General features: G+C 71.2%; 404 protein-coding genes, 3 tRNA genes, 10 pseudogenes and 1 riboswitch (1 of these 418 only partly in view). Of the genes and pseudogenes, 232 read left to right on the top strand and 185 right to left on the bottom strand.

Going from position 1 to position 454,521, the window contains the following annotated elements:
* On the bottom strand, window positions 1-1,354 hold the 5' portion of the coding sequence (locus ACQY0Z_RS02085; RefSeq protein ID WP_439811758.1) for a chitinase. Its footprint begins 356 nt before the window's first position; only the first 1,354 of its 1,710 coding nucleotides appear in the window; its start codon is at window positions 1,352-1,354; its stop codon lies off the left edge, out of view.
* Between the two features lie 452 nt (window positions 1,355-1,806).
* Here ACQY0Z_RS02085 and ACQY0Z_RS02080 point away from each other — a divergent pair, with 452 nt between their 5' ends.
* From ACQY0Z_RS02080 to ACQY0Z_RS02015, 14 genes are all read left to right on the top strand, one after another.
* Window positions 1,807-2,625: a hypothetical protein gene (locus ACQY0Z_RS02080; RefSeq protein ID WP_381725053.1), complete on the top strand. Its 819-nt coding sequence runs from the start codon at window positions 1,807-1,809 to the stop codon at window positions 2,623-2,625.
* Window positions 2,626-2,694: 69 nt separating this feature from the next.
* The gene (gene cpaB, locus ACQY0Z_RS02075; RefSeq protein WP_439811757.1) at window positions 2,695-3,399 is read left to right on the top strand and encodes a Flp pilus assembly protein CpaB; all 705 of its coding nucleotides are present in this window, start codon (window positions 2,695-2,697) and stop codon (window positions 3,397-3,399) included.
* Window positions 3,400-3,408: 9 nt separating this feature from the next.
* Entirely contained in the window at window positions 3,409-4,662 is a 1,254-nt protein-coding gene (locus tag ACQY0Z_RS02070; protein ID WP_254587849.1) for an AAA family ATPase, read from the top strand.
* Complete coding sequence (locus tag ACQY0Z_RS02065) at window positions 4,659-5,063, top strand: TadE/TadG family type IV pilus assembly protein (protein WP_189905263.1); 405 nt, start codon at window positions 4,659-4,661, stop codon at window positions 5,061-5,063. The genes ACQY0Z_RS02070 and ACQY0Z_RS02065 overlap by 4 nt, the downstream gene beginning before the upstream one ends.
* A gap of 1 nt (window position 5,064) precedes the next feature.
* The gene (locus ACQY0Z_RS02060; RefSeq protein ID WP_347225802.1) at window positions 5,065-5,445 is read left to right on the top strand and encodes a TadE/TadG family type IV pilus assembly protein; all 381 of its coding nucleotides are present in this window, start codon (window positions 5,065-5,067) and stop codon (window positions 5,443-5,445) included.
* 280 nt (window positions 5,446-5,725) lie between these two features.
* Window positions 5,726-7,063 carry a CpaF family protein gene (locus ACQY0Z_RS02055; RefSeq protein WP_254587847.1) on the top strand — a complete coding sequence of 446 codons (1,338 nt, stop codon included), beginning with the start codon at window positions 5,726-5,728 and terminating at the stop codon, window positions 7,061-7,063.
* 11 nt (window positions 7,064-7,074) lie between these two features.
* On the top strand, window positions 7,075-8,019 hold the full coding sequence (locus ACQY0Z_RS02050) for a type II secretion system F family protein (protein ID WP_189905269.1): 945 nt from the start codon (window positions 7,075-7,077) through the stop codon (window positions 8,017-8,019).
* Window positions 8,020-8,040: 21 nt separating this feature from the next.
* Complete coding sequence (locus ACQY0Z_RS02045) at window positions 8,041-8,928, top strand: DUF5936 domain-containing protein (protein ID WP_189905271.1); 888 nt, start codon at window positions 8,041-8,043, stop codon at window positions 8,926-8,928.
* 16 nt (window positions 8,929-8,944) lie between these two features.
* Window positions 8,945-10,384, top strand: a complete 1,440-nt coding sequence (locus ACQY0Z_RS02040) for a sensor histidine kinase (RefSeq protein ID WP_439811756.1) — start codon at window positions 8,945-8,947, stop codon at window positions 10,382-10,384.
* The gene (locus ACQY0Z_RS02035) at window positions 10,374-11,180 is read left to right on the top strand and encodes a response regulator (RefSeq protein ID WP_439811755.1); all 807 of its coding nucleotides are present in this window, start codon (window positions 10,374-10,376) and stop codon (window positions 11,178-11,180) included. The genes ACQY0Z_RS02040 and ACQY0Z_RS02035 overlap by 11 nt, the downstream gene beginning before the upstream one ends.
* 150 nt (window positions 11,181-11,330) lie before the next feature.
* Window positions 11,331-11,528 carry a Flp family type IVb pilin gene (locus ACQY0Z_RS02030; RefSeq protein WP_028959420.1) on the top strand — a complete coding sequence of 66 codons (198 nt, stop codon included), beginning with the start codon at window positions 11,331-11,333 and terminating at the stop codon, window positions 11,526-11,528.
* The gene (locus tag ACQY0Z_RS02025) at window positions 11,525-12,172 is read left to right on the top strand and encodes a pilus assembly protein TadG-related protein (RefSeq protein ID WP_439813337.1); all 648 of its coding nucleotides are present in this window, start codon (window positions 11,525-11,527) and stop codon (window positions 12,170-12,172) included. The genes ACQY0Z_RS02030 and ACQY0Z_RS02025 overlap by 4 nt, the downstream gene beginning before the upstream one ends.
* A gap of 32 nt (window positions 12,173-12,204) precedes the next feature.
* Window positions 12,205-12,783, top strand: a complete 579-nt coding sequence (locus ACQY0Z_RS02020; RefSeq protein ID WP_439813336.1) for a hypothetical protein — start codon at window positions 12,205-12,207, stop codon at window positions 12,781-12,783.
* 7 nt (window positions 12,784-12,790) lie between these two features.
* Window positions 12,791-13,405 carry an OmpA family protein gene (locus ACQY0Z_RS02015; protein ID WP_381724969.1) on the top strand — a complete coding sequence of 205 codons (615 nt, stop codon included), beginning with the start codon at window positions 12,791-12,793 and terminating at the stop codon, window positions 13,403-13,405.
* Window positions 13,406-13,411: 6 nt separating this feature from the next.
* On the opposite strand, the gene ACQY0Z_RS02010 is transcribed toward ACQY0Z_RS02015, so the two are convergent.
* Window positions 13,412-13,798 (bottom strand): DUF192 domain-containing protein, encoded by a 387-nt coding sequence (locus ACQY0Z_RS02010; RefSeq protein ID WP_381724967.1) that lies wholly within the window; start codon window positions 13,796-13,798, stop codon window positions 13,412-13,414.
* A gap of 74 nt (window positions 13,799-13,872) precedes the next feature.
* Here ACQY0Z_RS02010 and ACQY0Z_RS02005 point away from each other — a divergent pair, with 74 nt between their 5' ends.
* From ACQY0Z_RS02005 to ACQY0Z_RS01955, 11 genes are all read left to right on the top strand, one after another.
* Complete coding sequence (locus ACQY0Z_RS02005) at window positions 13,873-14,511, top strand: hypothetical protein (RefSeq protein WP_189905288.1); 639 nt, start codon at window positions 13,873-13,875, stop codon at window positions 14,509-14,511.
* A gap of 34 nt (window positions 14,512-14,545) precedes the next feature.
* On the top strand, window positions 14,546-15,190 hold the full coding sequence (locus ACQY0Z_RS02000) for a hypothetical protein (RefSeq protein WP_439811754.1): 645 nt from the start codon (window positions 14,546-14,548) through the stop codon (window positions 15,188-15,190).
* Window positions 15,191-15,316: 126 nt separating this feature from the next.
* Complete coding sequence (locus tag ACQY0Z_RS01995) at window positions 15,317-15,976, top strand: hypothetical protein (RefSeq protein ID WP_347225809.1); 660 nt, start codon at window positions 15,317-15,319, stop codon at window positions 15,974-15,976.
* 68 nt (window positions 15,977-16,044) lie between these two features.
* A complete protein-coding gene (locus tag ACQY0Z_RS01990) occupies window positions 16,045-17,001 on the top strand; it encodes a hypothetical protein (RefSeq protein WP_254588341.1) in 957 nt (318 codons plus the stop codon).
* A 96-nt stretch (window positions 17,002-17,097) separates the two neighbouring features.
* A complete protein-coding gene (locus tag ACQY0Z_RS01985; RefSeq protein WP_439811753.1) occupies window positions 17,098-17,976 on the top strand; it encodes an LLM class flavin-dependent oxidoreductase in 879 nt (292 codons plus the stop codon).
* Window positions 17,977-18,037: 61 nt separating this feature from the next.
* Window positions 18,038-18,850, top strand: a complete 813-nt coding sequence (locus ACQY0Z_RS01980; protein ID WP_439811752.1) for a class I SAM-dependent methyltransferase — start codon at window positions 18,038-18,040, stop codon at window positions 18,848-18,850.
* A 785-nt stretch (window positions 18,851-19,635) separates the two neighbouring features.
* On the top strand, window positions 19,636-20,010 hold the full coding sequence (locus ACQY0Z_RS01975) for a hypothetical protein (protein WP_189905299.1): 375 nt from the start codon (window positions 19,636-19,638) through the stop codon (window positions 20,008-20,010).
* Between the two features lie 171 nt (window positions 20,011-20,181).
* Window positions 20,182-20,955, top strand: a complete 774-nt coding sequence (locus tag ACQY0Z_RS01970) for an isoprenyl transferase (RefSeq protein ID WP_137207904.1) — start codon at window positions 20,182-20,184, stop codon at window positions 20,953-20,955.
* A 408-nt stretch (window positions 20,956-21,363) separates the two neighbouring features.
* A complete protein-coding gene (locus ACQY0Z_RS01965; protein ID WP_189905301.1) occupies window positions 21,364-22,689 on the top strand; it encodes a PhoH family protein in 1,326 nt (441 codons plus the stop codon).
* A gap of 420 nt (window positions 22,690-23,109) precedes the next feature.
* Complete coding sequence (locus ACQY0Z_RS01960; RefSeq protein ID WP_254588606.1) at window positions 23,110-23,808, top strand: transglycosylase SLT domain-containing protein; 699 nt, start codon at window positions 23,110-23,112, stop codon at window positions 23,806-23,808.
* 146 nt (window positions 23,809-23,954) lie between these two features.
* Window positions 23,955-25,340, top strand: coding sequence for an AI-2E family transporter (locus ACQY0Z_RS01955; protein WP_189905305.1), 1,386 nt, complete (start codon window positions 23,955-23,957; stop codon window positions 25,338-25,340).
* 79 nt (window positions 25,341-25,419) lie between these two features.
* On the opposite strand, the gene ACQY0Z_RS01950 is transcribed toward ACQY0Z_RS01955, so the two are convergent.
* Both ACQY0Z_RS01950 and ACQY0Z_RS01945 read right to left on the bottom strand, forming a co-directional pair.
* On the bottom strand, window positions 25,420-25,953 hold the full coding sequence (locus tag ACQY0Z_RS01950; RefSeq protein ID WP_439811751.1) for an alkyl hydroperoxide reductase: 534 nt from the start codon (window positions 25,951-25,953) through the stop codon (window positions 25,420-25,422).
* Between the two features lie 6 nt (window positions 25,954-25,959).
* On the bottom strand, window positions 25,960-26,514 hold the full coding sequence (locus ACQY0Z_RS01945; RefSeq protein ID WP_019522352.1) for a peroxiredoxin: 555 nt from the start codon (window positions 26,512-26,514) through the stop codon (window positions 25,960-25,962).
* A 133-nt stretch (window positions 26,515-26,647) separates the two neighbouring features.
* On the opposite strand from ACQY0Z_RS01945, the gene ACQY0Z_RS01940 reads away from it, so the two are divergent.
* Window positions 26,648-27,592: a LysR substrate-binding domain-containing protein gene (locus tag ACQY0Z_RS01940; RefSeq protein WP_347225812.1), complete on the top strand. Its 945-nt coding sequence runs from the start codon at window positions 26,648-26,650 to the stop codon at window positions 27,590-27,592.
* Between the two features lie 10 nt (window positions 27,593-27,602).
* Here the strand turns inward: ACQY0Z_RS01940 and ACQY0Z_RS01935 are convergent, their stop codons facing one another.
* The 5 genes from ACQY0Z_RS01935 to ACQY0Z_RS01915 form a co-directional block, all read right to left on the bottom strand.
* Window positions 27,603-29,951, bottom strand: a complete 2,349-nt coding sequence (locus ACQY0Z_RS01935) for an ABC transporter permease (RefSeq protein ID WP_439811750.1) — start codon at window positions 29,949-29,951, stop codon at window positions 27,603-27,605.
* Window positions 29,948-30,643 (bottom strand): ABC transporter ATP-binding protein, encoded by a 696-nt coding sequence (locus ACQY0Z_RS01930; RefSeq protein WP_189905314.1) that lies wholly within the window; start codon window positions 30,641-30,643, stop codon window positions 29,948-29,950. Before ACQY0Z_RS01930 ends, ACQY0Z_RS01935 begins: the two co-directional genes overlap by 4 nt.
* Entirely contained in the window at window positions 30,640-31,164 is a 525-nt protein-coding gene (locus tag ACQY0Z_RS01925) for a PadR family transcriptional regulator (RefSeq protein ID WP_189905316.1), read from the bottom strand. Before ACQY0Z_RS01925 ends, ACQY0Z_RS01930 begins: the two co-directional genes overlap by 4 nt.
* A gap of 156 nt (window positions 31,165-31,320) precedes the next feature.
* On the bottom strand, window positions 31,321-31,584 hold the full coding sequence (locus tag ACQY0Z_RS01920; RefSeq protein ID WP_019522347.1) for a hypothetical protein: 264 nt from the start codon (window positions 31,582-31,584) through the stop codon (window positions 31,321-31,323).
* Window positions 31,581-32,516, bottom strand: a complete 936-nt coding sequence (locus ACQY0Z_RS01915; RefSeq protein WP_189905319.1) for an SPFH domain-containing protein — start codon at window positions 32,514-32,516, stop codon at window positions 31,581-31,583. Before ACQY0Z_RS01915 ends, ACQY0Z_RS01920 begins: the two co-directional genes overlap by 4 nt.
* A gap of 275 nt (window positions 32,517-32,791) precedes the next feature.
* Between ACQY0Z_RS01915 and ACQY0Z_RS01910 the strand changes: the two genes are divergently transcribed.
* Window positions 32,792-35,077: a transglycosylase domain-containing protein gene (locus ACQY0Z_RS01910; RefSeq protein ID WP_439811749.1), complete on the top strand. Its 2,286-nt coding sequence runs from the start codon at window positions 32,792-32,794 to the stop codon at window positions 35,075-35,077.
* Between the two features lie 187 nt (window positions 35,078-35,264).
* Here the strand turns inward: ACQY0Z_RS01910 and ACQY0Z_RS01905 are convergent, their stop codons facing one another.
* From ACQY0Z_RS01905 to ACQY0Z_RS01885, 5 genes are all read right to left on the bottom strand, one after another.
* Window positions 35,265-37,370 carry a SpoIIE family protein phosphatase gene (locus ACQY0Z_RS01905; protein WP_347225814.1) on the bottom strand — a complete coding sequence of 702 codons (2,106 nt, stop codon included), beginning with the start codon at window positions 37,368-37,370 and terminating at the stop codon, window positions 35,265-35,267.
* A 274-nt stretch (window positions 37,371-37,644) separates the two neighbouring features.
* Window positions 37,645-38,337 carry a cytidylyl-2-hydroxypropylphosphonate hydrolase gene (gene fomD, locus ACQY0Z_RS01900; protein ID WP_189905325.1) on the bottom strand — a complete coding sequence of 231 codons (693 nt, stop codon included), beginning with the start codon at window positions 38,335-38,337 and terminating at the stop codon, window positions 37,645-37,647.
* A 72-nt stretch (window positions 38,338-38,409) separates the two neighbouring features.
* Window positions 38,410-39,813 carry a class II fumarate hydratase gene (locus ACQY0Z_RS01895; protein WP_189905327.1) on the bottom strand — a complete coding sequence of 468 codons (1,404 nt, stop codon included), beginning with the start codon at window positions 39,811-39,813 and terminating at the stop codon, window positions 38,410-38,412.
* A gap of 109 nt (window positions 39,814-39,922) precedes the next feature.
* Window positions 39,923-41,353 carry a M20/M25/M40 family metallo-hydrolase gene (locus tag ACQY0Z_RS01890; protein ID WP_189905330.1) on the bottom strand — a complete coding sequence of 477 codons (1,431 nt, stop codon included), beginning with the start codon at window positions 41,351-41,353 and terminating at the stop codon, window positions 39,923-39,925.
* Between the two features lie 327 nt (window positions 41,354-41,680).
* Window positions 41,681-43,348: a fumarate hydratase gene (locus tag ACQY0Z_RS01885; RefSeq protein WP_439811748.1), complete on the bottom strand. Its 1,668-nt coding sequence runs from the start codon at window positions 43,346-43,348 to the stop codon at window positions 41,681-41,683.
* A 153-nt stretch (window positions 43,349-43,501) separates the two neighbouring features.
* Between ACQY0Z_RS01885 and ACQY0Z_RS01880 the strand changes: the two genes are divergently transcribed.
* Window positions 43,502-44,197: a DUF1707 SHOCT-like domain-containing protein gene (locus tag ACQY0Z_RS01880; protein WP_381731682.1), complete on the top strand. Its 696-nt coding sequence runs from the start codon at window positions 43,502-43,504 to the stop codon at window positions 44,195-44,197.
* A 166-nt stretch (window positions 44,198-44,363) separates the two neighbouring features.
* Window positions 44,364-44,738 carry a WhiB family transcriptional regulator gene (locus tag ACQY0Z_RS01875; RefSeq protein WP_026243435.1) on the top strand — a complete coding sequence of 125 codons (375 nt, stop codon included), beginning with the start codon at window positions 44,364-44,366 and terminating at the stop codon, window positions 44,736-44,738.
* A 460-nt stretch (window positions 44,739-45,198) separates the two neighbouring features.
* On the opposite strand, the gene glpX is transcribed toward ACQY0Z_RS01875, so the two are convergent.
* On the bottom strand, window positions 45,199-46,233 hold the full coding sequence (glpX, locus tag ACQY0Z_RS01870) for a class II fructose-bisphosphatase (protein WP_019522337.1): 1,035 nt from the start codon (window positions 46,231-46,233) through the stop codon (window positions 45,199-45,201).
* A gap of 143 nt (window positions 46,234-46,376) precedes the next feature.
* Between glpX and ACQY0Z_RS01865 the strand changes: the two genes are divergently transcribed.
* On the top strand, window positions 46,377-46,883 hold the full coding sequence (locus tag ACQY0Z_RS01865) for a DUF4245 domain-containing protein (RefSeq protein WP_189905336.1): 507 nt from the start codon (window positions 46,377-46,379) through the stop codon (window positions 46,881-46,883).
* Window positions 46,884-46,961: 78 nt separating this feature from the next.
* On the opposite strand, the gene ACQY0Z_RS01860 is transcribed toward ACQY0Z_RS01865, so the two are convergent.
* The 3 genes from ACQY0Z_RS01860 to xseA form a co-directional block, all read right to left on the bottom strand.
* The gene (locus tag ACQY0Z_RS01860) at window positions 46,962-47,552 is read right to left on the bottom strand and encodes a malonic semialdehyde reductase (RefSeq protein ID WP_439811747.1); all 591 of its coding nucleotides are present in this window, start codon (window positions 47,550-47,552) and stop codon (window positions 46,962-46,964) included.
* 152 nt (window positions 47,553-47,704) lie between these two features.
* On the bottom strand, window positions 47,705-47,953 hold the full coding sequence (locus ACQY0Z_RS01855) for an exodeoxyribonuclease VII small subunit (protein ID WP_189905340.1): 249 nt from the start codon (window positions 47,951-47,953) through the stop codon (window positions 47,705-47,707).
* Between the two features lie 10 nt (window positions 47,954-47,963).
* Window positions 47,964-49,172 carry an exodeoxyribonuclease VII large subunit gene (gene xseA / locus ACQY0Z_RS01850; protein WP_189905342.1) on the bottom strand — a complete coding sequence of 403 codons (1,209 nt, stop codon included), beginning with the start codon at window positions 49,170-49,172 and terminating at the stop codon, window positions 47,964-47,966.
* Window positions 49,173-49,259: 87 nt separating this feature from the next.
* On the opposite strand from xseA, the gene ACQY0Z_RS01845 reads away from it, so the two are divergent.
* Window positions 49,260-50,273: a 4-hydroxy-3-methylbut-2-enyl diphosphate reductase gene (locus ACQY0Z_RS01845; protein WP_254586363.1), complete on the top strand. Its 1,014-nt coding sequence runs from the start codon at window positions 49,260-49,262 to the stop codon at window positions 50,271-50,273.
* Between the two features lie 75 nt (window positions 50,274-50,348).
* Window positions 50,349-51,095: a polyphosphate--glucose phosphotransferase gene (gene ppgK, locus ACQY0Z_RS01840; RefSeq protein ID WP_189905345.1), complete on the top strand. Its 747-nt coding sequence runs from the start codon at window positions 50,349-50,351 to the stop codon at window positions 51,093-51,095.
* Between the two features lie 27 nt (window positions 51,096-51,122).
* On the opposite strand, the gene ACQY0Z_RS01835 is transcribed toward ppgK, so the two are convergent.
* A complete protein-coding gene (locus ACQY0Z_RS01835) occupies window positions 51,123-51,806 on the bottom strand; it encodes a DUF6542 domain-containing protein (protein WP_439811746.1) in 684 nt (227 codons plus the stop codon).
* 181 nt (window positions 51,807-51,987) lie between these two features.
* Here ACQY0Z_RS01835 and ychF point away from each other — a divergent pair, with 181 nt between their 5' ends.
* Window positions 51,988-53,076 (top strand): redox-regulated ATPase YchF, encoded by a 1,089-nt coding sequence (gene ychF, locus ACQY0Z_RS01830; RefSeq protein WP_019522329.1) that lies wholly within the window; start codon window positions 51,988-51,990, stop codon window positions 53,074-53,076.
* 495 nt (window positions 53,077-53,571) lie between these two features.
* On the opposite strand, the gene ACQY0Z_RS01825 is transcribed toward ychF, so the two are convergent.
* From ACQY0Z_RS01825 to ACQY0Z_RS01815, 3 genes are read right to left on the bottom strand one after another with little or no spacing between them, the layout of a single operon-like run.
* Window positions 53,572-53,976: a DUF6000 family protein gene (locus ACQY0Z_RS01825; protein WP_347226344.1), complete on the bottom strand. Its 405-nt coding sequence runs from the start codon at window positions 53,974-53,976 to the stop codon at window positions 53,572-53,574.
* Window positions 53,977-53,979: 3 nt separating this feature from the next.
* Window positions 53,980-54,711 (bottom strand): HEAT repeat domain-containing protein, encoded by a 732-nt coding sequence (locus ACQY0Z_RS01820; protein ID WP_439811745.1) that lies wholly within the window; start codon window positions 54,709-54,711, stop codon window positions 53,980-53,982.
* Window positions 54,708-55,088 (bottom strand): CPCC family cysteine-rich protein, encoded by a 381-nt coding sequence (locus ACQY0Z_RS01815; RefSeq protein WP_381727644.1) that lies wholly within the window; start codon window positions 55,086-55,088, stop codon window positions 54,708-54,710. The genes ACQY0Z_RS01820 and ACQY0Z_RS01815 overlap by 4 nt, the downstream gene beginning before the upstream one ends.
* 272 nt (window positions 55,089-55,360) lie before the next feature.
* Between ACQY0Z_RS01815 and ACQY0Z_RS01810 the strand changes: the two genes are divergently transcribed.
* Both ACQY0Z_RS01810 and ACQY0Z_RS01805 read left to right on the top strand, forming a co-directional pair.
* Window positions 55,361-55,645, top strand: a complete 285-nt coding sequence (locus tag ACQY0Z_RS01810) for a type II toxin-antitoxin system Phd/YefM family antitoxin (RefSeq protein WP_381727643.1) — start codon at window positions 55,361-55,363, stop codon at window positions 55,643-55,645.
* Window positions 55,642-55,896, top strand: coding sequence for a Txe/YoeB family addiction module toxin (locus ACQY0Z_RS01805; RefSeq protein WP_381727642.1), 255 nt, complete (start codon window positions 55,642-55,644; stop codon window positions 55,894-55,896). Before ACQY0Z_RS01810 ends, ACQY0Z_RS01805 begins: the two co-directional genes overlap by 4 nt.
* Before the next feature lie 103 nt (window positions 55,897-55,999).
* On the opposite strand, the pseudogene ACQY0Z_RS01800 reads toward ACQY0Z_RS01805, so the two are convergent.
* Window positions 56,000-56,293, bottom strand: a pseudogene (locus ACQY0Z_RS01800) (type II toxin-antitoxin system VapC family toxin).
* Window positions 56,294-56,317: 24 nt separating this feature from the next.
* Between ACQY0Z_RS01800 and ACQY0Z_RS01795 the strand changes: the two are divergent.
* Window positions 56,318-56,686: pseudogene (locus tag ACQY0Z_RS01795) on the top strand (DUF234 domain-containing protein); the annotation flags it as partial.
* A 257-nt stretch (window positions 56,687-56,943) separates the two neighbouring features.
* Here ACQY0Z_RS01795 and ACQY0Z_RS01790 read toward each other — a convergent pair.
* Entirely contained in the window at window positions 56,944-58,239 is a 1,296-nt protein-coding gene (locus ACQY0Z_RS01790) for a M14 family zinc carboxypeptidase (protein WP_439811744.1), read from the bottom strand.
* Window positions 58,240-58,768: 529 nt separating this feature from the next.
* Window positions 58,769-60,112: pseudogene (locus ACQY0Z_RS01785) on the bottom strand (phosphatase PAP2 family protein); the annotation flags it as partial.
* A 432-nt stretch (window positions 60,113-60,544) separates the two neighbouring features.
* Between ACQY0Z_RS01785 and ACQY0Z_RS01780 the strand changes: the two are divergent.
* The 4 genes and pseudogenes from ACQY0Z_RS01780 to ACQY0Z_RS01765 form a co-directional block, all read left to right on the top strand.
* A pseudogene (locus ACQY0Z_RS01780) lies at window positions 60,545-61,753 on the top strand (S8 family peptidase); the annotation flags it as partial.
* Window positions 61,754-61,838: 85 nt separating this feature from the next.
* Window positions 61,839-62,993 carry a DUF4190 domain-containing protein gene (locus tag ACQY0Z_RS01775; RefSeq protein ID WP_189905367.1) on the top strand — a complete coding sequence of 385 codons (1,155 nt, stop codon included), beginning with the start codon at window positions 61,839-61,841 and terminating at the stop codon, window positions 62,991-62,993.
* A 147-nt stretch (window positions 62,994-63,140) separates the two neighbouring features.
* Window positions 63,141-63,893, top strand: a complete 753-nt coding sequence (locus tag ACQY0Z_RS01770) for a GntR family transcriptional regulator (protein WP_254586357.1) — start codon at window positions 63,141-63,143, stop codon at window positions 63,891-63,893.
* Between the two features lie 847 nt (window positions 63,894-64,740).
* Window positions 64,741-64,929, top strand: coding sequence for an SPOR domain-containing protein (locus ACQY0Z_RS01765; RefSeq protein WP_189905371.1), 189 nt, complete (start codon window positions 64,741-64,743; stop codon window positions 64,927-64,929).
* Between the two features lie 26 nt (window positions 64,930-64,955).
* Here ACQY0Z_RS01765 and ACQY0Z_RS01760 read toward each other — a convergent pair whose 3' ends face one another.
* Complete coding sequence (locus ACQY0Z_RS01760; protein WP_189905401.1) at window positions 64,956-66,305, bottom strand: MATE family efflux transporter; 1,350 nt, start codon at window positions 66,303-66,305, stop codon at window positions 64,956-64,958.
* 122 nt (window positions 66,306-66,427) lie between these two features.
* Here ACQY0Z_RS01760 and ACQY0Z_RS01755 point away from each other — a divergent pair, with 122 nt between their 5' ends.
* The 5 genes from ACQY0Z_RS01755 (at window position 66,428) to ACQY0Z_RS01735 (ending at window position 72,261) form a co-directional block, all read left to right on the top strand.
* The gene (locus ACQY0Z_RS01755) at window positions 66,428-66,958 is read left to right on the top strand and encodes a PadR family transcriptional regulator (protein ID WP_347226350.1); all 531 of its coding nucleotides are present in this window, start codon (window positions 66,428-66,430) and stop codon (window positions 66,956-66,958) included.
* A gap of 151 nt (window positions 66,959-67,109) precedes the next feature.
* Window positions 67,110-67,514, top strand: a complete 405-nt coding sequence (locus ACQY0Z_RS01750) for an NUDIX hydrolase (RefSeq protein ID WP_347226351.1) — start codon at window positions 67,110-67,112, stop codon at window positions 67,512-67,514.
* Window positions 67,515-67,652: 138 nt separating this feature from the next.
* Window positions 67,653-68,105 (top strand): ATP-binding protein, encoded by a 453-nt coding sequence (locus ACQY0Z_RS01745; RefSeq protein ID WP_347226352.1) that lies wholly within the window; start codon window positions 67,653-67,655, stop codon window positions 68,103-68,105.
* A gap of 267 nt (window positions 68,106-68,372) precedes the next feature.
* Window positions 68,373-71,012, top strand: a complete 2,640-nt coding sequence (locus ACQY0Z_RS01740; RefSeq protein WP_189905379.1) for a SpoIIE family protein phosphatase — start codon at window positions 68,373-68,375, stop codon at window positions 71,010-71,012.
* 112 nt (window positions 71,013-71,124) lie between these two features.
* A complete protein-coding gene (locus ACQY0Z_RS01735) occupies window positions 71,125-72,261 on the top strand; it encodes a hypothetical protein (RefSeq protein ID WP_381731540.1) in 1,137 nt (378 codons plus the stop codon).
* A gap of 4 nt (window positions 72,262-72,265) precedes the next feature.
* On the opposite strand, the gene ACQY0Z_RS01730 is transcribed toward ACQY0Z_RS01735, so the two are convergent.
* The 4 genes from ACQY0Z_RS01730 to ACQY0Z_RS01715 all read right to left on the bottom strand — a co-directional run bounded on the left by ACQY0Z_RS01730 (window position 72,266) and on the right by ACQY0Z_RS01715 (window position 76,169).
* Window positions 72,266-73,033 (bottom strand): succinate dehydrogenase/fumarate reductase iron-sulfur subunit, encoded by a 768-nt coding sequence (locus ACQY0Z_RS01730; protein ID WP_381727637.1) that lies wholly within the window; start codon window positions 73,031-73,033, stop codon window positions 72,266-72,268.
* Window positions 73,030-74,964 carry a fumarate reductase/succinate dehydrogenase flavoprotein subunit gene (locus ACQY0Z_RS01725; protein ID WP_347226355.1) on the bottom strand — a complete coding sequence of 645 codons (1,935 nt, stop codon included), beginning with the start codon at window positions 74,962-74,964 and terminating at the stop codon, window positions 73,030-73,032. Before ACQY0Z_RS01725 ends, ACQY0Z_RS01730 begins: the two co-directional genes overlap by 4 nt.
* 16 nt (window positions 74,965-74,980) lie before the next feature.
* Window positions 74,981-75,814 carry a hypothetical protein gene (locus tag ACQY0Z_RS01720; protein ID WP_439811743.1) on the bottom strand — a complete coding sequence of 278 codons (834 nt, stop codon included), beginning with the start codon at window positions 75,812-75,814 and terminating at the stop codon, window positions 74,981-74,983.
* Between the two features lie 61 nt (window positions 75,815-75,875).
* Window positions 75,876-76,169: a hypothetical protein gene (locus tag ACQY0Z_RS01715; protein WP_439811742.1), complete on the bottom strand. Its 294-nt coding sequence runs from the start codon at window positions 76,167-76,169 to the stop codon at window positions 75,876-75,878.
* A 310-nt stretch (window positions 76,170-76,479) separates the two neighbouring features.
* Between ACQY0Z_RS01715 and ACQY0Z_RS01710 the strand changes: the two genes are divergently transcribed.
* A complete protein-coding gene (locus tag ACQY0Z_RS01710; RefSeq protein WP_439811741.1) occupies window positions 76,480-78,699 on the top strand; it encodes an ABC transporter family substrate-binding protein in 2,220 nt (739 codons plus the stop codon).
* 78 nt (window positions 78,700-78,777) lie between these two features.
* On the opposite strand, the gene typA is transcribed toward ACQY0Z_RS01710, so the two are convergent.
* Window positions 78,778-80,694 (bottom strand): translational GTPase TypA, encoded by a 1,917-nt coding sequence (gene typA, locus ACQY0Z_RS01705; RefSeq protein ID WP_189900877.1) that lies wholly within the window; start codon window positions 80,692-80,694, stop codon window positions 78,778-78,780.
* 491 nt (window positions 80,695-81,185) lie between these two features.
* Between typA and ACQY0Z_RS01700 the strand changes: the two genes are divergently transcribed.
* The 10 genes from ACQY0Z_RS01700 to ACQY0Z_RS01655 all read left to right on the top strand — a co-directional run bounded on the left by ACQY0Z_RS01700 (window position 81,186) and on the right by ACQY0Z_RS01655 (window position 93,171).
* Window positions 81,186-82,226, top strand: a complete 1,041-nt coding sequence (locus ACQY0Z_RS01700; protein WP_254587255.1) for an ABC transporter permease — start codon at window positions 81,186-81,188, stop codon at window positions 82,224-82,226.
* A 101-nt stretch (window positions 82,227-82,327) separates the two neighbouring features.
* A complete protein-coding gene (locus ACQY0Z_RS01695; RefSeq protein ID WP_254587254.1) occupies window positions 82,328-84,127 on the top strand; it encodes an ABC transporter substrate-binding protein in 1,800 nt (599 codons plus the stop codon).
* A gap of 104 nt (window positions 84,128-84,231) precedes the next feature.
* The gene (locus ACQY0Z_RS01690; protein WP_254587253.1) at window positions 84,232-85,209 is read left to right on the top strand and encodes an ABC transporter permease; all 978 of its coding nucleotides are present in this window, start codon (window positions 84,232-84,234) and stop codon (window positions 85,207-85,209) included.
* Between the two features lie 10 nt (window positions 85,210-85,219).
* Complete coding sequence (locus ACQY0Z_RS01685) at window positions 85,220-86,281, top strand: ABC transporter ATP-binding protein (RefSeq protein ID WP_189900885.1); 1,062 nt, start codon at window positions 85,220-85,222, stop codon at window positions 86,279-86,281.
* A 13-nt stretch (window positions 86,282-86,294) separates the two neighbouring features.
* Entirely contained in the window at window positions 86,295-87,419 is a 1,125-nt protein-coding gene (locus tag ACQY0Z_RS01680) for an ABC transporter ATP-binding protein (RefSeq protein ID WP_254587252.1), read from the top strand.
* Between the two features lie 209 nt (window positions 87,420-87,628).
* Complete coding sequence (locus ACQY0Z_RS01675; protein WP_254587251.1) at window positions 87,629-89,254, top strand: peptide ABC transporter substrate-binding protein; 1,626 nt, start codon at window positions 87,629-87,631, stop codon at window positions 89,252-89,254.
* Between the two features lie 6 nt (window positions 89,255-89,260).
* Window positions 89,261-90,184 (top strand): ABC transporter permease, encoded by a 924-nt coding sequence (locus ACQY0Z_RS01670; protein ID WP_028959380.1) that lies wholly within the window; start codon window positions 89,261-89,263, stop codon window positions 90,182-90,184.
* The gene (locus tag ACQY0Z_RS01665) at window positions 90,177-91,157 is read left to right on the top strand and encodes an ABC transporter permease (RefSeq protein WP_137207984.1); all 981 of its coding nucleotides are present in this window, start codon (window positions 90,177-90,179) and stop codon (window positions 91,155-91,157) included. Before ACQY0Z_RS01670 ends, ACQY0Z_RS01665 begins: the two co-directional genes overlap by 8 nt.
* Window positions 91,158-91,163: 6 nt before the next feature.
* The gene (locus ACQY0Z_RS01660) at window positions 91,164-92,138 is read left to right on the top strand and encodes an ABC transporter ATP-binding protein (protein WP_189900893.1); all 975 of its coding nucleotides are present in this window, start codon (window positions 91,164-91,166) and stop codon (window positions 92,136-92,138) included.
* Window positions 92,131-93,171 carry an ABC transporter ATP-binding protein gene (locus tag ACQY0Z_RS01655; RefSeq protein WP_189900895.1) on the top strand — a complete coding sequence of 347 codons (1,041 nt, stop codon included), beginning with the start codon at window positions 92,131-92,133 and terminating at the stop codon, window positions 93,169-93,171. Before ACQY0Z_RS01660 ends, ACQY0Z_RS01655 begins: the two co-directional genes overlap by 8 nt.
* Before the next feature lie 131 nt (window positions 93,172-93,302).
* Here the strand turns inward: ACQY0Z_RS01655 and ACQY0Z_RS01650 are convergent, their stop codons facing one another.
* Window positions 93,303-95,441, bottom strand: a complete 2,139-nt coding sequence (locus ACQY0Z_RS01650; RefSeq protein WP_439811740.1) for a prolyl oligopeptidase family serine peptidase — start codon at window positions 95,439-95,441, stop codon at window positions 93,303-93,305.
* Window positions 95,442-95,618: 177 nt separating this feature from the next.
* Here ACQY0Z_RS01650 and ACQY0Z_RS01645 point away from each other — a divergent pair, with 177 nt between their 5' ends.
* Together ACQY0Z_RS01645 and ACQY0Z_RS01640 are read left to right on the top strand one after the other, a co-directional pair.
* Window positions 95,619-95,813, top strand: coding sequence for a hypothetical protein (locus tag ACQY0Z_RS01645; protein ID WP_026243428.1), 195 nt, complete (start codon window positions 95,619-95,621; stop codon window positions 95,811-95,813).
* Window positions 95,814-95,901: 88 nt separating this feature from the next.
* The gene (locus ACQY0Z_RS01640) at window positions 95,902-97,341 is read left to right on the top strand and encodes an amidase (RefSeq protein WP_439811739.1); all 1,440 of its coding nucleotides are present in this window, start codon (window positions 95,902-95,904) and stop codon (window positions 97,339-97,341) included.
* Window positions 97,342-97,344: 3 nt separating this feature from the next.
* On the opposite strand, the gene ACQY0Z_RS01635 is transcribed toward ACQY0Z_RS01640, so the two are convergent.
* The 3 genes from ACQY0Z_RS01635 to ACQY0Z_RS01625 all read right to left on the bottom strand — a co-directional run bounded on the left by ACQY0Z_RS01635 (window position 97,345) and on the right by ACQY0Z_RS01625 (window position 100,323).
* Complete coding sequence (locus tag ACQY0Z_RS01635; RefSeq protein ID WP_439811738.1) at window positions 97,345-99,114, bottom strand: hypothetical protein; 1,770 nt, start codon at window positions 99,112-99,114, stop codon at window positions 97,345-97,347.
* A 130-nt stretch (window positions 99,115-99,244) separates the two neighbouring features.
* The gene (locus ACQY0Z_RS01630; protein ID WP_439811737.1) at window positions 99,245-99,442 is read right to left on the bottom strand and encodes a DUF397 domain-containing protein; all 198 of its coding nucleotides are present in this window, start codon (window positions 99,440-99,442) and stop codon (window positions 99,245-99,247) included.
* On the bottom strand, window positions 99,439-100,323 hold the full coding sequence (locus ACQY0Z_RS01625) for a helix-turn-helix domain-containing protein (protein ID WP_439811736.1): 885 nt from the start codon (window positions 100,321-100,323) through the stop codon (window positions 99,439-99,441). Before ACQY0Z_RS01625 ends, ACQY0Z_RS01630 begins: the two co-directional genes overlap by 4 nt.
* A 155-nt stretch (window positions 100,324-100,478) precedes the next feature.
* Between ACQY0Z_RS01625 and ACQY0Z_RS01620 the strand changes: the two genes are divergently transcribed.
* The 6 genes from ACQY0Z_RS01620 to ACQY0Z_RS01595 all read left to right on the top strand — a co-directional run bounded on the left by ACQY0Z_RS01620 (window position 100,479) and on the right by ACQY0Z_RS01595 (window position 106,419).
* Window positions 100,479-100,952, top strand: a complete 474-nt coding sequence (locus ACQY0Z_RS01620; protein ID WP_347226363.1) for an ATP-binding protein — start codon at window positions 100,479-100,481, stop codon at window positions 100,950-100,952.
* Between the two features lie 238 nt (window positions 100,953-101,190).
* Window positions 101,191-102,069, top strand: coding sequence for a helix-turn-helix domain-containing protein (locus ACQY0Z_RS01615; protein ID WP_430541782.1), 879 nt, complete (start codon window positions 101,191-101,193; stop codon window positions 102,067-102,069).
* A gap of 52 nt (window positions 102,070-102,121) precedes the next feature.
* A complete protein-coding gene (locus tag ACQY0Z_RS01610) occupies window positions 102,122-102,760 on the top strand; it encodes a Uma2 family endonuclease (protein ID WP_347226365.1) in 639 nt (212 codons plus the stop codon).
* A 10-nt stretch (window positions 102,761-102,770) separates the two neighbouring features.
* Window positions 102,771-103,637 (top strand): N-acetyl-1-D-myo-inositol-2-amino-2-deoxy-alpha-D-glucopyranoside deacetylase, encoded by an 867-nt coding sequence (gene mshB, locus ACQY0Z_RS01605; RefSeq protein WP_347226366.1) that lies wholly within the window; start codon window positions 102,771-102,773, stop codon window positions 103,635-103,637.
* Window positions 103,638-103,657: 20 nt separating this feature from the next.
* Window positions 103,658-104,047, top strand: coding sequence for a DUF6113 family protein (locus ACQY0Z_RS01600; protein WP_189901191.1), 390 nt, complete (start codon window positions 103,658-103,660; stop codon window positions 104,045-104,047).
* 194 nt (window positions 104,048-104,241) lie between these two features.
* Window positions 104,242-106,419 (top strand): hypothetical protein, encoded by a 2,178-nt coding sequence (locus ACQY0Z_RS01595; RefSeq protein WP_347226367.1) that lies wholly within the window; start codon window positions 104,242-104,244, stop codon window positions 106,417-106,419.
* A 75-nt stretch (window positions 106,420-106,494) separates the two neighbouring features.
* Here the strand turns inward: ACQY0Z_RS01595 and ACQY0Z_RS01590 are convergent, their stop codons facing one another.
* The 4 genes from ACQY0Z_RS01590 to ACQY0Z_RS01575 all read right to left on the bottom strand — a co-directional run bounded on the left by ACQY0Z_RS01590 (window position 106,495) and on the right by ACQY0Z_RS01575 (window position 110,696).
* Complete coding sequence (locus tag ACQY0Z_RS01590; RefSeq protein ID WP_439811735.1) at window positions 106,495-108,081, bottom strand: MFS transporter; 1,587 nt, start codon at window positions 108,079-108,081, stop codon at window positions 106,495-106,497.
* Between the two features lie 111 nt (window positions 108,082-108,192).
* The gene (locus ACQY0Z_RS01585; protein ID WP_189900922.1) at window positions 108,193-108,666 is read right to left on the bottom strand and encodes a MarR family winged helix-turn-helix transcriptional regulator; all 474 of its coding nucleotides are present in this window, start codon (window positions 108,664-108,666) and stop codon (window positions 108,193-108,195) included.
* Window positions 108,667-108,735: 69 nt separating this feature from the next.
* A complete protein-coding gene (locus ACQY0Z_RS01580) occupies window positions 108,736-109,599 on the bottom strand; it encodes a transglutaminase-like domain-containing protein (protein WP_254587551.1) in 864 nt (287 codons plus the stop codon).
* 17 nt (window positions 109,600-109,616) lie between these two features.
* Window positions 109,617-110,696 carry a GNAT family N-acetyltransferase gene (locus ACQY0Z_RS01575; protein ID WP_439811734.1) on the bottom strand — a complete coding sequence of 360 codons (1,080 nt, stop codon included), beginning with the start codon at window positions 110,694-110,696 and terminating at the stop codon, window positions 109,617-109,619.
* Window positions 110,697-110,836: 140 nt separating this feature from the next.
* Between ACQY0Z_RS01575 and fdxA the strand changes: the two genes are divergently transcribed.
* Both fdxA and ACQY0Z_RS01565 read left to right on the top strand, forming a co-directional pair.
* Window positions 110,837-111,154: a ferredoxin gene (gene fdxA / locus ACQY0Z_RS01570; RefSeq protein WP_019522277.1), complete on the top strand. Its 318-nt coding sequence runs from the start codon at window positions 110,837-110,839 to the stop codon at window positions 111,152-111,154.
* Between the two features lie 105 nt (window positions 111,155-111,259).
* Window positions 111,260-112,357 (top strand): bifunctional succinyldiaminopimelate transaminase/glutamate-prephenate aminotransferase, encoded by a 1,098-nt coding sequence (locus tag ACQY0Z_RS01565; RefSeq protein WP_254587546.1) that lies wholly within the window; start codon window positions 111,260-111,262, stop codon window positions 112,355-112,357.
* 96 nt (window positions 112,358-112,453) lie between these two features.
* Here the strand turns inward: ACQY0Z_RS01565 and ACQY0Z_RS01560 are convergent, their stop codons facing one another.
* Both ACQY0Z_RS01560 and ACQY0Z_RS01555 read right to left on the bottom strand, forming a co-directional pair.
* Window positions 112,454-112,792, bottom strand: coding sequence for an ATP-binding protein (locus ACQY0Z_RS01560; protein ID WP_189900930.1), 339 nt, complete (start codon window positions 112,790-112,792; stop codon window positions 112,454-112,456).
* Window positions 112,793-112,989: 197 nt separating this feature from the next.
* On the bottom strand, window positions 112,990-113,979 hold the full coding sequence (locus ACQY0Z_RS01555) for a heavy metal transporter (RefSeq protein ID WP_439811733.1): 990 nt from the start codon (window positions 113,977-113,979) through the stop codon (window positions 112,990-112,992).
* Between the two features lie 84 nt (window positions 113,980-114,063).
* On the opposite strand from ACQY0Z_RS01555, the gene dapE reads away from it, so the two are divergent.
* Window positions 114,064-115,143: a succinyl-diaminopimelate desuccinylase gene (dapE, locus tag ACQY0Z_RS01550; RefSeq protein ID WP_189900932.1), complete on the top strand. Its 1,080-nt coding sequence runs from the start codon at window positions 114,064-114,066 to the stop codon at window positions 115,141-115,143.
* A gap of 120 nt (window positions 115,144-115,263) precedes the next feature.
* Complete coding sequence (locus ACQY0Z_RS01545) at window positions 115,264-116,022, top strand: TIGR00730 family Rossman fold protein (RefSeq protein ID WP_189900934.1); 759 nt, start codon at window positions 115,264-115,266, stop codon at window positions 116,020-116,022.
* Between the two features lie 56 nt (window positions 116,023-116,078).
* Here the strand turns inward: ACQY0Z_RS01545 and folP are convergent, their stop codons facing one another.
* The gene (folP, locus tag ACQY0Z_RS01540) at window positions 116,079-116,939 is read right to left on the bottom strand and encodes a dihydropteroate synthase (RefSeq protein WP_189900936.1); all 861 of its coding nucleotides are present in this window, start codon (window positions 116,937-116,939) and stop codon (window positions 116,079-116,081) included.
* 132 nt (window positions 116,940-117,071) lie between these two features.
* Here folP and ACQY0Z_RS01535 point away from each other — a divergent pair, with 132 nt between their 5' ends.
* The gene (locus ACQY0Z_RS01535) at window positions 117,072-117,434 is read left to right on the top strand and encodes a DivIVA domain-containing protein (protein WP_189900937.1); all 363 of its coding nucleotides are present in this window, start codon (window positions 117,072-117,074) and stop codon (window positions 117,432-117,434) included.
* Entirely contained in the window at window positions 117,431-118,021 is a 591-nt protein-coding gene (locus ACQY0Z_RS01530; RefSeq protein WP_254587543.1) for a DNA-3-methyladenine glycosylase I, read from the top strand. Before ACQY0Z_RS01535 ends, ACQY0Z_RS01530 begins: the two co-directional genes overlap by 4 nt.
* Window positions 118,022-118,267: 246 nt before the next feature.
* Here the strand turns inward: ACQY0Z_RS01530 and ACQY0Z_RS01525 are convergent, their stop codons facing one another.
* Entirely contained in the window at window positions 118,268-119,071 is an 804-nt protein-coding gene (locus ACQY0Z_RS01525) for an enoyl-CoA hydratase/isomerase family protein (protein ID WP_189900941.1), read from the bottom strand.
* Window positions 119,072-119,451: 380 nt separating this feature from the next.
* Here ACQY0Z_RS01525 and ACQY0Z_RS01520 point away from each other — a divergent pair, with 380 nt between their 5' ends.
* Window positions 119,452-119,619, top strand: a complete 168-nt coding sequence (locus ACQY0Z_RS01520; RefSeq protein WP_003966491.1) for a DUF3117 domain-containing protein — start codon at window positions 119,452-119,454, stop codon at window positions 119,617-119,619.
* Window positions 119,620-119,733: 114 nt separating this feature from the next.
* Here the strand turns inward: ACQY0Z_RS01520 and ACQY0Z_RS01515 are convergent, their stop codons facing one another.
* On the bottom strand, window positions 119,734-120,432 hold the full coding sequence (locus ACQY0Z_RS01515; protein WP_337662803.1) for an O-methyltransferase: 699 nt from the start codon (window positions 120,430-120,432) through the stop codon (window positions 119,734-119,736).
* 275 nt (window positions 120,433-120,707) lie between these two features.
* Here ACQY0Z_RS01515 and sigE point away from each other — a divergent pair, with 275 nt between their 5' ends.
* The 5 genes from sigE to ACQY0Z_RS01490 all read left to right on the top strand — a co-directional run bounded on the left by sigE (window position 120,708) and on the right by ACQY0Z_RS01490 (window position 125,817).
* Window positions 120,708-121,367: an RNA polymerase sigma factor SigE gene (gene sigE / locus ACQY0Z_RS01510; protein ID WP_189901197.1), complete on the top strand. Its 660-nt coding sequence runs from the start codon at window positions 120,708-120,710 to the stop codon at window positions 121,365-121,367.
* Window positions 121,364-122,230: an anti-sigma factor family protein gene (locus ACQY0Z_RS01505; RefSeq protein WP_439811732.1), complete on the top strand. Its 867-nt coding sequence runs from the start codon at window positions 121,364-121,366 to the stop codon at window positions 122,228-122,230. Before sigE ends, ACQY0Z_RS01505 begins: the two co-directional genes overlap by 4 nt.
* Before the next feature lie 150 nt (window positions 122,231-122,380).
* Window positions 122,381-124,324: a S1C family serine protease gene (locus ACQY0Z_RS01500; protein WP_439811731.1), complete on the top strand. Its 1,944-nt coding sequence runs from the start codon at window positions 122,381-122,383 to the stop codon at window positions 124,322-124,324.
* Between the two features lie 161 nt (window positions 124,325-124,485).
* On the top strand, window positions 124,486-124,920 hold the full coding sequence (locus ACQY0Z_RS01495; RefSeq protein ID WP_189900944.1) for a sec-independent translocase: 435 nt from the start codon (window positions 124,486-124,488) through the stop codon (window positions 124,918-124,920).
* Window positions 124,921-125,142: 222 nt separating this feature from the next.
* Window positions 125,143-125,817, top strand: a complete 675-nt coding sequence (locus tag ACQY0Z_RS01490; protein WP_189900946.1) for a hypothetical protein — start codon at window positions 125,143-125,145, stop codon at window positions 125,815-125,817.
* A gap of 70 nt (window positions 125,818-125,887) precedes the next feature.
* Here the strand turns inward: ACQY0Z_RS01490 and ACQY0Z_RS01485 are convergent, their stop codons facing one another.
* The 3 genes from ACQY0Z_RS01485 to ACQY0Z_RS01475 are packed head-to-tail and all read right to left on the bottom strand — an operon-like array spanning window position 125,888 to window position 128,946.
* Window positions 125,888-127,021 (bottom strand): P-loop NTPase, encoded by a 1,134-nt coding sequence (locus ACQY0Z_RS01485; protein WP_189900948.1) that lies wholly within the window; start codon window positions 127,019-127,021, stop codon window positions 125,888-125,890.
* 43 nt (window positions 127,022-127,064) lie between these two features.
* A complete protein-coding gene (locus ACQY0Z_RS01480) occupies window positions 127,065-127,673 on the bottom strand; it encodes a DUF1003 domain-containing protein (protein ID WP_254586007.1) in 609 nt (202 codons plus the stop codon).
* Complete coding sequence (locus ACQY0Z_RS01475; RefSeq protein WP_189900952.1) at window positions 127,663-128,946, bottom strand: magnesium transporter MgtE N-terminal domain-containing protein; 1,284 nt, start codon at window positions 128,944-128,946, stop codon at window positions 127,663-127,665. Before ACQY0Z_RS01475 ends, ACQY0Z_RS01480 begins: the two co-directional genes overlap by 11 nt.
* 219 nt (window positions 128,947-129,165) lie before the next feature.
* On the opposite strand from ACQY0Z_RS01475, the gene ACQY0Z_RS01470 reads away from it, so the two are divergent.
* Window positions 129,166-129,906 (top strand): hypothetical protein, encoded by a 741-nt coding sequence (locus ACQY0Z_RS01470; RefSeq protein WP_439811730.1) that lies wholly within the window; start codon window positions 129,166-129,168, stop codon window positions 129,904-129,906.
* Between the two features lie 12 nt (window positions 129,907-129,918).
* Here the strand turns inward: ACQY0Z_RS01470 and ACQY0Z_RS01465 are convergent, their stop codons facing one another.
* Together ACQY0Z_RS01465 and ACQY0Z_RS01460 are read right to left on the bottom strand one after the other, a co-directional pair.
* Window positions 129,919-130,431, bottom strand: coding sequence for a hypothetical protein (locus ACQY0Z_RS01465; RefSeq protein ID WP_019522257.1), 513 nt, complete (start codon window positions 130,429-130,431; stop codon window positions 129,919-129,921).
* Window positions 130,432-130,463: 32 nt separating this feature from the next.
* Window positions 130,464-131,585, bottom strand: a complete 1,122-nt coding sequence (locus ACQY0Z_RS01460; RefSeq protein WP_189900956.1) for a magnesium and cobalt transport protein CorA — start codon at window positions 131,583-131,585, stop codon at window positions 130,464-130,466.
* A 500-nt stretch (window positions 131,586-132,085) separates the two neighbouring features.
* Between ACQY0Z_RS01460 and ACQY0Z_RS01455 the strand changes: the two genes are divergently transcribed.
* Window positions 132,086-132,670, top strand: coding sequence for a suppressor of fused domain protein (locus ACQY0Z_RS01455; protein WP_189900957.1), 585 nt, complete (start codon window positions 132,086-132,088; stop codon window positions 132,668-132,670).
* Window positions 132,671-132,711: 41 nt separating this feature from the next.
* On the opposite strand, the gene ACQY0Z_RS01450 is transcribed toward ACQY0Z_RS01455, so the two are convergent.
* A complete protein-coding gene (locus ACQY0Z_RS01450; protein ID WP_439811729.1) occupies window positions 132,712-133,935 on the bottom strand; it encodes an MFS transporter in 1,224 nt (407 codons plus the stop codon).
* Window positions 133,936-134,138: 203 nt separating this feature from the next.
* Between ACQY0Z_RS01450 and ACQY0Z_RS01445 the strand changes: the two genes are divergently transcribed.
* From ACQY0Z_RS01445 to ACQY0Z_RS01435, 3 genes are all read left to right on the top strand, one after another.
* Window positions 134,139-134,780 (top strand): DUF6758 family protein, encoded by a 642-nt coding sequence (locus tag ACQY0Z_RS01445; RefSeq protein ID WP_026243421.1) that lies wholly within the window; start codon window positions 134,139-134,141, stop codon window positions 134,778-134,780.
* A 110-nt stretch (window positions 134,781-134,890) separates the two neighbouring features.
* Window positions 134,891-135,751 (top strand): PHP domain-containing protein, encoded by an 861-nt coding sequence (locus tag ACQY0Z_RS01440; RefSeq protein WP_439811728.1) that lies wholly within the window; start codon window positions 134,891-134,893, stop codon window positions 135,749-135,751.
* Window positions 135,752-135,827: 76 nt separating this feature from the next.
* Window positions 135,828-136,433, top strand: coding sequence for a MarC family protein (locus ACQY0Z_RS01435; RefSeq protein WP_189900962.1), 606 nt, complete (start codon window positions 135,828-135,830; stop codon window positions 136,431-136,433).
* A gap of 70 nt (window positions 136,434-136,503) precedes the next feature.
* Here the strand turns inward: ACQY0Z_RS01435 and ACQY0Z_RS01430 are convergent, their stop codons facing one another.
* Window positions 136,504-136,656 (bottom strand): hypothetical protein, encoded by a 153-nt coding sequence (locus ACQY0Z_RS01430; RefSeq protein WP_019522250.1) that lies wholly within the window; start codon window positions 136,654-136,656, stop codon window positions 136,504-136,506.
* A 229-nt stretch (window positions 136,657-136,885) separates the two neighbouring features.
* On the opposite strand from ACQY0Z_RS01430, the gene ACQY0Z_RS01425 reads away from it, so the two are divergent.
* Complete coding sequence (locus ACQY0Z_RS01425; RefSeq protein WP_189900964.1) at window positions 136,886-137,779, top strand: NYN domain-containing protein; 894 nt, start codon at window positions 136,886-136,888, stop codon at window positions 137,777-137,779.
* On the opposite strand, the gene ACQY0Z_RS01420 is transcribed toward ACQY0Z_RS01425, so the two are convergent.
* Together ACQY0Z_RS01420 and ACQY0Z_RS01415 are read right to left on the bottom strand one after the other, a co-directional pair.
* Complete coding sequence (locus tag ACQY0Z_RS01420; RefSeq protein ID WP_189900966.1) at window positions 137,776-138,822, bottom strand: Lrp/AsnC family transcriptional regulator; 1,047 nt, start codon at window positions 138,820-138,822, stop codon at window positions 137,776-137,778. The two genes, ACQY0Z_RS01425 and ACQY0Z_RS01420, sit on opposite strands and share 4 nt — an antisense overlap.
* Before the next feature lie 5 nt (window positions 138,823-138,827).
* Window positions 138,828-140,495 carry an amidohydrolase gene (locus ACQY0Z_RS01415; RefSeq protein ID WP_439811727.1) on the bottom strand — a complete coding sequence of 556 codons (1,668 nt, stop codon included), beginning with the start codon at window positions 140,493-140,495 and terminating at the stop codon, window positions 138,828-138,830.
* Between the two features lie 271 nt (window positions 140,496-140,766).
* On the opposite strand from ACQY0Z_RS01415, the gene ACQY0Z_RS01410 reads away from it, so the two are divergent.
* Both ACQY0Z_RS01410 and ACQY0Z_RS01405 read left to right on the top strand, forming a co-directional pair.
* Window positions 140,767-141,924 carry an FAD-dependent oxidoreductase gene (locus ACQY0Z_RS01410; protein ID WP_254586013.1) on the top strand — a complete coding sequence of 386 codons (1,158 nt, stop codon included), beginning with the start codon at window positions 140,767-140,769 and terminating at the stop codon, window positions 141,922-141,924.
* Window positions 141,925-142,041: 117 nt separating this feature from the next.
* The gene (locus tag ACQY0Z_RS01405; protein ID WP_439811726.1) at window positions 142,042-143,457 is read left to right on the top strand and encodes a purine-cytosine permease family protein; all 1,416 of its coding nucleotides are present in this window, start codon (window positions 142,042-142,044) and stop codon (window positions 143,455-143,457) included.
* A 52-nt stretch (window positions 143,458-143,509) separates the two neighbouring features.
* Here the strand turns inward: ACQY0Z_RS01405 and ACQY0Z_RS01400 are convergent, their stop codons facing one another.
* Genes ACQY0Z_RS01400 through ACQY0Z_RS01390 form a run of 3 tightly spaced genes read right to left on the bottom strand, consistent with a single transcriptional unit; the run spans window position 143,510 to window position 147,301 of the window.
* On the bottom strand, window positions 143,510-144,010 hold the full coding sequence (locus tag ACQY0Z_RS01400) for a hypothetical protein (RefSeq protein WP_439811725.1): 501 nt from the start codon (window positions 144,008-144,010) through the stop codon (window positions 143,510-143,512).
* Window positions 144,007-144,906, bottom strand: coding sequence for an alpha/beta fold hydrolase (locus tag ACQY0Z_RS01395; protein WP_439811724.1), 900 nt, complete (start codon window positions 144,904-144,906; stop codon window positions 144,007-144,009). The genes ACQY0Z_RS01400 and ACQY0Z_RS01395 overlap by 4 nt, the downstream gene beginning before the upstream one ends.
* 55 nt (window positions 144,907-144,961) lie before the next feature.
* On the bottom strand, window positions 144,962-147,301 hold the full coding sequence (locus tag ACQY0Z_RS01390) for a DEAD/DEAH box helicase (RefSeq protein WP_439811723.1): 2,340 nt from the start codon (window positions 147,299-147,301) through the stop codon (window positions 144,962-144,964).
* A 488-nt stretch (window positions 147,302-147,789) separates the two neighbouring features.
* Here ACQY0Z_RS01390 and ACQY0Z_RS01385 point away from each other — a divergent pair, with 488 nt between their 5' ends.
* Window positions 147,790-148,545, top strand: coding sequence for a ferritin-like domain-containing protein (locus tag ACQY0Z_RS01385; RefSeq protein ID WP_189900974.1), 756 nt, complete (start codon window positions 147,790-147,792; stop codon window positions 148,543-148,545).
* A 677-nt stretch (window positions 148,546-149,222) separates the two neighbouring features.
* Here the strand turns inward: ACQY0Z_RS01385 and ACQY0Z_RS01380 are convergent.
* The 4 genes from ACQY0Z_RS01380 to ACQY0Z_RS01365 form a co-directional block, all read right to left on the bottom strand.
* Complete coding sequence (locus tag ACQY0Z_RS01380; RefSeq protein WP_189900976.1) at window positions 149,223-149,489, bottom strand: hypothetical protein; 267 nt, start codon at window positions 149,487-149,489, stop codon at window positions 149,223-149,225.
* A gap of 221 nt (window positions 149,490-149,710) precedes the next feature.
* Complete coding sequence (locus ACQY0Z_RS01375) at window positions 149,711-149,938, bottom strand: DUF3107 domain-containing protein (RefSeq protein ID WP_019522837.1); 228 nt, start codon at window positions 149,936-149,938, stop codon at window positions 149,711-149,713.
* A gap of 148 nt (window positions 149,939-150,086) precedes the next feature.
* Window positions 150,087-150,731 (bottom strand): TetR family transcriptional regulator, encoded by a 645-nt coding sequence (locus tag ACQY0Z_RS01370; protein ID WP_189900977.1) that lies wholly within the window; start codon window positions 150,729-150,731, stop codon window positions 150,087-150,089.
* 177 nt (window positions 150,732-150,908) lie between these two features.
* Window positions 150,909-151,136 carry a hypothetical protein gene (locus ACQY0Z_RS01365; protein ID WP_189900979.1) on the bottom strand — a complete coding sequence of 76 codons (228 nt, stop codon included), beginning with the start codon at window positions 151,134-151,136 and terminating at the stop codon, window positions 150,909-150,911.
* Between the two features lie 155 nt (window positions 151,137-151,291).
* Here ACQY0Z_RS01365 and ACQY0Z_RS01360 point away from each other — a divergent pair, with 155 nt between their 5' ends.
* The 7 genes from ACQY0Z_RS01360 (at window position 151,292) to moeZ (ending at window position 160,370) form a co-directional block, all read left to right on the top strand.
* The gene (locus tag ACQY0Z_RS01360) at window positions 151,292-152,350 is read left to right on the top strand and encodes an alpha/beta fold hydrolase (RefSeq protein WP_254586018.1); all 1,059 of its coding nucleotides are present in this window, start codon (window positions 151,292-151,294) and stop codon (window positions 152,348-152,350) included.
* An 8-nt stretch (window positions 152,351-152,358) separates the two neighbouring features.
* The gene (locus ACQY0Z_RS01355; RefSeq protein WP_439811722.1) at window positions 152,359-154,140 is read left to right on the top strand and encodes a DUF3152 domain-containing protein; all 1,782 of its coding nucleotides are present in this window, start codon (window positions 152,359-152,361) and stop codon (window positions 154,138-154,140) included.
* Between the two features lie 240 nt (window positions 154,141-154,380).
* On the top strand, window positions 154,381-156,114 hold the full coding sequence (locus tag ACQY0Z_RS01350) for a DUF3492 domain-containing protein (protein ID WP_439811721.1): 1,734 nt from the start codon (window positions 154,381-154,383) through the stop codon (window positions 156,112-156,114).
* Window positions 156,111-157,256: a hypothetical protein gene (locus ACQY0Z_RS01345; RefSeq protein ID WP_439811720.1), complete on the top strand. Its 1,146-nt coding sequence runs from the start codon at window positions 156,111-156,113 to the stop codon at window positions 157,254-157,256. The genes ACQY0Z_RS01350 and ACQY0Z_RS01345 overlap by 4 nt, the downstream gene beginning before the upstream one ends.
* A 112-nt stretch (window positions 157,257-157,368) precedes the next feature.
* Window positions 157,369-158,379: an NAD-dependent epimerase/dehydratase gene (locus ACQY0Z_RS01340; RefSeq protein WP_189900989.1), complete on the top strand. Its 1,011-nt coding sequence runs from the start codon at window positions 157,369-157,371 to the stop codon at window positions 158,377-158,379.
* Window positions 158,367-159,128, top strand: coding sequence for a spherulation-specific family 4 protein (locus ACQY0Z_RS01335; protein ID WP_189900991.1), 762 nt, complete (start codon window positions 158,367-158,369; stop codon window positions 159,126-159,128). Before ACQY0Z_RS01340 ends, ACQY0Z_RS01335 begins: the two co-directional genes overlap by 13 nt.
* 63 nt (window positions 159,129-159,191) lie before the next feature.
* Window positions 159,192-160,370: an adenylyltransferase/sulfurtransferase MoeZ gene (gene moeZ, locus ACQY0Z_RS01330; RefSeq protein ID WP_189900993.1), complete on the top strand. Its 1,179-nt coding sequence runs from the start codon at window positions 159,192-159,194 to the stop codon at window positions 160,368-160,370.
* Between the two features lie 119 nt (window positions 160,371-160,489).
* On the opposite strand, the gene ACQY0Z_RS01325 is transcribed toward moeZ, so the two are convergent.
* From ACQY0Z_RS01325 to ACQY0Z_RS01315, 3 genes are all read right to left on the bottom strand, one after another.
* Window positions 160,490-161,995 (bottom strand): alpha/beta hydrolase, encoded by a 1,506-nt coding sequence (locus tag ACQY0Z_RS01325; protein WP_439811719.1) that lies wholly within the window; start codon window positions 161,993-161,995, stop codon window positions 160,490-160,492.
* 167 nt (window positions 161,996-162,162) lie between these two features.
* Window positions 162,163-163,713, bottom strand: coding sequence for an alpha/beta hydrolase (locus ACQY0Z_RS01320; protein ID WP_439811718.1), 1,551 nt, complete (start codon window positions 163,711-163,713; stop codon window positions 162,163-162,165).
* A gap of 86 nt (window positions 163,714-163,799) precedes the next feature.
* Window positions 163,800-166,499: a lysylphosphatidylglycerol synthase transmembrane domain-containing protein gene (locus ACQY0Z_RS01315; RefSeq protein WP_254586023.1), complete on the bottom strand. Its 2,700-nt coding sequence runs from the start codon at window positions 166,497-166,499 to the stop codon at window positions 163,800-163,802.
* Window positions 166,500-166,687: 188 nt separating this feature from the next.
* Here ACQY0Z_RS01315 and ACQY0Z_RS01310 point away from each other — a divergent pair, with 188 nt between their 5' ends.
* The 5 genes from ACQY0Z_RS01310 (at window position 166,688) to nudC (ending at window position 177,030) form a co-directional block, all read left to right on the top strand.
* Entirely contained in the window at window positions 166,688-167,074 is a 387-nt protein-coding gene (locus ACQY0Z_RS01310) for an MGMT family protein (RefSeq protein ID WP_086699442.1), read from the top strand.
* A gap of 257 nt (window positions 167,075-167,331) precedes the next feature.
* Window positions 167,332-170,784: an ATP-dependent helicase gene (locus ACQY0Z_RS01305; protein ID WP_439811717.1), complete on the top strand. Its 3,453-nt coding sequence runs from the start codon at window positions 167,332-167,334 to the stop codon at window positions 170,782-170,784.
* Between the two features lie 113 nt (window positions 170,785-170,897).
* The gene (locus tag ACQY0Z_RS01300) at window positions 170,898-174,455 is read left to right on the top strand and encodes a UvrD-helicase domain-containing protein (RefSeq protein WP_439811716.1); all 3,558 of its coding nucleotides are present in this window, start codon (window positions 170,898-170,900) and stop codon (window positions 174,453-174,455) included.
* A gap of 69 nt (window positions 174,456-174,524) precedes the next feature.
* Window positions 174,525-175,937: a dipeptidase gene (locus ACQY0Z_RS01295; protein WP_439811715.1), complete on the top strand. Its 1,413-nt coding sequence runs from the start codon at window positions 174,525-174,527 to the stop codon at window positions 175,935-175,937.
* 148 nt (window positions 175,938-176,085) lie between these two features.
* Complete coding sequence (gene nudC / locus ACQY0Z_RS01290; protein WP_189901006.1) at window positions 176,086-177,030, top strand: NAD(+) diphosphatase; 945 nt, start codon at window positions 176,086-176,088, stop codon at window positions 177,028-177,030.
* A 100-nt stretch (window positions 177,031-177,130) separates the two neighbouring features.
* Here nudC and ACQY0Z_RS01285 read toward each other — a convergent pair whose 3' ends face one another.
* On the bottom strand, window positions 177,131-177,373 hold the full coding sequence (locus ACQY0Z_RS01285; protein WP_006134964.1) for a mycoredoxin: 243 nt from the start codon (window positions 177,371-177,373) through the stop codon (window positions 177,131-177,133).
* A gap of 198 nt (window positions 177,374-177,571) precedes the next feature.
* On the opposite strand from ACQY0Z_RS01285, the gene ACQY0Z_RS01280 reads away from it, so the two are divergent.
* The 5 genes from ACQY0Z_RS01280 to ACQY0Z_RS01260 all read left to right on the top strand — a co-directional run bounded on the left by ACQY0Z_RS01280 (window position 177,572) and on the right by ACQY0Z_RS01260 (window position 181,483).
* The gene (locus ACQY0Z_RS01280; RefSeq protein ID WP_439811714.1) at window positions 177,572-179,782 is read left to right on the top strand and encodes an ATP-dependent DNA helicase UvrD2; all 2,211 of its coding nucleotides are present in this window, start codon (window positions 177,572-177,574) and stop codon (window positions 179,780-179,782) included.
* 163 nt (window positions 179,783-179,945) lie between these two features.
* Window positions 179,946-180,263, top strand: a complete 318-nt coding sequence (locus ACQY0Z_RS01275) for a hypothetical protein (RefSeq protein WP_439811713.1) — start codon at window positions 179,946-179,948, stop codon at window positions 180,261-180,263.
* 169 nt (window positions 180,264-180,432) lie between these two features.
* A complete protein-coding gene (locus tag ACQY0Z_RS01270; protein WP_006134966.1) occupies window positions 180,433-180,801 on the top strand; it encodes a WhiB family transcriptional regulator in 369 nt (122 codons plus the stop codon).
* Window positions 180,798-181,121, top strand: coding sequence for a hypothetical protein (locus ACQY0Z_RS01265; protein WP_189901011.1), 324 nt, complete (start codon window positions 180,798-180,800; stop codon window positions 181,119-181,121). The genes ACQY0Z_RS01270 and ACQY0Z_RS01265 overlap by 4 nt, the downstream gene beginning before the upstream one ends.
* 131 nt (window positions 181,122-181,252) lie before the next feature.
* On the top strand, window positions 181,253-181,483 hold the full coding sequence (locus ACQY0Z_RS01260) for a hypothetical protein (RefSeq protein ID WP_189901013.1): 231 nt from the start codon (window positions 181,253-181,255) through the stop codon (window positions 181,481-181,483).
* 46 nt (window positions 181,484-181,529) lie between these two features.
* Here the strand turns inward: ACQY0Z_RS01260 and ACQY0Z_RS01255 are convergent, their stop codons facing one another.
* Window positions 181,530-182,897: an ABC1 kinase family protein gene (locus tag ACQY0Z_RS01255; RefSeq protein ID WP_439811712.1), complete on the bottom strand. Its 1,368-nt coding sequence runs from the start codon at window positions 182,895-182,897 to the stop codon at window positions 181,530-181,532.
* Entirely contained in the window at window positions 182,890-184,137 is a 1,248-nt protein-coding gene (locus ACQY0Z_RS01250; protein ID WP_189901016.1) for a TOMM precursor leader peptide-binding protein, read from the bottom strand. Before ACQY0Z_RS01250 ends, ACQY0Z_RS01255 begins: the two co-directional genes overlap by 8 nt.
* A gap of 269 nt (window positions 184,138-184,406) precedes the next feature.
* On the opposite strand from ACQY0Z_RS01250, the gene ACQY0Z_RS01245 reads away from it, so the two are divergent.
* The 4 genes from ACQY0Z_RS01245 (at window position 184,407) to ACQY0Z_RS01230 (ending at window position 188,377) form a co-directional block, all read left to right on the top strand.
* The gene (locus ACQY0Z_RS01245) at window positions 184,407-185,003 is read left to right on the top strand and encodes a M48 metallopeptidase family protein (RefSeq protein WP_189901018.1); all 597 of its coding nucleotides are present in this window, start codon (window positions 184,407-184,409) and stop codon (window positions 185,001-185,003) included.
* A 161-nt stretch (window positions 185,004-185,164) separates the two neighbouring features.
* Window positions 185,165-186,913, top strand: a complete 1,749-nt coding sequence (locus tag ACQY0Z_RS01240) for a TerD family protein (protein WP_439811711.1) — start codon at window positions 185,165-185,167, stop codon at window positions 186,911-186,913.
* Window positions 186,914-186,924: 11 nt separating this feature from the next.
* Entirely contained in the window at window positions 186,925-187,605 is a 681-nt protein-coding gene (locus ACQY0Z_RS01235; protein WP_439811710.1) for an AIM24 family protein, read from the top strand.
* A 16-nt stretch (window positions 187,606-187,621) separates the two neighbouring features.
* Window positions 187,622-188,377, top strand: a complete 756-nt coding sequence (locus tag ACQY0Z_RS01230) for an AIM24 family protein (protein ID WP_189901024.1) — start codon at window positions 187,622-187,624, stop codon at window positions 188,375-188,377.
* 73 nt (window positions 188,378-188,450) lie between these two features.
* Here ACQY0Z_RS01230 and ACQY0Z_RS01225 read toward each other — a convergent pair whose 3' ends face one another.
* Complete coding sequence (locus tag ACQY0Z_RS01225) at window positions 188,451-188,978, bottom strand: NUDIX hydrolase (RefSeq protein ID WP_254585408.1); 528 nt, start codon at window positions 188,976-188,978, stop codon at window positions 188,451-188,453.
* Entirely contained in the window at window positions 188,975-190,450 is a 1,476-nt protein-coding gene (locus tag ACQY0Z_RS01220) for a zinc-dependent metalloprotease (RefSeq protein ID WP_439811709.1), read from the bottom strand. The genes ACQY0Z_RS01225 and ACQY0Z_RS01220 overlap by 4 nt, the downstream gene beginning before the upstream one ends.
* Window positions 190,451-190,642: 192 nt before the next feature.
* On the opposite strand from ACQY0Z_RS01220, the gene ACQY0Z_RS01215 reads away from it, so the two are divergent.
* The 4 genes from ACQY0Z_RS01215 (at window position 190,643) to ACQY0Z_RS01200 (ending at window position 193,840) form a co-directional block, all read left to right on the top strand.
* Window positions 190,643-191,755 (top strand): SDR family oxidoreductase, encoded by a 1,113-nt coding sequence (locus tag ACQY0Z_RS01215; RefSeq protein WP_439811708.1) that lies wholly within the window; start codon window positions 190,643-190,645, stop codon window positions 191,753-191,755.
* Between the two features lie 113 nt (window positions 191,756-191,868).
* Window positions 191,869-192,327: a molybdenum cofactor biosynthesis protein MoaE gene (locus ACQY0Z_RS01210; protein ID WP_189901029.1), complete on the top strand. Its 459-nt coding sequence runs from the start codon at window positions 191,869-191,871 to the stop codon at window positions 192,325-192,327.
* 155 nt (window positions 192,328-192,482) lie between these two features.
* On the top strand, window positions 192,483-192,647 hold the full coding sequence (locus ACQY0Z_RS01205; RefSeq protein ID WP_189901031.1) for a hypothetical protein: 165 nt from the start codon (window positions 192,483-192,485) through the stop codon (window positions 192,645-192,647).
* 98 nt (window positions 192,648-192,745) lie between these two features.
* Window positions 192,746-193,840, top strand: coding sequence for a YlbL family protein (locus tag ACQY0Z_RS01200; RefSeq protein ID WP_254585409.1), 1,095 nt, complete (start codon window positions 192,746-192,748; stop codon window positions 193,838-193,840).
* A 9-nt stretch (window positions 193,841-193,849) separates the two neighbouring features.
* Here the strand turns inward: ACQY0Z_RS01200 and ACQY0Z_RS01195 are convergent, their stop codons facing one another.
* The gene (locus ACQY0Z_RS01195; protein ID WP_189901034.1) at window positions 193,850-194,392 is read right to left on the bottom strand and encodes a PPA1309 family protein; all 543 of its coding nucleotides are present in this window, start codon (window positions 194,390-194,392) and stop codon (window positions 193,850-193,852) included.
* A 164-nt stretch (window positions 194,393-194,556) separates the two neighbouring features.
* On the opposite strand from ACQY0Z_RS01195, the gene ACQY0Z_RS01190 reads away from it, so the two are divergent.
* From ACQY0Z_RS01190 to ACQY0Z_RS01175, 4 genes are all read left to right on the top strand, one after another.
* Window positions 194,557-197,493, top strand: coding sequence for a UPF0182 family membrane protein (locus ACQY0Z_RS01190; RefSeq protein ID WP_347226559.1), 2,937 nt, complete (start codon window positions 194,557-194,559; stop codon window positions 197,491-197,493).
* 56 nt (window positions 197,494-197,549) lie between these two features.
* A tRNA-Met gene (locus ACQY0Z_RS01185) sits at window positions 197,550-197,623 on the top strand.
* Window positions 197,624-197,843: 220 nt separating this feature from the next.
* The gene (locus ACQY0Z_RS01180) at window positions 197,844-199,661 is read left to right on the top strand and encodes a tetratricopeptide repeat protein (RefSeq protein WP_189901038.1); all 1,818 of its coding nucleotides are present in this window, start codon (window positions 197,844-197,846) and stop codon (window positions 199,659-199,661) included.
* 167 nt (window positions 199,662-199,828) lie between these two features.
* A tRNA-Met gene (locus ACQY0Z_RS01175) sits at window positions 199,829-199,902 on the top strand.
* A 137-nt stretch (window positions 199,903-200,039) separates the two neighbouring features.
* Here ACQY0Z_RS01175 and ACQY0Z_RS01170 read toward each other — a convergent pair.
* The gene (locus tag ACQY0Z_RS01170) at window positions 200,040-200,456 is read right to left on the bottom strand and encodes a transcriptional repressor (protein ID WP_189901040.1); all 417 of its coding nucleotides are present in this window, start codon (window positions 200,454-200,456) and stop codon (window positions 200,040-200,042) included.
* A gap of 143 nt (window positions 200,457-200,599) precedes the next feature.
* On the opposite strand from ACQY0Z_RS01170, the gene ACQY0Z_RS01165 reads away from it, so the two are divergent.
* Window positions 200,600-202,051: a catalase gene (locus ACQY0Z_RS01165; protein ID WP_254585410.1), complete on the top strand. Its 1,452-nt coding sequence runs from the start codon at window positions 200,600-200,602 to the stop codon at window positions 202,049-202,051.
* Between the two features lie 101 nt (window positions 202,052-202,152).
* On the opposite strand, the gene ACQY0Z_RS01160 is transcribed toward ACQY0Z_RS01165, so the two are convergent.
* Window positions 202,153-202,554 carry a CBS domain-containing protein gene (locus tag ACQY0Z_RS01160; protein WP_189901043.1) on the bottom strand — a complete coding sequence of 134 codons (402 nt, stop codon included), beginning with the start codon at window positions 202,552-202,554 and terminating at the stop codon, window positions 202,153-202,155.
* A gap of 170 nt (window positions 202,555-202,724) precedes the next feature.
* Window positions 202,725-203,525, bottom strand: a complete 801-nt coding sequence (gene hisN / locus ACQY0Z_RS01155; RefSeq protein WP_019522878.1) for a histidinol-phosphatase — start codon at window positions 203,523-203,525, stop codon at window positions 202,725-202,727.
* Window positions 203,526-203,652: 127 nt separating this feature from the next.
* On the opposite strand from hisN, the gene ACQY0Z_RS01150 reads away from it, so the two are divergent.
* Entirely contained in the window at window positions 203,653-204,264 is a 612-nt protein-coding gene (locus tag ACQY0Z_RS01150; RefSeq protein ID WP_189901047.1) for a TetR family transcriptional regulator, read from the top strand.
* A 68-nt stretch (window positions 204,265-204,332) separates the two neighbouring features.
* On the opposite strand, the gene ACQY0Z_RS01145 is transcribed toward ACQY0Z_RS01150, so the two are convergent.
* The 4 genes from ACQY0Z_RS01145 to ACQY0Z_RS01130 all read right to left on the bottom strand — a co-directional run bounded on the left by ACQY0Z_RS01145 (window position 204,333) and on the right by ACQY0Z_RS01130 (window position 207,912).
* The gene (locus tag ACQY0Z_RS01145; RefSeq protein WP_189901049.1) at window positions 204,333-204,656 is read right to left on the bottom strand and encodes a DMT family transporter; all 324 of its coding nucleotides are present in this window, start codon (window positions 204,654-204,656) and stop codon (window positions 204,333-204,335) included.
* A gap of 110 nt (window positions 204,657-204,766) precedes the next feature.
* Window positions 204,767-205,777 carry a ribosome small subunit-dependent GTPase A gene (gene rsgA, locus ACQY0Z_RS01140; protein ID WP_189901051.1) on the bottom strand — a complete coding sequence of 337 codons (1,011 nt, stop codon included), beginning with the start codon at window positions 205,775-205,777 and terminating at the stop codon, window positions 204,767-204,769.
* 9 nt (window positions 205,778-205,786) lie between these two features.
* The gene (gene aroA, locus ACQY0Z_RS01135) at window positions 205,787-207,103 is read right to left on the bottom strand and encodes a 3-phosphoshikimate 1-carboxyvinyltransferase (RefSeq protein ID WP_254585412.1); all 1,317 of its coding nucleotides are present in this window, start codon (window positions 207,101-207,103) and stop codon (window positions 205,787-205,789) included.
* Between the two features lie 86 nt (window positions 207,104-207,189).
* Window positions 207,190-207,912, bottom strand: coding sequence for a M50 family metallopeptidase (locus ACQY0Z_RS01130; RefSeq protein WP_189901055.1), 723 nt, complete (start codon window positions 207,910-207,912; stop codon window positions 207,190-207,192).
* A gap of 60 nt (window positions 207,913-207,972) precedes the next feature.
* Here ACQY0Z_RS01130 and ACQY0Z_RS01125 point away from each other — a divergent pair, with 60 nt between their 5' ends.
* The 10 genes from ACQY0Z_RS01125 (at window position 207,973) to ACQY0Z_RS01080 (ending at window position 218,149) form a co-directional block, all read left to right on the top strand.
* A complete protein-coding gene (locus ACQY0Z_RS01125; protein WP_189901057.1) occupies window positions 207,973-208,788 on the top strand; it encodes an SOS response-associated peptidase in 816 nt (271 codons plus the stop codon).
* 109 nt (window positions 208,789-208,897) lie between these two features.
* Complete coding sequence (locus tag ACQY0Z_RS01120; RefSeq protein WP_381731058.1) at window positions 208,898-209,527, top strand: alpha/beta hydrolase family protein; 630 nt, start codon at window positions 208,898-208,900, stop codon at window positions 209,525-209,527.
* Between the two features lie 257 nt (window positions 209,528-209,784).
* Window positions 209,785-210,471, top strand: coding sequence for an RNA polymerase sigma factor SigR (gene sigR / locus ACQY0Z_RS01115; protein ID WP_033272060.1), 687 nt, complete (start codon window positions 209,785-209,787; stop codon window positions 210,469-210,471).
* Window positions 210,468-210,770, top strand: coding sequence for a mycothiol system anti-sigma-R factor (rsrA, locus tag ACQY0Z_RS01110; protein ID WP_189901059.1), 303 nt, complete (start codon window positions 210,468-210,470; stop codon window positions 210,768-210,770). Before sigR ends, rsrA begins: the two co-directional genes overlap by 4 nt.
* A gap of 141 nt (window positions 210,771-210,911) precedes the next feature.
* The gene (locus tag ACQY0Z_RS01105; protein ID WP_254585415.1) at window positions 210,912-212,291 is read left to right on the top strand and encodes an HD-GYP domain-containing protein; all 1,380 of its coding nucleotides are present in this window, start codon (window positions 210,912-210,914) and stop codon (window positions 212,289-212,291) included.
* Entirely contained in the window at window positions 212,288-213,550 is a 1,263-nt protein-coding gene (locus ACQY0Z_RS01100; protein WP_189901063.1) for an HD-GYP domain-containing protein, read from the top strand. The genes ACQY0Z_RS01105 and ACQY0Z_RS01100 overlap by 4 nt, the downstream gene beginning before the upstream one ends.
* Window positions 213,551-213,706: 156 nt before the next feature.
* Window positions 213,707-214,687, top strand: coding sequence for a tetratricopeptide repeat protein (locus tag ACQY0Z_RS01095; RefSeq protein WP_019522890.1), 981 nt, complete (start codon window positions 213,707-213,709; stop codon window positions 214,685-214,687).
* A 145-nt stretch (window positions 214,688-214,832) separates the two neighbouring features.
* Window positions 214,833-215,483 (top strand): peptide deformylase, encoded by a 651-nt coding sequence (gene def, locus ACQY0Z_RS01090; protein ID WP_189901064.1) that lies wholly within the window; start codon window positions 214,833-214,835, stop codon window positions 215,481-215,483.
* Between the two features lie 216 nt (window positions 215,484-215,699).
* Complete coding sequence (cyc1, locus tag ACQY0Z_RS01085; RefSeq protein ID WP_189901066.1) at window positions 215,700-216,785, top strand: epi-isozizaene synthase; 1,086 nt, start codon at window positions 215,700-215,702, stop codon at window positions 216,783-216,785.
* Window positions 216,782-218,149 (top strand): bifunctional albaflavenone monooxygenase/terpene synthase, encoded by a 1,368-nt coding sequence (locus ACQY0Z_RS01080; RefSeq protein ID WP_439811707.1) that lies wholly within the window; start codon window positions 216,782-216,784, stop codon window positions 218,147-218,149. Before cyc1 ends, ACQY0Z_RS01080 begins: the two co-directional genes overlap by 4 nt.
* A 25-nt stretch (window positions 218,150-218,174) precedes the next feature.
* Here ACQY0Z_RS01080 and ACQY0Z_RS01075 read toward each other — a convergent pair whose 3' ends face one another.
* Window positions 218,175-219,137: a GlxA family transcriptional regulator gene (locus ACQY0Z_RS01075; protein WP_439811706.1), complete on the bottom strand. Its 963-nt coding sequence runs from the start codon at window positions 219,135-219,137 to the stop codon at window positions 218,175-218,177.
* 93 nt (window positions 219,138-219,230) lie between these two features.
* Here ACQY0Z_RS01075 and ACQY0Z_RS01070 point away from each other — a divergent pair, with 93 nt between their 5' ends.
* Window positions 219,231-219,452 (top strand): hypothetical protein, encoded by a 222-nt coding sequence (locus ACQY0Z_RS01070; RefSeq protein WP_381725294.1) that lies wholly within the window; start codon window positions 219,231-219,233, stop codon window positions 219,450-219,452.
* Window positions 219,453-219,473: 21 nt separating this feature from the next.
* On the opposite strand, the gene ACQY0Z_RS01065 is transcribed toward ACQY0Z_RS01070, so the two are convergent.
* The 7 genes from ACQY0Z_RS01065 to nagB all read right to left on the bottom strand — a co-directional run bounded on the left by ACQY0Z_RS01065 (window position 219,474) and on the right by nagB (window position 227,565).
* Window positions 219,474-220,430, bottom strand: a complete 957-nt coding sequence (locus tag ACQY0Z_RS01065; RefSeq protein WP_231627894.1) for a ribonucleotide-diphosphate reductase subunit beta — start codon at window positions 220,428-220,430, stop codon at window positions 219,474-219,476.
* 53 nt (window positions 220,431-220,483) lie between these two features.
* Window positions 220,484-222,841 carry a ribonucleoside-diphosphate reductase subunit alpha gene (locus ACQY0Z_RS01060; protein ID WP_439811705.1) on the bottom strand — a complete coding sequence of 786 codons (2,358 nt, stop codon included), beginning with the start codon at window positions 222,839-222,841 and terminating at the stop codon, window positions 220,484-220,486.
* A gap of 125 nt (window positions 222,842-222,966) precedes the next feature.
* Window positions 222,967-223,137: riboswitch (cobalamin riboswitch) on the bottom strand.
* Window positions 223,138-223,186: 49 nt separating this feature from the next.
* Window positions 223,187-223,690, bottom strand: a complete 504-nt coding sequence (locus tag ACQY0Z_RS01055) for a GNAT family N-acetyltransferase (protein WP_439811704.1) — start codon at window positions 223,688-223,690, stop codon at window positions 223,187-223,189.
* Window positions 223,691-223,773: 83 nt separating this feature from the next.
* Window positions 223,774-225,402 carry a monocarboxylate uptake permease MctP gene (mctP, locus tag ACQY0Z_RS01050; RefSeq protein WP_381725288.1) on the bottom strand — a complete coding sequence of 543 codons (1,629 nt, stop codon included), beginning with the start codon at window positions 225,400-225,402 and terminating at the stop codon, window positions 223,774-223,776.
* The gene (locus ACQY0Z_RS01045) at window positions 225,399-225,620 is read right to left on the bottom strand and encodes a DUF3311 domain-containing protein (RefSeq protein WP_254585420.1); all 222 of its coding nucleotides are present in this window, start codon (window positions 225,618-225,620) and stop codon (window positions 225,399-225,401) included. The genes mctP and ACQY0Z_RS01045 overlap by 4 nt, the downstream gene beginning before the upstream one ends.
* A gap of 236 nt (window positions 225,621-225,856) precedes the next feature.
* The gene (locus ACQY0Z_RS01040; protein ID WP_031020506.1) at window positions 225,857-226,621 is read right to left on the bottom strand and encodes a GntR family transcriptional regulator; all 765 of its coding nucleotides are present in this window, start codon (window positions 226,619-226,621) and stop codon (window positions 225,857-225,859) included.
* A gap of 158 nt (window positions 226,622-226,779) precedes the next feature.
* Window positions 226,780-227,565 (bottom strand): glucosamine-6-phosphate deaminase, encoded by a 786-nt coding sequence (gene nagB, locus ACQY0Z_RS01035; RefSeq protein WP_189901079.1) that lies wholly within the window; start codon window positions 227,563-227,565, stop codon window positions 226,780-226,782.
* 542 nt (window positions 227,566-228,107) lie between these two features.
* Here nagB and ACQY0Z_RS01030 point away from each other — a divergent pair.
* On the top strand, window positions 228,108-229,574 hold the full coding sequence (locus ACQY0Z_RS01030; RefSeq protein WP_189901209.1) for a histidine kinase N-terminal domain-containing protein: 1,467 nt from the start codon (window positions 228,108-228,110) through the stop codon (window positions 229,572-229,574).
* A gap of 234 nt (window positions 229,575-229,808) precedes the next feature.
* Here ACQY0Z_RS01030 and ACQY0Z_RS01025 read toward each other — a convergent pair whose 3' ends face one another.
* Both ACQY0Z_RS01025 and ACQY0Z_RS01020 read right to left on the bottom strand, forming a co-directional pair.
* Window positions 229,809-230,066 (bottom strand): WhiB family transcriptional regulator, encoded by a 258-nt coding sequence (locus ACQY0Z_RS01025; protein WP_003992873.1) that lies wholly within the window; start codon window positions 230,064-230,066, stop codon window positions 229,809-229,811.
* A 317-nt stretch (window positions 230,067-230,383) separates the two neighbouring features.
* Entirely contained in the window at window positions 230,384-231,352 is a 969-nt protein-coding gene (locus ACQY0Z_RS01020; protein ID WP_254585421.1) for a diacylglycerol/lipid kinase family protein, read from the bottom strand.
* A 118-nt stretch (window positions 231,353-231,470) separates the two neighbouring features.
* Between ACQY0Z_RS01020 and ACQY0Z_RS01015 the strand changes: the two genes are divergently transcribed.
* Window positions 231,471-231,923 carry a hypothetical protein gene (locus ACQY0Z_RS01015; protein ID WP_189901083.1) on the top strand — a complete coding sequence of 151 codons (453 nt, stop codon included), beginning with the start codon at window positions 231,471-231,473 and terminating at the stop codon, window positions 231,921-231,923.
* A 24-nt stretch (window positions 231,924-231,947) separates the two neighbouring features.
* On the opposite strand, the gene ACQY0Z_RS01010 is transcribed toward ACQY0Z_RS01015, so the two are convergent.
* The 3 genes from ACQY0Z_RS01010 to ACQY0Z_RS01000 form a co-directional block, all read right to left on the bottom strand.
* A complete protein-coding gene (locus tag ACQY0Z_RS01010) occupies window positions 231,948-233,060 on the bottom strand; it encodes an RNA polymerase sigma factor SigF (protein WP_439811703.1) in 1,113 nt (370 codons plus the stop codon).
* Window positions 233,061-233,077: 17 nt separating this feature from the next.
* Entirely contained in the window at window positions 233,078-233,491 is a 414-nt protein-coding gene (locus tag ACQY0Z_RS01005; protein WP_004925829.1) for an anti-sigma regulatory factor, read from the bottom strand.
* Window positions 233,492-233,749: 258 nt separating this feature from the next.
* On the bottom strand, window positions 233,750-234,010 hold the full coding sequence (locus ACQY0Z_RS01000; RefSeq protein WP_189901086.1) for a UBP-type zinc finger domain-containing protein: 261 nt from the start codon (window positions 234,008-234,010) through the stop codon (window positions 233,750-233,752).
* A 60-nt stretch (window positions 234,011-234,070) separates the two neighbouring features.
* Between ACQY0Z_RS01000 and ACQY0Z_RS00995 the strand changes: the two genes are divergently transcribed.
* Window positions 234,071-235,663 (top strand): Na+/H+ antiporter, encoded by a 1,593-nt coding sequence (locus ACQY0Z_RS00995; protein WP_254585423.1) that lies wholly within the window; start codon window positions 234,071-234,073, stop codon window positions 235,661-235,663.
* A 25-nt stretch (window positions 235,664-235,688) separates the two neighbouring features.
* Here the strand turns inward: ACQY0Z_RS00995 and ACQY0Z_RS00990 are convergent, their stop codons facing one another.
* Entirely contained in the window at window positions 235,689-236,591 is a 903-nt protein-coding gene (locus ACQY0Z_RS00990) for a 1-aminocyclopropane-1-carboxylate deaminase/D-cysteine desulfhydrase (protein ID WP_189901090.1), read from the bottom strand.
* A gap of 121 nt (window positions 236,592-236,712) precedes the next feature.
* Window positions 236,713-237,294, bottom strand: coding sequence for an N-acetylmuramoyl-L-alanine amidase (locus ACQY0Z_RS00985; RefSeq protein ID WP_225628304.1), 582 nt, complete (start codon window positions 237,292-237,294; stop codon window positions 236,713-236,715).
* Between the two features lie 310 nt (window positions 237,295-237,604).
* Between ACQY0Z_RS00985 and ACQY0Z_RS00980 the strand changes: the two genes are divergently transcribed.
* The 7 genes from ACQY0Z_RS00980 (at window position 237,605) to ACQY0Z_RS00950 (ending at window position 244,705) form a co-directional block, all read left to right on the top strand.
* The gene (locus ACQY0Z_RS00980; RefSeq protein WP_189901094.1) at window positions 237,605-239,011 is read left to right on the top strand and encodes a family 2B encapsulin nanocompartment shell protein; all 1,407 of its coding nucleotides are present in this window, start codon (window positions 237,605-237,607) and stop codon (window positions 239,009-239,011) included.
* Window positions 239,012-239,144: 133 nt separating this feature from the next.
* Complete coding sequence (locus tag ACQY0Z_RS00975; protein WP_189901095.1) at window positions 239,145-240,266, top strand: family 2 encapsulin nanocompartment cargo protein polyprenyl transferase; 1,122 nt, start codon at window positions 239,145-239,147, stop codon at window positions 240,264-240,266.
* Between the two features lie 200 nt (window positions 240,267-240,466).
* Complete coding sequence (locus ACQY0Z_RS00970) at window positions 240,467-241,090, top strand: GNAT family N-acetyltransferase (protein ID WP_439811702.1); 624 nt, start codon at window positions 240,467-240,469, stop codon at window positions 241,088-241,090.
* Between the two features lie 122 nt (window positions 241,091-241,212).
* Window positions 241,213-241,749, top strand: coding sequence for a hypothetical protein (locus ACQY0Z_RS00965; RefSeq protein WP_439811701.1), 537 nt, complete (start codon window positions 241,213-241,215; stop codon window positions 241,747-241,749).
* A 228-nt stretch (window positions 241,750-241,977) separates the two neighbouring features.
* Window positions 241,978-243,585, top strand: coding sequence for an aa3-type cytochrome oxidase subunit I (gene ctaD, locus ACQY0Z_RS00960; protein ID WP_430541791.1), 1,608 nt, complete (start codon window positions 241,978-241,980; stop codon window positions 243,583-243,585).
* Window positions 243,586-243,588: 3 nt separating this feature from the next.
* On the top strand, window positions 243,589-244,032 hold the full coding sequence (locus ACQY0Z_RS00955; protein WP_347226543.1) for a hypothetical protein: 444 nt from the start codon (window positions 243,589-243,591) through the stop codon (window positions 244,030-244,032).
* Window positions 244,033-244,120: 88 nt separating this feature from the next.
* A complete protein-coding gene (locus tag ACQY0Z_RS00950) occupies window positions 244,121-244,705 on the top strand; it encodes a dihydrofolate reductase family protein (RefSeq protein ID WP_189901105.1) in 585 nt (194 codons plus the stop codon).
* A 23-nt stretch (window positions 244,706-244,728) separates the two neighbouring features.
* Here the strand turns inward: ACQY0Z_RS00950 and ACQY0Z_RS00945 are convergent, their stop codons facing one another.
* The 3 genes from ACQY0Z_RS00945 to sodN form a co-directional block, all read right to left on the bottom strand.
* Window positions 244,729-245,154, bottom strand: coding sequence for a VOC family protein (locus ACQY0Z_RS00945; protein ID WP_189901107.1), 426 nt, complete (start codon window positions 245,152-245,154; stop codon window positions 244,729-244,731).
* 16 nt (window positions 245,155-245,170) lie between these two features.
* A complete protein-coding gene (locus ACQY0Z_RS00940; RefSeq protein WP_189901109.1) occupies window positions 245,171-245,593 on the bottom strand; it encodes a helix-turn-helix transcriptional regulator in 423 nt (140 codons plus the stop codon).
* 146 nt (window positions 245,594-245,739) lie between these two features.
* A complete protein-coding gene (sodN, locus tag ACQY0Z_RS00935) occupies window positions 245,740-246,135 on the bottom strand; it encodes a superoxide dismutase, Ni (RefSeq protein ID WP_006136256.1) in 396 nt (131 codons plus the stop codon).
* Between the two features lie 146 nt (window positions 246,136-246,281).
* On the opposite strand from sodN, the gene sodX reads away from it, so the two are divergent.
* Window positions 246,282-246,716: a nickel-type superoxide dismutase maturation protease gene (gene sodX / locus ACQY0Z_RS00930; RefSeq protein ID WP_189901111.1), complete on the top strand. Its 435-nt coding sequence runs from the start codon at window positions 246,282-246,284 to the stop codon at window positions 246,714-246,716.
* On the opposite strand, the gene ACQY0Z_RS00925 is transcribed toward sodX, so the two are convergent.
* On the bottom strand, window positions 246,599-247,249 hold the full coding sequence (locus ACQY0Z_RS00925; protein ID WP_189901113.1) for a CGNR zinc finger domain-containing protein: 651 nt from the start codon (window positions 247,247-247,249) through the stop codon (window positions 246,599-246,601). The genes sodX and ACQY0Z_RS00925 overlap by 118 nt on opposite strands.
* 99 nt (window positions 247,250-247,348) lie before the next feature.
* On the opposite strand from ACQY0Z_RS00925, the gene ACQY0Z_RS00920 reads away from it, so the two are divergent.
* Window positions 247,349-248,119, top strand: a complete 771-nt coding sequence (locus tag ACQY0Z_RS00920) for a class I SAM-dependent methyltransferase (protein ID WP_189901115.1) — start codon at window positions 247,349-247,351, stop codon at window positions 248,117-248,119.
* Between the two features lie 74 nt (window positions 248,120-248,193).
* Here the strand turns inward: ACQY0Z_RS00920 and ACQY0Z_RS00915 are convergent, their stop codons facing one another.
* Genes ACQY0Z_RS00915 through ACQY0Z_RS00905 form a run of 3 tightly spaced genes read right to left on the bottom strand, consistent with a single transcriptional unit; the run spans window position 248,194 to window position 250,908 of the window.
* On the bottom strand, window positions 248,194-248,967 hold the full coding sequence (locus ACQY0Z_RS00915) for an amino acid ABC transporter ATP-binding protein (RefSeq protein WP_347226766.1): 774 nt from the start codon (window positions 248,965-248,967) through the stop codon (window positions 248,194-248,196).
* The gene (locus tag ACQY0Z_RS00910; RefSeq protein WP_189901117.1) at window positions 248,964-249,902 is read right to left on the bottom strand and encodes an amino acid ABC transporter permease; all 939 of its coding nucleotides are present in this window, start codon (window positions 249,900-249,902) and stop codon (window positions 248,964-248,966) included. The genes ACQY0Z_RS00915 and ACQY0Z_RS00910 overlap by 4 nt, the downstream gene beginning before the upstream one ends.
* Window positions 249,903-249,939: 37 nt before the next feature.
* Window positions 249,940-250,908, bottom strand: coding sequence for an ABC transporter substrate-binding protein (locus tag ACQY0Z_RS00905; RefSeq protein WP_189901118.1), 969 nt, complete (start codon window positions 250,906-250,908; stop codon window positions 249,940-249,942).
* A gap of 580 nt (window positions 250,909-251,488) precedes the next feature.
* On the opposite strand from ACQY0Z_RS00905, the gene ACQY0Z_RS00900 reads away from it, so the two are divergent.
* From ACQY0Z_RS00900 to ACQY0Z_RS00885, 4 genes are all read left to right on the top strand, one after another.
* Entirely contained in the window at window positions 251,489-252,724 is a 1,236-nt protein-coding gene (locus ACQY0Z_RS00900) for an NAD(P)-dependent malic enzyme (protein ID WP_189901120.1), read from the top strand.
* A 150-nt stretch (window positions 252,725-252,874) separates the two neighbouring features.
* Window positions 252,875-253,840: a zinc-binding dehydrogenase gene (locus ACQY0Z_RS00895; RefSeq protein ID WP_189901122.1), complete on the top strand. Its 966-nt coding sequence runs from the start codon at window positions 252,875-252,877 to the stop codon at window positions 253,838-253,840.
* A gap of 102 nt (window positions 253,841-253,942) precedes the next feature.
* Window positions 253,943-254,152 carry an HTH domain-containing protein gene (locus ACQY0Z_RS00890; protein ID WP_028959309.1) on the top strand — a complete coding sequence of 70 codons (210 nt, stop codon included), beginning with the start codon at window positions 253,943-253,945 and terminating at the stop codon, window positions 254,150-254,152.
* Complete coding sequence (locus ACQY0Z_RS00885) at window positions 254,152-254,712, top strand: Clp protease N-terminal domain-containing protein (RefSeq protein ID WP_189901124.1); 561 nt, start codon at window positions 254,152-254,154, stop codon at window positions 254,710-254,712. Before ACQY0Z_RS00890 ends, ACQY0Z_RS00885 begins: the two co-directional genes overlap by 1 nt.
* Before the next feature lie 36 nt (window positions 254,713-254,748).
* On the opposite strand, the gene ACQY0Z_RS00880 is transcribed toward ACQY0Z_RS00885, so the two are convergent.
* The 7 genes from ACQY0Z_RS00880 to ACQY0Z_RS00850 form a co-directional block, all read right to left on the bottom strand.
* Window positions 254,749-255,798, bottom strand: coding sequence for a helix-turn-helix transcriptional regulator (locus ACQY0Z_RS00880; protein WP_439811700.1), 1,050 nt, complete (start codon window positions 255,796-255,798; stop codon window positions 254,749-254,751).
* A gap of 1 nt (window position 255,799) precedes the next feature.
* The gene (locus ACQY0Z_RS00875; RefSeq protein WP_439811699.1) at window positions 255,800-256,672 is read right to left on the bottom strand and encodes a DUF4097 family beta strand repeat-containing protein; all 873 of its coding nucleotides are present in this window, start codon (window positions 256,670-256,672) and stop codon (window positions 255,800-255,802) included.
* A gap of 333 nt (window positions 256,673-257,005) precedes the next feature.
* Window positions 257,006-257,185, bottom strand: a complete 180-nt coding sequence (locus ACQY0Z_RS00870) for a DUF6104 family protein (protein WP_028420339.1) — start codon at window positions 257,183-257,185, stop codon at window positions 257,006-257,008.
* Between the two features lie 88 nt (window positions 257,186-257,273).
* Window positions 257,274-261,071: a multifunctional oxoglutarate decarboxylase/oxoglutarate dehydrogenase thiamine pyrophosphate-binding subunit/dihydrolipoyllysine-residue succinyltransferase subunit gene (locus tag ACQY0Z_RS00865; protein WP_189901130.1), complete on the bottom strand. Its 3,798-nt coding sequence runs from the start codon at window positions 261,069-261,071 to the stop codon at window positions 257,274-257,276.
* Between the two features lie 291 nt (window positions 261,072-261,362).
* The gene (locus ACQY0Z_RS00860) at window positions 261,363-262,472 is read right to left on the bottom strand and encodes a sensor histidine kinase (protein ID WP_189901132.1); all 1,110 of its coding nucleotides are present in this window, start codon (window positions 262,470-262,472) and stop codon (window positions 261,363-261,365) included.
* Window positions 262,469-263,209: a response regulator transcription factor gene (locus tag ACQY0Z_RS00855; protein ID WP_019522934.1), complete on the bottom strand. Its 741-nt coding sequence runs from the start codon at window positions 263,207-263,209 to the stop codon at window positions 262,469-262,471. The genes ACQY0Z_RS00860 and ACQY0Z_RS00855 overlap by 4 nt, the downstream gene beginning before the upstream one ends.
* A 125-nt stretch (window positions 263,210-263,334) precedes the next feature.
* Window positions 263,335-264,024 carry a spermidine synthase gene (locus ACQY0Z_RS00850; protein ID WP_189901134.1) on the bottom strand — a complete coding sequence of 230 codons (690 nt, stop codon included), beginning with the start codon at window positions 264,022-264,024 and terminating at the stop codon, window positions 263,335-263,337.
* 150 nt (window positions 264,025-264,174) lie between these two features.
* On the opposite strand from ACQY0Z_RS00850, the gene lon reads away from it, so the two are divergent.
* On the top strand, window positions 264,175-266,589 hold the full coding sequence (gene lon / locus ACQY0Z_RS00845) for an endopeptidase La (RefSeq protein WP_381730744.1): 2,415 nt from the start codon (window positions 264,175-264,177) through the stop codon (window positions 266,587-266,589).
* A gap of 78 nt (window positions 266,590-266,667) precedes the next feature.
* On the opposite strand, the gene ACQY0Z_RS00840 is transcribed toward lon, so the two are convergent.
* A complete protein-coding gene (locus ACQY0Z_RS00840) occupies window positions 266,668-267,498 on the bottom strand; it encodes a lysozyme (RefSeq protein WP_439811698.1) in 831 nt (276 codons plus the stop codon).
* A 227-nt stretch (window positions 267,499-267,725) separates the two neighbouring features.
* Between ACQY0Z_RS00840 and ACQY0Z_RS00835 the strand changes: the two genes are divergently transcribed.
* Window positions 267,726-268,220, top strand: coding sequence for a MarR family winged helix-turn-helix transcriptional regulator (locus tag ACQY0Z_RS00835; protein WP_439811697.1), 495 nt, complete (start codon window positions 267,726-267,728; stop codon window positions 268,218-268,220).
* A 411-nt stretch (window positions 268,221-268,631) separates the two neighbouring features.
* On the opposite strand, the gene ACQY0Z_RS00830 is transcribed toward ACQY0Z_RS00835, so the two are convergent.
* Window positions 268,632-269,411 (bottom strand): protein phosphatase 2C domain-containing protein, encoded by a 780-nt coding sequence (locus ACQY0Z_RS00830; protein WP_189901142.1) that lies wholly within the window; start codon window positions 269,409-269,411, stop codon window positions 268,632-268,634.
* A 407-nt stretch (window positions 269,412-269,818) separates the two neighbouring features.
* On the opposite strand from ACQY0Z_RS00830, the gene ACQY0Z_RS00825 reads away from it, so the two are divergent.
* Genes ACQY0Z_RS00825 through ACQY0Z_RS00805 form a run of 5 tightly spaced genes read left to right on the top strand, consistent with a single transcriptional unit; the run spans window position 269,819 to window position 276,102 of the window.
* Entirely contained in the window at window positions 269,819-273,259 is a 3,441-nt protein-coding gene (locus ACQY0Z_RS00825; RefSeq protein WP_439811696.1) for a sensor histidine kinase, read from the top strand.
* Window positions 273,256-273,774, top strand: coding sequence for a roadblock/LC7 domain-containing protein (locus ACQY0Z_RS00820; RefSeq protein WP_189901147.1), 519 nt, complete (start codon window positions 273,256-273,258; stop codon window positions 273,772-273,774). Before ACQY0Z_RS00825 ends, ACQY0Z_RS00820 begins: the two co-directional genes overlap by 4 nt.
* Entirely contained in the window at window positions 273,771-274,199 is a 429-nt protein-coding gene (locus ACQY0Z_RS00815) for a DUF742 domain-containing protein (RefSeq protein ID WP_189901149.1), read from the top strand. Before ACQY0Z_RS00820 ends, ACQY0Z_RS00815 begins: the two co-directional genes overlap by 4 nt.
* Window positions 274,180-274,818 (top strand): GTP-binding protein, encoded by a 639-nt coding sequence (locus ACQY0Z_RS00810; RefSeq protein WP_189901151.1) that lies wholly within the window; start codon window positions 274,180-274,182, stop codon window positions 274,816-274,818. The genes ACQY0Z_RS00815 and ACQY0Z_RS00810 overlap by 20 nt, the downstream gene beginning before the upstream one ends.
* A 21-nt stretch (window positions 274,819-274,839) precedes the next feature.
* The gene (locus ACQY0Z_RS00805) at window positions 274,840-276,102 is read left to right on the top strand and encodes a styrene monooxygenase/indole monooxygenase family protein (RefSeq protein WP_189901152.1); all 1,263 of its coding nucleotides are present in this window, start codon (window positions 274,840-274,842) and stop codon (window positions 276,100-276,102) included.
* Here ACQY0Z_RS00805 and ACQY0Z_RS00800 read toward each other — a convergent pair.
* The 8 genes from ACQY0Z_RS00800 to ACQY0Z_RS00765 form a co-directional block, all read right to left on the bottom strand.
* Window positions 276,066-277,235, bottom strand: coding sequence for an NlpC/P60 family protein (locus tag ACQY0Z_RS00800; RefSeq protein WP_439811695.1), 1,170 nt, complete (start codon window positions 277,233-277,235; stop codon window positions 276,066-276,068). The genes ACQY0Z_RS00805 and ACQY0Z_RS00800 overlap by 37 nt on opposite strands.
* A gap of 103 nt (window positions 277,236-277,338) precedes the next feature.
* Window positions 277,339-277,653: a hypothetical protein gene (locus ACQY0Z_RS00795; protein WP_189901156.1), complete on the bottom strand. Its 315-nt coding sequence runs from the start codon at window positions 277,651-277,653 to the stop codon at window positions 277,339-277,341.
* A 40-nt stretch (window positions 277,654-277,693) separates the two neighbouring features.
* The gene (locus ACQY0Z_RS00790) at window positions 277,694-278,347 is read right to left on the bottom strand and encodes a TetR/AcrR family transcriptional regulator (RefSeq protein ID WP_189901158.1); all 654 of its coding nucleotides are present in this window, start codon (window positions 278,345-278,347) and stop codon (window positions 277,694-277,696) included.
* Between the two features lie 94 nt (window positions 278,348-278,441).
* On the bottom strand, window positions 278,442-279,377 hold the full coding sequence (locus ACQY0Z_RS00785; protein WP_210634791.1) for an AurF N-oxygenase family protein: 936 nt from the start codon (window positions 279,375-279,377) through the stop codon (window positions 278,442-278,444).
* Between the two features lie 188 nt (window positions 279,378-279,565).
* Window positions 279,566-281,026 carry a penicillin-binding protein 2 gene (locus tag ACQY0Z_RS00780; RefSeq protein WP_347226672.1) on the bottom strand — a complete coding sequence of 487 codons (1,461 nt, stop codon included), beginning with the start codon at window positions 281,024-281,026 and terminating at the stop codon, window positions 279,566-279,568.
* Complete coding sequence (locus ACQY0Z_RS00775; protein WP_189901164.1) at window positions 281,023-282,387, bottom strand: FtsW/RodA/SpoVE family cell cycle protein; 1,365 nt, start codon at window positions 282,385-282,387, stop codon at window positions 281,023-281,025. The genes ACQY0Z_RS00780 and ACQY0Z_RS00775 overlap by 4 nt, the downstream gene beginning before the upstream one ends.
* Before the next feature lie 43 nt (window positions 282,388-282,430).
* A complete protein-coding gene (locus ACQY0Z_RS00770) occupies window positions 282,431-283,165 on the bottom strand; it encodes an SH3 domain-containing protein (protein WP_439811694.1) in 735 nt (244 codons plus the stop codon).
* 151 nt (window positions 283,166-283,316) lie between these two features.
* A complete protein-coding gene (locus tag ACQY0Z_RS00765; protein ID WP_189901168.1) occupies window positions 283,317-283,823 on the bottom strand; it encodes a protein-tyrosine phosphatase family protein in 507 nt (168 codons plus the stop codon).
* A gap of 99 nt (window positions 283,824-283,922) precedes the next feature.
* Between ACQY0Z_RS00765 and ACQY0Z_RS00760 the strand changes: the two genes are divergently transcribed.
* Entirely contained in the window at window positions 283,923-284,726 is an 804-nt protein-coding gene (locus ACQY0Z_RS00760) for an NERD domain-containing protein (protein WP_439811693.1), read from the top strand.
* A gap of 38 nt (window positions 284,727-284,764) precedes the next feature.
* Here ACQY0Z_RS00760 and ligD read toward each other — a convergent pair whose 3' ends face one another.
* Window positions 284,765-285,646 (bottom strand): non-homologous end-joining DNA ligase, encoded by an 882-nt coding sequence (ligD, locus tag ACQY0Z_RS00755; protein WP_347226669.1) that lies wholly within the window; start codon window positions 285,644-285,646, stop codon window positions 284,765-284,767.
* Between the two features lie 65 nt (window positions 285,647-285,711).
* On the opposite strand from ligD, the gene ACQY0Z_RS00750 reads away from it, so the two are divergent.
* On the top strand, window positions 285,712-286,725 hold the full coding sequence (locus tag ACQY0Z_RS00750; protein ID WP_439813335.1) for a Ku protein: 1,014 nt from the start codon (window positions 285,712-285,714) through the stop codon (window positions 286,723-286,725).
* A 718-nt stretch (window positions 286,726-287,443) separates the two neighbouring features.
* On the opposite strand, the gene ACQY0Z_RS00745 is transcribed toward ACQY0Z_RS00750, so the two are convergent.
* Window positions 287,444-289,216, bottom strand: coding sequence for a beta-ketoacyl-[acyl-carrier-protein] synthase family protein (locus ACQY0Z_RS00745; protein ID WP_439811692.1), 1,773 nt, complete (start codon window positions 289,214-289,216; stop codon window positions 287,444-287,446).
* A gap of 420 nt (window positions 289,217-289,636) precedes the next feature.
* Here ACQY0Z_RS00745 and ACQY0Z_RS00740 point away from each other — a divergent pair, with 420 nt between their 5' ends.
* Both ACQY0Z_RS00740 and ACQY0Z_RS00735 read left to right on the top strand, forming a co-directional pair.
* Window positions 289,637-290,152 carry a SigE family RNA polymerase sigma factor gene (locus ACQY0Z_RS00740; protein ID WP_381730750.1) on the top strand — a complete coding sequence of 172 codons (516 nt, stop codon included), beginning with the start codon at window positions 289,637-289,639 and terminating at the stop codon, window positions 290,150-290,152.
* On the top strand, window positions 290,142-290,795 hold the full coding sequence (locus tag ACQY0Z_RS00735; RefSeq protein ID WP_439811691.1) for a hypothetical protein: 654 nt from the start codon (window positions 290,142-290,144) through the stop codon (window positions 290,793-290,795). The genes ACQY0Z_RS00740 and ACQY0Z_RS00735 overlap by 11 nt, the downstream gene beginning before the upstream one ends.
* Window positions 290,796-290,813: 18 nt before the next feature.
* Here the strand turns inward: ACQY0Z_RS00735 and ACQY0Z_RS00730 are convergent, their stop codons facing one another.
* From ACQY0Z_RS00730 to ACQY0Z_RS00705, 6 genes are all read right to left on the bottom strand, one after another.
* Window positions 290,814-291,479, bottom strand: a complete 666-nt coding sequence (locus ACQY0Z_RS00730) for a response regulator (protein ID WP_439811690.1) — start codon at window positions 291,477-291,479, stop codon at window positions 290,814-290,816.
* Complete coding sequence (locus ACQY0Z_RS00725; protein ID WP_439811689.1) at window positions 291,476-292,633, bottom strand: sensor histidine kinase; 1,158 nt, start codon at window positions 292,631-292,633, stop codon at window positions 291,476-291,478. The genes ACQY0Z_RS00730 and ACQY0Z_RS00725 overlap by 4 nt, the downstream gene beginning before the upstream one ends.
* Entirely contained in the window at window positions 292,630-293,457 is an 828-nt protein-coding gene (locus ACQY0Z_RS00720) for a lysostaphin resistance A-like protein (protein ID WP_439811688.1), read from the bottom strand. The genes ACQY0Z_RS00725 and ACQY0Z_RS00720 overlap by 4 nt, the downstream gene beginning before the upstream one ends.
* Window positions 293,458-293,630: 173 nt before the next feature.
* The gene (locus ACQY0Z_RS00715) at window positions 293,631-294,491 is read right to left on the bottom strand and encodes a carbohydrate ABC transporter permease (RefSeq protein WP_254587223.1); all 861 of its coding nucleotides are present in this window, start codon (window positions 294,489-294,491) and stop codon (window positions 293,631-293,633) included.
* The gene (locus ACQY0Z_RS00710) at window positions 294,488-295,429 is read right to left on the bottom strand and encodes a carbohydrate ABC transporter permease (protein WP_136238835.1); all 942 of its coding nucleotides are present in this window, start codon (window positions 295,427-295,429) and stop codon (window positions 294,488-294,490) included. The genes ACQY0Z_RS00715 and ACQY0Z_RS00710 overlap by 4 nt, the downstream gene beginning before the upstream one ends.
* Window positions 295,429-296,784 carry a sugar ABC transporter substrate-binding protein gene (locus ACQY0Z_RS00705; RefSeq protein WP_439811687.1) on the bottom strand — a complete coding sequence of 452 codons (1,356 nt, stop codon included), beginning with the start codon at window positions 296,782-296,784 and terminating at the stop codon, window positions 295,429-295,431. Before ACQY0Z_RS00705 ends, ACQY0Z_RS00710 begins: the two co-directional genes overlap by 1 nt.
* Window positions 296,785-297,074: 290 nt before the next feature.
* Between ACQY0Z_RS00705 and ACQY0Z_RS00700 the strand changes: the two genes are divergently transcribed.
* Window positions 297,075-297,416: a hypothetical protein gene (locus ACQY0Z_RS00700; protein WP_439811686.1), complete on the top strand. Its 342-nt coding sequence runs from the start codon at window positions 297,075-297,077 to the stop codon at window positions 297,414-297,416.
* Window positions 297,417-297,481: 65 nt separating this feature from the next.
* On the opposite strand, the gene ACQY0Z_RS00695 is transcribed toward ACQY0Z_RS00700, so the two are convergent.
* Together ACQY0Z_RS00695 and ACQY0Z_RS00690 are read right to left on the bottom strand one after the other, a co-directional pair.
* Window positions 297,482-297,673, bottom strand: a complete 192-nt coding sequence (locus tag ACQY0Z_RS00695) for a hypothetical protein (RefSeq protein WP_058916952.1) — start codon at window positions 297,671-297,673, stop codon at window positions 297,482-297,484.
* Between the two features lie 11 nt (window positions 297,674-297,684).
* Window positions 297,685-298,536, bottom strand: a complete 852-nt coding sequence (locus ACQY0Z_RS00690; RefSeq protein ID WP_189904722.1) for a helix-turn-helix domain-containing protein — start codon at window positions 298,534-298,536, stop codon at window positions 297,685-297,687.
* 254 nt (window positions 298,537-298,790) lie between these two features.
* Between ACQY0Z_RS00690 and ACQY0Z_RS00685 the strand changes: the two genes are divergently transcribed.
* Complete coding sequence (locus ACQY0Z_RS00685; RefSeq protein WP_254587228.1) at window positions 298,791-299,204, top strand: ATP-binding protein; 414 nt, start codon at window positions 298,791-298,793, stop codon at window positions 299,202-299,204.
* Window positions 299,205-299,291: 87 nt separating this feature from the next.
* On the opposite strand, the gene ACQY0Z_RS00680 is transcribed toward ACQY0Z_RS00685, so the two are convergent.
* A complete protein-coding gene (locus tag ACQY0Z_RS00680; RefSeq protein ID WP_439811685.1) occupies window positions 299,292-299,957 on the bottom strand; it encodes a hypothetical protein in 666 nt (221 codons plus the stop codon).
* Between the two features lie 68 nt (window positions 299,958-300,025).
* On the opposite strand from ACQY0Z_RS00680, the gene ACQY0Z_RS00675 reads away from it, so the two are divergent.
* Window positions 300,026-301,255 carry an HNH endonuclease gene (locus ACQY0Z_RS00675; protein ID WP_439811684.1) on the top strand — a complete coding sequence of 410 codons (1,230 nt, stop codon included), beginning with the start codon at window positions 300,026-300,028 and terminating at the stop codon, window positions 301,253-301,255.
* Window positions 301,256-301,302: 47 nt separating this feature from the next.
* Here the strand turns inward: ACQY0Z_RS00675 and ACQY0Z_RS00670 are convergent, their stop codons facing one another.
* Entirely contained in the window at window positions 301,303-302,028 is a 726-nt protein-coding gene (locus tag ACQY0Z_RS00670; protein WP_439811683.1) for a 5-formyltetrahydrofolate cyclo-ligase, read from the bottom strand.
* A gap of 442 nt (window positions 302,029-302,470) precedes the next feature.
* Window positions 302,471-304,171 carry a tetratricopeptide repeat protein gene (locus ACQY0Z_RS00665; RefSeq protein WP_439811682.1) on the bottom strand — a complete coding sequence of 567 codons (1,701 nt, stop codon included), beginning with the start codon at window positions 304,169-304,171 and terminating at the stop codon, window positions 302,471-302,473.
* A 1,155-nt stretch (window positions 304,172-305,326) separates the two neighbouring features.
* Here ACQY0Z_RS00665 and ACQY0Z_RS00660 point away from each other — a divergent pair.
* Entirely contained in the window at window positions 305,327-305,527 is a 201-nt protein-coding gene (locus tag ACQY0Z_RS00660; RefSeq protein ID WP_439811681.1) for a hypothetical protein, read from the top strand.
* Between the two features lie 339 nt (window positions 305,528-305,866).
* On the opposite strand, the gene ACQY0Z_RS00655 is transcribed toward ACQY0Z_RS00660, so the two are convergent.
* Window positions 305,867-307,030 carry a hypothetical protein gene (locus ACQY0Z_RS00655; RefSeq protein ID WP_439811680.1) on the bottom strand — a complete coding sequence of 388 codons (1,164 nt, stop codon included), beginning with the start codon at window positions 307,028-307,030 and terminating at the stop codon, window positions 305,867-305,869.
* Window positions 307,031-307,177: 147 nt separating this feature from the next.
* Between ACQY0Z_RS00655 and ACQY0Z_RS00650 the strand changes: the two genes are divergently transcribed.
* Window positions 307,178-307,366 carry a hypothetical protein gene (locus ACQY0Z_RS00650; protein WP_439811679.1) on the top strand — a complete coding sequence of 63 codons (189 nt, stop codon included), beginning with the start codon at window positions 307,178-307,180 and terminating at the stop codon, window positions 307,364-307,366.
* Window positions 307,367-307,657: 291 nt separating this feature from the next.
* Here ACQY0Z_RS00650 and ACQY0Z_RS00645 read toward each other — a convergent pair.
* The 5 genes from ACQY0Z_RS00645 to ACQY0Z_RS00625 form a co-directional block, all read right to left on the bottom strand.
* Window positions 307,658-308,475 (bottom strand): IS5 family transposase gene (locus ACQY0Z_RS00645; protein WP_086020240.1). Its coding sequence is split into 2 segments (ribosomal slippage): window positions 307,658-308,133 and window positions 308,133-308,475, totalling 819 coding nucleotides; the frame shifts between segments, so codons are not numbered across the junction.
* Between the two features lie 192 nt (window positions 308,476-308,667).
* Window positions 308,668-311,625, bottom strand: coding sequence for a DUF499 domain-containing protein (locus ACQY0Z_RS00640; RefSeq protein WP_439811678.1), 2,958 nt, complete (start codon window positions 311,623-311,625; stop codon window positions 308,668-308,670).
* Between the two features lie 8 nt (window positions 311,626-311,633).
* Complete coding sequence (locus tag ACQY0Z_RS00635) at window positions 311,634-313,466, bottom strand: hypothetical protein (protein ID WP_439811677.1); 1,833 nt, start codon at window positions 313,464-313,466, stop codon at window positions 311,634-311,636.
* A 1,022-nt stretch (window positions 313,467-314,488) separates the two neighbouring features.
* Complete coding sequence (locus ACQY0Z_RS00630) at window positions 314,489-317,713, bottom strand: helicase-related protein (protein ID WP_439811676.1); 3,225 nt, start codon at window positions 317,711-317,713, stop codon at window positions 314,489-314,491.
* 572 nt (window positions 317,714-318,285) lie between these two features.
* On the bottom strand, window positions 318,286-319,380 hold the full coding sequence (locus tag ACQY0Z_RS00625) for a DUF1152 domain-containing protein (RefSeq protein ID WP_439811675.1): 1,095 nt from the start codon (window positions 319,378-319,380) through the stop codon (window positions 318,286-318,288).
* A gap of 80 nt (window positions 319,381-319,460) precedes the next feature.
* Between ACQY0Z_RS00625 and ACQY0Z_RS00620 the strand changes: the two are divergent.
* The 16 genes and pseudogenes from ACQY0Z_RS00620 to ACQY0Z_RS00545 all read left to right on the top strand — a co-directional run bounded on the left by ACQY0Z_RS00620 (window position 319,461) and on the right by ACQY0Z_RS00545 (window position 329,229).
* Window positions 319,461-320,201: pseudogene (locus ACQY0Z_RS00620) on the top strand (GntR family transcriptional regulator).
* Between the two features lie 251 nt (window positions 320,202-320,452).
* Window positions 320,453-320,890: an ATP-binding protein gene (locus tag ACQY0Z_RS00615; protein ID WP_439811674.1), complete on the top strand. Its 438-nt coding sequence runs from the start codon at window positions 320,453-320,455 to the stop codon at window positions 320,888-320,890.
* Window positions 320,891-320,979: 89 nt separating this feature from the next.
* Window positions 320,980-321,708 (top strand): GntR family transcriptional regulator, encoded by a 729-nt coding sequence (locus ACQY0Z_RS00610; RefSeq protein ID WP_389582265.1) that lies wholly within the window; start codon window positions 320,980-320,982, stop codon window positions 321,706-321,708.
* 125 nt (window positions 321,709-321,833) lie between these two features.
* Window positions 321,834-322,184: an SCO3933 family regulatory protein gene (locus ACQY0Z_RS00605; protein WP_389582263.1), complete on the top strand. Its 351-nt coding sequence runs from the start codon at window positions 321,834-321,836 to the stop codon at window positions 322,182-322,184.
* Window positions 322,185-322,189: 5 nt separating this feature from the next.
* A pseudogene (locus tag ACQY0Z_RS00600) lies at window positions 322,190-322,963 on the top strand (FtsK/SpoIIIE domain-containing protein); the annotation flags it as partial.
* 37 nt (window positions 322,964-323,000) lie between these two features.
* Window positions 323,001-323,818, top strand: a protein-coding gene (locus ACQY0Z_RS00595) for an IS5 family transposase (RefSeq protein WP_439811673.1) whose coding sequence is annotated in 2 segments (ribosomal slippage) — window positions 323,001-323,343 and window positions 323,343-323,818 — 819 coding nt in all. Because the reading frame shifts where the segments join, the coding sequence is not laid out codon by codon here.
* Window positions 323,819-323,828: 10 nt separating this feature from the next.
* Window positions 323,829-324,437, top strand: a pseudogene (locus ACQY0Z_RS00590) (FtsK/SpoIIIE domain-containing protein); the annotation flags it as partial.
* Between the two features lie 82 nt (window positions 324,438-324,519).
* Window positions 324,520-324,726: a hypothetical protein gene (locus ACQY0Z_RS00585; RefSeq protein WP_439811672.1), complete on the top strand. Its 207-nt coding sequence runs from the start codon at window positions 324,520-324,522 to the stop codon at window positions 324,724-324,726.
* Window positions 324,726-325,361, top strand: a complete 636-nt coding sequence (locus tag ACQY0Z_RS00580) for a DUF2637 domain-containing protein (RefSeq protein WP_439811671.1) — start codon at window positions 324,726-324,728, stop codon at window positions 325,359-325,361. The genes ACQY0Z_RS00585 and ACQY0Z_RS00580 overlap by 1 nt, the downstream gene beginning before the upstream one ends.
* 18 nt (window positions 325,362-325,379) lie before the next feature.
* Window positions 325,380-325,580, top strand: a complete 201-nt coding sequence (locus ACQY0Z_RS00575) for a hypothetical protein (RefSeq protein ID WP_439811670.1) — start codon at window positions 325,380-325,382, stop codon at window positions 325,578-325,580.
* Window positions 325,580-325,771 carry a mobile element transfer protein gene (locus ACQY0Z_RS00570; protein WP_439811669.1) on the top strand — a complete coding sequence of 64 codons (192 nt, stop codon included), beginning with the start codon at window positions 325,580-325,582 and terminating at the stop codon, window positions 325,769-325,771. The genes ACQY0Z_RS00575 and ACQY0Z_RS00570 overlap by 1 nt, the downstream gene beginning before the upstream one ends.
* 10 nt (window positions 325,772-325,781) lie before the next feature.
* Window positions 325,782-325,976, top strand: coding sequence for a hypothetical protein (locus tag ACQY0Z_RS00565; RefSeq protein WP_389582245.1), 195 nt, complete (start codon window positions 325,782-325,784; stop codon window positions 325,974-325,976).
* A gap of 14 nt (window positions 325,977-325,990) precedes the next feature.
* A complete protein-coding gene (locus ACQY0Z_RS00560; protein ID WP_439811668.1) occupies window positions 325,991-326,239 on the top strand; it encodes a SpdD protein in 249 nt (82 codons plus the stop codon).
* A gap of 130 nt (window positions 326,240-326,369) precedes the next feature.
* Window positions 326,370-327,689, top strand: coding sequence for a replication initiator (locus tag ACQY0Z_RS00555; RefSeq protein WP_439811667.1), 1,320 nt, complete (start codon window positions 326,370-326,372; stop codon window positions 327,687-327,689).
* Window positions 327,665-327,859 (top strand): helix-turn-helix transcriptional regulator, encoded by a 195-nt coding sequence (locus ACQY0Z_RS00550; protein ID WP_439811666.1) that lies wholly within the window; start codon window positions 327,665-327,667, stop codon window positions 327,857-327,859. Before ACQY0Z_RS00555 ends, ACQY0Z_RS00550 begins: the two co-directional genes overlap by 25 nt.
* On the top strand, window positions 327,856-329,229 hold the full coding sequence (locus ACQY0Z_RS00545) for a tyrosine-type recombinase/integrase (protein ID WP_439811665.1): 1,374 nt from the start codon (window positions 327,856-327,858) through the stop codon (window positions 329,227-329,229). The genes ACQY0Z_RS00550 and ACQY0Z_RS00545 overlap by 4 nt, the downstream gene beginning before the upstream one ends.
* 186 nt (window positions 329,230-329,415) lie before the next feature.
* Here ACQY0Z_RS00545 and ACQY0Z_RS00540 read toward each other — a convergent pair whose 3' ends face one another.
* From ACQY0Z_RS00540 to ACQY0Z_RS00530, 3 genes are all read right to left on the bottom strand, one after another.
* Window positions 329,416-330,282: a hypothetical protein gene (locus ACQY0Z_RS00540; protein ID WP_439811664.1), complete on the bottom strand. Its 867-nt coding sequence runs from the start codon at window positions 330,280-330,282 to the stop codon at window positions 329,416-329,418.
* A 680-nt stretch (window positions 330,283-330,962) separates the two neighbouring features.
* Window positions 330,963-332,153: a caspase family protein gene (locus ACQY0Z_RS00535; protein ID WP_439811663.1), complete on the bottom strand. Its 1,191-nt coding sequence runs from the start codon at window positions 332,151-332,153 to the stop codon at window positions 330,963-330,965.
* Window positions 332,150-333,196, bottom strand: a complete 1,047-nt coding sequence (locus tag ACQY0Z_RS00530; RefSeq protein ID WP_439811662.1) for a hypothetical protein — start codon at window positions 333,194-333,196, stop codon at window positions 332,150-332,152. Before ACQY0Z_RS00530 ends, ACQY0Z_RS00535 begins: the two co-directional genes overlap by 4 nt.
* 412 nt (window positions 333,197-333,608) lie before the next feature.
* Here ACQY0Z_RS00530 and ACQY0Z_RS00525 point away from each other — a divergent pair, with 412 nt between their 5' ends.
* Complete coding sequence (locus ACQY0Z_RS00525) at window positions 333,609-334,565, top strand: IS481 family transposase (protein ID WP_439811661.1); 957 nt, start codon at window positions 333,609-333,611, stop codon at window positions 334,563-334,565.
* A 559-nt stretch (window positions 334,566-335,124) separates the two neighbouring features.
* Here the strand turns inward: ACQY0Z_RS00525 and ACQY0Z_RS00520 are convergent.
* Window positions 335,125-335,196, bottom strand: a tRNA-Arg gene (locus ACQY0Z_RS00520).
* Window positions 335,197-335,359: 163 nt separating this feature from the next.
* Between ACQY0Z_RS00520 and ACQY0Z_RS00515 the strand changes: the two genes are divergently transcribed.
* The 25 genes from ACQY0Z_RS00515 (at window position 335,360) to ACQY0Z_RS00395 (ending at window position 362,072) form a co-directional block, all read left to right on the top strand.
* A complete protein-coding gene (locus ACQY0Z_RS00515; RefSeq protein ID WP_439813334.1) occupies window positions 335,360-335,839 on the top strand; it encodes a response regulator in 480 nt (159 codons plus the stop codon).
* 150 nt (window positions 335,840-335,989) lie between these two features.
* A complete protein-coding gene (nrtL, locus tag ACQY0Z_RS00510; protein ID WP_439811660.1) occupies window positions 335,990-337,060 on the top strand; it encodes an ArgS-related anticodon-binding protein NrtL in 1,071 nt (356 codons plus the stop codon).
* A gap of 17 nt (window positions 337,061-337,077) precedes the next feature.
* A complete protein-coding gene (gene lysA / locus ACQY0Z_RS00505) occupies window positions 337,078-338,469 on the top strand; it encodes a diaminopimelate decarboxylase (protein WP_266475210.1) in 1,392 nt (463 codons plus the stop codon).
* 182 nt (window positions 338,470-338,651) lie between these two features.
* The gene (locus tag ACQY0Z_RS00500) at window positions 338,652-339,944 is read left to right on the top strand and encodes a homoserine dehydrogenase (protein ID WP_189904710.1); all 1,293 of its coding nucleotides are present in this window, start codon (window positions 338,652-338,654) and stop codon (window positions 339,942-339,944) included.
* Window positions 339,945-339,950: 6 nt separating this feature from the next.
* Window positions 339,951-341,009: a threonine synthase gene (thrC, locus tag ACQY0Z_RS00495; protein ID WP_189904707.1), complete on the top strand. Its 1,059-nt coding sequence runs from the start codon at window positions 339,951-339,953 to the stop codon at window positions 341,007-341,009.
* A 394-nt stretch (window positions 341,010-341,403) separates the two neighbouring features.
* The gene (thrB, locus tag ACQY0Z_RS00490) at window positions 341,404-342,321 is read left to right on the top strand and encodes a homoserine kinase (protein WP_254586950.1); all 918 of its coding nucleotides are present in this window, start codon (window positions 341,404-341,406) and stop codon (window positions 342,319-342,321) included.
* Window positions 342,322-342,739: 418 nt separating this feature from the next.
* Window positions 342,740-344,794, top strand: coding sequence for a transcription termination factor Rho (gene rho / locus ACQY0Z_RS00485; protein WP_439811659.1), 2,055 nt, complete (start codon window positions 342,740-342,742; stop codon window positions 344,792-344,794).
* A 180-nt stretch (window positions 344,795-344,974) separates the two neighbouring features.
* Window positions 344,975-346,738 carry a trypsin-like serine protease gene (locus tag ACQY0Z_RS00480; protein ID WP_189904701.1) on the top strand — a complete coding sequence of 588 codons (1,764 nt, stop codon included), beginning with the start codon at window positions 344,975-344,977 and terminating at the stop codon, window positions 346,736-346,738.
* A gap of 169 nt (window positions 346,739-346,907) precedes the next feature.
* Window positions 346,908-347,129, top strand: coding sequence for a 50S ribosomal protein L31 (gene rpmE / locus ACQY0Z_RS00475; RefSeq protein ID WP_006130146.1), 222 nt, complete (start codon window positions 346,908-346,910; stop codon window positions 347,127-347,129).
* A gap of 106 nt (window positions 347,130-347,235) precedes the next feature.
* Window positions 347,236-348,303, top strand: coding sequence for a peptide chain release factor 1 (gene prfA / locus ACQY0Z_RS00470; RefSeq protein ID WP_189904699.1), 1,068 nt, complete (start codon window positions 347,236-347,238; stop codon window positions 348,301-348,303).
* A gap of 26 nt (window positions 348,304-348,329) precedes the next feature.
* Window positions 348,330-349,175 carry a peptide chain release factor N(5)-glutamine methyltransferase gene (gene prmC, locus ACQY0Z_RS00465; RefSeq protein WP_019524094.1) on the top strand — a complete coding sequence of 282 codons (846 nt, stop codon included), beginning with the start codon at window positions 348,330-348,332 and terminating at the stop codon, window positions 349,173-349,175.
* Window positions 349,176-349,231: 56 nt separating this feature from the next.
* On the top strand, window positions 349,232-349,879 hold the full coding sequence (locus tag ACQY0Z_RS00460; protein WP_189904697.1) for an L-threonylcarbamoyladenylate synthase: 648 nt from the start codon (window positions 349,232-349,234) through the stop codon (window positions 349,877-349,879).
* Window positions 349,876-350,556: an arsenate reductase/protein-tyrosine-phosphatase family protein gene (locus ACQY0Z_RS00455; RefSeq protein WP_189904690.1), complete on the top strand. Its 681-nt coding sequence runs from the start codon at window positions 349,876-349,878 to the stop codon at window positions 350,554-350,556. The genes ACQY0Z_RS00460 and ACQY0Z_RS00455 overlap by 4 nt, the downstream gene beginning before the upstream one ends.
* Window positions 350,557-350,657: 101 nt before the next feature.
* Complete coding sequence (gene glyA / locus ACQY0Z_RS00450) at window positions 350,658-351,896, top strand: serine hydroxymethyltransferase (RefSeq protein ID WP_189904688.1); 1,239 nt, start codon at window positions 350,658-350,660, stop codon at window positions 351,894-351,896.
* Between the two features lie 126 nt (window positions 351,897-352,022).
* Window positions 352,023-353,381 carry an MraY family glycosyltransferase gene (locus ACQY0Z_RS00445; RefSeq protein WP_189904687.1) on the top strand — a complete coding sequence of 453 codons (1,359 nt, stop codon included), beginning with the start codon at window positions 352,023-352,025 and terminating at the stop codon, window positions 353,379-353,381.
* Between the two features lie 312 nt (window positions 353,382-353,693).
* Entirely contained in the window at window positions 353,694-354,131 is a 438-nt protein-coding gene (locus tag ACQY0Z_RS00440; protein WP_093768136.1) for a hypothetical protein, read from the top strand.
* A 273-nt stretch (window positions 354,132-354,404) separates the two neighbouring features.
* A complete protein-coding gene (gene atpB, locus ACQY0Z_RS00435; RefSeq protein WP_189904734.1) occupies window positions 354,405-355,175 on the top strand; it encodes a F0F1 ATP synthase subunit A in 771 nt (256 codons plus the stop codon).
* Window positions 355,176-355,251: 76 nt separating this feature from the next.
* On the top strand, window positions 355,252-355,488 hold the full coding sequence (atpE, locus tag ACQY0Z_RS00430) for an ATP synthase F0 subunit C (protein ID WP_093768138.1): 237 nt from the start codon (window positions 355,252-355,254) through the stop codon (window positions 355,486-355,488).
* A 39-nt stretch (window positions 355,489-355,527) separates the two neighbouring features.
* Complete coding sequence (locus ACQY0Z_RS00425) at window positions 355,528-356,076, top strand: F0F1 ATP synthase subunit B (protein ID WP_189904685.1); 549 nt, start codon at window positions 355,528-355,530, stop codon at window positions 356,074-356,076.
* On the top strand, window positions 356,073-356,888 hold the full coding sequence (locus ACQY0Z_RS00420) for a F0F1 ATP synthase subunit delta (RefSeq protein ID WP_189904683.1): 816 nt from the start codon (window positions 356,073-356,075) through the stop codon (window positions 356,886-356,888). The genes ACQY0Z_RS00425 and ACQY0Z_RS00420 overlap by 4 nt, the downstream gene beginning before the upstream one ends.
* Window positions 356,889-357,022: 134 nt before the next feature.
* Window positions 357,023-358,612, top strand: a complete 1,590-nt coding sequence (gene atpA / locus ACQY0Z_RS00415) for a F0F1 ATP synthase subunit alpha (protein WP_189904681.1) — start codon at window positions 357,023-357,025, stop codon at window positions 358,610-358,612.
* A 21-nt stretch (window positions 358,613-358,633) separates the two neighbouring features.
* Window positions 358,634-359,551: a F0F1 ATP synthase subunit gamma gene (locus ACQY0Z_RS00410; RefSeq protein WP_189904679.1), complete on the top strand. Its 918-nt coding sequence runs from the start codon at window positions 358,634-358,636 to the stop codon at window positions 359,549-359,551.
* Entirely contained in the window at window positions 359,551-360,987 is a 1,437-nt protein-coding gene (gene atpD, locus ACQY0Z_RS00405) for a F0F1 ATP synthase subunit beta (RefSeq protein ID WP_189904677.1), read from the top strand. The genes ACQY0Z_RS00410 and atpD overlap by 1 nt, the downstream gene beginning before the upstream one ends.
* Before the next feature lie 131 nt (window positions 360,988-361,118).
* Window positions 361,119-361,496, top strand: coding sequence for a F0F1 ATP synthase subunit epsilon (locus tag ACQY0Z_RS00400; RefSeq protein ID WP_189904676.1), 378 nt, complete (start codon window positions 361,119-361,121; stop codon window positions 361,494-361,496).
* Window positions 361,497-361,625: 129 nt separating this feature from the next.
* Window positions 361,626-362,072, top strand: a complete 447-nt coding sequence (locus ACQY0Z_RS00395; RefSeq protein WP_136238864.1) for a DUF2550 domain-containing protein — start codon at window positions 361,626-361,628, stop codon at window positions 362,070-362,072.
* Between the two features lie 79 nt (window positions 362,073-362,151).
* On the opposite strand, the gene ACQY0Z_RS00390 is transcribed toward ACQY0Z_RS00395, so the two are convergent.
* The 3 genes from ACQY0Z_RS00390 to ACQY0Z_RS00380 form a co-directional block, all read right to left on the bottom strand.
* Window positions 362,152-363,978 carry a glycosyl hydrolase family 18 protein gene (locus ACQY0Z_RS00390; protein ID WP_254586948.1) on the bottom strand — a complete coding sequence of 609 codons (1,827 nt, stop codon included), beginning with the start codon at window positions 363,976-363,978 and terminating at the stop codon, window positions 362,152-362,154.
* A gap of 141 nt (window positions 363,979-364,119) precedes the next feature.
* Window positions 364,120-364,758, bottom strand: coding sequence for a response regulator (locus ACQY0Z_RS00385; protein WP_254586947.1), 639 nt, complete (start codon window positions 364,756-364,758; stop codon window positions 364,120-364,122).
* Entirely contained in the window at window positions 364,758-365,948 is a 1,191-nt protein-coding gene (locus ACQY0Z_RS00380; RefSeq protein ID WP_347224363.1) for a sensor histidine kinase, read from the bottom strand. The genes ACQY0Z_RS00385 and ACQY0Z_RS00380 overlap by 1 nt, the downstream gene beginning before the upstream one ends.
* A gap of 153 nt (window positions 365,949-366,101) precedes the next feature.
* On the opposite strand from ACQY0Z_RS00380, the gene ACQY0Z_RS00375 reads away from it, so the two are divergent.
* Window positions 366,102-366,689, top strand: coding sequence for a hypothetical protein (locus ACQY0Z_RS00375; protein ID WP_189904671.1), 588 nt, complete (start codon window positions 366,102-366,104; stop codon window positions 366,687-366,689).
* Between the two features lie 18 nt (window positions 366,690-366,707).
* Here the strand turns inward: ACQY0Z_RS00375 and ACQY0Z_RS00370 are convergent, their stop codons facing one another.
* A complete protein-coding gene (locus ACQY0Z_RS00370; RefSeq protein WP_019524076.1) occupies window positions 366,708-367,280 on the bottom strand; it encodes a cob(I)yrinic acid a,c-diamide adenosyltransferase in 573 nt (190 codons plus the stop codon).
* 51 nt (window positions 367,281-367,331) lie between these two features.
* Complete coding sequence (locus tag ACQY0Z_RS00365; RefSeq protein ID WP_254586944.1) at window positions 367,332-367,997, bottom strand: maltokinase N-terminal cap-like domain-containing protein; 666 nt, start codon at window positions 367,995-367,997, stop codon at window positions 367,332-367,334.
* 287 nt (window positions 367,998-368,284) lie between these two features.
* On the opposite strand from ACQY0Z_RS00365, the gene ACQY0Z_RS00360 reads away from it, so the two are divergent.
* The 3 genes from ACQY0Z_RS00360 (at window position 368,285) to ACQY0Z_RS00350 (ending at window position 372,390) form a co-directional block, all read left to right on the top strand.
* Window positions 368,285-369,133 (top strand): 3-hydroxyacyl-CoA dehydrogenase family protein, encoded by an 849-nt coding sequence (locus ACQY0Z_RS00360; protein ID WP_093768152.1) that lies wholly within the window; start codon window positions 368,285-368,287, stop codon window positions 369,131-369,133.
* A 153-nt stretch (window positions 369,134-369,286) separates the two neighbouring features.
* Window positions 369,287-369,610 carry an STAS domain-containing protein gene (locus tag ACQY0Z_RS00355; RefSeq protein ID WP_019524073.1) on the top strand — a complete coding sequence of 108 codons (324 nt, stop codon included), beginning with the start codon at window positions 369,287-369,289 and terminating at the stop codon, window positions 369,608-369,610.
* Between the two features lie 260 nt (window positions 369,611-369,870).
* On the top strand, window positions 369,871-372,390 hold the full coding sequence (locus ACQY0Z_RS00350) for an ATP-binding protein (RefSeq protein ID WP_347224362.1): 2,520 nt from the start codon (window positions 369,871-369,873) through the stop codon (window positions 372,388-372,390).
* 84 nt (window positions 372,391-372,474) lie between these two features.
* Here ACQY0Z_RS00350 and nucS read toward each other — a convergent pair whose 3' ends face one another.
* Window positions 372,475-373,146 carry an endonuclease NucS gene (gene nucS / locus ACQY0Z_RS00345; RefSeq protein WP_019524071.1) on the bottom strand — a complete coding sequence of 224 codons (672 nt, stop codon included), beginning with the start codon at window positions 373,144-373,146 and terminating at the stop codon, window positions 372,475-372,477.
* Window positions 373,147-373,434: 288 nt separating this feature from the next.
* Here nucS and ACQY0Z_RS00340 point away from each other — a divergent pair, with 288 nt between their 5' ends.
* Window positions 373,435-373,827 carry an SCO5389 family protein gene (locus ACQY0Z_RS00340; protein WP_254588577.1) on the top strand — a complete coding sequence of 131 codons (393 nt, stop codon included), beginning with the start codon at window positions 373,435-373,437 and terminating at the stop codon, window positions 373,825-373,827.
* A gap of 85 nt (window positions 373,828-373,912) precedes the next feature.
* Here the strand turns inward: ACQY0Z_RS00340 and ACQY0Z_RS00335 are convergent, their stop codons facing one another.
* Window positions 373,913-374,941, bottom strand: a complete 1,029-nt coding sequence (locus ACQY0Z_RS00335) for an LLM class flavin-dependent oxidoreductase (RefSeq protein WP_189904665.1) — start codon at window positions 374,939-374,941, stop codon at window positions 373,913-373,915.
* Between the two features lie 241 nt (window positions 374,942-375,182).
* Between ACQY0Z_RS00335 and ACQY0Z_RS00330 the strand changes: the two genes are divergently transcribed.
* The gene (locus tag ACQY0Z_RS00330; protein ID WP_189904663.1) at window positions 375,183-375,515 is read left to right on the top strand and encodes an ATP/GTP-binding protein; all 333 of its coding nucleotides are present in this window, start codon (window positions 375,183-375,185) and stop codon (window positions 375,513-375,515) included.
* Window positions 375,516-375,551: 36 nt separating this feature from the next.
* On the opposite strand, the gene ACQY0Z_RS00325 is transcribed toward ACQY0Z_RS00330, so the two are convergent.
* From ACQY0Z_RS00325 to mce, 7 genes are all read right to left on the bottom strand, one after another.
* Complete coding sequence (locus ACQY0Z_RS00325) at window positions 375,552-376,439, bottom strand: ABC transporter permease subunit (RefSeq protein WP_189904661.1); 888 nt, start codon at window positions 376,437-376,439, stop codon at window positions 375,552-375,554.
* Window positions 376,436-377,644 carry an ABC transporter ATP-binding protein gene (locus tag ACQY0Z_RS00320; protein ID WP_347224361.1) on the bottom strand — a complete coding sequence of 403 codons (1,209 nt, stop codon included), beginning with the start codon at window positions 377,642-377,644 and terminating at the stop codon, window positions 376,436-376,438. The genes ACQY0Z_RS00325 and ACQY0Z_RS00320 overlap by 4 nt, the downstream gene beginning before the upstream one ends.
* Window positions 377,645-377,776: 132 nt before the next feature.
* Window positions 377,777-378,550, bottom strand: a complete 774-nt coding sequence (locus tag ACQY0Z_RS00315) for an ABC transporter permease (protein ID WP_254586942.1) — start codon at window positions 378,548-378,550, stop codon at window positions 377,777-377,779.
* Window positions 378,551-378,552: 2 nt separating this feature from the next.
* Window positions 378,553-379,527, bottom strand: coding sequence for an ABC transporter ATP-binding protein (locus tag ACQY0Z_RS00310; protein WP_254586941.1), 975 nt, complete (start codon window positions 379,525-379,527; stop codon window positions 378,553-378,555).
* A gap of 80 nt (window positions 379,528-379,607) precedes the next feature.
* Window positions 379,608-380,546, bottom strand: coding sequence for a cellulose-binding protein (locus ACQY0Z_RS00305; RefSeq protein WP_189904656.1), 939 nt, complete (start codon window positions 380,544-380,546; stop codon window positions 379,608-379,610).
* Between the two features lie 183 nt (window positions 380,547-380,729).
* The gene (scy, locus tag ACQY0Z_RS00300; protein ID WP_439811658.1) at window positions 380,730-384,578 is read right to left on the bottom strand and encodes a polarized growth protein Scy; all 3,849 of its coding nucleotides are present in this window, start codon (window positions 384,576-384,578) and stop codon (window positions 380,730-380,732) included.
* A 226-nt stretch (window positions 384,579-384,804) separates the two neighbouring features.
* Entirely contained in the window at window positions 384,805-385,245 is a 441-nt protein-coding gene (mce, locus tag ACQY0Z_RS00295; protein WP_031023179.1) for a methylmalonyl-CoA epimerase, read from the bottom strand.
* Window positions 385,246-385,392: 147 nt separating this feature from the next.
* Here mce and ACQY0Z_RS00290 point away from each other — a divergent pair, with 147 nt between their 5' ends.
* The gene (locus ACQY0Z_RS00290) at window positions 385,393-386,616 is read left to right on the top strand and encodes an acetyl-CoA C-acetyltransferase (protein WP_189904652.1); all 1,224 of its coding nucleotides are present in this window, start codon (window positions 385,393-385,395) and stop codon (window positions 386,614-386,616) included.
* A gap of 40 nt (window positions 386,617-386,656) precedes the next feature.
* A complete protein-coding gene (gene meaB / locus ACQY0Z_RS00285; RefSeq protein ID WP_189904650.1) occupies window positions 386,657-387,613 on the top strand; it encodes a methylmalonyl Co-A mutase-associated GTPase MeaB in 957 nt (318 codons plus the stop codon).
* 99 nt (window positions 387,614-387,712) lie between these two features.
* Here the strand turns inward: meaB and ACQY0Z_RS00280 are convergent, their stop codons facing one another.
* Window positions 387,713-388,321: a PepSY domain-containing protein gene (locus ACQY0Z_RS00280; RefSeq protein ID WP_439811657.1), complete on the bottom strand. Its 609-nt coding sequence runs from the start codon at window positions 388,319-388,321 to the stop codon at window positions 387,713-387,715.
* Between the two features lie 121 nt (window positions 388,322-388,442).
* Between ACQY0Z_RS00280 and ACQY0Z_RS00275 the strand changes: the two genes are divergently transcribed.
* The gene (locus ACQY0Z_RS00275) at window positions 388,443-389,108 is read left to right on the top strand and encodes a response regulator transcription factor (protein ID WP_189904647.1); all 666 of its coding nucleotides are present in this window, start codon (window positions 388,443-388,445) and stop codon (window positions 389,106-389,108) included.
* The gene (locus ACQY0Z_RS00270) at window positions 389,105-390,631 is read left to right on the top strand and encodes a sensor histidine kinase (protein ID WP_439811656.1); all 1,527 of its coding nucleotides are present in this window, start codon (window positions 389,105-389,107) and stop codon (window positions 390,629-390,631) included. Before ACQY0Z_RS00275 ends, ACQY0Z_RS00270 begins: the two co-directional genes overlap by 4 nt.
* 25 nt (window positions 390,632-390,656) lie before the next feature.
* Here the strand turns inward: ACQY0Z_RS00270 and ACQY0Z_RS00265 are convergent, their stop codons facing one another.
* The 4 genes from ACQY0Z_RS00265 to ACQY0Z_RS00250 form a co-directional block, all read right to left on the bottom strand.
* Complete coding sequence (locus ACQY0Z_RS00265; RefSeq protein WP_006130189.1) at window positions 390,657-391,133, bottom strand: MarR family winged helix-turn-helix transcriptional regulator; 477 nt, start codon at window positions 391,131-391,133, stop codon at window positions 390,657-390,659.
* 97 nt (window positions 391,134-391,230) lie between these two features.
* Window positions 391,231-392,031, bottom strand: coding sequence for an AIM24 family protein (locus ACQY0Z_RS00260; protein WP_189904643.1), 801 nt, complete (start codon window positions 392,029-392,031; stop codon window positions 391,231-391,233).
* The gene (locus tag ACQY0Z_RS00255; protein WP_189904641.1) at window positions 392,028-392,678 is read right to left on the bottom strand and encodes an AIM24 family protein; all 651 of its coding nucleotides are present in this window, start codon (window positions 392,676-392,678) and stop codon (window positions 392,028-392,030) included. Before ACQY0Z_RS00255 ends, ACQY0Z_RS00260 begins: the two co-directional genes overlap by 4 nt.
* A gap of 1 nt (window position 392,679) precedes the next feature.
* Complete coding sequence (locus ACQY0Z_RS00250) at window positions 392,680-393,312, bottom strand: AIM24 family protein (protein ID WP_189904731.1); 633 nt, start codon at window positions 393,310-393,312, stop codon at window positions 392,680-392,682.
* Between the two features lie 225 nt (window positions 393,313-393,537).
* On the opposite strand from ACQY0Z_RS00250, the gene ACQY0Z_RS00245 reads away from it, so the two are divergent.
* The 3 genes and pseudogenes from ACQY0Z_RS00245 (at window position 393,538) to ACQY0Z_RS00235 (ending at window position 395,095) form a co-directional block, all read left to right on the top strand.
* Window positions 393,538-393,882, top strand: a complete 345-nt coding sequence (locus ACQY0Z_RS00245) for a DUF3817 domain-containing protein (RefSeq protein ID WP_189904639.1) — start codon at window positions 393,538-393,540, stop codon at window positions 393,880-393,882.
* Window positions 393,879-394,172: an MTH1187 family thiamine-binding protein gene (locus ACQY0Z_RS00240; RefSeq protein WP_439811655.1), complete on the top strand. Its 294-nt coding sequence runs from the start codon at window positions 393,879-393,881 to the stop codon at window positions 394,170-394,172. The genes ACQY0Z_RS00245 and ACQY0Z_RS00240 overlap by 4 nt, the downstream gene beginning before the upstream one ends.
* A 53-nt stretch (window positions 394,173-394,225) precedes the next feature.
* A pseudogene (locus ACQY0Z_RS00235) lies at window positions 394,226-395,095 on the top strand (IS5 family transposase).
* 9 nt (window positions 395,096-395,104) lie between these two features.
* On the opposite strand, the gene ACQY0Z_RS00230 reads toward ACQY0Z_RS00235, so the two are convergent.
* Together ACQY0Z_RS00230 and ACQY0Z_RS00225 are read right to left on the bottom strand one after the other, a co-directional pair.
* Window positions 395,105-395,335 (bottom strand): e9imm peptide, encoded by a 231-nt coding sequence (locus ACQY0Z_RS00230; RefSeq protein WP_189904635.1) that lies wholly within the window; start codon window positions 395,333-395,335, stop codon window positions 395,105-395,107.
* 17 nt (window positions 395,336-395,352) lie between these two features.
* Entirely contained in the window at window positions 395,353-395,682 is a 330-nt protein-coding gene (locus ACQY0Z_RS00225; protein WP_347224357.1) for a sulfatase, read from the bottom strand.
* Window positions 395,683-395,813: 131 nt separating this feature from the next.
* Here ACQY0Z_RS00225 and ACQY0Z_RS00220 point away from each other — a divergent pair, with 131 nt between their 5' ends.
* From ACQY0Z_RS00220 to ACQY0Z_RS00205, 4 genes are all read left to right on the top strand, one after another.
* On the top strand, window positions 395,814-396,038 hold the full coding sequence (locus tag ACQY0Z_RS00220) for a GntR family transcriptional regulator (RefSeq protein WP_019524046.1): 225 nt from the start codon (window positions 395,814-395,816) through the stop codon (window positions 396,036-396,038).
* Between the two features lie 101 nt (window positions 396,039-396,139).
* Window positions 396,140-396,649, top strand: a complete 510-nt coding sequence (locus ACQY0Z_RS00215) for a MarR family winged helix-turn-helix transcriptional regulator (RefSeq protein ID WP_019524045.1) — start codon at window positions 396,140-396,142, stop codon at window positions 396,647-396,649.
* A gap of 43 nt (window positions 396,650-396,692) precedes the next feature.
* Window positions 396,693-397,025, top strand: coding sequence for a DUF3817 domain-containing protein (locus ACQY0Z_RS00210; RefSeq protein WP_189904629.1), 333 nt, complete (start codon window positions 396,693-396,695; stop codon window positions 397,023-397,025).
* Window positions 397,026-397,109: 84 nt separating this feature from the next.
* On the top strand, window positions 397,110-398,810 hold the full coding sequence (locus tag ACQY0Z_RS00205; RefSeq protein ID WP_254586937.1) for an acyl-CoA mutase large subunit family protein: 1,701 nt from the start codon (window positions 397,110-397,112) through the stop codon (window positions 398,808-398,810).
* Between the two features lie 79 nt (window positions 398,811-398,889).
* Here ACQY0Z_RS00205 and ACQY0Z_RS00200 read toward each other — a convergent pair.
* Both ACQY0Z_RS00200 and ACQY0Z_RS00195 read right to left on the bottom strand, forming a co-directional pair.
* Window positions 398,890-399,123 (bottom strand): annotated as a pseudogene (locus ACQY0Z_RS00200) (SAM-dependent methyltransferase); the annotation flags it as partial.
* Between the two features lie 61 nt (window positions 399,124-399,184).
* Window positions 399,185-399,805: a TetR/AcrR family transcriptional regulator gene (locus tag ACQY0Z_RS00195; protein WP_254586936.1), complete on the bottom strand. Its 621-nt coding sequence runs from the start codon at window positions 399,803-399,805 to the stop codon at window positions 399,185-399,187.
* 236 nt (window positions 399,806-400,041) lie between these two features.
* Here ACQY0Z_RS00195 and ACQY0Z_RS00190 point away from each other — a divergent pair, with 236 nt between their 5' ends.
* The 4 genes from ACQY0Z_RS00190 (at window position 400,042) to ACQY0Z_RS00175 (ending at window position 404,294) form a co-directional block, all read left to right on the top strand.
* Window positions 400,042-401,016, top strand: coding sequence for a tetratricopeptide repeat protein (locus ACQY0Z_RS00190; RefSeq protein ID WP_347224354.1), 975 nt, complete (start codon window positions 400,042-400,044; stop codon window positions 401,014-401,016).
* A 656-nt stretch (window positions 401,017-401,672) separates the two neighbouring features.
* Window positions 401,673-402,308 (top strand): DUF6230 family protein, encoded by a 636-nt coding sequence (locus ACQY0Z_RS00185; protein WP_122213614.1) that lies wholly within the window; start codon window positions 401,673-401,675, stop codon window positions 402,306-402,308.
* A gap of 116 nt (window positions 402,309-402,424) precedes the next feature.
* The gene (locus tag ACQY0Z_RS00180) at window positions 402,425-402,994 is read left to right on the top strand and encodes a DUF6114 domain-containing protein (protein ID WP_137210331.1); all 570 of its coding nucleotides are present in this window, start codon (window positions 402,425-402,427) and stop codon (window positions 402,992-402,994) included.
* Entirely contained in the window at window positions 402,984-404,294 is a 1,311-nt protein-coding gene (locus tag ACQY0Z_RS00175) for a hypothetical protein (protein WP_439811654.1), read from the top strand. Before ACQY0Z_RS00180 ends, ACQY0Z_RS00175 begins: the two co-directional genes overlap by 11 nt.
* 99 nt (window positions 404,295-404,393) lie before the next feature.
* Here ACQY0Z_RS00175 and pyk read toward each other — a convergent pair whose 3' ends face one another.
* From pyk to pta, 3 genes are all read right to left on the bottom strand, one after another.
* The gene (pyk, locus tag ACQY0Z_RS00170) at window positions 404,394-405,821 is read right to left on the bottom strand and encodes a pyruvate kinase (protein WP_019524036.1); all 1,428 of its coding nucleotides are present in this window, start codon (window positions 405,819-405,821) and stop codon (window positions 404,394-404,396) included.
* A 73-nt stretch (window positions 405,822-405,894) separates the two neighbouring features.
* Complete coding sequence (locus tag ACQY0Z_RS00165; protein ID WP_254586934.1) at window positions 405,895-407,106, bottom strand: acetate kinase; 1,212 nt, start codon at window positions 407,104-407,106, stop codon at window positions 405,895-405,897.
* A complete protein-coding gene (gene pta, locus ACQY0Z_RS00160) occupies window positions 407,103-409,217 on the bottom strand; it encodes a phosphate acetyltransferase (RefSeq protein WP_439811653.1) in 2,115 nt (704 codons plus the stop codon). The genes ACQY0Z_RS00165 and pta overlap by 4 nt, the downstream gene beginning before the upstream one ends.
* Window positions 409,218-409,401: 184 nt before the next feature.
* On the opposite strand from pta, the gene ACQY0Z_RS00155 reads away from it, so the two are divergent.
* Window positions 409,402-410,427, top strand: coding sequence for an ATP-dependent 6-phosphofructokinase (locus ACQY0Z_RS00155; RefSeq protein ID WP_033275475.1), 1,026 nt, complete (start codon window positions 409,402-409,404; stop codon window positions 410,425-410,427).
* 77 nt (window positions 410,428-410,504) lie between these two features.
* Here the strand turns inward: ACQY0Z_RS00155 and ACQY0Z_RS00150 are convergent, their stop codons facing one another.
* The 8 genes from ACQY0Z_RS00150 to ACQY0Z_RS00115 form a co-directional block, all read right to left on the bottom strand.
* Entirely contained in the window at window positions 410,505-411,593 is a 1,089-nt protein-coding gene (locus ACQY0Z_RS00150; protein WP_439811652.1) for a hypothetical protein, read from the bottom strand.
* A gap of 13 nt (window positions 411,594-411,606) precedes the next feature.
* On the bottom strand, window positions 411,607-412,590 hold the full coding sequence (locus ACQY0Z_RS00145) for a hypothetical protein (protein WP_439811651.1): 984 nt from the start codon (window positions 412,588-412,590) through the stop codon (window positions 411,607-411,609).
* Between the two features lie 275 nt (window positions 412,591-412,865).
* Complete coding sequence (locus ACQY0Z_RS00140; RefSeq protein ID WP_439811650.1) at window positions 412,866-413,591, bottom strand: helix-turn-helix domain-containing protein; 726 nt, start codon at window positions 413,589-413,591, stop codon at window positions 412,866-412,868.
* Window positions 413,592-413,877: 286 nt separating this feature from the next.
* Entirely contained in the window at window positions 413,878-414,741 is an 864-nt protein-coding gene (locus ACQY0Z_RS00135; RefSeq protein WP_189904611.1) for a carbohydrate ABC transporter permease, read from the bottom strand.
* Window positions 414,742-414,746: 5 nt separating this feature from the next.
* Complete coding sequence (locus ACQY0Z_RS00130) at window positions 414,747-415,700, bottom strand: carbohydrate ABC transporter permease (RefSeq protein WP_189904609.1); 954 nt, start codon at window positions 415,698-415,700, stop codon at window positions 414,747-414,749.
* A 19-nt stretch (window positions 415,701-415,719) separates the two neighbouring features.
* Window positions 415,720-417,105 (bottom strand): extracellular solute-binding protein, encoded by a 1,386-nt coding sequence (locus ACQY0Z_RS00125; RefSeq protein ID WP_381728623.1) that lies wholly within the window; start codon window positions 417,103-417,105, stop codon window positions 415,720-415,722.
* A 153-nt stretch (window positions 417,106-417,258) separates the two neighbouring features.
* Window positions 417,259-417,942 (bottom strand): response regulator, encoded by a 684-nt coding sequence (locus tag ACQY0Z_RS00120; protein ID WP_189904605.1) that lies wholly within the window; start codon window positions 417,940-417,942, stop codon window positions 417,259-417,261.
* Window positions 417,939-419,582 carry a sensor histidine kinase gene (locus tag ACQY0Z_RS00115; RefSeq protein WP_381731224.1) on the bottom strand — a complete coding sequence of 548 codons (1,644 nt, stop codon included), beginning with the start codon at window positions 419,580-419,582 and terminating at the stop codon, window positions 417,939-417,941. Before ACQY0Z_RS00115 ends, ACQY0Z_RS00120 begins: the two co-directional genes overlap by 4 nt.
* 154 nt (window positions 419,583-419,736) lie before the next feature.
* On the opposite strand from ACQY0Z_RS00115, the gene ACQY0Z_RS00110 reads away from it, so the two are divergent.
* The 4 genes from ACQY0Z_RS00110 to ACQY0Z_RS00095 all read left to right on the top strand — a co-directional run bounded on the left by ACQY0Z_RS00110 (window position 419,737) and on the right by ACQY0Z_RS00095 (window position 424,512).
* Complete coding sequence (locus ACQY0Z_RS00110; RefSeq protein WP_439811649.1) at window positions 419,737-421,131, top strand: cation:dicarboxylate symporter family transporter; 1,395 nt, start codon at window positions 419,737-419,739, stop codon at window positions 421,129-421,131.
* A 230-nt stretch (window positions 421,132-421,361) separates the two neighbouring features.
* Window positions 421,362-421,790 (top strand): MerR family transcriptional regulator, encoded by a 429-nt coding sequence (locus ACQY0Z_RS00105; RefSeq protein WP_189904599.1) that lies wholly within the window; start codon window positions 421,362-421,364, stop codon window positions 421,788-421,790.
* Window positions 421,787-422,110 (top strand): thioredoxin family protein, encoded by a 324-nt coding sequence (locus ACQY0Z_RS00100; RefSeq protein WP_439811648.1) that lies wholly within the window; start codon window positions 421,787-421,789, stop codon window positions 422,108-422,110. Before ACQY0Z_RS00105 ends, ACQY0Z_RS00100 begins: the two co-directional genes overlap by 4 nt.
* Before the next feature lie 170 nt (window positions 422,111-422,280).
* The gene (locus ACQY0Z_RS00095) at window positions 422,281-424,512 is read left to right on the top strand and encodes a HelD family protein (RefSeq protein WP_439813333.1); all 2,232 of its coding nucleotides are present in this window, start codon (window positions 422,281-422,283) and stop codon (window positions 424,510-424,512) included.
* Between the two features lie 15 nt (window positions 424,513-424,527).
* Here ACQY0Z_RS00095 and glgB read toward each other — a convergent pair whose 3' ends face one another.
* From glgB to ACQY0Z_RS00075, 4 genes are all read right to left on the bottom strand, one after another.
* Window positions 424,528-426,762 (bottom strand): 1,4-alpha-glucan branching enzyme, encoded by a 2,235-nt coding sequence (gene glgB, locus ACQY0Z_RS00090; protein ID WP_439811647.1) that lies wholly within the window; start codon window positions 426,760-426,762, stop codon window positions 424,528-424,530.
* Window positions 426,763-427,246: 484 nt separating this feature from the next.
* The gene (locus tag ACQY0Z_RS00085) at window positions 427,247-428,656 is read right to left on the bottom strand and encodes a maltokinase N-terminal cap-like domain-containing protein (RefSeq protein ID WP_189904595.1); all 1,410 of its coding nucleotides are present in this window, start codon (window positions 428,654-428,656) and stop codon (window positions 427,247-427,249) included.
* Between the two features lie 110 nt (window positions 428,657-428,766).
* Window positions 428,767-430,467: a maltose alpha-D-glucosyltransferase gene (gene treS, locus ACQY0Z_RS00080; RefSeq protein WP_189904593.1), complete on the bottom strand. Its 1,701-nt coding sequence runs from the start codon at window positions 430,465-430,467 to the stop codon at window positions 428,767-428,769.
* Window positions 430,464-432,650, bottom strand: a complete 2,187-nt coding sequence (locus ACQY0Z_RS00075) for an alpha-1,4-glucan--maltose-1-phosphate maltosyltransferase (RefSeq protein ID WP_439811646.1) — start codon at window positions 432,648-432,650, stop codon at window positions 430,464-430,466. Before ACQY0Z_RS00075 ends, treS begins: the two co-directional genes overlap by 4 nt.
* Before the next feature lie 760 nt (window positions 432,651-433,410).
* Between ACQY0Z_RS00075 and ACQY0Z_RS00070 the strand changes: the two genes are divergently transcribed.
* A complete protein-coding gene (locus tag ACQY0Z_RS00070; protein WP_254586528.1) occupies window positions 433,411-436,029 on the top strand; it encodes a glycosyltransferase family 1 protein in 2,619 nt (872 codons plus the stop codon).
* A gap of 446 nt (window positions 436,030-436,475) precedes the next feature.
* Here ACQY0Z_RS00070 and ACQY0Z_RS00065 read toward each other — a convergent pair whose 3' ends face one another.
* The 8 genes from ACQY0Z_RS00065 to ACQY0Z_RS00030 form a co-directional block, all read right to left on the bottom strand.
* Window positions 436,476-436,997: a DUF1990 domain-containing protein gene (locus tag ACQY0Z_RS00065; protein WP_189904427.1), complete on the bottom strand. Its 522-nt coding sequence runs from the start codon at window positions 436,995-436,997 to the stop codon at window positions 436,476-436,478.
* Window positions 436,998-437,088: 91 nt separating this feature from the next.
* Window positions 437,089-438,741 carry a M4 family metallopeptidase gene (locus ACQY0Z_RS00060; protein ID WP_254586527.1) on the bottom strand — a complete coding sequence of 551 codons (1,653 nt, stop codon included), beginning with the start codon at window positions 438,739-438,741 and terminating at the stop codon, window positions 437,089-437,091.
* Window positions 438,742-439,026: 285 nt separating this feature from the next.
* Window positions 439,027-441,072 (bottom strand): M4 family metallopeptidase, encoded by a 2,046-nt coding sequence (locus ACQY0Z_RS00055; protein ID WP_254586526.1) that lies wholly within the window; start codon window positions 441,070-441,072, stop codon window positions 439,027-439,029.
* Window positions 441,073-441,370: 298 nt separating this feature from the next.
* Window positions 441,371-443,137: an ABC transporter ATP-binding protein gene (locus ACQY0Z_RS00050; protein ID WP_381731428.1), complete on the bottom strand. Its 1,767-nt coding sequence runs from the start codon at window positions 443,135-443,137 to the stop codon at window positions 441,371-441,373.
* Window positions 443,134-444,900, bottom strand: a complete 1,767-nt coding sequence (locus ACQY0Z_RS00045) for an ABC transporter ATP-binding protein (RefSeq protein WP_254586525.1) — start codon at window positions 444,898-444,900, stop codon at window positions 443,134-443,136. Before ACQY0Z_RS00045 ends, ACQY0Z_RS00050 begins: the two co-directional genes overlap by 4 nt.
* Window positions 444,901-444,952: 52 nt before the next feature.
* Window positions 444,953-445,837: a fructosamine kinase family protein gene (locus ACQY0Z_RS00040; protein ID WP_189904437.1), complete on the bottom strand. Its 885-nt coding sequence runs from the start codon at window positions 445,835-445,837 to the stop codon at window positions 444,953-444,955.
* Window positions 445,838-445,903: 66 nt separating this feature from the next.
* Window positions 445,904-447,760 carry an ABC transporter ATP-binding protein gene (locus tag ACQY0Z_RS00035; RefSeq protein WP_189904439.1) on the bottom strand — a complete coding sequence of 619 codons (1,857 nt, stop codon included), beginning with the start codon at window positions 447,758-447,760 and terminating at the stop codon, window positions 445,904-445,906.
* Window positions 447,757-449,544, bottom strand: a complete 1,788-nt coding sequence (locus tag ACQY0Z_RS00030; protein WP_439811645.1) for an ABC transporter ATP-binding protein — start codon at window positions 449,542-449,544, stop codon at window positions 447,757-447,759. Before ACQY0Z_RS00030 ends, ACQY0Z_RS00035 begins: the two co-directional genes overlap by 4 nt.
* Window positions 449,545-449,764: 220 nt before the next feature.
* Between ACQY0Z_RS00030 and ACQY0Z_RS00025 the strand changes: the two genes are divergently transcribed.
* From ACQY0Z_RS00025 to ACQY0Z_RS00010, 4 genes are read left to right on the top strand one after another with little or no spacing between them, the layout of a single operon-like run.
* Entirely contained in the window at window positions 449,765-450,667 is a 903-nt protein-coding gene (locus tag ACQY0Z_RS00025) for an ATP-binding cassette domain-containing protein (RefSeq protein ID WP_439811644.1), read from the top strand.
* Window positions 450,664-451,413: an ABC transporter permease gene (locus tag ACQY0Z_RS00020; RefSeq protein WP_439811643.1), complete on the top strand. Its 750-nt coding sequence runs from the start codon at window positions 450,664-450,666 to the stop codon at window positions 451,411-451,413. Before ACQY0Z_RS00025 ends, ACQY0Z_RS00020 begins: the two co-directional genes overlap by 4 nt.
* A gap of 26 nt (window positions 451,414-451,439) precedes the next feature.
* Complete coding sequence (locus ACQY0Z_RS00015) at window positions 451,440-452,696, top strand: sensor histidine kinase (RefSeq protein WP_439811642.1); 1,257 nt, start codon at window positions 451,440-451,442, stop codon at window positions 452,694-452,696.
* The gene (locus ACQY0Z_RS00010; RefSeq protein ID WP_439811641.1) at window positions 452,686-453,375 is read left to right on the top strand and encodes a response regulator; all 690 of its coding nucleotides are present in this window, start codon (window positions 452,686-452,688) and stop codon (window positions 453,373-453,375) included. The genes ACQY0Z_RS00015 and ACQY0Z_RS00010 overlap by 11 nt, the downstream gene beginning before the upstream one ends.
* 24 nt (window positions 453,376-453,399) lie before the next feature.
* Here ACQY0Z_RS00010 and ACQY0Z_RS00005 read toward each other — a convergent pair.
* A pseudogene (locus ACQY0Z_RS00005) lies at window positions 453,400-454,521 on the bottom strand (glycogen debranching protein GlgX); the annotation flags it as partial.

Below are 454,521 nucleotides of genomic sequence, written 5' to 3'. Positions count from 1 at the left end.
TGTTGACGACCGTGAGGATGTCCTTCACGTTGAGCGCGGTCTGGAAGTAGGAGTTGGACGTCGACTGCATGTCGATGGTCTGCGGCGCCATCGTCAGGATCATCGACGGGCCCGCCTTCGCGGACAGCGACCGCAGCGCCTGCGTCATGTACGTCGCGTTGAGGCCGTTCTCCAGGTCGATGTCGACGCCGTCGAAGCCGTACTCCTGCATCAGCGCGTACACCGAGTTGGCGAAGTTGGCGGCGGAGGCGGAGTCGTTGACCGCGACGGTGCCCTTCTCGCCGCCCACCGAGATGATGACCTTCTTGCCGGCCGCCTGCTTGGCGCGGACGTCCGCCTTGAACTGGTCGACGGTGTAGCCGTTCAGGCCCGCCGAGTCCAGGTTGAAGGTGACGGCGCCCGGAGTGCCGGTGGCGTCGGCGAAGGCGACCGCGATGATGTCGTACTGGGCGGGGACGTCGGAGATCCTCTGCACGGCCGCGCCGTTGTCGAAGTTCTGCCAGTAGCCGGTCACCGCGTGCCGGGGCAGGTCACCGCCCCCGCCGCCGCCGTTCTCCCGCGTCCGCACGGACACCGCCGCCGACTTGGCGGACTCGCCCGCCGCGTTGGTCGCGGCGACCTGGAAGCTGTAGGACGTGGACGCCGCGAGCCCGGTCACGGTCGCCGAGGTGCCGGTCACGGCGGTCGCCCGGGTGCCGTCGCGGTAGACGGTGTAGCCGGTCGCGCCGGACACCGCGTTCCACGTCAGCGTCACCGAGCTCGCCGTCGTGCCGGAGACGGTCAGCCCGCCCGGGGTGGCCGGGACCGTCGGCTCCGGGTCACCTCCGCCGCCCCCGTCGGGGCCGAGGACGGACAGGTCGTCCACGTAGTAGGGCTGCTGGCCGTACCAGCCGTGGGTGTAGACCGTCACCGACGTGGTGTTCGAGCCGGTGGAGAAGCCGGTCGACAGCTGCTTCCAGGAGGAGGAGTCCGGCGTCCAGGTGGACACGTCCGTGGTGCCGGTGCCGGTCACGCCCAGGTAGGCGTACCCGCCCTGCACCCAAGCGCTCAGCCGGTACGTCGAGTTGGGGCGGACGGCGACCGTCTGGGAACAGCGGGCGTTGTCCTGGCCGGCGGGCGTGGCCTTCAGCGCCGCCGAGCCGCCGTGCACAGGGGAGGAGACGACGGCGCCGCTGTTCGCGGAGCACGTCCAGCCGCTCAGGCCCGACTCGAACCCGGCGTTCTTCGCGTTGTTGACGTCGGCCGCGGTCGCCTGGCCCGCGCCGGCGAGGGGAAGGGCGAGGGCCAGGGCGGAGACGAGTGCGGCCGCCCAGGGGCGTCTGCCGCGTCCGGGCGTACGGGATACGCGGTCCACTTGGGGCCTCCGGTGGGGGAGTTGGGGAGGGAAGCGACGGTGGCCACCGTTGATGCGTCACACCGTGGTCCAGACCAATCCGCTTGTCAATAGGTCCAGACCGGAAACGGCGGCGCCCGCGCGCGAGTAGGGCGACGGACGGGTGGGAAGCGTGGCCCGGAGGGACGAGGCGGGTCCGGCGTCAAGCCGGGTGCACGAAACCCACACGGTCGGTGCCGTATCGAGACCGGCGAGATGATCGACCTGCCCCGATTTGACGCGTTGTGAGTACCAGATGTTGCTGTCCGGCTGTCCAAAGGCTGTTCTCCGGTCACAGACCCGCGGATACAGTGCTGAGGTAGTCACGCAGTGAAGTCACGAGGGTGCACCGGAGTAACGCCCGGTGGGCCGACGGGCATGGGGAGAACGGGGAGCCGCGCGTGCCAACTGCCATTGCCGTGACCGGCGCCGACATGGCGCTGCCGGCGCACGACGAACGCACCCTGCCCGCCGTCGTGCTGCGCGACGTCGACACCCGCCCGCTCGACCACGTGCTGACCGAACTCCAGGCCGTCGTCGAGGCGCACGGCCATGTCGTCGTCGTGTGCTCCCCGGCCACCCCCGCCCCCGTCCTGCGGCGCCTCCACACCCTGCGCTCCCTGCTGGAGAGCGACCGGATAGCCCTGTTCCGCCCCGACCTGCCGCCGCTCGCCGTGGCCGTACTGGCCCGCCAGCTGCGGCAGCTCGCCTCCTGCGACATCGGCCCCGGCGTCCTCGCCTCGGCCGGCCGCCTCCTCACCCACTACCTGCACGCCGGGGCGCTGCTGGGCTCCGTCGCCCGCCTCGACCGGATCCCCGTCGACCTCAAGCAGCACGCCAAGTCCTGGCTCCCCGGCAGCCAGTTCGCCGTCCTCGCCCACCCGCAGCCGCAGCTCGTCCGCCTCGGCCCCGACGCCATGCTCGACGGACCCGAGTTCGGCACCTGGATGCTCGTCGCCCGCGGCCAGCTCCCCTCCGACTGGGTCACCACCACCCTCGCGCCCGCCTGGCGGGTGCAGGGCCTGCGCGAGGCCCAGCTGCCCGCGGAGTCCGGGCGCTGGTGGGGCACCGGCAAGGTCGTCGAGTTCTGCACCTTCCTGCCCGACCTGTCCGTGCTCTACCAACTGGTCACGTCCGTACGGCGCGGCACCTGCCACTGGTGCGGCATCGACGTCATCGGCGACCGCTGCGTGTTCTGCTCGGCCACCCCGCCCGCCCCCGAGGCCAGACCGGCCCTCACCCGACGCACCTGACCCGTCCGCCCACCGCACGAGCCCGCACCGTCCCGCTCGACCGCCACCCCCAACGAGGTTGCACGGTTCATGAACTCCCGTCAGCGCCGCGGCGTCATACTCATCCTCCTGTCGGTCCTGTGCGCCCTCGGCGCGTTCGCCGGCGTGCTCTCCGTCATCAACGACGTGCGCTCCAAGGTCGGCCCCGAGGTCGCCGCCTACCGGCTGAAGACCGACATCGCGCCCTACACCACGCTCGGCGCCGGCCAGTTCGAGCGGATCGAGATGCCCGAGCGCTGGCTGTCGGAGAACGCCGTCACTGACCTCGACGACCTCCGCGGCAAGATCGCCGTCACCACCCTGCGCAAGGGCTCGCTGCTCCAGACCGACATGGTCGTGGACCGGCCCGCCCTCCAGCCGGGGCAGCAGGAGGTCGCCATCATGATCGACGCGGCCACCGGCGTCGCCGGAAAGATCACCCCCGGCTCCACGGTCAACGTGTACGCCACCTTCGAGGGGCAGCGCGAGGGCGACCCCGACCAGTCGAAGATCATCGTCGCCGGCGCCAAGGTCCTCGACGTCGGCCGGCTCACCGCCCTCCAGCCCGACGAGGACGACCGCCGCGGGCCCGCCGACGCCGTCCCCATCACCTTCGCGCTGTCCACCCTCGACGCCCAGCGCATCACCTACGCCGAGTCGTTCGCCCAGCGGGTGCGGCTCGCGCTGGTCGGCCCTGGGGGCGACACGGGCGTCCCCGAGAAGGACCGGACGTACGAACTCGCGCAGGACAAGTGAGAGGCCCGCATGTCCACCAGGATCCTCCCGGCAGTCGGTGACGCGGACGCGGCCCGGTCCCTCACCACCCTGATCGGCCAGCTCCCCGACGTGGAGCCGCTCGCCCCGGTGACCGACTCCACGCAGCTCGTCGACACCCTCTCCCGGCTGGCCGCCGAGTCCCTCGACGAACTGCCCGAGGTGGTCGTCGTCCACGAGCGGATCGGCCCCGTCCCCGCGCTGGAACTGATCCGCGAGGTCGCCCTGCGCTTCCCGTCCGTCGGCGTCGTCCTCGTCACCTCCGACGCGAGCCCCGGCCTCTTCCAGGCCGCCATGGACCACGGCGCCCGCGGCCTGGCCGCCCTCCCGCTGAGCTACGAGGAACTCGCCAGCCGGGTCCAGGCGGTCGCCCAGTGGTCGGCCGGCGTACGGCGCCACCTGGGCGCCGGCGGCGACCCGGTCCCCGGCGCCGGCGGCACCGTCGTCACCGTCAGCGGCTCCAAGGGCGGCGTCGGCGCCACCCTCACCGCCGTGCAGCTCGCGCTCGCCGCCCAGACCTCCGGACGCTCCACCGCCCTGGTCGACATGGACCTCCAGACCGGGGACGTCGCCTCCTACCTGGACGTCCAGTTCCGCCGCTCCGTCGTCGACCTCGCCGCGATCAACGACATCTCCCCGCGCGTCCTCGCCGACGCCGTCTTCCGCCACGACAGCGGACTCGCCCTGCTCCTCGCCCCCGCCGAGGGGGAACGCGGCGAGGAGGTCACCGACCGGGCCGCCCGCCACATCGTCGGCGCCCTGCGCTCCCGCTACGAGGTCGTCGTCATCGACTGCGGCGCCCAGCTCGGCGGCGCCGGCGCGGCGGCCGTGGAGACGGCCGACCGGGCCCTGCTGGTCACCACCCCCGACGTCATCGCCGTACGAGGAGCCAAGCGGACCGTGCGGATGTGGGACCGGCTGCAGATCCGCAAGGCGGAGGAGACCACGGTCGTCGTCAACCGGCACACCCGGTCCACGGAGATCCAGCCGCCGCTCATCGCGCGCATCACCGGCACCGCGGTCGCCGCCACCACGATCCCCGCCCACTTCAAGGAGCTCCAGGGCGTGGTGGACGCCGGGCGCGTGCACGAACTGGAGGCGAAGAGCACCGTGAAACAGGCGATGTGGGCGCTGGCCGGCGAACTCGGGCTGATGCAGGCCGCGCAGACGAGCCACCGGGGCGGACGGCTGCGCGGCGACCGGGGCGCGGTCAGCTTCCGGCGGCGCAGGGACGGTACAGGATGAACGGCGGCAGGCGTTCGAGGGCTTCGGGGCCGTACCGCGACCGGGGGCAGGTCACCGTCGAGTTCCTCGGCATGACCCCGACGATCCTCGTCACGCTGGTCGTGCTGTGGCAGCTCGTGCTGGTCGGCTACACCTTCACCCTCGCCGGGAACGCCGCCGACGAGGCCGCCCGCGCCGGGACCGCCGCCTCCCCCGGCGCACGCCAGGGCGCCTGCCAGGCCGCCGGCACGGACAAACTGTCCGGCGCCTGGGGCACCGGCGCCACGGTGACCTGCGCGACGGGCGGCGGCATGGTCACCGCCGACGTGAGAATCAGGGTGCCGATCCTCTTCCCCGGCACCCTCTCCTTCCCGTTCGACGTGACCGGTCACGCGGGCGCGGTCGAGGAGGAGACGGACTGACATGGCGTACGGACGTGGTGTGCCCTACCGGCCGGGCGGTCGCCGCCGTGACCGCGGGCAGGTGGCGATCGAGTACCTGGGGTTCCTGCCGATCCTGCTGATCGTCGCGATGGCCGGGGTGCAGCTCGGCCTGATCGCCTACACCGCCCAGCAGGCCGGCACCGCCGCCCGCGCGGGCGCCCGCAGCGCCTCCCTGGACCGGGGCGCCCAGGCCGCCTGCACGGCCGCCGTCAGCTCCTGGCTGGCCGACGGCACCTCCTGCGGCACGTCGGGGGGCGGCGACGAGGTCACCGTCACCGCCCGGGTCGACATCCCGTCGATCGTGCCCGGCTGGGACTTCGGCTCGGCGGGGAGGAGCGCCACGATGCCCGTCGACCACTGACACCGCACGGCGAGGAACACCAGGACGACCAGGGCCATGACGACCGGACGAGCACGGCGAGGAACACCGGGACGACGAGGGCCATGACGACCGGACGAGCACGGCGAGGAACACCGGGACGACGAGGGCCATGACGACCGGACGAGCACGGCGAGGAACACCGGGACGACGAGGGCCATGACGACCGGACGAGCACGGCGAGGAACACCGGGACGACGAGGGCCACGACGACCGGACGAGCACGACGAGGAACACCGGCACCACGAGGAGCGAGCCACTCATGAGCCTGCGGGCACGCATCAACTCCCCCGAGGAGAGGACCGGGCGGGGCGAGGACGGCCATCTCGTCGCGTCCTACCGCGCCAAGCTCCTGGAGGAGATCGACCTCGCGGAGATGAGCGCGCTGTCCCCGGCCGAGCGCCGGGCCCGGCTTGAACGCGTCCTCGGCCACATCATCAGCCGCGAAGGTCCCGTCCTGTCGACGGTGGAACGCGCCCAGCTCATCCGCCGCGTCGTCGACGAGGCCCTCGGCCTCGGCATCCTGGAACCGCTGCTCGAGGACGCCTCCGTCACCGAGATCATGGTCAACGGCCCGGACGCCGTCTTCGTCGAGCGGGGCGGCCGGGTGGAGCAGCTGCCGCTGCGGTTCGCGTCCCACGACCAGCTGATGCAGACGATCGAGCGCATCGTCTCCACCGTGAACCGCCGCGTCGACGAGTCCAACCCCATGGTCGACGCCCGCCTCCCCTCCGGGGAGCGCGTCAACGTCATCATCCCCCCGCTGTCCCTGACCGGCGCGGTCCTCACCATCCGCCGCTTCCCGCGCTCCTTCACCCTCCAGGAGCTGATCGGCCTCGGCTCGCTCGACGAGCCCATGCTGTATCTGCTGGCCGGACTGGTGCAGGCCCGCTTCAACATCATCGTCTCCGGCGCCACCGGCACCGGTAAGACCACCCTCCTCAACGCCCTGTCCGGGCTGATCCCCGAGGGCGAACGCATCATCACCATCGAGGACTCCGCCGAGCTCCAGCTCCAGCAGCCGCACGTCATCCGCCTGGAGTCCCGCCCGCCCAACGTCGAGGGCAAGGGCCGCGTCACCATCCGCGACCTGGTCCGCAACTCCCTCCGTATGCGGCCCGACCGCATCGTCGTCGGTGAGGTCCGCGGCGGCGAGTCCCTCGACATGCTCCAGGCGATGTCCACCGGCCACGACGGCTCCCTCGCCACCGTCCACGCCAACAGCGCCGAGGACGCCCTCACCCGGCTGCAGACCCTCGCCTCCATGTCCGACGTGGAGATCCCCTTCGTCGCCCTGCACGACCAGATCAACAGCGCCGTCGACGTGATCGTGCAGCTCACCCGGTTCGCCGACGGCGCCCGCCGCATCACCGAGATCGCCCTGCTGGAGAGCCACGGCGGGGAGCCGTACCGGCTGGCCACGGTCGCCCGCTTCGACGCCCTCCCGATGACCCCCGACGGCCGCGTCCACGGCTCGTACGTGCACCACCCCGTACCCCGGCGGACCGCCGACCGCCTCTACATGGCCGGCCAGACCGTCCCGCAGGCGTTCGGCATCGCCCACTCCACCGACCAGCTCGCCACCCGAGAAGCCAGGTAGGTACCGCCCCCATGGAGCTGCAGAACCTGATCACGCTGACCACCGGCCTCACCCTGCTGACCTGCGTCCTCGCGGTCACCGGCGTGCACGTCCACGCGGCCGGGCGGGCGCAGCGGCAGGCGCTGGTGGACCGGCTGACGGCCACCGGGGAGCTCCCGTCCGCCGGCCGCAGGCGCCGCTTCCCCACCCTGGACCGCCGGCTGCGCCGCACCCGTCTGGGCCGCAAGCTGGAGCTGCGTCTGCTCGCGACCGGCCTGGACGTGACGCCCGGTGAGTTCTTCGTGGCCATGCTGGCCGTCGTCGCCGGACTGTGGATGGCCGGGCAGGCGACCCTCGCACCGTTCTTCGGCCCGATCGCGGGACTGCTCGGCGTGTGGGCGGCCCTCCAGTTCCTCGACTGGCAGCGGCAGAAGCGCATCGAACGGTTCATCAACCAGCTCCCCGAACTGGCCCGCATCCTCGCCAACGCCACCCAGGCGGGCCTCGCCCTGCGCACCGCGATCGGCATCGCCGCGGAGGAGCTGGAGGCCCCGGCCGGCGAGGAACTCGCCAAGGTGGCCAACCAGCTGGCGATGGGCGCCTCCATGGAGGACGCCCTCGGCGAACTCTCCGACCGGCTCCCCTCCCGCGAACTCGTCGTCCTCGTCACCACACTCGTGCTGGCCAACCGGGCGGGCGGCCAGGTGGTGAGCGCCCTGCGCAACCTCACCGAGACGCTGGAGGAACGCAAGGAGACCCGGCGCGAGGTCCGCACCCAGCTCTCCCAGGTCAGCATGACCTCGTACGCCGTGCCGGTCCTCGGCGTCGGCTCGCTGTTCCTGATGAACGGGGTGAAGGACGGCGCCCTGGAGCGCATGACCGGATCGACGGCCGGACAGATGGCGGTCCTCGTCGCCTTCGGCCTCTACGCCGTCGGGTTCCTGCTCATCCGCCGCCTGTCCCGCATCGACGTCTGAACCGGGGAAGGGGACGACGACATGGCACTCCTGCTCGCCGCGCTCATGGCCCTCGCCGTGTGCGGCATCTTCGCCGGCATCCGCATGTACCGGGCGGAGGCGAAACTCCCCGGCGACCTGATGCTCGCCCTGGAGGTCGGCTCCACCCGCACCGGCGCGGTCGACTCCCTCATCGACCGCATGGGCATGCGCTACGCCCCCGCCGTGCTGCGCCTCATGGGACCGGCGCTGGTCGCCAAGTACCGCCGCAAGATCGACCTCGCCGGCAACCCCGGCGGCCTCACCATCCACCGCTACGCCGCCCGCCGCGCCGTCTACGGCGCCCTCGGCGGCTTCGGCTGCCTGGTGTTCCTGCTGCGCGGCCAGCTGTTCGTGGCGCTGCTGCTGCTCGCGTTCGGAGCGTTCTGGACGGAGGTCGGCATCTGGTCGGCGATCCGCGTCCGCAAGGACGTCATCGAGCGGACCCTGCCCGACTTCCTCGACGTCCTCGCCGTCGTGGTCAGCGCGGGCCTCGGCTTCCGCCAGGCCCTGGAACGCGTCTCCTCCCAGTACGAGGGCCCCTGGGCGGACGAACTGCGCATCACCCTGCGCCAGATGGACCTCGGCATGAGCCGCAGGCAGGCCTTCGCCGAACTGCGCCGCCGCAACGACTCCGAACAGGTGGCCATGTTCGTCACCGCCCTCCAGCAGGGCGAGGAGCTGGGCGCGCCCATCGTCGACACACTGGTGGCGCTGGCGAAGGACATGCGCCGCACCGACGCGCAGAACGCCCGCCGCAAGGCGGCCCGCGCGGTGCCCAAGGCGACCTTGATGATCACCACGTTCATGGTCCCGGCCACGATGATCCTCCTCGGCGCCGGCCTGATCCTCGGCTCCGGCACCGACTTCGGCTCGCTCACGGGCGAGTGAGGGGAGGCGGAGCGCGATGACGACCACGCGGACACGGAGGGGGCGGGCGTGGCGGAGGCGGCGCGGCCCGGCCGCCCGGTGGCGGGTGGGGGCGGGACCGGGCGTGCCGGCCGCGCCGATCGGGCCGGTCGCGGCGTGTGCGCGGACGCCGCAGGGGCTGACGGGTGGTGCGACGCGTGGGGCTCGGGCATCGGAGGAGCCGCCCGCTTCCCCGGTTCCGGACACCCGGCTCCAGGTGAACGCCCTCCAGGCGCTGTGCCGCCAAGCCTTCGGCTTCCGGCTCGCGATGATCGCCGTGGCCGCCCCGTCCGCCCTCCTCAATGCGGGCCCCGGCTGGGGCGTACGCCTGGTCGGCATCGCGGTCGTCGTCACCTTCATGGTGTCGTACGCGCTCTTCCGCGACTGGGAGCGCTTCGGCCCCCTCCTCCTGCGCCACCCCACGCTCCTCGCGGCGGACACCCTCTTCGGCGCCCTGCTGCTGGTCTCCGCCGGCCCCGACACCACCCTCGCCTACGTCAGCGTCTGCACACCGCTGCTCGCGGGCCTCATCTACGGCTGGCGGGGCGCGGCCGTCTTCGCCTCGCTCCAGGGCGTGATCCTGCTGCTCGTCCACGCCACGCTCGACAACCCGCACACCGAACCCGCCGAGACGCTGATCCTGCCCGGCCTGTGCGTGATCGCGGGGGCGGTCGGCTCCAGCCTGCGCAAGCTGATGCTCCACCTCGGCGAGGCGACCCGCGCCCTGGCCGCGGTACGCGCCCGCCTGGCGGTCACGGAGGCGGTCGACGCCGAACGGGCGCGCCTCGCACGGGAGATGCACGACTCGGTGGCGAAGACGCTGCACGGGGTCGCGCTCGCGGCGGACGGCCTGGCCTCCTCGGCGGGGGCCGCCCGCATGGACCCGGCCCTGGTGAAACGCCAGGCGGAACTGGTGGCACGGTCCGCGCGGCGAGCGGCCGCGGAGTCACGGGAACTGCTGACGGACCTGCGGAGGGAGGGGGAGCCGGGGCGTTCGGTGGACGTGGTGACCGAGGTGGCGTGCGCGGTACGGGAGTTCAGGGCGCGGAGTGGGGCGCCGGTGACGTACGTGAGGACGGGGGAGGGGAGCACTCCGTGGATCCCGCGGGCGGCGGCGCGCCAGCTTCTGTCCATCACGGAGGAGGCGATGGAGAACGCCCATCGTCACGCGCGGGCGAGGAGGGTGGAGGTACGGGCGGGTGTTGAGGGCGACGTCCTGACGGTCGTCGTCCGCGACGACGGCAGGGGCCTGCCCGGCGCCCCGGACCTGGACGGCCTGCGCCGCGCGGGCCATTTCGGTCTGGTGGGCATGGTGGAGCGGGCGGCGTCGGTCGGGGCGCGGCTCAGCTTCGGGCGGGGTGAACGGGGGCGGGGGACGCAGGTGCGGGTGGAGTGGCCGCTCGTGTCGGGTAGGGCGGAGGTGCGCCATGAGGGATGAACGGAACCCGTTCGGGGAGGTGCCGCCTCCCGACCCTGTGCGGGTGGTGGTGGCCGACGACAACCCGGTGGTCCGGGCGGGGCTGACGGCGCTCCTCTCCGGCCGCGAGGACCTGGAGGTCGTGGCGGAGGCGGCGGACGGCAAGGAGGCGTACGAGGCGACGCTGGCGCACACTCCGGACGTGGTGCTGCTGGACGTCCGTATGCCGGGGGTGGACGGCCTCACGGCCCTCCCGCACCTGGTGCCGCTGACGGCGGTGCTGATGCTGACGTACAGCGGGGAGTCGGACATCGTCCACGAGGCACTGCGCCGGGGCGCGAACGGGTACCTGGTCCACGGTGAGTTCACGCCGGACGAGCTGGTGACGGCGGTACGGGACGCGAGGCGGGGGAGGCCGCACTTGACGCCGACGGCGGCGGGGAGGTTGCTGGCGCAATTGAGGGGCGAGGGTGACGCAGATTCCACTTTCGGTGGTGGTGCGATGGCGAGTTGGCCGGATGCAGGACCTACTTCTACGAAAAACCTTTCGCAACTGCAACCAGATGTGGCACAGTCGGTGTCTGACAAGTCGGCGTACGGGCTGAGCGCGAGGGAGGCGGAGATCATGGAGCTCATCGCGTCCGGCATGAGCAACCAGCAGATCGCCGCCACCTGTTTCATCAGCGAGAAGACGGTCAAGAACCACATCAACCGCATCTTCGCGAAGCTGCACAGCACGAGCCGCGCCGAGGCCGCTGCGAAGTGGCGCGGCGAGGAGCGGAGTTCGGCCCAGGGCAGCGGGGGTGGCCGGTGGTGAGGCGCATGCCGTCGACGCGCTGGGCCCGCCTTTGGGCCCGGAAATGGGCCCCGGGACCCTTGAGGGGCCTGACCAACCCCTCGTACGGTGCCGAGGTCGACAGCGGCCCCGCGACCAAGGCCGCCAACGCGTCAGCCGGAGGGGAACACCATGGGCAACTGGATCAACACGACGGTCAGGTACCTCCAGTCCCGCGCGTCCCGCCGCGACGACCGGGGGCAGACGGCGGTGGAGTACCTGGGGATCATCGCGGTGGTGGTGGCGATTGTGCTGGCGATCACGGGGACGGACATCGGCAACACCATTTACACCGCCATCACCAACAAGATCGACGAGCTCGTCGGCTGATTCGCCGAGCCTCCAGCTCCGACGCAGGGCAGGCTTTCCCCATTTACATCACGGTGGTGGGAGGTCTGCTCCTTCTCGCGTTCGCGTACTTGGCGGTCGGCCAGGCTGCGGCGAACCGGAACGGTGCTCAGACCGCCGCCGACGCGGCGGCACTCGCGGCTGCTCAGGAGCGGCGCGACCAACTGTCCGGGGCATGGGTGGAGAACCTCCTCGACCCCGAAAAGTGGCAGGACATCTTCGACGGTGTGGCGGATGGGCTGACACCGACCTGCTGGAGGGCCGAGCAATTGGCCGCCAGCAACGACGCCACGGTCTTGAACTGCAACGCGGACGGGCTCCTCAGCTACACGGTCGAGGTGCAGACGAACAAGACGGTCGGTGACTCGATCGTGCCCGGCACCGAGACGAAGAAGTCCCGGGCGACGGCCACTGCCGTGATCGAGCCCCGCTGCGGCTTCGAACTCACCGCCCCAGTGCATGAAGAGGACAAGGACGCGGAGGAAGAGGACAAGGACACGGAGGAAAAGGAAGAGCTCCCCGCGCTCAACTGCAAGGGCGGGATCGACTGGGAACTGGACCCGGAGGCGCCCGCAGATCTGCTACCACAACCCGAGGATCTCTTCGACGTGCACCTGGCCGACTGACAAGCGAACGACGAGTGACTGAGGATGCAGGGATGAGCGTTCGGTTCACGACGAGGGCCCGTAACGGGGCCGTCGCGCTGGTTGTTGCGGCCGGACTGGCCCTCGGTGCGGCCAGCTGCGGAGGTGGCGGTGACGACGACAAGCCTCAGTCGCGGGCGTCGGCGTCCGAAGGCCGGGGCTCGGGCCCCAGCGCGCAGGAGGGGGAGGAGCAAGCGGTCCTGGCGGAGCTGAAAGGCCGGGACGGTCTCGTCCTCACCATCGAGTCCGCGACCCGGGATGCCGGGGGATTCGTGACCGTCAGCGGCGAGATCAAGAACGACGGGAGCGAAGACGCCCGCGTGCCGATCGAGACGCGCGGCGACGAGACGGAGATCATGCGCCACGGTGGCTCCTTCGGGGGCGCTACTCTCGTCGACTCCGGCAGCAAGAAGCGTTATTACGTGTTGCGGGACACCGACGGCAGGCCCCTGACGACGACCAACATCCCGAGGATCAAGCCCGGGGAAACCGTGCCGGTGTTCATGCAGTTCCCGGCCCCGCCGGCGGAGACCACGGGGGTCACCTTCCAGCTGCCGACTTTCGCCAGCGGCACCATCCAGATCTCTGGGTGAGGCGGGGATGACACACACGCGCCTCCTCCTCATCGGCACGGTCGCCACCCTGTTGGCCGCCGGCCCAACCGCGGCCCGCGCGGACGACGGACCGAGCGTCCCGCCGGGCACGGAAGCCAGCGCCTCCGCGCCCGTGGAACTGGACCCCAACGACCCCGACCTGAAACTCCCCGACGGGGCCACCCTCGCGGAGCCCAAGGTGCTGGACATCAAGTCCGTCGTCGAGGACCAGAGCGGGGACGAGCGCCGCGAGGACACGAACACGAACGTGACGTTCGCCCTGCAGGCGGAGGTCCTGTTCGGCAAGGACAGCGCCAAGATCTCCGCACAGGCGAGGGCCCGCATCTCCGTCATCGCGAATGAGATCAAGACGCAGAACGCGACCCGCATCCGCGTCTTCGGCTTCACGGACAACCTCGGCTCGTCCGCGCACGGCGACGTGCTGTCCCGCAAACGGGCCAACGCGGTGCACGGCATCCTCGAGCAAGAACTGAGCGACGCGAACATTACGTACGAGGTGCGCGGTTACGGTGAGGACTACCCGATCGCCGACAACTCGACGGAGGAGGGGCGGAAGAAGAACAGGCGGGTGGAGATCTCGTTCCCGCGCGGGGAGAACTGACCGGCCTCAGCGGAGCTCACGCACCTCCACAACCGCCCCCACGCGGAGCCCCCACCCCTCCATGGCCCCGGCCTCGGCCTCGATGACATGCCGTGCGCGGACGCGAGGCCGTCCGAGCCGTCCGGGCGGCATGGTGCGCACGGCGAGGACGCGGAGTCGGCGGTCCAGGTAGGCGACGTCGATGGGCATGCGCATACGGAAGGTGTGGATGCTGTTGGCGGGCGAGAGCAGCAGGGCGCCTTCGAGGCTCTCCCGCCCGAGCAGTCCGCGCGTCCTTGCCCGATAGGACGCCGCCATCTCGAGCGGCACCCGCGCGCTGACACCTCCGTCAGGCCTCCGCACGACCAACTCCCCACGCCCGTCCCGCCACCGCACGCCCGCGCCTCCCCTCACCCCGGCGAAGGTACCCTGCGCCCCTCGATAACGTGACCCCACCAAAGCGACGCCTCGCCCCACCTGGAGCCTCATTGAACCGCCGCCCCGCCCTCCTCACAACAATCGCCGTGACCACGGCCCTGACCTTGACCGCGTGCGGCAGCGAGGAGCCCGACACAGCGGCGAAGGACAGCGACAAGGCCAAGGGAACCAAGGCATCAGCGTCATCGTCGCCCTCGACATCGGCCGGTCGCCCGAAGATCGAGCTGCCGGCTGACCTCAAGCTGACCTTCGAGGGCGGCGAGACGGGGGACCCCGTCAAGGATGCGATTCTCACGGACAACGCGGAACGCATGCGGGCCGTCGACGCCGCGATCACCGGGACCGACCTCGAGGGCAAGGCGCTCGCCTTCTACAACACGGGCAAGGCACTGAAAGCCGCCCAGGACTGGGTCGCCCAGTTCGAGGAGGCCGGGGCCACCATCACCGGTGAGGCCCGCTATTACGAGCGCGAGGTGACGCTGAAGGGCGAGGACTCGGCGACCCTGACCTTCTGCGCGGACGAAAGCAAGGGTTTCAGCAAGGACAAGAAGACCAACGAGATCCACAAGACGCCGGTCACCAAGAACAGCTACGTGGTGTACAACACGAGGCTCGACAAGAACGCCGACGGCGTCTGGCAGACGTCTCAGATCATCTCGAACAGGGGAGCGGCTCAGTGCCAGCCGTAGTTCACGTGACCCGCGACAACAACCGGGAGCTTCCTTGAACCGCCGCCCCGTCCTGCTCACAGCACTGACACTGACCGCGACCCTCGCCCTTGCCGCATGCGGCAGCGAGGACACCGACGTCCCGATCAAGGGCAGCGACAAGGCGACAGGACCCACGGTGCCGACGCCGACCACGTCTGCCCCGGCATCGGACCCGCGCCCGGCCATCGAGCTGCCTGGCGACCTCTCCTACACCTTCGACTGGCCGAAGACCGGCGACAGGGAGAAGGACGCGGTCCTGGCCGACAGCGAGCAGTCCATCAAGGCGGTCGATCAGGCGATCGTGAACCAGAACGCCCTCGACAAGGCGTACCTCCACTACTACGAGGGCGAAGCCGCCGCCGAGACCCAGACGTTCGTGCAGAACTACGTGGATCACAAGGCCGGCATCACCGGCTCCTACCGCTTCTACGCACCTGAAGTGAGCGTCGAGAAGGACGGGACGGCGTCGCTCAGTTATTGCGAGGACCAGGGCAGGGCCTATGTGAAGTACCTCGAGACGGGTGAGATCAAGAAGACCGAGGTGACGGCCAAGAGCTACGTGATCTACCACACCTCGCTGAAAAGGGACGAGGACAGGGGTGTGTGGGTGATCCAGAAGATCGTTTCGCAGTCCGGGAGCGAGAAGTGCAGGCCCTGACGCGGCTGCGCGTCCCAATTCGGTATTAGCTGTGTTGCAGTTGACCCATTCGCTCTGGTGTCGCACTGCGCCCGCTGGATAGCGTTGGCCCGCTGATGTGACGCCTCGCCCCACCGGGAGCCGACTGTGAACCGCCGTCCCACCCTGCTCGCAGCGCTTGCGCTGACCGCCACCGCGGCCCTGACGCTGTCCGCGTGCGGAAGCGACGACGACTCTCCCGCGAAGGACAAGGACACGATCGCGGGAGCGGACACGGGAGGCAAGAAGTCGGCCTCGCCCACCACCTCCGCCCCGGCGTCGGACGACCGCCCGAAGATCGAGCTGCCCGGCGACCTCTCCTACACCTTCGACTGGCCGAAGACCGGAGACAAGGAGAAGGACGCGGTCCTGGCCGACAGCGAGCAGTCCATCAAGGCGGTGGACATGGCCATCGTCAACCAGGACCCCTTGGACAAGGCATACCTCTACTACTACGAGGGCGAAGCGGCCGCCAACACGGAAGACTTCATCCAGGCATACGTCGACGCGAAGGCACGGGTGACGGGGGCGTACAGCTACTACGACGCCGACGTACAGGTGAGTGGTCAGGATGCTGCGTCCCTCGTGTACTGCGAGGACCAGAGCAAGGCCTTCGACATGTACCTCAAGGACAAGAAGGTCAACAAAACACCTGTCACCAAGAACAGTTACGTGCTGTACAGCACGAAACTGCGCAAGAACGAAAAGGGCGTCTGGGTCGTCACCAAGCTGCTGTCTCAGAGGGGGAGTGACAAGTGCCAGCGTTGAGTCCGACGACGCGAGTTCTGACGACAACGGCCGTGATCGGAACAGTGCTGCTGAGCGGTACGCCCGCCATGGCCGACAACGTGATCGGTGGTGGCTCGCAGAACCCACCGCCCAAGGTGTCGGGAGACGCCGGTCCCGACGGAACGCTGTCCGCCGGTGTCGTCGTGTTCGACCGGTCGAAGAACGGGTCGGGTCCGAAGGCCGGCCCCGTCACCTCCGCCACCACCTGGACCCCGCCCGCCTGCTACTACGCTCCGAAGTACACCCCGGAGCAGCTGCAGAAGCATCTGGAGCCGATCTGGGAGGCGGAGAGCACGGGGTACGAGTGGGATGCCGCGCAGCGCAAGCGGTATGTCGAGGGTGAGCCCTACAAGGACTTCAACAAGGAGAAGGCCGGCGAGGGCTACTGGTGGGACTCCTACGTCACGCCGGGCCGGATCGGGGATCCGGGGGCGCTCGACTGCGATGACCCCGTCTTCTGGGTGGACACCAACGACGACCCGCCCGCCGACATCCAGCAGGCCATCACTCCGGAGATGCTGGCGCAGCTCGCCTATGCCGAGATTCGCGTCCCCACGACCGAGGTGGACCTCGCTCCGGACGGGGAGACCAAGGTGAACCTGCCGACCTGGATGTGGCTGGACGGAGCGGACTTCAAGCCGGTCTCGGTCACGGCGTCCGTGCCGCTGCTCGGCATCCAGGCGACCACCACGGCCGTACCGGTGTCCGTGCGGATCGAGCCGGGCACCTCCGACGCGGAGACGTATCCGGCCTCCGGCGTCTGCGAGATCGACAACGGCCGTATCGGTGAGCCGTACGCCAAGGGCAAGGCGAACCGTACGCCGCCGTGCGGTGTGAAGTACCTGCGCTCTTCGGGCGACGACGCCTACAAGCTCCAGGCCACGGTGACGTGGAAGATCCACTGGACCGGCACCGGAGTCGCCGGTCAGCGGCCGCTCCCGGACGGCACGTTCGGCGGAGAGCAGGACGTCACCGTCCAGGAGATCCAGGCCGTCAACCGCTGACCGCCCGCACACCACGACCCCCGCCCCCGCCCCCGCCCCCGCCCCCGCCCCGGCGCCGGTTTGCCGGGGCGGGCCCCCGTGGGTAGGTACATCCGCATGACGACGACCCTCGGTGCCGTGTTCCGCCCCCAGCTCGCCCCCGAGCGCCTCCGCCCCGTCGTGCGTGCCGCCGACACCGCCGGGCTCGACGAGCTGTGGCTGTGGGAGGACTGCTTCCGGGAGGGCGGCATCTCCACCGGCGCCGCCGCCCTCGCGTGGAGCGAGCGGCTCCGCGTCGGCGTCGGGCTGCTGCCCGTCCCCCTGCGGAACGTCGCCGTCACCGCCATGGAGGCCGCCTCCCTGCACCGGATGTTCCCCGGCCGCCCCGTCCTCGGCGTCGGGCACGGCGTGCAGGACTGGATGGGGCAGGTAGGCGCCCGCGTCGAGTCGCCCCTCACCCTGCTCCGCGAGCATCTCCTCGCCCTCCGCGCCCTGCTGGCCGGCGAGACGGTCACCACCAAGGGCCGTTACGTCTCCCTCGACGACGTCACGCTCGACTGGCCCCCGCCCGGCCCCGTCGACGTCCTGGCCGGCGGCATGGGACCCCGTACCGTACGGCTCACCGGCGAGGCCGCCGACGGCACCATCCTCACCGCCGACACCTCCGCCGACGGCGTCCGGCAGGCCTGCCGACTGATCCGGGAGGGCCGTGTCGCGGCGGGACGTGACCCGGACGGCCACCGCGTCGTCGTCTATCTGCTCACCGCGACCGGCGACGGGGCGCGCGAGCGGCTGGAGGCCGAGCTGATCGCCGAAGGGCACGCCGCCGACGCCGACCTCGGGGTCTCCGGGGACGCCCACGCCGTCGCCGACGCCGTACGGCGGCTGGCCGAGGCCGGCGCCGGCACGGTCGTCCTCCAGCCCACCGGCGACGAACCCGACCCCGAGGGCTTCGTGCGCTTCGCCGCCGAGGACGTACGGCCACTTCTCACATAGACCGGAAGCCCCCGGGAAAAGCACGCGACGAGCCGCCCCCGCCTCCGGCATCCTCACCCGCATGACCCAGTCCCTGCCCCAGTCCCAGCCTCAACCCCGCACCGAGACCCGTACGTTCGACGACCTCCTCGCCGAAGGCGCCTCCGTGCCCACCGAGGGGTGGGACTTCTCCTGGTTCGAGGGGCGCGCCACCGAGGCCCGGCCGTCCTGGGGGTACGCCACCAGCGTCGCCGGCCGGCTGGGCACGGTGGGCGGGCCCGTGCTCGACGTCCAGACCGGCGGGGGAGAGGTCCTCGCGTTCGCCCTCGGCCGGGCGTCCCGGCGGCCCCCGCTGGTCGCCGCCACCGAGGGCTGGCCGCCCAACGTCCGCAAGGCGGCGCACACCCTCCGGCCGTACGGCGCCACCGTCGTCGCGGCGGCCGAGGACGCCCCGCTGCCCTTCGCCGACGCGTCCTTCTCCCTCGTCACCAGCCGGCACCCCGTCCGGCCGCACTGGTACGAGATCGCCCGGGTGCTCCGGCCCGGCGGTACGTACCTCGCCCAGCACGTCGGGCCCGCCAGCGCCTTCGAACTCGTCGAGTACTTCCTCGGCCCGCTCCCCGAGGAGAGCCGCACCGCGCGCGACCCCGAGCGGGAGCGGAGGGACGCCGAGGCGGCCGGTCTCGAGGTCGTGGATCTGCGGGCCGAGCGGCTGCGCATGGAGTTCCACGACATCGCCGCAGTCGTGCACTTCCTGCGCAAGGTGATCTGGATGGTCCCCGGCTTCACCGTCGAGGAGTACCGGCCGCGGCTGCGGGAGCTGCACGAGCGGATCGGGGCCGAGGGGTCCTTCGTCGCCCACAGCTCACGGCACCTCGTCGAAGCCCGCAGGTGAGAGGCTCGCGCCCGCGATCCACGCGCGTAGTGTCCGCATCGTTACGGTTGAGGGCTGGTCTCCGCGGCGGCGCATCGCTTAGGTTCGGACCAATGATTCGCGCGAGCAAAGCTGCGCGGAAGGGTCACCGCGCAGTGGAGGGGGCTGCGCGGTGCCCACACCTTCCCGCCCCCGCGATCACCCCCCGCTCCTCTTCTCCCCGTCTCCGGGTCAAGCCGCGGCCCCTTGGGGGTCACCCGTCGGAGGGACGGCCGGAAGAGTGGCCGGAAAGGTGCAGGGTTGGTGTCACACCGTGCACAGAGTCCCCTCAGCACTCATTTTCCGCGCGATTTCGCCGGGTTCCAGCCACAAAGACCCCCTGAATCGGCCCCTCCGAGGGCATCCGGGCGTCGCCGGGCGATTCCGGAGCGTAGTTGTCTCGCGCCGATGCACGCAGCATCACTTACGAAGGGTTATGGTGGAAACCCCCCCTCGGGCCGGTCCGTCTCCCCCCCACGGACCGGCCCGTTTCTCTTGCCCGTCGTCCCACGCGGTGCGCCCGTCGTCCCACGCGGTGCGTCCGCCGTCCCACGCGGCCCGCTGGCTAGAGTCGCGCCATGTCGAACGAGCATCCGACACCGCCCCCTCAGCAGTCTCCCGGCACCCCAGGTCCGTACGGCCGGCCCAGCACCCCTTCCCCATACGGACAGCCCTACGGTCAGTCCTACGGACAGCCCGGCCCTCCACATCCCTACGCCCAGCCCCCGTACGCCCAGCCCCCGTACGCCCCACCCCTCCCCGCCGGCATGCCCGGCCCCGTCCGCGCCGCGCAGATCGTGATCTTCGCGACGTTCGGGATCGGCGTCCTGCTGACCGTCCTCGTCGCGGCCGACTTCGGAGCCCGTGAGTCCGGCCGCTTCTTCAGCAGCTACCTGATGCCCACCGTGCTCCTCGTGCCGGCGCTCCGCTTCCGCACCGCGGGCAACGGCGTGCGCGTGGCCTCGATCGTGCTGGCGAGCCTGCAGATCGTCTTCGCGCTCAGCGGCGCCGCCCGCGGCATCCCGTTCGGCGTCCTGCCGGCCGGCACCGGCATCGCCGTCCTGGTGCTGCTGTGCCAGACGTCGGCCAAGCAGTGGTTCCGGCGGCAGCACACAAACGGCGTGCGGCAGCAGTACAGCTGACAAAAGCGCGCCAGACCGGACGTTGGGGACCCCCGCCCCGGCAGGGGTACGCTTCGCCTCTGGGGACCGCCATACGGGCAGGGACCGCCCGCGGCCGAGACCGGGCCGCTTGCCGCGCGACGCGGCTGGGTGCCGCGCCTGTCCGATCCGTACGGAGGGGCTGACGATCACGTGAACCTGCGCGACAAGCTGCGGAGCCTGCTGGTCAGGCTGTACGCGCGCCGGGTGGAAGGCCACCTGGACACCGCTCAGGTGCCGAAGCACATCGGCGTCATCATGGACGGCAACCGCCGCTGGGCGAAGGCCGCGGGTTCCAGCACGGTGCACGGCCACCGGGCCGGCGCCGAGAAGATCGAGGAGTTCCTCGGCTGGTGCTCCGAGACGGACGTCGAGGTGGTCACCCTGTGGCTGCTGTCGACGGACAATTTCGACCGGCCCAAGGAGGAACTGGTCCCGCTCCTCGGCATCATCGAGGACGTGGTCCGCACCCTCGCCGCCGACGGACGCTGGCGGGTCCACCATGTGGGCACCCTCGACCTGCTGCCCTCCGGGATGCAGACGGTCCTGAAGGAAGCGGAAGCGGCCACGGCGCACGTCGACGGGATAGTCGTCAACGTCGCCATCGGATACGGCGGACGCCAGGAGATCGCCGACGCCGTGCGCTCCATGCTCCACGAGGCCCACGACAAGGGCGTCCCGATGGACGAGCTCGCCGAGTCCGTGGACGTCGACATGATCGGACGTCACCTCTACACCAAGGCGCAGCCCGACCCGGACCTCGTCATCCGCACCAGCGGCGAGCAGCGGCTGTCCGGATTCATGCTCTGGCAGACGGCCCACTCGGAGTACTACTTCTGCGAGGTCTTCTGGCCGGCCTTCCGCAAGGTGGACTTCCTGCGCGCCCTGCGTGACTACGCGGCCCGCCACCGCCGCTTCGGCGGCTGAACGCGCCCCACCCCTTGTTCACGGCCACCGCGCCACCTCGTGACCGTGTGACCGCGCCACCGCGTGACCGCGTGGCGCCCCCGTGTCACCTCGCGCCACCCCGCGCCCCCCATGTGTCACCAGGGGTCACGCGCCGTTCACCGGCGCGCCGTCGCGGGTCGTGGCATGGCAGCGCTTGTTCGAGGGCATAACTCAGTCAGGTCGACGCCCGAACCACGGGTGTCGGATCTCAGCGGACGGCACGGGAGCCGTCCGCCCGGGAGGCCCTTTGCACCAGCCCGACCGTGCGGTCACGGCACGGAAGAAGCGGCGGAGGGCCGGTTCTCGGCCCGTCGTGCATCAGGGCCGTCGACCGGTCCAGCTCCGCCTCGTCGCTCCCCGACCTCATCCGAGGGGGTTCGTCCTTCCGTGGTGACCAGCGCAAAGCGCCACAAGCCAGACCGGCGCACCTACGTTCTCGACACCAGCGTCCTGCTGGCCGACCCCCATGCCCCCAGCCGCTTCGACGAGCACGAGGTCGTGCTCCCCGTCGTCGTGGTGACGGAGCTGGAAGCCAAGCGGAACCATCCCGAGCTCGGCTACTTCGCCCGCCAGGCCCTGCGCCTGCTGGACGACTACCGGGTGCGGTACGGCCGTCTCGACGCCCCCATCCCGACCGGGGACCTCGGCGGAACCCTGAGGGTCGAGCTCAACCACTCGGACCCCGGCGTGCTGCCCAGCGGCTACCGCCTGGGGGACAACGACTCCCGCATCCTCGCGGTCGCCCGCAATCTGCAGGCGGAGGGGTTCGACGTCACCGTCGTCTCCAAGGACCTGCCGCTCAGGATCAAGGCGTCCTCCGTGGGCCTTCTCGCCGAGGAGTACCGCGCGGAGCTCGCCATCACGGACTCCTCCGGCTGGACCGGAATGTCCGAACTGACCCTGCCCGGCGAGCAGGTGGACATCCTTTTCGAGGAAGGCCACGTCCACGTGCCCGAGGCGGCCGAGCTGCCCGTGCACACCGGCCTGACCATCCAGTCCGAGCGCGGCAAGGCGCTCGGCCGGGTCACCCCGGAGGGCAACGTCCGCCTGGTCCGCGGCGACCGGGAGGCGTTCGGCATCAAGGGCCGCAGCGCCGAGCAGCGGATCGCGCTCGACCTGCTGCTCGACCCGGACGTCGGGATCGTGTCCATGGGCGGCCGGGCCGGCACCGGCAAGTCCGCGCTCGCGCTGTGCGCGGGTCTGGAGGCCGTGCTGGAGCGGCGGCAGCACCAGAAGGTGATGGTCTTCCGTCCGCTGTACGCGGTGGGCGGGCAGGAGCTGGGCTATCTGCCCGGCACCGAGGCCGAGAAGATGAGCCCCTGGGCGCAGGCCGTGTTCGACACGCTGTCGGCGGTCACCAGCCGGGAGGTCATCGAGGAGGTCACCGCGCGCGGCATGCTGGAGGTCCTGCCGCTCACCCACATCCGGGGCCGCTCGCTCCACGACGCGTTCGTGATCGTGGACGAGGCCCAGTCGCTGGAGCGGAACGTCCTGTTGACCGTTCTGTCCCGGATCGGGGCCAATTCCCGGGTCGTCCTGACGCACGACGTGGCGCAGCGGGACAATCTGAGGGTCGGCCGATACGACGGGGTGGTCGCCGTCGTCGAGAAACTGAAGGGGCATCCGCTGTTCGCCCACGTGACCCTCAACAGGTCCGAGAGGTCCCAGATCGCGGCCCTTGTGACCGAAATGCTCGAAGACGGTCACATCTGACCCTCGCATCCCAACGCGGGTGTATTGCGCGCGAGTTGGCGCCGTCCGGGAAAGGCGTAGAGCCTAGCCGGGCGGCGTCGGCGCGTGTGCGGCTTTCCGGTAATCCCCAGGGCCAAACGACATGTGAGCTTTCACACGCAACAGAGAATTGCCTTGCGCCGCCCGGTTACGGCAGAGTCTCACTCCTGTCAGGCCCCGCATACGACACAGCTGTACCCCCAGCGGTGCAGAACCACAGAAGAACACCCTTTCAACTCCATAGCCTCGTCGTATGCCGCCCGAGCACCACGCGGCGCTCCTGTCGAAGGAGTTGCCCACCGGGCCCGCGCCTCCCGTGACCCGCAGTTGGGGAGGCCAGTGTCAGGGGCACGATTGCGTCCGCGAGGGTCACCGAAGCGGGCGATGCTGGAAGGAAACCGTGTGAGCCGGATCTCGGTCCGGGGATTCGCAGTGGCCTCGGCCACGGCGGTCACCGCTGTCGGAAGCGTCGTCGGCGTTGCCTCGGGCAGCACCGCAGCGCAGAACAACGACGCCGAAGCGACGGCAGCCGGCACCACGCTGCTCGCGGACATCCCCGCAGGACAGCAGGCGCAGGTGCAGACCGCGTCGCTGACGCAGCAGGCCCAGACGATGGCCATCGCCGCGGACGCGACCGCCAAGAAGGACGCGGAGGAGGCAGCCCGCAAGGCCGCCGCCGAGACCGCGATCGCGAAGAAGAAGGAAGCCGAGAAGGCCGCCCAGGAGGCCAAGGAGCGCGAGGAGGCCGAGAAGGCCGCCAGCCGCTCCGCCGCGCGTGACGCGTCCTCCTTCGCCGTCCAGGCCTCCTACTCGGTCGCCGAGGTCCAGGCCATCGCGCGCCAGATGGTGCCCGCCGACCAGTTCCAGTGCTTCAGCAACATCGTGGACCACGAGTCCAGCTGGAACTACCAGGCCATGAACCCCTCCTCCGGCGCCTACGGCCTCGTGCAGGCCCTGCCGGGCTCCAAGATGGCCTCCGCCGGCGCCGACTGGCAGACCAACCCGGCCACCCAGATCAAGTGGGGCCTCAACTACATGGACAGCCGCTACGGCAGCCCGTGCGGCGCCTGGGAGTTCTGGCAGGCGAACAACTGGTACTAGGTCCTCCGGACCCTTCCGCCGCCCCGCGGCACGCTCGACTCCGCGACAGCCCCGCACCGTCCTACGGTGCGGGGCTGTCGCCCTGTACGGTCTGACCGACGGCGCCAGGGGGACTGGTGGGGAGAGACGGGGGAAGAGGACGGATCATGTCGCGACTGCCAGGGTGGCTCGACCGGGTCGGAGCCGGACTGACGAAGGTCGGCAAACGGCTGGAGGAGCGCCGCGCCGAAGTCACGCGCGACCGGGGGCCGGACGACGATCCCGAGCGCCACACCGCCGACCCCGACCGGACGCCCCCGCCCACCGAGTACACCCAGGTCGTCCTTCCCACGCGCCCCGACCCGGCGCAGGCCGTGCCCTGGGGCGTCAGGGTCGCCGCCGAGGCCGGCTGGCGCCTGCTGGTGCTCGCCGGCACCGTCTGGGTGCTGATGCGCATCATCAGCGCCGTCCAACTCGTGGTGCTGGCGTTCGTCGCCTCGCTGCTCATCACCGCGCTGCTCCAGCCCACCGTCGCCCGGCTGCGGCGGATCGGCGTGCCGCGCGGACCGGCGACCGTGCTGACCGCGCTGTTCGGCTTCGTCGTGATGGGACTCATCGGCTGGTTCGTGACCTGGCAGGTCATGGAGAACGTCGACACCCTCGCCGACCAGATCCAGGACGGCATCGACGAACTGCGCAACTGGCTGCTCAACAGCCCGTTCCACGTCACCGACAAGCAGATCAACGAGATCGCCAAGAACCTGCGCGAGGCCGTCGGCGCCAACACCGAGCAGATCACCTCGGCCGGTCTTGAGGGCGTCACGGTCGTCGTCGAGGCGCTCACCGGCATCCTGCTGGCGGTCTTCTCGACGCTGTTCCTGCTCTACGACGGCAAGCGGATCTGGCAGTGGTCCCTCAAGCTGGTCCCGGCCGCGGCCCGTCCGGGCGTCGCCGGCGCCGGCCCGGTCGCCTGGCGCACCCTCACCGCGTACGTGCGGGGCACCGTGGTGGTGGCGCTCATCGACGCCATCTTCATCGGCCTCGGCATCTACTTCCTCGACGTGCCGCTCGCGGTGCCGCTCGCCGTCTTCATCTTCCTGTTCTCGTTCATCCCGCTCGTCGGCGCGGTGGTGTCCGGAGCGCTGGCCGTGGTCGTCGGGCTCGTCACCCAGGGCGTGTTCACCGGTGTGATGGTGCTCGTGGTGGTGCTGGCGGTCCAGCAGATCGAGGGCCACATCCTCCAGCCGTTCATTCTCGGCCGCGCGGTGCGGGTGCATCCGCTCGCGGTGGTGCTGGCGGTGGCCTCCGGCGGTCTCGTGGCGGGCATCGGCGGCGCGGTCGTCGCCGTGCCGCTGGTCGCCGTGTCCAACACCGTCGTCGGCTATCTGCGGGCGTTCTCCCACGAGGCGGCCCTCGTCCAGTCGCCCCGGCCGCGGGGCGCGACGGCCATGTCGGCGCCGGACGCCCCGGCCCCCGCGCAGACCGAACCCCACCCCCCGGCCACGGAGTCCGAACGGCCCGGGGAGTCCGGCCGGCCCTCCGACGAGCGCTAGCGCCAGGCGCCCGGAACGCCGAAGGGCCCGCCCACCCCGAAGGGTGGACGGGCCCCTACATCGCGGGGCGGGCGCGGAGTTACTCCGCGAGCGCCGCCTCGGCGCCGAGGGTCGCGGCGACGGCCTGCACCACCGCGGCGATCTTGAACGCCTCCTGGATCACGTCACGGTCCAGGCCGGCCTTGCGCAGCACCTGCTCGTGCGAGTCGAGGCACATGCCGCAGCCGTTGATCGCGGAGACCGCGAACGACCAGTACTCGAAGTCGACCTTGTCGACACCCGGGTTGCCGATGACGTTCATCCGCAGCCCGGCGCGCAGGTTGCCGTACTCGTGGTCCGACAACAGGTGACGCGTGCGGTAGAAGACGTTGTTCATCGCCATCACCGCGGCGGCGGCCTTGGCGGCCGTGTACGCCTCGGGCGACAGGTTCGCCTTGGCCTCGGGCTCCAGCTCACGCAGCACGATCGGGGAGCGCGAGGCGATCGCGGTCGCCAGCACCGTGCCCCAGAGCTGCTGGGAGGGCAGGTCGGAGTTGCCGATGACCGAACCCAGGTTGAGCTTCAGGTCCTTGGCGTAGTCCGGTATGCGGGACTTCAGGGAGTCGAGCGACACGTCAGCTCACTCCCCCGACAGCAGCGCGACCGGGTCCAGGGTCTCGTCGCCCTTGGACCAGTTGCACGGGCAGAGCTCGTCGGTCTGCAGGGCGTCCAGGACCCGCAGGACCTCCTTCGGGTTACGGCCGACGGAGCCGGCGGTCACCATGGAGAACTGGATCTCGTTGTTCTGGTCCACGATGAACACGGCGCGCTTGGCATAGCCGTCCTCGCCCTCGATGCCGAGGTCGCGCATCAGCTCGTGCTTCGGGTCCGCCATCATCGGGAACGGCAGGTCGCGCAGGTCGTCGTGGTCCTTGCGCCAGGCGTGGTGGACGAACTCCGAGTCACCGGAGAAACCGAGGATCTGGGCGTCGCGGTCGGCGAACTCGTCGTTCAGCTTGCCGAACGCGGCGATCTCGGTCGGGCACACGAAGGTGAAGTCCTTGGGCCATGCGAAGACGACCTTCCACTTGCCCTCGTAGGTCTTGTGGTCGATCGTCTCGAACTCCTTGCCCTTCTCCAGCGAGACGCAGGCGGTCAGTTCGAACTCGGGGAACTTGTCACCGACAGTGAGCACACGCTCTCCTTGCAGCGAAGAAACACCCCAATTGCGGGCGTTTCCCATGGGTTGGACTCGGTTGATGTTGGCACAGAGTGCATTGATCAGTGAAATAGCTACACTCGGTCGGGTTGATCGGAGGGACCTATCAGTGACTGTCGGTGACCGGCGCAGACAGCCGAGCCTGGCCCAGCTGCGGGCGTTCGCGGCGGTGGCCGAGCACCTTCACTTCCGCGACGCCGCAGGGGCCCTGGGGATGAGCCAGCCCGCCCTGTCCGGGGCGCTGTCCGCACTGGAGGAGACACTCGGCGTGACGCTCGTGGAGCGTACGACACGCAGAGTGCTGCTCACCCCGGCCGGGGAGCAGCTCGCCGCCCGCGCGAAGTCCGTGCTCACGGACATCGGCGCGCTCATGGAGGAGGCGGACGCGCTGCGGGCCCCGTTCACCGGGGTGCTGCGGCTCGGCGTCATCCCGACCGTGGCGCCGTATCTGCTGCCGACGGTGCTGCGGCTGGTGCACGACCGCTATCCGCGCCTCGACCTCCAGGTGCACGAGGAGCACACCGCGAGCCTGCTCGACGGGCTGTCCGCCGGACGGCTCGACCTGCTGCTGCTCGCGGTGCCGCTCGGCGTCGCCGGGGTCACCGAACTGCCGCTGTTCGAAGAGGACTTCGTGCTGGTCACCCCGCCGGGGCACCGGCTCGGCGGGCGCTGCGGCATACCGCGCACGGTGCTGCGCGAGCTGAATTTGCTGCTGCTCGACGAGGGGCACTGCCTGCGCGACCAGGCGCTCGACATCTGCCGTGAGGCCGGCAGCGCGGGGGTGGCGGCCACCACCACGGCCGCCGGACTCTCCACGCTGGTCCAGCTCGTCGCGGGCGGCCTCGGCGTCACACTGCTGCCACGCACCGCCGTCGAGGTGGAGACCAGCCGCGCCGACCGTCTCCTCACCGCGCACTTCGCCGACCCCGCGCCCAAACGCCGCATCGCCCTCGCCATGCGCACGGGCACGGCGAGGGCGACGGAGTACGGGCAGCTGGCGACGGCGCTCCGCGGGGCGATGCGCGACCTGCCGGTCCACACGGTGGAGGACTGACGGCCCAGGGCTACTCGGTGCGGAGACCGTCCGGGCGCATCATCCTCAGCAGGGGCGGCAGGCTGAGCAGGGTGACCAGGGCGACCACACCCGCGCCGACCGCCGTCATCCCGGCCACGCTGCCCCAGTCCACCTGGACCGGCGTCGCGGTCATCCGCAGCAGCACCGCCCCGAGGACCGTGCCGACCAGCGCGGAGAGCGCGAGCCCCAGACCGATCGGGATCGCCGTCTGCCACAGCACCGACAGGCTCAGCGTGCGGCGGCGGGTGCCGAAGGCGACCAGGGCCGACAGCAGCTTGCGGCGCTCCCGCAGCTGTTCGAGCTGGGAGACCAGCAGGCTCGTCCCGATGAGGAAGAGCACGGCGGCGGCGCCGACGAACAGGCCCGTGCGGATGGAGTCGAACCGGGTGACGCGCTCGGTGGAGACCCAGGTCGCGGCGTGGGCCAGCGGGTCGACGGAGGCGGCCGTGTTCCGCACCAGGTCCTGCGCGTCGGCCACCGACTCGTCGACGCCGAGCCACAGCCTTCCGGACAGCCGTTCCTCGACACCGGGCGTCACGGCGCCCGGCGTCAGCAGGAAGCCGCTGCTCATCATCCCGGACGGGTCCTCGAGGGCCGTCGCGCTCTTCACGCCCTCGGGCACGGTCCAGACGACGTCCTGCCGAGGGGCGGCGGGATCGCCGTTCGGCTGCATGTGCAGGGTGCGGCCGGGCTTGTTGAGGACGGGCGTGTCCGTGTCGTAGTCGGCACCGGTGAGCGCGAAGACGTCACCGTCCCGGCAGTCGGTCAGCTTCGCGAGCGTGCGCAGGGTCTCGCAGTCGCCGGCGGTCAGATGCGCCCCCCGCACCGCTTCCTCGAGGTCGTCGGTGAGCTTCTCGTAGGCGTATCCGTGGGACAGCGCCTGGACGTCGCGCACGCTCGCGGTCTTCTCGAACGCCGCCGCGGCCGGAGCCACCGGGACGCCGCCGGGCAGCTCGACCTGCATCTGCGCGCGGGACACGTCCTGTCCCGTGTCGCGGGTGTACTGGCCTTCGATGCCCGTGAACAGCATCTGCAGGGCGATCGCACCGGCCACCGCCACGGCGATGCCGTTGACCATGCGGGCCGCGGTGCCGCTGCTCAGCTGGAGCCGGCGCACGGCGAGCTGCCAGGCCAGACCGCCCGCGCCCAGCCGGCCCACGACCGTCTCCACGATCCACGGCAGCAGGGCGGTGACCCCGACGAGGAGACACATCACACCGCCGACGACCAGGACCTGGTTGAAGTCGCCGTTGTCGCTGCCCTGGCCGATCATCGGCACGAGCATGGCGACGCCCGCCAGCGGCAGCAGCAGCCGCCACCACAGCCGGCGGCGGGCCGGCCGTGCGGTGCGGACCACACCCAGCGGCTCGATGACCACGCCGCGCAGCGCGATCAGGGTGACCAGCACCGCGGCGGCCGGCACCGCGACCGCGACCAGCAGCGCCAGCAGCGGCGACGGGTTGAGGTCGGCGGCGAAGACGCTGACGCGGAACAGCTCGACGGACGACGCGAATTCACGTCCGGCCAGGAAGAACAGGGTGCCGAAGACCAGCCCGAGCACCGCGCCGGCGAGAGCCTCGCCCGCGGCGATCCTCCGGGTCATCCGGCTGTCCGAGCCGACCAGCCGCAGCGCGGCGAGCCTGCGGTCGCGCCGCTCGCCGCCGAACCGTACGGCGGTGGCGATGAACACGCCGACCGGCACCAGCAGCACCACGAAGATGACCAGTGTCAGCATGACGAGGACGGGGTCCAGCGGCTCGGCGGGGCTGTCCTGGGCCTCGCCGAAGGCCTCGATCCGCATGACCGTCGGGCTGTCCAGCTGCTTGGCGAGGCCCGTGATGCCCGCGTAGAAGGCGAGTTCCTGGGAGCCGATCAGGCCGGATTCGCCGATGGTGCCCACGACGTCGTACGGCAGCCGGTCCCGCAGCAGCTCTCCCTCGTCGGACGCGAGGAGCTTCTTCAGGGCGGGGGAGACTGCCATCGTCCCCGGCTCGGGGAGTTCGCTCACCCCGGGCGGCACCGGAGCGTCGGGACCCTCGGCCTCCACCAGGCGGCCGCGGACGTCGGTGTCCCTGAAGTCGCTGTTGGCGTGCGCGATGAGCAGGGTGTCGTCCGACGGGCGCAGGGTGTCCTCGACGTACACGTTGTCCTGGCGGGCGTCCTCCCGCCGGTCACGTGCGTCGAGCAGGTTCGGCACGGCGGCGGTGAGCAGCAGCAGCGCCACGCCGAGTCCCACGCCGACGGCGGTGAGCAGCGCCCGGGTCCAGCCCTCACGGCCGCCGGTGACGGCGAACCGGGCGCCCAGCGCGAGGTCCCGCGCCCACTGACCGGCACTCATACGACCCGCTCCATGTCGCGCGCCTTGCCGTCGCGGACGACGATCTCGCGGTCGGAGTACGCGGCGACCCGCGCCTCGTGCGTGACGAGGACGACGGCGGTGTTGGCGGAGCGGGCGGCCTCGGTGAGCAGCTCCATCACGCGCTCGCCGTTCAGCGAGTCCAGCGCGCCGGTCGGCTCGTCGGCGAACACCACGCGCGGTCCCGTGACCAGCGCGCGGGCGACCGCGACCCGCTGGCCCTGACCGCCGGACACCTCACCGGGACGCTTCTTGCGGACGTCGTCGACCTCCAGGCGCTCCATCCAGGTGAGGGCGGTGCGCTCGGCCTCCTTGCGGGGCGTGCCGTTCAGCCGCAGCGGCAGCGCGACGTTCTCCACGCAGGTCAACTCCGGCACCAGCTGGCCGAACTGGAACACGAACCCGAACTCGGAGCGGCGCAGGGCGCTGCGCTCTGAGTCGTTCATCGCGGTCAGCTCGCGGCCGGCGTACGTGATGGACCCGGCGTCGGGGGTGACGATCCCGGCGAGGCAGTGCAGCAGCGTGGACTTGCCGGAGCCGGAGGGCCCCATCACGGCGACGACCTCGCCCGGGTGGATGGAGAACGCGGCGTTGTCGAGCGCCTTCGTCGGGCCGTACGTCTTCTGCAGGTCCCGTGCGGCGAGCAGGGAACCGGCGGGTGCGGACGTGGTCATGGGGCCACCGCCTCACGGAGTTTGTCGAGGCGCGCGGCGGTCAGCTCCAGCCAGCGCAGGTCGGCCTCGAGGTGGAAGAGGGCGTGGTCGCAGATCAACTGGTCCGCCAGATCGCCCTTGCGCTTGCGGTCGGTGAGGATGCGCATGCTGCGCAGATGCTCCGACCGCTGCGTGTCGAGGATGTCGGCGGCGTCGCGCTCGGTGAGGAGTGCGAGGACGACCTTGGTGTAGAGCGTCGACTGGAGGTACGGCTCGGGCTTCTCCGGCGTGGCGAGCCAGCGGGCGACGTCGGTGACGCCGGCCTCGGTGATGGCGTACCGCTTGCGCTCGGGCCCGCCGCCGGCCTCGATGCCGTCGACCTCGACGAGGCCGTTCTTCAGCAGCCGCGACATCGTCGAGTAGACCTGGCCGTAGTGCAGCGGCCGGTCGTGACCGAACTTCTCGTCGAAGGCCCGCTTCAGGTCGTAACCATGACGCGGCCCGGACTCCAGGAGCCCCAGAAGGGTGTGACCGATGGACATGCGGAGCACTCTACACACCGTGTATACGCGGTGTGTATACGCGGAGTGTGCAGATCGTGCGTGCTCCCCCTAAGCCGCAGGTGAGGCCCTGTTGTCACGGTTCTGTCACCGGGATCCGGACATGCGTCCGGCCCCCGCCGTGCGGCGGGGGCCGGTTCAGTCGGAGGGTGGCGTTCCGCCCGATGGGGGGCGGGTGCCCGGGGGGCGGCCCCGGCGGGGGAGGGGGCCCGTCTCGCCGGGGAGGCGGCCCGCCTCCGCGAGGGCCCGGCGGAGCAGGAACTCGATCTGGGCGTTCGCCGAGCGCAGTTCGTCGCCCGCCCAGCGGGCCAGTGCCTCGTACACCGCCGGGTCCAGCCGCAGCAGCACCTGCTTGCGCTGCGGCCGGCGCTGCGGGGCCGGGTCCCCGGACGGGGCGGTCACTGGTAGAGCGTCCCGGTGTTGAGGACCGGCTGCGCCGAGCGGTCACCGCACAGCACGACCATCAGGTTGGACACCATCGCCGCCTTCCGCTCGGGGTCGAGGTCCACGATGTCCTGCTCCTGGATCCGGGCCAGGGCCGACTCGACCATACCCACGGCGCCCTCCACGATCTGCTGCCGCGCCGCGACCACCGCGCCCGCCTGCTGCCGCTGCAGCATCGCCGAGGCGATCTCGGGAGCGTAGGCGAGGTGCGTGAAGCGGGACTCGATGATCTGCACGCCGGCCGCCTCGACGCGCGCGTGCAGTTCGACCGCCAGCTTCTCGGTGATCTCCTCGGCGTTGCCGCGCAGCGACAGGCCGTCCTCGTCGTGGGCGTCGTACGGGTACTCGATGGCGATGTGCCGCACGGCCGCCTCGGTCTGGGTGGAGACGAACTCGACGTAGTCGTCCACCTCGAAGGTGGCCTGGGCGGTGTCCTCGACCCGCCACACCACGACCGCGGCCAGCTCGATCGGGTTGCCGTAGGCGTCGTTCACCTTCAGCACTGCGGTCTCGTGGTTCCGTACCCGGGTGGAGATCTTGGTGCGGGAGGTGAACGGGTTCACCCAGCGCAGCCCGTCCTGCCGGATGGTGCCCCGGTAGCGGCCGAACAGCTGCACCACCCGAGCCTCGCCCGGCGCGACCATGTTCAGCCCGCACATCGCGATGAACGCGGCGAGCGCGATCACGATGCCGCCGGTGATGAGACCGGCCTTCGCGCCGGTGCTCTCGACCGCCGTGGCCACGATGATCATCGCCACGCCGGCCAGCAGTCCGAGCAGGCCGAGCAGCAGCGCGAGCCCGCCGCCGATGCTGTGCGCCGGGGTCTCCCGCACGCGCGGGGCCGGCATCTCGGGCACGTCGGGCGTGACCTGCGGGTCGTGTGCGGTCATGGAGGTTCCCCCGTTTCTCCGCGCGTTCCGGCGCGGTGTCCACTGTCTATGTCTATCGCCTGTCTAGCTAAGTGATAACACATTACCTGTTCATGGCAACCTCATACCGGTTTCGAACGTCGGTTCCTTTGGAGTGGGTGCTGATTGTCACGTCCGTAAAGGCCGGATCGGCGGCCCTTTGTCATAGCTCCCGGTGTTAGCTTGCTGAGCTGACCTGAGCGGCGAACGTGTGTGCCGCATGAGCACACAGAAACGAAGCGGAGCGGAACAGGCGTATGGGACGAGCGGAAGAAAGACGCGCACGACAGCGCGGCGGGCGCCGTGCGGCACCCAAGGGCCGCGCTGCCGCCGCGGGCGGCCGCACCGGCATACGCCGCCTCTTCACCTGGAAGAAGATCGTCGGCACCTTCTTCACCCTCTGCCTGCTCGGCATGGGCGCCTTCATCGTGCTGTACATGCTGATCGACATCCCGGAGGGGAACGCCGACGCCGAGCTGCAGAGCAACGTCTACGAGTACAGCGACGGCAGCCTCATGGCCCGCGACGGCGACCGCAACCGCGAGATCGTCGACCTGGCCCGGGTCCCCAAGCCCGTGCAGCGCACGTTCGTCGCCGCCGAGAACAAGACGTTCTACAAGGACGCCGGCGTCGACCTGAAGGGCACCGCCCGCGGTGTCCTCAACACCCTGTCCGGCAAGGGCGCGCAGGGCGGCTCGACGATCACCCAGCAGTACGTCAAGAACTACTACCTGACGCAGGAACAGACCGTCTCCCGCAAGCTCAAGGAGCTGGTCATCTCCCTGAAGCTGGACCGGGAGAAGTCCAAGGACTACATCCTCGCCGGGTACATCAACACCAGCTACTACGGCCGCGGCGCCTACGGCATCCAGGCCGCCGCCCAGGCCTACTACCGCGTCGACGCCGAGGACCTCACCGTCGAGCAGGGCGCCTACCTCGCCGCGCTGCTCCAGGCGCCCAACCAGTACGACTGGGCGATCGCCAGCGGCAAGGGCAAGAAGCTCGTCCAGGAGCGCTGGAACTACGTCCTGGACAACATGGTCGAGCAGAAGTGGCTGGACGCCGGCGAGCGCGCCGGCATGAAGTTCCCCGTGCCGAAGGAGCCCAAGGCGGCCCCCGGCATGGAGGGGCAGACCGGCTACCTGGTCGAGGCGGCCAACTCGGCCGTCAAGCAGCAGCTCGTCGAGCAGGGCGTCGCCGAGGACCTGGAACAGGCCAAGGCGCTGCTGGACCGCGGCGGCTACACCATCACGCTGAACATCGACAAGAAGAAGCAGAAGGCGCTGGAGAAGGCGGTCAAGGACCGGCTCACCAGCAAGCTCGACCCGAAGAAGCGGGACGTCGACGCCGACGTCCAGGCCGGCGCCGTCTCCGTCGATCCCAAGACCGGCAAGGTCGTGGCGATGTACGGCGGCGTGGACTACGTGAAGCACTACACCAACAACGCCACCCGCAAGGACTACCAGCCGGCGTCCACGTTCAAGCCGGTGATCCTCGCGTCCGCCCTCGACAAGGGCGCCGAGACCCAGGACGGCGTGCCCATCACCGCGGACACGCTCTACGACGGCGACAGCAAGCGCCCCGTCGTCGAGGACGGCGAGAAGGTCGGCTTCGCCCCGCCCAACGAGGACGACCGGGACTACGGCGACATCACCGTCCAGGAGGCGATGAACAAGTCCGTCAACTCCGTCTTCGCGCAGATGGGCGTCGACGTCGGCATGACGGACGTGATGAAGACCGCGGGCGCGCTCGGCATGAGCGACAACCTCGACCCGTTCCCGGCGCAGACCCTCGGCACCATGGGCGCCAGCCCGATGCAGATGGCCGGCGTCTACGCCACCCTCGCCAACCACGGCAAGCAGGTCACGCCGACGATCGTGAAGTCCGTCGAGCACAAGGACCGCACGATCGAGATGCCCGACCCGGTCGGCCAGTCCGTCCTCAGCCGGCGCGCCGCCGACACGGTCACCTCGGTGCTCACCGGCGTGGTCGACGACGGTACGGCGCAGAAGTCCGTGCGGGACAACCCGCTGCGCGACGGCCAGCAGGTCGCGGGCAAGACCGGCACCTCCGACGACAACAAGTCGGCCTGGTTCACCGGCTACACGCCCGACCTGGTGACCTCCGTCGGCCTGTTCGGCGAGGACGCCAAGACCGGCAGCCAGGTCCCGATGTACAAGGCGGGCGGCGTCGACCACCGCGTCAACGGCGGTGGCTTCCCTGCGGAGATCTGGGCCGCGTACACCTTCGGGGTGATGGACGAGGTGTCCAAGTTCGACCTGGAGACCGAGCAGGGCGCGGGCGTGGCTCCCACCCGGAGCGCGTCGCCGTCGGAGACACCGTCGCAGACGCCGACGGAGGAGCCGACGACGGAGGAGCCGACGACGACGTCACCGCCGACGACGACGTCCCCGCCTCCGTCGACGGAGCCCCCGTCCCAGACGCCGACGTCACCCCCGCCGTCGCAGACGCCGACGACCGAGTCCCCCACCTTCGACCTACCGGGCGGCCCCCCCGACCCCGAGAACAACGACCGCGAATAGCCCCCCACACGCGCAGTTCCCCGCGCCCCCGAAAGGGCACGGGGAACTGCGCGAGCAACCCACGATCGGCCGCATCCGGCCACGGCGGGTGGCGCCCCGAAGGGGCGCGGGGAACCGCGCGAGCAACCCACCATCGGCCGCACCCGGCACACCCGCGAAACCCCTACCGCGCCTCACCGCGAAGCACTCAACCGTGGTTCAGCTCGAACCACACCACCTTCCCCGTGCTCAACCGAGTCGCCCCCCACCGCCGGGCCAGCCGGTTGACCAGATACAACCCACGCCCACCCTCATCCGTGGCCCGCGCCTGCCGCAGCCGCGGCAACTGCGGCACATCGTCCCCCACCTCGCACCGCAGCACATCCGTGCGCAACAGCCGCAGCGTCACCGGCCGCGAGGCATACCGCACCGCGTTGGTGACGACCTCGCTCACCAGCAGTTCCACCGAGTCGCTCAGCTCGTCCATGCCCCAGCGGGACAACTGCCGCCGGGCCAGCCGCCGCGCCCGCCCGGGCGCCGCGTCCTCCGGCTCCAGGAACCAGTACGCGACGTCGTTCGGCGCGATCCCGTCGAAGCGGGCGGCGAGCAGCGCGATGTCGTCGTCCCGGTCGCCCGGACCGAGCATGTCCAGCACCTCGTCGCACAGCGCCTCCAGCGGCGGCGGATGGTCAGGCCCCGTCAGCTGCGCGGTCGCGGCGAGCTTCTCCCGCAGCTGCTCGATGCCGGTCCACACGTCCCGCAGCCGGGACTCCACCAGGCCGTCGGTGTAGAGCAACAGGGTCGCCCCGGCGGGCGCCTCCAGCTCCACGGCCTCGAAGTCCACCCCGCCCACGCCGATCGGGGCGCCCGCCGGCACCCGCAGCACCTCCGCGCGTCCGCCCAGGTGCAGCAGCACGGGCGGCGGATGGCCGGCGTTGGCGATGGTGATGCGGTGGGCTACCGGGTCGTACACCGCGTAGAGGCAGGTCGCCATGCGGTCCACGCCGAGCCGCTGGGCCTGCTCGTCGAGGTGGTGCAGCACCTCCTGCGGCGGCAGGTCGAGCCCGGCGAGGGTCTGCGCGGTGGTGCGCAGCTGGCCCATGATCGCCGCCGACGTCATGGAGTGACCCATCACATCGCCGACCACCAGGGCGACCCGGCTGCCGGGCAGCGGGATCGCGTCGTACCAGTCGCCGCCCACCCGCGCGGTCTCCGCGGCCGGCAGGTACCGCGACGCCAGCCGTACGCCGGTGCAGTGCGGCAGGGTCTCCGGCAGCATCGTGCGCTGGAGCTCGTCCGCGATGTACGCCTCACGCCCGTACAGCACGGCCTTGTCGATGCCGAGGGCGCTGTGCGTGGCGAGCTGCGCCGCGACCAGCAGGTCGTCGGCCTCGAAGGGGACGCGCTCGGGGCGGCGCAGGAACAGTGCCGCGCCGATCACCCGGCGCCGGCCGCGCAGCGGCGCGAGGACCGCCCGCTGGCCGTCCGGGACGGCCGCCGCGCCCTCCTCGCCGAGGAGTTCCGGCAGCGCCGCCCGCGCGGCCGGGGCGTCCGTGAACACCGGACGGACCCCGCGCAGCACCTCGGCGAGCGCGCTGCCGGGCCGTACCGTGCACAGCTCCTCGCCGACCGAGTCCAGCTCGGACGGCTGCTCCGGAGGCGCGATCGGCATGAAGCCGCCGCCCTCGGTGTCCCGTTCGGCGGGGATCCGGTCGGTGCGGCGCAGCCGCAGCACCAGCGGGCCCGTGGGCCGCTCGTCGCCGACGGGCAGCGGGTCGCGCAGATACACCAGGATCGCGTCGGAGAAGGTCGGCACGGTCGCCCGGCACAGCCCCATCACGATCTCGTCCAGGTCGATGCCGCGGGCGATCCGCCGGGTGGCCGCGCCGACGAAGCGCAGCCGGTCTCCGTCCCGCCGCATCGGCGTGGGACGGCCCGGCCGTGTCACCTGGCCCGTGCGGCGGTCCTTCCCGTCCGGGGCACGGTCCACCCGGTCCTGCCCGTCGGCGGGCTGCACGGGGATGCCGTCCGGCGCGGGCCGCGGACGGGGGGTGTCCGGCTCCGCGTCCGGACCGACGCCCGGCTGGGAGTGCTCGGACCCCGGCACGTCCCCCGCGTCGGGCGCCGGCCCGCCGGAGACGGCGCCGGGCGCGGGCGGCTCACCGCCGGAGCGGCCCTGTGCCGGTAAGGCGGCGCCCGTACCGGCCGTGGGGGCCGGGGAACGCAGGAACGCCCCGCGGGGATCCGCGGGGTCCACGCCCGGCTGGGGGCGCTCGAAGGAGGTCGGCTGCTCCGTCACGCGTGTCGAGTCCATCCGTCCGGCGCACGCCGTGCGCGCGGTTCGCTCCGCCGAAACTCCGATACCCGGAACAGGTGCCCCCGGAACGGATTTCGCGTGTGGTCAGAGGTTGTTCCTGCGACGCCGGCCGGCCGTCGTCGGCCCGTGCCGGTGTTTCCGTACCCCTCGCTCACGTCCTGCCGCCCCTCGGTGACGTCCGGTCAAGCTTCGCGCGCGCTCCGGTGGTTGCTGCTCCGCGCCCTTGCGGACGACGATCCTACGTTTCCTGCCCGGGGGCGCAGCAAGGGTCTCACGGGGATGCGTGCGCCGCGGTGCGGTCCCAGTCCTGTGGGAGTGACGGTACAGCCCAGGACGGATCCGGACGCCAGTTCTCCCAGCCGTCCGAGAACGGAGAGCCCCAGGCGTCGATCACCGCGACCGCGGCGCGCCCCGCCTCGCGCACCCGCCGGGCCAGCGCGGGGTCCATCAGGCCGTCCCGCCGGGCCTGCGCGAACTCGTCCTCGTCCCGCCAGTGCCAGCCGCCGTCCGGCTGCACGGAGATGTCCAGGAAGTGGTCCTCGGAGTCCACCCCGCCCGCCCAGCGGACGAGCGGCTCCTCCAGGTTCACGTACCAGTTCTTGAAGCGCCAGCCCGGCTCCCAGAACAGCCACACCGACCAGGGCTCGCCGGGCCGGGCCAGCTTCAGCACGCCGGTGCCGAACCAGCGGTCCTTCTGCACCGTGCGCGGCTTGGTGTAGCGGGTGGCGAGGGGCTCCCGGTGGACCGGGGTGCCGTCGGCGAGGACGGGCTTCACGCACTCGGTGCCCGGCGCCATCCAGGCGGCCAGCACCTCCGAGTCGTCGCGCACGACCGTGACGGGGCGCGCGATGTGGATGCGCGCGCCGCCGTTCTCCCGGTACCGCCACAGGATCTGCGTCCCGGGCTCCCAGTGGCGGGCCGCTCCGCCCGCGTGGCCGCGCATCGTGGTTCCACCCTCTGTCATGCGCAGATATTAGGTGGCCGGACCACACGACGCTGCGGCCCCCGTCACGGTTCACCCCCCGTGCGCCAGGCTTTACGGCCGTGTCATCCGCAGGACATCCAGCGCCTCGTCCAGCTGCTGCACGGTCAGGTCGCCGCGTTCGACATAGCCGCCCTCGAGCACGACCTGACGGATCGTCTTGCGTTCCGCGAGCGACTTCTTGGCGACCTTGGCGGCCTCCTCGTAGCCGATGTACTTGTTCAGCGGGGTGACGACGGACGGCGAGGACTCGGCGTACTCGCGGGCCCGCTCCCGGTCGGCGATGATCCCGTCGACCGTGCGGTCGGCGAGCAGGCGGGAGACGTTGGCGAGCAGCCGCACCGACTCCAGCACGTTCTTGGCGATCACCGGCAGCATCACGTTGAGCTCGAAGTTGCCGGACGCGCCGGCCGCGGCGACGGTCGCGTCGTTGCCCGTGACCTGCGCGCACACCATGAGCACGGCCTCCGGGATCACCGGGTTGACCTTGCCGGGCATGATCGAGGAGCCGGGCTGGAGGTCGGGCAGGGCGATCTCGGCGAGGCCGGTGCGCGGCCCGGACGCCATCCAGCGCAGATCGTTCGCGATCTTCGTCAGGCCGACGGCGATCGTGCGGAGCTGCCCGCTGGTCTCCACCACGCCGTCCCGGGCGCCCTGCGCCTCGAAATGGTTCCGCGCCTCGGTCAGCGGCAGCCCCGTCGCCCGCGCCACCTCCTCGATGACGGCGGCGGAGAACCCGGGCGGGGTGTTGATGCCGGTGCCGACGGCGGTGCCGCCAAGGGGCAGCTCGGCCAGCCGGGGCAGCGAGGCATGCAGCCGCTCCACCCCGTACCGCACCTGGGCTGCGTATCCGCCGAACTCCTGGCCCAGCGTGACGGGCGTGGCGTCCATCAGATGGGTGCGCCCGGACTTCACGACGTCCGCGAACTCCTCCGCCTTGCGCTCCAGGACGGCGGCGAGGTGCTCCAGGGCCGGGACCAGGTCCCGGGTGACCGCGGCGGTGGCGGCGATGTGCAGTGACGAGGGGAAGACGTCGTTGGACGACTGCGAGGCGTTGACGTGGTCGTTGGGGTGGACGTCCCGGCCCAGCCGCTCGGTGGCGAGGGTGGCGATCACCTCGTTGGTGTTCATGTTGGACGAGGTGCCGGACCCGGTCTGGAACACGTCGACCGGGAAGTGGTCGTCCCACCGGCCCTCGGCGACCTCCGCGGCCGCCTCCTGGATCGCCTCGGCGATGTCCTTGTCCAGCACCCCGAGCCGGGCGTTCACCTTGGCGGCGGCGCCCTTGATGCGGGCCAGCGCCTCGATGTGGGCGCGCTCCAGGCGCTGCCCGGAGACGGGGAAGTTCTCCACCGCGCGCTGGGTCTGCGCCCGCCACTTGGCGTCGGCGGGGACCCGCACCTCTCCCATGGAGTCGTGCTCGATGCGGTAGTTCCGGTCGTCGTCCGTCGTCGTCATCGTGTACCTCCAAGGAGCACAGCAGCGGTGTCGGACGAGCGTATTCCCCGGAAAGCCGTCCGCCCCGCCGCGACGTCGCACGGCGGGGCGGACGGACCCGTGGGGGGTGTCAGGCGCTCTGCAGGCTCACGTCGTCCAGCAGGAAGCCGGTCTGCAGGCTGTAGTCCTCGGTGGCGGTGAAGGTCACGGTGACCGTCTGCCCGGCGTACGCGGACAGGTCGGCCGACCGCTGGACCCAGCCGCCGCCGGCGTGCACGTTGGACCAGGTCGCGAGCGTGGACCCGTTCACCCGGACGGTGAACGTGTCGTACGCCCGGCTGCCGGACTCGGCGGTCTCGATCTGCAGCCAGAAGACCAGCGACGCGCGCGTGCAGTCCGCCGGGACGGTCACCGTCTGGCTCAGCGACTCGGTGCTGGTGGAGCCGTTGCCGCCGAGCCAGGCGAATCGGGTGCCGCCGTGCGCGGTCCGCCCGGTGTGGGCGGCGATGACCGCGGTGGTCCCGGTCCAGGGCGCGGTCCCGCTCTCGAACCCGCCGTTGCCGACGACGCCGGCCGGGTCGCAGGTGCCCCCGCCGCCGCCCGTGCCGACGGCCTGCTGCCACAGGGTGTACGCGATGCCGTCGGCCGCGCGGTCGAGCCCGGTGGTGTTGATGTTGCTCAGGGTGTCGCACGCCCGGTGGTAGCAGGGGTCGTACGCCGAGCCGGACGTGCCGCCCCACTTGGCGGCCTGCGCGGAGGTCTTGCGGGCGCTCGCGCCCATCGCGTAGCCGGAGGTGGGGATGCCGTACCGCTCGAAGGAGTAGTCGTCGCTGCGTCCCGCGCCCTCGGTGTTCTCCTCGGGCTGGAGGCCGAGCGAGTCCCAGTACGCCTTCATCGGCGCGGCGGCCGCGGAGGTGATGTGGTTGATGAAGTAACCGCCGTTGAGCGAGGCGACCATGTCGAAGTTGTAGTACGCCTTGATCTTGGCGCGGTCCGTCGAGGACAGCGTGCGGGCGTAGAAGTAGCTGCCGTTGAGGCCCTGCTCCTCGTCGGTCCACCAGGCGAAGCGGACGCGGTTGCGCATGTCCGGGTTCTCCCGGGCGAGCGTCAGGGCGTTCTCCAGGAGGGCGGCGGAGCCGGAGCCGTTGTCGTTCATGCCGGGTCCGGCGGAGACGCCGTCGAGGTGGGCGCCGAACATGTAGACGCTGTTGGCGTCGCCCCGGGGCCATTCGGCGATGAGGTTGGGACCGGCGCCGCTGGTGCAGCCGGAGGTGCAGGGCTGCTCAGTGACGGTGTAACCGGCGGCCTGGAGCTTGCCCTTCACGTAGGCGACGGAGTCGCGGTAACCCTGGCTCGTGGAACGGCGGTTGCCGCCGTTGCGGGAGGCGGCGGCGCTGAGCTCGTCGAGGTGGGCCCGGACCGCGGTGACGCTGATGTCGGGGGCGGCGAGGGCGGTGGTGGAGGCGGGGGACGTGCCGGACGGGGTGGCTGCGGCGGGGAGTGTGCCGAAGCCGAGCACGAGGGCGAGCAGGGTGCTCGCCGCGGCGAATCTTCGTTTCACCTGGACTCCTCCGGACGGTGGCTGTGGGGTTGCCACGCGGGGGCCTGGGCATGGCATGTGCATGCCTGGCCTGTCAGGAAGGGTCACAGCAGGTTGTTGATCGGGTCAACGGCACGGGGTGGGCGGGGCGAGGTTTGTCCGAAAGCAGTACAGGGATTCCGGTATACGGACACGGGTGGGGACGAGCCCGGGGAGTTCGCCATCCTCCGCCCCTTCCCGTCCCGTCCCCGGGGCGCCGCCCCGGACCCCGCTGCTCAAACGCCGGAGGGGCTACACATGTAACCCCTCCGGCGTTCGAGGACGAGGCCCGTCAGGGCCGATACAGGCTCAGGCGAGACCGGGCCCCCGCACCGGAATCGACGTGAACGTCGGCTGGGGCGCCGGGTCCTGGAAGAAGTCGTTCCCCTTGTCGTCGACGACGATGAACGCGGGAAAGTCCTCGACCTCGATCTTCCAGACCGCCTCCATCCCCAGCTCCTCGTACTCGACGACCTCCACCTTCTTGATGCAGTCCTGCGCGAGCCGCGCCGCCGGACCGCCGATGGAGCCGAGGTAGAAGCCGCCGTGCGCGGCGCACGCGTCGGTGACCTGCTTGCTGCGGTTGCCCTTCGCGAGCATCACCAGCGAGCCGCCGGCCGCCTGGAACTGCTCCACGTAGGAGTCCATCCGCCCGGCCGTGGTGGGGCCGAAGGAGCCGGACGCGTAGCCCTCGGGGGTCTTCGCGGGGCCGGCGTAGTACACCGGGTGGTCCTTGAGGTACTGCGGCATCTCCTGGCCCGCGTCCAGCCGCTCCTTGATCTTGGCGTGCGCGATGTCGCGCGCCACGACCAGCGGGCCGGACAGCGAGAGCCGGGTCTTCACCGGGTACTTGGACAGCTCGGCGAGGATCGCCCTCATCGGCTGGTTGAGGTCGATCTTCACGACGTCGCCGGACTCGTCGAGCTGCTCGTCCGTCGTCTCCGGCAGGAACCGCGCCGGGTCCGTCTCCAGCTGCTCCAGGAAGACGCCCTCGGCGGTGATCTTCGCGACGGCCTGGCGGTCGGCGGAGCAGGACACGGCGATGGCGACGGGGCACGAGGCGCCGTGCCGCGGCAGCCGCACCACGCGCACGTCGTGGCAGAAGTACTTGCCGCCGAACTGCGCGCCGATGCCGATCTTCTGGGTCAGCTCGAAGACCTTCTCCTCGAGCTCCTTGTCCCGGAAACCGTGCCCGAGCGGGGAGCCCTCGGCGGGGATCTCGTCCAGGTAGTGCGCGGAGGCGTACTTCGCGGTCTTCAGCGCGTACTCGGCGGAGGTGCCGCCGACGACGATCGCCAGGTGGTAGGGCGGGCAGGCGGCCGTGCCCAGCGAACGGATCTTCTCCTCCAGGAACTTCATCATGGAGGCCTCGTTCAGGACGGCCTTCGTCTCCTGGTAGAGGAAGCTCTTGTTGGCGGAACCGCCGCCCTTGGCCATGAAGAGGAACTTGTAGGCGTCGCCGTCCGTCGCGTACAGCTCGATCTGCGCGGGGAGGTTGGAGCCGGTGTTCTTCTCCTCCCACATGGTGAGCGGAGCCATCTGCGAGTAGCGCAGGTTCAGCTTCTGGTAGGCGTCGTAGATGCCCCGGGACAGGGCCTCCTCGTCGCGGCCCGCGGTGAGCACGTTCTGCCCGCGCTTGCCCATGACGATCGCCGTGCCGGTGTCCTGGCACATGGGCAGGACGCCCGCCGCCGCGATGTTCGCGTTCTTCAGCAGGTCCAGCGCGACGAACTTGTCGTTGCCGGACGCCTCGGGGTCGTCGATGATGCGGCGCAGCTGGGCGAGGTGCGCGGGGCGCAGGTAGTGCTGGATGTCGCGGATGGCCTCCTCGGCGAGCTTGCGCAGCGCCTCCGGCTCGACCTTGAGGAACGTCCGGCCGTCGGCCTCGAAGGTGGACACACCTTCGGAGGTCACCAGCCGGTAGGGGGTGGTGTCCTCTCCCATGGGGAGCAGATCGGCGTACTCGAACTCAGGCATTCGCCCATTCCTCACTCGACGGAAGACCGCCCGCCTCCGTCGGCGGGCCATCCCAGCCTAGGACCTGCCGCCGACGCCGATCCTGTGAGGTTGTCCTCAGTTGTCCGCACCGCGGGGTAGTCGCGATCTATCGCGTTTGGGTACGCTGCTGTCGTGGACCTTCAGAAGCACGCCCAGCAGCCGGACACGACGCCGCGGAGCGCCGAGCTGCGCGCCTCCGACGCCGACCGGGACCGCATCGTCGAGCTGTTGCACGACGCGCACGCGGAAGGCCGGCTGACCGCAGACGAGCACGCCGAGCGCGTCGAGGGCGCGCTGACCGCCAAGACGCTGGGCGAGCTGGAAGGGTTCATCCAGGACCTCCCGGCCGCCCACGAGCGGCGCGCGGCCCCCTTCCCCACGCCCGGCCGCCCCGCCGCGGGCGTCTTCCCGGTCGACCCCGACGACAACGTGGTCGCGGTGTTCAGCGCCGCCGCCCGCAAGGGCCGCTGGCGCACCGGCCGCCGTATCCACGCGTACGCGGTGTTCGGCAGCGTGGAGATCGACCTCAGCGAGGCGCTGTTCGACCACCAGCAGGTGATGATCAAGGCGTTCTCCGTCTTCGGCAGCGTCGAGATCCGCGTCCCGGAGAACGTGTCGCTGCGCGGCACCGGCGGCGGCGTGCTCGGCGCCTTCGAGGTGGACCCGCAGGACTCGCCCGACGACAACGCCCCCGTGATCTACGTCGACGGATGGGCGATCCTCGGCAGCGTCGAGGCCCGGCCGAAGCGCGGCAAGCTCGTGAAGGACATCCTGGACCGGGTGCAGCGCACGGTGGACCGCAGCATGCGCAAGCACCTGGGGCACTGAACGCGGCGCAGGCGGAGGCCGGTTGGGGACTCTGTGCATAGGCGCGCGCACATCGGGTAAGCCTTGACGCATCGTCTCCTTGGAGGGCGCCAGGGATTCACGCCGGGCCGACCCACGTGCATCCACGGCACTCGCCAGCTCGCGAAGCCGTCGTCAGGAGTAGACCGTGCTGCAACCGCCGCATTCGTCCCTGCAGGTAGCCGCCGTTCCGGCCCAGCGAGTGGCAGCGCGGGACAGGGACCAGGACGCCCCCTGGCACACCGAGGCGGTGTGCCGGCGTGACGAGGCGGGCCTGTTCTTCGCGCCGTCGAAGGAACCGACCGCCGCGCGGCTGTCCCGCGAGGAGGCGGCCAAGCGGGTCTGCGCCCGCTGTCCGGTCATGGTGGAGTGCCGCGAGCACGCCCTGCTCCAGCCGGAGCCGTACGGCGTGTGGGGCGGCCTGACCGCGGCGGAGCGCCGCGTCGTCCTGGCCCGCCGCAGGCGCCGCGAAATGGAACTGAAGAAGACGGCCCGCCAGAACCGCATACCCGCGGCCGGCTGACACCGCCCCAAAAAAGGGGCGCCCCCTCCGCACAGGGGACGCCCCTTCCAGCACGAGCTACGGGCGGACAACTCCCCCAGAGGCGCGGGGAACGGCGCGACGGCCCGAACACACGCGCCCGCTTGTCCACCGCCGGGCGCACCAATTCCCTGAGGGGCGCGGGGAACGGCGCGACGGCCCGAACACACGCGCCCGCTTGTCCACCGCCGGGCGCACCAATTCCCTGAGGGGCGCGGGGAACGGCGCGACGGCCCGAACACACGCGCCGCCTGTCCACCGCCGGGCGCATCAACTCCCTCAGGGGCGCGGGGAACTGCGCGACGGCCCGAACACACGCGCCCGCCTGTCCGCCGCCGGGCGCATCAACCCCCCCAGGGGCGCGGGGAACTGCGCGATCAACCCACACGCACCCGCACCCGCACCCGCCCAAGCACCTCACGCACCCACCCGAACGGCGCCCTCACTTGGCCCGATCGAAGTCGATCGCGCTATAAGCCCGCAGCTTGCTCAGCCGATGCTCGGAATCAATCCTCCGCACCGTCCCCGACTTCGACCGCATCACGATGGAATCGGTGGTCGCCGTCTCCGACCGATACCGCACCCCCCGCAACAGCTCCCCGTCCGTGATCCCGGTCGCGACGAAGAACACGTTGTCCCCGGTGACCAGATCCTCCGTGGTCAGCACCCGGTCCAGATCGTGCCCCGCGTCCACCGCCCGCTGCCGCTCCTCCTCGTCCTTGGGCCACAGCTTCCCCTGGATGGTGCCGCCCAGGCACTTCACCGCACAGGCCGAGATGATGCCCTCGGGCGTCCCGCCGATCCCCAGCAGCAGATCGATACCCGTGCCCTCGCGCAGCGCCAGGATCGACCCGGCCACATCACCGTCGGAGATCAGTTTGATCCGCGCCCCGGTCTCCCGGATCTCCTTGATGATGCCCTCGTGCCGAGGCCGGTCCAGGATCACCACGGTGACGTCCTCCGGGGTGACCCGCTTCGCCTTGGCGACCCGCCGGATGTTCACGCTCACCGGCGCGTTGATGTCGACGAAGTCCGCCGCCTCCGGCCCGGTGACCAGCTTGTCCATGTAGAACACGGCCGACGGGTCGAACATCGACCCCCGCTCGGCCGCCGCCAGGACCGCGATGGCGTTGGTCATGCCCTTCGCGGTCAGCGTCGTACCGTCGATCGGGTCGACGGCGATGTCGCACTCCGGGCCGGTCCCGTCGCCCACGCGCTCCCCGTTGAAGAGCATCGGGGCCTCGTCCTTCTCGCCCTCGCCGATGACGACGACGCCGTTCATCGAGACGGTGGAGACCAGGGTGCGCATGGCGCGGACCGCCGCACCGTCGGCGCCGTTCTTGTCGCCGCGTCCTACCCAGCGGCCCGCGGCCATCGCGGCCGCCTCGGTGACCCGTACGAGTTCCAGGGCGAGGTTGCGGTCCGGGGCCTCGGAGGGGACATCGAGCTCGGACGGCAAATGGTGGTGTTCGGTCATCGGAGCGCACCTTTCTGTACGACGACGGCCGGATGAGGGTATGGCCATGACTCTATCGCCAGGCAGACAAAATGAGCAGGGGACCCCACGGATGAGCGCTCCGGGCACCTGCGACGATAGGGGGCGTGGCAGGAACGAACAGCATGCAGAAGACCGCCAGGGACATGGTTCTCTCCCTGGCCCTCATCGTGCTCGCGGCGGGAGTGGTGTGGCTGTTCATCCCGCACACGGACGGTGAGCCCGAGATCAAGCGCGTCGACTACCGCGTCGACCTGCTGACCGCCCGCCGCGCCGCCTCCTACCCCGTGGCCGCGCCCGAGGGGCTGCCCGAAGCCTGGAAGCCCACCTCCGTGCGCTATCGCGGCGCCGAGGACGAGGCCTGGCACCTGGGCTTCCGCACCCCTGAGGGCGAGTACGCGGCGGTCGAGCAGTCCGCGGGCAAGCGGAAGGCGTTCATCGAGGACAAGACGCAGCGCGCCGAGGAGACCGGCGCCACGCAGCGGATCGACGGCAGGACCTGGACGCGCTACGAGGGCGAGCGGTACGACGCCCTGGTGCTGGAGGACACCCCGGGCTCGACGACCGTGGTGACCGGCACGGCGTCCTTCGCGGAGATGACGAAGCTGGCGGAGTCGCTCCGCACGGAGTGACCGGCGCGCGAAAGGCAAGGGGCGGGGCCCCGGACCGTACGGTCCGGGGCCCCGCCCCTTGCGGTGTCCCTGACGGGCTCAGACGGTGGTGACGACCTGCTCGTACTCCAGGCGCGGGCTGCGCGGGAACCAGGCGTCGGGGCCGGGACGGCCGATGTTCACGACCATCAGCGGGGTGTGGTCGTCGTCCAGGAACTCCTTGCGGATGCCTTCCATGTCGCAGCCGGTCATCGGGCCGGCGGCCAGACCGGCGGCGCGCACGCCGATGATGAAGTACGCGGCCTGGAGGGCGGCGTTCAGCGAGGCGGAGGACTCGCGGACCGGGCGCTCGCCGAAGAAGGCGTCCTTGGCCTGCGGGAAGTGCGGGAAGAGCTGCGGCAGCTCCTCGTGGAACTCGTTGTCCGCGGACAGGATCGCGACGAGCGGCGCCGCGGCCGTCTTGGGGCGGTTGCCCTCGGCCATGTGCTGCACCAGGCGCTCACGGGCCTCGGGGGAGCGGACCAGCGTGACACGCAGCGGCGACTGGTTCATGGACGTGGGGCCGAACTTGACCAGGTCGTAGACCGCCCGCACCTGCTCGTCGGTCACCGGTTCGTCGGTGAAGGTGTTGGCGGTGCGCGCCTCGCGGAACAGCAGGTCCTGTGCGGCGGCGTCGAGAACGAGAGACATGGAGGAACCTCATCGGGGAGTAGCGGCGGCCCGTCGGGGATTAGCGGACCGCGGTCCGGTTACCGCACCGAGAGTACCTCTATGAAGTTCAACCTTCAACCTATGTGATTGAAGGTTCAAGATGGCGGGGTTCTCGTCGCCAGCACCCGCCCTCAGCTCTCCTCGTCCGCGTCCTCCCCCTGCTCCTCCTCCGCCAGCGCCGCGTCCAGCCGGGCCCGCGCCCCGTCGAGCCAGCGCCGGCACACCTTCGCCAGCTCCTCGCCCCGCTCCCAGAGCGCGAGCGACTCCTCCAGCGACGTGCCGCCCGCCTCCAGGCGGCGCACGACCTCGATCAGCTCGTCCCGCGCCTGCTCGTACCCGAGCGCCTCGGCCGCCGCCGACTGCTCCGTCTTTCCGGTCATTCCGCCCACCCTAGTGATCGACCCGTACCGTGAACTCGCCCGCGGACACCCGCGCCCGCAGCACCTCGCCCGCCTGCACCTCGTCCGGCGCGCGCACCGCGTGCCCGTCCTCCCGCTGGAGCACCGCGTACCCCCGCTTCAGCGTGGCGGCGGGGGAGAGGGCCACCACGCGCGCGTGCGTGTGCGTCAGCTCGGAGTCGGCCCGGTCCAGCTGGTGGCGCAGCGCCCGCCGCCCCCGGTCCAGCAGCATCGAGACCTCCTCGGCGCGCGCGTCGATCATCCGGTGCGGATCCTGTATCGACGGCCGGGCCAGCGCGTGCGCCAGGCCCCGCTCCTCCCGCTCCAGCAGGGCGCCCACACAGCGGCGCGCGCGGTCCCGCAGCATCCGCACCCGCTCGTACTCCTCGCCCACGTCCGGCACCACCTTCTTGGCGGCGTCCGTCGGCGTGGAGGCGCGCAGATCCGCGACCAGGTCGAGCAGCGGGCTGTCCGGCTCGTGCCCGATCGCCGACACGACCGGCGTACGGCAGGCCGCCACCGCCCGCACGAGCTGCTCGTCGGAGAACGGCAGCAAATCCTCCACGCTGCCGCCGCCCCGCGCGACGACGATGACGTCCACGTCCTCGATCGCGTCCAGCTCCTTCACGGCCTGGACCACCTGAGGCACCGCGTGCACCCCCTGCACCGCCACGTTCCGCACCTCGAAGCGGACCGCCGGCCAGCGGTGCCGCGCGTTCTCCAGCACGTCCCGCTCGGCCGCCGACGCGCGCCCGCACACCAGCCCGATGAGCTGCGGCAGGAACGGCAGCGGCTTCTTCCGCTCCGGCGCGAACAGTCCCTCCCGCGCCAGCGACTTCTTCAGCTGCTCCAGCCGCGCCAGCAGCTCCCCGACCCCCACCGGGCGGATCTCCGCGGCCCGCAGCGACAGCTGCCCCCGGGGCGCGTACCACTCAGGCTTGCAGTGCACGACCACCCGCGCGCCCTCGCTCACGACGTCCGCGACGGCGTCGAACACCTGCCGGTAGCAGGTCACGCCCACCGAGATGTCGTACGACGGGTCGCGCAGCGTCAGGAACACCACGCCCGCGCCCGGACGCCGCGACAGCTGGGTGATCTGCCCCTCCACCCACACCGCGCCGAGCCGGTCGATCCACCCGCCGATGAGCCGCGACACCTCTCCCACCGGCAGGGGGGCTTCCGCGGACGTGTTCACAGCCATGCCCGCGAGCGTAGTGCGCCCCGCCGACACCGGTGCGCCGCCGCCGACGCGGCACCGTGCCCGGACCCCGCGGACACGGCCCGTACGATGGGACGCATGACCGCTTCGACTGGCCGCCGTGTCCTGCTCGCCGCCCCCCGGGGCTACTGCGCGGGGGTGGACCGCGCCGTGATCGCTGTCGAGAAGGCCCTCGAGCAGTACGGGGCCCCCGTCTACGTGCGGCACGAGATCGTGCACAACAAGTACGTCGTGCAGACCCTGGAGAAGAAGGGCGCGATCTTCGTCGAGCGGACGGAGGAGGTGCCTCCGGGCAACATCGTGATGTTCTCCGCGCACGGCGTCGCCCCCGTCGTCCACGAGGAGGCCGAGCGCGGCCGCCTCGCCACCATCGACGCCACCTGCCCGCTGGTCACCAAGGTCCACAAGGAGGCGGTCCGGTTCGCCAAGGAGGACTACGACATCCTCCTGATCGGGCACGAGGGCCACGAGGAGGTCATCGGCACCTCCGGCGAGGCCCCCGAGCACATCCAGCTCGTCGACGGCCCCGGCGATGTGGAGAAGGTCGAGGTCCGCGACCCGTCCAAGGTCGTCTGGCTCTCCCAGACCACGCTCAGCGTCGACGAGACCATGGAGACCGTCGACGCCCTCAAGGAGAAGTTCCCCCAGCTCATCTCCCCGCCCAGCGACGACATCTGCTACGCCACGCAGAACCGCCAGCTCGCGGTGAAGCAGATGGGCGCCGAGGCCGACCTGGTGATCGTCGTCGGTTCCCGCAACTCCTCCAACTCCAAGCGGCTCGTCGAGGTCGCCAAGCTGGCCGGCGCCCGCGAGGCGTACCTGGTGGACTTCGCCGACGAGATCGACGAGGCCTGGCTGGAGGGCGTCACCACGGTCGGCGTCACCTCGGGAGCCTCGGTGCCGGAGGTGCTGGTCGAGCAGGTCCTGGAGTGGCTGTCGCAGCGCGGCTTCGAGGACGTGGAGATCGTCAAGGCCGCCGAGGAGTCCATCACCTTCTCCCTGCCCAAGGAGCTCCGCCGCGACCTGCGCGAGGAGGCCGCCGCGCTGGCGGCCGAGCGGGGCGGCGCGGGCGGCGCGGCCTAGCACATCGCCCGCCCTCAGGGGCGGTTGCCGCTACGACGACCGGTGGGCTTCCCCCGGTCGTCGTAACGTGGTGCCATGGAGATCTTCGGCGTGGACATCGGCGGATCCGGGATCAAGGGCGCCCCGGTCGACCTCGACAAGGGGGACCTGGCGCAGGAGCGCTGCAAGGTCCTCACCCCGCACCCGGCCACGCCCGACGCGGTGGCCGACGGGGTGAAGCAGGTCGTCGACCACTTCGGCTGGACCGGCCCGGTCGGCGTCACCTTCCCCGGCGTGGTCACCGACGGCGCCACGATCCGCACGGCGGCCAACGTCGACAAGGGCTGGATCGACACCGACGCGCGCGTGCTGCTCGGCGACCGCCTGGGCGGGCTGCCCGTGACGGTCGTCAACGACGCGGACGCGGCCGGCATCGCCGAGATGCACTTCGGCGCCGGACGTCACCGCAAGGGCACGGTGATCGTGCTGACCTTCGGCACCGGCATCGGCAGCGCCCTCTTCTCGGACGGCGTCCTCGTCCCCAACACCGAGCTGGGTCATCTGGAGCTGAGGGGCCACGACGCGGAGAAGCGGGCGTCCAGCAAGGCCAAGGAGGACCACGACCTGTCGTGGGACGAGTGGGCGCGGCGCGTGCGGAAGTACCTCGCCCATGTCGAGATGCTGTTCTCGCCCGAGCTGTTCGTGATCGGCGGCGGCGTCAGCCGCAAGGCGCACAAGTTTCTGCCGAAGATCGAGGGCATCAGGGCGGAGATCGTCCCCGCCCACCTGCAGAACAACGCGGGCATCGTGGGCGCGGCGATGCGGGCGGCCACGGGCGTGTAGCGGCTGTCGAGCGGGTGGGCGGGGGACTCAGACGGTGGCCCTGCCCGCCCGGTCCCGGGCGGGACGGCGGTTGACCGTCCGCATCCGCCGGATGCGCCGCACCCGGCGGACGAGGACCAGCGCACCCGCGAGCAGCGTCCCGCCGTAGAGCCAGCCCGCCTGGGTGGCGAGGCCGGTCACCATGCCCATCAGGCGGTCCAGCACGCTGCCGCCGCCCTCGTCGGCGACCGGCACGAGACCGACGGCGAAGGCGATCGGCACGACGACGGGCGCGATCAGCAGGTCCCCCTCGCGCACCCACAGCGCGGTCAGTACGCACACCGGCAGGAACAGCACGCCGTAGACGGTGAGCGAGGGGCCGAACAGCGCCTCGATGAGAAGCCCGAGCGCCAGCATCACGGCCCCGCAGAACAACCCGCCGCCCAGCCCGGTGAGCCGGGGCCCGGGCACGCGCCGCGCGGGGGGCGGAGGAGCGGGCCGGCGCCCGGAAGCGCGTTGAGGCTTCTGTTGCTTCTGTTGCTTCTGTTGCTTCTGTTGCTTCTGGGGCCGCTGGGCGCGCGGGGACCGGGCGACCCCGCCGCCCGCGGCCCGTCCCGCCTGCGGGGGCAGCGGAGGGCCGTGCGGCCGTGACGTACGGGGGGTCGCCGGCGGGTCGGGCACCGGCTCGCGTCGCGGTCCGTGCTGGGCGGGTCGCGTCCTGTGTTGCTCCACTGGACCAACTTAGGTCGTTTTATGTGTCCGGCCGCCCGTCAGACACGCCGAGATCCGGACGTCGGCCGGGCGTTCGACACAGCGGCCGGTCGGCAGCGGGCACGCCGTAGACTGGTGGATCGGTCCACGCCGGCCGCTCGGCCGGCCCTCGCCCCCCTCCTCACGTACGGGAAGTCGCAACGTGTCGCTCACGATCGGAATCGTCGGTCTGCCGAATGTCGGCAAGTCGACCCTGTTCAACGCCCTGACCAAGAACGACGTGCTGGCGGCCAACTACCCGTTCGCCACGATCGAGCCGAACGTGGGCGTCGTCGGCGTCCCCGACCCCCGGCTGAAGAAGCTGGCGGAGATCTTCGGCTCGCAGCGGATCCTTCCGGCCACGGTGGACTTCGTCGACATCGCCGGCATCGTGCGCGGAGCGTCCGAGGGTGAGGGCCTGGGCAACAAGTTCCTCGCGAACATCCGCGAGTCCGACGCGATCTGCCAGGTCATCCGCGCCTTCAAGGACGAGAACGTCGTGCACGTCGACGGCAAGGTCTCGCCGAAGGACGACATCGAGACGATCAACACCGAGCTGATCCTCGCCGACCTCCAGACCATCGAGAAGGTCCTGCCGCGCCTGCAGAAGGAGTCGCGGATCAAGAAGGACGTCGCGCCCAAGGTCAAGGCGGTCGAGGAGGCCAAGGAGATCCTGGAGAAGGGCGACACGCTGTTCTCGCAGGGGATCGTCCAGGGCACGGAGCGCGCGGAGCTGCTCCACGACCTGCACCTGCTCACGACGAAGCCGTTCCTCTACGTCTTCAACGTCGACGAGGACGAGCTGGTCGACGAGGACTTCAAGAACGAGCAGCGCGCGCTGGTCGCCCCCGCCGAGGCGATCTTCCTCAACGCCAAGCTGGAGGCGGACCTCGCCGAGCTGGACGAGGACGAGGCGCTGGAGCTGCTCCAGTCCGTCGGCCAGGAGGAGCCCGGCCTCGCCACCCTCGCGCACGTCGGCTTCCGCACGCTCGGCCTCCAGACCTACCTGACGGCCGGCCCCAAGGAGTCCCGCGCCTGGACCATCAAGAAGGGCGCCACCGCCCCCGAGGCCGCCGGAGTCATCCACACCGACTTCCAGAAGGGCTTCATCAAGGCGGAGGTCATCTCCTTCGAGGACCTGGTCGAGACGGGCTCGGTCGCCGAGGCCCGCGCGAAGGGCAAGGCCCGCATGGAGGGCAAGGACTACGTCATGCAGGACGGGGACGTGGTGGAGTTCCGCTTCAACGTCTAAAGCGTCTGGCGAAAGGCCGTCTGACCTGCGACGGAGCGGGTTGGGCGGCCTTTGCGGTCCGCGCGGAGTCCGCAGCGTGCTGACTTCGGTCGGCGCGGGGGGCGGCTACGCCGCTTCGTCGACCTGCGGCCGGGCATCGGCGGTGTTGGCCGGCCGCCCGCCCCAGCACGGGGATCATGCAGCTGAGCACAGAACGTTCTGGATCCGCCGCTCGGGTTGCAGAGCACCACTCGACCATCTCTTGCAGAAGCGATTGCCTGCGTTTCGAGGTGCTACCTATCTTGATCTCACCTGCGTAGTTGAGGGGGCTGGATACGGTGAACGGGCGGACCCATGAGAACCGAAGAGTCATCCATCGACGTGCGTCCACGATCATCGGTAGAACCTGTTACATGTGCGCGGCTGTTCTTGCTGCTGCCACGCTGCTTGTCGTTCCCTTCCTCTCCCTGACCGCACCTGAGCCGACACCCGGTGATCACAGCGCGCAACCTTCGTTCACCGAAGTCTTTCTGCTGGACCACGCACTCGCGATCCTGTCCCTGACTCTGCTCTCGCTGGGCGCGCGCATCGCCCCGCCGATCGCCTCACCTCGGCTCGCCAACATGCTCGCCATCCGGCCCGTTCGCAAGAGAACGGATGCTCCTCCCAGCAGCATGCCACGGTGTTCATGGTGAGGCGCGAGCGCCACTCGTAACCGAGAAGGGCCTCCAGCTCAACATCGGTGATCGTGGCCGAGTCGTCGATGAGGTGACGGGCGAAATGTTCGGCGTGAAGCCACTCGGGCTGCAGGAATCGCCCACTTTTCAGGACGAGGTAGCGGGCGTGGCCTGAGTCCTTCCTCGCCGCGTAGCGCTCGATCACATAGCCGTAGCCGATCTCCTCGGGGTGCTGGAACGGCATCGGTCACCTCTCTGGGTACAGGTCGGTACGGTCGATCCAGGTGGGGGCGACGAAGAGGTTGCCGCCGGCAGGGGCTTCGGAGGCTTCCAGCAGGGACCAGGTGCGGGATTCTTCGACCAGGTGCTTCCAGGGCGCGGTCCAGTCGAGTTCCCAGTCCAGGCCAGTGCCGGAGATGCCGTACGTGCCGCTGGCGTCCATGCGCCAGAGCTGGGAGTAGAGGGTTACCTGGGCATGGTCGGCGAGGTCGTTGATGATTTCGGCGAAGTGGGTCGAGGGCCAGCCAGGGGCGTCGTCCGCGGTGGCGGCTCGTAGGTGTGCGGTGAGCGGTGGGACGACGGGGGTGCGCGCGCCGAGTTCGGTCAGCGCCCAGCGGATGCCGACGGACTCGGTCCGGTCCGGTGGGGTCGCCCGTTCCAGGCAGGCACGGTAAGCGCGGCGCAAGGGCTTGATGGCGCCGTCGATCTCCAGGCTCGCCAGGGCCATGGCCGCCCATTCGCGGACGGTCGGATTGTCGCTGTCCAGCAGGCCGATGAGAGCGGGGCCGCACCGGGGATCGCCCACCTCCTCGAAGACCTCGATGGCGGTCAGCTGGCCGAAGCGGTCGAGGGAGGGCAGTCCGTCGATGATGGAGGGGATGGCGTCGGAGCCGATGAGAATCAGTTCTGCGCGGGCGTCGTACGACGGGCCGGTCGAGTCGTCGAGTTGCTGGATGAGTCTCTCGATGTGGGTGGTCATGGGTGGTCCCGGCGCCAGAAGGTGGACAGCCGCCAGCAGAGCACCGAGTGGTCGTCGGGCCACGGGTCGCGGTCCTCGGCCGCCCAGTCCTCGAAGGAGTCGCGTGTCAGGTCGATGGGGCGCCAGGCGGGGTCGAGCGGCTCGTCCTCGGCAGGCGGGCGCACGCACCGCCGACCGTGTTCGTCGCAGGCGCCGAAGCCCTGGTAGTTCCGCTGGGCCTCGATCAAGGAGACCTTGTTCGCGCCGCCGCTCATGGTGGGCCAGCGGAACTGGGCCCCGTCGTCCTCCCAGAAGCAGACGGTGCAGATTTCGTACGAGCCGGGCATCGCGCTCAGCATGCGGTGCCCGCAGCACGGGCAGGGGTAGGGGTCGCTCACCTGCGCAGTCTCGTTGCAGGTCCCACCCGTGTGCCATGGATTTCTCTGCCTCGGGATCCCCGCCCAGTCCGCAGTCAGTCCGCAGGATGTGTGATCAGTTCGCCACCTTCCGCCAGGTGCTTCGTCAAGCGCTCAGGCAGCAAAGGTCGGCTCGTTCGGGTCGACCCCTTGCTGTTTTCCATGCCGGGAGCTGACCTTCGTCCGCATCTGCTCTGCCTGTGAGTGATGGAAGTGGTACGTTATTCGGTACCACTACCGGAAAGGGTCAGGTCATGTCCATAACTGCGAGCGAAGCCCGCAAGGCGCTCTTTCCGCTGATCAAGAAGGTCAACGACAACCACGAGGCCATCGAAATCGTCTCCAAGCACGGCAATGCCGTGCTCGTCTCGGCCGATGATTACGCAGCGCTGCGGGAAGGCTCGTACCTCCTGCGCTCTCCGGCGAATGCTCGCCGACTGCTCAAGGCGTATGAGAACGCCCTGGCCAACATCAACGTGTCCGAGCGGGAGTTGATCGACCCCGACTCGCCGGATGCGGCACGTGAGGGTGTTGCGTGAGGCTCGTCTTCGAGGATCAGGGCTGGGAGGACTACACGTCCTGGCTCAAGAACGACCGCAAGTTGCTCGCCCGCATCAACAGGCTCATCGAGGACGTCAGGCGGGACCCCTTCACCGGTATTGGTAAGCCTGAGCCGCTGAAGTACCACTTGCCCGGGGCGTGGTCGCGACGGATCGACGATGAGCACCGCCTCGTCTACCTGGTGACGGACAAGGAGATCGTCGTCCTCGCGGCTCGTTACCACTACTGATCGCTCAGGAGGTGAGGCTTTCTGGGATGCTGCCTCCGAGCAGGGCAAGGCTCACCACCTGGGACCGATTCGGTGCCGGCCTGTTCCCCTGTCCGGTGGCGTCTCAGACCTTGACCACGGTGATCTCTCTGCCGCAGAGCATCCGCAGGTCCTCGGGGTTGGAGGTCAGCACGGTGGTGGGCCTGAGTGAGGCGAGAGCCGTCGCGGCGACGATCGCGTCCAGGGCGTACGTGTGGCCGTGCGAACCGGCGGTGGCGAGCAGCCTGCTCGCCTGCCGGGCGACCGCTTCGTCGGGCGGGTCGACGTTGACGAGGGATACGGCGTAGTCCTACTGCGCCTGGTGGATTCTTGGGTCTCTGGCCTCGACCAAGGTCACCGAACTGGTCACCACCCGAATGTCCTCGGCGTCGGCTGCCCTGACTGGACCAGCTGGCGGGGGCGGGCCGTCGAACCCCTGATCCGGGAAGCCTTGGCGCGGATGCTCCCGGACGGCCAGCTGCCCGCGGCTCGTGTAGTGGGCGGTTACTGGACCCGTACCCACGACATCGAGATCGATGTCGTGGGCGCCGACCGCGCTCCCGTCGCCAAGGAACTGCTCTTCGTCGGCTCCATCAAGTGGCTGGAGCAGGCTCCCTTCGACCGGCACGACCTCGCCGCGCTCCACCGTCACCGCGCCGCCCTCACCGACCAGCCGCTCCCCGTCGTGGCGGTCTCCCGGAGCGGAGTGGACTGTCAAGGGCTCGACGCCGTCTACGGCCCTGGTGATCTGCTGGTCGCCTGGCCTCTGTGAAGGGCGGGCGACCCCGTGCCTCACACCCGCCGGTCCGCAGCAACATCACACGCACGCTCGTCCCGTCGTCCGCCGCCGCCCCGCCGAGGACGGCCAACTGGCCGCCGGGGCGCAGTTCATGGCCCGGCGGGGTGAGGAACGCCTCCCGGTCGGACCGGGACTGCTCCCGCAGGGCCTCACGGACCTCACCCGTGGCGCGCCCCCGTGGACCACGACGATCGCGGCCCCGCGTGGCGCCAACCGTGCGCCGGTCCCGCTCAGCGCGCGGAGCGCACCGCGCACTCCGCCGCCGCCAGGACCACCCGCGCCTGGAGGTCCGCCTGGTCGCGCACCGGGATCCAGCGCAGGCCCAGGGCGCGGGTGAAGTCCTCGCACCAGGCCGTGATCAGGGCGTGCAGCTCGTCCTGGAGCGCGGGCGCGACGGGGTCGTCCGACTCCGACAGCAGACGCAGCAGCAGACCCGCCGCGCGCAGCGGCTGGCGGCGGGCGACCACGTCCAGGGCACAGACCTGCGCGGTGGTGAGCCGCTCCCCGCCCTCGGCGACCTGCCGCGCCAACGGCCCCCAGGAGTCGGCGACCAGGTCGTACAAGCCCTCCGCCATCCACTCGAGGACGCGCCGGGGCGCGCTTTCCTCGGGCGTCGGCAGGAAGCCACGCGCCTTGTCCAGGAGTACCGTCACCTGCTCGCCCCCGTCCCGCACCAGCCGCGAGAGGCCCCGCAGGGTGTGTACGGCGTCCGGGTGCGGGGTCGGGTCGTCGGCCAGGGCACTCGCCCACATCGGCACCTCGACGATCGCCGTGACACCGCCGTGCCGCTGGGGCGCGCACCACGTGGACCGGCCGATGTTCTCGGAACCGGCCGCGAGCCGCCCCGTGCTCTCCGGCGGGGGCAGGACATGGACGCCGGGGGCGGGGTTCTCCCAGTACAGGGCGTCGAAGGTGCCGTGCTGGACCGGGACGGAGAGGTCGGCCGCCGCCGTGTGGAAGCTGTCGGCGAACCCCGGCAGGCCGTCCGTCAGTTGGACGAAGGTGCCGCCCGCCTCGATGCCGTGCAGGGAGCACTGGAGGACCGGACGACGGGTGTCGATCAGGTCGAACAGGGCCTCGCTCTCCGGGAGGCGAGACGACTCGATCGGCGCCCACTCGGGCTGCTCCGCCGCGACCGGGCGGAACGCGGCGCGGAAGTAGCGCTCCAGGGCGGGCGCGGGACCGGCCATCGCCTCCTCGATGCCCTCGCTCAGCGCGGCCCCGTCCGGGTCGAGGCACAGCATGACGTCCCAGGTGACCCGGGCCGGGTCGGTCGCCGGGGTGCGCCCGTCGCCGCGTGCCACCCGCTCGGCCAGGGCGAGCGCGGTGACGGCGCCGACCGGTTCGTCGGGGTGCGGGCGGGCGACGACCAGGACGTGCGCGGGGCCGTGCCCGACGGACAGCATCTCCAGTGGACGCCCCGCTCGTGACGTGCCGACACGGCGCAGACGGCCGGCCCCCGGGTACCGGGTGACCAGCCGCCGCGCCGCTGCCGAGACCTCCGCGACCGTGAGGTAGCGGTCCATCCTGGCGGTCCGTCAGCTGCCGCCGTTGCCACCGCTGTCGCCGGTGGTCTCCTTCTTGTCCAGCGGACGGATCTCGATCTTGTTCGCCATGCCGTTCCTCCCGTTGTCGTCGAGTGCGAAGGACCAGATGTGCGCTTGCCAGCGTTCGCCGACCGGGCAATCGTTGTCAATGTGCGTTGAGTAAGCACGCCGGCGCGCGAAGGCGGTGACGCGCCCCGGACGTGACGCGCCCCGGACGTGACGCGCCTGCCGGGCCTTACGCGCCCTGAAGCTGACGCGCCCCCACGTGACGCGCCGTCGCTCAGACCAGCTCGGGCGCGGCGTCCGTCGCGTCGGGGTCGCCGGACTCACCGGTCGCGGCGGTTTCGGTCGTCGCGGTCTGGGGCGGACCAGGCTCGGTAGCCCTGGCCTCGGTCGTCCCGGCCACGGTCGTCCCGGCCTCGGTCGTCCGCGCCTCGGTCGTCCCAACCGGAATCGCCGATTCCGCCGATTCCGCCGAGTCCGACTGTTCCGCCGGCTCCTCCGAGGCCTGTCGCTGTCCCGGCACCCCCGGCTCCGGCTCGCCGTCGCGCTCACGCGCCGCCCGCGCCGCCCGCACGTACGCGTAGACCACCGCCCCCGTGACCACCAGCAGAAGCGGCCCGTACAGCCAGGGCCGGGCGGCCATCTCCGTGGCCAGCCAGCGGTACGACGCGAGCTGCGCGGCGAAGACCGCCAGGCCGAGGGCGACGAGGCGGACGCCCGCGCGGTCCCAGCCGTGCGCCGAGCAGCGCATCGCCGTCTCGATGGTCAGGGCGAAGACCACGCCGGCGAGCAGGTCGGCGCCGTAGTGGTAGCCGAAGCCTAGGGTCGCCGTGAGGGTGCCGACCAGCCAGAAGGTGCCCGCCCAGCGCATCGCCCGGGAGCCGTCGCGCGAGTGGATGAACAGGGTGACCGCCCACGCGGTGTGCAGGCTGGGCATGCAGTTGCGCGGGGTGATGCCGTCGAACGGGATCGGCCGCGGGTCGGTGACCGGCGGCAGGGTGTCCGGCCAGATGGTCGCCGTCGCCCAGGCGCCGCCGTCCGTGCCGTAGGCGAAGACCGGGCCTACCACCGGGAAGATCATGTAGATCGCGGGGCCGAACAGGCCGATCACCAGGAACGTGCGCACCAGATGGTGGGCGGGGAAGCGGCGCTCCACCGCTACCCGGCGCAGCTGGTAGAGGCCGACGAGGGCGGCGGCGAGCGGGAGCTGGCCGTAGACCACGTGCAGGATGCCCGTGCTGACCGGCGCGGTGGCGTTCAGGAAACGGCCCACCATCCACGACGGGTCGGCCAGGGCGTGGTCGGCGGCGGCCACGTACGCGTCGAGGACGGTCGCGCGGGTCTTCGAGGTGATGAGCAGCCAGGTGTCGCCCGTCTTGTGACCGGCCACCAGCAGCAGGCCGAGGCCGGTGCCCTTGAGCAGCAGGATCCGTTCCCGGCCGGTGCGGCGTGTGAGGCCGAGGACCGCGACGCCCAGCACCACCCACAGGGCGCCGTTGCCGAAGTTCATGTCGGCGTCGAGCGCCCACCGCACCAGGAAGAACGCGACGTCCACGCCCGCGGCGATCCCCAGCGCGATCAGCCGCTGCCGCCAGGTGAGCACCACCATCGTCAGCGCCAGGCCGCCGTAGAGCAGCGGACCCGACTCGGGGGCGAAGACCACCTCCCGCGACTGTTCGGTGATCGGCCCGGAGAAGCCGTAGCCGCGCGCCACGATCTCCAGCGCGACGAGGAAGCCCGCGGTCGCCACCCCTGCCGCGGTCCACAGGACCACGCGGGGCCGGCGCCACAGGGCGGGCTGCGTCCCGCGGTCGTCCCGCGGCGGTATTCGAGTGGGTTCGGTTCTCAACTGGTTCGCCTGGTGGTTCGGTTGCGGGCAGGTGGCTTCGCGGGCAAGTGGCGCATCGCGCCGGAGGGCAGGGTCTTCCGGTGGACAGCCGGTGAATGAGGACATCCGTCGTGAGTTCGAACATGTTAACGGGGGTGGACGGGGAGTCCATGGGTCGGCTGTGCCGTGTCTGTGCCGGACGCCGGGGAGGGGTGCGGTCGCGGCGTCCGGTGTCCGAATCGGAACGGCGAGGTCCGTAAGTTGCCGAGGCGCCCTTGTGGAAATCCTGTGGACCCCTCAATCTTTCGGCTGACGCGCCCGGAAGCGGCAGCCGCTCTTGTCATGATCGCGACACGCGAACTCCCGGCGTGAGGCGGCCACACGCCCCCGTGCGTCATGCGTCACCGCACCATCCCCCACGAACGCGCACCACCGATTGAGGAGGAACCCTCCATGGCAGTGATGCGTCACCCCCGGCGAAGACTGGCCGTCCTCGGCGCCGCCGCCTCCGCGGCGCTCGTCGCGAGCCTCGTCTCCGCACTCCCCGCGGGGGCCGCCCCGGCCGCACCCGAAGGCCGCATCCAGTACGCGGGCGCCCCGAACGCCGTCGCCGGCAGCTACATCGTCACCCTGAGGGCCGACGCGGCCCGTTCGACCACCGCCAAGGGCCGTGCCCTGGCCGAGAAGTACGGCGCCGACGTCGAGCGCACCTACTCCAAGGCGCTCAACGGCTACGAGATCGAGGCCTCCGAGGCCGAGGCGAAGCGCCTCGCCGCCGACCCGGCCGTCGCCTCGGTGGTGCAGAACCGCACCTTCACCATCTCCGCGACCCAGACCAACCCGCCCTCCTGGGGTCTGGACCGCATCGACCAGCGCAACCGTCCGCTCAACAACGCCTACACCTACCCGGACTCGGCCGGGCAGGGCGTGACGGCGTACATCATCGACACGGGCGTCCGCATCAGCCACAACGACTTCGGCGGCCGCGCCTCCAACGGCTACGACGCCGTCGACGGCGACAACGTCGCCCAGGACGGCAACGGCCACGGCACCCACGTCGCCGGCACCGTCGCGGGCAGCGCGTACGGCGTCGCCAAGAAGGCTCGGATCGTCGGCGTCCGCGTGCTGAACAACTCCGGATCCGGCACCACCGCCCAGGTCGTCGCCGGCATCGACTGGGTGGCGCGCAACGCGGTCAAGCCGGCCGTCGCCAACATGTCGCTCGGCGGCGGCGCCGACAGCACGCTCGACGCGGCGGTCCGCAACGCCGTCGCGTCCGGCGTCACCTTCGTCGTCGCGGCCGGCAACGAGTCGACCAACGCCTCCACCAAGTCCCCGGCCCGGGTGACCGAGGCGATCACGGTCGGCGCCACCACGTCCACCGACGCCCGCGCCTCCTACTCCAACTACGGCTCGGTGGTGGACCTGTTCGCGCCCGGTTCCTCCATCACCTCCGCCTGGCGCACCAGTGACTCGGCCACCAACACCATCTCCGGCACCTCGATGGCCAGCCCGCACGTCGCCGGCGCCGCCGCGCTGTACCTGGCCGGCAACCCGTCGGCCACCCCCGCCCAGGTGTCGTCCGCGCTGACCGCGTCCGCCACCGCCGGCGTGGTCACCAGCCCGGGCAGCGGTTCGCCGAACCGCCTGCTGTACGTGGGCTGAGCGCGCCCGCGCCCTACGTACGACGAGAGCCCCGCCCCCGGGAGAGACACCCGGGGGCGGGGTCCGTCACCGTCCGCCTACGATGCGCCTCGTGTCCATACCTCCGCCCACCGGGCCGCAGTTCGGAGGCGGCGCCCAGCCGCCCTACTTCCCCCACCAGGGCGCGCCCGGTCCCGCGCCGTACTTCCCGTACGGGCCCCGGCCGCCCGCCGCCGTGAACGGGGTCGCCATCGCCGCCCTGGTCTTCGGCATCCTGTGCTTCCTGCCCGCCGTGGGGCTGGTGCTGGGGGTGATCGCGCTGCTCCAGATCAAGCGGCGCGGCGAGCGCGGGAAGGGGATGGCGGTCGCCGGCGTCACGCTGTCGTCGCTCGGGCTGGCGCTGTGGACGGCGGCGCTGGTCACCGGGAGCGTGACGGCGTTCTGGGAGGGCTTCCGGGAGGGGGCGCGCTCCGGCAGCGTCCTGGCCCTGCGCACGGGCGACTGCTTCACCTCGCCCGGCGGACTGGAGGGCTGGACCACCACGGCCCGCAAGGTGCCGTGCGCCGACGAGCACGACGGCGAGGTCTTCGCCCTCGTCGCCGTCCCCGGCACCGACTTCCCCGGGGACGACAGCCTCACCGAGCTGAGCGAGGACCGCTGCTACGAGCGGCGGAGCGCCTACGTCATGGACGGCTGGTCCCTGCCGGAGGAGATCGGCGTCTACTACTTCGCCCCCTCCAAGGAGAGCTGGAGCTTCGGCGACCGCTCCGTCGCCTGTGTGCTCGGCAGGGAGGACGGGACGCGCTTCACCGGGTCGCTGCGCAGCGACGCGACGACGCTCGACGCCCATCAGCTCGCCTACCTGGAGGCGGCCGAGGTGCTCAACGTCGCGCTGGACGAGGTGCCCGAGTCCGGCTACTTCGACGACGACGTCAGCGACGACCGGGAGTGGGCCGGGGAGGTCGAGGAGGCGGTCGCCGAGCAGGTGCGGCTGCTGCGCGCGCACACGTGGCCGGCCGGGGCACGGGAGCCGGTGGACGAGCTCGTCGCCGACCTCGGCAAGGCGCGGCTCGCCTGGGGGCGCGCGGCGGGCACCGCCGACCCGGACGCGTACTGGATCCGTGAGGAGGAGGCCTGGGAGGCGACCGACCCCTCCCTGTCGATCACCGTGCGCGAAGCTTTGGGGTTGGCCACCTCACCGCCCGCTTACGACGAGGAGGTCGAGCGGGAGCCGGAAGCCGGCGAGATGGAGGTGTGAGCGGCTCCATAGCGGGGAGAAAGTGCCTGCGTAAAGCCCTCCCGCAGCAGAAGTCATCACATCGAGTGATTCTCTGGCCTTTGCTTGCTTCGGACAACCCAGGGTTGCCACTCTGTTGCTGTCTGTACAACCTGATGGGAGCGGCCAGTGACATTCGGTGAGCAGCCGGCGTACCTGCGCGTCGCGGGTGATCTCCGCAAGAAGATCGTCGACGGTCAGCTGCCGCCCCACACCCGGCTCCCCTCCCAGGCCCGCATCCGCGAGGAGTACGGCGTCTCGGACACGGTCGCGCTGGAGGCGCGCAAGGTCCTGATGGCCGAGGGGCTCGTCGAGGGCCGCTCGGGGTCGGGGACGTACGTGCGGGAGCGGCCCGTGCCGCGCCGGGTCGCCCGGTCCGGGTTCCGCCCGGAGCGGGGGGCGACGCCGTTCCGTCAGGAGCAGGCCGACGTCGGCGTGCGCGGGACGTGGGAGTCCAGCAGCGAGCAGGCGGAGGCGAGCGCGTCGATCGCCCAGCGGCTGGGCGTCGACGCGGGTGATCGTGTCATGCGCACGAAGTACCTGTTCCGTGAGGCCGGCGAGCCGATGATGCTCTCCACGTCCTGGGAGCCGCTCGCCCTCACGGGACGCACGCCGGTGATGCTGCCCGAGGAGGGCCCGCTGGGCGGCATGGGCGTGGTGGAGCGGATGCGCGCGATCGACGTGATCGTGGACAACGTGACGGAAGAGGTCGGGGCCCGCCCCGGCCTCGCGGAGGAACTGATGCTGCTCGGCGGCGTCCCCGGCCACGTGGTCCTGGTCATCCAGCGCACGTACTTCGCGTCGGGCCGCCCGGTGGAAACGGCGGACGTGGTGATCCCGGCGGACCGGTATCGGGCGGCGTATCACCTGCCGGTGAAGTAGGGGGCGCCTTCCGCGGGGGTGTTGCCGCTCGGGGCGGGGCGGCCCGGTGTCGGCGGCTGACCCTGTCCGTGGGCCTTCCGTCTCACGTCGCGGCGGCCGCGGCCGGGTGATCACGCACCCGGACACGTACGGGCGCCGTGAACTCCGGCCCCTGGCGGGCAGGGGCCTCGCCCGCGGCACGCGCTCCGGCGTCGAACTGCCTTGGCCCTGCTGCACGCGCGCACGGCGGCGAGGGGGCGTCGCCCGCCCACCCTCGTCCGCAGTCGACACCCCTTCCGTCAGTGGCGAAGGGCCTCGGCCCTGCTGACGTGCGCCTGGCGTCGAGGGGGCCGTTGCTCGCCCGCCCACCCCTCGTCCGCGGGTGACGCCCTTTCCGACGGCGTCGAAGAGCCGCGGCCTCGCGGCACGGCCGTCGGCGTCGAAGGGGCCGCGCCCTTCATCACCCGCCCGCGTCCTCACCCCGCCCCTTCGCCGCCCGCCAGAGCCTCGCGCCTCCCCAGTCGCCCCATCACCCCCTCGCGCTCCCTTCTGCGCCCCGCGTCATGGATCCGCTCCGGCGTGACCCGCGCCCCGCGCCCGGCTCACGGGCGAAGGGATTTGGCCGTTCTCGCAGGTCGCTCGATGGGCCGGGCGAGGACGGTCATACCGCGCTGACCGGACATGTCACCCCCGCCGCACGGCGTATCCGCCACTGTGCGCCCCCTCCGTGCTGGCCGGTTGCGTGCCTGTTTGTGAAAAGGCGTATTCGCTCAGTGAAGGTAAGGCGTAGGCTCGGGCATATGCGGACTGCGGTTTCCTTACCGGGCGGGGCGCGGCACAGGTCGCGGAAGGCAAGTGGAGGGGAGCGATGAGCGACGGCACGGTGACTCTTCCCTGGCTCGTCGTGCGTCAGGACGACAACGGCAACCGCTACCGGGTGGGCCGTTACGCGACACGCGCCGAGGCCGAGAAGATCGCGACCAGCCTCGACGGCCGCGGCCACAAACAGCTCTACTGGGTCGAACGCATCGGCCAGAACGGCTCCACCGTCAGCTGAGCCGGCCCCGGCAGGCGCACGGCCCGTCAGGGCCGCACCCGTGACGCCTCCGGCCTGCCGCCCGCGTCGCCGGCCGCCTCCCCGTGCCGTGCCGTGCGCAGGTGCATGCGGGACATCGCCGCGCACTGGACCGCCATCGACAGCGCCATGGCGAGGCACACCCCCGGCAGTCCCCACCCCGACAGGCCTCCGGCGAGGGCCAGTTGGAGGACCGTCCCGCAGAAGGTGACGCGTGCCGTGGACCGTGCCCGCCCGCTGCCCTCGAAGACGCCGCCCAGCGCGATGAAGCAGGCGAGCAGCACGAGGTACGGCCCCACGCAGCGCAGGAAGAGCGTTCCCGCGTCGGCCACCCCGCCCTCCGCGCCGAAGCCCCGCATGATCCACGGCGCGGCCGCCAGCAGCACCGTCGCCGCCGTCAGCCCCAGGCCTCCCGCCAGCAGCAGCGCCTGACGGCCCACGTCCCGCCGCTCGTCCCGCCCCGCGCCCAGCAGGTGCGCGGTGTGGATGGAGGCCGCCTGGCGCACCGCGTAGAAGGCCATGGTCGCCACGTACATCGCCTTGGTCGCGATCCCGTACGCCGCCACCTCGGTCACGCCGACGCGCGCGACCACCGCGACGAGCGCGAGGGCCCCGGTCATCCGGACGAGGAAGTCGGCCGACATGGGCAGGCCGGTCGTCGCCGTCCCGCGCAGGTCGGCGGCCAGGCCCGTGAACCCGGCGCCCGGCCGGCGCAGGAGTCCTCGGCGATGCAGCACCACCAGTCCGCAGACCAGCGCCGCCGTCCGGCCCAGCACCGTCGAGACGGCCGCCCCGCGCACCCCGAGGCCCAGCCCGAACACGAACAGCGGGTCCAGCACCAGGATCAGGCCGTTCGCCAGCAGGGACAGCCGCATCGGGGTGCGGGTGTCGCCCGCGCCCTTGAGGACGCCGTCGGCCACGTTGGCCGCGAAGTACACCGCGATGCCCGGCAGGGCGATCGCGAAGAAGCCGCTCGCCAGCGCCACCGCGCGCCCGTCGTCACCGCCCAGCACCAGCCGGGCCAGCGGCTCCCGCACCAGGAACCCGCCGACCGCGACCACCGGCGTCACCAGCGCCCACATCGCCCAGCCCCCGCGCACGGCGGACCGCAGCGCCGCCGCGTCCTCGGCGCCCCGCGCCCGCGCGACCCGCACGGTCGTGCCGGACCCCGCCACCAGGATCACCCCGAGCAGCAGGTTCTCCACGTTCGTCGCGACCGCCACCGCGGCGACCGCGTCCCCGCCCAGCCGGGCCACCCAGACCATGTTGATGATCCCGGCCGTCACCCCGGCCAGCAGCTCCACATAGACCGGGCACGCCAGCGAGACCAGCGTGCGCCGATGCCGTAAGGCTTCCACCACGAACCCCCCTCTTTTCGCGGTACATCGAATCGAGGTACCGCGAAAAGAGATAGCATCGAGCCGCCGGGCGGACAAGCGCACGGACGGAAGCGGGCACATCGCGGGCAGGGGGAGCGGCCATGCTGGAGCTGTCGATCCTGGGGTTCCTCCACGAGGAGCCCTTGCACGGCTACGAGCTCAAGGCGCGCATCCAGGCGTTGAACGGCCACATCCGCCCGGTCAGCGACGGCGCCCTGTACCCGGCCATCACCCGGCTGGTGAAGGCCGGCTCGGTCGAGCAGCACACCGAACCCGGCAGCGGCGCGGCCGCCCGCCGGGTGCTGTCCCTCACCGACGCGGGCCGCACCGCGCTCATGGACCGGCTCAGGGAACCGAAGGACGTGGAGATCAGCGACGGGCAGCGCTTCTTCACCCTGCTCGCGTTCCTGCGCTTCCTCCCCGACCCCGCCGCGCAGGCCGCGGTCCTGCGGCGCCGGAAGGCGTTCCTCGACACCCCGTCGAGCTTCTTCCACCGCGACGGCGAGCCGATGCGGGCCGAGGAGGCCCCGGACCCCTTCCGGCAGGGCATGCTCCGCATCGCCCGCGCGACCACCGCCGAGGAGCGGGCGTGGCTGGACGAGACGATCGCCGCCCTGGAGGGGCGGGCGTGAAAGCACCCTCACCGGGCGGCTAGGGTCTTTCGTTCGGATCAGGCCGGCCGTGAGGCGCGGTGCGTCTTGACCGACCGCGACGCCGGGGCGATCCAAGTGAAAGGCCCTGGCTAGGGTCGTGCCCGAGGTACCGGACGACGAAGGCGGAGTGATGTCGACCCTGATCGACACGGTGGCGTGGGTGCGCATCGAGGACGGCAGAATCCTGTGCGCCCGGCCGCGCGGCAAGGGCGTCTTCTACATCCCCGGCGGCAAGCGCGAGGGCGCCGAGAGCGACGTCGAGACGCTGCTGCGCGAGATCGAGGAGGAGCTGACCGTGCTCCTCGACCCCGTCACGGCGAAGCACGTGGCCACCTACGAGGCCGAGGCGCCCGGCGCCCCGGACGGCACCGTGGTGCGCATGAGCTGCTGGACCGCCGAGTTCGCCGGGACGATCGCCGCGAGCAGCGAGATCGACGAGATCGCCTGGTTCTCCTACGCGGACCGGCCCCGCGTGCCCCCGGTCGACCAGCTGCTCTTCGACGACCTGCGGGCAGCGGGCAGCCTGCACCTCTGACGTGTGATTCCGGCGCACCGGCGTGAGGATGACGATGTGTGAGCGCGCCGTCGGCACACCACCGCGCGCACGGTCCGCGCCTCGCGCCGTTGTGCGCGGTACTCCGTCCGGGATATCGGGTATGTGGCTATTGACCACATGAAACCGGACACGGTCGGACTGCCTGACTCGCTCGGCGGGGAGGTGATCCGCGTGACCGACACCGACGGCGACCGGGCCACGTGGACCTTCCCCGCGGACCCGAACGCGGTGCGGGCAGCCCGTCGCGCCGTGCGCGAACAACTCCGCCGGTGGGAGCTCAACGGCATCACCGATCTCGCGGAACTGCTGGTCAGCGAACTCGTCACCAACGCCCTGCGGCATGCCACCGGACCCGTCGGCGTATGCCTGAGCCGGCCCGCCGGACGGACCGGCGTGCTGCTCGTCGAGGTGTCCGACCCCGTCCCCGAACCGCCCCACGAACGCGTCGCACGGCCCGACGACGAGAGCGGGCGCGGACTCCAGCTCCTGGCCCGCTCCTCCCGCCGCTGGGGGCACCGGACCGGGCCGCACGGGAAGACGGTGTGGTGCGAACTCGTGGTCCCCCGGTGAGGTCCCGCACGGCCGTTCGCAGGTGTGTGCGGGCCCTCGTCGTACCCCGTGACCGGTAACCGTCCACGACGGTTGTCGAACCGGGGGATTCGACGGCGTGTCCGCTGGTTAGAAGACTGGAAGTGTTCTCACGGCGTGGACCGAAAAGCATCGGGACCGTGCTGTGATCGTGAACACCGTGTTGTGCGGCGCCGTAGTGCTGGATACTGCGGGCAGCCGCCCCCGGTGACCGGTGCCGGACGCGGTGAGCTGGAGGGGACGGTTCGCGTGAGCGAGATACCAGCGAAGGCCACGGAGTCCGAGGACTCGTCGGGCGGCTCGAGCAACGAGGCCGCCGACGGCCTCCTATCCGGCGATGCCCCGTCCGGTGACGCCATGTGGCAGACCGCCCCGCCCGGCTCCATGTACGACTACATCAAGGTCGCGTCCTTCTCGATCGGCCCCGACGGGCTGGTCGACCAGTGGAGCCTGCGCGCCGAGCAGATCTTCGGCATCCCCGCGGAGCGCGCCGTCGGCGCCGACCCCATCGAGGCGTTCCTCGAGCCCGTCCGCAGGGAGCGCGGCCAGCGCAAGATGGCGGAGATCCTCGACGGCCGCGAGTGGACCGGCGTGGTGCCGTTCCGGCTGCCCGCCCACATGGCGGGGGAAGACCGGGACCGCGAGGGCATCGCCGAGGTCTACGTCATGCCGACGCGGACCGAGGCGGGCGAGAAGGCCGCCGTCTGCATCGTGGTCGACGTCCGCACGCTGCGCCGTATCGAGACGGATCTGGCCGCCTCGCAGGCCATATTCGGCCAATCTCCCTTCGGCTTCGTGCTGATCGACCGTGACCTGCGGGTCCGTCGCGCCAACGAGCGGTTCGCGTCCCTCTTCGGCGGCACGCCCGACGACCATCGCGGCAAGGGCGTCCACGACTACCTGCCGCGCGGTGAGGCCGAGCGGGTCGCGGCGACCCTGCGCAGGGTGCTGGAGACCGGCGAGTCCATCACGGACATGCACGTCACCGGGTTCATCCCCGGCTTCGACGAGCGCCGCCACTGGTCCGTCAACCTCTACCGGGTGCACAGCGGAAGCGGCCGCCCCATCGGCATCGCCTGGCTCGGCATCGACATCACCGCCCGCCGTGCCGCCGCCCGTGAGGCCGCCGCCGCGCGGCGCAATCTCGCCCTGCTGAACGAGGCCGGCGCGCGCATCGGCAACTCCCTCGACCTGGAGACCACCGCGCGCGAACTGCTCGACGTGGTCGTGCCCGGCTTCTGCGACCTGGCCACCGTGGACCTCTACCAGGGGCTGCTGGCCGGCGACGAGACCCCGCCAGGACTCGCCGACGGCAGCGCCGAGGTGCGCCGCGTCGCCTTCGCCAGCGCCGTGTCCGACGGGCCCATCAGCGGCACCGGGGAGCCGGTGAAGCTGGGCGCCGTCCACCACTACCCGTTCAACTCGCCCTGTGCGGACGCCCTGCGCACCGCCCGCCCGCAGACCGTGCCCGGCGAGGACGGCGGCCTGGTGCAGTCCACGCTCGCCGTGCCGATGGTCGCCCACGACACCGTGGTGGGCCTCGCCCAGTTCGCCCGCACCAAGGGCAGCGAGCCGTTCGGCGACCGCGACCGCGACCTCGCCGTGGAACTGGCCGCGCGCGCCGCCGTCTGCATCGACAACGCCCGCCTCTACCGCCGCGAGCACGAACGCGCGCTGATACTGCAGCGCTCCCTCCTCCCGCCCGGCGACCCGGAGGCGTCCGGTCTGGACATCGCCTGCCGCTACCTGCCCGGCAACGCGGCGAGCGGCCGCACCGGCGAGGTCGGCGGCGACTGGTTCGACGTCATCGAACTGCCGGGCCACCGCACCGCGCTGGTCGTCGGCGACGTCATGGGCCGCGGCCTGCGCGCCGCCGTCGCCATGGGTGAACTCCGCACCGCCGTACGGACTCTGGCGCAGCTCGACCTGGAACCGGCCGAGGTGCTCTCCCAGCTGGACGAGATCGCGCGCGGTCTGGGCGCGCCCGGCGGGCCCTCCCAGGCCTTCACGGGAGGCGTCCAGCAGGCCACCCGGGCCGCCCGCCGCCCGCGCGAGGCGGACCTCTCCGAGGTGTACCTGGCCACCTGCGTCTACGCCGTCTACGACTCCGTCACCCGCCGCTGCACGTTCGCCAACGCCGGCCATCTGCCGCCCGTCCTGGTCGAGCCGGGGGAGAACGCGCTGATGCTCGACGTGCCGCCCGGCATGCCGCTCGGCGTCGGCGGGGAGCCCTTCGAGGAGGTGGAGGTCGAACTGCCCGAGGGCGCCCTCCTCGCCCTCTACACGGACGGCCTGGTCGAGAGCCGCGACCACCCCCTCGACGAGGGCCTCCAGGCGTTCGTGGGCGCGCTCACCGACCCGTCCGCCCCGCTGGAGGACGTCTGCGACCACATCCTCAACACGCTCGACACCCATCACGGCGAGGACGACATCGCGCTGCTGATGGCACGTGTACAGGGCCTGCCCGCCGACTCCGTGGGCGACTGGACCCTGCCGCGCGAGCCGCGCAGCGTGGGCCGGGCCCGCGAGTACGCCCGCGCCCAGCTCCTCGCCTGGGACATGGAGCCGCTGGTCGACACCACCGAGCTGCTGGTCAGCGAACTGGTCACCAACGCCCTGCGGTACGGCGAGGGGGAGATCAGACTCCGGCTGCTCCTCGACCGCACCCTGGTGTGCGAGGTCTGGGACTCCGGCCTGGTCCAGCCCCGCCGGCGGCGCGCCCGCGACACCGACGAGGGCGGCCGCGGCCTCCAGCTCGTCGGCCTGCTGAGCGCCGCCTGGGGCTCACGCCGTACGCCGAGGGGCAAGACGGTGTGGTTCGAACTGCCGCTGCCCGGGGCCGACACCGGCCTCACCGACCCGGCGGAGGCGCTGCTCAGCCTGTTCTGACGCTCCGTCCACCCCGCGTCCACCCTTCGTGATCATGAAGCTGTGGACGCAACCGCACCACTCGTTCCCCTCGTCCTCACCCCCAACATCCGACGACGAGGGGAACGGCGGCATGGACCACACGGAGTCGCGGGACGGCACGGCGGGCACGGACGAGCGCACGGACGAGCGCACGGACGAGCCACAGCCGACGCCCGAGCCGGAACCCACGCCCGAGCCCGGGTCCGACCAGAAACGCCCCAGACCCTGGGTGCGTCGCGCCAGACGCACCGCCCTCGTGCTCGCGCTGCTGCTGATCGTGCCGATCGCCGCCATCGAGACGGCGCTGCGGGTCAACTACACGGGCGACCCGGCCGAGGGCACCTACACCCGTGACCGGGACGCCATGTGGCTCGGCCACGCCTGGGTCGACGGGCGCAAGAAGGACGCCGACGTCACCGCCCTCGCCGGCCGTCTGAAGGACACCGGCGTCCGGGACCTGTACGTCCACACCGGCCCGCTGGAGCACGACGGCACCCTGCCGAGGTCGGTGTATCCGCGCGCCCGCTGGTTCATCGACGCCGTGCACCGGGAGCTGCCCGGGGTGCGCGTCCAGGCGTTCCTCGGGGACGTCCTCGCCAACGGCGGCCCCGAAGGGCTGGAACTGAGCGACGCGGACACCCGTGCCGAGGTGGTCCGCAGCGCCGGACAGGTCCTCGACACCGGCTACGAGGGCGTCCACCTGGACCTGGAGCCGCTGCACTCCGACGACGGGAACTACCTCGACCTCCTCGACGACCTGCGCACCCTCACCAGGAAGCGGGACGCGCAGCTGTCCGTGGCCGCCCACCAGATCGACCCGCTGCCGCACCTCCACTCCGTCGCGGGCTTCGTCGCCGACCACCCCAAGTGGTGGTCGCAGAAGTTCTTCGGGCAGGTCGCGCGGCGCGTCGACCAGATCGCCGTGATGTCGTACGACACCGCGCGCCTCTTCGAGAGCACCTACGGCGGGTACGTGGCCCAGCAGACCTCGCTCGCCCTGGAGGTCACCCCGCCCACCACGCACCTGCTGATGGGCCTGCCCTTCTACTACGAGAGCAATCCGAGTCACTGGGGGCACGCCGAGACCGTCGCCGCCGCCGTCCGGGGCGCCCGTCTCGGCCTGTCCCGCACGGACCCCGACCGCGAACTCTTCGGGCTCGCCCCGTACATCGACTTCGCGGCGACGGAGACCAACTGGAAGGAGTTCGAGGAGGGCTGGGTCCGCTGACCGCTCAGGAGCGCCGGCGGATCTTGTTACCCAGCCAGACCAGCGGATCGTACTTGCGGTCCACCGCCCGCTCCTTCAGCGGGATCAGCGCGTTGTCCGTGATCTTGATGCCCTCGGGGCAGACCTCCGTGCAGCACTTGGTGATGTTGCAGTAGCCGAGACCGTGTTCGTCCTGGGCCGTGCGCTTGCGGTCCAGGCCGGACTCCTCGGCCGCGTCCAGCGGATGCATGTCCAGCTCGGCGACCCGCATCAGGAACCGCGGCCCGGCGAACGCCTGCTTGTTCTCCTCGTGGTCGCGGACGACATGGCAGGTGTCCTGGCACAGGAAGCACTCGATGCACTTGCGGAACTCCTGCGAGCGGTCCACGTCCTCCTGCGTCATCCGGTACTCGCCCGGACCCACCCCGGCCGGCGGCACGAACGCCGGGACCTGCCGTGCCTTGGTGTAGTTGAAGCCGACGTCCGTCACCAGGTCGCGGATCACCGGGAACGCCCGCAGCGGCGTCACCGTGATCGTCTCCTTCCGGTCGAACACCGACATCCGGGTCATGCACAGCAGCCGGGGACGCCCGTTGATCTCCGCCGAGCACGAACCGCACTTGCCGGCCTTGCAGTTCCAGCGCACGGCGAGATCGGGGGCCTGGGTCGCCTGGAGGCGGTGGATGATGTCGAGGACCACCTCCCCGTCGTTCACCTCGACGCGGAAGTCCTCCAGGCCGCCTCCGTCGACGTCCCCCCGCCACACCCTGAAGCGGGCCTCGTAGCTGCTCACTCGTAGAGCTCCTCTTCGGCCAGGTACTTGACCAGCTCCTCCTTCTCGAAGAGGGCGAGCAGGTCGGGGCGGATGGGTTCGGTGGTCTCACGGGTCAGGGTGATCTGCCCGCGCACCGCGTCGGCGGCGGCGAAACCGCCCGCCGGGTCGGTCGGCGAGCACAGCAGGTTGACGTTGCGCCAGGCGCGGTCCATGGCGGCGTGGTCCTCGCGGGTGTGGCCGCCCCGCGACTCCGTGCGCTCCAGCGCCGCGCGGGCCACGCACTCGCTGACCAGCAGCATGTTCCGCAGGTCCAGCGCCAGGTGCCAGCCCGGGTTGAACTGCCGGTGGCCCTCCACACCCGCGCGCCGGGCCCGCGCCCGCAGCTCGGCGAGCTTCTCCAGCGCCTGCCGCATCTCGTGCTCCCGGCGGATGATGCCGACCAGGTCGTTCATCGTCTGCTGGAGCTCCTGGTGCAGCGTGTACGGGTTCTCCGGCGGTCCGTCGGCGGGCTCCTCGCCCTCCGCCGAGAACGGACGAAGCGCCTCCGCCGCGGCCGCGTCGACCTGGGCGACGTCCGCGTGGGGCCGCGCCCCGGTCCTCGCGAGCGCGTGGTCCGCCGCGTGCCGGCCCGCCCTGCGCCCGAAGACCAGCAGGTCGGACAGCGAGTTCCCGCCCAGCCGGTTGGAGCCGTGCATCCCGCCCGCGACCTCACCGGCCGCGAAAAGCCCCGGCACCCCGCGCGCCGCCGCCGAGTCGGAGTCGACGGCGATGCCGCCCATCACGTAGTGACAGGTCGGGCCGACCTCCATCGGCTCGGCCGTGATGTCGACGTCCGCCAGCTCCTTGAACTGGTGGTACATCGACGGCAGCCGGCGCTTGACGACCTCCGCCGGCATCCGCGTGGACACGTCCAGGAAGACCCCGCCGTGCGGGGAGCCGCGGCCCGCCTTCACCTCGGCGTTGATGGCGCGGGCCACCTCGTCACGGGGGAGCAGCTCGGGCGGGCGGCGGTTGTGGTCAGGGTCGTCGTACCAGCGGTCCGCCTCCTCCTCGGACTGCGCGTACTTCTCCTTGAAGACGTCCGGGACGTAGTCGAACATGAACCGCTTGCCCTCGGAGTTGCGCAGCACCCCGCCGTCGCCGCGCACCGACTCGGTGACGAGGATGCCCTTCACCGACGGCGGCCAGACCATCCCCGTGGGGTGGAACTGCACGAACTCCATGTTCAGCAGCGGCGCCCCCGCGAGCAGCGCCAGCGCGTGCCCGTCGCCCGTGTACTCCCACGAGTTCGACGTCACCTTGAAGGACTTCCCGATGCCGCCGGTGGCGATCACCACCGCCGGCGCCTCCAGGACGAAGAAGCGGCCGGACTCCCGCTCGTAGCCGAAGACCCCGCTGACCTCGTCGCCGTCCTTCAGCACCCGGGTGACCGTGCACTCCTGGAAGACCTTCAGCCGGGACTCGTAGTCACCGGTCTCGGCGAAGTCCTCCTGCTGGAGGGCGACGATCTTCTGCTGGAGGGTGCGGATCAGCTCCAGGCCGGTGCGGTCGCCGACGTGCGCCAGACGCGGGTACTCGTGGCCGCCGAAGTTCCGCTGGGAGATCCGGCCGTCCTTGGTCCGGTCGAACAGCGCGCCCCAGGTCTCCAGCTCCCACACCCGCTGGGGCGCCTCCTGGGCGTGCAGCTCGGCCATCCGCCACTGGTTGAGGAACTTCCCGCCGCGCATGGTGTCGCGGAAGTGCACCTGCCAGTTGTCGCCGGAGTTGACGTTGCCCATCGCCGCCGCGATGCCGCCCTCCGCCATCACGGTGTGCGCCTTGCCGAACAGCGACTTGCAGATCACGGCCGTACGGGCGCCCCGCTCGCGCGCCTCGATCGCGGCGCGCAGACCGGCGCCGCCGGCCCCGACCACGACGACGTCCCACTCCTGTCGGTCCACCACGGACATGGATGAAGGCCCCCAGTCAGAAGAAGCGCGGATCGTCGAAGACGCCGGACGCGACGAGATAGACGTAGAAGTCGGCGGCCGCCACACTGATCAGCGACGCCCAGGCGAGCTGCATGTGCCGGGCGTTCAGCCGGCCCACCCACTGCCACATCCGGTAGCGCACGGGATGCTTGGAGAAGTGCTTGAGCTTCCCGCCGACGATGTGCCGGCAGGAGTGGCAGGACAGGGTGTACGCCCAGATCAGGACGATGTTCACCAGGAACACCAGGGTGCCGAGCCCCACGTGGCCCCACGCGTAGTTCTCGTCGCGGAAGGCGAGCACGGTGTCCCAGGTCAGCACGCAGGCGACCAGCAGCGCCGCGTAGAAGAAGTACCGGTGGACGTTCTGCAGGATCAGCGGGAAGCGGGTCTCGCCGGTGTACTTCGCGTGCGGTTCGGCGACCGCGCAGGCGGGCGGGGACGCCCAGAAGCTGCGGTAGTAGGCCTTGCGGTAGTAGTAGCAGGTCAGCCGGAAGCCGAGCGGAAAGATCAGGATGATGATCGCCGGCGAGATGCCCCACCAGCTTCCGAACAGCTCCCAGTTCGGGCCGCCGCGCATCGGCTCGCAGTTCTCCGCGAGGCAGGGCGAGTAGAACGGCGACACGTACGGCGCCGCGTAGTAGTCCGCGTCGGCGAAGGCCCGCCAGGTCGAGTACACGACGAAGGCGAGCAGCCCGGCCGCGGTGACGGCCGGGGCCAGCCACCAGCGGTCGGTCCGCAGATGCGGGGCGGAGATCGCGGCGCGCGTGCCGGATCTCACGCCGCCGCGGTGCTCGGGTTCGGTCGCAGGGGGTTCCGTACCAGTGGCCACGCTGTCCACTCCGGTAGGGGTCGGGGGTGCCGGGTCGGCGGGAGACGGCGGTCGGGCGGGGTCAGGGGGCGCGGCGGTCGCGGGCGCCCAGACCCTCGTCGTCGCTGTCCACCCACAGCGACATGTCGTAGGGGGTGTCGGAGATCGTCACGAGGTCGGGCCGCTTGGCCGGGCCCGCCGCGGTGACGGCGGTCTCCCGGAGCAGCGCGAGGCTCTCGCGCAGGTGGTTGGTGTCGGAGCGGACGCGGCGCAGCTCCAGGCTGCCGCTGCCCAACTGCTTCTCCAGCCGCCCCACCGACCTCACCAGGTCGTCGAGACAGCGCTGGACGGTCGCCAGTTCATCGTGCACGGACATGACGTGACCTCACTTCCAGGGTCCTTCAGGCCCAAGGCGGTGCAACGGTCATGCGCCTGCGAGTGTTGCGCGTCACACCTTGCGCTGTGAAGGGATGTGCATCGATTGGCCGAGGCGCATGGGTGCATCGTCCGGTGCGAAGCCGCGTCGCGCCGGGTGCGTTGCGCCGCACGGGTGGGCTTGGCGTCCGGGGCCGCCGTGTCGCCGGGGAATGCGGAACCCGTTCCTCTTCAGTGGGCCGCATACATCGGATGAACGCCCAATACCAAGTGTGATCACCATGCCCGCGGTTTTCCGGAGGTATCCAGAGATGTCCCACGACGGCATCGGCCCGCGCGCCGTCCTGCGCTCGGTCGCCTTCCTCACCGCCGGCATGCTCACGCTGCCCGCCCTGGCCGGATGCGGCTCCGAGGACCCCGCGGGCGAGCCCCTCGCGGGCGCGGACGTCGCGAGCGCGGACCGGGCCGACATCGCCGACGGCGGGACGCTGCGCTGGGCCGTGGACACCGTCCCGGACACCCTGAACACCTTCCAGGCCGACGCCGACACCACCACCGCCCGGATCGCCGAGGCCGTCCTGCCGTCGATGTACCGCACGGACGGCCGGGGCCGGGCCGTGCGCAACCCCGACTACCTGGCCTCCGCCGAGGTCGTCGACACCGAGCCCAAGCAGGTCGTCGTCTACCGGCTCGCCCAGCAGGCCGTCTGGAGCGACGGCCGGGAGATCGGCGCCGCCGACTTCGCCGCCCAGTGGCGCGCCCTGTCCGGCAGGGACACCGCCTACTGGACCGCCCGCAACGCCGGCTACGACCGCATCGAGAAGGTCGAGCGGGGCAAGAACGACCTCGAGGTCAAGGTCACCTTCAGCCGCCCCTACGCCGACTGGAAGTCCCTGTTCAGCCCGCTCTACCCCAAAGAGGTCATGGGCACCCCGGACTCCTTCAACGACGGGGCGCGCAAGAAGCTCAAGGTCACCGCCGGGCCGTTCACGGTGGACAAGGTGGACACCAAGGAGGACGAGGTCGTCCTCACCCGCAGTCCCCGCTGGTGGGGCAGCCCGGCCAAGCTGCAGAAGATCGTGCTGCGGGCCGTGCCGCACGACAAGCGGATCTCCGCGCTCAGCGACGGCACCCTCGACCTCGCCGAGATCGACCCCGAGGCCGCGCGGCGCGTCACGGCCGCCGCCCTGCCGCAGGACGGGAACACGCCCCTGATGGGCCCCGAGGCCGACCGCTCCGCCGCGGACGCGCTGCACTCCTGGGCGGTCGCCAACGGCTCCGACGAGGACGCCGCCGACGAGGAGATCTCCGCCCGGAAGAAGCTGCGCAAGAAGGCGGAGAAGTACGCACGCCAGCAGAAGGCGCTCGGCGGCTTCGAGGTGCGCACGTCGCTGGAGCCCGCCTACACGCAGCTCGCCCTGAACGGCGCAGAGGGGCCCCTCTCCGACGAGCGGGTCCGCCGCGCCGTGGCCCGCGCCCTGGACCGCAAGGACATCGCCGGCGCGGTGCTGAAGCCGCTCGGCCTGCCCGCCGAGCCCGTCGGCAGCCACCTCGCGCTGTCCGGCCAGGCCGCCTACGCCGACAGCAGCGGCGCCCTCGGCAAGCCGGACGCCAAGGAGGCCCGCGCCCTCCTCTCGGACGCCGGGTGGGTGCCGGGCGGCCCGGTGAAGGAGGAGAAGAAGGACGCGGAGAAGGACGAGGGCGAGGAGGCGGCCGGCTCCGAGGCGGACAAGGAGGACACCGAGGGCTCGGGCGGCTCGGAAGGCGACGGCGACGACGGCACGTACATCGTCGGCGAGGACGACGAGAAGGACGGGAGGAGCGACGGCAAGGCCCCGAACGACTCCGGCACCGGCACCGGCCAGCTGAAACAGGGCGGCGCCCCCGCCGGCGCCTACGCCCCCAAGGGCACCGCGGCCCCCGCCCGCGCCGACACCGCCCCGGTCGCCAAGGACGGCAAGGCGCTGGTGCTGCGGTTCGTGCTGCCGTCGGGCCCGGGCTCGAAGACGCTGGAGACGGTGGCCGGCCGGATCGCGAAGATGCTGGAGAGGATCGGCATCCGCACCGACGTCTTCAAGGTCGACAACGACAGCTACTTCAAGGACCACATCGCGTCCGGCGACTTCGACCTGGCCCTCTACTCCTGGCCCGCGACCGCCTTCCCCGCCACCGACGCCCGCCCCGTCTACTCCAAGCCGGTCCCGGCCGCCGACGGCTCGCTGAACGTCGAGCAGAACTGGACGCGGGTCGGCACCGACCAGGTCGACCAGCTCTTCGAGCAGGCCATCGCCACCCTCGACGACTCCGAGCGCCGCGACCTGGTCCGCAAGGCCGACTCCCGTATCTGGGCGGCGGCGGGCTCCATCCCCCTCTACCAGCGCCCGCAGCTGGTCGCGGCGCGCAAGACCCTCGCCAACGCCGGCGCCTTCGGCTTCGCCACCCCGGTCTACGAGGACATGGGCTTCCTGAAGAAGTCGGCGCGGGGGCCGGAAGGGTCGCCCGGGGCGAAGAACAGCGCATCCGGGAGCTGACCGGACCGGCCGGAAACGCGACGCGGCCCGGCGCCCCCACCAGGGGCGCCGGGCCGCGTCATGTGCGCGGTGCGGTGATCAGCCGTGCTTGGCGCGGCTCGCGGCGCGGGCGCGCTCGCGGGCGTCCAGGTTCACCTTGCGGATGCGGATGGCCTCCGGGGTGACCTCGACGCACTCGTCGTCGCGGCAGAACTCCAGGGACTGCTCCAGCGACAGCTTGCGCGGCGGGACGATCGACTCGGTCACGTCGGCCGTGGACGACCGCATGTTGGTGAGCTTCTTCTCCTTGGTGATGTTGACGTCCATGTCGTCGGAGCGGGAGTTCTCACCGACGATCATGCCCTCGTACACCTCGGTGCCGGGCTCCACGAAGAGCACGCCGCGCTCCTGCAGGTTGGTCATCGCGAAGGCGGTGACCGCGCCGGCGCGGTCGGCGACCAGCGAGCCGTTGTTGCGGGTGGTCAGCGTGCCGAACCAGGGCTCGTGGCCCTCGTGGATCGAGTGCGCGATGCCGGTGCCGCGGGTCTGGGTGAGGAACTCCGTCCGGAATCCGATCAGACCGCGCGAGGGCACCACGAACTCCATGCGCACCCAGCCGGAGCCGTGGTTCGACATGTTGTCCATGCGGCCCTTGCGGACGCCCATGAGCTGCGTCACCGCGCCCATGTGCTCCTCGGGCACGTCGATGGTCATGCGCTCGACGGGCTCGTAGACCTTGCCGTCGACCTCCTTGGTGACCACCTGGGGCTTGCCGACGGTGAGCTCGTAGCCCTCCCGGCGCATCTGCTCGACCAGGATGGCCAGCGCCAGCTCGCCTCGGCCCTGGACCTCCCAGGCGTCGGGGCGCTCGGTGTCCAGGACGCGGAGCGAGACGTTGCCGATCAGCTCGCGGTCCAGCCGGTCCTTGACCTGGCGGGCGGTGACCTTGCGGTCCTTGACGGCCGCCTTGGCGTCGGCGCCCTTGCCGGTGCCGCCGCGGCCGACCAGCGGGGAGGTGTTGGTGCCGATGGTCATCGAGATCGCGGGCTCGTCGACCGTGATCAGCGGCAGGGCGACCGGGTTCTCCTGGTCGGCCAGGGTCTCGCCGATCATGATGTCCGGGATGCCCGCGACCGCGCAGATGTCACCCGGGCCGGCCTTCTCGGCGGGCTTGCGGGTGAGCGCCTCGGTCATCATCAGCTCGGAGATGCGGACGTTGGCGACCGAGCCGTCGCGCTTCATCCACGCGACGGTCTGCCCCTTCTTCAGCTCGCCCTGGTGGACGCGCAGCAGCGCGATACGGCCGAGGAAGTTGTCGGCGTCCAGGTTGGTGACGTGCGCCTGGAGCGGGGCGCCCTCCTCGTAGGTGGGGGCGGGGATGTGCTCGAGGATCGTCGAGAAGAAGGGCTCGAGGGAGTCGGAGTCGCCGGGGACCGTGCCGTCGTCGGGCTTGGTCAGCGAGGCGACGCCGTCACGGCCGCAGGCGTAGACGATCGGGAACTCGATCTGCTCCTCGTCCGCGTCCAGGTCGAGGAAGAGGTCGTAGGTCTCGTTGACGACCTCGTCGATCCGGGCGTCGGGACGGTCCGTCTTGTTGATGCACAGGATGATCGGCAGCCGCTGCTGCAGCGCCTTGCGCAGCACGAAGCGGGTCTGCGGCAGCGGGCCCTCGGAGGCGTCCACCAGCAGCACGACGCCGTCGACCATCGACAGACCGCGCTCGACCTCGCCGCCGAAGTCGGCGTGGCCGGGGGTGTCGATGATGTTGATCGTGATGGGCTCCCCGCCGTCCTTGGGGTGGTACTTCACCGCCGTGTTCTTGGCGAGGATCGTGATGCCCTTCTCACGCTCCAGGTCGTTCGAGTCCATCATGCGGTCGTCGACCTGGTCGAGCTGGTGGGCGGCGAAGGCGCCGGCCTGCTTGAGCATGCCGTCGACGATGGTGGTCTTGCCGTGGTCGACGTGGGCGACGATGGCGACGTTGCGGATGTCGTGACGCGTTACAGACGGTGCCATGAAAGGCGTACTCCCGGAGGTGGTGAAGGTTGCCCGCCGCAGACGTCTGTGGTGCGAGGGCCCTGCCGGGCTGGACACGCCTCGGCCTCCCTCCATGGTACGGGGCCGTCACCCCGTATGCCCGCGCCCGCCGGGGGGCCGGGGTCCTGGGCGGCCGGCGCCCGGGTCCGGGGGACGTCTCAGGGCGCTCGCACGTGCTTCCGGCAAACGCAACATCTCGTTCGCATATCGGTGATCAGGCACGCGGGTTTCGGACATGTAAACCGAAAACGCGCGCAGAATGTCCGGATTGTCGAATTCGATTCAAGGGTGTCAAGCGCGCGCAGGTGTCGATCTCTGCAATATTTCCTCAAAAAAACGACGGTAGGGAGATCCCTATGTCGTTCGCCCTTGACGCGCGTTGAGTCTCTTGGCGAAAGTTCCCCCAAACCGCAGAACCTGCCGGTATCTGCGCTGCGCTCAACTCTCCAACCCCCCGGGGGACGAACACGATGACCAGTCCAACTAAGGCTGAGGACTCCGGGTCCGCGGCTGTCTTGGACCCTGAGCTCACGGCGACCACCGACGTCGTCAAGGGCGAGAAGCAGCCCGAGGGCCGTTCCCCCGGCCAGTTGATGTGGCAGCGCTTCAAGCGCGACCGTACCGGAGTCGTCTCCGCGTGTGTGGTCATTTTCTTCTTCGTGGTGGCCGCGCTCGCGCCGGTGATCTCCAAGCTGTACGGCAAGGACCCCTACACGCTGTACGCCCAGGAGCCCGACTACCCGTTCCTGCTCGACGACTTCGCGATGCCGAGCGGGGACTTCGGCGGCATCTCGGGCGACTTCTGGTTCGGCGTGGAGCCCAAGCTCGGCCGCGACGTGTTCACCATGCTGCTGTACGGCATGCGGACGTCGCTGTACATGGCCGTGCTCGTCACGCTGCTCAGCGTGATCACGGGCGTGATCATCGGCATGATCGGCGGCTACTTCGGCGGCCGTGTCGACTACTGGATCGGCCGGGTGACGGACTTCTTCCTGGGCTTCCCCCAGCAGCTGTTCTTCATCGCCTTCATGCCGGTCGTCACCGCGATGTTCGTCGACCCGCAGGACGAGACCCCCACCTACCTGCGGGCCGTCGCGATCATCATGGTGATGTGGTTCCTCGGCTGGATGGGCCTGGCCCGTCTGGTGCGCAGCTCCGTGCTGTCGCTGAGGGACCGTGAGTTCGTCGAGGCGGCCAAGGTGTCCGGCGCCCCTCCCGGTCGCATCGTGCGCAAGGAGATCCTGCCGAACATCGTCACCCCGATCCTGGTGCAGGCCACGTACATCCTGCCCAGCACGATCCTCACCATCGCCTTCCTCTCCTTCATCGGTGTCGGCTTCGTCGAGCCGACCCCCGACTGGGGCCGCATGTTCAAGGTCGGCACCGACGTGTACGAGCAGGACCCGATGTTCCTGCTCTTCCCCGGAGCGGCGCTGGTGATCTTCGTACTCGCCTTCAACCTTCTCGGAGACTCCGTCCGGGACGCATTCGACCCCAAGACCGGACGCTGATCGTCCATTGGTGGGTGGGGGAGCTGCCGCCCCCGGCCGGGCTACCGGACTGTCAGGCAGCAACTCGTGGACAACTATCGACAGGTAGGTGCATCGGCATCATGAAGCCCATCAGAACGCGTACCGCGCGCGCCATAGCCGTGGCCATCGTGGCGGGGTCCCTGACCCTGACCGCTTGCTCCGGCAACGACAAGGGCGACGGCAAGGGGACCGACGCGAAGTCGCAGAAGGACGCCGCCGAGCAGCAGGACCCTGTCGTCTACGGTGACGCCGCCGCATCGACCGGTCCGGCGAAGGACGTCGCGGGCGCCAAGCAGGGCGGCTTCATCAACGTCTACATGCAGTCGGACCTGACCCACATGGACCCGGGTCAGATCTACGTCAGCGACGCCGGCCAGTTCTCGAACCTCATTCACCGAGGTCTGACGAACTACCAGGAGGACGCCGAGGGCAACCTCACGGTCGTCGGTGACATCGCCACCGACGCCGGCCAGTCCTCCGAGGGCGGCAAGGTCTGGACGTACAAGCTCAAGGACGGCATCAAGGACGAGGACGGGAACCCGATCACCTCGGCCGACGTCCGCCACACCATCGAGCGTCTGTACTCGAAGGTCATCTTCGACGGCCCGACGTTCGTCCAGTCCTGGCTCTCCGGCAACGACTACCGCAAGGCGCTGCCCGACGGCCCGTACAAGGGCAAGCACCTGCCCGACACGGTCCTCGAGACGCCGGACGACAAGACCGTCATCTTCAAGTTCAGCCAGCCGCGCCCGGACCTGCCGCAGGCCCTGGCCATGGCCGGTTACTCCATCGTGCCCGCCAAGCAGGACACGAAGGCGAAGTACGACAAGGCCCCCGCGGCCCTCGGCCCGTACAAGATCGCCGAGTACAAGCCGGGCAAGTCCATGAAGCTGGTCAAGAACGACCAGTGGGACCCGAAGACCGACGCCGTGCGCCACCAGTACGTGGACGGCTGGAACTTCACCAACACCGTCTCCCAGGCCAGCCAGACCAAGCGTCTGATCTCGGACCAGGGCGAGGCCAAGAACGCCATCCAGTTCACCGACCCGGTGGACCCGGCGCAGATGGCCGACGTGGTCACCAACCCGGAGACCAAGAAGCGCACCATCGCGGGCTACCAGCCGTACGTGTGGCAGCTCACCTTCAACCTGGACCGCATCAAGGACAAGAAGGTCCGCGACGCGATCACCTACGCGATCCCGAGCCAGTCCATGGTCCAGGCGGACGGCGGCCGCTACGGCGGTGAGGTCGCCGGCGGTCTGCTCGCCCCGACCCTGCCGGGCTTCGACCCGACGTACGACCCGTTCGGCAAGCTGAAGAAGCCCAACGGCGACATCGAGAAGGCCAAGGAGCTGCTGAAGGAGGCGGGTGTCAAGGAGGGCACGAAGCTCACCTACGCCTACTCCAACACGCCGCGCGGCCAGGCCCAGCAGGTCATCCTGAAGGACGCCCTCGAGAAGCTCGGCTTCGACGTCCAGTCGAAGGAGATCGACCGCGCCAGCTTCTACGAGCAGGTCGGCAAGCTCAACAACCCGTACGACCTCTACATGACCGGCTGGGGCCAGGACTGGCCGTCCCCGTCCACGGTCATCACCCCGGTCTACGACGGTGAGCTGATCGCCGACGGTGCGTCGAACTACTCGCACATCAACGACAAGCAGGTCAACGAGCTCATCCAGAAGGCCCTGAAGCAGGAGCCCGAGGAGGCGGCCAAGACCTGGGAGCAGGCCCACCACCGCATCGTGGAGGAGATCAACCCGGCTGCCCCGGTCTACTACTCGAAGCAGCTCCAGCTCTACGGGTCGAACATCGGTGGCGCTCGGTACAGCACCGAGTCGAGCTACATCAACATCACCGACCTGTACCTGAAGCAGCCGTAAGCCCTCAGTTCGGCTGACCGCGGGGGTGTGCGCCAGGCGGAGCACACCCCCGCGGACGGTACCCCTCACCTGCCGCCGCGTTTCGAAGAGAGCATCCACCCGCCATGCTTCAGTTCCTCATCCGCAGGCTGACCGGCGCCGTCGTCATCATGTTCCTGATCGGCGCCTTCACGTTCTTCCTGTTCTACACAGTTCCTCAGGACTTCGCTGCGCTGTCCTGCGGCAAGAACTGCTCGCCCGAGAACCTCGCGGTGATCCGCGAGAACCTGGGTCTGGACAAGCCCCTTCCCACCCAGTTCTGGGAGTTCATGTCGGGCATCGTGGCCGGCCGCGACTTCCCGCAGGGGCACTGCTCCGCGCCGTGCCTGGGTGTCTCCTTCGAAAGCGGCGAGTTCGTCTGGGACTCCATCATCGACCGCTTCCCGCTGACGCTGTCGCTGACCGTCGGCGGTCTCGTGATCTTCCTGATCCTGGGCCTCGGCTCGGGTCTGCTGGCCGCCTGGAAGCGCGGCACCGTCGTCGACAAGATCGTCAGCGGCACCTCGATCGTGCTCAGCTCCTTCCAGATCTACCTGCTCGGCCCGATCGTCCTCGGCCTGCTGGTCTACAGCACGGGCATCATGGAGTTCCCGAAGGAGCACAGCTTCACCGAGGAGCCCGGGGCCTGGTTCCTGGGTCTGCTCATCCCCTGGGTGGTCATGGCCACCATCTTCACCGCGCAGTACACCCGTATGTCCCGCTCGACGATGATCGAGCAGCTCCAGGAGGAGCACGTCCGCACCGCGCGCGCCAAGGGCATGCGCCAGAGCTACGTGTTCTTCCGGTACGCCTGGCGCGGCTCCCTGATCCCGATCGTCACCATCCTCGGCATGGACCTCAGCGCGCTGCTGTCCGGCGCGGTGGTCACCGAGTTCACCTTCGACCTGGCCGGCATCGGCCGTCTCGCGGTGGACTCCTCGCTGACCAAGGACCTGCCGGTGACCATGGGTGTCATGCTGTTCGGAGCCTTCTTCATCCTGCTCCTGAACATCCTCGTCGACCTCGCCTACGCGTACATCGACCCGCGCGTACGGCTCAGCTAGGAGAAACACCGTGACCACACTGACCAAGACCGAAGGCGAGAAGGCCCCGACCGGGCCCGACTCCTTCCTCTCGGTCCGCGACCTGCGGGTGCGGTTCTCCACCGAGGACGGCATCGTCAAGGCGGTCGACGGGCTGTCCTTCGACGTCGAGCGCGGCAAGACCCTGGGCATCGTGGGCGAGTCGGGTTCCGGCAAGTCCGTGACCAACCTGACCGTGCTCGGGCTGCACAACCCCAAGACCACCACCGTGGAGGGCGAGATCCTCCTCGAGGGCCAGGACCTGGTGACCACTCCTGAGAAGGAGATGGAGAAGCTTCGCGGCAACAAGGTCGCGATGATCTTCCAGGACCCGCTGACGGCGCTCTCGCCGTACTACACGGTGGGCCGGCAGATCGCCGAGCCGTTCATGAAGCACACCGGCGCCTCCAAGAAGGAGGCCCGGGACCGGGCCGTCGAGATGCTCACCAAGGTCGGCATCCCGCAGCCCAGGACCCGCGTGGACGACTACCCGCACCAGTTCTCCGGCGGTATGCGCCAGCGCGCCATGATCGCCATGGCCCTGGTCTGCGACCCGGACCTGCTGATCGCCGACGAGCCGACCACCGCCCTCGACGTGACCGTCCAGGCCCAGATCCTCGACCTGCTCAAGGACCTCCAGCAGGAGTTCGGATCGGCGATCATCTTCATCACCCACGACCTCGGCGTCATCTCCGACATGGCCGACGACCTGCTGGTGATGTACTCCGGCCGGGCCGTCGAGCGCGGCAGCGTCCGCGAGGTGCTGCGTGAGCCGCGCCACCCCTACACCTGGGGCCTGCTCAGCTCGATGCCGCGCCTCGGCGGAAGCACCTCGCAGCCGCTGACGCCGATCCCCGGCTCGCCGCCCAGCCTGCTCAACCCGCCGTCCGGCTGCCCGTTCCACCCCCGCTGCACGTTCACGGACAAGGTGTCGGGCGACCGCTGCAGCACCGAGCGGCCCACGCTGGGCGACGGACGCGCCGCTGCCTGCCACCTGACGGCGGAGCAGAAGCAGACCATCTTCATCGACAAGATCCAGCCCCGGCTGCGCTAGGGAGATCCGAGACATGAGCGACAACCTCACCCTCCCCGCACAGCAGGGCTCCACCGGCGCGTCGACCGAGGCGCTGCTGAAGGTCGAGGGCCTCACCAAGCACTTCCCGATCTACGGCGGCTTCCCGATCAAGCGGAAGGTCGGTGCCGTGCAGGCCGTCGACAACGTCGACCTGACCGTCGGCGTCGGCGAGAGCGTCGGCCTGGTGGGTGAGTCGGGCTGCGGCAAGTCCACCACGGGCCGGCTCATCACCCGGCTCCTGGAGCCCACCGGCGGGAAGATCGAGTACGCGGGCCAGGACATCACGCACGCCAACCGCAAGAAGCTGGCGCCCGTGCGGTCCGAGATCCAGATGATCTTCCAGGACCCGTACTCCTCGCTGAACCCGCGCCAGACCGTCGGCACGATCATCAAGTCGCCGATGGAGGTCAACGGGATCAACCCCGCGGGCGGCCGGGAGAAGAAAGTCCGTGAGCTGCTCGAGCTCGTCGGCCTGAACCCGGAGCACTACAACCGCTTCCCGCACGAGTTCTCCGGCGGTCAGCGCCAGCGCATCGGCGTCGCCCGGGCGCTCGCGCTCAACCCGAAGCTGATCGTGGCGGACGAGCCGGTCTCCGCGCTCGACGTGTCGATCCAGGCGCAGGTCGTCAACCTGCTGCAGAAGGTCCAGGAAGAGATGGGCATCGCCTTCCTCTTCATCGCCCACGACCTCGCCGTCGTGCGGCACTTCTCGCAGCGCGTGGCCGTGATGTACCTGGGCAAGGTGGTCGAGGTCGGCGACCGCGACTCCATCTACAACCGCCCGCGCCACCCTTACACGCACGCCCTGCTCTCGGCCGTGCCCGAGGTGGCGATGGACGACGAGACGGAGAACCGCGAGCGCATCCGCCTCGCCGGTGACGTCCCCTCGCCGATCTCGCCGCCGTCCGGCTGCCGCTTCCGCACCCGCTGCTGGAAGGCGCAGGACAAGTGCGCCACGGAGGAGCCGCCGCTGGTGCAGATCGGCGGCAACCGCGAGGGCCACCTGACGGCGTGCCACTTCCCGGAGGAGCCCAGCATCGAGGCCCGCTCCGAGGACGTCGTGATGGACCCGGCGCTGAAGGCGCTGGAGAAGGACGGGAACGTCTCCAAGGACTGACCCCCTTCGCAGAAGGCTCTGAAGGACGCACAGCCCTGAGGACCGGGGGCGGGAGGACACGCACCTCCCGCCCCCGGTCCTTTCGCGTGCCCGCCCCCGTGCGCCCGTCCGGTGGATCTCGCACCCCCGTACGGCCGCGGCGGGCGTGCGCGCGGGGGCGCCCCCTCCCAGGCTGGCCCGGTAAGGGACCCGGGCACGAGGAGGCACCCATGCGCATCACCACGCACGCCAGCTGGGCCGTCTGCGCGATGGCGCTCGCCCTCGCCACGGCGGGGTGCGGCGGGGGCGGGGGAGGCAGCGGCGACTCCGAGGCCGTGCTGAGCGCCTCCTGGGGTGACCCGCAGAACCCGCTGGAGCCGTCGAACACCAACGAGGTGCAGGGCGGCAAGGTCCTCGACATGATCTTCCGCGGGCTGAAGCGCTACGACCCGGAGACCGGCGAGGCGCAGGACATGCTCGCCGAGAAGATCGAGACCTCGGACTCGCAGAACTTCGCCATCACCGTCAAGGACGGCTGGACCTTCAGCAACGGCGAGAAGGTCACCGCGCAGTCCTTCGTGGACGCCTGGAACTACGGCGCCAGCCTGCGCAACAACCAGCGCAACGCGTACTTCTTCGGTTACATCGAGGGCTACGACCAGGTGCACCCGGAGGAGGGCGAGCAGACCGCGGACACCCTGTCCGGGCTGAAGGTCACCGGTGAGCGCACCTTCACCGTGAAGCTCACCCAGAAGTTCTCGACGTTCCCCGACACCCTCGGGTACAACGCGTTCGCACCGCTGCCCCGGGCGTTCTTCGACGACCACGACGCCTGGGTGAAGAAGCCCGTCGGCAACGGTCCCTACCTGGTCGAGTCGTACACGCGCGGCTCGCAGATGTCGCTGCGCAAGTGGGACGACTACCCGGGCGACGACAAGGCGGAGAACGGCGGCGTCGACCTGAAGGTCTACACCGACAACAACACCGCCTACACCGACCTGCTGGCCGGCAACCTCGATCTGGTCGACGACGTGCCCGCCGCGCAGCTGAAGAACGTGAAGAACGACCTGGGCGACCGCTACCTGAACACCCCCGCCGGCATCATCCAGACGCTCGCCTTCCCGTTCTACGACCCGGCGTGGAACACCGAGGGCGCGAAGAAGGTCCGGCAGGGCCTGTCCATGGCGATCGACCGGAAGCAGATCACCGACACGATCTTCCAGAAGACCCGCACCCCCGCCACCGACTGGACCTCCCCGGTGCTCGGCGAGGACGGAGGCTTCCAGGACGGACTGTGCGGCGAGTTCTGCGAGTTCAAGCCCGACGAGGCGAAGAAGCTGATCGAGGAGGGCGGAGGCCTGCCCGGCGGCAAGGTGACCATCACCTTCAACGCCGACACCGGCTCCCACCGCGAATGGGTCAACGCCGTCTGCAACTCCATCAACAACGCCCTGGACAACGAGCGCGCCTGCACCGCCAACCCGGTCGGCACCTTCGCGGACTTCCGCAACCAGATCACCGACCGGAAGATGACCGGTCCGTTCCGGGCCGGCTGGCAGATGGACTACCCGCTCATCCAGAACTTCCTCCAGCCGCTGTACTACACCAACGCCTCGTCCAACGACGGCAAGTGGTCCAACAAGCAGTTCGACGACCTGGTGAACCAGGCCAACCAGGAGACCGACACGGCCAAGGCGATCGACCTGTTCCAGCAGGCCGAGGAGGTCGTCCGGGACAACATGGCGGCGATCCCGCTCTGGTACCAGAACGGCAGCGCCGGCTGGTCCGACCGGCTCTCCAACGTCAAGCTCAACCCCTTCAGCGTCCCCGTCTACAACGAGATCAAGGTCAGCTGATCCGCCATGGGGCGCTACGTCGTCCGGCGACTGCTCCAGATGATCCCGGTCTTCATCGGGGCCACGCTGCTGATCTTCCTCATGGTCAACGTGATGGGCGACCCCATCGCGGGACTGTGCGGCGAGCGGCAGTGCGACCCGGCGACGGCCGCCCGCCTCGAGCAGGAGTTCGGCCTCGACAAGCCGGTCTGGCAGCAATACCTGACGTACATGGGGAACCTCTTCACCGGCGACTTCGGCACGGCCTTCAACGGCCAGGAGGTCACCGAGCTGATGGCGACGGCGTTCCCCGTCACGATCCGGCTCACCCTGATCGCGATCCTCTTCGAGATCGTCATCGGCGTCACCCTCGGCGTGGTCACCGGACTGCGCCGGGGCCGTCCGGTGGACACCGGGGTGCTGCTGCTGACCCTCGTGGTGATCTCCGTGCCCACCTTCGTCACCGGTCTGCTGCTCCAGCTGCTGCTCGGGGTGAAGTGGGGCTGGATCCGGCCCTCGGTGTCCTCGGAGGCGCCCTTCGACGAGCTGATCCTGCCCGGCCTGGTGCTGGCGTCGGTCTCCCTCGCCTACGTCACCCGGCTGACCCGCACCTCCATCGCGGAGAACCGCCGCTCCGACTACGTGCGCACCGCCGTCGCCAAGGGCCTGCCCCGGCGCCGGGTCGTCGTCCGGCACCTGCTGCGCAACTCCCTGATCCCCGTGGTGACGTTCATCGGCGCCGACATCGGCTTCCTGATGGGCGGGGCGATCGTCACCGAGCGGATCTTCAACATCCACGGCGTCGGCTACCAGCTCTACCAGGGCATCCTGCGGCAGAACACGCAGACGGTGGTCGGCTTCGTCACCGTGCTGGTGCTGGTCTTCCTCGTCGCCAACCTCGTCGTCGACCTCCTGTACGCCGTACTCGACCCGAGGATCCGCTATGTCTGACCGTCCTGACGAACCCGAGGCCGCCGTCGCGGGCACCAGCATGGGCGGCGCCATGGACCTGGGCGTCGACGAGGCCGAGACGCTGGAGAAGGTGCCGGCCGGCCCGGACGGCGCCGGACCGGAGGACCGGCCGCGCTCGCTGTGGTCGGACGCCTGGCGGGACCTGCGCCGCAACCCCGTGTTCATCGTCTCGGCGCTGGTCATCCTGTTCCTGGTCTTCATCTCCCTGTGGCCGTCGGCGATCACCTCCGGCTCCCCTCTGAAGTGCGACCTGTCCAAGGCGCAGGAGGGCTCCCAGCCCGGGCATCCCTTCGGCTTCGACGGGCAGGGCTGCGACGTCTACACCCGCACCGTGTACGGGGCCCGCACCTCCGTCGCGGTCGGCGTGCTCGCCACCCTCGGGGTCGCCGTCCTCGGCAGTGTGCTGGGCGCGCTCGCCGGGTTCTTCGGCGGGCTCTCCGACTCGATCCTGTCCCGGATCACCGACGTCTTCTTCGCCATCCCGGTCGTCCTCGGCGGTCTGGTGCTGCTGTCCGTCATCACCAGCAACACCGTCTGGCCCGTCATCGGCTTCATCGTGCTGCTCGGCTGGCCGCAGATCTCCCGCATCGCCCGCGGCGCCGTCATCACCGCCAAGCAGAACGACTACGTGCAGGCGGCGCGGGCGCTCGGCGCCTCCAACTCGCGGCTGCTGCTGCGGCACATCGCGCCCAACGCGGTCGCCCCGGTCATCGTCGTCGCGACCATCGCGCTGGGCACGTACATCGCCCTGGAGGCGACCCTGTCGTACCTCGGGGTGGGGCTGAAGCCGCCCAGCGTCTCCTGGGGCATCGACATCTCCTCCGCCTCGCCGTACATCCGCAACGCCCCGCACGCGCTGCTGTGGCCCTCCGGGGCGCTGGCCATCACGGTCCTGGCGTTCATCATGCTCGGCGACGCGGTGCGCGACGCCCTCGACCCGAAGCTGAGGTGAGCCGCGGTGCTGCTCGAAGTGCGCGACCTGCACGTGGAGTTCCGGACCCGGGACGGGGTGGCGAAGGCGGTCAACGGGGTCACCTACGGCGTGGACGAGGGGGAGACCCTGGCCGTGCTGGGCGAGTCCGGCTCCGGCAAGTCGGTGACCGCGCAGGCCGTGATGGGCATCCTCGACACCCCGCCGGGGCGTATCACCGGCGGGGAGGTGATGTTCCAGGGCCGGGACCTGCTGAAACTCAAGGAGGAGGAGCGCCGGCGGATCCGGGGCGCCGAGATGGCGATGATCTTCCAGGACGCGCTGTCCGCCCTGAACCCGGTGATCACCGTCGGCGACCAGCTCGCCGAGATGTTCACCGTGCACCGGGGCATGTCCCGCAAGGACGCGCGCGTCAAGGCGGTCGAGCTGATGGACCGGGTGCGCATCCCGGCCGCGCGGGAGCGGGTGCGGCAGTACCCGCACCAGTTCTCCGGCGGCATGCGCCAGCGCATCATGATCGCGATGGCGATCGCCCTGGAGCCGGCGCTGATCATCGCCGACGAGCCGACCACCGCCCTCGACGTCACCGTGCAGGCGCAGGTGATGGAGCTGCTCGCGGAGCTCCAGCGGGAGTACCGCATGGGGCTCATCCTCATCACCCACGACCTGGGGGTGGTCGCCGACGTCGCCGACCGCATCGCGGTGATGTACGCGGGCCGGATCGTGGAGTCGGCGCCGGTGCACGACATCTACAAGGCCCCGGCGCACCCGTACACGCGGGGCCTGCTGGACTCCATCCCGCGCCTGGACCACAAGGGCCGGGAGCTGTACGCCATCAAGGGCCTGCCGCCCAACCTCACCCGCATCCCGCCGGGCTGCCCCTTCCATCCGCGCTGCCCGCTGGCCCGGGACGTGTGCACGACCGACGACCCGCCGCTGTACGAGGTCTCCGGCACGCGCGGGAGCGCCTGCCACTTCTGGAGGGAGTGCCTGGATGGCTGAGCCGATCCTGGAGGTCAGCGGCCTGGTCAAGCACTATCCGCTGACCCGGGGCATCGTCTTCCGCAAGCACGTCGGGGCCGTGAAGGCGGTCGACGGCGTGGACTTCCGGCTCGACGCGGGCGAGACGCTGGGCATCGTGGGGGAGTCCGGCTGCGGCAAGTCGACGGTCGCGAAGATGCTGGTCAACCTGGAGCGTCCGACGGCCGGTTCGATCCGCTACAAGGGCGAGGACATCACCCGGCTGTCCGGCAAGGCGCTCAAGGCGGTGCGCCGCAACATCCAGATGGTGTTCCAGGACCCGTACACCTCGCTCAACCCCCGGATGACGGTGGGCGACATCATCGGGGAGCCGTACGACATCCACCCCGAGGTGGCGCCGAAGGGGGACCGGCGGCGACGGGTGCAGGAGCTGCTGGACGTGGTGGGCCTGAACCCGGAGTACATCAACCGCTATCCGCACCAGTTCTCCGGCGGCCAGCGGCAGCGCATCGGCATCGCGCGGGGGCTGGCGCTGCGCCCCGAGGTGATCGTCGCCGACGAGCCGGTGTCCGCGCTGGACGTGTCGGTGCAGGCGCAGGTCATCAATCTGATGGACCGGCTGCAGAGCGAGTTCGACCTGTCGTACGTCTTCATCGCGCACGACCTGTCGATCGTCCGGCACATCTCCGACCGGGTCGGGGTGATGTACCTCGGCCGGATCGTGGAGACCGGCACGGACACCGAGATCTACGACCACCCCACGCACCCCTACACCCAGGCGCTGCTCTCCGCCGTGCCCGTGCCCGACCCGAGGGCGCGGGAGCACCGGGAGCGGATCGTGCTCACCGGGGACGTGCCGTCGCCGACGAACATCCCCTCCGGGTGCCGGTTCCGCACCCGCTGCTGGAAGGCGCGGGAACGGTGCGCGGTGGAGGTGCCCGCGCTGGCGGTGCCGCCCTGGTTCGCGGAGGCCGGGGGCCCGGCGGCGCACGACTCGGCGTGCCACTTCGCGGAGGAGAAGCACGTGGTACCGGCGGAGGACGGGCGCGGGTGACGCACCCTTGTACGGGTACGGGCCGGGGTGACATGGCGCACCCCGGCCCGTTCACGGCACCCGCACGGCCGTACGCTGACCAGCCTTCCCTGTCCGTATATCGGTACCGCTTCCGGTGAGTTGCCCCGGTGTTAACGCGTGGCGGAGGTGCCCGGGAGGGACAGGGAGCGCTTGAGGAAGCCGAGCTGGAGGCGGAGCAGGTTCTCGGCGACCTCCTCCTGCGGGGTCATGTGGGTGACGCCGGACAGCGGCAGCACCTCGTGCGGGCGTCCGGCCGCGAGCAGGGCGGAGGACAGCCGCAGGGAGTGGGCGACCACCACGTTGTCGTCCGCGAGGCCGTGGATGATCATCATCGGCCGGTGCTGCTCGGCCGCGTCGACCAGACCGGCGTCGTCGATCAGGGAGTTGCGGCGGTAGACGTCCGGCTGCTCGTCCGGGTGCCCGAGGTAGCGCTCCTGGTAATGGGTGTCGTACAGGCGCAGATCGGTGACCGGGGCGCCGACCACGGCCGCGTGGAAGACGTCGGGGCGGCGCAGGACGGCGAGGGCGGCCAGGTAGCCGCCGAAGGACCAGCCGCGGATCGCGACCCGGTCCAGGTCCAGCGGGAAGTCCCCGGCGAGCGCCTGGAGCGCGTCGACCTGATCCTGGAGGACGACGGCCGCGAGGTCGTCCTTGACGGACTTCTCCCAGGCGGGGGAGTGTCCCGGGGTGCCGCGCCCGTCGGCGACGACGACCGCGAAGCCCTGGTCGGCGAACCACTGCGAGGTCAGGTGCGGATTGTGGGCGGCCACCACCCGCTGGCCGTGCGGACCGCCGTAGGGGTCCATGAGCACCGGCAGAGGGGTGTCACCGGCGTAGTCCCGAGGCATAAGCACGGCGCACGGGATGCGGCGTGCGCCCCCCTGTGTCAGCGTCACACGGGGGGACAAACCGGGGTCTTCGGCGTACGAGGGGACAGTCGCCGTCTGTTTCCCGTCACGCAGTACCCGCACCCGCGAACCTGGCCGATCCAGGGTCGCCGAGACCAGCACCGTGACCCCTCCGGAGCGCACCGCGGTGTGCACGCCGGGCTCCTCGGAGACGCGCTCCACGCCCAGTTCGTTCACCCGGTAGACATGGACCTCGCCAATTTCCGGAGCGGCCGCCTCCGCCCCCGCCGACGCCGAGACCAGCACGTCGTCGTCCGAGACGTCGAGCACCGCCCGGATGTGCAACTGCGGTCCGGTGAGCGGTCGTTCACCTACGGCGAGGCGCCGGGCTCCCCCCTCGTCGGCGATCCGGATCAGCTGCCCTGAGGGGCTCCAGCAGGGCACACCGGGGAAAAGTTCCAGCCATTCCGGATCTTCGTCGGCGTGCACCATCCGGGTCGCCCCGGTGTCCGGGTCGACGGCCAGGATCAGCTGCGCCCGCTGGTCGCGCGCCTGTACGAGCAGCAGCGGGGCACCCGCCCCTGACCAGTGCACTCGCGCGAGATACGGGTAGCGCTTGCGGTCCCAGGAGACCTCCGTGCGCGTGCCTGCGAGGTCCACGACGAACAGCCGTACGTCCGCGTTCGGGGTGCCGGCCGCCGGGTAGCGGACGCGGTGCGGAGCCCGGTCCGGGTGGGCCGGGTCGGCGATCCACCACTCCCGCACCGGCGTGTCGTCCACCCGCGCCACCAGCAGCCGGTCCGACTCCGGGGACCACCAGAAGCCGCGTGAGCGGCTCATCTCCTCGGCCGCGACGAACTCGGCCAACCCGTACGTGACCTCCTCCGATTCGGGGGTGGTGAGCGCGCGGTCGTCCGCCCCCTCCGCCGAGACCACCCGCAGCGCGCCCTCCGCGACGTACGCGACATGCCGTCCGTCGGGCGACGGACGGGGGTCGATCACCGGTCCGGGCGTGGGCAGTTCACGGGCCGTGCCGGCCCGCAGCTCGGCCGTGAAAAGCCGCCCTGACAAGGCGAAAGCCGCCAACTCCACGGCCGCGTCGGTGGCGTAGCCGACGATGCCGGCGCCTCCCTCACGGCTGCGTTCGCGCCGCGCGCGCTCCTCGGCGGAGAGCTGCTCCGAAGCGCCGCCCAGGAGGGCGCGCGGGTCGGCGGCCACGCGCTCCCCGCCCCCGTCCGTGTCGAGCACCCAGAGGGCGTTGGCCCGGTCCGTGCCGGAGCCTGAGCGGAGGAACACGACACGTGAGCCGTCGGGCGCCACGCTGAAGGAACGCGGCGCGCCGAGGGTGAAGCGGAGGGTGCGGGCGTGCCGCCGGGGGAAGGAGTCCGTCTCGGTCGTCATGCCCTGACCATATTGGCCATGCGCCCCCTTGTGCGGCCGTGCGCCGATCGATGCGCACGTACGGATAGTTATGATCGTTAGCGCATAGTGGGTATGAACCTGCTGCCTGCTGTGTGGACGTACTGCCCCCATATTCCTGTCCCCCCGCGTCCCTGGGATCCTTGGAGGTGAGCCGCCGTGGCACTCTCGATTTCGGCGGTGGTGCTGCTGGCGATCATCGTCTTCCTGCTGATCAAGAAGTCGGGACTGAAAGCAGGGCACGCGATCGTGTGCATGCTGCTCGGCTTCTACCTGGCCTCGTCGACGATCGCGCCCACGATCAGTGAAGTGACCTCCAACATCGCGGGGATGATCGGCAGCCTCAACTTCTGAGCGCGGCCGTCGCCGGCCTCTCGCGTGTTACCCGCCGGTAAGCCATGATGGCCGGGCCAGCATTCACGCGCGCAGGGCGGAGCCGACGGTGACGACATCCGAGGAACAGAGCCAGGGACGCAAGGAGACGCGGACCGGCGTCCACGTCTTCCGTGACGACGCCCTGGGCGACCTGGACGCGGTGGGTCTCGCCGCGGCGATCCGGCGGGGCGAGGTGAGCGCCGCCGAGGTCGCCCGCGACGCGGCGGCCCGGGTGCGGGACGCCGACGCCCAACTGGACGCCGTCCAGGTGCACCTCGACGTCCCGGCTCACCATGACGCCGACGGCGGCGCGTTCGCCGGGGTGCCGACCTTCGTGAAGGACAACACCGACTTCGCGGGTCTGCCCACGGGCCACGGCAGCGCCGCCTTCGTGCCGCGCCCGGCCCGGCGGCACGCCGGGTTCACCCGCCAGCTGCTGAGCACGGGCGTCACGGTGCTCGGCAAGACGCGGCTGCCCGAGTTCGGCTTCAGCCCCAGCACGGAGTTCGAGGAGGGCCCGCCGGTCCGCAACCCGTGGAACACCGGCCATTCGGCGGGCGGTTCGTCCGGCGGCAGCGCGGCCCTGGTCGCCGCGGGCGCCGTGCCGGTCGCGCACGCCAACGACGGCGGCGGCTCCATCCGCATCCCGGCCGCGTGCTGCGGTCTCGTCGGCCTCAAGCCGACCCGCGGCCGTACCGTGCCGAACGCGCAGGGCCGCCAACTGCCGATAGACATCGTGGTGGACGGCGTCGTGAGCCGTACGGTGCGGGACAGCGCGGCGTTCCTCGCGGCGGCGGAGCTGCACCACCGCAACCCGAAGCTGCCCTCCCTCGGGCTCGTCGAGGGTCCCTCGGACCGCCGGCTGCGGATCGGCCTCCTGGTCGACTCCCCGAACGGCGCCCGTACCGACGACGCCACCCGCGCGGCCGTCACCGACACGGCCCGGCGGCTGGAGGCGCTGGGTCACACGGTGACCCCGGTGGAGCTGGCCATCGACCCGCGCTTCACCGAGGACTTCCTCACCTACTGGGGCCTGCTGTCGTTCCTCATCGGCGCCACGGGACGCACCATGGGCGCGGAGTTCGACCGCCACCGCATGGACGGCCTCAGCCGCGGCCTGCGCGCCACCTACGTCGCCAACTGGCGCCGTACTCCTGGAGTGTTGCGGCGGCTGCGGCGGACGCGGGAGGCGTACGCGGCGGCGTTCCGGGGCCTGGACGTCATCCTGTCCCCGGTCCTGGCCCACACCAGCCCGCCGCTGGGCCACCTCAACCCGTCCGTCCCGTACGCCACGCTGATCGAACGCATCCTGGCGTATGTGGCGTTCACCCCGGTCAACAACGTCGTGGGCACGCCGTCGATCTCCGTCCCGGCCGCGTCCCTGACACCGGAGGGCCTGCCGATCGGCGTGATGTTCTCGGGGCGGCCGGGGGCGGAACGGACGCTGCTGGAGCTGGCGTTCGAGCTGGAGGCGGCGCAGGGGTTCCCGGGCATCCGGGACGTCTAGAGGTCAGAACAGAAGCAGGACCGCCGCGCCCCAGAGGACCGTCAGGGCGACCAGTGGGGGCCCGACGGGCATGCCCTGGCGGTCGGAGAGGGCCTCGGCCGTCGGGCGGAGGTCCGGGCGCAGGAGGAGGGCGCGGAGCTCGTCGGCGACGCGCTGCGCGCCCGGCTCGCGGCCCAGGCGGCGCTCCAGCCACGCCCAGCCGGTGGGGGAGATGCGTACGGCGTCGTCCTCGGCGCGTCCGATGTCGATGCCGTCGTCCCGGTGCGTCACGGAGAGGACGGCCTCCCACGGGACGCGCCGGACGCGCCAGGCCGTCAGCACCCACAAGCCGTCGCGGTCGGCGGTGACGCGCCAGGTGGTCGCCGTCGCCACGGACGTCACGAGCCACGGCAGCGCGACGGCGAGCATCAGCCAGTGCCAGGACGGGCCCTCCTCCAGCGCGGCCCACACGCCACCGCCCTGCACCACCAGCAGCCCCGCGCCGAGCCCCCGCGAAAAGCCGTGCGCCCGCCACACCCGCGGCTCCGCCGAGGGCATCAGGTTGGCGGCGATCTCCTCGACGGGCCGCCGGATGTGCTTCCGCCCGCGCGCCTGCGGACCGCCCGTGTTCCACAGGGTGACGGCCGGCTTCACCGAGGTGACGCTGCACTCGACCGCGACCTCCGGGTCGTCCTCGTCGTCGCGCGCGACGAAGGCGACCTCCGCGCCGGTGTAGGGGGCGCCGTACAGGACGGCCTCCCGCAGGGGAGGGGCGGGCCCGTCACCGCGCAGGGTCGCCGCGAGCCGCTCCAGGCCGGGGTCGTCGTCCTCCGTCTCGTAGTCGTCCTCGTCCTCCTCACCGCCGTCGTCGTCGGCGTACAGCGAGTGGAACCACAGCACGGGCCGGCGGCCCTCGGTGTCGTCGGCCGCGTACACCCACGTACGGCCGTCCTCCTCGCCCTCGCGCACCAGCACGTGCAGCACGGGCAGCGGCCCGCTCCGCAGCCGCCGCGCGCCGAGCCGTCCGGCGACGCCGTTCACGAGGAACCCGAGCCCGGTCGCGGAGCCGGCCAGCACCAGGAGTTCCCACCCGAAGGCGTCGTACGGCTCGGCGACCAGCACGGCCCCGTCGCCGTCCACGACGAGATCGACGCGGGTGTCGACGGGGAAGTCCTCGGGGAAGGCCGTCTCGATGCGGTGGGTACGCCCCTCGGCGGTGACGGTGAGGAGGCCGTCGTCCTCGTCCACGGCGGTGACCTCACCGGAGAGGTGGGAGGCGGTGGCGGCGCGCTTCTCGTAGGTGTCGGCGACCCCGAGGGCTTGGTAAACGCCGAAGCCGGCGACGGCCAGGAAGAGGACGGCCAGTACGAAGGACATCCGACCCCGGCGGAAGGTCCGGGCGGCGTCGGGGAGCGGCTGGGTGGCCGACCCGGCGGCCTCCAACGCCAGCGCGCGCTGGCGTCCGGCGACGGCCAGCCGGTGCACGAGCCCGGTCACGGCGAACCCGGTGGCGAGCAGATACGCGAGCGCGGAGGGCCGGGCGAACGCGGTGACGCCGTCCTCGACGGCGAGGGCGAGCACGGTGAACGCGAGCCCGCCGATGGCGAGCCGCGGCTGCCGCCACACCCAGTACAGGGACAACACGAGAACGACAGCCACCGCGAGCCCGGTCCAGTCACTCCCGCACGGCTCGGCGGACGTACAGGCGGGCACCGGCCCGGCCACCACCTCCCACGCGACGGAGACTGCCACCGCGAGGACGGCGAGGAGCGGATGCGCCCAACGCGCGGGCACGGCATCGAGCCAACGACGGACGTCGACGGTCCGCCACGGGGGAGTCCCGGGAGGTATGTGCTCCGCGGGCAACGGCACGGGTTGTCTGGACACCCGCGCATTATGACCGGACCTGGGGGTCCGTCCCGGTTCAGCCGTTACGCACGTACGGCACGAAGTCGGCCCAGGCGTCCGGGGCGAAGGTGAGGCGGGGGCCGTCGGTGGTCTTGGAGTCGCGGACGTGGACGGTGGAGGGGTCCGTGGCGATCTCGACGCAGGAGTCGCCCTCGCTGCCGCTGCTGTAACTGCTCTTGAACCACACGAGGTCGGAGTCAGTGCTTCGGATCATGTCTCCCCCAGCAGATCTTCGACGAAGGCGATGGACTCGCGCGGTGTCAGTGCCTGAGCGCGGATGATGCCGCAACGCAGCTCCAGAATACGGAGTTGGCGTAGGTCCGACACCGGTCGCCCGCCGGCCACGGCTGGTGATCGTCCGACCGCCGTACCGTCCGCGAACTTCAGGACCTCGATGCCACCGTCCACTCCGGCGTGCTCCTGTCGGTCCGTCGGCATCACCTGCAGCTCGACGGTGGGCAACGCCGCGACGGTCAGCAGGTGTTCCAGCTGCGTGCGCAGCACCTCCCTGCCGCCCAGGGGGCGGCGGAGCGTCCACTCCTCCAGGATGAAGCCGAGTTCCGGCGCGATATCGCGGTCGAAGATCGCACGGCGGGCCACGCGCGCCGAGGCGAACCGCTCCACCTCCTCGGCCGAGTAGGCCGGACGGCGCATGGACAGCAGGGCGCGTGCGTACTCGGGCGTCTGCAACAGGCCGTGGATGTGGAGTGGATCGTAGAGCTGAAGCTCCACCGCCCGCGCCTCCATCTGCGCGAGATCCCGCACCTTCTTCGGGTACCGGACCTTCCTCACGTCCTCCTTCATCGCGGCGACCAGGCCGCCCGCCCTCAGGACCTCGTCCGCCGTGTCCAGGTACTCGGGGCGAGGAATCCGCTTGCCGCCCTCGATCTTGTAGACGAGGTCCTCGCCGTACCCGACGGCCACCGCGAACTCGGGCACGCGCAGGCCCACGGCCTCCCGCCGCAGCTTCAACTGCCGTCCCACGGTGGCCACGACCGCCAGCGCCCAGTCGTCGTCCGGGTCCACCTCCCAGCCCGGTTCGTCCGCCTGGTCCGTCCCGGGCCCGACCCGTACCGCCTCACCGTTCACCGCCATGTGCGTGCCCCTCCGTGGTGCCGTTCCGTGGTCGCGGCTCCGCGTGCGGCATACCGGCCGACAGTCCGGACACGGCCGGACAAGCAGTGGACGGTCACTCTACGCAGCGCTGCGATCACTCTTCACGGTACGGCCGTTCGGCCACGCTGAGTCACGTGAATCAGGAAATCGCCCTCACAAGGACCACCCGCCCCGATGCCCAAGTGCGGCACATCAGCGTGCTGTTGTCGTCCACCGCGCGGGGCGCCCGCCTCGCCCGCCTGCTCGCGGTGGACGCGCTGCGGAGCTGGGGTGTTCCGGACGAGACGGCCGGGCAGGTCGTCGCCGAGCTGGCCGCCAACGCCGCCACGCACGGACGCGTGCCCGGCCGCAGCTTCCGGCTGACGCTGTACGTCGTCGGCGCCACGCTCCGTGTCGAGGTCACCGACACACGCGGTGACCGCCGGCCCGTGCTGCGCGAGCCCGACGGCATCGCGGAGTCGGGTCGCGGTCTCTTCCTCGTGGACGCGCTCGCCGACCGCTGGGGAGTCGCCGAGGGCCGCCACCCCCGTAAGACGGTCTGGGCGGAGATCGACCTCACTCCGGCACCGGAACGCGGAACGTCGCGCTTCGGTGACGTCGGCGGCTAGAAGCCAAAGAACTCGGGGGAAAAGCACCCCACCAAGCCCCACCCCTCCCGCCCGCGATCTCGCTCACTCGGGCGGGTGAACCCTCTCGAACCGGCTGGATTTCCTCGCCGTCCAGGCCCCACGCTCAGCGCAGGGCAACGTACCAACGCCCCACCACAACCGCAGACATGAGACGGCCCCCGCCGGGACGGCAATCCCAGTGCGAGGGCCTGACCACCGAGGAAGATAAGGGCTTCCCGTGGGTATCCAGAACCCTAGCGTGCCCCCGCGCACGCCGACCCGCGTTGCGGGCAACAAGCACCCGAACCGGGTCCACCGCACCGCCGGCGGGCTCGAGCACGAGAACACCCGCCATGACACCCGCTTCGTGGTGATCGGCAACCACCTGGCCCAGCACCCGGAGCTCTCGCTCCTCGCCATCGGCCTCGGCACCCACCTCCAGTCCCTGCCGAAGGGCGCCCCCGCCGACATCAAGACCCTCGCCGCGCGCTTCCCCGAGGGGGCGACCCGTATCGCCGCCGCGCTGCGGGAGCTGGAGGCCCACGGCTATCTGCGGCGGGAGCGCGTCCGTACGCCCTCCGGCCGCATCGTCACCCGCACGATCTCCTGCAACCAGCCGGCCGCCGCCCGGCAGCGGGCGGAGCAGCCGTGCCGGGAGAGCACGCCGCCCGCGCCGCGCGGGAAGCGGGTGCGCAAGGCGCTCCCCGCCGTGCCGCGGCCCGCGTACTCCGGACCCGGGCTCCTCCAGGCCGCCGTCGACCTCCTCGCCGACCTGCGCCGCCACGACTCCCGTCTGCTCCTCTCGGCCGAGGACACCGCCCACCTGGCGCCCGGTGTCGCGGCCTGGCTCGAACGCGACGTGACCCCCGCGGCCGTACGCCGTGCCCTGACGGCCGACCTGCCGCCCGAGGGCCTACGGCGTCCGGCGGCCCTCCTGGCCCACCGCCTCGCCTCCCAGCTCCCGCCCCCCGCCCCGTTCCGGGCCCAGGCCACCACCGCCCCGCCGCCCGTCCGCCACCCGCTCCGCACCTGCGACGGCTGCGACCGCGCCTTCCGCGCCCCCGCCCCCACGACCCACTGCCGCGACTGCCGAAGCGACCTCCAGGAGGCCGCCTAGCATGAACGTGACGACCCTTGCCCCTGGGCACAGACCACGAGGAGCGAGCGCCATGACCATCGCACCCGACGACGCTCGGCAGAACGCCTCCCACCTGTACCGGGCCATGCGCGACTTCGTGCAGTCGATGGACGACACGCTGCCCGGGAAGTTCGAGATCACCAAGGAAGGGATCGTCCACGACATGACGGCGCCCGTGAAGCAGCACGAGTTGACCGTGCTGCGTCTCCGGAAGCGGCTGGAGAAGGTCATGCCGGAGGAGATCGTCGCGCACACGGGCGAACCCGATGTGGAGGGCGAACCCGAGGGGATCATGCGCCGCCCCGACGTCATAGTGATCGCCGAGGAGGACATGGAAGGGGACGGCACCTTCGATCCCCGCACCCTGGTGGCCGCGGTTGAGATCGTCTCCCGGTCCAACCCCGACAACGACTGGGTCGGCAAGACGCGTGACTATCCCCTGCTCGGCGTCCCCGTCTACGCGGTCTTCGACCCCCGCACCGGCACCGGCGCCGTCTTCACGGACATCCACCCGACCCCGGACGGTCCCCGCTACGCCACTCGCAAGGACTTCGTCTACGGCGAGGACGTCACCATCGGCGAATGGACCATCCCCACGGACGGCCTGCCGCGCTACCGCGACGAGGAGAGCGGCCGGACGGGTCCCCAGGACGCGCCCCGCGCCACATAGGCTTGAGCCCATGACGGAACTGCCCGAGCGGCGTCTGATGCTGGTGCACGCGCACCCGGACGACGAGTCGATCAACAACGGCGCGACCATGGCGCGCTACGCGGCCGAGGGCGCCCACGTGACGCTGGTCACCTGCACCCTCGGTGAGCGCGGCGAGGTCATCCCGCCCGAGCTGCGGCACCTCAGCGGCGCCGCCCTCGGCGGACACCGGCTTGGCGAGCTGCGCGCGGCCATGGCGGCGCTCGGAGTCACGGACTTCCGGCTGCTCGGCGGGGCCGGGCGGTACAGCGACTCCGGGATGATGGGGCTGCCCGACAACGACGACCCCGGCTGCTTCTGGCAGGCCGACGTCGACCAGGCCGCCGGACTGCTCGCCGACGTCATCCTCGACGTACGGCCGCAGGTGCTGGTCACGTACGACGAGAACGGCGGCTACGGGCACCCCGACCACATCCAGGCCCACCGCGTCGCCATGCGCGCCGTCGAACTGGCCGCCGGACGTGGGTGGGACGTGCCCAAGGTCTACTGGAACCGCGTCCCCCGCTCCGTGGCCGAGGAAGCCTTCGCGCGGCTGGAGCGCGACCTGCCCGACCTGCCCTTCGACAAGGCGGCCACGGTGGGGGACGTCCCCGGTGTGGTCGACGACGAGCGGATCACCACCGCCGTCGACGGCACCGCGTACGCCGGCGCGAAGGCCGCCGCGATGCGCGCCCACGCCACCCAGATCACCGTCGCCGGCCAGTCGTACTTCGTACTGTCGAACGAACTCGCGCAGCCGATCTTCACCACCGAGTACTACGAACTGGTGCGCGGTGAGCGCCCCGCGGGCCGTGAGGACGACCTCTTCGCCGGCGTCACCACGGGAGAGGCGTCGTGAGCGGCGACCGCGCGCCTCTGATGGCGCAGCCCCTGCGCCCCCCGTCCCCGGCACGCGCCGCCGCCCTGCTCGGACTGCTGGTGCTCGGCGCCCTCGTCGGCGTCGCCGGGGCGCTGGTCCAGCCGGCCTGGTTCCCCGGCGGGCTGCTGCTCGCCCTCGCCGGCGAGGCCGGGACGGTGCTCGGGGCGGCGCGGCTGACCCGGAGCCGCTCCGGCGGCATCGCCGTCGCCGCCGGCTGGATGATCACCGTCGTGCTGCTGACGGCCAGCCGTCCGGAAGGCGACTTCCTGTTCGCCGCGGGCAGCGGCTCCTACCTCTTCCTGCTCGGCGGCATCGCCGTAGGTGTGATCTGCGCCACCTTCGGACCCGGTAGGCAACCGGACGGGGACCCCGCCCGACTTCCCAAGTGACGAACCACTTCGCCGTGCCAGGGGCGTGATGGTCCGGTGTGGGTTTCCCCGGCGGTACTGGGATACGGGCCGGATATGGCCAGTAAGGTGGTGCGCGCCGCCGAGCCTCCCTCGAACCCTCGGCCTCGCCCGAGCTGGGAGGACCCCCACCGTGAGGTAGTGACGGGCGGCGGAGCCAACCGGGAGAACCTGCCTTGAGTCGTGAAACTGACACTCCGTCCTCCGGGCCCGACGGGCGCGGCGGTGCCGCCTACCCGTCGGGCACCCCGCCCTACGGGATCCCGGCGATTCCGGACGCGGGCACGGACGCGGGCCGTCCGGCCGCGCGGCCGGAGGAACGCAAGACCGAGACCACGCTGACGACCCGGATCCGGATCAACATCCCCGGGTCGCGCCCGATTCCGCCGGTCGTCGTGCGCAAGCCCGTCACGGACGCGGACGGCAGGAAGGCGGCCGCCGACACCGAGGCGGCCGCCGGACCCGCTCCCGCCGCACCCGCCGCCGACCCCGTCGAGCCGCCCGCGCGGCCCGAGACCGCGGACAGGCCCGCCGCCGAGGAGAAGCCCGCGAGCGACTGGTTCGCGCCGCGCAAGTCCGCGGGCGGCAAGCCCGGTCAGGCCGGCGGCCCGGCCAACGGCGCGCCCGCGACGGGCACTTCCGGCGCGCCGTCGGGTGCTGCCCCGAAGGCTCCGGGTGCCGCTCCCAAGGCCCCGGGCGGTCCCTCCGCCCCGAACGGGGCGCGTCCCGGCGCCGGACGTCCCGGCGGTGTGGTCGGCTCCATGGGCACGCCCGGCGCACCCCGCCCCGGCGGCGCGAAGGCGCCCTCAGGACCCACCGGTGCGACCGGCGGACCCGTGGCTCCCGGGCACGGCGGCGGCACCGGCTCCTTCGACGTGACCGAGGCGCTGGCCGGCGCTCCGGGCGGCAACCGCGCCGACCGCGGCGGCGAACCCCGCCGCGACGACCTGCCGTACTTCGGGGACCAGGCCAAGGGCGGCCCCGGCGCCCGCCCGGGCGCGGGCGTGCCCGGACCCGGGCGTCCCGGCGGTCCTAAGGCCCCCACGGGACCCACCGGCGGCCCCGTCACCGGCGACGGCCCGATGACCCCGCCCGGCGGCGGGACCCCGCCCGGTGGCGGCGCGCCCTTCACCGAGGAGCGCACCGGCTCGCACGCGATGCCCGGCGGCGGCCTGAGCGACGACACCGCGATCCTCACCCCGCAGAAGCCCGCCGTGCCCGGCGACCCCGGCTACCCGCGCCACGACAACGTCTCCGGGCACACCGTGACCAGCGGCATCCCGGTGATCCCGCCGAGCGCCTCCTTCGACGCGCCCGGCATGGGCCCGAACGCGCCCGGCCCGCACACCCCGCCCAAGCTGCCCGACCCGGTCAGCCCGCCCCCGGCCGGCTCCGCCAAGGCGCCGAAGAAGAAGGGCCGCAACAAGCTGGTCCTCCTCGCCACCGGCGTCGTCCTGGTCGCCGGCGTCGCCTACGGCGCGGGCCTGCTGATGAACCGTTCCGACGTGCCCAAGGGCACCACGGTGCTCGGCATCGAGATCGGCGGCGGCACCCGCGACGAGGCCGTGAAGAAGCTCGACGGCGCGCTCGACGGGCGGCTGAACAAGCCGCTGAAGCTGTCCGTCGACGGCAAGACCTTCGAGCTCCAGCCGGACAACGCCGGTCTCCAGGTCGACATCGACGCCACCGTCGGCAAGGCCGCCACCAGCGACTACAACCCGGTCAACGTGATCGGCTCGCTGTTCGGCCAGTCGCGCGTCGTCGAGCCGGAGATCCCCGTCGACCACGAGAAGCTGCAGGCCGCCCTGGAGAACGCCGCCGGAGGCGCCGGCACGGTCAAGGAGGGCTCGATCACGTTCGAGTCCGGCAAGGCCGTCCCGGTGTACCCGCAGGCGGGCAAGGGCGTCGACGTCGCCAAGGCGGCCGACGTGGTCGCCGCCGCGTACCGCACGCAGGTGGAGACCGGCACCGCCGCCGCGGTGAACGTCCCGACGACGACCCGGCAGCCGAAGGTCACCAAGGCCGAGGTCGACCGGATGATGAAGGAGTTCGCCGAGCCGGCGATGTCCGACCGGGTCACCGTGCAGACCGACGCGGCGCACTCGGTGCCGATGAGCCCCGAGAAGTCGCTGTGGAAGTTCCTGCGCGTCGAGGCGGTCAACGGCAAGCTCGTCGAGAAGCCCGACCTGAAGGCCCTGGAGGACCTGTACGGCCAGGCCTTCGACGGCGTGCTCATCACCCGCGGAAACGGCGAGAAGACCCCCGTCACCCCGCAGGACGTCTACGGCGCCCTGCGCCAGGCGCTCGTCAGCAAGGGCGACCGTACGGCCGTCATCGAGACGAACGCGAGCTGACGGACGACAGCACACGCGTGAGCGGCGCCGCACGAAGGTTTCCGTGCGGCGCCGCTTTCGTGTACGCGCGTGTCCTCAGTGCGCGACGACCGGCACCGGGGCCTCCGCGCCCGCCGCCTCGGGGGAGCGGCCACGGATGCCCGCCACGGCGACCAGCGCGCCGATCAGGCACAGCACACCGGTGACGGTGACCGCCGCGTGCATCCCGTTCACGAACGCCTGGGCGCTGCCCTCGACGACCGCCGCCCGCAGCCCCTCCGGCATGTCCGGCGAGACGGGGGCGATGCCCATCGCCACGGTGTCCTCGGCCGCCTCCAGCCCGTGCGCCACGGAGGACGGCACACCCGCCCCGGTCAGCTCGCCGTACAGCGAGGAGCCGACCTTGCCGGCGATCACGGTGACCAGCACCGACGTGCCCAGCGCGCCGCCGATCTGCAGCATCGTCGACTGCAGCCCGGAGGCCACCCCGCCGTCCCGCACCGGTGCGTTGCCGATGATCGCGGCGGCGGTCGCGGGCAGGACGACACCCACGCCCAGGCCGAGCGCTATGTAGGGCGGCCACATGGTGGCGTAGGAGGAGTCGGTGGACCAGGTGAGCAGGGAGAACATGGCGGCCGCCGACAGCAGCAGCCCCAGCGGGATGGTGACCCGCGGGCCGAAGCGCGCCGTGAGCTGCGAGCCGAGCGGCGAGGCGACCAGCGAGGCGAACGACAGCGGCAGGGTGCTGACACCGGCCTCGACGGGCGTGTAGCCGCGGACGTTCTGCAGGTACAGCATGACGAAGAAGATTCCGCCGAGCATCACGAAGAAGTTCAGCGCGGTCATCACGGCCCCGGTGGTCAGCGACCGGTCGCGGAACAGCCGCATCGGCAGCAGCGGGTGCTTCTGTCGCGTCTCGTACCAGCCGAACAGGACGAGCAGGACGAGGCCGGCGCCGATCGAGCCGAGCGTGCCGCCCGAGGCCCAGCCCCAGGTCTCGCCCTTCACGATGCCGAACACCAGCGCCAGCAGCCCCGCGGCGAGCACGGCGACCCCGACGACGTCGAAGCGCTGCTCCCCTTCGGCGTTCCGCGACTCCTTCAGCACGGCCGCGCTGAACACCAGGGCGGCGACGCCGATGGGCGCGTTCAGGTAGAACACCCAGGTCCAGTCGGCGTGTTCGACGAGCAGACCGCCGAGGATCGGGCCCAGCGAGGTCGACACGGCGGACACCATGCCCCAGATGCCCACCGCGAGCCCGAACTTCCGCGGCGGGAACACCGCGCGCAGGATGCCCAGCGTGTTCGGCATCAGGATGCCGCCGCACAGGCCCTGGAGCGCGCGGAAGGCGATGACGCCCTCGATGCTGCCGGCGAGGCCGATGGCGACCGACGTGACGACGAAGCCGCCGACGCCGACCAGGTAGTACCGGCGCCGGCCGAACCGGTCGCCGAGCTTGCCGCCCAGGATCATCGAGGCGGCGAGCGCCAGCAGATAGGAGTTGGTGACCCACTGCAGCTCGGCGGTGCTGGCGCCGAGGTCCTTGCCGATCGCCGGGTTGGCGATGGCGACGACCGAACCGTCGAGCTGCACCATGAGCAGACCGAACGACACGGCGATCAGGGCGAGCCAGGGATTGCCCCGGCGCGCAGGGGAGCGATCCACGGAGGTGGACGACGACATGGGGAGCCGCTTCTTTCTCGGAAAGGGGGGAGAGAAACGCGCGAACGGCGCCCGGGGCGTCGCCGCGCGGGGCGACGCGTGTGACGGGGAGACGCCCGGGAGGGGCGTGGGTCAGCGGGTCGCCGCGTGGAGGTGGTCGGCGAGTGCCTTGAGGGCGCCGAGCGCCGAACCCAGCGCGTCCATCTCGCCGTCGGTGACCGAGCGCAGCGCCTCGCCGAGCAGACGCTCCTCGAGGGCGCGCACCTCGGCGATACGGCGACGCGAGGTGGCCGTGAGGTGGAGATGGGCGATCCGCTTGTCGGCGGGGTCCTGACGGCGCTCCAGCTCGCCCCGCTCGGTGAGCTGGGAGACGAGCGCGCTGACGTTGTTGGGCTTCATCAGCAGCGCCGACGCCGCCTCGCCCACCGTGCAGCCCTCGTGCCCGGCGACGTACCGCAGCAGCGCCAGCTGTCCCTCCGGCGGCCTGGGATGCGGGTACTCGCCCGCGACCCGCCGGTCCAGCGCCCGGTGCAGCGTCGGAAGGCTCGCCGCGAGATCGGCGGCGAGAGACGCGACGCGCTCCTCGGAGGCACGGGAGGGGGACATGTACGTGAGGATAGGTATCCCGTCATACCTATGTCAAAGCGCGCGGTGCCGCGCGGGCTCGCGTCCGCCTCAGTTCAGCAACGCCCGCGCCGCCAGCGCCTCCCCCCGGATGCGGTCCGCCGCGGCCGGGTCGACCGCCGCGACGACCTCCGCGTACGCCTCCAGTTCCCCCGCGCCCGCCGTGAACTCGCCGCGCTCCACGAGGAGCCGGGCGCGTTCGTAGCGCAGGCGGGCCGGGTGGGAGGGGAGGAGCAGGGCGAGGTCCAGGGCCCACAGGCCGACGTCGGTGCGCTCGGGGCGGGACGCCGCCCAGGCGCGGACGTTGTTCAGGATGCGCGCGACGACCTCCAGCGTCCCCGCCGGGGTCAGCATGGACGGCTCCAGCGGCCCTCCGGTGGCCCCGGCGACCAGTAGCTCCGTGTCCGATCCGGTGAGCACCCGGCCCCCGTCGAAGGGGTCCACCAGCACCTGCCCCGCGCCCGGCCCCTCCGAGGCGCCGAAGCCCACGACGAAGTGCCCGGGCAGGGCCACCCCGTACACCGGCGCGCCCGCCCGCCGGGCCACCTCGATCCACACCACCGACAGCAGGATCGGCAGCCCGCGCCTCCGCCGCAGCACCTCGTGCAGCAGCGAGGACTCCAGCCTCCGGTAGTCGTCCGGCAGGCCGTGGAAGCCGTACCGCTCGCCCAGCAGGTCGCGCAGCGCCACCGCCCACGCGTGCGGTGAGCCCGGCCGGTGCGGCAGTTCGCCCGCCAGCCGGTCCAGCTCGATCTCCACCGCGTCCATGCCCGTCTCGTCGAGCCGGCCGTCGCCCTCCGCGGCCACCAGCAGGCACAGCGCGGACAGGCCGGGCCGCTCGCCGCGCGCCTCCTCGGCGAACCGCTTGCGCAGTTCGGCGGAGCGTTCGGGCGGTGGGGGACCGGGGGAGCGCATACCCGGTTCGTGCCCGCTCACGACGCGCCGTCACCCGCCGGGCCCGACGAATCCGGAGCGGATTCTTCCGATGCGGGCTCCTCCGGCGCGCGGTAGTGGTGGTACGCGTGGTGCGGGGCGAAGCCCAGACGGTCGTACAGCGCCCGCGCGCCCTCGTTGTCCGTCTCGACCTGCAGCCAGGCCGCCGAGGCGCCCTCCTCCAGGGCACGGGCGGCCAGCGCCGCCATCACGGCCGTCGCCAGGCCCTCCCGGCGGCGCGCCGGGTCCACCTCGACCGCCGCGAACCCGGCCCACCGGCCGTCCACGACACACCGCCCGATCACCGCCGGCGCCGACGCGCCTGGCTCTCCCGGCACCGTCGCGAACCACACCGACGGCTCACCGGGGGCCGGGGCGCCTCCGCCCAGCACCCGCAGGGCCACCTCGCCGACCCCCTTGCGCCGGTACCGCGCCAGCCATGCCTCGTCCGCGTTCCGGGACAGCAGCACCCCGGAGGTGCCCTCGTCCAGATCGGCCACCGGGGCGAGACCGCCCGTCCACAACTCGGCGGTCACCTCGCGGACCCAGCCGCGCCGCTCCAGCTCCGCGCAGAGCAGCTCCTGCGTGCCCTCCGCGCCGGTCGCGGTCTGCACGTACGCCGGCAGCCCGCGGGCCGCGTACCAGCGGCGTACGGCCGTCAGCGCGTCGTCGAGGGGCAGGCCCGGGTCGCCCAGCGGCAGCACGGAGTTGGCCCGCCGCGTGAAGCCCGCGGCCGCCCGCAGCTCCCACCCGCCGAGCCGCTCGCTCTCCACGGGACGCCAGCCGCGCGCGGCCACCCGCGCCAGCTCCTCGTAGGTGGCGGCGGGGCCACGGCGACGCGCCGGGGCGGCCGGGACGACCTTGCCCGCGACCAGCGCCGACTCGGCGACGCGAACACTTTCACCGCTCTTCCTTGTGATCCGCAACACACCGTTGTCCCATGATGTGAGAACGCCGACCGTGTCGCTGAACTTCTCACCCGAGGGACCATGTTCGATCAAGCTCCTCACGGAGACCCGTTTTCCCACGTCAGCAGCGGTGATACGGACCTCGAGGCGCCCGGCGGCCGATATTTCCACAGGTCAGTTCACCCCTCCTGTTCGGATCATGCTCCGGAACGGAGATACTAGGGGCGGGCATCGACGACGCCGCGCTCCCGCGCGCCAGGCGGCGGAGCCTGAGGAGGCCCGCCAGCGCCCTATCGAGGAGGAACGACAGCGTGACCTACGTCATCGCGCAGCCTTGTGTCGACGTCAAGGACAAGGCGTGCATCGAGGAGTGCCCGGTCGACTGCATCTACGAGGGCAAGCGGTCCTTGTACATCCACCCGGACGAATGCGTCGACTGCGGCGCCTGTGAACCGGTCTGCCCGGTCGAGGCCATCTTCTACGAGGACGACACCCCGGAGGAGTGGAAGGACTACTACAAGGCGAACGTCGAGTTCTTCGACGAGCTCGGCTCCCCGGGCGGCGCCAGCAAGCTCGGTCTGATCGAGCGGGACCACCCGTTCATCGCCGCGCTGCCGCCGCAGGCGTAACCGTCCCGCTGCGGCCCCGCACCGACGCGTCGCCCTCGGTCCCGTACGGCACGCCCGCCGTACGGGACCGAGGCGTTCGCCGAACCAGAAAGTGAGCCATCCCCCGTGTCCGCAGTCTCCGACCGGCTGCCCGCCTTCCCCTGGGACAAGCTGGAGCCGTACAAGAAGACGGCCGCCGCGCACCCCGACGGCATCGTCGACCTCTCGGTCGGCACGCCCGTCGACCCGGTGCCCGAGCACATCCAGAAGGCGCTGATCGCCGCCGCGGACTCGCCGGGCTACCCCACGGTGTGGGGCACCCCGGAACTGCGGGACGCGCTCACCCGCTGGGTGGAACACCGGCTCGGCGCCCGCGAGGTGACCCACCGGCACGTCCTGCCGGTCGTCGGCTCCAAGGAGCTCGTCGCCTGGCTCCCCACCCAGCTCGGCCTCGGCCCCGGCGACCAGGTCGCCTTCCCGCGGCTCGCCTACCCGACGTACGAGGTCGGCGCCCGCCTGGCACGCGCCGAGCACGTGGCGTACGACGACCCGACCGAGCTGGACCCCTCGCGGCTGAAGCTGCTCTGGCTCAACTCGCCGTCCAACCCGACGGGCCGGGTGCTCCCCAAGGAGGAGCTGACCCGCATCGTCGCCTGGGCCCGTGAGCACGGGATCCTCGTCCTGTCCGACGAGTGCTACATCGAGCTCGGCTGGGAGGCCGACCCCGTCTCGGTGCTCCACCCGGACGTCAACGGCGGCTCCTACGACGGCATCGTCGCCGTCCACTCCCTGTCCAAGCGGTCCAACCTGGCCGGCTACCGCGCCGCGTTCCTGGCCGGCGACCCTGCCGTGCTCGGCCCGCTGCTGGAGATCCGCAAGCACGGCGGCATGATGACCCCGGCGCCCACCCAGGCGGCCGTGGTGGCGGCCCTCGGCGACGACGAGCACGTCCGCGTCCAGCGCGAGCGGTACGCGGCCCGCCGCACCGCCCTGCGTGACGCGCTGCTCGCCCACGGCTTCCGCATCGAGCACAGCGAGGCCAGCCTCTACCTGTGGGCCACCCGTGACGAGTCCTGCTGGGACACCGTCGCCCACCTCGCCGACCGCGGCATCCTCGTCGCCCCCGGCGACTTCTACGGCCCTGCCGGCGACCGCTTCGTCCGCGTGGCCCTGACGGCGACGGACGAACGCGTCCGTGCCGCGGTCGCCCGCCTCACCGCCTGACCGCACCCCGGCACCGCTCAGGCACGCCGAAGGGGCCCGGGGGGAGAGGTCCCGGGCCCCTTCGGTCTCGCCGGGGGGGGCCTTCGGCGCAGGGGGTCAGCCGAGGGGCAGGTCCTTGACCGGCAGCTTCTTCGCCGGGCCGCTCTTGCCGAGGGAGTCGGTCGGCAGCTCCTTCACCACCGGCACGGCCTTCTTCACGGTCTTGCCCGCGGCCGGGGCCACCTCGGTGGCGTCCGGGGTGGTCTTGCCGACACCCCGCGTCACGTTGTCCACGGTCTTGCCGGGCGCACCGTCCAGGGCGCTCAGCCCGAGGTTCGGGGCGGACGGCAGCGCCGGCGCCGCGCTCGCGGAACCGGCCGCACCGACCCCGGCGGCCGCTCCCGCAGCGACGAGCAGCGCGGCACGGGCGATCCGACGGGTCAGGGGGAGGGACATGGTGCTCCTTCGACGGCAGACGACAATGGTGTCCGGGCGGAGGGTCAGGACCGGCCCCGCCCGGACGCACTGATTACCGCCCGAGCGCCAAGAAGGTTGCGCGCGTGTCCGGCAAAGAGTCGGCAATGCGGCGCAATGTCGGACCCGTTCAACGCCTGCGGGTGATCACCCGCACGCCTGCGCGGGAACGCCGCGGGCTACTGCCCGGTGGTGATCCGCACGGCTTCCGCTTCTCCGTCCGAGCTGGCCGACCCCTTGCCGTCGAGCGGCCGCCACTGGCTGTCGGTGTGCCCGGCGACCCACTCCCGGCCGGCGTAGGACACGCTCCGTATGTGCAGCTCGGAGGCGTTGGCCACGGCCCAGTGGGCCAGCTGCCAGCCCCGCGTCGCGGTGTCCCGCCGGTCGCCGGAGACGGTGGTGACCGGCAGCGTCACGGTGCCGTCGCCGGATTCCGCTTCGGTGCCGGACGGCTCCGGGGAGGCGGAGGCGCGCCCCTTGCCGTCGTCCACCTCGGCGCCCGCCGGCTCCAGCACGTCGCGTCCGAAGTCCCGCGCCAGCGCGGCCCGTACCGCGTCGGCGCCCTTCGCCCGGGTCGCCGACGGGCGGCCGTCGCACGTCAGCGTCGCGCCCGAGCGCCCGGTGAGGGCGGCGGCGAGCAGCGTCGCGTCCGGCTCGTGCTTGGCGTACGCCTGCGGGTAGCCGCTGCGCTGCACCTTCTGCGCGGCCACGGTGAGCGGCAGCCGCGTGTAGCCCGGCACCTCCTCCAGGTGCTCGTAGAACTTCTCCGACGCGTACGCCGGGTCCATGATCTGCCGCGGCGTCCCCCAGCCCTGCGAGGGACGCTGCTGGAACAGGCCCAGCGAGTCACGGTCGCCGTAGTCGATGTTGCGCAGCGCCGACTCCTGGAGGGCGGTCGCCAGCGCGATCGTCACGGCCCGCTCGGGCAGCTCGCGCGCGGTGCCCACGGCGGTGATCGTCGCCGCGTTCACGGCCTGCTCGGGGGAGAACTCGTAGACCGCCCCGTCGCCCTTGCCGGACACGACCTTGCAGCCGGGGCCGCCCGTGCCCCCGGTGACGTACTGCACCACGAGGTAACCGGCGACCGCGGACAGCACCACGAAGGCCGCGCCGCAGCGGAGCAGACGGCCACGGCGCTTGCGCTGGGGAGTGGGGGACGGCTCTGGCACGCGTACAAGGTACTGGAGAGTACGTTCACGTGTGAGCCGGGTGTGGACAGTGGGCCCGGGCCCGTCCGCGCTAGGGTCGACGGCATGGCCGACACCCCGCTTGACCTCACGCTGGACGCCGCACGCCTCACCGCGCAGCTCGTCGACTTCCCCTCCGAGAGCGGCACCGAGAAGCCGCTCGCGGACGCGATCGAGACCGCCCTGCGCGCGCTGCCGCACCTGACGGTCGACCGGCACGGCAACAACGTCGTGGCCCGCACCCGCCTCGGCCGCCCGGAGCGGGTGATCCTCGCCGGCCACATCGACACGGTCCCGATCGCCGACAACGTGCCCTCCCGCCTCGACGAGGACGGCGTCCTGTGGGGCTGCGGCACCTGCGACATGAAGGCGGGCGTCGCCGTCCAGCTGCGCATCGCGGCCACCGTCCCCGAGCCCAACCGCGACCTCACGTTCGTCTTCTACGACAACGAGGAGGTCGCCGCCGACCTCAACGGCCTCAAGCACGTCGCCGAGGCGCACCCCGACTGGCTGGAGGGCGACTTCGCGGTCCTCCTGGAGCCCTCCGACGGCCAGGTCGAGGGCGGCTGCCAGGGCACCCTGCGCGTGCTGCTGAAGACCTCCGGCGAGCGTGCCCACTCCGCGCGCGGCTGGATGGGCTCCAACGCCATCCACGCCGCCGCCCCCATCCTCCAGCGCCTCGCCGCCTACGAGCCCCGCTGGCCGGTCGTCGACGGCCTGGAGTACCGCGAGGGCCTCAACGCGGTCGGCATCTCCGGTGGCGTCGCCGGCAACGTCATCCCCGACGAGTGCGTCGTCACCGTGAACTTCCGCTACGCCCCGGACCGCAGCGAGGAGGAGGCCCTGGCGCACGTGCGGGAGGTCTTCGCCGACTGCGGCGTCACCGAGTTCGTCGTCGACGACCACAGCGGCGCGGCCCTGCCCGGCCTGTCCCACCCGGCCGCGGCCGCCTTCATCGAGGCGGTCGGCGGCACCCCGCAGCCCAAGTACGGCTGGACCGACGTCTCCCGCTTCTCCGCGCTGGGCGTCCCCGCCGTGAACTACGGCCCCGGCAACCCCCATCTGGCCCACAAGCGGGACGAGCGTGTCGACACGGCGAAGATCCTCGCGGGGGAGGAGCGGCTGCGGTCCTGGCTGACCGCCTGACGCCCGTGACCGCGGGGGCGCGTTTGGAACGCTCACCCGTGGACATGCTGACGTCCCCCGCACGTAACCCGCGTAGATCTACGCTGAGGCGGTACGACCTGGCAATCGGAGGGAGCGCACATGGCTACGGGCAACCCCGAGGGGAAGCGGCGGCCGCCGGAGGAGAAGCGCCTGGGGCCGGTCCTCCGCCGGCGCGGTCAGGTGCAGTCCAGCACCACCGACCAGCGGCTGCTGGACGAGCGCGCGCCGACCGACTGGGTGCACACCGACCCCTGGCGGGTGCTGCGCATCCAGTCGGAGTTCATCGAGGGCTTCGGCACCCTGGCCGAACTGCCGCCCGCGATCAGCGTGTTCGGCTCCGCCCGCACCCCCGCCGACTCGGCCGAGTACGAGGCCGGGGTACGGCTCGGCCGCGGGCTGGTCGAGGCGGGCTTCGCCGTCATCACCGGCGGCGGCCCGGGCGCCATGGAGGCGGCCAACAAGGGCGCCCTGGAGGCCGAGGGCGTCTCCGTCGGCCTCGGCATCGAGCTGCCCTTCGAACAGGGCCTCAACCCGTACGTCGACATCGGTCTGAACTTCCGGTACTTCTTCGTCCGGAAGATGATGTTCGTCAAGTACGCGCAGGGCTTCGTCGTCCTGCCCGGCGGCCTCGGCACGCTCGACGAGCTCTTCGAGGCGCTCACCCTGGTGCAGACCCAGAAGGTCACCCAGTTCCCCATCGTGCTGTTCGGCACGGAGTACTGGGGCGGCCTGGTCGAATGGCTGCGCTCCACGGTGATCGGCACGGGCAAGGCGGCCGAGAAGGACCTGCTGCTGTTCCACGTCACGGACGACGTGGACGAGGCCGTGGCCCTGGTCTCCAAGGAAGCGGGCCGCTAGAGGTTTTTGGGCACCCTCGGGGCGGCGAGGCTGGAACCCCGCCGCCCCGGCTCGTGTCACGCCAGCCCGCGCCGCGCCACCGCCGGCTCCCGGTCCCCGGCGATCGACGACACCATGTCCAGCACCTGACGCGTCTCGGCGACCTCGTGCACCCGGTACACCTGGGCGCCCAGCCACGCCGACACCGCCGTCGTCGCGAGCGTCCCCACCACCCGCTCCTTCACGGGGCGGTCCAGCGTCTCGCCGACGAAGTCCTTGTTGGACAGCGACACCAGCACCGGCCAGCCGGTGGCCACCATCTCGCCGAGCCGCCGGGTCGCCTCCAGGCTGTGCCGGGTGTTCTTCCCGAAGTCGTGCCCCGGGTCGATCATCACCGACTCCCGCGGCACCCCCAGCTCCACCGCCCGCTCGGCCAGCCCCAGGGTCACGTCGAGGATGTCCGCCATCACGTCGTCGTACGTCGCCCGGTGCGGCCGGGTCCGCGGCTCGGTTCCGCCCGCGTGCGTGCACACCAGCCCGGCACCGTACCGGGCGGCCACCTCCGCGAGGCGCGGGTCCACCCCGCCCCACGCGTCGTTCAGCACGTCCGCGCCCGCCTCGCACACGGCCTCGCCGACCTCGTGCCGCCAGGTGTCCACGCTGATCACCACGTCCGGGAAGCGGCGGCGCACCTCGGCCACGAAACCGACCGTCCGCCGCACCTCCTCCTCGGCGGAGACCTCCTCGCCGGGCCCCGCCTTCACCCCGCCGATGTCGATGATCGCGGCGCCCTCGGCCACCGCCTGCTCCACGCGCGCGAGCGCCGGCTCGTCGTGGAAGGTGGCGCCCTGGTCGTAGAAGGAGTCCGGGGTCCGGTTCACGATCGCCATGATCACCCGCTCGTGCGGTGCGAATTCACGCCTGCCCAGCCTGAGCATCCCCTGGAACCTCTCCTCGTCCGGCCGTCCGGGCCGCCTCCGTCCGCCCGGCGGTCCCGACTGTCAGACTCGCATGGCACGATCGGAGCCACACATCCGACTCCGACTCATCCGACCGTGGGGGCCCCGGCGATGGTTATGTTCCTGTTCCTGGTCGTCGCGCTGGCCGTCGTGGTGGGCGCGGTGACCCTCGCCGTGGTGGGCGGCGGCGACAGCGCCCCGCTGCCCGAGGCGGCGCCGGAGCGGCTCCAGGACTCCCTGCCGCCCGACCGCCCCGTCGGCCGCGCGGACGTCGACCGCCTGCGCTTCCCGCTCGCCGCCCGCGGCTACCGCATGGCGGACGTGGACGACGCCCTCGGCCGCCTCGCCGCGGAACTCGCCGAGCGGGACGCGCGGATCGCCGACCTGGAGTCCGCGCTGGCCGGAGCCCGCGCCGCCGCGGCGCACCTGTCCATGGAGAAGCCCGCCTCGCCCCCGGAGGACGAGCAGCGATGAGCGATCCCGCCGCCGAGACGCCGGTCGGTCCTGACGGCCTGCCGCGCTGCCCCTGGGCGCTGTCCGCCCCGGACTACCTCGCCTATCACGACGAGGAGTGGGGCCGCCCGGTGCACGGCGACGACGCCCTCTTCGAGCGCCTCAGCCTGGAGGCGTTCCAGTCGGGTCTGTCGTGGATCACGATCCTGCGCCGCCGCCCCGGCTTCCGCGCCGCCTTCGCCGACTTCCGCATCGCCGACGTCGCCGCCTTCACCGACGCCGACCGCGAACGCCTGCTGACGGACGCAGGCATCATCCGCAACCGCGCGAAGATCGACGCGACACTCGCCAACGCGCGCGTGCTGGCCACCTGGAACTCCGGCGACCTGGACACCCTGATCTGGTCCCACGCCCCCGAAACCCCGGGCCCGGCCCCCCACACCCTGGCGGACGTCCCCGCCGTGACGACGGAATCCACGGCCCTGGCGAAGACCCTCAAAAAGGAGGGCCTCCGCTTCGTAGGCCCCACCACGGCCTACGCCCTGATGCAGGCCTGCGGCCTGGTCAACGACCACCTGGAAACCTGCGCGGCAAGAACAACGCGCTGAGCTTCGCGGAAAACGGCACGAGAAACCCCCTCAGGGGCGCGGGGAACTGCGCGACAGGCCACGACGGAGCCGCACGGTCGTCCCCGGCCGTAGCCACCCCCTCAGGGGCGCGGGGAACTGCGCGAGAAACCACAACGAACCCGCACTTCGCGACGCCGCCGTACCCCAACGGCGCTCAGGGGCGCGGGGAACTGCGCGACAAGCCACGACGGAGCCGCACATACGCGACCCCGTCGCAACCCCACCTCACCGCCCCAAATACTTCGGCTTCTCCTTGTTCACAAAAGCCCGCACGGCAATGGCGTGATCCTCGGACGACCCCGCCCGAGTCTGCAGCTCGTCCTCCTTCTCAAGCGCCTCCTCCAAGGAGGAGGACATCCCGAACGCCACAGACTCCTTCAGCGCCGCGTAAGCCACCGTCGGCCCCTGGGCCAGCCCCCGCGCCACCTTCTCCGCCTCAGCCCGAAGCTCACTCCCCGGCACCACCCGGTTCACGATCCCCAGCTCGTACGCCTCCCGCGCGGAGATGTTCCGCGGGAACAGCAGCAGATCCATGGCCCGCCCGGGCCCCACCACGCGCGGCAGCGTCCACGAGATCCCCGAGTCCGCGGTCAACGCGACCCCCGCGAACGACGTGTTGAACGCCGCCGTCTCCGCGACGATCCGGTAGTCCGCCGCCAGCGCGAACCCGAACCCGGCCCCCGCAGCGACGCCGTTCACGGCGGCCACCACCGGCTTGGCCGCGCCCGCGATCGCCTTCACGATCGGGTTGTAGTGCTCCCGCACCGTCGACATGGTCTGCCCCGACCCGTTCTCCCGGTCGGCGGCCAGCAGCCCGATGTGCTCCTTGAGGTCCTGCCCGACGCAGAACGCCCGCTCGCCGGCCGCGGTCAGCAGCACGGCCCGTACGGCGTCGTCGTCCGCGGCGGCCCTGACCGCGTCCCGGAGGGCGACCTTCGCCGCGACGTTGAGCGCGTTCATCGCCTCGGGGCGGTTCAGCGTGATCGTCGCGAGTCCGTCGCTCACCTCGTAGAGCACGGTGTCGGCCATGGTCGTATCCCTCCGTGTGCGGCTCGAGACGTACTGGTGAGTACGTCCTCTTCCGGAGGACAGCATGACCCAGTTCACGGGTCCCGGCGGACGGCCTCGGTGTGACCTGCGTCAAATATTCGTGTCGGGATTCCGGCGTCCGAATGTCCATGCGAGGGCGCAGTATGGCAGCCACATCGCCGAATTGAGTGGTTTTGCTCGCGTGCGTTGCCCAAGCGATGCCTACTGATGTTGGTCATCGGGGTCCGCCATGCGGGATAATGGCCTGGAAGCAATGTGTTCGATGCCGGTGGCGTGTGTCCTGCTTCAAGGACCGCAGGTGCCCTTCAGTGGGCCGTCGGCTTAGACGGTTGAGCTGGGTTTCAGGAAGGGGAACGAGCATGGCGGCCATGAAGCCGCGGACGGGTGATGGCCCGCTCGAGGTGACCAAGGAGGGGCGGGGCATCGTCATGCGCGTTCCGCTCGAAGGCGGCGGTCGGCTCGTCGTCGAGCTGACCCCGGACGAGGCCGACGCGCTCGGCGACGCCCTCAAGAAGGTCGTCGGCTGACGCGCAAGCGACCATACCCTTTCAGCCGCCCCGGTGCCGCACGCGGTGCCGGGGCGGCTGTTTGCGCACACGTCCGGGGGAACCGCCCTCGGAGAAGTACCGCGAAACCGCAGGTCACCGTTTGACGGCGCACAGCAGCCCGTCCCCCACGGGCAGGAGCGACGACACCAGCTCCTGGCTCTCGCGAACGGCCCGCACCAGCTCCCGCAGCCGCAGCACCTCCGTCGGCTGGGGGCCGGAGTCCACGGTGCGTCCGTTCGCGAAGACGCCTTCGAAGGCGACCAGGCCTCCAGGGCGCAGCAGACGCAACGATTCAGCGAGATAGTCCTGGTACTCCTGCCGGTCGCCGTCGCAGAACACCAGGTCGTAGCCCGAGTCCGCGAGACGCGGCAGCACGTCGAGCGCGGGGCCGGGGATGAAGCGGGCCCGGTTGCCGGCGAAGCCGGCCTCGCGGAAGGCCTGCCGGGCCGACTGCTGGTGCTCCGGCTCCTGGTCGACCGTCGTCAGCACCCCGTCCGGGCGCATGCCGTGCAGCAGATGGATCCCCGACACGCCGCAGCCCGTGCCGATCTCCGCGACCGCCTTGGCGTCCACGCTGGCGGCGAGCAACCGCAGGGCCGCGCCCGTGCCGGGCGACACCGAGCGCAGGCCTGCCTCGCGGGCCCGGTCGCGGGCCCAGCTCAGCGCCTCGTCCTCGGCGACATAGGCGTCGGCGAACGCCCAGCTCGTCTGCCGGTTGGCGGTAATGACCCTCTCCTGTCCCCGTGGTTGCCTGGGCGTGACTGTATCCGTTGGCGTCGGGAACCCGCAGATGGGACCAGTCGTTCAAAGGAGAAGAGAGAGACGCGTGCCGGGAAGGGGGGCGAGGAGTGGACGCGGACGCCGAGCAAGTGCGGGCGCAGTCGTACGAGCCGTGCCGGCCCGAATCAAATTCTCGTAAAACCGCTTATCCGGAGCTAACGGGCGAGGTGGCTATGGTAGGGGCTCCACTGGACACCACCAGAGCCGACAGGGGAGGTGCGGCTGCGCCTGTGGATCGCGCAGGAGTGCTGCGGCGCTTCCTCGGATCGGCGGGCAGGCCGAAATCCGTGAACAACACCGCTGCTGACCATGACCGCGCCGGCGACCCGGCCCAGACCGCGACCTTCTCCGGCGACGCGGACGGGCAGGCGTGGACTCCGCCCACGTGGGAGGAGATCGTCAGCATGCACAGCGGCCGGGTCTACCGGCTCGCCTACCGTCTCACGGGCAACCAGCACGACGCCGAGGACCTCACGCAGGAGGTCTTCGTCCGTGTCTTCCGCTCCCTGTCGACGTACACGCCGGGCACCTTCGAGGGCTGGCTGCACCGCATCACCACGAACCTCTTCCTGGACATGGTCCGCCGCAAGCAGCGCATCCGCTTCGACGCGCTCGGCGACGACGCGGCCGAGCGGCTCGCCAGCAAGGAGCCGTCGCCGCAGCAGGTCTTCAACGACGCGCACTTCGACGCCGACGTCCAGCAGGCCCTCGACACGCTCGCCCCGGAGTTCCGGGCCGCCGTCGTCCTGTGCGACATCGAAGGACTGTCGTACGAGGAGATCGCGGCCACCCTGGGGGTGAAGCTCGGCACCGTCCGGTCCCGTATCCACCGCGGCCGTTCCCAGCTGCGCAAGGCCCTCGCGCACCGTTCGCCCAAGGCGCGCGCGGACCGCCCCTCCTTCGTGCCGCGTGTCCCCGCACTGGGGGGAGGGGGCGCGAGCGCGTGAGCAGTTCACTGCCGAAGTCCCCCGAGGGGCACCTCGCGGAGCATCATCTGGGAGACCGGCTCGCCGCCCTCGTGGACGGCGAACTCGGTCATGACGCGCGTGAGCGCGTACTGGCGCATGTCGCCACCTGCGCCAAGTGCAAGGCGGAGGTGGACGAGCAGCGCCGCCTGAAGAACGTGTTCGCGGCCGCCGCGCCGCCGCCGCCCTCCGAGAGCCTCCTGGCGCGCCTGCAAGGGCTGCCCGCCGGAGGCGGATTCGGTGACGGCGGCTCACCGCTGGGCGGCTCCTCGCTGCCGGGCGGCCCCACCGCCGGAGTCTTCGGGGCGCGGCGCGGCGAGCGCTTCGAGTTCGCCTACGCGCCCGTACGGCGCCACCAGCCCGCGGCCGCCCGGCCGTCCTCGCGCGGGGTGCGGCTCGCGTTCGTCGCCGTCGGCGCGGTGTCGCTGGCCGCGATCGCCCTCGGCGGCGTCTCCACGGTCACCCCGGTCGACGCGGAGACGCGCGGCCAGGGCAAGGGGAGCAACGTGACACCGGCGCGCACGCAGGGCGCGGGCGCGGCCACCACACCGGACTCCCGGCGCCGTGTCGGCCCGCTGCTCGGCCAGGTGGCCGGCGGCCAGAGCGCGCTCGGCTCGGGCCCCGTCGTCCCCACCGGCATCGCGGCCCCGCTGCTGCCGGGCATCCCGTCGCCCTCGCAGGGCGGCGCCACGGCGGTGTCCCCGCACATACGCCCGCTGAACTCGGCCCCGCCGTTCGGACTGAGCGCATGGGCGTCCGCGACCGGGCTGAAGAGCCCCGGCCTGGTCACGGCCGCGCCGTCGCCTTCCCCCTCACCCGCTCACGGCGCACGGACCGCCCGCTGACCGGGCCCCTGCGCGGGGGCGCGCGAACCTGATTAGATTCCGGGTGGCGCGCCCATGCCCACTACGGCCGGGCGCCGAGCCGGGCTCCACCGCACGGGCGGACCGGAGCACGGCGCCGACGATCCGTGCCGGTCCAGCCGTGGGGAGAGCATGAACGAGGGGAAGCCGGTCACGCCGGGGTCATCCGAAGGACCCGACGGCGACTTCGAACTCGCCCGCCCCCGACGCCCGGACGGCGACTACGAACTACGGCACCCTCTGGCCACGGCGGCTGCTCCGTCACCGACGGACGGCACGTCCGACGCCGGCGCGGCAGCCGACTCGGGGCGCCGGGGCGGCACGGCGGATGCTGCCGGGGCAGGGCCGGTCGCGGAACCCGCGCCCGCCGGACGGGAGGCCGGGACCGCGACGGGAGCGGCGCAGGCCTCTGGCGCGGGTACCGAGCACGCGGTGGACGGCGCCGCCGGTCACGGCGCGAGCGTCTCCGGCGGGCCCGCCGACGCGGATCCGGCCGACGCCGCATCGGGCGCCGGGGCCCGCTCAGGTGCCGGCGACACCGTCCCCGTGCCGGGCGCCGAGGCGACCGCCTCGAGCCCCGGCGGCGCGCCTGCGCCCGGGGCAGCCGCCCCCGCGGCCACCTTCGTGCCAGGAGCTGACGCCTCCCCGGCGGCCCCCGCGCCGGCCGCCGACACCCTCGCCCACCCCCAACCCCTCCACGACCCCGACCCCTACAGCACCCCGCCCTACGGTGAGCCCGGGCCGTGGGCGCCCGCGCCGCCTGTGCAGCACCCGGCGGCCACCCCGGCGCACGGTGTGGCCGTGGGCGTGCCCCCGGTGGTGCCCGAGGCCGGTCCGGCCGCCTCTCCGGCTCCCGTCGCCGCCTCCGCCGATCCCTGGGCGCGCTACGACCCCTGGGCCGCCCGGGCGGCCGTCGCACCGTTGCAGCAGGCCGATGCCGTCGAGGAGGACGTGAAGCGGCGGCGGAGTCGCCGCAGGCGGACGCTCGTCGGCGGGGCCGTCGCCCTCGCCCTCGTGTCCGGCGTCGCCGGCGGTGTCGTCGGCGTGCACCTGGAGCGCAACGGCGGCATAGGCGCCGTGGAGCTGCCGCAGGCCGGTGTGGAGGCGCCCGACCGGGACCCCGACAGCGTCGCCGGGATCGCCGCGCAGGCGCTGCCCAGCGTCGTCACCCTGCACGTCAGCGGCAGCGGCAGCGCCGGTACCGGCACCGGCTTCGTGCTGGACGACCGGGGCCACATCCTCACCAACGACCACGTCGTCGAGCCCGCCGGGGAGAACGGCGACATCACCGTCACCTTCCACAGCGGCGACACCGCCGAGGCGACCGTCGTCGGCCGGGACAGCGGCTACGACCTCGCCGTCGTACGGGTCAAGGGCGTCCGCGGACTCACCCCGCTGCCGCTCGGCAACTCCGACAACGTGCGGGTCGGCGACCCCGTCGTCGCCATCGGCGCCCCCTTCGACCTGGCCGGCACCGTCACCTCCGGCATCATCAGCGCCCGCGAGCGGCCCATCACCGCCGGCGGCGAGAAGGGCGACGGCAGCGACGTGTCGTACGTCGACGCGCTGCAGACCGACGCGCCCATCAACCCCGGCAACTCCGGCGGCCCTCTGCTCGACGGCAAGGGCCGGGTGATCGGCATCAACTCGGCCATCCGCTCGGCCGACGGCGGTCTTGACCCGGAGGGCGGCCAGTCCGGCTCCATAGGGCTCGGCTTCGCCATCCCGATCAACCAGGGCAAGCGGGTCGCCGAGGAGCTGATCGAGACCGGCAAGGCCACCCACCCGGTGATCGGCATCACCCTCGACATGGAGTACGGCGGCGACGGCGCCCGCGTCGCGGCCGAGGGCAGTGACGGCGGCCCCCCGGTCACCACCGGTGGCCCCGGCGCCAAGGCGGGCATCCGCCCCGGCGACGTCATCACCAAGGTCGACGGCCGCCCCGTGCACTCCGGCGAGGAACTCATCGTCAAGACCCGCGCCCACCGCCCCGGCGACCGGCTGGAGCTGACCCTGGAGCGGGACGGCGAGGAACGCACGGTGTCCCTGGTGCTCGGCTCCTCCGACGGCGGCTGACCCTCCGACGACGGCCGGGCCGCCACCCCTCCGACGCCTCCGGGACGCCGGGACGGTACCGGTGGTGCGGGAGGTCCGGGTACCGTGGACCCGGCCCGGACCACGGAGGGCGACGACCGGCACCGAGGGCCGAGGACCGAAGGCATCGCGAGGAGCTTCAGGTGTTCAATGACATAGGACCGCTCGAGCTGGTGACGCTCATCGTCCTCGCCGTGCTCATCTTCGGTCCGGAGAAGCTCCCCAAGGTCATCCAGGACGTGACCCGCACGATCCGGAAGATCAGGGACTTCTCGGAGAGCGCCAAGCAGGACATCCGGCAGGAGCTGGGCCCGGAGTTCAAGGACTTCGAGTTCGAGGACCTCAACCCCAAGACGTTCATCCGCAAGCAGCTGGACAACGACGACCTGGGGCTGAAGGAGATCCGCAACGGCTTCGACCTGAAGAAGGAGATGGCCGAGGTCACGGACGCCGTCCACGGGCGCGACACCGACCCGTCCCCCTCGCCCGCCGCCCCCGGCGGCCGGGTGGACATGGTGAAGAAGCCCGAGACGCCGGCCGCCGACGACCGCCCGCCCTTCGACATGGACGCCACCTGACCGGTCCCCAGGCGTGCGCCGGCGCGTACGTGACGCGTTTCATACTCCACCCGAGCTGCGGACGGCCTGATACGGGCGCCCGAACGCCCCACGCGCCGGGCGGTTTCCCTGCCCCTGGCCGCAGGATGGTTATGCTGCCGAGTTGTTGTGCGGAACGGACGAGTACGCCCGAAAGGGGGGCGGGCCGCCCGGTCCGACGAGAGCGAGGAGGCGTCCGGGCACATGGAGACGACGAGTTCGGCAGTCGCGCAGGCGCCGGCCGCGGAGGACGGACAACCAGTCCCCTCCGCCCGGCGTACGGTCGACGGCTACCTGCGTGCGCCCTTCCCGTGGTACGGCCTCGACGAGGCCTTCACGGGGCGGCGCTGGCTGATGCAGGTCGGCCTCTCGGCCGACGGGGCCGTGGAGCACGGATCGGTCGGGCACGGTGACGAGCCGTCCGTCCGCAGCGAGTTCGGGGCCGGGGGAGACCAGGACGCCAAGGAGAAGTTCGCGGTCGTGGTGACCGTGGCGGCCAACCCGGTCCGCCGCAGCGCCGACGGCACGGGCCTGCTGGAGGCCACCTCGGTGTCCTCCGCCGCCTGGCTCGCCGGCGTGGGGCTGCTGTCCTTCACCTGGCCCGGCCAGATGGACCACACCCTGCGCGACGACTGGCTGGAGCAGCAGACGGAGACCGCCTGGGTGCTCGCGGACGACCTGGAGGGCGAGGACTGGTCGACGCTGTCCCTGCCCGTGGACGGCGTGCCCACGCCGTTCCACTACCGCGAGTCCGAGTACGGCTGGGTGCTCGCCGGTTCCACCCAGGCCGGCGTCCACGTGGGCGCGTACGGACGGGGGATGAGCGCGTACGGGCTGGGCTTCGCCGTGGTGAAGGACATCGCCGCCTACCAGGGCTGAGCGAGCCCGCCCGGGAATGCCTGAGGGCGCCGTCCGCCGTGGACGGCGCCCTCAGGCGTGTGTACGGGCCTCAGAACTTGTTGCGCGGGGTGATTCCCAGGGACATGCCCGACAGGCCGCGCTGACGGCCTCCCAGCTTGCCCGCGATGGACCGCAGCGCCGAGCCCGCCGGGGACTCCGGGTCGGACAGCACCACGGGCTTGCCCTCGTCACCGCCCTCGCGCAGCCGCACGTCGATCGGGATGGCGCCCAGCACCGGCACGTTGGCGCCGGTGGTGCGGGTCAGGCCCTCCGCGACGGTCTGGCCGCCGCCGGTGCCGAACACGTCGACCATCTCGCCGCAGTGCGGGCAGGGCAGCCCCGACATGTTCTCGACCACGCCGACGATCTTCTGGTGCGTCTGCACGGCGATGGAACCCGCGCGCTCGGCCACCTCGGCCGCGGCCTGCTGCGGGGTCGTGACGACCAGGATCTCCGCGTTCGGCACGAGCTGCGCGACCGAGATCGCGATGTCGCCGGTGCCGGGCGGCAGGTCGAGCAGCAGCACGTCCAGGTCGCCCCAGTACACGTCCGCCAGGAACTGCTGGAGCGCGCGGTGCAGCATCGGGCCGCGCCACACCACGGGCGCGTTGCCCGGGGTGAACATGCCGATGGAGATGACCTTCACGCCGTGCGCCGACGGCGGCATGATCATGTTCTCGACCTGGGTGGGACGGCCGTCGGCGCCCAGCATGCGCGGCACGCTGTGGCCGTAGATGTCGGCGTCCACGACACCGACCTTCAGTCCGTCGGCCGCCATCGCCGCCGCCAGGTTCACCGTCACCGAGGACTTGCCGACACCGCCCTTGCCGGACGCCACCGCGTACACCCGGGTGAGGCTGCCCGGCTTGGCGAAGGGCACCTCGCGCTCGGTCTGGCCGCCGCGCAGGGCGCTCGCCAGCTCCTTGCGCTGCTCGTCGCTCATCACGTCCAGGGTCACGTCGACCCGGGTCACGCCCTCGACGCGGGACACCGCGTCCGTCACGCGCTGGGTGATGGTGTCGCGCATGGGGCAGCCGGAGACCGTCAGGTACACGGTGACCGCGACCGCACCGTCCGCACCGATCTCCACCGATTTGACCATCCCGAGCTCGGTGATGGGCCGGTTGATCTCGGGGTCGTTCACCGTCGCCAGTGCTTCGCGCACCGCGTCTTCCGTAGCCATAAGGACGATGGTACGGCTCCCGGTACACCCGCCGGTAAGGACGTCAGCGGTCGTCTGCGTCACGTCCCGGCGGGTGTTCCGCGCGCATCGCCGGATACGTACCGTGGTGCTCCTTGTGGCCGTTCTGCCGGATCTCCAGCTCCTTGACCAGACCTTCCAGCTCCGAGCGGATCCAGTCCCGGGTCGCCACCTCGCCCAGCCCCATCCGCAGCGCGGCCACCTCACGGGTCAGATACTCGGTGTCGGCGATCGACCGCTCGTTCTGCTTGCGGTCCTGCTCCAGGTTGACCCGGTCGCGGTCGTCCTGCCGGTTCTGCGCGAGCAGGATCAGCGGCGCCGCGTAGGAGGCCTGGAGGGACAGCGCCAGCGTCAGGAAGATGAACGGGTACTCGTCGAACCGCAGGTCCTTCGGCGCGGACACGTTCCACAGCACCCACAGGATGATGACGACCGTCATCCAGACGATGAACCGCCCGGTGCCCAGGAACCGCGCGATACGCTCCGAGAGCCGCCCGAAGGCGTCCGGGTCCCACTCGGGCAGGATCCGCCGCCGGGGAGGGCGCGGCTGGTCCAGCCGCGGCGCGCGCGGCCGCCCCGCCGCCGTGGCCCCGGCCAGGGTCCGGTCGCGCACGGCGTCGCGCTCACCCGCCATCGGGCACCTCCCCCTCCTCCAGATGGAACTCGGTCTCGCGCCAGTCGCCCGGCAGCATGTGGTCCAGCACGTCGTCCACGGTCACCGCGCCCAGCAGCGACCCGGCCTCGTCGACGACAGGCGCCGCGACCATGTCGTACGTGGCGAAGAACCCGGCGACCACGGGGAGCGTCGCCTCCGGGTCCAGCGGCCGCAGGTCGTCGTCCAGCATCGAGCCGACCAGCGTGTACGGGGGGTCGCGCAGCAGCCGCTGGAAGTGCACGGTGCCCAGGTACTTGCCGGTCGGGGTCTCCTCCGGCGGCCGGCACACGTACACCTGCGCCGCGTGCGCGGGCGACAGGTCGGGCTCGCGGATCCGGGCGAGGGCGTCCGCGACGGTCGCGTCCGGCCGCAGGATGATCGGCTCGGTGGTCATCAGACCGCCCGCCGTGTGCTCCTCGTACGACATCAGACGGCGCATGTCGGCCGCGTCCGCGGGCCGCATCAGGCTCAGCAGGCGCTCCTTGTCCGCCTCCGGCAGCTCGCCCAGCAGGTCGGCCGCGTCGTCGGGGTCCATCGCCTCCAGGACGTCCGCCGCGCGCTCCTCCGCAAGGACGCCCAGGACCTCGATCTGGTCGTCCTCGGGCAGCTCCTCCAGGACGTCCGCGAGCCGGTCGTCGTCCAGGGCCGCGGCCACCTCCGCCCGCCGCTTGGGGGACAGATGGTGCAGCACGTTGGCCAGGTCGGCGGGGCGCAGCTGCTCGAAGGTGGCGAGCAGGTTCTCCGCGCCCTGCCCGGCCTCCTCCAGCGAGAAGCCGGTGACGGCGGACCACTCCACGGTCAGCGTCTCGCCCTTGCCGCGCCGGAACGCGCCGCCCTTCTTCCCCTTGCGCACGAAGACCCGGTCGATCTCCCACTCGCGGCGCGCCGGGAGCTGATGCACCGACAGGTCCAGGACGGTGACCTCCTCGCCGGTCTCCACGAGGGTGACGCGCCGGTCGAGCAGCTCGCCGAAGACCAGCCGCTCGGTGGGCCGCTGCTCGAAGCGGCGGACGTTGAGCACGCCGGTGGTGATGACCTGGCCGGCCTGCACGGACGTCACCCGGGTCATGGGCAGGAAGATGCGGCGACGGGTGGAGAGTTCGACCACCAGGCCGAGCAGCCGGGGCGGACGGCGGCCCGGACGCAGGATGACGACGAGATCGCGCACGCGGCCCACCTGGTCGCCCGCCGGGTCGAAGACGGCGACGCCGGCGATGTGCGAGACGAAGAACCGGGGTGCGCCCGATGCCATTCCGGCGGCTCCTTTGCGTGCGTGCGAGGTGCTTCCTTGCCGTGTACTTCCTGCTGCGTCTGTTTTCCGGATTGCCCGCTCGGACGGGCTTCAGGCTAGCCCGTCCCGATCGGTGCCGCGCTGGTGGCCGGTCCGGACGGACTGACTCCGTCCGGCCCCACCGGCCCCGGTACTCTGCGGTATTCCGTTCAGGTCCCCCGTCAGAGAGGCAGCCCACCTGTGATTCCGATCTCCCCGGGCCGTTCCCGAAGGGCCACGCTGGCCGGCGCCGTGTGCGCGCTGCTCGTGGCGGGGACGGCGCTCACGGGATGCTCCGAGGATCCGAACGAGGGAACGAACGGCGTCGGCAGACTCCCCGCAGACCAGATCCAGACCCAGGCACAGAAGGCCGCCGCGTCCGTGGGCACCGTGCGGCTGCACGGCTCGGTGCAGGCCGGCGGCCGTGCCTACGACCTCGACATGCGGCTGAAGCCGCAGGGTGGCATCGGCTCGGTCAGCACCGAGGGGCAGACCTTCCGGCTGCTGCGGGTCGGCCAGGAGCTGTACCTGAAGGCCGACGCGGCGTTCTGGGGGAAGGGCGGCGAGGACGGCGACTCCAAGGCGGCGGACAAGCTCGCCTCGAAGTACGTCAAGGTGCCCAAGGGCGACCCCTCGTACACCGAGTTCATCGGCTTCACCGACAAGAACGTGCTGCTCAGCGGACTGCTGACGCTGCACGGGAAGCTCAGCACGGACGGCCACCACGAGCAGGACGGCACCCGCACCGTCCGGGTCACCGGCGACGACGGCGCCGGCGGCACCCTGGATGTCTCCCTCGAGGGCAAGCCGTACCCGCTGCGGCTGGTGCGCGCCGGGGAGGCCGGCACGCTCACCTTCTCCGCCTGGGGTGCCGACTTCCCGCTGAAGAAGCCCGCCAAGGACGACACCCTGGACTACGGAAAGCAGCTCCCGACGTCCTGAACGCCCCGGTTGTCAGCCGCGCCGCTTGCGTTTCGCCAGCAGGCGCGGCAGACCGGCCGGCATCGGCGTCCGGGTCGTCGCCGGGGTGGGCAGCGGGGCGGCGGAGAGGTCGCCGTCGGGCAGCGTGCCCGTCGCGCCGGTCGGCTCCAGACGCAGCACCCGGCACTCGCGGGCCCAGCGCTCCGGCATGGCCTCGCCGTCGGGGGCGTTGAGCCGCTTGCCCTTGAGGCCGTCGACGGCCGCCGTCCATTCCTCGGAGCCGGAGGCCAGTTCGCGGACGGTCGCCGTCCAGGTGACCAGCCGGCCGCCCTTGTCCTTGCTGCGCACGGTCACCTCGGCGCGCGCCCCGTCGGCGAGTCCCGTCAGGGGCTGTTCGCCGGGGCCGTCGCCGACCACGCAGGCGGCGCCCTCGTGCCACACGTGCCACAGCGGACGGGCCGGGACGCCGGGTGCTTCGACCCAGATGAGGCCGGACTTCTTCGAGGCCTCCTCGATGAGGGCCCGGTCGAGCAGCTCGCCAGTCATGCGCCCAGCCTATCCAGGCGGGGCCGGCCGTCTCAGAGCCAGCCGTTGCGCTTCAGCGTGCGGTGGATGCCGAGGCAGATCGCGACCGTGACGCCGAGGACCACCGGGTAGCCGAACTTCCAGTGGGTCTCCGGCATGTAGTCGAAGTTCATGCCGTACACCCCGCAGACCATGGTCGGGACGGCGATGATCGCGGCCCAGGAGGTGATCTTGCGCATGTCCTCGTTCTGCGCGACGGACGCCTGCGCGAGGTTGGCCTGGAGGATGGAGTTCAGCAGCTCGTCGAAGCCGATGACCTGCTCCTGCACCCGGGCCACGTGGTCGGCGACGTCCCGGAAGTACTTCTGGATCTCCGGGTCGATCAGCCGCATCGGCCGCTCGGAGAGCAGCTGCATCGGGCGCAGCAGCGGCGCCACGGCCCGCTTGAACTCCAGCACTTCACGCTTGAGCTGGTAGATCTCACCGGCGTCGGTGCCGCGCGGGGTGCCCTTGCGGCCGGGGGAGAAGACCTTGGTCTCGACCTCGTCGATGTCGTCCTGCATGGCGTCGGCGACCGCGATGTAGCCGTCCACCACGTGGTCGGCGATGGCGTGCAGCACGGCCGAGGGGCCCTTGGCCAGCAGCTCGGGGTCGTCCTGGAGGCGGTGGCGCAGGGCGCGCAGGGAGCCCTGGCCGCCGTGCCGGACGGTGATGAAGAAGTCCCGTCCGGTGAAGCACATGACCTCGCCGGTCTCCACGATCTCGCTGCTGGAGGAGACGCGGTCGTGCTCGAGGTAGTGGACGGTCTTGAAGACCGTGAACAGGGAGTCGTCGTAGCGCTCCAGCTTGGGCCGCTGGTGGGCCTGGACGGCGTCCTCCACGGCCAGCGGGTGCAGCCCGAACTCGGCGGCGATGCCCGCGAATTCGGACTCGGTGGGCTCGTGCAGGCCGATCCAGACGAAGCCCCCGTCGCGGCGCACCCGGCGCATCGCGTCCTGGGGGCTGAGCGGGCCGCCCTCGGTGTCCTGGCGGCGGCCGTCCCGGTAGACGGCGCAGTCGACGACGGCGGTGGCCGCCGAGCGCTCCCGTGAGGTCTCGTACGGGCCGCTCTCCTTGCGGAGCGAGATGCGGGAGGCGGGACGGACCACGGCGCGCAGGTCGCGGATCATCGACATGGCGGGCTCCTTCGCGAACGGGCAACGAAAGGCGCCGGGGCGACGGGTGGAACAACCCGGAATGAGGACGTCCTGGACTGCGCATGTTTGGCACGTCCACAAAGCGGGGAGCACCGCACCGTCGCGGTGGCGAGCTTCGTCGCTGATACAGCTACTGGGGCAGATCAGTCAGAACGAAACGAGTGCTCTTCCGATGAAGACGCGCGAAGCGAAAGGCGGGAGCCGAAAGGAGAACAGCGGCCTCAGCGGGCGGAAGAGCGGGTGATACTGCACGGTCGACTTCGGTCCATGCCAGCCCCACCTCCTCCGGCCGGTCCCTCGTGAGGGACGATCGCGATCCCCTGGGGGGATTCCCCCTATGAGCGGGGAGTGTCACACAGGCGTTCAGGCAGTGTCGGAACGCTTGACGCGTGCTGCCCGAACCACCGGCCAAGCGTATCAGCCGACTGCTGTGTCAAGGCTCTGCTTTGCCCGGTACTGACGAGTTCTATGCTCGCCGCATGGCTGATGTTCTTCCTCTGGTCGAGGCCCGGCTGCGCAGCGCGCTGGGCGAACCGGACGCGCGCGCGGCGGTCACCTTTCTGGGCACGGACCGCATCGAGGTGCTGCGGTTCCACGAGGGGGACATCGTGCGCTACGCGACCCTCGGCATGTCCGCGCAGCCCATGACGGACCCCACGGCAGTGATCGCGGACCCGGTCGCCGGGCCGCGCGCCGAGCTGGTGCTGTCCGTGCGCGGCGGCGTCGCCGACACCGACAAGGTGCTCCGCCCGCTCGCGGTGCTCGGAGCGTCCCCGCAGGTCGAGGGGCTCGTCGTGGCGCCGGGCGCCTCGCTGGACGTGGGGGAGCCGCTGTGGCCGGGCGCGCCGTTCACCTCGGTGCTGGTCGCCGAGCCGGGCGGCCTGGTCGAGGACCTCGAACTCGACGCGCCGCTGGAGCCCGTGCGCTTCCTTCCGCTGCTGCCGATGACGCCGAACGAGGCCGCCTGGAAGCGCGTGCACGGAGCGCAGGCCCTCCAGGAGCGGTGGCTGAACCACGGCACGGACCTCAGGGACCCGTCCCGGAAGTCCGTGCCGCTGGACTAGCGCCGGAGTGAGGAAGCTCACCAACGCCCGCCCCCAAAGGCTCAGTTGGCGAAGACGCCCACGCCGTCCTCGGCGGCGTGGGCGGGCTTCGGCTCCTCGGCCTCGGCGGTGAGCGCCCGGCGCCGCACCAGCACCACCAGCGCGCCCAGCACCGCCGTCACCGCGGCGACCGTGAACGGCATGTGGACGTCGCTCCACTCCTCGATCTTCGGCGCGAAGTACGGCGCCGCGGCGGCCGCGAACCAGCGCACGAAGTTGTACCCGGCGCTCGCCACCGGACGCGGCGCGTCCGACACCCCGAGCGCCAGTTCCGTGTACACCGTGTTGTTCACGCCGATCAGCGCGCCGGACAGCACGGTGCACACCACCGCCGTGGTGTGGCCGCCGTAGCCGAGCACCAGCACGTCCACCGCGAGCAGCACCAGCGAGCCGCCCAGTACCTGGAGCGAGCCGAACCGCCGCTGCAGGCGCGGGGCCACGAGCACCGAGAACACGGCGAGCAGCAACCCCCACGCGAAGAACACCGCGCCGGAGCGGTAGGGGGACATGTCCAGCACGAACGGCGTGAAGGCCAGCACGGTGAAGAACGTGTAGTTGTAGAAGAACGCCGAGACCGCCGTGGAGGCCAGCCCTCCGTGCCCGAGTGCCTTGACCGGGTCCAGCAGGGAGGTCTTGCGGGCCGGCCGCGGCTGCTCCTTGAGGAACGCGGTGATGCACACGAAGCCGACCGCCATCAGGGCGGCCGTGCCGAAGAAGGGGTAGCGCCAGCTCGCGTCGCCGAGCAGGGCGCCCACCAGCGGGCCGCAGGCCATGCCGAGGCCCAGGGCGGACTCGTACAGCAGGATGGCGGCCGCGCTGCCGCCGGCCGCGGCGCCGACGATGACGGCGAGGGCGGTCGAGACGAACAGCGCGTTGCCCAGTCCCCAGCCGGCGCGGAAGCCGACCAGTTCGCCGACCGACCCCGAGGTGCCCGAGAGCCCGGCGAAGACCACCACGAGCGCGAGCCCGAGCAGCAGGGTCTTGCGCCCGCCGATCCGGCTGGAGACGAAGCCGGTCACCAGCATCGCCAGCGCGGTGATCAGGAAGTACGAGGTGAAGAGGAGGGAGACCTGCCCGGCGGTCGCGTCGAGGCCCTCGGCGATGGACGGCAGGATCGGGTCGACGAGGCCGATGCCCATGAAGGCGACGACGGACGCCCCGGCGGTCGCCCACACGGCTTTCGGCTGCTTCAGGATGCTGCCGGATCCCGTGTCGATGGGTTCCATGGGTGCTCCAATCCCGGACGTGGGGGATGCCGGCCGCGGGAGGGGAGGCGCCGGACGGCCGACGAGATGGATGGAATGCGCACACAGTAGGTTAGCTAATCTAATTAATGCAAGCTACATCTATATCGGTCTTGGGCCGCCGTTCCGCCCGGTCGGGTGATCGTCCTTGACGTGGCGCTGCGGACCTAGGACCGTGGGGCCCTATGAGGGGCGAACCCAGTTGCCCGAAGTGCGGTGGCCGGGTCAGGGCTCCCGGCCTCTTCTCGGATGCCTGGCAGTGCGATGTGCACGGCACCGTGCACCCGCTGCAGCCCGTGATACCGCCGAGCGTCGAGGCCCTCGAAGTCGTCGTGCACCGCACCAAGGTGCCGGTGTGGATGCCGTGGCCGCTGCCGGTGGGCTGGCTCTTCACCGGTGTCGCGTCCGCGGGCGACGACCGCAGCGGGGGCCGGGCGACGGCCGTCGCGTGCACCGGCCCCGGGCCGCTCGGCGGGATGGGCGAGCTCATCCTGGTCGCCGAGGAGCTCGGCGTCGGACTCGGCGCGCGCTACGCGGGCATCGACGGCCCCGACCCCGGGCCCTACATGAACGTCGAGAAGCCGCCCCAGGCCAAGGTGCTGGCCGCCGGCCGCCCCACCCCGCTCTGGCACGTCGCCCGCACGCCCGACGACCGCGCCGTGTTCGCGGGGGAGGCGCTCGGCCTGTGGCTGTGGGCGGTGGTGTGGCCCGAGCAGTCGGGCCTGCTGATGTACGACGAGCTGGTGCTCGCGGATCTGCGGGACGCCGGCGCCGAGGTGGAGCTGGTGCCGTGCGGGGCGCTGTCCCCGCGGCTGCTGGAGAAGTAGGGGTGGCTGATGTAGGGGGCGCTCAACCGTTTCGGCTGTGACAGCGGCGGCCGAAAATCCGGTTATCCTGGAGCGTCCCCGTCCGCCCGTCCCGCTTGGAGTACCGCGTCGTGCGCATCGACCTGCACACCCACTCCACCGCGTCCGACGGCACGGACACCCCGGCCCAGCTGGTCCGCAAGGCCGCCGCGGCCGGACTCGACGTCGTGGCCCTCACCGACCACGACACCACGCGCGGCCACGCGGAGGCGCTCGCGGCGCTGCCCCAGGGCCTCACCCTGGTCACCGGCGCCGAGCTCTCCTGCCGTCTCGACGGCATCAGCATGCATCTGCTGGCCTACCTCTTCGACCCCGAGGAGCCCGCCCTGCTCGCCGAGCGCGAGCTGGTCCGGGACGACCGGGTGCCGCGCGCCAAGGGCATGATCGCCAAGCTGAACGAACTGGGCGTGCCCGTCACCTGGGAACAGGTCGCGCGGATCGCCGGCGACGGCTCGGTGGGCCGCCCGCACGTCGCCAGCGCCCTGGTCGAACTCGGCGTGGTGGACAGCGTGAGCGACGCCTTCACGCCCGAGTGGCTCGCCGACGGCGGCCGGGCGTACGTGCCGAAGCACGAGACCGACCCCTTCGAGGCCGTACGGCTGGTGAAGAACGCGGGCGGCGTCGCCGTCTTCGCACACCCCGCCGCGGCCAAGCGGGGCAGGACCGTGCCGGACTCCGCGATCGCGGAGCTGGCGCAGGCCGGGCTCGACGGCATCGAGGTCGACCACATGGACCACGACCCCGACACCCGGGCGCGGCTGCGCGGCCTGGCGGGCGAGCTGGGGCTGCTGGTCACCGGGTCGAGCGACTACCACGGCAGCCGGAAGACCTGCGTGCTCGGCGAGTTCTCCACGGACCCCGAGGTCTACGGCGAGATCACGCGGCGCGCGACCGGGGCGTTCCCGGTGCCGGGGACCGGCGGAGCGGTCTGACACCCGCGGGGCCACCGGCCCCGGTGTCCGGCTCCCACCCCTTCCTTTCTCACCTACGTTCTCGCGCTAGGCAGTCATGTTCGACGTCGCCGTCTTCGGCTCTCTCTTCCTGACCCTTTTCGTCATCATGGATCCCCCTGGGATCACTCCGATCTTCCTCGCGCTGACCGCGGGCCGTCCGGCCAAGGCGCAGCGGCACATGGCCTTCCAGGCGGTGTGCGTGGCGGGCGGTGTGATCGTGGTCTTCGGCCTGCTCGGCCACCAGATCCTGGACTATCTGCACGTCTCCATACCGGCGCTGATGATCGCCGGCGGTCTGCTGCTCCTGCTGATCGCGCTGGACCTGCTCACCGGCAAGACCGACGAGCCCCAGCAGACCAAGGACGTCAACGTCGCGCTGGTCCCGCTGGGCATGCCGCTGCTGGCCGGTCCCGGCGCGATCGTGTCGGTCATCCTCGCCGTGGAGAAGGCCGACAGCGTGGCGGGACAGGTCTCCGTGTGGTCGGCGATCCTCGCCATCCATGTCGTCCTGTGGCTGGTGATGCGCTACTCGCTGCTGACCATCCGGGTCATCAAGGAGGGCGGCGTGGTCCTGGTGACGCGGCTCGCGGGCATGATGCTGTCCGCCATCGCCGTGCAGCAGATCATCAACGGCGTCACGCAGGTGATCCAGGGCGCGTGACGCCCGGCCGCGGACACACCGGAGCCCCCGTACCCGAGTGGTACGGGGGCTCCTCAAGCATGCGCACAGATTACGAGGCCGGAGTGTCGGCCGGGCGGATCCACAGGCGCTGCCCGATGGCGGCGGCCTGCTGAACGATGCGGTTGACGGAGGCGGCGTCCACAACGGTCGAGTCCACGGTCGTGCCGTCGACGTCGTCGAGTCGCATGATTTCGAAGCGCAAGGGCTTCTCCCTTCGTCTGGTCATCCTCCTGAAGGAGAACTACTGGGTGAAGGCCCACAGGCCGGACGGGCCCGTGTGCCGCGAAGGGTTCAACGAGCTGTGTGGTGCAAACATTCCCTACGCTAAGGAAAATTTTCGAGCGGCTAAATACTGACGGGTAAGGTTTTCCGAACGGGACCGACCGGGACCGGTTGTGTTCGTAGCGTGACGAGCGGAACAATGAGAGGTGATGAACGACGACCTCGCGGCTCTGCAGGCCCGTATCGACCGCACGAACGAGCTGCTCCAGCGCATGCTCGCCGAGGTGGCCAAGACGCCCTCGACGCACGCGATCTTCGTGGACGCCGGCTACCTCTACGCGGCCGCGGGGCGGCTCGTCGCGGGGACGGAGGACCGCCGCGCCTTCGACCTCGACGCCGAAGGGCTGATCGACGCGCTCATCGACCGCGCCCGCACCATCTTCGCCGACAGCAGGCTGCTCCGCGTCTACTGGTACGACGGCGCCCGGCGCCGCATCCACACCGCCGAGCAGCAGTCCATCGCCGAACTGCCCGACGTCAAGGTCCGCCTCGGCAACCTCAACGCCAACAACCAGCAGAAGGGCGTCGACTCCCTGATCCGCTCCGACCTGGAGTCACTGGCCCGGCACCGCGCCATCAGCGACGCGGCGCTGCTCGGCGGCGACGAGGACCTGGTCTCCGCCGTCGAGGCCGCCCAGGGGTACGGCGCCCGTGTCCACCTGTGGGGCATCGAGGCGCCGGAGGGCCGCAACCAGGCCGAGCCGCTGCTCTGGGAGGTCGACAGTCAGCGCACCCTCGACCTCGACTTCTTCAAGCCGTACGTCTCCCGGCGCGCCGCGCCCGCGTACGAACCGGCGGGCGGCCGGCCCACCCGCGAGGACGTGCGCTTCGTCGGCGCGCAGATCGCCGCGAAGTGGCTGGTCTCGCGTGGCCGCGACACCATGATGGAGCTGCTCCCCGGCCACCCCTACCTGCCCGGCTCCGTCGACCAGGACCTCCTGGTGGAGGCCGAGGGCCTCCTCCAGTACTCCCTGCGCGGCCAGGCCGACCTCCGCCGCGCTCTCCGCGACGGCTTCTGGGACCACCTGCAGGCGCAGTACTAGGCGCTGTCTCCCGTCCGCCGTTCCGCGGGACGCACGGCCCGGTAGTACAGGTCCAGGCACATCAGCAGTTCGGTCCGTTCCACGCCCGGCAGGGTTCTGATCTCGGAGTCGATCAGTCGCATGACGTCCTGGGCGTCACGGCAGACGGCCTCGGCGAAGATGTCGAAGCGGCCGGCGCAGGCCACGACATAGGTGATCGACGGGATCTTGGTGAGGAGCTGGGCGAGGGCTTCGACGCCCTGGCCCGGGCGGCAGCGGATGGCCACCCAGACCTGCATCCCGAAGCCGAGACTGCGCGGGTTGGCGATGGCGGTGATGCGCAGGACGCGGTCGCCGATCATGCGGGTGACGCGCTTGCGGACCTGGGACTCGGAGATGCCCACCGTCTCCGCGATGCCCTGGAAGGGGAGCCGGCCGTCCAGGCTGAGTTCCCCGATGATCTGCCGGTCGGTGGCGTCGAGCGGGGTGGCGTGCGGGCTGTCGCCTTCCTCCGTCCGCTCCGGCGCCGCCTTGTCCTGGGCGACGTCCCAGGCCGGTTCCTGGTAGTGGAGCTGGAGGTAGGGGAAGACCTCGGCCGATCCGACGCCCGGTGTCCGGGCCAGGGTGTCGTGGACGACGGTCAGCAGCTCCGCCGTGTCACGGCAGAGCACCTCCACCAACGCGTCGTAACGGCCCGTGGTGATGACCGCGTAGTCGACGGCGGGCAGCTCCGCGAGGGAGTTCATCAGCGGTTTGACGGCCTGTCCGCCGTCGAAGCAGAGGCCGACGAGGGCCATCACCGGGAAGCCGAGGAGGGCGGGGTCGGCGACCGCCGTGATCTGGATGACGTTGTCGTCGAGGAGCTGGTTGACCTTGCGGCGGACCGTCTTCTCCGGCACGTCCAGCTCGCGGGCCATGCCGGCGAAGGACCGGCGTCCGTCCGCCTGGAGGAGGCGGACGAGTTGGCGGTCGAGTTCGGTGAGCCGCGCGTCCACCTCGTCCTGGTCGGGCAGCGGCAGCGAGCCGTCGAGAAAGCCGGAGACGAGGTGGGAGGGGCCGCGCATGGCAGTCATCGTATCGGCGCGGCTTCGTGGACGAGGCGCCCCGCGAGATACACCTCGTCGACCCGGACGTCGAGCAGTTCGTCCACCGGGCAGGCGAAGGGGTCGCGGTCCAGGACGACGACGTCCGCGTACTTGCCCGCCTCCAGAGAGCCGTAGCGGTCGCCCTCGCCGAGCGTCCGGGCGGCGTTGATCGTGTGCATGCGCAGGGCCTCGTCGAGGGTGATCTCCTGCTCCGCGTCGAGGATTTCGCCCAGGAACGACCGGCGCCGCAGGGTGCACCAGATGCTGAAGAAGGGGTTCGTCGCGCGCTCCTCGGAGCCGATCCAGACGTCCGAACTGCCGGTGATCGGCCAGCCCTCGTCCAGCAGGCGCCGGAACGGGAAGCGGCCGAGCCGGCCGTAGTCGCCGAGGTAGGCGGGGAAGAAGTCGCCGAAGGTGTACAGGAACACCGGCTGCGGGACGGGGATGATGCCCGCCTTGCGCCACAGCGCGGTCGCCGCCGGGTCCGGAAGGAAGTTGCCGGCGTGCTCGACGCGGGGAGCGGGGACCCCGGCGGGGGCGCCGCCCGCGGCGGCGACGGCCTCGCAGACCTCGTCCTGGGCGCGGTCGCCGTTGGCGTGGACGGCGAGCTGGAGGCCGGCCTCCGCCGTGCGGCGCAGCGCCTCGCCGATCTGATCCGGGCTCAGGGCCACCTCGCCGCAGTGGTGGTGGCCGGCGTGGTCGTCGTTGACATAGGGCTGTTTGACGGCGGCGCTGGCGGCGGAGTAGCCGCCGTCGGCGAACATCTTGACGCCGTGGACGCGCAGCAGTTGCTCGGGAGTCTTGAGGTCCAGCCACTCGCGGTGGGCGCAGGCCTCGTCCAGGGAGACCGTGCCGGGGGCCCAGAGGTAGATCCGCAGCCGGGCGCCCAGCTCGCCGTCCTGGTGCAGGCGGTCCATGGCACGCAGTCCGTCCACCGATTCGGAGATCTCGCCGATGGTGGTCACCCCGTGGGCCGTGAACAGCTCGCGCACGCCGCGCTCGATGGCGTGGTGCAGCGCGTCGCCGGAGAGCCGGGGGAGCGGCAGGAGGTTGTCCATCTCCTTGACGACGCCGGTGGGTTCCCCTGTCTCGTCCCGCAGGACCGTGGGCAGTCCGGTGATGCTGTAGTCGGCCTCGCGGTAGTCGCGGTCGATGCCGGCCAGCTCCAGGCCGCGGCTGTTGAGGACGGTGATGTGGCCCCCGGCGCGTACGGCGATGGCCACCTCGGTGCTGACCGAGTCGAGTTCGGCGCGGGTCGGCAGGCGCTTGTCGGTGAGCTTCTGGTCGAAGAAGAGGTTGGCCTGGCCGACCAGCCAGCCGTCGACCGCCTCGTCGAGGTGTGCGCGGAGGGTGGCGAGGACGTCGGCGACGGAGCCGCAGCGCGGCGCCCGGCAGTCGACGGTCTGGTAGTGCGTACGGGCGGCGACCTCCATATGGGCGTGCACGTCGACGAAGCCCGGCATGACGGGACGGCCGCCGACGTCGTGCACCCGGGTGCCGGGACCGATGTGGGCGCCGGCGTCCTCCTTGGGGCCGGTGGCGACGACGACCCCGTCCCGTACGGCGACGAAGCCGGGGCCCATCGGCTCGCCCTCGGTCATCCGGATCACCTTGTCCGAGATCAGGACGAGTTCCGCGGTGCCCTCGCTCATGTACGCCTCCTCGATGGTCCGCCCGACGGGGCTGTCGTTGAAGCGGGAACGTAATCGCGCACTGCACCGCATGTCAATGACTAATTCAACCCGCTGGGTCGTTGTGCATAACGAAATCAACCCTTGACAGCGCACCCGATGACTGATTCCGTTCGGGCACCGCGAAGTGTGCGGCCTTTCCGCCACCGCTCGCCCGGTGATCTCCCACGGCATCGCCGTACCGGACACCGCGTCCGGACATCCGCACCCGTCACTTCTGCATGGAGGCTCCATGTCATCGCCCACCCGTCACGCCGAAATCGCCGGCGGCGGCCTGGCCGGCCTGACCACGGCGACCGCCCTGGCCCAGCGCGGCTGGAGCGTGCGCCTGCACGAGCGCGGCCGTGAGCTGCGCGAGATCGGCGCCGGCATCTTCATGTGGGAGAACGCCCTGCGCGTCCTCGAGGAGATCGGCGCCTTCGACGAGGCCGTCCACCGCGCCGAACGCATCGACAGCTGGCGGCTGTACGACGAGCGGCAACGCCGGCTCCAGGACGACTGGATGAAGGGCGGCGACACCCGCCTGTACACCGTGCTGCGCCCCGACCTGCACCGGGCGCTCGCCAACGCGGCCACCAGGGCCGGGGTCGAGATCGTCACCGACTCGCTGGTCGCGGGCGCCAACCCCGAGGGCGAGCTGATCCTGGAGAGCGGCAAGGTCCTCAAGGCCGACCTCGTCGTCGGCGCGGACGGCGTCGGCTCGCCCGTGCGCAACTCGGTCGGTCTGAACCTCGTCGTCCGCGACCTGGAGGACGGCTGCATGCGCAGCCTCATCCCCCGGCTGCCGCACGACCCCGTCGACAACGCCCTGGAGTACTGGAACGGCGGCCGGCGCGTGGGCGTCGTCCCCGTCACCCCCGACCAGGTCTACATCTACACCTGCTGCCCCTCCAGCGACCTCCTCGGGCGCCAGCGGCCGTTCAACAAGGAGTCCTGGACCGAGTCGTTCCCGCACCTGCGGAGCATCTTCGACCGCATCCCGGACGTCTCCCGCTGGGCCTCCTTCTCCGACGTCCGCTGCCACCGCTGGGTCAACGGGCACGTCGCCCTCGTCGGCGACGCCGCCAGCGCCATGTCGCCCAACCTCGGACAGGCCGCCTGCCTGGCCATGACCAACGGCTACGGCCTCGCCCTGATGCTGGAGGGCCGGACCGAGGTGCCCAGCGGGCTGCTCGCCTGGGAGGCGCGCCAGCGTCCCGTCACCGACGCGACCCAGCGCTACTCCCGGCTGTACGGCCGCGTCGGCACCCGCTGGCCGCGCCCCGTCGCCGACGTCCGCTCCGCCCTGGTCTGGGCGGCCGGACGCTCCAAGCGCTGGCAGGAGCGGGTCAACGTCGCCGCGCACCAGGGCGCCGAGTCCGTCCGCCCCAGCCTCCGCCGGGCCGGCTGACCCACCCGTACGGACAGGGCGCCGCACCGCTCGCGGCGCCCCTCCCGCCGAGCACCACCCACCCCCACGGAACCAAGGACCCTTTGAGCATCATGCAGACAGCAGGAGGAAACCGTTATGGCACACAATCCCTCGGGTGCCTTGATGGACGGTGTGGAGAGGCGGTCGATCGACCACGTCCCCTCCACTGAGCGACACGGCAAGGCGTGGCACCAGGGCCCGTTCTGGCTGACCGGCGGCTTCATGCTGCCGTCCATGCTGATCGGTTTCCTCGGCCCGTCCATGGGGCTGGGGATGGGCTGGTCGCTGATCGCCGTCGTCTCCGGCATGGCGTTCGGCACGCTGTTCATGGCGCTGCACGCCAACCAGGGCCCCCGCCTCGGCCTCCCCCAGATGATCCAGTCGCGGGCCCAGTTCGGCTCGCGCGGAGCGATCTTCCCGTTGGCCATGGCCGTCTTCATCTACGTCGGCTACAACGTCTTCCAGATGGTGCTCGCCGGCGACGCGCTGTCGATGTTCCTGCCCGGCCAGAAGATCTGGTACGTCGTCCTCGCGGTGGTGGCGGTCGTGATCGCCGTCGTCGGGCACGACCTCCTGCACACCGTGCAGCGCTATTTCAGCTACCTCACCATGACGATCTTCGCGGTCGTCACCGTCGCGGCCGTCCTGCACTACCCGATGAGCGACGCGACTCCCGTCGCCACCGGGTTCTCCGGCGCCGCCTTCCTCGCCCAGTTCGCCGCGGCGGGCGGCTACCAGATCAGCTACGGCATCTACGTCTCGGACTACTCCCGCTACCTCCCCGAGAACATCCCCGACGGCAAGCTGATCGGCTGGACGTTCCTCGGCGGCTTCACCGGCGCCGCCTGGCTCGGCAGCCTCGGCGCGATCTTCGCCTCCTACGTCCCCGCGCCGGACGCGCTGCGCCAGCTGCACCTCGTCGGCGACACCGTCTTCCCCGGATTCGGCGCGGTCGCGGTCCTCGCCACCCTGCCGGCGCTGATCGGCACCTCCGGCGTCAACGCCTACGGGGCGATGCTCAGCGCCACCACGGTCCTGGACGGCGTCAGGCGCGTGAACCCCACCCTGCGGCTCCGCGTCGTCGGCGTGTGCGCGGTGGGCGCGGTGGGACTGGGCATCACCCTGAGCATGCCCGCCGCCTACATGGACAGCTTCCACACGTTCATCGCCGTCATGTGCTACCTGCTGGTGCCGTGGACCGCCGTGAACCTCGTGGACTTCTACGTGGTCCGGCGCGGCCGCTACGCCATCGCCGACATCATCGACCCGCACGGCGCCTACGGCCACTGGGCCTGGCGGGGATTGACCGCCTACTTCGGCGGCTTCGTGTCCATGATCCCCTTCGTCACCCTCAGCTTCTACACGGGCCCGGTGACGAAGGCCCTCGGCGGCGCCGACCTGGCGTTCGTCGTCGGACTCCTCGTCTCCGGGGTGCTCTACTACGTCCTCGCGCGGGGCGTCGAGCAGCACGACGCCTCCCTCCCCGCCGAGGAGGTGCGCGTCCCCGCGTAGGGACGCGCCCCGCGCCCGGCCCGTGCGGGGGCCGGGCGCGGCCGTGCGGTGATTACGACCCTTCGCCCGGCCCCCGCTGCCATATGGAGGGCTCCTTCTCGGGTTCGGCCCGGCCGACGGCTCCGGCCCAGGTCACCCCGGGCGGCGCGCTCACGTGCACCGTTCCGGCCAGGTGGGAGGTCGAGACGGCGAACTCGCCGCCCTTCGCGATGAGTTCCCCTCGGTCGCACTCGACCGGGAAGGCCGCGCGCAGCACGGGTATCCGCACCTGAAGGGTCCCGGTGCCCTGGCACTCGAAGGAGACGCTCACCGGAAGGTCCCGGCCGCCGGCCGCGTAGTCGAAGACCGCGCTGCCGCGGGCGGGGCCGTACGTGCCGACCGGGTTGCCGAATTCCGGCACGGACACCGTGGCGGTCGGCAAGGGGCCGGGGCGGGTGCTGGAAGCGGCGGCCGGAGGCGATGGGGCCGGGGGCTCGGCCGTGGCCTCCTCCGACGCGCAGCCGACGGCCGCCGAGAGCAGGAGGAGTACGGCCGCGCCGCGGGCGTGGTTCATCTGACCGCCAAGGTGTCGTAGAAGTCGGCGAGGGACTGTGCCGTGGGGGTGGGGTGGTCGACCATGGGGCTGTGGCCGGCGCCCTCGACCACCGTGCGGCGGGCCCTCAGGCGGCGGGCCATGGCGTCGAGGCCGGGGACCGGCCAGGTGTCGTCGTGCGAACCGGAGAGTACGTGGAACGGCAGCGGTACGGCGGCCAGTTCCGCGACCCGGTCCGGCTCCGCGCACAACTGACGCCCGGTGGCCAGCAGTTGGGCGGGCTTGGTGGACAGCCAGCGTGTCCGGAGCTGCTCCGGGCCGCCGATTCCCCGCGCCGGGCCGCCCACTTCCTCCGGCGGGCCCATCGCCAGGATCGCCTCCCAGCACTCCTCCATCGTCATCACCGCGAGGGCGTCCCGCAGCAGCGTCACCCGCTGCTCCTGCGAGAGGGAGACGCGCGCGGCGCCCGAGGAGACGAGCGTCAGCGAGCGGAAGGGGGTGTGGTCCAGCAGCACGGCCGCGCGGGCGATCTGACCGCCCATCGAATGGCCCACGAGATGCACGGGCGTGTCGAACGCGCGCGCCTGCGCCAGCACGTCCTTCGCCAACTCGTCCTGCGCGTAGGCGGATTCGTCGTCGGCGGGGCCGTCCGAGCCGTGCTGGCCGCGGCCGTCCACGGCGACGGTCCGGTAGCCGAGCGCGGCGAGCGGTTCGAGGACCAGCGTGAAGTCCTCCTTGCTGCCGGTGTAGCCGGGCAGCATCAGCATGGTTCCCCGCACCGGGACACCTGCGGGCGGCGGCACGTCCAGGACGGCGAACTCGCCCCGCGCGGTGGCGAGCCGGCGAGGGCGCAGTTCGGGGAGGCGAGGGGGGGAGAAGGCGCTGATCACCCGGGTGAGGGTAGCGGGTGCGCACATGCCGACGGCCCGGCCCCCACGAGCGGGGACCGGGCCGTCGGGCGTCGGTGCGGCGTCAGCTCTCCGCGGAGTCCGCGGGAGCCGCGGCCTTACGGGTGCGGCGCGCCTTCGGCTCCGCCGTCTCCGTGGCCTCCGGCGCGGACGCGGCGGCCTCGGCGACCTCCCCTTCCGGGGTGGTCTGCGCGGGCACCGTCTTGCGGGTGCGACGCGGCTTGGCCTCGACGGCCTCGGCGGTGTCCACGGCGGCCTCGGCCTTCCTGGCCGCGGTCTTCCGCGTGCGCTTCGGCTTCTCCTCGGCCTCCGGCGCAGACTGCGCCGGGATCTCCACGGCCTCGGCCTCGGCGGCCTTACGGGTCCGGCGACGCGGCTTGGCCTCGACGGCCTCGGCCGTGTCGACGGCGGCCTCGGCCTTCTTGGCGGCGGTCTTCCGCACGCGCTTCGGCTTCTCCTCGGCCACGGGGGCCTCGGTCGCGACGTCCGCCTCGGCCGCGACCGCCTTCTTGCGGGTGCGGCGCGGCTTGGTCTCGGCCTCGGCGGGCGCCTCGACGGTGTCGACGGCGGCCTCCGCCTTCGCGGCGGCCTTGCGCGTGCGCTTCGGGGCGGCCTCGGCCGTCTCCGTCGCGCCCTCGGCGGTGGCGACCGCCGTCTCGGCGGCCTCGGCCGCCTTGCGGGTACGGCGACGGCGCGGCGCGGCCTCCTCCGCCGGGACGGGCTCCGCCACGACGGGCTCGGATGCGGGCGCCGGAACCGACGGCTGCTCCGTCACGGCCGGGGCTTGCTCGGCCGACCGGCGCGTGCGGCGACGGCGCGGCTTCTCGGCGGCCTCGGTGACCTCGGCGGTCTCCACCGACGGGCCCTCGACGGTGTCGACGGCGGTCTCGGCGGCCGCCTGCTCGACGGTGCCCACGGCGGAGGGGGCCCCGCCACGGGTGCGGCGGCGACGGCGCGGGGTGCGCGACGCCTCGCCGGCCTCCGCCTCCCCGGCGCCCACGGCGGCCTGCGCGGCAGGGTGCTGGCCCGCCGCGTCGAGCGGCGCCCCGCCACGGGTACGGCGACGGCGACGCGGCGTACGCGAGGACGCCTCACGCTCGTCGGAACGCTCGGAACGCTCGGAACGCTCGGAACGCCCGGACCGGTCGTCACGGGAACCGCGGCGCCCGTCACGGCTGTCCCGGCCTCCGCGGCCACGCGGACCACGGCCGCCGACCTCGCCGAGGTCCTCGATCTCCTCCGCGTCCAGACCGGCCCGGGTGCGCTCGGAGCGGGGCAGGGTGCCCTTGGTGCCCTCGGGAATGCTCAGGTCCGTGTACAGGTGCGGGGAGGTGGAGTACGTCTCCGCCGGGTCGCCCAGACCCAGGTCCAGCGCCTTGTTGATCAGCTGCCAGCGCGGGATGTCGTCCCAGTCGACCAGCGTGATCGCCGTACCCTTCGCACCCGCGCGGCCGGTGCGGCCGATGCGGTGCAGGTACGTCTTCTCGTCCTCGGGCGTCTGGTAGTTGATGACGTGCGTGACGCCCTCGACGTCGATGCCGCGCGCGGCGACGTCGGTGCAGACGAGCACGTCCACCTTGCCGTTGCGGAAGGCGCGCAGCGCCTGCTCGCGGGCGCCCTGGCCGAGGTCGCCGTGGACCGCGCCGGAGGCGAAGCCGCGCTGCTTGAGCTGGTCGGCCAGGTCGGCGGCGGTGCGCTTGGTGCGGCAGAAGATCATGGCCAGGCCACGGCCGTCGGCCTGCAGTATCCGCGCGACCATCTCGGGCTTGTCCATGTTGTGCGCGCGGTAGACGAACTGCTTGGTGTTCGCGACCGTCGCGCCCTCGTCGTCCGGCGCGGTGGCGCGGATGTGCGTGGGCTGCGACATGTAGCGGCGGGCCAGACCGATGACCGCGCCCGGCATGGTGGCCGAGAACAGCATGGTCTGCCGCTTCGCCGGAAGCAGGTTGATGATCTTCTCGACGTCGGGCAGGAAGCCCAGGTCGAGCATCTCGTCGGCCTCGTCCAGGACGAGGGCCTTGACGTGGGACAGGTTGAGCTTCTTCTGTCCGGCGAGGTCGAGCAGGCGGCCCGGGGTGCCGACGATCACGTCGACGCCCTTCTTCAGCGCCTCGACCTGGGGCTCGTAGGCACGGCCGCCGTAGATCGCGGTGACGCGCACGTTGCGCACCTTGCCGGCGGTCAGCAGGTCGTTGGTGACCTGCGTGCACAGCTCGCGGGTGGGGACGACGACCAGCGCCTGCGGCGTGTCGGTGAGGTCCTCGGGCTTGGCGCGGCCCGCCTCGACGTCGGCGGGGACGGTGACCCGCTCGAGGAGCGGGAGGCCGAAGCCGAGCGTCTTGCCGGTGCCGGTCTTGGCCTGGCCGATGACGTCCGTGCCCGTGAGGGCCACGGGGAGCGTCATCTCCTGGATGGGGAAGGGGGTGATGATGCCGACGGCTTCAAGGGCTTCGGCTGTCTCGGGAAGGATCCCGAGCTCTCGGAACGTCGTAGTCAGGGTGCTGCCTCTTCTGTGTGCGCGGTGCGAGGCGAGCGCGGGGGTCGTGTAGGGACCGTGCCGGGGACGACGGCTGCCATACGGTCGGAGCCGTAGGACACGGGACCACTGCCGACGCTCGAGCGCTCGTACCGCTGAGGTGTCCCTCCGCATTACGTACGCGATGTGCCGTACGAACAGAGGGCTGTCGGGTCGGAGCCGATCGGGCCACCGACCGGGCATCCTCATACATGCGGCCCGTCGAACACATCCGAGAACGTCAGAGTGTTCAGCAGGCGCATTACCACCATACCCCGGATTCGCGCACACGCCATGGCCGATTTGGTCACGTAGTCGTCGTCACACTGATCGACCAGGACCTTCCGGGGCAGGCCGAGCGGGCTATTGTGCGCTGCATGACGAGCTCTGACAGCCCTGACAACGCCGCGGAAAACCCCGAGACCCCTGCCGCGCGGACCGGCGTCGCCGCCATGGACTGGGCGGCCGCCTCCGCCGACCCCCAGTACCGTGCCGCTGTCGTGGATCTGCTCGGCGCGCTCGCGTACGGGGAGCTGGCGGCGTTCGAGCGGCTCGCGGAGGACGCCAAGCTGGCGCCGACGATGGCGGACAAGGCGGAGCTGGCGAAGATGGCCTCGGCCGAGTTCCACCACTTCGAGCGGCTGCGGGACCGGCTGGCCGAGATCGGCGAGGAGCCGACGCAGGCCATGGAGCCGTTCGTCGCCGCCTACGACGGCTTCCACAAGCAGACGGCGCCGTCCGACTGGCTGGAGGGCCTGGTCAAGGCGTACGTGGGCGACTCCATCGCCAGCGACTTCTACCGCGAGGTCGCGGCGCGCCTGGACTCCGACACCCGCGCGCTGGTCCTGGCCGTCCTGGACGACACGGGGCACGGTGGCTTCGCCGTGGAGAAGGTGCGTGCGGCCATCGAGGCCGACCCGCGCGTCGGCGGCCGGCTCGCCCTGTGGGCCCGCCGGCTGATGGGCGAGGCCCTCTCCCAGTCCCAGCGCGTGGTCGCCGACCGCGACGCCCTGTCGACGATGCTCGTGGGCGGCGTGGCGGACGGCTTCGACCTGGCGGAGGTGGGCCGCATGTTCTCGCGCATCACGGAGGCCCACACGAAGCGGATGGCGGCACTGGGCTTGGCGGCCTGACGGCCGCCGCCCCCCTGTGCGGCCGCTTCGGCCGGACGGCCCTTGAGGTTGCGCCTCGGGCGGCGGCGGGACCGATGATGCTGCTGTCCGAGGGCCGGCGGGAGACCAACGGTGGCATCTGGGGGGACAGTCATCCCTCGGGCGGGGGCGCGCGGAAGCCGCTTCGGCCGGACGGCCCCTGAGGCTGCGCCTCGGGCGGCGGCGGGACGGAAGCTGTTGTCCGAGGACGGCGGCCGAGCCGGTGGAGCAGGCCGACGCCGATCAGCGGGAGGCAGCGGGACGTCGGCGATTCGGCGGCACCCACCGAGGCGGCTGTCGCCCCTCGGACGGACGGTGCCCGACCGGAGAGGCGGGCGTCCGCCCAGCAGGGCGGTGGTAGTGGTCCGGCGCTCGGCCGGAGACGTGGGGGTGCCGGGAGGTAGCGGGTCGGTCTGCCGTGGTGACAGTGGCACCCGGGGCGGACGGTGCCCGACCGGAGAGGCGGGCGTCCGCCCAGCAGGGCGGTGGTAGTGGTCCGGCGCTCGGCCGGAGACGTGAGGGCGCCGGGAGGCAGCGGGCGGGCCTCTTGTGGTGACAGGCGCACCCGGGCGGACGGTGGCCCGGACCGGAGGCGGGCGTCCGCGCCGCAGGGCCCGGTGCTCGGCCGAAGGTGTGGGGCGACCGCCCTCCGAGGGCGGTCAGGCCGTTGCCGAGTGGCGAAGTCTTCCCGCGGGGCGCAGCAGCAGGGAGAGGGAGGCGGTCGAGACGATCGCCGCTCCCAGCAGCATCGTCAGCAGATTGCCCGCGTCCAGCGCGGTGTTCATGACGAAGGCGCCGAACAGCGCCCCCGCCACTCCGGTCGCCAGCACGAGGGCGCGCCGGGGGAGCCGGTGGGACAGGCGGTGGTACGCCCCCCACGCCAGGGCCAGGCCGAGAATCGCGGAGCTGATGGCTTCCAGAAGCATGTCGGGGGTCCCTCCCACACGGCCGGCCTGCTCGTCCATGTCTTGGTCCTGTCCCGGTTTACCCCTGACCTGCGGAATCCAATCCTCCCCACACGGCCCCGCCTGTAGGCCGTCCGGAGGTTTCTCCGGGGGTTCCCGAGATTCCGAGGTGCGCACGCCCTGACGCACGCGGAAGGGCCCGGCGGTGACAACCGCCGGGCCCTTCCTCCACGCGTACAGCCCTACAGCGCGCCGAAACCCACCTTGCGCGGGGCCGGCTCACCGATCTCGACGTAGGCGAGACGGTCGGCCGGGACCAGGATCTTGCGGCCGTGCTCGTCCACGAGGCTCAGCAGCTGCGACTTCCCGGCCAGCGCCTCGGCCACCACGCGCTCGACCTCCTCGGCGCTCTGACCGCTCTCCAGAACGATCTCGCGGGGCGCGTGCTGCACGCCGATCTTGACCTCCACGGCTATGTCCCTCCGACGGTCAGTGAAGTGCGCGACCTTCCGCGCCGTACCTGCACACATTAGCCCGGTGAGGGGATCCCCACGCTCCGCCCGGCAACGCCAACAGCGAACAGCCGACGGGAACAGACGAACCCGTCGGCCGCGCCGCTCAGTGCTGCTGGTCGCTCCCGTGCAGCGGGAACCCGGCGATGCCCCGCCACGCCAGCGAGGTCAGCAGCGCGACCGCCTGGTCGCGCGGCACGCTGCGGTCGCTGTGCAGCCACGACCGCGCCACCACCTGGGCCAGCCCGCCGAGCCCCGACGCCAGCAGCATCGACTCCGCGCGCGACAGACCCGTGTCCTCGGCGATGACGTCGCAGATGGCCTCCGCGCAGTCGTTGGTGACCTTGTCGACCCGCTCGCGCACGGCGGGCTCGTTCGTCAGGTCCGACTCGAAGACCAGGCGGAACGCGCCGCCGTCGTCCTCGACGTACGCGAAGTAGGCGTCCATGGTCGCCCGTACACGCTGCTTGTTGTCCGACGTCGACGCCAGCGCCTGCCGCACCGACTGGATCAGCGCCTCGCAGTGCTGGTCCAGCAGCGCCAGGTACAGGTCGAGCTTGCCGGGGAAGTGCTGGTAGAGCACCGGCTTGCTGACACCCGCGCGCTCGGCGATGTCGTCCATCGCCGCCGCGTGGTAGCCCTGCGCGACGAAGACCTCCTGGGCGGCGCCCAGCAACTGGTTCCGTCGGGCACGGCGCGGAAGGCGTGTACCCCTCGGGCGTACCGCGTCCGTCTGCTCGATGGCTGTCACGCCGCCTCCCATTGTCGTCCACATGCGGGATCAGCCGCGTCGCCATCGTACTTTTCGGTAATCCTGATGTGCGCGGTGCACGTGCAGAATTTCACGGACCGGACAGCGGGAGAACCCGTACGGACGGTTTCAGGAACTGTCAGAGCGGGCAAAACGCGTCCCCTTCCGGCGGTCGCCTCACCGATAGTCGTCCTCGTCGAGCTGGACGACGCGCGCCTGTTCCACCAGATCCGCCTCGTTCGCGCGGTCGGGGTCGACCTCCTCCAGCGGGTCGTCCTCCTGAGGCCGTACCTCCGTCTGCTGCTCGGCCGCGTCGACCTCCGGCGCCTCGACGTCGTACTCCTCACCCTCCTGCACGTCCTCGTCCTCCTCGAACGTCTCGGGGTCGGTCGGATCCACGGCCATCGCTGGGCTCCCTTCCTGGTCACGCCCCTGGGACACGCAGGGGCCACGTACGGGTGCCCTCTCCACGAGCCTAGGAGACACCCGATTTCGACGCCATGCCATCCTGTGACGCCGAACACATGAGCCAGGGCGTGATCGTCTCGTAACATTGCCGCATGTCTTCGACCGAGCTGCCGTCCGTGCCGCCGACCAGCGTGCTGCCCGAACCGGCGGCGGTCAGGGTGGCCGAGGGCGAGCGGCTGCGGTCGGTGCGGGTGCCCGGCGCGACGTTCACGGTCAGATCCCGGCCGCCGGCCCGCGAAGGACTCCCGCCCGCCTTCTACGTCCACGGACTCGGCGGCTCGTCACTCAACTGGTCGCCTCTCATGGCCCTGCTGGACGACGCCGTGGACAGCGAGGCCGTGGACCTCCCCGGCTTCGGCGACTCCCCGCCGCCGGACGACGGCGACTACTCGATCACCGCGCACGCACGCGCGGTGATCCGCTGTCTGGAGGCGTCCGGCCGCGGCCCCGTGCACCTCTTCGGCAACTCCCTCGGCGGCGCGGTCGCCACCCGGGTCGCCGCCGTGCGCCCCGACCTGGTCCGCACCCTCACACTCGTCTCCCCGGCGCTGCCGGAGTTGCGCGTGCAGCGGTCCGCCGTCCCCACCGGACTGCTGGCCGTGCCCGGCGTCGCACTCCTGTTCACCCGGCTCACCCGTGGGTGGACGGCCGAGCAGCGCGTCCGCGGCGTCCTGAACCTCTGCTACGGCGACCCCTCACGGGTGACGCCGGAAGGCTTCCGGCACGCCGTGCGGGAGATGGAGCGGCGGCAGCGGCTGCCGTACTTCTGGGACGCGATGGCGCGCTCCGCGCGGGGCCTCGTCAGCGCCTACATGCTCGGTGGCCAGCAAGGACTGTGGCGTCAGGCCGAGCGGGTGCTCGCGCCGACCCTGCTGATCTACGGCGGCCGCGACCAGCTCGTCGGCTTCCGCATGGCGCAGCGCGCCGCCCGTCACTTCCGGGGCTCCCGGCTTGTGACACTCCCGGACGCGGGCCACGTCGCGATGATGGAGTATCCCGAGACCGTGGCGTCGGCGTTCCGTGAACTCCTGAGGGATGCGGCGGATCCCGCGGGCGGGGGCGATACTGTGCAGCCGGACGCACAGGGCGATCCGGGTCCGTCCGCCGACACCGGCGGCCCGACCGCCACGACCGAGACGACGAGGGGCTGAGGCGCGACGTGGGACGCCACAGCCGGCGCGGCCCCGCCCCCAAGGGCGACACCACCGCGGACACCGCCGCCCCCGCCGCCGCACGCGGCGTACGTGACGCCCCCGAGGCGCGGTACGACGACCGGTGGGACGCCGGCCAGGACGCGGCACGGCCGCGGCAGCAGACGCAGGGCGCTCCGGGGTACGGCGCACCGCCCCAGGGCACCCCGCCGCACGGCACCCCGGTGCACGGGTACGGGGCGCCGGGACGCGGCAGGCCGGGGGCGGGCGTACCGCCCGTGCCGGACGGTTGGCAGCAGGACGGGACCCCGCCGCGCGGTGTGCCGCAGTACGGCGAGGGGACTCCCGCCCACGGATTCCCGCGTTCCGGGAACGCGGCTCCCCCTCAGGGCGCGCCTCGCCCCGGCGGGGGCACGCCTGCGCAGGGCGGGGCCCGGTACGGCGACGGAACTCCCGCACATGGCGTCCCCCGGTACGGGGACGCGGCTCCCGCACAGGGCGCGCCCCGCCCCGGCGGCGGCACCCCTCCGCAGGGCGGGGCCCGGTACGGCGACGGAACTCCGGCTCACGGTGTCCCCCGGTATGGGGACGGAACCCCTCCGCACGGTGTCCCGCGCTACGTGGACGGCACCCCCGCGCACGGCACCCCCCGGGTCCGCGGCGGACACCCCGAGCAGCAGGAGGCCGGGGGCGGCTGGGGCACCCCGCAAGGACGTACGGCCGCCGCGTACGGCGCGCCGGCCGCCGGGCAGGGCGTGCCGCTGCCGAGGCAGCGCCAGGCGCCCGCCGAGGGCCCGCGCCGCGACTACGTGGAGGCGTTCGACAAGAGCGACGACCTCTTCACCCCGCGCAAGCCCGCGACCGGCAGCCCCGCGGACGCGTACACCGCCGTCACCGAATGGGACAGCGCCGAGGCCACGGGTGTCCCGTCGGACACCGACGCCGTCGACGACGACGAGCCGCCGACGGGCGTCCCCGCGCAGGCCAAGGGCGGCAAGGGGCGCGCGTTCACCGGCATAGCGGCCGCCGCCGTCACCACCGTGCTGGCCGTCGTGGTCGCCGGGCAGGTCGCCGAGGAGCACGACAGTCCGGGCGTCCAGTCGCAGTCCGCCGGCGAGCAGGCGCGCGACGTGCGCGACTCCGCCTCCCGCGGCGACGACCGGGCCACGCCCGGGGCGCCCACCGCGAAGCCGCTCACGTACGAGCAGCAGATGGACCGCAAGTTCCCGCTGGCCGCCACGCGTGCGGGCACGGGCGAGTTCTACGCCGTCAAGGGGATCGACAAGGCGCCCGGCAAGGGGCGGAAGATCACCTACCGGGTGGATGTGGAGCGCGGGCTCGACCTGGACGGCGCGCTGTTCGCCGAGGCCGTGCACCGGACGCTCAACGACAGCCGCAGCTGGGCGCACGACGGACTCACCTTCGAGCGGATCGAGTCCGGCGAGGCCGAGTTCGTGATCACCCTGGCCAGCCCCGAGACGACCGCCGACTGGTGCGCCAAGTCGGGCCTCGACACCACCGAGGACAACGTCTCCTGCGACTCCGCGGCCACCGAACGCGTGCTGATCAACGCCTACCGCTGGGCGCAGGGCGCCGAGACGTACGGCGACAAGATGTTCGCCTACCGCCAGATGCTGATCAACCACGAGATCGGCCACCGCCTCGGCCACAACCACGTCACCTGTGACAAGAACGGCGACCTCGCCCCGGTGATGCAGCAGCAGACCAAGTTCCTCGAGTACGACGGAATCAGCTGCCGGCGCAACCCCTGGCCCTACCCGAAGGCCTGAACCTTCGGCTCTGAGGCGTAGGGGCGCGCGCCGGGCGGTGGTCCCGGAGCGGCGCGCGCCCGTCGTGCGCCGGTCTCAGCACGGCGAACGCGATCCGCGCGGGAAAGTTACGCCCGTTCACCCCTTTTGGTGGCGTGATGGACAACCGTCCATCGCGCCACCGTCCTGTCCGCATACGTTCGTCCCGCTGCGAGCCGCCGGGCCAACGGCGGCTCCCGACGGGAGAACGGGGGTGCACACGTGCGCATCGGACTGCTTACGGAGGGTGGCTATCCGTATGTGGGCGGTGAGGGCGGGGTGTGGTGCGACCGCCTGGTGCGCGGACTCGACCGACACGAGTTCGACGTCTACGCGTTCAGCACCGGCCAGGCCCAGGAGGACGCGGGCTGGGTCGAACTGCCGCCCCAGGTCCAGCGGGTGCGTACGGCGCCGCTGTGGACCGCCGAGGAGGACGGGGTCGTCCACGGCCGCCGCGCCCGCCGGCGTTTCACCGAGCACTACGGCGAACTGGCCGCCGCTCTCTGCGCGGCCCCGGAGCCCGGCACCGCCGAGAAGCCCCTCACCGCTGAGGCGGACCGTTTCACCAACGCGCTCCACGGGCTCGCCGAACTCGCCCGTGACGAGGGCGGACTGGTCGCCGCACTGCGCTCCGAACAGGCCGTACGCGCCCTGGAAAGCGCCTGTCGTGCGCCCGGAGCCCGCCGCACCGCGCACGAGGCCCGCGTCCCGGATCTGCTGGCCGTCGCCGACCACCTGGAACGCGCCCTGCGTCCCCTCTCGCTCGACTGGTACGAGCAGGACGGCCTCGGCGCCGTCGACCTCTGCCATGCCGCGTCGGGCGGCGTCGCCGCGATCCCCGGCCTGCTCGCCCGGCACTTCTTCGGCGTCCCGCTCCTGGTCACCGAGTACGGCGTGCGCCTGCGCACCCACTACCTCACGCGCCCCGACGCCTCACCCGCCGTACGGTCCCTGCTCGCCGCCTTCCACGGCCTGCTGACCGCCGAGACCTACCGCGCCGCCTCCTACCTCGTCCCCGGGAACGCCCACGCCCGCCGCTGGCAGGAGCGCTGCGGCGCCGACCGGGCCAAGCTGCGCACCATCTACCCGGGTCTGGACGCCACGCCCTTCACGCACGTCGGCGAGGAGGACCGGCCGGAGGACCGGAAGGACCGCGAGAAGGGCGAGAAGGGGGAGCGGCGCGAGAAGCGGGAGCACGCCGAGCCGCACACCCTCGTCTGGCTCGGCCGGGTGGAGCCCGCCAAGGACCTGGTCTCGCTGCTGCACGCCTTCGCGGAGGTCCGCGCGGCCGAGCCCGGCACCCGGCTGCGCATCGTCGGCCGCCCCTCCGGACCGGAGGGCGAGGCCTACCTCGGCCACTGCCGGGCCCTGGCCGCCCAGCTCTTCCCGGACGAGGCCGACGGCCCGCACGCCGTCGGACAGAACCCGGTGTCCTTCGAGGAACTCGGCGGCCCCGGCGCCGAGACCACCGCCGACGTCCACGCCGGCGGGACCGTCACCGTGCTCTCCAGCGTCGTCGAGGGGTTCCCGGTCGGGCTGATCGAGGCGATGTTCTGCGGACGCGCGACCGTCTCCACGGACGTCGGCGCGGTCGTCGAGGTGATCGGCGGTACCGGTCTCGTCGTACCGCCGCGCAATCCGCGGGCGCTCGCCGAGGCGTGCGTCTCGCTGCTGCGCGATCCCGACCGCCGTGCACGCCTCGGAGAGGCCGCGCGCGCCCGGGCGCTGGAGCTGTTCAGCGTCGAGCAGAACGTCGCGGCGTTCCACGGCCTCTACCTCGAGACCGTCGCACGGACCCCCGTGCACCGGCCCGTCCTCGACGCCGCCGGAGACCCGCAGCCCTTCGCCGCGCCCGCCGAGGCCCACGTCGCCGGCCACTGGACCGAACCCACCCCCCGCGCCGTCCCCACCTGGGCCGTGGAGACGCCGGAGCCCGTCACGGAGACCGTCCGATGACCGACCTGAACGAACTCGACCGCGGCGCCGCCCCCGGTGCGGCCGACCCGGTCAAGGTGCTGCTCCACCGCCACCGCGAGCTGTGCGAACGCGCCGTGGACCCGCTGGAGATCGCGGCGGGTCTGGAGGCCCACGGCATCACCGACCGCACCGCCGCCCGCTTCCGCCACCGCGACGTCTTCTCCCTCGCGGAGGAGCTCTACGCCCGCGTCCCGCGCGACGCCGACACCGCGACCGGCACAGCCGGCGCACCGGACGCCCCGGCCCGCGAGGGAGGCGGCCGCCGGTCCGTCACCCTGCTCCTCCTCCCGCTGCTGCCCGGCGCGCTGTGCGCCGCCGCGCCGGTGGCCCTGGCCCGCACAAACGGCCAGACCCGCCTGTACGCGGCCGCCGCCGGCGTGCTCGCCGTCGCCCTCGCCCTGCGCACCGCCCTGCGCCACGGGCCGCTGGCCCTCCCCGGCGGCCTCCCTTCACGGTCCACCACCGGCTCCTGGACGTGCTGGCTTCTCGCCTACGCCGTGCTGGGCGACGGCCTGCTGCGCACCGCGATCGCCGGCGGTCCCGACGGGCTGCCCGACGGCACCACGGGCGGTGACTGGCCCCTGGCCCTCGCGCCGCTCCTGGCCCTCACCCTCGCCGTCGCGCCCGCCACCTGGACGGCCGGCCTCTTCCTCGCTTACGCGCGCCGCAAGCTCGCCACCAGCCGCGGCCTGGAGGACTTCGCCGCCTCGGTCCGGCCCGTGCTGCTGGGGGCCGTCACCCTGTTCCTGGTGGCGCTGGCCGGGCTCGTCGCCCTCTGCGCGCCGTTCCTCGACGCGGAGCCCGTCTCCCCGGCGGTCCTCGCCCTGGGCGCCCTCCTCTTCGTCGCCCGTCTGCTCACCGTGCACGGCTTCACCCACGCCCCGCGCGTGATCCTCATGCTCACCGTGGTCGTCCAGGTGCTCGCGCCCGCCACCGTCTTCGCCGCCCGGCTGCCCGGCTGCGGTGCGCTGGGCGCACCGGTGGAGGCCCTCGCCGCCGCCTGGGGACCCACTGCCGTACCCGTCCTGACCTGCGGTGCGGGCGCCCTGACCCTGCTCGTGCACGCCTCCCGCACCCTCGCCCGCGCCTCGGCGCACCTGCGTCCGGAGCAGGCGCGGTGACCGGCCGCGACCGCCGTGCCGCCCGGACGGCCGCGGACCCCTCGACCCCCCTTGAAGGAGAACCTCGCATGACCTGCCGTCCCGTCACCGAACGCCGCGAAGGAGCCGACCGATGAGGGTCCTGCTGATCGGAGCCAACGGCTACATCGGCCGCTTCGTCGCCGACCGCCTGCTCGCCGACCCCGCCGTCCAGCTCACCGCCCTCGGCCGGGGTGACGACGCCGACGTCCGCTTCGACCTCGCCACCGGCAGCCCCGGCGCCCTCACCCGCTTCCTCGACGCCGTCCACCCCGGCGTCGTCATCAACTGCGCGGGCGCCACCCGCGGCGGTGCCCGCGAACTCACCCGGCACAACACCGTCGCCGTCGCCACCATCTGCGAGGCCCTGCGCCGCAGCGGCTGCGGAGCCCGGCTCGTCCAGATCGGCTGCGGCTCCGAGTACGGCCCCAGCCAGCCCGGCTCCTCCACCGCCGAGGACGCCGTCCCCCGCCCGGGCGGCCCGTACGGCGTCAGCAAGCTCGCCGCCACCGAACTGGTCCTCGGCTCCGGCCTGGACGCCGTGGTGCTGCGGGTCTTCTCGCCCGTCGGACCCGGCACCCCCGCCGGCTCCCCGCTCGGCCGGCTCGCCGAGGCGATGCGCCGCGCCATGCAGTCCGGCGACGGCGAACTGAAGCTCGGCGGGCTCGGCGCCCAGCGCGACTTCGTCGACGTCCGCGACGTGGCCCGCGCCGTGCACGCCGCCTCGCTCTCCGCCGCGCAGGGCGTCATCAACATCGGCTCAGGCCGCGCCGTCCGCCTCCGCGACGCCGCCGGGATCCTCGCCCGGGTGGCCGGCTACGGCGGCGCCCTCAACGAGCTCGACGGCCTGCCCCACCCCGGGCCCGTCCACGCCGCCCACACCGCCCACGCGACCCACCTGCGGGCCACCATCGGACACCCGCGCGCCGAGACGGACCACCACCCCACCGCCGCCTCGCCCGCCGTGTTCCCGTACCCCGACGGGTGCGGCGCCTGGCAGCAGGCCGACGTGCGCACCGCCCGCGACCGCCTCGGCTGGCGCCCCCGCATCAACCTCGAGGAGTCGCTCGCGGACATCTGGATGGAGGCGGCATGCCGTATCTGACCCGGACCAGACAGGGCCCCACCGCCACCGGGCTCGGCACCGGCCTCGGCGTCCCGGGCGTCGCCCACCCGCTCCTCGCACCCGACGAGTGGAACCGGCTGACCCGCCCCGGCACACCCCTGCACTGGGTGGTCCTCGACGTCGCCGACGGCCCCGGCGTCCAGCCCGACCCGCACTGCCTGGAGGCGGCCGGCCGGCTGCGCAACGCGGGCGTACGCGTCCTCGGGCGCATCGACACCGCCTACGGGCTGCGCGGCTTCGGCGAGATCATCTCCGACGCCCACCGCTTCCTCGACTGGTACCAGGTCGACGGCTTCCTCCTCGACCGCTGCCCCTCCGGCCGCGAGGACCTGCCCGAGGTGCGGCGTACCGTCGCCACCCTGCGGGTGATCCACGAGGACGCCCACGTCGTCCTCGGGCACGGCACCCACCCGTACCCCGGCTACGCCGAGCACGCCGACCAGCTCGTCACCTACTCCGGTCCCTGGAGCGACTACCGCTGGTCCCAGGTGGCCGAGTGGACCGCCGATCATCCGCCCGAGCGGTTCTGCCACTTCGTGCACGGCGTGCCCCGGCCGCATCTGGAGGAGGCGCTGCGCATCGCCCGCTGGCAGGGCGCCGACACCATCTGGTTCACCGACCACTCCGACCGGGTTTCCGGCCGCGCCGGGCCGGCGGATCCATGGGGGCCGCTGCCCGGCTACTGGGACGACATCGTCTCGCGTGTCGGAACAGGTGTCTCGGAATGAAAAAGGGCATGGCAGTGTTGAGCCGAGAACAACCGTAGTGATTGACCGACCAACGGAGTCCCCGTGTCGTTGCCACCCCTGGTCGAGCCGGCCCCCGAGCTCACCGTAGACGAGGTCCGCAGGTACTCCCGCCACCTGATCATCCCCGACGTGGGCATGGACGGGCAGAAGCGGCTGAAGAACGCCAAGGTGCTCTTTGTGGGCGCCGGCGGCCTGGGTTCGCCGGGTCTGATGTACATGGCCGCAGCGGGCGTGGGCACGCTCGGCATCGTGGAGTTCGACGAGGTCGACGAGTCGAACCTGCAGCGCCAGATCATCCACAGCCAGTCCGACATCGGCCGCTCCAAGGCCGAGTCCGCCCGTGACACGGTCAAGGGGATCAACCCCTACGTGAACGTGGTCCTGCACGAGGAGCGGCTCGAGGCCGACAACGTGATGGACCTGTTCAGCCAGTACGACCTGATCGTCGACGGCACGGACAACTTCGCGACCCGCTACCTGGTCAACGACGCCTGCGTCCTGCTGAACAAGCCGTACGTCTGGGGTTCCATCTACCGTTTCGACGGCCAGGCCTCCGTCTTCTGGTCCGAGCACGGCCCCTGCTACCGCTGCCTCTACCCGGAGCCCCCGCCCCCCGGCATGGTCCCCTCCTGCGCCGAGGGCGGCGTCCTGGGCGTGCTCTGCGCGTCCATCGGTTCCATTCAGGCCAACGAGGCCATCAAGCTCCTGGCCGGCATCGGCGAACCCCTCGTCGGCCGCCTGATGATCTACGACGCCCTGGAGATGCAGTACCGCCAGGTCAAGGTCCGCAAGGACCCCGACTGCGCGATCTGCGGCGAGAACCCGACCGTCACCGAGCTCATCGACTACGAGGCCTTCTGCGGCGTCGTGTCCGAGGAGGCCCAGGCGGCGGCCGCCGACTCCACGATCACTCCCAAGCAGCTCAAGGAGTGGATGGACGACGGTGAGAACATCGAGCTCATCGACGTCCGCGAGCCGAACGAGTTCGAGATCGTGTCCATCCCGGGCGCCCGGCTGATCCCCAAGAACGAGTTCCTCATGGGCAACGCCCTGGAGAGCCTGCCGCAGGACAAGAAGATCGTCTTGAACTGCAAGACGGGTGTCCGCAGTGCGGAAGTCCTCGCGGTCCTGAAGTCCGCGGGCTTCTCCGACGCGGTCCACGTCGGCGGCGGCGTCATCGGCTGGGTGAACCAGATCGAGCCGGAGAAGCCGGTCTACTAGGCCGTACCGGCCGGAGCGGCCCTCGCGACCGCGCCGGACGTCACCGGGTCCTCGTCGGGGGCTCCGGGCACCACCTCGGGGTGTGCCTGGGGCCCCCGACGCCGTTTCGGTCAGCGCTGTTACGAGCAGACCTTGCCGTCCTGCGGCACCGTGGCGTCCAGCAGGTAGGCGTTCACCGTCGAGTCGACGCAGTCGCTGCCGCTGCCGTAGGCGCCGTGGCCCTCGCCCTTCCAGGTGAGCACCACCCCGACGCCCTCGCCCAGCTCGTCCGCCATCCGCCGCGCCCCCTCGTAGGGGGTGGCCGGGTCGCCCGTGTTGCCCACGACCAGGATCGGCTCCGCGCCCGGGGCGCTCACCTCCGGTGTCTCGAACTGGCCGGGCACCGGCCAGTCGTGGCACCAGCCCGCCGTGTCCCAGCCCAGGAACGGGCCGAAGACGGGGGAGAGCTTCTCGAACTCGGGCAGCAGCTTCTTCGTCTCCTCGACCGTCGGCCGCTGCCTGTCGTCCAGGCACGATATGACCCGCTGGGCGTGCGTCGTCGTGCCGTAGCTGCCCGAGGCGTCGCGCTCGTTGTACCCGTCGGCGAGGGCCAGCAGCTCCGTGCCGTCCCCGTCCTCGGCCGCCTCCAGCGCGCTGGTCAGCGCCGGCCAGCTGGACTCGCTGTAGAGCGGCAGCACGATGCCGATGATCGCCAGCGACTGCGTCAGCTCACGGCCGTCGGAGGACGTCGGCAACGGCTCGGCGTCGATCCGGTCCAGCAGGTCCGCGATCTCCCGCGAGCCCTCCTGCGGGTCACGTCCGGTGGACCGCAGGTAGTTGTCGAGGGCGGTCTGGAAGCCGCGGGTCTGGTTCTTGGCGTGGCCGATCGCGTCGGCCGTCGGGTCGACCACCGCGTCCAGCGTCATCCGGCCGACCTTGTCGGGGAAGAGGTGGGCGTAGACCCCGCCGAGTTCGGTGCCGTAGGAGATGCCGAAGTAGTGCATCCGGTCGTCGCCGAGGGCCTGCCGGATGCGGTCCATGTCACGGGCGGTGTCGGTGGTCGAGACGTGCGCCATCAGCTTCCCGGCGGCCTTCTGGCAGCCCTTGCCGAAGTCGGCCGCGTCCTCGAGGAAGACCCGCTCCTCCGCCGGGGTGTCCGGCGTCCAGTCCACGGAGGACTCGGCGGCCTCGATGGCCTTGTCGTCACGGCAGCGGACGCCGCCGCTCGCGCCCGTGCCGCGCGGGTCCCAGCTCACCAGGTCGTAGCGCTCGCGCAGATCGGCGGCCATGTCGGCGTAGGCGGGCAGGGTGGAGACGCCCGAGCCGCCCGGCCCGCCGAAGTTGAACAGCAGGGAGCCGATGCGGTCGTCGCCCGTCGCCTCGGCTCGGATGAGGGCGAGATCGATCGTCTCGCCGTCCGGCTTCGACCAGTCCAGCGGCACCTTCAGCGTGGCGCACCGCCACTCGTCGCCGGGCGCCGGGCCCTCTGCGGTCGCCTCGCAGCGCCCCCAGTCCAGTGCGGTACTGCCGTCGCTCCCCTTGTCGTCCTTGCCGGAGTCGTCCTTCGACGGTCCGCCCCCGCTGCAGCCGGCCGTCAGCAGTGCGGCGGCGGCGGTCAGGGCCGCCCATCGGGTGAACCGGGTCATCTGCCACATCCCCCCTCGTGGACCGTCCGCGTCGTGCGGCGAACGGCTGTCCCGACATCGTAGGCAGGTCCGGCGTCGGCCGGGGAGGCCTGTGGAAAACCCTCTGAGCTGGGCTTTCGTCGCCGGTCCTGCCGTAACCCCCCCCAGTTGTCGCGCGGCCGGGCGGGTCAGGGGCAGACCTCTCCGGCCTCCGGCACCTTGCCGTCCAGCAGATAGCCGTCGACCGCGTTCCGCACGCAGCGGTCGGCGCCGTTGTAGGCGCCGTGCCCCTCCCCGTCGTACGTGAGTTCCACGCCGACGCCCTCACCGAGCGCCCTCGCCATGCTGCGCGCGCCCTCGTACGGGGTGGCCGGGTCGCCGGTGTTGCCGATCACCAGGATCGGGGCCGCGTCCGGGGCGCTGACGTCCGGATGGTCGGCGACGCCCGGCACCGCCCAGTCGGTGCAGGTGATCATCCCCCAGGCCATGAAGTCCCCGAAGAGGGGAGAGGCCTTCCGGAACTGGGGCAGCAGTCGCTCCACGTCCTCCGGGGTGTAACGGGGCCTGGCGTCGGCGCAGTTGATGGCGACGTTGGCGGGCACCAGGTTGCTGTACTCGCCGTTCTCGCCGCGTCCGTTCATCGAGTCGGCCAGCACCATCAGGATCGTGCCGTCGCCGTCGTACGCCTGCTCCAGGCCGTCGGTGAGGAACGCCCAGAAGTCCTTCGAGTACAGGGCCTGCGCGATGCCGCTCGTCGCCATCGTCTCGGTGAGCTGGCGGGGGAAGACCCCCGGGATGGGCCGGCGGTCCAGGTCCCGCAGCAGCTTCGCGATGCGGTTCTCCACGTCCTGCACGCTGTCGCCGACGGGGCACTCCTCGACCTGGGAGACACAGTCCTCGGCGTAGTTGTCCAGGGCGCGCTGGAAGCCACGGGCCTGACCGAGCGAGGCCTGCTCGTAGTTCAGCGCCGGGTCGACGACCGCGTCGAACACCGCGCGGCCCACCTTGTCGGGGAAGAGGTGGGCGTAGACGCCGCCGAGTTCGGTGCCGTAGGAGATGCCGAAGTAGTGCAGCTTGTCGTCGCCGAGGACCTGGCGCATCAGGTCGAGGTCGCGGGCCGCGTCGGTGGTGCGCACATGCGGCAGCATCCGCCCGGAGTTGTCCTCGCACGCCTCGTTGAACTCCTTGGTGCTGTCCAGCAGTTCCGCGCGTTCGGCGCTGTCGTCGGGGGTGCCGTCCTGCTGGAAGTGCTCGTCGAGCTGCTGGTCGTCCTCGCAGGTGACGGGCGCGCTGCGGCCGACCCCGCGCGGGTCGAAGCTCACCAGGTCGTACCGGGTGCGCAGGGTGGCGTACTCCCGGCCGAACGCGGGGAGCGTGGTCACGCCGGAGCCGCCGGGGCCGCCGAAGTTGAAGAGCAGCGAGCCGATCCGCTCGCTCTCCGGGCCGCTCGTCCGGACGCGGATCAGCGCGAGGCCGATGGTGTCGCCGTCCGGGTCGTCCCAGTCCAGCGGCGTCTTGAGCGTCGCGCATTCCCACTGGCCCCGGGCGCCCGCCAACGGCGACGGCGACGCACCGCCGCCCTGGGCCTCGTCCGGCGCGGGGCAGGCCTTCCAGTCCAGCTTCTGCCGCGTCAGGTCCTGGGCCGGGTCGTCCCCCTCGGCACAGCCCGCCAGCAGCGCGGGCAGCAGAAGGGCACAGGCGGACAGGGCGGCTGCGCGGAGCCGGAAGGGGCGGGACATGTCCCCATCCTGCGGTCGCCCGCGGCGGCGCGCGCGGGGCACGGGCCGTCCGAGGGAGGGCCCCGCCCGGCCGGCGTCTCAGCCGGTCACAACGCCGCTTTGCGGGTGAGGTGGTTGAAGGCGAGCCAGCCCGGCAGCACGGGCAGCCACAGGGTCAGCAGCCGGTAGAGCAGCACGGCGGGCGCCGCGACCTCCTTGGGGAGGCCGACCGCGATCAGACCGACCGTCAGGGTGGCCTCCACGGCGCCCACACCGCCCGGTGTCGGCGCGGCGGACCCGAGGGCGTTGCCCGCGAGGAAGACGACGGCGACGCTGGCGATGCTCACCGAGGTCGACTCGTCGCCGAACGCCCGGATCGAGGCGTCCAGGCACATCACGAAGCAGGCGGTCAGCAGCAGCATGCCGCCGATGCCGGTGACGAGCTTCTGCGGCCGCTGCAGCACGTCGAGCATGCGCGGCACGACACCCGCGAACAGCGACCGCACGCGCGTGACGACGAACTTCCGCAGGAACGGCACCGAGGTCACCACGAGCACCAGCACCGCGACCGTCAGCAGACCCCCGATGACCGTCCGGGACGGCGACAGCGAAGGCGTCTTCTCGGTTCCGGTCAGATAACCGAACGCCAGCAGCATCAGGATGTGGCAGCCGAGCCCGAACAGCTGGGACGCGCCGACGCTCGCCACCGCGAGCCCCGGACGCACCCCCGCGCGCTGGAGGAACCGGGTGTTCAGCGCGACGCCGCCGACCGCGGCCGGGGCGACGATCTTCACGAAGGAGCCGGCGACCTGGGCCGCCACGGTGCGCAGGAACGGCACCCGCTCCGGCACGAACCCGAGCAGCGCCATCGCGGCCGCCACGTAGCTCAGCGCCGAGAACAGCACCGCCGCGGCCACCCAGCCCCACTCCGCGTTGGAGATCAGCGGGCCGAACTCGATGTGGGTGAGCTGCGTCAGCAGGAAGTACGCGCCGATCGCGCCCGCGATCAGGCTGATCAGCGTGCGCGGACGCACCCGCTCCAGCCGGGCCGGCTCGACCGGGGCCTGCGGCCTGATCCGCAGCACCTCCTGGCGGATCTGGCTGAGCAGATCCTCCTCGCGCGCCTCCTCCAGAGCTTCGTCGATGGCCCGCTTCTCGGCCCGCTGCTCCGCCCGTACGGCCTTCTTGTCCGCCTTGTCGAGCACGACGGGGCGGGACCCGTCGGCGTCGTCGGCGGGGGCGGGACGGGACTGGCGGGAGGCCTCAAGGACCGCCTCGCGTTCCCGCTCGGCGCGCTCCCGGGCGAGCCTGCGCAGCGTCGCGCGCGTGGAGCGGCTGAGCGCGATCGGCTGGAGCATCGGCAGACAGTCCGCGACGGCGTCGGGGCCGAGGACGCTCAGCGCGGAGGCCACCGTGCGTTCGGCGCCCACCCGCAGCCCCAGCGTCACCAGCAGCTGGGCGACGTCCATGCGCAGCAACAGGTCGCCGGCCGCGATCTCCCCGCCGCGCAGGTCGGTGAGGATCACCGTGCCGGAATGATCCACCAGGATGGCGTCGCCGACCAGCCTGCGGTGCGCGATACGGCGGGACTGCAGCGCCTTCACCTGGTGCCAGGTGTCGCGCAGCAGTTCATCGGTGATTTCCTCGTCGTCCAGGGAGTCCAGCGTGCGGCCGCCGGTGTGCTCGTAGACCAGCATCACCGCGTCGGGTCCCAGCTCCGAGGTGGCGATCAGCTTGGGCGCGTTGGCGCCGGCGGCGATGGCGGCGTAGGCCAGCAGGGCCTCCTGCTCCAGCGCCTGGCGCAGCGACTGCAGGCTGCGGCGGGTGGCGAAGCCGCGCAGCGCCAGGTTGCGCCACGCGCGGTAGAAGAAGCCCTGTGCCTGCTGCTCGCGGTCGACCACGGTGACGTCGAGGGGCGGGCCGTCCTCCAGGGTGACGAAGTAGCGCCGTCCCCGGTCGCCGCCCTCGGCCGCGTCGGCAGCCTCCTCGCGGGACGCGGTCACCGGGCGGAAGCCGACCGTCCGGAGCCCTGCCATCAGGGTGCGGCCGGTGGGCCGGACGTTGGGCGAGCCGACGGCGTAGAGCGTGCCGTAGGCGACGGTCCAGCCGATCAGCACGGTGAGGATGATCGAGAACGGGGTGGTGTACCCGGTGACCAGCATCGAGAAGGCGTCGAGCAGCAGCACCACCCACAGCACCGCGCGCCACCGCGGTCTGCGGGACATGCCGACGGCGGTCATGTACGCGATGACGGGTGCGAGATAGCCGTGCACCGGGTCCGTGAGCGCGTGGATGTCGCCGGGGGAAGGCTGGGTGAGCGCGTCCTGGATCGAGTCGGGGGCGGCCCGCGCGACCCACAGGTCCGTGGCGAGCGTCACTCCGTGCGCGAGCACGGCGGCGAGCACACCGTCGGCGATCCGCAGCCCGTCCCGCTTGATCAGGCGTTCGATCGCGAAGGCGACCGGGACCAGCAGGATCGCGATGCTGGAGGCCAGACCGGCGATCTTGATGAGCAGGTCGGGCGCCTGTCCGGTGCCCTTGTTGATGTCCTGTTCGAGACCCGAGGTGGTGCCGTGCGCGAACGCGGCGATCGCCAGCAGTACCACGACCGCGAGCACGCCGCCCACCAGCCGCATGAGGTCGGACGGGCGGTGCACGCGCGCGGGGAGCAGCGGTTCGTCGCCCTCCACCTCGTCGATGTGCGCGACGTCCCGGTGTGCGCCACCGGCCTCCTTCGCGGTGTCCGGGCGCGACGAGGCGTCAGGGGTGCCCTCCGTGTCCCCGGGGTGCGCACCCTGCTGCTTCATCGTCTCTTCTCGATCTCGTATCACCGGTCACCGCCCGCACGATGGTGGCATGCCGTACCGCCACAAGGGGGCATCAGGGTCCACAAGCGGGGCGGCACAGTCTGCCCGAAGCGGTGCTCCGGGGCGAGTCGCCCGCCCGTGTCCGCGGCCGCGCCGCGTTGTCGGTGGGGTGGGGCAGGATGGTCCGGATGAGCCAGGAGAGTCTTCCGTCCGACGGGGGTCCGGAGCACCCGGACGCCCTGCCCGCGTACGCCGAGCGGGTCCTGGAGGTCGCCGAGCTGATCCCGCCGGGGCGTGTCATGACGTACGGGGACGTGGCCGAGTGGCTGGGGGAGGGCGGGCCCCGGCAGGTGGGGCGCGTGATGGCGCTCTACGGCGGGGCCGTGCCCTGGTGGCGCGTGGTCCGCGCGGACGGCGTGCTGCTGCCGGGCCACGAGCTGCGTGCCCTCGGTCACTACCGCGCGGAGGGCACACCGCTGCGGGAGGCGGGCCGGGCGGCGGAGGGCCATGTGCCACGCCTCGACATGAGACGCGCGCGGTGGGACGGCGGCGCGGACACCGGGGGTCACACCTGACAGCTTCCGCCATCCCCGCCGCCGCCGTGTGACGTGTGATCCGTCAGGGGGACATGTGGCACATCCACGGCATGACGTACGTTCGTGGGTCGAGGGGCGTGGGTGCCCGGAGTGACCGGAGGGAAGAAGCGGAAACCCTGCTTCCGCTCCGGTCCCCGGCGTAGCGTCGGCTGCGCGTGGCCCTCTCACCCCCCGACCACCGCCCCGCACACGCGGCGCGGCGCCCCACAGCACACCCACCAGGACCGGCGAACCACGTGAGCTCCTCTTCCTCCACCAGCGGCCTGTCGCACCCCCCGGTGCGGCGGGGGAGCCGTGGCGCCTATCGACTGGTGCGTACCCCGCCGACCCGCGTGGATCCCCCTCCACTGGACGCCGCCCAGCGCTCCGTGGTTGAGCACGGCTCAGGCCCGCTGCTCGTCCTCGCCGGTCCCGGCACCGGCAAGACCACGACGCTCGTCGAGTCCGTGGCCGCCCGCATCGCGCGCGGCGGCGACCCCGAGCGCATCCTGGTGCTCACCTTCAGCCGCAAGGCCGCCGTCGAGCTGCGCGACCGCATGGCGCTGCGCATCGGCGCCGCCCGCGCCCCGCAGGCGACCACCTTCCACAGCTTCTGCTACGCCCTGGTCCGCGCCCACCAGGACAGCGACCTGTTCGTGGAGCCGCTGCGTCTGCTCTCCGGACCCGAGCAGGACGTCACCGTGCGTGAGCTGCTCGCCGGCCAGGCAGACCTGGAACGGCTCGGGCTGTCCCACGTGCGCTGGCCCGACGACCTGCGCGCCTGCCTCACCACCCGCGGCTTCGCCGACGAGGTCCGCGCCGTGCTCGCCCGCAGCCGCGAGCTCGGGCTCGACCCCCGCGCCCTGGACGCCTTCGCCCGCCGCATCGGCCGCCCCGACTGGCGCGCCGCCTCCGCCTTCCTCGCCGAGTACCTCGACGTCCTCGACCTCCAGGGCGTCATCGACTACGCCGAACTCGTCCACCGCGCGGTGCTCCTCGCGCGGCGGCCCGAGACCGCCGGGCAGCTCGCCGACCGCTACGACGCCGTCTACGTCGACGAGTACCAGGACACCGACCCCGCTCAGGTACGGCTGCTGCACGCCCTGGCGTCCGGCGGCCGCACCCTCGTCGCCTTCGGCGACCCCGACCAGTCGATCTACGCCTTCCGGGGCGCCGACGTCGGCGGCATCCTGGAGTTCCCGCACGCCTTCCCGCGCGCCGACGGCCGCCCCGCACCCGTCCAGGTGCTGCGCACCTCCCGGCGCTCCGGCGCCGCGCTCCTCGAAGCCACCCGGCGGATCACCCGCCGCATGCCGCTGCCCCGGCTGCCCGCCGAGAAGGTCCGCCTGCACCGTGAGCCGGCGCCCGAGCGCGAGGGCGGCCGGGTCGAGGTGTACACCTACCCGACGGCCGGCACCGAGCTGGACAACATCGCCGACATCCTGCGCCGCGCCCATCTGGAGGACGGCGTCCCCTGGAACGACATGGCGGTCCTGGTCCGCGCGGGTGCCCGCACGCTTCCGGTGGTCCGCCGCGCCCTCACCTCCGCGGGCGTCCCCGTCGACGTCGACGGCGACGACGTGCCCCTGCGGCACGAGCCGGCGGTCGCCCCGCTGCTGACCGCGCTGCGCGCGGTGGCGAGGGCGGAGGAGGAACAGCGGCCGGGCGGCGTCGCGGCGGGGTCGGGTGACGCGGGTGCGGTTACCGGGTCAGGCGAGACGGGGGCGAGTGAGCGTGCGGCGGCCGGGGCCGGCGAGGCGGGTGTGCGTGAGGGCCTGGCGGCCGGGTCCGGCGAGGCGGGTGCGAGCGCGGGCGCCGGTTCCGACGACGAGCCCTGCTGGCTCGACACCGAGACCGCGCTCACTCTCCTCACCTCCCCTCTCGCCGGCATGGACGCCGCCGATCTGCGGCGGCTCGGCCGCGCGCTGCGCGAGGAGGAGCGGGCGGCCGGGAACCCCCTGCCGCCGCCCTCGGACGAGCTGCTCGCCCGCGCGCTGGCCGCGCCCGAGCGGCTCGCCGTGCACGACCCCGTCTACGCGCGCGGTGCGCAACGGCTCGGCGCCCTGCTGCGCCGCGCCCGCGAGTGCCTGGCCGGCGGCGGCACGGCCGAGGAGGCCCTCTGGGAGCTGTGGGACGGCACCCCCTGGCCACAGCGCCTGGAACGCGCCGCCCGCCGTGGCGGCGCCGCCGGCCGCAACGCCGACCGCGACCTCGACGCCGTGTGCGCCCTGTTCGCGACCGCCGCGCGCGCGGAGGAGCGCACGGGCGGGCGCGGCGCCCTCAACTTCCTCGAGGAGATCGAGGCCGAGGACATCGCCGCCGACACCCTCACCCGCCGCGCCGCCCGCCCCGACGCCGTACGTCTGATGACCGCGCACCGCTCGAAGGGCCTGGAGTGGGGGCTCGTCGTCGTGGCCGGCGTCCAGGAGGGACTGTGGCCCGACCTGCGCCGCCGCGGCTCCCTGCTGGAGGCCGACCGCATCGGCCGCGACGGACTCGCCGAACCGCTCACCCCCGGCGCGCTGCTCGCCGAGGAGCGTCGCCTGTTCTACGTCGCCGCCACGCGCGCGCGTGACCGCCTGGTCGTGACGGCCGTGAAGGCGTCCTCCGACGACGGCGACCAGCCCTCCCGCTTCCTCACCGAGCTCGGCGTCGAGCCCAAGGACGTCACCGGACGCCCGCGCCGCCCGCTGTCCGTCGCCGCGCTCGTCGCCGAACTGCGCGCCACCACGGTCGACCCCCGCGTCTCCGACGCCCTGCGCGAGGCCGCCGCCCGCCGGCTGGCCCGGCTCGCCGCACTCGCCGACGAGGACGGCCGCCCCCTGGTGCCGTCCGCGCACCCCTACCGCTGGTGGGGCATGTACGAACCCACGCACAGCAAGGTGCCGCTGCGCGACCGCGACCAGCCCGTGGTGCTCTCCGGCAGCGCCCTCGACCAGCTGGCCAACACCTGCGCCCTCCAGTGGTTCCTCGGCCGCGAGGTGAAGGCCGACGCGCCCGCCACCGCCGCCCAGGGCTTCGGCAACGTCGTCCACGTCCTCGCCGACGAGGTCGCCTCCGGGCACACCCCCGCCGACCTCGACGTCCTCATGGAACGCCTCGACTCCGTGTGGAACGCCCTCGCCTTCGACGCGCCCTGGAAGTCGGCGCAGGAGAAGGAGAACGCGCGCGTGGCGCTCGAACGCTTCCTGAAGTGGCACGTCATGGACCGCACCGGACGCACCCCGGTGGCCAGCGAGCACGACTTCGACGTCACCCTGGAGTCCGGCGACTACCAGGTCCGCATCCGGGGCCAGATGGACCGCGTCGAGGCCGACGGCGAGGGCCGCGCCTACGTCGTCGACTTCAAGACCGGCAAGCAGGCGCCCAGCTCCAGGGAGGTGGAACGCCACCCCCAGCTCGCCGTGTACCAGCTCGCCGTCCGCGAGGGCGCCGTCGACGACGTCTTCGACGGGGTGCGGCCCGAGCCGGGCGGCGCCGAGCTGGTCCAGCTGCGGCAGGGCGCCGCCAAGCGGGACGGCGGCGAGACCCTGCCCAAGGTGCAGGCGCAGGAGCCGCTGGAGGGGGAGTGGGTCGGCGACCTGCTGGCCACCGCCGCCGGCAAGGTCCTCGACGAGCGGTTCACCCCGACTGCGGGCCAGCACTGCGCGCACTGCGCGTTCCGGGCGTCGTGCAGCGCCCGCCCCGAGGGCCGCCACGTCGTCGAGTGAACGGCTCCAGCAGCGTGCGTGACGTATCGCACCACCCCCGCCGACCTGCGCTTCTTCCCTCCCGGCGGGCTAGGTGGGCCCGAGCTGTCGGTGGCCGCCGCTAGATTCTCGGTGTGCCCGCCCGAATCACCGATCCCGACCAGCTCAAGGAGCTGCTCGGCATTCCGTTCACCCCGGAGCAGACGGCCTGCATCACCGCGCCGCCCGCCCCGCAGGTGATCGTGGCCGGAGCGGGTTCCGGCAAGACGACGGTGATGGCGGCCCGCGTCGTCTGGCTGGTCGGCACCGGCCAGGTCGCCCCCGAGCAGGTCCTCGGCCTCACCTTCACCAACAAGGCCGCCGGTGAACTCGCCGAGCGCGTCCGTACGGCCCTGATCAAGGCCGGCGTCACCGACCCGGACCCCCTCCCGTCACCCGACCACCACTCCTCCCCGTCGGACCCGGACACCCCCCCGGGCGAGCCGGTTATCTCCACGTATCACGCCTTCGCCGGCCGGCTCCTCACCGACCACGGGCTGCGCATCGGCCTGGAACCGACGTCGCGGCTGCTGGCCGACGCCACCCGCTACCAGCTCGCCGCGCGTGTGCTGCGCGAGGCGCCCGGCCTCTACCCGGCCCTCACGCGTTCCTTCGCCGATCTGGTGGGCGACCTCCTCACCCTCGACTCGGAGCTCTCCGAGCACCTGGTGCGCCCCGAGGACCTGCGCGCCCACGACGCCGAGCTGCTGCGTGCTCTGGAGAACGCCAAGCTCACCAACGCCGACCTGCGTAAGGTCCCCGAGGCGGCCGCCGCCCGCCGCGAGCTGGCCGAGCTGGTGCAGCGCTACCGGGCCGCCAAACGCGAACGCGATCTGCTCGACTTCGGCGACCAGATCGCCCTGTCCGCCCGGCTCGCCGGCCTGCCCGAGGTGGGCCGCGTGCTGCGCGACGAGTTCCGGGTGGTCCTCCTCGACGAGTACCAGGACACCTCGGTCGCCCAGCGCGTCCTCCTCGCGGGCCTCTTCGGCGGCGGCACCGGCCACCCGGTCACCGCCGTGGGCGACCCCTGCCAGGCCATCTACGGCTGGCGCGGCGCCTCCGTCGCCAACCTCGACGACTTCCCCGAGCACTTCCCGCACGCCGACGGCCGCCCCGCCACCCGCCAGTCCCTCAGCGAGAACCGCCGCAGCGGCGGCCGGCTGCTCGACCTCGCCAACGGCCTCGCCGAGCCGCTGCGCGCCATGCACGCGGGCGTCGAGGCCCTCCGCCCGGCACCCGGCGCCGAGCGCGACGGCATCGTCCGCTGCGCCCTGCTGCGCACCCACGCCGAGGAGATCGACTGGCTCGCCGACTCGATCGCGCACCTGGTGAACACCGGCAAGGCGCCCGGCGAGATCGCCGTCCTGTGCCGCACGGCCACGGACTTCGCCGAGATCCAGGCCGCGCTGGTCGCCCGGGACGTGCCCGTCGAGGTCGTCGGCCTGTCCGGGCTGCTGCACCTGCCGGAGATCGCCGACCTGGTCGCCGTCTGCGAGGTCCTTCAGGACCCCGGCGCCAACGCCTCCCTCGTCCGGCTGCTGACCGGCCCGCGCTGGCGGATCGGCCCCCGCGACCTCGCCCTGCTCGGCCGCCGCGCGCGCCGGCTGGTGTCCCACGCGCGTGTGGAAGGCGACGACGACCCCGACCGGCGGCTCGCCGAAGCCGTGGAGGGCGTCGACCCCGCCGAGGTGATCTCGCTCGCCGACGCCCTCGACACCTTCCTGGAGACCCCGCTGGAGGGCGGCGGGGACGACGACGGGCTGCCCTTCTCGCCCGACGCGCGCGTCCGCTTCGCCCGCCTCGCCGCCGAGCTGCGCGACCTGCGCCGTTCCCTCTCCGACCCGCTGATGGACGTACTGCACCGGGTGCTCGCCGTCACCGGTCTCGAGGTCGAGCTGTCCGCGTCCCCGCACGCGCTGGCCGCCCGCCGCCGGGAGACCCTGTCCAACTTCCTCGACATCGCCGCGTCCTTCGCCGCCGGGGACAACGAGGCCACCCTGCTGGCCTTCCTCGGCTTCCTGCGCACCGCCGCCCAGTACGAGAAGGGCCTGGACAACGCGCTGCCGGGCGGCGAGAACACCGTCAAGGTGCTCACCGCCCACAAGTCCAAGGGCCTGGAGTGGGACGTCGTCGCCGTCCCCGGCCTGGTCACCGGCGCCTTCCCCAGCGACCGGGGCCGCGAGAAGTGGACGGCGCAGGGCAAGGTGCTGCCGCGCGCGCTGCGCGGCGACGCCGACACCCTCCCCGACGTGCCGTCCTGGGACTCCCGGGGCCTGAAGGCCTTCCACGAGGCCATGAAGGAGCACCAGCACACCGAGGAGCTGCGCCTCGGCTACGTCACCTTCACCCGCCCCCGCTCCCTGCTGCTCGGCTCCGGCCACTGGTGGGGCCCCAGCCAGAAGAAGCCGCGCGGCCCCTCCGAGTTCCTGCTCGCCCTCCACGACCACTGCGCCGCCGGGTACGGCGAGATCGAGGTGTGGGCGGACGAGCCCGAGGAGGACGAGGAGAACCCGGCGCTGCGGCAGGCCGGCGATGTCCAGGAGTGGCCGCTGCCCCTGGACGACGCGGCCCTCGCCCGGCGCCGCGCCGCCGCCGCGACCGTCCTCGCCCACCTCGACCGCATCGCCGCCGACCCGCACGGCGCGGCCGCCGTCCACGACCCGGGCGCCTACGACGACCCGGACTGGCCGCCCCCGCCGGACGACGAGGAGCCGTACCCGGAGGACTTCGCCGACGAGCCGTACGCCGAAGACCCGTACGCCGACGACTGGGACTCCCTGCCCATCGAGCGCCCCACGAAGCGCCCCGCCGAGCACCCCGTCGTCCCCCACCAGGCCACCGCCCCGGAGGAGTCCGCCCGCCCGCGCCCGGGCCCCCCGGCCCCCGCCGAGGCGCGCCTCACCCCCGAGGAGGCCCGTACCGTCGCCTCCTGGGACCGCGACCTGGACGCCCTCACCGGGGAGCTGCTGCGCGCCCGTGAGACGGTCACCGAGGTGCGGCTGCCCGCCTCCCTCACCGCGTCCCAGCTGCTGCGGCTCGCCGACGACCCCGACGCCTTCGCCCGGGAGCTGGCCCGCCCCATGCCGCGCCCGCCGCAGCCCGCCGCGCGCCGGGGCACCCGCTTCCATGCGTGGGTCGAGGCGCGCTTCGAGGAGCTGACCCTGCCCATGCTCGACCCGGACGAGCTGCCGGGAGCCGACGCCGAGATCGCCGACGAGCGCGACCTGGAGGAGCTGAAGGACGCCTTCGAGCGCACCGAGTACGCCCACCGCACGCCCTACCGCGTGGAGGCGCCGTTCCAGCTGTCGATCGCCGGCCGGGTCGTCCGGGGCCGCATCGACGCCGTGTACCGGCACGAGAGCGCCGGGGACTCCGGGGACGGCGACGCCGTCACGTACGAGATCGTCGACTGGAAGACCGGCCGGGGCCGCACCGCCGACCCGCTGCAGCTGGCGGTCTACCGGCTCGCCTGGGCCGAGCAGCAGGGCGTCCCCCTGGAGTCCGTCACCGCCGCGTTCCTGTACGTCCGCACCGGCGAGGTGGTCCGCCCGGAGCGGCTCCCCGGCCGCGCCGAGCTGGAGCGGCTGCTGCTCGACGATCCGGAGGAGGGGACGCCGCACGCCGAGGATGAGACACGGCACGCCGGAGGGTGACATCGCGCACGCCGCACGGTGAGATACCGCACTCCGAGGACACCCCGGCGGGCCGATAGGCTCGTAGACATGAGCCAGCACGTTGACAATGCCGTCGACGCCGTCCGTACGTACATCGCAGACCACCGCGCGGCGTTTCTCGACGACCTCTCCGCGTGGCTCCGCATCCCGTCCGTCTCGGCCCAGCCCGATCACGCCCCTGACGTGCGCCGCAGCGCCGACTGGCTCGTCGCCGCGCTGAAGGACACCGGCTTCCCGGCCGTCGAGGTCTGGGACACCCCCGGCGCCCCGGCGGTCTACGCCGAGTGGCCCGGCGACGACCCCGAGGCGCCGACCGTCCTCGTCTACGGCCACCACGACGTGCAGCCCGCCGCCCGCGAGGACGGCTGGAACAGCGACCCCTTCGAGCCCGAGATCCGCGGCAATCGCCTCTACGCGCGCGGTGCCGCCGACGACAAGGGCCAGGTCTTCTTCCACACCCTGGGCGTGCGCGCCCACCTCGCCGCCACCGGACGCACCAGCCCCGCCGTCCACCTCAAGCTGCTGATCGAGGGCGAGGAGGAGTCCGGCTCCCCGCACTTCCGTGAGCTCGTCGAGCGGCACGCGGACCGGCTCGCCGCCGACGCGGTGATCGTCTCCGACACCGGCATGTGGTCCGAGGACACCCCGACCGTGTGCACCGGCATGCGCGGCCTCGCCGAGTGCGAGATCCGCCTGTACGGCCCCGACCAGGACATCCACTCCGGTTCCTTCGGCGGCGCGGTGCCCAACCCGGCCACCGCGGCAGCCCGCCTGGTCGCCGCCCTGCACGACGAGCAGGGCCGGGTGGCGGTCCCCGGCTTCTACGACGGCGTCGTCGAGCTCACCGACCGCGAACGCGAGCTCTTCGCCAGGCTGCCCTTCGACGAGGAGCGCTGGCTGCGCACCGCCAAGTCGCACGGCACCGGCGGCGAGGCCGGCTACAGCACCCTGGAGCGCATCTGGGCGCGCCCCACCGCCGAGGTCAACGGCATCGGCGGCGGTTACCAGGGCCCCGGCAGCAAGACGATCATCCCGTCCTCCGCGGTGGTGAAGCTGTCCTTCCGGCTGGTCGCGGGCCAGGACCCCGCGCACATCCAGGACGCGGTCGCCGCCTGGGTGCCCGGCCGGCTGCCCGAAGGCGTCCGGCACGAGATCACCTTCAGCCCGGCCACCCGCCCCTGTCTCACCCCGCTCGACCACCCCGCCCTCCAGTCGGTCGTCCGCGCGATGGGACGCGCCTTCGGCAAACCGGTGCTGTTCACCCGCGAGGGCGGATCCGGACCGGCCGCCGATCTCCAGGACGTCCTCGGCGCCCCGGTGCTCTTCCTCGGCATCTCCGTCCCGTCCGACGGCTGGCACGCCCCCGACGAGAAGGTCGAACTGGACCTGCTGCTCAAGGGCGCCGAGACCAGCGCCCACCTCTGGGGCGACCTCGCCGAGCACTGGCGGCACGCCCCCTGACCACCCACGCCGTCCGAAGCGGGCGCCCGCGCGCGGCACACTGGAAGAGCCGCGCCACCGCCGCGCCCGCAGGACCCGGTCCCTCCCGCCCACGTCCGCCAGACCGCCCGCGACCCGATCCGTTCCCCCGGGGGAGTTGGAAGCACCCGTGACCACCAGGACCGACCACACCGCCGACCGACCCATCTCGCTCACCGCCCCGAGCGGCATCGACCGCGCCGCCCACCACCGGCTCGACGAGGCCTGGCTCGCGGCGGCGTGGAGCCACCCCTCGACCCGCTGCTTCGTGGTCTCCGGCGGCCAGGTCCTCATCGACGAGACGCCCGACGGGCGCACCGAACTCGTCATGACCCCGTCCTTCGAGGCCCCGCTCACCGAGGCCCACCGCTACTTCCTCGGCATCGACGAGGACGGCGTCAGCTACTTCGCCCTGCAGAAGGACTCGCTGCCCGGCCGCATGGACGACTCCGCCCGCCCGGCGGGCCTGCGCGAGGCCGGACTGCTGCTGTCCCCGCGCGAGGCGGGCCTGATGGTGCACGCGGTCGCCCTGGAGAACTGGCAGCGGCTGCACCGCTTCTGCTCCCGATGCGGCGAGCGCACCGTCATCGCCGCCGCCGGCCACATCCGCCGCTGCCCGGCCTGCGGCGCCGAGCACTACCCGCGCACCGACCCCGCGGTGATCATGGCGGTGATCGACGACAAGGACCGCATCCTGCTCGGCCGCCAGGTCCACTGGCCCGAGGGCCGCTTCTCCACGCTCGCCGGGTTCGTCGAGCCGGGCGAGGCCATCGAGCAGTCGGTGCGCCGCGAGGTGCACGAGGAGGTCGGCATCGCCGTCGGCGAGGTCGAGTACGTCGCCAGCCAGCCCTGGCCGTTCCCCTCCAGCCTGATGCTCGGCTTCGTCGCCCACGCCACCTCCTCCGAGATCACGGTGGACGGCGACGAGATCCACGAGGCCCGCTGGTTCTCCCGCGACGAACTGCGCGCCGCCTTCGAGTCCGGCGAGGTGCTCCCGCCGTACGGCATCTCCATCGCGGCCCGGCTGATCGAGCGCTGGTACGGCGAGGACCTGCCCGTCCGCAGCGCCTTCTGAGCCGGAGAACCTCGCACACTCCACGCATGACGAAGCGGGTGGCCGTCCCATGAGGGACGGCCACCCGCTTCGTTGGTACGGGAGGCCCGTACGAAGTCGCTCAGACGCCGATCTTCTGCTTCACCTGCGCGAGCGAGGGGTTGGTGAGCGTCGAACCGTCGGGGAACAGCACGGTGGGCACCGTCTGGTTGCCGCCGTTCGCCTTCTCCACGAAGGCCGCCGACTCGGGGTCCTGCTCGATGTTGATCTCGGTGTACGCGATGCCCTCACGGTCCAGCTGGCTCTTCAGCCGGCGGCAGTAGCCGCACCACGTGGTGCTGTACATCGTCACAGTGCCCTGCATGCCTCTCGCGCTCCTTCGGCGGCTCGGGGAAGTCCTCGGTCTCCGGGGGAACGTACGTGAAAGCGAAGGCATTCCCGCCGTCCCCCGGCCCCGCCCCCCTGAGCCGGTGACGTGACGCTTGTCGCATTTGTACGACCACGAGCCCTTCCCTGTGGACAACCGGCTCACCCGTCCCGGGCGACCTGGCAGCATGGCGGTGTGACAGCAGCAACGCACTCCACCCTCTTCCCGCGCGTACCGGACTCGGCCGACGCGGTGCTCGAAGGTCTCGACCCCGAGCAGCGCGCCGTCGCCACCGCGCTGCACGGGCCGGTGTGCGTGCTGGCGGGCGCCGGCACCGGCAAGACCAGGGCGATCACCCACCGCATCGCCTACGGGGTGCGCGCCGGCATCCTCCAGCCGTCCAGCGTCCTCGCCGTCACGTTCACCAACCGCGCGGCGGGGGAGATGCGCGGCCGGCTGCGCCAGCTCGGCGCGGTCGGCGTCCAGGCGCGGACGTTCCACTCCGCGGCCCTGCGCCAGCTCCAGTACTTCTGGCCCAAGGCAGTCGGCGGGACGCTGCCCCGGCTCGTCGACCGCAAGATCCAGCTTGTCGCCGACGCGGCCGCCGCCTGCCGGATCCGCCTCGACCGGGGAGAGCTGCGGGACGTCACCGCCGAGATCGAGTGGTCCAAGGTAACCCAGACCGTCCCCGCCGACTACACTGCCGCGGCCGCCAAGACCGGCCGGGAGGCGCCCCGCGACCCCGCCGAGATCGCCCAGCTCTACGCCGCCTACGAGGACCTCAAGCGCGAGCGCTCCGTCATCGACTTCGAGGACGTCCTGCTGCTCACCGTCGCCGTCCTCCAGGACCGGCACGACATCGCCGAGCAGGTGAGGGCGCAGTACCAGCACTTCGTCGTCGACGAGTACCAGGACGTCAGCCCCCTCCAGCAGCGCCTGCTGGAGCTGTGGCTCGGCGACCGGGAGAACCTGTGCGTGGTCGGCGACGCCAGCCAGACCATCTACTCCTTCACCGGCGCCACCCCGGACCACCTCCTCGACTTCCGCGTCCGCCACCCCGGCGCCACCGTCGTCAAGCTCGTCCGCGACTACCGCTCCACCCCCCAGGTGGTCCGCCTCGCCAACGGCCTGCTCGCCCAGGCTAGGGGCCGCGCCGCCGACCATCGCCTCGAACTGGTCTCCCAGCGCCCCGCCGGACCCGAACCGGTCTTCACCGAGTACACCGACGAGCCGGCCGAGGCCGAGGGAGCCGCCCGCCGCATCCGCGAGCTGATCGAATCCGGCGTCCCCGCCGGCGAGATCGCCGTCCTGTTCCGCACCAACGCCCAGTCCGAGACCTACGAGCAGGCCCTCGCCGACGCCGGCGTGCCTTACCAGCTGCGCGGGGCCGAGCGGTTCTTCGACCGCCCCGAGGTGCGCAACGCGATCACCGCCCTGCGTGCCGCCGCCCGTTTCGGCGGCAACGACGCCCTCCTCGACGACGCCCCCGACCTGCCCTCCCAGGTGCGCGCCGTGCTCTCCGGCAAGGGCTGGACGCCCCAGCCGCCCGCCGGATCGGGCGCGGTCCGGGAGAGCTGGGAGTCCCTCGCCGCCCTGGTGCACCTCGCCCAGGACTTCACCGCCGCCAGGAGCGGCGCGACGCTCGCCGACCTCGTCGTCGAACTGGACGAGCGGGCCGGTTCCCAGCACGCCCCCACGGTCCAGGGCGTCACGCTCGCCTCGCTGCACGCCGCCAAGGGCCTGGAGTGGGACGTCGTCTTCCTGGTCGGCGTCGCCGAGGGCATGATGCCGATCACCTACGCCAAGACGGACGAGCAGATCGAGGAGGAGCGCCGTCTCCTCTACGTCGGCGTCACCCGCGCCCGTGAGCACCTGCACCTCTCCTGGGCGCTCTCCCGCTCCCCGGGAGGCCGCCCGAACCGGCGTCCGAGCCGCTTCCTCACGGGACTGCGCCCCGGCTCGCACGCCGTCGCGGGCCGCGCGGGCGCGGCGGGCGCGGGCGGAGTGGAGCGCGGCTCCTGGACGGCGGCGGCCACCGCGGTCCTCGAGCAGGCCCCGCGCCGCCGGCAGCGCACCCCCGCCCGCTGCCGCGTCTGCGGCCGCACGCTCACCGACGGCGGCGAGATGAAACTGATGCGCTGCGAGGACTGCCCCTCCGACATGGACGAGGGACTGTACGAGCGGCTGCGCGAGTGGCGCGGCGAGCAGGCGCGGCGCAGCGGCCAGCCCGCCTTCTGCGTCTTCACCGACAAGACGCTGATCGCCATCGCCGAGGCCGTCCCCGACGACGAGCACGAACTGGCCCGGATTCCCGGGGTGGGCATGCGCAAGCTGCGCCGTTACGGAGCCGACGTGCTGGCCCTCTGCGCGGGCCGGGACCCCGCCGAGGGACAAGATCAGGACTGACGCGAACTCGTCGAAAAAATAGTTTGCGCATGCCCCGGGAATCCCCATAGGTTCTTAGCCACGGGGACAGCGGCCTTCTCGGAGGCCCTGATTCCGTGTTGTACTTGCATATCCGCGGACCGGTTCGCCCGGTCCCCCGAGACGCCGAGAGGAGGCGAGTCCAGTGATCAGCATCAACACCAGCACCAGCGTCAAACTGACCGATCGCTCGGCCGTCTCCCTGTGCATTCTCGGCGCCTCCGACCGGGGCACCGCTCTGTCCGGCATTCGTGCCGTCCGTCCGGCGTCCTCCCTCGCTCCCGCGGGCCTTGTCGTCCGTGAGCGCGATGAGCGACCGACCAAGGCACTGGAAGCAGCAGTAGTGGCACAGGCGCAGGCCTATGCCTTTGCGGCGGCCGGTGCCGGATTCCGGAAGCAGACGACGCAGCACCACCTGATGTGGGCCTTCCGTGGGCCAGAACCCTGGAGTGATCCAGCCTGATTCGTCAGGCCGGCGCCTTCAGGGCCGCGGAACCCCATCCGGGATCCGCGGCCCTTCTGTTTGCCCGAACGGGGAGACAGGACAAGGCGCCTCGGGACAAGAAGAGAACCCGGTACCAGCCGCACACCCGGCCGACCGGCCGGAAACGACCAGACGAGGAAGACCAGCCGTGCAACTCGAAGCGCACGCCCCGTCCGTACCGCCTTCCGACACGATCCCCAAGCCCGGCTCCACGGAGGACCCGACCTTGACTCCGCTCACCGCGCTCACCGCGCTCGACGACGCCATCGAGAACCTCGGCGTACCCGTCCCGTGCCGCTCCTACGACCCGGAGGTCTTCTTCGCCGAGTCGCCCGCGGACGTCGAGTACGCCAAGTCCCTCTGCCGTACCTGCCCGCTGGTCGAGGCCTGCCTCGCCGGCGCCAAGGAGCGGCGTGAGCCCTGGGGCGTCTGGGGCGGCGAGCTGTTCGTCCAGGGTGTTGTCGTCGCCCGGAAGCGGCCGCGTGGCCGCCCGCGCAAGAACCCGGTCTCGGCATGAACACCCCCGGAACGATCGACCGCCCCCTCACGCACGACCCCCAGAAGCAGGCCCCGATGACGCCGTCCGCCCACGAGCCCGCAGGCTCCGCGACCGAAGACTTCACCACCAGCGGTGCGAACGACTCGCGCCAGAACAGGACCCGAGAGATGCAACTCATCCCAGAAGCCCTGGCTCGTGCGCATATGCACGACCGACTGCAGGAGGCGCAACGGGAAAGGCGGGCCAGCGGTCTGCTGACCGCGCGCCGGATGCAGCGCCGGGCCGAGCGCGCCTCGCGGCGCGCCCGCCGGGCGCTGGCCATGGCGGTCATGCAGTAGGGCATGCCGTCCGAGGCGGCCTCCCCAGCCGGAGGCCCCGATCTCCCCGCGGGGGCCGGTCCGTGTGAACGGACCGGCCCCCGCGGTGCGTTGACGGCGTGGCACCCTCCGCGCGGAGTTATCGTCGCCGCGTGACCAGTCCTCACGAAGGCGGCAACGAAGGCGGCAGCGGAAGCGACGACGAGGGCTCCGCCGCGGAGCCCGCGCCGCTCGCCTGCGCCCGCTGCGGTGTCCGCGCCGACCGGCCGCCGCCCACCTGGACCCTCTCCGTCGAGAACGGCGTCCGTCTGCACTACTGCGAGCGCTGCTCCCGCGAGAACCTGCGCGCGATCGAGGGGCGCCTCGACTCGCAGTGGTGGTGAGACGAACTCGGCCAGCCTCACGGGCGCCCGGCCGCCCGGCGTGCCGTCAGGCCTGCGCCGCTTCCTCCTCCTCGCCCGGCTCCCCGGGGACGAACTCCGGCAGCCAGTCCTCCAGTTCGTCCCGCAGCCGCACCGTCGCCCCCAGCTGGCACAGCACACCGATGGTGCTCAGCGTGACCCGGTGGATCAGCAGATACGCCGGCGGCAGATTGAGCTGCTTGGCCAACTGGTAGGCGGGGGACCGGACGTCCGCTATCCGGGCCGCCTGGCTGCGCATCCAGCCCCGGGTGAAGGTGAACGCCTCGACCCGCGCCGGCTCGATGATCGGCAGCAGATAGTCGAGGACCGCGTCGGGGTCCAGCTCGATGGACTTCCTGACGAAGCCCTCCGCACAGAGCATCCCGTAGACGGCCTCCGCCTCTCCGTCCAGCGTCATCCGCAGCGCCTCGCCGATGGGGGAGGGCAGCCCGCCCGGGAGCCGGTCGACCGTGCCGAAGTCCAGGACGCCGAGGCGCCAGTCGTCCTCGCCACCGGGGCCGCCGGGCAGCAGACGGAAGTTGCCCGGGTGCGGGTCGGCGTGCAGCAGGCCCGTGCGGGCGGGGCCGGAGAACAGGAAACGGGCCAGGAGCTGACCGGCCCGGTCGCGCTGCTCCTCGGTGCCGTCCGCGATGACCTCCGACAGCGGGACGCCGTCCATCCACTCGGTGACCAGCACCTGGTCGGACTGGTGCACCACGTCCGGCACGACCACGTCCGGGTCGCCGGCGAACTCCTCCGCGTGCGCCCGCTGGGCCTGCGCCTCCAGGCCGTAGTCCAGCTCCTCGGAGACCCGGTCCTTGAGCTCCGTGATGAGCGGCTTGACGTCCATGCCGGGGACCAGCGGGCCCAGCAGCCGCGCGAAACGGCTCAGCTGGTTGAGGTCGGACAGCAGGGCCTCACCGGCGCCCGGGTACTGCACCTTGACCGCGACCTCACGGCCGTCGTGCCACACCGCCCGGTGCACCTGGCCGATGGAGGCCGCCGCGGCCGGCTTGTCCTCGAACGTCCGGAACAGCTCCTGCCAGTCCTCGCCCAGCCGCTCCGCCAGCACCCCGTGCACCGTGCGGGTCGGCATCGGCGGGGCGGCCTCCTGAAGCTTGGTCAGAGCGGCGCGGTAAGGTCCCGCGACCTCCTCGGGCAGGGCCGACTCGAAGACCGAGAGGGCCCGGCCGAACTTCATGGCGCCGCCCTTGAGCTCGCCCAGCACCTTGAACAGCTGGTCGGCGGTGCGCTGCTGAAGCTCCCGGCCGACCAGCTCCGCGGACTCGCCCACGATCCGCTTGCCCAGTCCCCAGGTGGCCCGCCCGGCGAAGCCGAGCGGGAGCGCGGCCAGCTTGGCGGTGCGGGTGACCGCCTTGCGGGGAAGATCAGACATGCGCCCTCCAGGTCCCTGCCGGCCGCTCCGCGTCCGCCTGACGGCGCGACTCCTTCGACGGCCCGTGCCCGGCCATTGTCTCGTGCGACCCCCCGTCGGCGGAGGTGTGTTCTCCCTTACCTTTCTCCGGGCTTCCGTCAATCCCTTCCGGGCCGGTGCCCGCGGCCCCGCACGGGCAGCGGCGGTGCGGGGTGACCGGCCGGGGCTGCCAGTGCAGCTGCGGCAGGGACACCTCCCAGCGGGCGCCCGCGCTGGACGGCATCCGCCCGTCGAGGAAGGCCAGCGCATGGGCGGCGGCCAGTCCCGCGACCGTCGCGGCCAGCGCCGCATCGCAGGCGCCCACCCTGCGCTGCCGTCCTGAGCGCCACTGCGCCACCAGCCGCGGCCACGCCGGGTCCCGGTCGATCCGGTCCTCCTGGAGACAGCCCGCGCACGCTGTCTCGCCGGGCAGGACCAGCGGACCGACCACACCCGTGCCCTCCACCACCCCCGCATATAGATGAGGAGTGCCCGACGCCAGAAGGGATTCGTTGGACGCCGGATCCGGCGCGTGCACGGCGACGTCGTCCCGAGGGGCGAGCAGCACCAGGGAGTGCCCGGTGACGTCCTCGGCCAGGGGTGAGCGGGCCGTGCCGCGTGGAGGGCGGTCCGGCGCGCACCGGCGTACGAGCCGACGGGCCGCCTCCTCCCTGCGCTCGCCGACCGCCTCGGCCGGCAGCCCGCCCGGCGCCACGTCCCACGGCTCCACCCGGCCGACGTCCCGTACCTCGACCTCGCCGACGCCCGCGCCCGACAGCAGCGCCGCCACCGTCGCCCCCACCCGGCCCACGCCTCTGACCTGCACCCGCATGCTCCGCCGCGCCGCCAGCACCCGCAGCGGATCGCCCGGACCGGCAGTGGTCAGGCCGAGCGAGGCCCAGTCCGGGCGGAGCCGGTCCAGCGCCTCCGGTCTGGCGCGCAGGGCGTCGGCGGCCGGCCCGCCGCCCCGCGAGTCGTCCAGCAGCCCCGCCCGCGACAGCCGCCGCACCAGCCGGTCGACATGACCGTCGGGCAGCTCCATGCGCCGGGCCTCCTCGCGCAGCAGCTCAAGACCCCGCGTGCCGTCGAACAGCTCCAGCAGGCTGCCCGTGGCCGTGTCCACCGGCCCCAGGGTCAGTGCCTGGGCCGGCGTCATCCCGAACTGCACGGTGTTGCGGTCCCGCCAGCCGCGCCTGAGTGCGGGCTTGAGCATCGGATGCATGACTGACCCCCGTCTGTCCTTACACGTACTTGATCTGTGCCTGATCCGCCCCTGCGGCCAGGCATGACACACCTCACCGACCGCCCCGAAACCGAATCCGCCGGGGCTCCCGGCCGGCGCTGCCAGCATGCCCGGGCCGGTCGGGGGGCCGTCGAGAGTTGTCCACAGGCGCCCGAATTCGTCGTACAAATCCGGCGCCCGGTGACGGGATCGTCGGAGAAGCGTCCCGGAGCCGGGACTTCCCCCGGTCCAGCGGGTACGGTCGGGACGTGCCCGCCGACCCACTGCACCGCGCCGGACCGTCTCAGCGCAGCGCGAAGAGCCAGCCGAAGGACGGCTCACGGGCGAGCGCGATCGAGGTCCGCAGGAGTGCCCGCCGACGCCGGACGGTCTCCGCGTACCGCGAGGGCGATCGCACCGTCGTGCTCATCCCCGCCCGGATGTCCGAGGCGGAGGAGCAGCGCTGGGTGCGCGTCATGCTCGACAAGCTCGCCGCGCAGGAGAGCAGGCGGACCCTCGGGGACGCCGAGCTGGCCGAGCGCGCGCGGCGGCTGTCGGAGCAGTACTTCGACGGGCGGGCCCGCCCCCGCTCGGTGCGCTGGGTGACCAACCAGAACACGCGATGGGGTTCCTGCACCCCGTCCGACGGGAGCATCCGGCTGTCCCACCGGCTCCAGGGCATGCCGGAGTACGTCGTCGACTACGTGCTCTGCCACGAACTGGCGCACCTTCTGGTGCCCGGTCACGGGCCCCGGTTCTGGCGGCTCCTCGAGGCGTACCCGAAGACCGAACGGGCCCGCGGCTACCTCGAGGGCGTGGTCGCGGCCGACCGTCTGCCGCACGCCCCCGGCGCCCGGGACGAGTGACACCTCCCCGCGCCGGCACCCAGGACCGCCTCCCCTTGTGAACGCGGAGCGAGGGCGCCTGCGCGTTGTGTACCGGGTCTGTACCGACTTCCTCCGGTGTCCGTGATTGCCGTTAGCCTGGCGCGACGCACTCACATACGGGATGGGGGACGGTCGTACGTATGGCCAGGGAATTCCAACGCGGCCACAAGGCCAGGATCAGTGACCTCACCGCGGGCACGGACCTGTACGTAGGGGTACAGATCGCCGGCCCGGGGCTCAGCTTCGACATCAGCTGCTTCGGACTCGACGCCGACGAACGTCTCTCCGACGACCGGTACTTCATCTTCTACAACCAGCCGAAGTCCCCCGAGGAGTCCATTCAGCTGCTGGGCGCCCAGGCGGGCGACACGGAGTCCTTCCGCGTGACGCTGGACCGGATCCCGCAGCAGATCAAGAAGCTCTCCTTCACGGCGACCCTCGACGGCGCCGGGCAGATGTCGCAGATCGGTCCCGGGTACATCCGTATCGTCGCCGGCGGCGAGGAAGTGGCCCGGTACCCGTTCAGCGGCTCGGAATTCACCACCGAGCGGGCCGTGATGCTCGGCGACTTCTACTTCAAGGACGTGTGGCGGTTCGCCGCCGTCGGCCAGGGCTTCGACGGCGGACTCGAGGCGCTGCTGCGCAACTTCGGCGGCGAGGTGGCCGACGACGAGCCCGCCGCGCCCGAGCCGCAGCAGCCCGCGCAGCCCCAGGCCCCGCAGGCCGCGCCCGGTTTCGCCCCGCCCGCGTTCGGCGTCCCCGGAGGCGGCGCCCCCGCACCGGCCCCGGCTCCCGCGCCCCAGCCCGCCCCGGGGTTCACGCCCCCGCCGGCCCCCGCACCCGCCGCCCCGCCGGTGCACTCCGCGCCGACCATCGTGGCGCCCATGCAGACGCCGCCCGGCGGCTCCCCGGTGCCGCCCCCGGCCCCGGCGCCCGCCCCCTACGGCGGCCAGACGCCTCCGCCGCCCCCGGGCTACGGGCAGCCGCCCGCCCCGCCGCAGGCCCCTGCCCCGCCGCCCGGTTACGGCCAGGCCGCGCCCCAGGCCCCCGCGCCTCCGCCCGGTTACGGCCAGCCACCCGCCGCCCCGCAGGCGCCCGCCCCGCCGCCCGGCTACGGACAGCAGCCCCCGCCCGGGCAGATGCTGCCGGGTCAGATGCCCCACCAGCAGGCCCCCTACGGCGCACCCCAGGCAGCGCCCCAGGGCATGCCGCAGGGCGCACCCCAGACGCCCGGCGTGCTCGGCGCGCTCCAGCAGTTCAAGGAGACGCCCACCGGACAGCGCTGGACCCAGCAGAACAAGAAGCTGGTCCGCGCCGACCTGAGCATCGGCGGCACGCCCGTGCTGGCCCGCCAGGGCAGCATGGTGCTCTACCAGGGCAAGGTCGACTTCAGCTACAAGGGCGCCGGCTTCACCGGCCGTCTCGTCGGCAACGCCACCGGCCAGGAGATGCAGCTGATGCGCTGCACCGGCCAGGGCCAGGTGTTCTTCGCCGAGAACTCCACGATGCTGCACCCGATCGAACTCCAGGGCGATGCCGTGTGCGTCTCCGCGGAGAACGTCCTCGCCTTCGACGAGGGCCTCCAGTACGAGGTCCGCCGCATCGAGGGGCACGGCATCCCCGGCGGCGCGCTGTTCACGATGCAGTTCCAGGGCACCGGCACGATCGTCGTGAAGACGCACGGCATCCCCGTGGTGCTGCCGGTCACGCCCACCACGTTCGCCGACGCCAACGCCGTCGTCGCGTGGTCGGCCGCCGCCCAGGTGGTCGTCTCCAGCCAGGTGCGGATGCGCCGCAACTCCTACCCCGGCGCCACCGGCGAGAGCGTGAACCTGCAGTTCCGGGGAGCGCCCGGCAACTTCATCGTCGTCCAGCCGTACGAGATCTGAGGGAGCCCGTCATGAACCAGCCACTCGCGGGCTTCGCCCCCGCACCCGCCACCGCCCGCATGGAGAACCACGGCAACCACATGCTGAAGGTCGCCATGCAGACCGGGCACGACCTCCTCGCGCGCGTCGGCTCGATGGTCGCCTACGAGGGCTTCGTCCAGTACGAGCCCAATCCGCCCGCCGTCCGCCAGATCGCCAAGGACTGGCTCACCGGCGAGGGCGCGCCCCTGATGAAGTGCTCCGGCGACGGCCTGCTCTACCTGGCCGACTACGGCGCCAACGTCGTCGTGATCAACCTCAACGGCGAGGGCATCTCCGTCAACGCCACCAACCTGCTCGCCTTCGACGCGCACCTCACCTGGGGCGTGGAGCGGGTCAAGGGCCTGGCGAAGTTCGCCGGGCAGGGCCTGTGGAACACCAAGATCTCCGGGCAGGGCTGGGTCGCGCTGACCTCGCGCGGCAAGCCGATCGTCGTCGACTGCGGAGGCGGCGAGGACGAGACGTACGTCGACCCGGACGCGCTGGTCGCCTGGTCCCCCAACCTCAAGGTGAAGGGCAAGCGCAGTTTCCGCGCCCAGTCGCTGATCGGCCGCGGCAGCGGCGAGGCCTACCAGATGGCCTTCTCCGGTCAGGGCATCGTCGTCGTCCAGCCCAGTGAGGACAGCACCGACCGTCTCCGGGTCCGGGGCTGAGGGGGAGCAGCACACCATGCAGAGTCCGCTTTTCGCGCACAACGAGCAGCAGACCCAGGACCGCTGGAGCCTGCAGAACGGGCAGATGCTCCGGGTCGCCCTCGAGGGGCACGACGACGTCCTCGCCCGCAAGGGCGCCATGGTCGCCTACCAGGGTCTCGTCGAGTTCGACGCGGAGTACCAGAGCAACGAGCAGTCCCGCGCGCGGGCGCGCACCGGTGAGGGCCTGGAGCTGATGCGCTGCCACGGGCAGGGCACCGTCTACCTCGCCAATCTCGCCCAGCGCATCCACATCATGGACGTGGAGCAGGACGGCCTGACGGTCGACAGCAGCTACGTCCTCGCCATGGACTCCTCGCTGCACCACGAGGTCATCGCCGTCGACAGCCTCTACGGCATCTCCGGCTCGGGGAAGTACCAGCTCAACATCACCGGCCGGGGCAAGGTCGCGCTGATGACCTCGGGCATGCCGCTGCTGCTCCAGGTGACGCCGGACAAGTACGTCAACTGCGACGCCGACGCGATCGTCGCCTGGTCCACGTCGCTGCGGGTGCAGATGCAGGCACAGACGCACTCCTCCGGGGTGTGGCGGCGCCGCGGCAACACCGGCGAGGGCTGGGAGCTCAGTTTCATGGGAACCGGGTTCGCGTTGGTCCAGCCGAGTGAACTGCTGCCGCCGCAGGGCGCTCAGATCGGCTCCGGCCTCGCCGCGCAGTACGGCATGGGCCAGCAGGGCGCCCGCGGTCAGAACCAGGGCAACGTCTGGAGCTGACGCCCCGGACACCCGAGCGAGCACGCGAAGAGGGGCCGCGCCTTCCACAAGGCGCCGCCCCTCTTCGCATGGCTCAGGCGTCGAGCCTCGCGCGCGTGGCGTCGAGCAGCCGTACGACCGAGTCGTCCGCCACCTCCGGCACCTCGTCGTACGCGAACCAGCGCACGTCCAGCGACTCGTCGCTCACCGCGTGCACGGCGTCCCGCGTGGCCAGGGCCGCGTACTGCACGTCGAAGTGGCGGTGGCAGGGCGGCGGGATGGGATGCCGGTCCAGCCGCACGGGACCGCCCGGGAGCAGCGTCAGACCCGCGACGCCGGACTCCTCGGTCGCCTCCCGCAGCGCGGCCGCGGCCAGCGTGGCGTCGCCCGGCTCGCAGTGGCCGCCCATCTGGAGCCACATCCGCAGCTTCCGGTGCAGGGTCAGCAGCACCCGGCCGCGCTCCGGGTCGACCACCAGCGCGCTCGCCGTGAGATGACCGGCCCCGCACGCCTTCCACAGGCCGTCCGGATGCGCGGCCAGATGCTCCAGGTACGCGTCCCTCAGCTCGGGCTGGTCCTCGTACGCCTTGAGGACCAGCACCGCGTCGTCGTGCAGGCTCACTCGGCGCCGTCGCCCTTGCTCTCGTCGCCCTTGCCGTCCTCGTCCGGGGCGTCGGCGTCCTTGGCCTCACCGGCGTCCTTCTTGCGCAGGTCGGGCCTGTCGGCGGCCTCGCCGAGCATCTTGTCCAGCTCGGAGAAGTCGATCTGCTCCCGGTGCACGAAGCCGTCCGGGTCGTCCAGGTCGGTGGCCGTCGGCAGCATGTCCGGGTGCGCCCACAGGGCGTCCCGGCCGTCCACCCCGCGCGCGTCGGTGAGCGAGGCCCACAGACGCGAGGCGTCGCGCAGCCGGCGCGGACGCAGCTCCAGGCCGATCAGCGTGGCGAACGTCTGCTCGGCGGGACCGCCCGAGGCGCGGCGGCGGCGCAGCGTCTCCCGCAGGGCGTCCGCCGACGACAGCCGCGGCTTGGCCGCCGCGTGCACGACCGCGTCCACCCAGCCCTCGACGAGCGCCAGCGCCGTCTCCAGACGGGCCAGGGCCGCCTTCTGCTCCGGTGTGTCCTCCGGCTGGAACATGCCCTGCTGGAGCGCCTCCTGCAGCTGCTCCGGGTTCTGCGGGTCGAACTGGCCGACCACGTCCTCCAGCTTGCCGGTGTCGACCTTGATGCCGCGGGCGTAGCCGTCGACCGCGCCGAACAGGTGGGACCGCAGCCACGGGACGTGCGCGAAGAGACGCTGGTGGGCGGCCTCGCGCAGGGCCAGGTACAGCCGCACCTCCTCCTGCGGGACGCCCAGGTCCTTGCCGAAGTTCTCGATGTTCAGCGGCAGCAGCGCGGCCTTGCCGGCCGGGCCCAGCGGCAGGCCGATGTCGGACGAGCCGACGACCTCGCCGGCGAGCACGCCGACGGCCTGGCCGATCTGGGTGCCGAACATGGCGCCGCCCATGGAGCGCATCATGCCGATCAGCGGGCCGGCCATGGCCTGCATCTCCTCCGGCAGGACGTCGCCCATCGCGTTCCCTACGCGCTCGGCGACCGGGTCGACCAGCTCCCGCCACGCGGGCAGGGTCGCCTCGACCCACTCCGCGCGGCTCCAGGCCAGCGCCGAGTTGGCGCCGGACGGCAGGGAGGTGGCGTCGTCCAGCCACAGGTCGGCCAGCCGGACCGCGTCCTCCACGGCCCTGCGCTCGGCGGGGCCGACGCTGGCGTCCTTGGAGCCCTGCGCGGTGCCCTGGGCGACCGTCTGGCGGGCGATCTGCTTGGCCATGTCCCAGTTCACCGGGCCGCCCTCGTAGGAGAGCATCTGGCCGAGCTGCTGGAACGCGGCGCCCAGATCGCCCGGGTTCATCGACCCGAACATCGCGGCGAACGGATTGTCCGCGCCGGAGCCGCCAAAGCCGCCCGCCCCGGGCGTGCCGAAGCCGAACGGGTTGGCCGGGCCCTGACCACCGCCGCCCTGCGGGTCCTTCTTCTTGCCTTCGTCGCCGTCGTCCGGCTCCTCCGGCGGAAGGCCGAATCCGAATGGGGTGTCACTCACGGGTTTCCTCGGCTTGTAGGGCCACCGGTTCTTTCCGGCGGCACGGCTGCCCGACAACACCACCCAGCGTAGACACCTGAGACGGTTCGGGCCTCGGTGCTTCGCCGACAGGAGGCCTGCGGCAGGATGGATGCCACCTGGTACGTACGCGTCGCTCGCGCTCGTACTGAAGACAACCGCTGGAGACGCCCGGTGAGTTCCCCAGATCCGCAGGTTCGCGCAGCGCGAAACAAGTCAACCAGTCCTCCGCCCCGCGGGCCCGTCGTGGCGGTCACCGGTGCCGCCTCCGGCGTCGGGGCCCTGCTCACCGAGCGGCTCGCCGCGTCGGAGGAGGTCAAGCAGGTCGTCGCCATCGACGAGCGGCGCGGCGAATGCGCCGAGGCCGAGTGGCACATCCTGGACGTCCGCGACCCCGCGATCGCGGAGCGGCTGCGCGGGGCCGACGTGGTGGTCCACCTGGCCCTCGACCTGGACCTGGAGACCGACGCGGCCGCCCGTACGGCCTACAACGTGCGCGGCACGCAGACCGTGCTGACCGCGGCCGCGGCGGCCGGCGTGCACCGGGTGGTGCTGTGCACCTCGACCATGGTCTACGGGGCGCTGCCCGACAACGAGCTGCCGCTGTCCGAGGACGCGGAGCTGCGCGCCACCGCCGAGGCCACGGGCGTCGGCGACCTCCTGGAGATCGAGCGGCTGGCCCGCCGGGCGCCCCGAGCGCACCCCGGGCTGAACGTCACCGTGGTGCGCCCCGCCGTGCTGGTCGGCGGCACCGACACCGCGCTGACCAGGTACTTCGAGTCGCCGCGACTGCTGGTGGTGGCCGGTTCCCGGCCCGCCTGGCAGTTCTGCCACATCGACGACCTGTGCAGCGCCCTGGAGTACGCGGTGCTGGAGAAGGTCGACGGCGAGCTGGCCGTGGGCTGCGACGGCTGGCTGGAGCAGGAGGAGGTCGAGGAGCTCAGCGGCATCCGGCGGATGGAGCTGCCGTCGGCGGTGGCGCTCGGCGCGGCGGCCCGGCTGCACCGCATCGGGCTCACCCCGTCCCCGGCGGGGGACCTGGCGTACACGATGTACCCCTGGGTGGTCAGCGGCAGCAGGCTGCACGACGCCGGGTGGCGTCCCGCGTACACCAACGAGGAGGTGCTCGCGCAGCTGCTCGACGAGGTCTCCGGGCGGCACACGGTCGCGGGCCGCCGGCTGGGCCGCAAGGACGCGACGGCCGCGGGCGCGGCGGGCGCGACGGTCGCGCTGCTCGGCGCGGCGGCGGTGGTGCGCCGGGCCCGGAAGGCGCGCCGCCGGATCTGACCGGACCGGCCCCCGCGGAGGTGTCCCCTTGGAGGACCCTCCGAAGCACCACGCGCGCGTACCGGGCGATCCGGCTGTTCCGCACCGTCGGCGGGGTGGGGCACGATGGGGGCATGGCACCCGTGACGGACCACCCCGGTGAGCAGCCCGCCCAGGACCCGATCAAGCTGATCGCGATCCGCGACACCGCGCTGTCGGTGGACGAGATCCTGCGCGCGGTCGGCGACGACGCGGCCGGCGGCACGGCGCTCTTCGTGGGCACCGTGCGCAACCACGACGGCGGCGCCGACGTGGACGAGCTGGGCTACTCCTGCCATCCGAGCGCCGAGGACGAGATGCGGCGGATCGCGGAGAAGGTCGCCGCGGACTTCCCCGTGCGGGCGCTGGCCGCGGCCCACCGGGTGGGCGATCTGAGGATCGGGGACCTCGCCGTGGTCGCCGCCGTGTCGTGCGCGCACCGGGGCGAGGCGTTCGAGGCCTGCCGCCGGCTCGTCGACGAGATCAAGCACGGGGTGCCCATCTGGAAGCACCAGCGCTTCTCCGACGGCACCGAGGAATGGGTCGGCGTCTAGCCTCGCCCTTTCCGCGCGGCATGCCTCTCCCGCGCGTCCGGGACGCCTTCCCGTGCGGTTGCGTAACCGCACCCCTGAGGTGAGCGTTGTCACTGCGGATGGTTAATCTGCTGATCAGTCAGTGTTGCGGACGCTCATGGGGTTGGGAGGTCGGCATGGCGGCGCTTGCCTGGTTGCTGATTCCGCTGGTGGCCGCGATCGGAGCGGGACTGTGGGGCAGTTGGGCCAACCGGACCCGCAACGTGCGCGGCGACGGTCCCGAACTCATAGGTTATGCCCGTTTCCGTGAGGCGATGGAGCGGGAGCGTACGGGCAGCTGAGCCCGGAAACCGCAGGCCAGGACGGGCGAAGGGGCCGGGGCCGCTCGACCGGGCGGCCCTGACGGTGCGCTGACAGGTCCGTCCCGTACTGTCGAGTCATGCCACGCCGTACGGCGACGATGCTCGCCTCCACCCTGATGCTGATCGCGCTCCTGTGCGCGGGAGTCTTCATCCCCGTGCCGTACGCGGAGATGTCGCCGGGGCCGACGGTGAACACACTGGGCGAGCACGACGGCGAGCCGGTGCTCCAGATCGCCGGGCGCAAGACCTACCCGACGGACGGTCACCTCAACATGACCACCGTGCGGGTCACCAGCGCCGAGTACCGCATGAACCTCGTCGAGGCCGTGTACGGCTGGCTGGCGCACGACACCAAGGTCGTCCCGCACGACACCCTCTACCCGGACGGCAAGACGGAGGAGGAGTCGACCCAGGAGAACGCCGAGGAGTTCAGCCAGTCCCAGGAGAGCGCCAAGGTGGCGGCCCTGAAGGAGCTGGACATCCCGGTGAAGTCCTGGGTGATCGTCTCCACGGTCGTCAAGGACGCCCCCGCCGAGGGCAAGCTGCACGCGGGCGACGTGATCAAGGCCGTCGACGGCAAGGCCGTGAAGGAGCCCTCCGACGTCGCCGACCTGGTGACCCAGCACAAGCCGGGCGAGGACGTCGTCTTCACCATCGTCCCCGCCAAGGAGCAGGCCGCCGCCGAGAAGGAGAAGCGGACGGCGGAGCGGACGGAGAAGGTCACCATCACCACCCGCGCCTCCGACGACGCCGGCGAGAAGCGCGCCGTCGTCGGCATCTCCGCCGGGACCGACCACACCTTCCCGTTCGACATCGACATCAAGCTCGCCGACGTCGGCGGCCCCAGCGCCGGTCTGATGTTCGCGCTCGGCATCTACGACAAGCTCACCCCGGGCAGTCTCACCGGCGGCCAGTTCGTCGCGGGCACCGGCACCATCGACGACGAGGGCAAGGTCGGGCCGATCGGCGGCATCGAGATGAAGACGGTCGGCGCGCGAGACAAGGGCGCCGAGTACTTCCTCACGCCCGCCGACAACTGCGCCGCCGCAGCCGAGGACACCCCCGACGGCCTCACGCTGGTGAAGGTCGGCACGATCGACGACGCCCTGGACGCCCTGAAGGACATCCGCGCGGGCGACACCGCCGACCTGCCGACGTGCACCGCCTCCTGACCTGAGGTCCTAGTCCTCGAACGTCGCCGTCAGCGCCTGGGCCAGACCCGGCACCAGGTCCGAGCCGGTGAGCACCTCGGTCGGGGAGTCCTTCTCCCGCAGCCGCAGCGCCGACTCACGGGAGCCGTCGCGCAGCACCGCGACCGTCATCCGGACCTCCTGACGCTCCGGGTGCTCCGCCACCCACTTGGTGAGGGCGGCCTCGTCCAGGTCCTTCGGAACCTCCGCTTCCGCGGACGGCGGCAGCATCAGCCGCTCCACGGTGAGCGCGCAGCCGGTGACCGCGTCGGGCCAGGCGATGGTGCCGAGGAACTCGTCGAGGGGTTTGCCGGAGGGAATCTCCTCCTGCTCGATCGGGGTGAGGGCGGCGGCCTCCTCACCGCCGTCGAGGCCGAGGCGGTCCGCGAGGGAGGGCTGTTCCGCCCGGAGCCGGGCAGTGTCTACGAGGGCGAACAGGCGGGCGGGCTGGTCCCAGCCCAGTCCGGACACGTACTCGTCGATCTCGAGCACGGCCCGGGTGAGGGGGTTCGCGGCCATGGGTGTGTTGGACATGGTCACAATCCTCTCTCGTTCCTGGCCGGAATCGGGAACCGAGTAAAGCGTGAGTAAGTTGCATAGGGTGTGGGCCCGCGATCACGGGGGACCACGACGGTCCGTGAAGACGCGGGCTCGACGAATCAACAGCGAACTTCGAGGTGCCTACCTTGGCTTTCCAGATGCCGGACCGCGGCGGAGGCCCGACGGGGCCACGGATCAGAGTGGGCCGGCCGTCCCGACGGGTCCGGACCCTGCTCATGACACTGGGCGTCCTTGCCGTCCTCGGCATGGTGTTCACCATGTTCGCGGGGTTCTGGACCGACTGGCTGTGGTACCGGTCGGTGGACTACTCGTCGGTGTTCACGACGACCCTGTCGACCAAGATCGGGCTGTTCTTCGTCTTCGGCCTGCTCATGGCGGTCTCGGTCGGCTTCAACATCTGGCTGGCGCACCGCCTGCGGCCCCCGCTGAGCGCCATGTCGATGGAGCAGCAGAACCTCGACCGGTACCGGATGGGGATCGCGCCCTACAAGAAGTGGCTGCTGCTCGGCATCACCGCGCTGGTCGGCCTGATCGCGGGCGCCTCGGCCTCCAGCCAGTGGCGTACGTGGCTGATGTGGGTCAACGGCGTGTCCTTCGGGGAGAAGGACCCGCAGTTCAACCTCGACGTCTCCTTCTACGCCTTCGACCTGCCCTGGTACCGGTTCCTGCTGGGCTTCGGCTTCGCCGCCGCCATCCTGGGCCTGATCGCCGCCGCGCTCACGCACTACCTGTACGGCGGGCTGCGCATCACCAGCCCGGGCGCGCGCGCCACGGCCGCCGCCACCGGGCACCTGTCGGTGCTGCTCGGCATCTTCGTCGCGCTGAAGGCGGTCGCGTACTGGCTCGACCGGTACGGACTGGCCGTGAAGTCCAGCGACTTCAAGGCCACGGACAGCTGGACGGGTCTGCGCTACGTCGACGCGAACGCCTATCTGCCCGCGAAGACCATCCTGTTCTGCATCGCCGTGATCTGCGCGCTGCTGTTCTTCGCCACCCTGTGGCGGCGCACCTGGCAGCTGCCGGTCATCGGCTTCGGCCTGATGGTGCTGTCGGCGATCCTCATCGGCGGCCTGTACCCGGCGATCGTGCAGAAGTTCCAGGTCCAGCCCAACGAGCAGGCCAAGGAAGCGCCGTACGTCGAGAAGAACCTCGCGGCCACGCGTGAGGCCTACGGCATCGACGACTCCCAGGTCACCGAGTACCCGGGCATCGCCGAGACCAAGGACCAGGCGAAGCTGCGGGACGACGTCACGGACGCGGCCAGCATCCGCATCATGGACCCGAACATCGTCTCGCCGACGTTCCAGCAGCTCCAGCAGATCAGGAACTACTACGCGTTCCCGACCAACCTGGACGTCGACCGCTACGCCAAGGACGGCAAGGAGCAGGACACCGTCATCGGCCTGCGCGAGCTGAACTACGCGGGCATCCCCAAGCGGAACTGGATCAACGACCACTTCCGCTACACCCACGGCTACGGCGTCGTCGCCGCCGAGGGCACCACCGCCGACTCCGGCGGACGCCCCGCGTTCACCGAGTCCGACCTGCCCTCCAAGGGCGACCTCGGCACGTACGAGCAGCGCGTCTACTACGGCGAGCGGACGACCACGTACTCCATCGTCGGCGGTCCCCAGAAGGAGATCGACTACTCCGACGACAGCGGCGAGAAGACGTACAGCTACAAGGGCGACAGCGGCGTCAACCTCGAGAACCCGGTGAACCGGGCCGCCTACGCGGTCGCGTTCGGCGAGCCGCAGATCCTCTACTCCGGCGCCATCGGAGAGGGTTCGCGGATCCTGTACAACCGCACGCCCAAGGAGCGCGTCGAGGCGATCGCGCCCTGGCTGACCATCGACGGCGACGCCTACCCGGCGGTCGTCGGCGGCCGGATCCAGTGGATCGTCGACGCCTACACGACCACCAACGGCTACCCGTACGCGTCCCGCACGACGCTCGGCGACACCACGGCCGACTCGCTGACCGCCACCAACGACCAGCGCGCGGTGGTGGCCCAGCAGAACCAGGTCAACTACATCCGCAACTCGGTGAAGGCGACCGTCGACGCGTACAGCGGCGAGGTCAAGCTCTACCAGTGGGACACCCAGGACCCCGTCCTGAAGACGTGGATGAAGGCGTTCCCGGACACCGTGCAGCCGCGGAGCGAGATCTCCCAGGACCTGATGGCCCATCTGCGGTACCCGCAGGACCTGTTCAAGGTCCAGCGCGAACTGCTCACCCGCTACCACGTGAAGGACGCCAACACGTTCCTCTCCGGCAGCGAGGTCTGGCAGGTGCCGGACGACCCGACGAACAAGACGGGCGACGCGGTCCCGCCGTACTACCTGAGCATGAAGATGCCCGACCAGAACGAGCAGGTCTTCTCGCTCACCACGACGTTCACACCGAACGGCCGTGACAACCTGAGCGCGTTCATGGCGGTCAACGCCGATCCGGGCACCCAGGACTACGGCAAGATCAGAATCCTGAAACTGCCGACCAGCACCACGGTCTCCGGACCCAAGCAGGTGCAGAGCCAGTTCAACTCCCAGCAGGACATCGCCGAGACGATCAGGCTGCTGCGAGGCGGCGACTCCGAGGTCGAGTACGGCAACCTGCTGACCGTCCCGCTGGACGGCGGACTGCTCTACGTCGAGCCGGTCTACGTACGCGGTGGTGGACTCAAGTACCCGCTGCTGCGCAAGGTGTTGGTGACCTACGGAGGCCAGACGGCGTTCGAGGACACGCTGGAGCAGGCGCTCGACAAGGTCTTCGGCGGCGAGGGCACACCGGTCGAACCGCCGGCCGACGACGGCACCGAGGAGGACGAGGGCACCACGCCCCCGCCGAGCACGGAGCAGCCCTCGACGGTCCAGGAGGCCCTGGAGGACGCGCAGAAGGCCTTCGAGGCCGGCCAGGAAGCCCTGAAGAACAACGACTGGGAGGCCTACGGCCGGGCGCAGAAGGACCTCGAGGAGGCGCTGCGCAAGGCCGAGGAGGCGCAGGCCGGCGGAGCCGGCGGCGCGCGGAGCAGCCCGCGCGCGGCACCGAGCGCGAGCCCAGGCTCGAACAGCTGATCCGAAGGCCTGGTCACAGGCCCACCCCGCGCCGTGCTACGGTTGCCACACAACGGCGCGGGGTGGAGCAGCTCGGTAGCTCGCTGGGCTCATAACCCAGAGGTCGCAGGTTCAAATCCTGTCCCCGCTACTGACGTCGCGACAGCGACACCGAAGGCCCGGATTCCCAAGGGAATCCGGGCCTTCGTGGTGGGCGAACGCATGTGCCCGGCTTCTTGACGGCCCTGCCGCCGACGGGAGTTGGGCGATCTGTGTTTGACTTGTCTCTCTGTGGGCATGTCGACAAAACGCTGTAGTGACCTCACTGACTGCGGTATACCAGGTGTACCCAGGTTGCAGGTGGTGCGACGATGGATGTTATGGGGGACAAGGCAACTCTGTTCGAGTCAGGGCGTTTTGTGCAGTCCTCCCCCCGGGAGGAGCATCCCCACGACGCTGGGGAGGCGGCCGACGAGGCGGCGGAGGAGCTGCGCCGCCGGCTCGCCGCAGAGGCCGGCGACGTCGAGGCGATGAGCGTCCTCGGCGCCATGCTGCTGCGCCGCGGTGATCTCGACGGTGCCGAACCCCATCTCCGTGCCGCCACCGCCGCGGGCGACCGCGCCGCCGCCAACAACCTGGGCGTCCTGCTGCACCAGCGGGGCTACCCGGACGAGGCCGCAGGCTGGTGGCGGATCGCCGCCGTCGCCGGTTCCACGGCCGCCGCCCACGCGCTCGGCCGCCACCACCGCGAGCGCGGCGACGAACCCGCCGCCGAGTACTGGCTGCGCCAGTCCGCCGAGCAGGGCCACACCCTCGGCGCCTACGCCCTCGCCGACCTCCTGGAGCACCGGGGGGACACGGAGGGCGCCGAGCGCTGGATGCGGGCCGCCGCGGAGCGCGGGCACCGCGAGGGCGCCTACCGGCTCGCCCGCGCCCTGGACCGCAAGGCCGCCCGCGCCTCCGGAGACGAGGGCACGGCGCTGGTCGAGGAGGCCGAGCAGTGGTACCGGCAGTCCGCCGCGCGCGGACACCGCCGGGCCGCCCTCCACCTGGGCACGATCCTGGAGAAGCGCGGCGAGCTGAAGGAGGCCGGGCGCTGGTACCTGACCTCCGCCAAGGACGGCGAGCCGCGCGCCGCGTGCGCGCTGGGCTTCCTGCTGCGCGACGCCGGTGACACCGAGAACGCCGCCGTGTGGTGGCTGCGCGCCGCCCAGGACGGCGACGGCAACGCCGCCAACGCGCTGGGCGCGCTGCACGCCGAGCGGGGCGAGACGCAGACCGCCGAGCGCTGGTACCGGGCCGCCATGGACGCCGGCGACATCAACGGCGCGTACAACCTCGGTCTGCTCTGCGCCGACCAGGGGCGCACCACCCAGGCCGAGCAGTGGTACCGCCGCGCCGCCTACGCCGGACACCGCGAGGCGGCGAACGCGCTGGCGATCCTGTTGCTGCGGGCGGGCGACGAGACCGGCGCGGAGCCGTGGTTCTCCAAGGCAGCGGAGGCCGGCAGCGTCGACGCCGCGTTCAACCTCGGCATCCTGCACGCCGGCCGGGGCGAGGACCGGGCCGCGCTGGGCTGGTACGAGCGGGCGGCGGCCGCCGGGCACACCGAGGCGGCGCTCCAGGTCGGCATGGCGCGGCTGCGGGACGGCGAGGAGGGCGAGGCCGAGCGGTTCCTGCGGTGCGCGGCGGGCGGCGGCAGCGCCGAGGCCGCGTACCGGCTGGCGACCGTGCTGGACGCCCGCAGGCCGCCGGAGCCCGCGCACGAGCTGGGGGAGCCGGTGCACCGGCGCAGCGAGTGCGAGGAGTGGTACGAGCGGGCCGCGTCCCAGGGACACCGGCGCGCCCAGGTGCGGGTCGGCATGCTGGCCGCGGCGCGGGGCGACGTCGTCGAGGCGGCCCGGTGGTATCGGGAGGCCGCGGAGGCCGGGTCGCGCAACGGGGCGTTCAACCTGGGGCTGCTGCTGGCGCGGGAGGGGAGCGAGCCGGAGGCGGCGGTGTGGTGGACGCGGGCGGCGGACGCGGGGCACGGGCGTGCGGCGTTGCGGCTGGCGCTGGTGTACGCGCGGCGGGGTGAGCTGGCGGAGGGGCAGCGGTGGGCCGACCGGGCGGCGGAGCTGGGGCCTCCGGCGGTTACGGAGAGGGCTACGCGGTTGCGGGACGCGCTCCGTGAAGAGCTGTCCGCGTGAGTCTGTGCGGGCGTGCGGGGGTCGGGGTGGTTCGGGGGCTTCGCCCCTGGGCCCCCTTCGCGCAGTTCCCCGTGCCCCTATGGGGCGCTGTTCCGCGGGCCCTCCTCGAGGGTCCCCGGAATCGATTTGCTTCTGTCGGGCACCTTGACGTAGCTTTAAGACATCGCCGCGGGGTGGAGCAGCTCGGTAGCTCGCTGGGCTCATAACCCAGAGGTCGCAGGTTCAAATCCTGTCCCCGCTACTGATGGCCGAGGGCCGGAATCCGAAAGGGTTTCGGCCCTCGGCGTTTTCCTGTGCGGACGCGTTCCGTGTCCAGGCATGACGAAGAGCCCCGGGCACCCGTAGGTGGCCGGGGCTTCGTCGAAGCCCTAGTGCCGGTCAGGCCGACGCGCAGTTGGGGCACAGGCCGCGGTACGTCACCTCGACGTCGGACACCGTGAAACCGAACCGCTCCGTGTCGGGCAGGTCGGCCAGCGGGTTGCCGGTCGGGTGGACGTCGCGGATCGCCCCGCACCGCGCGCACACCAGGTGGTGGTGCGGACGGTGCGCGTTCGGGTCGTAGCGCTTGGCCCGCTGGTCCGTCGCGACCTCCAGCACCTCGCCGAGCGAGACCAGCTCGCCCAGGGTGTTGTAGACGGTCGCCCGGGAGATCTCGGGCAGCTTGGCGACAGCTCTGGCGTGCACCTCGTCGGCCGTCAGGTGGACGTGTTCGCCGTCGAGGACCTCGGCCACCACACGGCGCTGCGCGGTCATCCGCCAACCGCGTCCGCGAAGTCGTTCCAGAAGGTCACTCATAGGCACCAGCCTAACAGCAGGGGGGAGTCGAATCCCGAACGGGTGTGACTTTGGAGCTTTACTTGACTTAGACAATGTCCATTGTAGGATCGAGCCAGGCTTTAGCCAAGGCACAAGTTGCAGTACTGACGCAGGAGGCGCACGTGACGCAGGGACCGCTTACGACGGAGGCCGGAGCTCCGGTCGCCGACAACCAGAACAGCGAGACCGCGGGCGTCGGCGGCCCGGTCCTCGTCCAGGACCAGCTCCTGCTCGAGAAGCTCGCCCACTTCAACCGTGAGCGCATCCCGGAGCGCGTGGTGCACGCCCGCGGCGCCGGTGCGTACGGCACCTTCAAGGTGACCGCCGACGTCACGAAGTACACCCGGGCGAAGTTCCTGTCCGAGGTGGGCAAGGAGACCGAGGTCTTCCTGCGCTTCTCGACCGTGGCGGGCAACCTGGGCGCGGCGGACGCGGTGCGCGACCCGCGCGGTTTCGCGGTGAAGTTCTACACCGAGGAGGGAAACTACGACCTCGTCGGCAACAACACCCCGGTGTTCTTCATCCGGGACGCGATCAAGTTCCCCGACTTCATCCACACCCAGAAGCGCGACCCGTACACCGGCTCGCAGGAGGCGGACAACGTCTTCGACTTCTGGGGCCTGTCGCCCGAGTCGACCCACCAGGTGACCTGGCTGTTCGGCGACCGCGGCATCCCGGCGTCCTACCGCCACATGGACGGCTTCGGCTCCCACACCTACCAGTGGAACAACGAGGCCGGCGAGGTCTTCTGGGTCAAGTACCACTTCAAGACGGACCAGGGCATCAAGAACCTGACCGCCGAGGAGGCCGAGGTCCTCGCGGGCAAGGACCCCGACTCGCACCAGCGTGATCTGCGTGAGGCCATCGAGCGCGGCGAGTACCCGTCCTGGACCGTGTACGTCCAGATCATGCCGGCGGCCGAGGCGGCCACCTACCGCTTCAACCCGTTCGACCTGACCAAGGTCTGGCCGCACGCGGACTACCCGCTGATCGAGTTCGGCAAGCTGGAGCTCAACCGCAACCCGGAGAACATCTTCGCCGAGGTCGAGCAGTCGATCTTCAGCCCCGCCCACTTCGTGCCGGGCATCGGTCCCTCCCCGGACAAGATGCTCCAGGGCCGTCTCTTCGCGTACGGCGACGCCCACCGCTACCGCGTCGGCATCAACGCCGACCACCTGCCGGTGAACCGCCCGCACGCCACCGAGGCGCGCACCCACTCCCGTGACGGCTACCTGTACGACGGCCGCCACAAGGGCGCGAAGAACTACGAGCCGAACAGCTTCGGCGGCCCCTTCCAGACGGACCGTCCGCTGTGGCAGGGCGTCCCGGTCACCGGGGTCACCGGCGAGTCGGTCACGCCCGTCCACGCCGAGGACAACGACTTCGTCCAGGCGGGCAACCTCTACCGGCTGATGTCGGAGGACGAGAAGGAGCGCCTGGTGAAGAACCTGGCGAACGCCATCTCGGGTGTGACGCGCGACGACATCGCCGAGCGCGCGATCAACAACTTCCGCCAGGCCGACGAGGACTTCGGCAAGCGGCTGGAGGCCGCGGTGCAGGCCCTGCGCGGCTGATTCCAGCGCTGGACCGCTTGCCGATCGACGGGCCGGATCCCCTCCCGGGGCTCCGGCCCGTTTCTCGTGTCCGTCAGGCGGTGTCCGTCAGTTGGTGTCCGTCAGGCGGGCACCTGCGGGGCCCGCTGCCGGGCCGGCGCCCAGCAGCGGATGATGTCGCGGACCGAGACGATGCCCGCGGGCTCGCCCCGGTCGAGGACGATCAGATGCCGGAAGCCGCCGTGGGCCATGGCGGACGCGGCCTCCTCCAGGGTCCAGGAGGGGGCGGCGAAGACGACGTCGGTGGTGGTGTGGGCGTGGGCGCGCTCCGCGTCCGGGTCCTGGCCCAGACCCACGGAGTTGAGGACGTCCCGTTCGGTGAGGATGCCGATCCCGGTGCCGTCGGGGTCGAGGACCACGGCCGCGCCCACCCGGCGCGCGGACATCAGGGCGGCGGCCTGGCGGAGCGTGTGGGCGGGGCCGATGGTGAGGACCACGGTGCTCATGGCGTCACGGACGAGCATGGATGGAGCCACCTCCTACCGGAAAACGCGAGCTCACGGGCCCGGGGACCCGCTCGTTCGCGCTTTCACAAGTTCACAAGTGGGGGAACTCTCAGAGTGGCAGGCAAAGCGGGGGTCAACAAGAGGGCGCACGCGGCCGCCCGGGGGCGTGCGGCGCCCTCGCGTCCGGATCAGTACCGCTGGTTGAGATACCCCAGCAGCTCGTCGTGGAGCAGGCCGTTGGAGGCGGCGGCGTTGCCGCTGTGCGGGCCCGGGCGGCCGTCGAGGCCGGTGAAGGTGCCGCCGGCCTCCGTCACCACGATCGCCGTGGCCGCCATGTCCCACAGCGACAGCTCCGGCTCCGCGCAGATGTCCACCGAGCCCTCGGCGACCATCATGTACGGCCAGAAGTCGCCGTACGCGCGCGTGCGCCACACCTCGCGGGTCAGGTCCAGGAAGCCGTCCAGCCGTCCCTGCTCCTCCCAGCCGGTCAGCGAGGAGTACGCGAAGGAGGCGTCGGAGATCCGCGAGACGCGGGAGACCTGGAGCCGGGTCGCCGAGGACAGGCTGCGCCCCGCGTAGGCGCCGTGGCCCTTCGCCGCCCACCAGCGGCGGCCCAGGGCGGGCGCGGACACCACGCCGACGACCGGCTGGAAGCCCCCCTCGCCCGCCTCCATCAGCGCGATCAGCGTGGCCCACACGGGCACGCCGCGCACGTAGTTCTTGGTGCCGTCGATCGGGTCGATCACCCAGCGGCGCGGTCCTGTGCCCTCCACGCCGTACTCCTCGCCCAGCACGGCGTCGCGCGGGCGGGCGCGCTGGAGGTGGCCGCGGATCAGCTCCTCGGCGTTCTTGTCCGCCTCGCTCACCGGCGTCATGTCGGGTTTGGTCTCCACCTTCAGGTCGAGAGCCTTGAACCGGTCCATGGTCGCGGCGTCGGCGGCGTCCGCGAGGACATGGGCGAGACGCAGGTCGTCGAGGTAGTCGGGCATGCAACGAACGGTATAGGCCGAGATCGGTTCCGGGCCACCGGGGGCCCGTTCCGAGACCCCTTGACAGTCCCCGACACCCCGTCAAATCTGAACCGCAGGGTCTCGGCCGCTCGCCCCGAGGGAGGCGATGATGCCTGCAGCGCGGGAATCACTGCTGGACGCCGCTTACACCGCACTCGCCCGCCGTCCGTGGTCGGCGGTGCGGATGGTGGACGTCGCCGCCGCGGCCGGGGTCTCCCGCCAGACCCTCTACAACGAGTTCGGCAGCAAGGAGGGTCTCGCCCGGGCCCTGGTCCGGAGGGAGGCCGACGGCTACCTGGCCGGCGTCGACCGCGCCCTCACCGCGCACGCCGACCCCCGCGACCGCCTCACCGCCACCGCCGAGTGGACCACGCTGAGCGCCCGCGAGAACGCCCTGGTGCGGGCCATGCTCACCGGCTGCTGGAACGAGCGCCTGCCCATGCCCGCCCTCACGGCTGTGGCCTCCGGCTCCCCGGTGCCCGCGCAGCGCCGCGCCGACGGGCCGCTGCCCTCGCCCTCCGACTTCGTGCACCTGGTCCGGGACCGGGCCGTCGCCGTGCTCGCCGGTCCGGGGCACGCGCGCGGCGACGCCGCCGACCTCGCCCGGTCCTGCGAGCTGGTGATCAGACTCGCGCTGTCCTGCGTCGTCGCGCCCCCGCCCGACGAGGGCGTGGCCGAGCTGGTCCGGGGCGCGCTGCACCGGCAGGCGGTGCCATAGGGCGCGTCCCCTTTAATACGTCTCGATCAATGAAGGGGTAATACGTCTCCATTGATGAAGGGGACGGCTCAGTGCGCCGACCCCGAGAGCTGCAGCCCGATCACCCCGACGATCACCAGGGTGATCGAGACGATCTTCAGCGTGGACACCAGGTCCCCGAGGAACACCATCCCGTAGATGGCCGTCCCCGCCGCCCCGATGCCCGTCCACACCGCGTACGCCGGTCCCACGTCCAGCTTCTTCAGCGCCAGGGTGAGCAGTCCGAAGCTGCCCAGGGCGAACGCGCAGAAGGCGATGGTCGGCCACAGCCGGGTGAACCCGTGCGACAGCTTCAGACACACGGCGAAACCGGTCTCGAGCAACCCGGCGACGATGACCAGCAGCCACGCCATGTGTGTCCTCCCGCATTCCCCGCGTACAGTGACCGCTTCGTCTGGGTTCGTGTCCGGCTCGGTGCGATTATGCACTTACCGGCGACACCACGGGGCAAACACGACGCGGGTCAGTCCCCGTCGCTCCGCTCCCGCGAGGCGAGCAGCCGACGCAGCGAGTACAGCCGCGCAGGGTCCGCGTGACCCTCCGCCACCCAGTCGTCCAGCGCGCAGTCCGGCTCGTCGTGACTGCACGCGCGCGGACAGCCCTCCGTGCCCGGCTCCAGGTCGGGGAAGGCGTGGATGACCCGCGACGGGTCGACGTGCGCCAGACCGAACGACCGCACGCCCGGCGTGTCGATCACCCAGCCCTCGGCGCCCGCGAGCGGCAGCGCCAGCGCGGACGTCGTGGTGTGCCGGCCGCGTCCGGTCACCGCGTTGACGTGACCGGTGACACGGCGCCGCTCCTCCGGCACCAACGCGTTGACGAGGGTCGTCTTGCCGACGCCCGAGTGGCCCACGAACGCCGTGATCCGGCCGTCGAGCTGCTCGCGCACCCGCTCCACCGCCTCGCCGCTCTCCAGCTCCGCCCGGCTGGTGACGACGTACGGGATGTCCAGGTCGCCGTAGAGCTCCAGCAGCTTGTCGGGCGGGGCCAGGTCGGACTTGGTCAGCACCAGCAGCGGCTCCAGGCCGCCGTCGTAGGCGGCGACCAGGCAGCGGTCGATCAGGCGCGGCCGGGGCTCGGGGTCGGCGAGGGCGGTGACCACGGCGAGCTGGTCGGCGTTGGCGACGACCACCCGCTCGTAGGGATCGTCGTCGTCGGCGGTGCGGCGCAGCACCGACGAGCGCTCCGCGATCCGCACGATCCGGGCGAGGGTGTCCTTCTTGCCGGACAGATCACCGACGAGGGCCACCCGGTCGCCCACCACGGCGGCCTTGCGGCCCAGTTCGCGGGCCTTCATCGCGGTGACGACGCGGTCCTCGACGAGGCAGGTCAGCCGGCCCCGGTCGACCGTGAGCACCATGCCCTCGGCGGCGTCCTCGTGCTTGGGCCTGATGTGGGTGCGCGGCCGGTTGCCCTTGCGGTTGGGGCGCGAGCGGATGTCGTCCTCGTCGGTGTGCTTGCCGTAGCGGCGCATCGTGAACCCCTACGCCCCGAGCATCCCGGTCCACAGCTCGGGGAAGTCCGGCAGGGTCTTCGCCGTGGTCGCCACGTTCTCGATCTGCACGCCCTCGACCGCCAGGCCGATGATCGCACCGGCGGTGGCCATGCGGTGGTCCTCGTAGGTGTGGAAGACCCCGCCGTGCAGCCGGCGCGGGCGGATGTGCAGACCGTCGGCCGTCTCGGTGACGTCGCCGCCCAGCTCGTTGATCTCCTTGGTGAGCGCCGCCAGCCGGTCCGTCTCGTGCAGCCGCAGATGGGCCACGCCCCGCAGGGTCGACGGGGAGTCCGCGAGGGCCGCGACCGCCGCGATGCCCGGGGTCAGCTCGCCCACCTCGCCGAGGTCCACGTCGATGCCGTGCACCGCGCCGGAGCCGGTGAAGACCAGTCCGTACTCGGTCAGCTCGCAGGAGCCGCCCATCTCGGTGAAGATCTCCCGCAGCCGGTCGCCGGGCTGGGTGGTCCGCGCGGGCCAGTCGGGGATGACCACCTTGCCGCCGGTGACCAGCGCCGCCGCGAGGAACGGCTGCGCGTTGGACAGGTCCGGCTCGATCGTCAGGTCCCGGCCGAGCAGGGCGCCCGGGGTGACCCGCCAGACGTTCGGCTCGCCGCCCGACTCGGGGGTGTCGACCTGGGCGCCGACCGCGCGCAGCATGTCGACCGTCATCCGGATGTGCGGCATCGACGGCAGCGTCGCGCCGGTGTGCCGCACCTCCACGCCCTGGTTGAAGCGCGGCGCCGACAGCAGCAGGGCGCTGACGAACTGCGACGACGAGGACGCGTCCACCTCGACCGTGCCGCCGTCCAGCGCGCCCCCGCCGTGCACCGTCATCGGCAGAGCGCCCCGCTCGTCGTCGTCGATCCGCGCGCCCAGCCGGCGCAGCGCGTCGATGACGCCGTTCAGGGGGCGCTCGTAGGACCGCGGGTCGCCGTCGAAGCGCACCGGGCCGTCCGCCAGGGTGGCCACCGGCGGCAGGAAGCGCATCACCGTGCCCGCGTTGCCCACGTCCACGGTGGCCCGGCCGTGCAGACCGGCCGGGACCACACGCCACGCCTCGCCCGTCCCGTCGGGACCGACGCCCTCCTCGATCTCCACGCCCAGGGCACGCAGCCCGCCCGCCATCAGCAGCGTGTCGCGCGAGCGCAGGGGGCGGCGCAGCCAGCCCGGCTCGGAGGCGAGGGCGGCGAGGACGAGGGCGCGGTTGGTGACCGACTTGGACCCGGGCACGTGGACCGTCGCGTCGACGGCTCCGCTCGCGTGCGGGGCGGGCCAGAGGGCGGTGTGCGTGGGATTCGGGGCCATGAGGCCACTTTATAAGGAGGTGAGGAGCCCGGCCGTTCCGTGCCCGCCAGGCGGAACACCGCCCGGTCGCCCGTCGGTCCGCGGGGTCACAGCCCCAGCAGCCAGCGCCCCCCGCCCAGCAGCGAGCACACCGACACCGCGTGGAACAGGAACAGCCACATCCCCGCCGGGACGTGCGTCAGCCGGGACAGCTGGTCCGCGTCCGAGTCGCCCGCCCCGCCGCGCCGCCGCTTGGCCTGCAGCTCGAACGCCGGGCGCACCCCGCCCAGCAGCAGGAACCACACCACGGCGTACGCGAACGCCGCCTGCACCTGCGGCCCCGCCAGCCAGGACACCAGCACGAACGTGCTCCCGGTGACCAGCACGGACACCGCCCCGTAGGCGTTGCGGATCATCACCAGCACCGCCAGCAGCAGCGCGGTGGCCAGCCACAGCAGCAGCGTGATGCGTCCCGCGCCGAGCAGCGCGGCCCCGCCCAGGCCCAGCAGCGGGGGAGCGGTGTAGCCGGCGGCGGCCGTGAGGATCATGCCGATGCCGGTGGGCCTGCCCCGGCTGACGGTCAGGCCGCTGGTGTCGGAGTGCAGGCGTATGCCCGTCAGGGTGCGGCCGGTGAGGAGCGCCACCAGGCCGTGCCCGCCCTCGTGCGCGATCGTGATCGCGTTCCGGGCGATCCGCCAGGGCGCGTGCGGCACGACCACGGCGAGGGCCGCCACCAGGGTCGCGACGACCACCCACAGGTCCGGGTCGGGCTGGGTGCCCGCGACCTCGTCCCAGAGGGAGGCGAGGGACGCGGACGCGGTGCTGGCCATGCTCGTCATGTGTGTTGGATCGCTCCCTGTGCGCGTGCGGAGTCTGGCAGTGTTGCACGTATGTGCGGACGGTATGCAGCGAGTCGGAGGCCCGAGGATCTCGCCGGGATCTTCGAGATCGAGAAGTGGGAGCCCGAGGAGACCCTGGAGCCCGACTACAACGTGGCGCCGACCAAGGAGGTCCACGCCGTCCTCGACCGTCCTCTGAAGGACGCGGACGACCCCCGCCCGGTTCGGCAGCTGCGCACGCTCAAGTGGGGCCTGGTGCCCTCCTGGTCCAAGACCCCCGAGGGCGGCGCGCGGATGATCAACGCGCGCGCGGAGACCGTCCACGAGAAGCCGTCGTACCGCCGCGCCTTCTCCTCCCGCCGCTGCATCCTCCCCGCCGACGGCTACTACGAGTGGGTCACCGGGAAGCAGGAGCGCGACCTGGAGGTCGAGGGCAAGAAGAAGCGCCCCCGCAAGCAGCCCTACTTCGTCACCCCGGCCGACGGCTCGGTCTTCGCGATGGCCGGGCTGTACGAGTTCTGGCGCGACCGCACCCTGCCCGACGACCACCCCCGGGCCTGGTGGGTGACCTGCTCCGTGATCACCACCGAGGCGGAGACGAGCCCGCTGGCCGTGGCCCCCGCCGAGGGACCTCACTCCCTCGCCGACATCCACCCGCGGATGCCGCTGATGCTCACCCCGGACCGCTGGGACGACTGGCTGGACCCGTCCCGCACCGACCCCGAGGACCTGCGCGGGCTGCTCGCCCCGCCGCCGCCCGGTCTGATGCGCGCCTACCCGGTCGCCACCGCCGTCAGCAACGTCCGCAACAACGGCCCGGAGCTGCTGAAGGAGCTGGCCGCCCCGGAAGAGGGCACACTCTTCTGACGTGAGCCCCGAGTCTGACGTGAGCCCCGAGTCTGACGTGACCCCCGAGTCTGACGTGACCCCCGAGTCTGACGTGACCCCCGAGTCCGATGTGACCAGCAAGTCCGACGTGACCACCGAGACGGTCGGCACGGACGCCGGCGACGCCCGCGTCACCTGGCACCACGCCGCGACGCCGCGCCTCGTCCTCGCCGCGAGCCACGGCGCGGGCGGCGGCATCGAGGCCCGTGACCTCGCCGCGCTCGCCGCAGTCCTCCCCGCGCACGGCGTGACCGTCGCCCTCGTCGAGCAGCCCTGGCGGGTGGCCGGCAAGAAGCTCGCCCCCGCGCCGAAGACCCTGGACACCGGCTGGCGCGGCGTCTGGCCCACCCTGACGAAGCCCGGCCTGCCGGTGATCTCCGGCGGGCGCAGCGCCGGCGCCCGCGTCGCCTGCCGCACCGCGACGGAACTGGGCGCCCGGGCCGTGCTCGCGCTGAGCTTCCCGCTCCACCCGCCCGGCAAGCCGGAGAAGTCCCGCGCCGAGGAGCTGCTGGGCGCGGGCGTCCCCACCCTCGTCGTCCAGGGCGGCAACGACCCCTTCGGGAAGCCCGCCGAATTCCCCGAGGGCGACCACGAACTGGTGGAGGTCCCGCGGGCCGATCACGGCTTCGCCGTGCCCAAGCGGGCGGACCTCACGCAGGAGGAGGCCCTCCGGGTGATCACGGACGCGGTCGTGCGGTGGACGGCCGCCCTCGGCTGAGGCGCCGGGAATGCGGGCGGGGCCCCTGCTGTTGAGGGGGGCGTACGTGCCGGTCGAACGGCACCGTCGCCGTAGGAGAGGAAGTCCACCGCATGGGTTCCACGTTCTGCCCGAGCCGCAGTGCCCGCGCCGGCCTCGACTGGACGGTGCTGCACGCGGCCAAGACCGCCCCTGTTCGGGCGGCGGGCGGACCGGATCGTCGTCTATCCTCCGATTCGGGTGAGGCCGGTCTCGGTCTCGCGACGACTTTCAAGGAGGTGGGTCCGGTTCCCGGTACCGACGCAGGGACCGAACACGGCCAGGCGGAGCAGCCCGAGGGCCAGGGCGACACGCGCGCGGAGTCGACCGCGGAGCGCAGCGCGCGCTTCGAACGGGACGCGCTCGAGTTCCTCGACCAGATGTACTCGGCCGCGCTGCGCATGACGCGCAACCCGGCCGACGCCGAGGACCTGGTGCAGGAGACCTACGCCAAGGCGTACGGGTCCTTCCACCAGTTCCGCGAGGGCACCAACCTCAAGGCGTGGCTGTACCGGATCCTCACCAACACCTTCATCAACTCGTACCGCAAGAAGCAGCGCGAACCCCAGCGCTCCGCGGCCGAGGAGATCGAGGACTGGCAGCTCGCTCGCGCCGAGTCGCACATGTCCACGGGTCTGCGCTCCGCCGAGTCGCAGGCGCTGGACCACCTGCCGGACTCGGACGTGAAGGAAGCCCTGCAGGCGATCCCGGAGGAGTTCCGCATCGCGGTCTATCTCGCCGATGTCGAGGGCTTTGCCTACAAGGAGATCGCCGACATCATGGGGACACCCATCGGTACGGTGATGTCCCGGCTTCACCGGGGACGTCGCCAGCTGCGCGGCATGCTCGAGGACTACGCGCGCGAGCGCGGACTGGTCCCGGCCGGTGCCGGAGAGTCGAACGAAGCGAAAGGCTCGGGGTCATGAGCTGCGGAGAGCCGCACGAGACGGATTGCAGCGAAATCCTCGATCATCTCTACGAGTTCCTCGACCGTGAGATGCCGGACGACGACTGCCAGAAGTTCGAGCACCACTTCGAGGAGTGCTCGCCCTGCCTGGAGAAGTACGGGCTGGAGCAGGCGGTCAAGAAGCTCGTCAAGCGGTGCTGCGGACAGGACGACGTGCCGGGCGACCTGAGGTCGAAGGTCATGGGCCGGATCGAGCTGATCCGCTCCGGCCAGAACGTTCCCGAGCAGGACGTCACGGCCGCTCCGCAGGAGTCCTGACACCGTCCCAACCCCCGGGCCGCGTCACCCGATTGTGCTAATCGGCGGGCGGTCCGCCCGCGGCGGCCCCTCCGCCCGTCCTAGGCTCCAGAAGCCGACGGGCGACGGAAGCCGCGCGCGGCGCGGTCGGGGGAGGGGCTCATGGAGGCGTTACCGGCGCGGGCCCGGGTGTATCTCACCGGCGTCACCCTGCTCGGGCTGTGCTGTCTGCTCCCCCTGCCGGGCGTCCCCCGGCCGGGGGTGCTGTCCTCCCTGCCCGACCCGCGCGTCCCCTGGTGGCCGGTCGTCCTGCTCGCCGCCCTGTACGCGGGGTGCGAGCGCCTCGCCCGGTCCCGCCTCGCCGCAGGACCCCACCCCGGCGGCACCTTCCACCCCGTGCTGCTCGCCGGGGCGTTCCTGCTGCCGCCCACCGCCGCCGCCCTCGTCGCGCTGCCCGGGGCGCTGCTGCTCCCCGTCGAGCACGGCCCGCGTCTCGCACGCCGGCTGTGGCGCACGGGCCGGCTCGTCGTCGCCGTGTGGGCCGCGAGCCTGGTCCATCTGAAGACGGGCGGCCGGGACGCGGTGGCGAACTGCGACATGCCGGGCGCCCTCGCCACGGCCGGCGTCGCGGTGCTCGCGTTCTGCCTCGTCCTCACCCTGCTCGACGGCGGCGTCCTGGCGCCCGCCCCCGGCGGACTGCCCCGCACCCGTCCCGTGGCCGCCTGGTGGCGGCTGTTCCTCGGCTCCCTGGCGCCCCTCACCGTGCACGGCCTCGCCGGACTGATGATGGCCCTGCTGTGGCGCAGCCCCTACGGCCCGGTCGCGGCGCTGCTGGTGCTGCTGCCGATGGGCGTCTCCTGGTGGGCGTTCGCCCAGTACCACCGGGAGCGCGCCGCCCATCAGGCCACCATCCGTGCCCTGGTGCAGGCCGTCGACATCAAGGACGGCTACACGCGCGGCCACAGCGAGCGCGTCGGCCGCGCCTCCGTGCTGATCGCCCGCGAACTCGGCATGGACGACGAGCGGGTCGAGATGCTGCGGTTCGCGGGCATCCTGCACGACGTCGGCAAGCTCGGCGTGCCCACCCGCGTCCTCACCAAGAACGGCCCGCTCACCCCCGAGGAGCGCCGGGTCATCGAACTGCACCCCGAGTACGGGCACGAGATGGTGCGCGGCATCTCCTTCCTCGGCGAGGCCCGCGCGGCCGTGCTGCACCACCACGAGCGGCTCGACGGCACCGGATACCCCTACGGGCTGGCGGGCGGTCAGATCCCGGAGTCGGCGCGGGTGGTCGCGGTCGCCGACGCCTTCGACGCGATGACCTCCACCCGCAGCTACAGCAGGGCGCGACCGGTGCCCGTGGCGCTGGAGGAGCTCGAGCGGTGCGCGGGCACACACTTCGACCCGCGGATGGTGAAGGCCCTCGTCCGCGCGGTCGGCCGCGTCGGCTGGCACCCCACGGTGACCGCCGACGAACCCCGGCGTACGGCCGTCCCCGGCCCGACAGCACCCGTCACCGGCCGTCACGGGGCGCGCCGGTGAGGCCCCGCGCGCACACCGTCCCGCTGCACACCGTCGTGCACCTGTGCGCCGCCGTCCTCGCGGCCGGGTCGCTGGGCACGACCCTGTACCACGGCGTCGAGGACCGCTCCACCGCCCTCGCCTTCGGCACGCTCGTCGCGGTCGGCGAGCTGACCCGGCGCGGCGGCCGGGGCATCCGGGAGCCCGCACCGCTCGCCGCGGCCGGCTCACTGGCGTACGCGCTGCTCGGCGAGGTCGGAGGGCGGCCCGCCGAGCACGGCGCCGCCCAGGTCGTCACCGTGGTGCTCGCCGCGTCGCTGCTCGGCAGCGTCCCGCACGTCGGACGCGGCGACGGGCCGTCCCTGGACCCGGTGACCCGCAGGGTGCTCACCGTCGGCTTCGTCGCCGTGTGTTTCCACCCGCTGCACGCCCGGGGCGCGTTCGACGACTGGAGCGGGCCGGGACACGCGCTGCTGCTGCTGGTCCTGCTGACCCTGACCGCGCTGTGCGACGCCGTGCTCGCCGCCGCGCTGGCCCACTCCCGCACCGGCTGGCCCTTCCCGCCGCTGCTGCGCGACGAGCTGCGGGCCGTCCCCGGCATCGGCGCCGCCGTCGTCGCCACCGGTGCGGTGATGGCGCTGGGCGCGGCGGTCGTGGGGCTGTGGGCGCTGCCCGTGTTCTCCGTGCCGCTGCTGCTCGCGCAGTTGTCCCACCGGCGGTTCACGGCGGTGCGCGCCACCTACCGGCAGACCATCGCGTCCCTCGCGCGGGCCACCGAGATCGCCGGGTACACCCCGCACGGGCACTCGCGCCGGGTCGCCGCGCTCAGCCAGGCGGTGGGCCGGGACCTCGGGCTGACCGAGCCGGAGCTGACCGTGCTGGAGTACGCGGCGCTGATGCACGACATCGGGCAGCTCAGCCTCGTCGACCCGGTGCCCGAGGGCGCCACGGCAGGGCTGCCGCCCGCCGAGCAGCGCAGGATCGCGCTCCTGGGCGGCGCCGTGGTCCGGCAGACCGGCGTGGACCCCCGCGTCGCCGGGATCGTCGAACGCCAGGCCGACCCGCACACCGAGCAGCCGCTCGCCGCCCGGATCGTCCGGGTGGTCAACGCGTACGACGAGAAGTGCAGGGAAGGAGGGCCCGGGGGGCCGCTGACCGCGCTGGAGGAACTGCGGCTGGGGGCCGCCGGGGAGTACGCGCCGGAAGTCGTCGAGGCCCTGGCCAGAGTTCTGTCCCGGGACACGGAGGGGACGCGTGAGCAGGTGGACCGGTCGTGGTGAGAGGGCGGAGCGGGCGGTCTGGTTCCCGGCCGAGCTGGGTAACCCATGGGTAATGAGCGCCCTCGCGGCCGTACGTGGTTGGATGCGAAGGAGAGGGTGTCCGGGGGTGCCGATCGCTGTGGCCGGCCCACCGAACGGAACTGGCAGGCGGGAATCGTGAGGATCTTCGGCAAGGGACGTCACCGGCCCTCCGCCTCCTGGCGGCAGGCCACGGACCGCGCGTTCACGCTCATCGGCGACGGCCGGTACGAGGACGCGGGCGCGCTGCTGACCCGCGCCGCCGATCTGGAGCCCTGGCTGTCGGAGTCCTGGTTCAACCTGGCGCTGCTGCACAAGTTCCGGCACGACTGGGAGCAGGCGCGCGCGGCCGGACTGCGCGCCGTCGCCCTGCTCGACCGCGACACCGGCGCCCCGGACTGGTGGAACGTGGGCATCGCCGCGACCGCCCTCCAGGACTGGCCACTGGCCCGCCGCGCCTGGCAGGCCTACGGGCTCAAGGTGCCGGGCCCCGCGACCGACTCGGGCGAGCCCCTCGGCATGGACCTGGGCAGCGCGGCCGTACGGCTGTCCCCGGAGGGGGAGGCCGAAGTGGTGTGGGGGAGGCGGCTGGACCCCGCCCGCATCGAGGTGCTGTCCATCCCCCTGCCGTCCTCCGGGCGCCGCTGGGGCGAGGTCGTGCTGCACGACGGGGTGCCGCACGGCGAGCGGAGCACCGCCGCCGGGCACACCTACCCGGTGTTCGACGAGATCGAGTTGTGGGCGCCCTCGCCGGTGCCGACCTGGGTGGTGCTGCTGGAGGCCGCGTCCGAGGCCGACCGGGACGCGCTGGAACAGCTGGCCTCCGACGCCGGGTTCGCGGCGGAGGACTGGTCGTCGTCGGTGCGGCTGCTGTGCCGGATGTGCTCGGAGTCACGGATGCCGTCGGACGAGGGTGACGGGGAGCACCTCGATCCTCACGATCACAGTGAGCCGGGGCATCCCGGGCCGCTGGGGCATCGGACGGACGGGCAGTTGTGGGTGCCGGAGCGGGAGTGCGGCATCGCTGCCCCGGCTTCTCTGGTTCGGGGGTTGTTGGACGGGTGGGTGGCCGACAGTCCGGACTCTCGGGACTGGCGGGATCTCGAAGAGGTCTGTTAGCACCGTCGCCGGGTGCGGGTTCGCTGTGGTCGATCGCGCCCACGCGGCGGGGCCGCATATCGATACCGTCCCGCGCCCCTCACGGGGCGCTGCCGCTTACCCTTGTCACATCACCTCCGGTTTCTCAGGAAGGCACACGTCGGTCATGGCTCAGCAGGACACCGATCAGCAGCACGCGGGCGTGCTCCCCGTCGACGACGAGGGCTACGTCATCGACACGGAGGACTGCGAGGAGCGCGAGGCGGCGTGGCGGGAGCGCGGCACCTCGCGCCCGATCACCGTGGTCGGCAACCCGGTGCTCCACAAGGAGTGCAAGGACGTCACGGACTTCGGCGAGGAGCTCCAGCAGCTCGTCGCCGACATGTTCGCCAGCCAGCGCACCGCCGAGGGCGTGGGGCTCGCCGCCAACCAGATCGGTGTCGACCTGAAGGTCTTCGTGTACGACTGCCCGGACGACGAGGGCGTGCGCCACGTCGGCGTGGTCTGCAACCCGAAGCTGGTCGAACTGCCCGCCGAGCGGCGCCGGCTGGACGACAGCAGCGAGGGCTGCCTGTCGGTGCCCACCGCGTACGCGTCCCTGGCCCGGCCCGACTACGCCGAGGTGACCGGTCAGGACGAGAAGGGCAACCCGATCCGGGTACGCGGAACGGGCTACTTCGCGCGCTGCCTCCAGCACGAGACGGACCACCTGTACGGCTACCTGTACATCGACCGTCTGTCGAAGCGCGAGCGTAAGGCCGCGCTGAAGCAGATGGCGGAGAACGAGCCGCGCTACCCCGTGGTCGCCAACGACTGACCGCCTTCAAGGCTTCCTTCACATCGCGCACACGGCGCCCGATCCGGCACATCCCGGACGGGCGCCGTTCGTCTGTGCGCATCCAAAGGTAGTGAAAGAAGCAAATCCGTTCCCAGAACGGTCAGTTGTGGTGCTGAATGGAGGTACGGGGATACGCACGGCGTACGCCCGGCTCGGGGGGCGGACGCTCAACTGGCGGCTGAGAGGGGAATGTTCGTGCATGCTTTGTCACACGGCTCCACATCGACACCGACCACCATCGCAGTTCCACCGGCGCTGTCTCTTCCGGTGATCGAGGCGGCGTTTCCCCGGCAACTCCACCCGTATTGGCCGAAGCTCCAGAGGGAGACCCGGGCATGGCTGCTCGAAAAGCGGCTCATGACCCCGGAGAAGGTGGAGTCATATGCCGACGGCCTGTGCTACACGGACCTCATGGCGGGCTTCTACATAGGCGCGCCCGACGAGGTCCTCCAGGCGATAGCGGACTACAGCGCCTGGTTCTTCGTCTGGGACGACCGTCACGATCGCGACATCGTGCACGGCCGGCCCGTGGCCTGGCGGCGGCTGAAGGACCTGCTGCACAGCGCCCTCGACCGCCCCGGTGACCACCTGGGTCACCAGGACCCCGTGGTCGCGGGTCTCGCCGACAGCGTGCGGCGGCTCTACGCGTTCCTTCCGGACACCTGGAACGCGCGGTTCGCGCGCCACTTCCACGCCGTGATCGAGGCGTACGACCGGGAGTTCCACAACCGCACCGAAGGCATCGTCCCGACCGTCGAGGAATACCTCGAACTGCGCCGCCTCACGTTCGCGCACTGGATCTGGACCGACCTTCTGGAACCAAGCGCGGGATACGAACTCCCGGACGCGGTGCGGAAGAACCCGGCCTATCGGAAACCGGCGCTGCTCAGCCAGGAATTCGCCGCCTGGTACAACGACCTCTGCTCGCTCCCCAAGGAAATCGCCGGAAACGAGGTGCACAATCTCGGCATCAGTCTCGTGACCCACGAGGGAATGACCCTCGAAGAGGCGATCGCCGACATGCGGCACCGCGTGGAGGAATGCATCAGCGAATTCCTGGACGCGGAACAGGAGGCATTACGTTTCGCCGACCGGCTCGACGACGGGACGGTGGGCGGAAAGGAGACGGGCGCCGCCGTGCGCGTCTGCGTCGCCAACATGCGGAACTGGTTCAGTTCCGTCTACTGGTTCCACCACGAGTCCGGCCGGTACCGGGTCGACAGCTGGGACGACCGGTCCACGCCCCCGTACGTCAACAACGCAACGGAAGGTGAGAAATGACCGTCGAGTCCGTACGCCCGAAGGACGCCAACGCGACGGAGGAGCCGCCAGTGGCCGGCGGCGCCGTTCCGTTCCTCGGCCACGGCTGGCGCCTGGCGCGCGACCCGCTGGCCTTCCTGTCCCAGCTGCGCGACCACGGCGACGTGGTGCGACTGAAGCTGGGTCCCAAGACCGTCTACGCCGTCACCACCCCCGCCCTCACCGGAGAGGTGGCGCTCAGCCCGGACTACATCATCGCCGGGCCCCTGTGGGAGTCGCTGGAGAGCCTGCTCGGCAAGGAGGGCGTGGCCACCGCCAACGGCAAGCTGCACCGGCGTCAGCGGCGCACCATCCAGCCCGCGTTCCGGCTCGACGCGATCCCCGCCTACGGCCCGATCATGGCCGAGGAGGCGTACGAGCTCGTGGACCGCTGGCGGGCCGCGGACGGGGTCCTGGACATCACGTACGAGTCGTTCCGCGCGGCCGTGCGGGTCGCCGCCCGCTGCCTGATGCGCGGCGGTTACATGGACGCCCACGCCGACCGCATATGCGCCGACCTCACCACCCTGTTCGCGGGGATGTACCAGCGCATGGTGGTGCCGCTCGGACCGCTCTACAAGGTTCCTCTCCCGGCCAATCGGGAATTCAACCGGGCGCTGGCCGATTTGCATGTCCTGGTCGACGAGATCGTCGCCGACCGACGGGCAAGCGGTCAAAAGCCGAACGATTTGCTGACGGCTTTGCTGGAGGCGAAGGACGACAATGGCGACCCCATCGGGGAACAGGAGATCCACGATCAGGTCATCGCCATCCTGACCCCCGGCGCCGAAACCGTCGGATCCACGATCATGTCGCTGCTCCTGGTTCTCACCGAGCACCCGGAACTCGGCGACAAGATCCGCGACGAGGTGAAATCCGTGGTCGGCGACCGCCAGGTCGCATTCGACGACGTGCGGAAGCTGACGTACACCGCGAATGTCGTCACGGAGACCCTGCGGCTGTATCCGGCCGTATGGATATTGACCCGCCGCGCGGTCGCCGACACGGAACTCGGCGGTTACCGCATTCCGAAGGGCGCGGACCTCATCTACAGCCCGTACGCGATCCAGCGCGACCGGCGGTCGTACGAGCGGAACGAGGACTTCGACCCGGACCGCTGGCTCCCCGGGCGGTCCAAGGACGTGCCGAAGTACGCCATGAGCCCGTTCAGCGTCGGCAACCGCAAGTGCCCCAGCGACCACTTCTCCATGGCGGAGCTCACGCTCATCACCGCCGTGGTCGCCCACGCCTACGGCTTCGAGCACGCGTCGGAGTCCGACCCCCGGCCCCGCATCGGCATCACGCTGCGGCCCCGCCGGCTGATGCTGCGGGCGCGGCCCCGCTGACGCCGTCCCGCCGTCCGGCGCGCGGTCAGGCGGCCTCCGGGCCCCTGAACGCGCGCCGGTAGGACTGCGGGGTGGTCCCCACCGCGCGCACGAAGTGGTGGCGCAGCGCGGCCGCGTTGCCGAAGCCCGTGCGGCCGGCGATCGCGTCCACCGTCTCGTCCGTCCGCTCCAGCAGGTGCTGGGCCAGCAGCACCCGCTGACGCAGGATCCAGCGGTACGGCGTGGTGCCGGTCTCCTGCTGGAAGCGGCGGGCGAAGGTGCGCGGCGACATATGGGCGCGGGCGGCGAGCTGCTCGACGGTGACCTCCTCGTCGAGATGCTGCTCCATCCACACCAGCGCCCCGGCCACCGAGTCGCCCCCGGGCTCCGGCAGCGGACGCTCGATGTACTGGGCCTGCCCGCCGTCGCGGTGCGGGGGCACCACCATCCGCCGGGCGATCCGGTTGGCCACCTCCGGGCCCTGCTCCTTGCGCACCAGGTGCAGACAGGCGTCGATCCCGGCGGCGGTGCCCGCCGAGGTGATCACCGGGTCCTCGTCGACGTAGAGCACGTCGGGCTCGACCGTCAGATGCGGATAGCGGCGGCTCAGCTCCTCCGCGTGCTTCCAGTGCACCGCCGCGCGCCGCCCCTCCAGCAGCCCGGCGGCGGCCAGCACGAACACCCCCGAGCACACGCTCAGCACCCGCGCGCCCCGGTCCACCGCCCGGCGCAGCGCGTCCAGCATCTCCGGCGGGAACTCCCGGGAGGCGTAGGAGGCGCCGGCGGGCACGGTGATCAGGTCGGCCGTCTCCAGCCGCTCCAGCCCGTGCTCGGTGCCGAGAGTGAAGCCGGTGCTCGCGCGCACCGAGGGCCCCTGCGCCGAGACCACCGCGAAGTCGTACACCGGCAGCCCGTCGTCGCTGCGGTCGATGCCGAAGACCTCGCAGACCACGCCGAGTTCGAAGGGGTTCACGCCGTCGAGGAGGACGGCCGCCACATTCCGGAGCATGGCTCCAGTGTGCCTCGCCGTTGGCAGTAAATCGAGGGTGTACGGCAGTCCTGCCACTCCCCGTCAGGAGCGTCCGGCGGCACAGTGGTGTCCATGAACACGACGCAGACAGAAGCACTGATCGCGATGGTGGCCGTTCTCGGCCTGTTCGTCCTCATGGTCGCGCCCGCCGTGATCGGCATCCTGCGCGACCGCCGTATCGACCGCCAGATCCGGGAGGCCGCGGCGGCCCCCGTCACGGAACCGCCCGACACCCGGACCGCGTCCCGTCCGGCGCGCGGGACCGCTCCGCGCCGCCCCGTACGGGCGGCGTGAGACGGCCCCGGCGCCCCGGCGTCAGAAGTCCTCGTCCAGGTCGACCGTGCCCTCCACGGCGACCTGGTACGCGGACGGACGGCGCTCGAAGAAGTTGGTCAGCTCCTGCACGCCCTGCAGCTCCATGAAGGAGAACGGGTTCTCCGAGCCGTACACCGGCGCGAAGCCCAGGCGCACCAGACGCTGGTCGGCGACGCACTCCAGGTACTGCCGCATCGACGCGGTGTTCATCCCCGGCAGCCCGTCGCCGCACAGGTCACGGGCGAACTGCAGCTCCGCCTCCACGGCCTCGCGCAGCATGTCGGTGACCTGCCGGCCGAGCTCCTCGTCGAACAGCTCCGGCTCCTCCTTGCGCACGGTGTCCACCACGTCGAAGGCGAAGCTCATGTGCATCGTCTCGTCGCGGAACACCCAGTTGGTGCCGGTCGCCAGGCCGTGCAGCAGGCCCCGGCTGCGGAACCAGTAGACGTAGGCGAACGCGCCGTAGAAGAACAGGCCCTCGATGCACGCGGCGAAGCAGATCAGGTTCAGCAGGAAACGGCGGCGGTCGGCCTTCGACTCCAGCCGGTCGATCTTCTCCACCGAGTCCATCCACCGGAAGCAGAACTCGGCCTTCTCCCGGATGGACGGGATGTTCTCCACGGCCGCGAAGGCCGCCGCCCGGTCGTCCGGATCGGGCAGATACGTGTCCAGCAGGGTCAGGTAGAACTGGACGTGCACGGCCTCCTCGAAGAGCTGCCGCGACAGGTACAGCCGCGCCTCGGGCGAGTTGATGTGCTTGTACAGCGTCAGCACCAGGTTGTTCGCCACGATCGAGTCGCCGGTGGCGAAGAACGCCACGAGCCGGCCGATCAGATGCTGCTCCTCGGGCGTCAGCTTCGCCAGGTCGGCGACGTCCGAGTGCAGGTCCACCTCCTCGACGTGCCAGGTGTTCTTGATCGCGTCCCGGTAGCGCTCGTAGAAGTCCGGGTAGCGCATGGGGCGCAGGGTGAGCTCGAAGCCGGGGTCGAGCAGGTTCTTGGTCGTGCTGGTCACTGGCAGGCCTCGCAGGATTCGGGGTTCTCGAGGGAGCAGGCGACGGCCTCGGGGTCGGCCGGCTGCTGGGCGGGGACGGCGGCGCGGGCCGCGCGGGCGATCCGGGTCGCCGGGCGGGAGCGCAGGTAGTAGGTGGTCTTCAGCCCTTGCTTCCAGGCGTAGGCGTACATCGAGGAGAGCTTCCCGATGGTCGGCGTCTCCAGGAACAGGTTGAGCGACTGCGCCTGGTCCAGGAACGGGGTGCGGGCGGCGGCCATGTCGATCAGTCCGCGCTGCGGGATCTCCCACGCCGTGCGGTACAGCCGCCGTACGTCCTCGGGGATCCACGCGACGTCCTGCACCGAACCGTTGGCCTCGCGCAGCGCCTCCCGGGTGCGCGCGTCCCACACCCCGAGCCGCTTGAGGTCCTCCACCAGGTACGAGTTGACCTGGAGGAACTCCCCGGACAGCGTCTCGCGCTTGAACAGGTTGGACACCTGCGGCTCGATGCACTCGTACACGCCCGCGATGGACGCGATGGTCGCCGTGGGCGCGATCGCCAGCAGCAGCGCGTTGCGCAGGCCCGTCGCGGCGATCCGGGTCCGCAGCGCCTCCCAGCGCTCCGGCCAGGCGAGCTCGACGCCGTAGTGGTCGGGGTGCAGCACGCCCCGCGCGGTACGGGTCTTCTCCCAGGCGGGCAGCGGGCCGTGCCGCTCGGCCAGTCCCGCGGACGTCTCGTACGCGGCGAGCATGATCCGCTCGGCGATCCGGGTGGACAGCGCCTTCGCCTCGGGGGAGTCGAACGGCAGCCGCAGCCGGAAGAACACGTCCTGCAGCCCCATCACGCCCAGACCCACGGGGCGCCAGCGGCTGTTGGACCGGGACGCCTCCCCGGTCGGGTAGAAGTTGATGTCGACCACCCGGTCCAGGAACGTCACGGCGGTGCGGACCGCCGCGTCCAGGCGCTCCCAGTCCATGCCGTCCTCGCCGGCGAACGCCGCGAGGTTGACCGAGCCGAGGTTGCAGACCGCCGTCTCCCCGTCGTCGGTGACCTCCAGGATCTCCGTGCACAGGTTGGACGAGTGGACGACGTGGCCCGGCTCGGCGGTCTGGTTGGCGGTGCGGTTGGCGGTGTCCTTGAAGGTCATCCAGCCGTTGCCGGTCTGCGCGAGGGTGCGCATCATCCGGCCGTACAGCTCGCGCGCCGGGAGCGTCCTGCGGGCCAGGCCCTTGGCCTCGGCGGCCCGGTAGGCCGTGTCGAACTCCTCGCCCCACAGGTCGACCAGTTCGGGCACGTCCACCGGGGAGAACAGCGACCACTGCGCGTCGTCGGCGACCCGGCGCATGAACTCGTCCGGCACCCAGTGCGCCAGGTTCAGGTTGTGCGTACGGCGGGCGTCCTCGCCGGTGTTGTCGCGCAGTTCGAGGAACTCCTCGATGTCCGCGTGCCACGTCTCCAGGTAGACCGCGGCGGCGCCCTTGCGGCGGCCCCCCTGGTTCACCGCGGCGACGGAGGCGTCCAGCGTTTTCAGGAACGGCACGATGCCGTTGGAGTGCCCGTTGGTGCCGCGGATCAGCGAACCCCGGGCGCGGACGCGGGAGAAGGACAGGCCGATGCCGCCGGCGTGCTTCGAGAGGCGGGCGACCTGGTGGTAGCGCTCGTAGAGGGAGTCCAGCTCGTCCTGGGGGGAGTCCAGGAGGTAACAGGACGACATCTGCGGGTGGCGGGTGCCGGAGTTGAACAGCGTGGGGGAGGAGGGCAGATAGTCGAGCCGGCTCATCAGCCCGTACAGCGCGGCGACCTCCTCCAGCGCCCGCTCGCTCTCGTCCTCGGCGAGCCCGCACGCGACCCGCAGCAGGAAGTGCTGGGGCGTCTCCACGACCTTGCGGGTCACCGGGTGGCGCAGCAGGTAGCGGCTGTGCAGGGTGCGCAGCCCGAAGTAGCCGAAGCGGTCGTCGGCGTCCGTGTCGATCAGCGCGTCCAGACGGTCCGCGTGCAGCCGGACGAACGCGGCGGTCCGGTCGCCGATCAGGCCCTCCCGGTGCCCGGCGGCCACCGAGCCGGTGAACGAGGTGACGCCCTGCGAGGCGGCCTCGGCGCGGATGCCGAGCGTCAGCAGCCGGGCGGCGAGCCGGGAGTAGGCGGGGTCCTCGGAGATCAGCCCGGCCGCCGCCTCGGTGGCCAGGTCCCGCAGCTCCGCCTCGTCGGCGGCGGCGGACCGGCCGCGCAGCGCGGCCGCGGCCACCCGGCCGGGGTCGGCGTCGGGCAGGTCGGCGGTCAGCTGGGTCAGGGTCCGCAGCAGCGCGGCCCCGGGGCCGTCGCTCTCCTCGGTCACGCGGGTCGCTGAAGCCGGATCGGCTGGCGCGATGGTCACGTGGGGCTCTCCCTCGCTCGGCACGGGGGCCTCGAAGAGCGCAGGGGGCAGCACACGAACGCACGCGGCGTCGCGTCCACCGGCCCATTCCGCGAGGCCCGGACGTCAGGGCACCCGGACCGGAAGGGCCGGGCGCACTGTCGGCAGGTCCTCGGACTGACTCCCGTGCGCGCCCGTGGGCAGGCATGGGTACACCGTTGCGGGACAGTTCCGGATTCGCACCGGATTCCCCTGCGGCGACAGCGAGCATGAGCATACATCTTGTGCCGGGTGCCGCCGACGGACCCATATGTTGTGTCGCGCGAGGGTTATGCTGGCGCCGGGTGAACGGGCCGCGCGGAGCTGTCAGAGCGTCAGCTCGTAGACCAGCAGCAGGATGTCGTCCACCTCCGGCAGCGGGTTCCAGTCCCGCGCCGGGTTGCGCGTGAAGCCCAGCCGCTCGTACACCCGGTGCGCGGCGTGCATGCTGCGCTGCGTGGACAGCACCATCCGCGTACGGCCGAGCGCCCTCGCGCGGTCGACGCAGGCGCGCACCAAAGCCTCGCCGGCGCCCCGGCCGCGGGCGGCGGCGGAGACCGCCAGCATGCGTATCTCCGCCTCGCCGGGCCCGGCGAGGTCCGCCATGGGGCCGGGGCCCGGCACGAAGGTCACCCCGCCCAGCAGCGTGCCGTCCGCCACGGCGACCAGCACCTCGGCCGCCGCCGCCCGCTTCGCCACGTCCCGCAGCTCGCCCAGGTAGCCGTCCGACTCCCCGAAGTCCAGCAGGCCGTCACCGAGATAGGCCTGCGCCGTGATCTCACCCAGTTCCGCGTGTTCGCCGGCGGTCACCGGCCGGATGACGATGTCCATGCGGGGGAGTCTGCCGCACGGGCACGACAACGGGCCGCCGGTTTTCCACCGACGGCCCGCTGCCGTGTGTATGTATGACCGTGTCAGTGCGCGCTGCCCGCCGTGGCCGGCGGGAGCTCGACCTCCACGCCCGGGTCGCCGGCGTCCGCCGTGTAGTCCTTCGGCTGGGTCTCGTCGACGCCCTCCGGCGCCTTGACCGCCCGCAGGACGAAAGTCAGGACGACCGTGACCAGCACGTTGATCACGAAGGCGGTGAGACCGATGTAGCCGATCTCCCCGATGCCCGGGATCTCCTTGGCGGAGCCGCCGAAGTGCTTCTGCGTCGGCGACGCCACCCCGTACGCGGCGACCGTGCCGTAGATCATGCCGACCGCCCAGCCGCCGATCAGCGCCCAGCGGTGGAACCACCGCGTGAACAGGCCGCCCACCAGCGCCGGGAAGGTCTGCAGGATCCAGATGCCGCCGAGGAGCTGGAAGTTGATCGCGACGGTCTTGTCCATGGTGAGGACGAAGACCAGCGCGCCCACCTTGACCAGCAGGGACACGATCTTGGAGACCGCGGTCTCCTGCTTGGGCGTCGCGTCCGGCTTGATGAAGTCCTTGTAGATGTTGCGGGTGAACAGATTCGCCGCGGCGATCGACATGATCGCCGCCGGCACCAGCGCGCCGATGCCGATCGCCGCGAAGGCCACACCGGCGAACCAGTCGGGGAACATGTTCTCGAACAGCTGCGGGATGGCCAGCTGGCCGTTCTGCACCTTCACCCCGGCCGCGATCGCCATGAACCCGAGCAGCGCCAGCAGGCCCAGCATCAGCGAGTACAGCGGCAGGATCGTGGTGTTGCGGCGGATCACGTCACGGCTGCGCGAGGACAGCGTCGCGGTGATCGAGTGCGGGTACATGAACAGCGCGAGCGCCGAGCCCAGCGCCAGCGTGGCGTACGTCCACTGGCCCGCCTCGCCCGGCACCAGGGCGCCGCGCGGGGCGCCCGTGGCCGGGTTGGTCTCGCTGTACGCCTCCTGCGCGGAGGCGAAGATCTCGTCGAACCCGCCCAGCTTGATCGGGATGTAGATGATCGCCACCGCGATCACGATGTAGATCAGCGTGTCCTTGACGAACGCGATCAGCGCCGGCGCCCGCAGACCCGACGAGTAGGTGTACGCGGCCAGCACACCGAAGGCGAGCAGCAGCGGCAGGTCCTTGACGAACCAGTTGGTGTTCTCGCCGCCGCCGACGCCCATCACGTCCAGCACGGCCTGGATGCCGACCAGTTGCAGCGCGATGTACGGCATCGTCGCCAGGATGCCGGTGACCGCGACGGCCAGCGACAGCCCCTTCGAGCCGAACCGCCCGCGCACGAAGTCGGAGGTCGTCACATAGCCGTGCTTGTGGGACACCGACCACAGCCGGGGCAGGAAGGTGAAGATCAGCGGATACACCAGGATCGTGTACGGCACCGCGAAGAAGCCGGCCGCGCCCGCCGCGTAGATCGCCGCCGGGACGGCCACGAAGGTGTACGCGGTGTACAGGTCGCCGCCGAGCAGGAACCAGGTGACCCAGGTGCCGAACGAGCGCCCGCCCAGGCCCCATTCGTCGAGGGTGTGCTCGTTCGCGGCCTTGCGCCAGCGCGCGGCCAGGAAGCCCATCACGGTGACGAGCACGAAGAAGAAGATGAAGACGGCGAGTGCCACGCCGTTCACGCCGTCGTTCACTGCTCCGCACCACCCTTCGCGGCCGAGCGGGCGCGCTGGTCACGCTGCCAGAGCTTGTACGCGGTCATCGTCAGCGCGGTGGAGATCAGCACCCACAGCATCTGGTACCAGTAGAAGAACGGGATGCCGATGAAGACCGGGTCGGTCTTTGCGTAGGACCCGACCCACAGCATGGCGACGAATGGTGCGAGCAGGCAGAGGCCGATGACGACGCGCATGGGCGTCACCACCGGCCCTGGAGTTGTTTGCGGGGTTTGTGACATCTGACGGCTCCCGTCCCCTCACTGATCGCCGACGTTGGCTCGCGGCAATGTAGGTGAGGGCGCGGGGCGGTCGTAACCCCCCGTAGGAGGGGCGGAATGCAGCAGCAGCGCAACCGCAAGGCAACAGCAACGAAAATCCTGTCAACCACCCGGTCTGTCGGGTTTTGCGGTCACGCCGGCGGCTGCTTGTCTCAGTCCTGGGGGCGCTTGAGGCGCGCGACGAACTTGTACCGGTCGCCCCGGTACACCGACCGCACCCACTCCACGGGCTGCCCGTCCCGGTCGAGCGAATGCCGGGACAGCATCAGCATCGGCAGGCCCACGTCGGTGCCCAGCAGGCCCGCCTCGCGCGGCGTGGCCAGGGACGTCTCGATGGTCTCCTCGGCCTCCGCGAGATGGACGTCGTACACCTCGGCGAGGGCCGTGTAGAGGGACGTGTACTTCGTCAGGCTGCGGCGCAGGGCAGGGAAACGCTTGGCGCTGAGGTGGGTGGTCTCGATGGCCATGGGCTCGCCGTTGGCCATGCGCAGCCGCTCGATGCGCAGCACGCGTCCGCCCGCGGTGATGTCGAGCAGACCCGCGAGCCGGTCGTCGGCCGTGATGTACCCGAGGTCGAGGAGCTGCGAGGTCGGCTCCAGACCCTGGGCGCGCATGTCCTCGGTGTACGAGGTGAGCTGGAGCGCCTGGGACACCTTGGGCTTGGCGACGAAGGTGCCCTTGCCCTGGATCCGCTCCAGACGGCCCTCGACCACCAGTTCCTGGAGCGCCTGGCGCACGGTGGTGCGCGAGGTGTCGAACTCGGCCGCCAGCGTGCGCTCGGGCGGGACCGGCGTGCCGGGGGGCGCGGTCTCGGTCATGTCGAGCAGGTGTTTCTTCAGCCGGTAGTACTTGGGCACGCGCGCCGTACGGACCGCGGTCCCACCCTCGTTCTCCGTACTGCTGACGTCGGTGCTCATGCTCTGCCTTCCCGGCTCCGGCTGCCGAAGCGGCCGACAGACCGTCGGCCACGGCTGACATCGTGGCACGGCTCCGGGCGGGGGCGGGCCCCTCGCGCGCTCCGTGATCCCTTTTGTATACCCCTGTGACCAGTGATGGTCCAGACCACGGGCGGTGGTCAGAGGCCCTGCCACTCCGGCTTGCTGGCGTAGGTGTGGCGGAAGTAGTCGGCGAGCTTCAGCTTGGAGGCGGCGGCCTCGTCGACCACCACGGTGGCGTGCGGGTGCAGCTGGAGCGCGGACGCCGGGCACACCGCGGCGACCGGGCCCTCGACGGTGGCGGCGACCGCGTCCGCCTTGCCCTCGCCGGTGGCCAGCAGCACCAGGTGCCGGGCCTCCAGGATGGTGCCGATGCCCTGGGTGATGACGTGGTGCGGCACCTGGCCGATGTCGCCGTCGAAGAAGCGGGCGTTGTCCACCCGGGTCTGCTCGGTCAGCGTCTTGATCCGCGTGCGCGAGGCGAGCGAGGAGCACGGTTCGTTGAAGCCGATGTGCCCGTCGGTGCCGATGCCGAGCAGCTGGAGGTCCACGCCGCCGGCCTCGGCCAGCGCGCGGTCGTAGCGCTCGCACGCGGCCTGCACGTCCTCGGCCGTGCCGTCCGGGCCCAGGAACGCGTCCATCGGGATGCCGAGCGGCTCGAGCACCTCGCGCCGCAGCACCGAGCGGTAGGACTCGGGGTGGTCGGCGGGCAGTCCCACGTACTCGTCGAGCTGGGCCACCCGCGCACGGGAGGTGTCCACGGCGCCGGCGCGGACCTTCGCCGCCAGCGCCTCGTAGACGGGCAGCGGCGTGGAGCCGGTCGCCACGCCGAGCAGGGCGTCGGGCTTGTGCCGCAGCAGTCGCGCCATGGCCTCGGCGACGAGCTCGCCTCCCGCCTTGGCGTCCGCAACGATAACAACTTCCACGGTGGGCCTGCCGATCTTCCGGTGGACTCGACTGGGACGGGCCCCGGGAGGTGCCGGGACCATGTGGTTTAGACCAATCTCAATCTAGCAGAGGGCCGCCCGCCCGCCGAGGCGAAACCCGCACCCGGTCCGAAACCGCCCCCGGCGCCCGGGTGTCCCGAAATCGTGGCGTCCGACCCGCCCCGCCGGGACCCCGGTCGGGTTAGGCTGCGTGGTGGACCCGTCTGCGTCCGTCCAGGGCGCGGGGGACGCCGGAAGAACGCCGTACGACGCATTTACAGGGGCAGTGGTCTAGTCCACAATGCGTAGCAGGACACACAGACCTGCCTTCCCCGCACAGGAAGGCGGACCGAGGATCCGAGGCTCTCTGCCCTGACTGCCCCGGCTCCTCATCCTTCGGCCGACCGGGACCGCACACCCCACCGGCCGATATTGCTCCGGGCTGCGGTGCCGGGAGGGTTGAGGGTCCCTCCCAGGCGCCGCGGCCCGCGGGTGTTTCCGGGGGTCACAGGCACACAGGTACGCTCGCTGACGTGCCCTCCATGAACGAACTCGTACGCCAGCACACCGCCCTCGACGACACCGACCTCGAGTGGCTCCACCTGCTGGTCTCGGAGTGGCAGCTGCTCTCCGACCTCTCCTTCGCCGACCTGGTCCTGTGGGTCCCCACCCGCGACGGCACGCGCTACGTCTCCGTCGCCCAGATGCGGCCCAACACCGGCCCCACCTCGTACCAGGACGACATGGTCGGCCATCTGGTCCCGCGCGGCCGGCGGCCCATGCTGGACGCGGCCCTGGACGAGGGCCGGATCGTGCGCGAGGGCGACCCGGAGTGGCGCGAGGAGGTCCCGGTCCGCGTCGAGTCCATCCCGGTGCGGCGCGAGGGGCGGGTCCTCGGCGTCATCGCGCGCAACACCAACCTGCTCACCGTGCGCACGCCCAGCCGGCTGGAGCTCACGTATCTGCAGAGCGCCTCGGACCTGGCCCAGATGATCGCGGCCGGCGCCTTCCCGTACGCGAACCAGCAGCTGGAGATGGACGCCTCGCCGCGTGTCGGCGACGGTCTGATCCGGCTCGACGCCGACGGCGTCGTCCAGTACGCCTCGCCCAACGCCCTGTCCGCCTACCACCGTCTCGGTCTCGCCGCGGATCTGGTGGGCCATCACCTCGGGCGGACCACCGCCGAACTGGCGCCCTCGCGCGGGCCGGTGGACGAGGCGCTGTCGAAGGTGGCGAGCGGCTGGGCGCCCCGCGAGTTCGAGATCGAGTCCGACGACGGCGTCATCCAGTTCCGCGCGATCCCGCTGAAGCCGAAGGGCACCCGTATCGGCTCCCTGGTGCTGCTCCGCGACGTGACCGAACTGCGCCGCCGGGAACGGGAGTTGATCACCAAGGACGCCACCATCCGGGAGATCCACCACCGGGTGAAGAACAACCTCCAGACCGTGGCCGCGCTGCTGCGCCTCCAGGCCCGCCGGATCGGGTCGGAGCGCGGACGGGCGGCGCTGGAGGAGGCCGTGCGACGGGTCGGGTCCATCGCCATCGTCCATGAGACGCTGTCCCAGAACCTGGACGAGCGCGTGGAGTTCGACGAGATCGCCGACCGGGTGCTCGCCATGGTCGCCGAGATCTCCCCGGGCAAGGTCACCGGCCGGCGCTCGGGCCGCTTCGGGATACTCGACGCCGAGGTGGCCACGCCGCTGTCGATGGTGCTGACCGAGGTGCTGCAGAACGCGCTGGAGCACGGCTTCCGCGAGGGTGAGACCGGCACGGTCGAGGTGTCCGCGGTGCGCGGCGGCACCTCACGGGAGGCGCGCCTGCTGGTCACCGTGCAGGACGACGGGGTGGGCCTGCCCGAGGGCTTCGACCCGCACACCGCGGGCAACCTGGGCCTGCAGATCGTACGGACGCTGGTGGAGGGAGAGTTGGGCGGCACCTTCGACATGGTGCCGGCGCCGGAGCGGGGGACCCGGGTGATCCTCGACATCCCGGTGCAGGCGGACGCCTGACCGCCGGGGCCCGGCGCGCCCTCGCCGGGGCAGCACACCCCCGGACAGCAAAAGACCCCGGACCGTGGTCCGGGGCTGATGCTCGTTCCTCGTTTCCCCTGCCCGATCGGGACGGACATCGGGGGAACTTCGCGCTGCGGCTCGGGGCGGGAGATGCGTGTGCGCCGTCCACGGAATCATCCGGACGAGCGCACACGCGCCGCCAAGCTCAGGCTGTTTGCTGGGGCGGGGTCGTCAGGCGGAGGCCTGACGCGCCCGGTTGCGGGCAGCGCGGCGCTTCATCGCGCGACGCTCGTCCTCGCTGAGACCACCCCAGACGCCGGAGTCCTGACCGGACTCGAGCGCCCACTGCAGGCACTGCTCGATCACCGGGCAGCGGCGGCAGACGGCCTTGGCTTCCTCGATCTGCAGCAGCGCGGGACCGGTGTTGCCGATGGGGAAGAAGAGCTCGGGGTCTTCCTCGCGGCAAACGGCGTTGTGACGCCAGTCCATGGCTGCTACCTCTCCTTGGTATTACTGCAGGTGCTTGTGAATGTGAACGCTTTCACGAATCCCCCAACAAGTGAAGGGCCGACCGCCAGGTTCCCTGGCGTGGTCCTTGGGTTTGAAGAGGGGTTCCGGTGATCTGTGGAGGCCGGTGTAGCGGGCCGTCCCGATCGCCAAGAAGAGACTCGCAAACCTCGGCGGCGGATACAACCCCTTCCGGAAAGTTTTTTTTGATTCTTCGGTGTCGACTAGGTCACAGCCGTACTTCCATGGGGTGGACCCTGGCCTAAACGTTCGACTGAAAGGACTTTGGCCCTTTCTGCTCACACAATCACACGCAGTGCACGGCGAACGCCTGTGAACGTCACGCTGGTGCGCAGCCCCAGGTGGTCACCGTCCATCTGAAGGGGCAGCGGCACCTTCGAATGCAAGGTGAAGCGTGTCAGATCGTGCCGCGTCACGGCGTGCTTGCCGCGGGGGCCGCGCTCCGGGGACGAAGTGAGCAACTGCGTGCCATACCGGGCAACCGCGGGGGTGGACATCCGGGTGAGACCGAACAGATCGAGTCCCGTGTCGAAGGACGCCTGGGGGGAGGCGTAGATCGGACGGTTGCCGAGGAACGTCCACGGCGAGGTGTTCGAGACTATGGACAGCACCAGGTCCTCGACCGGCTCCTCGCCCTCGAGCTCCAGCGTGATCATCCCGTTGCGGCGGTGCGGGTCGCCCAGCAGCTGGCGCACCACCTGGCGCATGTACAGCGCGTGCGTCGACTTCCGGCCCCGCTCCCGCTGCTGCTCCACCCGGCCCACCACGCCGGCGTCGAAGCCGAGGCCCGCGTTGAAGGTGAACCAGCGGGCGGGCACCGCCTCGTCCTCGGTGCCCGGCGTGCCCGAGGTCAGCCCCAGGCCCACCGTGCGCTCCCGGCCCTCGCGCAGCGCGTCCAGCAGCACGCCGGTCGCCTCCACGGGCTGGTTGGGCAGACCCAGGGCGCGGGCGAAGACGTTGGTGGAGCCGCCGGGGACCACCGCGAGACCGGGCAGGTGCTCCGGGTCGGGGCCCGCGTGCAGCAGGCCGTTGACGACCTCGTTCACCGTGCCGTCGCCGCCCAGGGCGACCACCAGGTCGACCTCGCCGCTCTCCGCCGCCTGCCGGCCCAGGTCCCGGGCGTGACCGCGGTACTCCGTGGTCACCGCGTCGAGTTTCATCTCACTCGCGAGCGCGTGGATCAGCACGTCGCGCGTGCGCGCACTGGTGGTGGTTGCCGCCGGGTTGACCACGAGAAGTGCACGCATGACGTGCAGGGTACCTACTCAGCGGTACCCGGCCCAGACCGAGGTCCCGCCCTTGTGGACGACGCGGGCCGTGAACCTCGCCACGGGACGGCTCCCGGGCGGCGGCTACCCTGCAGGGGTGAGCAGCGAGCAGACCCCCGTCACCAGCCCCGACGACACCGGCGCCCGTCCGCGCCGTCTGACGTACGCCGCGGCCCTCGCCGCGCTGGAGGGGCTCGCGTTGGTCGTCGGCGGCGTCTGGCTGCTGGTGCTCGGCCTCGCGGGCGAGCCGGACGACCGGCAGCAGGCCGTCACCGGCGGGGTCACGCTGATCGTGCTGGCGCTGCTGCCGCTGCTGGCCGCGCGCGGCCTGTTCGCCCGGAAGGGCTGGAGCCGCGGGCCCGCCGTCATCACGCAGATCATGGCGTTGCCGGTGGCCTACAACATGCTGATGTCCGACGGCGCGGCCATCCCCGCCGGAATCGTGCTCGCCGTGGTCGCGGTGACCGCGCTGGTGCTGCTGATCAACGCCGAGACCACCCGGGCCCTCGGCATCCGCGGACCCGGGAACGCGGGCGACGCCGCGAAGTGACGCGGCTGCTCCCCTGCCCCTCGACTACTCCTCGACGAGGAGCTTCTCCCGCAGCTGGGCCAGGGTGCGGGCCAGCAGCCGGGAGACGTGCATCTGCGAGATGCCGACCTCCTGCGCGATCTGCGACTGGGTCATGTTCCCGAAGAAGCGCAGCAGCAGGATCCGCTTCTCGCGCGGCGGGAGGTCCTCCAGCAGCGGCTTGAGCGACTCCCGGTACTCCACGCCCTCCAGCGCCTCGTCCTCCGCGCCGAGGGTGTCGGCGACCGCCGGGGACTCGTCGTCGGTGTCGGGGACGTCCAGGGACAGCGTGGAGTAGGCGTTCGCCGACTCCAGGCCCTCCAGGACCTCCTCCTCCGAGATCCCCAGCTTCTCGGCGAGCTCGTGCACCGTGGGGGAGCGGCCGTGCAGCTGGGACAGCTCCGCCGTGGCCGTGGTGAGCGACAGCCGCAGCTCCTGGAGCCGCCGCGGCACGCGGACCGCCCAGCCCTTGTCGCGGAAGTGCCGCTTGATCTCGCCGACGACCGTCGGGGTGGCGTACGTGGAGAACTCCACGCCACGGTCCGGGTCGAAGCGGTCGACGGACTTGATCAGACCGATCGTGGCGACCTGGGTCAGGTCGTCCAGCGGCTCGCCGCGGTTGCGGAAGCGGCGCGCCAGGTGCTCGACGAGCGGCAGATGCATCCGCACCAGCCGGTTGCGCAGCTCCGCGTACTCCGGGGTGCCGCTGTCCAGCATGCGCAGTTCGAGGAAGAGGGCGCGCGCCCCGCTGCGGTCCTGCGGGTCGTGGTGCGCGTGCGTGCCCGGCACACCCGGTGTGCTCCGTGCGCCGGAGGCAGGCGCCGCCTGCTCCTCGGCCTCTCGCTCGTGCTCGCTCATCGTCCCGCCCGTCGCCCTTCCCCGAGCGCTCGCCTCGTCCCCCGCCACCGGCTCGGCCAGGGCGGGGGCGTCCCCGCCGGGAGCGGCCGGCCCGGCCGCGGACGTGTCCCGCACGGCGCCGCCGGCCTGCCCGCCGTCCGGACGGACGTCTCCCGCGGAGTCGTCCTCCGGATGCGGCCGGGCCTGCTCGGGGATGCCGTCGATGCCGTCCGGCACGCGCTCGGCCTGCAGCTCCCGTGTGCCGCGTTCTTCGTCCCGCACCGGCCCGTCCTCGCTCCTCACGCCGGCCCGGGTCCCGCGCCGCGCTGTTTGTAGAGGCTGATCGACACGGTCTTGTCCTCGTCCACGGCGGAGGAGACCTTGCCCGCGAGCGCGGACAGCACGGTCCAGGCGAAGGTGTCCCGCGAGGGGGCGTGGCCGTCCGTGGTGGGCGCCGAGACGGTGACCTCGAGCGAGTCGTCGACGAGGCGGAAGACGCAACTGAGCACCGATCCCGGCACGGCCTGCTGCAGCAGGATCGCGCAGGCCTCGTCGACCGCGATGCGCAGGTCCTCGATCTCGTCGAGGGTGAAGTCCAAACGGGCCGCGAGGCCGGCCGTGGCCGTACGCAGCACCGACAGGTAGGCCCCCGCGGCCGGCAGCCGGACTTCCACGAAGTCCTGGGTCGCGGGCTCGCCTGCGATCTGGGACACCCTCACCTCCAAGGTGGTACAAGCGTTTCAGGGCCTGTGTTCGCCCCCGGGCAACGCGCTACGTGGTTCAGCGGTGACGCTATCGCGCTCCCGGCGGTCCTGTCGCCGGGACCCCGACCCGTTGCCGTCACTCATAGTAAAACTATGAACACGCTCCGTGGCTAGGGGTCTGCGACGGCCAAATGGGAAGAGCGCGCGCCGCATTGACGTACCCAGGCGCCGGACCGTCGAACCGTCCGGCACCGTGGTCCCGTCACGTCACACCAGTACGTGGTCGACGAAGCACCAGCGCCAGTCCTCGCCCGGCTCGTGGGTCCGCATCACGGGATGGCCGGTTTCCCTGTGGTGCCTCGTCGCGTGCCGGTTCGGCGAGGAGTCGCAGCAGCCGACGTGACCGCAGGTGAGACAGAGGCGCAGCTGCACCGGATCCGTCCCCTCCCGCAGGCACTCCGGACACGTCTCACCGAGCGGGGCCGGTTCCGGGTGCGGCAACGCCTCGACGTGCGTGCACTGTTTCATGATTGCCAGATTACGACGGTCGCGCGGAAGGCCGCGCGGAAAAACGAGGGTGGGCCCGACATGGACGTGATGCCCCTGCTGCTGCTCGTCGCGGGCAGCGCCGCCGTGGCCGCCGCCGCCCGGCGGACCCCGGTTCCGCCGCCGCTGGTCCTGGTCGCGGCCGGCCTGCTGGTCAGCTACGTCCCCGGCGTGCCCGAGTACGCCCTCGACCCGCACATCGTGCTGCCGTTGATCCTCCCGCCGCTCCTCTACACGGCCGCCGTGGAGAGCTCCTACCTGGACCTGCGGGCGAACCTGCGGCCGGTGGCCCTGCTGTCCGTCGGTTACGTGCTGTTCGCGACGCTCGCCGTCGGCTGGGTGCTGCACCTGCTGGTGCCGGACCTGCCGCTCACCGCGGCGCTGGTGTTCGGCGCCGTGGTGGCGCCCCCGGACGCCGTCGCGGCGACGGCGGTGGCCCGCAGGGTCGGCCTGCCCTCGCGGATCACGACGATCCTCCAGGGCGAGTCGCTGTTCAACGACGCCACCGCCATCACCGCGTTCCGGGTCGCCGTGGCCGCGTCCGTCGGCGAGGGCGTGAGCTGGGCCGGGGGAGTGGGGGAGTTCCTGCTGGCCGCGCTGGGCGGCACCGCGGTCGGCCTGGTGCTGATGGCGCCGCTGCACTGGCTGCGCACCCACGTGCGCGAGACGCTGCTGCAGAACACGCTGTCGCTGCTCATCCCGTTCGTCGCGTACGGCGTCGCCGAGCAGGTGCACGCCTCCGGGGTGATCGCCGTCGTGGTGGTCGCGCTCTACCTCGGGCACCGCGCGTGGGAGGTCGACTTCGCCACCCGGCTCCAGGAGAGCGCGGTGTGGGGCATGGTCGCGTTCGTCCTGGAGTCGGCCGTGTTCGCCCTCATCGGTCTCCAGCTCCCCGTCGTGATGCGCGGGCTCGGTGAGCACGAGGGCATCGAATCCGCCTGGTACGCCCTGGCCGTCTTCGCGGTCGTCGTCGCCGTGCGGTTCCTCTGGGTGTACCCGGCGGTCTGGCTGCCGTGGCGGGTCTCGGCGCGGGTCCGCGCGCGCGAGGAGAAGCCGGACTGGAAGGGCCCGTTCGTGATCGCGTGGGCGGGGATGCGCGGGGTGGTGTCCCTCGCGATCGCCTTCTCGATCCCGGTGACCGCGGAGGGCGAGGACTTCCCGCACCGGTATCTGCTGCTCTTCCTGACCTTCACCACCGTCATCGGCACCCTCGTCGTGCAGGGCCTCACCCTGCCTCCGCTGATCCGGATGCTGAAGCTGCCCGGCCGCGACGCCCGGGCCGAGACCCTCGCCGAGGCCAACGCGCAGGCGCAGGCGTCCCGGGTCGCCGAGGAGCGCCTCGACGACCTGCTCGCCGACGAGCGCAACGCCCTTCCCGCGCCGCTGGCCGACCGGCTGCGCAGCGTCCTGGAGCGCCGCCGCAACGCCGTCTGGGAGCGGCTCGGGCAGGTCAACCCCGTCACCGGGGAGTCGGTGGACGACACCTACCGGCGGCTGTCCCGGGAGATGATCGGCGCCGAGCGCGACGTGTTCGTGAAGCTGCGCGACGGGCGCTACATCGACGACGAGATGCTGCGGACGCTGCTGCGCCGGCTGGACCTGGAGGAGGCCGCGGCCTACCGGGAGGCGGGGTAGGCCGTCCCGGAGCGGGCGCGCCGGCTCAGGGGAACGGACGCCCGGTGACCACCGCGGCGACCGTGCTCCCGCGCGGGAAGGCGCCCTCCCCGGCCAGGGTGACGAGGGCATGAAGCAATTTGGCGACATAGAGGCGTTCCACGGGGACCCCGTGACGCTGTTCGAAGTCCGCGGCGAACTCCTCCAGGCCGGCCGGTACGCGCGCGTAGCCGCCGTGATGGAACCGCTCGTCCAGGCTCCACTCCCCGCGCGGACCGCCGAACGCCGCCGTCTGCAGGGCCCGTATCTCCGCCGTGAGGAAGCCGCCCTTGAGCACCGGTATGCCGAGCGTGCGCGCGCTCCCGCCGAGCCCGGCGGCCAGTCCCGCGAGCGTGCCGCCCGTGCCGCAGGCCACCGCGGCCACGTCCGCCGCGCCCGCCAGTTCCCGGCCGAGCTCCACGCACCCGCGCACCGCGGCCGCGTTGCTGCCGCCCTCCGGCACGACGTACGCGTCCTCCGCGTCCGCCGCGCGCAGCACCTCGGCGAGCGTGTCCGGATCCGTCTTGCGGCGGTACACCGACCGCGCCACGAAGCACAGGCGCATGCCGTCGGCCGCGCAGCGCGCCAGCGACGGGTTGAGGGGCCGGTCCGCCAGTTCCTCGCCGCGCACCACGCCCACCGTGCGCAGCCCGAGCAGCCGTCCGGCGGCGGCCGTGGCCCGCAGATGGCTGGAGTACGCCCCGCCGAACGTGACCACCGTCCGCCCGCCGGCCGCCTCTAGGTTCGGGGCGAGCTTGCGCCACTTGTTGCCGACCAGCTCGGGATGGACGAGGTCGTCCCGCTTCAGCAGCAGCCGCACCCCGTGCCGCTCGAACCGCGCGTCGACGGCCTCCTCCAGCGGCGAGGGGAGCCGCGGGCGCAGGCCGGCGAGGGCGTCGGAGCTGGTCATGGGGGCCATTGTCGCGCGAGGTCACGGCGGGCGGGCGCCGGTGTTCCGTGTGGGGGGTGTCAGGAGGGCGGAACACCGGCGACGAGCGCCCAGGGTCACGTCGGACGTCGCCTCGTCCGGGTCACTTCAGACGGTCGCGGATCCGCTTGCGCATCGACGCCATGGTGAACCCGCGCGGGTCCACCTTGCCCGGCTGCCACTCCAGGTGGCCGATCACCGACTGCTCGTTCCAGCCGTGGTAGCGGCAGACCGCCGCCGCGGCCTTCTCGATGGCCTCCAGCTGCGCCGCCGGCCACGGGTCCTTCCCGTCGCCCAGGTTCTCGCACTCGAAGCCGTAGAAGTGCCGGTTGCCGTCGGTGTTGGCCTCGTTGTCCGGCGGGAACGTCTTCTTCTCGGCGATCACCGCCCGCAGCACGTCGTCGTCGCCGAGTCCCGCGTGGTTGGCGCGTCCGTACCCGACGAGGTGCACCCGGCCGTCCTTGGTGATCACGCCGTGGCAGAGCGGACCTGGAAGACCCGAGTAGCCCTTGCGGCAGATGTCGACCGTCGCCTTGCTGCCCTTGGTCACGGTGTGATGGATCATCACCCCGTGCACAGGACCCCACGGGCCCTTGTGGTTGCGGTTGTGGTCACGCCAGTCGCCGACCTCGACGACCGTGAGACCCTCCGCTCTGAGAGCGCGCAGGAACGCGCTCGCGGACATGGGTGGGGCCATGCCGCCCTCCTCCGTACCGGACGACGGCCACCGGGCGCGGCCGTCTCGTACAGGGCCTATAGCCGGAAGTCGGCCTTTCAAGTACTCGTCCGTCAGCTGTGCGAGCCGATCCGGACAATTTCCTTCCGCCCGGAGGTCGTTGCCGCGCCCGGCGGGGCGGTCAGTCTGTCCAGGCTCCCCAAGATCCAACCCCGCTCGATCGTGTAATGGCGCGGACACTCTACGTGAGGAACGCTTGATCACGCACTGCGACGCCCGGCACGGCCGGGCGTGGATCTATTGGGGAGGGCATTTCTCTATGTCGGTAGGCGAAGAGGTCCGCACGGAGCAGACCGGGCAGCAGCAGAGCCTCGGGACGGCGGCGGCGCGGAACCTGGCCACCACGACCAAGTCCGCGCCGCAGATGCAGGAGATCAGCTCCCGCTGGCTGCTGCGGATGCTGCCCTGGGTCGACGTGCAGGGCGGCACGTACCGGGTCAACCGGCGGCTCACGTACGCCGTGGGCAACGGCCGGCTGACCTTCGTGAAGACGGGCGACCGGGTGGAAGTCATCCCCGCCGAACTGGGCGAACTGCCCGTGCTGCGCGACTACGAGGACCAGGAGGTGCTCGCCGAGCTGGCCTCCCGGTGCCGGCAGCGGGAGATCGCGGCCGGGCAGGTCGTCGCCTCCTTCGGCAGCCCCGCCGACGAGGTGTACCTGCTCGCGCACGGCAGGGTGGAGCGCGTCGGCACCGGCCCCTACGGCGAGGACGAGTCCCTCGGGGTGCTCGCCGACGGCGCCTACTTCGGCGAACAGGCCCTCCAGGACGACGACGCCATCTGGGAGTACACGGCCCGCACCCTGACCGCGTGCACCGTCCTGGTGCTACCCCGCGAGGCGGTCGACCAGGTCGCCGAGCGGTCCGAGACCCTGCGCGAGCACCTGCGCCGCCGGGCGGACGTCCCGCAGCAGCGCACCAACAAGTACGGCGAGAAGGAGATCGACCTCGCGGCCGGCCACAGCGGCGAGCCGGACATCCCGCACACCTTCGTCGACTACGAGGCCCGGCCCCGCGAGTACGAACTCAGCGTCGCCCAGACCGTGCTGCGCATCCACACACGCGTGGCCGACCTCTACAACCAGCCGATGAACCAGACGGAGCAGCAGATCCGGCTGACCGTGGAGGCGCTGAAGGAGCGCCAGGAGCACGAGCTCATCAACAACCGCGACTTCGGCCTGCTCCACAACTGCGAGTACGACCAGCGGATCCAGCCGCACGACGGCGTGCCCGGCCCCGACGACATGGACGAGCTGCTCAGCAGGCGCCGCGGCACCCGGCTGCTGCTCGCCCACCCGCGCGCCATCGCCGCGTTCGGCCGCGAGCTCAACAAGCGGGGACTCGTCCCGGAGACGATCGACGTCGGCGGCAACCGCATCCCCACCTGGCGGGGCGTGCCCATCTACCCGTGCAACAAGATCCCGGTGACCGAGGCCCGCACCACCTCCGTCATCGCGCTGCGCACCGGCGAGGAGGACCAGGGCGTCATCGGCCTTCGCGCGGCCGGCATCCCCGACGAGATCGAGCCGAGCCTGTCCGTGCGGTTCATGGGCATCAACGAACAGGCCATCATCAAGTACCTGGTCACGGCCTACTACTCGGCAGCGGTGCTGGTCCCGGACGCGCTGGGCGTCCTGGAGAACGTCGAGATCGGACGCTGGCGGTGACCGTCCGCCGGCTCCCGCCGCGCGCGCCGTGTCCCCGCCCTCCCGGGCGGGTAGATCTGGGGGGAACGAGCTCGCCAGGTGCGCAAGCGCCGTCCCTCCGTGCCTCCACCGAGTCGGTCCCAGGGGGAAGTCGATGACGGAGTCCATGGCCCGGCCGACCACGGGCCGCCCGGAGCAGCGCACGGCACGCACCGCGCCCGACAGCGCACGCGGACCGGAGCAGCACATGGAGGACGGGCACGAGGCGGCCGCCCTGCTGGAGCGCACCCGGGCCGCCGTCGACCCGGTGCTGCGCACGGCCCTCGGGTCCCTGCCCGCGTCGATGCGCCGCGTCGCGCTCTACCACTTCGGCTGGCAGAACGCGGACGGCACCCCGTCCTCCGGCGGCTCCGGGAAGGCGCTCCGGCCCGCCCTGGTGCTCGCGGCGGCCTCCGCCCTCGGCGGCTCCGCGGCACGGACGGCGGCCCTGCGGGCGGCGGCCGCGGTCGAACTGGTCCACAACTTCACGCTCGTCCACGACGACGTGATGGACCGGGACACCACCCGCCGCCACCGCCCCACGGTGTGGACGGTGTTCGGGGACGCCGACGCGATCCTCGTGGGGGACGCCCTCCAGGCGCTCGCCCTGCGGCTGCTCGCCGAGGACCCCCACCCTGCCGCCCCGGCCGCGGCCGCCCGGCTCGCCCAGTGCGTGGTCGAACTGTGCGCCGGGCAGCACGCGGACACGGCCCTGGAGCGCCGCGCCCCCGACGAGGTCACCCTGGAGGAGACCCTCGCCATGGCGGAGGCGAAAACCGGCGCCCTGCTCGGCTGCGCCTGCGCCCTCGGCGCGCTGTACGCGGGCGCGGGGGACGCGGAGGTGGCGGCGATGGACGCCTTCGGCCGCGAGGCCGGGCTGGCGTTCCAGCTGATCGACGACGTCATCGGCACCTGGGGCGACCCGCGCCGCACCGGCAAGCCGGCCGGCGCCGACCTCGCCGCCCGCAAGAAGTCGCTGCCGGTCGTCGCCGCGCTCACCTCCGGCACCCCGGAGGCCGCGGAGCTCGCCGCCGCGTACGCCGCCCCGCACCGGAAGGAGGAGGCCGAGGAGCTCACCCGGCTCGTCGAGCGGGCCGGCGGCCGTGACTGGGCGCAGACCCAGGCGGCGGACCGGATGGCCCGCGCGATGCAGGAGGTGGCTCGCGCGGTGCCGGACCCGGAGGCGGCGGGAGGTCTCCTCGCCCTCGCCGAGTTCGTCACCCGGCGCTCCACCTGACCGGACGGCGCAGGCCGCCCCACCCGACCCCGGGGCCATGGGCCGCCGTGCGGACCCTGACCCGTACGGCTGCCGTGGCCCCGGGCCGGCGGGTCCCGCACTTCCCCACGGTGTGCGGGGCCCGCTCCCTGTTCGCCCGGCCCGCCCCGGCTAGTCTCAACCCCCGTACCTACAGCGATGGTTGAGGCGAAGGGGCGGACATGGGCGTGGCGATCCGGACGGCCGGCGGGGACGACCGGGAGCGGGTGGTCCGGCTGCTGGACGAGGCGTTCCAGGACGATCCGGTCAGCAGCTGGGTGTTCCCCGGCACGGAGTACCGGCGTGCGACGCACCACCGGCTCATGGCCGCCTTCACCGACGCCACCCTCGCCGACGGGCGCGTCGACCTCGTGGAGGACGGCTCGGCGTGCGCCCTGTGGATGTCCGTCCCGGCGGAGGACCCCGGCCACGGCGAAGCGGACGGCGGCGAGGACGAGTTCGTGGAACTGCGCCGCGCCGTCGACCCGGACAACGAGCGGGTCGAGCTGATCGGCCGCCTCACCGCGGGCATCCACCCCCAGGGCCGCGCGCACGAGTACCTGTGGATGATCGGCGTGGCTCCGGGGCGTCAGGGCGAGGGGCTCGGCACCGCGCTGATCGGCTCCGTCCTCGACCGCTGCGACCACGAGGGCCGCGCCGCCTACCTGGAGGCGAGCAGCGAGCGCAGCGTCCGCCTGTACCGCCGTCTCGACTTCGAGCTCACCGGTGAGCCGCTGCGCCTTCCCGACGGCCCGCTGATGTACCCGATGTGGCGCGAACCCCGCGCGTCCGGCGCGCAGAGCTGAGCCGACACCCGTCTCCTCGCGGAATGCAACCCGTGCCGTACAGGGACGTTCGGCCCTGTACGGCGCCTCGCGCGCCCGGCTTCACTGGCTCGCGGACGGAGGACGAGCGGAACGGGACGCCTATGGGGCCGACGGCGCACGGGGACATCGCGGTCGTGGGACACCACGACCTGACCGACGGATCACTGCGGCTGGTGGAGTCCGCCGTACGGGACCGGCTGGCGCGGTACGCCGAGGGGGCGAGGGCCATGGTCCGCGCCGCCGCGGGCACCGCCCTGGCGTCCGGCCGCGCCGCGCGCGCCTCGGGCCGGCCGCTGGCCGTGGTCATCCCCACCAGCATCGGCGTCCCCGCGCTGCCGCCCCCGCGGGACCGTCCGGCCACCGGCGAACTGCTCACCCTCGCCGACCAGGTGAGGCTCCTCGACTACGACCCCACCGACCGTGACTCCTGCGTCGGCGCGGACGAACGCCTCGTCGGCGCCGGCACCCTGCTCCTGGCCGTCTGGGACGGCTCCCCCTCCGACGGCCGGGACGCCACCGCCCACCTGGTGACCTACGCCCGTGCGCGCGGCATCCCGGTGGAGGTCCTGTGGCCCGAGGGCGCCGCCCGCGTCCGCGCGCCCCGCCCGCGCATCCCCCACGCGCGCACGCCGTTCTGACGCCGCGACACGGGACCTTCGGCCCCCGCCCCGGGACCCGCGCGGGGCCCTTTCGACCCATGTGGAGCCGTCCTCCCCACGCCGATCATGGGCGCGCACCACACATGGGGAGGAAGACGTCCGGTGGACGAGATACGCACGCAGCACCTGGAAGCCGCCGTGGACGAGCGGCCCCGGACCGCGCCGGGGACGGAGACGCCCGCGCGGCCCGCGCCGGAGCCGGCCGCGATGCGCCGGGCCGCCTGGGTGGACTGGCTGACGACCACCGACCACAAGAAGATCGGCACGCTCTACCTGGTCAGCGCGTTCGTCTTCTTCGTCGTCGGCGGCGTCATGGCGCTGATGATGCGCGCCGAACTCGCCCGGCCAGGCCTGCAGATCATGTCGAACGAGCAGTTCAACCAGGCGTTCACGATGCACGGTTCGATCATGCTGCTGATGTTCGCCATGCCGCTGTTCACCGGCTTCGCCAACTGGATCATGCCGCTGCAGATCGGCGCGCCCGACGTGGCGTTCCCGCGGCTGAACATGCTGGCGTTCTGGCTGTTCCTGTTCGGCTCGACGATCGCGGCGGCCGGTTTCCTCACCCCGGGAGGGGCCGCCGACTTCGGCTGGTTCCTGTACGCGCCGCTGTCGAACGAGATCTACTCGCCGGGCATCGGCGCCGACCTCTGGATCATGGGCGTGGCCCTCTCCGGCTTCGGCTCGATCCTCGGCGCGGTCAACTTCATCACCACCGTCATCTGCATGCGGGCGCCCGGAATGACGATGTTCCGCATGCCGATCTTCACGTGGAACGTGCTGCTCACGGCGCTGCTCGTGCTGATCGTCTTCCCGGTGCTGGCGGCAGCCTTGTTCGCGCTGGAGTGCGACCGGAAGTTCGGCAGCCACATCTTCGACGCGGCGAACGGCGGGGCATTGCTGTGGCAGCACCTGTTCTGGTTCTTCGGCCATCCCGAGGTGTACATCCTGGCGCTGCCGTTCTTCGGCATCGTCTCCGAGGTGGTCCCGGTCTTCTCCCGCAAGCCGATGTTCGGGTACATGGGCCTCATCGGCGCGACCATCGCGATCGCGGGTCTGTCGGTGACGGTGTGGGCGCACCACATGTACGTCACGGGCGGGGTGCTGCTGCCGTTCTTCTCGTTCATGACGATGCTGATCGCGGTGCCGACGGGCGTGAAGTTCTTCAACTGGATCGGCACCATGTGGAAGGGCAGCCTCTCCTTCGAGACCCCGATGCTGTGGACGCTGGGCTTCCTGGTGACGTTCCTCTTCGGCGGTCTGACGGGTGTTCTGCTGGCCTCGCCACCGCTGGACTTCCACGTCTCGGACACGTACTTCGTGGTCGCGCACTTCCACTACACGGTGTTCGGCACGGTGGTGTACGCGATGTTCGCCGGATTCCACTTCTGGTGGCCGAAGTTCACCGGCAAGATGCTCGACGAGCGGCTCGGGAAGATCACCTTCTGGACGCTGACGGCCGGCTTCCACCTGACCTTCCTGGTCCAGCACTGGCTGGGAGTGGAGGGCATGCCCCGCCGGTACGCGGACTACCTGGCCGCGGACGGATTCACCGCCCTCAACACCCTGTCCTCCGTCGGCTCGTTCCTGCTCGGCCTGTCGGTGCTGCCGTTCTTCTACAACGTCTGGAAGACGGCCAGGTACGGCACACCGGTCGGCGTGGACGACCCCTGGGGCTTCAGCCGCTCCCTGGAGTGGGCCACCTCCTGCCCGCCCCCGCGCCACAACTTCGTCTCCTTGCCGACCATCCGCAGCGAGTCTCCGGCGTTCGACCTGCACCACCCCGAGGTCGCCGCCCTGGAAGCGGGGAAGTGAGCCATGGCGCAGCCCGTCCTCGCCCTCGGGTGCGCGCTGGTCACCGGCGCCGGCTGCGTCTGGTACCTGCCGGCCCTCGCCGACCTGCGGGCCGGGGCGGCCGACCGGCCGCCCTCCCGCCGCACCGCCGCGCTCGCCTGCCTGACCGGCTGGGCCACGGTCGCGGCCGTCGGCCTGACCCTGCTGCTCACGGCGTCGTGGTGGACGCCGTGCGCGGTGACGGCGGCCGGCGGTACGGCCACCGCTCTCCTGCGGATCCGGGCCGCGGTGAGGTGCGCCGGTGAGCGTCGTGAGACGGCCCGGCTGTGGGAGGGGCTGACCCCCGACGGCCCGCTGCCGTCGCGGGCGGTCCGTCGCGGGGCGGTCGCCGCCCTGGCCGTCACCCTCCCGGTCGCGGTGTCGGTGGCGGTGCTGGTTCCGGCCACGGGCCTGGCGTTGGCGCGTTAAAGGCGTTGCACCACTACAAGCGAAGTACTACAACTGGAGTTGTCGCGAATTCGCCACCACTCCGGAAACCCCGGGGAAAGAGGCCGCAGTGCGCAATCTGACCTACTTCATCGCCTGCTCCATCGACGGCTTCATCGGGGACCCGGAGGGCGATGCGTCGGCCATGGTGTCCTTGGTCGACGCGGAGTTCTTCGACTTCCTGAAGACGGAGTACCCGGAGACGCTGCCGACCGCGGGCCGCCGTCCGCTCGGCATCGACGACCTGCCCAACAAGAAGTTCGACACGATCGTCCAGGGCCGCCGCAGCTACGACCTGGCCCTCAAGGAAGGCGTCACCAGTCCCTACGCCCATCTGCGGCAGTACGTCGCCTCCCACACGCTGGGGGAGTCGCCCGACCCCGACGTCGAGATCATCTCCGACGACCTGGTCGGCCGGGTGCGCGCGCTGAAGGCGGAGGACAGCGCGTACGGCGTCTACCTGTGCGGCGGTGCCGAGCTGGCCGGGGCGCTGGTCGACGAGATCGACGAGCTGGTGATCAAGACGTACCCCATCGTGCAGGGCTCGGGCATGCCGATGTTCGCCGCCGGTTTCTCGATCACGCCGTTCACGCTGGAGTCGCACCGCGCCTTCGGCAACGGCACGCTGGTGCGGACGTACCGCCGACAGCGCTGAACGGGCGTCAGCCCGACGGCCGTTCACTCCGCGGGGCGCTCCAGGAAGCGCACCATGTTCCCCGCCGGGTCGCGGAACGCGCAGTCCCGCATTCCGTACGGCTGGTCCACCGGCTCCTGGATCACGTCTGCGCCCGCGGCACGCACCCGCTCGAACAGGGCGTCGCAGTCGGTGGTGGTGAAGTTGACCGCGCGCAGCAGGCCCTTGGCGAGCAGCTCGGCCATCGCCTGTTTGTCGGCGGGGGAGACGTCCGGGCTCGCGGCCGGCGGCTCCAGGACGATCTCCACGTCCTGCTCGGGGGAGGCGACGGTCACCCAGCGCATCCCCTCGTACCCCACGTCGTTGCGCACCTCGAAGCCGAGCACGTCGCAGTAGAAGGCCAGCGCCTTGTCGTGGTCGTCGACCGCGACGAAGCACTGGGCGAGCCGCACGTCCGTCGCCCTGTCCATACCCGTCCCGCTCCCTCTAGAAGTTCCCGCTCGGGTCGGCCCGTCGCCGCACCCGCACCGGCCGGGCGTACGTCCGCACGAAGCACGGCGGGATGACCGCGGTCTCCTCGTGCGAGCGGGCCCGGTAGGAGCTCGGCGTCTCCCCGACCAGCTCGGTGAAGCGCGCGCTGAACGACCCGAGCGAGGTGCAGCCGACCGCGAGGCACACCTCGGTCACCGTCAGGTCGCCCTTGCGCAGCAGCGCCTTGGCGCGCTCGATCCGCCGCGTCATCAGATACGCGTACGGCGTCTGCCCGTACGCGGCCCGGAAGCTGCGCTGGAAGTGCCCCGGCGACATCAGAGCCGTCCGCGCCAGCTCCGCGATGTCGAGAGGCTCGGCGTACTCCCGGTCCATCCGGTCCCGGACCCGCCGCAGCCGCACCAGATCCTCCAGCTCCATGTGCCCAGCATCCCATGGGCCCCAAGGACGGCGCCGGAGAACACCGAAGGGGCCCCGCCGCGCGAAGCGACGGGTCCCCTTCGGAAAAAGCCCCAGGACCTGCGATGGTGCACCGATCGCCGGCCGCGAGGAGCGGCAAGGCCGGGTCAGGCCTTCTTGGTCTCCCAGAAGATCTTGTCGATCTGGGCGATGTAGTCCAGCGCCTTCTGGCCGGTGGCCGGGTCGGTCGACGCCTTGGCGGCCGAGAGGGCCTTCAGGGTGTCGTTGACCAGCTGGTGCAGCTCCGGGTACTTCTCGAAGTGCGGCGGCTTGAAGTAGTCGCTCCACAGCACGGAGACATGGTGCTTCGCCAGCTCGGCGCGCTGCTCCTTGATGACCGTGGCACGCGCCTGGAAGTGCGGGTCGTCGTTGCCGGCCATCTTCTCCTGGACAGCCTTGACCGACTCCGCCTCGATGCGGGCCTGGGCCGGGTCGTACACGCCGCAGGGCAGGTCGCAGTGGGCGCTGACCTTGACCCTGGGGGCAAACAGGCGGGAAAGCATGAAGCGTTTCCTTCCTCGTGATCGTCTTCTCACAGGGGACATTACTCCGTGACGGACCGGTTTTCGCGAGTGCCCCCGTGGGCTTAGGACAAAAGTCCGGGGTCAGACTGAGACTGGTGGAGGAAGAACCGGGGAGGTGCCGGGAGATGCCGGAGCTGTCGCAGGACGCCGAGCGGGTGAGGGCGCCGCTGCCCTTCGGGGTGGCCGAGGTGACCGGTCCGTCGATGGTGCCCACGCTGCGCCACGGGGACCGGCTCCTGGTCCACTACGGGGCGAGGGTGAGACGCGGCGACGTGATCGTGCTGCGCCATCCGTTCCAGCAGGACCTGCTGGTCGTCAAGCGAGCGGCCGAGCGGCGCGACGGGGGCTGGTGGGTGCTCGGGGACAACGCGTACGCGGGCGGCGACAGCACCGACTACGGCGTCGTCCCCGACGAGCTGGTGCTGGGCCGGGTCCGCTTCCGCTACCGGCCGCGCTCCACGGCCCGGCGGTCGCCGCTGGCGCTGCTGGTCTGGCTGCTGACGTCGGCCCGTCCCGTGCTCTCCGACCGGTCCGCCTCCAGGCGTTTGCGGGCCCGGTAGGCGGCCACGTTCGCACGAGTGGCGCAGCGGTCCGAGCAGTAGCGCCGGGAGCGGTTGGTCGAGGTGTCCAGGTAGGCGTTGCGGCAGGGCGCCGCCTCGCAGAGGCCGAGGCGGTCGACGCCGTACTCGGTGAGGTGGAAGGCCAGGCCCATCGCGGCGATCGCGGCGTACCCGGCGGTCGCGTTGGACGGATGGTCCGCCAGGTGCATGTGCCACAGCGGGCGGCCGTCGTCGTCGCGGAAGTCGTGGCCGGAGATCTGCGGGCTCACCGGGAACTCCAGCAGCAGGGAGTTCAGCAGGTCGACGGCGAGGGTCTCGTCCCCGTCGTTCGCCGCCTCGAAGACCGACCGCAGCCTGGCCCGGACCGAGCGGAACCGCGTCACGTCCGCCTCGGTGGCCCGCCGGGCGGCCGACCGGTTGCCGCCGAACAGGTCCCGTACCGCCTCGACCGAGGTGAGCGCGTCCGTGCCCCGGACCGGCTCCTCGGTGTTCACGAGACGGACGGCGTAGTCCGAGTAATAGGCCAGTTCCACTTGTAGTCCTTACGCAGGGGCTCTATGGTCGTGCGTGCGGTCGGGTAACAGACGATCGTGCTTCCAGGGTATTACGGAGTGCACCGCGAGGGAGGGGCCATGACGGACTCGCACACCACCACGGCCGGCACCGACTGGCACGCCTGGCAGGAGAGCTGGGACCGCCAGCAGGAGTGGTACATGCCCGACCGGGAGGAACGCTTCCGGGTCATGCTCGACATGGTCGAGGCCCTCGTCGGGACCGCCCCGCGCGTCCTCGACCTGGCCTGCGGCACCGGCAGCATCACCGCCCGCCTGCTCGACCGCTTCCCCGACGCCACCAGCACCGGCGTCGACCTCGACCCGGCGCTGCTTGCCATCGCCGAGGGCACCTTCGCGGGCGACGACCGGGTCACCTTCGTCACCGCGGACCTGAAGGACCCCGGCTGGGCCACACAGCTCCCGCACGACTCCTACGACGCCGTGCTCACCGCGACGGCCCTGCACTGGCTGCACCGGGAACCCCTCGCGGACCTCTACGGACACATCGCGGGCCTGGTCCGCGACGGCGGCGTCTTCATGAACGCGGACCACATGATCGACGAGACCACCCCGCGGATCAACGCGGCCGAGCGCGCGCAGCGCCACGCACGCATGGATCAGGCCAAGGAGCGGGGCGCCCTCGACTGGGCCGAGTGGTGGCAGCTCGCCGCGCAGGACCCCGTCCTCGCCGGCCCCACCGCCCGCCGCTTCGAGATCTACGGCGAGCACGCCGACGGCGACATGCCGTCCCCGGCCTGGCACGCCCGCGCCCTGCGCGAGGCGGGCTTCGCGGAGGCCCGCCCGGTGTGGTGCTCACCGTCGGACACACTGCTGCTCGCCCTGAAGTAGCGGGCCCGGGGCACAGGGAAGGGGCGGTACGGAGTCCTCCGTACCGCCCCTTCCCTGTGCCCCGGGCCCCGAGGTCAGAGGACCTTGGACAGGAACGACTTGGTGCGCTCGTGCTGCGGGTCGGTCAGCACGTCACGCGGGTGGCCGGACTCGACCACCACACCGCCGTCCATGAACACCAGGCTGTCACCCACCTCGCGGGCGAAGCCCATCTCGTGGGTGACGACGATCATCGTCATGCCCGACTCGGCCAGGTCGCGCATGACGTCGAGGACGTCACCGACCAGCTCCGGGTCGAGCGCCGAGGTCGGCTCGTCGAACAGCATCAGCTTGGGATCCATGGCGAGCGCACGCGCGATCGCCACCCGCTGCTGCTGGCCGCCGGAGAGCTGGGAGGGGTAGTTCCCGGCCTTGTCGCCCAGGCCCACGCGCTCCAGGAGCTGCATCGCCCGCTCCCTGGCCGCCGCCTTGGCCACGCCCTTGACCTGTACGGGCGCTTCCATGATGTTCTCGACGGCGGTCATGTGCGGGAACAGGTTGAAGCGCTGGAAGACCATGCCGATGTCCCGGCGCTTGAGGGCGACCTCGCTGTCCTTGAGCTCGTACAGCTTGTCGCCCTTCTGGCGGTAGCCGACCAGCTCGCCGTCCACATAAAGACGGCCGGCGTTGATCTTCTCGAGGTGGTTGATGCACCGGAGGAAGGTCGACTTGCCGGAGCCGGAGGGGCCGATGAGGCAGAACACCTCGCCGGACTGCACCTCCAGGTCGATGCCCTTGAGAACCTCGACCTGGCCGAAGGACTTGTGCACGCCCTCGGCCTTGACCATGGCGGGGGAGGACTGCGTCATGCCGTGACTCCCTTCGCGCGGCGGGTGGGCAGGACGGCCGACTTCAGGCGCTGCATCGGCGTCGGGGGCAGAGAGCGCAGCGAGCCGCGGGCGTAGTGACGCTCAATGTAGTACTGGCCGACACTGAGTATCGACGTCATGATCAGGTACCACGCGGCGGCGAGGAAGTACATCTCCACCGGTGAGCCCGAGTTCTGGCCGATGTCCTTGGCTTCCTGGAAGAGTTCGGCGAACTGAACCGCGGAGACGAGCGAGGTCGTCTTCAGCATGTTGATGACTTCGTTGCCGGTGGGCGGCACGATCACCCGCATGGCCTGGGGGACGACGATTCGGCGGAGAGTCTTGGTGTGGCTCATGCCCAGGGCGTGCGATGCCTCGGTCTGTCCCTCGTCCACCGAAAGCAGGCCGGCTCGGCAGATCTCGGCCATGTACGCGGCCTCATTGAGACCCAGGCCGAGCAGCGCCGTCAGCAGCGGCGTCATGAAGGACGACCAGTAGTCCTTGTAGACCGGACCCAGGTTGATGTACTCGAACACCAGGCCGAGGTTGAACCAGACGAAGAGCTGGACCAGGACCGGGGTACCGCGGAAGAACCAAATGTAGAACCAAGCGATCGACGAGGTCACCGGGTTCTTCGACAGGCGCATCACGGCGAGCAGGATGCCGCCGGCGATGCCGATCACCATCGACAGCACCGTGAGCAGCAGGGTGTTCCAGACACCGTCGAGGATGCGTCCGTCGAAGAAGTACTCGGGGATCGCCCCCCAGTTGATCTTGCCTTGCGCGAAGGCGTATACGACCGCCCCCAGGAGAGCGAGGGCGACGGCCGCGGACACGTACCGCCCCGGGTGCCGGACCGGAATGGCCTTGATGGCCTCCGCTCCGGCGGGGGGCGTCGCGCCGGGACCGTCCGTCTTGCTGACGTCAACAGTCACGGGTGGAGCCTTTCAGAGCCGAGTCGAACGAAGCGGTTCAGGAACCGCCGTTGATCTTGGCCTCGGTGATCGCGCCGTCCTCGACGCCCCACTTCTCGATGATCTTCTTGTACTCGCCGTTGTCGATGAGTGCCTGGACCGCGGCCTGGAGGGCGTCGCGCAGTTCGTCGTTGCCCTTGGCGACGGCGATGCCGTAAGGGCCGGCCTCCACCTGCTCGCCGACGATCTCGAAGTACTTCCCGCCGCCGGAGTTCTTCACGGAGTAGGCGGCGATCGGGAAGTCGGCGGAGACGACGTCCGCGCCCTTGGAGCGCATCCGGGTCTCGGCCTCGGGGTTGGTGTCGAACTCCTCGACCTTCAGGGTCTTCTTGCCGGCGTCCGTGCACTTCTTCGCCTGGTCCTTGGCAAGGTCGTGCGAGAACGTGTTGCGCTGTACGGCCATGGTCTTGCCGCACAGGTCGTCCCAGGTCTTGATGCCCTTGGTGTCGCCCTTGTTGGTGTAGAGCGAGACGCCCGCGGTGAAGTAGTCGACGAAGTCGACGCCGGCGCCGACCTTCTTGCCGGTGTCGCCGTCGATGCCTTCCTGGCGGTCCTTGGTGTCGGTCATCGCGGACATGGCGATGTCGTAGCGCTTCGAGGCGAGGCCGCCGATCAGGGTGTCGAACGTGGCGTTCTGGAACTCGAACTTCACCCCGAGCTGCTTGCCCATGGCCTCCGCGAGGTCCGGGTCGATGCCGACGACCTTGCCGGAGTCGTCCTTGAACTCGACCGGGGCGTACGCGATGTCCGAGCCGACCTTGATGACGCCCTTGTCACGAATCGCCTGAGGCAGCTTGTCGGCCAGCGGGGCGGTGCTCTTCGACGCGCCGTCCTTGCCGCCCGAGTCCTTGCTCTTGGTCTGGTCACCGCAGCCGGTGAGAAGCAGTGCGCCTGCGACCGCGATCGCGCCGACCGCTGCAATCCGTGAGCGCGCGGCGGTGGTACGACGGGTGGTGCTTGCGGTCATGTGGGTTCCTCCGGCGGATGGGTGGAGTTGCCGATGGGGCCGGCGACTGCCTGTCGGCATCGCCGCGGGGTCGACGGGAGCACACACCTTCGAGTGCCGCGACCTCGTGTGATTACCGCATCTTGCCATTCGGATTGGACCGTTCAGGGGGCTTGCGATGTCAAAATCGGATAACGGCGGGTCCTCGAACCCGGCATCTTGGGTACAACGCCGCCGCAGACTCTCCGGGAATCCTTCATTCCGGCCGCAAGATCTTCGCCGATACGCCTGTTACGCGGGCGACCCGCCGAGCCGGAGGGGTACTTGTGGGCTTGCTGGGACTTCGTCCAGGTCTTGTCCTGATATCGGACGATGCTTCATGGCGTCGGCATGTGACCTTCGCGTTATGGACTCGTCGCCGACCGCGTCCGTCGGGTAAGAAGGTTCTTTACACCCCTCATCCGGGGCTCAGGGCGCGTGTGCGGCGCGCCCGTCGTGTTCGGCCCGTACGCAACAACCCCTCCGGGCCTGACACGTCCCCGCCCACCCCTCACCAGGAGTGGCAACCCTCAAACAATGAACACTTAAGGGGTAAAACCAAGTGGCAGCGGAGATTGTCAATCCTCGCAGCGACAGCGAGAACCGGGACGCTTCCGAGCAGGGCGGCGGAGCAGCGCCCCTCGAGTCCTTCGACCCGGCGTTCGCGCTGCACCGCGGAGGCAAGATGGCCGTGCAGGCCACCGTGCCGGTCCGCGACAAGGACGACCTGTCCCTGGCGTACACGCCCGGCGTCGCGAAGGTGTGCAGCGCGATCGCCGAGCAGCCGGAGCTGGTCCACGACTACACGTGGAAGTCCTCGGTCGTCGCCGTCGTGACCGACGGCACGGCCGTGCTGGGGCTCGGTGACATCGGCCCCGAGGCCTCCCTCCCGGTGATGGAGGGCAAAGCCATCCTCTTCAAGCAGTTCGGCGGCGTGGACGCGGTCCCGCTCGCGCTGAACTGCACCGACGTCGACGAGATCGTCGAGACGGTGGTCCGGCTCGCCCCCTCCTTCGGCGGGGTGAACCTGGAGGACATCTCGGCGCCTCGGTGCTTCGAGATCGAGCGGCGGCTCCAGGAGCGTCTGGACATCCCGGTCTTCCACGACGACCAGCACGGCACGGCGGTCGTGACGCTGGCGGCGCTGCGGAACGCGGCGCGGCTCAGCGGGCGTCCGCTGGGCGACCTGCGGGCGGTGATCTCCGGCGCGGGCGCGGCGGGTGTCGCGATCGCCAAGATGCTGGTCGAGGCCGGCATCGGGGACGTCGCGGTGGCCGACCGCAAGGGTGTGGTCTCGCGGGACCGCGAGGACCTCACGCCGATCAAGGCGGAGTTGGCGTCGTTCACCAACAAGGCCGGGATCTCCGGCACGCTGGAGTCCGCGCTCGCGGGCGCCGACGTCTTCATCGGCGTCTCCGGCGGCACGGTTCCCGAGCCCGCGGTGGCGTCGATGGCCGAGGGCGCGTTCGTCTTCGCCATGGCCAACCCGACCCCGGAGGTGCACCCGGAGGTCGCGGCCAAGTACGCGGCCGTCGTGGCCACCGGCCGGTCGGACTTCCCGAACCAGATCAACAACGTCCTGGCGTTCCCCGGCATCTTCGCCGGCGCTCTCCAGGTGCGGGCCTCCCGCATCACCGAGGGCATGAAGCTCGCCGCGGCCGAGGCGCTGGCCTCCGTCGTCGGCGACGACCTCGCCGCGGACTACGTCATCCCGTCCCCGTTCGACGAGCGGGTCGCCCCCGCGGTGACGGCCGCCGTGGCCGCGGCCGCCCGGGCGGAGGGCGTCGCCCGGCGCTGAGCGCACGTGTGTGAGGGCCCCGTCCAGGCCGTGGACGGGGCTCACGCATGTCAGGAGCCCCTTTCGTGGGGACGCGGTCCGGCGCAAGGGGGCGTGTGTCACAGGCGGGCACGGTTCCTTCGGCGGGGCGCGGAACCTATCGTCAAGGTCATGTTCGCTGTCTACGCCGCCCGAATCGACCGCGATGAGCCGCTCAACGGACTGGAGTCGGGGGAGCGACCCGCTCCCGAGTCCCGGCCGGGCTGGAGCACCGTCACGGTCAAGGCCGCCTCCCTCAACCACCACGACCTCTGGTCCCTGCGCGGCGTCGGCCTCGCGGAGGACAGGCTCCCGATGATCCTCGGATGCGACGCAGCCGGGATCGACGAGGACGGCAACGAGGTCGTCCTCCACTCGGTGATCGGCGAGTCCGGTCACGGCGTGGGGCCCAAGGAGCCCCGCTCCATCCTGACCGAGCGCTACCCGGGCACCTTCGCCGAGCAGGTCTCCGTGCCCACCTGGAACATCCTGCCCAAGCCGAAGGAGCTGTCCTTCGAGGAGGCGGCCTGCCTGCCCACGGCCTGGCTGACCGCCTACCGGATGCTGTTCACCAACGCGGGCGTGCGCCCCGGCGACTCCGTGCTGGTGCAGGGCGCCGGCGGCGGGGTCGCGACCGCCGCGATCGTCCTCGGCAAGGCGGCGGGCCTGCGGGTCTTCGCCACCAGCCGCGACGAGGCCAAGCGCAAGCGCGCGCTGGAGCTGGGCGCCCTGGAGGCCGTCGAGCCCGGCGCGCGGCTGCCGCACCGCGTCGACGCGGTGATCGAGACCGTAGGCGCGGCCACCTGGTCCCACTCGGTGAAGTCGCTGCGTCCCGGCGGCACGCTGGTGATCTCCGGCGCCACCAGCGGCGACCGGCCCTCGCACGCCGAGCTGACCCGCATCTTCTTCCTGGAGCTGAAGGTCGTGGGCTCCACGATGGGCACCAAGGACGAGCTGGAGGACCTGCTGTCCTTCTGCGCCGCGACCGGGGTGCGGCCCGTCATCGACGAGGTGCTGCCCCTGGACCGGGCCCGCGAGGGCTTCGAACGGATGGCGTCCGGCGAGCTGTTCGGCAAGATCGTGCTCACCAACCCCTGAGGGTCGTTTCCCCGCTTCCACGGCCGGTCCGGTGCTCCCGGGCCGGCCGTTCGCATGTCAACTGCGGTTGACAGAGCATCGATGTCAACGTAAGTTGACGTCATGACTGAGGCTACGGATCTCGCCGAGCGGGCGGGCGACCGCGACCCGCGGGTCGGCCTGCGGGCCGTCGCCGCGCTGCGCAAGCTGCTGGAGCAGCTGGAAGCCGTACAGGTGCGCAACGCGCGCAACCACGGCTGGTCGTGGCAGGAGATCGCCACCGAACTCGGGGTCAGCAGGCAGGCCGTGCACAAGAAGTACGGGAGGCATTGATGTTCGAACGGTTCACCAAGGACGCCCGGGACGTGGTCAAGGAGGCCGTGGCCCACACCGAACGGACGGGAGCGGCCCGCGTCGGCGCGGAGCATCTGCTCCTCGCCCTGCTCGACCGGGAGGGAAGCCGCGCCTCCTTCGCCCTGACCGCCCTCGGGCTCGACGAACGCCGTGAGCCCGTACGGGAGGCCCTGGAGCGGGCGCGGCGGCGTGGCGGCCTCACCCAGGCCGAGACGGACGCCCTCGCCGGGCTGGGCATCGACGTCCCGGAGATCGTCGCCCGGGTGGAGGAGACGCACGGCCCCGGTGCGCTGTCCGCGGAGCCGTCCCGCTCCCGGTGGCGGGGGCACCGCCCCTTCGACCGGGCGGCCAAGGACGTCCTGACGGGCGCCCTGCGCACCGCCACCGCCCGCGGCCACCGCCACATCGGCGACGAGCATCTGCTGCTCTCGCTCACCGTCCGCCCCGGCGTGCCCGCCGAGGTCCTCGCCGACCACGGGGTCACCCACGCGTCGGTCACCCGGGTGCTCTACGGCACCGGCGAGGCCAAGGCGGGCTGACGGGCCTGAGGGCCCAGGCACCGGGGCGCCCCGGTGTCAGGACTTCGGCGCCTTCAGCAGCGCCCCGATGCGGGCGGCCGCCTCCGACAGATGGCGGCGGGCGTCACGCAGCTGCTCCTGGGTGACCCCGTGGTCCCGCGCGGCGTCCCGGACGTCGTCCCGGAAGCGGTCCAGCAGCCGCTCCAGGTCGCGCGCGGGGTCGCCCGTGGACTCCGCGGCGCTCTCATGGCCCCAGGAGGGCGCGTAGTCGACCGGGAAGTCCTCGGGGGCCGCCGAGTACGACGGACGCGACTCCGGGCCCTTCCCGGAGCCCGTACGGCCCAGCCCGAAGTCCTTCCCGAACTCGCCCATCTCCTTGACCAGTTCACCCAGGCCCTCACGCAGGCCTGACGGCCAGTCGCCGCGCGCGAAGTGCCCCTGCACCTGCTCCTGGACCTGCTTCACGAGGCGCTGCATCTGCTCCTGCGCCCGGTCCTGGGCCTCCTTGGCCTGGCGGCGGGCGCGCTGGGCCTCCTCACGGGAGCGCCGGCTCTCGTCCTTGGCGCGCCGGGCCTGCTCCTTCCACTCGTGCTTGGCGCGGCGCATCTCCTCCTTGGCGGCGCGCCAGGCCTCCTTGTCGCCGAACATCGAGAAGTCGCCGAGGTCGAAGTCGCCGAAGGGGGCGTCCTTGCCGCCGGACGCGGAGCCGCCGCGCCCCTGCCGGGCCCGCCCGGCCGCGGCGCGCATCTCACGGCGCAGGTCGCCCGCCGCGCCGCTGACGTCGGCCTGGATCTCGGCGGCCAGCTCGGCGACCGACTCGCGGATCTCCAGCTCCAGGTCGGCCAGCTCACCGCTGCGGTCGGCCAGTTCGGCGCGGCCGGCGTCGGTGATCGAGTAGACCTTGCGTCCGCCCTCGGTGGTGTGGGTGACCAGCCCCTCCGCCTCCAGCTTGGCCAGCCGGGGGTAGACGGTGCCCGCGGACGGCGCGTACAGCCCCTGGAAGCGCTCCTCGAGGAGGCGGATCACCTCGTATCCGTGCCGGGGGGCCTCGTCGAGCAGCTTCAGCAGGTAGAGGCGGAGGCGTCCGTGGGCGAAGACGGGGGGCATGTCAGAGCACCTTCTTGTCGGTCGTACCGGCATTGTCTCCCGGGCCGCCCCGCAGGCCGGGCTCGTCCTCGAGGGGCGGGCGGCGCAGCAGGGCGATGGAGCCGGAGACGGTGGTGGCCCGCAGCTTGCCGCTGCCCGCGCCGAGACGGCCGGTGAGCTTGTGTGCGCCCCACATGCCCTGCACCCGCAGGTCGTCGAAGGCGTTGGAGATGGCGCCGCTCGCCGTGTTGGCCTCCACCTCGGCGTCCGCCGGGTCGGGCAGCCGGACGGCGATCTCGCCCGAGACGCTGGTCAGCCGGATGTCGGTGGGGCCCTCGGGGTCGAGGTCCACGATCATCGAGCCGCTGACCGTGTCCGCCCGGACGGAGGGGCCGGAGCCCTCGACGACCGTGAGGTCGCCGGAGACGGAGGCGAAGTGGAGGTCGCCGGTCACGGACTGGGCCTCCACGCTGCCGGAGACGGTGTCCGCGCGGACCGGGCCCGACAGGTGCACCAGGGTGGTGTCGCCCGCGACGCCCTTCACCGCGGCGGGGCCCCGGATGCCGGAGACGACGGCGCCCGCGCCGACGACGCCGACCTCCACGCGGGTCTGCGCCGGGACCGCGAGGGAGACCACCGCGCTGCGGCGCCAGCCCTTGCGGTCGAGCCACTTGAGGAAGCCCTTCCAGGGGAGGTCGTCGTACGCGACGGTCAGGACGCCGTCCTGGTGGGTCACGAGGAGGGGTGGGCCTTCCACGTCGGTGACCTGGAGGTGGGCGTGCGGTTCGTCCGTGCCCACGACGTTCACCGTGCCGTTGACGATGCGGACGTTGAGGTGGGTCAGGGGGGCGTCGAAGGTGAGGTTCGTTTTGTCCTGGACGGACCACTCGGGCATGGACGGCCTCCTGATCGCGGGGTGCCACCTGGGCTTGGGCGCGGGCGGCTTGCGTCATATCGCGTATTACTCGATTCACGATATATCGCGGCAGGCGAAAGTCAAGGCACGCGTTCGGGTGAACGGTGCCTTGGGTCTCTTGTACGGGGAGGTGTGTGGAGGGGTGGGCGCGAGTGTCTCGCAGCCCGGCGATTGCGGGGTGCCGTCCGTGCCCACCCGTGCCGCCCGGGGGTACCTCCCAGGCCCTCAAGGCACTGGGGGAGGCACGATTGCCCGCGGGAAGCGGCGGAGCGGTCCGCGGGGAGCGGCGGAGGGGCCCGCGGGGAGCGCGGACTACTCGTCGTCCTCGTCGTCCAGGCGGGCCAGCCATGTCGCCAGGCGTTCCACCGGGACCTCGAAGTCGGGGTTCAGGTCGACGAAGGTGCGGAGTTGTTCCGCGAGCCACTCGAAGGTGATCTCCTCCTCGCCGCGCCGCTTCTCCAGTTCCTCGATGCCACGGTCCGTGAAGTACATGAGGTCAAGGATATGTGCCGGAAAACGGGGCGGGCCGCACCCCCGGGAAGGGAGTGCGGCCCGCTCACGTACCGCGTGACGCTGCTGCTCAGGCCTCGAAGACCTCGCGCACCAGCTGCTCCTGCTCGGCCTGGTGGCGCTTCGCGGAGCCGACCGCCGGGGACGAGCTGTGCGGCCGCGAGATGCGGCGCAGACGCTCGTCGTGCGGCAGGTCGGCGCCGACCGCCAGGTCCAGGTGGTCGATCAGGTTGAGCGCGATGAACGGCCAGGCACCCTGGTTCGCCGGCTCCTCCTGCGCCCACAGGTACTTCTCGGCGTTCGGGTACTTCTTGATCTCCGCCTGGAGCTCGGCGCCCGGCAGCGGGTACAGGCGCTCGATGCGGATGATCGCCGTGTCGTCCGCGCCGCGCTTCTTCTTCTCGGCGATCAGGTCGTAGTAGACCTTGCCCGCGCAGAAGACGACCTTCTTCACGGCGGCCGGGTCGACCGTGTCGTCGCCGATGACCGGGCGGAACTGGCCCGTCGTGAACTCGTCCGCCTTCGACGCGGCGGCCTTGAGGCGCAGCATCGACTTCGGGGTGAAGACCACCAGCGGCTTGTGGTGCGGGTTGTGCACCTGCCACCGCAGGAGGTGGAAGTAGTTCGACGGCGAGGTCGGCATCGCGACCGTCATGTTGTTCTGGGCGCAGAGCTGCAGGAAGCGCTCCGGGCGGGCCGAGGAGTGGTCCGGGCCCTGGCCCTCATAGCCGTGCGGGAGGAGCAGGACCACACCGGAGGTCTGGTTCCACTTCTGCTCGGCCGACGAGATGAACTCGTCCACGACCGTCTGCGCGCCGTTGACGAAGTCGCCGAACTGCGCCTCCCACAGCACGAGCGCGTCCGGGCGGGCCAGCGAGTAGCCGTACTCGAAGCCCATGGCCGCGTACTCGGACAGCAGGGAGTTGTAGACGTTCAGCCGCGCCTGGTCCTCGGAGAGGTACTGCAGCGGCGTGTACTCCTCGCCCGTCTCACGGTCGATGATGACCGCGTGACGCTGGCCGAAGGTGCCGCGCTGCGAGTCCTGGCCGGCGAGCCGGACCGGGACGCCCTCGAGGAGCAGCGAGCCGAAGGCGAGGGTCTCGCCCATGCCCCAGTCGATGGTGCCGTCCTCGACCATCGACGCCCGGCGCTGCAGCTGCGGCAGCAGACGCGGGTGGACGGTGATGTGGTCGGGGATGTTCACCTGCGACTCGGCGATCCGCTTCACGACCTCCGAGGTGACCGCGGTGTTCACGGCGACCGGGAACTCGGCCTGCGGGTCGGACGGGGCGGCCGTGGCCGGCTGCGAGGTGGCCTCGCGGACCTCCGTGAAGACCTTCTCCAGCTGGCCCTGGTAGTCCTGCAGCGCCTGCTCGGCCTCTTCCAGGGTGATGTCGCCGCGACCGATGAGGGACTCGGTGTAGAGCTTGCGCACCGAGCGCTTCTTGTCGATCAGGTCGTACATCAGCGGCTGGGTGAAGGCCGGGTTGTCCGACTCGTTGTGACCGCGGCGGCGGTAGCAGATGAGGTCGATCACCACGTCCTTGTTGAACGCCTGGCGGAACTCGAAGGCCAGGCGCGCGACGCGCACGACCGCCTCCGGGTCGTCGCCGTTCACGTGGAAGATCGGGGCCTCGATCATGCGGGCCACGTCCGTCGCGTACATGGAGGAGCGCGAGGACTCGGGGGCCGCGGTGAAGCCGACCTGGTTGTTGATGACGACGTGCACGGTGCCGCCGGTGCGGTAGCCGCGCAACTGCGACATGTTCAGGGTCTCGGCCACCACGCCCTGGCCCGCGAAGGCCGCGTCGCCGTGGATGGCCACCGGCAGGACGGTGAAGTCCGTGCCGCCCTTGTTGATGATGTCCTGCTTGGCGCGGGCGACGCCTTCCAGGACCGGGTCGACCGCCTCCAGGTGCGAGGGGTTGGCGACCAGCGAGACCTTGATCTGCTCGCCGTCCAGGCCGGTGAAGGTGCCCTCGGCGCCCAGGTGGTACTTCACGTCGCCGGAGCCGTGCATCGACTTCGGGTCGAGGTTGCCCTCGAACTCGCGGAAGATCTGCGCGTACGACTTGCCGACGATGTTGGCGAGGACGTTCAGGCGGCCGCGGTGGGCCATGCCGATGACGACCTCGTCCAGGCGGGACTCGGCGGCCGAGTCCAGCACCGCGTCGAGCAGCGGGATGACGGACTCGCCGCCCTCCAGCGAGAAGCGCTTCTGGCCGACGTACTTGGTCTGCAGGAAGGTCTCGAAGGCCTCCGCCGCGTTCAGCCGGCGCAGGATGCGCAGCTGCTCCTCGCGCTCCGGCTTGGTGTGGCCGCGCTCCACGCGGTCCTGGATCCACTTGCGCTGCTTGGGGTCCTGGATGTGCATGAACTCGATGCCGGTGGTGCGGCAGTACGAGTCGCGGAGCACGCCGAGGATGTCGCGCAGCTTCATCATCGACTTGCCGGCGAAGCCGCCGACGGCGAACTCGCGCTCCAGGTCCCACAGGGTGAGGCCGTGCTCGACGATGTCCAGGTCGGGGTGCTTGCGGACCTTGTACTCGAGCGGGTCGGTGTCGGCCATGACGTGGCCGCGGACCCGGTAGGAGTGGATCAGGTCGAAGACCCGCGCGGCCTTGGTGACGTCGTCGTCGTGGCTCGCGTCGATGTCCTTGAGCCAGCGGACCGGCTCGTAGGGGATGCGCAGGGCCTCGAAGATCTCGTCGTAGAAGTTGTTCTCGCCGAGCAGGAGGTTCGCGACCTGGCGCAGGAACTCGCCGGAGGCGGCGCCCTGGATCACCCGGTGGTCGTAGGTCGACGTGAGCGTCATGACCTTCGAGATGCCGAGCTTGTTGAGGGTGTCCTGGGAGGTGCCCTGGAACTCCGCCGGGTAGTCCATGGAGCCGACGCCCATGATCACGGACTGGCCGGGCATCAGACGCGGCACGGAGTGGACCGTGCCGAGGCCGCCGGGGTTGGTCAGGGAGACCGTGACACCGGTGAAGTCGTCCATCGTCAGCTTGTTGTCGCGGGCGCGACGGACGATGTCCTCGTAGGCCTGCCAGAACTCGAAGAAGTTCAGCGTCTCGGCCTTCTTGATCGCCGCGACGACGAGCTGGCGGTCGCCGTTGGGCTTGACCAGGTCGATGGCGAGACCGAGGTTGATGTGCTCCGGCTTGACCAGGGTGGGCTTGCCGTCCACCTTCGCGTACGAGTAGTTCATGGCCGGCATGGCCTTGATGGCCTGGACCATGGCGTAGCCGATGAGGTGCGTGAAGGAGATCTTCCCGCCCCGGGCGCGCTTCAGGTGGTTGTTGATGACGATGCGGTTGTCGAACAGCAGCTTCACCGGGACCGCGCGCACGGACGTGGCCGTGGGCAGCTCCAGCGAGGCGTCCATGTTCTTCGCCACCGCGGCGGACGGACCGCGCAGGGTGACCTGCTCGGGACCGGCCTTCGCCTCACCCGCGGGCTCGGCCTTCTTCGCCGGCGCCGGCTTGGCGGCGGGAGCGGCCTGCTTCGCCGGCTGGGCCGGGGCCTTCGCCTGGGCCGGGGCCTTGGCGGCCGGGGCGGGCTGTGCCGGCGCGGCGGGCTGCGCGGGCGCCTGGGCCTGCGCGGGCGCGGCAGGCCGGGACGGAGCGGTGGGGGTCACCGCGGCCCCCGCGGCCGCGTCACCCGCCGGAGCCGGGGACGCGGGAGCGCCCGGCTTGTAGTCGGCGAAGAAGTCCCACCAGGCTCGGTCCACCGAGTTCGGGTCCTGGAGGTACTGCTGGTAGATCTCGTCGACGAGCCATTCGTTGGCACCGAAGGCCGCTGCGGGGTTCTTTCCCGCTTGGTCGGTGTCGGTCGAGATGCTCGAGTTACTGGGGGACTGTGGCGACACGGCGTCAACCGCCCTCTTCCGCTTCGCAAGATGATGGACAGCGGAAATAAAGGCTACGCCTCCCCGCGCGAGAAGGTCAGGCCGGGCCCGTGCAACGTCGTGCACATCACATCTCGGCGGGTGTTTCGGCGCTGGATTTGGCGGGAAACAAGCGAGGTTCCGCTTCTTCCGACGGTATCAGGCATCACTCGACCAGGCCTCGACGCGCTCCGCGCGCGGGCCTGTGCCTGATCACACGTGTCCGCCAGGGCGAACGCAGATGGATCTTGAGGCTCCGGTTCGAACTTTACGTCAACTTGGCACAGACGAGGGCCCCGGAAGAGTGATCAGAATCCGGCAACCGCGCTCGGATTCCGCCACCCCGATCCGGCCGCCGTGCAGATCCACGGCCCAGCGGGCGATCGCGAGGCCCAGACCGGTGCCGCCGTCGCTGCCGGGGCCGTGCGGCCGGTTGACGCTGCCGCGGTTGAACCGCTCGAAGACCCGGTGCCACTCCGTGCGCGGGATGCCCGGCCCCTCGTCCAGCACCTCCAGCTCCAGCGACTCCGGCTCGGCACCCTGGCGGGCCCGGACGGTCACCCGGCCGTGCGGCGGGCTGTGCTTGACCGCGTTGTCAATCAGGTTGGCGACCACCTGGTGGATCCGCTCCGGGTCGGCGTGCGCCACCAGCTCGGGCGGCGAGACGTCCAGGTGCAGATGCACGTCCGTACGGGTGTGGCTGCCGGAGCCGGACGCCATGCTCGCGCGGGCGGAGGCCACCATGTTGGCCTCCTTCAGCACGCCCGACAGATACGGCCACACCTCGAAGCGGCGCTTCTTCAGCGGGACGACGCCGTTGTCCAGGCGCGAGAGGTCCAGCAGCGTCTCCACCAGGCGGCCGAGCCGCTCGGTCTGCTTCAGGGCCGTGCGCATGGTCTCGGGGTCGGCCCGGGTGACCCCGTCGACGATGTTCTCCAGCACCGCGCGCAGCCCCGCGATGGGGGTGCGCAGCTCGTGCGAGACGTTGGCGACCAGCTCCTTGCGCTGGCTGTCCTGCGCCTCCAGCTCGTCGGCCATGACGTTGATCGTCTGCGCCAGGTCGCCCAGCTCGTCGCGGCGGCTCTCGCGCACCCGGCGGGTGTAGTCGCCGTGCGAGATGGACCGCGCGACGGCGTTCATGTCGTCCAGCGGGGCGGTGAGGGAGTGCGCCACGAACTGCGTGATCAGCAGCGTGGCGATCATCGAGAAGACGGTGATGAAGCGCAGTTCGGTCTTGGTGTGCACCGCGATCACCGAGAGTCCGGTGGTGATCAGGACCGAGACGACGACCAGCGCGCCCAGCTTGGTCTTGATCGAGAACGGGCGCACACCGCCCCAGGGCTGCTTCTTCCGCTGTCCGCGTCCCGCCGGACCCCCGCTCATGGCGTCGGCGTCTCCAGGGCGTAGCCCACGCCGTGCACGGTGCGGATGCGCTCGGCGCCGATCTTCCGGCGCAGCGCCTTGATGTGGCTGTCCACCGTCCGGGTGCCGGAGGCGTCCGCCCAGTCCCAGACCTCGGCCAGCAGCTGCTCACGGGAGAGCACCGCGCGCGGGGTGTTGGCCAGGCACACCAGGAGGTCGAACTCGGTGGGCGTCAGATGGACGTCCTCGCTGCGCACGCGCACCCGGCGCTGCGCGTGGTCGATCTCCAGCTCGCCCAGGCGCAGGATGCCGCTGCGCGGGGTGGTGGCCGCGAGGGCCGCGCGCTCCATGCGGCGCAGCAGCACGTGCACCCGGGCCGCCAGCTCGCGCATGGAGAACGGCTTGGTCATGTAGTCGTCGGCGCCGACGCCGAGGCCCACCAGCATGTCGGTCTCGTCGTCGCGCGCGGTGAGCATCAGCACCGGCACCGGCCGCTGGGCCTGCACGCGCCGGCAGACCTCCAGGCCGTCGAAGCCCGGCAGCATGATGTCGAGGATCAGCAGGTCGGGCTGCCAGGCCTCCGCCGTGTCCACCGCGGACGGGCCGTCGCCCGCCGTTTGCACCAGGAATCCCTCGGCACGCAGGCGGGTCGCGATGGCGTCCACGATCGTCGCGTCGTCCTCGACCACCAGGACCCTGCGCTGCGCGCCGGGGGTGGTCGTCGCCGTGCCGTTGTGGGAGGTGTGTGTCTGCTCCATCGCCCGCCCCTGAGGTGTGCTTTTTCCGGAATCCGTGGGGTGATCCGTCGTCTGCGCATCACTGCGATTGACGCTTGAATGATCCGCGTCAGGGCAGCAGCGTACGGGGATTCACCTCGGCTTTGCTATCCAGGGCGGACGCCGATGTGCACGACGTCCGGAACGCCCCGGGCAACGGGGATCTCTTCGGTACGCACCTGCCGGAACCCGGCATTCCGCAAGGTTCCCTCGAATTCCGGTGAAGGCTTCGCGGACCATACCGCTAGGACCCCGCGCGGCTTCAACACCCTTGCACACGCGGCGAGTCCGTCGGGCGAGTAGAGCCCCTCGTTGCCCTCGTCGACGGTCCAGTCGGGTCCGTTGTCGATGTCGAGACACAGCGCGTCGAATGTGTCGGATGTCTCATTGACGTAAGTAATCAAATCCTGCTCGACGATCTCCGTCCGCGGGTCGGCCAGCGCCGCCCCGGAGAGCTCGGCCAGCGGGCCCGAGCGGTGCCACTCGATGATCGCGGGCTCCCGCTCCACCACGGCGATCCGCCCCCAGCGCTCCTGTCCGGCCGCGTGCGTCAGGGAGAAGCCCACGCCCAGCCCGCCGATCAGCACCGACGGCTCCGCGGTCGCCGGGTCCACGGCCGCCAGGGCCGCGTCCACGAGCAGCCGCTCGGAACGCCCGTCGGAGGTGTCCATCAGGAAGCAGCCGTTGGCGATGATCTGCAGCAGCCCGCCGTGGCGGCGCAGCACGACCTCGCCGTACGGGCCCTCGCGACGGTCCAGCACTTCGGGAGCTTCGGGAATGCCGTAGGGGGTGGACATGCGTTCATCCTGGCAGGTCCCGGTGGGTGGCGATCCGGGCCCGCGCGGCCCGGCCCGGTGATCGCTGAGAGCGAACGCCGCCCCGGGAACATTCGCAAGCTCCCCTGCATTGAGTCGACGTAGCTCAACTTGACTGCCGAAGGGGAGATCATGGCTGCTGAGTCCACACCGCTCGCCCTGCCCGTGCTGCCGCTCGACGACGAGGTCGTGCTGCCCGGGATGGTGGTTCCGCTGGACCTGAGCGATTCCGAGGTGCGCGCGGCGGTGGAGGCCGCCCAGGCCGCCGCCCGTGACGAACCGGGCAAGCCCAAGGTGCTCCTCGTGCCGCGCGTCGACGGCACCTACGCCGGGACCGGCGTGCTGGGCACGGTCGAGCAGGTCGGCCGGCTGGCCGACGGCGACCCGGGCGCCCTGATCCGCGGCCGGGGACGGGTGCGCATCGGCGCCGGCACCACCGGTCCGGGCGCCGCGCTGTGGGTGGAGGGCACCCGCATCGACGAGAGCGTGCCCGAGCCGCTGCCCGGCCACGTGACCGAACTGGTCAAGGAGTACAAGGCGCTCGCCACCGCCTGGCTGCGCAAGCGCGGCGCCTGGCAGGTCGTGGACCGGGTCCAGGCCATCGACGACGTCTCCGCCCTCGCCGACAACTCCGGCTACTCGCCGTTCCTCACCACCGAGCAGAAGGTCGCCCTGCTGGAGACCACCGACCCGGTGGCCCGGCTGAAGCTCGCCACCCAGCAGCTGCGTGACCACCTCGCCGAGCAGGACGTCGCCGAGACCATCGCCAAGGACGTCCAGGAGGGCGTCGACAAGCAGCAGCGGGAGTTCCTGCTCCGCCGCCAGCTGGAGGCGGTCCGCAAGGAGCTGCGCGAGCTGAACGGCGAGCAGGACGGCGACGAGTCCGACGACTACCGGGCCCGCGTCCAGGCCGCCGATCTCCCCGAGAAGGTCCGCGAGGCCGCTCTCAAGGAGGTCGACAAGCTGGAGCGCTCCTCCGACCAGTCGCCCGAGGGCTCCTGGATCCGCACCTGGCTCGACACGGTCCTGGAGATGCCGTGGAACGAGCGCACCGAGGACTCCTACGACATCCGCGGCGCCCAGGAGGTCCTGGACGCCGAGCACGCGGGGCTGCAGGACGTGAAGGAGCGCATCACCGAGTACCTGGCCGTGCGCAAGCGGCGCAGCGACCGGGGTCTGGGCGTCGTCGGCGGGCGGCGAGGCGGCGCGGTGCTGGCCCTGGTGGGCCCGCCGGGCGTCGGCAAGACCAGCCTCGGCGAGTCCGTCGCGCACGCCATGGGCCGCAAGTTCGTCCGGGTCGCCCTCGGCGGCGTCCGCGACGAGGCGGAGATCCGCGGACACCGCCGCACCTACGTCGGCGCGCTGCCCGGCCGGATCGTGCGGGCGATCAAGGAGGCCGGCTCGATGAACCCGGTCGTCCTGCTCGACGAGATCGACAAGGTCGGCTCCGACTTCCGCGGCGACCCCGCGGCGGCCCTGCTGGAGGTCCTCGACCCGGCGCAGAACCACACCTTCCGCGACCACTACCTGGAGGTCGAGCTCGACCTGTCCGACGTGGTGTTCCTCGCCACCGCCAACGTCCTGGAGGCCATCCCGGAGGCCCTGCTCGACCGCATGGAGCTGGTCCGCCTCGACGGCTACACCGAGGACGAGAAGATCGTCATCGCCCGCGACCACCTGCTCCCGCGCCAGCTGGAGCGCGCCGGTCTGCAGCCGGACGAGGTGACGATCGAGGAGGGCGCGCTGCGCAAGCTGGCCGGCGAGTACACGCGCGAGGCCGGCGTGCGCAACCTGGAGCGGTCCGTCGCGCGACTGCTGCGCAAGGTCGCGGCCCAGCACGAACTGGGGGAGCGGGAGCTGCCGTTCACCGTGACCGAGGGCGACCTGCGCGGTCTGATCGGACGGCCGCACCACGTGCCGGAGTCCGCCCAGGAGCCCGCCGAGCGGCGCACCGCGGTGCCCGGCGTCGCCACCGGGCTGGCCGTGACCGGCGCCGGCGGTGACGTCCTCTACGTCGAGGCGTCCCTGGCCGACCCGGAGACGGGCGCGGCGGGGCTGACCCTGACCGGCCAGCTGGGCGACGTGATGAAGGAGTCGGCGCAGATCGCGCTGAGCTTCCTGCGGAGCCACGGCGCCGAGCTGGAGCTGCCGGTGGGCGACCTGAAGGACCGGGGCGTGCACATCCACTTCCCGGCGGGCGCGGTGCCCAAGGACGGCCCGAGCGCGGGCATCACGATGACCACGGCCCTGGCCTCGCTGCTCTCCGGGCGCCTGGTCCGCACGGACGTGGCGATGACCGGCGAGGTGTCGCTGACCGGGCGGGTGCTGCCGATCGGCGGGGTGAAGCAGAAGCTGCTCGCCGCGCACCGGGCGGGAGTCACCACCGTGATCATCCCCAAGCGCAACGAGCCCGACCTGGACGACGTCCCGGCGGAGGTGCTGGAGAAGCTCGACGTGCACGCCGTCACCGACGTCCGCCAGGTCCTGGAGCTGGCGCTGTCCCCGGCGACGAACGGGGCCGCGCCCGAGGTTCCGGTGGCCGCGTGACGGGGGCCGCCGGATGAAGGGGAGGCCCGGGCTCCGTGAGGGAGGCCCGGGCCTTTCCCGTGCCGCCGAGGCCTCGGGTCAGCTTCCGGCGGCGAAGGACCGCACCCGGTCGACGGTGCCGTTGAAGCGGTCGTGATCGCCGACCGTCGGGCCGGTCGAGGTGTACTGCCACATCGTGTACGTGGACCAGCCCGCGGGCAGTTCGCCGACGGTGGAGGCGTACCGGGCGATCCACAGCGGGGTGGTGGAGGCGAAGCCCGCGTAGTTGCCGGTGCACTGCTTCCACCAGCTGGTCGCGGTGTAGATGACGGCGTCGCGGCCGGTGCGGGCGCGGTAGCGGTCGAGGAAGTCGCGGATCCAGCTCACCATCGAGCTCGCCGACTTGCCGTAGCAGTCGTCGCCGTACGGGTTCCACTCGATGTCCAGGACGCCCGGCAGGGTGCGTCCGTCGGCGGACCAGGCGCCCCCGCGGTCCACGAAATAGTCCGCCTGGGCGGCTCCGCTCGTGGTGTCGGGGGTGGCGAAGTGGTACGCGCCGCGGATCATGCCGACGTCGTACGAGCCGTTGTACTGCTGCGCGTGGTACGGGTTGGTGTAGTACGTGCCCTCCGTCGCCTTGGCGTAGGCCCAGCGCACCCCGCTGTTCCACAGCGTGGGCCAGACGACGTTGCCCTGGTGGCTGGAGACGTCCACGCCCTCCGTCTGGGTGGAGCGGGAGGTGGGCAGGCCGGCCTGGCCGTCGTGGGCGAGAACGCCCATGCCCATGTGCGCGGAGCCGCGCGGCGGGACGGAGGGGGAGGAGCCGCCGGCGACGGCGGAGGTCTGCGGGAGGGCGAGCAGCGTGAGCAGGACGGCGCCGGCGGTGCCGAGCGCGCGTATGCGGACGAGTCGGGATCTGTGCACAGGCATGACGCATCTCCGAACGGTCATGGGGCGAACCCGGAATGTGACCCACGTCGCATGTAGTGGGCATGCCACGTAATGGCCTGGTAGAGAAACTGCGGGCGCCGGCCACGGCGGCGGGCCGGGTCGCCGCGCACTGCCGTTGGTCTACGCCTGCGAAATACTTATGGAGCTGGGGCGACGCCGCCACTCGGCCAGAACTTTCAGAACGGGAAACCGAGGCAGGGGCCAACGTGCACGAAGACGGAAACGGCGGCGAGGAGCACGCCGGCTCGCCGGAACCCGCGTCCGGGGTGGAACAGCCCGCGTTCCTGGCGCTGGAACGGGAGTTGACGGTCCTGCTGCGGCGCGCACGGGCCAGCCAGGGGGAGATGGCGCGCGAGGTCCACCCCGACCTCGAGCCGTCCGCGTACGGGCTGCTGGTCCGTCTGGAGGAGTGCGGGCGGCAGCGGGCCACCGAACTGGCCTCCTACATCGGCGTCGGCAAGGCGACGATGTCCCGCCAGCTGCGCGCCCTGGAGGAGCTCGGACTCGTGGGCCGCGAGCCCGACCCCGCCGACGGACGCGCCTGGCTCGTCACCCTGACGGAGGAGGGCCGCCGCCGCGTGAGCCGCGTCCGCGAGGCCCGCAGGGCCCGCTACGCCGGCCGCCTGGCCGACTGGGACCCGGGGGAGGTCGACGAACTGGCGAGGCTGCTGCACAGGCTGAACCGGGGCATGGAGAAGTAGGAGGGGGTCCGTGCAACCCCCTGAGGGGCGCGGGGGACTGCGCGCCCGGCCCCACCGGCCCGCATCCCGGGGCCTCTCCGCCAGGGGGGCGTCTCCTCTGCCGCCACGGCGCGGACAACGCCCTCAAGGGGCGCGGGGAACTGCGCGATCGGCCACGGCCTACCCGCACCCGGCGCTGACAGGGGTGCCCGCGGCTGCGGCGGCGGTGGCGCTCTTCAGGGGCGCGGGGAACTGCGCGATCGGCCACGGACGGCCCGCACCCGGTGTCGGAGGGGTGCCGCTGCGCCCACCCGTGCCGCCCTGCGGCACGACTGCCCGCAGCTCGGGCGTCCCTCAAGGGGCGCGGGGAACTGCGCGATCGGCGCCCACCGGCCCGCAGCCGGACACGGCTCCGCCGTCCGGGTGGCGCCGTCACGCGAACGGCAGCTCCACGTGGACCACCGTCGCATCGTCATGCGTCTTGCCCCCAAGGCCACGCCCCCGCTCCAGCGCGCGCACCCTCCGTACCAACCCCCCGGCCCCCTCCTCCCGGACCACCCCCACACAGTCCGCCCAGTCCCCCTCCCCGAACCGCTCCACCCACCGCGACGCCCCGTCCGTCAGGGCGGTCAACGACCGCACCCGCTCCCGGGGAAGGGAGACGGTCACAGCGCGTGACGACACCGACGGATCGGCCGCCGCCGTGAAGAACCCGCCCTCCTTGTTCCGCAGCGTCGTGTCCACGACCTCGTGGCTGGACAGGGCCGAACGGGGCAGCCGGTCCAGCCGGTCGTCCAATACCGCCGTGACCGTGCCCTCCGGCGCCTCGACCAGCAGGACCGAGTCCGACAGCACCAGACACTCCACCGAGTCGGGTGACCAGCGCGCCAGCACGACCGTTGCCTGCGGCGTTCGGGGGTGAGAAAGGTCACAGGTCGAGGCATGACTCTCGGCCGTACGCGCGATCCCGCGCGACAGCAGCCCGGCGGGCGGAACATCCGGGAGGGAAACGGTCAGTTCGGTCAGAGCGCCGCCCAGCCGGGCGGTGAACCAGTGCACCGAATGCAGACACCCGCCCCCGTCCGACGGCGGCGTCACGCCGTCCAGGACCACGAGCGCGCCGCCCTGTCCGGAGGCGGGGAGCGCGACACTCGCGAAGTCCTCGTTGGGCCGTCCTGGATCACCGGGTTCCGAAACAAGCTCCGTGCGCATCCGGCCAGTCTGCACGAGCTCCCCACAACCGCCGCCGGAGCACGGCAATTGACGCCCCTTCTCCACAGGCGCGCAGGTCACGCGCCTGATTTGGGAGGGAATGAAGCCCTCCGGGAAGACGTGGCGGCGAATATTGCCACCGCACGCCGCAGACGTCCAACCGGCTTGCCACACAGGTCCGCTGCGGTGCACAACGGAACTTGCCCCTCAACTCGCCTCCGATGTTCACTCCTTCGAGTGGCGGGTCAGGTGATGCGCATCCACTGTCCACGGGCACTGGGAGGGTCGGGGAGCGTTGGGGGCGCCTCACTGTCCGAGCGCGGCCAGCGGCTCGGGGAGAGCGCCCGCGCCCGTTGACGGAGCGTCACCCGGGCCCACGGGTACACGAGTCAGGAATGCGAGCACCGGTGCAGAAGACGCGGCCTCGTCGCAAGGACAAGCAGGCGGCCCTCACGGGGGACGCGCAGCAGACGCCCACCGTCGGCAAGGGCCGCCCCACCCACGTGCGCAACCGTCTTGTCGTCGCCGTCGCCGTGGTGGCCGCGGCGATCGCCGGGGCCGGGGCGCCCTCCGTGCTGGCGGCGTCCCAGCAGCTGCACGACTCCCAGGAGCTGGTGACGCTCGCCGAGCGGACCCAGGACGCGCTCGCCCTGGCCCACTCCCTGGCCGACGAGCGTGACGAGGTCGTCCCCTACATCGCGGCCGGCCGCCCCAAGGACAAGGCGCCCTCCGAGGAGCACAGCGCCCGCGTCGACCGCCAGGTCGAGGAACTGCGCGCCGACGAGGACACCTCGCAGGCGCTGCGCGACGAGCTCGACGCCGTCGCCACCGTGCGCCGCGCCGCCCTCACCGGCAAGTCGGGCCCGCTGGAGGCCCACCAGGCGTACTCCGACGCCATCTCCCGGCTGCACAAGCTCGCCGCGCGGCTGGCCGACGCCACCCCGCCCCGCGCCGGCTCCGGCGCGCACGCGCTCACCGAGCTGGACACCGCCGTCCAGCAGGCCGCCGCCACCCGCGGACTGCTGCTCGCCGCGCTGAACGTGCCGAGCTCCAGCGAGACCGTGATCGACCCGGTCACCGGACTGCCCGTCACCTCCGACGGCGCCTCCGAGGAGGACGAGGAGCGGCGCGACGAACTGTCCGCCGCCGCGCTCCTGGCCCGCGTCCGCTCCGACGCGGCACTCGCCGACTTCCGCGACGCCGCCCCGAAGGCCGCGCGCGCCTCCTACGACTCCACGGTCACCGGGCCCGAGGTCGACAACGCAGACAAGTACCTCGAGAAGCTCACCGACAAGCCGACGCTGTCCGACGGCGAGGTCGACACCAGCCCGAAGAAGCTCGCGGCGGCGCTCACCGCGCGGATCGAGATGATGCGCGGCGTCGAGGCCTCGCTGTTCGAACAGCGCACCACGGCTCTCGCCGAACTCCGCGACGAGGACGTCACCGAGCTGGAGATCCGCATCGCGGTCCTCGGCGCCCTGCTGCTGCTCGCGGTCGGCGTCGCCACCGCGATGGCCCGTACCCTCACCCGGCCGCTGTCGGTGCTGCGGCGCGGCTCCGCCCGGCTCGCCGAGGCGGAGGACCCGGCCACGGAGGAGCCCGTCACCTTCACCGGCCGCAACGACGAGTTCGCGCAGGTCGTCCGCTCCGTCAACGCCCTGCACGCGCACGCGGCCGGGCTCGGCCGGCGGATCGCCACGCTGGAGGCCGACCGCAAGCACCTCGTCGGACAGCGGCAGAAGATGGCCGACGCCCGCGAGGAACTGCGCGGCGAACTCGCCGAGGCCACCGCCCACATGGAGCGGATGCGGCACAGCATCGGCAGCACCTTCGTCAGCCTCGCCCTGCGCACCCTCGGCCTGGTCGAGCGGCAGCTCGGCGTCATCGAAGGCCTTGAGGAGCGGGAGGACGACCCGGAGCGCCTGGCCACGCTGTTCAAGCTCGACCACTTCGCCACGGTGATGCGGCGGCACAGCGAGAACCTGCTGGTCCTCGCCGGGACCGAGCAGGGCCGGCGGACGGCGGGCCCGGTCCCGCTGGTCGACGTCGTGCGGGCCGCGGTCAGCGAGATCGAGCGGTACGAGCGGGTGCGGATCGCGGCGCTGCCGCCGCACGCGCACATCGCCGGGTTCGCCGCGGACGACCTGTCCCACCTGCTCGCCGAACTCATGGAGAACGCCACCGCGTTCTCCCCGCCGGACATGCCTGTCGAGGTCTCCGCCTGGCTGATGGAGAACGGCGAGGTGATGCTCTCCGTCCAGGACGAGGGCATCGGCATGGCCGACGACCGGCTGGAGCGGCTCAACACGCGGCTGTCCGAGTTCGACCCGGAGGCGGGGTACGACGCGGAGGCGGAGTCCGGCGACGGTCTCGGTCTCGGCCTGTACGTCGTCGCCCGGCTCGCCCACCGGCACGGGGTGCGGGTGCAGCTGCGCAAGCAGAAGCAGGGCGGCATCGCCGCGGTGGTCGTCCTGCCGGACCCCCTTCTGGCGCCGGCCACCCCCACGGCCGTCCCCGCGTCCGTCCCGGGAGCCGCCCACACGGTGTCCCTGCCGGGCGCCGACGCGGAGGCCAACTCCAACGTCCTGCGCGGCCGCAGCAAGTCGGGCGACCTCCTGGTCGACCTGGCAGAACGCTCGATCGAGGCCCGGGAGGCAGCGGAAGCGGCAGCGTCCGGGACGCCTGCCTCCGGGACGCCTGCCTCCGAGACGCCTGCGGCGCCGGACGCGCAGAGCACGAAGGACACCGCGGAGGCCACGGACACCCCGGCGACGCCGGGCTCCGCCCACGCCGCCGCCCAGTCGCCCTCTGCCGCGCCGCCCGCCGGGGCCGAGCCGTCGGCCGCCTCGGGCCCCGCCACGGAGCCGACTTCGGGCGAGCCCGCCCGCGTCGCTCCGGAGGAGCCGCAGTACGGCGCCCCGGCGCCCGCCGCGGACCCCGCGGCGGCTCGGGACTCCGCCCTCGCCGACGGCGGGACGGATGCCGCCCTGTCGGCAGGTCCGGGCGGGGCCGCTCCGGCTGCCGCAGGGCAGTCCGCCCAGCAGGCGGCCGGCCTCGGAGCCACGGCCGCTGCCGCTCGTGCCGCCTCGGAGGAGGCGCGGTCGCAGGCCGGCGCCCCCGCGCAGTCGGACGCGGCGGCTCCGGGCACCGGTCGTGACGCCGAGCGGACGGACGCTGCCGCGTCGGCCGGCCTGACCGCCGACGCCGCCTCGCGGCCCGCGCCGGGCCAGGGCGCGCCCGTCGCGCCGGAGACGCCCGCTGGCCCCGGTGACGTCGACGCGCCCCGTACCCACGACGTCCCCCCGGCCCGTTCCAGCGAGCCCGGCGCCGGGCGTACCGCCCCCGTGGAGCGGCACGCCGAGACGACCATGGAGCTGTTCATCCCGGCGCAGCCGGAGGAAGGCGTACGCCCGGGTGCCGGGCACGCGCCCGAGTCCCCGGCCGCGCCCGCGCCGGCCGCCGGGGGCGCCGCCCCCGAGACCGCACCGGCACCCGCGGGCCCCGCGCCCACGCCGGACACCACGCCGGCCGCCGAGGCCCCCGCCGCCGGCACCCCCGCCGGCGAGCCCGAGCACCAGCGGGTCGCCGACGGCCCCGGCGGCGAGGAGCCCGTCACCGCCAAGGGGCTGCCGAAGCGGACGCCGAAGATCACCGCGCCGGTCGCTCCCCCGCGGCCGCGGTCCGGGTCGGTGGACGCCGAGGCCCTGCGCAAGCGGCTCGGCGGCTTCCGCCGGGGCGCGGACGCCGGGCGGCGGGACGTCGAGGCGGAACTGGCGTCCGAGACGTCCCGCGGGGACGTCACAACCGAAGAAGCCACGGGGGGCACTGTCGAGGAGGCAAGCAGTTGACCGCGCCCAGTACCTTCGGACTGAGCCATGAGGCCCGCAACCTGCACTGGCTGCTGACGAACCTCGTCGAGGAGGTGCCCGGCATCCAGTCCGTCGCCGTGGTCTCCTCCGACGGCCTGCTGCTCCTCTCCTCCGACGAGGCGCTCGCCCACGCCCGCAGCGGACCCGCTCCGCAGCAGCGGGGCCCGCGCGGCTCCTCCGCCGACCTGGCCACCGTCGTGTCCGGCATCGGCAGCCTCACCGTCGGCGCCTCCAAGCTGATGGACTACGGTCCCGTCAAGCACACGATGGTCGCCATGGACGAGGGCAGCCTCTTCGTGATGTCCATCAGCGACGGCTCGCTGCTCGGCGTGCACGGCTCCGCGGAGTGCGACATGAGCGTCGTGGCGTACCACATGGCTCTGTTCGTCGGCCGCGCCGGCCACGTCCTGACCCCCGAACTCCGCAACGAACTGCGCCGAAGCCTGGAGACCGCAGGGAGCGCGGGGCACGAGTCCGCCGGGAGCCCCCGATGAGCAGTGCCCCGAAGCACCAGCTCCCCGTCCGCGGCGGGGACCGTAAACCCGCCCGAGTGCGCCCCTATTCGCTCACCGGGGGCCGCACCCGCTTCGGCCACGTCCTGCTGGTCGAGACGTTCGTCGGCGCCACGGCCGCCACCGCCGCGATCGAGGCCTCCGACGAGCGCAAGGAGCTCACCTCCGGCGGCCTCGCCCGGGTCATGCCGGAGGTGCGCGCCATCGTCGAACTGTGCCGCCGCATGCGGACGGTGGCCGAGATCGCCGCGCTGCTGCAGATGCCGCTCGGCGTGGTCCGCGTGCTGCTGAGCGACCTCGCGGACCAGGGAAAGATCCGTGTCTACGGAACGGGCACCGGCCACGGCACGGGCCGCCCGGACCGCGCGCTGCTGGAAAGGGTGCTGAGTGGACTCCGCCGTCTCTGACGCCGCACCCGGCGTCACTCCGCTCGTCCAGGGGGACGAGCCCCTGCTGCCCTGGCAGACGGACCCCACCCGGGCCCCGGTCGCCACGAAGATAGTCGTGGCCGGCGGCTTCGGCGTCGGCAAGACCACCCTCGTCGGCTCCGTCTCCGAGATCACGCCTCTGCAGACCGAGGCGCTGATGACCGAGGCGAGCGAGGAGACCGACGACCTCACCGCCACGCCGGACAAGTCGACCACCACCGTCGCCATGGACTTCGGGCGCATCACGCTCGACGACGACCTGGTGCTGTACCTGTTCGGCACGCCCGGCCAGCAGCGGTTCTGGTTCATGTGGGACGACCTGGTGCGCGGAGCGATCGGCGCCGTCGTGCTCGCCGACACCCGCAGGCTCAAGGACTGCTGGCCCGCGCTGGACTACTTCGAGAGCTGCGGACTGCCGTACGTCGTGGCCGTGAACCACTTCGACGGCAGCGAGTGCTACGAACCCGAGGACGTGCGGGAGGCCCTCACGATCCCGGCGCACATACCTGTCATGATCATGGATGCGCGCCGCCGGATCTCGGTCATCGAGACCCTCTTGTCCCTCGTGGGCCACGCGCTCGACGAAACCCCCGAGTAGCCCCTTAGGAGCGTCCCCCGTATGCGGAAGATACTCGTCGTGGGGGCCGGCCAGTCCGGTCTCCAGCTCGCCCTGGGACTCCAGTCGCAAGGGTACGAGGTCACCCTCATGTCCAACCGGACCGCGGACGAGATCCGCACCGGCCGGGTCATGTCCACGCAGTGCATGTTCCACACCGCCCTGCAGCACGAGCGTGACCTGCAGCTGAACTTCTGGGAGTCCCAGGCCCCGAAGATCCAGGGCCTCGGCGTCTCGGTCGCCGCCCCCGGCTCCTTCGACCCGGGCCCCTCGCAGCGGGCGATCGACTGGCTGGGCCGCCTCGACGGGTTCGCGCAGTCGGTGGACCAGCGGGTCAAGATGGCCGGCTGGATGGAGACCTTCGCGCAGCGCGGCGGACAGCTCGTCATCCACGGCGCGGCCGTCGGCGACCTCGACTACCTCGCCCGCGCCTACGACCTGGTGCTCATCGCCGCGGGCAAGGGCGAGCTGGTGCAGATGTTCTCCCGCGACCCCGAGCGCTCCCCGTACTCCACCCCGCAGCGCGCCCTCGCCGTCGCCTACGTGCACGGCATGGGCCCGCGTCCGGAGCACCCGGACACCGAGGCGGTCCGCTGCAACCTGGTGCCCGGCGTCGGCGAGATGTTCATCATGCCGACGTACACCACGTCCGGCCGCGCCGACATCCTGTTCTGGGAGGGCATCCCCGGCGGCCCGCTCGACGCGTTCGCGGACGTCAAGGACCCGGCCGAGCACCTCTCCCTCACGCTGGAGCTGATGGAGAAGTTCCTGCCCTGGGAGTACGCGCGCGCCACCAAGGTCGAACTGACCGACGCCGGCGGCACCCTGGCCGGCCGCTACGCCCCGACCGTCCGCAACCCCGTCGGCCGGCTGCCCTCCGGCGGCCTGGTGCTGGGCGTCGCCGACGTCGTCGTCGCCAACGACCCGATCACCGGCCAGGGCTCCAACTCCGCGTCCAAGTGCGCCGCTGCCTACCTCGCCTCGATCGTCGAGCACGGCGACAAGCCGTTCGACGAGGACTGGATGCGGCAGACCTTCGACCGCTACTGGGAGACCGCCCAGTACGTGACCAAGTGGACGAACGCCATGCTGGCGCCGCCGCCGGAGCACGTCCTGAATCTGATCGGCGCCGCCGGGCAGATGCAGCCCGTCGCCGACCGCTTCGCCAACGGCTTCAACGACCCGGCCGACTTCGAGAACTTCTTCTACGAGCCGGAGAAGACGAACGCCTACCTGGCCGAGGTCGCCGCCGCGGCCGGCGCGTAGCCGGCGCCGTACCCCTCGTCGGACCCGTCCGTCGCCCCCTCGGGGAGCTCCGGCGGCACATAGTGCTCCAGGGGCTCCCCGCCGGGGTCGGGCCGCACCGCGCCCAGCACCGGGTTTGCCGCGACGGGCGACACCTTGACCCGCGCGCCGGGCCGCGGCGCCTGCACCACCATCCCGTCGCCCAGGTACAGGGCGACGTGCGTGGCGTCGCGGAAGTACACGACGAGGTCGCCCGGCCGCAGCTCCGTCAGGTCGATCCGCTCCAGCCGCGCCCACTGCTCCTGGCTGGTCCGCGGCACCTCGGCGCCCGCCGCGCGCCACGCCTCCGAGGTCAGCCCCGAGCAGTCGTACGTCTCCGGGCCCTCCGCGCCCCACTCGTACGGCTTGCCGAGCTGCTCCACCGCGTACCGCACCGCCCGCTCACCGGCGGCGGACGGGGCGCCGGCGCCGCTCAGCGCGCCGGACGCCACCAGTTCCCGCTGCGCCTCGTCGACCCGGCCGCGCTCCAGCTCGGCCAGCTCCGCGAGCTGCTCCGCGGTGAGCGACGCGAGCAACTCCTCGACGTCCCGCAGCCGTTCCACCACCTGGTCCTGTTCCTTCTTGCGCCGCTCGGTGAGCGCCAGCCGCGCGTCCAGCGCCGTGCGCGCCCGCCGCGCCAGCTCGTCCGCCTCCTCGGCGTCCCCGGTCAGCCGGCCCACCGTGTGCGCCCGCTCCCGCGCGAGCTGCCCGATCACATGTCCCTGCTCCAGGGCCCGCTGCGGGTCGCGCGCCAGCAGCAGACGGACGTAGGGGGAGATGCCGCTCAGCGACTGGTACTGCTGCCGGGCGAGCCGTCCGGCGGCGCCCTTGCTGTCGTGCAGGGAGAGCCGGGTGCGGGCCAGCGCCTTCTCCAGCCGCTCCGTCTCGGCGCGCTGCTTCCTGAGCGCCTCCTCGGTGGCGTTGTAGCGCTCGGTGGCCTTCTCGGCCTCCCGGTACAGGGCCTGAAGGTCCGTCAGCAGCTCGGGGACGGAGCGACCGCCGGACGCGGCGGCACCGCCGCCCGGCTCCGGGGCGGCCGCTGCGGGCAGGGGCGCCAGCACGGCCCCGGCCGCCAGCGCCGCCGTACACACCAGACGCAGAAGCATTCCTGACACGCCATCACCTCCGACGCGGGGCGGCTCGTCCGCTCCGCACCGCGAGCATCAGGGGGGTGTGCGCGGTCCGCTCGCCGAGTGTGCGCGGTTCGGCGCAACGGGGTCACCCGTCGGCGTCGTCCGGCTTGCCCTCCGGCGTGGCGTCAGGACGCGGCGCCGGCTTCGACCACGGCCACCGCCGCTCGCTCCCGGCCCGGCCCGTGGGGTCGTAGAGGTACTTCCAGCGGGCGGTCAGGCCGGTGAGTCTGCCGCTGCCGCGCGGCACCCTCCGGTACACCAGCACGGTGGAGGGCCCGCCGTCCGGCGCCGGGACCGGGATGCGGTACGTCTTGGGCGGGTGCCCGGTGATGCCGAGCAGCACAGGCAGGACGCGCCCGTCCATGGGGCCGCCCTCGAAGGGGGTGTCTTCGCTCTTCACCCCACCAGTCTCGGCCATCGGCCGGGGACCCCGGCTCAGGTCACAGGTCCGCGGCCAGTGCCTGCACCAGGGTGTCGGTCTGCGCGTCCCGCCGCGCGGTCACCGTCAGCACCGCCACGAACTGCTCCACCAGCCAGTCCCGCAGCTCCTCGGGCGGTGGCTGCTTGTCCTCGTCGAGCCAGATCAGGGAGGCGGCCTCCACGGCCGTGATCCACGTCCGGATGGTCATCCGCAGCCGCGGCCCGGGCTCCTCCACGCCGAGATGGCGCAGGATGTGCTCGGCCGCGGCCCGCCGCACCCCGTCCACGATGGCGGTCGTACGGGAGGTCTCCACCACGCTGCCGCCCTGGAGCAGGGCGCTGAAGCCGGCGTCGTGGCGGCCGACGAAGTCGAGGTAGCGCTCCACGGCCCGGGTCAGCCGGGGCAGCAGCGGGCCCTCCTCCGGCTCGTCGAAGCAGTCGCGCAGCTCGTCGGCGGCGGACATGAGGGCCGCCTCGTAGAGCTGCTGCTTGCCGCCGGGGAAGTACCGGTAGACCAGGGGCCGCGACACCCCGGCCGCCTCCGCCACGTCGTCCAGCGACACCTCCTCCGGCACCTGGTGGGCGAAGAGGGTCAGCGCGGCCTCCAGCAGCTGGCTGCGGCGCTCCTCGACGCTGAGGCGCCGGTAGGCGGGGGTGGGGGCCTGCGAGGTCATGCCCGCAGCGTAACCGGCCGTGGCCGGCGCACGGGGGGCGCGGGCCCGCCCCGGCCGGATCCCGGCCTCTCGCCCCGCTCTGCGGAACGCCTGGTCAGGCCAGCAGTCCCGAGGAACGCCAGAGCCTGCGGCCCACGCCCCGCAGCACGCCGATGTCGTCGAGGAAGTCCGTGAGCTTCTTCGCGCCCTGCTGCATCACCTCGCGCCGGTGCGCGCTCGCCCGCACCTGGGCGACGGCCTCGCGGCGGTCCAGGCCGACGTTCGTGTAGACCTCCGGGTTCACGAACGCCACCGAGAACACCCGGGCGAACTCGCCCGACGACACCCGCGTGAACTCCTGCGACCAGCGCGGCGCGGTCATCATCTGCCGCCGCAGCTCCTCACGCGCGTACCGCACGTGCCGCGACTCCTCGATCACATGGATGCGCGTGACGCCCCGGATCAGCGGCTGCACCCGCTCGTCGGGGAAGGTCAGCCGCTGCATCCAGTCCAGCACCTCCTCGCCGAGGAGGGTCGCGGTGAACGAGCCCGGGGTCGTGGAGATCGTCTTGAACAGGCGCCCCAGGTTGTGGTGGACGCGGCTCACCGGGTACCAGGGGGTGCCGCTGTGCGCGATCACCCGGGCGAACATCTTGGAGTGCCGGCACTCGTCCTCGATCTCGGTGAGGGCGTACCGCACATGCGCGCTGGTCGCGGACTTGTCGTAGATGTGGCGGACCAGCAGCTGCATCAGGATCAGCTCGAACCAGATGCCGAGGGAGGCGAGCGCGGCGGCCTCGTGCCGGGAGAGCAGGAGACGCTGCTCCTCGCTCATCCGCCGCCACAGCGGGGTGCCGTACAGCGACACCAGTTCCGGCGGCCAGAACCACTTGCCGTCCTCGAACGGCGCCTCCCAGTCCAGCTCCGTGTCCGGGTCGAAGGAGTGCTTCGCGGAGGACTCCAGCAGCCGCAGGGCCACCGACTCCCGGTTCCTGAGCTGCCCGAGGGCGTCCCGCAGGCCGTCGAGCGCGTCGGTCTCCGACAGGGTCATGACGGTTCCACCTCGGGGCGTCTCGGGTTACCGGCAGGTCACCTTTATGAGACTGCCTGTCAGCAAGCCCGTCAATCCCTCACGCACGACTTGTCACCGACCGGTCCGCGCCCTCCTGTGTCCGTCCGGGTGGGAAGGGGGTGCGGAGCGAGAAGGCGCACGGGGTCGGGCCGTGCGCGCGACTTGAGTCACTCGTGCCGCAGCACCGCCTCCATCACCGCCCGGGCCACCGGTGCCGCCGTGCCGCCGCCGCTGATCTCGCGGCGGCTGCCCTCGCCGTCCTCCACCACCACGGCCACCGCCACCCTCGGCTCCAGCTCGTCCTCGCGCTGCGCCCAGGAGATGAACCAGGCGTACGGCATGCCCGAGTTGCCCAGCCCGTGCTGGGCGGTGCCGGTCTTGCCGCCGACCACGGCGCCCGGGATCGCCGCCTTCCTGCCGGTGCCGTCCTCCACCACCCCGCGCATCAGCTCCCGCAGCCGGCTCGCCGTCGCCGGGAGCATGGCCCGCCGCACCGCGCCCGACCCCGCCGCGGACACCGTGCCGCCGCTCGCCCGCGTGGTCCGCTCCACCAGGTACGGCTCGCGCACCTGCCCGCCGCTCGCCACGGCCGCCGCGACCATCGCCATCTGCAGCGGCGTGGCCCGCGTGTTGTACTGCCCGATCGACGACAGGGCGAGCTGCGCCGCGTCCACCGTGGTGTCGAAGGTGGAGGGCGCCACCCGGAACGGGATGCGCAGCTCCGGGTCGTTGAAACCGAAGCTCTCCGCCGTCCGCCGCATCCGCGACACCCCCGTGGTGACCCCGAGCTGCGCGAACACCGTGTTGCAGGACCGCACGAACGCGTCCCGCAGTGTGGCGTTCCGGCACTCCTTCGCCCCGTTGACCAGCCGGGTCGTCGTCCCCGGCAGCAGATACGGGTCGGGGGAGCGGGTCGGCCGGTCGACGCCCTTCACCACGCCCGCGTCCAGCGCCGCCGCCGCGGTGACCACCTTGAACGTCGACCCCGGGGGATAGGTGCGCTGCACCGCCCGGTTCAGCATCGGCCGGTCCGGGTCGGCGTTCAGCCGCGCCCACGTCTCCCGCGCCGTCCTGCCGTTCCCCGACAGCGGCTCCGGGTCGTACGACGGCACCGACACCAGCGCCAGGATCCGCCCGGTCGACGGCTCCACCGCCGCCACCGCGCCCTTCCGCCCGCGCAGGCCGTTGTACGCCGCCCGCTGCGCCCGCGGGTCGATCGTCGTCAGCACGTCGCCGCCCGCGCTGCGGGAGCGGGTGAACTCGTTCCACAGCGGCAGCGGCTGGAGCAGGGGGGCGGCCCCCGACAGCACCGCGTCCTCCGTGGCCTCCAGCAGCGTCGTGCCGTACTCCTGCGAGGCGAAACCCGTCACCGGCGCGTACAACGGCCCGTTCCTGTACGTCCGTTCGTAGCGCAGGTGTTCGCCGGTGTCGCGGGACCCGGTGACCGGGCGGCCGTCGACCAGGATGTCGCCGCGCGGCTGCTGGTAGCGCACGATCGCGGCACGGCGGTTGGCCGGGCTGGCCTCGTAGTCCTCCGCGTGGATCACCTGCACCCGGGCCGCGTTCACCAGCAGCGCGACCAGCAGCAGCGCGCAGAACAGCGCCGCGTGCCGGATGTGCCGGGTCACCGGAGCGCACCCGGGGCGGCGGCCTGGCGCCGCGCGCTGTCGCTGAGCCGGACCAGCAGCGCCACGATCGCCCAGTTGGTCACCACCGAGGAGCCGCCCTGCGCCAGGAACGGCATGGCCATCCCGGTCAGCGGGATCAGCCCGGTCACCCCGCCCGCGATCACGAACACCTGGAGCGCCACCAGCGAGGCCAGCCCCACGGCGAGCAGCCGCCCGAACGGGTCGCGCAGCGCCAGCCCGGCCCGGTAGCCGCGCTCCACCAGCAGCCCGTACAGCAGGAACACCGCGGACAGTCCGGCCAGGCCGAGCTCCTCGCCGGCCGTCGCCAGGATGAAGTCGGACTTCACGGCGAACCCGATCAGTACAGAGTGCCCGAGCCCCAGCCCCGAGCCGAGGATGCCGCCCTCGGCGAAGGCGAACAGCGACTGGGCGAGCTGATCGGGGCCCTCGCCCGCCTCGATGGACGCGAACGGGTGCAGCCAGGTCTCGATCCGGTGGTGCACGTGCGGCTCGAGACGGCCCACCGCGACCGCGCCCAGCGACGCCAGCAGCAGCCCCACCGCGATCCAGCCGGTGCGGCCGGTGGCGACGTACAGCAGAACGACGAACAGACCGAAGAACAGCAGCGAGGTGCCGAGGTCCCGCTCCAGGACCAGCACGCCCACGCTGACCAGCCACACGGCGAGGATCGGCCCGAGCACCCGTCCGGTGGGCAGTTGCATCCTCCACACGCGGCGTCCCGCGTACGTCAGCGCACCGCGGTTCGCGGCCAGGTACGCGGCGAAGAACACCGCCAGCAGCACCTTCGCGAACTCACCCGGCTGGATGGAGAAGCCCGCCACCCGGATCCAGATGCGGGCGCCGTTCACCGCGGGGAAGAGGATCGGCACGGTCAGCAGGACCAGCGCGACGGTCACGCACACATAGGTGTAGCGCTGGAGCACCCGGTGGTCGCGCAGCACCAGGATCACCGCGATGAACAGCGCCACCCCGAGCGTCGACCAGATCAGCTGGGCCGGGGCGGCCCGGTCGCCGGGCGTCTCCAGGTCCAGCCGGTAGATGAGCACCAGGCCCATCCCGTTGAGCAGCACCCCGATCGGCAGCGGCAGCGGGTCGGCCAGCGGGGCCCGCCAGCGCACCGCCAGATGGGCGAGCACCGCGAGCACCCCGAGCCCGGCGCCGTAACCGGCGGCGCCGGGCGGGACGGTGCCGTTCCTGGCGAGGCCGACGGCGCAGTAGCCGTACACCGACAGTCCGACGGCCAGGACGATGAGGGCGAGTTCCACGCCGCGGCGCCCGGTGAGACGCACGGTGGGCGCGGGCGGGTCCGCCGTCGCCAGGGTGATACCGGCCTTGCTCATGTCCGGAACTTACCCACTTGCGACGCTTCGTGTGGTGCGCTCATCAGCACCAGCGTGGCGCGGGACCGATGTTGTCGATGTACCGGGCCGGGGCCCAGGCCCAGGTGCCGTCGGTGAGCAGGTACCAGAGCGGGTTGCCGTCCACCTCGTGGCCCGGCGCCTTGCAGAAGATCGAGACGACCTCGCCCTTGTGGGCGTACCGGATGACCTGCGAGCCGCGGTTCGGGGCGCTGCGCAGGGCCAGCTTCTCAGCCGTCACCACGCCGCGGAACTCGCCCTGGTCGCCGTGGTTGCCGCCGGCCTGGTTGCCGCCGCCGCTCTGGTTGCCGCCGCTCTGGTTGCCGCCGCTCTGGTTGCCGGACTGGTTGCCCCAGTCGCCGCCGTTGCCGCCGCCTTGCTGGGCGTTGCCGTTGCCGCCGCCCTGCTGGTAGGAGCCGGTGTTGTTGCCGGAACCGGTGGCGTTGCCGTTGCCGTTTCCGTTGCCGTTTCCGCCCTGCTGGTACCAGTTGCCCTGGCCGGACTGGTTGTGTTGGCCGGACTGGTTGTTCTGCCCGGACTGGTTGTGCTGGCCGGACTGGTTGTTCTGGCCGGACTGGTTGTGCTGCCCGGACTGGTTGTTCTGGCCGCTCTGGTAATTGCCCTGGTTGTTCTGGTTGCCCTGGCCCGGGTCGTCGGCGGCGAGGGCGGGGGCGACGGCGGTCGCGACCGTCAGGGCGCCGGCGGCGAGCGCTATGGGCAGACGGCGGATCAGCGGGGGACGGGGGCGTCGTAGGGACATGGCAGTACCTCCATGGAGGGAGACAACAGGTCGAAGGTGACTTGTCGCCACATTAGGAGCGCCCTCCGGTGCCCGCCCGCCCTGCTGCGCCATCGGGGAGGGCGCTCCGCCTACCGGGTCACACACCCCGTGAGAGGCGGCCGGCTCCCCGTCAGTCCGCGAGTTCCTCCAGCATCCGCGCGGTGACGAGCCCCGCCCGCAGGTAGTCGACGAACAGGCCGTTGTGCAGCGCCCAGGAGGAACGGCGGGCCCGGATCACCTCGATCGCCTCCTCGGCCGAACGGCCCCTGCGCATCAGGGCGTGCGCGACCACCAGCCCTGAGCGGTTGTAGCCGTGGAAGCAGCGGACCAGCACCGTGCGGCCCGCGTCCAGCGCCTCGCACGCCGCCTCGGCCAGCCGGATCACCCCGGCCAGTTGGGTGCCGTCGAGCGGGCCGTCCGGGATGGGCCACACCTGGTGCTCCACCCCCGGGTCGGGCCCGTGCCCCGGCAGCCGCAGCAGGGTGTGCACCAGGTCGAACTGGCGGTGCACCACCACCGGCTCCACCTGTCCCGCGGGCCCGCGCACCTGGTGCCCGCCCATCCACAGACCCGGCTCGATCTCGTCCCAGGGGCTGTCCGGAGCCGGTACGTCGGGTTGACTCTCGCGGGTACGCAACGGCGCCTCCCACTCTCGTCGCCCAACTCTCGTCCACCGTAACCGGCTTCTTGCCCCCGCAGCACCCCGCCTGTTCCCATGGAGGCGAGGTGATGGCGCATGGACGGACCACGCGTCGTGCCGGCCCGCCGGCACGGCAGGGACTGGCTCCACGTCCGCCTCCCGGACGGCAGGAACATCGCCTGGTACGACCGTGAGGCGGCCCGTGTGAACCTGCTCGACGCCGAGCACGAGGCGGAGGTGCTCGCCGCCCTGGGCCCGTACCTCACCGGCCCGGTCGCCGTCGGTCCGCCTCCGGTGCCCACCCCCGCCGACCTCGAGCGGCTCTCCCTCCACCCCGACGACGACCTCGCCCCGAACCGCCCCGGCGAGGCCCTGATCGTCGACCTCGACCGCGCCCCCGGCCCGGCCCGCCGTCTCCGCCCGGACCCGCGCCGCGCGGAGCTGGCCGCGCAGCGGACGGTCGGCGACGCCCTCGACGCCATGGACGGCGCCGGCGGGCATGCCCTGCACTCGCTGCCGCTTCCCGGCGGCCACCGCGTCCACCATCTGCTGATCGGCCCCGGCGGCCTGTACGCCCTGCACGTCCGGGCCGCCCACCGCCAGCGGGTGACCGTCGCGGAGCCCCAGGTGCGCATCGGCCGGCGCCCGCCCGAGCCCCTGCTGCACCGGGTGCGCGCCGACGCCGACCGGGCCGCCCACGCCCTCACCGCCGAGGTCCGCCCGGTGTTGGTCCTGGCCGGCCCCCGCCGTGTGACGGTCGCCGCCGTGCCGCGCGGGGTGCGGGTCCTGACGGACGCGGATGTGCCGGGGCTGGGGCGGGGCTGGGGTGTGCTGAAGCCCGCGGACGTGGAGGCGCTGTACGCGGCTGCGCGGGACCGGAGGACGTGGGCGGGGTTGTGAGCGGGCGGGGTGACGGGTCGCTGCAGGGCGGGCGGTGGTCAGGGCAGCGTGCCCGCCTCGTCCGGATCCAGCAGGGGCGCCAGCAGGTCGCCGTAGTCCTGCAGCCGTGGGCCGATGTCGGGCGCCTGCAGCGCCATCCGGTCGGGTGACTCGCACTCCTCGACCTCCTGCCAGGTCACCGGCGCCGACACCAGCGGCTCGGCGCGCGCCCGCAGGGTGTACGGGGCGGCCGTGGTCTTGCGGGCCGCGTTCTGGCTCCAGTCGACGAAGACCTTTCCCGGCCGCAGGCTGCGCTTCATCTGGTGCAGCACCAGCCGGGGCATCGCCTTCTCCGCCTCCACGGCCAGCGCCTTCGCGTACTCGGACACTTGTTCGGATGAGGAGCCCTTCACTGCCGTGAGGAGGTGCAGCCCTTTCGACCCGGACGTCTTCGCGTACGCCTCGAACCCGTCCTCGGCGAGCCGATCGCGCAGCCACAGCGCGACCTCGCAGCAGTGCACGATGGTCGCGGGCGGGCCCGGGTCCAGATCGAACACGATGCGGTCCGCCTGGCCCGGGTCGGTGATGCGCCACTGGTGGGTGTGGAACTCCGCGACCAGGTTCGCCGCCCACATCAGGCTCGGCAGATCCTCCACCAGCACCATCCGCGCCGGCCCCTCCGACCTCGGCACCTCGGCGGTGGTGACCCAGTCGGGCGTACCGGGCGGCACGTTCTTGGTGAAGAACACCTGCCCGTCGGGTCCGTCCGGATACCGAAGGAACGACACCGGCCGCTCCCGCAGATGCGGCAGCAGCACGTCGGCCACGGTCGCGTAGTAGTGCAGTACCTCCGCCTTGGTGAAGCCCGTGGCGGGATACAGCACCTTCTCCAGATTGCTGAGCGGGAGCCGTCGCCCCTCCACCTCCGTGATGGGAGCCATACGATGAGAATCTCACGCAAACCATGACAAAGGCTCCGACATCGAGCGGCGGACGAGCCGGAGAGGTGCTGCACGTGAGGTCCATCTGGAACGGCGCGATCTCGTTCGGGCTGGTCAGCATCCCGATCAAGCTGGTGAACGCCACCGAGAACCATTCGATCTCGTTCCGCCAGATCCACATCGAGGACGGCGGCCGGATCCGTTACCGGAAGTTCTGCGAGCTGGAGGACCGGGAGGTCAGCAGCCAGGAGATCGGCAAGGGATACGAGGACGCGGACGGGACGATCATCCCGATCACGGACGAGGACCTGGCCAAGCTGCCGATCCCGACCGCCAAGACGATCGAGATCGTCGCCTTCGTGCCGGAGGAGCGCATCGATCCGCTGCAGATGGACGCCGCGTACTACCTCCAGGCGGGCGGGGCCCCCGCGGCGAAGCCGTACACGCTGCTGCGGGAGGCGCTGAAGCGGAGCAAGAAGGTCGCGATCACGAAGTACGCCCTGCGCGGGCGGGAGCGGCTGGGCATGCTGCGTGTCGTCGGCGACGCGATCGCCATGCACGGCCTGCTGTGGCCGGACGAGGTCCGCTCACCGGAGGGGGTCGCGCCGGACACGGACGTCACCGTGCGGGACAAGGAGCTGGACCTCGCGGATGCGCTGATGGACACGCTGGGGGAGGTCGACCTGGAGGACCTGCACGACGAGTACCGGGAGGCGGTGGAGGAGGTCGTCGCCGCGAAGGCGGCGGGCGAGTCGCCGCCGGAGGCGCCGGCCGAGGAGCCGGGTGGCGGCAAGGTGCTGGACCTGATGGCGGCGCTGGAGAACAGCGTGCGGGCGGCGCGGGAGTCGCGGGGGGAGGACGCGGAGGTGAAGCACCTCCCGCAGCGGAAGACGAGCCGGTCGTCGCCGAAGGAGACGGGGGGCAAGAAGTCGACGTCGAAGACGAAGAAGAAGACGGCGTCGTCGCCGCGGAAGTCGACGTCGAAGACGTCGCAGTCGGAGAAGAAGACCGCGACGAAGAAGACGGCGGCGAAGAAGACGCCGGCGAAGAAGACAACGTCCCGCAAACGCTCGGCCTGACCGGCCTGGGGGTGGGCGGGGTCGAGTGCCTGCGGCGCAGGGTCCTGCCTGGTGGGGCTGAGGTCGGGAGCTTGCGACGCCTGGTGGGGAGGTGGGGAGGTGGGGTCTGATGCCTGCGGCGGAGGGCCCTGCCTGGTGGGGCTGAGGTCGGGAGCCTGTGACACCTGGTGGGGAGGTGGGGTCTGATGCCTGCGGCGCAGGGTCCTGCCTGGTGGGGCTGAGGTCGGGAGCCTGTGACGCCCGGTGGGGGGTTGCGGTCTGATGCCTGCGGCGCAGGGTTGCGCTCCGGTGGGGGTGGGCGTAGCGCCCAGGGCCGGTGGGTGGTGCGGGGCCGCGGTGGGGGCGGTCGTCCTCGGTCTGGCGCGAGAGTGCGTGTTTGTACGTGAAGGGCGCGGACGCGCCAGCCGCTGCGGGCGCCCACCCCCACCCCGTCCCCTCCCCGCCGCGGGCGACAACACCGACACCGGTGGCGCGCGCCCGGGCAGGCGGCGGTTGCAACCCCCGCCACCCGCGGGCGCGCGGCGGGCGCAACCCTCGCCCACTGCGGGCATTCGTGCCGCTGGGGCGGCACGGGTGGGCGCGGCGGCACCCTGCGGGCGCCAGGTGCGCCAGCACCCCCCGGCCCACACCCACGCCGGTGCCTGTCGCCGCCGACTGCGGGCAGTACCTCGTTGACGCCGAGGTGCGCAAACACCCCCCGGCGCCCCAGGCACCCGCGCTACCCCACCCGCCGCAACGCCAGCACCGCGTTGTGCCCCCCGAACCCGAACGAATTGCTCAGCACAAGATCGCCACCCCGAGGCAAAGGACGCGGCGTCCGGACGACGTCCAGATCGATCCCGTCGTCCACCTCCCCACCCCCCACGGTGGGCGGCACCACCCCGTGGTGCAAGGTCAGCACCGCCGCCACGGCCTCGACCCCACCCGCAGCCCCCTGCAAATGCCCCAGGTGCCCCTTCAACGCGGTCACAGGAACATCCCGCCCGCCCAGCACCCCCCGCAGCGCCCGAGCCTCAGCGAGATCCCCGTCGACCGTGGCGGTCGCATGCGCATTTACATGCACGACGTCCCCGACGTCACCCCCCGCGTCCCGCACAGCCCTCCGCAGCGCGAGCGCGATCCCGTCACCGGACGGGTCCGGCGCCGCGACGTGGTACGCGTCCGCAGACAGCCCCCATCCCGCCGCCTCGCAATAGATCCGCGCCCCCCGAGCCCGGGCATGCTCCTCGGACTCCAGCACCAGCACCCCCGCCCCCTCACCGTTCACGAACCCGTCCCGGTCCTTGGCGAAGGGCCGCGACGGCGACCCCGCCGACGGGTCTCCCTCCGCCAGCGCCCGCATCGCGGCGAACGACGCCATGATCGCGGGAGTGATCACCGCCTCCGCGCCGCCGGCCAGCGCGACGTCGACCCGGCCGTACCGGATGCGGTCGACTGCCTGCCCGATGGCCTCCGTGCCGGAGGCGCACGCGCTGGTCACGGTGCGCGCCTCACCGGTGATGTGCAGGTCCAGCGAGACCTGCGACGCCGCCTGCGACGGCACCGTCATCGGTGTGGTGAGCGGGGACACACCCCGAGGCCCCCGCTCCCGCAGCTTCCGGTCGCCCCCGACCAGCACCGACGCGTCACCGAGGATCGCGCCGAGGCTCACCCCGACCCGCTCCGGGTCCAGCCCGCTCTCCCGGGTGCCGCCGGAGGCGTACCCCGCGTCGGCCCACGCCTCGCGCGCCGCCAGCACCGCGAACTGCGCGGCCCGGTTCATCCGGCGCGCCGCCTGCCGGGGCAGCAGCGAGGCCGGGTCCACGGGCACCGTGCCGGCGATCCTCACCGGCAGCCCGTCGAACTCCGGGTCAGTCAACTCCCGTATGCCGTGCCGCCCTTCGAGCAGCCCGTTCCACAGCTCGCCGGTGCCCACGCCCAGCGGGGTGACCGCGCCGAGCCCGGTGACCACCACACGCCGCGGCCCGGCCGCCCGCGCTTCCCGCACGGGACGTGGCTCGTGCCGTACGACCGTCCCCTCGCGCCCGGCGTCGGCGGCCCAGCGGCGCACCTCCGCGTCGGTCGCGGCCTGGGCGTCCGCGGAGTTCGTGGTGTCCCGGTGCCAGGCGCCCCAGCGGCGTACGTACGTCACCTCGGCGGCCAGCGGGTCCACCGCCCGCAGGACGGTCAGCCGGTCGCCGTCGCGGAACTCCACGCCCTCCAAGGGCTCCGGCTCCACCAGCGGCACTGCGGATGCGTCGACCCGCCGCCCGGCGACCGTCACCGTCTGCTCGCGTCGCAGGTCCTCCTCGTGGTCCACCCCGCCCAGCGGCGGCCGCAGCGTGACCCGGATCACCTCGGGGGAGACGGGAAGCGTGTGCGTGACGACGTGCCAGCGGCGCGCGGCCGCGTCCTCGGGGGTCAGTGCGAACAGGTCGCCGGGGACGACCTCCGCGGCGGTCACCTCGTAGGGCCGTATCGGTACTTCAGGAGTTTCGGGGGAGTGGGTCATGGCGGGGCATGCTCTCTTTGGTCCGAACTGTCGTACTGCGGGCGGTTCCGAGTGTTCTGTACGACTCGCGAACGGGCCACGATCCACTTCAGCTAGTGTCCGATTTGTTCGGGTCTGCCAGGCGCGTGACGCGGAACACATTCGCCAAGACGCCTACGGATAGGCAGAGTTACCGGAACGTAGAAGCACTGTGGAAAACGTCACGGAGGCAGGGTGCGCGGCCGTCGCCGCCTCTGCGGAACGAGGCGCGCGTCACGTTCCGTACGGCCGACCCGCCGGGCTCCGGCTCCATGGGTGCGGGGGTCCGACTGATCCCCGGGGCCGGTTCCGGCGTCTTCCCCAGGGGGCGCGTTCCGACGTACGCGACCCGCCGGGCCGGTCCGCGGGCCGCGCAGGTGATCAGAGACTGCGGTGGAGGGCATGGACGAGAACGAGTTCGACGCTTTCTACGCGGCCGCGTTCCCCCGCCTGACCGGCCAGCTCTTCGCCTTCACCGGGGACCTCGGTGAGGCGCAGGACGTGGTGCAGGAGGCGTTCGTGCGTGCTTGGGGCCGGCGTCACCGGCTGATGGCCGACGAGGCGCCGGAGGCCTGGGTGCGTACCGTCGCCATGCGTCTGGCCGTGAGCCGCTGGCGGCGCGCCAGGCGCTGGCTGGAACTGGTGCGGCATTCTCCGCCGCCCCAGACGACGCCAGGGCCCGGTCCCGACCGCACCGCCCTGGTCGCAGCCCTGCGTCAACTCCCCGAGTCTCAGCGGATGGCCGTCGTGCTGCACCATCTGTGCGACCTCAGTGTCGAGCAGGTAGCCTCCGAGACCGGCGCGCCGGTCGGCACGGTCAAGGCCCGCCTGTCCCGAGGGCGGGCGGCACTGGCCCGGCATCTGGCGGTGGACGAGGCCGAGGAGCCGGCCTGGGAGGAGGGCGGCCGTGTCGGATGAAATCGGCGGGGCCCTGCGTGAGTTGGCCGCGTTCCATGAGACTCCGCCGCCCCTGCCTGCCCGCGAGGTCCGGGCCCGTGCCAACCGCCGTTCACGCCGCCGCAGGGCCACCCTCGCGCTCGGCACCATGGCAACGGCCGCCTGCGCGGTCACCGTGGTCACCTTCGCTCTGCACACCGACCCCGCCGCCGGGAAACGGCACCGCCCCGGCGCCACCCCGGCCACCTCGCCCACGCCCGTTCGGACCGCCAGCGCATCCCCCTCGGCCCACGCGCCTCGCCCCTCCGGCCGGCTCGACGTCGACCTGCGCACCCTCACCCTTGCCGACCGCGTGCTGAAGGTCGACCTGCGCGCAGCCGGCCGCTTCCCGCCCGGTACCCGGCTCACCGTGGTGGCCAGGACTTCCGGTGCCATGCTGCCGTTGAAGAGCAGGACCGAGACCCGTGAGGTCAAGGTGCCCTACCTGGTCGAACTGCGCGCCCCCGGCGGCGAACCCGTCTACGCGGGCGCCCTCTCCTTCGACGCCAAGGTGTTGCGCTCCCTGTCCGGCACCACCGGCTGGGTCGGTCTCAGCGCGCGGGACGCGGAGTGGCTGCACGACCGGTTGCGTGACGGTGATCAGATCGAGCTGGCCGAACGGTGAAGTCCGTTCGGGCAGGGGTCAGTTGACCAGTCCGCGCCGGTACGCGTAGACGACCGCCTGCACCCGGTCCCGCAGGTGCAGCTTGGAGAGGATGCGGGACACGAACGTCTTGACCGTCTCCTGGCTGATCACCAGCGCCGCCGCGATCTCGCTGTTGGACAGCCCGTCCGCGATGAGCCGCAGCACCTCCAGCTCGCGCCGGGTCAGCGGGATCTCCCGGTCGCCTCCGTCCTCGGAGGGCCGGATCCGGGACGCGTACCGGCCCACGAGCTGCCGGGTCACCTCCGGGTCGAGCAGCGCCGCGCCCGTGGCCACCGTCCGGATACCGTGCAGCAGCCGGTCCGGCGGCGCGTCCTTGAGGAGGAACCCGCTCGCGCCCGCGCGCAGCGCCTCGTAGACGTACTCGTCGAGGTTGAACGTCGTCACCACGAGCACCTTCACGGGGTCCTGGACCCCGGAGCCGGCCAGCAGCCGGGTCGCCTCGATGCCGTCGAGCACCGGCATCCGCACGTCCATCACCACGACGTCCGGCCGTGCCTTCTCCGCGAGGTCGACGGCGGCGCGCCCGTCCCCGCACTCGCCGGCGACCTCCATGTCGGGCTGGGCGTCGATGATCGTCACCAGTCCGGTGCGGACGAGGGTCTGGTCGTCGCAGACCACCACCCGTATCGGCCCGCTGCTCACGACCGGCTCCCGGTGGGTATCCGCGCCCGCACGGCGAACCCGCCGCCGGGACGCGGCCCCGCCTCGAACTCGCCGCCGAGGACGTCCACCCGCTCCCGGAGACCGGCCAGCCCCCGCCCGCTGCCGCCCGGCGAGGCCGCGGGACGCGTTCCGGGACCGTCCGTGCCGACCTCCACCGTGATGTCCCTCTCGCTGTGCTGCACCAGAACCGAAGTAGCTTGTCCGTGAGCGTACTTGAGGGCGTTGGTGAGGGCCTCCTGCACCACCCGGTACGCCACCAGGTCCGCACTTCCGGTCGACGCGGCCGGGGTGCCCTGCTCGGTGAACTCCACCGGCTGCCCGGCCCGGCGCGTCTGCTCCACCAGTGTCAGCAGCCGGCCCACCGGCGGGGTCCGGGAGCTCTCGCCGTGGTCGGGATTGAGCAGGTCGAGAAGGTGCCGCAGGTCGGCCACGGCACGCCGGCCGGTGTCGGTGACGGCGGTCAGCGCCTCGTCGAGCCGTTCCGGCGCGGCCTTCAGATAGCGCGCGGCCTCCGCCTGCACCACCATCGCGGTCACATGGTGGGTCACCACGTCGTGCAACTCGCGTGCGATCCGCGCCCGTTCGGCCGCCCGCGTCTGCTCCGCCACCTGGTGACGCCGCTCCGCCTCGGCGATCCGTGTCGAGCGCAGCCACGCCCCGCCGCCCCACAGCAGACACAGCGCCACGTAGAACGACACCAGCTCGGCCGGCGGCTCCTCCGTACCGCGCCGCACCAGCTCGGCGACGAACAGCACGTAGGCGAGGGAGCCCACGGCGACGGTGGTGCGCCGGTACCGTTCCAGATGCGCGCCCGTGCTCAGCAGCGCCAGTGGCAGCGCCGTACCCGCGACCGTGTGGTAGCCGCGCAGCTGGTCCAGCACGAAACCGGCCGCCACCAGGGACAGGCAGACGGCCGGCCACTGCCGCCGCAGCGCGAGCGCGAGGGACTGCAGGCCGATGGCGGCGACGGCCAGGGTGTCGTACGGGCGCTCCGCCATCGCGCCGAGGTCCGTGCCGCTGCCACGAAGGCTCGGCACGAACGCCAGACAGCACAGCAGCACGGCGAACGGCAGGTCCCGGGCCGTGACGTGCAGTCGCCCCCAGACCTGCCGCAGCCCGTGCAGACGGTTCACGGGACGAGCGCGACCGTGTCGGCCCGCTTCGAACGGCGGAGCATCATCTGACCGCGCCGACGGGCCAGCCACAGGAGGCCGACGGTCACCAGCGCCCAGAACACCAGCGTGTACAGGCTGGCCTCGGGACCGAACTCACCGCCACTGATCAGCGTCGGACCGGAGGTGGACGCGTCCAGCAGACCCTGCTGGGTGTCGTTGCCGGAGACCTCGGTGCTGAAGATGCCGGACGCGGCGAAGTTCCACCCGAAGTGCAGGCCGATCGGCAGCCACAGGCTGCGGGTCGCGACGTACGCGGCGGCCAGCATCGGGCCCGCCGACAGCGCGATCACGGCGGCGCCCCACAGGCTCGCGTCCGGGTTCAGCAGATGCCACGTGCCGAACAGCACACTGGTCGGGATCAGCGCCCCCCACGTACCGAACCGCTCCTCCATGGTCCTGAACAATACGCCGCGGAACAGGAGTTCCTCCGTGACGGAGGCGCCCGCCATGAACCCGGCGAGCCCCACCGCGCCGGTGTACGACCCCCAGCCGTCCACCTCGTAGTGCCCGAGGAAGGCGATGTTCGCGACGACGGACGCGAACACCAGCGTCCCGAGCACCACACCCCGGACGACCGCGCCGACGGCGCCCTGCCGGCCCACCTCCGCGACCGGGCGCTTCTCCGTCCGCCCCACCACCCAGGCGTAGACGTACACGGACAGCACCGCCGTCACCAGGCCCAGGCCGAGCGTGGCCCACGGATTGTCCTGGACCGCGGCCACGCTCTGTCCCCCGACCAGGGACACCACCACCACGGCCAGCAACTGCCAGACCACGCGCACGACTTCACTCCTCGACCAGGGGAAACGCGGCGGCGAACGGACCGCCGCTCCGACCCCCCAGACGCTACGGAGACGCGGCACGGGAAGCGTCACCAGCGAGAGGACACCCGCGCGTAGCTCCGACGGGGGACAGGGCGTCCGCCGTCCCCCGTGAGGAGGGGATGCCGTGGTCGCTAGCCCTTCACGGCACCGGAGGTGAGCCCCCGGATGAAGGACCGCTGCAGCGCGAGGAACGCCAGCACCGACGGCAGCATCGCGAGGAACGCGCCCACCAGCAGCACACCGATGCCCACCTGGTCGTCGGAGCGCAGGGACCGCAGGGCGAGCGGGAGGGTGTACTGGGCGGGGTCGGTGGCGACCAGCAGCGGCAGCATGTACTGGTCCCAGATCATCGTGAAGCCGAAGATGCCGATGACACCCAGCGCGGGCCGGCACAGCGGCAGCACGACCTGCCAGAACACCCGGAACTCGCCCGCGCCGTCCAGCCGCGCCGACTCCTCCAGCTCCTTCGGGATCTCCTTCATGAACTCGGTCATCACCAGGATGGAGAACCCCCAGGCTGCGACCGGCACGATCATGCCGACGAGCGAGCCGACCAGGCTGACGTGGATCAGCGGCAGGTCCGCGAGCAGCACCGACAGCGGGACGGCGAGGACCTCCTCGGGCAGCATCATCGTCGCCAGGATCAGCACCAGCACCACCGCTGACCCCCGGAACCGCTTGCGGGCGAGGGCGTACCCGGCGAACACGCTGACCAGCACCTGGAGCGCCAGCCCGCCGCCCACGACGAGGAAGGAGTTGAGCAGGTAGTCGAGTACGTTGCGGTCGACCGCGCGCTCCAGGTTGTCCAGGGACAGCCGGTCGGGCCACAGGGTGAACTGGGTGGGGTCCACGGTCGGGGTGAACGCGCCGACCATCAGCGCGAGCAGCGGCCCCGCGAACACCATGAACAGGGCGGCGTACAGCACGAACCGCAGCACACGCGCCCACGGCCCGCGCGCCTCCGCCAGTCCGAGCGCCGTCTCGTTCCTCATCGGACCTCCCTCCGGCGCAGCCGCGAGGCCACGGTCAGCACCAGCAGCACCAGGAACAGCAGCACGGTCCCGGCCGCGGCGACACCCAACTCGTTGCGTTCGAGGCCGAGTTTGTACGTCAATGTCAACAGCACCTCGGTGGAGCCGTCGGGCCCGCCGTTGGTCAGCAGGAACACCTCGGTGAAGATGCGCAGGCCGCGGATCGCCGCGAGCGTGAGCAGAATGGCGAACACGGGCCGCAGTCCCGGCAGGGTGACATGCCAGATCCGCCGCCACCGCGAGGCGCCGTCGACGGCGGACGCCTCGTAGAGCACCCGGTCCACCCCGGCCAGCCCGGCGAGGAAGATCATCATGTCGTACGGGGCGCCGCGCCAGATGCCGACGAAGGCGATGGAGGCGAGGGAACTGTCGGGGGAGTTGAGGAACTCGCTGGGCCCCAGGCCGAGCACGCCGAGCACGGAGTTCAGCGCGCCGCCCTCGGCCGGGTAGTACATGACCCGCCACACCTCGGCGACCACCGCCATGGCCGTGACGACCGGCAGGAAGATCGCCGACCGGATGAACCACAGCGAGCGGGTCTGCCCCTCCAGCAGCAGCGCCAGCGCGAGCCCCAGCAGGATCGACCCGGCCGTCGTCGCCACCGCCAGGACCACCGTGTGCCATACGGCGGCACCGAAGTCGGAACTCCCGGCGATCTCCGCGTAGTTATCGCCCCCGACATAGGTGTTGCCGAGGAACGGCCGCACCTCCTGGAAGCTCATCCGCACGGCCTGCGCCATGGGGATGAATTTGAAGTACAGGAAGAGCAGCAGCGCCGGCGCGAGGAACAACCACGGCGTCGCGCCCCGCCGCAGCCGCGACCGCACCGGGGCCGCCGGACGGGCCGGGCGCCGCGCCTGCGCCTTCCGCGACGCCGCCCGCGCCTCGGTCACCGCCATCAGCCCGTGGCCCCCTGCTTCTCGAGCTCGGCGTCGATCTCGTCGGCGAGCTCGCCCATCGCGCCGGCTACGTCACGGGAGCACTCGGAGACCACGCCGTTCAGCCCCTCGGCCGAGATCTGCCGGACGGTCGCCCAGTTGGGCAGGGCGGGCGCGTTGCGGCCATGCTCGTCGTACACCTTCTGGAAGACGTCCCAGCGGGGGTCCTTGCGCTCGGCGGCGCCGTCCACGGTGGTGTTCACCGGCAGCCGGACGATGATGCCGCCGTTGTCGAGCCCGAGGCCGATCTTCTGCCCGGAGGGGGAAGCGGCGAACTCGGCGAACGCCTGCTGCCCCTTCTCGTTGCCGGACCCGGCCATCAGATAGACGTTCTCCCCCTCGGCGAGTGCGGCCGCCTTGCCGCCGGCGCCGGGCGGGGCGGCGACGACCTCGTACTTGTCCTTGCCGAGCGACCCGTCGAAGCGGGGCAGCATGTAGGGCCCGGTGAGGTATATGCCGCCCTTGCCGCTCTCGAAGACGGTGTGGGTGGTGGCGGAGTCGGCGGTGCTGGCGCCGGGCTGCACGACCTTGGAGTCGCAGAACATGGCCTGCAGCTTCTCGACGGCCTTGACGGAGGCGGGATCGTCGACGGCGGCGGCGTACCCGTCGCCCTGCTTCTTGACGAATTCGCCGCCCTCGGACCAGAGCATGGTGGAGAACCACCAGGTCAGATAGCCGCGGGTGGTGCTGCCGGGCACGACCATGCCGGCGGTGTCGTTCTTGCCGTTGCCGTCGGGGTCGTTGTTGGTGAACTGGGTTGCGAGCTGGATGAGTTCGTCCCAGGAGGAGGGCAGCTGGGCGTTGACCTTCTCCCGCCAGTCCTTGCGTATGAGCAAGGCGAAGGCTTGCGAATTGAAGGGCACGCCGTAGTACTTCCCGTCGTACCCCTGAGCGGCCTCCCAGGCGCGGTCGGCGATGTCCCCGCTCCCGGCGACGCCCTCCCGGTCCACCTCGCGCACGAGCCCCTGGGTCACCAGATTGCCGAGCTGGCCGGTGTCGTTGATGACGATGTCGGGGAGGTCCTTCTGCGCGGTGCGCTGCTGGAGCTTGGTCTCGAAGTCGTTGACGCCGACGGCGACGAGCTTCGCCTTGATGCCGCTCTTCTCGGAGAACGCCTTGGTGAGCGCCTCGGCGGACTCCGCGGCCGGACTCCCGGCGTCCTGCCGGATCCACACCTCCAACGGCTGCGACTCGTCCTGCTCCGCCCCCGACGACCCGGAGGAACACCCGGCGGCGGTCACGACGGCTGCGACGACGAGGGCGCCGACAGCTCCGAGCCGCCGCGTTCGTACTGGCTTGCGGAGTTGCTTCGACACGGGAGGCTCCGTCCATCCGTACGGGCGAGGTGGCGGGACTCTATGCAGAGAGGTCGTGTCGAATCAATAGAATGAACAGTATTTACATACATGAACGATGGAGTGGGTGCGTCAAGGGTCCCAAGGGGCGCGGTTGATGGAGAGATGGGGGCGGGGTTGCGGCAGGGGAGGGCATGATGAAGCCCTCTCGGCCAATCAGAACCACGTCCAGGAATGCGCCAAGGTTCACGCTGCCGAACCGGCGGCAGAGGGGCTGAGGGGCGCGGGACGGGGGAGGGAGAGGAGTGAGGATGCCTGACGATTACGGCGACCTCACCTGCGAGCTGACGAACCTGCCCAACAACGTTTGTGGCATCCTGCACGGCCACAGGGACGCCGGCCCCGTGGCGGCGCGCTTCGAACGGCTCGGTTGGAGGGTGAGCTCATCCTCCTGGCACGGCCACGAGGTGGGCACGACGTGGTGCGAGGTGGAACTCGAGCCCGCCGAGGGCCCGGACGTCCTCCTGAACGGAGTTGTCGACCCGTCCCGCTTCGACGACCTGGCCACCGTCCTCACGCGCTGCGGCGCGGGGACGTACACGCTGGAGCTGTACGACGAGGACGGCGGCCTGCTCAGGGAGATGCGTGTGTGACCCCGCGGGAGGCCGGCCACGGCCAGGCCGCGGGACCGGGAACGGGCGGCCCGCTGAACGATGGCCTACAACAGGTGGTCGGCCTTCCCGGCCTTGATGTCGGTGATGAGGGTGCGCAGGGCCTCGATGGAGTCGGTGAGGGGGCGCTCCTCCTGACCGACGACGGCTATGTACCCGTTGCCGTCGGCATCGGTACCGAGGCGGAAGCAGGAGCTGCCCTCCCCGCAGAACGGGGCTTCCCAGGTGATGTCAGCCATGTGGTCACTCCTCATAGGTGATGAGCGATCTCGCGGATGAAGTCGCGTGACCGTTCCGGTGACAGTGCCAGACCTTCCAACAGGTCCAGCTGGGCACGGTATTTCGCGAGCTGGCCCTCCGCGTACAGGAAATCCGGCCCGTGGGAGTTGTCGATCTGCACGGTATCGAGCTGCCGCACAGGCCCTTCGGCGTAGACGACGGTCTGTCCCGCCCCAGGGAAGGCGCCGTGGTCGAAGGGAATCACAAGCACGGTGACGTGATCCCATTCCGACACTTCCAGCAGGTACTTCAACTGTCCTCGGGCAACGTCCCGCCCACCGAACTGCATCCGAAGCGCCGCTTCATGGATGACGGCCACATACGGGACCGGATCGTCGCGGGTGATCACGCTCTGGCGCTCCGTACGGTGGGCCAGCCGGAGAGCGACCTCATGCTCGGGAAGCTGCGGCACGACGGCGCGGAAGATGGCCATCGCGTGCTCAGGCGTCTGCAACAGCCCGGGCACATGGACGGTGTTCGCACCCCGCAGGCGTACCGCGTACGCCTCGGTCTCCGAGATGTCCAGTAAACCCTGAGGCAGGCTGCCCCGATAACGCTCCCACCATCCCGCCTGACTCGGCTCCGCCATCTCGACGAGGGCCTCGACGTACGTCTCGTCGGTGCAGTCACAGTTGCAGGCCAGCTTGCGCAGCCGTTCGGCGTTGATGCCGCGCTGTCCGGACTCCATGTTGGAGATGCGGCTCCGGTCGACACCCAGGAGCCCGGCGGCGTACTCCGCGGACATGCCGGCCGCGGTGCGCATCCTGCGCAGTTCACTGCCCAGACGCTTCTGACGCTGTGTGAGAACCGTCCTCGGGGGCATGACGTTTCCTTCCGTACGGAGTGGCGTCCGGATCAGTCCTATAAGCACAGTTGCACCACATCGAGGCCATTGTTCCGGACCGCATGGCAAATATGACCCCTGCTGCTCTACCGTCAGTATTGCGCAAGTTACACAACGCGATGCCGGAAGTGCACCGCGCGAGCACGCCCGCCTGCCCTGGGACGGGTGTGTCCGCGACCAGGGCGGCAGGCCACCGGCGATCCCAACCCCTCCACACCCGAACGGAGTTCGCCGTGCCCAAGATCCCCCTGGTACCCCTCCACTGGCATCTCCCCGCCCACCCCAAGTCCGTACGACGGGCCCGCCATGCAGTGACGGAATCCCTACCACCCGCACTCCGCCCGAACCTGGGCGACGACCTCGGGCTCCTGACCTCCGAACTGGTCACGAACGCGATCCGCCACGGAGCGGACGGCAGGGACGATGACCTGATCGAACTCGTCCTGTGGCCGGCGGACGGCCACTACTGGCTAGCCGTCTCCGACCCGGGTATGGGCAAGCCGGCGCTGGCACACCCGGGCGCGGAAGCGGAAAACGGCCGCGGCCTGCTCCTCGTCGACCACATCGCCACCGCCTGGACCGTCCGCCCCCGCCCCACCCGGGGCACATCGGTGGTAGCGGGCCTCGCGTACCGCCAAGGCGGCTGACGATTCGCAGCGACGGACAAAATCGGCCTGACGCGGAGCCCTCACGGCACCGTCAGGCCGACCGCCCCACTCAACTGCTGCGAAGCCTCAGCGCGTCGGATACCCGATCTCCGCGAGGTCGCGCGAAAGATCGGCCATGCCGATGTCCGAGTTCAACGAGCGGACGACCTCTTCGGTCAGCGGGCGGGAGGAGAAGACGTGACGAACGGCCGCCAGGTCAACCGGGACTTCGTAGTAGTCCTCGGCCCACCGCTGAAAGGCTTCCGGGGACCGATCCACCAACAAGTGGAAGAGGTGCCCAGCACCGTCCGGACCCTCGGTCGCGTCCTCGGGGAATTCGATGCTGCCCGCCTGCCAACGATCGTCACCCGCCCGTCGCCACATACAGGCGGTAACGAGAGGCATCCCGTCCTCGTCACAGAACGCCGGCTCCTCGACGCAGGCCCGAAAGACCTCAGGAACCTCGTCGAGCACACCGGGCCATGGCCCGTCCCCGGCGTAGGGGCTCATAGGCGACTCGTGATCGAACCCTCGTACGTAGGCGCCGGCGTCCGAGAAGACGATCGAGTATTCGTCCCCTGACCCGTTCCGCATGGAGGCCATGGACTCCGTCTCGGACCAACGAGCGTCGAAGGAGTGGCGGCGACTCTCCCACTCAGGACTCAGGACGGCGTCCAGGATGGCCAAGGAACGACAGTGCTCCCGGAGGACTGCTACCGCAGGCAGGCATCGAGCCACGTCATGAACGTTCACCCACCCATCCAAGCGCACGCACCTGACACGACAGGCCTTAGTACTACTGTCCGACTAGCCTGCGCCTCATGGGACTTGACGACATCAGGTACGACCACATCATCGCGGCGACCGAGGAGTTCCGCCGCCTGGGCCGGGATGCGTTTCTTCGGACGTACGGCTTCGGGCGAGCCAGGTCGTACGAGTTGGTGTTGGACGGGTCCCGCTACGACTCGAAGGCCATCGCGGGCGTCGCCCATGGGTATGCCACGGGTGACTTCCTGAAGGCGCGGGACTTCAGCGGCGGTGCGGCCACAGTGGCACGATGCCTGCGCGAGCTCGGCTTCGTGGTGGAAACCGGGGAGCCGTCCCCCAACCGCGCCGCTCTCCTGGCACGTCTACGGAAACTCAAGGTCTCCCGTGGCCCGGGAAGCCCGGCTCCCAGCCGCCACCAACCGTTGAGCCTCCTGTGGGCGATCGCCCGTACAGCCGACGAACTGCCTCGCCTGACCTCGTGGCCCACGTTCAGGGACGAGGTCGGCCCACTCCTCGTAGAGTTCGGCCTTCGCCATGCGAGGGCCACACCGGAGTATCCGTTCTGGTATCTCCAAGGCAGCGGATTGTGGGAGGTCCGAGGCATACCGAGCGAGCTCGCCGAGAAGACGCCGAACGCGCGCACCTTCAACGAGCTGCAACCGAAGGCCGGCTTCACGGCCGAGACCGCAGATCTCCTCCGAGACCCGGTGACTCGCCTACAGGCCATCGCCACGATCTGCGAGACGTATCTCGAAAGCACCGAGCGTCGGACGCTCTTCGCACGAATAGGTCTGTCCGGATATATGACAGCCGGTGATTTGCTGAGTTCCTCAGGGGAGGAGGCCAGCGGTACCACCATGGAGGAGTACGGGCGGACGACCGGCCCCGCCCCGCGCCGCGAGGCCACCCGCTCCGTCATCGTCCGGGACGAAGCCCTGGCCAGGAAGGTCAAGGAGCTGGAGGACAACCGGTGCCAGATCTGCGACACCACCCTCCGCTACCTGAACCGCCCGTACAGCGAGGCCGCGCACATAAGGGGCCTGGGCAATCCCCACTACGGCCCCGACGAGCTCCAGAACCTCCTGTGCCTGTGCCCGAACTGTCACGTCCTCTTCGACGGCTTGGAAATCTACGTCGACTTCGACGGCATGGTCAGGGGAACGAGAGGCGGCAGAGACTCCCGCCCGCTCCGCCGCGACCCCAGACACCCGATGGACGAGGAGCACATCGCCTACCACCGCACTCTGTGCACGCTCAATGCACGCAAGCGTGACGTCGGTTGAAGTGCACCGCCCTACAGCCGGGGCCGGGGATCCTACGCGAGGAGTCCTCAGGACACCTGCCGAGCCATAAGCGCTGGAATCGCGGCGATCTTTTCCGCTGTGAGGGCCGACCAGTCGACCCCTGACGGCCGGTGAGGGTTCGCGCAGGCGATGGTCTCCTCAGGAGTCACGATCAGGTCAACGCCGACGTCATGCCTGGTGGTGGGGATCGGAGTCTCGGTCACCTGGAGAGAGTGGACGGTGGTGACGACGACCGTCTCCGATGTCACCAGGCCGGCCTCGGTGAGCAAGGCGAACTCGATGTCGGAGTAGCCGGCGCCCTTGCCGATACGGGCGCCGTCGCGGTTGACGGCGACGCTGCCGAGGATGATCAGGTCCAGCGGGCGGAGGGCGTCGACCTCGACGGTGGGGGCGATGGCGGCAGCGGTGCGGCTGGCCGCGGCCTCGGCGGGCGGGACGGTGAGGGCAGCCGGGTCGAGGAGGTAGAAGGGCTTTTCGGAGGCCAGCTTCGGGACTGCCATGCAGACGGTTTTGCCTTCCTCCAAAGCCCGCGCGCGCACTGGCGACTGGGCCTTGTCCGGTACTGCCTTGACGATGCTCGCGCGCTGCCACACCGGGTGTGCTGCAAGTCGGGCCGCAGCTTCATCGGAACCCTTGAAGTGGGGGATGCGGCCGTGCACGGATGCGTCGTGAACGGCGTTCGCAGTGGTCAGGGCGTCCCAGGCCTGCGTACGTACCGCCTGCTTGGCGCGGTCCAGGGAGTCGGCTGCCACCGGTGTCTCCTTCGCTCTCCTACGCCAGGGGGCGCAACTCGCGGGAGGCTCCGAAGGCGATGCTCATGCCTTCGCCCCAGCGGGGGTGGTCTGAGCATGGTGACGGCTTCGGTGAGGCTGGCCGCCCTGACCGCGACGTCGCGTTGACGGATACGGGCGAGAGTAGGGATCCCCAGCACGATCGCGCGTGACTTTCGCCTGTCCCGTAACTTCTCCGCCGTGTCGGCCAGCAAGGTCTCGACCTGTCGCTGTTCTCCGAACCTGCGCACACGGCTCCGGAGGGCCCGTGATCTGCAAACATCGTTGCTGGTGAAAGCAGCGGAGGGATGCGGAAGGCTGCCATCCGTCCATAAATGGTCCACGGACACTTGACCACCACCTGGACCGAGTCCGCGCGTCCCCATTCGCTTGGATGGACTTGCAGTCCTATAAGGGGCAACTCTCACGCAGAGTCATCCGTAGGAGCCAAGGTTGTCCTTGACCACGGAGGGGTTGGCGTTCCATCCGGATCGAGTCCGTACGGCCAACGACCACTTCGGGAGAACTGCCGGGCATCGCCGAGATCGGCAGTATGACGGAGCAGAGATTCGGCGCCCTCCACATCCCCTTCCTTCTCCAGCCTCCGCGCCAGCTTGACCATCGCATTCGTGTGACCTTTTCTAGCCGCATCGATGAGCAAGGTTCTGGCGGCCGCCATGTCCCCACTCTTCTCACGCATTTGCATCAGGATGGGCAAGGCGTTTGTGTGACCCGCATCGGCTGCCAGCTGATAGAAGGAATCGGCGCCCTCCCGGTCGCCATCCTCTTCCCGCATTTGCATCAGAATGACCAAGGACCTTGTGTGGCCGGCATTGACTGCACGTTGAAGGAGGGTTTCGGCGGCTTGCAGGTCCCCGTACTTCTCCTGGATTCGTGCTAGGTCGATCAGGGCGCTGGTGTGGCCGGCGTCCGTCGCTTGGCGGAGCAGCGTTTCGGCGGCTGCCCGGTTTCCGGCCGCCTCTCGCATGCGCGCTAGGTCGATCAGGGCGCTGGTGTGGCCGGCATTGACTGCACGTTGAAGGAGGGTTTCGGCGGCTTGCAGGTCCCCGTACTTCTCCTGGATTCGTGCTAGGTCGATCAGGGCGCTGGTGTGGCTGGCGTCCGTCGCTTGGTGGAGCAGCGTTTCGGCGGCTGCCCGGTTTCCGGCCGCCTCTCGCATGCGCGCTAGGTCGATCAGGGCGCTGGTGTGGCCGGCGTCCGTCGCGTGTTGAATTAGTTCCTGGGCGCCTCCCCGGTTCCTATCTCGCTGCTTCGCCAGACTCACTGGAGGCTTGACGAGTCCCGCGTTCGGGGCTTGTTGAATCGACACTTGAGCGTCTTCCCGGTCGCGGTCTCGCTGCTTCGCCAGATTCAATGGAGGCTTGATACGTCCTGCGCCCGTTGCATCTCGGAGCAGGGCCTCGGCGGCTTCCTGGTCCCCGGCCGCTTCCCGCTTACGTACCAGGACCATCAGAGCATTGGCGCTGCCGTTGTCGGCGGCTTGTTGGTAGAAGCCTTCGGCGCTCTCCCAGTCGCCAACCGCCTCACACATCTGTCCCAGACTGAACAGGGCGGTGACGTGGCCAGCGCCCGCAGCCCGGCGAAGAAGGGCCTCGGCGCCTTCTCGATCCCCGTCCCTCTGCCGGATGCGGGCTAAGTCGATCAAGGCCTCGGAGTGGCCAGCGTCCGCGGCCCGCTTGAGGAGGCCGTACGCCCATTCGAGGCGGTGCCGATTCTGGGCAGCCGAGGCGAGGTTCCTCAGGTCACTGGGTTGGGTCAGGTGTTCGTAGGCTGCGGCCCAAAACGACAAGGGCGGACACAAGCGCGTGCGATGGCGTCGGCCGTGCTGCTCGAGATAATCAGCAAGCTGAAAGAACGGTCCGGTATTTGCCCCCAATTCGGTGGATGGGGTCGCATTGCCGGGACGGCGTATCTTTGGACGAAACATCGTGCGACGGAGTGGGGCCTGCTTACCGTGTACGGGGCGGGCCAGGTCTGCATAGGCCGCTTCCGCCCAGTCTTCGGTGACTTCGTCGAAGTCCTTGCTGCTGAGGTAGTCGGTGGCAGCCTCGGTGAGGAAGGCTTGTGGAAGGCGGATGCCCACGCCGAGCCGACGAGCGTCCATCGCGGCCTCCAACACGGCTCTGGCAGCAGGTGACGCGAGCTCGTATCGACCCAAGAGTGCAGGAGCCCCAGCAAGGTCTTGCGTCACCCTCCCATCCTCGCCAGTCCGGGTGAGAGTGTCGGCCAGCAGCTGGTCGCCTTGATCAGCGAGAGCAAATGCTGTGCGCAGCGCACTGTGGTCGAAGGTGTCAGGGATAGTAACGGTGCGTCCGGCCAGTAGCTCCCGCACCCGGCTGTGTCGATCTGCCTCGCCCGGGGAGGGCAGTGCCGTGTAAAGGTCGGCGTACTCGGGCCACAGGGTGCCCAGGATAAGGGTTGGTTGACGGTCAGGATGCATAAGGAGGCTGTGCAATGCCGCAGCGACCTGCTCACCAGCTCGAGGGTCCCCGAGGTAGTGGTGTGCCTCGTTCAACCACACCACCGTGTGGGGGCGCACACACTCCAGGTCGGATAGCGCAGCCTCAACGCGCGTGGGGTCATAGGGATGCCACAGCAGCCATTCGCTCGAAGCAAGTGGTTGGACGGCTTCCCAGCATGCTCTTGTTTTGCCTGTCGAGGACGTGCCCACCAGGATCAACATTTGGCTGCGGCCTTCACTGGCCTCTCGCACTGTGTCTGCCAGCACCCGGTCGTGAGCGCGCGGGACGTAGCGGGGTAGCACTCGTGGTCGGGCGCCGGAGTCCCACTTGCCCGAGGTAAATCCAGCAGGATGGATCTCCAAGTCGTGCGGATCCCAGTCAGTTATCAGCCTGCCGGGAGCCTGGGGAGGCCCGGCAAGAGAGCTGGCTTCCCCAGATGCGGTGCGCTGGAGCCTCAACGGTTCGTCGTCTTTGAGGCGTAGTACACGGGCCAGTGCAAAGACCGTATCGGCTGACGGGACAGAAGCCCCTGCCTTCAAGGCCTCATAGACTGTGGTGCGGCTCAGGTTGGCTCGTGCCGCAAGCTGCGTCTTCGTCAACTGGGCACGAGTCAGCCCCTCGTTCAGCCTGACACGCAACTCGTTTAGCGCTGCCTCGCGCTCCGCTTCTCCGCCAGCCACGGTCCGCCCCGCCCTCATGTGTTCGCCGACGTTCATCTTCGTTCAGACGCACCCTGACGCACACCTATTCGGCGACTTTGGACACGTCAACACACCCTCAGACGCAAGGAAGTTGTCGTGACCAATCTTGTCATCGTCCTGCTGAGCACCACACTGGTAGTCGTCCTGGCGGTGCTCGCAGCTGCTGTCGCGGGCAAGCTTGCACGCTTGGACGGCGCCAGCTATCCCAACGCGCTCATGAGAGCTGCCTCCACTTTCCTTGCCGTACTGATGCTTGCGGCAGCTGTTACCAGCGCACTTGCCGAGGTAGTCGCTTGAAGTCCTCGAACTGGTAGATGACTAGTCAGCGATGCTTATGGCGGCCGCTTCTGGGCCCCGCTGGTCTGCCGACCATCAGAGTCGACCGCTGTGGTTGCGGTACTCCACTGCAGTCACGCTCGCCAGCGGTCCCGGTGCGCCCTTACGCAGTTCAGGTCGATGCTGTGCCGGGGGGTGGTCCGCAGGGAACCTGGTTCGACGCCTCCGCGGATTACAGCGGGATCGTCACTCAGTACGACGGCCCCGCCGGCCACCCATCCCATGGCCTATGAGCTGATCGGTAGTTCCCCGGCGCGTTCACGTGCTTGGGCCCGTATCTCCTTCAGGCGGCCGCTAGTCTCACCCGGAGCGGGCGAGACTGGCCCGGAAGAACGGCAGCAGCGGGGGCGGCATCACGGCGGGGGATTCGAGCAGCTCCCACTGGCAGCCAGGCACCTTCTCGTCGAGGTCGCGGAGCGCCTGCCGCATCATCAACAGACCCACGGACATCGACGCTTGGTCCGCCGGGGACCAGTAGCGACTACTCACATCGGTCATCAGCAACAGCCCCGGCGCAAGAGTTCTGCCCATCACCCATTCGTAGGCCGCGTCATCCAGCAAGTTGGCCTCAATCTCCGCCTCGACCCGTACGCACAAGTCCAGAGCCCATTCCTGGGTCGCTCCGCTCGCCTCCCAAGCGTCCCGTAGATCGTCCAGGGTCGCTGTCTCCGCCAGACACAGCAGGGTGTCGAGAACAGGGCGGTCGGGGAGGGTGCTCATACCGCCCTCGGGGGGAAACACCTCGTCGGCAAGATTCGGGACGTCCGAGACTGTGTATTCAGCCATAGACGCCCATGGGTTAGACCACCCCGCAGGCTGCATCGCTCGCAGCACATCACCGATTCCCTGGGGCGTGATGACGGCCCCACCGCGCAGCACCGTGGTCACTGCCGCAGCCGTAACCTCCCCGTCGGACAGATTCGGAGGCTCTGGGTTCCGGTCCAGCTCAGCCAGCTCCGGCGGAGGCCACACCACACCCCGGTTACGCATGCACCGGATGATCCCCTCATCGATCCGACGGGCCCGGGTGGGAACGAGCCGGACCCGCTGACCGGAGGCGACCACCTCGTCGGCGACACGCTCCGCCCACTCCCCCTCGTCCTCCCGGGCTATCGGGCCCTTCTCACCGAGACCGGTACCCAGACCCCGGACGGCTTGCCCGAAGGCTCCCCGTACTGCATGCTCCGGCACCGGATGTCCTTCGCCGAACAAGGTCAGTGCCAGATGAAACGGCCGAGCACCACGCCGGGCCAACCGGGCGAGCGCCACGACCAAGCCGAATGCCTCGTCAACCGGAACCGATGCACTCCCGCGCCCCCGGCCCAGTGCCCGCAACGCGTGCCTTGGCAGCAAACCCGCCCGCCGCCAGGACGCGAGCTGCTTCACCGACACCCCGTAGCCGTGGTGGCGCGCGTGGTCGATGAGCTGCTGATCAGCGGATACCGGACCACTCGTAGAAGACATGGCGCGAACCTACCCACTCCCGCCACAAGAGGACGTGGCTTTGGGAAATATAGAGACCCCCCACCTTCACCAAGGCCAGGTGCACCGCACATGGTGCTCTTGGGGAACCGCCGGACTACACGGCCCGGCAACGAACCAGGAGAACCCATGTTGAACACCTTCACCGACCTCCTCCCTACAACCGGCCCCCTGCCCTGGGCACTGATCACGGCCCTCTACATCTGGATCACCGTATACGTCGTCGTCAGCGTCGCCCTGCTCCACCCCGGCTGCTCCCGGCGGAAGGAAGCCCGCAAGATCCTGGACTGCCACCTCCTCGTCCCCTGGACGCTGTGACCTCCCACAGAAGTGACTAGCCTAGATCTTTCGCGAGGGTCTGCCGATGAAGTCGGTGGGCCCTCGTGCCTTCCGGAGCTAATGGTGGGCAGGCCGGCGCCCCGGCTGTCGGGTCGGGTGGGCGCCAGGTTCCACTGTCCGGGGCAAGTGATGTCGTCGTCGGGCCAGTGGACAGTTACTAGTTGCCAGGGTTGGGCAGGAGCGCGAGCCGTTCGACAGCCGTAGCGATCTGGCCGGTCCAGGGCCAGTGGCAGACGAGGTTGAAAATCCTGCGCCGACTTAGACCGTGTCCTACGTGGTGAGGCGGACGAGCCGCTTGTAGCAGCACAGGGTGGCGGCGAGTCCGAGAAAGGCCAGGTAGTTGCGGGGATCTCGCTCGTAGCGAGGACTCAGGCGGCGGTAGCCGGACAGCCAGGACATCGTCCGCTCGATGACCCAGCGGCGACGCCCTAATCGTTCGCTGGACTCGATGCCCTTGCGGGCGATGCGCACGCCGATCCGCTTGCCCCGGAGCCATCTGCGCAGGTCGGCCCGGTCGTAGGCTTTGTCCGCATGCAGGCGCTGGGGCTTGAAGTACCGGCCGCGGTAGGGGTCGTGTCTCGTTTGGTGACCCTCCACCATCGGCTTCAGACCTTCGCTGTCGTGGATGTTGCCGGCCGAGACGCCGACGAGGAGGGGCAGTCCGTTCGTGTCCGACAGGATGTGCATCTTGGAACCCGGCTTGCCCCGATCCACGGGGCTCGGACCTGTGTGTTCGCCCCCTTTTTCGCCCTCACGTGGGCGGTGTCGAGCACGACGCGGGTGACGTCGAGGAGGCCGGCGTCGTCGAGCCGATGCAGCACGGCCTCGTGCAACCGCCCCCAGACACCGGCTCTCGACCAGATCAGGAACCGCCGATGGGCGGTCGACTTCGAGACGCCGAAGCAGGGCGGCAACGCACGCCAGGCGCAGCCGGACACCAGGACGTAGATGATCGCGGCGAACAGCGTCTCATCAGGCGTGTCCTGTGTTCCGCCGCCCTGCGGCCGCACCTTCGACGGCGGGATCAGCGGCTTCGCGATCTCCCACAACCCGTCCGGAACAATCCAACTCCACGTACCCCGCCCCATGAACGAAACAACGACGCCTCACCACGTAGGACACGATCTTAGTGCCAAGTGGCCGTTGCTCGTCCACGGACGGGCCACGTACGGCTGAGTGGCAAGCACGCTTAGAACACGTTGGTTCCTTCCCTTGCTGGCAGAGGAAGGAACCAACGCACGCTGACTTGTGCCACTCACGCCGGAAACGTGTCTGTTGAGCTACAGATCATCGTCCTCGGTCTGACTGGTTGCGTTGGGGACTTGCTCGGCTTTTGCGATCAGGGATCGGGTATCGCCGGATGCGGCCGATATCGTTATCTGCAGTCCAACCATTTGCACGTCGTTTTGACCTTCCTTCGCTGGATCTATCAATGAAGCGATTTCGCGAACAAAGTGCCAGACCTGGTCCCGTTTCGCGGGATCAGTGACTGAAGAGAAGGGAAGGTCAATTACAGTTGTTTCGAAGGATTTCTCAGCCGAGTTGGTTTGCCGATCAAAGCGTGCGGTGGGAGACGCCTCAACTTGGGCCGAAGTAATAGAATCCACCCGCCCGTCGAGGCCTTTGGCTCTGTGATCGAACGCTTCGGCAGCGATTACTTTTTGCCGACTGGATTCTGTCGGCTCTTCGCTCAAGCGGGGACGGAGTTGCTGTTGGAGTGTAGCTGACTGGATCTGTGCTGGGCTACTTGGCCGGATCTCTAGACCGTCACTGTCAGTCAACATCCACTCAGACGAGGTTGCCAACTTGAACAGCGCCTCACGCATCTCCTCGTCGGTCTGAATGAGAGGCCAAGTTGGATCGCTATACGGGTATGCAAAAATCTCCTTTGGAGTCAGATCGCGTCCATAGCGGCCAGCCCGAATCAATTGCGCAACGTAGTCAGCTGATAGCTGGTTTGCTTGTACAGCCCGCTTGTCTGATACCAGCGCAGACCATACGTGCCCACCTGAAAGTGACGTCTGCGGTTCCGGTAGTGTCTTGTATTGCACAACGAGGCCGTTATCCGTACGCAGCACGAATGCATAATGCTGATAGGCTCTAGTAACAGCCTCGTCCAGTTTCTTGCTGGCCTCATCGCGGCGAGCCTGCGCTTCACTGAGCTCGTCGCTGTCGTCCGCCAACTGAGCAACGACCTGGTTCCATGCGAGGAAGTCCCGGGCGAACGCCTTAGCCCTATCACGACGTTGGGTGGTGGCTACCGCCATCACCAGTGAGGATGCGAACGTGCTTGGTAGTCCAGGAGAGACGCCGTAGACCATGTCAATGTCGGCCCGGGTCGCCCTGTCCCTTCCATTCAAAAGAGTCCAACGCCGAGGGTCTAGAATCACCAAACGTGTTTGCTGCGAGTCCAACCCGGCAAACGCCTGGGCGGTGGATATGTCCGAGGGAGGACGAGGCACCTTGTACAGGGCGGAGAACCCCTGTTTGTCCGCTAGATTCTGCGCACGCGTCCATACGGTATCTAGCGCATCGTCGCCGCTGACCATCGTCAGTGCGTTCGCATGGTACATGTTCAGCGTCTGTTTGATGGATAGGTAAAATCGCCCAGGCACTCGTCCTGAAGGTCGTGTACGTTCTAGCGCTCCCAGCCCGCCATCGGCAGGGCTTGCGACAAGGGCATTGAATACCTCTTCCGCGGAGGAATAAGAGACACCGGGCCCAGCGATTGCGGCCAGCAACTCTGATTTTGTCGCTCCTCGGGCCGCACGGGGCCGCGGAACAAGGCTGTACGCCAAGCATGCGGTAGCCATACGACGGGCAGGGAAAGGCTGTCCGGCGTCTACCCCGCTCTCCTTGAGAGAAATGTCGAGGGTATATGCAGTTCCACCTCGCCCCCCAGTATTGACGATGTCGGTGGTCGCCACAGCCCGGTAACCCTGAATGGCACGGTCGTTGCCAGCGAGGACACCGCTGGATAGCAAGGCTTCCAGAGCATCGGTGTGCAAAGGAATGTCACCAACGCCTATGAGTGCAGGTGCCCAACGCCCCGCATCGTGCTCGATGCTCCAGTAAAGGGAAGTTCGCGCAAAGATGGAGACGGTAGACCGTACGCGCTGGAAAGCCTGCACCACAGTCCATTCCTTACTCACCAATGCAAACAGATCCGGGTGAAAAGGATAAGTATCGGCGATCCTCTCCGGCAGGCCGGCCAGAGTCCGCTTGCTGCCCAAAGGCGTGTAGACCTGGTCTTTCCACGCCTCTTCCTGGCCAGCCGCAACGAAGGCTGCGGCGGTTGCTGCAGCGACGTCTTGGATATCGGTGTGAGAGAAGAGGCGGCGCCGAATGATCTGAGCAAAGTCGGACGGTTCGGTGACCGTGACTGTCTCACCATTGCGCTGCAGCCGTGGACTCAGATAGTCGCGGAAAGCTTCAGCCGCGGGATGATAGCCGCTCTCGTCCTCCTCGCTCTTGATCATCACCAGAACCAGAGCAACACTTGGCTGATCATCGACGGCGTCGGTGAGCGCATTCAAGAAAGCCTGCTCACCCGGCATGCCGCCGATGGCGCTCTCATCGGTAAGTGCCATGACATAGTCCATGAGCTCATCGATGAGCACGAGAACCGGCCGATCGACCTCTGCGAAAGCCGCCTGTAGCGTGCTCTTGTTGGCGCCGAGACTGGTGTAGTGCTGGTAGCGTCCCATTCGGTCTGTGTGGTCGGCAAATAGCAACCAGAGGAAGCGACCGAACAAATCTGTGGCTGGGCCGAAGCGTGGATCCTTTTTGCCCGGCGACATGCTGTCGCACGTCAAGATGACTGGTACCACGCGTGACAGGTCAACAGGGTGATGGCTGGAGCCAGCGGCCAAACTAACAGCTCGACCCAGTTCCGATCCGAAGAAGGCATCGGGGCGGCTGATCATGTGCCAGATGCCAACGAGAGCATGGCTCTTGCCGCCACCCATACCCTGATCGAGGTGAAAGCACGCCTGTGCGTCGAGGTCGCTTACACCGAGACGACGGGCTACGCGACCAAGGAAGCCGACGAGTTTAGGAGTGGGCTGGGTGATATCTGTGTAGTAACCAATGTTCGCGTAGGGGACGGGAACCGTCTGGTAGACGGCCTTGGCCAGACTCATCTGCAGTTCGCCGACAGATCCATCAGTCTGCCTGACCTCGTCGCGTAGGGTCAGCACCTCGGCCCAGTGAGCGACGGCAGGGTTGGTAGCGGTCACATCAACTCCTAGAAGAGGCTTTCCTGATTGCGAGTACCGTCTGCTGGATCTGTAGGAGCGGACGCGATCGCGGCAGACGCCTGTACAGTTCCGCGGTTCCGTTTAATGGCGGCTAGGGCTACTGCGACTGGATCCGAAGCTGGCAATTTGGCGGCTACCCAGTCAATGACGGCCCAGAGGTGAGCGTCTGTAGGGGAAAGGTCCGCGTCAGCCACCACAGCTGCCACGGCGTCGGTGCCGGCCCCCCACCTGGCAGCCATTCCGCGGATCACCTCATACATGCTTGAAGCAGGTGTGACTTTGTTCGGTGCGTCGTGACGGAGCCGGTACCCAGCCTTGGTCTCTGTGAGAATCGGGCCACGTAGATCCTCAAGTCGCAGGTCATCGGACTGCGCAAAGAACCGGGCCTCGCCCTTGGGGACGTCTGCTCGTCCATAGAGCTCGTGCCAAAAGACCGCAAGCCGCGTGTGCGGGTCGAAGGTCTCCAGAGGCAGCTCATCCAGCCGGAGCGCAACTGCGTCTCGCACGGCGCGACGGGCGAGCGTCATGTAGTACTCAAGAGGCACCTGTTCCCCGCTCGGGGTGATGACGCGCTCATACCGTCCCACGATTGCGAGAGCTGCTCCATACGAGGCCATGAGCTGGTCCTCAAGCGCTAGGCCATCACTGTCCCACCCACGGCAACGAGCCTTTACGTCGGCGATGACATCTGCATCGACCTGCGCCGCAATTCCCACTGGCCTGGTTCTTGGCGCGACTCGGGCGCCAATTGAAACGGTCACTGAGATTGTGGCCACACCAGTCACGGCAGTTTCTGTCCTGGAGGGCCACGAGGACGTCACTACGAATCCCGCGTCGGTGAGGGCAGTGAGGAGCCTCTTCCATGCCTCCGGATCCGAATGACCGAAGATGACCGTGAGATGTCCATCAGCTTTTAGCACACGGCGAGCTTCCGTGAAAGACCTCGCAAGCATCGCCTCGTACCGCTTTTCGCTGGACCGGTGATCCCCGGCACCCTTTGCCCCGCGGCCCTTGACAATGATTTCGTCGGCCTTGTCCTGTAGCCCGTCTGATCCGTCAGCACTACCGTCGAATAGACCTTGCATGGACTTTCCAAGGGCTCGTTTAAACCATACGTAAAACAGGTCCGACGAGTCAGCGTAGGCGATCATGTCATAGTAAGGCGGGTCGCATACGAGGGCGTCAACTGTTGCATCCCGGTACGGGAGGGCCACTGCCGAAGCACGACGAAATCGTCCCGGCCTGCCTGACGTGTGCGTTTCATCTACGATCTTTTTGAGAGCGTTCAGGAGACTGGCTGAGACTGATCGCCAGGTACCTGGCCCCTCCCCTGGTCCGGCTTCGAGGTAGTCAAACTGGTGCTTAACTACGGATTGGGACGAGAAGATGTGATCGACTTGTACGCGATTCTGCCGCGCCCCGTTTGGTGCGCCGTGCGCAAGATTGCTGGCCCCGCGAGTGCTGCGCTTGATTTGTCGCACGATATTACTCGAGGCGTACCCTGCTAGAGCAGCTGCATATTCCGGCGACACGACAAGCGCGAGTTCGTCATAGATGTCACGGATCACGCGGGCGGTCGTGGCGAACAGAAGCGATTGCCGTTTGTTCATCAGTGAGCCATATGACATATAGCCATATCCGCTTCCCCGTACGTTGTCCTTGTTGCCATCAGGAATCGGCTCGTCAGGTACCGCGCTCAAGCCATCAAACGTCGGGAGGTCGTGGGGGTTAGCTCCTTCGGCCGCCTCTATTTCATCGGGACGGGGAGTCCTGAAAATCTTCTGATTGGTTTCCTGGTCTGTTTCTGCGACCGCCAGCATGGCATCTGCGTACTGATTGGCGAACCCCTTTGCCTTAACGACATCGAGGGAATGCGAGTGGCCACAGTTCGAAAACGGGCAGCGTGCCGATTTACCCCGCTTGCCGGGAGGCGCCGTGAAGGTTGCGTCCTGTGTGGGCGCCCCTGGGTGAATTTCGACCCGCCATGTGTCGCCGTTTGTGACAAGGTGCATGGACTGACCAGTGTCTCCCGTGCGCATATAGGGGTGTCGTAGTGTCATTGATCCAACAAGTGGAAAGCGGCGATGGCAACCGTCACAAGGTACGGTTACCGCCCAAAGGTATGCCCATGGGCGCTTCCCATTGCTCGCCGGCGGATAGAACGGCGCTACAAGCTCCTCAACTCGGCGGCCAATTTCGGTGAGTACCAGCCGGACATCCGTCACGAGTCGCGATTCGTGACCTGACGTGGTGGCGACATCGAAGTCCAAGGTTGTGGAGCTGTCTCGCGTCTCGTCTTCTTCCACCTCTAGGATAGAAGTGCTGGCGAAAGGCAAAGAGGGTTCACCCGACCAATCGCGCAAGGGATAATCAGCCAATAGCCGGCCCGCCAAAGTGGCGACTGGAGATAGGTCGGTTCCTACGGCAGTCGCCCCGAACCTCGCAGCCTCAAGCGGAATGATTCCACGGCCTGAGAACATGTCGAGCACGACCGGCGGCTTAGCTGGATATTGGGCTGCGATTCTTTCCCGCAACCGCGCCATCGCTCCAGTATCGCTGCTCAATACTGCCAGTTTGATGTCAGACCGGTTCATGGGCGTATCGGGCAAGAGCGCACACAGTACGGCGGCGCGAGCCTGGGCAATCGGCCGTGAGGCGAACCAAGTGAATAGGGCTTTCTCGCTCCGGCCTGACCCCGTGGGCGTCGCCACAGCTGCGTCAACCTCAGCACAAGGGAACCAAGTGTCGATCATCCTTGCGGCAGCATCAGGGGCCGGCCCGGCTGGTTCACTTTGCGCATCTGACGTGCTGCTGCCGGCGGTGCGCCTATCGGGACCTTTTGTCACTTCTGTTCTCCAATTAGGCGATTGAGTTCTGAGAGGGGGACTTGGAAGCGTTCAATCCGTCGCGGCCCTCTGAAGGCGTCGGCAGGATCCTGCTGGCGTAGTACGACCGTGGGCTGAGTCGCGCATGAGGTGACTACATAGAGCCAATATGTGTCGGATCTCTGTTGCGCCTGCGCCCACTCGTTTTGTTCCAGCCAGATGGACCGCAGAGAGCCTTGTTGCCCCTTCACTTCTACTAGCCGTTGTTCGCGTGTTGACCGGTGGCGGGCGTAAAGGTCATAACCCAAACCTGCATTCTGGCGATCATCGACGTCGAAACCGTGACGCTCCAGCTCGCTCACGACTGTTGCGATGGCTACCTTTTCAGCATCTGGGTCATAGCCAAGCGTTTCGAGGCGGGCGCCGCCAGTTACGCTTACCCAGCCGACGAGCCGCACGGCACTGGCTGTTACTCCTGCGATGTCTTCGAGAACTGTTTCCCGAGATGCTTTCGAGGCAGCGAACTGCTCTAGCAGGACCCGTCTTTCCTCTAGTGGTCGGTCCGCTATGGATTCCTCGAAACGGTATTGTGTGGCATCCAGTTGAGAACGCGCCGCCTCTATCCACGATTGTCGCTCGTTTTTTAGAAACGAGACCTGCTGCCGCAATGTCGACCGAGCAGCGTTGTGTGCATCATGGCGTATTCCGGGTGGAAGAGAATGCGGACCGGATGAGACTGGATCGTTCCGGTCGGGCGCGCGCAGCTTCATGAGACTATCCCAGGCGACGGGAACGGCTTGCCCAAGAGAACACCGGATCAGAAGAGGTGCTTTTTGGATGGTTCTCGTTCGACCATCGTGCACTTGAATGTCTGCATCGAACAGCGTCAGCACGTACGAGGTCAGAGATCCGTGATCTATAAGTGCAGTACCCCGGACGAGATCGCTTTCGCCAGTTGCCAGTGCGTGCCTTATTAGCTCTTGAAATGGTTCTTCAGTCGGTCCGAGAACGATGACGTCATCAAGACCGGTTGCCCCGTCATTGATGGCCTGGCGCACCGAATCGCCAGCAGCGGCAACGTGTGCATGCCACGAGCCTCCGAGTGCTCCGGGTAGCGGTGCTTGGGTTGCTTCCACGGAGCGGATCCCTTTTGCTGGACCCGGTCCCACGCTCCATCCCTCGCTTCGGGCGACTTGGTCCACCATCGCTTCGACGATGATGGGATTGATAGCCTCAAGACGGTCCGCCGCGAATCTTTCCAGAGCTTCCGTGACGTTGGCCGGCGAAGCTAGGGTGCCCTCCTCGGCGACAAGCGCTTGTGCAGATGCGATCAGCGTATTAGCGTCGGGTATGGTGACTTCGCGGCCAGCCTGCGCGTCGACCATAGCTTTTCCCCAGTCAAAACCTGCGCGTTCAGCTGTTGCATCCAGGAGATCGTAGATCTTCCCCTTAAGGGATCTACTGGCGTTTTCGAGATTTGTGAGCATAACTTGTTGGACGCGACCTTCTCGAGTATGAGGCGCCACCAAGTGATATACATGTACAGGATTTTTCTGGCCGATCCTATGTAGCCGCCCCATCCGTTGCTCAAGCCGAACCATTGACCAAGGTAGATCCCAGTCCACCATCACGTGAGCGGATTGCAGATCGATGCCTTCTCCGCCAGCATCGGTGGAGATCAGTACTTGAAAATTTCCTGCCAGGAATCCCTCTTGCAGGGCATCGCGCTCCGTATGGTTGATCGACCCGTCCAGAATTTCGGTACTGTATCCCGATTCCTCGAATCGTCCTTTCAGCCACCGGGCAGTGTCCGCGAACTCGCTAAAAACAAGCAGTTGCCCCGTGCCGTCGGCCTCTATATGGTGCCGCTCCATGATCTGTGTCAGATTTATCCACTTGGCGGAAGTTTCGGCAGACTGGGCCTTAGACAATGTGTGGAGAAGGGACTCGATGTGAGTCATCTCAAGGGTCTTATTTTTGGTGCGCGAGGTTACCAAAGCGTGCTCCGCCTTGGTCCATGCCTCGTCGTCATCGGCTGCGATGCCGAGACCATCCGTTGTTATGAGATCGTCGGGGAGAACCGGCTGTGACCGTTGATGCCCAGCTGCCTTAAGAGATGCTTGACGGCGACGCAATGTAGCCGCTGCTGCGAAAAGGGATGATGCGGCCCGCTTGCCGTAGATGGATCTCGCAAGAGTTGCAGTGTCGCTATAGAATGTCTCTACATATCCCATGACGGCGTCGTATGCTGCTGATTCGTGTCTGTTGAGTGTCACGGGTACGGTTTCTGAAAACCTCGGCTTGAAGAGTTTGGTTCCGTCGTGATCGATAAGGTCCTCTTTCATTCGGCGGAGGAAGGACAGCTTCGAGGGCACCAAGGCGGTGTCGTAGTCACTCGTGCGGGGATCCCACGGATAGAGGGTGGGATCTAGCAGGTTCATCAGTCCGCGAAAATAGTGCTCCTTTCCGCGGTGGGGTGTCGCAGTCATGAGGAGCAGGTGATGTGAGCAGTCAGCGAGCTGACGCCCAGCGGAAAGAAATTGACTTGTTGGGGTGAGCCTGTGGGCTTCGTCAAAGATGACCAGGGACCAAGAGCTTCGCGATCCTGCTACCTTGCGCCGCACTTCGGCGTTATGCGTATATAGGTCTAGGGAAACTATCCAGGTGTCAAATCGGGGATCTAGATCGGCAGGATCGACGGCGACCGTCGTGGTGATGCGCTTTGCTTGCACCCCAAAGAGGCGTAGCAGGTCGCGTTCCCATTTGGTGACTAGATGTGCTGGGACGACAATTGCTGTTCGCCCTTGGATCAGCCCAATTCTTCGCCCCTCCGTCAGATACATACCGGCCATGATTGTTTTTCCGGTTCCCGGCTCGTCCCCAAGTAGGAAGCGGAGACGGGGTTGGTTCAACATGAATCCGTGGACGGCCTCGTCTTGGTGGGCGAAGGGCTTGAGAGGGCGCGTTGCTAGTACGGCGGAACGGATGCGAGGCACGGCGTGCTGCATCCAACGTCCCCAGAGGCCTGTCAGTGCGCGCTCCGGATCCCCGCCGCGATCGTTGAGAGGGACCAGACTCTTGGCCAGTTGGTCATCTGTCAGGAGGATGCGCTGAGGCGCTCCGGCGGCATCTACGACGAACAACTCAATGGTGCCGTCTCCTGCGTGATCAGCGTCGCGCACGGTGACGAGGGCGCCGTCCACACGCACCTGTGCGCCCTTTTCAGGCAGTTCAACTGCCATGGTCCCACCCCCACACTGCAGTCGGCGTAGCCCTAGGCCCGCAGGTGTGCCACCGGGTGGTGCGACTTGCGTAGGTCCCTAGCCGTTGGCCCTTGACTGCCCCTACAGTCCAACCGGGCTCAGGGCACGAGGATATGACGAGGCGTCGCTCGATGTCAGCGGCACAGGACGATCTCTGTGCTTGTAGTTTCAAACCGCACCTAACGCGTGGTCGGCTGTCGGTGTCGGCGGAGCGGGTTTGGCCGGTGGCCTGCCCGGTCTGGGGTCGAGCATGACCAGGGGGCCGTACGCTGGTTGGCAACTCGGGCAGGCTTTGGACCTGCCCGCAATGTGCACGAGTGGCCCCCTGGTCTTGCTCGACGCGGGACCCGGACCGGGGAGGTGGCTAAAGCCGTGGAGCCCCCAGCCACGACGTTTCCTTCTCTGAGGGCAGTTGGCTAATTACTGTGCGCGCGGCATGGGCGCCGGCCGTGCTGGAGCGGGGCGGAGACAGGAGCGCAGGCCCGGCCGGGGGCCGGGCCGCCCGCGGGGAGCGGAGCGAGCCGCCTTGAACCCGTGAAGAAGGTTGTAACTCAGTCGTCGGCTGGGATGCACCACAGGGGAGCGGCGTACTGCTCTGGGCGGCTGCCGATGAGGATTTGGCGTAGCTCGTCTCGCTGGGAGCCGCGGAGGTTCAGGGCCTCGGTGATGTGGCGGAATGTCGTGTGGGTGACTCCGCGGGCTCGGGCCTCGGTCTGGAACTCGTCGAGTCGCGACAGCACGTCGGCGGGATCGAGCTTCGTGGGCCGCTGCTCGGTGAGCCAGGCTGCCTTGTTGCGCTCGTAGTCGATTTCCGAGAAGCCGCAGATCTCGCGGCTGTATGCCTCGGCTTCTTCCAGAGTGGCGGTCGTCATGATGGCGCGGGCCAGGCTGTTGCGGCTGACCGCGTCGTCCAGGTCGACTTCGTGGACCGTGGGTCCCTCGTCCGTCAGGGGTACGGGAAGGCCGGCGTCGCGTACCTCGCAGATGCCCCGGGCTCCGCGGGCTGTCGCTGCGAGCATCGCGGTTGCTTCGGAGGGGTGCCACTCCAAGACGTTGCCGATCGTCTCCACGTCCTTCGCTGTGAAGGTGTGGACGAGGGCACCGAGCAGGGGGCGTAGGTCGTCGGGTGGGATCTCGCCGTCCAGGCCCGGGCCTGCGATCAGCAACCGGATCGGGGCGTTGACCTGGCAGCAGGCGGCGAGGGTGAGGGCGTCGGCGAGTGGGCTCTTGAGCGTGGGTTCGTCGCCCCGGGCGAGGATGTCGCCGCCGACGTCCAGCAGATCGATCGACGTGGGGGCCAAGTGGTCCGCCAGCTCTTCCAGTTGGCGCGTGATGCCTTCGGCGCCGTGGTGCGGGTCGAGCAAGGCGAAGGTGTGCGGGAGCTCTGCCGCGAGTCGGGGGAGCGTGGAGCCTGCCGGCGCGATTGGCTGCGCCTTGGCCGGCACCGACCAGACGGAGTGCGTGAGGGGTTCGAGCCCAGTGAAGTTGTCGGCTCCTCGCGGGCCCGGGACTGGGTCGACCAATAGGCGGTCCCAGGCGTACGTGAGGATCACCGCCTGGTCCTCGTCGCCGTACAGCGCGGCGTGAAGCATTGCGGCGGCGACTGCGTCGCCCCCTCCTCCTGCTGCGACGATCAACCGCGTCATGGTTCCACACTACGGGCTTCGGTGCTGGCCACTCACCCTATAGTGGCCAGAGGCCATAGCCACTTAAACGAGGAGGGGTCGTGCCGCAGATCGAGGAGGCTCAGCCGAAGTATCTCCAGATCGCCCACTACATCCGTGATCAGATCCTTCGCGGTGACCTGCGGGCGGGGGACGAGGTGCCCTCGGAACGGCAGCTGGCGGCGGACTGGAAGGTGTCCCGGCCTACCGCGGCCCGGTCGCTGGAGGCGCTGAGCCATCAGGGCCTCGTCGAGAAGCGCCAGGGGTCGGGTACCTATGTGCGGAGTCTGGAAGTCAATCGGCGGGCCCGGGAGTTGTAGGGTCGCGCTCGGCAGACGGGGAAGATCTACACGCCCGGCGAGTACGCGGTGATCATGTCGGCGGGCTGGATGGACGCGCCCGATCATGTCGCTGAGGCCCTGGGGCTGTCGAAGGATCGTAGGGCCGTGCACCGCCGGCGGGTGACCAACAATCAGGACGGCCCGATCACCCTCTCCACGTCGTGGTTCGCGCCGGACGTCGGCCAGCGCGCGCCCAAGCTCCTGGAACCCGAACGGATCCAGGGAGGGACGCTGATGTACGTCGAGAACATGGCGGGGCGGAAGGGCAGTTACGCGGAGGACCGCATGTGTGCCCGGAGTGCCACCGACGAAGAGGCGGCTGACCTGCAACTGGGCGCCGGTTCGCCCGTGTTGGTCGTTCATCACGTGGTCTATGACCTCCAGGACAGGCCGCTGGAGTTCGCCGAGGCGACCTATCCGCCGCACCGTTGGGCGTTCGAGCAGGGCTACCCCCTCACCTGATGGCGGGCTAGTTCGCGCGAACGGCTTGCGCGGGGCAAGTGGCTAATGCCACTTGGAGAAGGGGGCATGGCGTGACGAGTCAGCGACCGGATCAGGGCACGCGCTTAGCCTGCCGGGGATGCCGGGGGCGCGGCTGGAAACGCGTCAGTTCGCGTACGTCGGTGGCCCTCGCCACCGTAAACGACCGCACGCGTGCCTCGTCGAAGCGGCGCTGCCTCGACTGCGACGGCAGCGGCAAGGAGTGAGCGTGGATGGCCTACGTGATCGATCGCTGTCCCAGCGAGGACTCGCCGCGGCTGGGGGCGATGACCTTACATCCGACTCCGGAGTCGGTGCCCCGAGCCCGGCGCTGGTTCCGGAAGTTCATCGCCCCGTACAACCCGGCCTGCTCGGTCGACGACTGCACGCTGATGATCTCGGAGTTGGTGACCAACGCGATCCTCTACGGGCGGGCAGACGAGGCGTGGGTAGTGCGTGTGGAGTGGTTCCGGGAGGCCACTTCGCTGCGTGTGGAGGTGCACAACCCGGGGTTCCCGGCGAGCGTGCGCCTTCGCCGGCCGGACGCCAGTGACGCGCACGGGCGCGGGCTGCTCCTAGTCGACTCCATCGCCGAGTCGTGGCATTCCGGGCCGAGCCGTTTCGGGGGAACGGTGGTCTCCTTCGTGATGGCCGATGCCTGGCCTGTATGAGGGAGGTGTGCCCCGCTTCTACTGTCGCGCTGGGATAGTCGCTAGTCTGGTTGACCGGTTGACTTGGCCAATCTCGACAGGCGGCGTTCATGGCGTATGAAGTGGAGCCACCCAAGTACGTGCGCCTCGCGGTGACGATTCAGCGTCGCATCGAGGACGGTACGTACGCGCCTGGCACGCGGGTTCCCAGTGAGAACCAGCTGGTGCAGGCGTTCGGGATGTCACGCCCCACGGTCGTGAGGGCGCTGGAGCTGCTGAAGCGGGACGGCTGGCTGGAGTCCCGGCAGGGGTACGGGACGATCGTGCGCGGACGGCCCGCGGTTGTCGAGGAGAAGGATCGGCGCGGGCTTGAGGTCCTGGCGCGTGACGAGTCGCAGACCCCCGGGCGTTTGGTCGAGGTCGGTCAGGTTGCGGTTCCGGCGCGTGTGGCTTCAGCTCTGGGGCTGCCCAAGGGAGCCAAGGTCGCCATGCGTCGGTTCCTGGTCGAAGAGGACGGCGAAGCGGTCGAGCTGGTTTCGTCGTACTTCCCCGCCGGCCTCGTCGAGGGGACCGAGCTGGCCAGCGGTGATGCGTTGACGACCGGCGTGCGCGAGCACCTGGAGGCGCGCAAGAAGGTGCGCTTCGATCACGTGACGGAACGGGTTTCCGCGCGGCTGCCCGACGCTGCCGAAGCGGCGTTGCTCGGGCTACCGGACGGTGTCCCCGTCCTGAGCGTCCTCGTGGTCGCCTGCGACGCCTCCGGGCAAGCGTTGCAAGTCTCTGACGTGCTCCTTCCTGCCGATCGGCAGGAACTTGAGGACACCTACCGCTTGAACTGAAGCTGCCTGACGGCGCCTCAAATCGCTCTCGAATCACGCTTGACAAGTCAACCTGGCAACCCTAGCTTCGAGCTTGCTAAGTCAACCTGTCAGGTTGGTTGGCTGACTCAGAAGGAGACATCTCAGTGCGTGTGATCCGTATTGACGCCTCGACCGCCACGATCCTGCTCACCGAAGCGCCGGCGCCGAAGGTGCGCGACCGGCAGACCGGTGAGATCGCGAAGGACGCCGTGAGCGGCGAGGCACTGATGACCGTCGGCGTCGTCTACATCGACGAGGGCGAGTCGTCGCTGATCCAGGTCACCATCCCGGAGAGCGGAGTCACGGAGGGGCTGACCGTCGGCGCTCCGGTCGCGCTGCCGGGACTGGTGGCCCGACCGTGGGAGAGCGTGTTCAACGGCCAGCAGCGCCACGGCATCGCCTACCGGGCCACCGCCGTCGCCCCTGGCGACTTCCCGATGGCTCAGGCGGGCTGATCGACGTGACGGACCTGGCGACGGTGGCCGAGCTGGGCGGGTCGCTCGCTGCGATAGGCGGCGCGGCCTACGTCCGGCACGCTCACCCGGCGGCGTACTGGTCCACGGTCGGGCTCCCGGTGTCGGTGGCCCGGCTGCTGGCCTCGTACACCTCGACGATGGACGCCTGCGGCCTGACCGTTGAGCCTCTGCGGTGGCGTGCCCTGGCCGTCAAGGCCACCACCCGGCGGGAGGTCCGGCCGGTTCCGCCCCGCCGGGGCCTCCTCCGGCCCACGGCGACCGGCCTCCGTATGCGACTGCGTCTGGCTCCCGGCCAAGAGCCGGCGGATGTGGCGGCCTCGGCCGAACGGCTGCGGCACGCATGGGGCGTCCACGCCGTGCACGTCCGGGACGTCAAGCCCGGGGTCGTCGAACTGCGGCTCGTCGGCTTCGACGTTCTACGGAAGGTGCGGATGGCCCGCAGTCGTACGGCCCTAGGGCTGCTCCAAGTCCCCGTGGCCCTGCGAGAGGACGCGATCCCCTACGTCCGCGACTACCGCGTCGTACCGCATGAACTCGTCCTCGGCGCCACGCTGTCGGGCAAGTCCATGTACCTGCGGAACCTGCTCGCCGGACTGGCCGCTCAGTCGGTCGCCCTGGTCGGCATCGACTGCAAGCGCGGTGTCGAACTGGCACCGTTCGCCGCCCGGCTGTCCGCGCTCGCCACCGACCCCGACCAGGCGGCCGAGCTGCTGCCGGTGCTCGTCAAGGAAATGGAGGACCGATACGACCTGATTAAGATCGTGTCCTACGTGGTGAGGCGTCGTTGTTTCGTTCATGGGGCGGGGTACGTGGAGTTGGATTGTTCCGGACGGGTTGTGGGAGATCGCGAAGCCGCTGATCCCGCCGTCGAAGGTGCGGCCGCAGGGCGGCGGAACACAGGACACGCCTGATGAGACGCTGTTCGCCGCGATCATCTACGTCCTGGTGTCCGGCTGCGCCTGGCGTGCGTTGCCGCCCTGCTTCGGCGTCTCGAAGTCGACCGCCCATCGGCGGTTCCTGATCTGGTCGAGAGCCGGTGTCTGGGGGCGGTTGCACGAGGCCGTGCTGCATCGGCTCGACGACGCCGGCCTCCTCGACGTCACCCGCGTCGTGCTCGACACCGCCCACGTGAGGGCGAAAAAGGGGGCGAACACACAGGTCCGAGCCCCGTGGACCGGGGCAAGCCGGGTTCCAAGATGCACATCCTGTCGGACACGAACGGCCTGCCCCTCCTCGTCGGAGTCTCCGCCGGCAACACCCACGACAGCGAAGGACTGAAGCCGATGGTGGAGGGTCACCAAACGAGACACGACCCCCACAACGGCCGGTACTTCAAGCCGCAACGCCTGCACGCCGACAAAGCCTACGACCGGGCCGACCTGCGCAGATGGCTCCGCGGCAAGCGGATCGGCGTGCGCATCGCCCGCAAGGGCATCGAGTCCAGCGAACGATTAGGGCGCCGCCGCTGGGTCATCGAACGGACGATGTCCTGGCTGTCCGGCTACCGCCGCCTGAGTCCTCGCTACGAACGCGATCCCCGCAACTACCTGGCCTTTCTCGGACTCGCCGCCACCCTGTGCTGCTACAAGCGGCTCGTCCGCCTCACCACGTAGGACACGGTCTAAGGCCCGGCAGGGAGTCGCCCCGGGCACCCCGGACGAACTGATCACCTCCGACATCTGGGGCCTGCCGGAAGTCGAACGTCCGGCGCCCGTCGTGCTGTTCGTCGACGAGGTGGCGGAACTCTTCCTCGTCGCGACGCGGAAGGAGGAAGAACGCCGTGACGAGATGGTGACCCAGCTCATCCGACTCGCCCAGCTCGGCCGAGCGGCCGGCATCTATCTGGAGGTCTGCGGACAGCGTTTCGGCGCGGAGCTGGGTAAGGGCGCGACCATGCTGCGTGCGCAGCTCACCGGCCGCGTCTGCCACCGGGTCAACGACGAGGCGTCCGCCAAGATGGCACTCGGGGACATCGCCCCGGAGGCCGTATCCGCCGCTTGCGCGATCGCTTCCGAGCGACCCGGCCTCGCCATCGTAGGTGACACCTCGGGCGGCTGGTCCCGCATCCGCACCCCCAACCTCTCCCTCGCCGACGCTGCGGCCACCTGCCGGGCCTCGGCTCACCTCGCCCCCGACGTACCGGTCCTCTCACCCTTCCGGCCGTACGCCCGTCCTACGGCTCTTGAGAAGCCCGCCGGGCCGTCGAGCAGTCCGCGGCCGGTCACCGAGTAACCACGCCCGATCCCAGCACCGGTGCCGTCCTCACGCGCCGAATCCCTACCCCGTCATACCCAAAAGAAGGAGAGCACTCGCCATGTGCCCCGACTGCGAAGACTTCCTCCGGACCGTCTCCTTACTCGGTCAACTCGCCCTCTACGCCGACACCTCGGGTGCCGACGAGGAGTTCGTCGTATCCGTGGCGCCGTCCTTGGTCGTGTCCCTGCCCGAGCCGCCGCCCGGCGTCTTCCCGCCCGGTTACGACCCCGACGACGGCCCGGACTACCCCGGCGAGTCGTCCTGATGGCCCGCCCCGCCGTACGCGTGGACGCGGTCCTGGTCCAAGCCGTCATCGCCGGGGCCCTGTCCTTCGCCCACCTGCACGACCTGGCTGCGGCTGCAGGACAGAGCGGATGGAAGGCGTGGGCCTACCCCGTCTCCGTCGACCTGCTCCTCGTCGCAGCCTGGCACCGGCTCCGTTCCGGCGGGTCGAAGCCGGCCGCCTGGTGCTGGTTCGTCGTCGCCCTGACCGCGTCACTCGGCGCGAACGTCGCGACCGCCGGCCCTCTCGACCTGGGCGACGTGCCGGACTGGCTGCGCATCCTCGTCGCCGGATGGCCTGCGATCGCCTTCCTCGGCGGAACGCTTCTCGCGCACGGCTCACGGACACCAGAGCCGTCGCCGGAACCGGTCCCGACAGACGGCGACGACCTCGGAGCCTCGACCGACCCGGCTCCCGAGCCGCATCCCGAGCCCTCGCCGACACCTCTCCCTGTCCCTGCCTCTGTGCCCATTCCGCCCGCCCTCGTCGCCCTGGCCCGCAAGGTCGCCGACGAGCACCGGACGCGGACCGGGACAGCCATCGACACCTTGACCCTGCGTGCCCGCCTCGGCGTCCCAATGCCGCTCGCCGAAGCCATCACCGCCCACCTCATCTGACCCGGAGGACATCCCACCGTGCGTCCGTCCACGCTCCGCGCGCTGAACCGCGCTGCCGAGCTGACCCGACAGAACCGCCTCACCGAAGCAATGCTCATCGCCGAACCCGTGATCCTCACCGCCGACTTCGACGAGGGCGAGGAGATCCGGCGGTGGCTGGTCGACCACGTCACCGACTTCACCAGCGAGAACCACCAGGACTCCAAGGAGCTGCCCTGATGCCCGCCAACCCGGGCTTCCGCCGTGTCGTCCGCATCGGCCCCGTTCAGGTCGCCACCTACTACGACGGCCGGGGCCGCGAGAGGCACGCCGCGGCCTGCACCGCCCCGCGCTGCGGCTTCTCCACCGACTACGACACCCGTGCCGCGGCCGAGCTGGCCGCCCGTACCCACCGCTGCCGCGTCCGCTGAGGGAGCTCCCGTGACCGTCTCACTGCCGCTCGTCCTGGTCCTGGGTCTCATCGCCTGGGGCGCGATCAAGTTCCTCGGCGTCCGCGTCTGGATCGTCGTCGTGATCGCGCTGTTCGGCTTCCTGCTCTCCCGGACCTTCCTCGCCCCGGCGATCGACTCCGGCACTCGCTCCGGGGTCGACGTCGTCAACGGCACCCACCACTGACAAGGAGGTACGCCGTGCTCCGCCCCAAGCTGCCGGACATCCCGACCCTGCCCACGTCGAACACCATCAGCCCCCAGCACAGCCACACCCCGGCGCCCTCCGCCGGCCGCTCCCTCACCCCGTACGTGGGCGCGGTCGCCGCGGTGGTCGTCGTCGGGGTCGTGCTCACCGCGCTCCTGGCGGCGGTCGCCGTCACGGCCGTGTCCGTGGCCATCGCCGCCGTGGTCCTGCGCTCGCTCATCAACGGCGCGAACAAGCGCTGACCGGCCGCCGGGGCGGCAATCGCCGCCAAGCATCCCGCCGCCCCGGGGCCGTCCCTCGCAACCGCCGAAACAGTCGAAAGGAACTCCCATCATTACCCGGCAGGCTCCGCCCCCGCTGGCGGAACTCTCCATGCTGGCCTCCCTCGGCACTCTGCCCGAGCTGGCCCGCCAGCTGTCCGGCCTGGGCGGCTGCACTCACCCTGTTCGCCTCGACGGCCACCGCACCGAATACGAGATCGACACCACGACCGGCGAGATCGGCCGCACCCTGCACCACCTGGACTCCACGGCCCTCCCGGCCGGTCAGCTCCTCGTCCGGTGCAACAACCGTCGTGCCACCCGGTGCGCGGCCTGCGCCGAGACCTACCGACGCGACACCTACCACCTGATCACCGCCGGACTGCGTGGCGGCAAGGGCACCCCCGAACGGGTCGCCACGCACCCGCGTGTCTTCGCCACCTTCACCGCCCCCAGCTTCGGCCCGGTCCACAATCGCCCCTCCAGCGGACGCCCCTGCCGCTGCGGCATCCGCCACGACGACCAGGACCCGGCCCTGGGGACACCTCTCGACCCGGACGCCTACGACTACGAAGCGGCCGTGCTCTGGAACGCGCACGCCGGCGCTCTGTGGCGGCGCTTCTCGATCTACCTCCGCCGGGAGGTCGCCAAGCGAGCCGGACTCACCCAACGGGCCCTCCGCGATCACGCGCGCGTCTCCTTCGCGAAGGTGGCCGAGTACCAGAAGCGGGGCGCCGTCCACTTCCACGCCGTCATCCGCCTCGACGGCCCGGAAGGCGGCGAGACTGCACCCCCGATCTGGGCGACGGCCGAGCTGCTCACCGACGCCATCCGCGCGGCCGCCACTGCCGCGCGAGTGGAGGGCCCGGAAGTCGACGGTCGGCCGCACGGCTTCGTCTTCGGCCGCCAACTCGACGTGCGTCCGATCCGCTCCGCCGACTTCGACGACGGCCAGGAGCTGACCGAGCGGGCCGTCGCGTCGTACGTCGCCAAGTACGCCACCAAAGGAGCCGAGACGGCGACGGGCACCCTCGACCGGCCGTTACGGTTCCTCGCCGAGCTGGCGCAAGCGCGGATCACCGAACACGCCCGGCGCATGATCCGCACCGCCTGGGCCCTGGGCGCACGCCGTGAGCTGGCAGACCTTCGCCTGCGGGCCTGGGCTCACGTGCTCGGCTTCCGCGGCCACTTCTCCACCAAGTCCCGCCGCTACTCCACCACCCTCGGCGCCCTCCGCGACGCCCGCGCCGAATGGCGCCGTGCCCAAGCCGCTCCGGCCATGCCGCAGGAAGGCGAAACCACGCTCGTCCTCGCCCACTGGGTGTTCGCCGGCACCGGTCTCAGCAGCGCTGAGGCCTGGCTCACCGCCTCCCTCGAACCCGCCCCCGGAACGGAAGGAGAACCGACATGGACCACCGACGCGACGAACTGATGACCGTGCCCCAGGTCCTCGACGAGCTGGGCGGTGTCTCCCGGCGCACCTTCTACCGCTGGCGCGAGTTGGGCCATGGACCGGCGGCTTTCAAGCTGCCTAACGGTGAGCTGCGAGTCTGGCGGAGCGACTTCACCACCTGGCTCCGGCAACTGGAGGCAGCGGCGTGAAGTCACTCGACGTGAAGGTGTGGGGCGTCCGGAAGAGGAGCACCAAGAAGTCGTCTTACGACGTCCGATGGACTGTCGCCGGAAACGTGTTCTCCGAACAGTTCCGCACCAAAGGGTTAGCGGATCACTACCGGTCCAAGTTGCTCCGCGCCACTCATGCCGGCGAAGAGTTCGACACGGTGACAGGGCTGCCCGACTCGATGGTCGAAAAAGCGGCCTCGATGACCTGGTACGCCTTCGCTCTGAAGTACCTCGCCATGAAGTGGCCGCACGCGGCGCCGAACACGCGCAACGGCATCAATGAGGCACTGACCGCCGTGACGATGGCGCTCCTCGACGAACGTCCGGGGCAGCCGTCCGAGGAACTGATCAGGAAGGCTCTTCGCAACTGGGCCTTCATCCTCCCGGGTCCGGACGAGCGAGAATTGCCGAGCGAGATCGCGAACACCTTGCACTGGGTGACCAAGGCGTCACGTCCGCTCTCAGACCTCGGTGACGCCGCGATCGGCAGGGCCGTCCTGGACTCGCTCAAGCTGAGGCTCGACGGGACGGCGGCGGCCGCGGAGACCGTCCGGCGCAAGCGCCGGACGCTCGTCAACGCGCTGCACTACGCGGTGGACCTTGGGGAGTTCAAGGAGAACCCGGTCACGGGCATCCGGTGGAAGAAGCCGAAGGTCGCCGGGGAGGTGGATCCCCGGGTGGTCGCCAATCCCGAGCAGGCTCGCTCCCTGCTGACCGCGGTCTCGTACGTCGGTGGGTACGGCCGGGCGCGTGGCCGCCGACTCGTCGGTCTGTTCGCCTGCATGTACTACGGTGCTCTGCGACCGGCTGAGGTCGTCGGCCTCACCAGTGCGGACGTGAAGCTGCCCGAGGTCGGGTGGGGGACGATTCTGCTGAACCGGACGCGCCCCAGTGTCGGCAAGCAGTGGACGAACTCCGGCGAGACTCACGACGACCGGGGCCTGAAGAACCGCCCGGCGGAGGAGGTCCGGCTCGTACCGATCCCGCCCCAGCTCGTCGCGATCCTCCGTCAGCACCTCGACACGTTCGGCACCGCCGAGGATGGGCGACTGTTCACCAATGAACGCGGGGGAGTGGTCGGTTCCTCGACGTACTACCGCGTCTGGCAGGAGGCCCGTGCGCTGGCGCTCCCGCCGGCCGCGGTCGCATCCCCGCTCGCCGCCCGGCCCTACGACCTCCGGCACTCCGCCCTGTCTACCTGGCTCAATTCCGGGGTGGACCCGACCGAGGTCGCCGAGCGAGCTGGGAACAGCGTCGAAGTCCTGCTAAGTCGCTACGCCAAGTGCCTCGACGGGCGCCAAGAGATCGCCAACCGCAAGATCGAAGAGCTGTTGCGCGAGTACGAGTGATCACGCCTGTAGGTCGTTAACCTGCAGGTCATATGGGCCGGGGGCTTCGGCGTATCTCAGCCGCATCCTGGTGTTGCTCGTTGCTAAGCCTGCATCAGACAACGTTCGCTCTGTTGTGACGCGCCGTCCGGATGGTGATCCGGACGGCGCGTTGTGCGTCATGCTGGTGAGAACATAGGCGGGCCCCTATGGCGACGGCCGGCGGCCCTCTCGTAGCAGCATGGCCAAAATCTGCTCCGCCTCGGCAGCGTCCGTGACGTCAAGCTCCCGGCGCGCGCCGCCCACACGGAGTCCCAAGCGCCGCACCTGGCCATGCCTCAGCAGACGGGTCAGAAGGGCCGCCACTGGACCCACCCGCGGTTCCGACAACGCCACCGAGATCGCGGTGCGGCCCGGCACAAGGGATACCTCTGCGGCCATCCCCTCGTTAAACAGCGTGTGGGACAGCCGCCAGAGCACCATCGGGTCCTCGGCTTCGACGATTAGCCGCCTGCGGAGTTCTTCCGGCTCGCTGACCATCAGACCGGGCTCGTGCGGGAGCGCCGCCATATCGGTGGCGAGTTCGTAAGGCCCTTCGTACGCCGGAGTGCCGCTCAGTGCACGCCACTGGATTCGTAGGGCGCTTGTGTTCCTCTCCACCCGGAAGGGCAACGACTCGCCGGGCCGCGGCGCTCTCACAGGAGGTCGGGGCTCGGGTTGCTCCGGGTGAGCGGCGGTGAAGGAGGAGAGCGACGACGGCAGCGATGCGCGCAAGTAAGGGGCCAGATGGCGGCGTGCATTACCCGGCTCCGGTGCCCGCGGGTCCAGCGCTGGGCGGGCCAGCTCCGCGGCGAGCAGGTCCAGTCCCTCGGCAACCAGTGGTGCCCCTCCCGCATCAGCGAGTTGGTCGAGGACCCGGGCGAGGTCCCGCCACTTACCGTTGCGCCGGGCGAGCCATGCGTCGACGGCCAGGACGTCGATCCGGGCCGGGCCTGTCGCATGGCGGTGCCGGGTCTCCCGCAGCCACCGACCGGCCCGCTCCAGGTCGCCGCGTCGGCATGCGAGGTAGGCCACCGCCAGGTCAAAGAGTGGAGTGCCTCGTACCCCGGGCTCGTCCCACCAGACTCGCGCTACGACGGTGGCCCAGCCCCACTCCCCGAGTCGTAGCGCCTCCAGCAGGGTGAAACCCGAGTCCGCGACGGGGCGGATCTCCACCCGGCCCTGCGGCCGACGCTCGGCCGGCCGCAGAGTGAATAGGGATCCCTCCGGTACCAGCGTGCACACCGGCCGCCGTCGGCCTCCGCCGACCTGCAGGACTGAGGGGCCGCCCAGCGGAGTGGCCACTGTCGAGACCCCGTTCGTCGCAGCCTCGCCTGTCGCCATGTCTGACGGGTCCCGCACGGTCCATCGGCCGTCCGGCTCCTGCCCCCACAACCGGACCCAGCCATTCGAGGCCCGGTGAGACTCCTTATCGTGCGGGCTGTTCCCGTTCGCGCGTCGCGCGGAGAGTACGGCCTGCCGGGTGCGGCCGCCGGTCACCACAACGGGCTGGACCGACAGATAGGGGGACCAGCCGTGCACCAGGCACCGTTCCTCATGCGGTATCTCCACCGGGGTAGGTACTCCGGCGCGCAATGGGACGCGCCCCAGCCGGCGGTTGCCGCGATCGAGGATCTCGGCTGCGCCGACTACCGTGCCAGGCACGGCACCAGGCACCGCGGGAGCAACGATGTCGACCCGTGCCGTAGCCACGCTCACAGCTCCTCCACCTCCACCTTCCGTGCGCGGCAGGGTGCCTGCATCCAGACGTCATCGCTGCGCCCCCGGAAGCGACCGTCGGCGAATGACACTTCGACTCGGGCCCAGCCGATGGGGCCGTCTCCGATCCAGGGTTCCGGCATCGGCGGGCGGGACGCGTACAGCTCCCGGGTCTCCCGATCCATGAGGGCCCACTCGGCCTCGGACAGCGGCTCCCCGGGCGAGGTATCGAAGTGGAAGGGGACCGGGGGAGCCTCGTCGAACGAGAAGAGAACGCCGCCCTTGCTCGTGCTCAGCGAGGAAAAGTCGCAGTGCTGCTCTGGCATGACGATGCCGTCCGGCCGCAGACCCGGCCAGGCCATAAGCTCGCGCACGAACTTCCCCACAGTGTCCGTGGTCACCGTCCACGCCTCACCAGCGGCGTCTGACTCGGGTGTGAGCAAGGCACGCAAGACCGCCTCGGTGAAGCGGGTGGCTCCTTCCCCTTCCAGCGGGCCGTGCGCCTTAGCGCCCCGCTGGGTGGAATGGAGAACGACTCTGTCGCGGGTGATCGGCCGGCCCAGGGGCTCCAGCAGTTGTGTAGCGCGAACTTCTTTCTCGCGGTACAGCCGTTCTGGAGCGAAGCGGCAGGCGTCGACAAAGAAGCACTGAATCCGGGCGCTGTTCTCCTCCATGCCCTCCACCAAGGCGTCGAGTTCCAGCGCGGTGCGGAAGTAGCCGTGCACGTTCTTACCCGTGTCCTGCAGCAGGAGGATCTGGGGGCCCCTTCCGACCTGGACCCCGTGGCCGCAGAAAAAGAACAACGCTACGTTGTCCGGGTCGCTGTCACACCTGTCGTACCAGGCATGGAAAGCTTCCTCCACGCCCTCCAAGGTGGCTGGTCCGAGGGGCACCTCCGCGCCGTCCTCACCCTTGAGGATCATCTGCTCCTTGGCCGAGACGACCGCTTCGAGACTGCCGAGCGATAGTCCGCCGGGTAGGTCCCGAAATCCCTCGAGCAGTCCTTCGCACAGCGCACGCGCGGATACCGGAGGAGAAGCCAACTGGGTGAACTCTTTGGAAAGCCAGTCGCCCCTGCGGCCCTTCTCATGCCGTGTGCCGCCGAGAAACCAGTCATATGCGCCGACCCCGATCACCAGCGCGTGTACGGCGGGTCCCGCGAGGTCGCTCTCCCAAACCGTGGTCACGCCAGCTGCCCCACCCTGCGCGCCAGCCGCGCGTGGAAGTCGCAGGACGTGAGATAGGCCCCGTGTGCCCACCAGGCGCCGGTGCGGAAGACCAGGTCCTCTGCACCCGCGAAGATCGGCGCGGCCGCGAACGCCAGCGGGTCGGACCGGTCTAGGACGTTGAGCCAGCGGCCCACATTTGGCAGCGCGGTGACCTTGGGGCATCGCGGGTTCGGCACCTTGTGGTCGCTGGACGCGAAGAGCTTGAGCTCCTCAAAGAGACCGACCTGGGTGCCCACCGTCACCAGCAGATCCACCCGCACGTCGGGCCGGAAGTGGGATAGCACGTCATGGACGATGTTGCCGCCCATGCTGTGGGCGAGTACCACCAGCGGCTCCCGGCGCAGCGTGGCGTCCCGCGCTGCCTCGTCGAGCGAGTCAGCGATCCGCTTTACGATCCGGCCAGGCGTTTCCAGGGTGCCGCGCTCGGCGAAGTAGCCCATGACGTCACCAATTAGCAGCGCTGTCGGGCGAGCGGCCCAGCGACGGACGCCGGCGGCTATGAGGCGCGTGCGAACGGAGACTTCGAGGGCGCGCAGCCTGGGCACCGCCCGGACGGCACGGGCGGGCAGGCCGCTTACGTCGCCGAAGCTCTCCCAGGACCGAGGGCCCGACTCGACCGGGCCACGATTGGTGCTGCGCTCCCAGTCGGTGATCTTGTCGTGGAGGCGATCGAGGAATTCGTCGTCGTTCTTGACTCCCCTGAGCCAGGCGAAGAAATTCGCGCCGTCGCCCCGGGTGCCCTCGTTGGTCTTCTCAGACCAGTACGCGGTGGCCCGCGCGCAGAAGGCCACCAACTCCGAGAGGGCGCCCGGCTCGGATTCCTCTTCATCGTCGCCGCCCGCCAGCGCGAGCAGATCGATCGCCTGCTGCAACGAGACGCGGGCGGTCGCCGTCAGGACCTGTTCGGCGTCCCGCTCTCCCGGCCTGACGCCGGCGTCTGCCAGAGCCTGCGTCACTGCCTCCTCCAGCGGCTCCTCGCTTTCGCCGCCCAGCGACTCCACCTCGTCCGTGGCTAGCGAGGCCCACCCCCAAGCCGGTTCCGCAACGAGCTCGCCCCACCAGGGGCTGGACAGCAGAGCGCCGGGGGAGTGGCCGGTCGCGGGGAGGAGGTGACTGCGCAACAGTTCGTCGCGCAGTGCGGCAGAGCGCCTCACGGCGTCGGCCTTCCGGTTCCCGATCCCGTGAACGTGTACCAGTGCCACCGCGCCCCCTGACTTCCAATCACCGATGCTTCATTGTGCGGCACGGACAGTTCCCCGGGGGAGTTGTTCACACATCGGTCAACCACTCTGGTACAGCAGCTAGATGTGTTGTCCGGGGACGTTGGTGACACGCGTGCTGGGTTCTTGAACGGGTGAGGGCCTCCGGGTTCGGTGTGGATTGCGACATCTGCACCGATCCGAGGAGGCCCTCGTGCCCCACCGTAATGCCCCGCTGACCGAGACCGGGCGTCTTCGCCTGGCCCGCTGTGTCGTCGACGACGGCTGGCCGCTGCGCCGGGCTGCCGAGCGTTTCCAGGTCAGCCACACCACCGCCGCCCGCTGGGCCACCCGCTACCGGCAGCTCGGCGTCGCCGGAATGAACGACCGCTCCAGCCGGCCCCACCACCAGCCCCGCAGGACGCCGGCCGAGATCGAGATGGAAGTCCTCCGGCTCCGGCGCGAACACCGCATCGGCCCGCTGCGGCTGGCCGTCCGGTGCCACATCGCGGCCTCCACCGCCCACCGCATCCTCCAGCGGCACGGCCAGCCGCCTCTGAGGGCCCTGGACCGGGCCACCGGCGAACCCGTCCGCCGCTACGAACGCGCCCGACCCGGCGAACTGGTCCACATCGACGTCAAGAAGCTCGGCAGGATCCCCGACGGCGGCGGCCACAAGACCCTCGGCCGGGCCGACGGCCACCGCAGCCGGACCAACGGCGCCGGCTGGGCCTACCTGCATACCGCCCTCGACGACCACAGCCGGATCGCCTACACCGAGGACCTGCCCGACGAGACCGCCCCGACCTGCGCAGCTTTCCTCGTCCGGGCCACGGCCTACTTCGCATCGCTGGGCATCCGCATCGAGCGGGTCCTGACCGACAACGCCTGGGCCTACAGCAAGAACACCTGGCGTGACACCTGCCGCGACCTGGGCATCAGCCCCCGCTGGACCAGGCCTTGGCGGCCCCAGACCAACGGCAAGGTCGAACGCTTCCACCGCACCCTGCTCGACGAATGGGCCTACCAGCGGCCCTACACCTCAGACCACGAGCGCAGGGAAGCGTTCACCGACTGGCTGCACTGGTACAACTACCACCGCCCCCACACCGGCATCGGCGGCCACCCACCAGCCAGCCGCGTCACCAACCTGCCCGGTCAGCACAGCTAGAGCCGCATCAGGCTGCGCTCGCCTCGATCTTGCCGGTTGAGTGTGGTTGGCGCGGGCACGCAGTCTCGCGGGGGACATTCGCATCCGAGTTTTGAGAATCCTCCGGCGCTGCCTTACGAGGTGGTGGCCGAGACGTTGGAGCGAGCTCCCCTTGACCACTAGGCAGGAGGTGAAGCAGTGACTGTCCTGGTTGAGACCGCGCTGAACGACGACGATGGTGAGTACGTCGGGCACTGGTGCCTGAAGGCTGGTGCGTGGGCTAGCCAGCCTGTGTCTGGGCTGCACCGCTCGATGCTTCGGACGTCTCGGCGATGAAGCTCTCGGATCTTTGGCCGCGGCTGACGGGGCGAGACGATAACGCCGCGACGAGTGGTCGGACGCCGGGAAGCGGTTCCTCGATTGTGGGGACTGACCTGGGCAGACGCTCCCAGACCTGTCCACGAATAGTCCACGGACCCCGACATAGCCCCGCTCCGAGCGACCTACGCCTGCACATACGCGAAGACCCCGGCCTCAGCGTTTCCGCTGGTGACGGGGTCTTTGGGCACCTCATAAGGGGTGCCCCCGGCAGGATTCGAACCTGCGCACACGGCTCCGGAGGCCGTTGCTCTATCCCCTGAGCTACGGGGGCGTGTCGGTCGCGGTGATCGCGGCGACGGGTAGAACACTACCAGTTCTCCCGGGGTGGTCATGAACCACTTTCCGCGTCCCGCGACGTCCGTCCTCGTCGGCCCCCCGTGCGGCCCGTACCCCGGTCGGCTCCCCGTGCGGCCCGTACCCCGGTCGGGGTGGAAGTGGGGAAACGCCGGACGCGGTGGCCGGTGTCGACCTACTCTCGAGTCGTGCCGAGCACTTCGGGCCGGGTTCTTGTCGTCGACGACAACAAGGTCATCCGGCAGTTGATCAGGGTCAACCTCGAGCTGGAGGGCATCGAGGTGGTGACCGCGGCCGATGGTGCCGAGTGTCTGGAAGTCGTGCATCACGTGCGGCCCGACCTCATCACCCTGGACGTCGTCATGCCCCGGCTCAACGGGCTCAGAACCGCCGGGCGCCTGCGCTCCGACCCCCGTACCGCCGGCATCCCCCTCGTCATCGTCAGCGCCTGCACCCAGCACGAGGTCGAGAGCGGACTCGACGTCGGCGTCGACGCCTTCCTCGCCAAGCCCTTCGACCCGCAGGAGCTCGTCCGGGTCGTGCAGTCGCTCATCGACACGAGCACGGCCGGGCGGGTGCGGGGGAGTGGGGACACCGAGGCCGCCGCCGGGCACGCCTAGCCGTCCACCCCCGTCCGCCCACCTTCACCCCCGTCCGCGCACCTTCACGCCCGTCCGCGCCCGACCGGACCCGTCCACCCCCGTCCACATCCCGGGACACCCGCCGAACCCGTTCGCATACCCACCCCCCTCCTCGCCTACGCTTGTCCCGTGACCCCCGTCGAGCTCTCCCGCACCGTGCTGCACGCGGTGCGTCGTGCCGTCGACGAGGGAGAACTCGCCGTGGCCGTGGTGCCCGAGCGGGTCGTCGTCGCGCCCCCCGGGCCCGGTGGCTGCGGCGACTACGCCACCAACGTCGCCCTCCAGCTCGCGCGCCCGGCCGGACAGCCCGCCCCCGCCGTCGCCGAGGTGCTGCGCACCCGCCTCCTCGACGCCGACGGCATCAGCGACGTCGTCGTCACCGGACCCGGGTTCCTCAACATCTCCCTCGCCGGCGGTTCCGACGCCCGCCTCGTGGGCGACATCCTCCGCGCCGGCCCCCGGTACGGGCACAGCGACGCCCTCGCCGGGCAGGCGATCGAACTCCACGCCGCCCCCGAGGTCCGCGCCCTCGTTCTCATGGACTCCGTCGCCCGCGTCCTGCGGTCCCAGGGCGCCCGCCCCGAGCTGCACTGCACCCGCGCTCCCGAGGACGCCTGGGTTCGCATCCTCGGCGTACCCAGAGACATCCACGTAATACCCAGAGACATCCACGTACGGCCCGGCAGGGACCCCCTCCGCCCCGTCCCCGCCCCCGCCGACCCCACCCCCCTCGGCCGCGACGCCGCCCGCTGGGCCCTCCTCCACCCCGCCCCGCACGACCGCCCCCACCTCGGCGGCGGCCAGGACGACCAGCACCTTGCCCAGCGCGAGACCAACCCCCTCTTCCGCGTCCGGTACGCCCACGCCCGTACCCGCGCCCTCCTCCGCAACGCCGCCGACCTCGGCTTCACCCCCGACCCCGGCCCCGTCGGCACAGACGTGGACGCCCTCCTCCACACCCTCGCCGACCACCCCCGCGTCCTCGCCGCCACCGCCGCCCACCGCGCCCCCGACCGGCTCGCCCGGCACCTCGTCGCCGTCGCCGACGCGCTCGCGCCCCTGCTGCCCTCCGTCCTGCCTCTCGGCGACGAGAAACCCTCGGCCGCCCACCGTGCCCGGCTCGCCCTCGCCGAAGCCGCCGGGACGGTGCTGGCCGGCGGCCTCACCCTGCTCGGCATCGACGCACCCGAACATCTCTAGGAAGCCCAAGACCTGCCATGAGCCGTTCCGCACACCCCGCCGGGCCCCGTCACGCCGACGTCCTCCCCGAGGGGCACTACCTCGCGCCCCCGGCCGACCCCAACGCCCTCGATCCCAAGGTGTGGTCCCAGACCGTCACCCGCGACGAGCACGGGGTCCTCACCGTCGGCGGGATCGACGTCAAGCGGCTCGCCGAGGAGTACGGCACCCCCGCCTACGTCCTCGACGAGGACGACTTCCGCTCCCGGGCCCGCGCCTGGCGCACCGCCTTCGGGGAGAACGCCGACGTGTTCTACGCCGGCAAGGCGTTCCTGTCCCGGGCCGTCGTGCGCTGGCTGAACGAGGAGGGGCTGAACCTCGACGTCTGCTCCGGCGGCGAGCTGGCCACCGCGCTGTCCGCCGGGATGCCCGCCGAGCGCATCGCCTTCCACGGCAACAACAAGTCCGCCGCCGAGATCCGCCGCGCCGTCGAGGCCGGGGTGGGGCGGATTGTGCTCGACTCCTTCCAGGAGATCGTCCGGGTCGCCCACATCGCCCGTGAGCTGGGCACGCGGCAGCGCGTGCAGATCCGCGTCACCGTCGGCGTCGAGGCGCACACCCACGAGTTCATCGCCACCGCCCACGAGGACCAGAAGTTCGGCATCCCGCTGGCCGGCGGGCAGGCCGCCGAGGCCGTGCGGCGCGCGCTGCAGCTCGACAGCCTCGAGGTCATCGGCATCCACTCGCACATCGGCTCGCAGATCTTCGACATGTCCGGCTTCGAGGTCGCCGCGCACCGCGTCGTCGGCCTGCTGAAGGACATCCGCGACGAGCACGGCGTCGAGCTGCCCGAGATCGACCTCGGCGGCGGCCTCGGCATCGCGTACACCAGCGACGACGACCCCCGCGAGCCCCACGAGATCGCCAAGGCGCTCAGCGAGATCGTCACCCGTGAGTGCGAAGCGGCGAAGCTGCGCACGCCCCGCATTTCCGTCGAGCCGGGGCGCGCCATCGTGGGCCCCACCGCCTTCACGCTGTACGAGGTCGGCACCGTCAAGCCGCTCGACGGGCTGCGCACGTACGTGTCCGTCGACGGCGGGATGTCGGACAACATCCGCACCGCCCTGTACGACGCCGAGTACAGCGTCGCCCTCGTCTCCCGCTCGTCCGACGCCGAGCCCATGCTCACGCGGGTCGTCGGCAAGCACTGCGAGAGCGGTGACATCGTGGTGAAGGACGCGTTCCTGCCGAGCGACCTGGCGCCGGGCGACCTGATCGCCGTGCCGGCGACCGGGGCGTACTGCCGGTCCATGGCCAGCAACTACAACCATGTGCTGCGGCCGCCGGTGGTCGCCGTGAAGGACGGCCAGGCGCGCGTCATCGTCCGGCGTGAGACGGAGGAGGACCTGCTCCGGCTCGACGTCGGATGAGAGGCCCCCGGAGAAGGGCCCCGGAGAAGGGCCCCGGACAGGGATCCGCGCCGGCGGAAGATCTTTCGCCGGCGCGGTCATGGAAATGAAATAGATGTCTCACGATCCGGACTTTGCACAGAAAGTCCCGTTCGGTGAGTGAGACTGGTGCAACCGAGACGGTAATCAGGAAACGAGGTCGGATGATGCGTACGCGTCCGCTGAAGGTGGCGCTGCTGGGCTGTGGAGTGGTCGGCTCAGAGGTGGCGCGCATCATGACGACGCACGCCGACGACCTCGCCGCCCGTATCGGCGCCCCGGTCGAGCTCGCCGGCGTGGCCGTACGGCGGCCGGACAAGGTACGCGAGGGCATCGACCCCGCGCTGATCACCACCGACGCGACCGCGCTGGTCAAACGCGGCGACCTCGACATCGTCGTGGAGGTCATCGGCGGCATCGAGCCCGCCCGGACCCTCATCACCACCGCCTTCGAGCACGGCGCCTCCGTCGTCTCCGCCAACAAGGCCCTCCTCGCCCAGGACGGCGCCGCGCTGCACGCCGCCGCCGAGGAGCACGGCAAGGACCTCTACTACGAGGCCGCCGTCGCCGGCGCCATCCCGCTGATCCGCCCGCTGCGCGAGTCCCTCGCCGGCGACAAGGTCAACCGGGTGCTCGGCATCGTCAACGGCACCACCAACTTCATCCTCGACAAGATGGACAGCACGGGGGCGGGTTACCAGGAGGCCCTCGACGAGGCCACCGCCCTGGGGTACGCGGAGGCCGACCCGACCGCCGACGTCGAGGGCTTCGACGCCGCCGCCAAGGCCGCCATCCTCGCCGGGATCGCCTTCCACACGCGCGTGCGCCTCGACGACGTCTACCGCGAGGGCATGACCGAGGTGACGGCCGCGGACTTCGCCTCCGCCAAGGAGATGGGCTGCACCATCAAGCTGCTCGCCATCTGCGAGCGGGCCGAGGACGGCCGGTCGGTCACCGCGCGCGTGCACCCGGCGATGATCCCGCTCAGCCACCCGCTGGCCTCCGTGCGCGGCGCCTACAACGCCGTGTTCGTCGAGTCCGACGCCTCCGGGCAGCTGATGTTCTACGGCCCCGGCGCGGGCGGCTCCCCGACCGCCTCCGCCGTGCTCGGCGACCTGGTCGCGGTCGGCCGCAACCGGCTCGGCGGCACCACCGGCCCCGGCGAGTCCGCCTATGCGGCGCTGCCCGTCTCGCCGATGGGCGAGGTCGTCACGCGCTACCACATCAGCCTGGACGTGGCCGACAAACCGGGTGTTCTCGCCCAGGTCGCCACCGTGTTCGCGGAGCACGGTGTCTCGATCGACACGGTCCGCCAGCAAGGCAAGGACGGGGAGGCGTCGCTCGTCGTCGTCACCCACCGCGCGTCCGACGCGGCCCTCGGCGGGACCGTGGAGGCGTTGCGCAAGCTCGACACCGTGCGTGGTGTCGCCAGCATCATGCGGGTTGAAGGAGAGTAACCAGCAATGACCCACCAGTGGCGCGGAATCATCGAGGAGTACCGGGACCGGCTTCCGGTGTCGGACACCACGCCGGTCGTGACGCTCCGTGAGGGCGGTACGCCGCTCGTGCCCGCGCAGGTGCTCTCCGAGCGCACCGGCTGCGAGGTCCACCTCAAGGTCGAGGGCGCGAACCCGACCGGGTCCTTCAAGGACCGCGGCATGACGATGGCCATCTCCAAGGCGAAGGAGGAGGGGGCGAAGGCGGTCATCTGCGCCTCCACCGGCAACACCTCCGCCTCCGCGGCCGCGTACGGCGTGCGGGCCGGCATGGTCTCCGCCGTGCTGGTGCCCCAGGGCAAGATCGCGCTGGGCAAGATGGGCCAGGCCCTCGTGCACGGCGCGAAGATCCTCCAGGTCGACGGCAACTTCGACGACTGCCTCACGCTGGCCCGCTCGCTCAGCGACAACTACCCGGTGGCGCTGGTCAATTCGGTCAATCCGGTGCGCATCGAGGGCCAGAAGACCGCCGCCTTCGAGATCGTGGACATGCTGGGCGACGCCCCCGACATCCACGTCCTGCCGGTGGGCAACGCGGGCAACATCACCGCGTACTGGAAGGGCTACAAGGAGTACGCCGCCGACGGCGTCGCCTCCCGTACCCCGCGCATGTGGGGCTTCCAGGCCTCCGGCAGCGCCCCGATCGTGCGCGGCGAGGTCGTCAAGGACCCGTCGACGATCGCCACCGCGATCCGTATCGGCAACCCCGCCTCGTGGCAGCTCGCGCTCGCCGCGCGGGACGAATCCGGCGGCCGCATCGACGAGGTGACGGACCGTGAGATCCTGCGCGCCTACCGGCTGCTGGCCTCCCAGGAGGGCGTCTTCGTCGAGCCCGCGTCCGCCGCGTCGGTCGCCGGTCTGCTGAAGGCCGCCGAGCAGGGCCGGGTCGACCCGGGCCAGACGATCGTCTGCACGGTCACCGGCAACGGTCTGAAGGACCCCGACTGGGCCGTCGCCGGCGCCCCGCAGCCGGTCACCGTCCCGGTCGACGCCGCGACCGCCGCCCAGCGGCTCGGTCTCGTCTGACCCACGGCACCCGGTGCCGTCCGGTCCGCCGTGCCCGTGCTCCGCGGTGGCGGAAGCCGCGCGTTTCCGCCGCCGCGAACCGCACAAACGGCGTAAGGACGCGCCTGCCCGGGGACGCTCCCTACGGGGGGTGCACAGGGGGCTTGCGACACGCATCGTGCGCCTCCTGTGCGCCCTATGTCGCAGGTGAACCTTCCTTCGATAGGCTGTAGGGAACCCGCCCGCCGCATATGCCGCGGCAGTGCGCCGTCCCCAGGGTCCCGCCAGTGACCCGGGACGGCCCGGCAGCGGCCGGCCAGCCCGGTCGGCGGCGGCCCCAGGGTTCTCGTACGCCATCGAATGTCCATCGAACGTCATTCGACAGTCCACGCAGCTACAGGAGAGTCTTCGAGCGATGGCCGGTCCCGCGTTCCGCGCCGCCGCCGTCCGGGTGCGCGTCCCCGCCACCAGCGCCAACCTCGGCCCGGGCTTCGACGCCCTCGGCCTGTCGCTGGGGCTCTACGACGACGTGGTCGTCCGGGTGGCCGACTCCGGGCTGCACATCGACATCGCGGGTGAGGGCAGCGACACCCTCCCGCGGGACGAGAGCCACCTTCTCGTACGTTCCCTGCGCACCGCCTTCGACCTGCTCGGCGGGCAGCCGCGCGGTCTGGAGATCGTCTGCGCCAACCGCATCCCGCACGGCCGGGGCCTCGGCTCCTCCTCGGCCGCCATCTGCGCCGGGATCGTCGCCGCCCGCGCCGTGACCATAGGCGCCGAGGCCAAGCTCGACGACACCGCGCTGCTCGAGCTGGCCACCGAGATCGAGGGCCACCCCGACAACGTCGCGGCCTGCCTGCTCGGCGGTTTCACCCTGTCCTGGATGGAGGGCGGCGCCGCCCGGGCGATCAGGATGGAGCCCGCCGATTCCATCGTTCCGGTGGTTTTCGTGCCCGCGAAGCCGGTCCTCACCGAGACCGCGCGCGGACTGCTCCCGCGCACCGTGCCGCACGTCGACGCCGCCGCCAACGCGGGCCGTGCCGCCCTGCTCGTCGAGGCCCTCACCCGGCGCCCCGAGCTGCTGCTGCCCGCCACCGAGGACCGTCTGCACCAGGAGTACCGCGCCCCGGCGATGCCGGAGAGCGCCGCACTGGTGGAGCGGCTGCGCGGGGACGGCATCCCCGCGGTCATCTCCGGCGCCGGACCGACGGTCATGGCGCTGGCCGACGCGGGCACGGCCGACAAGGTCGAAGCGCTCGCCGGCGCCGACTGGGCCGCCAACCGGCTGAGCCTGGACGTCCAGGGAGCGAGCGTCCTTCCGCTCGCGACCTGACACGGTTGCCGGATTTCGAGAGGGGGAATGTTTGTTGGATCCGGTAGTGTTAACCTCAAGTCTGCACCCGACCCCACCATGGCGAGGTGCCTCGTGTCCCCGTCCGGGACAGACATTCTTCCGGGAGCTCCCCAAGCCGCACTGTGTTCACTGCTACGTACGCGGGCAGTACGTCGTACGCGGACACTGAACGGCCCGCAGGTGGGGGCACCCCCTCTGGGGGAGCTTCGGAATCGGTGCGACCACGCCACGTGACACCGGGTGCCACGGCTCGAGGTAGCGCCATCACCAGATATCTCTTCCGCCGCGCAGGCGGACAACCGCCCCGGCACGGTCCACACATCAGGGAACGATGCCGGACAGCACAACCGGTCGCCGAGCCAGACAGGCCGACGTCCGCTCCAGGGAAGGACCCTTCGTGAGCGACACCACCGATCTGATGGGCGCACGTGTCGAGGAGACCGCTGCCGCGCCCGCCACGGACGCTTCCGCGCCTGCCTCCGGTGCCGGCTCCCGGCGGCGCCGCGGTACCGGCCTCGAGGGCATGGTGCTGGCCGAGCTGCAGCAGGTCGCATCCGGCCTCGGCATCAGGGGCACGGCGCGTATGCGCAAGAGCCAGCTGATCGAGGTCATCAAGGAGGCGCAGGCCGCCGGTGGAGGCACCCCTTCCGGGGACGCCCCGGCCAAGGCCGAGTCCGCCGAGACCAAGCCGAAGCGCCGCGCCACCTCCCGCACGCGCACGGGTGACACGGCCGAGAAGAAGACCGAGGCCAAGGACGAGCAGGCGCCCGCCGACCAGGCCGCGGCCCAGCAGCAGATCGAGATCCCCGGCCAGCCCTCGCCGAAGGCATCCGCCGCCGAGCAGGCCGAGCAGGCCGCGGAGAGCGCCCCCGAGCGCCGCCGCCGTCGCGCCACCGCCGACGCGGGCGCCCCGGCCGCCGCGACCGAGACGGTCGCGGCCGAGGCGAAGACCGAGAACAAGTCCGACGCCGCGGGCCAGCAGCAGCAGTCCCAGCAGGGCGAGGGCAAGCCCGACCACGAGGGCGGCGAGGGCCGCCGCCGCGACCGCCGCGAGCGTGGCCGCGACCGTGACCGCGGCGACCGTGGTGACCGCGGCGACCGTGGTGACCGCGGCGACCGCCGCAACAAGGGCGACGACCAGCAGCAGAACCAGGGCGGCGGCCGTCAGCAGAACCAGCAGGGCGGCGGAGGCCGTCAGGACGACGGGTACGACGACGACGGAGGCGGCCGCCGTGGCCGTCGCGGCCGCTACCGCGACCGCCGTGGCCGCCGTGGCCGCGACGACGTGCAGGAGCCGCAGATCGCCGAGGACGACGTCCTGATCCCGGTCGCGGGCATCCTGGACATCCTCGACAACTACGCCTTCATCCGGACCTCCGGCTACCTGCCGGGCCCGAACGACGTGTACGTCTCCCTCGCCCAGGTCCGCAAGAACGGCCTGCGCAAGGGCGACCACATCACCGGCGCGGTCCGCCAGCCCAAGGAAGGCGAGCGGCGCGAGAAGTTCAACGCGCTGGTCCGCCTGGACTCCGTCAACGGCATGGCGCCCGAACACGGCCGCGGCCGCCCGGAGTTCAACAAGCTGACCCCGCTCTACCCGCAGGACCGCCTCCGCCTGGAGACGGACCCGGGCGTGCTGACCACCCGCATCATCGACCTCGTGTCGCCGATCGGTAAGGGCCAGCGTGGTCTGATCGTGGCTCCGCCGAAGACCGGCAAGACCATGATCATGCAGGCGATCGCCAACGCGATCACGCACAACAACCCCGAGTGCCACCTGATGGTCGTCCTCGTCGACGAGCGTCCGGAAGAGGTCACCGACATGCAGCGGTCGGTGAAGGGCGAGGTCATCTCCTCGACCTTCGACCGCCCGGCCGAGGACCACACCACGGTCGCGGAGCTCGCCATCGAGCGCGCCAAGCGCCTGGTGGAGCTGGGTCACGACGTGGTCGTGCTGCTCGACTCGATCACGCGTCTGGGCCGTGCGTACAACCTCGCCGCCCCGGCGTCCGGCCGCATCCTGTCCGGTGGTGTCGACTCGACCGCCCTGTACCCGCCGAAGCGCTTCTTCGGTGCGGCCCGCAACATCGAGGACGGCGGCTCGCTGACCATCCTCGCCACCGCCCTGGTGGACACCGGGTCCCGCATGGACGAGGTGATCTTCGAGGAGTTCAAGGGCACCGGCAACATGGAGCTCAAGCTCGACCGGAAGCTCGCCGACAAGCGCATCTTCCCCGCGGTGGACGTCGACGCGTCCGGCACCCGTAAGGAAGAGATCCTGCTCGGCAACGAGGAGCTCGCGGTCGTGTGGAAGCTGCGCCGGGTGCTGCACGCGCTCGACCAGCAGCAGGCGATCGAGCTGCTCCTCGACAAGATGAAGCAGACCAAGTCGAACGTCGAGTTCCTGATGCAGATCCAGAAGACGACGCCGACGCCGGGCAACGGCGACTGACGTCACCCTTCCCTCGGGCCCCCGCGCGGGCACGCGAACGGCCGCTCCTCCACGGGGCGGCCGTTTTTCGTACACAACTGTCGTCGGACAGGTGTACGATCACGCTGCTTCGAGCTGTCCCTGAACGGGATTCAATGCTCGAACTCCATATCCCGAGGGGGGAATTGCATGGTTACACCCATGTCCGGACCCGGCCGTCGCAGACGCCGGTTCGCCGTGGCCGCGGCCGGTGCCGCCGCGGCCGTCGGAGCGGCGCTGCTGTCGGCGCCGGCGGCCCAGGCGGCGCCGGCGCTGCCCCAGCCGAACGTCTCTCCGGCGACGGAGACACCGTCCCAGTCCGAGCTGATCAGCCGCGTCGTCAAGGCGATGGCGGCGGACGAGGCCGGCCGGGCCAAGGAGAAGGCGCCGCTCAGCACGAGCGGCAAGGCCGGCTCCGGCATCGACGCGAAGATCATCGGTGGCACCACCACCACGATCTCCGCGGCGCCCTGGATGGCGCAGCTGCACTACTACGACCCGTACACCGGCGAGGGCTTCTTCTGCGGCGGCACCGTCGTCGCGCCGACGAAGATCCTCACCGCCGCGCACTGCGTCAAGGGCTACAACTGGTACCTGAACGGCGCCGTCGTCACGGGCGCCACCCAGCTGCCGTCCGCCGACGGCGACCTGCACGGCGGCACCGTCTCCGGTGTGTGGCGGCAGTGGAACAACCCCACGTACAACGAGGCCGCCATCGACAACGACATCGCGGTGCTCACGCTGCCGGTGCCGGTGAAGGCCACGCCGCTGCGCATGACGACCGCGGGCGACACCGCGTCGTACGCGGCCGGGACCAACGCCCGGGTCTACGGCTGGGGGCGCACCAGCTCCACCAGCGACGAGATCTCCGAGTACCTGAAGACGGCGACGCTGCCGATCCAGTCGGACGCCACCTGTGGCACCGCCTGGGGCAGCTACTACGTCCGCGGGCACATGGTCTGCGCGGGCACGCCGGCCACCGGCAGCGACGCCGGCACCACCACCGCCTGCAACGGCGACTCCGGTGGTCCGCTGGTGGTCAACAACCGGATCGTCGGCGTCGTCTCGTGGGGCGTCGAGGACTGCGTGGAGAAGGGCGCCTACGGCGTCTTCACCAAGGTGACGAGCTACGTCGGCGCCACCTACCCGCGCATCGACGACACCGACATCAACGGCGACCACCGCGCCGACCTGTGGGCCCGCAAGAAGTCCACGGGTGTCGGTTACTCCCGGAACTCGCTGAGCTCCAAGTTCGCCGCCCAGGAGGCGTGGGGTGACTGGAGGGGCGTCAACGTCGTCCTCCAGACCGACCTCGACCGTGACGGCTACCAGGACCTCGTCTACCGCGCCACGGACGGGTCCCTGTACTGGGCGCACTACGTGATCTCCAGCGACAGCTGGGCCACCAAGCGGCTCAGCACCGGCTGGAAGTCCGTCCGCCAGATCGTCACCCCCGGTGACGTGACCGGCGACTACCTGCCCGACCTGCTGATGGTGGACTCGGCGGGCGTGCTGTGGACCTACCCGGGCAAGGGCAACGGCACCTTCTCGGCCCGTCTGAAGACGGGCACGGGCTGGGCCGGGTTCGACGTCCTGCGCGGCCACGGCGACTTCACCGGTGACGGCCGCACGGACCTCGTGGCCCGTGTCCGCTCCACCGGCGACCTGTACCTGTACAAGGGCACCGGCAAGGCCGGCTCCGGCTCCTTCACGGGCCGGACCAAGCTGGCCACGTGGAAGAGCACCACGTACAACGCGATCGTCACGGTCGGGGACGTCAGCGGCGACGGGAAGGCGGACCTGCTGGCCCGCACCCCGAGCGGCACGATGTACCTGTACCGGGGCACCGGCCGCAACGCCGCGCCGTTCTTCTCGGCACGGCTGTCCATGGGCACGGGTTACCAGCAGTACGACGTGCTGGGCTGAGCCCGCCGCACGTCCGCAGGACCGCGAGGTGGCCCCGGGAATGTCTCCCGGGGCCACCCCCGTTTTGGGAGACGGCCCCCGTCCTGGCAGACTGGTACGTCGGCCCCGGTTCACGCTCCCGCATCCCGCGGGCGGCGACCCGGCGCCCTCCCGAAACCTAGGAGACACCTTGAAGCGCGACATCCACCCCGAGTACGTCGAGACGCAGGTCAGCTGCACCTGCGGCGCGTCGTTCACCACCCGCAGCACGATCTCCAGCGGCAACATCCGCGCCGAGGTCTGCTCCGAGTGCCACCCGTTCTACACGGGCAAGCAGAAGATCCTCGACACCGGTGGCCGTGTGGCCCGCTTCGAGGCCCGCTTCGGCAAGGCTGCCGGCTCCAAGAAGTAGCGAGCACCGATTCGCCGGTCCACGGCCGCGCCCCCGCCCGGGGGCAGGCCGGGACCGGCGTTTTTGGTCGCCCGCCCCTTCACCCACGTACCAGCAGGAGCCCACCATGTTCGAGGCCGTCGAGGAACTCGTCGCCGAGCACGCCGACCTGGAGAAGAAGCTCGCCGACCCGTCGGTCCACGCCGACCAGGCCAACGCGCGCAAGCTGAACAAGCGCTACGCCGAACTCACCCCGATCGTCGCCACGTACCGCTCCTGGAAGCAGACCGGCGGCGACATCGAGGCCGCGCGCGAACTGGCCGCCGACGACCCGGACTTCGCCGCCGAGGTCAAGGACCTCGAGCAGCAGCGCGAGGAGCTCACCGAGAAGCTGCGGCTGCTGCTGGTCCCGCGTGACCCCAGCGACGACAAGGACGTCATCCTCGAGATCAAGGCGGGCGCCGGCGGCGACGAGTCCGCCCTGTTCGCGGGCGACCTGCTGCGCATGTACCTGCGCTACGCCGAGCGCGTCGGCTGGAAGACCGAGATCATCGACGCCACCGAGTCCGAGCTGGGCGGCTACAAGGACGTCCAGGTCGCGGTGAAGTCCCGCGGGCAGACCGAGCCCGGCCAGGGCGTGTGGGCCCGGCTGAAGTACGAGGGCGGCGTGCACCGCGTGCAGCGCGTGCCGGCCACCGAGTCGCAGGGCCGCATCCACACCTCCGCCGCGGGCGTCCTGGTGACCCCGGAGGCCGAGGAGGTCGACGTGGAGATCAACCCGAACGACCTGCGCATCGACGTCTACCGTTCGTCCGGCCCCGGCGGGCAGTCGGTGAACACCACCGACTCCGCCGTGCGCATCACGCACCTCCCGACCGGCGTCGTCGCCTCCTGCCAGAACGAGAAGAGCCAGCTGCAGAACAAGGAGCAGGCCCTGCGTATCCTGCGCTCCAGGCTCCTCGCCATGGCGCAGGAGGAGGCGGAGCGCGAGGCCGCCGACGCGCGCCGCAGCCAGGTCCGCACCGTCGACCGCTCCGAGAAGATCCGGACGTACAACTATCCGGAGAACCGCATCTCGGACCACCGCGTCGGCTTCAAGGCGTACAACCTGGACCAGGTCCTGGACGGCGACCTCGACGCGGTGATCCAGGCCTGCGTCGACGCGGACTCGGCCGCCAAGCTCGCCGCCGCCTAAGCACCCGAAGACAGTCCGGAGGACCAGTGAACCTGCTGCTCGCCGAGGTGGCCCAGGCCACCCAGCGGCTCGCCGACGCGGGCGTGCCCTCGCCGCGCACCGACGCGGAGGAGCTCGCCGCGTTCGTGCACGGCGTCAAGCGCGGCGAGCTGCACACGGTCAAGGACACGGACTTCGACGCCCGCTACTGGGAGGTCATCGCCCGCCGCGAGGCCCGCGAGCCGCTCCAGCACATCACCGGACGGGCGTACTTCCGCTACCTGGAGCTCCAGGTCGGCCCCGGCGTCTTCGTGCCCCGCCCGGAGACCGAGTCGGTCGTCGGCTGGGCCATAGACGCGGTGCGCGCCATGGACGTGGTCGAGCCGTGCATCGTCGACCTGTGCACCGGCTCCGGCGCGATCGCCCTCGCCCTCGCCCAGGAGGTCCCCCGCTCCCGCGTGTACGCCGTGGAGCTGTCCGAGGACGCCCTCAGGTGGACCCGCAAGAACATGGAGGGGTCCAGGGTCGAACTGCGCCAGGGCGACGCCCTGACGGCCTTCCCGGACCTCGACGGCCAGGTCGACCTGGTGGTCTCCAACCCGCCGTACATCCCGCTCACCGAGTGGGAGTACGTCGCCCCCGAGGCCCGCGACTACGACCCCGAACTGGCCCTGTTCTCCGGCGAGGACGGACTCGAACTGATCCGCGGCCTGGAGCGCACCGCGCACCGGCTGCTGCGCCCCGGCGGCGTGGTCGTCGTCGAGCACGCCGACACCCAGGGCGGCCAGGTGCCGTGGATCTTCGCCGAGGACCGCGGCTGGACCGACGCGGCAGACCACCCCGATCTCAACAACCGCCCCCGGTTCGCCACCGCCCGCAAGGCGCTGCCGTGACCGTCCTGGCGCATACTTCATCCCCCCAGCAGCACCCGTACGAGGAGGCCCGCTAAATGGCTCGGCGATACGACACCAACGACGCGACCGACCGCGCGACCGGTCTGCGTGAAGCCGCGTCCGCCGTGCGCCGGGGCGAGCTCGTGGTGCTGCCGACGGACACCGTGTACGGCATCGGCGCCGACGCCTTCACCGCGGACGCCGTCGCCGACCTGCTCCAGGCCAAGGGCCGCGGCCGCAACATGCCCACGCCCGTCCTCATCGGCTCCCCGAACACCCTGCACGGCCTGGTCACGGACTTCTCCGAGATGGCCTGGGAGCTGGTCGACGCCTTCTGGCCGGGCGCGCTGACCCTGGTCGCCCGCCACCAGCCGTCCCTCCAGTGGGACCTCGGCGACACCCGCGGCACGGTCGCGGTGCGCATGCCCCTGCACCCGGTCGCCATCGAGCTGCTCACCGAGGTCGGCCCGATGGCCGTGTCCTCCGCCAACCTCACCGGCCACCCGGCGCCGGAGAACTGCGACGCCGCGCAGGAGATGCTCGGCGACTCCGTCTCCGTGTACCTGGACGGCGGTCCCACCCCGGGCAACGTGCCGTCCTCCATCGTCGACGTCACCCGCCCGGTGCCCGTGCTGCTGCGCGAGGGCGCGCTCTCGCCCGACGAGCTGCGCAAGGTGGTACCCGATCTCGAGGTGGCGAATTGACGGCCCCTGAGGCGGGGCGTGGCATAGGCAACGGGGAACGGGCAGCGGAGATCACGACCACCTTCGTGGGGCTCCCGCGCGACACCTTCCGGATCCTCCACGTCAGCACCGGAAACGTGTGCCGCTCGCCCATCACCGAACGGCTGACCCGGCATTTCGTGCACCAGCGCCTGGGCGTCCTCGGCGGCGGTCTCGTCGTCGAGAGCGCCGGCACCTGGGGCCACGAGGGCGCCCCCATGGAGTCCCACGCGGAGACCGTCCTCGCGGAGTACGGCGCGGACGCCTCCGGCTTCACCGGCCGGGAGCTGCTCGACGAGCACGTCATCCGCGCCGACCTCGTGCTGACCGCGACCCGCGACCACCGCGCCCAGGTCATCTCCATGGGCCACTCGGCGGGCCTGCGCACCTTCACGCTCAAGGAGTTCACCCGCCTGGTGAACGCCATCGACCCGGCCACCCTGCCGCCCCTGGAGGACGGCCTGGTCGTCCGCGCCCGCGCCCTGGTCCGCGCCGCCGCCGCGCTGCGCGGCTGGCTGCTGGCGCCCACCGCCGAGGCCGACGAGGTGCACGACCCGTACGGCGCCCCGCTGACCTTCTTCCGGTCGATCGGCGACGAGATACACCAGGCGCTGGACCCCGTGGTCACGGCGCTGACCGGAGTGCCCGCGCGGACCTGAGCGCCGGGCGGCGCCCGCGGGGCGGATGCAAGAACTCGGGCGCACCGGGACGGGCGGGCCTACATTGGTCCTACGTCAGTGCCGACGTCCGGGAGTCCACCATGACGGTCACCCCTGCGGTCGAGGCCGATGTCCTGCGCCGGCAGGACCCCGAGCTCGCCGAGGTGCTGCTCGGGGAGCGCGAGCGGCAGGCGACCACGCTCCAGCTGATCGCCGCCGAGAACTTCATGTCGCCCGCGGTGCTGGCCGCCCTGGGCTCACCGCTGGCCAACAAGTACGCCGAGGGCTACCCGGGCAACCGGCACCACGGCGGCTGCGAGATCGTCGACGTGGCCGAACGGCTCGCCGTGGACCGCGCCAAGGCGCTGTTCGGCGCCGAGCACGCCAACGTCCAGGCGCACTCCGGCTCCTCCGCGGTGCTCGCCGCCTACGCCGTCCTGCTGCGCCCCGGCGACACCGTCCTCGCCCTCGGCCTGCCCTACGGCGGCCATCTCACCCACGGCTCCCCGGTCAACTTCTCGGGGCGCTGGTTCGACTTCGTCGGCTACGGGGTGGACGCGGAGAGCGGCCTGATCGACCACGAGCAGGTCCGCGCCCTGGCCCGCACCCATCGCCCCAAGGCGATCGTGTGCGGCTCCATCTCCTATCCGCGCCACATCGACTACGCCTTCTTCCGCGAGGTCGCCGACGAGGTGGGCGCCTACCTGATCGCGGACGCGGCGCACCCCATGGGGCTCGTCGCCGGGGGAGCGGCGCCCAGCCCGGTGCCGTACGCGGACATCGTGTGCGCGACCACGCACAAGGTGCTGCGGGGGCCGCGCGGCGGGATGCTGCTGTGCGGCACGGAGCTGGCCGAGCGGCTGGACCGGGCGGTGTTCCCCTTCACCCAGGGCGGGGCGCAGATGCACACCATCGCCGCCAAGGCCGTCGCCTTCGGGGAGGCGGCCACCCCCGGCTTCGCCGCGTACGCCCACCAGGTCGTCACCAACGCGCGGGCGCTGGCCGCCGCGCTCGCCGCCGAGGGCCTGACCGTCACCACAGGGGGCACCGACACCCACCTGATCACCGCCGACCCGGCCCCGCTCGGCGTCGACGGGCGCACCGCGCGCGGCCGGCTGGCGGCGGCGGGCATGGTCCTGGACTCCTGTGCGCTGCCTCACGACGACGCCCGGGGCCTCAGGCTGGGCACGGCGGCCGTCACCACGCAGGGCATGGGGACGGGGGAGATGACGCTGGTCGCCGGGATGCTGGCGAGCGTGCTGCGCGGCGGCACGGACCCCGCACGGGCCCGGGAGGACGTCCGCGACCTGGTCGCGGCCTTCCCTCCGTACCCCCGCTGAGCCCGTCCCCGGCCACTTCGCGGGCCCGTCCGTGCAACCATCGTCACCACCCGGCAGTCCCCACTCGTATCCGCCCCTCGCTAGGGTGTGGGGCTGTGAAGGCCAGCGAGATCTGTGGGGAAGCCCGTGCGTGAATACCTGCTGACGCTCTGCATCACGGCCGCGGTGACGTACCTCCTGACGGGACCGGTGCGGAAGTTCGCGATCGTGGCGGGGGCGATGCCGGAGATCCGGGCACGTGACGTGCACCGGGAGCCCACTCCGCGGCTCGGCGGGATCGCGATGTTCTTCGGCCTGTGCGCCGGTCTGCTGGTCGCCGACCACCTGACCAACCTGAACACGCTCTTCGAGAAGTCCAACGAACCACGGGCGCTGCTCTCCGGGGCCGCGCTGATCTGGCTGATCGGCGTCCTGGACGACAAGTTCGAGATCGACGCGCTGATCAAGCTGGGCGGACAGATGATCGCCGCCGGCGTGATGGTCATGCAGGGTCTGACGATCCTGTGGCTGCCCATCCCCGGTGTCGGCTCGGTCGCGCTCACCCAGTGGCAGGGCACGCTCCTCACCGTCGCCCTGGTGGTCATCACGATCAACGCGGTCAACTTCGTCGACGGACTGGACGGCCTCGCGGCCGGCATGGTCTGCATCGCGGCGGCGGCGTTCTTCCTGTACGCCTACCGCATCTGGTACTCGTACGGCATCGAGGCGGCCGCCCCGGCGACGCTGTTCGCGGCGATCCTGATGGGCATGTGCCTGGGCTTCCTGCCGCACAACATGCACCCCGCGCGGATCTTCATGGGCGACTCCGGCTCGATGCTCATCGGGCTGGTGCTGGCCGCCGGCGCGATCTCCGTGACCGGGCAGGTGGACCCGGACGCGCTGAAGCTGTTCGCCGGTTCGGAGAAGGAGGCCGTGCACCAGACGGTGCCGGTCTACATCCCGCTGCTGCTGCCGCTGACCATCATCGCGGTGCCGGCCGCCGACCTGATCCTGGCGATCGTGCGGCGCACCTGGCGCGGCCAGTCGCCGTTCGCCGCGGACCGGGGGCATCTGCACCACCGGCTGCTGGAGATCGGCCACTCGCACAGCAGGGCCGTGCTGATCATGTACTTCTGGTCGGCGCTGATCGCCTTCGGCGCCCTGGCGTACTCGGTGAACTCGGCCTCGATGTGGATCGTGCTGAGTGTGGTGATCCTCTCGACGATCGGTCTGGTGCTGCTCCTGTTGCCGCGCTTCACCCCGCGCGCCCCGCGCTGGGCGGAGGCGTTCGTGCCGCCGCGCTACCGGCGCGGGAGGGCCACGGAGGCCGACGTCCCGGAGACCGCCGCCCCGGCCGCCGCGGAGGCGGGCGCGCAGGCCGTGGAGGGGGCTCAGGAGGCCGCTGCCGGGGACCGTACGCCCGTGGCGGCCGGTGTCTCCGGCGTCAACGGCGCGAGCGCCGTGGGACCCCGCGCACGCCTGGCCGACCGGTCACGCTCAAGGTAAGAATTCGACTAGAGCATTGCCAAGTCGTGGGGGATCGATGGGGCGGAGTTGGGTGCAGCAACCGCCCCAATATCAGACATAAGGGTTCGGCGCACGCTCGGGGGTGCAGGTTCGCCCTCATGTGTGACTCCATGCACACCGTTCAGGTAAAGACTGCATCAAATAGTTTGTGATACCGTTCACGAGTCCCCGGAGAGAGCCGCCGAGTCGTCCTCTAGACGGCTCACCGGTGCGGTGAAATCGCACCAGGCCCGGGGGTTTACGCTCGTCCATGACGACACCACGCCCCCTGTGAATTGCGGAGTTGCCGCCATGCCGTCCAATGACGCCCGGAACCTTCTGCAGTGCGCTGTGCCCACAGCGGCTGCGGGAGCGATCACCGTCGCCGTCAGCGGTGCGGTCGCGGGCGGCAAGGGTGCGCTCGGTGCGGCTGTCGGCGCGGTCCTGGCCATCCTGTTCATGGGGATCGGCCTCTACGTCCTGCAGCGCACGGCGAAATCGCTTCCGCAGCTGTTCCAGGCCATGGGGCTGATGCTGTACGTCGCCCAGTTGCTGCTGCTGCTGATCTTCGTCGGCGTCTTCAAGGACACCTCCCTCTTCAACCCCCGGACGTTCGCGGCCTCGCTCGTCGTCGCGACGGTCGTCTGGATGGCCGCCCAGGCCCGCGCGCACATGAAGGCCAAGATCTTCTATGTCGATCCGGATGCGGAGAAGAACGAGAAGTCCGAGAAGACGGGGCCGTCGTCGTGACGGGTAGGGGCGCGATAAAGAGCCGTGGGAACTCCTGCTATCGTCCGGTGCCAACTGCGGCATCGCGGGCGCGGGCATCCGATCTGACGCCTGCTCATTCGCGAGGCTTGATGCCCCCCAGCCGCCCCCACATCCGTAACACCTGTCCGGTGCCGACCCGCGGCCCTGCGCCGCGCCGACACAACGAGGTTGCCGTACCTATGCGTCACGCCGAAGGAGCCCGCGGTGAGTGCTGACCAGACCCAGCTCGCCTTTGACTGGAGTTGTCGGATCATGTCCGACAACGGGTGTGGCTTTCCGGCTCCGGGCCTGCACTCGTTCCTCTTCAAGCCGATCGCCACGGTCGGGGGGTTCGAGTTCAACAAGGTGATGCTGCTCGCCCTCCTCACCACCCTCGTCGTCGTCAGCTTCTTCTACGCGGCGTTCGGCAAGGCCAAGGTGGTGCCGGGGAAGCTGCAGATGGTCGGTGAGGCCGGCTACGACTTCGTCCGCCGCGGCATCGTCTACGAGACCCTGGGCAAGAAGGAGGGCGAGAAGTACGTCCCCTTCATGGTCTCGCTGTTCTTCTTCATCTGGATCATGAACATCTGGTCCGTGATCCCGCTGGCCCAGTTCCCGGTCTCCTCGATCATCGCCTACCCGATGGTCCTGGCCGCGATCGTCTACATCACCTGGGTCGCGCTGACCTTCAAGCGCCACGGTTTCGTGGGCGCCTTCAAGAACTTCACCGGCTACGACAAGTCGCTGGGCGCCGTCCTGCCGCTCGTCATGGTCATCGAGTTCTTCTCCAACCTGCTGGTCCGCCCCTTCACGCACGCGGTCCGACTGTTCGCGAACATGTTCGCGGGTCACCTGATGCTGGTGATGTTCACCGTCGCCTCCTGGTACCTGCTGAACGGCTGGATGATCCCGGCGGCCGGCGTCTCCTTCGCCATGACGATGGCCATGATCGTCTTCGAGCTTTTCGTGCAGGCCGTCCAGGCGTACGTCTTCGTACTGCTGGCCTGCTCGTACATCCAGGGCGCTCTGGCCGAGCACCACTGAGCCCCTACCGCCCCACAGCCCCAGATCGTCCGGTGGCCAACCCCCGCCGGTCCATGAAAGAGAAGGAAGAATCAGCATGGCTGCCACTGAGACCCTCGCCGCTGTCTCCGGTTCGCTCGGCTCCATCGGCTACGGCCTCGCCGCCATCGGCCCCGGCATCGGCGTCGGCATCATCTTCGGTAACGGCACCCAGGCCCTGGCCCGCCAGCCCGAGGCCGCCGGCCTGATCCGTGCCAACCAGATCCTCGGCTTCGCCTTCTGTGAGGCGCTCGCCCTCATCGGCATCGTTATGCCGTTCGTGTTCGGTAAGTAATCACTCCTTACCCGGCACGTTTCGACGAAAGGCACTGATGTGATCGCCAACCTGGTACAGCTGGCGGCCGAGGAGGAGCAGAACCCGCTCCTTCCTCCGGGCCCCGAGCTGCTCGTCGGCACCATCGCCTTCGCCATCGTGTTCTTCTTCTTCTGGAAGAAGCTGCTCCCGAACATCAACAAGGTTCTGGAGGAGCGCCGCGCGGCGATCGAAGGCGGTATCGAAGAGGCCGAGGCCATGAAGGTCGAGGCCCAGAGCGTCCTGGAGCAGTACAAGGCCCAGCTCGCCGAGGCCCGGCACGAGGCCGCGCGTCTGCGCCAGGAGGCGCAGGAGCAGGGCGCCGCGCTCATCGCCGAGATGCGCGCGGAAGGCCAGCGCCAGCGCGAGGAGATCGTCGCCGCCGGCCACGCCCAGATCGAGGCCGACCGCAAGGCCGCGGCCTCCGCGCTGCGCCAGGACGTCGGCAAGCTCGCCACCGAACTGGCCGGCAAGCTCGTCGGCGAGTCCCTCGAGGACCACGCCCGGCAGAGCCGTGTGATCGACCGCTTCCTCGACGAGCTCGACCAGAAGGCAGAGGCCGCACGATGAACGGAGCGAGCCGCGAGGCCCTGGCAGCCGCACGCGAGCGTCTCGACGCGCTGACGGACTCCACGTCCGTGGACGCGGCCGTGCTCGCCGACGAGCTGGCCGCCGTCACCGCGCTGCTCGACCGCGAGGTGTCGCTGCGTCGGGTCCTCACCGACCCGGCGCAGGCCGGTGAGGCCAAGGCCGACCTGGCACGGCGCCTGCTCGGCTCACAGGTCAGCGGCACCACCGTCGACCTGGTGGCCGGCCTGGTGCGCTCCCGCTGGTCGCAGTCCCGCGACCTGGTGGACGCGCTCGAGGAACTGGCGGACATCGCCGACCTCACCGCCGCCCAGAAGTCGGGCGCGCTCGACAGCGTCGAGGACGAGCTGTTCCGGTTCGGCCGGATCGTCGCCTCCGACACCCAGCTGCGCGCGGCCCTCACCAACCGGTCCGCGACCGCCTCCGCCAAGCGCGAGCTGCTGAGCAGCCTGCTCGGCGGGCGCGCCAACGAGACCACGGTGCGTCTGGTGACGCGCCTGGTGACCGCGCCGCGTGGACGTAGCCTGGAGTCGGGACTCGAGTCCCTGTCCAAGCTCGCCGCGGACCGCCGGGACCGCATGGTGGCCGTCGTCACCTCCGCGGTGCCGCTCAGCGACCGGCAGAAGCAGCGCCTGGGCGACGCCCTGGCGAAGCTCTACGGCCGCCGGATGCACCTCAACCTCGACGTCGACCCCGAGGTCGTCGGCGGGATGCGGGTGCAGGTCGGTGACGAGGTCATCAACGGCTCCCTGGCGGACCGGCTCGAGGACGCGGGCCGCCGTCTGGCGGGCTGAGCACCACATTCTTCATAAGCAGTACATACTTACGGCCCTGGTTGGGCCGTGCAGAGGATTCACCTCCTGTAGGGGGGAGTCCCCATCCCCCCCAAGTGAAACTTCGGGCCCAACAAGGAGAGCAGGGAACTCAGATGGCGGAGCTCACGATCCGGCCGGAGGAGATCCGGGACGCGCTGGAGAACTTCGTCCAGTCGTACAAGCCGGACGCGGCCTCGCGCGAGGAGGTCGGTACGGTCACCCTGGCCGGCGACGGCATCGCGAAGGTCGAGGGCCTGCCCTCGGCCATGGCCAACGAGCTGCTGAAGTTCGAGGACGGCACCCTCGGCCTCGCCCTCAACCTCGAGGAGCGAGAGATCGGTGCCATCGTCCTCGGTGAGTTCAGCGGCATCGAGGAGGGCCAGCCGGTCACCCGCACCGGCGAGGTGCTGTCCGTCGCCGTCGGCGAGGGCTACCTCGGCCGTGTGGTCGACCCGCTCGGCAACCCGATCGACGGCCTCGGCGAGATCGACACCGAGGGCCGCCGCGCCCTCGAACTGCAGGCCCCCACGGTCATGCAGCGCAAGTCGGTGCACGAGCCGATGGAGACGGGCTACAAGGCCGTCGACGCCATGACCCCGATCGGCCGTGGTCAGCGTCAGCTGATCATCGGCGACCGCCAGACCGGCAAGACCGCGCTGGCCGTCGACACGATCATCAACCAGCGTGACAACTGGCGTTCCGGCGACCCGAAGAAGCAGGTCCGCTGCATCTACGTCGCCATCGGCCAGAAGGGCTCCACCATCGCGTCGGTCCGCCGCGCGCTGGAGGAGAACGGCGCGCTGGAGTACACGACCATCGTCGCCGCCCCGGCGTCCGACCCGGCCGGCTTCAAGTACCTGGCGCCGTACACCGGCTCGGCCATCGGCCAGCACTGGATGTACCAGGGCAAGCACGTCCTGATCATCTTCGACGACCTGTCGAAGCAGGCCGACGCCTACCGCGCCGTGTCGCTGCTGCTGCGCCGCCCGCCGGGCCGCGAGGCCTACCCGGGTGACGTCTTCTACCTGCACTCCCGTCTGCTGGAGCGCTGCGCGAAGCTCTCCGACGACATGGGCGCCGGCTCGATGACCGGTCTGCCGATCGTCGAGACGAAGGCCAACGACGTCTCGGCGTTCATCCCGACCAACGTCATCTCCATCACCGACGGCCAGTGCTTCCTGGAGTCGGACCTCTTCAACGCCGGTCAGCGCCCCGCGCTGAACGTCGGTATCTCCGTCTCCCGAGTCGGCGGTTCCGCCCAGCACAAGGCGATGAAGCAGGTCTCCGGCCGTCTGCGCGTGGACCTCGCCCAGTTCCGTGAGCTCGAGGCGTTCGCCGCCTTCGGCTCCGACCTGGACGCGGCCTCCAAGGCGCAGCTGGAGCGCGGTCAGCGCATGGTCGAGCTGCTGAAGCAGGACCAGTACCAGCCGATGTCGACCGAGGACCAGGTCGTCTCCGTCTGGGCCGGCACCACCGGCAAGATGGACGACGTGCCGGTCGCGGACATCCGCCGCTTCGAGAAGGAGCTCCTGGAGTACCTGCACCGCAAGGAGCAGGGCCTCATGACCTCCATCCGTGAGGGCGGCAAGATGTCGGACGACACCCTGCAGGCCGTGGCCGACGCGATCGCCGAGTTCAAGAAGCAGTTCGAGACGAGCGACGGCAAGCTGCTCGGCGAGGACGCCCCGTCCGCCGCCAAGTGACGTAAGGAAGGGACCTGACTCATGGGAGCTCAGCTCCGGGTCTACAAGCGTCGCATCCGATCCGTCACCGCGACCAAGAAGATCACCAAGGCGATGGAGATGATCGCCGCCTCGCGCGTCGTCAAGGCGCAGCGCAAGGTGGCGGCCTCCACGCCGTACGCGCAGGAACTCACCCGCGCGGTCACGGCGGTCGGAACCGGGTCGAACACCAAGCACCCGCTCACCACGGAGGCGGACAACCCGACCCGTGCCGCGGTCCTGCTCCTCACGAGCGACCGCGGCCTGGCCGGCGCCTTCAACGCCAACGCCATCAAGGCGGCGGAGCAGCTGACCGAGCGCCTCGAGCGCGAGGGCAAGCAGGTCGACACGTACATCGTCGGCCGGCGCGGTGTGGCCCACTACAACTTCCGTGAGCGCAAGATCGCGGAGGCGTTCACCGGCTTCACCGACGAGCCCTCGTACGCGGACGCCAAGAAGGTCGCGGCGCCGCTGATCGAGGCCATCCAGGCGGAGACGGCGGACGGCGGCGTGGACGAACTCCACATCGTCTACACCGAGTTCGTCTCGATGATGACGCAGACGGCGGTCGGCTCCCGGCTGCTGCCGCTGCGCCTCGACGAGGCGGCCGCGGAGACCGCCACCAAGGGCGAGATCCTGCCGCTGTACGACTTCGAGCCCTCGGCGGAGGACGTCCTCGACGCGCTGCTGCCGCGGTACGTGGAGAGCCGGATCTACAACGCGCTGCTCCAGTCGGCCGCTTCGAAGCACGCCGCCACGCGGCGTGCGATGAAGTCGGCCACCGACAACGCGGGCGAGCTGATCAACACGCTCTCCCGTCTTGCCAACGCGGCCCGCCAGGCCGAAATCACCCAGGAAATCAGCGAGATCGTCGGTGGCGCCAGTGCCCTGGCCGACGCGACCGCGGGGAGTGACAACTAATGACCACCACTGTTGAGACCGCGACGGCTACGGGCCGCGTCGCCCGGGTCATCGGCCCGGTCGTCGACGTGGAGTTCCCCGTCGACGCCATGCCGGACATCTACAACGCCCTGCACGTCCAGGTCGCCGACCCGGCCAAGGAGGGCGAGCTCAAGACGCTGACCCTCGAGGTCGCGCAGCACCTCGGTGACGGCCTGGTCCGCACCATCTCCATGCAGCCCACCGACGGTCTGGTCCGCCAGGCCCCGGTGACCGACACGGGCGCCGCCATCTCCGTGCCGGTCGGCGACTTCACCACCGGCAAGGTGTTCAACACCCTCGGTGAGGTGCTGAACGTCGACGAGGAGTACACGGGCGAGCGCTGGCCGATCCACCGCAAGGCGCCGAACTTCGACGAGCTCGAGTCGAAGACCGAGATGTTCGAGACCGGCGTCAAGGTCATCGACCTGCTGACCCCGTACGTCAAGGGCGGCAAGATCGGTCTGTTCGGCGGCGCCGGCGTCGGCAAGACGGTGCTCATCCAGGAGATGATCTACCGCGTCGCCAACAACCACGACGGCGTGTCGGTGTTCGCCGGTGTCGGTGAGCGCACCCGTGAGGGCAACGACCTCATCGACGAGATGAGCGAGTCGGGCGTCATCGACAAGACCGCGCTGGTCTTCGGCCAGATGGACGAGCCCCCGGGCACCCGTCTGCGCGTGGCCCTGGCCGGTCTGACCATGGCGGAGTACTTCCGCGATGTGCAGAAGCAGGACGTGCTGTTCTTCATCGACAACATCTTCCGCTTCACCCAGGCCGGTTCCGAGGTGTCGACCCTGCTCGGCCGTATGCCCTCCGCGGTGGGCTACCAGCCGAACCTGGCCGACGAGATGGGTCTCCTCCAGGAGCGCATCACCTCGACCCGTGGTCACTCGATCACCTCGATGCAGGCGATCTACGTCCCCGCGGACGACCTGACCGACCCGGCCCCGGCCACCACCTTCGCCCACCTCGACGCGACGACGGTGCTCTCCCGTCCGATCTCGGAGAAGGGCATCTACCCGGCCGTGGACCCGCTGGACTCGACGTCCCGCATCCTGGACCCGCGCTACATCGCGCAGGACCACTACGACGCGGCCATGCGCGTGAAGAACATCCTGCAGAAGTACAAGGACCTGCAGGACATCATCGCGATCCTCGGTATCGACGAGCTCGGCGAGGAGGACAAGCTCGTCGTCCACCGTGCCCGTCGCGTGGAGCGCTTCCTGTCCCAGAACACCCACGTCGCCAAGCAGTTCACCGGCGTCGACGGGTCGGACGTCCCGCTGGACGAGTCGATCGCGGCCTTCAACGCGATCTGCGACGGCGAGTACGACCACTTCCCGGAGCAGGCGTTCTTCATGTGCGGTGGCATCGAGGACCTGAAGAAGAACGCGAAGGAGCTGGGCGTCTCCTGACCCCCGCGCTCTGACGTGAGCCGAACGGCTCACCCTTGAGGGGGCGGGCACGTCCCGCCCCCTCTGCCACGCCCACTAGACTTGTAACCAACACCCGGCACTACCGCCGGGTGGTGACCCGAGGAGCCACCTTGGCTGCTGAGCTGCACGTCGCGCTGGTCGCGGCCGACCGAGAGGTCTGGTCCGGCGAGGCCACCCTGGTCGTCGCGCGCACCACGTCCGGCGACATCGGCGTCATGCCCGGTCACCAGCCGCTGCTCGGTGTGCTGGAGTCGGGCCCGGTGACCATTCGCACGCCCGAGGGCGGGACGGTCGTCGCCGCGGTGCACGGCGGATTCATCTCGTTCGCGGACAACAAGCTGTCCCTGCTGGCCGAGGTCGCCGAGCTGTCGGACGAGATCGACGTCCAGCGCGTGGAGCAGGACCTCGCCCGCGCGAAGGCGGAGGACGACGCCGAGGCCCAGCGCGCCGCGGACGTCCGTCTGCGGGCGGCGACGGCGGGGCGCTGATCCCGGCGACGGTGAGATGACGTCACTCAGCCGCGGCCGGCACCGGAGCGATCCGGAGCCGGTCGCGGCTGAGGCAGATCTGGATGATTTTTCCGTTCCGTTACCTAGGAGACGAGGAGGTCGGTGCCGATGGTCCTCGCTCTGACTGTGTGCGGAATCGTCGTGGCCCTCGTGGTGGTGGGGCTCTTCGTCTTCGGCCTGCGGCGTCGGCTCATCCAGCGGTCGGGCGGCACCTTCGACTGCAGTCTGCGCTGGGACGCGCCCGAGAAGGGCGACTCCGGCGGCAAGGGCTGGGCCTACGGGGTGGCGCGCTACAACGGCGACCGGGTCGAGTGGTTCCGGGTGTTCTCCTACGCCCCGCGCCCGCGCCGCGTCCTGGAGCGCTCCGCGATCGAGGTGGCCGGCCGCCGCGTCCCTGAGGGCGAGGAGGAGCTGGCGCTGCTGTCCGACGCGGTGATCCTCGCGTGTGTCCACCGGGGCACGCGGCTGGAGCTCGCGATGAGCGAGGACGCCCTGACCGGCTTCCTCGCCTGGCTGGAGGCGGCGCCCCCGGGCCAGCGGGTGAACGTGGCCTGATCGTCCGATCTGCTGAAGCACATCGCCCCTCCTCCCGGACCGGGAAGAGGGGCGATCGCTTGTGCCGGGTGCGGAGGGGTTACCTCAGTCCGGCGTCCACGGCGGAGGCCAGCTCACCGTTGGCGGTGTCGCCGCTGAACTCCCAGTAGAAGGCGCCGCCGAGGCCCTGGGACTTGGCCCACGCCATCTTGGAGTTGATGGTGGCGGGGGTGTCGTAGGACCACCAGTTGGTGCCGCAGTGGGCGTACGCGGTGCCGCCGACGGTGCCGGTGGCCGGGCAGCTGTTCTTCAGGATCTTGTAGTCCTCGATGCCCGCCTCGTACGTGCCGGGCGCGGCGCCCGTCGCGGTGCCGCCGGGGGCGGACTGGGTGACGCCGGTCCAGCCGCGGCCGTAGAAGCCGATGCCGAGCAGGAGCTTCTTGGACGGGACGCCCTTGGCCTTCAGCTTGGCGATGGCGTCGGCCGAGTTGAAGCCGGCCTGCGGGATGCCCGGGTACGACGTCAGCGGCGAGTGCGGGGCCGTCGGACCCTGCGCGTTGAAGGCGCCGAAGTAGTCGTACGTCATCACGTTGTACCAGTCGAGGTACTGGGCGGCGCCGCCGTAGTCGGCCGCGTCGATCTTGCCGCCGTTGGAGCCGTCCGCCGTGATGGCCGCGGTGACCAGGTAGTTGGACCCGAACTCGGCGCGCAGCGCCTGCATCAGGGTGCGGAAGGCCGCCGGGCCGCTGCTGTCACAGGTGAGACCGCAGGCGTTCGGGTACTCCCAGTCGATGTCGATGCCGTCGAAGACGTCGGCCCAGCGCGGGTCCTCCACGACCTGCTTGCAGGAGCGGGCGAACGCGGCGGCGTTCTGCGCGGCCTGTCCGAAGCCGCCGGAGTAGGTCCAGCCGCCGAAGGAGTACAGCACCTTGATGTGCGGGTACTTGGCCTTCAGCTGGCGCAGCTGGTTGAAGTTGCCGCGCAGCGGCTGGTCCCAGGTGTCGGCCTGCCCGCTGACGGACTGGTCGGCGGTGTACGCCTTGTCGTAGGCGGCGTAGGTGTCGTCGACCGTGCACTGGCCGTTCTTCACGTTGCCGAAGGCGTAGTTGATGTGGGTGATCTTCGAGGCGGTGCCCGAGGTCACCAGGTTCTTGACGTGGTAGTTGCGGCCGTAGACGCCCCACTCGGTGAAGTAGCCGAGCTTCACCTTGTCGCCCGGGGGCGGCTCGGTGGAGCCTCCGCCGGTGGTGCGCACCGCGCGGGCGCCGCTGACCGGGCCGAGCTGGTCGGCGGTGTCACGGGCCTGGACGGTGTACGAGTAGTCGGTGCCGGCGGTGAGACCGGTGTCCGTGTAGGAGGTGGCGGTCACGGTGGCGACCTTGGCGCCGTCGCGCAGCACGTCGTAGTTCTTGACGCCCTTGTCGTCGGTGGCCGCGCTCCAGGACAGCTTCACCGAGGTGTTGGTGATGTCCGAGGCGGACGGGGTGCCGGGGGCGCTGGGCGGGTTGTCACCGGGGTCGGTGGAGCCGCCGTCGCAGCTGCCGCCGTTGAGCTTGCAGTTGGCGGGGGAGCCGGGGCCGGCGCCGTTGAAGCCGAAGCTGACGGACGCGCCGGGGGCGAGGGTGCCGTTCCAGGACTTGTTCTTGGCGGTCCAGTGGGTGCCGGAGGAGGTGACGTCGGCGTCCCAGGCGGAGGTGACCGAGGTGCCGGAGGGGAAGTCCCACTCGACGGTCCAGGAGCTGAGGCTGGTGGTGCCGGTGTTCTTGACGGTCCACTTGCCCTCGAAGCCGGTGCCCCAGTCCTGGGTCTTGACGTAGGTCGCGGTCGCCGATGTCGCCGCCTGGGCGGGGTTCGCGAGGCCGACGAGGCCGGCGAAGGGGAGCACGAGGGTCGCGATTCCGGCCGCGACTCTGTGTCTGAAGCGCATGCCGCGCCTCCTTCTGGGGGATGGGGGCACGACTGAGCCTTCGTGCCCACGGTGCGGCGAGAATAGAAAGGTCTGGACCACGGGTCAAGAGGTCTGGACCACTGTGCGCGGGTCTTTGTCTTCTAAACCTTCACGACGCCTTCAGACGCCCAACTCCTGGGCCAGCACCGCCGCTTGCACCCGGCTGCGCAGCTCCAGCTTCCCCAGCAGCCGGCTGACGTGCGTCTTCACCGTCGCCTCGGCCATGTCCAGGCGCTCCGCTATGGCGGCGTTCGACAGCCCTTCCCCGAGGCACGACAGCACCTCCCGCTCCCTCCGGGTGAGCGCGTCCAGCACCGACGGGTCCGCGGCCGGCCGGGCCGGCTTCGCGGCGAACTCGGCGATCAGGCGCCGGGTCACCGCCGGGGCGACGATCCCCTCGCCGCCCGCCACCGTGCGCACCGCCGCGATCAGGTCCTGCGCCTCGGTGTTCTTCAGCAGGAACCCGGCCGCCCCCGCCCGCAGCGCCCCGAAGACGTACTCGTCCAGGTCGAACGTGGTCAGCACCAGCACGTCCGCGAGGTTCTCCCCGACCACCTTCCGGGTCGCCGACACCCCGTCGAGACGCGGCATCTGCACGTCCATCAGCACCACGTCCGGGCGCAGTTCACGGGCGAGCGCCACCGCCTGCTCGCCGTCGCCCGCCTCGCCCACCACCTCGACGTCCGGCGCGCTGCGCAGGATCAGCACCAGCCCCGCGCGGACGGCGGACTGGTCCTCGGCGACCAGGACCCGGATCATCAGGCTTCTCCTTGTTCGACGTCGGTGACCGGCAGGGTGGCACGCACCACCCACCGCTTGCCCTCGGGGCCGTCCTCCGGGCCCGCCTCGAAGGAGCCGTCCAGCAGGGCGGCCCGCTCCCGCATCCCGACCAGACCGGCCCCCGAGCCCGGCGCACGCGGTCCGTCCCGGTCTCCGTAAGGGCTGGTCACCCGGATCTCCAGGGCGTCGGGCGAACGGTACAGCCGCACCTCCACCCGGCCGGGAGCGGCGTGCTTCAGCGCGTTGGTCAGCGACTCCTGCACGATCCTGTACGCGGCCAGCTCCACCGGCGCGGGCACGGCGCCGTGCTCCGCGTCCAGGGCGACGTCCAGGCCGTTGGCGCGGGCGGTGTCGATCAGGGCGCCGAGACCGTCGAGGGTCGGGGTCGCGGCCGGCTCCCGGTCGTCGGCGCCGTCGCGCAGGATGCCGATGAGCCGTCGCATTTCGGACAGACCTTGGACGCTGTTCTCCCGGATCACCGCGAGCGCGTCCTTCGAGGTCGCCGGGTCGTCCAGGGAGAGCGCGGCGGTGGAGTGGATGGCGATCGCCGAGAGGTGGTTGGCGACCAGGTCGTGCAACTCCCGCGCCATGCGCGAGCGTTCCGCGGTGACCGCCTGCACCCGGTCCATCTCCGCGAGCAGCGCGGTCTGTTCGGCCTGGAGACGGGCGGCGTCGGCGGCGTCCCGGTGGTTGCGCACGATCAGCCCGGTCGACGCGGGCGCGAAGGTCACCGCGCCGACCACCAGCCCGATCAGCAGCGCCTCGGGCTCCCGCCACACGGCGTACGGCACCAGCATCCCGGCCAGCGTCAGCACCCCGGTGATCCACGGCAGCCGGCGGGCGGTCGCGGGGGAGCCGTAGACCACGGCGGCGTACATCAGGTCGGTGTACATCACGATCGTCGCGATGCTGCCCTGCGTCATGACGTCCCCGGCCAGCGCCGACGTGCCGACGGCAAGCGCGGTGCGCGGGGCGGTGCGGCGCAGCAGCTCGCAGCACGCCGTCACGGTGAGCGGCACCAGCAGGGCCCACCGGCCCTCGAACAGCACGACCGGGTCGTCGTCCGGCCGTACGCCCAGCCCGAACCCCCACAGCAGCAGCCCGCCCAGCAGTCCGGCGAGGGCGACGGCCACGTCGAAGCGGGGCGGGCGGAGGTGTCGTACGGCCATGGATCCCATCCAACACGCTGTCCGGGGCCCGCGCCTGATCCCCGAGACCGGTCCCGGACTGCATCTTTCGATGTACCGCGGATTCGTCGGCCGCGACGACGCGGCGGGCCGGAGCGCACGGAAGCCTGGAGGGGAGACCGAGAGGAGCGAACCGTGATCGTCGCCTTGATCGTCGCCTGCGAGATCGGGTTCTGGGTGCTGCTGGCGGCCGGACTGGCCTTCCGCTACCTGCTGCGGATGCCGCGCACCGGCCTGGCGCTGCTGCTGTGCGAGCCGGTGCTGGAGGTCGTGCTGCTCGTCGTCACCGCGTGGGACCTGAGGAACGGCGCCGAGCCGAACTGGACCCACGGGCTCGCCGCGCTCTACATCGGCTACACCGTGGGCCACGGCCATCGCACCGTGAAGTGGCTCGACGGCCACGCGGCGCACCGCCTCGACGGCCGCCCCCTGGTCCGGCCACCCCGCTACGGCCTGGCCCGCGCCCGGCACGAGACCAGGGTGTGGCTGGGCACGGTCGTCGCCGCCGCCGTGGCGACCGCGCTGCTCCAGCTCGCCATCTGGTACGTCGGCGACCCGGGCCGCGTCACCTCCCTGGAGTCCTGGCGCTCCACCGCCTGGCGGGCGGCCGGCATCCACGGCCTGATCGCCCTCACCTACTGGCTGTGGCCCAAGAAGACGCCCTCGGGCGGCGCCGGCGCCGGGCAGGACGCGGGGACGGACCGGGAGAAGGCGGTCCGGTGAGCGCGGCCCAGGCCGGGCTCAGCGCTCGCCGCCCGGCACCCACAGGACGTCGCCCGTCTCCTTGTTGGCGATGCGGGCCAGGATGAACAGCAGGTCCGACAGGCGGTTCAGGTAGGTCGCGGTGAGCGGGTTCATCGTCTCGCCGTGCGCCTCCAGGGCCGCCCACGTCGAGCGCTCGGCCCGGCGCACCACCGTGCACGCCTGGTGCAGCAGGGCCGCGCCCGGCGTGCCGCCCGGCAGGATGAACGAGCGGAGCTTCTCGAGCTGCTCGTTGAAGCGGTCGCAGTCCTCCTCCAGCCGGTCGACGTAGAACTGCTCGACCCGCAGCGGCGGGTACTTCGGGTCCTCCACCACCGGCGTCGACAGGTCGGCGCCCACGTCGAACAGGTCGTTCTGCACGCGGGTGAGGACCGCGACCACCTCGTCCGGCAGGTCGCCCAGGGCGAGCGCGGTGCCGATCACCGCGTTCGCCTCGTTGGCGTCCGCGTAGGCGGAGATCCGCAGATCGGTCTTGGCGACCCGGCTCATGTCCCCGAGGTGGGTGGTGCCCTTGTCGCCGGTCCGCGTGTAGATGCGTGTCAGGTTGACCATGAGGTCAGCCTAGTGACGCGCCCGCGACCCCGGGCACTCGTGTGCCCGTTGTCACGGCGCGGGCGGCGGGGTGAGCAGCAGAACCATCAGGCCCTGCACGCGGGCGCCGTCCGGCGCGTCCCACGCCCCCGCGACATGGCCCGCCGCGCCCGGCTCGGCCTGCGGGGCGCCGTCCTGGGCGGGGTGCAGGGTGCGCAGCACGCGCAGCACCGTGCCGTCCGCCGCGGTCAGCTCGGTGTGCTCCTCGCCGTCCTCGACCGCCGGGAACTCCGCAGGCACCGGACCCTCGCCCGCCAGCGCGCGGCTCACCTCACGGTCGGGGGTGTGGCTCACACTCTGCGCCTGCGGCTCCGCCCGGCCCTCGACCAGCGCCGCCAACTCCGCGACGGCCACCGGGTCGTGGCAGGCGTCGTAGATCCAGCGACGGCCCAGCACCCCGTGCTCGGCGGTGCCGACGAGGGCCGCGTCCGCCCCGTCGAGCGGCGCGGCGCGGTAGGTGAGCGGCACCAGGTAGGAGACCGGGCCCTCGCCCGACCCGTCCCGTACCACCATGAACTCGATGCCGACCTCGCCCTTCGGGTCGTCCAGCCGGAAGCCGCCCGCCTTGGCGAGCTCCGGCGCCCCGGGACCGCCGTGGTACCAGGGCCGGGTGGGCAGCCAGCCGGTCAGCAGCTCCAGCTTGGTCGGCTCGAGGGTGGTGCGATGGATGACGGCCATGCCGGGGTTCTCCTTCGAGGGGCGGACACACCGGCCCCCACCCTCGCACCGGCGGCCCTCCCGCGCGACGGCTTTCCGCCAGGCCACCGGCCCGCCCCGCCGTACCGCCCCACCGGACGGCGGGCGTCCGCGAGCTGACGCCCCGTCGCCTCTCGACCCCTCTGCCGCCGGTGTGATGTCCGTCATGTGAGACGTGACGCGCGTTACTTACCGGTCACAGGGCTCCCCGCGAACGCTAATGTCCGCTCTCGGAGAACATGGACAGCGCGTATAAGGGGAGTCGCACAGTGGCACGCAAGCTCGCCGTCATCGGGGCCGGACTCATGGGGTCCGGCATCGCCCAGGTCTCCGCTCAGGCGGGCTGGGACGTCGTCCTGCGCGACGTCACCGACGAGGCGCTGACGCGGGGCACGGACGGGATCAAGGCGTCGTACGACAAGTTCGTCGCCAAGGGGAAGCTCGAGGCCAAGGACGCCGAGGCCGCCCTCGGCCGGATCACCACGACCACCGATCTCGACGCCTGCGCCGACGCGGACGTCGTCGTCGAGGCCGTCTTCGAGAAGCTCGAGGTCAAGCACGAGATCTTCCGCACGCTCGACAAGCTCGTACGCGAGGACGCCGTCCTCGCCTCCAACACCTCGGCCATCCCGATCACCAAGATCGCGGCCGTGACGGAGCGCCCGGAGCGGGTCGTCGGCACGCACTTCTTCTCGCCGGTGCCGATGATGCAGCTCTGCGAGCTGGTCCGCGGCTACAAGACCAGCGACGAAACCCTCGCCAGGGCGCGGGAGTTCGCCGAGTCCGTCGGCAAGACCTGCATCGTCGTCAACCGCGACGTCGCCGGCTTCGTCACCACCCGCCTCATCTGCGCCCTCGTCGTCGAGGCCGCCAAGCTGTACGAGTCGGGCGTGGCCAGCGCCGAGGACATCGACCTCGCCTGCAAGCTGGGCTTCGGCCACGCCATGGGCCCGCTGGCCACGGCCGACCTCACCGGCGTGGACATCCTGCTGCACGCCACGAGCAACATCTACACGGAGTCGCAGGACGAGAAGTTCGCGGCACCCGAGCTGATGCGCCGGATGGTTGACGCCGGTGACATCGGACGCAAGAGCGGGCAGGGCTTCTACGAGCACTGAGACCGCGCACACCCCGGCGTGCATCACACGCCGGGGTGAATTCGGTATCGGTTCGCTCACAGGCAGCAACCTCCGCGGCCGTCACGCAGTCAGAGGTTGCAACACCGGCCGTCAGGACACCGCGGAGCACACCACGCATCACGGGGAGCGCATATGCACATCAGGGGCGACCACGCCGAGCTGGTCGTCGGGGGCCGCCTCGACGTCCGCAGCGCGGCGGACGCCCGTACGGTCCTGCACTCGGCCGTCGACGACGGAGTCGGCGACCTCGTGCTGGACCTGTCCGAACTGGACTCCTGGGACGCCACCGGACTCGGGGTGATCATGGGGGCCCACCGACGGGCCGGCCGCTGCGGCCGGCGCCTGGTGCTGCGCGACGTGCCGCCGCAGATGCAGCGCCTGTTGGTGGCCACCCGGCTGCACCGCATCCTGGCGATCGAGGGGGGCATCGGGGTGGACACGCTGCCCCGCGTGTAGGGGCGTACGGGTGCACGACGGACGAGCCGGAGAAGCCGGGCCCACGCCCGCGAACCCCGCGCCGCGCGCACAATCCTCACGAGACCGTGACCAGTCGGACGCCCTGGTACCCCGGGCTGTCGTGGATACTGACCGAAGGTTTAGGGTTCGGCTGCCCGCTGCCTTGCAACCCTCGAGCGGGCCCGGACCAGAAGCGACAGCGCGGTGTGCAGCGAGGCCGGGGAGGGCTTCAGCCACGACGCTTTTGGGGGCTAGGACCTATGGACCCGAACCGCACGGGACCCGAGGAGTACGGCCACGGCGGCGATGCGCCGCGCCAGCGCCCTCCCAGGGAATCCCTCACCTCCGACTTCGGACAGCACGCGCCCGCGCCCGCCCGCACGGTGCAGCTCGTCTCCGGGGACTTCCTGCTGACCGTCAACCCCGTCGACGGCAGCGAGATCGAGCCCTGCCCGCCCGCCGAGCGGCCCGCGCGCCCCGGCAGGCTCACCGAGCCCGAGCGGGCCGAGGTGGAGCGCGCCGCGGCCCCGCCCGTCCCCCCGGGCCCCGCGCAGCCGTCGCTGCCCCTGCTGGCCCGTCAGGACGAACGGGAGACCCTGGTACGGCTGCTCGCCCGCGGCCGCTCCGTGCGTCTCGTCGGCCCCGGCGGTTCCGGCCGCACCCGGCTGCTCGACGTCGTCGCCGAGGACTGTGCCGACCTCGCGCCCGACGGGGTGGTCCGCCTCAACGGCCACCGCCGCACCGCCGACGACCTCCTCCACGACCTCTTCCACGCCGTCTTCGACGCGCCCCTGCACCGACCCGACCGGGACGAACTCCTTGAGAGCGTCCGGGAGATCGGCGCCGTCGTCGTCGTGGACGACCTGGAGTTCGGCGGGGTCCCGCTCGACGAGCTGCTGGACGCCACCCCCGAGTGCGCCTTCCTCTTCTCCGCCACTCCGGACGTGGCCGACCCCTCCGCCGACTCCGGCGTCGAGGACGTCGAACTGCCGGGCCTCGATCGCGCGGCAGGCCTCGACCTGCTCGGGCACGCCGTCGGCCGCACCCTCACCGACGAGGAGGCCACCTGGGCGGGCGACCTGTGGTTCGAGTCCGAGGGCCTGCCGCTGCGCTTCGTCCAGGCGGGCGCCCTGCTGCGCCAGCGCGACCGGCTGCGGGCCGGCACCAGCGCCGTCGACGAGTTCGGCGTCTTCGAGGACGTACGGCCCGACGAGACGCCCCACGACCCCGCCGACGGCGACGAGGTCCCGCTGCCCTCCCTCGGCGAGGCCGCCGCGCCCGCCCCGCTGCTCGCCTCCCGGCTCAGCGCCTCCGCCCGCGCCACCCTGCGGTTCGCCGTCGCGCTCGGCGGCGAGGTGCCGCACCAGGCGCACCTGCCCGCCCTGGTGGGCGACACCCACGCCGACGCCGCCCTCGGCGAACTCGTCTCCTGCGGCCTCGTCTCCCCGGTCGGCGCCCGCCACCGGCTCGCCGCCGGCGTCCCCGCCCAGCTGGAGGCCGCCGGGTACACCGACGACGCCGACGCCCGCATCCGCGAGGCCGCGCAGCACTACGCCTGGTGGACCGGACACCCCTCGGTGACCCCGGAGCGCGTCTGCGCCGAGTCCGACGCGGTCCTCGCCGCGCTCACCGCCCTGTCGCCGATCGCCGGCGGCACGGCCGACGAGCCCAGCACCGCCGTGCAGCTCGCCCGCACCGCCGCGCCCGCCTTCGCCGCCGGGCTCCACTGGAGCGCCTGGGAGCGGGCGCTGCGGGCCGGCGCGGAGGCCGCCCGCATCGCCGGGGACGTGGGTGAACAGGCCTACTTCCACCACGAGCTGGGCATCCACGCGCTGTGTGCCGGACAGCTCGACCGGGCGCGCGCAGAGCTGGAGGCGTCCATCGGCCTGCGCGGCGCCCTCTCCGACAAGCGCGGCACGGTCGCGGGACGCAGGGCGCTGGCCCTCGTCGCCGACCGCTCCGGCGTCCCGCTCTCGATCGCGCCGACCGCGGCGGAGGAGGTGCCCGAGGCGCACGTCGAGGAGTCGGCGTCCCCGCCACGCGGGGTGCCGATGGCCTTCCCCGACCTCCAGCCCCCCGCGGACACCGGTCTGGTCGTCTCCCGCGCCGTGCCGGCCGCCACGGTCCCGCAGCAGACCAAGGACGGCGTCGGGGGCGGCGTCAAGGGACTCGCCAAGCGGAACCTGGTCGCGGCGGGCGCGGGCGCGCTGCTCGTCGCCGTCCTGGGCACCGTCGTCACCCTCGGCGCCACGTCCGGCAACGACCCCGCGTCGCCCTCGGAGAACGTGGGCGTGAACCCGTCCGCCAGCCAGGGCCTGGACGACGGCAGCCTCGACGCGGACCCGGCCGCCGGCAACAAGGGCGACACGGGCAAGGCCACCAGCCGCCCCTCCGACCCCGGTCCCGACGGCACGCCCGGCACCGCGGACGACCCGACGCCGACGGCCACCGGGTCCGACGAACCCTCGGACGACGAGACGCGCACGGAGGAGCCGGACGAGTCGACGCGGCCGTCGTCGCCGGGCGGCACGCCGACGAAGCCGACCAAGTCGCCGAGGCCGCCTACGTCGAACTCACCCACGCCGACCGAGACGGAGACCGAAGAGCCCTCGGAGGAACCCACGGAGCAGCCGACGGAGAGCCCCACCACGTCGCCGGAGGAGCCGTCCACCAGCAACTCCGCCAGTGGTCCCGCCTCCTCATCTCCCGTCGAGACCTCCACGACCGCCACGCAGAGCACGGATCAGGCCTCGCCCGAGGAGTCGGAAACGCTGATCTAAGCCGCCCGACGCGCCGCAGACGACAGGGGGCCGGGTTCCGCACGGAACCCGGCCCCCCCTGCGCGCGCCGTCGTGGCGCGCCGCTCAGAACAGGCGCAGCTTGTCGTCCTCGATGCCGCGCAGGGCGTCGTAGTCGAGGATCTGGCAGCCGATGCCGCGGTCGGAGGCGAGCACCCGGGCCTGCGGCTTGATCTCCTGGGCGGCGAAGATGCCGCGCACCGGCGCGAGATGCGGATCGCGGTTGAGGAGTTCCAGGTAGCGGGTGAGCTGCTCCACGCCGTCGATCTCGCCGCGCCGCTTGATCTCCACGGCGACGGTCTGCCCGTCGGCGTCCCGGCACAGGATGTCGACCGGACCGATCGCGGTCATGTACTCGCGGCGGATCAGGGTGTAGCCCTCGCCGAGGGTCTCGATGCGGTCGGCGAGCAGTTCCTGAAGGTGTGCTTCCACGCCGTCCTTGATCAGGCCGGGATCGACGCCGAGTTCGTGCGACGAGTCGTGGAGGATCTCCTCCATCGTGATGATGAGCTTCTCGCCCGCCTTGTTGACGACGGTCCAGACGCCCTCCTGTTCGCCGGTGCCCTCCTTCAGGGTGCACGGCGGCGACATCCAGTTGAGGGGCTTGTAGGCCCGGTCGTCGGCATGGATCGAGACGCTGCCGTCCGCCTTGACGAGGATCAGACGAGGTGCGGACGGCAGGTGCGCGGTGAGCCGCCCGGCGTAGTCCACGGAGCAGCGGGCAATGACGAGACGCATGGTCGGCAACGCTACTCGACCGGCCGGGGTGGACGCGATTCGCCCTCACAGGTGCCCCCCGGGGCGCGTGAGGCGCGTCCTGTATCTCCTGGAAAACGCGTGTTCCGCGATGGCCGATTTCCGGCCTACAGGAAGTTCCGCATCCGCCCGTTCTCCTGGTGCGGTCACCGTCCGTTGCTTACGGTATTGAACGGGAGGTCGCGGACTGTGTACGCAGCGTGCCCGTTTTCGCGCACTCCCTTATCTGTCAGGCAACCCCCGAGTACTGGGGGTGCGAGAGGAGAACCCATGTCGCTCGACGTCTCACCGGCCCTACTCGAACAGGCCGAGCGAGGCGAGGTCGACGAAGCTGCCTTCGTCGACTGCGTCCGGACCTCCCTGCCCTACGCGTGGGAGATGATCAGCTCCCTGGTGGCCCAGCTGAAGGTGGACGGCGGAGCCTTCGCCGACAACCAGACGCCTCCGCCGGACGAGCAGGCACGCGGTCAGCTGCTGCGTGCGCTCGCGAGTGACGCGATACGCGGCGCGCTGCAACGGCACTTCGGTGTTCGGCTGGCCTTCCAGAACTGCCACCGGGTGGCCGTGTTCCCGCTTGACTCCTCGGTCGACGAGAAGCTGGCCCGCTTCACCTCGGTGCGCAGCCAACTGCTCAACCAGTCGCCGGAACTGCGCGACTGCTGACGCTCCATCGATAGCTTGCCGCTCCGTCACGCGGGAGGTGCAGTCTGTGGCGGGGCGGCAAGCATCCCTGGAACGCCCAGGCATGTCAGGTGAGTTGGGGGAGCACCTCGGCGCCGAGCCGCCGTACGTTCTCCTCGGTCGCCGCCAGGTCCCCGGAGCCCTCGACGAGCAGCGCGAAGCGGGAGATGCCGGTCCGCTCGCTGGTCGCGGCGAGCCGGTCGGCGCACAGCCGCGGGGTGCCCACCGGGTGCAGCCCGCACAGCAGCTCGGTGTAGGCCAGCGGGTCGCGCATCCGGCGCTCGCGGCCGTCCACCGTCACATGCGCGTCCAGCCCTTGTTTCAGCCAGCCCGGCATGGCCTTCAGCAGTGTCTCGGCCGCGTCCGCGCGCCGGTCCGCGATCTGGCAGACCCCGGCGGAGACATGGGCCGCGTCCTCGATCTCGGCGGACGTCCGGCCGGCGGCGCGCGCGTGACGCCGCCACAGGGCGACCATCTCGGCCTTCTCCTCGTCCCCGACGTGCATGCCCAGCAGCATCGGCAGCCCGCGCTCGGCGGCCAGCCGTACGCTCGCGGGGGAGGTGCAGGCGACCACGACCTCCGGGCCCGCGGCCTCGGTGAGCGCCTCCGTGGGGCGGGGGACGACCGGCACCTCGCGGAACCTGTACCGCTCGCCGTCGGCGCCCACGGACGGCTCGCGCAGCCAGCGCAGCAGCAGGTCCAGGGCCTCCGGGAACCCCCTCTCGTACGCCTCCAATCCGGCCCCGAAGACCTCCAGGTCCACCCACGGGCCGCCGCGGCCGAGGCCCAGCGAGAACCGTCCGCCGCTGGCGACGTGCAGCAGCGCGGCCTGCTCGCCGAGCGCGACCGGGTGGGCGGTGGGCAGCACACTGACCGCCGTGCCCACGCGCAGCCGCCGGGTGCGGCCGAGCAGCATGGCCGCCAGGGTGACGGCGGACGGGCAGGTGCCGTAGGGCACGAAGTGGTGCTCGGCCAGCCAGACCGTGTCGAGCCCCGACTCCTCGGCCACCTCGGCGGAGCGGACGGCGCGGTGCAGCGCCTCCCCTTCGCCCTGCCCGGGGAACCGGGCCGCCAACACGAAACTTCCAACGCGCATTGCTTTTCCTGCTTCCTTGGCTCCGACGCGGAGCTCCCCCGCAGGGCATAACCGCCCGACACGTGCCGAGGACACGGCCGGGTGAGCGATTTTGCGGATTGTCTGCAGAATCGGCCGCTCATACAGGGCCGCCGCACGCCGGGGAGTGACTTGTGACGATTGGCGGCGTACGCGTACCCGGGCCCGCGGCGGCTAGGCTGGACGCGGTCCGTGCATCCTGTATAGCCCCGTGAGGTGTCCTGTGTCCCCGCGTCGCAACCGACCCAAGGGAGCCGGTTCGTCCGGCCGGAGCGCCGAGGACGACCGCTCCGGGAGGTACGGCGGCTGGCAGTCCACCGAGTCCTGGCGGGGCGAGGACTGGAGCGTGCGGCACGTGGCGGGCAGCAGCGCCCGCGGCAAGTCCTACCGGTGCCCGGGCTGCGACCAGTTGATCCCGGACGGGGTGCCGCACGTGGTGGCCTGGCCCGAGCACTCCGGCGTCGACGAGCGCCGGCACTGGCACAAGGCCTGCTGGAACGCGAAGGACCGCCGCACCACGCGGGTGCAGCGGTCCCGTAACGCGCCGAGGTTCTGACGGAGCCCCAGAGTTCTCCGGGCCCCCTGGACGTTCCTAGACGTCCCGCTTCCGCAGCAGGGTGAACGCGAAGGCGAGCGCCGCCCCCGTCACGACGAGCATGATCCACAGCGGGTCCCAGCCCGACGGGCCCGACTCCGACAGGGACGTGGAGTAGAAGACGCTCATCTGGTTCGGGATGGAGTACTCGAACAGCGCCTGCTGCACGTCCGCCAGCGAGGGTGAGAACATGAACATCGCGATGACCAGCGGGGCGAGGACCAGCGCGATCATGATGGTGATGGCGCCCGCCGAGTGCCGCACGATCGAGCCGACCGCCAGCGACAGGGTGCCGAGCAGCGCCAGGTAGAGCGAGATGCCGACCGTGCCCTTCAGCCATTCCTCGACGGAGGGCTCGGCCGCGTTGTACTCCTCCAGCAGCGACATGTGCAGCAGGCCCACGACCGACGCGCACACCACGGTCACCACGAAGGCGACCAGGAAGAACACCAGGGCCTTCGCCGCCAGCACCCGGCCGCGGCTGGGGCAGGCGACCATCGTCGTGCGGATCATGCCCGTGCCGTACTCGGAGGCGGTGGTCAGCACGCCCAGCGTGATGAGGCACATCGAGCCCAGCAGCAGACCGAAGAAGCCCAGCGACAGCGGGCTCTCCCCGGCCAGGTCGGGGTCGGAGCCGGCGATCACCAGGCCGGTCAGCAGACCGATGCCGACCACGAGCGCGACGAGCACGCCCAGCGTCCACATGGTCGAGCGCACCGACCGGATCTTCGTCCACTCGGAGGCGAGCGCGTGCCCGAGGTGGGTGCGCACCACCGGGATGGGCGACGTGTAGGTGGGGTACGCCGGTGCGGAGGGCGCGGCACCGGGTGCGGCCGGCCACTCGGGTGCGGCGCTGTGCGGCATCGGGGGCGGGGGCGTGCTCATCGGGCGTCCTCGGACTTGGTCGGCTCGGCGGAGGGGGCGGGCTGCGGGGCGCTCTGCGGCGCCTGCGGAGGCTGCGCGTAAGGGTTCGCCGCCGGGGCGGCCGCGGGGGCCGGAGGAGCGCCGTAGGGGCCCGCGGGGGCGGCCTGGGGCGGCTGCGGCGGGGCGAAGGGCTGTCCGCCCTGCTGGGGCGGCGGCGGGGCGTACCAGCCGGGCTGGCCCTGGCCCGGCACCGGCATCGGCGGCTGCGCGCCCGGCGGCAGCGGCTGCTGGAGCCCTTCCTTCTGGTCGGTGGTCGAGCGGTAGTCGACGGCGCCCTGCGTCATCCGCATGTACGCCTCCTCCAGGGACGCCTGGTGCGGCGACAGCTCCCACAGCCGTACGTCGTGGTCGTGGGCCAGGTCGCTGATCCTGGGCAGCGGCAGTCCCGTCACCCGCAGCGCGCCGTCCTGCTCGGGCAGGACGTGGCCGCCGGCCTCGGTGATCGCCGCCGACAGCTTCTCGCGCTGCTGCGGCTCGCTGTCGGGCGTGCGCACCCGCGCGAAGTCGGCGGAGTTGTGGGAGATGAAGTCCTTGACGCTCATGTCCGCCATGAGCTGGCCGCGCCCGATCACGATGAGATGGTCGGCGGTCAGCGCCATCTCGCTCATCAGGTGGGAGGAGACGAAGACCGTACGGCCCTCGGCGGCCAGCGACTTCATCAGGTTGCGCACCCAGAGGATGCCCTCGGGGTCGAGGCCGTTGACCGGCTCGTCGAACAGCAGCACCTGCGGGTCGCCCAGCAGCGCGGCGGCGATGCCCAGGCGCTGCCCCATGCCGAGGGAGAAGCCCTTGGAGCGCCGGCCCGCCACCTCGTGCAGACCCACCACGCCCAGCACCTCGTCCACCCGGCGGGCCGGGATGCCCGACAGCTGGGCCAGGCTGAGCAGGTGGTTGCGGGCGGACCGGCCGCCGTGCACCGCCTTGGCGTCCAGCAGCGCGCCCACCTGACGGGGGGCGTTGGGCAGCTTGTCGTACGGGTGGCCGCAGATCGTGACATGGCCCGCTGTGGGGTTGTCCAGACCGAGGATCATCCGCATCGTCGTCGACTTGCCCGAGCCGTTGGGGCCCAGGAAGCCGGTGACGGCGCCGGGACGCACCTGGAAGGAAAGGTTGTACACAGCGGTCTTGTCGCCGTACCGCTTGGTCAGGCCGACTGCCTCGATCATGCTCCGCACCCATCGAAAGGTTCAGGACAGCGGGGCATACGCCCCCCGTAAGGGTTAGGAGCTTATCGGGGCGCTGACGGTTCCGTTCAAGGGTGATTCAGGGCCCGTCCGGAACCGGTCCCGGACGGTCGTTCACTGGGCGTCACGCCGCTTCAGCAGCACGTAGCCGCCGACGACCGCCGCGATCACCCACAGCGCCATGATGCCGAGGCCGCCCCACGGCCCGTACGGGGTGTCGTCGTCCACCGGGGTGACCACCTGCATGATCCTGCTGCCCGCCTGGTCGGGCAGGAACTGCCCCACCTTCTCGGTGGCGCTGACGTTGCCGAGGATGTTGGAGATCAGGAAGAAGAACGGCATCAGGATGCCCAGCGACAGCATGGGGGAGCGCAGCATCGCGGCCACCCCCATCGAGAACAGGGCGATCAGCGTCATGTAGAGCCCGCCGCCGAACACCGCGCGCAGCACCCCGTCGTCGCCGATGGACGCCTTGAGGTCGCCGAGCATCAGCTGGCCCAGGAAGAACGTGGCGAAGCTGGTCGCCATGCCGACCACGAACGCCAGCGCCGTGGCCACGGCGAGCTTGCTGAACAGGAAGACGCCCCGCTTGGGCACGGCCGCCAGCGAGGCCCGGATCATCCCGGTGCTGTACTCGTTCGACACCACCAGCACCCCGAACACGATCATCGCGAGCTGACCCAGGCTGGTCCCGGCGAAGCTGATGAACGTCGGGTCGAAGGAGATCTGCTCCCGTCGGCTGAGGTTGTCGAACTCGTTCTTCGACAGCGCCGAGATCAGCATGCCGAGGGCGATGGTGACGACCACCGCGGTGGACAGCGTCCACACGGTCGACGCCACCGTCCGGATCTTGGTCCACTCCGACCGTACGACCTGTGCCGTCGCCATGCTCAGCCTCTCCTCCAGCTCTCGCCCCACTGTTGCTGTCGCTGTTGCCGGTGCTGCGGGGGCAGGGGCGTGCCGGCGTGCGCGTGGTACTCGACCGACTCCGCCGTCAGCTGCATGAAGGCCTCCTCCAGGGACGCCTGCTGGGGGCTCAGTTCGTGCAGCACCACCCCGTTGGCCGCGGCCAGTTCGCCGATCGTCCCGGCGGGCGTCCCGTCCACCTCCAGCGTCCCGTCCGGGCCGTCCACGGCGGTGACGCCCGCCCGGTGCAGCGCGTCCAGCAGCGCCTCCCGCTGCGGGCTGCGCACCCGGACGTAGGAGCGGGAGTTCCGCTCGATGAACTGGGCCATCGAGGTGTCGGCGAGCAGCCGGCCCTGCCCGATGACGACGAGGTGGTCCGCCGTCAGGGCCATCTCGCTCATCAGATGGGAGGAGACGAACACCGTGCGGCCCTGCTGGGCCAGCGACTTCATCAGCGTGCGGATCCAGTGGATGCCCTCGGGGTCGAGGCCGTTGACCGGTTCGTCGAACATCAGGATCCGCGGGTCGCCCAGCAGCGCGGCGGCGATGCCCAGCCGCTGCCCCATGCCGAGCGAGAACCCCTTGGCCTTCTTCCGCGCCACCGCCGTCAGGCCGACCTCGTCGAGCACCTCCCGCACCCGCCGTTCGGGGATGCCGTTGCTCTGCGCGAGCCACAGCAGATGGTTGTAGGCGCTGCGCCCCGGGTGCACGCCCTTGGCCTCCAGCAGGGCGCCGATGTACGTCAGCGGGTCCTGGAGCCGTTCGTAGTGCGTGCCGTCGATGCGCACGTCGCCCGCGGTGGGGTGGTCGAGCCCCAGGATCATCCGCATGGTGGTCGACTTGCCGGCGCCGTTCGGGCCGAGGAAGCCCGTGACGATGCCCGGCCGGACGGTGAAGGTCAGGTGGTCCACCGCGACCTTCTCGCCGTACCGCTTGGTCAGACCCTCCAGCTCGATCATGCGGCCACGCTAGAACGGGGTGAAGCCCTCTGCCACCGCAGTGGCAGAGGGCTTCACCCGGGTCCGGTGCTCCGGTGGTGTTACCGGGACTGCTGGGCCGGGACGCCGCGGGAGACGGGCTCGTCATCGGTGGCGGGCGCGCCGGTGGCGGCGACCGCGGCACCCGTGAGGGTCGCCAGCATCTCGCGGACGTTGGTCAGCTGGGCGTTGATGGAGTCGCGGCGGTTGGTCAGCGCCGCCAGCTCGCGCTCGGATTCCGAACGGATCCGGTCGGCCTTGGCGTTGGCGTCGGCCACGATGTCCTCGGCCTGGCGCTGGGCGGTCTCCACCGTCTGGCGGGCCCGGCGCTCGGCGTCCGTGCGCAGCTTCTCGGCCTCCAGGCGCAGCTGCTCCGCGCGGTGCTCGATCTCCGCGAGGCGCTTCTCGGCCTTGGCCTGACGCGAGGCCAGGTCGCGCTCGGACTGCTCGCGGCGCTTCGCCAGGTTCGTCTCGAAGTCCGCGGCGGCCTGGGCGGCCTTGGCGCGGGTCTCCTCGAAGAGGGCGTCCGCCTCCTCGCGCTTGGACTGGGCGTCCTTCTGCGCCTCGGAGCGCAGCTGGGCGGCCTCGCCCTTGGCCTTCTCGACGATCCGGACGCCCTCGTCCTCCGCCTTGGCCTTGCGCTCGGCGGCGTAGGACTCGGCGTCGTTGCGCACCTGCTGGGCGGCCGACTCGGCGAGCTCGCGGTGCTGCTCCGCGGCGCGACGGGCCTCCTCGCGCAGATCCTTGGCCTCCTCCTCGGCGAGACGGAGGATCTTCTCCACGCGTGCGCCGAGGCCCGCGTACGACGGCTCGGCGTCGTTGATCTGGGCCTGGGCGTTCTGCGTCTCGAGGTGGAGCTCTTCGATGCGCTTTTCCAGAGCGGTGATGCGGGCGAGAGCGCTGTCACGGTCGGAGACGAGCTTGGAGATACGTTCGTCCACCTGAGCGCGGTCGTACCCACGCCGCACAAGCTCGAAGCCGTAGGGGGAAGTGTCGCTCATGGGGTTCCTGTCGAATGAGACCGGTGAGGTGATAGGTGGAATCCTAGGGGCCGAAGCGCTGTGTCATCGAGCGGATGCACGTTTGATACGGAAGATGACACCCCTTTTGAGTGGCTCGCCGCCGGAAGCCTTGCCAAAGCCATGGTCAAAGCCCTCACCGTACAAGGGATTTCGCCTGGTTTGCTAACTCTCGGCTGACTTGCCACCCGTACGGGTAGCACCCGCCGCGGCCCCCGCCTTGACGCCGTTGTCCTTGCCGCCCGCCGGGGCCTCGAAGGACTCCAGGGCTTCCAGGACGTCCTGGACGCGCGAGATCTCCGCGTTGATGTCCTCGCGGCGCCGGACGAGGACCTCCAGTTCGCGCTTGCCCTCCTCGACGGTGCGCCGTGCCTCGCGCACCGCCTCGGCCTTCAGCTCCTCGGCCTCCTTCACGAGCGTGGCCTTCTTCTGCTCCGCCTCCTTCAGAAGGCCCTCGGCCTTCTTCACGGCGGCGATGCGCACCTTGCCCGCCTCGGAGTTGGCCTCGGAGACGATCTCCTTCGCCTTGGCCTCCGCCTTGGCCAGCTGCTCCTCCGCGGCCTTGATCAGCGCGTCGCAGCGGTCGCCGGCCGACTTCATGGTCTCCGCGGCCTCGCGCCGGGCCCGCTCGTGGAGCTGCTCGATCTCGCTGGTGATGCGGTCGCGCAGCTCCTCGGCGCGCTCCCGGATCTGCGTCGCGTCCCGGCGCGCGCCGACCAGCAACTCGTCGGCGTCCGTACGAGCCTTCTCCACCAGGGAGTTGCCCTCGACCCGCGCCTCGGACACCAGCCGGTCGGCCTCGCTGCGGGCCGCGCCCACCATGGTGTCCGCCTGCGACTCGGCCTCCGCCTTCGTCTTCAGCGCCTGCTGCTGCGCCTCCGTGAGCAGCTTGTCCGCCTCGGCGGTGGTCTCCGTGATGAGGGTGTCGACCTGCTCGGCCGCCTCCGAACGCCGCTTGTTGGCCTCCCTGCGGGCCTCGTCCAGCGTCCGCTCCGCCTCGTCGCGCGCGGACGACACCAGCCGCTCCGCCTCCGACTCCGCGTCGGCCTTGACCCGCTCGGCCTCGTGCCGCAGCCGCTCCGCGTGCTGCTGAGCCGACCCCACCGTCTCCGCGGCCTCGGCGCGCAGCCGCTCCGCGTCTCCGGTGGCGTCCGCGATGAGCTTCTCCGCCTTGGCGACCGACTCCGAACGCACCCGCTCGGCCTCGGCGACCGTCTCGTCGGTGAGCCGCTCCGCCTCGCTGCGCGCCTCGGTGATGAGCGTGTCCGCCTGCGTCGCCGCGTCCGAACGGATCCGGTTGGCGTCCTCGCGGGCCTCCGCCCGGGTGCGCGCCGCGGCCTGCTCGGCCTCGGCGACCGCGTCGGACGCCTCGGTGCGCAGCCGCTGCGCGTGCTCGGAGACCTCGGCGCGGATCCGGTCCGCCTCCGTGATCGCCTCCGAAACCGTGCGCTCCGCGAGAGACTTGGCCTCCTCGGCCTCCTCCCGCGCGTCTCGCCGCATCCGGGCCGCGTCCTCGCCGGCCCGCTCCCGCTCCGCGTAGGCGTCGGCGCGGACCCGGTCCGCCTCCTCCTCGGCCTCGCGCCGGGTGCGGTCCGCCGCGTGCTCGGCGGCGCTGCGCAGTCCGGTGATCTCCTCCTGCGCCTGCTCGTGCAGCCCCGCGACGGAGTCCCGCACCTGCTGGGCGTGGAGTTCGGCCGCCGACACCATCTCCGTGGCGCGCCGGTCCGCCTCCTCGACCAGCCGTACGGCCTCGGCCTGCGCCTCCTCGACGCGGGTGCGCGCCGCGGCCAGCAGCTCCTCGCTCTGCTCGCGGGCCCGCCGGCGCTCCTCGTCGGCCTCCTCGCGGGCCGCGCCGAGAAGCTCCTCGGCCTCCCGGCGCCGCCGGTTGGCCTCCTCCTGCGCGGCGGCCAGCGTCTCGGAGGCCTCCGTGCCGATCCGCTCGGCGGCCGCCTGGGCCTCCGCGCGCATCCGGTCCGCGCTGTCCTGCGCCTCCGACTTGAGCCGCTCCGCCTCGGCCGCGGCCTCCGACCGCAGCCGCACGGCGACGGCCTCGCCCTCGGCCCGGGACGCGGACGCGTCCGCGGCGGCCTCGTCGCGCAGCCGCTCGGCCTCCTGCTCGGCCTGCTGCTGAAGCGTACGGATCCGCTCGGCGGCCTCCGTGCGCAGCCGCTCGGCCTCCTCGGTCGCCTCACGGCGGATCCGGGCGGCCTCCTCGCGCGCGTCGCTCAGCGCCTGCTCGGCCGAGGCGAGACGCTCCTCGGCCTCGGTGTGCAGCCGGGTCAGCTCCTCGGCGGCCTCCGCGCGGCGCGCCTCGACGGCCCGCTCGGTCTCCTCGCGCAGCTCGCGCGCGGCCCGCTCGGCGTCATCCTTGAGGGCCTCCGCCTGCTCCTCGGCCTCCGCGCGGTGCCGCTCGGCCTCCTTGCGGGTGCGCTCCAGGGTCTCCTCGGCCTGCCGGCGCAGCGTCGTGGCGCGCTCGATGGCCTCGGTGCGGACCTTCTCGCTGTCCGTCTGCGCGGTGGAGCGCAGTTCGTCCGCGTCCGCCTTCGCCTTGGCGAGCAGCTCCTCGGCGGACTTCGCCGCCTCCTCGATCTGCGCCACGGCCTCCTTGCGGGCCTCCGCGCGGATCTTCTCGCCCTCGGCGACCGCGTCGGCGCGCAGCTGCTCGGCCTCGCCGCGCAGCCGGCGCGCCTCCTCCTGCAGCTCGACCGTCTTGGCGCGGTACTCCTTGGTGTCGTCCTTCGCCGCGCCCTTGAGCTGCTCGGCGATGTCGTGCGCCTCGGCGCGCAGCCGGTCCGCCTCGGCCTCCGCCTCGCGGCGGATCCGCTCGGCCTCCTCGGCGGCGGCCTTGGTGGTCCGCTTGGCCTCCTCGGAGGCCTTGTTGAGCACGTCCTCGGCGGTCTTGGCCGCCTTGGACAGCTGGGTGGCCGACTCCTCGGCCGTGAGCGTACGGGCCTTCTCCGCGGCCTCCGCGACGATCTTCTCCGCCTCGGCGCGGGCGTCGGCGACCAGCTGCTCGGCGTCCGCCTTGGTGGCCTCCGCCTCCTTGGTCGCCTCGCTGACCAGCCGCGCCACCTGCTCCTTGGCGGTGCGCGTCCGGGTCTCGTTGGCGGCCTCGGCGGACGCCAGCGCCTTGGCGGCGGCCTCCTTCGCCTCGGTGAGCACCTTCTCGGCCTCGGAGCGCGCCTCGCGCAGCGCGCTCTCCGCCGCGGCCATCCGCTCCTCGGCGGCCCGGCTCATCTCCTGCGCCCGGCGGCGCGCCGACTCCGACTCGGTGACGGTGGAGGTGCGCAGCTGCTCGGCGTGCTCCGTGGCCTCCTGGGCCTGCGTGGACGCGGCGTTCAGCAGGCGCTCGGCGTCCGTGCGGGCGCGGCGCAGCAGCTGCTCGGCCTCGCTGCGGGCGGCCTCCGCCTCGCTCTGCAGCCGGCGGCGGGCCTCGGCGGTCAGCCGCTCGGCCTCCTCGCGTGCGGCGGCCAGGGCCTGTTCCCGCTCGGCGCGGGTCTCCTCCAGCAGGCGGCGGGCCTGCTCCTCGGTGCGGGCGCGCAGCTGCTCCGCCCACGCCACGTTCTCGTTGACGTGCGTCTCGACGGTCTGGCGGCGCTCGGCCAGCTCCTGGTCGAGCTGCTGGCGCCGGGTCACCGCCTCCTGGTGCAGCTCCGCCTGGAGACGGGCGGCCTGCTCGGCGTGCTCCTGGAGGATCCGCTGGGTCTGGGCGCGGGCCTGGCTCAGCTCCCGCTCGGCGTCCGCGCGGAGCTGGTCGGCCTGCATCTGGGCGTTGCGCAGCAACTGCTCGGCCTGGTAGCCGATGTCGCCGCCCTCGTAGGCGGGCCGGGACATGATGGTGCGCCGCGCCTCGTGCAGCTTGGCGCGCAGCACCTCGACCTGGTAGCCGAGGTCCTCGGCGTGCTGGATCGCCTTTTCCCGCTCGGTCTTCAGCCGCTTCATCTCGGCTTCGAACCGAGAGAGGTGGTCGACGTCAGCCGCCGGCTCTCGCTCCTGGCTCTCGTAGCCCCGCACTGCGCGGTCCCATCCGTCCCCTGGTCGCAAGTCTGGCCGAGCCCCGCCCATCCCGAACGGAGCCCCCGGGGAATGGTGTCAGATCATCGGCGGAGCATGGGCTGCCGCCCCGCGCTCGCCCCCCGCCACCCGGCCCCGGCGATCCCGTCGCCGAACACGACGGGACTCGGTCACCACGCTTCGAGCGGCGACCAGACCCAACCCTACCGGCCCCTATGTACGTGGGTCAGTGCTCGGAGGACTCAACGGGCGCGGAAGTGACCAGTTCTGTCAGTACGCCGTGGCAGTCCTTCGGGTGCAGGAAGGTGATCCGTGACCCCATGGAACCGCGCCGGGGCTCTTCGTACAGAACGCGTACGCCCTTCTCCTTGATGTCCGCCGCCTCCGCGTCGACGTCCGCCGTACCGAAAGCGATGTGGTGGACGCCCTCGCCGTTCTTCGCGAGCCACTTGGCGACGGTGGAGTCCTCGCGGGTCGGCTCGAGGAGCTGCAGGTAGGAGGCGCCGCCGTCCGAGGTCTCGTTGATCTTCAGCATGGCCTCGCGCACGCCCTGCTCCTCGTTGACCTCCGAGTGGAACACCTCGAAGCCGTAGGTGGAGCGGTAGAACTCCACGGTCTTGTCGAGGTCGAAGCAGGCGATCCCGATGTGGTCGATTCGCGTCAGCATGGATTCAGTGCAGCGCCCCCGGGGCGGTTACGCAACGTGCGCGCGATCACACCGAAAGGCCGATGACGGGGTCACCCGCGCGTCAGTACATTCGAAGTAAACCCTCGTTCACTCCTCGGCTGTGCAGCCGGAAGGGGACCGCAGCTCATGACTTCTGCATCATCTGCATCATCCGCAACGAACGGCACGACGTCCGTCATCGTCGCGGGCGCCCGCACCCCCATGGGTCGGCTGCTCGGTTCGCTGAAGTCGTTCTCCGGAGCCGACCTCGGCGGCTTCGCGATCAAGGCCGCCCTCGACCGTGCGGGGATCGGCGGCGACCAGGTCCAGTACGTGATCATGGGCCAGGTGCTCCAGGCCGGGGCGGGGCAGATCCCGGCGCGCCAGGCGGCCGTGAAGGCCGGCATCCCGATGAACGTCCCGGCGCTCACCATCAACAAGGTGTGCCTCTCCGGCCTCGACGCGATCGCGCTGGCCGACCAGCTCATCCGCGCGGGCGAGTTCGACGTGGTCGTGGCCGGTGGCCAGGAGTCCATGACCAACGCCCCCCACCTGCTGCCGAAGTCCCGCGAGGGCTACAAGTACGGCGCGGTGCAGGTGCTCGACGCGATGGCGCACGACGGCCTGACCGACGCCTTCGAGAACATCGCCATGGGCGAGTCCACGGAGAAGCACAACACCCGCCTCGGCATCGGCCGCGCCGAGCAGGACGAGATCGCCGCCCTGTCCCACCAGCGGGCCGCCGCCGCGCAGAAGAACGGCGTCTTCGAGGCCGAGATCACCCCGGTCGAGATCCCGCAGCGCAAGGGCGACCCGGTGCTGTTCAGCAAGGACGAGGGCATCCGCGGCGACACCACCGCCGAGTCCCTCGGCAAGCTGCGCCCGGCGTTCGCCAAGGACGGCACCATCACCGCCGGCTCCTCCTCGCAGATCTCCGACGGCGCCGCCGCCGTGGTCGTGATGAGCAAGGCCAAGGCGCAGGAACTGGGCCTGGAGTGGATCGCCGAGATCGGCGCCCACGGCAACGTGGCCGGCCCCGACAACTCGCTGCAGTCGCAGCCGTCGAACGCCATCCTGCACGCCCTCAAGAAGGAGGGCCTGGAAGTGTCCGACCTCGACCTGGTCGAGATCAACGAGGCCTTCGCGGCGGTCGCCGTGCAGTCAATGAAGGACCTCGGTGTTTCCGCCGAAAAGGTGAACGTGAATGGTGGTGCCATCGCCCTCGGCCACCCGATCGGGATGTCCGGCGCGCGGCTGGTGCTGCACCTGGCGCTGGAGCTGAAGCGGCGCGGCGGCGGTGTCGGCGCCGCGGCGCTGTGCGGTGGCGGCGGCCAGGGTGACGCGCTGATCGTGCGGGTACCCAAGGCCTGACCCGGTTGTTGCCGACTTCCCTTACGTGAACGGAGCTGTGATGCAGGACGTCTCCACTCTGGTGGCCCAGGCCAGAGAGGGCAGGCCACGGGCCGTGGCCCGGCTGATCTCCCTGGTGGAGGGGGCGTCACCGCAGCTCAGGGAGGTCATGGCGGCCCTCGCGCCGCTCGCGGGCAACGCCTACGTGGTCGGCCTCACCGGGTCCCCGGGCGTCGGCAAGTCGACGTCCACCTCGGCCCTGGTGACCGCGTACCGCAAACAGGGCAAGCGGGTCGGCGTCCTGGCCGTCGACCCGTCCTCCCCCTTCTCCGGGGGCGCCCTGCTCGGCGACCGCGTCCGGATGTCGGAGCACGCCTCCGACCCGGGCGTCTACATCCGCTCCATGGCCACCCGCGGCCACCTCGGCGGCCTCGCCTGGGCCGCCCCGCAGGCCATCCGCGTCCTGGACGCGGCCGGCTGCGACGTGATCCTCGTCGAGACGGTCGGCGTCGGCCAGTCGGAGGTGGAGATCGCCTCCCAGGCCGACACCTCCGTGGTCCTCCTCGCCCCCGGCATGGGCGACGGAATCCAGGCCGCCAAGGCCGGAATCCTGGAGATCGGCGACGTCTACGTCGTCAACAAGGCCGACCGCGACGGCGCGGACGCCACCGCCCGCGAGCTGAACCACATGCTGGGCCTCGGCGAGTCCCGCGGCCCCGGCGACTGGCGCCCTCCGATCGTCAAGACGGTCGCCGCCCGCCAGGAGGGCGTCGACGAGGTCGTCGAGGCGCTGGAGAAGCACCGGGCGTGGATGGAGGAACGGGGAGTCCTCACGGAGCGTCGCCGCGCCCGCGCGGCGCACGAGGTCGAGACGATCGCGGTCACGGCGCTGCGCCGCCGCATCGGCGACCTCCACGGCGACCGTCGCCTGGGGGCGCTCGCGGAGCGGATCGTTTCGGGTCAGCTGGACCCGTACGGGGCGGCGGACGAACTGGTCGAGGGCCTGACGGGCAACTGACCCCCTTGTCGGCCCTGCGGGCCTGGTCCTCAAACGCCGGACGGGCTGCATACAGCCCCTCCGGCGTCTGAGGAGCGGGGTCCGGGGCGGAGCCCCGGGTCAGTCGTCGTCCCGGTCGGCCACGACCGCACCCGACCGCAGGTCCACCTTCCACTCCCGTTCCCCGCCGGAGGCGCGCGTCTCCGTGTCCCAGGCTCGGTCGTCGCCGTCGTCGTCCAGGTCCACGGAGACCACAGGGCCCTTGGACTCCGCGGCCCGCGCGGCCTGTTCGGCCGTCACGCTCGCGTTCTTGAGCGCGGCCCGCACCTCCGCCGTGTCGTCCTCGTCGTCCTGGTGGGCGCCCAGCACCTTCCCGGTGTCCGGGGCGATCCTGACGGTGTGCCAGGTGTCGCCCTTGGCGAGGACGTCGATCTCCCAGGAGCCGTCGTCCAGTTCGGCGGAGACGGCCGTGCCCGGGGTGTGGTCCAACGCGGCGGCGATGGCCTCGGCCGCGGTCACCTTGCCGGAGGCGGGGGCGGCGGCACCGATCCCGTCGTCGTCGCGGTCGTCGTCGCGGTCCTGCCTGTCGTCGCGGTCGTCCCTGTCGTCGTCCGTGCGCGTCACCGACGTCGTGTTCTCGTCGTCCCCCGCGACCGCCAGGGCCGTCGCCGTGCCCCCGCCCACCAGTGCCGCTGCCGTGACGACGGCGATCACGATGTTGCGCTTCATGTGCGTTCCTCCCGAGTCGGTGTGCTTCGCGCTGTACGACATCAATGTCGCCCACCGACGCTGAGCCGAAGCTGAAGCAGCCTGAAGTGATCTTCAGCTTCCCTTTGCGACCCTGGGTCCCATGCGACTCCTGATCGTCGAGGACGAAAAGCGCCTCGCCCTCTCCCTCGCCAAGGGACTCACCGCCGAGGGGTACGCCGTCGACGTCGTGCACGACGGCCGCGAGGGGCTGGACCGGGCCACGACCGAGCCGTACGACCTGGTGATCCTCGACATCATGCTGCCCGGCCTCAACGGCTACCGGGTGTGCGCCGCCCTGCGCGCCGCCGGGCACGACGTGCCGATCCTGATGCTCACCGCCAAGGACGGCGAGTACGACGAGGCCGAGGGCCTGGACACCGGCGCCGACGACTATCTGACCAAGCCGTTCTCGTACGTCGTGCTGGTCGCCCGGGTGAAGGCGCTGCTGCGTCGCCGGCGGGCCGCGGGCGCGTCCCCGGTCCATGTGCACGGCGACCTGAAGGTGGACACCGCCGCCCGCCGGGTGTGGCTCGGCGAGGAGGAGGCCGAGCTGACGGCAAAGGAGTTCTCGGTGCTGGAGCACCTGGTGCTGCGGGCCGGTGAGGTGGTGTCCAAGGCCGAGATCCTCGAGCACGTCTGGGACTTCGCGTACGAGGGCGACCCCAACATCGTCGAGGTCTACGTCAGCGCCCTGCGCCGCAAGCTCCGCGCGGACCTCATCCGCACGGTGCGCGGCGCCGGTTACCGGCTGGAGACCGCGCCGTGAGCCGGCTGTTCGGCTCGGTCCGCTCCCGGGCGACGCTCGGCGCCACCCTCGTCGTCGCCGTGGCCCTCGTCGCGGCCGGCACCGCACTCCTGCTGTCCCTGCGCGCCAACCTCACGAGCGAGGCGGGCACCCGGGCCGAGCGTTCCGCGCAGTCCGTCGCCTCCGAACTCGCCGCCCGCACACCCCTCGACAAGCTCTCCGGACTGGACGCCGAGGACACCCCCGTGCAGATCGTCGACGAGGACGGCGTCCTGCTCGCCGCCTCCGAGGACCTGGAGCGGATCAGCGGCACGGGCACCTCCGAGGTCACCCCCGCGCCGGAGCGGTCGGACGACGACGACCGCGACGATCGTGAAGACCGCGACGACCGTGAAGACCGCGACGACCGTGAAGACCGCGACGACCGTGAAGACGGCGACGACCGTGAAGACGGCGGCAGCGACGACGACCGGGACGACGAATCCCTCGACCCCGGCGAGATCTCCCCGGGCGCGAGCTTCACCAACGGCACGGCCACCATCGACGGCGACACCGAGGACTACCGCTTCGCCTCCGTGGACGTGGAGACCCCCGACGGAGGCCGCCTCACCGTCCACGCGGGCGCCCCGCTGGCCGCCGAGCACAGTGCCGTGGGCACCGCGCTGACCGCCATGCTCATCGGCTTCCCGCTGCTGCTCGGCGTCGTCGCCGCGGTGACCTGGCTGGTCACCGGGAGGGCGCTGCGCCCCGTCGAGGGAATCCGCCGCGAGATGGCCGCGATCACCGCCTCCGAGGACCTCCGCCGCCGCGTCCCCGAACCGGCCACGCACGACGAGGTCGCCCGCCTCGCCCGCACCACCAACGCCACGCTCGCCGCGCTGGAGTCCTCGGTGGAGCGGCAGCGCAGGTTCGTCGCCGACGCCTCGCACGAACTGCGCAGCCCCATCGCCTCGCTGCGCACCCAGCTGGAGGTCGCGGCCGCGCACCCCGAGCTGCTCGACCTGGACGGCGCCGTCGAGGACACCGTACGGCTGCAGAACCTCGCCGCCGATCTGCTGCTGCTCGCCCGGCTGGACGCGGGGGAGCGGCCCGCCGGCACCCGGGTGGACCTGGCCGCGCTGGCCCGCGAGGAGGCCGCGGGGCGGGAGCGCGTCACGGTGGAGGCGGAGCCCGTCGAGGTCTCCGGGTCACGCGGCCAGCTGGGGCGGGTGCTCGCCAACCTGCTGGACAACGCGGAGCGGCACGCCCGGGAGCGGATCACGGTGACCGTGCGCCGGGAGGGCGGCGAGGCCGTGCTGGGTGTCGCCGACGACGGCGAGGGGGTGGCCGAGGCCGACCGGGAGCGGATCTTCGAGCGGTTCGTACGGCTGGACGCGGCGCGCAGCCGGGACGACGGCGGTGCCGGTCTCGGCCTGGCCATCGCGCGGGACGTGGCCGTACGGCACGGGGGCACGCTCACCGCGGGCGCGGCGCCGGCGGGCGGGGCCCTCTTAGAACTCCGCCTGCCGCTCGCCGGCGCGGACCGCGGCACGCCCGGGGCCTAGAGGCAAGCCGTGAAGGGGGAGGACGTCAGAGTCGTCCCCGCTGCCCCCGCAGGTGCTCCGCGATGGGCTTGAGGGCCTTGTCGAGCTCGATCAGGGCCTCGGGGGAGAGCAGGTCGATGAAGTGCCGGCGCACCGACGCCACATGGTGCGGGGCGACCTTCTGCATCGTCTCCATGCCGTGGTCGGTGAGGACCGCGTAGAGTCCGCGGCGGTCCGACTCGCAGTTCTCCCGACGGACCAGGTGGGCGTTCTCCATCCGGGTGATCTGGTGGGAGAGCCGGCTCTTGGACTGCATCGTGGCGGAGGCGAGGTCGCTCATCCGCATCCGCCGGTCCTCCGACTCGGACAGGTTCACCAGGATCTCGTAGTCGTTCATTGTCAGGCCGAACGGCTGCAGATCCTTCTCGAGCTGGTAGGTCAGCAGCTTGTTGACCTCCAGGTGGGTGCGCCAGGCGCACTGCTCCGCATTGGTCAGCCAGCGGGTGGCCGTCTCGGTCTCCATGAATGAAGTCTACCTAAGGAAGTTGAAAGGCTAACTAATAGGGCTTCCGTGTGACATCGCGTGCAGACGTTCGATGTCACACCCCGCACACTACCGCTCACAGCCCGAAGCGACGCTGGAGGTCTCCCAGCTGTCCGGGAAGGCGCGGTCCGCCTGCGCCAGGTCCGGCCCCGCCCGGTCCGCCCCCGCCCGGCACCCCGGGCTGCTGCGGAGGCGCCCCCGTGGCCTGCTCCGTCATCAGCGCCTCGGACGACTGCAGCAGCACCGTGCCCGCGCCGACGAACTCCAACTGGTGCTCCTCGCCGGAGACCCCTCCGAGGCCCGTCATCGCACGTAGACCGCCCAGTACGCCGGTCAGGTAGCCATGGTCGTAGTGGTGGCACGGGGACGGGCAGTCCGCCCAGCCGACCAGCGCCTGCGGGTCGACCCTGATCGGCGGCTCCATGAACACCACCGGCCCGTTAGATGCCGCCACGAACTTCCCGGTTCCGATCAGTGTCAGAAAACCTGGCACGATCGACTGCTTCAGCGACAGACTTGGCTGAAAAGCGAGCAAGTTGCCCGAGCGAATGGTCAGATTGCCGTCGTCCAAGTCATACGAATTGACGTCGAAGGCCCGGTCGGCGAGCAGCATCTTGCCCGAGCCCTCCGCCACGACCCAGTCGCTCGCGTGCAGTGGCGAATGGAACGCCTTCCGGACAAGTCGGTCGAGTCGCCCGTGCCCGATGCCGTTGAACTCGATCGTGCCGTAGTAGGCGATCATCTTCCCCTTCTGCATGAACCACTGGCTCCCCTTGAGCTCCACGCAGAAGGTGTACGCGTCCACGTTGTCGTCGGACGGCAGCGTCATGGGGTCGAGGACCCGGGGCGCGGCGCCCGGCGTTCCGTACGTGCTCACAGCTTCTCCTCCGACGCCTGGACGTAGACCGCGCCGCTGCCGCTCAGCTCCAGCTGGAAGGCCTCCCCGGAGCCGCGCCCCACCATGTCCCGCCAGCCGAGCGCCGTCGACAGCTTGTTGCGCACGTCGCCGTGGTGGGCGACGTACGCCTGCGGGTCGACGTGCACCGGGCGCTGCGGGGTGATCGGCACCTCGATCACCCCTCCGTGCGCCATCACGGCGACCGCGCCGTGTCCCTTGAGCGTGGTGGTGAACAGGCCCTGACCGGAGACCTGGCCCCGGACCATGCCCATCACCCCGCCCTGCGAGCCGAGGAACACCGTGCCCTGCTCCAGCGTGCCCTCGAAGGCCAGCAGCCGGTCCGCCTCGACGTACAGGGTGTCCCCGGAGAGGTGGATCACCTGGACGTGGTGGCCGCCGTGCCCGAACAGCACGGTGCCGCTGCCCTCCACGGTCATCAGGGGCGTGTCCTCGTTCGCCACGCGCCGGCCGATCATCGACATCACCCCGCCCTGGCCGCCGCGCAGGTTGGGGGTGAAGCCGACCTCGCCCTTGTACGCGAGCATCGCGCCGCGCTGGCTGAACAGCCGCTGCCCCGGCGCGACGGTCGCCTCGACCATCTTGGAGTTGATCTCCCGGAAGCCCATGTCAGACGTCCCCCGCGATCGTGTTGCGCTCACTGGGCTGGACGTGGACCACCCCGTCGCCCTCGAAGCGGATCTGGAAGGCCTCGCCGCCGCCCTCGCCGATGAGCGTGCGGAACGTCACGCCGGACTGGAAGGACTGCCGCAGGTTGCCCTGGTGCGCGACATACGCGCCCGGGTCGACCGTCAGCGGGTACTGCGGGCTCACCCGCAGCAGCACGGCGGGGCCGTCCGACATGATCGCCGCCTGGCCGTGGCCCTCGATCGTGGTCGTGAACAGTCCGTTGCCCTGGGAGGCGCCGCGCAGACCGGTGAACGTGGTGCCCGTGCGCAGGCCGCCGTCGGTCGCCAGCAGGTTGCTGGACTCGACGTACAGCTTCTCCCCGTTCAGGGACACCAGGTTGATCTCCGAGGCGCGGTCGGCGAAGAAACAGGTGCCGTGCCCCTTCACCTCCATGAGCGTCATCTGCTCGCCCGTGAGCCGCCGGGTCACCATCCCCCGGATGCCCTCACCACCGCCCGTGAGCTTCTTGAAGGCCATCTGCCCGTCGTACGCGACCATGGAGCCGTTCTTCGCCTTGACGGCGTCCCCGGTCAGGTCGACGGCGAGCACCTTGCTGCTCTGAAGTCGGAACATCGCCACGTGTGCGACGGTAGCGGCCCTTTTGCCCCGCGCCCAGATCCTGAAGGAGGAGTCGCACCCTGATGCGGCCCTGATCCCCGGTCCTGGGCCCCGGCCCCGACCCCGCGCGGTGATCGCTCCCGGGGTTTGCCACAATGGACCCGCTTGTGCGCGCGTTCACAAGGCGCGCAGGCAGACAGCACCGTCGACGCCGACGTCTCTCCCTTCCGAAGGTGACCCGTGGACATCAAGACCGCCTCCGCACTCCGCCGCCTCCGCCTGGTCTCGGGCCCCGAAGCGATCTCGTTCCTGCTGCTGCTCGTCTGCTCGGTCCTGAAGCGGACGACGGAGTTCAACGCCGTGCCGGTCATGGGCGCGGTCCACGGCTTCCTCTTCGTCCTCTACGTGATCTTCTGGGCGGACGCCTGGAACCGCGCGAAGTGGTCGCTGGGGACGGCCGCCTACTACGCCGTCATGTCGGTCCTGCCCACCGGCGGCTTCTTCGCCGAGCGGCGGCTGAAGCGTGAGGCCGAGGACGCGGTGATCGCCTCCCGCGCTCGCAAGGAAGGGGTCGTGAACGCGTGATCGTCGCCTTTTCCGTGACGCCGCTGGGCGTCGGCGAGGACGTGGGGGAGTACGTCGCCGACGCCGTGCGGGTGGTCCGCGAGTCCGGGCTGCCGAACCGTACCGACGCGATGTTCACGTCGGTCGAGGGCGAGTGGGACGAGGTCATGGACGTGGTGAAGCGCGCCGTGGCCGCGGTGGAGGCGCGTGCGCCGCGCGTCTCGCTCGTGCTCAAGGCGGACATCCGTCCGGGTGTGGAGGACGGGCTGACGTCGAAGGTGGAGACCGTCGAACGGCACCTGGGCGATTAGGAGCTGTCCGGGCGATCATGTGACCGTCCCGTGCCTGGGTCGTAGTTGTGGGCGTGGGGCGGGGCGATCTCACGCATGCGGAGTGGGAACGGCCGCGGCCGTTCCTGCCGGTGAGCAATGGACGTTGTGGCCGGTGGCGGGGTCTTCCCGAGCGCTTCGGCCCGTGGAAGACCGTGTATGAACGCCACCGGCTGTGGTCCGCCGACGGGACGTGGGAACGTCTGCTGCATCAAGTCCAGGCCGCCGCCGACATCGCGGGTGAGATCGACTGGGACATCTCGATGGACTCCACCATCGTGCGGGCCCATCAGCACGCGGCCGGTGCCCGGACCGACCCGCCGCCGGCCCCCGCGTCAAAGGGGGCCGAAGCGGCAGAACACCAGGCCGAGCACCGTGGCAAAGCCTGCTCGCCCGGCTGGTGGAGGTGGTGCGGGAGGCGAGGGCCTAGGCCGCTCGCGGGGCGGGTTCACCAGCAAACTCCACCTGAGCGCGGACGGCCGCTGCCGCCCGCTGTCCTTGGTCGTCGCTGGCGGACAGCGGGCGGACTGCACCCAGTTCCAGACGGTGTTGGCAAAGGTCCGGGTCTGCGGGTCGGTTCGGGACGGCCCCGCACGAAGCCCGACAGCCTCGCGGCCGACAAGGGCTACGGCAACGGCCCGTGCCGCGAGTACCTGCGGCGCCGAGGCGTCCGGCACACGATCCCGGAGAAGACCGACAGCCAGGCTGCCCGCCTGCGCAAAGGCTCACGCGGCGGACGGCCACCCGGCTTCGACGAAGAGCGGTACAAGAAGCGCAACACCGTCGAACGAGCGATCAACAGGCTGAAGCAGTCCCGGGCCGTGGCCACTCGCTATGACAAGCGCGGCTACGTTTTCCTCGGCGCCGCAACCACCGCAGCTCTCCTCATCTGGCTTCGGGGCTGAGTCCCGACCTCACAAACCGATCGGCCGGTACGCCAGGGCCTGATCGACTACCTCATCAGCCGAAAGCTCCCGCTCCGGCGGCCAGAAGATCAAGTCGCTGACATAACCGGACGGGCATGCCAGGGCTCTGTCGAGCCGACCCAGCCAGCCGTCCACCTCGTCGTCCGAGGCGTAGTCCGCGTCCATGATCCGCTGCACGAGCACAGACGCCTCCGCGCGGCTCATCTCCCCAGCACTCATCAGGTCCCTCCGCCGAGTCACCCTAACGAGATCCTTGATCGCCCGGACAGCTCCTGGTCGAGGCTGGGGCCGTCCAGCCCCAGCCGCTCACCGCGTAGGACCGCGACCAGGGCCGCGTCTTCGGCGGAGTGCGCGACGAAGCGCAGGGCTGCCCTCAACTCGGCCGGTGTCGCCGCGGCCTCGTCGGCCAGGTCCCGTGCCCGGGCGGCGTCCGCTTGTGCGGTCTCGATCAGCTCGGTCTCCAAGGCGTCGGCCAGCCGGTTGACGAGCCCGTCGCCCGGCGGGACGAACGCGGGTCGATCGTCCTCTCGCCAGGGCAGGCGCCGTAGCCGGGTGGTGTCGGGCATGTCATCACTCCTCAACGGTGTGGCGGGCCAGGCGGTGGCCCCCGTACTCACGGGATACGCACAGTCACGACCTTACGCGGTTTCGCGGTTACGCGGTAGCTCGAATATGCATATCCGCGGAGGCTGGTGGCATGGAACTTGATCGCTCCGTCCCCGTGTGGCCGCAAGTGGCGGCCGACCTCCGTCGGCGCCTGGACGCCGGAGAGTGGGAGCCCGGGGAGCGCTTCCCGGGCACGGTCACGTTGGCGGCGGAGTACGGAGTGACGCAGTCGACGGTGCAGAAGGCTGTCGTGGCCCTTCGCGAAGAAGGGCGTCTGCGTACGGTTCTCGGTGCGGGCAGCTACGTTCAGCATTGACCGCCGTTGCCGCGGGTCGCGCCGTCAAGGATGTGCGTGCCCGCGGACCGAAGGGCGAGACAGGGCTGACCGGCATCTGACCCGCCGGTAGGGTCGGGAGCGTGCCCAAACCGCTCAGTCTCTCGTTCGATCCCATCGCCCGTGCCGACGAGCTCTGGAAGCAGCGCTGGGGAAACGTGCCGGCGATGGCCGCCATCACCTCGGTCATGCGCGCCCACCAGATCCTGCTGGCCGAGGTCGACGCGGTGGTCAAGCCCTACGGGCTCACGTTCGCGCGGTACGAGGCGCTGGTCCTGCTGACCTTCTCCAAGTCCGGTGAGCTGCCGATGTCCAAGATCGGCGAACGGCTGATGGTGCACCCGACGTCGGTGACCAACACCGTGGACCGGCTGGTCAGGTCGGGGCTGGTCGCCAAGCGCCCCAACCCCAACGACGGCCGCGGCACGCTGGCGTCCATCACGGACAAGGGTCGCGAGGTGGTCGAGTCGGCGACCCGCGACCTGATGGCGATGGACTTCGGCCTGAGCGCCTACGACGCGGAGGAGTGCGCGGAACTCTTCGCCATCCTCCGCCCCCTGCGGCTCGCGGCGGGGGACTTCCAGGAGGGGTGACCCTCCCGAAGATCGCCCGGAACGTGCCGTTACGCTCGATCGCATGAAGAAGAGCGTGCTGACCCGCTACCGGGTCATGGCCTACGTGACCGCTGTCATGCTGCTCGTGCTGTCCACCTGCATGGTGTTCAAGTACGGCTTCGGCAAGGGCGAGGACATCACGTTCGTCGTCTCCCAGGCTCACGGCTTCCTGTACATCATCTACCTGATCTTCGCGTTCGACCTCGGCTCCAAGGCCAGGTGGTCGTTCGGCAAGCTGCTGTGGGTGCTGCTGTCCGGGACGATCCCCTTCGCCGCCTTCTTCGTCGAGCGCAAGGTGACGGAGCAGGTGGAGCCCCTCGTGGAGGGCTCCGAGCCGGCCGTCGCCAAGGCCTGACGCCCCGCGTCCCACCGCCGTACGGTCGAGCGTGCGGCGGTCTCCCATCGACATTTACTTGGACGTCCTAGTAAATTCGAAGGTATGGACGCTGACGCCATCGAGGAGGGCCGCCGTCGCTGGCAGGCCCGGTACGACGCCGCGCGCAAGCGCGACGCAGACTTCACCACGCTTTCCGGGGACCCCGTGGAGCCGGTGTACGGGCCGCGGCCCGGGGACCGCTACGACGGGTTCGAGCGGATCGGCTGGCCGGGGGAGTACCCGTTCACCCGGGGGCTGTACCCGACCGGCTACCGGGGGCGGACGTGGACCATCCGGCAGTTCGCCGGGTTCGGGAACGCCGAGCAGACCAACGAGCGGTACAAGATGATCCTCGGCAACGGCGGAGGCGGCCTGTCCGTCGCCTTCGACATGCCGACGCTCATGGGCCGCGACTCCGACGACCCCCGCTCGCTGGGCGAGGTCGGCCACTGCGGGGTGGCCATCGACTCGGCGGCCGACATGGAGGTCCTGTTCAAGGACATCCCCCTCGGTGACGTCACCACCTCGATGACCATCAGCGGGCCCGCCGTGCCCGTCTTCTGCATGTACCTCGTCGCCGCCGAGCGCCAGGGCGTCGACCTCGGCGTGCTCAACGGCACGCTGCAGACGGACATCTTCAAGGAGTACATCGCGCAGAAGGAGTGGCTCTTCCAGCCCGAGCCGCACCTGCGCCTCATCGGCGACCTGATGGAGTACACCAGCGCGCGCATCCCCGCGTACAAGCCGCTGTCGGTCTCCGGCTACCACATCCGCGAGGCGGGCTCGACGGCCGCGCAGGAGCTGGCGTACACGCTCGCGGACGGCTTCGGGTACGTCGAGCTGGGGCTCAGCCGCGGCCTCGACGTGGACGTCTTCGCGCCCGGCCTCTCCTTCTTCTTCGACGCGCACGTCGACTTCTTCGAGGAGATCGCCAAGTTCCGCGCCGCTCGCCGCATCTGGGCCCGCTGGATGCGGGACGTCTACGGCGCCGAGAGCGAGAAGGCGCAGTGGCTGCGGTTCCACACCCAGACCGCCGGCGTCTCGCTCACCGCGCAGCAGCCGTACAACAACGTCGTCCGCACCGCCGTCGAGGCGCTCGCCGCGGTGCTCGGCGGGACCAACTCGCTGCACACCAACGCCCTCGACGAGACCCTCGCGCTGCCCAGCGAGCAGGCCGCCGAGATCGCCCTGCGTACCCAGCAGGTGCTGATGGAGGAGACCGGCGTCGCCAACGTCGCCGACCCGCTGGGCGGTTCCTGGTACGTCGAGCAGCTCACCGACCGCATCGAGGCGGACGCCGAGAAGATCTTCGAGCAGATCAAGGAGCGGGGACTGCGGGCCCACCCGGACGGGCAGCACCCCATCGGGCCGATCACCTCCGGCATCCTGCGTGGCATCGAGGACGGCTGGTTCACCGGCGAGATCGCCGAGTCGGCCTTCCGCTACCAGCAGGCGCTGGAGAAGGGCGACAAGAAGGTCGTCGGCGTCAACGTCCACACCGGCTCCGTCACCGGCGACCTGGAGATCCTCCGGGTCAGCCACGAGGTGGAGCGCGAGCAGGTACGGCTGCTCGGCGAGCGCAAGGCCGCCCGCGACGACGCCAAGGTGCGCGGCACGCTGGACGCGATGGTCGAGGCGGCCCGCTCCGGCGCGAACATGATCGAGCCGATGCTCGACGCCGTCCGAGCCGAGGCCACGCTGGGCGAGATCTGCGACGCCCTGCGCGACGAGTGGGGCGTCTACACGGAGCCCGCCGGCTTCTGAATCCGGGCCCCCGGCACCACCACCCCGCCCCGGCAGGCCCCGTGCCCGCCGGGGCGCGGTGCGTCCACGGCTTGCGGGCGACCGCGCCGTACAGCGAGATGACCGCGTCATCGTCGACGGCCTCCCCGACCGCGAGTTCCGGGTGCCAGTCGGTCAGCTGGACCAGCCCCGGTTCGACCGGCTCGAGCCCCTCGAAGAAGCGGGCGATCTCCGCGCGGGAGCGGGGCGCCAGGGTGACGCCGCCAGCCCGGTACATCTCCACCCAGCGGGCCACCGCCTCCGGGTCGAAGTCCGCCGTGAGCTGCGACAGCACCAGGTGGGTGCGGGCGATGTGCCGCGCGCCGCCGACCGTGACCTGTTCCTACGGGAGACGCTCAGCGTGCGCTCGCCGCCAGGCCCGACAGCAGCACCCGGGTCAGCCCGTGCACCCACTCCTCGTCGGCCGGCTGGTTGCTGACCAGGGTCCGGTGCACCACCGAGCCCGCCACCATGTCGAAGATCAGGTCCACCGCGCGGTCCGCGCGGTCCGCGTCGGCCTCCGGGGGGAGTTCGCCCCGCTCCTGGGCGCGGGCGCGGCCCGCGATCACCAGCCGTTTCTGCCGGTCGACGATCGACGCGCGGATCCGCTCGCGCAGCGCCTCGTCGCGGGTGGCCTCGGCGACCACCGCCATCAGCCCGCTGCGGGCCTCGGGGCGGGCCAGGATCGCCGCGAACTGCAGCACCACGCCCTCGATGTCGGCGGCCAGCGAACCCCGGTCGGGCAGCGTCAGCTCGTCAAACAGTTCGGCGACGGCGTCCACGACCAGCTCGTTCTTGCCCGCCCAGCGCCGGTACAGCGTCGTCTTGGCCACCCCCGCGCGCACCGCGACGTCCGAGAGCGTGAGCTTGGACCACCCCAGGTCCACCAGCGCCTGCCTTGTCGCGGCGAGGATCGCGGTGTCGGCCGCGGCGCTGCGCGGGCGGCCGGTGCGACTGGCTGGATGGCGGCGCTGCATGGCACGACCATAACCGGCAGAAACCGTGCGGTGGTGAGGGAGATCACCGGGAACCGTTGCCGCGCACCCGCCCCTTGCCATTACGCTACGACTCGTAGCGAAAGCACGTGAGCACCTGACGTGCCCGAGCGACGACCACCGCGCCGGGTGGGGACCCGGCGCACCAGCACCACACGTACGCCTGTGTTTCCCGGGCGCTTTTCACACTCACGCGGAGTACGGGGGAGGATAGACGCATGCAGCCACGGAACATGTCCATGAGCGGAGTCGTCGACCTCGCCGCGGTGAAGGCGGCCCAGGAGGCCAAGGCGAAGGCGGAGCAGGCGCGCGCCGAGGCGGCCCGTACGGGCGGCACCGGCGCCGTCTCGCCCGCCGATCTCGTCATCGACGTCGACGAGGCCGGCTTCGACCGCGACGTCCTGCAGCGTTCCACCGAGGTTCCGGTCGTCATCGACTTCTGGGCCGAGTGGTGCGAGCCCTGCAAGCAGCTGAGCCCCGTCCTCGAGCGGCTCGCCGTCGAATACAACGGCCGTTTCCTCCTCGCCAAGATCGATGTCGACGCCAACCAGATGCTGATGCAGCAGTTCGGCATCCAGGGCATCCCCGCCGTCTTCGCGGTGGTGGCCGGACAGGCCCTGCCGCTCTTCCAGGGCGCCGCGGGCGAGGCGCAGATCCGCCAGACCCTGGACCAGCTGGTGCAGGTCGCCGAGCAGCGTTTCGGCCTGACCGGCCTCACCGTCGACCCGGAGGCCGAGCCGGGCGGCGCCCCGGCGGCCGCCGAGACCCCCGCCGGCCCGTACGACTCCCTCCTGGAGGCCGCCGCCCGCGCGCTGGACGGCAACGACCTGGACGGCGCCGTGCAGGCGTACAAGAACGTGCTCGCCCAGGACCCGGCCAACCCCGAGGCCAAGTTGGGCCTCGCCCAGGCCGAACTGCTGCGCCGCGTACGGGACATGGACCCGCAGCAGGTGCGCAAGGATGCCGCCGAGAAGCCGGGCGACGTGGAGGCGCAGATCGCCGCCGCCGACCTGGACCTGGCGGGCGGTCATGTCGAGGACGCCTTCGGCCGGCTGGTCGACACCGTGGCCCGCACGGCGGGCGACGACCGGGAGGCCGCGCGCGTGCGGCTGCTGGAGCTGTTCGACGTGGTCGGCGCCGACCACCCCGCCGTGGTGACCGCGCGCCGGGCCCTGGCCCGCGCCCTGTTCTGAACGAGTCCCGCCCGGGCGCCCGTTCTGCCGCTTTCGCCCGCTAAGGCGGCGGACGGGGCTCGAGGTGCGGACCGGCCGTCAGAGGCCGAAGCGGCCGCGCTTTGCCAAATCTTGGCAATCGCGGCCGCTGTTACTGCGAGTAAGTCGCAGGCGCTGATCTGTCGGATTCTGTCCACTGATCAACTGTTTTGTACACCCCCATCGATGCACCCAGCGTCGCCGCTCGGGTCCATGGGGTCGCGCCACGGTTATCCGGCCGTTACTAGCCAGTAACGAACCCCCTTGTGCGGGCGGCCGGAATGCACCACGATCGGCCACGCTCGGTCCATCACCCGTACCCCGACAGCCGGTCGGGCCGCGGGAACTCCTGGGTCCCCACCGAGCAGGAGCGCCGGCAATGACGTCGCTCCTTGGACAGGGGGGTCTTCGCCCGCCCGGCGAAGCCTGTCCAGCAGGGTTGTGCGTGATGCGTGTCAGGCGCGACCAGTGGTTGTCGCTCGGGGGTGAACGCCGGTGATTCGGGCGCGTACCTCGCGTCGCCGAATGCGGGCGCTCTCCTTCCCGAGGACGTAGCACTTCTCCCATCCCTGCCCGACTCGGCCGCCGGTCAAGGCGGCGAGCCAGGACAGGAGATGTACGTCCGAGAAGGAGGAAATATGGAGTCCCAGGTGCGTGGCGGGACCAGATGGAAGCGGTTCGCTGTGGTCATGGTGCCCAGCGTGGCCGCCACGGCTTGCATAGGTGTCGCTCTCGCGCAGGGCGCCCTCGCGGCGTCGTTCAGCGTTTCCGGCCAGTCGTTCAAGGTCACCACGAAGGAGCTCGTCGGCGAGGGCTTCTCGCAGTACGGCGCTCTGGACGAGGGTTACACCCTCGACGGCAAGAAGACGGCTCACCCCGTCGCGGTCTCGGCGTTCAAGTCCGCGACCATCAAGAGCCTGTGCCAGTCGGTCGTGACCCCGAACATTCCGGTGCTCGGGAACGTCAGCCTGATCCTGCGCGCCGGTGACGGCGCTCAGCCGGTCGAGGCCAAGAACCTGTACATCGACGTCGCCGACCTGAACGCCGATGCGACGTTCACGAACATCGACATCGGTGTTGCCGCCAAGGACGCCACCAAGGGTCCGGGCATGAAGGGCGGCGGCGAGCAGGCCAACCCCTTCGGGTTCGCGCAGCAGGCCGACAAGGCCGTGCTGAAGGACGTGAAGCAGACGGCGTGGGCGACCACCGCCGGAACCTTCAAGCTCAGCGGCCTGAAGATGTCGCTCTCGACGGGCGTCAAGGAGTGCTACTAAGCACTCGCTGACGGGCGGGGGAGCCGGTGGCGCCCCCGCCCGTCCACCTTCCCGCCGCGCTTTCACGCGCGGCGCACATCACCACCACAGCAACGCCATCCAGGGAGCTGTTTTCCATGAGCGCCGAGACTCCTGCCGCCTCCGGCCAGTTCATCCGCCGACGGCTGCAGTTCCGCGCCTGGCGTGGCCAGCGGCCCTTCTGGGCCGGTCTGTTCATCATCATCGGCGGACTCCCCATCGCCTACTTCCCGTACGCGAACCTGCAGATCGGTCACCTGACCCTGGCGATGGCGACCACCGCGGGCGCCGGGTCCCTGATCATCGGCGTGCTGCTCGTCGTCCTCGGCGTCAGCCTCTGGTTCCAGAAGCACATCCGCGTCTTCGCGGGTGTCGCGGCGATTCTGCTGGCGTTGGTGTCCATCCCCGTGTCGAACCTCGGCGGCTTCCTCATCGGCTTCCTCTTCGCCCTCGTGGGCGGGGCGATGGCCGTGTCCTGGGTGCCGGGCGAGCCGCCCGAGCAGGAGCTGCGGGCGGACGCGGGCGTGCACGGCGGCGCACCCGAGAGCGCCTTCCCCGAATCCACGGTCTCCGGCCCCGCAGAGGGCGCCGCGGCGACGGGTGAGCCGAACGATCTGTCAGGAACGAGCCCGGCGAACGGGGCGAACGGGAGGCACAGTGCCGGCTGACGAGGTGACCCACGGGGCTGATGTGGAGGCGTCCCGTGTGAGAACCGGGCCGCGACACGCGGCACCCAAGAAGCCGCTGTTCACCAGGTTCCACATGCCCGCGGGCAAGGCGATAGCCATAGCGGCGATGCCGACCGCGGTCCTGATGGGGATGGGCTTCACCCCGACGCTCGCCCAGGCCGACGACCAGCCGTCGTCGCGGAGTCTCACGGCCGACGAGTTCAAGGAGTGCCTGGAGGCCATCGAGGAGGCGGAGAAGGCGGAGAAGGGGGACGCGAGCGCGTCGCCCACGCCGTCCGCCACCGAGAGCGCCTCGGAGGACGAGAAGGAGCCCTCGGCGGACCCGACCACGGCTCCCGCCCAGGAGGCCCCGGAGGAGGACGCGGACAAGGGATCGGACTCTTCGCCGGATTCAGGTTCCGACGACAAGGCCGAGCCCACGCCCTCGCCCTCCGCGACCGCGGGCGGACAGGCGGCGGACACCGAGCCCGCTCCGTCCCCGTCGCAGACCGACAAGAACCTGCTGGAGGAGATCGGGGACGCCATCAAGGACGTCTTCACCCCCGGCGAGAAGGCGGAGGAGACCCCCAGTCCCAGCCCGTCCGCCTCAGCGTCGTCGTCCGCCCCCGCAGGGGAGACGGAGGAGAAGGGCGAGGAGGCCCCGCAGAAGCCCGCGGAGAAGGACGCCGGGGATGTCCTCGACGAGGTCGGCGACGCGGCGCAGGACGCCACGGAGCAGGCCGAGGAGGCCGCGGAGGAGGCGACGGAGAAGCCCGAGGCCACCCCCTCGCCCAGCGCCTCCGAGTCGTCCGGGATGGCCCTGGAGGACTGCCCGGTCGCCACCGACGACGAGGGCGGGGTCGACAACAAGGTCCCGCTGCCCGACGACCCGTGGTTCCTGAACGCCAGCTCGCTGCTGCTGAAGGGCGCCGACTACAAGGGCATCGTCGAGGTGCGGACCGCCAACGGCACCAAGAAGAAGGTGCTGAAGTACGTGGTCTCCGACGGCACCGACATCGGCGACCTGCACCAGACGGTCAAGGACAAGCAGAGCGGCAAGACGTACCACGTCCAGGCCGCCAAGGGTTCGACGTCGACCATCCGCGACGGCGACACCGTGATGTACACCGAGAGCATCTCCGGCAACCTGCTGGGCCTGATCCCGGTGACGTTCGATCCGGAGAACCCGCCGCCGCTGAACATCCCGCTGATCTACTTCACCAAGGTCACGGTCCAGCAGGCCGGCCAGTTCGGCGGCACCCTGCACGTCCCGGGCCTCCACCAGTACGTCACCGACTGAGCGTCACCGGACCGCACCAGGACCACCCCGGGAGCCGCGACACCGAGGGCGCCCCCTGTTCGCAGGGGGCGCCCTCGGGCGTCGGACCGGTGTGCCGGGTCAGGCGGTCGCCTCGCCCAGGTGGTGGACGCGGACCATGTTCGTGGTGCCGGGGACGCCGGGCGGGGAGCCGGCGGTGATGACCACGATGTCGCCCTCGTTGAAGCGGCTCAGGCGGACCAGTTCCTGGTCCACCAGCGCGACCATCTCGTCGGTGCTGTTCACGAACGGCACCACGTACGGCTCCACGCCCCAGCTCAGCGTGAGCTGGTTACGGGTCGACTCGTCCGTGGTGAACGCCAGGATCGGCTGCGCGACGCGGTAACGGCACAGGCGGCGGGCCGTGTCGCCGGACTGGGTGAAGGCCACCAGGCCCTTGCCGCCGAGGAAGTCGGCGATCTCGCAGGCCGCGCGGGCCACCGAACCGCCCTGCGTGCGCGGCTTCTTGCCCGGCACCAGCGGCTGCAGGCCCTTGGACAGCAGCTCCTGCTCGGCCGCCTGGACGATCTTCGACATCGTCCGGACCGTCTCGATCGGGTACGCGCCGACCGAGGACTCCGCCGACAGCATGACCGCGTCCGCGCCGTCGAGGATCGCGTTGGCCACGTCGGAGGCCTCGGCGCGGGTCGGACGGGAGTTGGTGATCATCGACTCCATCATCTGGGTCGCCACGATCACCGGCTTGGCGTTGCGCCGGCACAGCTCGATCAGGCGCTTCTGCACCATGGGGACCTTCTCGAGCGGGTACTCGACCGCCAGGTCGCCGCGCGCGACCATCACGCCGTCGAACGCCATCACGACGTCCTCCATGTTCTCCACCGCCTGCGGCTTCTCCACCTTGGCGATGACGGGGACGCGGCGGCCCTCCTCGTCCATCACGCGGTGGACGTCGGCGACGTCCTTCGCGTCCCGGACGAAGGACAGGGCGACCAGGTCGCAGCCCATCCGCAGGGCGAACCGCAGGTCCTCGACGTCCTTCTCGGACAGCGCGGGGACGTTCACGGCCGTGCCGGGCAGGTTGATGCCCTTGTGGTCGGAGATGACGCCGCCCTCGATGACGATCGTCCTCACCCGGGTGCCCTCGACGTCCAGCACCTTCAGCTCGACGTTGCCGTCGTTGATGAGGATCTGGTCGCCGCGGGAGACGTCGCCCGGGAGGCCCTTGTAGGTGGTCCCGCAGATAGTCTTGTCACCGGGGACGTCCTCGGTGGTGATGGTGAACTCGTCACCGCGCACCAGCTCGACGGGGCCCTCGGCGAAGGTCTCCAGCCGGATCTTGGGGCCCTGGAGGTCGGCGAGGACGCCGACGGCCCTGCCGGTCTCCTTGGAGGCGGCCCGGACCCGGTCGTACCGGCCCTGGTGCTCGGCGTGGGAGCCGTGGCTGAAGTTGAAGCGGGCCACGTTCATGCCGGCTTCGATCAGAGTGACGAGCTGCTCATGGGAGTCGACCGCGGGGCCGAGAGTACAGACGATTTTCGAACGGCGCATGGGGCGATCCTATCGGTTTGTTTCGCTCCGGAATATTCCGTCTGGCGGAATGTACAAATGAGGTTCCCGCTGCTCAGTTGTTCTTTCCGACCAGTGCGTATGTCTGCTGTGCGATCTCCATTTCCTCGTCCGTCGGTACCACCGCGACCGCGACCCGTGCCCCCTCGGGCGAGATCAGCCGCGCCCCGCCGCCGCGGACCGCGTTGCGCGCGCCGTCCACCGCGAGGCCCAGCCCTTCCAGGCCCGCCACGGCGGCCTCACGCACCTCGGCGGAGTTCTCGCCGACCCCGGCGGTGAAGACCACCGCGTCCACCTGTCCGAGAACGGCGTAATAGGCGCCGATGTACTTCCTCAACCGGTGAATGTAGATGTCGAAGGCGAGCTTCGCCCGTTCGTCGCCCTCGGAGATCCGGCGCCGGATCTCCCGCATGTCGTTGTCCCCGCACAGTCCGACCAGCCCGCTCCGCTTGTTCAGAAGGCCGTCGATCTCGTCGGCGGACATTCCGCCGACGCGCATCAAATGGAAGATCACGGCCGGGTCCATGTCACCGGACCGCGTACCCATCACGAGCCCCTCCAAGGGGGTGAGCCCCATCGAGGTGTCCACGCAGCGGCCCGCCCGCACCGCGGAGGCGGACGCCCCGTTGCCGAGGTGCAGCACGATGACGTTCACCTCCTCGGGCGCCTTCCCCAGCAGCCGCGCCGTGGCCCGCGAGACGTACGCGTGCGAGGTGCCGTGGAAGCCGTAGCGGCGCACCCGGTGCGCGTCGGCGGTCTCCACGTCGATCGCGTAGCGCGCCGCCGACTCCGGCATCGTGGTGTGGAACGCGGTGTCGAACACGGCGACCTGCGGCAGGTCCGGGCGCAGCGCGGTCGCCGTGCGGATGCCGGTGAGGTTGGCCGGGTTGTGCAGCGGCGCCACCGGGATCAGCCGCTCGATCTCGGAGAGCACCCGCTCGTCGATCACCGTCGGCTCGGTGAAGTACTTGCCGCCGTGCACCACCCGGTGGCCGATGGCCAGCAGCTCGGGGGAGTCCAGGCCGAGGCCGTCCGCGGCCAGCTCCTCGGCCATCGCCTTCAGCGCGGCGTCGTGGTCGGCGACCGGACCGGTCCGCTCCCGGGTCTCCCCGCCGGACGCCAGGGGGGTGTGGCGCACCAGGGAGGTGCGCTCGCCGATCCGCTCGACGAGACCGGAGGCCAGCCGGCTGCTGTCGCTCATGTCCAGCAGCTGGTACTTCACCGACGAGGAGCCGGAGTTGAGGACGAGAACGCGGGACGGGCTCACTGGGCGGCTGCCTTCTCGCTCGGAGAACTCGGAGAACTCGGGGCCGGGGACTGGGCCTGGATGGCGGTGATCGCGACGGTGTTGACGATGTCCTGCACCAGGGCGCCCCGGGACAGGTCGTTGACCGGCTTGCGCAGGCCCTGGAGGACCGGGCCGACGGCGATCGCGCCGGCCGAGCGCTGCACGGCCTTGTAGGTGTTGTTGCCGGTGTTCAGGTCGGGGAAGACCAGCACGGTCGCCTGCCCGGCCACCTCGGAGTCCGGCAGCTTGGTCGCCGCCACCGACGGCTCCACGGCCGCGTCGTACTGGATCGGCCCCTCGATCCGCAGGTCGGGGCGGCGCTTGCGGACCAGCTCGGTGGCCCGGCGCACCTTGTCCACGTCGGCGCCGGAGCCGGAGGTGCCCGTCGAGTACGACAGCATCGCGATCCGCGGCTCCACCCCGAACCGCGCCGCCGTGACCGCAGACTGCACCGCGATGTCGGCGAGCTGCTCGGCGTCCGGGTCCGGGTTGACCGCGCAGTCCCCGTACACCAGGACCTTGTCGGCCAGGCACATGAAGAACACCGACGAGACGATGTCCGCGTCCGGCCGGGTCTTGATGATCTCGAAGGCGGGACGGATGGTCGCCGCCGTGGAGTGCACCGAGCCGGACACCATGCCGTCGGCGAGGCCCTCCTCGACCATCAGCGTGCCGAAGTAGTTCACGTCGGACACCACGTCGTACGCGAGCTCCACGGTGACGCCCCGGTGGGCGCGCAGCGCCGCGTACTTCTCCGCGAAGGAGTCACGCAGCTCAGAGGTGGCCGGGTCGATCAGCTGGGTGTCGCCGAGGTCGATGCCCAGGTCGGCGGCCTTCTTGCGGATCTGGTCGACGTCGCCGAGCAGGGTCAGCTCGCACACGCCCCGGCGCAGCAGCACCTCCGCCGCGTGCAGCACCCGCTCCTCGGCGCCCTCGGGCAGCACCACCCGGCGCAGGTCGGAGCGGGCCTGCTCGAGCAGCTTGTGCTCGAACATCATCGGGGTGACCCGGTCGCTGCTGGGCGCGGACACGTGGCGGGTCAGCTCGGCGGTGTCGGCGTACCGCTCGAAGAGGCCGAGCGCCCGCTCCGCCTTGCGCGGGGTGGCAGCGTTCAGCTTGCCCTCCAGGGAGAACAGCTGCTCGGCGGTGGGGAAGCTGTTGCTGGGCACCGACAGCACCGGGGTGCCGGGCGCCAGCCGGTCGGCGAGGGTGAGGACGCGTTCGCCGGGGACCTCGTCCAGGGTCAGCAGCAAGCCCGCTATCGGCGGGGTGCCGGCGCTGTGCGCGGCCAGCGCGCCCACCACCAGGTCGGCCCGGTCGCCCGGGGTCACCACCAGGCAGCCGGGGGTCAGCGCGGCGAGGAAGTTGGGCAGCATCGCGCCGCCGAAGACGAAGTCCAGGGCGTCGCGGGCGAGCCCGGAGTCGTCGCCGAGCACCACCTTCGCCCCCAGGGTGTGGGCGATCTGCGACACCGTGGGCGCGGACAGCGCGGGCTCGTCGGGCAGCACGTAGCAGGGCACGGGCAGCCGGGTGGCGAGCCGCTCGGCGATCTCGTCGCGGTCCTCGGGCGCGACCCGGTTGACCACGATCGCCAGCACGTCGCAGCCGAGGGTGTCGTAGGCGCGGTAGGCGTTGCGGGTCTCGGCGCGCACGGACTCGGCGGTCTGCCTCCGGCCGCCGACGACGGGGATGACCGAGGCGCCGAACTCGTTGGCGAGGCGGGCGTTCAGGGACAGCTCGTCCGGGAACTGCGTGTCCGCGTAGTCGGTGCCGAGGACCAGCACGACGTCGTAGTCGCGGGCCACCAGGTGGAACCGGTCGACCAGGGTGGACACCAGCTCGTCGGTGCCACGCTCGGCCTGGAGCGCGGAGGCCTCGGCGTAGTCCATGCCGTAGACGGTCGCGGGGTCCTGGGAGAGCCGGTAGCGGGCGCGCAGCAGTTCGAAGAGCCGGTCGGGCCCGTCGTGCACCAGGGGCCGGAACACCCCCACCCGGTCGACCTGCCGGGTCAGCAGCTCCATGACCCCGAGCTCGACGACCTGACGGCCGTCGCCGCGGTCGATTCCGGTCACGTACACGCTGCGGGTCACGCGCGCTCTCCGTTTCGTCCGAAGCTTGGTCGAAACCGCCCACACAGGTGAGCGGATCCCTCTTGACAGTACCCGCGGCGCTGGCTAGGACGCTCGCGCATCGGGCCGTCGGCGGTGCTCCGGGGGACGTGAAACAATCGGCAGTGGCTCACCGGTATCGACAGCGACCAGGAGACACAGCACGATGCGTATAGGAGTCCTCACCGCAGGCGGCGACTGCCCTGGACTGAACGCAGTGATCCGGTCGGTCGTGCACCGGGCGGTGGACAACTACGGCGACGAGGTCATCGGCTTCGAGGACGGCTACTCCGGCCTGCTGGACGGCCGCTACCGGACGCTGGACCTCAACGCGGTCAGCGGCATCCTGGCGCGCGGCGGCACCATCCTGGGCTCCTCCCGGCTGGAGCGCGACCGGCTGCGCGAGGCCTGCGAGAACGCCTCCGACATGATCCACGAGTTCGGCATCGACGCGCTCATCCCGATCGGCGGCGAGGGCACGCTGACGGCGGCCCGGATGCTGTCCGACGCGGGTCTGCCGGTGGTCGGCGTCCCCAAGACGATCGACAACGACATCTCCTCCACGGACCGCACGTTCGGCTTCGACACGGCCGTCGGCGTCGCCACCGAGGCGATGGACCGCCTGAAGACCACCGCCGAATCGCACCAGCGGGTGATGGTCGTCGAGGTCATGGGCCGGCACGCGGGCTGGATCGCCCTGGAGTCCGGCATGGCGGCCGGCGCGCACGGCATCTGCCTGCCCGAGCGTCCCTTCGACCCGGCCCAGCTGGTCAAGATGGTCGAGGAGCGCTTCGACCGGGGCAAGAAGTTCGCGGTGATCTGCGTCGCCGAGGGCGCCCACCCGGCCGAGGGCACCATGGACTACGGCAAGGGCGAGATCGACAAGTTCGGCCACGAGCGCTTCCAGGGCATCGGCACGGCCCTGGCGTACGAGCTGGAGCGGCGCCTCGGCAAGGAGGCCAAGCCGGTCATCCTCGGCCACGTCCAGCGCGGCGGCGTCCCCACCGCCTACGACCGCGTCCTCGCCACCCGCTTCGGCTGGCACGCGGTGGAGGCCGCGCACCGGGGCGACTTCGGCAGGATGACCGCCCTGCGCGGCACGGACATCGTGATGGTCCCGCTCGCGGAGGCGGTCACGGAACTGAAGACGGTCCCGAAGGACCGCATGGACGAGGCGGAGTCGGTCTTCTAGACCGCGCTGTCCGCTCCGCGGGGGTGTGGGGGAGGGTCCTCACGCCCCCGAACCGTTCTCGTCTCCGTCGGCGCTCGTCAGACACAGGAGCCTACGGTGGTGGCGTCGCGGGTTCCCGCCGAGAACCTCTCCACCTGTCCTCCGGTCAGGTCGAACACGATGACCCTTCCCTCGAACCGTGGCGCGGTGGGTGCGAACACCAGCCGTTCGGCACCGTCCTGCGTCCACTCCGGGGTGATCTCATTTCCGTAGGTGTCGATGAGCTCATCCCGTGTCGTGCCGACCCGCATTCCGGAGGCCGTCGAGACGGTGGCGGGAGTCTCCACGGTCACAGCGACGAGCGTGTTCTGCATGAACATCATCGACAGTCCCTCCGGCGCTCCCGCCAAAGTGCCGTCGGTGCAATGTGAGGCGTCACCGACGAGGGTGAGCGGTGCACCGGTTGCCTTCTCCACCTCTTGAGCGCTCATGCCGATGCGTACCGGACCTATCCCGTCGACCGTGACTTCTTCCCGGCTGAGGTCGGTGCGTGCCAGGTCGGTCTCGGACTGTTCGACGAACTGCCGGCCGTCCCAGGCCCAGGTGACGCGGCGGAGGATCGAGGGCTGGCCGTGCGGGTCACTATCCCCGTAGAACGCGAGATCGGCGGACAGACGGTCGTCCTGGATCTCGAGTGTCCCAGGCCGGAACTCCGGAGAAAAAGCGGGAACGTCGAAGGCCGGCGTCCGCCCGATCTCGGCACCGCCACGCGTTCGGTAGACGCGGAGCTCTTCGGCGAAGTAGTTCGACGGCTGAGGCTCACAACGGAAGAGAACGGCGGTCACTGCGCCGAGGCGGGGAAGCGTCCCGTGCACGATCCGCTGGACCCGCACTTCCCAGTGCCGCTCCGGACCGATGGCCTCATCCGTCACTGACCCCGTTCCGTCGGTCAGGGTCACCGGCACCGGTTCGTCCACCTCGTCGTCGCAAGTGAGGTCGTAGGTCCGGTTCATCCAGTCGACGTCTTCCGTCCTGGGCGGTGTGCCCTCTGAGCCCCTGGCGGACCCTTGCGCCGTCGGAGCGGAGACCGCCGTCGCCAGAGCCAGAAACGCGCTCAAGAACGCCACCGTTACGGCCCGAACTAGGGCACCGAGCTTGTGATCCATGAGCTGAACCCCGTCGTCCACGTGCTCACCATGCTTACCTGACGAATCGACAATCCCAGGCGTCTGCGACGGCCTTGGCCCGGACGTTGAAGACCCGGTCGAGGGCGTCCTGTCCGAACTGGCTCTTGCACACCTGCGTGACGGAGATGCCCTCGATACGTGTCCGGTCGGCGTTCGCACAGGTCCAGCCGTAAGCGGGATACCTGACATCGGCCCTGTGGAACAGGTTCAGCCCCTTTGCTTCGCACCATCCCCCGAAATCGGGCACGCCTGCGTTGGAGACACGGTCCATGCATTCCCAGGCACTGTACGTGCCGTTCATGGTGGTGAGCCGGTCGAGCACGCTGATCTCGGGATAGGTCGCCTGACATACGGCACCTACAAAATCGTGCATCTCCTCAGGGCTGCCGATCTGCTGAAGGCTGCCGTCGCCGTTCTTGCAGCGTACGGAGTACGCATCGCGACCCGTGGCGACCGCACCGGCCGAAAAGCCTTGGTCCCTGCAATAGTCGTTGAAATCCTGGCGCGTGAGCGCGTGACGGGCATCTTCGTCCTCGCCCGCCATGGCGACGGTGATCGACCCGTCGTTGTCACCGAGGCAGCGGTCCGCGTCATTGATACGTAGGAACAACGTGCCGCTCGAACGAGCGGTCAATGTCCCTCCGGTACCGACCGGGAACGTCCTGCCGTTTTCCCCGATTCGACCGAGTAGTTCCCCGAACGGTTGACTCGGGGCGAGCTTGCAGGGCTGGTAGATCTCCCTGTCGACGGACGGTTCGTACCCACCGGGACCGACTTTGGGGAAGTTCCGCTCGTCCACGGTCCAGGAACCGGAGAGATAGGAAACGGTGAACCGTTCACCCTGGCCCACGGAGAGCGGCATCTGCTGCCACTCCTCCGTGGAACTGACCGACGGACTTTCCAGCGCCTGCCGCGGAGCAGTGGTCGTGGCCCCGGCGGTGGAGACCGGCCAGAGAGGAAGCAGTGTGGTCAACACCATGGCGACGGCAACGGCCAAGGCGCGCCTCGTCGTCCAGTTGGAGCACAGCATTCGTGTCCTCCCGTGACTGAGGAACCTGAGCGACGCCATCAAGAGGCACTTCCTGTGGGGGCCTCCGCATGTGCGGGGGAAGGCCCTGGTGACCGGTAGCGCCCCTCGACGCAGTGGCGAACGGCTGCTGCCGGACGCGCCGGAAGACATCAACAACAGGATTACTCCGCCGCCAGAGGTGGGCAAATCGGCTGCGGCACGACACAGGGAGATGTGGGTTCGGGTCGTGTGTCCCGAGCCGTTCAGGCGCTGCCGCTCTCCGCCGCGACCGCCGTCCAGAAGTGGTCGACCACGTGGGTGAGGAAGTCGCGGCCCGGGTCGGAGGCGTCGGGCGGGCCGCCGCCCCAGGTGAGGGTGGCGGCCATGTGGGCCTGGTAGTCCTGGTGGAGGCCGTGCAGCACCTCCTCGAGGAGGCGGCGGTCCAGTGGGGCGAGCTTCGACACGGGGCGGACGTACGCCTGCCAGCGCGTGGTCACCGCGTTCCGCAGCAGCTCGGCGAGGCGTTCCTCGCGGCCGGTGACGGCGAGGACGTCCGCCAGGGACAGGCCGAGCACCCGGGTCAGGGCGGCCGTCTGGCGCTCGGTGCCGCGCCACTGACCCGTCTCCTCCATCCGTAGGTACGCGTGGAGTTCGAGCCCCACCGTGTGGGCGACGTCCTCCGGTGCCAGGCCGCGGGCCATCCGGTGCTCGCGCAACGTGCGGGGGCGGCCTATGAGTTCGCCGGGCGAACACCACAGCGCGCCCGCGAGAGCGGTGAGCTCGGGCAGGGACGGGGAGGCGTTGCCGCGTTCCCACGCGGCGACGAGGGCCGGCGTGACGTACGGCAGGTCGTACGAGGCGCGCAGGGCGTGGGCCACGTGGTCCGGGTCCAGGCCCAGCGCGGCACGCAGCCGCCGGGCGGCGGGGGCGTTGAACGGCGGGGGCGGATGGCGGTCGTAGCGAAGGGGAGGTCGGCGCACGGCCCACAAGCTAGGCCCGCCCGCCGGGGGTGACTACGGTCTGTTCGGCCAGGCTCACGGATCGTAGGAAGGTACGGCTACCGGCCGGTCGCGTTTCGGAGGCGACGCCGGTCCGGCCTCGGAGGGGCTCACTCCGCATTGCGAACGGCACGCTCAGCGGGCATATGCGAGCCCGCACGCCCCCGTTCCCCCACGAGCCGGACGGAACGGACGCCCGCCCCTCGCACCCCCGTACGAGCCCCGCGCCCCGTGCGCCCCTCCGCCCGCGTCCCCGCGCGCGGCGCGAATCCGCCGGTCACCCCTTCACCGCACCGCCCAGCGCGAACCCCGCGCCCAGCCGCCGGGAGATCAGCACGTACAGCAGGATCACCGGCGTCGAGTAGACGATCGAGAACGCGGCGAGCTGGCCGTACGCCACCATCCCGCGGTTGCCGAAGAAGTCGTTGATGCTCACCGACGCCGGCATCAGGTCCGGGCTGAGCAGCAGCATGAACGGGACGAAGAAGTTCCCCCACATCATCACGAAGGAGAAGACGGTCACCACCGCCACGCCCGGCCCCATCAGCGGCAGCACGATCCGCGCCAGCGACTGCAGCGAGGACGCCCCGTCGGTCCAGGCCGCTTCCTCCAGCTCCTTCGGGACGCCGTCCATGAAGTTCTTCATCAGCCAGATGGCGAAGGGGAGCTGGGAGGCGGCGAAGAAGAAGATCGTGCCCTGCACGGTGTCGATCAGGTTCACCCGTACGAACAGGGCGTACACCGGTACCATGATCGCGGTGATCGGCAGGCTCGTCGCGAAGAGGATGGTCAGCAGGAACGGCCGGTTGAGCCGCGACCGGTAGCGGGACAGCGGATACGCGGCCAGCGCCGCGCACACCACGGTCAGCGCGGTCGCACCCCCGCACAGGAGGAAGCTGTTGAGCAGCGGGGTGAAGGTGATCTCGTCGGTGAGGATCGCGTCGAAGTGCTCCAGGGTCACCCCGTCGGGGGCCTTCACCCGCAGACCGGCGTGCGGGTCGACGGCGGAGAGCACCACCCACGCCAGCGGCAGCAGGAACGCGACGGCGACGACCAGCAGCCCGGCGTCGGCGGCCAGCCGCCGCGCGGTACGGCGGGAGGACAGGGACCGCGACGCCATGGGCCGTGCGGGAAGGGACATGGCGGTCAGACCTCCGTCCGCAGCAGGCGCATGTACAGCAGCGAGAACAGCGAGCCCACCAGCAGAAGCAGCAGCGCCACCGCCGTGCCGTATCCGATCAGGCTGTTCTGGAAGGCCTGTTCGTACATGAACAGCGGCAGCGTCTGGCTCTTCCCGCCGGGGCCGCCCCGCGTCATCACCCAGATCAGCCCGAACACCGAGAGCGTCTGCAGGGTGTTGAGCATCAGCGTGGTGCCGATGGAGCGGCGGATCATCGGCAGTGTGACGTGCCACATCCGGCGCCATCCGCTCGCGCCGTCCACCTCGGCGGCCTCGGTGATCTCCTTCGGGATCTCGTTCAGCGCGGCGGAGTACACCAGCATCGAGAACGCCGTGCCGCGCCACACGTTGGCGAAGGACACCGCAAGGATGGGAAGGGTGAACAGCCAGTTCTGCGAGGGGAGATGGAGGAAGTCGAGGACCGCGTTGAGCGTGCCCTCGCGGCGGAAGAAGGCGTACAGCAGGAACCCCGCCACCACCTCCGGCAGCACCCACGCCGTGACGACGACTCCGCCGGCCAGCGTGCGCACGGGTTTCGACGCCCGCCGCATCAGCGCGGCCAGCGCCAGGCCCAGAGTGTTCTGCCCGACCAGCGCCGAGAGCACGGTGAACACCAGGGTCAGCCCTACGGCATTGAGGAACGCGTCGTCGCGGAACGCCCGCCGGAAGTTGTCCAGACCGACGAACGACTCCTGCGCCTGACCGGTCAGCTGGAGGTCGGTGAAGGCGATGAGGACGCAGTACGCGATCGGCCCGGCGAGGAAGACGAGCAGCAGGGCCAGCGCGGGCGTGAGCGGCAGGAAGCGGGGGAGGAACCGGCGCAGGGTGCGCCGGCCCGACGAGGACGGGGAAGGGGAGGCGGCGGGCGAGCCCGGGGTCTTCGCGAGGTCCGGGCCCGCGTGCGGTGCGGCGGCGGTCATCGGCGCGTCCCGTCGCCGCTCACTTCGAGGTGACCTGGCCGCCGGCGGCGTCGCGCAGTGCCTCGTCGTAGCCCCGCGCGGCCTCCTCCACGGACGCGTCACCCGTGGTCACGGCCTCCATCGCCTCCTGGACGGCGGTCGACACCTTCGGGTACGCCGGGTACGCGGGCCGGTAGTGGGTGTGCTCCACCAGGTCGGTGAAGAACCGGATGCCGGGCTGGGCCGCCGTGTACGCCGGGTCCGACGCGACGTCCTCGCGGACGGCGATGCCGGAGTTGGCGACGTACCACTTCTGCGCGTTGGCCTTGGTCTGCATCGTCTTCACGAACTCGAAGGCCAGGTCGGGGTTGGCCGCCTTGGCGGGGATCGCCCAGGTCCAGCCGCCCGACATGCTCACCTTGCCGGGCGCCTGCCCGTTCTGGGTGGGCATCGCCGCGAGCCCCAGTTCCTTCGACCACTCCGGCCACTCGTGCCCGCTGCCCTCCAGCCAGTCCTGCGGCAGCCAGGAGCCGTCCAGCGCGATGCCGAGCTTGCCCTGCGGCAGCCACTCGCCGCGCACCCGGGTGCCCACGTTGGGGTCGAGGGCGTCGGCGACGTCGGGCCCGAGCTTCTCCTTGTAGACCGTCTCGACGAAGCCCAGGGCGTCACGGAAGCCCTTGCCCGCCGTGATCCACTTCTTGCTCTCCTTGTCGTACAGCGGGTCCGACGTGCCGTCGTTCGTGCCGTACAGCAGCATCTCGAAGGTCTGCATGGTGGCCGCCTCGCCGACCGGCTTGCCGGTGTAGACGTTCAGCGGGACGACACCGGGCACCTTCTTCTTGATGGTGCGGGCGGCGTCGAGCACGTCCTCCCAGGTCCTCGGCTGCCAGTCCGCGGGCAGCCCCGCCTTCGCGAACACGTCCTTGCTGAACCACAGCCCGCGCGTGTCGGTCCCGTCCGGGACGCCGTACGTCTTCCCGTCCTCGCCCTGGGCCGCGGCCTTGGCGGTGTCGGCGAACCGCTCCCAGTCCTTCCACCCGGCGAGGTAGGGGTCGAGCGGCCTCAAGTACCCGCTGGTGATGTCGGAGTTGATGAGGAACGTGTCCTCGTACACCAGGTCCGGCGCGGTCCTCGGGGAGCGGAGCATCTGCTGGAGCTTGGTGTAGTACTCGGCGTCCGGCGCCTTGATGGGGACGAGCTCCACCTTCTTGCCGGGGTTGGCCTTCTCGAACTGCTTCTTGATGTCCGCGAGATAGGTGTCCATCACCTTCACGGAGTTGTCCGTGGACTGCTTGAAGGACACCTTCAGCGTGTCCGGATCCCCGCCGGACCCGCCCCCGCAGGCGGTCAGCAGCAGCGGGGCGGCGGCGCAGAGGGCGACGAGAGCGGTCGGTCGGACGGCGGGGCGAGCGGCGGTGGGGCGCACGGGCACGACCTCCTACGGGCACACGACACTGTGGCCTGGACGGCTGCCTGGTGAACGTAAGTTGACCGGTCCAGCCAGGTCAATGAGCGTGCGCAGGGGGAACCGCCGGGGGCGGTGAAGGCTTCGTGAGGCCGGGTGAGCGGCCGTCACCCGTCAGCGGCTGGAGGTCCAGCGGTACTGCAGCTCCGGCCGCCCCACCGTGCCGTACTGCGGGCGGCGGGCCGCGCAGCCGGAGTCGACGAGGTGTTCCAGGTAGCGGCGGGCCGTGATGCGGGAGATGCCGACCGCCTCCGCGACGCCCGTGGCGGTGAGGCCGCCGGGAGCGTCGCGCAGGGCCGTGGAGACGCGTTCCAGGGTGGGTCCGCTCAGACCCTTCGGGAGGGCGGCCCGGCCGGGGGCGCGCAGGGTCGCCAGCGCGCGGTCGACCTCGTCCTGGCCGCTCGCCTCGCCGGCCGCCGCACGGAACTCGGCGTACCGGACCAGCCGGTCGCGGAGCGTCGCGAAGGTGAACGGCTTCAGCACGTACTGCACGACACCCAGCGACACCCCCTCGCGCACCACCGCGAGGTCACGCGCCGACGTCACCGCGACCACGTCCGCGTGATGGCCCGCCGCCCGCAGCGAGCGGGCCAGCTGCAGCCCGTGCACGTCCGGCAGGTGCAGGTCGAGAAGCAGCAGGTCGACGGGGGTGCGGTCGAGCGCCCGGCGGGCCTCGACGCCGGTGTGCGCCTTGCCGACGGCGACGAAGCCGGGCACCCGCCCGACGTACATCATGTGCGCGTCGGCGGCGACCGGGTCGTCCTCGACGACCAGCACTCTGATGGGCTGCCCGGTCACACCGCACCGCCCGCGCCGTTCACGACCGCACCGGCCGGCTCCCGCAGCGGGATCCGCACGTCGAACACGGCGCCGCCGTCCTCGCCCGAGGTCACCGCGAGGGTGCCGCCGTGCCGGGACACCGCCTGCCGGACCAGCGCGAGGCCCAGACCCCGCCCGCCGGGTCCGGACGGCTTGGTGGTGTACCCGAGCCGGAACAGCTCCTCGGCGCGGTCCGGGTCGACGCCCGGCCCGGTGTCGCCGACCCGGAGGACCAGCTCCGAGCCGTCCTCCTCGGTCAGCGCCGTCACCGTCACCCGTGGCCGCACCCCGCCCTGGGACGCGTCCACCGCGTTGTCGATCAGGTTGCCGAGGATGGTCACCAGGTCGCGGGAGGGCAGCGCCTGCGGGAGCAGGCCGTCGTCCAGGCGGCTGTCCGGGGACACCACCAGCTCCACGCCCCGCTCGTTGGCCTGCGCCGTCTTGCCCAGCAGCAGCGCCGCGAGCACCGGCTCGCTCACCGCGGCCACCACCTGGTCGGTGAGCGCCTGCGCCAGCTCCAGCTCGGCCGTGGCGAACTCCACCGCCTCCTCGGCGCGGCCCAGCTCGATCAGCGACACCACGGTGTGCAGCCGGTTGGCCGCCTCGTGCGCCTGGGAGCGCAGGGCCTGCGTGAAGCCCCGCTCCGAGTCCAGCTCGCCCATCAGAGACTGCAGCTCGGTCACGTCCCGCAGCGTCACCACCGACCCGCGCTGCTGGCCGCCGGTGACCGGCGAGGTGTTCACCACGAGCACCCGGTCGGCCGTGAGGTGCACCTCGTCGACCCGGGGCTCGGAGGCGAGCAGCGCGCCCGTCAGCGGGGCCGGCAGCCTCAGCTCGGCGACCGACCTGCCCACCACGTCCTCCTCCTGGTCCACCCCGAGCAGCACCCGGCCGCCGTCGTTGATCAGCGCCACCCGGTACTGCCCGTCCAGCATCAGCAGACCCTCGCGCACGGCGTGCAGCGCGGCCTGATGGTAGTCGTGCATATGGCTCAGCTCGGTCGCGTTCATCCCGTGCGTGTGCCGGCGCAGCCGCGCGTTGATCACGTACGTGCCGATCGCGCCGAGCCCGAGCGCGCCCCCCGCGACCACCAGCAGCGCGGCGAGCTGCTCCTGCACCCGACGGCCGATCTCCTCGACCCGTATGCCCGCGCTGACCAGGCCGACGATCCGGTCGCCGTCCCGCACCGGCGTCACCGCGCGCACGGAAGGTCCGAGCGTGCCGGTGTAGGTCTCGGTGAAGGTGCGCCCCTTCAGCGCCGGGCCGGTGTGCCCCTTGAAGGGCAGGCCGATCTGCGCGGGGTCGGGGTGGGTCCAGCGGATGCCCCGCGGATCCATGATCGTGACGAAGTCCACGTCGGTGTCGCGCACCACCGCCACCGCGTACGGCTGGAGCCGCGCCGAGGGGTCGGACGAGCGGGCCGCCTCCCGCACGGACGGCGAGTCGGCGACCGCGAGGGCCACGGAGGTGGCCTGCCGTCCCGCGGCCTCCTCGGCCTCGCTGCGGTGGCTGAGATAGGTGGCCAGCGCGTACCCCGCCACGACGACCGTGAGCAGCACGGCCTGCATGGCGAAGAGCTGCCCCGCGAGACTGCGGGGCCGGGGGAGGGGGATACGCATCCAGCCAGTCTGCCTCGTGCATGAGCGGTGAACTAAATGAACGGAAGGGTGACCACGCTCACAAGGCACGACATAGTCACCGCGTTCCCCGAACCATCCCCCGGACGTGAGCCGCACGCCGGTGATGCCGACGACGACGTCAAGGAGGGCCGCCGTGACCAGCACCGCCGATACGGCACCAGCCGCACCCGAGGCCAAGCGGGACCGCACGCACTATCTCTACATCGCGGTGATCATCGCGGTCGCCCTCGGCGTCGCCGTCGGCCTGATCGCGCCGGACTTCGCGGTCGAGCTGAAGCCGATCGGCACCGGCTTCGTGAATCTGATCAAGATGATGATCTCGCCGATCATCTTCTGCACCATCGTGCTGGGCATCGGGTCCGTGCGGAAGGCCGCCAAGGTCGGCGCCGTGGGCGGCATCGCCCTCGGCTACTTCATGGTCATGTCGGTGGTGGCGCTCGCCATCGGCCTGGTCGTCGGCAACATCCTGGAGCCGGGCAGCGGCCTCGCGATCACCGACGCGGTGAAGGAGACCGGCCACGCGCAGATCGACGCGGAGGCCAAGGACACCACCGAGTTCCTGCTCGGCATCATCCCGACCACGATCGTGTCCGCCTTCACCCAGGGCGAGGTGCTGCAGACCCTGCTGATCGCCCTGCTGTGCGGCTTCGCCCTGCAGGCCATGGGCAACGCGGGCCGGCCGATCCTGCGCGGCATCGAGCACATCCAGCGGCTGGTCTTCCGCGTCCTCGCCATGATCATGTGGGCGGCCCCGGTCGGCGCGTTCGGCGCGATGGCCGCGGTCACCGGCTCGGCCGGTCTGGACGCGCTGAAGAGCCTCGCGGTGCTGATGCTCGGCTTCTACGTCACCTGCGTGCTGTTCATCTTCGTGGTGCTCGGCGCCATGCTGAAGATCGTCGCGGGCCTGAACGTGTGGACCCTGTTCAAGTACCTGGGCCGTGAGTTCCTGCTGATCCTGTCCACGTCCTCCTCCGAGTCCGCGCTGCCGCGGCTCATCGCGAAGATGGAGCACCTGGGCGTCAGCAAGCCGGTGGTCGGCATCACCGTCCCGACCGGCTACTCCTTCAACCTCGACGGCACCATGATCTACATGACCATGGCCTCGCTGTTCATCGCCGACGCCATGGGCACGCCGATGTCGGTCGGCGAGCAGATCCCGCTGCTGCTGTTCCTGCTGGTCGCCTCGAAGGGCGCCGCCGGTGTCACCGGCGCCGGCCTCGCGACCCTGGCGGGTGGTCTCCAGTCGCACAAGCCCGCCCTGGTGGACGGCATCGGCCTGATCGTCGGCATCGACCGCTTCATGAGCGAGGCCCGCGCGCTGACCAACTTCGCGGGCAACGCGATCGCCACGGTGCTCATCGGCACCTGGACGAAGGAGATCGACAAGGAGCGGGTCGCCGAGGTGCTGGCCGGACGCGCCCCGTTCGACGAGCGCACGCTGCTGGACGACCACGGCGACGGCGCCGGCCCGGACGACGACGCCGAGGTGTCCGAGCCGGGCGGCGAGAAGGAGCTCGCCAAGGCCTGACCCCAGGCCCTCCGCACCCCGGCCGGCCGGTCCGCACCCCCGTCGGCCCGGCCGGCCGGTCCCGGAGGCCCGACCCCCCTGAACGGGCCTCCCGCCGGGCTCCGGACTCCTCCCCCGAGAGTCCGGCGCCCGGCCTTTTGCCGTTCCCGGCTCTTCCCGCCCCCGGCTTTTCCCGTCCCCGGCCTTCCGCGCTTGCCCTGACGCCGACGTCAAGCCGTACGTTCGACGGCATGCGAATCGGCGAGCTGGCCGCACGCGCCGGGACCACGACGCGGACCCTGCGGTACTACGAGTCCCGCGGGCTGCTGCCCGCGCGCAGGGACACGAACGGCTACCGGACCTACGACGAGTCCGACCTGAGGCTGCTGCGGCAGATCCGCACGCTCCAGGACTTCGGGTTCGGCCTGGAGGAGACCCGGCCGTTCGTGGAGTGCCTGCGCGCCGGGCATCCCGAGGGCGACTCCTGTCCGGCCTCGCTCCAGGTCTACCGGCGCAAGCTCGGTGAGCTGGACGCGCTCATCGCCGAGCTGGGCGCGGTGCGGGAGCAGGTCGGGCGGCAGCTGGCGCGGGCGGAGGCGGCCCGTGCGGCGCTCGCCGCCGACGCGGCGGTCCCGGGAGGTCCGGAACCGGAGTGCGAACTGGGAGGGGGACCGCGATGAGCGGCGTGCCCGAGGTGACCGACGCGGATTTCGCGGAGGAGGTGCTGGGCGCCGGACTTCCGGTGCTGGTGGAGTTCACCGCCGACTGGTGTCCGCCGTGCCGGCAGATGGCGCCGGTGCTGCGTGAGCTGGCCGCGGCGGAGGAGGGCCGGCTGAAGGTCGTCCAGCTGAACGTGGACCGCAATCCGGCCACGACGAACGCGTACAAGGTGCTGTCGATGCCGACGTTCATGGTGTTCAGCGACGGGGAGCCGCTGCGCTCCATGGTCGGCGCGCGGCCGGGGCGGCGGCTGCGGGAGGAGCTGGACGGCGTGCTCTGACCCGCCGCCCTCTGTACGAAGAAAACCCCCGGGCAATTGCGCCCGGGGGTTTTCCTTGCGTATATTCGTCCATTCACGCCTTCGTTATGAGAAGTCGCGAAGAAGTTCAGTGAGCACAGTATATCCGGGCGGGAGTGGAATTGTCAAACACCGAATTTCCGGACGATGAATTGCGGCACGAACAGGAATTCATCGACGGACTGTACGCACGGGTGGACGTCCTGCGGGGCGACGCCGAGGCCGGTGTGGCGGACGCCCTCGCCCAGGGCCACACCCCCCGGCAGGCCCGGCTGGAACGGGACATCCTGGTCGCCGAGCGCTCCGGGCTGCTCGCCGCGCTGAACGCGGTGGACGGCTCGCTCTGCTTCGGCCGCATCGACCTCGCTTCCGGGCACACGCACCACATCGGACGCATCGGCCTGCGCGCCGACGACGACGAGCGCACCCCGGTCCTCATCGACTGGCGGGCCGACGTCGCCCGCCCGTTCTACCTGGCCACCGGCCACACCCCGATGGGGCTGCGCCGCCGCCGGCACATCGCCACCGAGGGCCGCCGCGTCACCCATCTGCACGACGAGATCCTCGACCTCGGCGACGACACCCGCACCGGCCACGAGGACCCCACCGGCGACGCCGTGCTGCTCGCCGCCCTCAACTCCGCCCGCACCGGCCGCATGGGCGACATCGTGCGCACCATCCAGGCCGACCAGGACCGCGTCATCCGCGCCCCGCACCGGGGCGTCATGGTGGTCGAGGGCGGCCCCGGCACCGGCAAGACCGCCGTCGCCCTGCACCGGGCCGCGTACCTGCTCTACGAGCACCGCGAGCTGCTGGCCCGCCGCGCCGTCCTGATCGTCGGACCCAACCCGGCGTTCCTCGGCTACATCGGGGAGGTGCTGCCCAGCCTCGGCGAGACCGGCGTGCTCCTCGCGACCGTCGGCGAGCTGTTCCCGGGCGTGCGGACGACCCGCACGGACACCCCGGAGGCCGCCGAGGTCAAGGGGCGGGCGGAGATGGCCGGCGTGCTCGCTGAGTACGTCCGCGACCGGCAGACGCTGCCCGACCCGGTCATCGCGATCGAGCACGACCGCGAGATCCTGATGCTCGACGACGGCCTGGTGAACGTCGCCCGGGAGCGCACCCGCGCCACGAAGCTGCCGCACAACGTGGCCCGCGAGCACTTCGAGGGGCACATCCTCAACACGCTCACCGACATGCTCGCCGAGCGCATCGGCACCGACCCGTACGACGGGTCCAACCTGCTCGACCCGAGCGACGTCACCCAGATCCGCGACGAGCTGGCCGAGAACCCCGAGGTGTGGTCCGCGATCGACCAGCTCTGGCCGCGGATCACCCCGCGGCGGCTGGTCGCGGACTTCCTCGCCGCCCCGGAGGGCTACCTCTCCGACGAGGACGCCGCCGCCGTCCGCCGCCCGGTCACCCGGCACTGGACCGTCTCCGACGTGCCCCTCCTCGACGAGGCCGCCGAACTCCTGGGCGAGGACGACCGGCTCGCCCGCGAACGCGCCGAACGCGAGCGGCAGCGGCAGATCGCCTACGCGCAGGGCGTGCTGGACGTCTCGTACGCCTCCCGCACCTTCGAGTTCGAGGACAAGGAGGAGGACGACCCCGAGTCCTCGGAGGTGCTGTCCGCGCACGACATCATCGACGCCGAGCGGTTCGCCGAGCGGCACGAGGAGGACGACCACCGCAGCGCCGCCGAGCGCGCCGCCGCCGACCGCACCTGGGCGTTCGGCCACATCATCGTGGACGAGGCGCAGGAGCTGTCCCCGATGGCGTGGCGGCTGCTGATGCGGCGCAGCCCCACCCGGTCGATGACCCTGGTCGGCGACCCGGCGCAGACCTCGGAGGCCGGCGGCGTCGGCTCCTGGGAGGGCATCCTCGGTCCGTACGTCGAGGACCGCTGGGAGCACCACCGGCTCGGCGTCAACTACCGCACCCCCGCGGAGATCATGGAGGTCGCCGCGGCCGTGGTCCGGGACGCGCACCCCGGCTTCGAGCCGCCCAGCTCGGTGCGCGCCACCGGGGTGAGGCCGTGGGCCCGCGCCGCCGCCGACCTGCCCGCCGCCACCGCCGACGCGGTCAAGGAGCTCGCCCCGGAGGAGGGCCGCCTCGCGGTCGTCGCCCCGCGCGAGCTGCACCGCGCCCTGGCCGCCCGCCTGGACGGGGTGACGGCCGGCGCCGAGCCGGACCTCACCCACCAGGTGGTGCTGCTCGACCCGCGCCAGGCCAAGGGGCTCGAGTTCGACTCGGTCCTCGTGGTCGAGCCGGGCCGCTACGGCACCAGCGACCTGTACGTGGCCCTCACCCGCGCCACCCAGCGGCTCGGCGTGCTGCACACCGAGCCGCTGCCGGAGCCACTGGCCAAGGCGCTCGCGTGACCGGCGCGCCCGCCGTCAGGCCGGGCGCAGCCACACCGTCGCCAGGGGAGGCAGGGTCAGCCGGATGCTCGCCGGCAGACCGTGCCACCCCTGCGGCTCCGGCTTCACCGGGTCCGGGGTGGTGACGTCGGAGCCGCCGTAGCGGGCCGCGTCGGTGTTCAGGGCCTCGTGCCAGGCGGGCACGTCGTCCGGGACGCCGATGCGGTAGTCGTGCCGCACCACCGGCGCGAAGTGGGACACCGCGAGCAGCGGGGAGCCGTCGGCGTCGTACCGAAGGAACGCGAGCACGTTGTCGTCGGCGGCGTCCCCGGCCACCCAGCGGAAGCCGGCCGGCTCGGTGTCGTACTGCCACAGCGCCGGGGTGGCGCGGTACACGGTGTTCAGGTCGCGCACCAGGTCCCGCACCCCGCGGTGGTCGGCCTCCGCGCCGTAGTGCGGGTCGAGCAGCCACCAGTCCGGGCCGTGCGCCTCCGACCACTCCGCGCCCTGCGCGAACTCCTGCCCCATGAACAGCAGTTGCTTGCCCGGATGGGCCCACATGAAGCCCAGGTAGGCGCGCAGGTCGGCGCGCTGCCGCCACCAGTCGCCGGGCATCTTCGACACCAGGGACCGCTTGCCGTGCACCACCTCGTCGTGGGAGATCGGCAGCACGTAGTTCTCGCTGTACGCGTACACCATGGAGAACGTCATCTCGCCGTGGTGGTACTTGCGGTGCACCGGCTCGTGGCTCATGTACTCCAGCGAGTCGTGCATCCAGCCCATGTTCCACTTCAGCCCGAAGCCGAGGCCGCCGAAGCCGCTCGGGCCGCGGTGGTGGGTGGCGCGGGTGACGCCGTCCCAGGCGGTGGACTCCTCGGCGATCGTCACCACCCCCGGCACCCTGCGGTACACGGTCGCGTTCATCTCCTGCAGGAACGCCACCGCGTCCAGGTTCTCCCGGCCGCCGTGCTCGTTCGGCGTCCACTGGCCCGGCTCGCGCGAGTAGTCCAGGTAGAGCATGGAGGCGACGGCGTCGACCCGGAGGCCGTCGACGTGGAACTCCTCGCACCAGTACAGGGCGTTGGCCACCAGGAAGTTGCGCACCTCGCGCCGCCCGAAGTCGAACTCCAGGGTGCCCCAGTCGGGGTGCGCGGCGCGCAGCGGATCGGAGTGCTCGTACAGGGGGCGGCCGTCGAACTCGGCCAGCGCCCACTCGTCGCGCGGGAAATGGGCCGGCACCCAGTCCATGATCACGCCGATGCCGGCCTGGTGCAGGGCGTCCACGAGGTACTTGAAGTCGTCCGGGGTGCCCATGCGTGCGGTCGGCGCGTAGAAGCCGGTGACCTGGTAGCCCCAGGAGCCGCCGAAGGGGTGCTCGGCTACCGGCATCAGCTCGACGTGCGTGAAGCCGAGGTCCCTGACGTACGCGGGGAGCTGGTCGGCGAGCTGCCGGTAGGTGAGGCCCGGCCGCCACGACGGCAGGTGCACCTCGTAGACGGACAACGGCGCCCGGTGCGCGGGCACCTCCGCCCGCTGTTCCAGCCACTCCGCGTCGTTCCACTCGTGGTGCGACGCCGTGACGATCGAGGAGGTGGCCGGGGGGACCTCGGTGCGGCGGGCCATGGGGTCGGCGCGCAGGGTCTTCGTGCCGTCGGGGCGGGTGATCTCGAACTTGTACAGTTCGCCCTCGCCGATGCCCGGCACGAACAGCTCCCACACGCCGGACGAGCCCAGCGAGCGCATGGGGTGGCCGGTGCCGTCCCAGAAGTTGAACGAGCCGGCGACCCGTACGCCCTGGGCGTTCGGCGCCCACACCGAGAAGCGGGTGCCGTCGACGCCCTGGTGGGTCGTGGGGTGCGCGCCCAGCACCGTCCACAGCTGCTCGTGGCGGCCCTCGCCGATCAGGTGCAGGTCCAGCTCGCCGAGTGTGGGCAGGAAGCGGTAGGCGTCCTCCGTCTCCAGCTCGGCGCCCTCGTACGCGACGCGGAGCCGGTACGCGGGGACGTCCCGGAGGGGGAGCAGGCCGGAGAAGAAGCCGTCGCCGTCGTCGTGCAGGGTGACGGTCATGCCGCCGGACACCACGGTCACCGCTCGGGCGTACGGGCGGAAGACGCGGAAGGCGATGCCGCCGGGGACGGGGTGGGCGCCCAGGACGGAGTGAGGGGCGTGGTGGGTGCCGTGGAGGAGGCGGTCGCGGTCGCCGGCGTCGACGGCGGGGGAGACGGCGATCTCCGCCTCCGGCGGGGCGAACTGGGGCGGGTTTTCCGGCACCGGTGCCGTGGGTGCCGCCGGTGCTGTCCCCGAGGCGCCCCGAGCGGTGCCGCCTGCGCCCACCCTCCCCCACTCTCGGCTTCGCTCGAGCGGGGGGACCCCCGTCGCCCCGGCGGCACGACTGCCCGCGGGCTGCGGGGCTGCGCCGGCGGCGCGCCTGTCCGCGGGCTGCGGGGTCGCCCCCGAGCCCCGACCGTCCGCGGGCTGCGGTGCGGTCCCTGAGCCGCGTGTGTCTGCGGGCTGCGGTGCGGCGCCTGAGCCGCGTGTGTCTGTGGGCTGCGGTGCGGCGCCTGAGCCGCGTGTGTCCGTGGGCTGTGGAGCCGGCGCCTTCGCAGCCGGGGCGGGCTGTTTCTTCGTGGGCTTCTTCTTCCGTGCCGGCGTCCGGGGCTCGGTGTGGCGGGCGTCGGCCGGGTGCTCCGGGAAGGGACCGCTGGGCTCGGGGCGGGGGGTCACGGGGAAGCCTCCTGGGCGCGGGTCGGGTGGGTCAGGTGGAGTCGGCCGAGGCGAGCCGGCGCAGGGCCGCCATCGGCACGGGCAGCCAGTCGGGGCGGTGGCGGGCCTCGTACACCGCCTCGTAGACCGCCTTGTCGGTCTCGTACGCGCGCAGCAGCACCGGCTCGGTGCGCGGGTCACGGCCGGCGGCCTCCGCGTACCCGGAGCAGTAGGCCGCCCGGCAGTGGGTGGCCCACTCCGGCTGCGGCGGGTCCGCGGTGCGCGCCGCGTAGTCGAAGGAGCGCAGCATGCCCGCCACGTCCCGCACAACCGGCTGCGGCATCCGGCGCTCCGCCAGCGGCCGGGCCGGCTCGCCCTCGAAGTCGATCAGCGACCACGTGCCGGCCGGGGAGCGCAGGCACTGCCCGAGGTGCAGGTCGCCGTGGACCCGCTGGGCGGTCCAGGTGCGGCCCTCGGACGCGAGGTCGTCCAGCGCGGTGTACGCCGAGCGCAGACCGTCCGCGTACGGCCGCAGCGCGGGCACCGCGTGCACGGCCGCCTCAAGCCGCTCGGTCATGCCGTCGACCAGGGCCCGCATCTGCACATGACCCAGGGTGACCGTGGGCAGGGAACGTGCCAGCGCGGTGTGCACCTCGGCGGTGGCGCGTCCGAGGGACCGCGCCTCGGCGACGAAGTCCTCCCCCTTGGCCAGCTCCCGCAGCGCCAGCTCCCAGCCGTCGGTGGCGCCCTGCACGAACGGCTGGAGCACCCCCAGGACGTACGGCTCGCCCGGACCCGGGGTGTCCTCGGCGTCGGCGACCAGCCAGGCCGTCGGCGGGGGCACCCGGGGGCAGCCCTCGCGGGCCAGCGCCAGCGGCAGCTCCAGGTCGGGGTTGATGCCGGGCACCACGCGGCGCATCAGTTTCAGGATGTAGGTGTCGCCGTAGACGACCGACGAGTTCGACTGCTCGGCGGTCATCAGACGCGGCACGAGTCCGGCCCGTATCTCCTGGCGCGGGTCGCGCTCGAAGCGAAGCCCGCCGATCCGGGCCTGGGTGCGCAGGGCCTCCAGGAGCAGGTCGGCGGGCCGGGTGTCGTGCAGGGCCTCGTAGACCGTCCGTCCGGCCAGCGGACCCTGCGACACATGACCGATCAGCGCGGGCGCCAGCCGGGGCGGCAGCGCCTCGCGCACGCCTATGAACAACTGGTAGCAGTCACCCGGCAGCTCGGGCCCGCCATGGCCGGGCAGGAGCGGCTGATGGGCGCGCACCAGCAGGTGGTAGAGGCCGAGCTTGGCCGTGGCCGGCAGCAGCTCGGTGGCCGCGACCAGGTCGAACCCGGTGACCGGGCGGCCCTTCCCGGCGAACCAGCGCTGCCTCGGCAGCCACTCCCGCAACAGTGGATCGAGTGACGCAAGGAGGCCGGGCGGGGTCGTGACGGTGCGTGTGACGGCTTCCGACATGGCGTCGCGTCCTTTCCCCTCTGTCGGCGCGCCACGGGGCGCCGCCGGTGGGCGGGGTGTTACTCATGCGTGCCCCGGGCGGAGCGGGAGAAACCGCCCCGCCCCGGGTTCTACGCGGCGTCCTTCCGGAGCCGGAACCAGTAGAAGCCGTGCCCCCCGAGCGTCATCAGGTACGGCAGCTCGCCGACGGCCGGGAACCGCACCCCGCCGAACAGCTCCACCGGGTGCCGCCCCTCGAAGGCGCTGAGATCCAGTTCCGTGGGCTGCGCGAAACGGGAGAAGTTGTTGACGCAGAGAACCAGGTCGTCCTCGTACTCGCGGAGGAAGGCGAGGACGGCGGGGTTGGAGGAGGGAAGCTCGGTGTAGGAGCCGAGGCCGAACGCCGGGTTCTGCTTGCGGATCTCGATCATGCGCCGGGTCCAGTGGAGCAGCGACGACGGCGAGGCCATGGACGCTTCGACGTTGGTGACCTGGTAGCCGTAGACGGGGTCCATGATCGTGGGCAGGTAGAGGCGGCCCGGGTCCGAGGACGAGAAGCCCGCGTTGCGGTCCGGGGTCCACTGCATCGGCGTGCGGACGGCGTCGCGGTCACCGAGCCAGATGTTGTCGCCCATGCCGATCTCGTCGCCGTAGTAGATGATCGGCGAGCCCGGCAGGGACAGCAGCAACGCGTTGAACAACTCGATCTGGTTGCGGTCGTTGTCGAGGAGGGGGGCGAGGCGCCTGCGGATGCCGATGTTGGCGCGCATGCGGGGGTCCTTCGCGTACTCGGCCCACATGTAGTCGCGTTCCTCGTCGGTGACCATCTCCAGGGTCAGCTCGTCGTGGTTGCGCAGGAAGATGCCCCACTGACAGCCCGACGGGATGGCGGGGGTCTTGGCGAGGATCTCGGAGACCGGGTAGCGCGACTCGCGGCGCACCGCCATGAAGATGCGGGGCATCACCGGGAAGTGGAACGCCATGTGGCATTCGTCGCCGCCGGCGGCGTAGTCGCCGAAGTAGTCGACGACGTCCTCGGGCCACTGGTTGGCCTCGGCGAGGAGCACGGTGTCCGGGTACTGGGTGTCGATCTCCTTGCGGACCCGCTTCAGGAACGCGTGCGTCTCCGGCAGGTTCTCGCAGTTGGTGCCCTCCCGCTGGTACAGGTACGGCACCGCGTCCAGCCGGAACCCGTCGATGCCGAGGTCGAGCCAGAACTTCAGCGCGGAGATCATCTCCTCCTGCACGGCCGGGTTCTCGTAGTTCAGGTCCGGCTGGTGCGAGAAGAAGCGGTGCCAGTAGTACTGCTTGCGTACGGGGTCGTACGTCCAGTTGGAGGCCTCGGTGTCGACGAAGATGATCCGGGCGTCCTGGAACTGCTTGTCGTCGTCGGCCCACACGTAGTAGTCGCCGTACGGACCGTCGGGGTCGCGCCTGGACTCCTGGAACCACGGGTGCTGGTCGCTGGTGTGGTTCATGACGAAGTCGATGATCACGCGCATGCCGCGCTGATGGGCGGAGTCGACGAACTCCACGAAGTCGGCGAGGTCGCCGAACTCGGGAAGCACGGCGGTGTAGTCGGCGACGTCGTAACCGCCGTCCCTGAGCGGCGACTTGAAGAACGGCGGCAGCCACAGGCAGTCGACGCCGAGCCACTGCAGATAGTCCAGCTTGGCGGTCAGACCCTTCAGGTCACCGATGCCGTCCCCGTTGCTGTCCTGGAAGGAGCGGACGAGGACCTCGTAGAAGACGGCGCGTTTGAACCAGTCGGGGTCCCGGTCCTTGGCGGGGGTGTCTTCGAAGGTGTCCGGGACGGGTTCGTTGACGCTCATGTGGCGGATGACCCTCCGATCTGCGGGGTGGACGGTCGCAGAACCGTGCTGTGCGTCCCGGGAGGCCCGTCACCGGACCGCCCGCCGACGACGAGTACATGTGCCCCGCCCGGACCGAGACGCACATAGTTGGCACTGCCCCATTGATAGGTCTCGCCGGTGAGCTCGTCGCGCACCGGCACCGACTCGTGCCAGTCCAGGCCGAGTTGCGGCATGTCCAACGAGACCGTCGCCTCCTGGGTGTGCCGGGGATCTAGATTGGCGACCACGAGCACCGTGTTGCCGTCCCGCCGCTTCGAGTAGGCGATGACCTCCTCCTTGTCCGCCTGGTGGAAGTGGAGGTCGCGCAGCTGCCGCAGGGCCGGGTTCTCGCGGCGGATGGTGTTGAGGCGGGTGACGAGGGGGGTGATGGTGCGGCCCTCGCGTTCGGCGGCTTCCCAGTCGCGGGGTTTGAGCTGGTACTTCTCGCTGTCGAGGTATTCCTCGCCGCCCTCGCGCAGCGGGGTGTTCTCGCACAGTTCGTAGCCGCTGTAGATGCCCCACGTGGGGGAGAGGGTGGCGGCGAGGACGGCGCGGACCTCGAAGGCGGGCCGGCCGCCGTGCTGGAGGTAGGCGTGCAGGATGTCGGGGGTGTTGGCGAAGAAGTTGGGCCGCATGTAGGAGGCGGCCTCCCCCGTCAGTTCGGTGAGGTACTCCGTCAGCTCCTGCTTGGTGTTGCGCCAGGTGAAGTACGTGTAGGACTGCTGGAAGCCGATCTGGGCGAGGGTGTGCATCATCGCCGGGCGGGTGAAGGCCTCCGCCAGGAAGATGACGTCCGGGTCGGTGCCGTTGATGTCGGCGATGACGCGTTCCCAGAACACGACGGGCTTGGTGTGCGGGTTGTCGACGCGGAAGATCCGCACGCCGGTGTCCATCCAGTGCCGCAGGATCCGGCAGGTCTCGGCGACCAGGCCGTCCATGTCGGCGTCGAAGGCGATGGGGTAGATGTCCTGGTACTTCTTCGGCGGGTTCTCCGCATACGCGATGGAGCCGTCGGGGCGGTGGTGGAACCACTCCGGGTGCTTGTGCACCCAGGGGTGGTCCGGCGAGCACTGGAGGGCGAAGTCGAGGGCGACCTCCATGCCCAGGTCACGGGCGCGGGCCACGAACCGCCTGAAGTCCTCCAGCGTGCCCAGCCGCGGGTGCACGGCGTCGTGGCCGCCCTCGGGGGAGCCGATCGCCCACGGCACGCCCACGTCGTCCGGACCCGCGTCCAGGGAGTTGTTCGGGCCCTTGCGGAAGGTCGTGCCGATCGGGTGGATGGGCGGCAGGTAGACCACGTCGAAGCCCATCGCCGCGATCGCCGGGAGCCGGCGCGCGGCGGTGTCGAAGGTGCCGTGCGGCTGCTCGGGCGTGCCCTCCGAGCGGGGGAAGAACTCGTACCAGGAGCCGTACAGGGCGCGTTCGCGCTCGACGAGCAGGGGGAGCGGCTCGCTGCTGGTGACCAGCTCCCGCAGCGGATGCTTCGCCAGCACCGCGTCCACCTCCGGCGTCAGCGCCTCCGCCAGCCGGGCCGCCGCCGGGCGTTCCGTGTCGCGCAGAGCCTCCACGGCCGCGCGCAGCACCTTCCGGTCGCCGGACCCGGGCACCTGATCCGCCGCCCGCTCGTGGAGCCGGGCGCCCTCCTCCAGCACCACCTCGGTGTCGATGCCCGCCGGGATCTTGATCTGCGCGTGGTGCCGCCAGGTGGTGACCGGGTCGCCCCACCCCTCCACGGTGTACGTCCACAGGCCCGTGGCCGTCGGGGTGACGGTCGCGCCCCACCGGTCGGTGCCGGGCGCCAGCTCCCGCATCGGCGTGAACGGACCCGGATTTCCCTGCGGATCGCGCAGCATCACGTTGGCCGCCACCGCGTCGTGCCCCTCCCGGAACACCGTCGCCGTCACCTGGAACGACTCGCCCACCACCGCCTTCGCGGGCCGGCGCCCCTGCCGCACCAGCGGCCGGACGTCCAGCACGGGGATGCGTCCCACGGAGGTCTCGGGGGGCGCGGGTGACGCGGGCGCGCTCGTGCCGGACGGGGCGGGTTTCGTGCGGGAGGGGCGCCCGCGCGCCGGCGCGGTGTCGGGGCGGGCGGACGCCTTGGCGCCGGACGCCTTGGCGCCCGACGGCGAGGGGGATGACGAGTGGTGCTTGGCGGGCATGACCGCTCCTGTCCGCGTCAACGAGGGTGGGCGGATGACTGTGGGGAGGTGGGTCCTGCGGGGTCTCAGTGGGGTGTACCCGCAGGAGCCTTCCCACACCGTTCGGGTGGGCAATCCGGCCCTTTGTTAACTACTCACGCGTATGTCGACACACAAGACCGGCCGGGCCCTCCGGGCGCCCGTCGGGTCCGGAGCACGCCCGTGCTGGGTGCGTTCCCACCGGTGGCGGGTGCTTGGGAGCGCGCATGGCCGCCCGGCGCACGCGGGCGCCACCGAGTACGGGGTCACGCGCCGTGGGTGCGACGCCCGCACCGCCCGGTGACCAGCGGCTTCCCCGCCCGCCCCGGCCGTCGCCCGTCCGGCGCACGGCGACACGCCCGCGCCGTGCGCCGACGGCGGTACGTGACCGGTGGGACACGCGGGACGGAAGGGGTGCGCGGGGCCCGAACACCGGAGGTGACCTGGGTGGGAGCGCGTCGGCCGGCGGAAACGGCCGGTTTCTTGCCCTGCCCGGCGACCGGCCCGGTCCGCACGGCAGGACGCGCCTCGCGGAGCGGCGGCGCGACGCGCGGGGTGAAGTACGACAAGACCGCACATGGGGCCGGAATCGGCCATGTCCACTGTGCGGTGAATCGTTTGGACAGGGCAGGCGAGGTACCCGTGTCCCCCGGCTTCCCCCGCGGACGGTGTCCGCGCCGGTACTGTCGGCTGCGATACCCGGACGCACACCGCGTCTCTCACGAACGCGCCGAGGTGGCTTGTGAAGGCTATCCGTCGATTCACCGTCCGACCCGTGCTCCCCGAACCCCTCCGGCCGCTGAGCGATCTGGCCCGCAATCTGCGCTGGTCCTGGCACGCCGGCACCCGTGACCTGTTCCGCTCCGTCGACCCCGAACGCTGGGCCGCGGCCGGCGGCGACCCCATGCGTCTGCTGGGCAGCGTGCCGACCGAGCGGCTCTCCGAGCTGGCCGGCGACCGCGACTTCCTCGACCGCCTCGCTGCGGTCGCGGACGACCTGGACACCTACATGACCGGCGACCGCTGGTACCAGCGGCAGAGCGGCCGGCTGCCCGCCGCCGTCGCCTACTTCTCCCCCGAGTTCGGCATCACCGCCGCCCTGCCGCAGTACTCCGGCGGGCTCGGCATCCTCGCCGGCGACCACCTCAAGGCCGCAAGCGACCTCGGCGCCCCGCTGATCGGCGTCGGCCTGCTCTACCGGCACGGCTACTTCCGCCAGTCCCTGTCCCGGGACGGCTGGCAGCAGGAGCACTACCCCGTCCTCGACCCGCACGAGCTGCCCCTCGACCAGCTCAAGGAGTCCGACGGCACCCCCGCCCAGATCACCCTCGCCCTGCCCGGCGACCGCTCCCTGCGCGCCCGCATCTGGATCGCCCAGGTGGGCAGGATCCCGCTGCTCCTGCTCGACTCCGACATCGAGGAGAACGACCTCATCGAGCGCGGGGTGACCGACCGGCTCTACGGCGGCGGCAGCGAGCACCGGCTCCTCCAGGAGATGCTCCTCGGCATAGGAGGTGTCCGCGCCGTCCGCACGTACTGCGGGCTCACCGGGCACGCGGCGCCCGAGGTGTTCCACACCAACGAGGGGCACGCCGGGTTCCTCGGCCTGGAGCGGATGGCGGAACTGCGCGCCGAGGGGCTCGACTTCGACGCCGCCCTGGAGGCGGTCCGCGCCGGGACCGTGTTCACCACGCACACCCCCGTGCCGGCCGGCATCGACCGCTTCGACCGGGAACTGGTCGCCCGGCACTTCGGCCCGCACGCCGAGCTGCCGAACCTGGAGGTCGACCGCATCCTGCGGCTCGGCATGGAGACCTACCCGGGCGGCGAACCCAACCTGTTCAACATGGCCGTGATGGGCCTGCGCCTCGCCCAGCGGGCCAACGGCGTCTCCCTCCTCCACGGCCAGGTCAGCCGGGAGATGTTCGCCGGACTGTGGCCCGGGTTCGACCCCGAGGAGGTGCCCATCACCTCCGTCACCAACGGGGTGCACGCGCCCACCTGGGTCGCCCCCGAGGTGTACCGGCTCGGCGCCCGGCAGATCGGCACCCAGCGCGCGGAGGAGGCGCTCAGCATCGGCGACTCCGACCGCTGGGACTCCGTCGCCGACATCCCCGACCAGGACATCTGGGAGCTGCGCCGGTCGCTGCGCGAGCTGCTGGTGCTGGAGGTGCGGGAGCGGCTGCGGGCCTCCTGGCGGCAGCGCGGCGCCGGGACCGCCGAACTGGGCTGGATCGACGGCGTCCTCGACCCGGACGTCCTCACCATCGGCTTCGCCCGGCGCGTCCCGTCGTACAAGCGGCTGACGCTGATGTTGCGCGACCGGGACCGGCTGATGGACCTGCTGCTGCATCCCGACCGGCCGGTGCAGATCGTGGTCGCGGGCAAGGCGCACCCGGCGGACGACGGCGGCAAGCGGCTCATCCAGGAGCTGGTCCGCTTCACCGACGACCCGCGGGTGCGGCACCGGATCGTGTTCCTGCCCGACTACGGCATGGCGATGGCGCAGAAGCTGTACCCCGGCTGCGACATCTGGCTGAACAACCCGCTGCGGCCGCTGGAGGCGTGCGGCACCAGCGGCATGAAGGCCGCGCTCAACGGCGGGCTCAACCTGTCCGTCCTGGACGGCTGGTGGGACGAGTGGTTCCAGCCCGACTTCGGCTGGTCCATCCCCACGGCGGACGGCGCCGGGACCGACCCGGACCGGCGCGACGACATAGAGGCCGCGGCGCTGTACGACCTGCTGGAGCAGCGCGTCACCCGCACCTTCTACGAGCGGGGGCGCAGCGGGCTGCCGGACCGGTGGATCGAGATGGTCCGGCGGACGCTGAGCCTGCTCGGGCCGAAGGTGCTGGCCGGGCGCATGGTGCGGGAGTACGTGGAGCGGCTGTACACGCCGGCCGCGCACGCCCACCGGGCGATGAACGCGGACGCCGCGCGGGAGCTCGCCGAGTGGAAGGCGGTGGTGCGGGGGGCGTGGCACGGGGTCACCGTCGACCACGTCGAGACCTCCGTCGCCTCCGCCACCGCGGAACTGGGCAGCACGCTGGCCCTCCGGGTGCGGGTGGGGCTGGGCAGCCTGCGGCCGGAGGACGTGGAGGTGCAGGCCGTCGCGGGGCGGGTGGACGAGGAGGATCGCATCACGGATGCGGCTACCGTCCCGTTGAAGCCGGTGGGGTCGCCCGGGGCGGGGGGTGAGTGGGTCTACGAGGGCCCGCTGTCCCTCGACCGGACGGGGCCGTTCGGCTACACGGTGCGGGTGCTGCCGAGTCACCGGCTGTTGGCGTCCGGGGCGGAGCTGGGGTTGGTGGCGGTGCCACCGGAGGACGTCGCGGAGGCGGCGGGCTTATTGATGCGGTGAGTGGACGCCCCGAAGGGGCGCGGGGAACTGCGCGATCAGCCCCCGCGGGGCTGCACCCGGCATACGACGGTGCCCGGCACCGTGGTGGCCGTCGGGGGGTGTCGCGCACCTCGGGCGCAGGCGGGGGGCGCCCCGAAGGGGCGCGGGGAACTGCGCGACCGGCCCCCGCCGGGCTGCACCCGGCATACGACGGTGCCCGGCACCGTGGTGGCCGTCGGGGGGTGTCGCGCACCTCGGGCGCAGACGGGGGGCGCCCCGAAGGGGCGCGGGGAACTGCGCGACCGGCCCCCGCCGGGCCGCACCCGGCGATGCACAGTACCCGGCACCCCGGTGGCCGTGGGGGGCGTTGCGCGGCTCGGCGCTGACGAGGTGCCGCCTGCGCCCACCCGTGCCGCCCCAAGCGGCACGACTGCCCGCAGGCGGCGGGGGTCCCCCCCAGGCTGCGGCTACGCGTCCTGCACGCCCCGCGTCGCCAGGCGCCGCAGTGTCTTGCCCGCCCGGCGGGCGTACGCGTGCTGGAGGGATCGGGTGGCCGGGCCACCAGCCCGCGCGTACCAGCTCGCCGGGCGGCTGAACGCCGAGACCGTGAGCCACACCGTCCCGTCCCCGGTCCGGTGCACCACGAACGCCTCCTCACCGCTTTCCGGATGCCCGGACAGCGTCCCGTACGCCCACCCCGCCTCGCGGTACTCCTCCGCCGCCCACACCACCCGGCACGGCGCCTTCACCAGCCCCGCCAGGCTGACGGTGACGTCGACGTCCACCGCCGCCCGCTCCGCCGAGGCGTCGATGCCGACGCCCATCTCCCGGTGCATCTCAAATCCGAACAGCGCGTCCACCGCCTGGCGGAACACCTGCTCCCCCTCGCCGAGCCGCGTCCGCTCCCTCAGATGATGGAACCCCGGAGGGCAGTAGTCGGGATCCCGGCTCGCGCCGACGTGGTCGTAGGTGAAGTCCGCCGCAGACATGGGACCCAAGCCTAGGCGGTGCCCCCGAACACACCGGCGGCACCCGGAGCCGAACGCTCCGGGTGCCGCACAGCACCGGGAAGAGTCAGCCTCAGCTGACGTTGACCGCCTTCCAGGCCGCGTCGACCGCCTTGTACTCCGCGCTGCTCGCGCCGTACAGCGCGGACGCCGCGTTCAGGGTGCCCGTACGGGCCGCCTTGTAGTTGGTCGTCGACGTGAAGTACGTGGTCAGCGCCTTGTACCAGATCTGCAGCGCCTTGGCGCGGCCGATGCCGGTGACGGTGGAGCCGTCGTACGTCGGCGAGTTGTAGCTCACGCCGTTGATCGTCCTCGCGCCGCTGCCCTCGGCGAGCAGGAAGAAGAAGTGGTTCGCCGGGCCCGAGGAGTAGTGCACGTCGACCGAGCCGAGGCTGGAGGACCAGTAGTCCTTGGACGCGCCGTCCTTGCTCGGCTTGTCCATGTACCGCAGCGGCGTGCCGTCCCCGTTGATGTTGATCTTCTCGCCGATGAGGTAGTCACCCTGGTCGGTGGAGTTCGCCGCGTAGAACTCCGCGCCCGTGCCGAAGATGTCGCTGGTCGCCTCGTTGAGGCCGCCGGACTCGCCGCTGTAGTTGAGGCCCGCGGTGACGGAGGTGACGCCGTGGCTCATCTCGTGGCCGGCGACGTCCAGCGAGGTCAGCGGGTGGGTGTTGCCCGAGCCGTCGCCGTAGGTCATGCAGAAGCAGCTGTCCTGCCAGAAGGCGTTGACGTAGTTGCTGCCGTAGTGGACGCGGGAGTACGCGGCCTTGCCGTCGTTGCGGATGCCGCTGCGGCCGAAGGTGTTCTTGTAGAAGTCCCAGGTGACCTGGGCCCCGTAGGCCGCGTCCACGGCCGCCGTCTGGTCGCTGGAGGAGCTGGAGGCGGCGCCGGTGCCCCAGGTGTCGTCCGCGTCGGTGAACAGCGTGCCGGTGCCGGAGGTGCCGCGCGCCAGGTTGTACGTCTTGTGACCGCCGCGCGAGGTGTCGTACAGCTGGTACGTCGAACCGGACTTGTAGGTGCCGAGGGTGACCGTGCCGGAGTAGAGGCTCTTGCCGGTGCCGGTGTGCACGGCCTGCCACTCGTGCAGCTTCTCGCCGGTGGTGGCGTCGGTGACGACGTGCAGCTCGTTCGGGGTGCCGTCCTCCTGGAGGCCGCCGACGACGGTCTCGTAGGCGAGGACGGGCGTGCCCCCGGCGGCCCAGATCACCTTGCGGGGCGCGGAGTCGGCGCCGGTGCGCTCCGAGCCGGCCTTCTCGGCGGCGGCGAGCGCCTGCGCCTCGGCCTTGCCCGCGGCGACCTTCGGCGTCACGGAGGCGACCGCGACGGAGGTCCTCACGGCCTTGGTGACGGTTCTGGCGCCGCCCGCCGGCTCGTGCACGACCAGGTCGCCGCCGAGGACGGGCAGCCCGGCGTAGGTGCGCTCGTAGCGGGTGTGGACCGTGCCGTCGACGTCCTTGACGACGTCCTTGACGATCAGCTTCTCCTTGGCGCCGAGGCCTATCGCGTCGGCCGTCTCGGAGGCCGTGGCCTGCTGCTCCTGGATGAGGGAGGTGCGCGCGGAGGCGGAGAGCAGCACGGGGGCGCCGCCCAGGACCGGCTTGCCGGCGGGGGCGGAGTCGGCGGTCGCGGTGCCGGTGGCCAGGCCGGTGGTGAGCAGGGCGCCGGCCACGACGGCGGTGGCGGCGGCGAGGGCCGTACGGCGGCGACGCGCGTAGAGGGGAGTCACTCGAAGCTCCTTGGGGGGTGAGTGGGGGTGCCGGACGGTTGGGGGCCGTCCGGGTGGTGCACCGAGCGAGGGAAGAGTGACATCTGCGTCGCGTACATGTCATGAGGGTCTGATGATGTTGGCCGAAAACCGCTGTCCGGCCGTGTGTTGCGTGCGTGTGAACCCGCGTGACCTCGGCAAAGGCGCAACCCGCGGCGCGTATGGGATCGGCAAAAAGTGGCGCCGCCCCGGGCGGTGTGAACCACCCGGAACGGCGCCGCGAAGGGGCCGTGGGACGGGGCCCGTCTACGGGAAGGTCAGGCTCCAGCCGTTGATGTAGCCGGTGTCGTAGCGGGCCGCATCCTGCACCCGCAGCTGCCAGGTGCCGTTGGCCGTCTCCGACGAGGCGTTGACCGTGTACGTCTCGTTGATGTTGTCCGAGGAACCGCCGGTGCGGTTGCGCAGCCGGTACGAGGTGCCGTCCGGGGCGACCAGGTCGACGACCAGGTCACCGCTCCAGGTGTGCACGATGTCCACCGCGACCTGGAGGTTGCTCGGCGCGTTGCCGGTGCGGCCGGTGACGGTGATCGAGGAGGTCACCGCGGCGCCGGCGTCCGGGATCGCCACGTCGGCGGTCGACTCGAAGGTGGTGCCGCCGCCCCCGGGACCGCCGGAACGGGTGCCGACGTTGACGGCCGCCCAGGCGTCCTGGACCGCCTTGTACTCGGCGCTGTCCGTGCCGTACAGCTCACCGGTCGCCGCGAGCGTGCCGGTACGGGCCGCCGCGTAGTTCGTGGTCGAGGTGAACTTCGTGGTGAGCGCGCGGAACCAGATCTTCTCCGCCTTGGCGCGGCCGATGCCGGTGACCGGCAGGCCGTCGGAGGTGGGGGAGTCGTAGGTGACGCCGTTGATGGTCTTCGTACCGCTGCCCTCGCTCAGCAGGTAGAAGAAGTGGTTCGCCACGCCGGACGAGTAGTGCACGTCGATCGAGCCGATGCCGGAGTACCAGGAGTCCTTGGAGCGGCCGTCCTTGCTCGGCTTGTCCATGTAACGCAGCGGCGTGCCGTCGCCGTTGATGTCGATCTCCTCGCCGATGAGGTAGTCACCGACGTCGGAGGAGTTGTTGGCGTAGAACTCGACGGTGGAGCCGAAGATGTCGCTGGTCGCCTCGTTGAGGCCGCCGGACTCGCCGCTGTAGATCAGGCCCGCGGTGTTCGAGGTGAGGCCGTGGGTCATCTCGTGCGCGGCCACGTCGATCGACGTGAGCGGATTGACGTTGCCGGAGCCGTCGCCGTAGGTCATGCAGAAGCAGCTGTCCGACCAGAAGGCGTTGACGTAGTTGTTGCCGTAGTGCACGCGGGAGTAGGCGCCGACGCCGTCCCCGCGGATGCCGCTGCGGCCGTGCACGTTCTTGTAGTAGTCCCAGGTCAGCGCCGCCCCGTAGTGGGCGTCGGCGGCGGCCGACTCCAGGTTGGAGGGGCTGCCGTTGCCCCAGACGTCGTCGGAGCCGGAGAACAGCGTCCCGGTGCCGGAGGTGCCCCGGTTCAGGTTGTACGTCCTGTGCCCGCCGCGCGCGCCGTCGGTGAGGTTGTACGTCGAGCCCGACTGGGTGGTCGTCAGGTCGACGGTGCCGCTGTAGACGGTGTGGCCGGTGCCGTTCTGCACGGCCTGCCACTCGTACAGCTTCTCGCCGGTGGTGGCGTCGGTGACGACGTGCAGCTCCTGCGGGGTGCCGTCGTGCTGGAGACCGCCCACGACCGTCTCGTACGCCACGACCGGCGTGCCGCTCGCCGCCCAGATCACCTTGCGCGGGGCCCGGTCGACGTCCGCGCCCTCGGCCTTCTCGGCCTTCGCGGTGGACAGGGCCTGCGCCTCGGCCTTCGCCGCCGGCACCTTCGCGGCGGTGGTCGCGGGCTTCACCGGCTTCCGCGTCGCCTTCACGACCTTGTCCGCCTCGCCGGCGGTGTCACCCTGCACGATCAGGTCGCCGCCGAGGACGGGCAGGCCGTCGTAGGTGCGCTCGTAGCGCACGTGCACGGTGCCGTCGCGGTCCTTGAGGACGTCACGGACGACGAGCTTCTCCTTGGCGCCCAGACCGATGTCCTTCGCGGTCCCGGCCTTGACGGAGTCCGCCTGGCGCATCAGCGCGGCACGCTGGGCGGGGGTGAGCCTGACCGACTCCGAGCCGGGCGCGGCGGCGCTCGCGGTCCGGGGCCGCGTGTCGGGGGCGGCGGTGGCGGCGCCGGACTGCACGGCCGTGGCGATCAGCGCGGCCACGCCGGCCAGGGCGACGGCGGCGACGCGGCGCTGCGCGGTACGGGGGGTGCGTCTATGGGACGTCCTGCTTCTCAACGCTGACTCCTTCTGCGGGGCCGCGGGGTGCGCGGCCTGGGGAGACCGGCCGGCGGGTCAGCCGGCCGGGCAGAACGGAAGTGCTGTGCCTGAGCAGTGGCCGCCGCACAACGGGCAGCCGAGGCTGTGGGGTTGCTGTGAAGCGGCCGTGGGAAGAGTGGCAGGGGATCGCGGTTTCTGTCAGGAGCGCGTCAGGAATTTGGCCGGTTTCCGTTCGGTGTCCGGGAGGGGGCGCCCGTTATGCGGACGGCCGCGGGAAGGACGTGGGGCGTCGAGTGCCACACCCGTGCGCCGAGCCCTACGCCCTGTCGTGCCCCCGCCCGTCCCCGTGCCACGACCTCCACAGCGCCGCGTACACCCCGTCCGCCGCCACCAATGCGTCGTGCGTGCCCAGTTCGGAGAGGCGGCCGTCCTCCATGACCGCCACCCGGTCCGCGTCGTGCGCGGTGTGCAGGCGGTGGGCGACGGCGACGACCGTGCGGCCCTCGAGGACGGCGGCCAGCGCGCGCTCCGCGTGGCGGGCGGTCGCCGGGTCGAGCAGGGCCGTCGCCTCGTCGAGGACCAGCGTGTGCGGGTCGGCCAGCACCACGCGCGCCAGGGCGAGTTGCTGCGCCTGGGGGCCGTCGGTGGGGTGGCCGCCCTCGCCCAGCTCGGTGTCCAGGCCGCGCGGCAGCTCCCGTACCCAGCCGTCCGCGCCCACCACCGCCAGCGCCGCCCACAGTTCCTCGTCCCCGGCGTCCGGTGCGGCGATCCGCAGGTTGTCCCGGACCGACCCCAGGAAGACATGGTGCTCCTGGGTCACCAGCACCACCTGTCGGCGCAGCCGCTCCGGGTCCAGCGACGCCACCGGCACCCCGCCCACGGTCACGCTCCCGGCGACGGGCGCGTCCACCCCCGCCAGCAGCCGGCTCAGCGTGGTCTTGCCCGCGCCCGAAGGACCCACCACCGCGAGCCGTTCGCCCGGCGTCAGCGTCAGGTCCACCCCGCGCAGCACCTCGCCGCCCCCGTCGTACGCGTAGCGCACCCCGGTCACGTCGATGCGGTCGTCCGCCGGGTCCGGGGCGTCGCTGCGCCCGGCCGCGCGCGGCGCCCGCGCCAGCCCCTCCACCCGCGCGAACGAGGCGCCGCTGGACTGGAGTTGCTCCAGGCGCATCAGCACCTCGTCCAGCGGACCGCTCAGCTGCAGCAGGTACAGCGAGGTGGCCACCACCGCGCCCAGGCTCACCGCGTCCCGCGCGTGCAGCCATCCGCCGCACAGCAGCACCCCCGCCACCGGCACCATGTACGTCAGCTCGATCACCGGGAGGAACACCGAGCGCAGGAACAGCGTGCGCATACGGGTGCGGCGGGACGTCTCCAGCGCCTCCCGGCTCGCCCGGATCCGCCGCTCCTCCATCCGGAACGCCTCCACCGTGCGGGCGCCCGCCGCCGTCGACGCGACGACCTCCGCCACGTCCGAGTTGGCCGCGCCCTCGGCGAGATACGCGTCCCGGGCCCGCCGCAGGTACCAGCGCAGCACCAGCCAGATCGGGGTGAGGCACAGCAGCCCCAGCGCGCCCAGCAGCGGGTCCACGACCAGGATCGCGACCATCACGAACAGCGACTGCACCAGGTTGACCAGCAGCGAGGGACCGGCGTCCCGCAGCGTGGTGCCCACGGCGGTCACGTCCGCCGTGCCCCGCGTCGTCAGATCACCGGTGCCGGCCCGCTCCACCACGGCGGACGGCAGCGCCAGCACCCGGTCCACGAACCGCTCCCGGACGCGGGCCAGCGTCCGCTCGCCGAACCGGTGCCCCACGTACCGCGCCCAGCGGGACAGCAGCAGCTGCGCCACCGCGCACGCCAGGATGACCGGGGCCAGCCGGTCCACGACCGAGGTGCCGGCGCCCGCCCGCACCTCGTCGACGATCCGCCCGAGCAGCCACGGCCCGGCCAGACCGGCCAGGGCGGCGGCGCCGTTCAGCGCCAGCACGCCCGCGAAGGCCCGCCCGTCGGCCCGCACCAACTCCCCGGCGGCCCGCCGCACATCGGCCGGTTCCGCCACGGGCAGCCGCTCCCCGCTCATCGGGCCACCTCCTCGGGAGTGCCCGGCACGACGTCCGACGCGCGTACACCCGTCGGTTCCGCCACACCCTGCTCCACTTCCCTTGCCACCAGCCGCCGGTACTCCGGCTCCCCGTCCAGCAGTTCACGGTGCGCGCCGCTCGCCGCGACCTTGCCGTCGGCCAGGAACAGCACCCGGTCTGCCCGGTCCAGGACCAGCGGTGACGTGGTGACCACCACCGTCGTACGGCCCTCCCGCGCCGCGCGCAGCCGGTCGGCGACCAGGGCCTCGGTGTGCGCGTCCAGCGCCGACGTCGGCTCCACCGCCAGCAGCACCTCCGGGCCGGCGAGCAACGCCCGCGCCAGCCGGACCCGCTGCCGCTGACCGCCCGACAGGCTGCGGCCCTGCGCGGACACCACCGAGTCGAGGCCGTCCGGCAGTCCGCGCACCACGTCGTCGGCGGCCGCCGCCCGCAGCGCGCCCAGCACCTCCGCGTCGGACGCCCCGCCCCGGCCCGCGACAATCTCCCGCAGCGGGCCCGCGAACAGCGCGGCCTCCGGCTCGGCGACCAGGATCCGCTCCCGCACCCGGGCGAGCGCGACCTCGTCCAGCCGTACCCCGCCCCAGGTGACGCCGGACGGCGTGTACCGGCCCAGCCGGTCCACCACGGCCGCCGCGTCGGCGGGCCGGGCGCACACCAGCGCGGTCAGCCGGCCCGGCAGGACCCGCACCCCGGACTCCGGGTCCTCCAGCGTGGACGGCTCGGCCGGCGGTTCGGCGGTGGCCGCGTCCGGCGGCGGCTGGATCCGCAGCAGGGCCGCCACCCGCCCGGCCGCGACCACGCCCCGGCTGAGGTAGTAGCCGCACTCGATCAGGAACATCACCGGCCACACCAGGACGGTCACGTACCCGTACACCGCCACCAGTTCGCCGACGGTGATGGTTCCCTGCGCGGCCTGCCGTGCCGCGATCCACGTCACCACCGCGAGGAACAGCGTCGGCAGACCCGCGGCCAGCGCCTGCATCCAGCTGGTCACCGCCCCCACCCGGTACCCCTGCTCCCGCAGCCGCCCCGAGTCGCGGCGGAACGCGTCCGCGACCAGCCCCTTCCCGCCGAGCCCGCTCAGCACCCGCAGCCCGCCCGCGAGATCCCCGATCCGCGCGGTCAGCACGCCCTGCCGCTCCCGGTACTCCGTCTCCGCGCCCTGCAGCCGCCCGGCCAGCGGCCCCATCACGAGCCCGATCACCGGCACCCCCAGCAGCACCACCACGGCCAGCAGCGGAGACACCGTCAGCAGCAGCCCCGCCACCGCCGCGTACGCCACCACCGCGCCGAACCCCGGCCCCACGGCGGTGAGCGACTGGGCGATCACCTGCACGTCGCCGACGCCGATCGTGACGACCTCCCCGGCCGCCGCCCGCCGGTCCAGCGCCGCGCCCAGCCGCACGGTGTGCCCGACGACCACCTTCACCGTGCGGAAGTTGGCGTCCATCCGCACCTTCGTCATCGTGCGGTGCCGCATCATGCTCAGCCAGGCGTTGCAGGCGGTCACCCCGACCAGGACGGCGGCCCAGCCGGCCAGCGCCGTCAGGTCGCCCCTCGCCAGGCCGTCGTCCACCGCCCGGGACATCAGGTACGGCGTGGACGCCAGCAGCACCATCCACACGCTGCCGTACACCGCCCCCGCCGCGCAGCGCCCCGGCTGCCTGCGCACCAGCCACCACAGATAGCGGGCCCCGCCGCGCCCGTCGGGCGTGCCGGGATCCCCGTAGGCGTCGATCACGTGCGCTGTCCTCCCCCCGCGGCCGGGCGGCCGGCGTGTCTCGTCGGTCGTCTCACGGCCGCGTCCGGAACGGCGCGAGCGTGGCCCGTACGTGCTCGGCGGCGCCCCAGTCCGGCTCGAACTGGGCGATCACCGCCAGGTGCTGCCGCAGCTGGAGAACCGGCATCCGCTCGCGCCAGCCGGCGTCGAGACCGGTCAGCTCCGCGTACCGCTCGAAGAACACCCGCGCCTCGGGCGGCGGCGCGGTCGTCCACAAGTGGGCGAGGTCCACCTCGGCCCAGGTGTACGACACGGCCGGGTCGATCAGCGCGGGCCGGCCGTCGGACGCGGCCATCACGTTCTGCGCCCACAGGTCCCCGTGCGTCAGACAGGCGGGCCGCTCCGGCAGCAGCTCGGGCAGCCGGTCGCACAGCCGCTCCAGCGCCCGGCGGTCGGCGGCGTCCAGCGCCTCGCGTACCCGGGGCTCCTCCAGCCAGCGCAGCAGCCGGTGCCGGGCGAAGAACTCGAACCCGTCGTCGGTCCAGGTGTTGACCTGACGGCGGCGGCCCAGCCAGTTGTCCCGGTGCCAGCCGAACCGGTCGTGACGCGTGGTGGTGTGCAGCCGGGCGAACGCGTGCGCGCACTCCTCCCAGAACGCCTTCGTGTCCGGCCGGGGACGCAGCACCGACAGCACGAGCAGGTCCCGCTCCGCGAGCACCACGTCCGGCGTGACGACACCGCCCGCCTCGCGCAGCACGGCCAGCCCCTCCGCCTCCGCCGCGAAGGCGTCGTCCGCCGGCGGCTCGCCGAACGCCTTCACGAACAGCTCGGTGCCGTCCGCGCGGCGGGCCAGCCCGGCGGTCGCGGCGAGACCCCCGGCGGCCGGCTCGACCGCGCCGACGTCCATGAGCCCGGCCGCGTGCAGCCGCGCGAGCAGCAGCGGCGTCGCCTCCGTCATGGGTGTGCTCCTCTCGGTCGGTCCCCCGGCGCGCCCCCGGGAGCGGGCCCGCGACGGCGGCGGCAGTCAGGCGAGGCTGTCCCGCCAGGCCCGGTGCAGATCCGCGAACCGGCCGGTGCCGCCGATGAGTTCGTCCGGGGTGCCGTCCTCCACGATCCGCCCGTGCTCCATCACCAGCACCCGGTCCGCGATCTCCACGGTGGACAGCCGGTGCGCGATGACCACCGCCGTACGGCCCTTCAGCACCGTCGCCATCGCCCGCTGCACCGCCCGCTCGCCGGGGATGTCCAGCGAGCTGGTCGCCTCGTCGAGGATCAGCACCGCCGGGTCCGCGAGAAGCGCCCGCGCGAACGCCACCAACTGCCGCTGGCCCGCCGAGATACGGCCGCCGCGCTTGCGGACGTCGGTGTCGTAGCCGTCGGGCAGCGCGGCGATGAAGTCGTGCGCGCCGATCTCCCTGGCCGCCTGCTCGATCTCCTCGCGGGTGGCCTCCGGACGGCCGATCGCGATGTTCTCGGCGATCGTCCCGGAGAACAGGAACGCCTCCTGCGTCACCATCACCACCTCGCGCCGCAGATCCCGACCCGTCACATCGCGGAGGTCCACCCCGTCGAGCAGCACCCGTCCGTCGCTGGGGTCGTAGAACCGGGCGAGCAGCTTCGCCAGCGTCGACTTGCCGGCGCCCGTGGAGCCGACGACCGCGACGGTCTGCCCGGCCGGCAGGGTGAGGCCGAAGCGGGGCAGCACCTCGCCGCCGGTGCGGTACGCGAACCGCACGTCGTCGAAGACCACCTCCCGCCCGGGCAGTCCCGAGCGCCGCTCCGGCAGCTCACGGGGCGCCGCCGGCTCCGGCACGGACGGGGTCTGCGCCAGCAGCCCGGCGATCTTCTCCAGCGAGGCCGCCGCCGACTGGTAGGAGTTGAGGAACATGCCGAGCCGGTCGATCGGGTCGTACAGCCGCCGCAGATACAGCACGGCCGCCGCCAGCACACCGAGCGCCAGCGTGTCGCCGGCCACCCGGTAGGCGCCCCACAGCACGATCAGCGCGACCGTGGTGTTGGCGGTGATCCGGGAGCCGACGACGTACCGGGCCATCTCCAGGAGCGCGTCGCCGTTGGTCTTCTCGTGCCGCCGGTTCAGCACCGCGAAGTCCGCGTCGTTGGCCGCCTCGCGGCGGAAGGCGCGCACCGGGCGGATGCCGTTCATCGTCTCGACGAACTTCACGATCACCGCGGCGATCGCCGTCGACCGCTTCCGGTACACCCGCTGCGCCCGCCGCTGGTAGGACCGCACCAGCAGGTACAGCGGCACGAACGACGCCACCGCCACCGCGCCCAGCCCCAGGTCCAGCCAGAGCAGCAGCACCGAGATGTACACGGCGGACAGGATGGTCATCACCAGTTCCTGCAGGCCCTCCTCCAGCAGCTCCCGCAGCGCCTCGACGTCGGTGGTGGAGCGGGAGATCAGCCGGCCGGAGGTGTAGCGCTCGTGGAAGTCCACGCTCAGCGCCTGCGCGTGCCGGAAGATCCGGCCGCGCAGATCCAGCAGCACGTCCTGGCTGACCCGCGCCGAAGCGGTGATGAACGCGTACTGCAGCACCCCGGCCGCCGACGCGCACAGCAGATAGCCCACCGCCACCGCGAACAGCGGCCCGTGGTCGCTGTCGCGGAACGCGGGCACCGCGTGGTCGATCGCGTACGCCACCAGCAGCGGGCCCGCCTGCACGGCGGCCTGCCCGAGCAGCAGGAACAGCACGACGACCGCGACCCGGCCGCGCATCGGCGCGAGCAGGGAACGCAGCAGCGCCCCGGTGGCGCCCGGGGGAGTGGGCAGCACGTCCCGGTCGAAGGGGTCGCCGCCGCTCTGCTCCGGCGACCGGTCGTCGTCCTCGTCGCGGACCGGTGCGGTCGTGGCCGCCGTCATCGGTGCTCCTCCCGTTCCTCCGCCGGGTCGCCCGACATGAGGTGCGCGTACTCGGCATTGCCGCGCAGCAGTTCGTGATGGGTGCCGACCGCCGTGATCCGTCCGCCGGACAGCAGCGCCACCCGGTCGGCGAGCAGCACGGTGGACGGGCGGTGCGCCACGATCAGCGCCGTGGTGTCGGCGAGCACCCGGCGCAGCGCGGCCTCGACCGCGGCCTCGGTGTGCACGTCCAGCGCGGACAGCGGATCGTCCAGCACCAGGAAGTCGGGGCGCCCCACGACCGCGCGGGCCAGTGCGAGCCGCTGCCGCTGCCCGCCGGACAGGCTCAGGCCCTGCTCGCCGACCTGGGTGGCGGTGCCCTGCGGCAGGGCGTGCGCGAAGTCGGCCTGGGCGACGGCCAGGGCGCGGTCCAGGTCCTCCTCGTCGCTGCCGCCGCCCATCAGGACGTTCTCGCCGACGGTCGCGGAGAACAGCGTGGGCTCCTCGAAGGCGACGGCGACCCGGGAGCGCAGCTCCTCCCGGGACATGTCCCCGATGTCCCGCCCGTCGAGGGTGATGCGCCCCTCGGTGACCTCGTGGAGCCGGGGCACCAGCGCGGTCAGCGTGGTCTTGCCGCTGCCGGTCGCCCCGACCAGCGCCAGCGACTCGCCGGGCCGGATGTGCAGGTCGACGCGGTCCAGCACGGGCGGGGAGCCCTCGGGCGCGTCCGGGTAGCGGAAGGTGACGTTCTCGAACCGCAGCCCGCCCTCCCGGAAGCCGCCGTCCTTCGCCGGGGACGCCGTGGCGCCCGGCTCCGGCTCGGAGTCCATCACCTCGAAGTACCGCTCGGTGGCCGTCGCCGCCTCCTGGCTCATCGCCAGCAGGAAGCCGATGGAGTCCACCGGCCAGCGCAGCGCCAGCGCCGTCGACAGGAACGCCACCAGGGTGCCCGCCGACAGCTCGCCGTCCGCCACCTGCACGGCGCCCAGCACCAGAGCGGCCCCGATGGCCAGTTCGGGCAGGGTCACGATGATGCCGAGGATCGTGGCCAGCAGCCGCGCCTTGTGCAGTTCGGTGCCCCGCAGCTTCCCCGACAGCTCCCGGAACGCCCGCGCCTGGCTGCGGTGCCGGCCGAACCCCTTGATGATCCGGATGCCGAGCACGCTCTCCTCGACCACGGTCGTCAGATCGCCCACCTGGTCCTGCGCCTGCCGCGCCGCCCGCGAGTACTGCTTCTCGAACACCACGCAGGTGATCAGCACGGGCACCGCCGGCACCAGGATGACCAGCCCCAGCGTCCAGTCCTGGACCAGCATGATGATCACGCCGACCAGGATCGTCACCCCGTTGACCAGCAGGAAGGTCAGCGGGAACGCGAGGAACATCCGCAGCAGCCCGAGGTCCGTGGTGGCCCGGGACAGCAGCTGGCCCGAGGCCCAGCGGTCGTGGAAGGCGATCGGCAGCCGCTGCAGATGCCGGTACAGGTCGGCCCGCATCTCCGCCTCGACGTGCGACAGCGGCCGCGCCACCAGCCAGCGCCGGAACCCGAACAGCAGCGCCTCGGCGAGCCCGAGCAGCAGCAGGTACAGCGCGCCGAGCCACACTCCCGCCGGGTCCCGGTCGGCGATCGGGCCGTCGACCATCCACTTGAGCACCAGCGGGATGACCAGCCCGATGCAGGACGCCAGGACGGCGATGAACGCGGCGGTGAACAGGCGCGCCCGCACGGGACGCACGTACGGCCACAGCCGCAGCAGCGTCCGCACGGTGGAGCGGGGTTCCCCGGGAGAAGGTGTAGTGGGCATCAGCAGTGAGAGTACGGTTCGCCACTGACGCTGCCCACCGAATTCCGGCCCGGTCCGCCTCGTCCGCGAGTCCTACGACCGCCGCCCCGGACCACCCGTACCTGGACGAACGCCCTTGTACGGCCCGGGAGTCGTACCACTCCATCGGCCGATCGGACGATGCGAGGCCGAGCGCGACGGCCGATGTCCGCGCGCCCCGTCCACCCCGACACTGACCAGCATGTCCGTCATCGACGTCATCGACCTGCGCAAGGCCTACGGGGGCAGGACCGCCGTCGACGGGGTGTCCTTCTCCGTCGACGAGGGCGAGATCTTCGGGGTCCTCGGCCCCAACGGCGCCGGCAAGACCACCACCGTGGAGTGCGTGGAAGGCCTCCGCGTCCCCGACGCCGGCCGGGTCCGGGTCGCCGGGCTCGACCCCGTCACCGACCACGACGAGGTCACCCGCGTCCTCGGCGCGCAGCTCCAGCAGAGCGAACTCCAGCCCAAGCTGACCGTCCGCGAGGCCCTGGAGCTCTACGCCTCCTTCCACACCCGCCCCGCCGACTGGCGGCCCCTCGCCGAACGGCTCGGCCTCACCCCGAAGCTGGCCACCCGGTTCGCGAAGCTGTCCGGCGGCCAGAAGCAGCGCCTGTTCATCGCGCTGGCCCTGATCGGCAACCCGAGGATCGTGGTGCTGGACGAGCTGACCACAGGGCTCGACCCGCGCGCCCGGCGCGACACCTGGGAACTCATCGAGGACGTCCGCGCCGGCGGCGTCACCGTCCTCCTCGTCACCCACTTCATGGAGGAGGCCCAGCGCCTCTGCGACCGCATCGCCGTCATCGACCAGGGACGCGTCGCCGCCCTCGACACCCCGGCGGGACTCGTCCGCCGCTCGGCCGGGGCCACCGTCATCAGCTTCACCCCGTCCGCCCCGCTCGACGACGCCGACGTCAACGCGCTGCCCGGGCTCGCCTCGGTCACCCGCAAGGACGGCCGGATCACCCTGTCCGGCACCGACGACACCGTGAACGCCGTCCTCACCCTCCTCGCCCGCTCCCGCGTCACCGCCCACCAGCTTCGCGTCACCGACGCCACCCTGGACGACGCCTTCCTGGACCTCACGGAGAGCCCCGCATGAGCACCGGACTCGTCGACACGGCGGTGCTGCGCACCGAGTTCCGTCTCTTCCGGCGCGACCCCGCCGGCATCTTCTGGATCATGCTGTTCCCGACCCTGCTGCTGGCGGTCCTCGGCTCCATCCCCTCCTTCCGGGAGGCCGACCCCGCCATCGGCGGACTGCGCCCCGTCGACGCCTACGTGCCGGTCACCCTCCTCCTCGGGCTGATCATCGGCGGACTCCAGGGCATGCCGCCCACCCTCACCGGCTACCGCGAGACCGGCATCCTGCGCCGCATGTCCACCACACCGGTCCGCCCCTCCGCCCTGCTCGCCGCGCAGATGACGGTGCTCGGAGCCGCCTCCCTCGTCTCCGCGCTGCTCACCCTCGCCGTAGGACGGCTCGCCTTCGGGGTCGCCCTGCCGAAGCAGCCGTTCGGCCACCTCCTGGCGCTGCTGCTCGCCCTGGCCGCCTCCCTCGCCTTCGGCGCGCTGCTCAGCGCCCTCGCCCGCACCGCGAAGATCGCCGCCGCGGCCGGCTCCGCCGCGCTGTTCCCGGCCATGTTCACCGCGGGCGTGTGGCTCCCCGTCGAGGCCATGCCCGACCTGATGGCGGACATCGTCGGCTGGACCCCGTTCGGCGCGGCCGCCCGGGCGCTCGACGCGGCCTCGGCGGGCCACTGGCCGGGCGCGGCGCACCTCGCGGTGACGGCCGGCTGGGCGGTGCTGCTCACGGCCGGCGCGGTGCGCCGGTTCCGCTGGGAGTGAGGGCGGCGGTGCCGGACACTGGTGCGATGACGGAATCGGCCCGACTCGAGGACCGCTGGGCGGTGTTCGACCGCTGGGGCCCCTACGGACTGCTGGTGCTGGGCGCCGTGCTGGCCTGGGCGAGCGCCGACGCCCTGGGCATGAGCACCGGCGAACGGCGGACCGCCGGCGCCCTCACCGCCGGGGCCGTCGCCGTGGAGCTGTGGTGGGGCGTGCGCTCACGCACCCGGCCTCCCGGACCGTCCGCGGCGGGCATCCGGCAGTACGTCCTGCGCTGGGCCCTCGGCTTCGCCCTGACCTGGCTGAACCCGCTGTTCGCCTTCTACGCCGTCATCGGCTACTTCAGCACCGAGCGCCTGCTGCCGCGTGCGCTGCGCAAGGCGGGCCTGTGCGCCACCGCCGTGACCTTGGCCGGCTCCCAGTCCGGCGGACTGCCGCCGCACGACGGGCTCGGCTGGACGCTGTTCGGTGCCCTGCTGGCCGCCAACGGCATCCTGGTCCTGCTCTTCGGACACTTCGCCGACCTGGAGGAGGACCGCGGCCGGGCCCGCCTGGCCACCATCGCCGAACTCGAGCGCACCAACACCGCGTTGCAGCGGGCCCTCGACGAGAACGCCGCCCTGCACTCCCAACTGCTCGTCCAGGCACGGGAGGCCGGGGTCGCCGACGAGCGCCGCAGGCTCGCCGCCGAGATCCACGACACCCTGGCCCAGGGCCTGACCGGCATCATCGCCCAGCTCCAGGTCGCCGTGAACACCCCCGACCCGGCCGCCGGACGCGGCCGTCTGGAACGGGCCCTCACCCTGGCCCGCGAGAGCCTCGGCGAGGCCCGCCGCTCCGTGCACAACCTCGCCCCGGTCGCCCTGGCCGAGGGCGGCCTGCCCGGCGCGCTGCGCAGGACCGTCGCCGAGTGGGCCGAACGCAACGGGGTGAAGGCCGGGTTCACCGTCACCGGGACCGTCGAGAAGCTGCACGACGAGATGGCGGCCACGCTGCTGCGCATCGCCCAGGAGGCCCTTGCCAACACCGCGCGCCACGCGGGGGCCTCCCGCGCCGGCGTCACCCTCTCCTACATGGGTGACGAGGTCAGCCTCGACGTCCGCGACGACGGGCGGGGCTTCGACCCGCTCGCCGTCCCCGCGCGCACCTCCGCCGGCGGCTTCGGCCTCGACGGCATGAGGGCCCGCGCCGAACGCGTCGCCGGGTCCCTCACGGTCGAGTCCGAGCCGGGCGGCGGCACGGCGGTCTCGGCTCGCGTACCGTTGGTCCGCCATGATCCGTGACACCGTGCCCGACGAGGCCGCCGAGCCCGTGATCACCCTGCTGGTCGTCGACGACCACCCGGTCGTCCGGGACGGCCTGCGCGGCATGTTCGAGTCCGCGCCCGGCTTCCGCGTGCTGGGCGAGGCGGCCGACGGCGCGGCGGCGCTCCGGCGGGCGGAGGAGCTCGACCCCGACGTGATCCTCATGGACCTGCGCATGCCCGGCACGGGCGGCGTGGAGGCCATCCGGGAGCTGACCCGCCGGGGCGCCCGCGCCCGGGTGCTGGTGCTCACCACGTACGACACCGACTCCGACACGCTGCCCGCGATCGAGGCGGGCGCGACCGGCTATCTGCTCAAGGACGCCCCGCGCGAGGAGCTGTTCGCGGCCGTCCGCGCCGCGGCCGAGGGGCATTCCGTGCTGTCCCCGGCCGTCGCCTCCCGGCTGGTGTCCGCCGTCCGCGCGCCCCGCACCCCGGACACGGAGCCGCTGTCCGCGCGGGAGCGGGAGGTGCTGGCGCTGGTCGCCAAGGGCACCTCCAACCGGGAGATCGCCCGCGAGCTGTTCATCAGCGAGGCCACGGTGAAGACGCATCTGACGCACATCTTCGCCAAGCTGGGCGCCAAGGACCGGGCCGCGGCGGTGGCGACGGCGTACGACCGGGGCATCCTGGGCCGACCGCGTCCTGCGGACCGCTGACCACGGACCGGCGCACGCCGGACGTCAGCGCAGCACCCGCAGCAGCACCACCGACCGCCCCGCCACGGTCACCGGCGCCCCCGCCCGGTGCACCACGCCCGGCGCGCGGTCCTGTTCCTCCCGTGACGTGTCGACGACCACCTCGTACCGCTCGGCCCACGGAGGCCCCGGCAGGACGAAGTCCACGGGGTCCGCGCCCGCGTGCAGGACCGCCAGGAAGCTGTCGTCGAGCACCGGCGCGCCCTGCTCGTCACGCCCCGGAATGTCCCGCCCGGAGAGGTACATGCCGAGCGTGGCGGCCGGCGCGTACCAGTCGTCCTCGGTCATCTCCCGGCCGTGCGGGGTGAACCAGGCCAGGTCGCGCAGCCCGTCCGCGGAGTGCGCCCGGCCGGAGAAGAAGGAGCGGCGGCGCAGCACCGGGTGCCCATGGCGCAGCGCGATCAGCCGCGAGGTCAGCTCGAACAGGGGCCGCCACTCCGGGTCGTCGCGCAGGCTCCAGTCCACCCAGCCGATGTCGTTGTCCTGGCAGTAGGCGTTGTTGTTGCCGCGCTGGGTGCGGCCCATCTCGTCGCCCGCCACCAGCATCGGCACGCCCGTCGACAGCAGCAGCGTGGTCAGCAGGTTCCGCAGCTGCCGCCGCCGCAGGGCGCGCACGTCCGGGTCGTCCGTCCCGCCCTCCGCGCCGCAGTTCCAGGACCGGTTGTCGTCCGTGCCGTCGCGGTTGCCCTCCCCGTTGGCCTCGTTGTGCTTGCGGTCGTACGACACCAGGTCGCGCAGGGTGAAACCGTCGTGCGCGGTGACGAAGTTGACCGAGGCGTACGGCCGCCGCCCGCCCCAGGCGTACAGGTCGCTGGAGCCGGACAGCCGGTAGCCCATCTCCCGCACGTCCGGCAGCGCGTGGCGCCAGAAGTCCCGTACGGCGTCCCGGTAGCGGTCGTTCCACTCCGTCCACAGGGGCGGGAAGGCGCCCACCTGGTAGCCGCCCGAGCCCACGTCCCACGGCTCGGCGATGAGCTTCACCCGGCGCAGCACCGGGTCCTGCGCGATCACCGCGAGGAACGGCGAGAGCATGTCGACGTCGTGCATGGAGCGGGCCAGCGCCGCCGCCAGGTCGAAGCGGAAGCCGTCGACGCCCATCTCCGTCAC

It is taken from the genome of Streptomyces sp. P9-2 (assembly GCF_051903975.1).
Taxonomy (GTDB): Bacteria; Actinomycetota; Actinomycetes; order Streptomycetales; family Streptomycetaceae; genus Streptomyces; species Streptomyces cellulosae.
This window is presented reverse-complemented; position numbering and strand designations above follow the sequence as displayed.

Bases quoted from the DNA above. Each gene is read 5' to 3' on its own strand.
- ACQY0Z_RS02015 (WP_381724969.1), top strand. From the start codon at position 12,791: ATGACACACACGCGCCTCCTCCTCATCGGCACGGTCGCCACCCTGTTG.
- ACQY0Z_RS01150 (WP_189901047.1), top strand. From the start codon at position 203,653: ATGATGCCTGCAGCGCGGGAATCACTGCTGGACGCCGCTTACACCGCA.
- ACQY0Z_RS01070 (WP_381725294.1), top strand. From the start codon at position 219,231: ATGAACACGACGCAGACAGAAGCACTGATCGCGATGGTGGCCGTTCTC.
- sodN (WP_006136256.1), bottom strand. From the start codon at position 246,135: ATGCTTTCCCGCCTGTTTGCCCCCAGGGTCAAGGTCAGCGCCCACTGC.
- ACQY0Z_RS01235 (WP_439811710.1), top strand. From the start codon at position 186,925: ATGAACCAGCCACTCGCGGGCTTCGCCCCCGCACCCGCCACCGCCCGC.
- ACQY0Z_RS00010 (WP_439811641.1), top strand. From the start codon at position 452,686: ATGATCCGTGACACCGTGCCCGACGAGGCCGCCGAGCCCGTGATCACC.
- pyk (WP_019524036.1), bottom strand. From the start codon at position 405,821: ATGCGCCGTTCGAAAATCGTCTGTACTCTCGGCCCCGCGGTCGACTCC.
- ACQY0Z_RS01905 (WP_347225814.1), bottom strand. From the start codon at position 37,370: ATGGACTCGACACGCGTGACGGAGCAGCCGACCTCCTTCGAGCGCCCC.
- ACQY0Z_RS00025 (WP_439811644.1), top strand. From the start codon at position 449,765: ATGTCCGTCATCGACGTCATCGACCTGCGCAAGGCCTACGGGGGCAGG.
- ACQY0Z_RS00350 (WP_347224362.1), top strand. From the start codon at position 369,871: ATGGACCCGAACCGCACGGGACCCGAGGAGTACGGCCACGGCGGCGAT.
- ACQY0Z_RS01820 (WP_439811745.1), bottom strand. From the start codon at position 54,711: ATGACCACCCACATCGAGAGACTCATCCAGCAACTCGACGACTCGACC.
- ACQY0Z_RS01975 (WP_189905299.1), top strand. From the start codon at position 19,636: ATGCCCGGCCCCGTCCGCGCCGCGCAGATCGTGATCTTCGCGACGTTC.
- ACQY0Z_RS00050 (WP_381731428.1), bottom strand. From the start codon at position 443,137: ATGAGCGGGGAGCGGCTGCCCGTGGCGGAACCGGCCGATGTGCGGCGG.
- ACQY0Z_RS01190 (WP_347226559.1), top strand. From the start codon at position 194,557: ATGCCGGACCGCGGCGGAGGCCCGACGGGGCCACGGATCAGAGTGGGC.
- ACQY0Z_RS01480 (WP_254586007.1), bottom strand. From the start codon at position 127,673: ATGGCGGGTGAGCGCGACGCCGTGCGCGACCGGACCCTGGCCGGGGCC.
- ACQY0Z_RS01910 (WP_439811749.1), top strand. From the start codon at position 32,792: ATGGGACGAGCGGAAGAAAGACGCGCACGACAGCGCGGCGGGCGCCGT.
- ACQY0Z_RS00635 (WP_439811677.1), bottom strand. From the start codon at position 313,466: ATGCTGGCGGTCGCAGAAACAGACCAGGAAACCAATCAGAAGATTTTC.
- ACQY0Z_RS02070 (WP_254587849.1), top strand. From the start codon at position 3,409: ATGTCCACCAGGATCCTCCCGGCAGTCGGTGACGCGGACGCGGCCCGG.
- fomD (WP_189905325.1), bottom strand. From the start codon at position 38,337: ATGACAGAGGGTGGAACCACGATGCGCGGCCACGCGGGCGGAGCGGCC.
- ACQY0Z_RS01675 (WP_254587251.1), top strand. From the start codon at position 87,629: ATGCGCATCACCACGCACGCCAGCTGGGCCGTCTGCGCGATGGCGCTC.
- ACQY0Z_RS01170 (WP_189901040.1), bottom strand. From the start codon at position 200,456: ATGAGTGACCTTCTGGAACGACTTCGCGGACGCGGTTGGCGGATGACC.
- ACQY0Z_RS00355 (WP_019524073.1), top strand. From the start codon at position 369,287: ATGCACATCAGGGGCGACCACGCCGAGCTGGTCGTCGGGGGCCGCCTC.
- ACQY0Z_RS00885 (WP_189901124.1), top strand. From the start codon at position 254,152: ATGTTCGAACGGTTCACCAAGGACGCCCGGGACGTGGTCAAGGAGGCC.
- ACQY0Z_RS00760 (WP_439811693.1), top strand. From the start codon at position 283,923: ATGGACGGACCACGCGTCGTGCCGGCCCGCCGGCACGGCAGGGACTGG.
- sodX (WP_189901111.1), top strand. From the start codon at position 246,282: ATGCCGGAGCTGTCGCAGGACGCCGAGCGGGTGAGGGCGCCGCTGCCC.
- ACQY0Z_RS00420 (WP_189904683.1), top strand. From the start codon at position 356,073: ATGAACGGAGCGAGCCGCGAGGCCCTGGCAGCCGCACGCGAGCGTCTC.
- ACQY0Z_RS00700 (WP_439811686.1), top strand. From the start codon at position 297,075: ATGCCTGACGATTACGGCGACCTCACCTGCGAGCTGACGAACCTGCCC.
- ACQY0Z_RS01755 (WP_347226350.1), top strand. From the start codon at position 66,428: ATGCTGGAGCTGTCGATCCTGGGGTTCCTCCACGAGGAGCCCTTGCAC.
- ACQY0Z_RS01230 (WP_189901024.1), top strand. From the start codon at position 187,622: ATGCAGAGTCCGCTTTTCGCGCACAACGAGCAGCAGACCCAGGACCGC.
- ACQY0Z_RS01055 (WP_439811704.1), bottom strand. From the start codon at position 223,690: ATGGACATCGTCATCCGGCCGGTGACCGCCGGCGAACACGCGGAACTG.
- ACQY0Z_RS00385 (WP_254586947.1), bottom strand. From the start codon at position 364,758: ATGATCCGGGTCCTGGTCGCCGAGGACCAGTCCGCCGTCCGCGCGGGG.
- ACQY0Z_RS00955 (WP_347226543.1), top strand. From the start codon at position 243,589: ATGGCGCAGCCCGTCCTCGCCCTCGGGTGCGCGCTGGTCACCGGCGCC.
- ACQY0Z_RS01130 (WP_189901055.1), bottom strand. From the start codon at position 207,912: ATGGCCAGCACCGCGTCCGCGTCCCTCGCCTCCCTCTGGGACGAGGTC.
- ACQY0Z_RS01750 (WP_347226351.1), top strand. From the start codon at position 67,110: ATGTCGACCCTGATCGACACGGTGGCGTGGGTGCGCATCGAGGACGGC.
- xseA (WP_189905342.1), bottom strand. From the start codon at position 49,172: ATGGCTGTGAACACGTCCGCGGAAGCCCCCCTGCCGGTGGGAGAGGTG.
- ACQY0Z_RS00770 (WP_439811694.1), bottom strand. From the start codon at position 283,165: ATGTCCCTACGACGCCCCCGTCCCCCGCTGATCCGCCGTCTGCCCATA.
- ACQY0Z_RS01025 (WP_003992873.1), bottom strand. From the start codon at position 230,066: ATGGACTGGCGTCACAACGCCGTTTGCCGCGAGGAAGACCCCGAGCTC.
- ACQY0Z_RS01520 (WP_003966491.1), top strand. From the start codon at position 119,452: ATGGCGGCCATGAAGCCGCGGACGGGTGATGGCCCGCTCGAGGTGACC.
- folP (WP_189900936.1), bottom strand. From the start codon at position 116,939: ATGCTCAGGCTGGGCAGGCGTGAATTCGCACCGCACGAGCGGGTGATC.
- ACQY0Z_RS00195 (WP_254586936.1), bottom strand. From the start codon at position 399,805: ATGCAGCGCCGCCATCCAGCCAGTCGCACCGGCCGCCCGCGCAGCGCC.
- ACQY0Z_RS01610 (WP_347226365.1), top strand. From the start codon at position 102,122: ATGACCATCGCACCCGACGACGCTCGGCAGAACGCCTCCCACCTGTAC.
- ACQY0Z_RS00570 (WP_439811669.1), top strand. From the start codon at position 325,580: ATGCCCGCCAACCCGGGCTTCCGCCGTGTCGTCCGCATCGGCCCCGTT.
- ACQY0Z_RS01250 (WP_189901016.1), bottom strand. From the start codon at position 184,137: ATGCATCCGATGCTCAAGCCCGCACTCAGGCGCGGCTGGCGGGACCGC.
- ACQY0Z_RS01075 (WP_439811706.1), bottom strand. From the start codon at position 219,137: ATGCTCCGGAATGTGGCGGCCGTCCTCCTCGACGGCGTGAACCCCTTC.
- ACQY0Z_RS00745 (WP_439811692.1), bottom strand. From the start codon at position 289,216: ATGACCCACTCCCCCGAAACTCCTGAAGTACCGATACGGCCCTACGAG.
- ACQY0Z_RS02045 (WP_189905271.1), top strand. From the start codon at position 8,041: ATGGCACTCCTGCTCGCCGCGCTCATGGCCCTCGCCGTGTGCGGCATC.
- ACQY0Z_RS01465 (WP_019522257.1), bottom strand. From the start codon at position 130,431: ATGACTGGCGAGCTGCTCGACCGGGCCCTCATCGAGGAGGCCTCGAAG.
- ACQY0Z_RS00630 (WP_439811676.1), bottom strand. From the start codon at position 317,713: ATGGCAGTTGAACTGCCTGAAAAGGGCGCACAGGTGCGTGTGGACGGC.
- ACQY0Z_RS00225 (WP_347224357.1), bottom strand. From the start codon at position 395,682: ATGCCCGACACCACCCGGCTACGGCGCCTGCCCTGGCGAGAGGACGAT.
- ACQY0Z_RS01895 (WP_189905327.1), bottom strand. From the start codon at position 39,813: ATGACGACGACGGACGACGACCGGAACTACCGCATCGAGCACGACTCC.
- ACQY0Z_RS00610 (WP_389582265.1), top strand. From the start codon at position 320,980: ATGGCGTATGAAGTGGAGCCACCCAAGTACGTGCGCCTCGCGGTGACG.
- ACQY0Z_RS01955 (WP_189905305.1), top strand. From the start codon at position 23,955: ATGTCGCGACTGCCAGGGTGGCTCGACCGGGTCGGAGCCGGACTGACG.
- ACQY0Z_RS01715 (WP_439811742.1), bottom strand. From the start codon at position 76,169: ATGTCCGTGCACGATGAACTGGCGACCGTCCAGCGCTGTCTCGACGAC.
- ACQY0Z_RS02040 (WP_439811756.1), top strand. From the start codon at position 8,945: ATGACGACCACGCGGACACGGAGGGGGCGGGCGTGGCGGAGGCGGCGC.
- ACQY0Z_RS01205 (WP_189901031.1), top strand. From the start codon at position 192,483: ATGGCGGCGCTTGCCTGGTTGCTGATTCCGCTGGTGGCCGCGATCGGA.
- typA (WP_189900877.1), bottom strand. From the start codon at position 80,694: ATGGCACCGTCTGTAACGCGTCACGACATCCGCAACGTCGCCATCGTC.
- ACQY0Z_RS02020 (WP_439813336.1), top strand. From the start codon at position 12,205: ATGAGCGTTCGGTTCACGACGAGGGCCCGTAACGGGGCCGTCGCGCTG.
- ACQY0Z_RS01160 (WP_189901043.1), bottom strand. From the start codon at position 202,554: ATGCTCGTCCGTGACGCCATGAGCACCGTGGTCCTCACCATCGGCCCC.
- ACQY0Z_RS00220 (WP_019524046.1), top strand. From the start codon at position 395,814: ATGGAACTTGATCGCTCCGTCCCCGTGTGGCCGCAAGTGGCGGCCGAC.
- ACQY0Z_RS01925 (WP_189905316.1), bottom strand. From the start codon at position 31,164: ATGTCCATCGGTCACACCCTTCTGGGGCTCCTGGAGTCCGGGCCGCGT.
- ACQY0Z_RS01450 (WP_439811729.1), bottom strand. From the start codon at position 133,935: ATGGAACCCATCGACACGGGATCCGGCAGCATCCTGAAGCAGCCGAAA.
- ACQY0Z_RS01985 (WP_439811753.1), top strand. From the start codon at position 17,098: ATGACGACGACCCTCGGTGCCGTGTTCCGCCCCCAGCTCGCCCCCGAG.
- ACQY0Z_RS00320 (WP_347224361.1), bottom strand. From the start codon at position 377,644: ATGATCGAGGCAGTCGGCCTGACCAAGCGGTACGGCGACAAGACCGCT.
- ACQY0Z_RS00395 (WP_136238864.1), top strand. From the start codon at position 361,626: ATGGTCCTCGCTCTGACTGTGTGCGGAATCGTCGTGGCCCTCGTGGTG.
- ACQY0Z_RS01320 (WP_439811718.1), bottom strand. From the start codon at position 163,713: ATGTCCCGCCCCTTCCGGCTCCGCGCAGCCGCCCTGTCCGCCTGTGCC.
- atpE (WP_093768138.1), top strand. From the start codon at position 355,252: ATGGCTGCCACTGAGACCCTCGCCGCTGTCTCCGGTTCGCTCGGCTCC.
- ACQY0Z_RS00035 (WP_189904439.1), bottom strand. From the start codon at position 447,760: ATGACGGCGGCCACGACCGCACCGGTCCGCGACGAGGACGACGACCGG.
- ACQY0Z_RS00075 (WP_439811646.1), bottom strand. From the start codon at position 432,650: ATGCCCGCCAAGCACCACTCGTCATCCCCCTCGCCGTCGGGCGCCAAG.
- ACQY0Z_RS01340 (WP_189900989.1), top strand. From the start codon at position 157,369: ATGAGGGTCCTGCTGATCGGAGCCAACGGCTACATCGGCCGCTTCGTC.
- ACQY0Z_RS01855 (WP_189905340.1), bottom strand. From the start codon at position 47,953: ATGACCGGAAAGACGGAGCAGTCGGCGGCGGCCGAGGCGCTCGGGTAC.
- dapE (WP_189900932.1), top strand. From the start codon at position 114,064: ATGGCCGACACCCCGCTTGACCTCACGCTGGACGCCGCACGCCTCACC.
- ACQY0Z_RS00775 (WP_189901164.1), bottom strand. From the start codon at position 282,387: ATGAGCAAGGCCGGTATCACCCTGGCGACGGCGGACCCGCCCGCGCCC.
- ACQY0Z_RS00480 (WP_189904701.1), top strand. From the start codon at position 344,975: ATGTCCGGACCCGGCCGTCGCAGACGCCGGTTCGCCGTGGCCGCGGCC.
- ACQY0Z_RS01360 (WP_254586018.1), top strand. From the start codon at position 151,292: ATGTCTTCGACCGAGCTGCCGTCCGTGCCGCCGACCAGCGTGCTGCCC.
- ACQY0Z_RS01335 (WP_189900991.1), top strand. From the start codon at position 158,367: ATGCCGTATCTGACCCGGACCAGACAGGGCCCCACCGCCACCGGGCTC.
- ACQY0Z_RS00335 (WP_189904665.1), bottom strand. From the start codon at position 374,941: ATGCGCGTTGGAAGTTTCGTGTTGGCGGCCCGGTTCCCCGGGCAGGGC.
- ACQY0Z_RS01650 (WP_439811740.1), bottom strand. From the start codon at position 95,441: ATGACGACCGAGACGGACTCCTTCCCCCGGCGGCACGCCCGCACCCTC.
- ACQY0Z_RS02055 (WP_254587847.1), top strand. From the start codon at position 5,726: ATGAGCCTGCGGGCACGCATCAACTCCCCCGAGGAGAGGACCGGGCGG.
- ACQY0Z_RS01935 (WP_439811750.1), bottom strand. From the start codon at position 29,951: ATGAGTGCCGGTCAGTGGGCGCGGGACCTCGCGCTGGGCGCCCGGTTC.
- ACQY0Z_RS00275 (WP_189904647.1), top strand. From the start codon at position 388,443: ATGCGACTCCTGATCGTCGAGGACGAAAAGCGCCTCGCCCTCTCCCTC.
- ACQY0Z_RS00585 (WP_439811672.1), top strand. From the start codon at position 324,520: ATGTGCCCCGACTGCGAAGACTTCCTCCGGACCGTCTCCTTACTCGGT.
- rsrA (WP_189901059.1), top strand. From the start codon at position 210,468: ATGAGCTGCGGAGAGCCGCACGAGACGGATTGCAGCGAAATCCTCGAT.
- ACQY0Z_RS01265 (WP_189901011.1), top strand. From the start codon at position 180,798: ATGAACACCCCCGGAACGATCGACCGCCCCCTCACGCACGACCCCCAG.
- ACQY0Z_RS01980 (WP_439811752.1), top strand. From the start codon at position 18,038: ATGACCCAGTCCCTGCCCCAGTCCCAGCCTCAACCCCGCACCGAGACC.
- ACQY0Z_RS01345 (WP_439811720.1), top strand. From the start codon at position 156,111: ATGACCGACCTGAACGAACTCGACCGCGGCGCCGCCCCCGGTGCGGCC.
- ACQY0Z_RS01695 (WP_254587254.1), top strand. From the start codon at position 82,328: ATGAAGCCCATCAGAACGCGTACCGCGCGCGCCATAGCCGTGGCCATC.
- ACQY0Z_RS00135 (WP_189904611.1), bottom strand. From the start codon at position 414,741: ATGTCCCTTCCCGCACGGCCCATGGCGTCGCGGTCCCTGTCCTCCCGC.
- ACQY0Z_RS00740 (WP_381730750.1), top strand. From the start codon at position 289,637: ATGGACGAGAACGAGTTCGACGCTTTCTACGCGGCCGCGTTCCCCCGC.
- ACQY0Z_RS01460 (WP_189900956.1), bottom strand. From the start codon at position 131,585: ATGTCGATGATCCGCGACCTGCGCGCCGTGGTCCGTCCCGCCTCCCGC.
- ACQY0Z_RS00410 (WP_189904679.1), top strand. From the start codon at position 358,634: ATGGGAGCTCAGCTCCGGGTCTACAAGCGTCGCATCCGATCCGTCACC.
- ACQY0Z_RS00790 (WP_189901158.1), bottom strand. From the start codon at position 278,347: ATGACCTCGCAGGCCCCCACCCCCGCCTACCGGCGCCTCAGCGTCGAG.
- ACQY0Z_RS00975 (WP_189901095.1), top strand. From the start codon at position 239,145: ATGACGGAGTCCATGGCCCGGCCGACCACGGGCCGCCCGGAGCAGCGC.
- ACQY0Z_RS01210 (WP_189901029.1), top strand. From the start codon at position 191,869: ATGGCACCCGTGACGGACCACCCCGGTGAGCAGCCCGCCCAGGACCCG.
- ACQY0Z_RS01600 (WP_189901191.1), top strand. From the start codon at position 103,658: ATGGCGCAGCCCCTGCGCCCCCCGTCCCCGGCACGCGCCGCCGCCCTG.
- ACQY0Z_RS01285 (WP_006134964.1), bottom strand. From the start codon at position 177,373: ATGCAGGGCACTGTGACGATGTACAGCACCACGTGGTGCGGCTACTGC.
- ACQY0Z_RS00860 (WP_189901132.1), bottom strand. From the start codon at position 262,472: ATGAGCGGGGGTCCGGCGGGACGCGGACAGCGGAAGAAGCAGCCCTGG.
- ACQY0Z_RS00830 (WP_189901142.1), bottom strand. From the start codon at position 269,411: ATGCGCACGGAGCTTGTTTCGGAACCCGGTGATCCAGGACGGCCCAAC.
- ACQY0Z_RS00890 (WP_028959309.1), top strand. From the start codon at position 253,943: ATGACTGAGGCTACGGATCTCGCCGAGCGGGCGGGCGACCGCGACCCG.
- ACQY0Z_RS00995 (WP_254585423.1), top strand. From the start codon at position 234,071: ATGGACGTGATGCCCCTGCTGCTGCTCGTCGCGGGCAGCGCCGCCGTG.
- ACQY0Z_RS00115 (WP_381731224.1), bottom strand. From the start codon at position 419,582: ATGCGTATCCCCCTCCCCCGGCCCCGCAGTCTCGCGGGGCAGCTCTTC.
- ACQY0Z_RS00380 (WP_347224363.1), bottom strand. From the start codon at position 365,948: ATGGCCGTACGACACCTCCGCCCGCCCCGCTTCGACGTGGCCGTCGCC.
- ACQY0Z_RS01775 (WP_189905367.1), top strand. From the start codon at position 61,839: ATGCGCCTCGTGTCCATACCTCCGCCCACCGGGCCGCAGTTCGGAGGC.
- ACQY0Z_RS01045 (WP_254585420.1), bottom strand. From the start codon at position 225,620: ATGCGCGTCGTCATCGGCCTCTGCCTGCTCGCACCATTCGTCGCCATG.
- ACQY0Z_RS01040 (WP_031020506.1), bottom strand. From the start codon at position 226,621: ATGAGCACCGACGTCAGCAGTACGGAGAACGAGGGTGGGACCGCGGTC.
- ACQY0Z_RS01590 (WP_439811735.1), bottom strand. From the start codon at position 108,081: ATGTCGTCGTCCACCTCCGTGGATCGCTCCCCTGCGCGCCGGGGCAAT.
- ACQY0Z_RS01385 (WP_189900974.1), top strand. From the start codon at position 147,790: ATGACGAGCTCTGACAGCCCTGACAACGCCGCGGAAAACCCCGAGACC.
- ACQY0Z_RS01545 (WP_189900934.1), top strand. From the start codon at position 115,264: ATGGCTACGGGCAACCCCGAGGGGAAGCGGCGGCCGCCGGAGGAGAAG.
- ACQY0Z_RS01030 (WP_189901209.1), top strand. From the start codon at position 228,108: ATGAACGAACTCGTACGCCAGCACACCGCCCTCGACGACACCGACCTC.
- ACQY0Z_RS01825 (WP_347226344.1), bottom strand. From the start codon at position 53,976: ATGCCGTTCCAGCACCCCGAGGAGATCGGCTACGGCTATGTGATCGAG.
- ACQY0Z_RS01915 (WP_189905319.1), bottom strand. From the start codon at position 32,516: ATGACCGCACACGACCCGCAGGTCACGCCCGACGTGCCCGAGATGCCG.
- ACQY0Z_RS02065 (WP_189905263.1), top strand. From the start codon at position 4,659: ATGAACGGCGGCAGGCGTTCGAGGGCTTCGGGGCCGTACCGCGACCGG.
- lysA (WP_266475210.1), top strand. From the start codon at position 337,078: ATGAGCCGTTCCGCACACCCCGCCGGGCCCCGTCACGCCGACGTCCTC.
- ACQY0Z_RS01735 (WP_381731540.1), top strand. From the start codon at position 71,125: ATGGACCACACGGAGTCGCGGGACGGCACGGCGGGCACGGACGAGCGC.
- ACQY0Z_RS01315 (WP_254586023.1), bottom strand. From the start codon at position 166,499: ATGAAGCAGCAGGGTGCGCACCCCGGGGACACGGAGGGCACCCCTGAC.
- ACQY0Z_RS01625 (WP_439811736.1), bottom strand. From the start codon at position 100,323: ATGGCGGTGAACGGTGAGGCGGTACGGGTCGGGCCCGGGACGGACCAG.
- ACQY0Z_RS00065 (WP_189904427.1), bottom strand. From the start codon at position 436,997: ATGTCTGCGGCGGACTTCACCTACGACCACGTCGGCGCGAGCCGGGAT.
- ACQY0Z_RS01125 (WP_189901057.1), top strand. From the start codon at position 207,973: ATGTGCGGACGGTATGCAGCGAGTCGGAGGCCCGAGGATCTCGCCGGG.
- mshB (WP_347226366.1), top strand. From the start codon at position 102,771: ATGACGGAACTGCCCGAGCGGCGTCTGATGCTGGTGCACGCGCACCCG.
- nucS (WP_019524071.1), bottom strand. From the start codon at position 373,146: ATGCGTCTCGTCATTGCCCGCTGCTCCGTGGACTACGCCGGGCGGCTC.
- ACQY0Z_RS02030 (WP_028959420.1), top strand. From the start codon at position 11,331: ATGGGCAACTGGATCAACACGACGGTCAGGTACCTCCAGTCCCGCGCG.
- ACQY0Z_RS01295 (WP_439811715.1), top strand. From the start codon at position 174,525: ATGAGCCAGCACGTTGACAATGCCGTCGACGCCGTCCGTACGTACATC.
- mce (WP_031023179.1), bottom strand. From the start codon at position 385,245: ATGCTGACGCGAATCGACCACATCGGGATCGCCTGCTTCGACCTCGAC.
- ACQY0Z_RS00100 (WP_439811648.1), top strand. From the start codon at position 421,787: ATGAGCGGCGTGCCCGAGGTGACCGACGCGGATTTCGCGGAGGAGGTG.
- ACQY0Z_RS00325 (WP_189904661.1), bottom strand. From the start codon at position 376,439: ATGAGCACGCCCCCGCCCCCGATGCCGCACAGCGCCGCACCCGAGTGG.
- ACQY0Z_RS01725 (WP_347226355.1), bottom strand. From the start codon at position 74,964: ATGTCCGTGGTGGACCGACAGGAGTGGGACGTCGTCGTGGTCGGGGCC.
- ACQY0Z_RS00015 (WP_439811642.1), top strand. From the start codon at position 451,440: ATGACGGAATCGGCCCGACTCGAGGACCGCTGGGCGGTGTTCGACCGC.
- ACQY0Z_RS00880 (WP_439811700.1), bottom strand. From the start codon at position 255,798: ATGCCCCCCGTCTTCGCCCACGGACGCCTCCGCCTCTACCTGCTGAAG.
- ACQY0Z_RS01745 (WP_347226352.1), top strand. From the start codon at position 67,653: ATGAAACCGGACACGGTCGGACTGCCTGACTCGCTCGGCGGGGAGGTG.
- ACQY0Z_RS00230 (WP_189904635.1), bottom strand. From the start codon at position 395,335: ATGAGTGCTGGGGAGATGAGCCGCGCGGAGGCGTCTGTGCTCGTGCAG.
- ACQY0Z_RS01525 (WP_189900941.1), bottom strand. From the start codon at position 119,071: ATGGCCGACACCGTGCTCTACGAGGTGAGCGACGGACTCGCGACGATC.
- ACQY0Z_RS01655 (WP_189900895.1), top strand. From the start codon at position 92,131: ATGGCTGAGCCGATCCTGGAGGTCAGCGGCCTGGTCAAGCACTATCCG.
- ACQY0Z_RS00895 (WP_189901122.1), top strand. From the start codon at position 252,875: ATGTTCGCTGTCTACGCCGCCCGAATCGACCGCGATGAGCCGCTCAAC.
- ACQY0Z_RS01500 (WP_439811731.1), top strand. From the start codon at position 122,381: ATGAACGAGGGGAAGCCGGTCACGCCGGGGTCATCCGAAGGACCCGAC.
- ACQY0Z_RS01200 (WP_254585409.1), top strand. From the start codon at position 192,746: ATGCCACGCCGTACGGCGACGATGCTCGCCTCCACCCTGATGCTGATC.
- ACQY0Z_RS01390 (WP_439811723.1), bottom strand. From the start codon at position 147,301: ATGACGCTCCCCGTGGCCCTCACGGGCACGGACGTCATCGGCCAGGCC.
- ACQY0Z_RS00255 (WP_189904641.1), bottom strand. From the start codon at position 392,678: ATGGGCTTCCGGGAGATCAACTCCAAGATGGTCGAGGCGACCGTCGCG.
- hisN (WP_019522878.1), bottom strand. From the start codon at position 203,525: ATGCCCGACTACCTCGACGACCTGCGTCTCGCCCATGTCCTCGCGGAC.
- ACQY0Z_RS00460 (WP_189904697.1), top strand. From the start codon at position 349,232: ATGGCTCGGCGATACGACACCAACGACGCGACCGACCGCGCGACCGGT.
- ACQY0Z_RS01145 (WP_189901049.1), bottom strand. From the start codon at position 204,656: ATGGCGTGGCTGCTGGTCATCGTCGCCGGGTTGCTCGAGACCGGTTTC.
- ACQY0Z_RS00980 (WP_189901094.1), top strand. From the start codon at position 237,605: ATGTCGGTAGGCGAAGAGGTCCGCACGGAGCAGACCGGGCAGCAGCAG.
- ACQY0Z_RS00850 (WP_189901134.1), bottom strand. From the start codon at position 264,024: ATGTCCACCCCCTACGGCATTCCCGAAGCTCCCGAAGTGCTGGACCGT.
- ACQY0Z_RS01435 (WP_189900962.1), top strand. From the start codon at position 135,828: ATGTTCGACGTCGCCGTCTTCGGCTCTCTCTTCCTGACCCTTTTCGTC.
- ACQY0Z_RS00305 (WP_189904656.1), bottom strand. From the start codon at position 380,546: ATGAGCGACACTTCCCCCTACGGCTTCGAGCTTGTGCGGCGTGGGTAC.
- ACQY0Z_RS02035 (WP_439811755.1), top strand. From the start codon at position 10,374: ATGAGGGATGAACGGAACCCGTTCGGGGAGGTGCCGCCTCCCGACCCT.
- ACQY0Z_RS01405 (WP_439811726.1), top strand. From the start codon at position 142,042: ATGGCACACAATCCCTCGGGTGCCTTGATGGACGGTGTGGAGAGGCGG.
- ligD (WP_347226669.1), bottom strand. From the start codon at position 285,646: ATGGCTCCCATCACGGAGGTGGAGGGGCGACGGCTCCCGCTCAGCAAT.
- ACQY0Z_RS00840 (WP_439811698.1), bottom strand. From the start codon at position 267,498: ATGCCTGTGCACAGATCCCGACTCGTCCGCATACGCGCGCTCGGCACC.
- ACQY0Z_RS00710 (WP_136238835.1), bottom strand. From the start codon at position 295,429: ATGGCGGTGACCGAGGCGCGGGCGGCGTCGCGGAAGGCGCAGGCGCGG.
- ACQY0Z_RS00940 (WP_189901109.1), bottom strand. From the start codon at position 245,593: ATGGAGCTGGAGGATCTGGTGCGGCTGCGGCGGGTCCGGGACCGGATG.
- ACQY0Z_RS01240 (WP_439811711.1), top strand. From the start codon at position 185,165: ATGGCCAGGGAATTCCAACGCGGCCACAAGGCCAGGATCAGTGACCTC.
- ACQY0Z_RS01630 (WP_439811737.1), bottom strand. From the start codon at position 99,442: ATGATCCGAAGCACTGACTCCGACCTCGTGTGGTTCAAGAGCAGTTAC.
- ACQY0Z_RS00675 (WP_439811684.1), top strand. From the start codon at position 300,026: ATGGGACTTGACGACATCAGGTACGACCACATCATCGCGGCGACCGAG.
- ACQY0Z_RS01420 (WP_189900966.1), bottom strand. From the start codon at position 138,822: ATGCGCGGCCCCTCCCACCTCGTCTCCGGCTTTCTCGACGGCTCGCTG.
- ACQY0Z_RS00625 (WP_439811675.1), bottom strand. From the start codon at position 319,380: ATGACGCGGTTGATCGTCGCAGCAGGAGGAGGGGGCGACGCAGTCGCC.
- ACQY0Z_RS01455 (WP_189900957.1), top strand. From the start codon at position 132,086: ATGGCTGATGTTCTTCCTCTGGTCGAGGCCCGGCTGCGCAGCGCGCTG.
- ctaD (WP_430541791.1), top strand. From the start codon at position 241,978: ATGCGCCGGGCCGCCTGGGTGGACTGGCTGACGACCACCGACCACAAG.
- aroA (WP_254585412.1), bottom strand. From the start codon at position 207,103: ATGGCCCCGAATCCCACGCACACCGCCCTCTGGCCCGCCCCGCACGCG.
- ACQY0Z_RS00185 (WP_122213614.1), top strand. From the start codon at position 401,673: ATGGAGTCCCAGGTGCGTGGCGGGACCAGATGGAAGCGGTTCGCTGTG.
- ACQY0Z_RS00250 (WP_189904731.1), bottom strand. From the start codon at position 393,312: ATGTTCCGACTTCAGAGCAGCAAGGTGCTCGCCGTCGACCTGACCGGG.
- thrC (WP_189904707.1), top strand. From the start codon at position 339,951: ATGACCCACCAGTGGCGCGGAATCATCGAGGAGTACCGGGACCGGCTT.
- ACQY0Z_RS00695 (WP_058916952.1), bottom strand. From the start codon at position 297,673: ATGGCTGACATCACCTGGGAAGCCCCGTTCTGCGGGGAGGGCAGCTCC.
- ACQY0Z_RS01680 (WP_254587252.1), top strand. From the start codon at position 86,295: ATGAGCGACAACCTCACCCTCCCCGCACAGCAGGGCTCCACCGGCGCG.
- ACQY0Z_RS00875 (WP_439811699.1), bottom strand. From the start codon at position 256,672: ATGCCCGAGTGGTCCGTCCAGGACAAAACGAACCTCACCTTCGACGCC.
- ACQY0Z_RS01380 (WP_189900976.1), bottom strand. From the start codon at position 149,489: ATGCTTCTGGAAGCCATCAGCTCCGCGATTCTCGGCCTGGCCCTGGCG.
- ACQY0Z_RS00290 (WP_189904652.1), top strand. From the start codon at position 385,393: ATGACTTCTGCATCATCTGCATCATCCGCAACGAACGGCACGACGTCC.
- ACQY0Z_RS00945 (WP_189901107.1), bottom strand. From the start codon at position 245,154: ATGGACAGGGCGACGGACGTGCGGCTCGCCCAGTGCTTCGTCGCGGTC.
- ACQY0Z_RS00365 (WP_254586944.1), bottom strand. From the start codon at position 367,997: ATGGCCGTCATCCATCGCACCACCCTCGAGCCGACCAAGCTGGAGCTG.
- ACQY0Z_RS01425 (WP_189900964.1), top strand. From the start codon at position 136,886: ATGAACGACGACCTCGCGGCTCTGCAGGCCCGTATCGACCGCACGAAC.
- ACQY0Z_RS00205 (WP_254586937.1), top strand. From the start codon at position 397,110: ATGGACGCTGACGCCATCGAGGAGGGCCGCCGTCGCTGGCAGGCCCGG.
- ACQY0Z_RS00985 (WP_225628304.1), bottom strand. From the start codon at position 237,294: ATGTCCGCGAGCGCGTTCCTGCGCGCTCTCAGAGCGGAGGGTCTCACG.
- prfA (WP_189904699.1), top strand. From the start codon at position 347,236: ATGTTCGAGGCCGTCGAGGAACTCGTCGCCGAGCACGCCGACCTGGAG.
- ACQY0Z_RS00555 (WP_439811667.1), top strand. From the start codon at position 326,370: ATGCTGGCCTCCCTCGGCACTCTGCCCGAGCTGGCCCGCCAGCTGTCC.
- ACQY0Z_RS00500 (WP_189904710.1), top strand. From the start codon at position 338,652: ATGATGCGTACGCGTCCGCTGAAGGTGGCGCTGCTGGGCTGTGGAGTG.
- atpA (WP_189904681.1), top strand. From the start codon at position 357,023: ATGGCGGAGCTCACGATCCGGCCGGAGGAGATCCGGGACGCGCTGGAG.
- ACQY0Z_RS01860 (WP_439811747.1), bottom strand. From the start codon at position 47,552: ATGTCTCTCGTTCTCGACGCCGCCGCACAGGACCTGCTGTTCCGCGAG.
- ACQY0Z_RS00905 (WP_189901118.1), bottom strand. From the start codon at position 250,908: ATGACCGCAAGCACCACCCGTCGTACCACCGCCGCGCGCTCACGGATT.
- ACQY0Z_RS00815 (WP_189901149.1), top strand. From the start codon at position 273,771: ATGAGCAGTGCCCCGAAGCACCAGCTCCCCGTCCGCGGCGGGGACCGT.
- ACQY0Z_RS00690 (WP_189904722.1), bottom strand. From the start codon at position 298,536: ATGCCCCCGAGGACGGTTCTCACACAGCGTCAGAAGCGTCTGGGCAGT.
- ACQY0Z_RS00965 (WP_439811701.1), top strand. From the start codon at position 241,213: ATGGGGCCGACGGCGCACGGGGACATCGCGGTCGTGGGACACCACGAC.
- ACQY0Z_RS00805 (WP_189901152.1), top strand. From the start codon at position 274,840: ATGCGGAAGATACTCGTCGTGGGGGCCGGCCAGTCCGGTCTCCAGCTC.
- ACQY0Z_RS01105 (WP_254585415.1), top strand. From the start codon at position 210,912: ATGGAGGCGTTACCGGCGCGGGCCCGGGTGTATCTCACCGGCGTCACC.
- ACQY0Z_RS01990 (WP_254588341.1), top strand. From the start codon at position 16,045: ATGGCCGACAACGTGATCGGTGGTGGCTCGCAGAACCCACCGCCCAAG.
- ACQY0Z_RS00615 (WP_439811674.1), top strand. From the start codon at position 320,453: ATGGCCTACGTGATCGATCGCTGTCCCAGCGAGGACTCGCCGCGGCTG.
- ACQY0Z_RS00130 (WP_189904609.1), bottom strand. From the start codon at position 415,700: ATGACCGCCGCCGCACCGCACGCGGGCCCGGACCTCGCGAAGACCCCG.
- ACQY0Z_RS00085 (WP_189904595.1), bottom strand. From the start codon at position 428,656: ATGTCGGAAGCCGTCACACGCACCGTCACGACCCCGCCCGGCCTCCTT.
- ACQY0Z_RS01790 (WP_439811744.1), bottom strand. From the start codon at position 58,239: ATGGACCGCTACCTCACGGTCGCGGAGGTCTCGGCAGCGGCGCGGCGG.
- ACQY0Z_RS01560 (WP_189900930.1), bottom strand. From the start codon at position 112,792: ATGTCCCTCCCCCTGACCCGTCGGATCGCCCGTGCCGCGCTGCTCGTC.
- ACQY0Z_RS01490 (WP_189900946.1), top strand. From the start codon at position 125,143: ATGGAGACGACGAGTTCGGCAGTCGCGCAGGCGCCGGCCGCGGAGGAC.
- ACQY0Z_RS01020 (WP_254585421.1), bottom strand. From the start codon at position 231,352: ATGCGTGCACTTCTCGTGGTCAACCCGGCGGCAACCACCACCAGTGCG.
- ACQY0Z_RS00310 (WP_254586941.1), bottom strand. From the start codon at position 379,527: ATGATCGAGCTGGAGGGTCTGACCAAGCGGTACGGCGAGAAGGTCGCG.
- ACQY0Z_RS01415 (WP_439811727.1), bottom strand. From the start codon at position 140,495: ATGAGCGAGGGCACCGCGGAACTCGTCCTGATCTCGGACAAGGTGATC.
- ACQY0Z_RS01445 (WP_026243421.1), top strand. From the start codon at position 134,139: ATGAGGGGCGAACCCAGTTGCCCGAAGTGCGGTGGCCGGGTCAGGGCT.
- ACQY0Z_RS00265 (WP_006130189.1), bottom strand. From the start codon at position 391,133: ATGGAGACCGAGACGGCCACCCGCTGGCTGACCAATGCGGAGCAGTGC.
- ACQY0Z_RS01535 (WP_189900937.1), top strand. From the start codon at position 117,072: ATGGTTATGTTCCTGTTCCTGGTCGTCGCGCTGGCCGTCGTGGTGGGC.
- glyA (WP_189904688.1), top strand. From the start codon at position 350,658: ATGACGGTCACCCCTGCGGTCGAGGCCGATGTCCTGCGCCGGCAGGAC.
- ACQY0Z_RS00030 (WP_439811645.1), bottom strand. From the start codon at position 449,544: ATGCCCACTACACCTTCTCCCGGGGAACCCCGCTCCACCGTGCGGACG.
- ACQY0Z_RS01690 (WP_254587253.1), top strand. From the start codon at position 84,232: ATGCTTCAGTTCCTCATCCGCAGGCTGACCGGCGCCGTCGTCATCATG.
- ACQY0Z_RS02060 (WP_347225802.1), top strand. From the start codon at position 5,065: ATGGCGTACGGACGTGGTGTGCCCTACCGGCCGGGCGGTCGCCGCCGT.
- ACQY0Z_RS02080 (WP_381725053.1), top strand. From the start codon at position 1,807: ATGGCGCTGCCGGCGCACGACGAACGCACCCTGCCCGCCGTCGTGCTG.
- ACQY0Z_RS02050 (WP_189905269.1), top strand. From the start codon at position 7,075: ATGGAGCTGCAGAACCTGATCACGCTGACCACCGGCCTCACCCTGCTG.
- ACQY0Z_RS01580 (WP_254587551.1), bottom strand. From the start codon at position 109,599: ATGCGCTCCCCCGGTCCCCCACCGCCCGAACGCTCCGCCGAACTGCGC.
- ACQY0Z_RS00970 (WP_439811702.1), top strand. From the start codon at position 240,467: ATGGGCGTGGCGATCCGGACGGCCGGCGGGGACGACCGGGAGCGGGTG.
- ACQY0Z_RS01700 (WP_254587255.1), top strand. From the start codon at position 81,186: ATGACCAGTCCAACTAAGGCTGAGGACTCCGGGTCCGCGGCTGTCTTG.
- ACQY0Z_RS00915 (WP_347226766.1), bottom strand. From the start codon at position 248,967: ATGACGCAGTCCTCCCCCGCCATGGTCAAGGCCGAGGGCGTGCACAAG.
- ACQY0Z_RS00785 (WP_210634791.1), bottom strand. From the start codon at position 279,377: ATGACCCTGTCGGAGACCGACGCGCTCGACGGCCTGCGGGACGCCCTC.
- ACQY0Z_RS00280 (WP_439811657.1), bottom strand. From the start codon at position 388,321: ATGAAGCGCAACATCGTGATCGCCGTCGTCACGGCAGCGGCACTGGTG.
- ACQY0Z_RS00665 (WP_439811682.1), bottom strand. From the start codon at position 304,171: ATGGACGCTCGTCGGCTCGGCGTGGGCATCCGCCTTCCACAAGCCTTC.
- ACQY0Z_RS01865 (WP_189905336.1), top strand. From the start codon at position 46,377: ATGCAGAAGACCGCCAGGGACATGGTTCTCTCCCTGGCCCTCATCGTG.
- ACQY0Z_RS00870 (WP_028420339.1), bottom strand. From the start codon at position 257,185: ATGTACTTCACGGACCGTGGCATCGAGGAACTGGAGAAGCGGCGCGGC.
- ACQY0Z_RS00655 (WP_439811680.1), bottom strand. From the start codon at position 307,030: ATGTCTTCTACGAGTGGTCCGGTATCCGCTGATCAGCAGCTCATCGAC.
- ACQY0Z_RS00020 (WP_439811643.1), top strand. From the start codon at position 450,664: ATGAGCACCGGACTCGTCGACACGGCGGTGCTGCGCACCGAGTTCCGT.
- ACQY0Z_RS00370 (WP_019524076.1), bottom strand. From the start codon at position 367,280: ATGGTCAACCTGACACGCATCTACACGCGGACCGGCGACAAGGGCACC.
- ACQY0Z_RS00390 (WP_254586948.1), bottom strand. From the start codon at position 363,978: ATGCGCTTCAGACACAGAGTCGCGGCCGGAATCGCGACCCTCGTGCTC.
- ACQY0Z_RS01080 (WP_439811707.1), top strand. From the start codon at position 216,782: ATGACCGTCGAGTCCGTACGCCCGAAGGACGCCAACGCGACGGAGGAG.
- ACQY0Z_RS00190 (WP_347224354.1), top strand. From the start codon at position 400,042: ATGCAGCCACGGAACATGTCCATGAGCGGAGTCGTCGACCTCGCCGCG.
- ACQY0Z_RS01810 (WP_381727643.1), top strand. From the start codon at position 55,361: ATGTCCATAACTGCGAGCGAAGCCCGCAAGGCGCTCTTTCCGCTGATC.
- glpX (WP_019522337.1), bottom strand. From the start codon at position 46,233: ATGACCGAACACCACCATTTGCCGTCCGAGCTCGATGTCCCCTCCGAG.
- ACQY0Z_RS00040 (WP_189904437.1), bottom strand. From the start codon at position 445,837: ATGACGGAGGCGACGCCGCTGCTGCTCGCGCGGCTGCACGCGGCCGGG.
- atpB (WP_189904734.1), top strand. From the start codon at position 354,405: ATGTCCGACAACGGGTGTGGCTTTCCGGCTCCGGGCCTGCACTCGTTC.
- ACQY0Z_RS00440 (WP_093768136.1), top strand. From the start codon at position 353,694: ATGCCGTCCAATGACGCCCGGAACCTTCTGCAGTGCGCTGTGCCCACA.
- ACQY0Z_RS01325 (WP_439811719.1), bottom strand. From the start codon at position 161,995: ATGACCCGGTTCACCCGATGGGCGGCCCTGACCGCCGCCGCCGCACTG.
- meaB (WP_189904650.1), top strand. From the start codon at position 386,657: ATGCAGGACGTCTCCACTCTGGTGGCCCAGGCCAGAGAGGGCAGGCCA.
- ACQY0Z_RS00650 (WP_439811679.1), top strand. From the start codon at position 307,178: ATGTTGAACACCTTCACCGACCTCCTCCCTACAACCGGCCCCCTGCCC.
- ACQY0Z_RS01885 (WP_439811748.1), bottom strand. From the start codon at position 43,348: ATGCCTGAGTTCGAGTACGCCGATCTGCTCCCCATGGGAGAGGACACC.
- ACQY0Z_RS01000 (WP_189901086.1), bottom strand. From the start codon at position 234,010: ATGAAACAGTGCACGCACGTCGAGGCGTTGCCGCACCCGGAACCGGCC.
- ACQY0Z_RS00315 (WP_254586942.1), bottom strand. From the start codon at position 378,550: ATGGCGACGGCACAGGTCGTACGGTCGGAGTGGACCAAGATCCGGACG.
- treS (WP_189904593.1), bottom strand. From the start codon at position 430,467: ATGAGCGTCAACGAACCCGTCCCGGACACCTTCGAAGACACCCCCGCC.
- ACQY0Z_RS01475 (WP_189900952.1), bottom strand. From the start codon at position 128,946: ATGGCATCGGGCGCACCCCGGTTCTTCGTCTCGCACATCGCCGGCGTC.
- thrB (WP_254586950.1), top strand. From the start codon at position 341,404: ATGGCCGGTCCCGCGTTCCGCGCCGCCGCCGTCCGGGTGCGCGTCCCC.
- ACQY0Z_RS01395 (WP_439811724.1), bottom strand. From the start codon at position 144,906: ATGTGCGCACCCGCTACCCTCACCCGGGTGATCAGCGCCTTCTCCCCC.
- ACQY0Z_RS00580 (WP_439811671.1), top strand. From the start codon at position 324,726: ATGGCCCGCCCCGCCGTACGCGTGGACGCGGTCCTGGTCCAAGCCGTC.
- ACQY0Z_RS01065 (WP_231627894.1), bottom strand. From the start codon at position 220,430: ATGCGCTACCCGGACTTCTACGAGCGCTACCGGGACGCGATCAAGAAC.
- cpaB (WP_439811757.1), top strand. From the start codon at position 2,695: ATGAACTCCCGTCAGCGCCGCGGCGTCATACTCATCCTCCTGTCGGTC.
- ACQY0Z_RS01670 (WP_028959380.1), top strand. From the start codon at position 89,261: ATGGGGCGCTACGTCGTCCGGCGACTGCTCCAGATGATCCCGGTCTTC.
- ACQY0Z_RS01930 (WP_189905314.1), bottom strand. From the start codon at position 30,643: ATGACCACGTCCGCACCCGCCGGTTCCCTGCTCGCCGCACGGGACCTG.
- ACQY0Z_RS01255 (WP_439811712.1), bottom strand. From the start codon at position 182,897: ATGTCTGATCTTCCCCGCAAGGCGGTCACCCGCACCGCCAAGCTGGCC.
- ACQY0Z_RS00210 (WP_189904629.1), top strand. From the start codon at position 396,693: ATGAAGAAGAGCGTGCTGACCCGCTACCGGGTCATGGCCTACGTGACC.
- ACQY0Z_RS00340 (WP_254588577.1), top strand. From the start codon at position 373,435: ATGTCGCTCGACGTCTCACCGGCCCTACTCGAACAGGCCGAGCGAGGC.
- ppgK (WP_189905345.1), top strand. From the start codon at position 50,349: ATGGAGATCTTCGGCGTGGACATCGGCGGATCCGGGATCAAGGGCGCC.
- def (WP_189901064.1), top strand. From the start codon at position 214,833: ATGGCTCAGCAGGACACCGATCAGCAGCACGCGGGCGTGCTCCCCGTC.
- ACQY0Z_RS01180 (WP_189901038.1), top strand. From the start codon at position 197,844: ATGGATGTTATGGGGGACAAGGCAACTCTGTTCGAGTCAGGGCGTTTT.
- ACQY0Z_RS01400 (WP_439811725.1), bottom strand. From the start codon at position 144,010: ATGAACCACGCCCGCGGCGCGGCCGTACTCCTCCTGCTCTCGGCGGCC.
- ACQY0Z_RS01310 (WP_086699442.1), top strand. From the start codon at position 166,688: ATGAGCCAGGAGAGTCTTCCGTCCGACGGGGGTCCGGAGCACCCGGAC.
- ACQY0Z_RS00550 (WP_439811666.1), top strand. From the start codon at position 327,665: ATGGACCACCGACGCGACGAACTGATGACCGTGCCCCAGGTCCTCGAC.
- ACQY0Z_RS01845 (WP_254586363.1), top strand. From the start codon at position 49,260: ATGGGACGCATGACCGCTTCGACTGGCCGCCGTGTCCTGCTCGCCGCC.
- ACQY0Z_RS01710 (WP_439811741.1), top strand. From the start codon at position 76,480: ATGTCCCACGACGGCATCGGCCCGCGCGCCGTCCTGCGCTCGGTCGCC.
- atpD (WP_189904677.1), top strand. From the start codon at position 359,551: ATGACCACCACTGTTGAGACCGCGACGGCTACGGGCCGCGTCGCCCGG.
- lon (WP_381730744.1), top strand. From the start codon at position 264,175: ATGGCTGCTGAGTCCACACCGCTCGCCCTGCCCGTGCTGCCGCTCGAC.
- ACQY0Z_RS01365 (WP_189900979.1), bottom strand. From the start codon at position 151,136: ATGGCCGTGGATCCGACCGACCCCGAGACGTTCGAGGAGGACGAGGAC.
- ACQY0Z_RS01485 (WP_189900948.1), bottom strand. From the start codon at position 127,021: ATGGCTACGGAAGACGCGGTGCGCGAAGCACTGGCGACGGTGAACGAC.
- ACQY0Z_RS00855 (WP_019522934.1), bottom strand. From the start codon at position 263,209: ATGGAGCAGACACACACCTCCCACAACGGCACGGCGACGACCACCCCC.
- ACQY0Z_RS00990 (WP_189901090.1), bottom strand. From the start codon at position 236,591: ATGACCAGCTCCGACGCCCTCGCCGGCCTGCGCCCGCGGCTCCCCTCG.
- ACQY0Z_RS00155 (WP_033275475.1), top strand. From the start codon at position 409,402: ATGCGTATAGGAGTCCTCACCGCAGGCGGCGACTGCCCTGGACTGAAC.
- ACQY0Z_RS00920 (WP_189901115.1), top strand. From the start codon at position 247,349: ATGACGGACTCGCACACCACCACGGCCGGCACCGACTGGCACGCCTGG.
- rsgA (WP_189901051.1), bottom strand. From the start codon at position 205,777: ATGCGCCGCTACGGCAAGCACACCGACGAGGACGACATCCGCTCGCGC.
- ACQY0Z_RS01410 (WP_254586013.1), top strand. From the start codon at position 140,767: ATGTCATCGCCCACCCGTCACGCCGAAATCGCCGGCGGCGGCCTGGCC.
- ACQY0Z_RS00105 (WP_189904599.1), top strand. From the start codon at position 421,362: ATGCGAATCGGCGAGCTGGCCGCACGCGCCGGGACCACGACGCGGACC.
- ACQY0Z_RS01665 (WP_137207984.1), top strand. From the start codon at position 90,177: ATGTCTGACCGTCCTGACGAACCCGAGGCCGCCGTCGCGGGCACCAGC.
- ACQY0Z_RS01195 (WP_189901034.1), bottom strand. From the start codon at position 194,392: ATGTCCAACACACCCATGGCCGCGAACCCCCTCACCCGGGCCGTGCTC.
- ACQY0Z_RS00715 (WP_254587223.1), bottom strand. From the start codon at position 294,491: ATGAGGAACGAGACGGCGCTCGGACTGGCGGAGGCGCGCGGGCCGTGG.
- ACQY0Z_RS01530 (WP_254587543.1), top strand. From the start codon at position 117,431: ATGAGCGATCCCGCCGCCGAGACGCCGGTCGGTCCTGACGGCCTGCCG.
- ACQY0Z_RS01765 (WP_189905371.1), top strand. From the start codon at position 64,741: ATGAGCGACGGCACGGTGACTCTTCCCTGGCTCGTCGTGCGTCAGGAC.
- ACQY0Z_RS00180 (WP_137210331.1), top strand. From the start codon at position 402,425: ATGAGCGCCGAGACTCCTGCCGCCTCCGGCCAGTTCATCCGCCGACGG.
- ACQY0Z_RS01585 (WP_189900922.1), bottom strand. From the start codon at position 108,666: ATGTCCCCCTCCCGTGCCTCCGAGGAGCGCGTCGCGTCTCTCGCCGCC.